This is a genomic window from Paenibacillus sp. BIC5C1 (genome assembly GCF_032399705.1).
GTDB classification, from domain to species: Bacteria; Bacillota; Bacilli; order Paenibacillales; family Paenibacillaceae; genus Paenibacillus; species Paenibacillus taichungensis_A.
In genome coordinates, this window is sequence record NZ_CP135922.1 from 1 (window position 1) to 461,373 (window position 461,373).

General features: G+C 47.2%; 386 protein-coding genes, 46 tRNA genes, 15 rRNA genes, 2 other RNA genes and 2 riboswitches (1 of these 451 only partly in view). Of the genes, 357 read left to right on the forward strand and 92 right to left on the reverse strand.

Annotated elements, in window-relative coordinates:
* From dnaA to gyrB, 6 genes are all read left to right on the forward strand, one after another.
* Positions 1–1,347, forward strand: coding sequence for a chromosomal replication initiator protein DnaA (gene dnaA, locus RS891_RS00005; RefSeq protein WP_024629513.1), 1,347 nt, complete (start codon positions 1–3; stop codon positions 1,345–1,347).
* 221 nt (positions 1,348–1,568) lie between these two features.
* Entirely contained in the window at positions 1,569–2,711 is a 1,143-nt protein-coding gene (dnaN, locus tag RS891_RS00010) for a DNA polymerase III subunit beta (protein WP_079696977.1), read from the forward strand.
* A 16-nt stretch (positions 2,712–2,727) separates the two neighbouring features.
* Positions 2,728–2,943, forward strand: coding sequence for a S4 domain-containing protein YaaA (gene yaaA, locus RS891_RS00015; protein ID WP_024629511.1), 216 nt, complete (start codon positions 2,728–2,730; stop codon positions 2,941–2,943).
* A gap of 57 nt (positions 2,944–3,000) precedes the next feature.
* On the forward strand, positions 3,001–4,113 hold the full coding sequence (gene recF, locus RS891_RS00020; RefSeq protein ID WP_063567394.1) for a DNA replication/repair protein RecF: 1,113 nt from the start codon (positions 3,001–3,003) through the stop codon (positions 4,111–4,113).
* A 13-nt stretch (positions 4,114–4,126) separates the two neighbouring features.
* Positions 4,127–4,375 carry an extracellular matrix regulator RemB gene (remB, locus tag RS891_RS00025; protein ID WP_017691405.1) on the forward strand — a complete coding sequence of 83 codons (249 nt, stop codon included), beginning with the start codon at positions 4,127–4,129 and terminating at the stop codon, positions 4,373–4,375.
* Positions 4,376–4,521: 146 nt separating this feature from the next.
* Positions 4,522–6,432, forward strand: coding sequence for a DNA topoisomerase (ATP-hydrolyzing) subunit B (gene gyrB, locus RS891_RS00030; RefSeq protein ID WP_076287169.1), 1,911 nt, complete (start codon positions 4,522–4,524; stop codon positions 6,430–6,432).
* A gap of 88 nt (positions 6,433–6,520) precedes the next feature.
* Here the strand turns inward: gyrB and RS891_RS00035 are convergent, their stop codons facing one another.
* A complete protein-coding gene (locus tag RS891_RS00035; RefSeq protein ID WP_315794128.1) occupies positions 6,521–7,447 on the reverse strand; it encodes a YheC/YheD family protein in 927 nt (308 codons plus the stop codon).
* A gap of 426 nt (positions 7,448–7,873) precedes the next feature.
* On the opposite strand from RS891_RS00035, the gene gyrA reads away from it, so the two are divergent.
* The 6 genes from gyrA to RS891_RS00065 all read left to right on the forward strand — a co-directional run bounded on the left by gyrA (position 7,874) and on the right by RS891_RS00065 (position 18,009).
* On the forward strand, positions 7,874–10,429 hold the full coding sequence (gene gyrA, locus RS891_RS00040; RefSeq protein ID WP_113053325.1) for a DNA gyrase subunit A: 2,556 nt from the start codon (positions 7,874–7,876) through the stop codon (positions 10,427–10,429).
* A gap of 216 nt (positions 10,430–10,645) precedes the next feature.
* On the forward strand, positions 10,646–11,764 hold the full coding sequence (locus RS891_RS00045) for an HD-GYP domain-containing protein (protein ID WP_315794129.1): 1,119 nt from the start codon (positions 10,646–10,648) through the stop codon (positions 11,762–11,764).
* 532 nt (positions 11,765–12,296) lie between these two features.
* Positions 12,297–13,848, forward strand: a 16S ribosomal RNA gene (locus tag RS891_RS00050).
* Positions 13,849–14,155: 307 nt separating this feature from the next.
* Positions 14,156–17,081: ribosomal RNA gene (locus RS891_RS00055) — 23S ribosomal RNA — on the forward strand.
* Between the two features lie 81 nt (positions 17,082–17,162).
* A 5S ribosomal RNA gene (gene rrf / locus RS891_RS00060) occupies positions 17,163–17,279 on the forward strand.
* Together the 16S, 23S and 5S rRNA genes form the textbook arrangement of a ribosomal RNA operon.
* Before the next feature lie 292 nt (positions 17,280–17,571).
* Positions 17,572–18,009 carry a hypothetical protein gene (locus RS891_RS00065; protein ID WP_113055700.1) on the forward strand — a complete coding sequence of 146 codons (438 nt, stop codon included), beginning with the start codon at positions 17,572–17,574 and terminating at the stop codon, positions 18,007–18,009.
* 642 nt (positions 18,010–18,651) lie between these two features.
* Here the strand turns inward: RS891_RS00065 and RS891_RS00070 are convergent.
* Positions 18,652–19,176 carry a hypothetical protein gene (locus RS891_RS00070; RefSeq protein WP_315794130.1) on the reverse strand — a complete coding sequence of 175 codons (525 nt, stop codon included), beginning with the start codon at positions 19,174–19,176 and terminating at the stop codon, positions 18,652–18,654.
* A gap of 595 nt (positions 19,177–19,771) precedes the next feature.
* Between RS891_RS00070 and RS891_RS00075 the strand changes: the two genes are divergently transcribed.
* From RS891_RS00075 to rsmI, 12 genes are all read left to right on the forward strand, one after another.
* Complete coding sequence (locus tag RS891_RS00075) at positions 19,772–19,957, forward strand: sigma factor G inhibitor Gin (RefSeq protein WP_024633689.1); 186 nt, start codon at positions 19,772–19,774, stop codon at positions 19,955–19,957.
* Positions 19,958–20,297: 340 nt separating this feature from the next.
* Positions 20,298–22,025 carry an aminotransferase class I/II-fold pyridoxal phosphate-dependent enzyme gene (locus RS891_RS00080; RefSeq protein WP_315794131.1) on the forward strand — a complete coding sequence of 576 codons (1,728 nt, stop codon included), beginning with the start codon at positions 20,298–20,300 and terminating at the stop codon, positions 22,023–22,025.
* A gap of 217 nt (positions 22,026–22,242) precedes the next feature.
* The gene (locus tag RS891_RS00085; protein ID WP_113055703.1) at positions 22,243–22,671 is read left to right on the forward strand and encodes a CidA/LrgA family protein; all 429 of its coding nucleotides are present in this window, start codon (positions 22,243–22,245) and stop codon (positions 22,669–22,671) included.
* A complete protein-coding gene (locus RS891_RS00090) occupies positions 22,641–23,333 on the forward strand; it encodes an LrgB family protein (RefSeq protein ID WP_113055704.1) in 693 nt (230 codons plus the stop codon). Before RS891_RS00085 ends, RS891_RS00090 begins: the two co-directional genes overlap by 31 nt.
* Before the next feature lie 231 nt (positions 23,334–23,564).
* The gene (gene tmk, locus RS891_RS00095) at positions 23,565–24,212 is read left to right on the forward strand and encodes a dTMP kinase (protein WP_113055706.1); all 648 of its coding nucleotides are present in this window, start codon (positions 23,565–23,567) and stop codon (positions 24,210–24,212) included.
* Between the two features lie 62 nt (positions 24,213–24,274).
* Entirely contained in the window at positions 24,275–24,604 is a 330-nt protein-coding gene (locus tag RS891_RS00100; protein ID WP_017691391.1) for a cyclic-di-AMP receptor, read from the forward strand.
* A 264-nt stretch (positions 24,605–24,868) separates the two neighbouring features.
* The gene (locus RS891_RS00105) at positions 24,869–25,312 is read left to right on the forward strand and encodes a YaaR family protein (RefSeq protein ID WP_113055707.1); all 444 of its coding nucleotides are present in this window, start codon (positions 24,869–24,871) and stop codon (positions 25,310–25,312) included.
* Between the two features lie 9 nt (positions 25,313–25,321).
* Positions 25,322–26,293 carry a DNA polymerase III subunit delta' gene (gene holB, locus RS891_RS00110; protein ID WP_113055708.1) on the forward strand — a complete coding sequence of 324 codons (972 nt, stop codon included), beginning with the start codon at positions 25,322–25,324 and terminating at the stop codon, positions 26,291–26,293.
* 118 nt (positions 26,294–26,411) lie between these two features.
* Complete coding sequence (locus tag RS891_RS00115) at positions 26,412–27,212, forward strand: PSP1 domain-containing protein (protein ID WP_024633696.1); 801 nt, start codon at positions 26,412–26,414, stop codon at positions 27,210–27,212.
* Positions 27,213–27,240: 28 nt separating this feature from the next.
* Positions 27,241–27,609: a DNA replication initiation control protein YabA gene (yabA, locus tag RS891_RS00120; RefSeq protein ID WP_024633697.1), complete on the forward strand. Its 369-nt coding sequence runs from the start codon at positions 27,241–27,243 to the stop codon at positions 27,607–27,609.
* A gap of 85 nt (positions 27,610–27,694) precedes the next feature.
* Positions 27,695–28,474 carry a tRNA1(Val) (adenine(37)-N6)-methyltransferase gene (locus tag RS891_RS00125; RefSeq protein ID WP_113055709.1) on the forward strand — a complete coding sequence of 260 codons (780 nt, stop codon included), beginning with the start codon at positions 27,695–27,697 and terminating at the stop codon, positions 28,472–28,474.
* Entirely contained in the window at positions 28,475–29,356 is an 882-nt protein-coding gene (gene rsmI / locus RS891_RS00130; RefSeq protein ID WP_315794132.1) for a 16S rRNA (cytidine(1402)-2'-O)-methyltransferase, read from the forward strand.
* 292 nt (positions 29,357–29,648) lie between these two features.
* On the opposite strand, the gene RS891_RS00135 is transcribed toward rsmI, so the two are convergent.
* The gene (locus RS891_RS00135; protein WP_024633700.1) at positions 29,649–29,903 is read right to left on the reverse strand and encodes an AbrB/MazE/SpoVT family DNA-binding domain-containing protein; all 255 of its coding nucleotides are present in this window, start codon (positions 29,901–29,903) and stop codon (positions 29,649–29,651) included.
* A 317-nt stretch (positions 29,904–30,220) separates the two neighbouring features.
* On the opposite strand from RS891_RS00135, the gene RS891_RS00140 reads away from it, so the two are divergent.
* From RS891_RS00140 to RS891_RS00200, 13 genes are all read left to right on the forward strand, one after another.
* Positions 30,221–31,501, forward strand: a complete 1,281-nt coding sequence (locus RS891_RS00140; protein WP_315794133.1) for an HD domain-containing protein — start codon at positions 30,221–30,223, stop codon at positions 31,499–31,501.
* A 329-nt stretch (positions 31,502–31,830) separates the two neighbouring features.
* Positions 31,831–32,601, forward strand: coding sequence for a TatD family hydrolase (locus tag RS891_RS00145; RefSeq protein ID WP_175382525.1), 771 nt, complete (start codon positions 31,831–31,833; stop codon positions 32,599–32,601).
* A 241-nt stretch (positions 32,602–32,842) separates the two neighbouring features.
* A riboswitch (cyclic di-AMP (ydaO/yuaA leader) is annotated at positions 32,843–33,096 on the forward strand.
* A gap of 273 nt (positions 33,097–33,369) precedes the next feature.
* Positions 33,370–34,554, forward strand: a complete 1,185-nt coding sequence (locus tag RS891_RS00150) for a resuscitation-promoting factor (RefSeq protein WP_113055712.1) — start codon at positions 33,370–33,372, stop codon at positions 34,552–34,554.
* Between the two features lie 155 nt (positions 34,555–34,709).
* Positions 34,710–35,255: a ribonuclease M5 gene (rnmV, locus tag RS891_RS00155; RefSeq protein WP_024633704.1), complete on the forward strand. Its 546-nt coding sequence runs from the start codon at positions 34,710–34,712 to the stop codon at positions 35,253–35,255.
* A gap of 4 nt (positions 35,256–35,259) precedes the next feature.
* Positions 35,260–36,162: a 16S rRNA (adenine(1518)-N(6)/adenine(1519)-N(6))-dimethyltransferase RsmA gene (rsmA, locus tag RS891_RS00160; RefSeq protein WP_113055713.1), complete on the forward strand. Its 903-nt coding sequence runs from the start codon at positions 35,260–35,262 to the stop codon at positions 36,160–36,162.
* Positions 36,163–36,221: 59 nt separating this feature from the next.
* Positions 36,222–37,118 (forward strand): sporulation peptidase YabG, encoded by an 897-nt coding sequence (gene yabG / locus RS891_RS00165; protein WP_113055714.1) that lies wholly within the window; start codon positions 36,222–36,224, stop codon positions 37,116–37,118.
* A gap of 153 nt (positions 37,119–37,271) precedes the next feature.
* Positions 37,272–37,547 (forward strand): biofilm formation stimulator Veg, encoded by a 276-nt coding sequence (gene veg / locus RS891_RS00170; protein WP_053778931.1) that lies wholly within the window; start codon positions 37,272–37,274, stop codon positions 37,545–37,547.
* A 217-nt stretch (positions 37,548–37,764) separates the two neighbouring features.
* Positions 37,765–37,941, forward strand: coding sequence for a small, acid-soluble spore protein, alpha/beta type (locus RS891_RS00175; protein ID WP_053778930.1), 177 nt, complete (start codon positions 37,765–37,767; stop codon positions 37,939–37,941).
* Positions 37,942–38,090: 149 nt separating this feature from the next.
* The gene (gene ispE / locus RS891_RS00180; RefSeq protein WP_315794134.1) at positions 38,091–38,945 is read left to right on the forward strand and encodes a 4-(cytidine 5'-diphospho)-2-C-methyl-D-erythritol kinase; all 855 of its coding nucleotides are present in this window, start codon (positions 38,091–38,093) and stop codon (positions 38,943–38,945) included.
* 98 nt (positions 38,946–39,043) lie between these two features.
* Complete coding sequence (gene purR, locus RS891_RS00185) at positions 39,044–39,871, forward strand: pur operon repressor (protein WP_053778929.1); 828 nt, start codon at positions 39,044–39,046, stop codon at positions 39,869–39,871.
* A gap of 188 nt (positions 39,872–40,059) precedes the next feature.
* Entirely contained in the window at positions 40,060–40,344 is a 285-nt protein-coding gene (spoVG, locus tag RS891_RS00190) for a septation regulator SpoVG (RefSeq protein WP_017691372.1), read from the forward strand.
* Positions 40,345–40,737: 393 nt separating this feature from the next.
* On the forward strand, positions 40,738–42,129 hold the full coding sequence (gene glmU, locus RS891_RS00195; protein ID WP_397386922.1) for a bifunctional UDP-N-acetylglucosamine diphosphorylase/glucosamine-1-phosphate N-acetyltransferase GlmU: 1,392 nt from the start codon (positions 40,738–40,740) through the stop codon (positions 42,127–42,129).
* Between the two features lie 101 nt (positions 42,130–42,230).
* Positions 42,231–43,184: a ribose-phosphate diphosphokinase gene (locus RS891_RS00200; protein WP_017691370.1), complete on the forward strand. Its 954-nt coding sequence runs from the start codon at positions 42,231–42,233 to the stop codon at positions 43,182–43,184.
* Between the two features lie 107 nt (positions 43,185–43,291).
* On the opposite strand, the gene RS891_RS00205 is transcribed toward RS891_RS00200, so the two are convergent.
* Positions 43,292–43,492 (reverse strand): hypothetical protein, encoded by a 201-nt coding sequence (locus tag RS891_RS00205; protein ID WP_024633712.1) that lies wholly within the window; start codon positions 43,490–43,492, stop codon positions 43,292–43,294.
* A 366-nt stretch (positions 43,493–43,858) separates the two neighbouring features.
* Between RS891_RS00205 and pth the strand changes: the two genes are divergently transcribed.
* The 37 genes from pth (at position 43,859) to RS891_RS00390 (ending at position 84,217) form a co-directional block, all read left to right on the forward strand.
* Positions 43,859–44,419, forward strand: a complete 561-nt coding sequence (gene pth / locus RS891_RS00210) for an aminoacyl-tRNA hydrolase (protein ID WP_315794136.1) — start codon at positions 43,859–43,861, stop codon at positions 44,417–44,419.
* Positions 44,420–44,517: 98 nt separating this feature from the next.
* On the forward strand, positions 44,518–44,748 hold the full coding sequence (locus RS891_RS00215; protein WP_024633714.1) for an anti-sigma-F factor Fin: 231 nt from the start codon (positions 44,518–44,520) through the stop codon (positions 44,746–44,748).
* Positions 44,749–45,026: 278 nt separating this feature from the next.
* Positions 45,027–48,554 (forward strand): transcription-repair coupling factor, encoded by a 3,528-nt coding sequence (gene mfd, locus RS891_RS00220; RefSeq protein ID WP_315794137.1) that lies wholly within the window; start codon positions 45,027–45,029, stop codon positions 48,552–48,554.
* Positions 48,538–49,680, forward strand: coding sequence for a peptidylprolyl isomerase (locus RS891_RS00225; RefSeq protein WP_315794138.1), 1,143 nt, complete (start codon positions 48,538–48,540; stop codon positions 49,678–49,680). The genes mfd and RS891_RS00225 overlap by 17 nt, the downstream gene beginning before the upstream one ends.
* A gap of 319 nt (positions 49,681–49,999) precedes the next feature.
* Positions 50,000–50,542: a stage V sporulation protein T gene (gene spoVT, locus RS891_RS00230; RefSeq protein ID WP_113055718.1), complete on the forward strand. Its 543-nt coding sequence runs from the start codon at positions 50,000–50,002 to the stop codon at positions 50,540–50,542.
* A gap of 190 nt (positions 50,543–50,732) precedes the next feature.
* On the forward strand, positions 50,733–52,433 hold the full coding sequence (locus tag RS891_RS00235; RefSeq protein ID WP_113055719.1) for a putative polysaccharide biosynthesis protein: 1,701 nt from the start codon (positions 50,733–50,735) through the stop codon (positions 52,431–52,433).
* A gap of 252 nt (positions 52,434–52,685) precedes the next feature.
* Entirely contained in the window at positions 52,686–54,179 is a 1,494-nt protein-coding gene (gene mazG / locus RS891_RS00240; RefSeq protein WP_315794139.1) for a bifunctional methyltransferase/pyrophosphohydrolase YabN, read from the forward strand.
* Between the two features lie 318 nt (positions 54,180–54,497).
* On the forward strand, positions 54,498–54,770 hold the full coding sequence (locus RS891_RS00245) for an HU family DNA-binding protein (protein WP_017691362.1): 273 nt from the start codon (positions 54,498–54,500) through the stop codon (positions 54,768–54,770).
* Positions 54,770–55,048 (forward strand): RNA-binding S4 domain-containing protein, encoded by a 279-nt coding sequence (locus RS891_RS00250; RefSeq protein WP_024633720.1) that lies wholly within the window; start codon positions 54,770–54,772, stop codon positions 55,046–55,048. The genes RS891_RS00245 and RS891_RS00250 overlap by 1 nt, the downstream gene beginning before the upstream one ends.
* Positions 55,049–55,226: 178 nt before the next feature.
* Positions 55,227–55,511 carry a sporulation protein YabP gene (gene yabP / locus RS891_RS00255; protein WP_113055721.1) on the forward strand — a complete coding sequence of 95 codons (285 nt, stop codon included), beginning with the start codon at positions 55,227–55,229 and terminating at the stop codon, positions 55,509–55,511.
* Positions 55,508–56,077 carry a spore cortex biosynthesis protein YabQ gene (gene yabQ, locus RS891_RS00260; RefSeq protein ID WP_113055722.1) on the forward strand — a complete coding sequence of 190 codons (570 nt, stop codon included), beginning with the start codon at positions 55,508–55,510 and terminating at the stop codon, positions 56,075–56,077. Before yabP ends, yabQ begins: the two co-directional genes overlap by 4 nt.
* Positions 56,078–56,089: 12 nt before the next feature.
* Positions 56,090–56,425 (forward strand): FtsB family cell division protein, encoded by a 336-nt coding sequence (locus tag RS891_RS00265; RefSeq protein WP_063567554.1) that lies wholly within the window; start codon positions 56,090–56,092, stop codon positions 56,423–56,425.
* A gap of 198 nt (positions 56,426–56,623) precedes the next feature.
* Positions 56,624–57,151 carry a S1 domain-containing RNA-binding protein gene (locus RS891_RS00270; protein WP_024633724.1) on the forward strand — a complete coding sequence of 176 codons (528 nt, stop codon included), beginning with the start codon at positions 56,624–56,626 and terminating at the stop codon, positions 57,149–57,151.
* A gap of 502 nt (positions 57,152–57,653) precedes the next feature.
* A complete protein-coding gene (gene spoIIE / locus RS891_RS00275) occupies positions 57,654–60,161 on the forward strand; it encodes a stage II sporulation protein E (protein ID WP_315794140.1) in 2,508 nt (835 codons plus the stop codon).
* 85 nt (positions 60,162–60,246) lie between these two features.
* Positions 60,247–60,999 (forward strand): vWA domain-containing protein, encoded by a 753-nt coding sequence (locus RS891_RS00280; protein ID WP_113055723.1) that lies wholly within the window; start codon positions 60,247–60,249, stop codon positions 60,997–60,999.
* A complete protein-coding gene (locus RS891_RS00285) occupies positions 60,983–61,930 on the forward strand; it encodes a serine/threonine protein kinase (protein ID WP_315794141.1) in 948 nt (315 codons plus the stop codon). Before RS891_RS00280 ends, RS891_RS00285 begins: the two co-directional genes overlap by 17 nt.
* Before the next feature lie 44 nt (positions 61,931–61,974).
* Positions 61,975–63,414, forward strand: a complete 1,440-nt coding sequence (gene tilS / locus RS891_RS00290) for a tRNA lysidine(34) synthetase TilS (protein WP_113055725.1) — start codon at positions 61,975–61,977, stop codon at positions 63,412–63,414.
* A gap of 53 nt (positions 63,415–63,467) precedes the next feature.
* Positions 63,468–64,007 carry a hypoxanthine phosphoribosyltransferase gene (gene hpt / locus RS891_RS00295; protein WP_024633729.1) on the forward strand — a complete coding sequence of 180 codons (540 nt, stop codon included), beginning with the start codon at positions 63,468–63,470 and terminating at the stop codon, positions 64,005–64,007.
* A 101-nt stretch (positions 64,008–64,108) separates the two neighbouring features.
* Positions 64,109–66,154: an ATP-dependent zinc metalloprotease FtsH gene (gene ftsH / locus RS891_RS00300; RefSeq protein WP_113055726.1), complete on the forward strand. Its 2,046-nt coding sequence runs from the start codon at positions 64,109–64,111 to the stop codon at positions 66,152–66,154.
* Between the two features lie 296 nt (positions 66,155–66,450).
* Positions 66,451–67,389, forward strand: a complete 939-nt coding sequence (gene nadA / locus RS891_RS00305) for a quinolinate synthase NadA (RefSeq protein ID WP_315794142.1) — start codon at positions 66,451–66,453, stop codon at positions 67,387–67,389.
* Between the two features lie 36 nt (positions 67,390–67,425).
* Positions 67,426–69,045 carry an L-aspartate oxidase gene (gene nadB, locus RS891_RS00310; RefSeq protein WP_113055728.1) on the forward strand — a complete coding sequence of 540 codons (1,620 nt, stop codon included), beginning with the start codon at positions 67,426–67,428 and terminating at the stop codon, positions 69,043–69,045.
* Complete coding sequence (gene nadC, locus RS891_RS00315; protein ID WP_315794143.1) at positions 69,042–69,908, forward strand: carboxylating nicotinate-nucleotide diphosphorylase; 867 nt, start codon at positions 69,042–69,044, stop codon at positions 69,906–69,908. Before nadB ends, nadC begins: the two co-directional genes overlap by 4 nt.
* Before the next feature lie 6 nt (positions 69,909–69,914).
* A complete protein-coding gene (locus tag RS891_RS00320) occupies positions 69,915–70,685 on the forward strand; it encodes a type III pantothenate kinase (RefSeq protein WP_024633734.1) in 771 nt (256 codons plus the stop codon).
* Positions 70,686–70,780: 95 nt separating this feature from the next.
* Positions 70,781–71,671 (forward strand): Hsp33 family molecular chaperone HslO, encoded by an 891-nt coding sequence (gene hslO, locus RS891_RS00325; RefSeq protein WP_397386877.1) that lies wholly within the window; start codon positions 70,781–70,783, stop codon positions 71,669–71,671.
* Positions 71,672–71,695: 24 nt separating this feature from the next.
* Entirely contained in the window at positions 71,696–72,646 is a 951-nt protein-coding gene (locus tag RS891_RS00330) for a peptidyl-prolyl cis-trans isomerase (protein ID WP_315794144.1), read from the forward strand.
* 341 nt (positions 72,647–72,987) lie between these two features.
* Positions 72,988–73,926, forward strand: a complete 939-nt coding sequence (gene cysK, locus RS891_RS00335; RefSeq protein WP_062329357.1) for a cysteine synthase A — start codon at positions 72,988–72,990, stop codon at positions 73,924–73,926.
* A 142-nt stretch (positions 73,927–74,068) separates the two neighbouring features.
* The gene (locus RS891_RS00340) at positions 74,069–75,640 is read left to right on the forward strand and encodes an anthranilate synthase component I family protein (RefSeq protein WP_315796107.1); all 1,572 of its coding nucleotides are present in this window, start codon (positions 74,069–74,071) and stop codon (positions 75,638–75,640) included.
* 47 nt (positions 75,641–75,687) lie between these two features.
* On the forward strand, positions 75,688–76,263 hold the full coding sequence (gene pabA / locus RS891_RS00345; RefSeq protein ID WP_315794145.1) for an aminodeoxychorismate/anthranilate synthase component II: 576 nt from the start codon (positions 75,688–75,690) through the stop codon (positions 76,261–76,263).
* Between the two features lie 2 nt (positions 76,264–76,265).
* Complete coding sequence (locus RS891_RS00350; protein ID WP_315794146.1) at positions 76,266–77,150, forward strand: aminotransferase class IV; 885 nt, start codon at positions 76,266–76,268, stop codon at positions 77,148–77,150.
* Positions 77,147–78,010: a dihydropteroate synthase gene (folP, locus tag RS891_RS00355; protein WP_315794147.1), complete on the forward strand. Its 864-nt coding sequence runs from the start codon at positions 77,147–77,149 to the stop codon at positions 78,008–78,010. Before RS891_RS00350 ends, folP begins: the two co-directional genes overlap by 4 nt.
* Positions 78,011–78,112: 102 nt before the next feature.
* Entirely contained in the window at positions 78,113–78,475 is a 363-nt protein-coding gene (gene folB, locus RS891_RS00360) for a dihydroneopterin aldolase (protein WP_053778905.1), read from the forward strand.
* 9 nt (positions 78,476–78,484) lie between these two features.
* Positions 78,485–79,033, forward strand: a complete 549-nt coding sequence (gene folK, locus RS891_RS00365; protein ID WP_113055737.1) for a 2-amino-4-hydroxy-6-hydroxymethyldihydropteridine diphosphokinase — start codon at positions 78,485–78,487, stop codon at positions 79,031–79,033.
* On the forward strand, positions 78,985–79,188 hold the full coding sequence (locus RS891_RS00370) for a helix-turn-helix domain-containing protein (RefSeq protein ID WP_113055738.1): 204 nt from the start codon (positions 78,985–78,987) through the stop codon (positions 79,186–79,188). Before folK ends, RS891_RS00370 begins: the two co-directional genes overlap by 49 nt.
* A gap of 130 nt (positions 79,189–79,318) precedes the next feature.
* On the forward strand, positions 79,319–80,338 hold the full coding sequence (gene dusB / locus RS891_RS00375; protein WP_076292136.1) for a tRNA dihydrouridine synthase DusB: 1,020 nt from the start codon (positions 79,319–79,321) through the stop codon (positions 80,336–80,338).
* Positions 80,339–80,582: 244 nt separating this feature from the next.
* Positions 80,583–81,059: a transcription elongation factor GreA gene (gene greA / locus RS891_RS00380; protein WP_076292137.1), complete on the forward strand. Its 477-nt coding sequence runs from the start codon at positions 80,583–80,585 to the stop codon at positions 81,057–81,059.
* A gap of 121 nt (positions 81,060–81,180) precedes the next feature.
* Positions 81,181–82,692, forward strand: a complete 1,512-nt coding sequence (gene lysS, locus RS891_RS00385) for a lysine--tRNA ligase (protein WP_315794148.1) — start codon at positions 81,181–81,183, stop codon at positions 82,690–82,692.
* A 187-nt stretch (positions 82,693–82,879) separates the two neighbouring features.
* Positions 82,880–84,217 (forward strand): TrkH family potassium uptake protein, encoded by a 1,338-nt coding sequence (locus tag RS891_RS00390; protein ID WP_113055740.1) that lies wholly within the window; start codon positions 82,880–82,882, stop codon positions 84,215–84,217.
* A gap of 150 nt (positions 84,218–84,367) precedes the next feature.
* Here RS891_RS00390 and RS891_RS00395 read toward each other — a convergent pair whose 3' ends face one another.
* Complete coding sequence (locus RS891_RS00395; protein WP_113055741.1) at positions 84,368–84,967, reverse strand: TetR/AcrR family transcriptional regulator; 600 nt, start codon at positions 84,965–84,967, stop codon at positions 84,368–84,370.
* Positions 84,968–85,054: 87 nt separating this feature from the next.
* On the opposite strand from RS891_RS00395, the gene RS891_RS00400 reads away from it, so the two are divergent.
* The 8 genes from RS891_RS00400 (at position 85,055) to serS (ending at position 97,228) form a co-directional block, all read left to right on the forward strand.
* On the forward strand, positions 85,055–85,603 hold the full coding sequence (locus RS891_RS00400; protein WP_315794149.1) for a hypothetical protein: 549 nt from the start codon (positions 85,055–85,057) through the stop codon (positions 85,601–85,603).
* Between the two features lie 505 nt (positions 85,604–86,108).
* Positions 86,109–87,660: ribosomal RNA gene (locus RS891_RS00405) — 16S ribosomal RNA — on the forward strand.
* Between the two features lie 243 nt (positions 87,661–87,903).
* Positions 87,904–90,829: ribosomal RNA gene (locus RS891_RS00410) — 23S ribosomal RNA — on the forward strand.
* 81 nt (positions 90,830–90,910) lie between these two features.
* A 5S ribosomal RNA gene (gene rrf / locus RS891_RS00415) occupies positions 90,911–91,027 on the forward strand.
* 354 nt (positions 91,028–91,381) lie between these two features.
* Entirely contained in the window at positions 91,382–92,839 is a 1,458-nt protein-coding gene (gene guaB / locus RS891_RS00420; protein ID WP_024628817.1) for an IMP dehydrogenase, read from the forward strand.
* Positions 92,840–93,272: 433 nt separating this feature from the next.
* On the forward strand, positions 93,273–94,661 hold the full coding sequence (locus tag RS891_RS00425; protein ID WP_397386878.1) for a D-alanyl-D-alanine carboxypeptidase family protein: 1,389 nt from the start codon (positions 93,273–93,275) through the stop codon (positions 94,659–94,661).
* Positions 94,662–95,090: 429 nt separating this feature from the next.
* A complete protein-coding gene (gene pdxT / locus RS891_RS00430; RefSeq protein ID WP_315794150.1) occupies positions 95,091–95,681 on the forward strand; it encodes a pyridoxal 5'-phosphate synthase glutaminase subunit PdxT in 591 nt (196 codons plus the stop codon).
* Positions 95,682–95,944: 263 nt separating this feature from the next.
* Positions 95,945–97,228, forward strand: coding sequence for a serine--tRNA ligase (serS, locus tag RS891_RS00435; RefSeq protein ID WP_163758820.1), 1,284 nt, complete (start codon positions 95,945–95,947; stop codon positions 97,226–97,228).
* Between the two features lie 151 nt (positions 97,229–97,379).
* On the opposite strand, the gene RS891_RS00440 is transcribed toward serS, so the two are convergent.
* Positions 97,380–99,068 carry an S-layer homology domain-containing protein gene (locus RS891_RS00440; RefSeq protein ID WP_315794151.1) on the reverse strand — a complete coding sequence of 563 codons (1,689 nt, stop codon included), beginning with the start codon at positions 99,066–99,068 and terminating at the stop codon, positions 97,380–97,382.
* Positions 99,069–99,094: 26 nt separating this feature from the next.
* Positions 99,095–101,125 carry a YheC/YheD family protein gene (locus RS891_RS00445; RefSeq protein ID WP_315794152.1) on the reverse strand — a complete coding sequence of 677 codons (2,031 nt, stop codon included), beginning with the start codon at positions 101,123–101,125 and terminating at the stop codon, positions 99,095–99,097.
* A 223-nt stretch (positions 101,126–101,348) separates the two neighbouring features.
* Between RS891_RS00445 and RS891_RS00450 the strand changes: the two genes are divergently transcribed.
* The 5 genes from RS891_RS00450 (at position 101,349) to RS891_RS00470 (ending at position 103,713) form a co-directional block, all read left to right on the forward strand.
* Positions 101,349–101,437, forward strand: a tRNA-Ser gene (locus RS891_RS00450).
* A 193-nt stretch (positions 101,438–101,630) separates the two neighbouring features.
* Positions 101,631–101,972, forward strand: coding sequence for a hypothetical protein (locus tag RS891_RS00455; RefSeq protein ID WP_064641367.1), 342 nt, complete (start codon positions 101,631–101,633; stop codon positions 101,970–101,972).
* 25 nt (positions 101,973–101,997) lie between these two features.
* Positions 101,998–102,174, forward strand: coding sequence for a hypothetical protein (locus RS891_RS00460; RefSeq protein ID WP_315794153.1), 177 nt, complete (start codon positions 101,998–102,000; stop codon positions 102,172–102,174).
* Between the two features lie 23 nt (positions 102,175–102,197).
* Positions 102,198–102,350, forward strand: a complete 153-nt coding sequence (locus RS891_RS00465; RefSeq protein WP_053779025.1) for a small acid-soluble spore protein P — start codon at positions 102,198–102,200, stop codon at positions 102,348–102,350.
* Positions 102,351–102,618: 268 nt separating this feature from the next.
* Entirely contained in the window at positions 102,619–103,713 is a 1,095-nt protein-coding gene (locus tag RS891_RS00470) for a hypothetical protein (protein ID WP_113055826.1), read from the forward strand.
* A gap of 84 nt (positions 103,714–103,797) precedes the next feature.
* Here RS891_RS00470 and RS891_RS00475 read toward each other — a convergent pair whose 3' ends face one another.
* Both RS891_RS00475 and tadA read right to left on the reverse strand, forming a co-directional pair.
* On the reverse strand, positions 103,798–104,367 hold the full coding sequence (locus RS891_RS00475) for a GNAT family N-acetyltransferase (RefSeq protein WP_113055825.1): 570 nt from the start codon (positions 104,365–104,367) through the stop codon (positions 103,798–103,800).
* 34 nt (positions 104,368–104,401) lie between these two features.
* On the reverse strand, positions 104,402–104,902 hold the full coding sequence (gene tadA / locus RS891_RS00480) for a tRNA adenosine(34) deaminase TadA (RefSeq protein WP_113055824.1): 501 nt from the start codon (positions 104,900–104,902) through the stop codon (positions 104,402–104,404).
* Between the two features lie 335 nt (positions 104,903–105,237).
* On the opposite strand from tadA, the gene RS891_RS00485 reads away from it, so the two are divergent.
* Positions 105,238–107,577: a PAS domain S-box protein gene (locus RS891_RS00485; RefSeq protein ID WP_113055823.1), complete on the forward strand. Its 2,340-nt coding sequence runs from the start codon at positions 105,238–105,240 to the stop codon at positions 107,575–107,577.
* Positions 107,578–107,595: 18 nt separating this feature from the next.
* Positions 107,596–108,297 carry a 23S rRNA pseudouridine(2604) synthase RluF gene (gene rluF, locus RS891_RS00490; RefSeq protein ID WP_113055822.1) on the forward strand — a complete coding sequence of 234 codons (702 nt, stop codon included), beginning with the start codon at positions 107,596–107,598 and terminating at the stop codon, positions 108,295–108,297.
* A gap of 132 nt (positions 108,298–108,429) precedes the next feature.
* On the opposite strand, the gene motB is transcribed toward rluF, so the two are convergent.
* Together motB and motA are read right to left on the reverse strand one after the other, a co-directional pair.
* A complete protein-coding gene (motB, locus tag RS891_RS00495) occupies positions 108,430–109,245 on the reverse strand; it encodes a flagellar motor protein MotB (RefSeq protein WP_113055821.1) in 816 nt (271 codons plus the stop codon).
* Positions 109,232–110,032, reverse strand: a complete 801-nt coding sequence (gene motA / locus RS891_RS00500; protein WP_090905357.1) for a flagellar motor stator protein MotA — start codon at positions 110,030–110,032, stop codon at positions 109,232–109,234. The genes motB and motA overlap by 14 nt, the downstream gene beginning before the upstream one ends.
* 234 nt (positions 110,033–110,266) lie before the next feature.
* On the opposite strand from motA, the gene RS891_RS00505 reads away from it, so the two are divergent.
* The 3 genes from RS891_RS00505 to rbsK all read left to right on the forward strand — a co-directional run bounded on the left by RS891_RS00505 (position 110,267) and on the right by rbsK (position 112,142).
* Positions 110,267–110,560, forward strand: coding sequence for a hypothetical protein (locus tag RS891_RS00505; RefSeq protein WP_063567630.1), 294 nt, complete (start codon positions 110,267–110,269; stop codon positions 110,558–110,560).
* 253 nt (positions 110,561–110,813) lie between these two features.
* Positions 110,814–111,110: a 4a-hydroxytetrahydrobiopterin dehydratase gene (locus RS891_RS00510; RefSeq protein WP_064641360.1), complete on the forward strand. Its 297-nt coding sequence runs from the start codon at positions 110,814–110,816 to the stop codon at positions 111,108–111,110.
* A 45-nt stretch (positions 111,111–111,155) separates the two neighbouring features.
* Positions 111,156–112,142 carry a ribokinase gene (gene rbsK / locus RS891_RS00515; RefSeq protein ID WP_113055820.1) on the forward strand — a complete coding sequence of 329 codons (987 nt, stop codon included), beginning with the start codon at positions 111,156–111,158 and terminating at the stop codon, positions 112,140–112,142.
* A 327-nt stretch (positions 112,143–112,469) separates the two neighbouring features.
* Here the strand turns inward: rbsK and RS891_RS00520 are convergent, their stop codons facing one another.
* The 5 genes from RS891_RS00520 to RS891_RS00540 all read right to left on the reverse strand — a co-directional run bounded on the left by RS891_RS00520 (position 112,470) and on the right by RS891_RS00540 (position 117,574).
* A complete protein-coding gene (locus tag RS891_RS00520) occupies positions 112,470–112,829 on the reverse strand; it encodes a c-type cytochrome (protein ID WP_063567633.1) in 360 nt (119 codons plus the stop codon).
* A gap of 150 nt (positions 112,830–112,979) precedes the next feature.
* Positions 112,980–113,474: a GNAT family N-acetyltransferase gene (locus RS891_RS00525; RefSeq protein WP_113055819.1), complete on the reverse strand. Its 495-nt coding sequence runs from the start codon at positions 113,472–113,474 to the stop codon at positions 112,980–112,982.
* Positions 113,475–113,867: 393 nt separating this feature from the next.
* Positions 113,868–114,338, reverse strand: coding sequence for a C40 family peptidase (locus RS891_RS00530; RefSeq protein ID WP_076292199.1), 471 nt, complete (start codon positions 114,336–114,338; stop codon positions 113,868–113,870).
* A 3-nt stretch (positions 114,339–114,341) separates the two neighbouring features.
* Positions 114,342–114,479, reverse strand: a riboswitch (cyclic di-AMP (ydaO/yuaA leader).
* Positions 114,480–114,729: 250 nt separating this feature from the next.
* Entirely contained in the window at positions 114,730–115,572 is an 843-nt protein-coding gene (locus RS891_RS00535) for a hypothetical protein (protein ID WP_315794154.1), read from the reverse strand.
* Between the two features lie 10 nt (positions 115,573–115,582).
* Positions 115,583–117,574: a M1 family metallopeptidase gene (locus RS891_RS00540; RefSeq protein WP_315794155.1), complete on the reverse strand. Its 1,992-nt coding sequence runs from the start codon at positions 117,572–117,574 to the stop codon at positions 115,583–115,585.
* A gap of 102 nt (positions 117,575–117,676) precedes the next feature.
* Here RS891_RS00540 and RS891_RS00545 point away from each other — a divergent pair, with 102 nt between their 5' ends.
* Positions 117,677–118,180, forward strand: coding sequence for a YwhD family protein (locus tag RS891_RS00545; RefSeq protein WP_315794156.1), 504 nt, complete (start codon positions 117,677–117,679; stop codon positions 118,178–118,180).
* 146 nt (positions 118,181–118,326) lie between these two features.
* On the opposite strand, the gene RS891_RS00550 is transcribed toward RS891_RS00545, so the two are convergent.
* The gene (locus RS891_RS00550) at positions 118,327–120,405 is read right to left on the reverse strand and encodes a transglycosylase domain-containing protein (protein WP_113055815.1); all 2,079 of its coding nucleotides are present in this window, start codon (positions 120,403–120,405) and stop codon (positions 118,327–118,329) included.
* Positions 120,406–120,824: 419 nt separating this feature from the next.
* Here RS891_RS00550 and speE point away from each other — a divergent pair, with 419 nt between their 5' ends.
* From speE to argS, 7 genes are all read left to right on the forward strand, one after another.
* On the forward strand, positions 120,825–121,652 hold the full coding sequence (speE, locus tag RS891_RS00555) for a polyamine aminopropyltransferase (protein ID WP_064641349.1): 828 nt from the start codon (positions 120,825–120,827) through the stop codon (positions 121,650–121,652).
* 14 nt (positions 121,653–121,666) lie between these two features.
* Positions 121,667–122,536: an agmatinase gene (gene speB / locus RS891_RS00560; protein ID WP_024628791.1), complete on the forward strand. Its 870-nt coding sequence runs from the start codon at positions 121,667–121,669 to the stop codon at positions 122,534–122,536.
* 828 nt (positions 122,537–123,364) lie between these two features.
* Positions 123,365–124,552, forward strand: a complete 1,188-nt coding sequence (locus RS891_RS00565) for a WD40/YVTN/BNR-like repeat-containing protein (protein ID WP_315794157.1) — start codon at positions 123,365–123,367, stop codon at positions 124,550–124,552.
* 216 nt (positions 124,553–124,768) lie between these two features.
* Positions 124,769–126,250 (forward strand): alpha-N-arabinofuranosidase, encoded by a 1,482-nt coding sequence (locus RS891_RS00570; protein WP_113055812.1) that lies wholly within the window; start codon positions 124,769–124,771, stop codon positions 126,248–126,250.
* Positions 126,251–126,254: 4 nt separating this feature from the next.
* Entirely contained in the window at positions 126,255–126,548 is a 294-nt protein-coding gene (locus tag RS891_RS00575; RefSeq protein WP_113055811.1) for a DUF6171 family protein, read from the forward strand.
* 266 nt (positions 126,549–126,814) lie between these two features.
* Positions 126,815–127,240: a YwiB family protein gene (locus RS891_RS00580; protein WP_063567645.1), complete on the forward strand. Its 426-nt coding sequence runs from the start codon at positions 126,815–126,817 to the stop codon at positions 127,238–127,240.
* The gene (argS, locus tag RS891_RS00585; protein ID WP_315794158.1) at positions 127,237–128,916 is read left to right on the forward strand and encodes an arginine--tRNA ligase; all 1,680 of its coding nucleotides are present in this window, start codon (positions 127,237–127,239) and stop codon (positions 128,914–128,916) included. The genes RS891_RS00580 and argS overlap by 4 nt, the downstream gene beginning before the upstream one ends.
* A gap of 245 nt (positions 128,917–129,161) precedes the next feature.
* Here the strand turns inward: argS and RS891_RS00590 are convergent, their stop codons facing one another.
* Positions 129,162–130,316: a S8 family peptidase gene (locus RS891_RS00590; protein WP_113055809.1), complete on the reverse strand. Its 1,155-nt coding sequence runs from the start codon at positions 130,314–130,316 to the stop codon at positions 129,162–129,164.
* Positions 130,317–130,780: 464 nt separating this feature from the next.
* Between RS891_RS00590 and rpoE the strand changes: the two genes are divergently transcribed.
* The 51 genes from rpoE (at position 130,781) to RS891_RS00845 (ending at position 178,713) form a co-directional block, all read left to right on the forward strand.
* Positions 130,781–131,356, forward strand: coding sequence for a DNA-directed RNA polymerase subunit delta (rpoE, locus tag RS891_RS00595; RefSeq protein WP_315794159.1), 576 nt, complete (start codon positions 130,781–130,783; stop codon positions 131,354–131,356).
* 492 nt (positions 131,357–131,848) lie between these two features.
* Complete coding sequence (locus RS891_RS00600) at positions 131,849–133,453, forward strand: CTP synthase (protein WP_076292186.1); 1,605 nt, start codon at positions 131,849–131,851, stop codon at positions 133,451–133,453.
* Positions 133,454–133,673: 220 nt separating this feature from the next.
* Positions 133,674–134,060 carry a response regulator gene (locus RS891_RS00605; protein ID WP_315794160.1) on the forward strand — a complete coding sequence of 129 codons (387 nt, stop codon included), beginning with the start codon at positions 133,674–133,676 and terminating at the stop codon, positions 134,058–134,060.
* Between the two features lie 260 nt (positions 134,061–134,320).
* Positions 134,321–135,175 (forward strand): class II fructose-1,6-bisphosphate aldolase, encoded by an 855-nt coding sequence (gene fba, locus RS891_RS00610; protein ID WP_024628780.1) that lies wholly within the window; start codon positions 134,321–134,323, stop codon positions 135,173–135,175.
* 149 nt (positions 135,176–135,324) lie between these two features.
* Positions 135,325–136,578, forward strand: a complete 1,254-nt coding sequence (locus RS891_RS00615; protein ID WP_063567653.1) for a UDP-N-acetylglucosamine 1-carboxyvinyltransferase — start codon at positions 135,325–135,327, stop codon at positions 136,576–136,578.
* Between the two features lie 469 nt (positions 136,579–137,047).
* Positions 137,048–138,373, forward strand: coding sequence for a transcription termination factor Rho (rho, locus tag RS891_RS00620; RefSeq protein ID WP_076292185.1), 1,326 nt, complete (start codon positions 137,048–137,050; stop codon positions 138,371–138,373).
* 101 nt (positions 138,374–138,474) lie between these two features.
* Positions 138,475–139,749, forward strand: a complete 1,275-nt coding sequence (locus RS891_RS00625; protein WP_113055806.1) for a radical SAM family protein — start codon at positions 138,475–138,477, stop codon at positions 139,747–139,749.
* A gap of 103 nt (positions 139,750–139,852) precedes the next feature.
* Positions 139,853–140,050: a 50S ribosomal protein L31 gene (rpmE, locus tag RS891_RS00630; protein ID WP_024628775.1), complete on the forward strand. Its 198-nt coding sequence runs from the start codon at positions 139,853–139,855 to the stop codon at positions 140,048–140,050.
* A 149-nt stretch (positions 140,051–140,199) separates the two neighbouring features.
* Positions 140,200–140,467, forward strand: an RNA gene (gene ffs, locus RS891_RS00635) — signal recognition particle sRNA large type.
* Between the two features lie 173 nt (positions 140,468–140,640).
* Positions 140,641–142,401 carry a DNA polymerase III subunit gamma/tau gene (gene dnaX / locus RS891_RS00640; RefSeq protein WP_315794161.1) on the forward strand — a complete coding sequence of 587 codons (1,761 nt, stop codon included), beginning with the start codon at positions 140,641–140,643 and terminating at the stop codon, positions 142,399–142,401.
* A gap of 48 nt (positions 142,402–142,449) precedes the next feature.
* On the forward strand, positions 142,450–142,761 hold the full coding sequence (locus RS891_RS00645) for a YbaB/EbfC family nucleoid-associated protein (RefSeq protein WP_024628773.1): 312 nt from the start codon (positions 142,450–142,452) through the stop codon (positions 142,759–142,761).
* Between the two features lie 34 nt (positions 142,762–142,795).
* A complete protein-coding gene (gene recR, locus RS891_RS00650) occupies positions 142,796–143,395 on the forward strand; it encodes a recombination mediator RecR (protein WP_062329683.1) in 600 nt (199 codons plus the stop codon).
* Positions 143,396–143,734: 339 nt separating this feature from the next.
* Complete coding sequence (locus RS891_RS00655; protein ID WP_397386923.1) at positions 143,735–143,962, forward strand: DUF2508 family protein; 228 nt, start codon at positions 143,735–143,737, stop codon at positions 143,960–143,962.
* A gap of 38 nt (positions 143,963–144,000) precedes the next feature.
* The gene (locus RS891_RS00660) at positions 144,001–144,270 is read left to right on the forward strand and encodes a pro-sigmaK processing inhibitor BofA family protein (protein ID WP_315794163.1); all 270 of its coding nucleotides are present in this window, start codon (positions 144,001–144,003) and stop codon (positions 144,268–144,270) included.
* 365 nt (positions 144,271–144,635) lie between these two features.
* A 16S ribosomal RNA gene (locus RS891_RS00665) occupies positions 144,636–146,187 on the forward strand.
* A 106-nt stretch (positions 146,188–146,293) separates the two neighbouring features.
* Positions 146,294–146,410: ribosomal RNA gene (gene rrf / locus RS891_RS00670) — 5S ribosomal RNA — on the forward strand.
* Between the two features lie 37 nt (positions 146,411–146,447).
* Positions 146,448–146,524 (forward strand) — tRNA-Ile (locus RS891_RS00675).
* Between the two features lie 22 nt (positions 146,525–146,546).
* Positions 146,547–146,622 (forward strand) — tRNA-Ala (locus RS891_RS00680).
* Positions 146,623–146,761: 139 nt separating this feature from the next.
* A 23S ribosomal RNA gene (locus RS891_RS00685) occupies positions 146,762–149,687 on the forward strand.
* 84 nt (positions 149,688–149,771) lie between these two features.
* Positions 149,772–149,863, forward strand: a tRNA-Ser gene (locus tag RS891_RS00690).
* A 45-nt stretch (positions 149,864–149,908) separates the two neighbouring features.
* A tRNA-Met gene (locus tag RS891_RS00695) sits at positions 149,909–149,985 on the forward strand.
* A 9-nt stretch (positions 149,986–149,994) separates the two neighbouring features.
* Positions 149,995–150,070 (forward strand) — tRNA-Val (locus RS891_RS00700).
* A gap of 5 nt (positions 150,071–150,075) precedes the next feature.
* Positions 150,076–150,151, forward strand: a tRNA-Thr gene (locus RS891_RS00705).
* 9 nt (positions 150,152–150,160) lie between these two features.
* Positions 150,161–150,238 (forward strand) — tRNA-Asp (locus RS891_RS00710).
* 20 nt (positions 150,239–150,258) lie between these two features.
* A tRNA-Phe gene (locus tag RS891_RS00715) sits at positions 150,259–150,334 on the forward strand.
* Positions 150,335–150,343: 9 nt separating this feature from the next.
* Positions 150,344–150,429 (forward strand) — tRNA-Tyr (locus RS891_RS00720).
* A gap of 7 nt (positions 150,430–150,436) precedes the next feature.
* A tRNA-Lys gene (locus RS891_RS00725) sits at positions 150,437–150,509 on the forward strand.
* A 163-nt stretch (positions 150,510–150,672) separates the two neighbouring features.
* Positions 150,673–151,869: a PucR family transcriptional regulator gene (locus RS891_RS00730; protein WP_315794165.1), complete on the forward strand. Its 1,197-nt coding sequence runs from the start codon at positions 150,673–150,675 to the stop codon at positions 151,867–151,869.
* A 103-nt stretch (positions 151,870–151,972) separates the two neighbouring features.
* Positions 151,973–153,097 (forward strand): ABC transporter ATP-binding protein, encoded by a 1,125-nt coding sequence (locus RS891_RS00735; protein WP_113054201.1) that lies wholly within the window; start codon positions 151,973–151,975, stop codon positions 153,095–153,097.
* Between the two features lie 288 nt (positions 153,098–153,385).
* Complete coding sequence (gene hprK, locus RS891_RS00740; protein ID WP_113054202.1) at positions 153,386–154,324, forward strand: HPr(Ser) kinase/phosphatase; 939 nt, start codon at positions 153,386–153,388, stop codon at positions 154,322–154,324.
* Positions 154,325–154,448: 124 nt separating this feature from the next.
* A complete protein-coding gene (gene lgt, locus RS891_RS00745; protein ID WP_113054203.1) occupies positions 154,449–155,486 on the forward strand; it encodes a prolipoprotein diacylglyceryl transferase in 1,038 nt (345 codons plus the stop codon).
* A 6-nt stretch (positions 155,487–155,492) separates the two neighbouring features.
* Positions 155,493–156,143 (forward strand): pyrophosphatase PpaX, encoded by a 651-nt coding sequence (ppaX, locus tag RS891_RS00750; RefSeq protein WP_315794166.1) that lies wholly within the window; start codon positions 155,493–155,495, stop codon positions 156,141–156,143.
* Positions 156,140–156,661, forward strand: a complete 522-nt coding sequence (locus tag RS891_RS00755; protein ID WP_113054204.1) for an acyltransferase — start codon at positions 156,140–156,142, stop codon at positions 156,659–156,661. The genes ppaX and RS891_RS00755 overlap by 4 nt, the downstream gene beginning before the upstream one ends.
* A gap of 473 nt (positions 156,662–157,134) precedes the next feature.
* Positions 157,135–158,328: an ATP phosphoribosyltransferase regulatory subunit gene (locus RS891_RS00760; protein WP_315794167.1), complete on the forward strand. Its 1,194-nt coding sequence runs from the start codon at positions 157,135–157,137 to the stop codon at positions 158,326–158,328.
* A 1-nt stretch (position 158,329) separates the two neighbouring features.
* Positions 158,330–158,989 (forward strand): ATP phosphoribosyltransferase, encoded by a 660-nt coding sequence (gene hisG / locus RS891_RS00765; RefSeq protein ID WP_315794168.1) that lies wholly within the window; start codon positions 158,330–158,332, stop codon positions 158,987–158,989.
* A gap of 107 nt (positions 158,990–159,096) precedes the next feature.
* Positions 159,097–160,401 carry a histidinol dehydrogenase gene (hisD, locus tag RS891_RS00770; RefSeq protein ID WP_113054207.1) on the forward strand — a complete coding sequence of 435 codons (1,305 nt, stop codon included), beginning with the start codon at positions 159,097–159,099 and terminating at the stop codon, positions 160,399–160,401.
* Positions 160,394–161,023, forward strand: a complete 630-nt coding sequence (gene hisB / locus RS891_RS00775) for an imidazoleglycerol-phosphate dehydratase HisB (RefSeq protein ID WP_091002072.1) — start codon at positions 160,394–160,396, stop codon at positions 161,021–161,023. Before hisD ends, hisB begins: the two co-directional genes overlap by 8 nt.
* Positions 161,024–161,025: 2 nt before the next feature.
* Positions 161,026–161,649 (forward strand): imidazole glycerol phosphate synthase subunit HisH, encoded by a 624-nt coding sequence (gene hisH / locus RS891_RS00780; RefSeq protein WP_315794169.1) that lies wholly within the window; start codon positions 161,026–161,028, stop codon positions 161,647–161,649.
* 97 nt (positions 161,650–161,746) lie between these two features.
* Complete coding sequence (gene hisA, locus RS891_RS00785) at positions 161,747–162,481, forward strand: 1-(5-phosphoribosyl)-5-[(5-phosphoribosylamino)methylideneamino]imidazole-4-carboxamide isomerase (RefSeq protein WP_315794170.1); 735 nt, start codon at positions 161,747–161,749, stop codon at positions 162,479–162,481.
* A 67-nt stretch (positions 162,482–162,548) separates the two neighbouring features.
* Positions 162,549–163,310, forward strand: a complete 762-nt coding sequence (gene hisF, locus RS891_RS00790) for an imidazole glycerol phosphate synthase subunit HisF (RefSeq protein ID WP_113054210.1) — start codon at positions 162,549–162,551, stop codon at positions 163,308–163,310.
* Positions 163,303–164,031, forward strand: coding sequence for a bifunctional phosphoribosyl-AMP cyclohydrolase/phosphoribosyl-ATP diphosphatase HisIE (gene hisIE, locus RS891_RS00795; RefSeq protein ID WP_113054211.1), 729 nt, complete (start codon positions 163,303–163,305; stop codon positions 164,029–164,031). Before hisF ends, hisIE begins: the two co-directional genes overlap by 8 nt.
* A gap of 11 nt (positions 164,032–164,042) precedes the next feature.
* Complete coding sequence (gene hisJ / locus RS891_RS00800) at positions 164,043–164,867, forward strand: histidinol-phosphatase HisJ (RefSeq protein ID WP_315794171.1); 825 nt, start codon at positions 164,043–164,045, stop codon at positions 164,865–164,867.
* Positions 164,868–165,137: 270 nt separating this feature from the next.
* A complete protein-coding gene (locus RS891_RS00805; RefSeq protein WP_076292000.1) occupies positions 165,138–166,085 on the forward strand; it encodes a ribose-phosphate diphosphokinase in 948 nt (315 codons plus the stop codon).
* A 293-nt stretch (positions 166,086–166,378) separates the two neighbouring features.
* Positions 166,379–168,631, forward strand: coding sequence for a helix-turn-helix domain-containing protein (locus RS891_RS00810; protein ID WP_315794172.1), 2,253 nt, complete (start codon positions 166,379–166,381; stop codon positions 168,629–168,631).
* 447 nt (positions 168,632–169,078) lie between these two features.
* On the forward strand, positions 169,079–170,668 hold the full coding sequence (locus RS891_RS00815) for an extracellular solute-binding protein (protein ID WP_315794173.1): 1,590 nt from the start codon (positions 169,079–169,081) through the stop codon (positions 170,666–170,668).
* A 133-nt stretch (positions 170,669–170,801) separates the two neighbouring features.
* Positions 170,802–171,701 carry an ABC transporter permease gene (locus RS891_RS00820; RefSeq protein ID WP_113054215.1) on the forward strand — a complete coding sequence of 300 codons (900 nt, stop codon included), beginning with the start codon at positions 170,802–170,804 and terminating at the stop codon, positions 171,699–171,701.
* Positions 171,702–171,770: 69 nt separating this feature from the next.
* Positions 171,771–172,643, forward strand: coding sequence for a carbohydrate ABC transporter permease (locus tag RS891_RS00825; RefSeq protein WP_113054216.1), 873 nt, complete (start codon positions 171,771–171,773; stop codon positions 172,641–172,643).
* Between the two features lie 69 nt (positions 172,644–172,712).
* On the forward strand, positions 172,713–174,464 hold the full coding sequence (locus RS891_RS00830) for a hypothetical protein (protein ID WP_315794174.1): 1,752 nt from the start codon (positions 172,713–172,715) through the stop codon (positions 174,462–174,464).
* Positions 174,465–174,656: 192 nt separating this feature from the next.
* Positions 174,657–176,390 (forward strand): tetratricopeptide repeat protein, encoded by a 1,734-nt coding sequence (locus RS891_RS00835; protein WP_113054218.1) that lies wholly within the window; start codon positions 174,657–174,659, stop codon positions 176,388–176,390.
* A gap of 171 nt (positions 176,391–176,561) precedes the next feature.
* The gene (trxB, locus tag RS891_RS00840; RefSeq protein ID WP_113054219.1) at positions 176,562–177,521 is read left to right on the forward strand and encodes a thioredoxin-disulfide reductase; all 960 of its coding nucleotides are present in this window, start codon (positions 176,562–176,564) and stop codon (positions 177,519–177,521) included.
* 160 nt (positions 177,522–177,681) lie between these two features.
* On the forward strand, positions 177,682–178,713 hold the full coding sequence (locus RS891_RS00845; protein ID WP_113054268.1) for an AI-2E family transporter: 1,032 nt from the start codon (positions 177,682–177,684) through the stop codon (positions 178,711–178,713).
* Positions 178,714–178,883: 170 nt separating this feature from the next.
* On the opposite strand, the gene RS891_RS00850 is transcribed toward RS891_RS00845, so the two are convergent.
* Genes RS891_RS00850 through RS891_RS00865 form a run of 4 tightly spaced genes read right to left on the reverse strand, consistent with a single transcriptional unit; the run spans position 178,884 to position 182,318 of the window.
* Complete coding sequence (locus tag RS891_RS00850; RefSeq protein WP_315794175.1) at positions 178,884–179,486, reverse strand: response regulator transcription factor; 603 nt, start codon at positions 179,484–179,486, stop codon at positions 178,884–178,886.
* Complete coding sequence (locus RS891_RS00855) at positions 179,483–180,616, reverse strand: sensor histidine kinase (protein WP_315794176.1); 1,134 nt, start codon at positions 180,614–180,616, stop codon at positions 179,483–179,485. The genes RS891_RS00850 and RS891_RS00855 overlap by 4 nt, the downstream gene beginning before the upstream one ends.
* Positions 180,617–180,625: 9 nt before the next feature.
* Complete coding sequence (locus RS891_RS00860; protein WP_113054222.1) at positions 180,626–181,363, reverse strand: ABC transporter permease; 738 nt, start codon at positions 181,361–181,363, stop codon at positions 180,626–180,628.
* Position 181,364: 1 nt separating this feature from the next.
* Positions 181,365–182,318, reverse strand: a complete 954-nt coding sequence (locus RS891_RS00865) for an ABC transporter ATP-binding protein (protein ID WP_113054223.1) — start codon at positions 182,316–182,318, stop codon at positions 181,365–181,367.
* Positions 182,319–182,679: 361 nt separating this feature from the next.
* Here RS891_RS00865 and RS891_RS00870 point away from each other — a divergent pair, with 361 nt between their 5' ends.
* From RS891_RS00870 to RS891_RS00900, 7 genes are all read left to right on the forward strand, one after another.
* Entirely contained in the window at positions 182,680–183,630 is a 951-nt protein-coding gene (locus RS891_RS00870; protein ID WP_063566497.1) for an ROK family glucokinase, read from the forward strand.
* Positions 183,631–183,681: 51 nt separating this feature from the next.
* Positions 183,682–184,581 (forward strand): RNase adapter RapZ, encoded by a 900-nt coding sequence (rapZ, locus tag RS891_RS00875; RefSeq protein WP_053782949.1) that lies wholly within the window; start codon positions 183,682–183,684, stop codon positions 184,579–184,581.
* A gap of 13 nt (positions 184,582–184,594) precedes the next feature.
* Entirely contained in the window at positions 184,595–185,581 is a 987-nt protein-coding gene (locus RS891_RS00880) for a gluconeogenesis factor YvcK family protein (protein WP_113054224.1), read from the forward strand.
* Between the two features lie 6 nt (positions 185,582–185,587).
* A complete protein-coding gene (whiA, locus tag RS891_RS00885) occupies positions 185,588–186,526 on the forward strand; it encodes a DNA-binding protein WhiA (RefSeq protein ID WP_076291990.1) in 939 nt (312 codons plus the stop codon).
* A 255-nt stretch (positions 186,527–186,781) separates the two neighbouring features.
* Positions 186,782–187,051 (forward strand): HPr family phosphocarrier protein, encoded by a 270-nt coding sequence (locus RS891_RS00890; RefSeq protein WP_017691248.1) that lies wholly within the window; start codon positions 186,782–186,784, stop codon positions 187,049–187,051.
* 147 nt (positions 187,052–187,198) lie between these two features.
* Complete coding sequence (locus tag RS891_RS00895; RefSeq protein ID WP_315794177.1) at positions 187,199–187,954, forward strand: SIMPL domain-containing protein; 756 nt, start codon at positions 187,199–187,201, stop codon at positions 187,952–187,954.
* 365 nt (positions 187,955–188,319) lie between these two features.
* Positions 188,320–189,417 (forward strand): stalk domain-containing protein, encoded by a 1,098-nt coding sequence (locus RS891_RS00900; protein WP_315794178.1) that lies wholly within the window; start codon positions 188,320–188,322, stop codon positions 189,415–189,417.
* 209 nt (positions 189,418–189,626) lie between these two features.
* Here RS891_RS00900 and clpP read toward each other — a convergent pair whose 3' ends face one another.
* Positions 189,627–190,223 (reverse strand): ATP-dependent Clp endopeptidase proteolytic subunit ClpP, encoded by a 597-nt coding sequence (clpP, locus tag RS891_RS00905; RefSeq protein WP_072735760.1) that lies wholly within the window; start codon positions 190,221–190,223, stop codon positions 189,627–189,629.
* Positions 190,224–190,402: 179 nt separating this feature from the next.
* Positions 190,403–190,477, reverse strand: a tRNA-Arg gene (locus tag RS891_RS00910).
* 483 nt (positions 190,478–190,960) lie between these two features.
* Here RS891_RS00910 and RS891_RS00915 point away from each other — a divergent pair.
* The 10 genes from RS891_RS00915 (at position 190,961) to ssrA (ending at position 203,665) form a co-directional block, all read left to right on the forward strand.
* A complete protein-coding gene (locus tag RS891_RS00915; protein ID WP_315794179.1) occupies positions 190,961–191,986 on the forward strand; it encodes a sugar-binding transcriptional regulator in 1,026 nt (341 codons plus the stop codon).
* Between the two features lie 107 nt (positions 191,987–192,093).
* On the forward strand, positions 192,094–193,101 hold the full coding sequence (gap, locus tag RS891_RS00920) for a type I glyceraldehyde-3-phosphate dehydrogenase (RefSeq protein ID WP_056695277.1): 1,008 nt from the start codon (positions 192,094–192,096) through the stop codon (positions 193,099–193,101).
* A 148-nt stretch (positions 193,102–193,249) separates the two neighbouring features.
* A complete protein-coding gene (locus RS891_RS00925; RefSeq protein ID WP_113054227.1) occupies positions 193,250–194,431 on the forward strand; it encodes a phosphoglycerate kinase in 1,182 nt (393 codons plus the stop codon).
* 33 nt (positions 194,432–194,464) lie between these two features.
* Positions 194,465–195,217: a triose-phosphate isomerase gene (gene tpiA, locus RS891_RS00930; protein WP_063566490.1), complete on the forward strand. Its 753-nt coding sequence runs from the start codon at positions 194,465–194,467 to the stop codon at positions 195,215–195,217.
* The gene (gpmI, locus tag RS891_RS00935; RefSeq protein ID WP_315794180.1) at positions 195,217–196,761 is read left to right on the forward strand and encodes a 2,3-bisphosphoglycerate-independent phosphoglycerate mutase; all 1,545 of its coding nucleotides are present in this window, start codon (positions 195,217–195,219) and stop codon (positions 196,759–196,761) included. Before tpiA ends, gpmI begins: the two co-directional genes overlap by 1 nt.
* Before the next feature lie 238 nt (positions 196,762–196,999).
* Entirely contained in the window at positions 197,000–198,286 is a 1,287-nt protein-coding gene (gene eno, locus RS891_RS00940) for a phosphopyruvate hydratase (RefSeq protein ID WP_076291983.1), read from the forward strand.
* 218 nt (positions 198,287–198,504) lie between these two features.
* Complete coding sequence (gene secG, locus RS891_RS00945) at positions 198,505–198,738, forward strand: preprotein translocase subunit SecG (protein WP_024629498.1); 234 nt, start codon at positions 198,505–198,507, stop codon at positions 198,736–198,738.
* 452 nt (positions 198,739–199,190) lie between these two features.
* Entirely contained in the window at positions 199,191–201,968 is a 2,778-nt protein-coding gene (gene rnr, locus RS891_RS00950; RefSeq protein ID WP_315794182.1) for a ribonuclease R, read from the forward strand.
* A 180-nt stretch (positions 201,969–202,148) separates the two neighbouring features.
* Positions 202,149–202,631, forward strand: a complete 483-nt coding sequence (gene smpB / locus RS891_RS00955; RefSeq protein ID WP_024629496.1) for an SsrA-binding protein SmpB — start codon at positions 202,149–202,151, stop codon at positions 202,629–202,631.
* A gap of 669 nt (positions 202,632–203,300) precedes the next feature.
* Positions 203,301–203,665, forward strand: a transfer-messenger RNA (tmRNA) gene (ssrA, locus tag RS891_RS00960).
* A gap of 137 nt (positions 203,666–203,802) precedes the next feature.
* On the opposite strand, the gene RS891_RS00965 is transcribed toward ssrA, so the two are convergent.
* Positions 203,803–204,888 carry a restriction endonuclease, SacI family gene (locus RS891_RS00965; protein ID WP_315794183.1) on the reverse strand — a complete coding sequence of 362 codons (1,086 nt, stop codon included), beginning with the start codon at positions 204,886–204,888 and terminating at the stop codon, positions 203,803–203,805.
* Positions 204,889–204,992: 104 nt separating this feature from the next.
* Between RS891_RS00965 and RS891_RS00970 the strand changes: the two genes are divergently transcribed.
* The 4 genes from RS891_RS00970 to RS891_RS00980 all read left to right on the forward strand — a co-directional run bounded on the left by RS891_RS00970 (position 204,993) and on the right by RS891_RS00980 (position 207,303).
* Positions 204,993–206,111, forward strand: a complete 1,119-nt coding sequence (locus RS891_RS00970) for a DNA cytosine methyltransferase (RefSeq protein ID WP_315794184.1) — start codon at positions 204,993–204,995, stop codon at positions 206,109–206,111.
* Between the two features lie 726 nt (positions 206,112–206,837).
* Positions 206,838–206,915, forward strand: a complete 78-nt coding sequence (locus RS891_RS31605) for a JAB domain-containing protein (protein WP_397386924.1) — start codon at positions 206,838–206,840, stop codon at positions 206,913–206,915.
* A gap of 37 nt (positions 206,916–206,952) precedes the next feature.
* Positions 206,953–207,132 carry a hypothetical protein gene (locus RS891_RS00975; protein WP_315794185.1) on the forward strand — a complete coding sequence of 60 codons (180 nt, stop codon included), beginning with the start codon at positions 206,953–206,955 and terminating at the stop codon, positions 207,130–207,132.
* A gap of 12 nt (positions 207,133–207,144) precedes the next feature.
* Positions 207,145–207,303, forward strand: coding sequence for a hypothetical protein (locus RS891_RS00980; protein ID WP_315794186.1), 159 nt, complete (start codon positions 207,145–207,147; stop codon positions 207,301–207,303).
* 241 nt (positions 207,304–207,544) lie between these two features.
* Here the strand turns inward: RS891_RS00980 and RS891_RS00985 are convergent, their stop codons facing one another.
* Positions 207,545–207,880, reverse strand: a complete 336-nt coding sequence (locus RS891_RS00985; protein ID WP_315794187.1) for a helix-turn-helix domain-containing protein — start codon at positions 207,878–207,880, stop codon at positions 207,545–207,547.
* Between the two features lie 334 nt (positions 207,881–208,214).
* Between RS891_RS00985 and RS891_RS00990 the strand changes: the two genes are divergently transcribed.
* The 8 genes from RS891_RS00990 to RS891_RS01020 all read left to right on the forward strand — a co-directional run bounded on the left by RS891_RS00990 (position 208,215) and on the right by RS891_RS01020 (position 216,874).
* Positions 208,215–209,708 (forward strand): hypothetical protein, encoded by a 1,494-nt coding sequence (locus RS891_RS00990; RefSeq protein ID WP_315794188.1) that lies wholly within the window; start codon positions 208,215–208,217, stop codon positions 209,706–209,708.
* A 46-nt stretch (positions 209,709–209,754) separates the two neighbouring features.
* Positions 209,755–210,819 (forward strand): copper amine oxidase N-terminal domain-containing protein, encoded by a 1,065-nt coding sequence (locus RS891_RS00995; protein WP_315794189.1) that lies wholly within the window; start codon positions 209,755–209,757, stop codon positions 210,817–210,819.
* Positions 210,820–211,017: 198 nt separating this feature from the next.
* Positions 211,018–212,226 (forward strand): hypothetical protein, encoded by a 1,209-nt coding sequence (locus RS891_RS01000; RefSeq protein WP_315794190.1) that lies wholly within the window; start codon positions 211,018–211,020, stop codon positions 212,224–212,226.
* A 162-nt stretch (positions 212,227–212,388) separates the two neighbouring features.
* Positions 212,389–212,922: a hypothetical protein gene (locus tag RS891_RS01005; protein WP_315794191.1), complete on the forward strand. Its 534-nt coding sequence runs from the start codon at positions 212,389–212,391 to the stop codon at positions 212,920–212,922.
* The gene (locus RS891_RS01010; protein ID WP_315794192.1) at positions 212,923–214,527 is read left to right on the forward strand and encodes a DNA primase family protein; all 1,605 of its coding nucleotides are present in this window, start codon (positions 212,923–212,925) and stop codon (positions 214,525–214,527) included.
* 219 nt (positions 214,528–214,746) lie between these two features.
* Complete coding sequence (locus RS891_RS31610; protein WP_397386879.1) at positions 214,747–214,929, forward strand: helix-turn-helix domain-containing protein; 183 nt, start codon at positions 214,747–214,749, stop codon at positions 214,927–214,929.
* Positions 214,930–214,957: 28 nt separating this feature from the next.
* Positions 214,958–216,076: a site-specific integrase gene (locus RS891_RS01015; RefSeq protein ID WP_315794193.1), complete on the forward strand. Its 1,119-nt coding sequence runs from the start codon at positions 214,958–214,960 to the stop codon at positions 216,074–216,076.
* A gap of 183 nt (positions 216,077–216,259) precedes the next feature.
* Positions 216,260–216,874 (forward strand): recombinase family protein, encoded by a 615-nt coding sequence (locus RS891_RS01020; RefSeq protein ID WP_397386925.1) that lies wholly within the window; start codon positions 216,260–216,262, stop codon positions 216,872–216,874.
* A 53-nt stretch (positions 216,875–216,927) separates the two neighbouring features.
* Here RS891_RS01020 and RS891_RS01025 read toward each other — a convergent pair whose 3' ends face one another.
* Positions 216,928–217,086: a hypothetical protein gene (locus RS891_RS01025; RefSeq protein WP_315794195.1), complete on the reverse strand. Its 159-nt coding sequence runs from the start codon at positions 217,084–217,086 to the stop codon at positions 216,928–216,930.
* Positions 217,087–217,234: 148 nt separating this feature from the next.
* On the opposite strand from RS891_RS01025, the gene RS891_RS01030 reads away from it, so the two are divergent.
* Entirely contained in the window at positions 217,235–217,906 is a 672-nt protein-coding gene (locus RS891_RS01030; protein ID WP_315794196.1) for a hypothetical protein, read from the forward strand.
* A gap of 410 nt (positions 217,907–218,316) precedes the next feature.
* Here RS891_RS01030 and RS891_RS01035 read toward each other — a convergent pair whose 3' ends face one another.
* Positions 218,317–219,246, reverse strand: a complete 930-nt coding sequence (locus RS891_RS01035; RefSeq protein WP_315794197.1) for a nucleoside hydrolase — start codon at positions 219,244–219,246, stop codon at positions 218,317–218,319.
* A gap of 22 nt (positions 219,247–219,268) precedes the next feature.
* Positions 219,269–220,450 carry a NupC/NupG family nucleoside CNT transporter gene (locus RS891_RS01040; protein WP_315794198.1) on the reverse strand — a complete coding sequence of 394 codons (1,182 nt, stop codon included), beginning with the start codon at positions 220,448–220,450 and terminating at the stop codon, positions 219,269–219,271.
* Positions 220,451–220,777: 327 nt separating this feature from the next.
* Here RS891_RS01040 and RS891_RS01045 point away from each other — a divergent pair, with 327 nt between their 5' ends.
* The gene (locus tag RS891_RS01045) at positions 220,778–221,872 is read left to right on the forward strand and encodes a carbohydrate kinase (RefSeq protein WP_315794199.1); all 1,095 of its coding nucleotides are present in this window, start codon (positions 220,778–220,780) and stop codon (positions 221,870–221,872) included.
* Between the two features lie 329 nt (positions 221,873–222,201).
* Here the strand turns inward: RS891_RS01045 and RS891_RS01050 are convergent, their stop codons facing one another.
* Positions 222,202–222,924 carry a hypothetical protein gene (locus RS891_RS01050; protein ID WP_315794200.1) on the reverse strand — a complete coding sequence of 241 codons (723 nt, stop codon included), beginning with the start codon at positions 222,922–222,924 and terminating at the stop codon, positions 222,202–222,204.
* A gap of 201 nt (positions 222,925–223,125) precedes the next feature.
* Between RS891_RS01050 and RS891_RS01055 the strand changes: the two genes are divergently transcribed.
* The 8 genes from RS891_RS01055 (at position 223,126) to RS891_RS01090 (ending at position 234,338) form a co-directional block, all read left to right on the forward strand.
* Positions 223,126–224,379, forward strand: a complete 1,254-nt coding sequence (locus RS891_RS01055; RefSeq protein WP_113056308.1) for a mechanosensitive ion channel family protein — start codon at positions 223,126–223,128, stop codon at positions 224,377–224,379.
* Positions 224,380–224,602: 223 nt separating this feature from the next.
* Complete coding sequence (locus RS891_RS01060) at positions 224,603–225,853, forward strand: macrolide family glycosyltransferase (protein ID WP_315794201.1); 1,251 nt, start codon at positions 224,603–224,605, stop codon at positions 225,851–225,853.
* A 168-nt stretch (positions 225,854–226,021) separates the two neighbouring features.
* Positions 226,022–226,876 carry an aldo/keto reductase gene (locus tag RS891_RS01065; RefSeq protein WP_315794202.1) on the forward strand — a complete coding sequence of 285 codons (855 nt, stop codon included), beginning with the start codon at positions 226,022–226,024 and terminating at the stop codon, positions 226,874–226,876.
* Between the two features lie 300 nt (positions 226,877–227,176).
* Positions 227,177–228,871 (forward strand): extracellular solute-binding protein, encoded by a 1,695-nt coding sequence (locus RS891_RS01070; RefSeq protein ID WP_315794203.1) that lies wholly within the window; start codon positions 227,177–227,179, stop codon positions 228,869–228,871.
* Positions 228,872–228,952: 81 nt separating this feature from the next.
* Positions 228,953–229,879, forward strand: a complete 927-nt coding sequence (locus RS891_RS01075; RefSeq protein ID WP_397386880.1) for an ABC transporter permease — start codon at positions 228,953–228,955, stop codon at positions 229,877–229,879.
* 30 nt (positions 229,880–229,909) lie between these two features.
* Entirely contained in the window at positions 229,910–230,794 is an 885-nt protein-coding gene (locus tag RS891_RS01080; RefSeq protein ID WP_113056313.1) for a carbohydrate ABC transporter permease, read from the forward strand.
* A 49-nt stretch (positions 230,795–230,843) separates the two neighbouring features.
* Complete coding sequence (locus tag RS891_RS01085; RefSeq protein WP_315794205.1) at positions 230,844–233,177, forward strand: helix-turn-helix domain-containing protein; 2,334 nt, start codon at positions 230,844–230,846, stop codon at positions 233,175–233,177.
* Positions 233,178–233,210: 33 nt separating this feature from the next.
* The gene (locus RS891_RS01090; protein ID WP_315794206.1) at positions 233,211–234,338 is read left to right on the forward strand and encodes a glycoside hydrolase family 88 protein; all 1,128 of its coding nucleotides are present in this window, start codon (positions 233,211–233,213) and stop codon (positions 234,336–234,338) included.
* Positions 234,339–234,540: 202 nt separating this feature from the next.
* Here the strand turns inward: RS891_RS01090 and RS891_RS01095 are convergent, their stop codons facing one another.
* The 5 genes from RS891_RS01095 to RS891_RS01115 form a co-directional block, all read right to left on the reverse strand.
* Positions 234,541–236,184: a sulfatase family protein gene (locus RS891_RS01095; protein WP_315796115.1), complete on the reverse strand. Its 1,644-nt coding sequence runs from the start codon at positions 236,182–236,184 to the stop codon at positions 234,541–234,543.
* Positions 236,185–236,369: 185 nt separating this feature from the next.
* Positions 236,370–237,371: a 4-hydroxythreonine-4-phosphate dehydrogenase PdxA gene (gene pdxA / locus RS891_RS01100; protein WP_315794208.1), complete on the reverse strand. Its 1,002-nt coding sequence runs from the start codon at positions 237,369–237,371 to the stop codon at positions 236,370–236,372.
* Complete coding sequence (locus tag RS891_RS01105; protein ID WP_315794209.1) at positions 237,368–238,663, reverse strand: four-carbon acid sugar kinase family protein; 1,296 nt, start codon at positions 238,661–238,663, stop codon at positions 237,368–237,370. Before RS891_RS01105 ends, pdxA begins: the two co-directional genes overlap by 4 nt.
* A 62-nt stretch (positions 238,664–238,725) precedes the next feature.
* Positions 238,726–239,712, reverse strand: coding sequence for a 2-keto-3-deoxygluconate permease (locus tag RS891_RS01110; protein ID WP_315794210.1), 987 nt, complete (start codon positions 239,710–239,712; stop codon positions 238,726–238,728).
* A gap of 168 nt (positions 239,713–239,880) precedes the next feature.
* Positions 239,881–241,563: a sigma-54-dependent transcriptional regulator gene (locus tag RS891_RS01115; protein ID WP_315794211.1), complete on the reverse strand. Its 1,683-nt coding sequence runs from the start codon at positions 241,561–241,563 to the stop codon at positions 239,881–239,883.
* On the opposite strand from RS891_RS01115, the gene RS891_RS01120 reads away from it, so the two are divergent.
* From RS891_RS01120 to RS891_RS01250, 27 genes are all read left to right on the forward strand, one after another.
* On the forward strand, positions 241,546–242,232 hold the full coding sequence (locus RS891_RS01120) for a MarR family winged helix-turn-helix transcriptional regulator (RefSeq protein WP_113056320.1): 687 nt from the start codon (positions 241,546–241,548) through the stop codon (positions 242,230–242,232). The two genes, RS891_RS01115 and RS891_RS01120, sit on opposite strands and share 18 nt — an antisense overlap.
* Complete coding sequence (locus tag RS891_RS01125; RefSeq protein ID WP_397386881.1) at positions 242,216–243,070, forward strand: class I SAM-dependent methyltransferase; 855 nt, start codon at positions 242,216–242,218, stop codon at positions 243,068–243,070. The genes RS891_RS01120 and RS891_RS01125 overlap by 17 nt, the downstream gene beginning before the upstream one ends.
* Before the next feature lie 198 nt (positions 243,071–243,268).
* A complete protein-coding gene (locus RS891_RS01130) occupies positions 243,269–244,222 on the forward strand; it encodes an alpha/beta fold hydrolase (protein WP_315794213.1) in 954 nt (317 codons plus the stop codon).
* A gap of 204 nt (positions 244,223–244,426) precedes the next feature.
* Positions 244,427–245,131, forward strand: a complete 705-nt coding sequence (locus tag RS891_RS01135) for a PspA/IM30 family protein (protein WP_315794214.1) — start codon at positions 244,427–244,429, stop codon at positions 245,129–245,131.
* 46 nt (positions 245,132–245,177) lie between these two features.
* Positions 245,178–246,209: a TFIIB-type zinc ribbon-containing protein gene (locus tag RS891_RS01140; RefSeq protein WP_113056323.1), complete on the forward strand. Its 1,032-nt coding sequence runs from the start codon at positions 245,178–245,180 to the stop codon at positions 246,207–246,209.
* A gap of 23 nt (positions 246,210–246,232) precedes the next feature.
* Positions 246,233–247,012, forward strand: coding sequence for a TPM domain-containing protein (locus tag RS891_RS01145; protein ID WP_181586793.1), 780 nt, complete (start codon positions 246,233–246,235; stop codon positions 247,010–247,012).
* Between the two features lie 39 nt (positions 247,013–247,051).
* The gene (locus RS891_RS01150) at positions 247,052–248,068 is read left to right on the forward strand and encodes an SPFH domain-containing protein (protein WP_315794215.1); all 1,017 of its coding nucleotides are present in this window, start codon (positions 247,052–247,054) and stop codon (positions 248,066–248,068) included.
* A gap of 199 nt (positions 248,069–248,267) precedes the next feature.
* The gene (locus tag RS891_RS01155) at positions 248,268–248,495 is read left to right on the forward strand and encodes a DUF896 domain-containing protein (protein ID WP_113056364.1); all 228 of its coding nucleotides are present in this window, start codon (positions 248,268–248,270) and stop codon (positions 248,493–248,495) included.
* Between the two features lie 129 nt (positions 248,496–248,624).
* Entirely contained in the window at positions 248,625–249,587 is a 963-nt protein-coding gene (locus RS891_RS01160; RefSeq protein WP_315796117.1) for a ring-cleaving dioxygenase, read from the forward strand.
* Between the two features lie 59 nt (positions 249,588–249,646).
* Positions 249,647–250,735, forward strand: a complete 1,089-nt coding sequence (locus RS891_RS01165) for a low temperature requirement protein A (RefSeq protein ID WP_315794216.1) — start codon at positions 249,647–249,649, stop codon at positions 250,733–250,735.
* A gap of 222 nt (positions 250,736–250,957) precedes the next feature.
* Complete coding sequence (locus RS891_RS01170; RefSeq protein WP_315794217.1) at positions 250,958–253,744, forward strand: glycoside hydrolase family 3 C-terminal domain-containing protein; 2,787 nt, start codon at positions 250,958–250,960, stop codon at positions 253,742–253,744.
* A 101-nt stretch (positions 253,745–253,845) separates the two neighbouring features.
* Positions 253,846–254,034 carry a hypothetical protein gene (locus tag RS891_RS01175; RefSeq protein ID WP_024629467.1) on the forward strand — a complete coding sequence of 63 codons (189 nt, stop codon included), beginning with the start codon at positions 253,846–253,848 and terminating at the stop codon, positions 254,032–254,034.
* A 186-nt stretch (positions 254,035–254,220) separates the two neighbouring features.
* Positions 254,221–254,391, forward strand: coding sequence for a hypothetical protein (locus tag RS891_RS01180; RefSeq protein ID WP_315794218.1), 171 nt, complete (start codon positions 254,221–254,223; stop codon positions 254,389–254,391).
* A 171-nt stretch (positions 254,392–254,562) separates the two neighbouring features.
* Positions 254,563–255,951, forward strand: a complete 1,389-nt coding sequence (locus RS891_RS01185) for an alpha-L-fucosidase (protein WP_397386926.1) — start codon at positions 254,563–254,565, stop codon at positions 255,949–255,951.
* Positions 255,952–256,093: 142 nt separating this feature from the next.
* The gene (locus RS891_RS01190; RefSeq protein ID WP_113056328.1) at positions 256,094–256,960 is read left to right on the forward strand and encodes a sugar phosphate isomerase/epimerase family protein; all 867 of its coding nucleotides are present in this window, start codon (positions 256,094–256,096) and stop codon (positions 256,958–256,960) included.
* A 295-nt stretch (positions 256,961–257,255) separates the two neighbouring features.
* Positions 257,256–258,314: a Gfo/Idh/MocA family protein gene (locus tag RS891_RS01195; RefSeq protein WP_113056330.1), complete on the forward strand. Its 1,059-nt coding sequence runs from the start codon at positions 257,256–257,258 to the stop codon at positions 258,312–258,314.
* Positions 258,315–258,495: 181 nt separating this feature from the next.
* The gene (locus RS891_RS01200; RefSeq protein ID WP_113056331.1) at positions 258,496–259,908 is read left to right on the forward strand and encodes an alpha-L-fucosidase; all 1,413 of its coding nucleotides are present in this window, start codon (positions 258,496–258,498) and stop codon (positions 259,906–259,908) included.
* 312 nt (positions 259,909–260,220) lie between these two features.
* Positions 260,221–261,201 (forward strand): ABC transporter permease, encoded by a 981-nt coding sequence (locus RS891_RS01205; protein WP_024629462.1) that lies wholly within the window; start codon positions 260,221–260,223, stop codon positions 261,199–261,201.
* 15 nt (positions 261,202–261,216) lie between these two features.
* Positions 261,217–262,125 (forward strand): carbohydrate ABC transporter permease, encoded by a 909-nt coding sequence (locus tag RS891_RS01210; RefSeq protein ID WP_231952803.1) that lies wholly within the window; start codon positions 261,217–261,219, stop codon positions 262,123–262,125.
* A gap of 128 nt (positions 262,126–262,253) precedes the next feature.
* Complete coding sequence (locus RS891_RS01215) at positions 262,254–263,891, forward strand: type 2 periplasmic-binding domain-containing protein (RefSeq protein WP_113056332.1); 1,638 nt, start codon at positions 262,254–262,256, stop codon at positions 263,889–263,891.
* Positions 263,892–264,086: 195 nt separating this feature from the next.
* Positions 264,087–266,309, forward strand: a complete 2,223-nt coding sequence (locus RS891_RS01220) for a helix-turn-helix domain-containing protein (protein ID WP_181586789.1) — start codon at positions 264,087–264,089, stop codon at positions 266,307–266,309.
* Positions 266,310–266,447: 138 nt separating this feature from the next.
* Positions 266,448–268,760: a glycoside hydrolase family 3 N-terminal domain-containing protein gene (locus tag RS891_RS01225; protein ID WP_315794220.1), complete on the forward strand. Its 2,313-nt coding sequence runs from the start codon at positions 266,448–266,450 to the stop codon at positions 268,758–268,760.
* On the forward strand, positions 268,757–271,858 hold the full coding sequence (locus tag RS891_RS01230; protein WP_315794221.1) for an alpha-mannosidase: 3,102 nt from the start codon (positions 268,757–268,759) through the stop codon (positions 271,856–271,858). Before RS891_RS01225 ends, RS891_RS01230 begins: the two co-directional genes overlap by 4 nt.
* A 139-nt stretch (positions 271,859–271,997) precedes the next feature.
* Complete coding sequence (locus RS891_RS01235; RefSeq protein ID WP_315794222.1) at positions 271,998–272,873, forward strand: sugar phosphate isomerase/epimerase family protein; 876 nt, start codon at positions 271,998–272,000, stop codon at positions 272,871–272,873.
* Between the two features lie 12 nt (positions 272,874–272,885).
* On the forward strand, positions 272,886–273,758 hold the full coding sequence (locus RS891_RS01240) for a sugar phosphate isomerase/epimerase family protein (protein ID WP_113056336.1): 873 nt from the start codon (positions 272,886–272,888) through the stop codon (positions 273,756–273,758).
* 291 nt (positions 273,759–274,049) lie between these two features.
* Positions 274,050–274,277, forward strand: a complete 228-nt coding sequence (locus tag RS891_RS01245; RefSeq protein WP_053782996.1) for a hypothetical protein — start codon at positions 274,050–274,052, stop codon at positions 274,275–274,277.
* Between the two features lie 297 nt (positions 274,278–274,574).
* Positions 274,575–275,006: a VOC family protein gene (locus RS891_RS01250; RefSeq protein WP_076291950.1), complete on the forward strand. Its 432-nt coding sequence runs from the start codon at positions 274,575–274,577 to the stop codon at positions 275,004–275,006.
* Between the two features lie 86 nt (positions 275,007–275,092).
* On the opposite strand, the gene RS891_RS01255 is transcribed toward RS891_RS01250, so the two are convergent.
* Positions 275,093–275,965 carry a hypothetical protein gene (locus RS891_RS01255; protein WP_113056337.1) on the reverse strand — a complete coding sequence of 291 codons (873 nt, stop codon included), beginning with the start codon at positions 275,963–275,965 and terminating at the stop codon, positions 275,093–275,095.
* A 369-nt stretch (positions 275,966–276,334) separates the two neighbouring features.
* Between RS891_RS01255 and ytxJ the strand changes: the two genes are divergently transcribed.
* From ytxJ to RS891_RS01290, 8 genes are all read left to right on the forward strand, one after another.
* Positions 276,335–276,874, forward strand: a complete 540-nt coding sequence (ytxJ, locus tag RS891_RS01260) for a bacillithiol system redox-active protein YtxJ (RefSeq protein ID WP_315794223.1) — start codon at positions 276,335–276,337, stop codon at positions 276,872–276,874.
* A gap of 308 nt (positions 276,875–277,182) precedes the next feature.
* Entirely contained in the window at positions 277,183–277,245 is a 63-nt protein-coding gene (locus tag RS891_RS31615; RefSeq protein ID WP_397386927.1) for a potassium-transporting ATPase subunit F, read from the forward strand.
* A 63-nt stretch (positions 277,246–277,308) separates the two neighbouring features.
* Complete coding sequence (gene kdpA, locus RS891_RS01265) at positions 277,309–278,988, forward strand: potassium-transporting ATPase subunit KdpA (RefSeq protein WP_113056339.1); 1,680 nt, start codon at positions 277,309–277,311, stop codon at positions 278,986–278,988.
* 67 nt (positions 278,989–279,055) lie between these two features.
* A complete protein-coding gene (gene kdpB, locus RS891_RS01270) occupies positions 279,056–281,194 on the forward strand; it encodes a potassium-transporting ATPase subunit KdpB (RefSeq protein WP_315794224.1) in 2,139 nt (712 codons plus the stop codon).
* A 112-nt stretch (positions 281,195–281,306) separates the two neighbouring features.
* Positions 281,307–281,867, forward strand: coding sequence for a potassium-transporting ATPase subunit KdpC (gene kdpC / locus RS891_RS01275; protein WP_113056340.1), 561 nt, complete (start codon positions 281,307–281,309; stop codon positions 281,865–281,867).
* A 129-nt stretch (positions 281,868–281,996) separates the two neighbouring features.
* On the forward strand, positions 281,997–284,336 hold the full coding sequence (locus RS891_RS01280) for a histidine kinase (protein ID WP_113056341.1): 2,340 nt from the start codon (positions 281,997–281,999) through the stop codon (positions 284,334–284,336).
* 8 nt (positions 284,337–284,344) lie between these two features.
* Positions 284,345–285,925: an ATP-binding protein gene (locus RS891_RS01285; protein ID WP_220095262.1), complete on the forward strand. Its 1,581-nt coding sequence runs from the start codon at positions 284,345–284,347 to the stop codon at positions 285,923–285,925.
* A 1-nt stretch (position 285,926) separates the two neighbouring features.
* A complete protein-coding gene (locus RS891_RS01290) occupies positions 285,927–286,625 on the forward strand; it encodes a response regulator (RefSeq protein ID WP_315794225.1) in 699 nt (232 codons plus the stop codon).
* Between the two features lie 90 nt (positions 286,626–286,715).
* On the opposite strand, the gene RS891_RS01295 is transcribed toward RS891_RS01290, so the two are convergent.
* Complete coding sequence (locus RS891_RS01295; RefSeq protein ID WP_315794226.1) at positions 286,716–288,017, reverse strand: alpha-glucosidase/alpha-galactosidase; 1,302 nt, start codon at positions 288,015–288,017, stop codon at positions 286,716–286,718.
* Positions 288,018–288,210: 193 nt separating this feature from the next.
* On the opposite strand from RS891_RS01295, the gene RS891_RS01300 reads away from it, so the two are divergent.
* Positions 288,211–289,050: an AraC family transcriptional regulator gene (locus tag RS891_RS01300; RefSeq protein WP_315794227.1), complete on the forward strand. Its 840-nt coding sequence runs from the start codon at positions 288,211–288,213 to the stop codon at positions 289,048–289,050.
* 138 nt (positions 289,051–289,188) lie between these two features.
* On the opposite strand, the gene csaA is transcribed toward RS891_RS01300, so the two are convergent.
* The 5 genes from csaA to RS891_RS01320 form a co-directional block, all read right to left on the reverse strand.
* Positions 289,189–289,518, reverse strand: coding sequence for a chaperone CsaA (gene csaA / locus RS891_RS01305; RefSeq protein WP_315794228.1), 330 nt, complete (start codon positions 289,516–289,518; stop codon positions 289,189–289,191).
* A 176-nt stretch (positions 289,519–289,694) separates the two neighbouring features.
* On the reverse strand, positions 289,695–290,327 hold the full coding sequence (udk, locus tag RS891_RS01310) for a uridine kinase (RefSeq protein ID WP_113056345.1): 633 nt from the start codon (positions 290,325–290,327) through the stop codon (positions 289,695–289,697).
* Between the two features lie 19 nt (positions 290,328–290,346).
* Positions 290,347–290,481, reverse strand: a complete 135-nt coding sequence (locus RS891_RS01315) for a hypothetical protein (RefSeq protein ID WP_315794229.1) — start codon at positions 290,479–290,481, stop codon at positions 290,347–290,349.
* Positions 290,482–290,528: 47 nt separating this feature from the next.
* Entirely contained in the window at positions 290,529–290,765 is a 237-nt protein-coding gene (locus RS891_RS31620; RefSeq protein WP_397386882.1) for a VanZ family protein, read from the reverse strand.
* A 59-nt stretch (positions 290,766–290,824) separates the two neighbouring features.
* Complete coding sequence (locus RS891_RS01320; RefSeq protein ID WP_315794230.1) at positions 290,825–291,748, reverse strand: helix-turn-helix transcriptional regulator; 924 nt, start codon at positions 291,746–291,748, stop codon at positions 290,825–290,827.
* Between the two features lie 98 nt (positions 291,749–291,846).
* On the opposite strand from RS891_RS01320, the gene RS891_RS01325 reads away from it, so the two are divergent.
* Both RS891_RS01325 and RS891_RS01330 read left to right on the forward strand, forming a co-directional pair.
* Positions 291,847–292,344, forward strand: coding sequence for an effector binding domain-containing protein (locus RS891_RS01325; RefSeq protein ID WP_315794231.1), 498 nt, complete (start codon positions 291,847–291,849; stop codon positions 292,342–292,344).
* Between the two features lie 169 nt (positions 292,345–292,513).
* Positions 292,514–292,972: a hypothetical protein gene (locus RS891_RS01330; RefSeq protein ID WP_113056349.1), complete on the forward strand. Its 459-nt coding sequence runs from the start codon at positions 292,514–292,516 to the stop codon at positions 292,970–292,972.
* Positions 292,973–293,070: 98 nt separating this feature from the next.
* Here the strand turns inward: RS891_RS01330 and RS891_RS01335 are convergent, their stop codons facing one another.
* Both RS891_RS01335 and RS891_RS01340 read right to left on the reverse strand, forming a co-directional pair.
* On the reverse strand, positions 293,071–296,085 hold the full coding sequence (locus tag RS891_RS01335) for a DEAD/DEAH box helicase (RefSeq protein WP_315796119.1): 3,015 nt from the start codon (positions 296,083–296,085) through the stop codon (positions 293,071–293,073).
* Positions 296,086–296,090: 5 nt separating this feature from the next.
* On the reverse strand, positions 296,091–297,863 hold the full coding sequence (locus RS891_RS01340) for an SWIM zinc finger family protein (protein ID WP_315794232.1): 1,773 nt from the start codon (positions 297,861–297,863) through the stop codon (positions 296,091–296,093).
* A gap of 279 nt (positions 297,864–298,142) precedes the next feature.
* Here RS891_RS01340 and RS891_RS01345 point away from each other — a divergent pair, with 279 nt between their 5' ends.
* On the forward strand, positions 298,143–298,961 hold the full coding sequence (locus RS891_RS01345; protein WP_113056351.1) for an endonuclease/exonuclease/phosphatase family protein: 819 nt from the start codon (positions 298,143–298,145) through the stop codon (positions 298,959–298,961).
* Between the two features lie 190 nt (positions 298,962–299,151).
* Here RS891_RS01345 and RS891_RS01350 read toward each other — a convergent pair whose 3' ends face one another.
* Complete coding sequence (locus tag RS891_RS01350) at positions 299,152–299,979, reverse strand: methyl-accepting chemotaxis protein (protein WP_315794233.1); 828 nt, start codon at positions 299,977–299,979, stop codon at positions 299,152–299,154.
* Between the two features lie 245 nt (positions 299,980–300,224).
* Between RS891_RS01350 and RS891_RS01355 the strand changes: the two genes are divergently transcribed.
* The 35 genes from RS891_RS01355 (at position 300,225) to RS891_RS01525 (ending at position 328,230) form a co-directional block, all read left to right on the forward strand.
* Positions 300,225–301,805, forward strand: coding sequence for an S-layer homology domain-containing protein (locus RS891_RS01355; protein WP_315794234.1), 1,581 nt, complete (start codon positions 300,225–300,227; stop codon positions 301,803–301,805).
* 256 nt (positions 301,806–302,061) lie between these two features.
* Entirely contained in the window at positions 302,062–304,359 is a 2,298-nt protein-coding gene (locus tag RS891_RS01360) for a glycoside hydrolase family 88/105 protein (RefSeq protein WP_315794235.1), read from the forward strand.
* A gap of 335 nt (positions 304,360–304,694) precedes the next feature.
* The gene (locus RS891_RS01365; protein WP_315794236.1) at positions 304,695–306,029 is read left to right on the forward strand and encodes an ABC transporter substrate-binding protein; all 1,335 of its coding nucleotides are present in this window, start codon (positions 304,695–304,697) and stop codon (positions 306,027–306,029) included.
* A 46-nt stretch (positions 306,030–306,075) separates the two neighbouring features.
* A complete protein-coding gene (locus RS891_RS01370) occupies positions 306,076–307,026 on the forward strand; it encodes a carbohydrate ABC transporter permease (protein WP_113056356.1) in 951 nt (316 codons plus the stop codon).
* Entirely contained in the window at positions 307,023–307,871 is an 849-nt protein-coding gene (locus RS891_RS01375) for a carbohydrate ABC transporter permease (protein ID WP_315794237.1), read from the forward strand. The genes RS891_RS01370 and RS891_RS01375 overlap by 4 nt, the downstream gene beginning before the upstream one ends.
* A 27-nt stretch (positions 307,872–307,898) precedes the next feature.
* A complete protein-coding gene (locus tag RS891_RS01380; RefSeq protein WP_315794238.1) occupies positions 307,899–309,809 on the forward strand; it encodes a histidine kinase in 1,911 nt (636 codons plus the stop codon).
* Positions 309,806–311,410 carry a response regulator gene (locus RS891_RS01385; RefSeq protein ID WP_315794239.1) on the forward strand — a complete coding sequence of 535 codons (1,605 nt, stop codon included), beginning with the start codon at positions 309,806–309,808 and terminating at the stop codon, positions 311,408–311,410. Before RS891_RS01380 ends, RS891_RS01385 begins: the two co-directional genes overlap by 4 nt.
* Before the next feature lie 51 nt (positions 311,411–311,461).
* A complete protein-coding gene (locus RS891_RS01390) occupies positions 311,462–312,007 on the forward strand; it encodes a GNAT family N-acetyltransferase (RefSeq protein ID WP_113056360.1) in 546 nt (181 codons plus the stop codon).
* Between the two features lie 546 nt (positions 312,008–312,553).
* Positions 312,554–314,105: ribosomal RNA gene (locus tag RS891_RS01395) — 16S ribosomal RNA — on the forward strand.
* Positions 314,106–314,349: 244 nt separating this feature from the next.
* Positions 314,350–317,275 (forward strand): 23S ribosomal RNA (locus RS891_RS01400).
* Between the two features lie 80 nt (positions 317,276–317,355).
* A 5S ribosomal RNA gene (gene rrf / locus RS891_RS01405) occupies positions 317,356–317,472 on the forward strand.
* Positions 317,473–317,510: 38 nt separating this feature from the next.
* Positions 317,511–317,587: transfer RNA gene (locus RS891_RS01410), tRNA-Ile, on the forward strand.
* 25 nt (positions 317,588–317,612) lie between these two features.
* A tRNA-Ala gene (locus RS891_RS01415) sits at positions 317,613–317,688 on the forward strand.
* A gap of 1 nt (position 317,689) precedes the next feature.
* Positions 317,690–317,765 (forward strand) — tRNA-Asn (locus RS891_RS01420).
* A gap of 4 nt (positions 317,766–317,769) precedes the next feature.
* A tRNA-Glu gene (locus RS891_RS01425) sits at positions 317,770–317,841 on the forward strand.
* A 124-nt stretch (positions 317,842–317,965) separates the two neighbouring features.
* Positions 317,966–318,041, forward strand: a tRNA-Val gene (locus RS891_RS01430).
* A gap of 20 nt (positions 318,042–318,061) precedes the next feature.
* Positions 318,062–318,135 (forward strand) — tRNA-Met (locus tag RS891_RS01435).
* 27 nt (positions 318,136–318,162) lie between these two features.
* Positions 318,163–318,240, forward strand: a tRNA-Asp gene (locus RS891_RS01440).
* A gap of 133 nt (positions 318,241–318,373) precedes the next feature.
* Positions 318,374–318,449 (forward strand) — tRNA-Phe (locus RS891_RS01445).
* Between the two features lie 18 nt (positions 318,450–318,467).
* A tRNA-Thr gene (locus RS891_RS01450) sits at positions 318,468–318,543 on the forward strand.
* Between the two features lie 9 nt (positions 318,544–318,552).
* Positions 318,553–318,638 (forward strand) — tRNA-Tyr (locus RS891_RS01455).
* A 7-nt stretch (positions 318,639–318,645) separates the two neighbouring features.
* Positions 318,646–318,721 (forward strand) — tRNA-Lys (locus tag RS891_RS01460).
* Between the two features lie 6 nt (positions 318,722–318,727).
* Positions 318,728–318,808: transfer RNA gene (locus RS891_RS01465), tRNA-Leu, on the forward strand.
* 10 nt (positions 318,809–318,818) lie between these two features.
* Positions 318,819–318,893 (forward strand) — tRNA-Gly (locus tag RS891_RS01470).
* A gap of 7 nt (positions 318,894–318,900) precedes the next feature.
* A tRNA-Arg gene (locus RS891_RS01475) sits at positions 318,901–318,977 on the forward strand.
* Between the two features lie 14 nt (positions 318,978–318,991).
* Positions 318,992–319,070, forward strand: a tRNA-Leu gene (locus RS891_RS01480).
* Positions 319,071–319,077: 7 nt separating this feature from the next.
* Positions 319,078–319,151: transfer RNA gene (locus RS891_RS01485), tRNA-Pro, on the forward strand.
* Between the two features lie 9 nt (positions 319,152–319,160).
* A tRNA-Gly gene (locus tag RS891_RS01490) sits at positions 319,161–319,231 on the forward strand.
* Positions 319,232–319,544: 313 nt separating this feature from the next.
* A complete protein-coding gene (gene iolD / locus RS891_RS01495) occupies positions 319,545–321,410 on the forward strand; it encodes a 3D-(3,5/4)-trihydroxycyclohexane-1,2-dione acylhydrolase (decyclizing) (RefSeq protein WP_315794241.1) in 1,866 nt (621 codons plus the stop codon).
* A gap of 114 nt (positions 321,411–321,524) precedes the next feature.
* Complete coding sequence (gene iolE / locus RS891_RS01500) at positions 321,525–322,427, forward strand: myo-inosose-2 dehydratase (protein ID WP_315794242.1); 903 nt, start codon at positions 321,525–321,527, stop codon at positions 322,425–322,427.
* A 111-nt stretch (positions 322,428–322,538) separates the two neighbouring features.
* Positions 322,539–323,549 carry a 5-dehydro-2-deoxygluconokinase gene (gene iolC / locus RS891_RS01505; protein WP_315794243.1) on the forward strand — a complete coding sequence of 337 codons (1,011 nt, stop codon included), beginning with the start codon at positions 322,539–322,541 and terminating at the stop codon, positions 323,547–323,549.
* 72 nt (positions 323,550–323,621) lie between these two features.
* On the forward strand, positions 323,622–325,097 hold the full coding sequence (locus tag RS891_RS01510) for a CoA-acylating methylmalonate-semialdehyde dehydrogenase (RefSeq protein WP_301250044.1): 1,476 nt from the start codon (positions 323,622–323,624) through the stop codon (positions 325,095–325,097).
* Positions 325,098–325,166: 69 nt separating this feature from the next.
* Positions 325,167–326,219, forward strand: a complete 1,053-nt coding sequence (gene iolG, locus RS891_RS01515; RefSeq protein WP_315794244.1) for an inositol 2-dehydrogenase — start codon at positions 325,167–325,169, stop codon at positions 326,217–326,219.
* Positions 326,220–326,302: 83 nt separating this feature from the next.
* On the forward strand, positions 326,303–327,112 hold the full coding sequence (gene iolB, locus RS891_RS01520) for a 5-deoxy-glucuronate isomerase (protein ID WP_315794245.1): 810 nt from the start codon (positions 326,303–326,305) through the stop codon (positions 327,110–327,112).
* A 104-nt stretch (positions 327,113–327,216) separates the two neighbouring features.
* Positions 327,217–328,230, forward strand: coding sequence for a LacI family DNA-binding transcriptional regulator (locus tag RS891_RS01525; RefSeq protein WP_113056254.1), 1,014 nt, complete (start codon positions 327,217–327,219; stop codon positions 328,228–328,230).
* Between the two features lie 83 nt (positions 328,231–328,313).
* On the opposite strand, the gene RS891_RS01530 is transcribed toward RS891_RS01525, so the two are convergent.
* Positions 328,314–330,293 (reverse strand): methyl-accepting chemotaxis protein, encoded by a 1,980-nt coding sequence (locus RS891_RS01530; RefSeq protein WP_315794246.1) that lies wholly within the window; start codon positions 330,291–330,293, stop codon positions 328,314–328,316.
* Between the two features lie 272 nt (positions 330,294–330,565).
* On the opposite strand from RS891_RS01530, the gene RS891_RS01535 reads away from it, so the two are divergent.
* Together RS891_RS01535 and RS891_RS01540 are read left to right on the forward strand one after the other, a co-directional pair.
* Entirely contained in the window at positions 330,566–331,075 is a 510-nt protein-coding gene (locus RS891_RS01535; RefSeq protein ID WP_315794247.1) for a hypothetical protein, read from the forward strand.
* Positions 331,072–331,566, forward strand: a complete 495-nt coding sequence (locus tag RS891_RS01540; protein WP_315794248.1) for a GNAT family N-acetyltransferase — start codon at positions 331,072–331,074, stop codon at positions 331,564–331,566. Before RS891_RS01535 ends, RS891_RS01540 begins: the two co-directional genes overlap by 4 nt.
* Before the next feature lie 138 nt (positions 331,567–331,704).
* Here RS891_RS01540 and RS891_RS01545 read toward each other — a convergent pair whose 3' ends face one another.
* The 5 genes from RS891_RS01545 to RS891_RS01565 form a co-directional block, all read right to left on the reverse strand.
* Positions 331,705–332,505, reverse strand: a complete 801-nt coding sequence (locus tag RS891_RS01545) for a DUF4261 domain-containing protein (protein WP_315794249.1) — start codon at positions 332,503–332,505, stop codon at positions 331,705–331,707.
* Between the two features lie 123 nt (positions 332,506–332,628).
* Complete coding sequence (locus RS891_RS01550) at positions 332,629–332,985, reverse strand: DUF1304 domain-containing protein (protein WP_397386883.1); 357 nt, start codon at positions 332,983–332,985, stop codon at positions 332,629–332,631.
* A gap of 196 nt (positions 332,986–333,181) precedes the next feature.
* Complete coding sequence (locus tag RS891_RS01555) at positions 333,182–333,991, reverse strand: DUF6597 domain-containing transcriptional factor (protein ID WP_315794250.1); 810 nt, start codon at positions 333,989–333,991, stop codon at positions 333,182–333,184.
* The gene (locus RS891_RS01560; protein WP_113056261.1) at positions 333,988–334,533 is read right to left on the reverse strand and encodes an AAA family ATPase; all 546 of its coding nucleotides are present in this window, start codon (positions 334,531–334,533) and stop codon (positions 333,988–333,990) included. Before RS891_RS01560 ends, RS891_RS01555 begins: the two co-directional genes overlap by 4 nt.
* Positions 334,534–334,556: 23 nt before the next feature.
* Positions 334,557–335,294 carry a WecB/TagA/CpsF family glycosyltransferase gene (locus RS891_RS01565; protein ID WP_113056262.1) on the reverse strand — a complete coding sequence of 246 codons (738 nt, stop codon included), beginning with the start codon at positions 335,292–335,294 and terminating at the stop codon, positions 334,557–334,559.
* 285 nt (positions 335,295–335,579) lie between these two features.
* Here RS891_RS01565 and RS891_RS01570 point away from each other — a divergent pair, with 285 nt between their 5' ends.
* Positions 335,580–336,029 (forward strand): SRPBCC family protein, encoded by a 450-nt coding sequence (locus RS891_RS01570; protein WP_113056263.1) that lies wholly within the window; start codon positions 335,580–335,582, stop codon positions 336,027–336,029.
* A 168-nt stretch (positions 336,030–336,197) separates the two neighbouring features.
* The gene (locus RS891_RS01575; RefSeq protein ID WP_113056264.1) at positions 336,198–337,727 is read left to right on the forward strand and encodes a methyl-accepting chemotaxis protein; all 1,530 of its coding nucleotides are present in this window, start codon (positions 336,198–336,200) and stop codon (positions 337,725–337,727) included.
* Positions 337,728–337,859: 132 nt separating this feature from the next.
* Here the strand turns inward: RS891_RS01575 and pyk are convergent, their stop codons facing one another.
* Entirely contained in the window at positions 337,860–339,275 is a 1,416-nt protein-coding gene (gene pyk / locus RS891_RS01580; protein WP_247900331.1) for a pyruvate kinase, read from the reverse strand.
* A gap of 112 nt (positions 339,276–339,387) precedes the next feature.
* Here pyk and RS891_RS01585 point away from each other — a divergent pair, with 112 nt between their 5' ends.
* Entirely contained in the window at positions 339,388–340,167 is a 780-nt protein-coding gene (locus RS891_RS01585; RefSeq protein WP_315794251.1) for a helix-turn-helix domain-containing protein, read from the forward strand.
* A 144-nt stretch (positions 340,168–340,311) separates the two neighbouring features.
* Here RS891_RS01585 and RS891_RS01590 read toward each other — a convergent pair whose 3' ends face one another.
* Positions 340,312–340,983 (reverse strand): phosphatase PAP2 family protein, encoded by a 672-nt coding sequence (locus tag RS891_RS01590; protein ID WP_315794252.1) that lies wholly within the window; start codon positions 340,981–340,983, stop codon positions 340,312–340,314.
* A 299-nt stretch (positions 340,984–341,282) separates the two neighbouring features.
* Here RS891_RS01590 and RS891_RS01595 point away from each other — a divergent pair, with 299 nt between their 5' ends.
* From RS891_RS01595 to RS891_RS01610, 4 genes are all read left to right on the forward strand, one after another.
* Positions 341,283–342,068, forward strand: a complete 786-nt coding sequence (locus RS891_RS01595) for a CPBP family intramembrane glutamic endopeptidase (protein WP_315794254.1) — start codon at positions 341,283–341,285, stop codon at positions 342,066–342,068.
* A 140-nt stretch (positions 342,069–342,208) separates the two neighbouring features.
* Positions 342,209–342,445, forward strand: a complete 237-nt coding sequence (locus tag RS891_RS01600) for a DUF6953 family protein (protein ID WP_113056269.1) — start codon at positions 342,209–342,211, stop codon at positions 342,443–342,445.
* Positions 342,446–342,833: 388 nt separating this feature from the next.
* Positions 342,834–343,034, forward strand: a complete 201-nt coding sequence (locus RS891_RS01605; RefSeq protein WP_024633772.1) for a cold-shock protein — start codon at positions 342,834–342,836, stop codon at positions 343,032–343,034.
* A gap of 189 nt (positions 343,035–343,223) precedes the next feature.
* Positions 343,224–343,451: a cold-shock protein gene (locus tag RS891_RS01610; protein WP_024633773.1), complete on the forward strand. Its 228-nt coding sequence runs from the start codon at positions 343,224–343,226 to the stop codon at positions 343,449–343,451.
* Between the two features lie 268 nt (positions 343,452–343,719).
* Here the strand turns inward: RS891_RS01610 and RS891_RS01615 are convergent, their stop codons facing one another.
* Complete coding sequence (locus tag RS891_RS01615; protein ID WP_090905386.1) at positions 343,720–344,076, reverse strand: hypothetical protein; 357 nt, start codon at positions 344,074–344,076, stop codon at positions 343,720–343,722.
* 163 nt (positions 344,077–344,239) lie between these two features.
* Between RS891_RS01615 and RS891_RS01620 the strand changes: the two genes are divergently transcribed.
* Positions 344,240–344,980, forward strand: coding sequence for a class I SAM-dependent methyltransferase (locus RS891_RS01620; RefSeq protein WP_063568135.1), 741 nt, complete (start codon positions 344,240–344,242; stop codon positions 344,978–344,980).
* A 178-nt stretch (positions 344,981–345,158) separates the two neighbouring features.
* Here RS891_RS01620 and RS891_RS01625 read toward each other — a convergent pair whose 3' ends face one another.
* Positions 345,159–345,803 (reverse strand): GntR family transcriptional regulator, encoded by a 645-nt coding sequence (locus RS891_RS01625; protein WP_113056270.1) that lies wholly within the window; start codon positions 345,801–345,803, stop codon positions 345,159–345,161.
* Positions 345,804–346,367: 564 nt separating this feature from the next.
* On the opposite strand from RS891_RS01625, the gene RS891_RS01630 reads away from it, so the two are divergent.
* The 24 genes from RS891_RS01630 to RS891_RS01745 all read left to right on the forward strand — a co-directional run bounded on the left by RS891_RS01630 (position 346,368) and on the right by RS891_RS01745 (position 357,398).
* Positions 346,368–347,561, forward strand: a complete 1,194-nt coding sequence (locus tag RS891_RS01630; RefSeq protein WP_113056272.1) for an ornithine--oxo-acid transaminase — start codon at positions 346,368–346,370, stop codon at positions 347,559–347,561.
* A gap of 54 nt (positions 347,562–347,615) precedes the next feature.
* Positions 347,616–348,584, forward strand: coding sequence for an arginase (rocF, locus tag RS891_RS01635; protein WP_315794255.1), 969 nt, complete (start codon positions 347,616–347,618; stop codon positions 348,582–348,584).
* Positions 348,585–349,274: 690 nt separating this feature from the next.
* A 16S ribosomal RNA gene (locus RS891_RS01640) occupies positions 349,275–350,826 on the forward strand.
* A 308-nt stretch (positions 350,827–351,134) separates the two neighbouring features.
* A 23S ribosomal RNA gene (locus RS891_RS01645) occupies positions 351,135–354,060 on the forward strand.
* A gap of 80 nt (positions 354,061–354,140) precedes the next feature.
* Positions 354,141–354,257 (forward strand): 5S ribosomal RNA (rrf, locus tag RS891_RS01650).
* Between the two features lie 57 nt (positions 354,258–354,314).
* Positions 354,315–354,391: transfer RNA gene (locus RS891_RS01655), tRNA-Ile, on the forward strand.
* 25 nt (positions 354,392–354,416) lie between these two features.
* Positions 354,417–354,492 (forward strand) — tRNA-Ala (locus RS891_RS01660).
* A gap of 1 nt (position 354,493) precedes the next feature.
* Positions 354,494–354,569 (forward strand) — tRNA-Asn (locus tag RS891_RS01665).
* Between the two features lie 4 nt (positions 354,570–354,573).
* Positions 354,574–354,665: transfer RNA gene (locus RS891_RS01670), tRNA-Ser, on the forward strand.
* 19 nt (positions 354,666–354,684) lie between these two features.
* A tRNA-Glu gene (locus RS891_RS01675) sits at positions 354,685–354,756 on the forward strand.
* Positions 354,757–354,763: 7 nt separating this feature from the next.
* Positions 354,764–354,839, forward strand: a tRNA-Val gene (locus tag RS891_RS01680).
* A 20-nt stretch (positions 354,840–354,859) separates the two neighbouring features.
* Positions 354,860–354,933 (forward strand) — tRNA-Met (locus RS891_RS01685).
* Between the two features lie 27 nt (positions 354,934–354,960).
* Positions 354,961–355,038: transfer RNA gene (locus tag RS891_RS01690), tRNA-Asp, on the forward strand.
* Positions 355,039–355,068: 30 nt separating this feature from the next.
* A tRNA-Thr gene (locus tag RS891_RS01695) sits at positions 355,069–355,144 on the forward strand.
* A gap of 97 nt (positions 355,145–355,241) precedes the next feature.
* Positions 355,242–355,317, forward strand: a tRNA-His gene (locus tag RS891_RS01700).
* A gap of 11 nt (positions 355,318–355,328) precedes the next feature.
* A tRNA-Gln gene (locus tag RS891_RS01705) sits at positions 355,329–355,403 on the forward strand.
* Positions 355,404–355,419: 16 nt separating this feature from the next.
* Positions 355,420–355,495, forward strand: a tRNA-Lys gene (locus tag RS891_RS01710).
* A gap of 9 nt (positions 355,496–355,504) precedes the next feature.
* Positions 355,505–355,591, forward strand: a tRNA-Leu gene (locus RS891_RS01715).
* Between the two features lie 8 nt (positions 355,592–355,599).
* Positions 355,600–355,674: transfer RNA gene (locus RS891_RS01720), tRNA-Gly, on the forward strand.
* Between the two features lie 6 nt (positions 355,675–355,680).
* Positions 355,681–355,757, forward strand: a tRNA-Arg gene (locus RS891_RS01725).
* Positions 355,758–355,773: 16 nt separating this feature from the next.
* A tRNA-Pro gene (locus RS891_RS01730) sits at positions 355,774–355,847 on the forward strand.
* Between the two features lie 9 nt (positions 355,848–355,856).
* Positions 355,857–355,927 (forward strand) — tRNA-Gly (locus tag RS891_RS01735).
* An 87-nt stretch (positions 355,928–356,014) separates the two neighbouring features.
* Positions 356,015–356,653 carry a pentapeptide repeat-containing protein gene (locus tag RS891_RS01740; protein WP_113055313.1) on the forward strand — a complete coding sequence of 213 codons (639 nt, stop codon included), beginning with the start codon at positions 356,015–356,017 and terminating at the stop codon, positions 356,651–356,653.
* 139 nt (positions 356,654–356,792) lie between these two features.
* The gene (locus RS891_RS01745) at positions 356,793–357,398 is read left to right on the forward strand and encodes a short chain dehydrogenase (RefSeq protein ID WP_315794256.1); all 606 of its coding nucleotides are present in this window, start codon (positions 356,793–356,795) and stop codon (positions 357,396–357,398) included.
* Between the two features lie 259 nt (positions 357,399–357,657).
* Here the strand turns inward: RS891_RS01745 and RS891_RS01750 are convergent, their stop codons facing one another.
* Both RS891_RS01750 and RS891_RS01755 read right to left on the reverse strand, forming a co-directional pair.
* The gene (locus RS891_RS01750; RefSeq protein ID WP_315794257.1) at positions 357,658–358,518 is read right to left on the reverse strand and encodes a CYTH domain-containing protein; all 861 of its coding nucleotides are present in this window, start codon (positions 358,516–358,518) and stop codon (positions 357,658–357,660) included.
* Between the two features lie 144 nt (positions 358,519–358,662).
* Positions 358,663–359,571: a LysR family transcriptional regulator gene (locus RS891_RS01755; protein WP_113055311.1), complete on the reverse strand. Its 909-nt coding sequence runs from the start codon at positions 359,569–359,571 to the stop codon at positions 358,663–358,665.
* Between the two features lie 170 nt (positions 359,572–359,741).
* On the opposite strand from RS891_RS01755, the gene RS891_RS01760 reads away from it, so the two are divergent.
* From RS891_RS01760 to RS891_RS01775, 4 genes are all read left to right on the forward strand, one after another.
* On the forward strand, positions 359,742–360,758 hold the full coding sequence (locus RS891_RS01760; protein ID WP_113055329.1) for an ABC transporter ATP-binding protein: 1,017 nt from the start codon (positions 359,742–359,744) through the stop codon (positions 360,756–360,758).
* A gap of 77 nt (positions 360,759–360,835) precedes the next feature.
* Positions 360,836–361,912, forward strand: a complete 1,077-nt coding sequence (locus RS891_RS01765) for an ABC transporter substrate-binding protein (protein ID WP_113055310.1) — start codon at positions 360,836–360,838, stop codon at positions 361,910–361,912.
* An 82-nt stretch (positions 361,913–361,994) separates the two neighbouring features.
* Positions 361,995–363,680 carry an ABC transporter permease gene (locus RS891_RS01770; protein WP_315794258.1) on the forward strand — a complete coding sequence of 562 codons (1,686 nt, stop codon included), beginning with the start codon at positions 361,995–361,997 and terminating at the stop codon, positions 363,678–363,680.
* A complete protein-coding gene (locus tag RS891_RS01775; RefSeq protein ID WP_315794259.1) occupies positions 363,677–365,239 on the forward strand; it encodes an MBL fold metallo-hydrolase in 1,563 nt (520 codons plus the stop codon). The genes RS891_RS01770 and RS891_RS01775 overlap by 4 nt, the downstream gene beginning before the upstream one ends.
* Positions 365,240–365,409: 170 nt before the next feature.
* On the opposite strand, the gene RS891_RS01780 is transcribed toward RS891_RS01775, so the two are convergent.
* Genes RS891_RS01780 through RS891_RS01790 form a run of 3 tightly spaced genes read right to left on the reverse strand, consistent with a single transcriptional unit; the run spans position 365,410 to position 368,276 of the window.
* Positions 365,410–365,964: a GerMN domain-containing protein gene (locus RS891_RS01780; RefSeq protein ID WP_113055307.1), complete on the reverse strand. Its 555-nt coding sequence runs from the start codon at positions 365,962–365,964 to the stop codon at positions 365,410–365,412.
* 41 nt (positions 365,965–366,005) lie between these two features.
* Entirely contained in the window at positions 366,006–367,427 is a 1,422-nt protein-coding gene (locus tag RS891_RS01785) for an N-acetylmuramoyl-L-alanine amidase family protein (protein ID WP_315794260.1), read from the reverse strand.
* Between the two features lie 24 nt (positions 367,428–367,451).
* Positions 367,452–368,276 carry a hypothetical protein gene (locus RS891_RS01790; RefSeq protein WP_315794261.1) on the reverse strand — a complete coding sequence of 275 codons (825 nt, stop codon included), beginning with the start codon at positions 368,274–368,276 and terminating at the stop codon, positions 367,452–367,454.
* 297 nt (positions 368,277–368,573) lie between these two features.
* Between RS891_RS01790 and RS891_RS01795 the strand changes: the two genes are divergently transcribed.
* A complete protein-coding gene (locus RS891_RS01795; protein ID WP_113055304.1) occupies positions 368,574–369,803 on the forward strand; it encodes an anhydro-N-acetylmuramic acid kinase in 1,230 nt (409 codons plus the stop codon).
* 123 nt (positions 369,804–369,926) lie between these two features.
* A complete protein-coding gene (locus RS891_RS01800) occupies positions 369,927–370,766 on the forward strand; it encodes a MurR/RpiR family transcriptional regulator (protein WP_064642976.1) in 840 nt (279 codons plus the stop codon).
* 148 nt (positions 370,767–370,914) lie between these two features.
* On the opposite strand, the gene murQ is transcribed toward RS891_RS01800, so the two are convergent.
* Positions 370,915–371,820 carry an N-acetylmuramic acid 6-phosphate etherase gene (gene murQ, locus RS891_RS01805; protein WP_315794263.1) on the reverse strand — a complete coding sequence of 302 codons (906 nt, stop codon included), beginning with the start codon at positions 371,818–371,820 and terminating at the stop codon, positions 370,915–370,917.
* Between the two features lie 22 nt (positions 371,821–371,842).
* Positions 371,843–372,805: an N-acetylglucosamine kinase gene (locus RS891_RS01810; protein WP_315794265.1), complete on the reverse strand. Its 963-nt coding sequence runs from the start codon at positions 372,803–372,805 to the stop codon at positions 371,843–371,845.
* Between the two features lie 361 nt (positions 372,806–373,166).
* Here RS891_RS01810 and RS891_RS01815 point away from each other — a divergent pair, with 361 nt between their 5' ends.
* The 7 genes from RS891_RS01815 (at position 373,167) to nagZ (ending at position 381,196) form a co-directional block, all read left to right on the forward strand.
* Positions 373,167–374,519, forward strand: coding sequence for an ABC transporter substrate-binding protein (locus tag RS891_RS01815; RefSeq protein WP_113055301.1), 1,353 nt, complete (start codon positions 373,167–373,169; stop codon positions 374,517–374,519).
* 55 nt (positions 374,520–374,574) lie between these two features.
* Complete coding sequence (locus RS891_RS01820; RefSeq protein WP_315794266.1) at positions 374,575–375,498, forward strand: carbohydrate ABC transporter permease; 924 nt, start codon at positions 374,575–374,577, stop codon at positions 375,496–375,498.
* A gap of 37 nt (positions 375,499–375,535) precedes the next feature.
* Positions 375,536–376,369 carry a carbohydrate ABC transporter permease gene (locus tag RS891_RS01825; RefSeq protein WP_113055300.1) on the forward strand — a complete coding sequence of 278 codons (834 nt, stop codon included), beginning with the start codon at positions 375,536–375,538 and terminating at the stop codon, positions 376,367–376,369.
* A gap of 43 nt (positions 376,370–376,412) precedes the next feature.
* Positions 376,413–377,522 (forward strand): ABC transporter ATP-binding protein, encoded by a 1,110-nt coding sequence (locus RS891_RS01830; RefSeq protein WP_113055299.1) that lies wholly within the window; start codon positions 376,413–376,415, stop codon positions 377,520–377,522.
* A 30-nt stretch (positions 377,523–377,552) separates the two neighbouring features.
* Positions 377,553–378,263, forward strand: coding sequence for a hypothetical protein (locus tag RS891_RS01835; protein WP_113055298.1), 711 nt, complete (start codon positions 377,553–377,555; stop codon positions 378,261–378,263).
* Positions 378,263–379,429 carry an exo-beta-N-acetylmuramidase NamZ family protein gene (locus tag RS891_RS01840; protein WP_315794268.1) on the forward strand — a complete coding sequence of 389 codons (1,167 nt, stop codon included), beginning with the start codon at positions 378,263–378,265 and terminating at the stop codon, positions 379,427–379,429. The genes RS891_RS01835 and RS891_RS01840 overlap by 1 nt, the downstream gene beginning before the upstream one ends.
* A gap of 69 nt (positions 379,430–379,498) precedes the next feature.
* Positions 379,499–381,196: a beta-N-acetylhexosaminidase gene (gene nagZ, locus RS891_RS01845; RefSeq protein WP_315794269.1), complete on the forward strand. Its 1,698-nt coding sequence runs from the start codon at positions 379,499–379,501 to the stop codon at positions 381,194–381,196.
* Positions 381,197–381,305: 109 nt separating this feature from the next.
* Here nagZ and RS891_RS01850 read toward each other — a convergent pair whose 3' ends face one another.
* Positions 381,306–382,661, reverse strand: a complete 1,356-nt coding sequence (locus tag RS891_RS01850; protein WP_181586710.1) for a serine hydrolase domain-containing protein — start codon at positions 382,659–382,661, stop codon at positions 381,306–381,308.
* 309 nt (positions 382,662–382,970) lie between these two features.
* Here RS891_RS01850 and RS891_RS01855 point away from each other — a divergent pair, with 309 nt between their 5' ends.
* From RS891_RS01855 to RS891_RS01890, 8 genes are all read left to right on the forward strand, one after another.
* The gene (locus tag RS891_RS01855; RefSeq protein ID WP_315794270.1) at positions 382,971–384,944 is read left to right on the forward strand and encodes a methyl-accepting chemotaxis protein; all 1,974 of its coding nucleotides are present in this window, start codon (positions 382,971–382,973) and stop codon (positions 384,942–384,944) included.
* A 280-nt stretch (positions 384,945–385,224) separates the two neighbouring features.
* The gene (locus RS891_RS01860; protein ID WP_063568035.1) at positions 385,225–385,899 is read left to right on the forward strand and encodes an AzlC family ABC transporter permease; all 675 of its coding nucleotides are present in this window, start codon (positions 385,225–385,227) and stop codon (positions 385,897–385,899) included.
* On the forward strand, positions 385,890–386,219 hold the full coding sequence (locus tag RS891_RS01865; protein ID WP_113055293.1) for an AzlD domain-containing protein: 330 nt from the start codon (positions 385,890–385,892) through the stop codon (positions 386,217–386,219). The genes RS891_RS01860 and RS891_RS01865 overlap by 10 nt, the downstream gene beginning before the upstream one ends.
* A 93-nt stretch (positions 386,220–386,312) precedes the next feature.
* On the forward strand, positions 386,313–387,116 hold the full coding sequence (locus RS891_RS01870; RefSeq protein ID WP_315794271.1) for an NAD-dependent epimerase/dehydratase family protein: 804 nt from the start codon (positions 386,313–386,315) through the stop codon (positions 387,114–387,116).
* 198 nt (positions 387,117–387,314) lie between these two features.
* Positions 387,315–387,971 carry an SGNH/GDSL hydrolase family protein gene (locus RS891_RS01875; RefSeq protein WP_315794272.1) on the forward strand — a complete coding sequence of 219 codons (657 nt, stop codon included), beginning with the start codon at positions 387,315–387,317 and terminating at the stop codon, positions 387,969–387,971.
* Positions 387,972–388,183: 212 nt separating this feature from the next.
* On the forward strand, positions 388,184–390,199 hold the full coding sequence (locus RS891_RS01880) for a heparinase II/III domain-containing protein (RefSeq protein WP_315794273.1): 2,016 nt from the start codon (positions 388,184–388,186) through the stop codon (positions 390,197–390,199).
* Positions 390,200–390,218: 19 nt separating this feature from the next.
* Positions 390,219–392,159: a glycosyl hydrolase gene (locus tag RS891_RS01885; protein WP_315794274.1), complete on the forward strand. Its 1,941-nt coding sequence runs from the start codon at positions 390,219–390,221 to the stop codon at positions 392,157–392,159.
* A gap of 15 nt (positions 392,160–392,174) precedes the next feature.
* Positions 392,175–393,311 carry a glycoside hydrolase family 88 protein gene (locus RS891_RS01890; protein ID WP_315794275.1) on the forward strand — a complete coding sequence of 379 codons (1,137 nt, stop codon included), beginning with the start codon at positions 392,175–392,177 and terminating at the stop codon, positions 393,309–393,311.
* A 156-nt stretch (positions 393,312–393,467) separates the two neighbouring features.
* Here RS891_RS01890 and RS891_RS01895 read toward each other — a convergent pair whose 3' ends face one another.
* Entirely contained in the window at positions 393,468–394,088 is a 621-nt protein-coding gene (locus RS891_RS01895; protein ID WP_113055288.1) for a class I SAM-dependent methyltransferase, read from the reverse strand.
* Positions 394,089–394,294: 206 nt separating this feature from the next.
* Here RS891_RS01895 and RS891_RS01900 point away from each other — a divergent pair, with 206 nt between their 5' ends.
* Entirely contained in the window at positions 394,295–396,670 is a 2,376-nt protein-coding gene (locus RS891_RS01900) for an Ig-like domain-containing protein (RefSeq protein WP_315794276.1), read from the forward strand.
* A 203-nt stretch (positions 396,671–396,873) separates the two neighbouring features.
* Here RS891_RS01900 and RS891_RS01905 read toward each other — a convergent pair whose 3' ends face one another.
* From RS891_RS01905 to RS891_RS01940, 8 genes are all read right to left on the reverse strand, one after another.
* The gene (locus RS891_RS01905; RefSeq protein ID WP_113055286.1) at positions 396,874–397,419 is read right to left on the reverse strand and encodes a chromate efflux transporter ChrA; all 546 of its coding nucleotides are present in this window, start codon (positions 397,417–397,419) and stop codon (positions 396,874–396,876) included.
* A gap of 3 nt (positions 397,420–397,422) precedes the next feature.
* The gene (locus RS891_RS01910; protein ID WP_064642790.1) at positions 397,423–398,010 is read right to left on the reverse strand and encodes a chromate efflux transporter ChrB; all 588 of its coding nucleotides are present in this window, start codon (positions 398,008–398,010) and stop codon (positions 397,423–397,425) included.
* 12 nt (positions 398,011–398,022) lie between these two features.
* Entirely contained in the window at positions 398,023–398,517 is a 495-nt protein-coding gene (locus tag RS891_RS01915; protein ID WP_063566298.1) for a chromate efflux transcriptional regulator ChrS, read from the reverse strand.
* A 276-nt stretch (positions 398,518–398,793) separates the two neighbouring features.
* On the reverse strand, positions 398,794–399,906 hold the full coding sequence (locus RS891_RS01920) for a PAS domain-containing sensor histidine kinase (RefSeq protein ID WP_315794277.1): 1,113 nt from the start codon (positions 399,904–399,906) through the stop codon (positions 398,794–398,796).
* Positions 399,899–400,549, reverse strand: a complete 651-nt coding sequence (locus RS891_RS01925; RefSeq protein WP_315794278.1) for a response regulator — start codon at positions 400,547–400,549, stop codon at positions 399,899–399,901. The genes RS891_RS01920 and RS891_RS01925 overlap by 8 nt, the downstream gene beginning before the upstream one ends.
* A gap of 121 nt (positions 400,550–400,670) precedes the next feature.
* On the reverse strand, positions 400,671–401,669 hold the full coding sequence (locus tag RS891_RS01930) for an ABC transporter substrate-binding protein (RefSeq protein ID WP_315794279.1): 999 nt from the start codon (positions 401,667–401,669) through the stop codon (positions 400,671–400,673).
* Positions 401,670–401,786: 117 nt separating this feature from the next.
* Positions 401,787–403,397, reverse strand: coding sequence for a helix-turn-helix domain-containing protein (locus tag RS891_RS01935; RefSeq protein ID WP_315794280.1), 1,611 nt, complete (start codon positions 403,395–403,397; stop codon positions 401,787–401,789).
* A gap of 216 nt (positions 403,398–403,613) precedes the next feature.
* Positions 403,614–404,045, reverse strand: coding sequence for a GAF domain-containing protein (locus RS891_RS01940; RefSeq protein ID WP_315794281.1), 432 nt, complete (start codon positions 404,043–404,045; stop codon positions 403,614–403,616).
* 378 nt (positions 404,046–404,423) lie between these two features.
* Between RS891_RS01940 and RS891_RS01945 the strand changes: the two genes are divergently transcribed.
* From RS891_RS01945 to RS891_RS01955, 3 genes are all read left to right on the forward strand, one after another.
* A complete protein-coding gene (locus RS891_RS01945; protein ID WP_246318069.1) occupies positions 404,424–405,200 on the forward strand; it encodes a Crp/Fnr family transcriptional regulator in 777 nt (258 codons plus the stop codon).
* A 160-nt stretch (positions 405,201–405,360) separates the two neighbouring features.
* Positions 405,361–405,681, forward strand: coding sequence for a transposase (locus RS891_RS01950; protein WP_315793342.1), 321 nt, complete (start codon positions 405,361–405,363; stop codon positions 405,679–405,681).
* Positions 405,682–405,704: 23 nt separating this feature from the next.
* On the forward strand, positions 405,705–406,541 hold the full coding sequence (locus tag RS891_RS01955; protein WP_315796124.1) for an IS3 family transposase: 837 nt from the start codon (positions 405,705–405,707) through the stop codon (positions 406,539–406,541).
* 168 nt (positions 406,542–406,709) lie between these two features.
* Here RS891_RS01955 and RS891_RS01960 read toward each other — a convergent pair whose 3' ends face one another.
* From RS891_RS01960 to RS891_RS01970, 3 genes are all read right to left on the reverse strand, one after another.
* A complete protein-coding gene (locus RS891_RS01960) occupies positions 406,710–407,240 on the reverse strand; it encodes a GNAT family N-acetyltransferase (protein WP_113055281.1) in 531 nt (176 codons plus the stop codon).
* Positions 407,241–407,558: 318 nt separating this feature from the next.
* Positions 407,559–407,714 carry a hypothetical protein gene (locus RS891_RS01965; RefSeq protein WP_162842450.1) on the reverse strand — a complete coding sequence of 52 codons (156 nt, stop codon included), beginning with the start codon at positions 407,712–407,714 and terminating at the stop codon, positions 407,559–407,561.
* A gap of 153 nt (positions 407,715–407,867) precedes the next feature.
* Positions 407,868–408,158: a hypothetical protein gene (locus tag RS891_RS01970; protein ID WP_315794282.1), complete on the reverse strand. Its 291-nt coding sequence runs from the start codon at positions 408,156–408,158 to the stop codon at positions 407,868–407,870.
* A 223-nt stretch (positions 408,159–408,381) separates the two neighbouring features.
* On the opposite strand from RS891_RS01970, the gene RS891_RS01975 reads away from it, so the two are divergent.
* The 3 genes from RS891_RS01975 to RS891_RS01985 all read left to right on the forward strand — a co-directional run bounded on the left by RS891_RS01975 (position 408,382) and on the right by RS891_RS01985 (position 411,969).
* Positions 408,382–409,890 (forward strand): DUF6359 domain-containing protein, encoded by a 1,509-nt coding sequence (locus RS891_RS01975; RefSeq protein ID WP_397386928.1) that lies wholly within the window; start codon positions 408,382–408,384, stop codon positions 409,888–409,890.
* Between the two features lie 145 nt (positions 409,891–410,035).
* Positions 410,036–410,665, forward strand: coding sequence for a sporulation-specific diadenylate cyclase CdaS (cdaS, locus tag RS891_RS01980; RefSeq protein WP_113055278.1), 630 nt, complete (start codon positions 410,036–410,038; stop codon positions 410,663–410,665).
* A 197-nt stretch (positions 410,666–410,862) separates the two neighbouring features.
* Positions 410,863–411,969 (forward strand): Glu/Leu/Phe/Val family dehydrogenase, encoded by a 1,107-nt coding sequence (locus RS891_RS01985; protein ID WP_315794283.1) that lies wholly within the window; start codon positions 410,863–410,865, stop codon positions 411,967–411,969.
* Positions 411,970–412,178: 209 nt separating this feature from the next.
* Here RS891_RS01985 and RS891_RS01990 read toward each other — a convergent pair whose 3' ends face one another.
* Positions 412,179–413,042, reverse strand: coding sequence for a LysR family transcriptional regulator (locus RS891_RS01990; protein ID WP_315794284.1), 864 nt, complete (start codon positions 413,040–413,042; stop codon positions 412,179–412,181).
* Between the two features lie 182 nt (positions 413,043–413,224).
* Here RS891_RS01990 and RS891_RS01995 point away from each other — a divergent pair, with 182 nt between their 5' ends.
* Positions 413,225–414,268 carry an alkene reductase gene (locus tag RS891_RS01995; RefSeq protein WP_113055275.1) on the forward strand — a complete coding sequence of 348 codons (1,044 nt, stop codon included), beginning with the start codon at positions 413,225–413,227 and terminating at the stop codon, positions 414,266–414,268.
* Between the two features lie 70 nt (positions 414,269–414,338).
* Here the strand turns inward: RS891_RS01995 and RS891_RS02000 are convergent, their stop codons facing one another.
* Entirely contained in the window at positions 414,339–415,538 is a 1,200-nt protein-coding gene (locus tag RS891_RS02000; protein WP_397386929.1) for an MFS transporter, read from the reverse strand.
* Positions 415,539–415,801: 263 nt separating this feature from the next.
* On the opposite strand from RS891_RS02000, the gene RS891_RS02005 reads away from it, so the two are divergent.
* Positions 415,802–416,383, forward strand: coding sequence for a TetR/AcrR family transcriptional regulator (locus RS891_RS02005; RefSeq protein ID WP_113055273.1), 582 nt, complete (start codon positions 415,802–415,804; stop codon positions 416,381–416,383).
* A 97-nt stretch (positions 416,384–416,480) separates the two neighbouring features.
* Here RS891_RS02005 and RS891_RS02010 read toward each other — a convergent pair whose 3' ends face one another.
* The gene (locus tag RS891_RS02010; protein ID WP_113055272.1) at positions 416,481–417,605 is read right to left on the reverse strand and encodes an LLM class flavin-dependent oxidoreductase; all 1,125 of its coding nucleotides are present in this window, start codon (positions 417,603–417,605) and stop codon (positions 416,481–416,483) included.
* 410 nt (positions 417,606–418,015) lie between these two features.
* On the opposite strand from RS891_RS02010, the gene RS891_RS02015 reads away from it, so the two are divergent.
* The 12 genes from RS891_RS02015 (at position 418,016) to RS891_RS02070 (ending at position 430,628) form a co-directional block, all read left to right on the forward strand.
* Entirely contained in the window at positions 418,016–419,260 is a 1,245-nt protein-coding gene (locus RS891_RS02015; RefSeq protein ID WP_315794286.1) for a transcriptional regulator, read from the forward strand.
* A gap of 260 nt (positions 419,261–419,520) precedes the next feature.
* Positions 419,521–420,906, forward strand: coding sequence for an XRE family transcriptional regulator (locus tag RS891_RS02020; protein WP_315794287.1), 1,386 nt, complete (start codon positions 419,521–419,523; stop codon positions 420,904–420,906).
* Between the two features lie 120 nt (positions 420,907–421,026).
* Entirely contained in the window at positions 421,027–421,185 is a 159-nt protein-coding gene (locus RS891_RS02025; RefSeq protein ID WP_315794288.1) for an aspartyl-phosphate phosphatase Spo0E family protein, read from the forward strand.
* A gap of 140 nt (positions 421,186–421,325) precedes the next feature.
* Positions 421,326–421,835 (forward strand): DUF1453 family protein, encoded by a 510-nt coding sequence (locus RS891_RS02030; RefSeq protein WP_113055262.1) that lies wholly within the window; start codon positions 421,326–421,328, stop codon positions 421,833–421,835.
* Between the two features lie 247 nt (positions 421,836–422,082).
* On the forward strand, positions 422,083–422,271 hold the full coding sequence (locus RS891_RS02035) for an aspartyl-phosphate phosphatase Spo0E family protein (RefSeq protein ID WP_064642743.1): 189 nt from the start codon (positions 422,083–422,085) through the stop codon (positions 422,269–422,271).
* Between the two features lie 221 nt (positions 422,272–422,492).
* On the forward strand, positions 422,493–424,325 hold the full coding sequence (locus tag RS891_RS02040; RefSeq protein WP_315794289.1) for a cache domain-containing sensor histidine kinase: 1,833 nt from the start codon (positions 422,493–422,495) through the stop codon (positions 424,323–424,325).
* A gap of 5 nt (positions 424,326–424,330) precedes the next feature.
* Entirely contained in the window at positions 424,331–425,098 is a 768-nt protein-coding gene (locus RS891_RS02045; protein WP_113055259.1) for a response regulator transcription factor, read from the forward strand.
* 103 nt (positions 425,099–425,201) lie between these two features.
* Positions 425,202–426,497, forward strand: a complete 1,296-nt coding sequence (locus RS891_RS02050; protein ID WP_315794290.1) for an ABC transporter substrate-binding protein — start codon at positions 425,202–425,204, stop codon at positions 426,495–426,497.
* Between the two features lie 30 nt (positions 426,498–426,527).
* The gene (locus tag RS891_RS02055) at positions 426,528–427,241 is read left to right on the forward strand and encodes a hypothetical protein (RefSeq protein ID WP_315794291.1); all 714 of its coding nucleotides are present in this window, start codon (positions 426,528–426,530) and stop codon (positions 427,239–427,241) included.
* Between the two features lie 242 nt (positions 427,242–427,483).
* Entirely contained in the window at positions 427,484–428,398 is a 915-nt protein-coding gene (locus RS891_RS02060; RefSeq protein ID WP_079695868.1) for a carbohydrate ABC transporter permease, read from the forward strand.
* Complete coding sequence (locus RS891_RS02065; RefSeq protein WP_113055256.1) at positions 428,382–429,236, forward strand: carbohydrate ABC transporter permease; 855 nt, start codon at positions 428,382–428,384, stop codon at positions 429,234–429,236. Before RS891_RS02060 ends, RS891_RS02065 begins: the two co-directional genes overlap by 17 nt.
* Positions 429,237–429,290: 54 nt before the next feature.
* Entirely contained in the window at positions 429,291–430,628 is a 1,338-nt protein-coding gene (locus RS891_RS02070; RefSeq protein WP_315796129.1) for an FAD-dependent oxidoreductase, read from the forward strand.
* Positions 430,629–430,756: 128 nt separating this feature from the next.
* Here the strand turns inward: RS891_RS02070 and RS891_RS02075 are convergent, their stop codons facing one another.
* The 4 genes from RS891_RS02075 to RS891_RS02090 all read right to left on the reverse strand — a co-directional run bounded on the left by RS891_RS02075 (position 430,757) and on the right by RS891_RS02090 (position 433,905).
* Positions 430,757–431,407 carry an amino acid ABC transporter permease gene (locus RS891_RS02075; protein WP_063566273.1) on the reverse strand — a complete coding sequence of 217 codons (651 nt, stop codon included), beginning with the start codon at positions 431,405–431,407 and terminating at the stop codon, positions 430,757–430,759.
* Between the two features lie 53 nt (positions 431,408–431,460).
* A complete protein-coding gene (locus RS891_RS02080) occupies positions 431,461–432,183 on the reverse strand; it encodes an amino acid ABC transporter permease (RefSeq protein ID WP_113055254.1) in 723 nt (240 codons plus the stop codon).
* Between the two features lie 103 nt (positions 432,184–432,286).
* Positions 432,287–433,120 carry an ABC transporter substrate-binding protein gene (locus tag RS891_RS02085; protein WP_113055252.1) on the reverse strand — a complete coding sequence of 278 codons (834 nt, stop codon included), beginning with the start codon at positions 433,118–433,120 and terminating at the stop codon, positions 432,287–432,289.
* A 32-nt stretch (positions 433,121–433,152) separates the two neighbouring features.
* Positions 433,153–433,905, reverse strand: a complete 753-nt coding sequence (locus tag RS891_RS02090; protein ID WP_079695864.1) for an amino acid ABC transporter ATP-binding protein — start codon at positions 433,903–433,905, stop codon at positions 433,153–433,155.
* A 437-nt stretch (positions 433,906–434,342) separates the two neighbouring features.
* Here RS891_RS02090 and RS891_RS02095 point away from each other — a divergent pair, with 437 nt between their 5' ends.
* Positions 434,343–435,956: a glycoside hydrolase family 28 protein gene (locus tag RS891_RS02095; protein WP_315794292.1), complete on the forward strand. Its 1,614-nt coding sequence runs from the start codon at positions 434,343–434,345 to the stop codon at positions 435,954–435,956.
* A 114-nt stretch (positions 435,957–436,070) separates the two neighbouring features.
* Here RS891_RS02095 and RS891_RS02100 read toward each other — a convergent pair whose 3' ends face one another.
* On the reverse strand, positions 436,071–436,922 hold the full coding sequence (locus RS891_RS02100; protein WP_315794293.1) for a helix-turn-helix transcriptional regulator: 852 nt from the start codon (positions 436,920–436,922) through the stop codon (positions 436,071–436,073).
* Positions 436,923–437,180: 258 nt separating this feature from the next.
* On the opposite strand from RS891_RS02100, the gene RS891_RS02105 reads away from it, so the two are divergent.
* Positions 437,181–437,639 (forward strand): cupin domain-containing protein, encoded by a 459-nt coding sequence (locus RS891_RS02105; RefSeq protein ID WP_109999303.1) that lies wholly within the window; start codon positions 437,181–437,183, stop codon positions 437,637–437,639.
* A 326-nt stretch (positions 437,640–437,965) separates the two neighbouring features.
* On the opposite strand, the gene RS891_RS02110 is transcribed toward RS891_RS02105, so the two are convergent.
* A complete protein-coding gene (locus RS891_RS02110; protein ID WP_315794294.1) occupies positions 437,966–438,793 on the reverse strand; it encodes an aldo/keto reductase in 828 nt (275 codons plus the stop codon).
* 336 nt (positions 438,794–439,129) lie between these two features.
* Between RS891_RS02110 and RS891_RS02115 the strand changes: the two genes are divergently transcribed.
* The 5 genes from RS891_RS02115 (at position 439,130) to RS891_RS02135 (ending at position 442,677) form a co-directional block, all read left to right on the forward strand.
* Entirely contained in the window at positions 439,130–440,386 is a 1,257-nt protein-coding gene (locus tag RS891_RS02115; protein ID WP_315794295.1) for a DUF445 domain-containing protein, read from the forward strand.
* Between the two features lie 241 nt (positions 440,387–440,627).
* The gene (locus tag RS891_RS02120) at positions 440,628–440,750 is read left to right on the forward strand and encodes a hypothetical protein (protein ID WP_315794296.1); all 123 of its coding nucleotides are present in this window, start codon (positions 440,628–440,630) and stop codon (positions 440,748–440,750) included.
* A complete protein-coding gene (locus RS891_RS02125) occupies positions 440,737–441,018 on the forward strand; it encodes a hypothetical protein (protein ID WP_113055242.1) in 282 nt (93 codons plus the stop codon). Before RS891_RS02120 ends, RS891_RS02125 begins: the two co-directional genes overlap by 14 nt.
* A gap of 81 nt (positions 441,019–441,099) precedes the next feature.
* Positions 441,100–442,350 (forward strand): Tle-like phospholipase domain-containing protein, encoded by a 1,251-nt coding sequence (locus RS891_RS02130; RefSeq protein WP_397386930.1) that lies wholly within the window; start codon positions 441,100–441,102, stop codon positions 442,348–442,350.
* Positions 442,351–442,404: 54 nt separating this feature from the next.
* Positions 442,405–442,677, forward strand: coding sequence for a hypothetical protein (locus tag RS891_RS02135; protein WP_076290677.1), 273 nt, complete (start codon positions 442,405–442,407; stop codon positions 442,675–442,677).
* A gap of 172 nt (positions 442,678–442,849) precedes the next feature.
* Here the strand turns inward: RS891_RS02135 and RS891_RS02140 are convergent, their stop codons facing one another.
* From RS891_RS02140 to RS891_RS02155, 4 genes are all read right to left on the reverse strand, one after another.
* Positions 442,850–443,617 carry a YcnI family copper-binding membrane protein gene (locus RS891_RS02140; protein ID WP_240343292.1) on the reverse strand — a complete coding sequence of 256 codons (768 nt, stop codon included), beginning with the start codon at positions 443,615–443,617 and terminating at the stop codon, positions 442,850–442,852.
* A gap of 243 nt (positions 443,618–443,860) precedes the next feature.
* The gene (locus tag RS891_RS02145) at positions 443,861–445,576 is read right to left on the reverse strand and encodes a copper resistance CopC/CopD family protein (protein WP_315794298.1); all 1,716 of its coding nucleotides are present in this window, start codon (positions 445,574–445,576) and stop codon (positions 443,861–443,863) included.
* Positions 445,577–445,735: 159 nt separating this feature from the next.
* Positions 445,736–446,392 carry a response regulator gene (locus RS891_RS02150; protein ID WP_090904095.1) on the reverse strand — a complete coding sequence of 219 codons (657 nt, stop codon included), beginning with the start codon at positions 446,390–446,392 and terminating at the stop codon, positions 445,736–445,738.
* 1 nt (position 446,393) lies between these two features.
* On the reverse strand, positions 446,394–447,224 hold the full coding sequence (locus RS891_RS02155) for a sensor histidine kinase (protein WP_315794299.1): 831 nt from the start codon (positions 447,222–447,224) through the stop codon (positions 446,394–446,396).
* Between the two features lie 302 nt (positions 447,225–447,526).
* Between RS891_RS02155 and RS891_RS02160 the strand changes: the two genes are divergently transcribed.
* The gene (locus RS891_RS02160; RefSeq protein WP_162842449.1) at positions 447,527–447,694 is read left to right on the forward strand and encodes a hypothetical protein; all 168 of its coding nucleotides are present in this window, start codon (positions 447,527–447,529) and stop codon (positions 447,692–447,694) included.
* Between the two features lie 128 nt (positions 447,695–447,822).
* Here the strand turns inward: RS891_RS02160 and RS891_RS02165 are convergent, their stop codons facing one another.
* The 3 genes from RS891_RS02165 to RS891_RS02175 form a co-directional block, all read right to left on the reverse strand.
* Complete coding sequence (locus RS891_RS02165; RefSeq protein WP_315794300.1) at positions 447,823–449,655, reverse strand: bifunctional diguanylate cyclase/phosphohydrolase; 1,833 nt, start codon at positions 449,653–449,655, stop codon at positions 447,823–447,825.
* Between the two features lie 252 nt (positions 449,656–449,907).
* Positions 449,908–450,540, reverse strand: coding sequence for a DUF5317 domain-containing protein (locus RS891_RS02170; protein WP_315794301.1), 633 nt, complete (start codon positions 450,538–450,540; stop codon positions 449,908–449,910).
* A 239-nt stretch (positions 450,541–450,779) separates the two neighbouring features.
* Positions 450,780–452,222, reverse strand: coding sequence for a hypothetical protein (locus RS891_RS02175; protein ID WP_315794302.1), 1,443 nt, complete (start codon positions 452,220–452,222; stop codon positions 450,780–450,782).
* 276 nt (positions 452,223–452,498) lie between these two features.
* Here RS891_RS02175 and RS891_RS02180 point away from each other — a divergent pair, with 276 nt between their 5' ends.
* The 6 genes from RS891_RS02180 (at position 452,499) to RS891_RS02205 (ending at position 458,583) form a co-directional block, all read left to right on the forward strand.
* Complete coding sequence (locus RS891_RS02180) at positions 452,499–453,530, forward strand: BMP family lipoprotein (protein ID WP_113055230.1); 1,032 nt, start codon at positions 452,499–452,501, stop codon at positions 453,528–453,530.
* Between the two features lie 104 nt (positions 453,531–453,634).
* Positions 453,635–455,134 (forward strand): ABC transporter ATP-binding protein, encoded by a 1,500-nt coding sequence (locus tag RS891_RS02185; protein ID WP_113055228.1) that lies wholly within the window; start codon positions 453,635–453,637, stop codon positions 455,132–455,134.
* A complete protein-coding gene (locus RS891_RS02190) occupies positions 455,131–456,198 on the forward strand; it encodes an ABC transporter permease (protein WP_113055226.1) in 1,068 nt (355 codons plus the stop codon). Before RS891_RS02185 ends, RS891_RS02190 begins: the two co-directional genes overlap by 4 nt.
* Positions 456,182–457,105: an ABC transporter permease gene (locus tag RS891_RS02195; protein ID WP_076290669.1), complete on the forward strand. Its 924-nt coding sequence runs from the start codon at positions 456,182–456,184 to the stop codon at positions 457,103–457,105. The genes RS891_RS02190 and RS891_RS02195 overlap by 17 nt, the downstream gene beginning before the upstream one ends.
* Before the next feature lie 46 nt (positions 457,106–457,151).
* Positions 457,152–457,823 (forward strand): sulfite oxidase-like oxidoreductase, encoded by a 672-nt coding sequence (locus RS891_RS02200; protein WP_315794303.1) that lies wholly within the window; start codon positions 457,152–457,154, stop codon positions 457,821–457,823.
* A 1-nt stretch (position 457,824) separates the two neighbouring features.
* Positions 457,825–458,583, forward strand: coding sequence for a nucleoside phosphorylase (locus RS891_RS02205; protein WP_113055223.1), 759 nt, complete (start codon positions 457,825–457,827; stop codon positions 458,581–458,583).
* Positions 458,584–458,769: 186 nt separating this feature from the next.
* On the opposite strand, the gene RS891_RS02210 is transcribed toward RS891_RS02205, so the two are convergent.
* Entirely contained in the window at positions 458,770–459,657 is an 888-nt protein-coding gene (locus tag RS891_RS02210) for a LysR family transcriptional regulator (protein ID WP_113055221.1), read from the reverse strand.
* A 212-nt stretch (positions 459,658–459,869) separates the two neighbouring features.
* Here RS891_RS02210 and RS891_RS02215 point away from each other — a divergent pair, with 212 nt between their 5' ends.
* The 3 genes from RS891_RS02215 to RS891_RS02225 all read left to right on the forward strand — a co-directional run.
* A complete protein-coding gene (locus RS891_RS02215; RefSeq protein WP_315794304.1) occupies positions 459,870–460,760 on the forward strand; it encodes a DMT family transporter in 891 nt (296 codons plus the stop codon).
* A 124-nt stretch (positions 460,761–460,884) separates the two neighbouring features.
* A complete protein-coding gene (locus tag RS891_RS02220; protein WP_063566250.1) occupies positions 460,885–461,067 on the forward strand; it encodes a hypothetical protein in 183 nt (60 codons plus the stop codon).
* Between the two features lie 208 nt (positions 461,068–461,275).
* Positions 461,276–461,373, forward strand: the 5' portion of a protein-coding gene (locus RS891_RS02225; protein ID WP_315794305.1) for a GNAT family N-acetyltransferase. The gene runs 385 nt beyond the window's last position; the window shows 98 of its 483 coding nt (coding positions 1–98); it begins with the start codon at positions 461,276–461,278; the stop codon falls past the right edge of the window.

The following is a 461,373-nucleotide window of genomic DNA, read 5'->3' on the forward strand; positions in this document are numbered from 1 at the left end:
GTGGACAGCCATACTTCTGATTTATGGCAGCAAATTTTATCAATCATACAAAACAAGCTCAGCAAACCCAGCTTTGACACTTGGTTCAAAGCAACCAAAGCTACCAAGCTGAACGATCGTTCGATCGTCATATCCGCACCAACCACGTTTGCTGTCGAATGGCTGGAGAGCCGTTACACCAAGCTGGTCGGATCGACGGTATATGAGCTGCTTGGCAAACAGGTCGATGTTAAATTTGTCATCGAGGAGAACAAGCCTGCTGAACCGGACCCTCAACTGCCAGCGCCAACGCCTACAGTTGTTCAGGAAGAAGCGGTACTCAGCATGCTGAATCCAAAATATACATTCGATACATTTGTCATTGGGCCGGGCAACCGTTTTGCCCACGCCGCATCGCTGGCGGTCGCTGAAGCGCCCGCCAAAGCATACAATCCTCTGTTTCTCTATGGAGGAGTAGGTCTCGGCAAAACTCACTTGATGCATGCGATCGGACATTACGTCCTGGAGCATGATCCGGGCAGCAAAGTTGTTTATTTGTCATCTGAGAAATTCACGAATGAATTCATTAACTCCATCCGTGATAACCGCGGGGAGAGCTTCCGTAACAAGTACCGTAGTGTCGATATTCTGCTCATTGATGATATTCAGTTCTTGGCTGGAAAAGAATCGACGCAAGAGGAATTTTTCCATACGTTTAATGCGCTGCATGAGGAACGGAAACAGATCATCATCTCCAGCGACAGACCGCCGAAGGAAATTCCAACCCTAGAAGAACGGCTTCGTTCCCGTTTTGAATGGGGGTTAATTACGGACATCCAGCCTCCAGATCTGGAGACACGGATTGCGATTTTACGTAAAAAAGCTCGTGCGGAAAACCTGGATATTCCGAATGAGGCGATGATGTACATCGCCAACCAGATTGATACCAATATTCGTGAACTGGAAGGCGCCCTGATTCGGGTTGTTGCCTACTCTTCGCTGACTAATCAAGATGTAACCACTCATCTAGCAGCTGAAGCACTGAAGGATATTATTCCTTCCAGTCGTCCAAAAATGATCACTATTCACGACATCCAACAAAAGGTCGGCGAGTATTACAGCCTTAAGCTTGAAGATTTCAAAGCACGGAAACGAACCAAAGCCGTTGCGTTCCCAAGACAGATTGCCATGTATCTCTCTCGTGAACTTACAGACTTTTCTCTGCCCAAAATCGGTGAAGCATTCGGAGGGCGAGATCATACCACCGTCATCCATGCGCACGAAAAGATCTCCCAGGCGATTAAAGTCGATCAGGATCTCTATAAAGTTATCAACAACTTAACCGAAAAAATCAAGAATCCAACCTGAATAAGTCCCAAGCCTGTGCACAACGTATACACATGTGGATAGGCTTGGGCTTATGGGTTTATACCCACTTATCCACATATTCAGTGCCCCTATTACTATTATTACTATAAAGATCTAAAAGATATCATCTCCAAATAAGCGATTTTGAAGCTTGGCCTCCGGCCTTTTGAAAAACCGATTTCAACACCTCAACACCCAAAAAACCCGCTAGGAGTGAAACCATGAAAATCAGCATAATGAAAAGCTACTTGAACGAATCCATCCAGCAAGTATCCAAAGCCATCTCAAGCCGTACGACGATCCCAATTCTGAGCGGTATCAAATTCGACGTTAATCATCAAGGTGTGACGTTGACAGCAAGTGACACCGATATCTCAATTCAATCCTTTATCCCGCTTGAAGATGGAGATAAAAGTGTTGTTCAGGTGGAGCAACCAGGCAGTGTTGTACTGCCAGCCAAGTTTTTTGTCGAGATCATCAAAAAGCTGCCTTCACAAGAAGTGCACATGGAGGTAAAAGAAAACTTCAACACCTTTATCTCCGCAGGAGCTACCGAAATTCAACTGGTTGGTCTTGATCCGGAAGAATTCCCAGTATTGCCAAGCATCGAAGAGAACCAAACCGTCTCCATTCCAGGAGATTTGCTCAAAAACATGATCAAACAAACCGTATTCTCCATTTCCACACATGAAACTACACCAATTCTGACAGGTGTACTCTGGAGTTTGGGCGACAATGAACTGAAATTTGTGGCAACTGACCGTCACCGTCTTGCTACTCGTTCAGCAATGCTGGATAATGCAGAAGGTGTGCGATTCAACAATGTGGTGATCTCGGGCAAAACGCTGAACGAACTCAGCAAAATCGTGCCCGATCAAAATACACTTGTGGATATCGTTGTCGCTGACAACCAGGTTTTGTTCAAAATCGACCGTGTTCTGTTCTATTCGCGCATTTTGGACGGAACTTATCCGGATACTTCTAGAATTATTCCGACTTCGTACAAAACAGAACTTGTTTTGGATACAAAAAAATTAAGCGAATCGATCGACCGGGCTTATTTGCTGTCGCGTGAAGAAAAAACAAATATTGTGCGGATGCAGACGATGGATTCTGGATCAATCGAAATTTCATCAAGCTCTTCCGAGCTGGGGAAAGTAAGAGAAGAAATCGAACCTGCAGACTTTAACGGCGAACCGCTGAAAATCTCGTTCAACTCCAAATATATGCTGGATGTACTGAAAGTGGTGGAGAGTGAGCAGCTGATGATTGCTTTTACTGGTGTCATGAGCCCGATCATCCTGAAACCGCTGGACGACAGTCACAGCTTGTACGTCATATTGCCTTACCGGACGACCAACTAACGAGAGGAAGATCATAGTGAACCAAGTAGCGATTCGTACGGAATATATTAAGCTCGACCAATTTTTGAAACTGGCCGATTGCATCCCAACCGGAGGCATGGCCAAAGCACTGCTTCAGGACGGACTTGTACGTGTGAATAAAGAGCCTGAGGAACGCCGGGGACGCAAGTTATACCCTGGGGATATCGTTGAGGTGGACGGAGAAGGTTCGTTCGAAGTTGTCGCACAATAAGAAGACCAGTTAGATCCTGCTGCCTCCTGACGGACGGGATAAAAGGGAGGTTACCGCGTGTTTGTAAACAGCATAGATCTGCAGCAATTCCGCAATTATGAACATCTGAGACTGGATTCTTTTGGTCCTGTGAATCTTTTGATCGGGCAAAATGCCCAAGGCAAGACCAACCTTGCAGAAGCCATTTTTGTGCTTGCACTCACCAAGAGCCACCGTACATCCCGCGACAAGGAACTGATTCGTTTCGGTGAAGAACGTGCGAGGCTTGCAGCAGAGGTCGACAAAAAGTACGGATCAGTCAAGCTCGAGCTATCTTTGTCGCAACAAGGCAAAAAAGCAAAGATCAACGGACTGGAACAGCGCAAGCTGAGTGATTTTGTCGGAGCACTTAATGTGGTGATGTTTGCACCGGAAGATCTTGAGATTGTCAAAGGCACACCTGGGGTCCGCCGCCGGTTTCTTGACATGGAGATTGGCCAGGTGGCTCCAGGCTACCTGTATCATCTGCAGCAATATCAAAAAGTGCTCGTTCAGCGTAACAATCTGCTCAAGCAATTATGGGGGCAGAGCGCTTCAGCCCAGACTATGCTTGAGGTGTGGAATGAACAACTGGTGGAGCATGGTGTTAAAATCGTCAAAAAAAGGAAACAATTCATAAAGAAACTTCAAAAGTGGGCTGAAACGATTCATCAGGGCATCACCGGAGGCGGAGAAGTCCTGCGTCTGGCCTACCTTCCTTCCTTCAGCGAAGCCGCTGAGGAAGATGAAGCTGTCTTAATGGACCAATTTATGATAAAATTATCACAAATGAAAGAGCAGGAGATTCGCCGAGGCACAACGCTTAGTGGGCCGCATCGGGATGACCTGTCCTTTTTCATTAACGATCGGGAAGTACAAACGTATGGCTCGCAGGGGCAGCAGCGCACAACGGCGTTGTCCCTTAAACTTGCGGAAATTGAACTGATTCATGAAGAAATCGGAGAATATCCGGTCCTGCTGCTAGACGATGTACTGTCTGAACTGGATCCTTTCCGTCAAACGCAGCTGATCGAGACGTTCCAGAGCAAGGTGCAAACCTTTATTACGGCTACCGGCATCGAGAGTCTGAACGTTGACAAACTTAAAGATGCCAGTATTTATCACGTTCATGCCGGACAGGTTGAACGCTAAGGAGTGAGGGCTTATGTACATTCATCTGGGCGGTGAGAAGATTATCCGATCTTCCGAATTGGTCGCTATTTTTGATATATCGATTGAAAAATCCTCAAAAATTTCCAAGCAGTATGTCACGCATGCCGAGCAGGAAAAAACAGTGGAGCATATTGGTGAAGAGGAAGCCAAGTCCATTGTCGTGACCAAAAACATTGTGTACTACTCGCCTATTTCCTCAGCTACGCTCAAGAAGCGAGCTCACATTTTTCCTGATCTCTAGCCTATCGGCGGTACGAGTTATTGTACCTTTTGCTGCTTGTCTTTATTTAGATTGCTTACTGGAATTAAGGGAATATGTTCACTTCAGCATGCATTCTTAGTTAACGCATATTTACGATATTGAATCTATAGAAGTAGGTGAAAGGCATGTCTATGAATCAACCGTCATATGGTGCAGATGAAATTCAGGTACTTGAAGGGCTGGAAGCCGTACGTAAACGACCGGGGATGTATATTGGTTCCACCAGTGCCAAAGGTCTGCATCATCTCGTTTGGGAAGTAGTGGACAACAGTATTGACGAAGCGCTCGCAGGTTATTGTGATCATATCGAAGTTACTATTCATGAAGATAACAGCGTCACTGTAGTCGATAACGGGCGAGGGATTCCTGTCGGCGAACATGCCAAAATGAAACGCCCTGCGCTTGAGGTTGTAATGACTGTTCTGCATGCGGGCGGTAAATTTGGCGGTGGCGGGTACAAAGTATCCGGTGGTCTTCATGGTGTAGGTGTATCTGTCGTCAATGCTCTATCAGCTAAAGTTGTTGTTACAGTTAAGGTTGACGGCCATGTGTATCAACAGGAATATCGTCGCGGTGCTCCGCAGTATGATCTGAAAACGATCGGTACAACGGAGGAAACGGGAACAACGGTTACGTTCCATCCGGATCCGGAGATTTTCACGGAAACAAGAGTTTATGACTATGAAACTTTGCTGACTCGTATTCGTGAGCTCGCATTTCTGAACAAGGGAATTGGTATGACTTTAACCGATGAACGTACAGGTGTAACTAACTCTTTCCTGTATGAGGGCGGTATTATCGAGTATGTCTCCTTCCTGAACCAGAAGCGTGAAGTGCTGCACGAAAACCCGATTTATGTAGAAGGATCAAGAGACAACATTCAGGTTGAAGTTGCATTGCAATACAATGACAGCTACACCGAGAATATTTACTCTTTTGCGAACAACATCAACACACATGAGGGTGGAACGCACGAATCCGGATTCAAAAGTGCCCTTACCCGGATTATCAATGATTATGCGCGCAAAGCGGGCGTAATTAAAGACAGCACAGGTAACCTGTCCGGGGATGATGTACGTGAAGGTCTAACAGCGATTATCTCGGTCAAGATCCCTGAACCGCAATTTGAGGGACAGACGAAGACCAAACTGGGTAACAGTGAAGTGCGAGGAATTGTCGAATCTCTGTTTGCTGAGAAGCTGCAGGAATTCCTGGAAGAAAATCCTTCCGTATCCCGTCGCATTTTGGAAAAAGGACTGCAAGCTGCCCGTGCACGTGAAGCAGCTCGTAAAGCACGTGAACTTACGCGTCGTAAAGGTGCACTCGAAGTCAGCTCTTTGCCAGGTAAATTGGCCGACTGTTCATCCAAGGATGCTTCAATCAGCGAATTGTATATCGTCGAAGGTGACTCCGCCGGTGGATCAGCGAAGCAAGGACGAGATCGTCATTTCCAAGCGATTTTGCCACTGCGTGGTAAGATTCTGAACGTGGAAAAAGCACGTCTTGACCGGATCTTGGGCAATGCGGAGATCAGAGCAATTATTACCGCAATGGGTACTGGAATTGGTGATGACTTCGATATTGCCAAAGCACGTTATCACAAAATCATTTTGATGACCGATGCCGACGTCGATGGTGCTCACATTCGGACATTGCTTCTGACATTCCTCTATCGCTATATGCGCAAAATCATCGAGGCTGGTTATGTATACATTGCCCAACCGCCATTGTTTAAGATTGAGCGCAATAAAGTGATTCGTTATGCTGGTTCCGAGAAGGAACGCGATGAAATTATCGCAACTCTCGGTGAGAATGCCAAATTCAATATTCAGCGTTATAAAGGTCTTGGCGAGATGAATGCCGGACAATTGTGGGAAACGACGATGGATCCTGAAAGCCGGACCATGCTTCAAGTATCGATCAGCGATGCGATGCTGGCCGATGCGATGTTCGACACCCTGATGGGAGATAATGTTGAACCTCGTCGTGACTTTATTCAGGAAAATGCAAAATACGTGAAAAACCTCGACATCTAACGATATTCGAAGAGGCGCCTGCGAGGGCGCCTCTTTTACATTATGGGGTTATAGCATAGAGATTTTAGGTTGGACTCTGGAGTGCCTGTTATCGGTGTGTGCGGCTCTTGGCAGAGGAGGCCTGAACTTTGGGGGAAGTACGAGATGTTTTCCCTTTTTTGGAGGGTGACCTGCCGTACGCTCTCGCATAACGCTTGATCTTTCGGTACGTTTCCTTATCAGGCAGTAGGCCAAAAGCATAGATACCTGGCAATGTATTGACTTCAATAATCCATGGCCGTCCATCTTCATCCAGTGCGATGTCGATACCAATCTCTTTGAGTCTTGGAAATGACCTCTGCAACTGTACCGCGGTATGAATGCCTAAACGATATAGCTCACTGCGTAGTTGCTGGAACCGATCCTGATCAAAATGAGGGCGTACCAACTCATTAAAGGTGGCCAGTCGTCCGCCGCCATGAATGTTGGTAATGATCTTGCCCGGTGCAGCAACTCTTCCCAGGATACCTGTCGTTTCCCAGTTGCGATGTAGATTTTTCTGGGTCAGTACCCGCAGGTCGAAAGGTAATCCCTCATGTTTCATCAACGGAATACCTTGCTGAATGATGTAGTCGCGATTCTGGATACGTTCAGTGAGTGCCAGATCCAGCTCATCGAGGGAATGGAAGTGTTTTTCCTCCGTCCCATATCGAAGTTCATACGTTGTCAGGGGGACTTCAGCAGAGATCTCTGCACCGACTTCAGCTTCGGATGGGGAGAGTGGATCAACCGCGATTGCCGATGTGTTATCATCGGCAATCGAGTGAGGGTTTATACGGATGGTTTTTACCCGCATGACGCCATTGCCGTAAGTCCCCCGATCCGGTTTGATATAGTTTGTCTCGAATAATTCAGTCATCCGTTCCAGGGTCTGGCGATTATATTGTCGTGTTACTGGTATATATCCATTCACATTACGGCTGCGTTGTAACACAGCTGTCTTGGTCCATTTGCTAGAGACACGCTGGATGCTCAAGAGCCATCAGTCCTTTCGTGTTTTAATGGGGTTTATAAGAGTGGCAGACGCGGAGAAATCAAAGGACAAGAGATGATTTCAGTGGTATAATAGAGAAATATGGCGTTTTGTGCGGTTTTGTTGCACAGATGTAGTTTGATCGTAGAACGGGAACGGTCTAAGCCTGAATATACACAGTACAATTGCCGCTTTTTCTAGCATTGTATGTGCAAATGGGGAGGAAGGCAGGGCGAACCCCCAGACTCTCTAAAGTTCCCGGAAGAAAGGCTATTGCCCAGCGGACGTTTAATTGTTTACCTTTTGTGAAAGTAATATAATAAAGAGTAGCGTCCTTGTGCGGTTTTAGCCTTGTTAGGCTCTTCACATATAATTAATTTTTGAATGATTGAATGGAATGTTTGTTGAAGGACAAGAAGGAGGTCCAGCATGGCGGAAGAAATGAACTCGCAGATTAAAGATCGGGATATTGGCGTCGAGATGCGTGAATCGTTTATGGATTATGCGATGAGCATTATTGTGAGCCGTGCCTTACCTGACGTGCGTGACGGATTGAAGCCGGTTCACCGGCGTATTCTGTACGCAATGTCCGAGCTAGGCATGACACCCGATAAACCACATAAAAAATCAGCCAGAATCGTCGGCGAAGTTATCGGTAAGTATCACCCACACGGTGACTCTGCCGTATACGAAACGATGGTACGGATGGCACAGGACTTCTCCCTGCGCTACATGCACGTAGATGGACATGGTAACTTTGGATCGGTGGATGGCGATATGGCAGCAGCCATGCGTTATACGGAAGCCCGGTTGTCCAAGATTGCGATGGAAATGCTCAGAGACATCAACAAGGATACGATTGACTTCCAGCCGAACTATGACGGTGAAGAAAGTGAACCTATCGTTCTGCCAGCTCGTTTCCCTAACTTGCTTGTCAATGGTGTCGGCGGGATTGCCGTAGGTATGGCGACCAACATTCCTCCTCATAACTTGGGAGAGGTCATTGACGGCGTACAGGCTATGATCAAAAATCCAGACATCACTTCCATGGAATTGATGGATTATATTCACGGGCCAGACTTCCCAACTTCCGGTTATATTTTGGGACGCTCTGGAATTCGCCAGGCGTATCAAACCGGACGTGGTTCAGTAACGATGCGGGCCAAAACCAACATCGAAGAAAACAACAACAAAGCACGGATTATCGTTACGGAACTTCCTTATCAGGTGAACAAGGCAAGACTCGTTGAGAAAATTGCTGAGTTGGTACGTGATAAAAAGATTGATGGTATTACGGATCTCCGTGATGAGTCTGACCGTAACGGTATGCGGATCGTAATTGAACTTCGCAGAGACGTGAACCCAGGTGTGGTGCTGAACAACTTGTACAAGCATACTGCGATGCAGTCTACCTTTGGGATTAACATGCTGGCGATTGTAAATAAAGAGCCTAAGATTTTGAATCTGCGTGAAGTGTTGTATCACTACTTGCAGCATCAGATTGAGGTTATACGTAGACGTACACAGTTCGAACTGAAAAAAGCAGAAGCACGCGCGCACATTCTGGAAGGCTTGCGTATCGCGCTGGATCATATCGACGAAATTATTGCGTTGATTCGTTCATCCAGCAATACAGATGCAGCCAGAGAAGGTCTGATCGAGCGATTCTCACTCAGTCATGATCAGGCTCAAGCTATCCTCGATATGCGTCTGCAACGCCTGACAGGTCTGGAACGCGAGCGGATCGAAAATGAGTATAACGAACTGATGGTCAAAATTAAGGAATATCGTGAAATTTTGGCCAACGAGCACCTGGTACTCGAAATTATCAGCACGGAGCTGCAAGAAATCCGTGATCGCTTCAGCGATGATCGTCGTACCGAAATCACGGTAGGTGAAGAGAGCATTCTGGACGAGGATCTGATTCCGCGTGAAGAGGTTATCATCACCATTACCCATACAGGCTATGTGAAACGTCTGCCGGTATCGACATACCGCAGTCAGAAGCGTGGCGGACGTGGGGTTGTGGGAATGGACACCAAAGATACCGACTTTGTTGAGCATCTGTTTGTGACCAACTCTCACAATTACCTCATGTTCTTTACCGACAAAGGTAAAGTGTACCGTCTCAAAGCTTATGAGATTCCAGAGCTTGGACGTACAGCACGGGGAACGCCGATTATTAACCTGATTCAGATCGAACAGGGTGAATCGGTCAATGCCGTGATTCCAGTTCAGGAATTCGAGAGTGACAAGTATCTGTTCTTTGCTACCCGCCAAGGGGTTGTGAAGAAGACACCACTTGAGGATTATACGAATATTCGCAAAGGCGGTCTGATCGGGATCTCCCTGCGTGATGATGATGCCCTAATTGATGTTAAGCTGACAGACGGACAGCAAGAAATCATTATGGGTACAGCTCACGGGATGTCCATCCGATTCTCGGAAGGAAATGTTCGTTCCATGGGACGGAGTGCAACCGGGGTTAAAGGGATTACATTGGATGAGCAGGATGTTGTAATCGGTATGGACGTTGTAGATCAGGAACTGGATGTTCTGATTGTTACAGCCAAAGGTTACGGTAAACGTACGCCTGTCAGCGATTATCGGATGCAGACTCGTGGCGGTAAAGGGATTAAAACCATTAACGTCACAGATAAGAACGGTGCGGTAGTCAGTCTGAAAATGGTTAAGACGGAAGAGGATCTGATGATCATCACTTCCAGCGGTACGTTAATCCGGATGAGTATGGAAGGCATATCCACGATGGGTCGATACACTCAAGGCGTGAAGCTGATTCATATTCGTGATGAAGATGCTGTAGCTACCGTCAGCCGAATTGACAAGAATGAAGAAGAACCAGAAGACGAAGAATTGCTTGAAGGTGCAGAAGCCGCTGATTCTGAAGGTCCAGAGTCCACTCTGGATGAGGGATCGGTATCCGATGCTGATGTTGAGGGCGATGATTCAGGTTCGGAAGCATAGAATCATTTTTCTATAACGAAAATCATTTCATGATTGCAATGAAATTGGAGGGCTCCCATATGGGGGCCCTTTGTTATTTTCATAGCCCATGACCTTTCTCCTCGAAATCTGGGATGTACAGCCTGATTTTTGAGTAATATAATGGGAATTAACGTGAAAAACCGGGACTATGGTCTTGATATCATTATAGAAGAACGATGAGTGAGGGGAATAAACATGGGATTAATCACCCTGTCTGAAGTCAAACCAGGACTTAAACTGGGAAATGACGTACAAACACTTCGTGGCAATGTTCTGTTTCAAAAGGGCAAAGTCATTCTGCCCAAAGATGTGGAAGTACTCAGAGCCTTTATGATTCATCAAGTGGACATCGAGCAAGAAAGAACAGGGACAAGCAGCTCAGGTTCTAAGGCTTCATCCGCCTCTTCGGTCCATGCAGCTAATGAGAAGAACGGAGAACGCTCAGGGAGAGGCAGCAGCGCAGTCTCAGCACCCGCTGTACCGTCTCTGCATGAAGAGTATGAAAAGATGGTGGGACTCACCAAAAATGCTTTCCTATCCTCCTTGGCGGCTGAATTACCTGTATATGAGTTGCGTACACAGTTGGAAGCATTGTTTGTTCATCTTAAACAGTATAATGTGCTTACCTTCAGTCCACGAGTTATGCAGGAACATGATTATGTGTATCATCATGCCGTATTAAGTGCGATTACGTCCTATCAATTGGCCCAGTGGATGGATCTGCCGTCCAAAGACTGGATGCAGGTAGCTTTTGCGGGATTGTTCCATGATATTGGTAATAACAAAGTAGACCCACAGATCCTCCATAAACCCTCAACGTTAACTGCTTCAGAGCAGGAGGAGATCCGACAGCATACGAAATATGGTTATCAGGTACTGAAGCAGGCGAAGGCCATCAATGAGGGGGCTAGACTCGCAGCATTGCAGCATCATGAAAAAGTGGATGGTTCGGGTTACCCGCTTCAGCTCAGCGGTACGCAGATTCATATCTACGCCAAGATTGTAGCTATCGCTGATATCTTCCACGCCATGACTCTGGAGAAGATCTATCGCAAGGCGCAGTCACCGTACTTGGTACTTGAACAAATACAGAGTGAGGCTTTTGGCAAATTGGATCCTACCATCGTGAATGTATTCGTCCAGCGCTCCACACAGATCCATAACGGTATCCGAGTGAAGCTCAGCAATAATCAAATGGGTGAGATTATATTTTCAGATAGGGACCATCCTACACGGCCGATGGTATCTGTAGAGGGAACAATCATCAATCTAATGCAGCAAAGGCAGCTATATATCCAGGAAGTCATTGGCTAGTTCAATCTTCACTTCATAATATAAGAACAGGGCCTTTCCGAATGGAGAGGCTTTTTTATATTTAACTTAGTGTAGAGTATGAGAATAGCTGTATAGGTGAATAGATATTCTTATGAATTAAACAATGTAACGTATAGATGCTCAGTATATTAGAGAGTGTGTAGAAAGAAATAACTTTATTTAAAATAAAGCTTGCATTCCAAAACTGTACATGGTATATTCTAATTCCGGCCAAGAAAACACGAGAAACACGGTGCGGCAAGCGAATGAAATAAGCTTCGAAAGAAACTTAAAAAAAGAGCTTGCAAAGTTGGTTCGGATGTGATAAGATATAAAAGTTGCTGAGGTGAACAACACACAGCAATGAAACAAGTTTGATCTTTGAAAACTGAACAACGAGTGAGTAACGATCTTGCTTGCAAGATCGACGCTGAGAAATCGGTACAAGTCTTCGGACTGTATGATTTCGAAGCATAAATGAGATTTTTAATCTCGTCAGTTTCAAAATGAGCTTATCGCTCTTTTCAATACTTTATTGGAGAGTTTGATCCTGGCTCAGGACGAACGCTGGCGGCATGCCTAATACATGCAAGTCGAGCGGACTTGAAGAGAAGCTTGCTTCTCTGATGGTTAGCGGCGGACGGGTGAGTAACACGTAGGCAACCTGCCCTCAAGCTTGGGACAACTACCGGAAACGGTAGCTAATACCGAATAGTTGTTTTCTTCTCCTGAAGAGAACTGGAAAGACGGAGCAATCTGTCACTTGGGGATGGGCCTGCGGCGCATTAGCTAGTTGGTGGGGTAACGGCTCACCAAGGCGACGATGCGTAGCCGACCTGAGAGGGTGATCGGCCACACTGGGACTGAGACACGGCCCAGACTCCTACGGGAGGCAGCAGTAGGGAATCTTCCGCAATGGGCGAAAGCCTGACGGAGCAATGCCGCGTGAGTGATGAAGGTTTTCGGATCGTAAAGCTCTGTTGCCAGGGAAGAACGCTTGGGAGAGTAACTGCTCTCAAGGTGACGGTACCTGAGAAGAAAGCCCCGGCTAACTACGTGCCAGCAGCCGCGGTAATACGTAGGGGGCAAGCGTTGTCCGGAATTATTGGGCGTAAAGCGCGCGCAGGCGGTCATTTAAGTCTGGTGTTTAATCCCGGGGCTCAACCCCGGATCGCACTGGAAACTGGGTGACTTGAGTGCAGAAGAGGAGAGTGGAATTCCACGTGTAGCGGTGAAATGCGTAGATATGTGGAGGAACACCAGTGGCGAAGGCGACTCTCTGGGCTGTAACTGACGCTGAGGCGCGAAAGCGTGGGGAGCAAACAGGATTAGATACCCTGGTAGTCCACGCCGTAAACGATGAGTGCTAGGTGTTAGGGGTTTCGATACCCTTGGTGCCGAAGTTAACACATTAAGCACTCCGCCTGGGGAGTACGGTCGCAAGACTGAAACTCAAAGGAATTGACGGGGACCCGCACAAGCAGTGGAGTATGTGGTTTAATTCGAAGCAACGCGAAGAACCTTACCAGGTCTTGACATCCCTCTGATCGGTACAGAGATGTATCTTTCCTTCGGGACAGAGGAGACAGGTGGTGCATGGTTGTCGTCAGCTCGTGTCGTGAGATGTTGGGTTAAGTCCCGCAACGAGCGCAACCCTTGATCTTAGTTGCCAGCACTTCGGGTGGGCACTCTAAGGTGACTGCCGGTGACAAACCGGAGGAAGGTGGGGATGACGTCAAATCATCATGCCCCTTATGACCTGGGCTACACACGTACTACAATGGCCGGTACAACGGGCTGTGAAGCCGCGAGGTGGAACGAATCCTAAAAAGCCGGTCTCAGTTCGGATTGCAGGCTGCAACTCGCCTGCATGAAGTCGGAATTGCTAGTAATCGCGGATCAGCATGCCGCGGTGAATACGTTCCCGGGTCTTGTACACACCGCCCGTCACACCACGAGAGTTTATAACACCCGAAGTCGGTGGGGTAACCGCAAGGAGCCAGCCGCCGAAGGTGGGATAGATGATTGGGGTGAAGTCGTAACAAGGTAGCCGTATCGGAAGGTGCGGCTGGATCACCTCCTTTCTATGGAGAATCGTTTCCCGCGTGGAAACATTCAAATACGCAGCTTAGCTGCAAAACTTACTCACTCGTTGCTCAGTTTTGAGAGCTCAAACTCTCAAACAGCTTGCTTTTGCATGGAGCTTGTTCTTTGAAAACTAGATATCGAAACGAAATTTTGCGATTTAGAACATTCCTTTTTAAGCTGAACTTGTGTAAACAAGTTTCAATAAATAGTGAAAACTGCATTGCGATGGTATCGAATGGGAGCGACTTTTGGCTTTGCGTAAGCAAAACAAGGGAAGTGAGCAGTCGAAACCGGAGCAATTATGGTTAAGCTACTAAGAGCACACGGAGGATGCCTAGGCGCTAGGAGCCGATGAAGGACGTGGCGAACAACGAAACTGCCTCGGGGAGCTGTAAGCAAGCTTTGATCCGGGGGTGTCCGAATGGGGAAACCCAGCTGGGGTAATTTCCAGTTACTCATAACTGAATACATAGGTTATGTAGAGGCATACCAGGGGAACTGAAACATCTAAGTACCCTGAGGAAGAGAAAACAATAGTGATTCCGTCAGTAGCGGCGAGCGAACGCGGAGAAGCCCAAACCAGAGAGCTTGCTCTTTGGGGTTGTGGGACATCTCACATGGAGTTACAAAGGAACCGGTTAAACGAAGAGGTCTGGAAAGGCCCGCCAAAGAAGGTAAAAGCCCTGTAGTTGAAAGTCTGTTCTCTCCGAGATGTATCCCGAGTAGTGCGGGGCACGTGAAACCCCGTATGAATCCGGCAGGACCATCTGCCAAGGCTAAATACTTCCTAGCGACCGATAGTGAAGCAGTACCGTGAGGGAAAGGTGAAAAGCACCCCGGAAGGGGAGTGAAATAGAACCTGAAACCGTGTGCTTACAAAAAGTCAGAGCCCGTTTTAGGGGTGATGGCGTGCCTTTTGTAGAATGAACCGGCGAGTTACGTTCCCGTGCAAGGTTAAGGTGAAGAGCCGGAGCCGCAGCGAAAGCGAGTCTGAATAGGGCGACATAGTACGTGGACGTAGACCCGAAACCGGGTGATCTACCCCTGTCCAGGGTGAAGGTGCGGTAACACGCACTGGAGGCCCGAACCCACGCACGTTGAAAAGTGCGGGGATGAGGTGGGGGTAGCGGAGAAATTCCAATCGAACTCGGAGATAGCTGGTTCTCCCCGAAATAGCTTTAGGGCTAGCCTCGGAAAACAGAGTCGTGGAGGTAGAGCACTGATTGGGTGCGGGGCCCGCAAGGGTTACCAAGCTCAGTCAAACTCCGAATGCCATAGACTTACTTCCGGGAGTCAGACAGTGAGTGCTAAGATCCATTGTCAAAAGGGAAACAGCCCAGACCATCAGCTAAGGTCCCCAAGTGTGTGTTAAGTGGGAAAGGATGTGGAGTTGCACAGACAACCAGGATGTTGGCTTAGAAGCAGCCACCATTGAAAGAGTGCGTAATAGCTCACTGGTCGAGTGACTCTGCGCCGAAAATGTAACGGGGCTAAACACACCACCGAAGCTATGGCTTGATGCTTTGCATCAGGGGTAGGGGAGCGTTGTATAAGGGTTGAAGGTGTACCGTAAGGAGCGCTGGACATTATACAAGTGAGAATGCCGGTATGAGTAACGAAAAGATCAGTGAGAATCTGATCCGCCGAAAGCCTAAGGGTTCCTGAGGAAGGCTCGTCCGCTCAGGGTAAGTCGGGACCTAAGGCGAGGCCGAAAGGCGTAGTCGAAGGACAACAGGTCGAAATTCCTGTACCACCGTAAGCCGTTATGAGCAATGGGGGGACGCAGCAGGGTAGTGACGCGGACTGATGGATGTCCGTCTAAGCAGTGAGGCTGATGTGTAGGCAAATCCGCACATCGTAAGGCTGGGCTGTAATGGGGAGCGAAAATTATAGTAGCGAAGGTCATGATCTCACACTGCCAAGAAAAGCCTCTAGCCAGGTGATGGTGCCCGTACCGCAAACCGACACAGGTAGGCGAGAAGAGAATTCTAAGGCGCGCGGAAGAACTCTCGTTAAGGAACTCGGCAAAATGACCCCGTAACTTCGGGAGAAGGGGTGCCCCGGTAGTGTGAATAGCACGAGGGGGCCGCAGTGAAAAGGCCCAAGCGACTGTTTAGCAAAAACACAGGTCTGTGCGAAGCCGTAAGGCGAAGTATACGGGCTGACGCCTGCCCGGTGCTGGAAGGTTAAGGGGAGCGGTTAGGAGCAATCCGAAGCTGTGAACCGAAGCCCCAGTAAACGGCGGCCGTAACTATAACGGTCCTAAGGTAGCGAAATTCCTTGTCAGGTAAATTCTGACCCGCACGAATGGCGTAACGACTTGGGCGCTGTCTCAACGAGAGATCCGGTGAAATTTTAATACCTGTGAAGATGCAGGTTACCCGCGACAAGACGGAAAGACCCCATGGAGCTTTACTGCAGCTTGATATTGAATTTGGGTACGATCTGTACAGGATAGGTGGGAGCCTTTGAAACGTGAGCGCCAGCTTGCGTGGAGGCACCGTTGGGATACCACCCTGATCGTATCTAGGTTCTAACCTGGTACCGTAATCCGGTGCGGGGACAGTGTCAGGTGGGCAGTTTGACTGGGGCGGTCGCCTCCTAAAGAGTAACGGAGGCGCCCAAAGGTTCCCTCAGAATGGTTGGAAATCATTCGAAGAGTGCAAAGGCATAAGGGAGCTTGACTGCGAGACCTACAAGTCGAGCAGGGACGAAAGTCGGGCTTAGTGATCCGGTGGTACCGCATGGAAGGGCCATCGCTCAACGGATAAAAGCTACCCTGGGGATAACAGGCTTATCTCCCCCAAGAGTCCACATCGACGGGGAGGTTTGGCACCTCGATGTCGGCTCATCGCATCCTGGGGCTGAAGTAGGTCCCAAGGGTTGGGCTGTTCGCCCATTAAAGCGGTACGCGAGCTGGGTTCAGAACGTCGTGAGACAGTTCGGTCCCTATCTGTCGTGGGCGTAGGAAATTTGAGAGGAGCTGTCCTTAGTACGAGAGGACCGGGATGGACGTACCGCTGGTGTACCAGTTGTTCCGCCAGGAGCACCGCTGGGTAGCTATGTACGGACGGGATAAGCGCTGAAAGCATCTAAGCGTGAAGCCCCCCTCAAGATGAGATTTCCCAGTATGTAAGACCCCTTGAAGACGACGAGGTAGATAGGCTGGGGGTGGAAGTGCAGTAATGCATGGAGCTGACCAGTACTAATCGGTCGAGGGCTTATCCAAATATGCAGGTTATGAATCGCAAATTTCGTTTCGGATCTAGTTTTCAGAGAATAATCTCTGAAATGTAAGCTAAGCTATGCGTTTGGTGGCGATGGCGGAGGGGTTCCACACGTACCCATCCCGAACACGACCGTTAAGCCCTCTAGCGCCGATGGTACTTGGACCGCAGGGTCCTGGGAGAGTAGGACGCCGCCAAGCAAAGAACCACTGCCGATGTTATTCGGTGGTGGTTTTTATTTGTTTATAAGCAAAAATTAAAAACAACTGTTATTTGAAGATGGTTTGAATTTGGCGTTAGAAGCTGATATAAATAGAGGTTGGATTGACTTTCAAAAGAGGGGAAATGAATGCTCTAAAAAAGTCTTGAAATGAAGGTAACATTTTTGTTACGGAAAACGCATTCGAAACCAGTATAATAGGACTATGTTAAATATGCTAAAAGTACCTGACCACAGAGCTGGAATGTGCAGCTGTGAAAAGGAGGGTGTGTGTGACAAGTTGGCGAAGACTAGTTCTTCATTCGTTTCTCTTGCTCAGCCTTATAGGCGTGCTTGTAGGATGCGGTGAAGCAGGATCTGCATGGACTTCTTATGAAGGAGCGGTAAACGAGAAGGGTTTCCCGGTTCCTAAAGTGGCGAATAAATCTGACCAGTCTGAAAACAATTCGGATATGGATTATGTTCGATATACGCTATCTGGTATTAGTGAGAGCACTAGTATTCCTGAGGTGTATCTAGACGAGATTAAGAGCTGGGGCTGGACAGAAAAGCAAGCCAAGAGTACATCCAATGACTCAAGTTCCCTACGTGTATTTGCTAAAGAAGGGCATACTGTACATCTAGCTGTACATGATGGGTTCTTCACGGTAATGGTTCCGAAAAGTGAAGCTGCTCAGACGACAGTAAAATCACTGGATGATGATGATTGAATGAGTTGTGCTTTGATGTAATGGTTCGAAAATTAACGGTGTAATGGTCCGTATCATATTAAAGCTCCCGACAGTGATGGGGGCTTTTTTGTATTTATTGTTGTATATCATGAACCATTATTAGATGAGCAATAGAAGGTGGGCGGTTCTTATGGCAGTGACTTATTAGGAGCTGTTGAGAGGCTGGCTTATCACCCACACAAGGAGACATGAAGAACCGATAGTATGTGCCCGTAGAGTCTCTCTCAGTCGTTTATACAGCAACTAATCATAGAAGAAGAGAGAAGACAGCGAAAAGAGGTCGATTATGAGCCTAATACATACTTAATATCAGAAACGGTATTCAACAAGCTGGGACGTGGCTGAACGGAAACGGATGAACTGTGTTGGGGATAACCGTTTTAACTATACCCATGCTGTGGATAAGGGAGAAAGGGAGGTGAAACACTTAAAGGTTATCCACTGTGGATAACCTTTAAGGTTTGAAAGCATGACGCAGTAAATAAGGAAGAGCGTCATAGAAGTGTTTGTGTCAGTTTGAATAGAAAGAAGGTATGGATGAGCTTTTAGCGATTTATGTATTACTGGGCTCTACTATACATTGCGTGTAGGCAAGGTTATAGATAAAGGATAGAAGAACAATTATTGCAGGTAGTAGGAGACATCTTGTTCATTTAGTTTGATAAGTCCGTCCTTACGTTCGCGTGAAAGAACAAGTACAACATATAGACGTGGTACAAGAAGCCACAGATGCCAGAAAATCAACGATAGGCTGAAGGACAAGGGTGACCATATTAAACAGACGGTAATGATACATAATCCAATCCAACTCATATTGAGGTGGACCCGAACGAACATACGGTAGCTGAAATGTTGGTCTGGAATATAGCCGAACCAAGGCATTTTGAGATTCCATCGCCAACGACGTGCATAGGAGGTACGGACCAGCAGTAATATGGTTCTGGCGATGACATATTGAATCCATAGTGTGATCGGTCCTGCCAGGATAAAGTAGAAGAGGCCGGTCCAGGAGAAAGCTAACAGATTAAACAAAAGCATAATGACAGGCAAAGACAGATAGCTGAAGATTACGCTGCGGGCAATGGCCTTTTTTTTCAGAAGCCGGTACTGATAAAAGGTTGCTTTATTCTCCGGTTCGGCAATCATACGGTTACAAATCCTCCTTCTGGGATCACGTTCATTTGTGAAAGGTATTCGTTTTCATAAATAAGGAAATGGATGAGGCAAAATTGTATATATGAACCTTGAATGGACTCCAGATTGATGTACAAGATATGGAAGTAGATTAATTCTATACAAGTATACCGTTGAACGACCTGGCTGTCAGGTTCTGAATGGTGATGTAATATATATCGGCTGAAAATCCAAGTTTTTTTAAGATTATAGAATATAAGTTTTTAGAGCAGTTGGAGGAGGAGAAAATCACCTGAGAAATACAATGAAGTAGGGTGATGTTTCTTGTAATGACTGTCCATGCATGGTTTTTCATATAATAGAACAAATTATAGGTCTGTGAGGTTTTAGATACGTTATAAGGTAAGGAGAATGACTAACCAATGCAGGCTGTCTCGCTGAAGTATTGAACGAATGGCATTTTTCTTCTGTTTGTTTTCGGTACAGACACCCATGGAGGGGGAGGCGAATATATATATTTTATAGAAAGAAAGCACTATGAAAAGGTTTAAAATAATAGAAACTGTGCAATACTGATAGTAATACGTAAAACAAGGTGGGATGGTTGATGGAAGGACACGCCGAACACACATGCATTATCTGCGAACAGACCAAAAGAGAAGGCATTTTTATTGTATCTGAATTTATATGTGACGCTTGCGAAGCAGAAATGGTTCATACGGATGCACAGGATGCCAAGTACAATTATTTTATTCATCAGATGAAGCAGATTTGGGTGCAAAAGAACGCATAAAGAGCGTTAAAACATATTAGTGAAACATCACATTGACTTGTATCGATGTGCATAGAGGCCCTAGGGGCCTTTTTCTGTTTCTATCAGGTAAATAGGAAGGGGAAAATGGACATGATAAGCACCCATGGGGTGACAGAATATGTTGCTACTGCATCGTTGGAAACGGCGGTTTGCACGGGGACTGGACAATTCCTGATATAATGAAAGGAGGAGTGCTTTACCCACACGTTTTGAATACAGCAGATCTTAGAAGAGAAACAAGCGTGGAGAGGTCTCGGTAGTTAGAGAGAGCATTGGTACGATCGTATCAAAATTTATGAATGTACAGGATGATTATTCAATGGAACATAAATCAAATACCGCACCTTTATATGAGGCGTTGCTTGCTTATCGTGATTCAGGGCAGCGTTCTTTTCATGTACCTGGGCACAAGAATGGACAAGTCTATCGAGGGTTACTGGAGCAAACGGACCAGCAGCAGTTAGATTGGGGAGCCGATGAAATTCACGGGCTGACGAATCATGTTGGCGATGGAACTGACGAATCTGCAGCAGATGTAGATGTAGTACCGGTGAGTGCGTTTCTGGAGATGATGCGGCTGGATGTAACGGAAATCTCGGGGACGGACGACTTGCATCATCCAGAAGGGGTTATATTGGAGGCGCAGCAGCTGGCAGCTGATTGTTTTGGAGCAGAGGAGAGCTTCTTCCTTGTCGGAGGCAGTACGGCAGGTAATTTGTCTTTGCTGCTTACCGTATGTAATGAACCTAATAGTCTTGTACTGGTACAACGTAATGTGCACAAGTCTGTCATTCACGGATTGATGCTGGCAGGCGCAAGGGCTGTATTCCTGGAGCCGTGGGTTGACCCTGCTAGTGGACTTGCGGTGATGCCGTCGCTTGAGACGGTGCAGGCCGCTGTCCAGGCCTATCCTGAGGCAAAGGCAGTACTTGTGACTTTGCCCAATTATTACGGTATGGGTGCTGATTTGAGGCCCATAGCGGAGATGTGCCATGATGCAGGCATGCCGCTGCTCGTGGATGAAGCGCATGGCGCGCATTATGGGCAGCATCCGGAGATGCCAGCCTCAGCACTGTCCTGCGGAGCAGACGGTGTGGTGCAGTCGACCCACAAGATGCTGTCTGCTTTCACCATGGGAGCCATGCTGCACGTTCAGGGACCAAGGTTAAACCGGTCCCTGCTGCGTCAGCGTTTGGCCATGGTGCAGAGCTCAAGCCCATCATACCCGGTGATGGCTTCGCTTGATCTGGCGCGCCGCCTGCTGCATACGCAGGGCGCGAATGCCTTCACGGCGGGGCTTGCCGCCGTGGACGCCTTTAAGCGCGGCCTTGCGGAGCTGCCGCGCTTTCGGTTGCTGCAGCCCGCGCAGCTGCTGCAGCAAGAACCGCCAGCCGGAGCGAAGCCGGCAGCTGGCGGTAAGTCGGAGGCCGCCGGTGCACCGGGGCGGCCTGAAGCTGTACCCGCGGCGGCGTTGCCTTCAGCCGCGGGGTACACCGCTCAGGACCCGTTTAAGGCCGTCATTTATGACGGCACAGGGGTGCTGAGCGGTTATGGGCTGCAGCAGCAGCTGGAAGCACGCGGCTGCGTGCCCGAAATGAGCGACGAACGATACGTCGTCCTGCTCTTTACTTTGGGCTCGACGCTGCGCGATGCCGAGCACCTGTTGCAGGCTTTACGACAAATCAGCCTAGAACAGGAGCAGAGCCAATCTCGTGGTGAGCAACCACAGCGTTTTACAAAAGAGGCTGCAAATTATATTTCCACGTGGAACAATTTTCAAGAAGGAACTCCTTTTTCGGAGCCCATCCCGTTTACATTGCAGCCTATTATGGAGGAGGATACGACAGAGGTATCGATTGATAAATGTGTAGGTCTTCGCTCTGCGGAGATGGTCATTCCGTATCCTCCCGGCATACCTCTTGTGTACGCTGGTGAGCGAATAAGCGCGTCAATGGCTTCACGTATTAAGCTGCTGAGAGATGAAGGAGCAAGGTTCCATGGCGTATCGGATACTTCGCTACAATCGTTGAAAATCATTAGGGAATAATTGAATCTAGTATAGCAAGGGGCTTGAGGAGTCAACCGTTATTAAAACCAGCGTTTTGCTTCCTTTGATTCGATTCAACCACGGGTACAATCTATAGACGAATAAGCATTTCGGATATATAACTTGTTGATTGAAGACACGTTTTGAATTTATGCAAAATGCCCAAACAAGTTAGGACATCATTGTTGTCTGGACATAAGAAAGAAGGGAACAAACCTTGGATATTCCGCTAAAAAAATATACAGGAATAGTCCTGCAAGTTATACTGATGTACGGTTTTTATTGGATAGGAAACCTGATTCAGGCTGTACTGCATCTGCCGTTAACAGGAAGTATTGTCGGGATGCTGCTTTTATTCATCGTCATTCAACTGGGATGGATCAGACTAAGCTGGGGCGAAGAAGGATCATCCTGGCTTCAATCGAATTTGCAATTATTATTTATCCCTCCCACAGTGGGCATTATCAATCATTTTGATTTTTTTAGAGCCAATACGGTGTTGCTTGTTCTGGGGTTGATCGTTAGTACGTTGATTACCTGTCTGTTGTCCGCGAAAATAAGTGAATGGCTCATGGTGTGGAGATCGACGCATCAAGGCAAGAAGGAGGCGATCTCATGCTCGCATTCATCCTCGGATTTGGAATGATTGCCTTGACCGTGGCTATATATATACCGGCGACTCATTTATATAGAAGGTTGAAGTGGCCGATCCTTATGCCTGTCTTGACAGCAACGACTGTAATCGTTCTGATTTTGGTCCTTTCAGGTATTAAGCTCGATACGTATATGCTTGGTGGCAAATGGATACAGGAGTTATTGGGGCCGGCTGTAGTTTCCCTGGCATTTCCTTTGGCGAAACACCTTGATGTACTGAAACGGAATATTATCCCGATATTAGGGGGTACCTTGAGTGGAAGTATCGTTGGTATGTCCACAGGGGCCGCCATATCCCTGCTACTCGGTTATCCGCAAGATATCGTTATCGCTTTATTGCCCAAATCCATCACGACACCCGTTGCCATTCAACTGGCTGATCAGGTGGGAGGAAATTCATCCTTTACTTCATTATTTGTGATGATAGCCGGATTTTCGGGGATATTATTGGGACCCATGATATTGAAATGGGCCAGAGTAAGCAGCAAAAATGCGTATGGGATCGGACTCGGCTCGGCTTCCCATGCACTGGGTATGGCAAGATCCTTTGAGTATGGAGAAAATGCGGTAGCGCTGAGTTCCGTATCCATGATTGTCAGTGCTATTGCCGGCTCTGTCATGCTCCCTTTATGGGTATGGTTGATTTATGGCTGAACAGGTTATGTGCATTATCGGAAATATTGGAGAATAGCTGACCGTTAACGCGGGATCATGTATAGTAGTTATAATAAGAAAGCTTGTACCAAACTCGAACCAATCTATGGAATAGTCATGAACATACACCTCTGGGCGGGTTCATTCATAGTCTGGAGTATGAGAGGATCGAGATTGTAGTTATCGCAGCACAATTAGGAGCAATTATCGATATAGAAAGCAGGGAAGCATATGCAGGGCAGAGGTAAATTCATTACGTTGGAAGGGGGAGAAGGGTCCGGCAAAACAACAATGATCAGTAAGCTAGGTTCTTACTTTGAAGAACAGGGTATACCATATGTAGTTACTCGGGAACCTGGCGGGATTGAAATTGCGGAGAAAATACGTGCTATCATTCTCAATCCTCTTCATACGGCAATGGATGCAAGAACCGAAGCGCTGCTCTATGCAGCTGCACGAAGCCAGCATCTGGCAGAGAAGGTGGAGCCTGCATTGAAGGCAGGGAAGACCGTGATCTGTGACCGGTTTGTCGACAGCAGTCTGGCCTATCAAGGATACGCTCGTGGCCTTGGCATAGAAAATGTTTGGGCCATCAATCGGTTTGCAATAGGTGAACTGATGCCAGATGTCACACTCTATCTGGATATCGAGCCGGAAGCAGGGCTCGCCCGTATTGATGCCCACGATGGACGTGAAGTTAACCGTCTGGATCTCGAAAGTCTGGAGTTCCACCGCAAAGTGCGTGAAGGCTATTTTCTGCTGAAGGAACAGTTTCCTGACAGAATCAAGGTCATCGATGCTTCTCAAAAGCAAGAAGAGGTCTTGGCAGCAATGATTTTGTCGCTTGAGACAGGGTTTTTGAAGGATTTTGACGAGTAATTGTCTAATATATAGACATGGCATTTCATAAGGTGCTTATTATCTGAAGGAGGTTATGCAGGATGAAACTGATTGTTGCGATTATACAGGATAAAGACAGCAACCGATTATCCAGCGCATTGGTCAAAGCAAATTTTCGGGCTACGAAATTGGCCAGTACCGGTGGATTTTTGAAGGCAGGCAACACGACGTTTATGATCGGTGTCGATGATGGTCAGGTCGAGTCCGTAATGAACGTCATTCGCAGCAGCTGTAAGGTTCGTGAACAGCTCGTGACTCCAGTCACTCCGATGAGCGGAACAACCGACTCTTACCTGCCGCTACCTGTCGAAGTTCAAGTAGGTGGAGCTACCGTGTTTGTTCTTCCGGTAGATCGATTCGAACACTTTTAATGATGCATTTCGCATAAATCCTATTGAGCGTCCTTCTTGTTATCAAGAATCGCGTTCTCTGTCCGGAAAAAACTTTTCGATCAGGGAAGATTTTATTTCGGACAGAGGTTGACTAACCAACGAATAGATCCATGTGGTGATATTTAACTACTATTATATATAGAGCATAATGAAGCACATATATAAGGTCTCCTCCACGCACAGGCGCAGCGCGCACTGTGCTGATGGGCGATTGGCCTACTAAGGTAGAAAGCAGGCGTTTCCATGAAAATCAATCCTGGATTCCGACCGATGCAGAGTGGACTCAGTTCTTCCGATTCCGGCTCCAAACCGGTTCAATCCAAAAATTTCTCTGATATGATGAATCACCAGGGCGAACGAGCATCACAGGCTGAACTTACCCGCCGATTAAGTGAGATCCAGATGCAGGGTGACCGTTTGTCTCGTTCCATGACCATTCGAGAATTAAAAGCATACAAGCAGCTTGTAAAAAGATTTCTGGAGGAAACGGTCCGTCGTGGTGTCTCTATGAAAGAGACTCGAGGATGGGATCGTCGGGGAAGAGGGAAACGTTACAAGTTAATTGATGAGATTGACTCTGCCTTATTAACTATGGCTGATGAGCTTTTGGAAACAGAGGAAGGCAAGATTACGTTATTACAGCAAGTAGGAGAAATTCGGGGAATGCTTATTAATTTAAGCTTCTGAGGAGGAAGTATGTCCTTTCAACAAATTATGGGTCAGCAGGCAGCCAAGCAGATGTTACAGAGCAGTTTGAGACGTCATGCCATAAGTCATGCCTATTTGTTTAGCGGACCATCCGGCAGTGGACAATTGCAGACGGCGATTACATTTGCCAAAGCAATATTCTGTACAGAGCTTGAAGATGATGCCTGCGGACAGTGTCTTGAATGTCGTAAGGTGGAGCATGGAAACCATCCTGATTTAACCATGCTTGCACCGGATGGGAATAACATTAAAATTGATCAAATTCGGGATCTGCAGCGTATCTTTTCGTACCGTTCAGAGGCGGGGCATCCCAAAGTATATATTATCGAACAGGCCGAGAAAATGACTGTCCAAGCAGCCAACAGCTTGCTGAAGTTTCTGGAAGAACCACAGGTGCCCGCGGTAGGCATTTTAATTACGGATAATGGACAGGCGATGCTGCCCACTATTCGTTCACGCTCTCAATTGGTTCCTTTCAGTGCACTGAATCCGGAAGAGATGCTGCAATCGCTGATTACGGAAGGACACCCTGCCAATCTGGCTCGCTCTGCCGTCCATTTAGCGTCAGGATTGGAAGCATGTAGAGAAATTCTCCAGCAGAATTGGTTTGCAGAAATTAGAAACGTAATGTTACAATTAGGGAAGGAGTCCCTGGGTAGAGGAAGTACATCATTGATCTCTGCACAGCAGAAGCTTTTTAAAACCGGACTCTCAGAACACCTGGATACGATGCTTAGCCTGTTCCATTTATGGTTCAGGGATATGCTGTATGTCCAGTATGGTAGGCATGAACATATCGTTTTTATAGATCAGTTGGACATGCTGTCTCAGTTGGCCCATACCCGCAGCACCGAGCAGTGGGTTTCCTACATGGATATGGCCGCAGCATGCAGAAAAAAATTGCGTTTCAATGTCAATGGCCAGCTTTGTCTGGAGCAATTTTTGATCGGTTTGGCATAAGACTGGGAGAGGACAGATTTTGTTCCAATCATATGCAAACGGTTATAAACTTCGGCGGGTTCCCTAAGAAGACAGGGCTTCAGACGAAGTGGGATTGGCTTACGAGGGGGTTAATTTTTTGTACAGTGTAGTGGGTGTCCGTTTCAAAAAAGCGGGCAAAATTTATTACTTCGATCCCCTGGACCTTCCCATTGAAAAAGAAAACTGCGTTATCGTGGAAACAGCGCGGGGGGTAGAGTACGGTAAGGTTGTCGTTGGCAAGAAAGAAGTAGGCGAGTCTGATGTGGTGTTGCCGCTCAAAAAGGTCATCCGGGTGGCGGGCGAGACAGATGCCCGTGTCGTAGATGAAAACAAACGCGCAGCAAAAGAAGCATTCGGTACTTGTTTAAATAAAATCAAAGACCACGGCCTCAAAATGAAGCTGGTCGATGTGGAATTTACGTTTGATCGCAATAAAATTATTTTTTATTTTACAGCTGAAGGAAGAGTGGATTTCCGGGAGTTGGTCAAGGATCTGGCAAGCATTTTCCGGACACGGATCGAACTGAGACAGATCGGTGTACGTGATGAAGCAAAGATGCTTGGAGGAATTGGACCTTGCGGCCGAGTATTATGTTGTTCTTCCTGGCTGGGAGACTTTGAGCCGGTATCAATCAAGATGGCTAAAGATCAGAGCCTGTCACTGAATCCGACGAAAATTTCCGGGTTGTGCGGAAGACTCATGTGTTGTCTGAAATTTGAGCATGATAACTATGAAAGTGTGAGAGAAGAATTGCCGGCTGTAGGCAAGTTGGTCGTCACCTCTTTGGGTGAAGGAAAAGTTGTCGGCATCAATGCCGGTAATCGCACAGTCCATGTTCAACTGTTCGACATCAGTAAAGTCAAAGAACTTCCGCTGGATGACGTCGTTATCAAGTAAACCATAAAGGTTGCTTCGGGGTGGAAACTTGGAAAAGAAAAATCTGTTTACGCACATTCATGAAATGGAAACCCAATTGGGTCAGTTGCACAGTGATTTAGGAGAGTTAAAAATGATTGTTAAAGAGCTGCTTGAAGATAATCAGCGGCTTACCATCGAGAATGAGCAGTTACGCAAACTGCTGAAGCGTGAGGCCCCGGCAGATCTGCCTATCGCATCGGCGCTCGCTCCGGTAGCAAGACCTGCGGGTCCGGCTACTGGTGAAGATGTTGTAGGTGAAGGGTATGATAATCTTGCTCGGTTGTATCACGAAGGATTCCATATCTGCAATGTCTACTATGGACATTTGCGGACGGAAGGCGATTGTCTGTTCTGCCTGTCTTTTTTGAATAAATGAAGTGGCCGTAGGGATCCCCTACGGTTTTTTTTCAAGGTTAAGAACCTTGTCTGAGATATAGAGTACCGGAGGATGAGTGCATCATATGACAGAAATATCAGTAAAATTGCAAGATTCGGAGCGAATCGACGATTTGCTCTCTCATGATTTGAAGATTATTCAAAGTGATGAAGTGTTTAGTTTTTCGATGGATGCTGTATTGTTGGCCCGATTTGCTTCAGTACCGAAACGTGGTCGTGTGCTTGATTTGTGTACAGGCAATGGGGTTGTTCCCATTCTGTTGACCACACGAACGCAGGCGAGTCTGGAAGGCATTGAAATTCAGCCGCGATTGGCAGATATGGCACGTCGCAGCGTTCAACTGAATGCATTGGATGAATCCATTACGATCCATGAAGGTGATTTGCGTGAACTCGTGAAAGAAACGGGTCATGCTGTATACGATGCTATAACGGTTAACCCTCCGTATATGCCCTTAAATGGGAGTGATCTCAAGATGAATACTCATCAGGCCATGGCACGCCATGAAATCGGGTGTACGCTGGAGGAAGTCATTCAGGCATGCAATCGACTGGTGCGTAATGGCGGTAAAGTATCCATGGTTCATCGCCCACAGCGTCTAGGAGAGATCATCTCTCTGATGCGTGAGTATAAACTTGAACCGAAACGGATTCGGATGGTACATCCCCGTGCTCATTTGGAAGCCAATATGGTTTTGATTGAAGCACTCAAGGATGGGAAACCGGAGGTACGCATGCTTCCACCACTGATTGTCTACAATGAAGAGGGGAAATACTGCGAAGAAATCATGGACATATATTACGGTGCACAGTATGCACACCGTACAACGGAAGGAGGGTTATAGATGACATTGCAAATTCAGAAGAGCTATGCAGAGCAGGCAGGTGATGCCGGTAAACTATATTTGGTAGGAACACCAATCGGTAATCTGGACGATATGACATTTCGAGCAATTAAAACATTGCAGAGCTGTGACATCATTGCAGCGGAAGACACACGTCAGACCCGAAAGCTGCTTACCCATTTTGAGATTACACCAGCGATGTTGTTCAGTTATCATGAGCATAATAAGGCAGCCAGTGGGCCTGAACTCATACGCTATATAATAGAAGGAAAAAATTTGGCACTCGTCAGTGATGCCGGTCTGCCGGCCATTTCGGACCCTGGTTCCGATCTGGTAAAACTTGCGCTTGAAGCTGGAATTACGGTCATTCCCATCCCTGGAGCCAATGCAGCGTTATCAGCTCTGATCGTATCCGGTTTACCGACGGAGCGTTTCACATTCGGCGGTTTTTTGCCGCGGGAGAAAAAAGACATGCGAAAAGTGATGGAAGCTTTTAATGAGTCCAATGGTACGTTGCTATTTTATGAGTCCCCTCACCGTATTCGTAGAACTTTGGCCTATCTCGAAGAGATTCTGGGTGATCGGTCGATCGTACTGGCACGTGAGCTGACGAAACGTCATGAGGAGTTCGCAAGAGGCACTATCCAAGAATGCATAGAATGGCTTGAGGAACATCCACCCCTTGGGGAATATTGTTTGCTTGTAGAAGGTATCAGGGAAGAGGAGCGTAAGGCGGAGCGGGAAGCCTGGTGGCAGTTGCTGTCCTTGGAGGATCATGTGAGCCATTATGAGAATGAAGGACTTAGTCGGAAAGATGCGATGAAGAAAACGGCAACAGATCGGGGTTTGACGAAACGAGATGTATATAACGCGTTAATCTAATAACGAATCAACAAATAAATGCTGGAATAGGGAACATACACTTAAAGGAACCTTAGATCCAACCTTAATGGAATATGAAAACGAGTAGAGCGGAGAAAAAAATAATACGAACGTCACCGCTCTTCTTTTTTTTGGAGTTGTATAGACTCATAGATCTATTTTTAGGGTAATGAGAAACCATAATAAAGCAAAAAAATACCTTCCAGCGGTGGGGTTCACACCGGGAAGGCGATCAAGGAATATAAAAAGGTTAGAAATAACAATTTAATAAGACTATTATACCGGATATTTCTTATTTTGTCACAGGTGCAGGGATTTCGGAAATACATTCGTTACAAACAATTTTACCTTTGAAATAAGTAACGTTCTCTGCATTACCACAGAAGATACAAGCAGGTTCGTATTTTTTCAACATGATGCGCTCGCCGTCAACATAGATCTCAAGAGCATCTTTTTCACCAATACCGAGCGTACGGCGCAATTCGATTGGAATAACTACCCGTCCCAGTTCATCCACTTTTCTTACAATACCTGTTGATTTCATCATTATAATCAGTGCTCCTCTCAGCTAACGATCATTGTCATTATTCGACATTATTTTATGTTTTATGATACTCATCATACCAACGATTCCCAAAACAGTCAACCTTAAAATTAGCTTAAAATAAAGGCTATTTTTGATAAGATTACGAGTGGTAAGGGATTGGAAGCTATTTTTCGTATTTAAACATCAATGTCAGCTTTGTCGATTTGGAAAACGACAAAACTACCTTATTCGACAAGATTCGTCATACAATGTCGAATCCTTGGTGCTATTATACTAAAAGCGACAAATACAAACGATATTTAAAGGAGTGAATAGACATGGAACAGCGTTTAACGGAAGAAAAGGTGTTTAAAGATCCGGTACATAATTATATCCATGTGCAAGATCCGATTATATGGCAGTTGATCAACACGCCCGAGTTTCAACGTTTACGCCGAATCCGTCAGTTGGGAACATCATTTCTTACTTTCCATGGTGCAGAGCACAGTCGCTTCTCACATTCCTTGGGCGTCTACGAAATTACACGTAAAATTATTTCCCAATTTGAAAGAAGTCACTATTCAGATTGGCCAAAGGAGGAAAAGACGGTAGCTCTTTGCGCAGCATTGCTCCATGATCTTGGACATGGGCCATTCTCTCACTCTATAGAAGAAGCTTTCGATATGAATCATGAGGATTGGACTTGTCGGATCATTACAGGTGATACCGAAGTAGGGGCGATCTTAAGATGGTATGCTCCTGATTTTCCCGAGAAAGTGGCTTCTGTAATTCAAAAAACGTATGAGCAACCTATTGTCGTTAATTTGGTCACCAGTCCGCTCGATGCGGACCGCATGGATTACTTGCTCCGGGATGCCTACTTTACAGGTGTGAATTATGGGACGATTGACCTTGATCGTATCCTGCGTATGCTGCGTCCATATCACGGACGAATCGTGGTCAAGGAGTCGGGCATGCACGCCGTGGAGGATTACTTGATGTCCAGGTACCAGATGTACTGGCAAATTTACTTTCATCCGGTTACCCGAAGTTCGGAAATTATATTGCGGCAAATATTTAAGCGGGCAAAAAGTCTCATACAGCAAGGTTTCCAATTCCGCTTCATGATTGATCCACTGCCCCAGTTATTCAATGGAGATTTATCAGTGGATGATTATTTGCAACTGGACGAAGCTTTGATTCAGACGGCATTTATGCAGTGGCGCAAAGAGGACGATGCTGTTCTAAGTGAGTTATGCGAACGATTTATAGATCGCAAATTATATAAGTATGTAGAGATTGAACAGATCGACGTAAACATGATTGAAGAGATTCGGGAAGCCTTCACTGTAGCCGGTCTCAATCCCGAGTATGATCTAGAAATTGATTTTCCAACGGATAATCCGTATGATGTGTTTCGTCCGGATGAATCCACGGACAAGCAGATTTTGCTGCTTGATCGGCAAGACAATTTACATGAGTTGTCAGAGGTGTCCGACATCGTCCGTTCAATTAGTGGTCTTCATCGCGGAAAGCATCATTTGTATTATCCGCAAAATAAGGTGGATGCGATTGTTCATGAATTACCGTCCCATATACGCCCCTATTTCTCACATTAAATGATGCGCATTGCTGTTCAAGAATCATGATGCAAAAAGCTTTCGAAAAGAGCTATTTTTCATGATACAGTAATCTGCTTTAATGGAGAGTACATGTAGATCGACATAATTTTGTAATCAGAGCAATTAGAATACAACCCGAGCTGCTAATAATAAGCACATATAGATATGAAGTAACTTGTTCGTTCTACATGTTGTGCTCAATAAACTAGTGGAATCAAATATAAAAAAACATGATCTAATTTAGTAAGACTTATGTTCTGGTTAAGATGTGCAGGATGGAATAAAAAGAGACAGTCGTTTATTCGACATGAAGGGAGAAATAAAGCATGATGTTGTTCGACACACATACACACTTGGATGCACCACAATTCGACGAGGACCGCGAGGAAATGATTCAGCGTGCTGTGGATGCAGGCGTTGGTCGCATGATTAACGTGGGCTTTAACCGGGAGACCATTCCATCCACGATGAAGCTGGCTGAAACCTATGATTTTATATATGCTGCGGTAGGATGGCACCCAGTGGATGCAATCACGATGCAGGAGGGTGATCTGGAATGGATTGCATCTTTATGCAAGCATGAAAAAGTGGTAGCCATTGGTGAAATTGGTCTAGACTATTACTGGGACACTTCACCGAAAGAGGTTCAGCATCGCGTATTACGACAACAAATTGGTCTGGCCCGCGAGTTGAATATGCCGATTGTCATTCACAACCGGGATGCGCATGAGGATATTGTAAAGATTCTGCGTGAAGAGAAAGCAGGAGAAGTAGGCGGTGTCATGCATTCCTTCTCTGGCAGTTGGGAAACGGCGAAAATGTGTCTGGATTTGGGCTTTCATCTTTCTTTCGGGGGACCAATCACGTTCAAAAATGCGAAGCAGCCCAAAGAGGTACTTGAGAAGGTTCCTATGGACCGATTTTTCATCGAAACGGATGCTCCTTATTTGACACCGCACCCTTATCGTGGAAAACGAAATGAGACAGCGCATGTACGTCTGGTTGCAGAAGCAGCTGCGGAAATTAAAGGCATTTCGGTAGAGGAAATTGCAGCAATAACGACCAAAAATGCCATGGAACGATTTGGGATTCGTTAAAAGATCGAGCAAAACGGGTGAAAAAGTGAGTTAGGCGGAGTTAATTTGCTTTTTGATTCAAATAAATCAAGAATATTACAATATTTTAACCAAATATTTAGAAAAACGTACTTGAACAACGCTTTACAACATGCATCGAAACAGGATATCATCTTTTCAGTGAATTGTTGTGCGGAAAATTGGACAGATGTTCGGGGGATGAACAAAGGGACACTTTCCGATGAAACAACATTACTTTCATGAATCAGTCTCGCTGAGTCTCCGTTAACGGAGAGCGGGGGAACCAATAGGGCTTAAACATCGGTGATTGCAGCCGATGCGCAACATGCGCTGACCCAAAAGCAGCGTATGAATCTGCGAAGCCGTATTTGATTTCTTCTTTGGGTCTCGGGGTGAATTCAAGGGCGTCCGCCATGAGCGGATGACCGGAGATAGGGCGGCTCTCTTTCGCCCGAACCCGACAGCTAACCTCGCAAGCGGAAAAAGAGAGGCAACCTCGTGCATGAATTTCCGATATTCAGAATCATTCGGAAGCCACGAAAGAGTTCCTCTTAAACTCTTTCTTTGGCTTTTTTGTTTTTGAATAAAAGAAATACTGTCATCATACGGTAAGTATTCAGGAGGATGACATCATGTTGCGAAGATTGATTCATGGTGCAGAACCGGATTATGTTGGTCCGATCTGTGTTCTGTAGAAAATTTGGTATAGTCGCGTCAAAGACATCATGCATTACTTTAGACGGCGAGGCTATGAAGGAGGACGGAGAAGTGGGCACATTCCAACCAGAAGAGACCCATGAGTCACGATCATCCAGTAAGTCTTTCGCGTTGCGGTGGAAGCATGAGAACATGCGTCAAATGGCATTGATCGCGATTTTCTCAATTGCGCTTACAATCATGATCTTGTTAGTCGTTTACGGTCAGGCCGGGAAACAAATTTCACTGGTTATTGATGGCAAAGCTCAAGTGGTAGAGACTCGTACAGGAATGCTTCAGGAAATGCTGGAGGAGCAGTCAATCACAGTCAGCCCTCACGATCAGGTATCCATGCCTTTGAATGGGGCGATCACAGATGGAGACCGCATCGTTATTGAGCGGGCCGTTCCAGTTAATATTACGGCAGACGGAGACACCAAGACTCTGTATACAACCGATTCATCGGTAAAAGATGCGATTAAAAAATCAGGTATTCAGATTGCAAGTGAAGACAAAGTTTATCCGGCGCTTGGAACCACTATTGAAGCGGATATGAAAATTCGTGTTGTGCGGGTAACAAAGCGTACGGTGGAAGTGGAACAGCCGATTGCTTATAAAGTGATCAAGACGGCTGACCCTAGCCTGTACAAAGGTGACAATCGTGTCATTGTGAGCGGTAAAGAAGGCACGCTTGTACAACATATTGAAAAGGTGTTCCAGGATGGAGAATTGGTCTCCAAAAAAATGGTGGGTAAATCGGTCGCAACGAATCGCGTTGATAAAGTGATTGCCGTTGGTACCAAAGCCAAACCTGTTGTGAAAGAGCCAGTGATTCAGACGGTATCGGCGCAGACTTCCACGACAAAAACAGCAACAACTACGAACTCGAAGAAAACCGCTGCCTCGGGCAGTAAAGTAATTACCGTTTCAGGCAGTTCTTTTAAATATTCTAAAGTATTAAAAAATGTATCCATGACGGCATACTCTTCTGAAGAGCCCGGTATCGGCACAAAAACGGCATCAGGTACTCGGGTAACCGAGGGACGTACCATTGCAGTGGATCCCAAAGTCATTCCAATTGGCTGGTGGGTGTATATCGAGGGCCTTGGCTTCCGTCGTGCGGAAGACACAGGTGGTGCCATTAAAGGCAACAAAATTGATGTGTATTATGATAGTGTGAAGCATGCCCTGAACTTCGGACGGAAGAAAGGCAAGACGGTATATGTGATTGGTCCGGTGAAGCCGGAAGCGAACTAAAATCGTTTTACTTTGAAATGGGAATGCTATAAAATATAAGCATGAATGAATCATGCGGAATATGCGGCGGGGGGGTCTGAATTCAGTCTCCCCCGCCGTTTGGCAGAGAAGAGGATATTCCTCTTCTTTTTGCGTTAGAAAGGAAGAAATGGAACATGATAAAAGAAGTGATCGTGGTTGAAGGTCGTGACGATACCGTAGCCATTCGGCGTGCGGTTCAGGCAGATACGATCGAGACTGGTGGGTCTGCTATCAACCAGCGCATTCTAAAGCGGATTGCACTTGCTCAAGAGAGACGTGGTGTGATCGTACTGACAGATCCGGATCATGCTGGAGAACGTATTCGTAAAATCATCGCCAATAAAGTACCTGGCTGCAAACATGCTTTCATTCCAGAGGCAGATGCTACGCGCAAAGGCGACATCGGAGTGGAGAACGCCTCACCGGAGGCGATTCGTCATGCACTGGCACGTGTACACACGTCATATGAAGGCGCACCAAGTCTGATCGATTGGGAGGATCTGATTGCGGCGGGACTGATTGTGCATCCACAGGCTGCTGCACGTCGTATGGAGATGGGCAATCTGCTGGGTATAGGTTACTGCAACGGCAAACAGTTCCACAAACGGTTGAGTGTATTCCAGATTACCCGGGAAGAATTCTCCGAAGCATTATCGCAAATTGAACGTGAAGGATTGTGAGCGTATGAAAGGCATGGAAGAAACCGTAGAGATTGCAACACCCAAACGAACCAAAGAAATTATTCAAAGACACGGATTTTCATTCAAGAAGAGCCTGGGTCAGAACTTTCTGATCGATCAAAATATATTAAACAAAATTGTAAATGCAGCTGATCTGGACGAGTCCAAGGGGGCACTTGAGATCGGACCAGGTATTGGCGCACTCACAGAACGTCTGGCTCGTGTAGCTGGTCCTGTAACGGCTGTAGAGATTGATCAGAGATTGATCCCGATTCTGGGTGAAGTGATGCAGCCTTATCCGAACGTACGTGTGCATCACGGGGATGTGCTGAAGCTGGATCTAGCCGAGTTGTTCCGCAACGATTTTGGAACGGTGGATAAAGTGAGTGTTGTGGCCAATCTGCCTTACTATGTAACGACACCAATCATGATGAAGCTGCTCGAAGAGAAGCTGCCAGTAGACAGCATTGTAGTCATGATCCAGAAGGAAGTGGCCGAACGCATGGCTGCTGCACCGGGATCAAAGGACTATGGAAGTCTGAGCATTGCGGTTCAGTACTACAGTATGCCGGAATTGGTCTGTATTGTTCCGCCCACGGTCTTTATTCCGCAGCCTAATGTGGAATCGGCAGTAATCAAGTTAAAGGTGCGTGAGCAGCCACCGGTTGAAGTTCCCGACGAGGCACATTTCTTCGAAGTGGTACAGGCTTCCTTCGCGCAGCGTAGAAAAACAATCTCCAATAATTTGAAAGCTCGTTTCTTCACAAAGGAGAACAGAGAACAGGCTGATCAGCTGTTGGAGCAGGCCGGTATTCAACCTTCAAGACGGGGAGAAACATTGAGCCTGCAGGAGTATGCAACACTCTGTACCGTAATGTGGGAAGCCGGGGTACGCGCAGCTCTGTAAAATTCGGATGAACCAATCCGGGTTTCTGCCCATACGATGGGGTAGAGGTGATTATGTTGATGAATATCGGAGACTTGGTCGTTCGAAAGTCATACGGTGGAGATGTGACTTTTCGGGTGGAAGGCCTCCAGTCGGACGGTGCCATCATTAAAGGGACCGAGTTCCGGCTGTTAGCCGATTCCCCTGTGGACGATTTGATACAGGTTCCTTATGAACCGCAGAGTGCGAAGACGAGGCAGGCTCACGTGAAGGCACATCAGACGCTCTCACGCCTGCAGCAGAATCGAATGGAACAGGCCGAGCGCAATCGCGAAGGAATAGTTCAGGAATGGTCTGTGCAACAAGAACCGGCTTATTTCGAGATGCCTGGCAAAGTGCTGCACTTGGATGGTGACCCCAATTATCTAAAAAAAAGCATGAACCTTTATGAGCAGCTTCGTGTTCCCGCAGAGGGCCAATATGTACATGAGTCGGCCATGGCTGACACGTTATATCGTCTGCTGCCGAAAGTGCGTCCGGATATCGTTGTCATTACTGGCCATGACGGAGTACTCAAGACTCGTCAGCCCTACGACTTATATAGTCTGGGCAGCTACAAGAATTCGCAGAACTTCGTATCCGCTATTCAGGTGGCTAGGCAGTATGAACGTCATCTCGATGCGCTCACGATTGTAGCTGGTGCGTGTCAGTCCCACTTTGAGGCTTTGCTGCGGGCTGGAGCTAACTTTGCTAGCTCACCGGGCCGAATTCTCATTCATGCTCTGGACCCGGTCTATGTGGCAGCCAAGGCAGCCTTCACGTCGGTACGGGAAACCGTGAACATGAATGACATTTTGCATAACACGATTAGTGGCAGTCAGGGTGTGGGCGGCGTAGAGACACGGGGGAGTTATCGCGTAGGTCTGCCCGGGTTGAATGATTTATCCACGTTAAAAGTGAATCCATCAGCCGTCTGAAGATGGCAGAAGAAAGTCCCATTTAGGGGCTTTTTTTGTTTGCAAAAAAATTCATTGACAACAACTTTTTGATACTGATATAATAATTAGTTTTGATTTGACAATGACTGTAAAATCCGGTATAATGGACAAGAAAAGAGGTGGTCGTCGACAATGGCTAAAAATACGCTATTGGATATCAAACGCAATCTCGATGCACATATCGGTCAGAAAATTATGCTGCGGGCTAATGGTGGCCGCCGTAAGACCATTGAGCGTACGGGTGTATTGGAAGAAACGTACCCTTCTGTTTTTATTGTCAAGCTTGATGAGGAGCAAGAAACTTTCAAGCGAGTATCCTACAGTTATGCTGATATACTTACGGAATCGGTGGAAGTCATGGTATTTGATCCAGGCAGCCAGACGCATAGCTCCTACATGGAGACGTAAGTATCGATTTACGGCGATTCTGCCCCCTTGGGCAGGTCGCTTTTTTTATTTTAAAAATCTGCTCATCCTCGGAGAGCCATAGTTGATCAGGAATGAGTCTGGGGAAGAAGCGGCATACTATTTGGACAGGTTCAAGGCATTTTTCTTGGCCTGGGGGCAAATAGTCCCGGATACGAATGGACTTATCATGAATGAACTATTTCGAGGAGGATGACCCATGAGCCGGAGAAGAAGAAGTGTAATGTCGGATGAACTCAAGAATGAACTGGCAAAAGACCTAGGTTTCTATGATACCGTCCAGCAGGAAGGTTGGGGCGGAATCAAAGCGAAGGATGCGGGCAATATGGTGAAACGGGCCATTCAACTTGCGGAAGAAGCGGCACGCAAATCGTAATCCGGTTCAAACGGTTTGGAGAGCGGGGCAATCCGGCAGGAATGACCTCGCTTTTTCCCCATGGATGCGGAATAGAAATGACTTGACAGCCCCATTTTGATATAATATGTTAAGTTGTCTTAGGGAAAAGGTGAGGACGGGTGAACGCCTTGAAAATTTACGAAAAAGCGCCTGCTAAAATCAATTTGATGCTAGACGTTTTACATAAAAGAAGAGATGGATTTCACGAAGTTGAGATGATCATGACGATGGTGGATCTTGCCGATCGACTGGAAATGTCTGAGCTTCCTCGTGACACGATCTTTATCTCCAGTCAGGCGGGATATATCCCCCTGGATGAGAAGAACCTGGCTTTTCAGGCAGCCAGGCTCATCAAAGAGCGTTATGATGTGAAAACTGGAGTCCATATTCATCTGGACAAAAAAATACCGGTGGCCGCCGGACTTGCTGGCGGCAGCAGTGATGCAGCAGCAACGCTGCGTGGATTGAATCGCCTATGGCGTCTCAACATCCCGGATCAAGAGCTTCAGGAGCTCGGAGCTGAACTGGGGTCTGATGTGCCTTTCTGCATTACAGGTGGAACAGCACTTGCTACAGGCCGTGGGGAGAAGCTGACACCGATGCCGAATCCCCCACAATGTTGGGTGATCTTGGCCAAGCCGCCGATTAATGTGTCCACAGCCGACGTCTACGGGCGTTTCCGCAGCGACAAGATTGTTCGTCATCTGAGTGCTGCCAAAATGGAGCAGGCCATCCGTAACCAATCCTTTGCCGAAGTGTGCGGGCAGATGGGGAATGTGCTTGAGGACGTAACGTTGAAGCTGTATCCGGAAGTTCAGCATCTGAAAGATGCCATGATTCGGCTTGGAGCAGACGGAGTATTAATGTCAGGCAGTGGTCCAACCGTGTTTGGATTAGTTTCCAAAGAGTCCAAGGTTGCCCGAGTCTACAATGGACTGCGAGGCTTCTGTAAAGAAGTTTATGCTGTACGTATGCTAACCTAATATTCGCTTTTATAATGTACAAACACGTATAAAGGTGGTATATTTTTAAATAATTATTCGGATTTGGATGTTTTCCGTGATCGTGAGGATGGATCTCTGTGAAGAAATTAAAACGAAGCGCAAGGCTGGTTGAAATGACGCAGTACTTATTGTCTAGACCGCATACGGTTATTCCGTTGACCACATTTGCCGAACGCTATGGAGCTGCGAAGTCGTCGATCAGTGAAGATTTGGCGATTATCAAGGAAGTGTTCGAAGAAGGTGGTTCGGGAGAACTGCATACACTGGCTGGAGCAGCCGGGGGAGTAAAGTGGATTCCGAAGGTGTCCAGAGAACTGGCACTGGCTTTTGCAGAACGACTTTCTACCCAGCTTGCGCAGCCGGATCGGATACTCCCTGGTGAATATCTGTACATGTCCGACCTGCTTGGACAGCCCGCATTGATGAATGAAGCTGGCAAGATTTTTGCAACGGCCTTTGGCAATATGGATATTGATGTGGTGATGACGGTCGAGACTAAAGGGATTCCGCTTGCTTATGCTACCGGAGCCCAACTCAATCTGCCTGTAGTGCTCGTGCGCAGGGACCATCAGGCTACGGAAGGATCGGCCGTAAGTATCAATTATGTATCCGGGTCCCATAAAAGCCTACATACCATGTCCCTATCTCGCAGGGCCATGCGTGAGCACTCCAGAGTGCTCATTGTAGATGATTTTATGAAGGCTGGGGGAACCGTCCAAGGGATGATCGACCTATTGGCCGAGTTTAATGCCACGGTAGCCGGAGTAGGCGTATTAGTAGAATCTGGATCGGTTGATTCAGAAGAACGACTGCTGACGGACTACATATCTCTGGCGAAGCTGACGGCAGTTGATGCGAAGAGCAGACACATTTCCGTTAAGCCTGGCAACTATTTTGACCTGTAGAATCATGACGAATTGCATGTCGGGAAAAGTTCTTTTCCATCGAGCTGGCACTAACAATGTCGAATTGTGTATTAAATAAAAAAATTCCTGAAATTAGGACATTTTTGTGGTTATAAAAAGAAGGAGTTCGTATAGGCTGTGTGGAATTATACACCAAGTTCTGATGGAAAAAGGTGGTGAACACACACATGCAAATTACGGATGTCAGACTCCGCCGTGTTAACTCTGAGGGGAGAATGAAGGCTATCGCATCCATTACCATCGATAACGAATTCGTCGTTCATGACATTCGCGTCATCGATGGCAATAACGGAATGTTTGTTGCTATGCCGAGCAAGCGGACTCCTGACGGAGAATTCCGTGATATCGCCCACCCGATCTCTTCCGGTACTCGCGAGAAGATTCAAGCAGCTGTTTTGACTGAGTATGATCGCGCAGCAACTGAGGAAGAAGTCATTGAAGAAGGTGCCTGAGAACATTATTGGGGTTCGAAGGAAAAGAGAGCCATGTCTTATGGCTCTCTTTTCTTTTTGACCGGAATAAGATATATTCAGTATTGAGTTTATTCACAGAAGAGCATTTTCGCAGCTTGAATGTTGCAAAATGTTGAAAGAACAAAAAGCGCAGCGTGCGCTTGGTAACAGGGCGGCATCTTAGGAATCATGGGAATCGGTTAAGCTCACAGGTACACGGCGTATACATATAGGTCACGATTTGTTGGTGTCCGCGTTGTTACGCGTGATTACAGAGACAGCAGGCGATGAACAAGACCGGCGCAGGGCCGGCTGAACGTTACTCATCGGATATATACAGGTAAGGTCAAACGATGGGTTTTTCAGAACAGGAGGTCGTAAATTTTGAAAAGAATGGCAATCGTTCTTGCGGCAGGGCAAGGCAAACGTATGAAATCGAAATTGTACAAGGTACTGCATCCCGTATGCGGTAAACCGATGGTGGGTCACGTGCTGGATGCAGCTCTTCGCGCAGGCGTTGAACGTAGCGTCGTTGTGGTCGGTCATGGTGCCGAAGCGGTGCAGTCATTTTTGGGTTCCAGAGCAGAGTACGTGCTTCAGGCTGAACAGTTGGGAACAGGACATGCGGTGAAGCAGGTTAAATCTCTGCTCGGCAGTGAAGCAGGATCAACCATTGTTGTCTGTGGAGATACACCACTTGTGACCAGCGAGACGCTGGAAGGACTGATGAAGCTCCATGAGAGCCGCGGAGCAGCAGCAACGGTTCTCACAGCTAAACTGGACAATCCCAAAGGGTACGGCCGCGTTATTCGCGGAGAAGATGGTTCTGTACAGCGCATTGTTGAACAGAAGGATTGCACGGAGCAGGAAGATGCTGTGAACGAAATCAACACAGGTACGTACTGCTTCGATAATGCCAAATTATTCGCTGCGTTGGAGAAAGTGACGAACCAGAATGCTCAGGGAGAGTATTATCTCACTGATGTGGTTGGCATTTTCCGTAATGATGGAGAAGTGGTGGAAGCTTACATGTCAGATGACATCGCGGAATCCATCGGAGTTAATGATCGACTTGCCCTTTCACAAGCAGAAGCGTTCATGCGTGAACGTTTGGCGGTGAAACATATGTTGAACGGTGTTACGATCATCGATCCGGCATCGACATATATCGGGGCGGATGTTACCATTGGATCAGATACAGTATTGTATCCGGGTACCATACTCAAAGGTACAACTACCATCGGCGAAGCATGCCATATTGGTCCTCAGGCAGATGTGGAAGATAGCATCATTCAGGATGGAGTTACAATCAAGCATTCTGTACTGTCACAAACCGAGGTTGGATCAGAAGCAACTGTAGGTCCATTTGCTTATTTGCGTCCAGGCACCAAACTGGGCCGCAACGTAAAAATTGGTGACTTTGTTGAAGTGAAAAATGCTACAATTGATGAAGGCTCCAAAGTATCTCATCTCAGTTATATTGGGGATGCTAAAGTAGGGAAAAACGTAAATGTTGGATGCGGGGCAATAACAGTGAATTATGATGGATATAATAAAGCTGTAACGACGATTGAAGATGATGCGTTCGTAGGCAGTAATGTCAATCTGATTGCACCTGTCACGGTAGGAAAAGGCGCATATGTTGTTGCAGGCTCTACCGTTACCCATTCTGTTCCCGAAAACGATCTTGCGATTGCCCGCCCACGCCAGGAGAACAAACCTGGATATGCGGAGAAAATTCGTGGTCGTGCCAAAGCCAAGAAACAAAATGCCAAACCCGAATAAGGGGTATTGATATTAAGAATTGCCTCCTGAACATCGGGGGGTGCCGACATGTCGCAGACGCTTATAGATTCCAATGAACCAGCACGGAGGGTTTTTATTTTATGACTTATTTTGATTCGAAATTAAAAATATTTACTTGCAATTCTAACCCCAAGCTTGCCCATCAAATTGCTGATTATATCGGAATTCCTATGGGTGAATCTCACACAACCAGCTTCAGTGATGGTGAGATCCAAGTGAAACTCTCTGAGAGTGTTCGGGGCTGTCACGTTTATATCGTGCAGTCTACTTGCTTGCCGGTTAATGACAACCTGATGGAAATGCTCGTTATGATTGATGCACTTAAACGGGCATCTGCCAAGACGATTAACGTCGTTATTCCGTACTATGGCTATGCTAGACAGGACCGTAAGGCCCGTTCGCGTGACCCGATTACAGCCAAACTGGTTGCCAATCTGATCGAAAAGGCGGGTGCAACCCGTGTAATCGCGATGGACTTGCATGCCATGCAGATTCAGGGATTCTTCGATATTCCGGTCGATCATTTGCTCGGCGTGCCGATTTTGGCTCAATATTTCCGCTCGAAACAGATCGAAAATCCGGTTGTTGTATCGCCTGACCACGGCGGCGTAGTACGCGCTCGGAAACTGGCTGACTTCCTGAATGCACCTCTCGCAATTATCGACAAACGTCGTCCAGAGCCGAACGTCAGCGAAGTGATGAACATTATCGGTAACATCGAAGGTAAAACAGCAATTCTGATCGATGACATCATTGATACAGCAGGAACGATTGTATTGGGAGCGAATGCTCTAATGGAAGGCGGCGTGAAGGAAGTATACGCTTGCTGTACTCACCCAGTATTGTCCGGACCTGCGATGGAACGCTTGGAGAATGCACCGCTGAAGGAAGTTATCGTAACGGATACCATTCCGATTACGCATGCTAACCCGACAAGCAAACTTAAAGTGTTGTCTGTAGCACCTTTGCTCGGAGAAGCCATTATCCGGGTTCATGAGGAATTGTCAATCAGCAAGCTGTTTGAAATTGAATAAGGATGTCTGCATAAAGTAGTAGAGGGGTTACGTTTTCCGGATCAATGGAAAATGTAACCCCTGTCGGCGTGCCGTTATATTGGAAGTGAAAAGTGCCTGCCGAATTTCTAGTATCCGGGGCGGGAGATAAAACGGAACCGGCGCCGATGAAAAAGAGTGTCGGCAATTTCGACAAATTGATTATCGAAACGAGTGATTAGTCCGATCTCAATATGGGTGTCGCGGTCATATACCTGTACAGGTACGTGATATTCCAGATGATAGATAAAATCGCTATGTTGAGTCAGTTGTCCGTTGTCTTCGCGCAAAACCCGCTCACCTTCCTGGGTTGATGAAATAATAAATGTAAACACTATATAAGATCAACTAAACATTTACACGATAACGGAGAGGACAGAAATAACTTGAAGAAGCGAAGCGTTCGCCTGAAAGCTTTCTGCAAGAAAGCTACATCGAAAGCATAAGCTATCCCCGGATTTTCACCTTTTCATAAAGAAATCAAAAAAATCCGGGGATAACAGCGATCGGAAAGTTGTTCTGTCATCGGAGTGCCAGTGTAAATACTCTTTAGTTCAAATTATATAACAATTCGAATCTCACTTTGTTGATATTATATGAAATATAACATTCGAAGTCTATGCTTCACCTTAGGCTGATCCGAAGGAGGGAACAAGATGAAGTGGATTGTCGGCCTCGGAAATCCAGGCACGAACTATGCCAAAACTCGTCATAACATCGGCTTTATGGCACTTGATCGACTCGCAGAGCGCCATAATATCTCCATAACGCAGAGCAAATGCAAGGCGCTCATTGGAGAAGGCGTAATTGGTGGCGTCAAAACGGTGCTGATTAAACCAATGACGTTTATGAACCTGTCCGGTGAGTCGGTAAGGGCTTATATGGACTTTTATAAAGTTAGTCTGGAAGACCTGATTGTTGTCTATGACGACATGGACACGGAAACAGGCAAAGTCAGATTGCGTTACCAGGGCAGTGCAGGTGGTCACAATGGAATCAAATCCATTATCCAGCACACCGGTACTCAGCAGTTTAACCGGGTGCGGATGGGAATATCCCGACCAGAACCGGGACATGCCATTGTAGATTACGTACTGTCCAAGTTTATGAAGAACGAAAAGGAAGCGCTCGATCAAACGATCGAACAGACCTGTGATGCATTGGAGTATAGTCTGGATCATACGTTTGAGCAGACGATGGCCAAGTTCAACGGGTGAACCGCTGCAGTTGACACTGGAAAAATGATCAAGATCCGGGTTCGATTCCGTCTTAATGGGCATACTGGACGTATAAACCATGTTCAGGAGGCATAAACATGTCAGTGAATTATGTGTGCAGGCATTGCCGTACTTTTATTGGACGAATCGATTCTGCCCGGATAACGGAAGCGCAATTGGGCTTTCATTTCTTGACCCCCGACGAGCGGAGGGATATAATAGCGTATAATTCCGGTGGCGATATAACCGTTCGGATTACATGTGATTATTGCAAAGAAGCTCTGGAATTCAATCCTGAGCTGAGTCTGCTTGCGAGTCCGCTTCAATAATTAACTCGCCCGCAGCAAGAACTTGTGACAGATGATGGTGGCTGCGGAATACCGCTTCACCTTTATAGCCTTGGCAGCCTGCTGAGGCTTCTTTTCAGTTGGGATGAAACCAGACTATATCCAAATTACCTTTCAGCTACATCAAACGGATGTGGCAAAGAAGCGATTAATCCTTTATGATGAAACAGGACAAAAAGGAATTTGTATCCAATTTCTAATGTGGTGAACCTACGCGCAGGCGTGAGATACTCAAGTAAGTTATAAGAGAGGTGCCCCTTTTGTTACAAGCACTTATACAGGCTTTTTCCAAAGATCCGGACTTCGGATCCATTACGGCCGGGATTACATCCGGTATGAAGGAGCAGTTGGTTTCGGGCTTATCCGGTTCGGCGCGTCAGATTATGCTGGCTGCCTTACATCAGGAAATGAACCGCCCCTTGCTCGTTGTGACACACAATATGTTTTCCGCTCAAAAAATCGCAGAAGATTTACAGGAAGCGCTTTCACCAGATCAGGTGCTGCTCTATCCTGCCAACGAGCTTGTTGCCGCTGAAGCTGCTGTTTCCAGTCCGGAAACATTGGGTCAGCGTATTGACGTGTTGGTCCGTTGCGCCCAGGGATTCAGGGGCGTTGTTGTTATCCCATTTTCCGGGGTACGGCGTTATGTTCCACTTCCAGAAGTGATGGCTAATGCTCAGATTACAATTAAACAAGGCAATACGCTGGAGCTCGATTCATTCCTGCTGGAGATGGTGAAGCTCGGATATGAACGCGTGGAACGTGTGGAATCGCGCGGCGAGATGAGCGTCCGTGGAGGAATTATTGATTTCTATCCGGTCACATCGTCCATTGCGTATCGTGTGGAATTATTTGACGATGAGATCGATTCCATTCGTACTTTTGATCCTGCAGATCAGCGCTCCATTGAACGAATTGACGAAGTAACGGTACTGCCGTGCAAAGAGTTAATTGCAGATCGCGAACGTATGGAGAAGGCTGCGGATGCAGCCGTTATTTTGCTTGACCAACAGTTGGAGAAAATGACAGACCGGCAGGCGAAGCTGCGTCTGCGAGAAGAAATTCATCGCGAGATCGAACTTCTGCGGGAGCATGTGTATTTCTCCGAAATGTATAAATATATTTCACCGCTCTATCCAGAAAACAAGACGATCTACGACTACATGCCAGAAGATACGCTGCTTGTACTCGATGAGCCGGCAAGGCTCGCAGAGACGTCAAAACAGCTTGACCGGGATGAGTCGGAGTGGAATCTGCATCTGATGCAAAACGGAAAGACCCTTCCGGACCTGCATCTGTCGGCCGATGGGGATGATCTGATCTATGAACGTCCATTCCAGACGTTGTTTATGTCCATCTTTTTGCGTCAGGTTCCTCATACCCAGCCGCAGAATATTCTTAACTTTATCAGTCGTGGAATGCAGGACTTCCATGGTCAGATGAACGTGCTCAAAGCAGAGATGGAGCGCTGGCAGAAAGCCGGAGTTCAGGTGCTCATGCTGGCTAACGGTGAGGAAAGACTTGATCGCATGCGCCGGGTACTCATGGACTATGATATTCCTGAGCCGGAGATGCTTATTGGCAACCTGCAAACCGGATTTGAAATGCCTTCTATTCATCTGGCTGTCGTTACCGAAGGTGAGATGTTCTCACAGAAGCAGCGCAAAGTGCGCAAACCGATTCGCAATGTGGATAATGCTGAACGTATTAAATCCTATAGTGAGCTGAAAGTTGGCGATTATGTCGTTCACCAGAATCACGGGATTGGTAAGTATCTCGGGATTGGCACACTTGAGGTTGGCGGGATTCACAAAGACTACATGCATATTCTCTATGCAGGTGGAGACAAACTGTCTGTACCGATTGAGCAGATTGATCTGATTCAGAAATATGTCGGTTCGGAAGAGAAAGAGCCGAAAATATATAAGCTGGGCGGTAATGAGTGGACACGAGTTAAAAATAAAGTCCGCACATCCGTACAGGATATTGCTGATGATCTAATCAAGCTTTATGCGGAACGCCAGACGTCAAAAGGTTTTGGCTTCGACAAAGACTCTGCGGAACAGCAGGAGTTTGAGGACATGTTCCCTTATGATGAGACACGTGATCAGGTGCGTGCCATCGAAGAAATCAAGAAGGATATGGAACAAAATCGTCCGATGGACCGTTTATTGTGTGGGGATGTCGGTTACGGCAAAACCGAGGTTGCGATCCGTGCTGCATTTAAGGCTGCCATTGAGGGTAAACAGGTTGCTGTATTGGTTCCTACAACCATTTTGGCTCAGCAGCATTATGAAACGTTCCGTGAGCGTTTCTCGGGATATCCGTTCAACATTCATGTACTTAGTCGATTCCGTTCACGTAAAGAACAGAATGAGACGGCCAAAGGCATCAAGGCAGGCACCGTCGATATTGTCATTGGTACTCATCGGTTATTGTCACAGGATCTAGTCTTCAAGGATCTTGGCCTGTTAATTGTAGATGAAGAGCAGCGCTTTGGTGTAACCCACAAGGAAAAACTGAAAAAGCTGAAAACAAACGTGGACGTGCTGACACTGACAGCGACGCCGATTCCGCGTACCCTTCACATGTCCATGCTGGGCGTTCGGGATCTGTCGGTTATCGAGACACCGCCGGAAAACCGTTTTCCGGTACAGACGTATGTCGTTGAACACAGTCAGGCACTTGTTCGTGAAGCGATTGAACGTGAATTGGCTCGTGGCGGTCAAGTCTACTACTTGTATAACCGTGTGCAGGGAATTCAGGAGATGGCTGCCGAAATTTCCGAATTGGTCCCTGAAGCCAAGGTTGGTGTGGGTCATGGCCAGATGTCGGAAACGGAGCTGGAGAAAACTATTCTGGACTTCCTGGATGGTGAATATGACGTACTCGTCAGCACAAGCATCATTGAGACCGGGGTGGATATTCCTAACGTAAATACGCTGATCGTGCATGACGCGGACAAAATGGGTCTCTCGCAGCTGTACCAGCTGCGTGGACGGGTGGGACGTTCCAACCGGATTGCGTATGCGTATTTCACGTACCAACGGGACAAAGTGCTGACCGAAGTTGCTGAGAAACGTCTGCAATCGATCAAGGAATTCACTGAACTGGGTTCGGGATTTAAGATCGCGATGCGTGATTTGTCGATCCGCGGCGCGGGTAATCTGCTCGGAGCTGAACAGCACGGCTTTATTGCGTCTGTCGGATTCGATCTGTATTCTCAGATGCTGGCAGAGGAAATCAACAAACGGAAAGTTACGATGCTCGGCGAAGAGCCGGTTTCATCCGATCAGTGGAACACAACGCTGGATCTCAGTATCGATGCGTACTTGCCGTCTGATTATATTTATGACAGTATTCAGAAGATTGAAATTTACAAAAAAGTGGCGGTTATTGCCTCCTTCGACGATGCAATGGAACTGGAAGACGAATTGGTTGACCGATTCGGAGATCTGCCGGAAGCCGTGATCAACCTGCTGGCGGTGGCCAGAATGAAAGTCTATGGCAAGATTTACGGTATTGAATCCATCTCCCAACGCGGAGATGATCTTACAGTGAAGTTCTATGAAGGCCGAGAACATGCATTTGAGCTCTCAAAAATCGCACACATTGGAAATCAGTTCGAAAGACGTGTACAATTTGAACAAGGACCCCATATGCTTATTCATGTCAAGGGCAAAGGGCTTGGGGACAAGCAACTGATGGAGCTGGTAGAGAAATTTCTGGAGTCCATGAAAAGTGCTTTTAAATCAAAGGGGGAACTAAAGGATGTTAGCAAAGTATAAAAAAGTAGGGAAAGTACTGTCTGTGAGTATGGTAGCAGTACTGTCCCTATCACTGCTTGCTGCTTGTGGCAAGAAGGAAGAAGCAACAACGGAAACAAAGGATACAAGTGCTGTAGTCGCTACGTATGAAGGCGGTACAATTACAGCCAATGAATTCGACATGGAGCAACGGGTCATGAAATTCCTCTATCCGGAATATGCACAAATGATGGATATGGATGATTTCAAGGAATACCTGGTAAAACAGGAAGTTGCATATGAATATTTGAGTGGAAAAGCAAGTGATGCAGCGAAAACCGAAGGTGCCAAAACAGCGACAGAGCAATTCGACAAAATGAAGGCTTCTGTTCAAGCTGATCAATGGACTGAGATGCTGAAAGCTCAGAACCTGACAGACCAGAACATTAAAGATTACATGACTCGCATTATGACAGTAATTAAGGACAAAGAAACTGGCGTTACTGAAGATGCGATTAAAGCTGAATTTGAGAAAAATAAAGATCAGTTCACAACGGCGTCTGTTCGTCACGTACTGATTAACTTTACGGATCCAAAAACGCAAAAAGAGCGTAAAAAGGAAGATGCTCTGAAACTTGCGAAAGAAGTGAAAGCCAAATTGGACGGCGGAGCAGACTTTGCTGAAATTGCAAAGAAATACTCTGAAGACACAGGTTCTGCAGAAAAAGGCGGATTGTATGAAGATACACCTGTAGCTAGCTGGGTAGATGCGTTCAAAGAAGCGGCCAAAACGCTGCCATTGAACAAAATCAGTGATCCTGTAGAGACTGAATATGGTTATCACATCATGAAAGTAGAAAAACGTACAGAAGCGGACTACGCGAAATTGACTGCTGAGCAAAAAGAAACACTCAAAAGCCAATTGGCCGCTGCTGAGATCGACACATTCATGACCAGCGAACTGGACAAAATCGTAAAAGAAGTAAAACTGCCGAAAACAGACAAGGCTGAAGAAGGCACGACTGAAGGCACAACCGGTACAGGAACTGATACAGGTACTGAGGGTGAGAAAACCGATGCGGGTACGGATACCAAAACGGATCAAGGAACAACTGGAACCGACAAGGATACAAAAACAGATGAAAGTACAGATACAAGCGGTAAGTAAGATAGCGAATGCGTACTTCCAGCCAATACATTTGTCTGGGTGATACACTGAACGCTTCAAATATGGACAACCATACAGAAAAGCAAGAGGGGGTCTTAAGGCCTCCCTCTTGCTTTTCCTTGTATCTATGGAGCAAAGTGGGTAAATGGTCGCCTTCTGTGGAAGTTTACACAACTATATTCTCCAAAGTATGTATAAGGAAATGGGAACAGATGAATACTATGGTCAAGATATCACACTAAACGTTCTGGGACTTTCCTCTACCCATTAAGGAACAGTAGTTGAAAAATCTTCTCGAGAAAGTGGGGCAACATGTGAAATGAAAGCTACTGGTATTGTCCGCCGTATAGATGACCTCGGTCGAGTGGTCATTCCGAAAGAAATCCGCCGTACGTTACGTATCCGTGAAGGCGATCCACTTGAGATTTTTGTGGACCGCGATGGAGAGGTTATTCTTAAAAAATACTCGCCGATTGGCGAACTTGGTGATTTTGCCAAAGAATATGCAGAATCGCTGTATGAAAGTACAGGCCATGTAACGATGATCTCTGACCGTGATACGATTATTACGGTCGCAGGCGGTTCCAAGAAAGAGTATCTGGACAAGCAGGTAGGTCAACTGGTGGAGAGCTGTATGGAAAACCGGAAGACGATTATGGAGACCAACAATGGTTCGTATGAGCTTAGCAAAGATCATGACGAGACGTTATCGTCTTTTGTTATCGCTCCAATCATTTCGGGTGGTGACCCCATCGGAACGGTTATCCTTTTCAACAAGGATGAATCGGTGAAGATGTCTCAGATGGAAATCAAAATGTCTGAGACGGCTGCCGGATTCCTTGGCAAACAGATGGAGCAATAAAAAAGCAGATCAACTCCTGGTGCCCTGAGGGCATACAGGAGTTTTTGCATTTTACGGAAGCTCTAGACCGTGTGGATGATGTCCTGAAGAACAGGATACCTCGAAGGGTTAGTCTGTGTGCCTTTGGACAGGTATAATAACTAGGTATACCTTGAAAGAATGAATGCACGGACATACGCAGGAGGGACATATGAAACAGTCGTCTACAGGCTCAAGATTGCTTCAGGGTGCATTTGTGCTTGGGCTTGCCGCCATAATATCCAAAATCATTGGTGCTTTTCAGAAGATTCCGCTGCAGAATCTGGGGGGAGACGGTGTTTTTGGCATCTACAATACGGTGTACCCGTTCTACATGCTCATTATTACCATTGCCGCTGCCGGGCTGCCTGTCGCTGTATCCAAATTCGTAGCCGAGCAGAATGCTCTTGGTCAACCGGAGGAGGGTAGACGGGTTGTACGCTTGTCCTCGTTGCTGCTCGGTGGAATTGGGCTGGCACTGGCCCTGTTGATGTATTTAGGTGCACCGCTTGTTGGAAGTCTGATTGGTAATGGAAGTGTCGTACCGTCCATTCGGGCAGCTTCAATGGCATTGCTGTTTGTACCGGTGATGACAGGACTGCGCGGATATTTTCAGGGGTTGCAGCAAATGGTGCCAACAGCCGTATCCCAAGTGGTAGAGCAGACTGTTCGGGTCACGGTGATGATTGTTCTTTTGTTGTGGCTCATGGGGAGGGACGCTTCATTGGAGACCATTGCAGCTGGAGCAATGATTGGTTCAGTGGCAGGTGGGTTTGCCGGGTTAGTTACAATGCTTGGGTATGTGTACCATCATCGACGCAAAAATGGGGAAAAGCTCGCTGTTATGAAAAGTGCTGAGACAGGTGGGCAAATGGAGAAAACCAAAGAGCACCCCAGCGGGGGGAGCACGCTTCTGTCTGAGGAGCGGAGGTCCAACGGTGAATGGATTCGCACACTACTGATCTATGCCATTCCGGTCTGTCTCGGATCACTGGCCGTGCCATTGATGAATCTGGTAGATACCTTTACAGTACCCCGGTTGTTAAGACGAGAAGGGCTGGATGAGCTTCAATCCATGGTGTCCTTCGGGATTTACAACCGAGGCTTGCCGCTGGTTCAATTGGTGACAATGCTTGCCACGTCGCTGTCTGTGCTCTTTATACCGGCGATGGCCGAAGCCCGGCTGAAAGGCGGGCCGGGAGCCGTGAGGCAGCAAGCAGGCCTTGCGCTGCGTTGGTTCTGGTTAATCGGCCTGGCCGCATCCGCAGGTTTGGCGGTGCTGGCAGAGCCGATTAACCGCATGCTGTACGGGGATGCCGCAGGCACCGAAGCTCTGCGGTACATGGCGCTGACGGCTGCGGGCAGCACCGTCAGCATTATCGCGGCGGCGCTGCTGCAAGGCCTAGGCGCCGTGCGCGCACCCGCGTTCAGCATGCTGGCCGCCGCAGGCGTCAAGGCGCTGCTGAACGTCATGCTTGTGCCGGCGCTGGGCATCAGCGGCGCGGCCCTTGCAGGCGCAGTCGCCTACATGCTGGCGGCTGGCCTGAATGTGGCGCTGCTGGCGCGGCTTGTCGCCCTGCGCCCGGCCCCGGGCGCCGTCCTGGCGAAGCCGGCGCTGGTGATCGCCGCCCTGAGCCTGGCGGCGGCAGGCACGGCCTGGGCCGCCGAAGCAGTGCTCGGCGGCATCGGTATCGCGGCCGACCGCAGGCTGGCCGCTATGGGCGTGAGCCTGCTTGGCATAGCAGCAGGCTCAGCCGTGTTCTTGCTGGCCGCGGCCCGAACGGGGCTGCTGACCGCCGCAGAGCTGGCGGCCGTGCCCAAGCTGGGGCCACTGCTGGCCAAGCTGCTGCGCAGACTGCGTGTGCTGCGATAACCCTCGCGTTGCGCTGCTACACTTAGCGCTACGCCGTCCATTCACCCCGGCTCTCACATTCTAAAGCAGAGCAACAGCGATTGAATGGGTCACACCGTGTCACATGCAAATGCAATTATAGGATAACGTCTAATTCTGGTATAATACGTGTAATTATAGAGCCCTGTTCAGTACTATGTATGACTCATCCGTGATTGGTTTTGATCAAGGATGGAAGTATGGACAGGATAGTTCGGATGGAGGCTTATAAACATGAGTGCAGCTTTAACAGTAGTCGGTCTTGGATCTGGAGATGCAGATCAGCTGACGGTAGGGATCATCAAAAAAATGAAACATGCAGCGACGCTGTATGTACGCACACTGGATCATCCCGTATTGAATGATCTCAAGCAGGAAGGGTTGGAGATGACATCCTTTGATGCCATCTATGAAGCGAAGGATTCTTTTCCGGAAGTGTATGACGAAATTGCAGACCGGTTGATTGAGGCCGCACGCAAGGGCGAGCCGGGTACCGAGATCGTATATGCCGTGCCAGGGCATCCCATGGTCGCTGAAGCGAGCGTACGTCTGTTGAAAGAGCGCTGCCCACAAATGGGTATTTCGCTGCGTGTCATGGGCGGGGAAAGCTTTCTGGATGAAGCGTTTATTCGTCTTGGATTCGATCCTATTGAAGGGTTTCAGCTTCTCGATGCCAGCAGTCTGAATACGGAACTGGTGCAGCCCCAGCTTCATACCTTGATTGGACAAGTATATGATGTGTTTACCGCTTCTGACGTAAAACTGTGCCTGATGGACGTTTACCCTGACGATTATCCGGTATTTGTCGGACATGCCTTGGGTGTGCAGGGACAGGAGATCATTCACAAGGTGCCGCTGCATGATCTGGACCGGATTGAAGGATACGGTAATCTCTCATTGATATATGTGCCCAAAAATACGGATGACGCGCTTCGTCGGCGCTCCTTTGCACGGCTGCATGAAATCGTGAATATCCTTCGCAGTCCAGGCGGCTGTCCATGGGATCAGGAGCAGACTCACCAGTCTATTCGCAAAAACCTGATTGAGGAAACCTATGAAGTCATTGAAACGATTGATGAAGATGATCCCGATCACATGAAGGAAGAGCTAGGTGATCTCCTGTTGCAGATTTTGCTGCACTCCCAGATGGAAGAAGAGGTTGGCACATTTAACGTGTACGATGTTATTGAAGGATTGAACGACAAGCTAATTTTCCGCCATCCGCACGTATTCGGTGAACAACAGGCAGAGAATGCGAATGAAGCGTTGCAAAACTGGGAACAGATGAAGGCAGAGGAGAAAAAGCGCAAGGGACAGGATCTACAGCAGACTTCTGTGCTGGACGGTATTCCCCGTGACTTGCCTGCCTTGATGAAAGGGTACAAATTACAGAAAAAAGCGGCCAAAGTTGGCTTCGATTGGGATGACGTGGAAGGTGTCTTTGCCAAGATCGAGGAAGAATTGACAGAGCTAAAAGAAGCGGTACAGCATAACCAGTCTGCGGAAGAGCGGAAGCTGGAACTGGGTGATTTATTATTTGCAGCTGCCAATGTTGCGAGATTTATTGATACCGATCCGGAGGAGGCGCTTGCCGCCACCAATCGGAAATTCATTCAACGTTTCCAGTATATCGAGGAGCGTCTACGTGAACAGGGAAGAACTCCGTCAGACAGCAATGTTGATGAAATGGAGCAATACTGGCAGGCTGCGAAGAAGGCTGGATTGTAAAGGGTTCTGGCATTTTGGGCGCTGATCCGATATCATTCACATAGGCGAGCATTTTGCATCATGCGTATCGTGTTGTCGAAACATATCGGGCGAGTTGCACGAGAAAGCGTGTGATTAACAGAGAGGTGTTTCGGGTACTGGACTTAGACTGTTCTTGGGCAGGACCGACAAAAAGTGAAAAAAAGTCGAAGACCGATGCAGGATTTCAGATGCCAAGCCAGAATACATGTGTAGTAAACCTTGCGCGGAGCCAGCAGCAGCAGATCTGTTGTCACGGATTCGCAGATACTTTTTTTTCAATTTGGGAGGCTTTTAAAAATGAACAAAACAGATCTGATTAACAACATTTCCACCAAAAGCGGTTTGACTAAAAAAGACGTTGAGTCCGTATTGAACGGCTTTTTGGGAGAAATTACAGATGCACTTGCCAGCGGAGACAAAGTACAACTGATCGGCTTTGGCACTTTTGAGACCCGCAAACGTTCCGGTCGTACCGGACGTAACCCACAAACAGGGAATGAAATCGTGATTCCTGAGTCCACCGTTCCTGCGTTCAAAGCAGGCAACAAACTTAAAGAAGCCGTAAAATAATGCGTCTTGATAAATTCCTGAAGGTCTCTCGGTTGATCAAACGCCGCACCGTAGCCAAGGACGTTTCCGAACAGGGACGTGTGCTGGTGAACGGACGTGAAGCGAAGCCAAGCGCCGCTGTCAAAGTGGGCGATGAACTTACGGTTCAGTTCGGTCAAAAGCTGGTCACCGTGAAGGTGGAGCGTCTAGCCGAGAGTACCAAGAAGGATGAGGCGAGCAGCCTCTACACCTTGGTTAAGGAAGAGCCGATTGCCAAGGACAACGGTCTGAACTGGTAACAGGGATGCCTGATATACTTTTGTACACATTCATTGTGCAATGAAGAGAAACGCCTTTCCCGTATAGGGAAGGGCGTTTTTGTGTTTCTCAATATTCGCATATTTGCTTTCATCGCACCTTGGTTCTATTCTTTACTTCTGATCCATAAGCTAGGGTTAAGAAGGAGGGGTACATGCCATGGTTGAGCAAAGTAAGACGAAACAGCATCATCTGAGCATGCAGAATCGGAAACTGCTGGATCTGACGGGTGTCTCCAATGTGGAGAGCTTCGACAGTGAGGAATTTTTGCTGCAAACTGAACTTGGGCATCTGACCATCCGGGGGCACAATTTACATATCAAAAACCTGAGCCTGGAGGACGGTTTGTTATCCATCGAGGGCACTATCAGTTCTCTTGAATATCTGGACCCCGGTTCCCAGTCCAAAAACGGTAAAGGCCTGTTCGGCAAGATGTTCCGATGAGTCCGGATACTCAATGGATCACATTAATGTGGATGCTGATGTCGGGAGCCGTAATGGGGATGGCCTACGACAGTTACCGGGTACTGTCCGGTCAGCTGCGGTTCCCGAGATGGAGCGTCCACACGCTAGATCTGTTGTATTGGGTCGCTTCCGCGCTGTTCGTCTTCCGGATGTTGTATGCCGGGAATCACGGACAGCTGCGGTTTTATGTCTTTTTGGGGCTGATTATAGGGGTTTGCTTCTATTTTTGGCTTTTAAGTGTTACAACCCAGCGTTTTGTGGTAATGTTAATTAAACTCGCAAGAACGCTGATTCATTGGTGTGGACATATCCTTAACATCCTGATCGTTATGCCCGCTAAAGGAATATACAAGCTAGTGCGTGTATTAATTGGTTTCGTACTCGCCATACTGTTATTCCTGGGTAAGCTGGTGCTGCAATGTTTGGTACCTTTCGGCAAGCTGTTCCGCTGGATGTTTAGGCCAATCTTGAAACATTGGGTTACGCCACGCTTCCTGATCCGTGCGGGTTCAAGTATCGCAGCGATGTGGAAACGCTGGTTTTAAGGAGGTCCGATAATGGGTAAAACACCTATGAACAAATCAAAAGCTCCAGCAGGCCAAGGAAAATCTGCAGGTGCCAAAAGGCGTCTCATGCTATGGATGACCTTTATGGTTGTGTTTATCATTTGGGCAGGATATACGTTCCTTGTGCAGACTGCGCAAATTTCGGACAAGAGTTCTCATCTGGCTGCCCAGCAATCTTCAAAGGAAGAGACGTTGAAGAAGCTGGATCAATTGAAGTACGAAGTCAGTCGGTTGAAGGATCCCGAATACATAGGACAGCTGGCTCGAAAAAAAGGATACTATCTGCCTGAGGAAACACCAATTCAGGTTGAAGAGTCAGGGAACTGATGTAATTTGGCTCATTATTGAGCAAGGATTGTTATCTACATGTCTGAAGCCGTTATACCGGAAAAAATAGGCTGCCTTAAGGGGTAGTGCTCAGTTGACCTTGGTTTGCGGCATAAGGTATAATTAAATTAGCACAGCATTGATTTTGGCATTCAAAAAATCGGGTTGTATATTTTTAAGGGAGGATCATTTTATTCTATGGCAATTGAAGTGGGCACCAAGTTAGAGGGCAAGGTGACAGGCATCACGCATTTTGGAGCATTTGTGGATCTGTCAGGAGGTGTCACGGGTCTCGTTCACATCTCGGAAATCGCCGACAATTATGTCAAAGATGTCAACGACCACCTGAAGCTTAATGACCTCGTTACCGTTAAGGTCATCAACGTTGACAAGGATGGCAAGATTGGGCTTTCCATTAAGCAAGCTGTTGACAAACCGGTTGAGCAACAAACACAGTCCAGACCCCCAAGAGCTCCTAGACCGGAACGCAGTGGAGGAGATCGCGAACGATTCAGCGGTGGAGGCCCAAGTGGTGGCCAAGGCCGTGGCGGCGGTGGTGGTGGTTTTAACCGTGACCGCGGTGGCCGTTCTTTCAAGCCCGCAGCAGGCAAACCTTCATTTGAGGATAAAATGTCACGCTTCCTGAAAGATAGCGAAGAACGGATCTCTTCGCTGAAGAAGAACACAGAAGGCAAACGTGGTGGCCGTGGAGCCAAACGCGTGTAATCTGGTTCAACCTGATTTAAAATATAAGAAAAACCGTTAGCCTTGGGGCTGGCGGTTTTTTTGCGTTAGTTTTTAATTTTGGAATTTAACCGTTCAGATATAGACATTTAACCGGATTCATAGCCGTTTTTGTAAAGTGAATCTCCATATCCCCAGTTTTTCTGCGCAGGAAAAAAAGTACATAAGAACATTTGTCGTCTACCATTTTTTACCGACAGGTTTCCGTGGCATTCCACAGGTATCCTGCTCAAATCGTGGCGATGACGAAGCGCGTCCGGTTCAAAATAAGACAAGTGTCTTGTCGGCAAGGATCGTGGCAAATGGATGAAACCACAATAAGGCCGGGGGTTTCGCACCACCGCGCCGCATCTGTTTCTTTTGTCGTAAAGTTTTTGGACACTACCCACCAATTGTGACAAACTACGTCTTCTATTCTATCTATAATCATAACCATCGAGAACGAAACACGAAAATTAAATTAATCGAATGGGGTGCCTTGAGGATGATGGAAAAGTGGAATGTCATTCAATTTCCGGGAATGAAAGCTGGTAAAGGAGGTACAGAAGCTCGGGAGGAGCTGTCAGTACGTCTCAAACAGTGGATTAGCTCCCGCAAGGCCGTCCAGATCGTTGCTGCACGGAAATGGGTGCTGCTTCTTACCTTTATGGGATTTTTGCTGGGCAAGGCCATGATTCTGAATGAATTATCGCCCTTTGCGATTGCTTATTTTGCGGTTATCGCCTTCATGCGCAGGGATTACATTATTCCGGTAGGGGCTGCGTTGCTGGCAGGAAGTCTCTTCACTCCGTTTCCGGTACCTCTGATTGTTGCTTCGGAGCTAGCCATCTTCTATCTGTTGTTCAGAGGCCTGGAGTCTTATGACCGCGCTGAATTATCTTATGCGCCAACGATGGTGTTTACGACTACTTTTATGGTCAAGTTATTCGCCGTCGTCATTGGGCCGTCTTTCAGCTGGTACGCCATGCTCATGCTCACGATGGATTCCGTACTCAGCTTTGTGCTTACCCTGGTTTTCATACAGGCTATACCGATCTTCACGTATCGCAAAAAAAAATTCAACCTAAAGAACGAGGAGATCCTCTGTCTGATCATTTTGCTGGCTTCCGTGATGACCGGGGCGGTGGGCTGGACAATTCAATCCCTGTCTGTGGAGCATATGCTCTCCCGATATCTCATTCTGATCTTCGCGCTGGTGGGCGGAGCCCCCCTTGGAGCCTCGGTTGGGGTCATTACTGGTCTCATTCTGAGTCTGGCCGATATGTCTGCGGTATATCAGATGAGTCTGCTTGCTTTTGCTGGCATGCTGGCGGGTATGCTCAGGGAAGGAAAACGTGCGGCGGTTGCTCTGGGCATGCTGCTCGGTTCCTCCATTCTATCCATATATCTGGGTGGTCCCGGAGATGTCATGAATTCTTTATGGGAGACATGTGCAGCCATTGTTCTGTTTATGTTAACGCCAAAAAGTATGCTCACGGCAATATCCAAATATGTTCCTGGCACGCAGGATCATACGAAGTCGCAGCATGAATATGCGAAGAGAATACGGGATGTCACCGCAGAACGGGTTACCCGCTTCTCGCAAGTATTCCGTCAATTGTCACGCAGCTTCGATCAGATGTCCGGCGCGGGGGAGCCGGTACAGAACGAAGGCGGGATGGAGCATTTCATGAATGCTGTAGCCGAAGGCACATGCTCAGGATGCTTTAAGAAGGCGCAATGCTGGGAGTCGAAGTTTATTCAAACCTATAAATATATGACCGATGTGATGAGTTCCATTGAAGCCAACCCGGAGATGTCAGGCAAGCAGATTCCGGTGGAATGGAACAGGGTATGTGCGAAACCGGAGGAGGTACTTGAAGTGATGCGCGCCCAGTACGGTCTGCATCAACATAACATGCAATGGAAACGTCAGATTATAGATAGTCGACAGCTGGTTGCAGAGCAATTATCAGGGGTATCCCAGGTAATGGAGGACCTGGCGAAAGAAATTCAACGGGAAAGTGAGGAAATGGTACAACAGGAGGAGCAAATTCGAGATGCGCTTGAATCGTTAGGTCTGTCCATACATTCTATTGAAATCATTAATCTGGAAGCGGGGAATGTGGAAATTGAGATTGTTCATGCCTATACACGCGGATTTGACGAGTGCCGGAAAATGATCGCTCCGCTAATCTCGGATGTACTGGATGAGCATATCGCCGTCTTGAACGAGACGATGCTCGACCCTCGCCAAGGACTGGCGACAGTTACCTTTGGCTCTGCCAAAACGTTTGAGATAACAACGGGTGTTGCTGCTGCCGCCAAAGGGGGAGATGTGATGTCCGGGGACAGTTTCAGTACGGTTGAACTGGGCAATGGTACATTTGCAGTTGCGCTTAGTGATGGCATGGGTAATGGGGAACGGGCACGCATGGAGAGCAGTGCTGCGCTAAATATACTAGAGCAGTTGTTACAGTCGGGCATGGATGAAAAGCTGGCGATCAAATCGGTGAATTCCGTTCTGATGTTGCGTTCTCCTGAAGAAATGTATGCAACGGTGGATATGGCTCTGATCGATGAATATACGGCAGAGACCACATTTATGAAAATCGGATCGACTCCAAGTTTCATTAAGCGAGGGCAGGAGGTTATTCAGGTTTCGGCAAGCAATCTGCCGATTGGAATTATCAAAGATATTGAGGTGGATCTGGTAACCGTACAGCTTCAGCCAGGGGATGTTTTAATTATGATGACTGATGGCATCTATGATGCGCCAGGGTATGCCGTCAATAAAGAACTTTGGATGAAGCGGCTCATACAGGAAATTGATAGTGATGATCCTCAGGAAGTAGCAGATTGTCTGCTTGAAAGTGTTATTCGTTACCAGCAAAATGAGATCTATGATGACATGACTGTAATTGTAGGCAAAATAGAACATTATCGCCCGGAGTGGGCGACATTGAGAGTCCCCGGAATAAGCCGGATGGAGCGTCCGCGCACCGTTAGTTAATTGCATATTCCTCTGTTTGAAGTCTCTTCATTCTGGCAATGCTAGTCATAGAGTTGGAGAGTAACCCAAAACGGAGGGATATCGGATGAAACAAATCTTATTGATCACCGACGGTTGTTCCAATGTAGGTGCCAGCCCGGTGCTGGCTGCGGCGGAAGCGCGAGAAGAGGGAATTACGGTCAACGTGGTCGGTGTTATTGATTATGGAACCATTGGTGAGTTGGGCAGTCGGGAAATCGAGGATATTGCCAAAGCCGGAGGTGGAATCAGTCAGATCGTAGGCACCAGACAGCTTGCCCACACGATGCAGATGATGACCAGAAAAACAGTGGTTCAGACCATTCAACAGGCGGTTAATAGAGAGTTAACACAAATTCTGGGTGAGCAAGAGCCGAAAACGGTAACAGACCTTGAACCGGCTAAACGTGCACAGGTGGTTGAAGTGATGGAGGATATGGCGGAGACAACACCGCTTCAAGTCGTTCTTCTCATTGATGTAAGTGCCAGTATGAAGCCGAAACTCGCAGCTGTGGAGGAAGGGATTCGGGATTTAATGCTTAGCTTGCAGGCTCGTATGGGTCAGAGCCATCTTTCCGTCTTTCATTTTCCTGGACGACATAGCGGAGAAGAAGCTGTCATGGACATCGACTGGACAGTTGACCCGAGCCGTGTTCGTTCGCTATTTGGACGTTTGCAAATGAAGGGAGCGACGCCGACAGGTCCTGCGATTCAAAGGGTGATTGATTTTTACCGTTATGGTACACTGGAGGGACAGCAGGAAATAGAAGGGAACTATCGCATTGAAAGAGAAGGGATGCTCGGTGACAACGTTGTCTGACGCCTCTTTCCCGCCAGGAACAGTCATCACAGGGAAATGGAATCGCAGCCGTTATACGATTCGGAAGCTGCTGGGCAAAGGAGCCAATGGCATCGTTTTTCTTGTCCAGCGGGGTGAGAATGGCAAACATTATGCGCTTAAAATGGGATTTGACCCTGTAGATCTGCAATCGGAAATTAATGTGCTCAAATCTTTTCAATTACAGCGTAATCATGAGGCCCTTCGGCAGAGTGGCATTCCTTCTTATTTGAAAGATGTGGATGACTACGCCATTCGTGGTCGTGATATTCCCTTTTATGTGATGCGTTACGTTCGGGGGGAGTCTCTGCACCACTTCATTAGGCGCCAGGGAACGGACTGGACACTCCTGGTTGGACTCAGACTATTGCAGAAGCTGGCTCAATTGCATCAGGCTGGATGGGTGTTTGGTGACCTCAAACCTCAAAATGTACTGGTTTCGGATTATGGGCAGGTAGAACTTATCGACTATGGCGGAGTGACTTCTATCGGCCGGAGTGTCAAGCAGTTCACTGAATGGTATGATCGCGGATTCTGGAATGCGGGCAGCCGAACAGCAGATGGAACATATGATGTGTTTGCTTTTGCCCTATTATTGATTCATGTAATTGAAGCTGATGCACTCAAAGCGCTGGCTGCAGAGGGATTACCTCAACTGCGGAGTGTAAACCAGCTCACAGCTCTCGTGGAGCGTAGCGAACGTCTCCGTCCTTTTCGAAACTGGACTATTCAGGCATTACGAGGTCAATTTCAGGATGCCGGACACGCAGCTAAGGTTTGGAAAGAGATGATGGCGCGCCCTTCTCCTCTTCGTCGCCGTTCCAAAAGTACAACACCGCGATGGCTCAAAAATGCATTTGCCGTATCCGTTATATTACTTATTGGGGTACTCATCTATGCACTGCGATTCTGACCTGTGAGAGTGCATATACATAACGTAAGGAATGAGGAACAGGTATGGAGGCTTTACGCTGGAACAAGCTGGTGAATAACGTGCTGGATGCAGCGGAAGAGCATCAGTTATGGGTTCCCGGGGATCGGATTGTCGTCGCAGTATCGGGCGGACCGGACTCGGTGGCTTTTTTGCATATCATGCATGAGATCAGTACTAGGCATGTTCCGCTGGAATTGATTTGCGCCCATGTACATCATGGCTTTCGGATTGAATCTGATCATGAAGCCGAGATGATGAGGGCACTTGCTCATCAACTGGGCATTGCATTCGAATGGGTGAAGGCCGATGTACCTTCTTATATGAAGCTTACCGGTCAAGGCTCTCAGGAAGCTGCACGCAACAAACGATATGAGTTTTTGCATGAAGTGGCTGCCAAACACAATGCGGCGAGCATTGCACTGGCCCATCATGCCGACGATCAAGCAGAGACGGTTATGCTCCATTTGCTGCGTGGGAGTGGTCTTTCCGGACTCGCAGGAATGAAGTTTAAAAGGCGAGAAAAAAATGTGGAACTTATTCGTCCATGCCTTCGTATAAACAAGACAGACCTTGTAGAAGCTTGTAATACCCAGGGTTTTCTGTATTTTAATGATGAAAGCAATTCCCTGCGTAAATATCGGCGTAATGCCATTCGCTTGGATGTGCTTCCTTTTTTGGGGCAATATAATGGACAGTTAACGCCGTCTTTGAATCGACTTGCCGAAATTGTAGGTGATGAAGACGATTTCATGGAACAAGGTGCATATGACGCATACAGGTGTCTAGTGCAGGCGAACGGCGGAAGGCAAACCTTTGAGGTGCCTTCCTTTTTGAAGTTACATGTCGCTTTACAACGAAGGTTGATTAAACTAATATTGAATTATCTGCCTTTGGACAGTGATTTTGTCGACTTTACCCGTATTGAGACCATTCGCCGCAAGGTTATTCAACCTGACGCGACGACCTGGAGCCTGGATATAGGACAGACACTCGCCTGCACCCGGGAGTATGATCTGATCTCTTTCGGCATACGGACTGACGTACAGGATCAATCTTACGAATATCGTCTTGCTCAATGGAGCGGAACTTATGAGCTTTCTCTCGCGGAAATCGACCGGAATGTTCGGATCGTTCCGATGAGTCCCGAGGATTATCATGTACCGGAATCGGCGGACCATGCCGCATTTGATGCGGATCAACTGCTTATGCCGCTGGTTGTGCGTTCACGGTTACCTGGAGATACCATGAAAGTGATGGGATTAAACGGAAGCAAAAAGGTGAAAAATATTTTCATCGATGAGAAAATTCCCCCTTCTGTCCGTTCACGGGTTCCCGTGGTATGTGATGGAGCAGGCAATATCATCTGGTTACCGGGTGTTCGCCGGTCTAGTGTAGCTCCTGTCAGGGAGGATACTTCCGCAATCCTGTACATGACTGTAGGCGATTCAGCGATTCAGGGGTAGTGGTTATGGTTCAGGTAAGGCTTTCATATGTATAACTTAGGAGGTTCGCACAGTTGCAGAACGACATTCAGGAAGTATTGATCAGTGAAGAAGAGATTCAGAGTAAAATCAAGGAATTAGGCGCAACAATAAGTGCCGAATATGCAAATCGCAATCCTTTGGTCATTTGTGTGCTCAAGGGTGCGTTTATATTTATGGCTGATTTGGTTAAGAACATTACGGTACCTGTTGAGATGGATTTCATGGCAGTATCGAGTTATGGTGCTTCCACCAAATCATCTGGCGTTGTCAAAATCATTAAGGATCTGGATGAATCCGTTGAGGGACGCGAGGTTCTGATTGTAGAGGACATTATTGATAGTGGACTCACGCTCAGTTATCTGATCGAACTCTTGCAGAACCGCGGTGCTGAATCGGTCCGCGTAGTTACGCTATTTGACAAGCCTTCAGGTCGCAAAGTCGAACTTGAAGCTCATTACACCGGATTTGACATTCCAGACGCATTCATCGTTGGCTATGGCCTGGATTATGCCGAGAAGTACCGGAACCTCCCTTACATCGGGATTCTGAAACCGGAAGTTTACAGCAACTAATGCTTAAGCTAGTTCCAAGCCCATATCTGTTGGTGGCTTCTGTTGAGAAGCTACGTTGGGCTATGTTAAAATAATTACAGTGTCTCGAGAGGAGGTAGGGGATGAATCGGTTCATCCGGAATTCTGCTTTTTATTTGATTCTTTTTTTAGTTGTGGTGGGGATAGTCCAGTTCGTCAGCAATGGCGGCGAAGCCACCGATAATCCTAGATATGATCAGTTGCGCGCTGCGATCAAGGCCAACAACGTCTCTGAATTGACGGTTCAATTCAACGGTCAGACGTACCTCGTGACCGGTCAATACAGGGAGACGCCTGACGGAGCCAAATCAGAAAATTTCTCAACGTATATTCCTCCTACGGATGAGGCAATTAGTGAGCTTGTAACTGCAAGCGAAACGAACAAATTCCAATATCATCAGGAACCTATGAAAGGTGACAGCATCTGGTTGACGTTGCTGACTTCCTTCATTCCTTTGATCATTATGTTCCTGCTGTTCTTCTTCCTGTTTAATCAGGCACAAGGCGGCGGCGGTAAAGTAATGAACTTTGGTAAAAGCCGTGCTCGTCTCTATAACGAAGAGAAAAAACGGGTTACATTTGAAGATGTTGCGGGTGCTGACGAAGAGAAGCAGGAGCTTGTTGAAGTCGTGGACTTCCTCAAGGACCCTCGTAAATTCGCAGCAGTAGGTGCACGAATTCCGAAAGGCGTATTGCTTGTAGGTCCTCCGGGTACAGGTAAAACCTTGCTCGCTCGTGCTGTTGCTGGTGAAGCGGGTGTACCATTCTTCAGTATTTCCGGTTCTGACTTCGTTGAAATGTTTGTCGGTGTCGGTGCATCTCGTGTACGTGACTTGTTTGAAAATGCGAAGAAAAACGCCCCATGTATCATCTTTATCGATGAGATCGATGCTGTAGGACGTCAGCGTGGTGCTGGCCTTGGTGGTGGTCACGATGAACGTGAACAAACACTCAACCAGTTGCTCGTTGAAATGGACGGATTCGGAGCCAATGAAGGTATTATCATTGTTGCTGCAACGAACCGTGCTGATATTTTGGACCCTGCCTTGCTGCGTCCAGGACGTTTTGACCGTCAAATTACGGTTGACCGCCCTGACGTGAGAGGTCGTGAAGCAGTTCTGAAAGTACACTCACGCAACAAACCACTCACCAAAGATGTGAAGCTGGACATTATTGCGAAGCGTACTACCGGATTCTCCGGTGCAGATTTGGAAAATCTCTTGAATGAAGCGGCATTGCTTGCGGCACGTCGTAATCGCAGAGATATTTCTATGAAAGAAGTTGACGAGGCGATTGACCGTGTCATCGTTGGTACGGAGAAGAAAAGCCGTGTTATCAGTGACCGTGAAAAACGTATTGTCGCTTATCACGAAGCAGGTCATACCATTGTAGGTTACTTCCTGGAACATGCCGATATGGTACATAAAGTTACCATTATTCCGCGCGGACGTGCGGGTGGATATGTAATCATGTTACCAAAAGAAGATCGTATGCTTGTTACCAAGCAAGAATTGCTGGACAAAATTACAGGACTCCTTGGAGGCCGTGTATCCGAAGAACTGTTTATCGGTGAAATCGGTACGGGCGCATATAGTGACTTCCAACAAGCAACGGGTATCGTCCGTAGCATGGTTATGGAGTACGGTATGAGTGAGAAGCTGGGACCTATGCAGTTTGGTAGTTCACAGGGACAGGTATTCCTGGGTCGTGATATCGGTCACGAACAGAATTACTCGGATTCCATTGCATACGAGATTGATCAGGAAATGCAACGCTTTATTAACGAATGCTATGAGAAGTGTAAAGACTTGCTCGTTAAGCATTCCAAAGAAGTGCATCTGATCGCTCAAACGTTGTTGGAAGTGGAGACTTTGGAAATGGATCAGATCAAGCAATTGATCGAGACCGGTTCTCTGACTCCAAAAGATGAAAACAGCAACGATGGCGAAGGTACGCCTAGCGAAGGCGGAGAGGCAATCATCGACAACATCGGTGATGTACGCGTCCGTATCCAAGGCAAAGATGAAACGCCTGAGCCACCAGCCGGAGATATTCCTAACGAAGCTCCGAACCTGGACAAAGGAAACAGCAATGACCCAGATGATGGTGGAACGAAGCCAACGTCTTAATTTATAACACAATCTGTCTATAGTGGCAGATGACAAGGAGAGCCCTCGGGCTCTCTTTTTTTATGTATTCCTTCAAATTGTATAGATAATGATAACCGGGAGCTTTAGGGCGAACTACGTAGGAAATGGGCGGTTATGCCCTTGTTCTGGGGCGTTTTCATTTATTGACAGAGTCGTGAACGTTGTGTACATTAGGTGTTAAACCGCTTGTGATTCGTTTCTCAAGCGAAAATAACGACTTGGATTTGCCATATAAAACAGCGTATAAGGCTGTCCCGATAAGGAGAGGATCACAGGTGGAAGCTCTGGCTTTAGAGCGCAAGGCTGAGATGAACCGGGAGCTGCGCGAGCGGCTGATGGAGTTGAAGAAGGAACGTAATGCTATTATTCTTGCCCATTATTATCAACGTGACGAGGTACAAGAGGTCGCTGATTTCCGGGGAGATTCGTTTTTGCTGGCTCAGAAGGCGGCACAAACCGATGCGGATGTTATCGTTTTCTGCGGGGTTCATTTTATGGGTGAAAGCGCTAAAATTCTTGCCCCTAACAAAACGGTTATCATCCCTGACGAACGTGCAGGCTGCCCAATGGCAGACATGGTGAACGTTGAAGGCTTACGTAAGTTGAAAGCACAGCACCCGAATGCCAAAGTTGTAACGTACATCAATTCCTCAGCTGAGATCAAGGCAGAGACCGACATCTGTTGTACATCGGCCAATGCTGTCAGAGTCATTCAATCTGTTGATTCCGATGAAATCATCTGGGTACCGGATAAAAATCTGGGACATTATGTGCAACAACATACAGACAAGAAAATGATTATCTGGGAAGGTTACTGCAATACCCATGATATGCTGACGGTCAAAGACGTGGTTGAGATGAGAGCGAAGCATCCAAATGCAGAGTTTGTTGTTCACCCGGAATGTCGTCCTGAGGTCGTAGAGATGGGTGATTTCGTAGGTAGCACAACCGCCATTCTGGAATATTGTAAAAATTCATCCGCTAAGGAATTTATCGTAGGCACTGAGGATGGTACAGGATACCAACTGCGTCTCGATAGCCCGGACAAACAATTCCACTTTGCTACGAAGTTCCTTGTATGTCCGAATATGAAGGTCAACAACTTGAAAAAGCTGGTTAAATGTCTGGAAACGATGAAGCCGCAGATTTACGTGCCATCGGCTGTTGCTGACAAAGCCAGAGAATCACTAGAGCGCATGTTACTGGTGAAGTAGCATGCGCTACTCTTGCTCCAAGACAGGTGAAATAACATGATACCGCAATATTTAGTGGATTTTGATCTGTCCGCGCTGCCGATGGTGGAGACGGATGTGCTGGTTATTGGTTCAGGCATTGCTGGTTTGTTTACTGCGATCAAGGCGAGTGAACAACGCAGTGTGTTGATGATCACGAAGAAGTCGTTACTGGAAAGTAACACCCGGTATGCGCAGGGGGGAATCGCTGCGGTTATTGCTGAAGATGATTCACCTGCCTACCATTTGCAGGATACACTTGTTGCAGGAGCGGGATTATGCCGCTCCGAAGCAGTCGAAGCATTGGTGAACGAGGGCCCTGACGGAGTGAAAGAACTGATTCGCTTGGGTACTTTGTTTGATCTGGAGAACGGCGAGTTGGCGTTGACGCAGGAAGGTGCGCACAGCCACCGCCGTATTTTGCATGCCAATGGGGATGCAACGGGATATGAGATTGTGCGTGCACTGGCTGCACAGGCGAATGAACATCCGGGGATTGAAGTGTGGGATGAGCATTTTGTCATTGATCTAATTACAGAGCAGGGAGAATGTGTAGGTGCGCTGGTTCAGAAGGCTGATGGTTCGCAAGTATTTGTGAAAGCAGAGGCAACCGTACTATGCTCTGGCGGGGCTGGACAGTTGTATCGATATACGACTAATCCGGAAGTGGCTACAGCAGACGGCGTGGCGATGGCCTATCGTGCCGGAGCAGTTGTCCGGGACATGGAGTTTATTCAATTCCACCCGACCTCACTTTGTTATCCAGGAGCACCACGTTTCCTGGTGTCCGAGGCTGTACGTGGCGAAGGAGCTTATTTGCGCAATGTGAAAGGCGAGCGCTTCATGGAACGGTATCATGCACAGCTTGAACTGGCACCACGTGATATCGTTGCGCGGGCCATTGTCAGTGAGATGGAATCGACAAACAGTACCTTTGTATATTTGGATATCACTCATGAACCGTCGGAGATGATTAAACATCGGTTTCCTACCATCTATGAGACCTGTATGCGATACGGACTGGATATGACTACAGACTGGATTCCGGTCGCTCCTGCTGCACATTACATGATGGGCGGAGTGAAGACGGATCTTAGCGGGGAGAGCAGCATTGGCAGATTATTTGCCTGCGGTGAGGTATCTTCTACCGGAGTGCATGGTGCCAATCGTCTGGCAAGCAACTCTCTCTCTGAAGCAATCGTATTTGGCCGGAGAATCGTGGATCGTATTCAAGCCCTTCCTCCACTAGCTCCGCTACAGACAAGAATTCCCACATCAACAAGCATTCGCAGGAGCATAAAAGAAGAGCAGAAGCCGGTGTCCGAAAGACGCTTGCGTCTGCAAAAAATGATGGTACGTCAAGTGGGGCTGCGCCGGAATGGGGCTAACCTGCAAGGAGCAATAGAGAAGCTGCAACAAGAACTGCAATTTTTTGATCAGAAGTTTACTCACAAAGAAGAGATGGAATATGCCAACCTTTTGACCTGTGCCTGGTTGGTTACCACTGGAGCATTACACCGCGAGGAAAGTCGGGGAGCCCACTACCGTGAGGATTTCCCGCAGCGTGACGATGCCGTATGGCAGAAGCATAGCCTGCAGCAGCGAGAACAAGCGATTGTGGAGGAATTGATGTCATGATACTGAACGGATATAATGAAGGACTCATCGAATCAATCAAAAACTGGCTTCGTGAGGATGTTGGCGCAGGCGATGTCACAACAAGTGTGACAATTCCTGCTGGCAGTCAGTCCAAGGCCGTTATACATGCCAAAGACAATGGAATCATTGCAGGGATTACGGTCGCAGAACTCGTGTTTCAGGTAGTGGATCCTGGCCTTGTGTTCACACCGATGGTAAAAGACGGTGATGCAGTTACGCACGGTACGATTCTGGCTGAGGTAGAAGGGAGCACACATAGCTTGCTGACAGGAGAGCGTCTGGCTCTTAACCTGCTTCAGCGTATGTCTGGTATCGCTACCCGCACACGTACCTATGTTGATGCGTTGGAAGGCCTCCCTACACGACTGGTCGATACTCGTAAAACGACACCGGGACACCGCTTGCTTGAAAAATATGCAGTGCGGGTTGGTGGCGGAGCAAATCACCGGTTTGGCCTCTATGATGCCGTTATGATTAAGGATAACCACATCAAGGGCGCAGGGGGGATCACTGAAGCGGTACAGCGTGCGCGGGCCGTCATTCCGCATACCATGACCATTGAAGTTGAGACCGAAAACCTAGAACAGGTCAGAGAAGCCTTGCAGGCTGGGGCAGATATCATTATGCTGGATAACATGCAACCAGATCTTATGCGTGAGGCCGTCGTTCTTATTCGTGAGCAGGCTCCGCATGTGAAGGTTGAGGCATCGGGCAACGTCTCGCTAAATACTATTCGTGGTATTGCAGAGAGCGGAGTGGATGTAATTTCAGTTGGAAGGTTAACCTATTCTTTTGAGAGCCTGGATATCAGCCTAGATTTAAACGAAAAGAAAGAGGGGTGAACCTCTTTGATTCTTGTGGTAGACGTGGGCAACAGTAATATCGTACTCGGCGTGTATCAAGGCCGGGAGTTGCTCCACCATTTTCGCCTGAGTACATCCCGGCAGTCGACAGTGGATGAATACGGCGTATTGATTTATAATTTATTTCATATGTCGGGTATTTCAACACGCGACATTGAAGGTGTGATCATCTCATCCGTGGTTCCACCGCTGGTAAATGTGATTGAAGCCATGTGTGAGAAATACGTAGGCAAAAAACCTTTACTCGTTGGGCCTGGTATCCGAACCGGCCTGAACCTGCGGTATGAGAATCCTCGTGAAGTTGGCGCGGATCGCATTGTTAATGCAGTAGCAGCCGTTGAGAAGTATGGCGGCCCTCTCGTTGTGGTCGATTTCGGTACAGCGACCACATTTGACTGTATTGACGAGAAAGGAAATTATCTGGGCGGGGCTATCGTACCCGGCATCCATATTGCAACCGAAGCACTCTATGAACGAGCGTCCAAGCTACCTCGTATTGAATTGGAGAAGCCCAAGAAAGTCATTGGTCGCAACACCATTCATGCGATGCAGGCCGGCATTATTTATGGTTATGCAGGACAGGTGGACGGTATTGTGGAGCGTATTCGTGAGGAAATGGGAGCCAAGCCTAGAGTTATTGCAACCGGAGGCCTTGCCAAGCTGATTGCAGAAGAAACACGCAGCATCGATGAAGTGGATCCGCTGCTTACGCTTGAAGGGCTGCGTATCGTTTATGAGCGGAACCGGGAAAGGTAAGAACAGAGACGGCAAACAGCGGGCTGAGATTACAGTCTTATATGTTATGCCGTTTTTTCTATAACTGGCGATTACGCCAAAGGAGGCTGAATGACTTGGAAAACAACAACAAACAAGACCGGTTAATTCGCGGTACAGCAATGAACGGACGGGTTAGGGCCTTTGCTGTTCAAACGACGGAACTGGTTGAGGAACTGCGCAGAAGACATGATACGTTTCCCACGGCTACAGCAGCTATGGGGCGTACGGTTACAGCAGCATCCATTATGGGTGCTATGCTTAAGGGAGAAGAGAAGCTGACTATTCAAGTCAAAGGCGATGGTCCCATTGGACAGATTGTTGCCGATGCTAATGCGAAGGGTGAAGTTCGTGGTTATGTAAGCAATCCGCATGTACATCTGCCGAGCAATAGTATGGGCAAACTGGACGTTGCTGGCGCAGTCGGAACAGAGGGATTCGTGAACGTAACCAAGGATCTGGGGCTGAAAGAGCCTTATCGCGGCAGTGTGCCGATTATTTCGGGAGAACTTGGCGAAGACTTTACGTACTATTTTGCCAAATCGGAGCAGACACCTTCTGCTGTAGGCGTTGGTGTACTCGTGGACACCGACAATTCGGTTATTGTAGCCGGTGGATTCATTGTACAGTTGCTTCCGGGTTTGACGGATGATGAAATTACTGTGATTGAAAATGCCATTGGCACAATGCCGCCAGTGACGTCACTGCTGGCAGAGGGGCTTGAACTGGAAGCACTGCTTCGTCGCGTACTGCCTGATGTACAGGTCATGGACGAAATGGATATCCATTTCCACTGTGAGTGTTCACGTGAGCGGGTAGAGAAAACATTGATCAGTCTGGGTCAATCCGAATTGGAACAATTGATTGAGGAAGAAGGCCAGGCTGAAGTGGTTTGCCAATTTTGCAATGAGGCTTACGATTTTAACAAGGGACAACTTGAGACCATCCTAGAGCAAGCCAAGAACTGATTTTATGCGGGGACGGGACGCGGAATGACAAGACAGGAAAAAGGGTTATGGACGGCTGTAATTGTCTTGACGCTTGGAATGCTGGTGATGGGTTCGGTTTTGGTTGTGCAAGGCTTAAGAAATGGACGAGAAGGAGCAGATCCACCTCAGGATACCAATCAGGAAGAGGGAAGTGCGGTAGCAACGATCAATGGGGAGGTCATAACCAACAAGGAATGGACCGAAGCATTGAAACGGCGCTATGGCAGTGAATTGCTGCTCCAGATGCTCAATCGCAAAGCCGTATATGCGGAAGCGCTCGATCGTAATCTGACGGTGACTCCCAAAGAAATTGCGAAGGAACTTGCCGCAGCCATGGATGGATATGATTCGGAGAAGGCTTATTTTGACGAAATGCAGTCTCAACTGGGTTTATCCAGGCAGGACCTTGAGTTGGAGGCGGGATACCGACTTCTGCTTGAGAAAATCGCGACGGGCGGTATTCAGATTAAGGATGCAGATATTGAGCATTACTGGAACGAACACCGTGAAGACTATGTTTCCCCAGAGAAATATGATCTGTCTATCATTGTATTGAAGGAAGAGGAACAGGCTGAATCAGTCCTGGATGCGCTCGACAAGGGAGCAGACTTTGAAGAAACCGCACGGAATGAATCGACAGACAGTTACTCCCGTGATGCGGGTGGTCGTCTGGGATGGATCGAGCAGAACGATCCGTTTCAGTCCGAAGCAATTCTCAAACTTGCAGCTCAACTGGACGTTGGCGATATTGCAGGGCCGGTAAAAGTCGAAGAAGGTTACGCCATCGTTAAAATGAATGACAAACAAGAGCGTCAGGTACAACCAGCAGAAGAGGTTCGCGAAGAAATTCGGATGCAGCTTGCTCTAAGCCTGGCTGATCCCTTGCCTCAGGTGGAGGAGAGGTTACGCAACAAGTATGAAGCTGTCATCATCGCTGAAATTCCGGCATCCTGATTATCCTGCAAACGAATGTTCTGCTGCATCTTGATAAAAATACTCTGTCTACGGCCTTAGGGCCCAGGGCGGAGTATTTTTTTGAGTCCTCATATTGACAATAGGGTGTAACGTTGATAAGATAAAAATAATCAAAAACCTACTCATTTACTCGGAATAAAACCATTTATATGAACAAAGAAATCTTCGGAAAACCCAGGTTCTGTCCGGTTTATTGCAGATGGAATAGACTCAGAAGGATTTCCGTGGTTCTCTTTTATAACATCTAGAGGCTGCTCGGCCACACATGTATATGGCAACAGGACTTAAGTAGTATTCAACCCACTAAGGAGGGCATTCATATGGCTAAAGTAGTTAATAACGTAACAGAACTCATCGGAGGTACTCCGCTTGTTCGTCTGAACCGTATTGTACCTGAAGGCAGTGCTGAAGTGTTCGTGAAACTGGAATACCAGAATCCAGGTTCAAGCGTCAAAGACCGTATCGCGATTAGCATCGTGGAAGAAGCGGAAAAAGAAGGCAAGCTGAAACCGGGTGATACCATCATCGAAGCAACAAGTGGTAACACAGGAATTGGACTGGCTATGGTGGCTGCAGCCAAAGGCTACAAGTCTGTTATTGTTATGCCGGAAACGATGAGCATGGAACGTCGTAACCTGCTTCGCGCCTACGGAGCTGAGCTTGTGCTTACACCGGGAGCCGAAGGTATGAATGGTGCAGTTAAAAAAGCTGAGGAATTGCTTAAGGAAAATCCATCTTATTTCATGGCTGAGCAATTTAAAAATAAAGCCAACGTGAAGATCCACCGTGAAACGACTGGTCCTGAGATTGTTGAAGCTATTCAATCTGTAGGCGGTACGTTGGATGCTTTCGTTGCAGGAATCGGTACAGGCGGAACGATTACAGGTACAGGTGAAGTGTTGAAGGAATCCTTCCCTGGGATTAAAATTGTTGCCGTTGAACCAGCAGCTTCCCCAATCTTGGCAGGTGGCAAACCGGGCCCTCACAAAATTCAGGGGATCGGTGCTAACTTTATTCCTGAGATTCTGGATCAGGAAATCTATGACGAGATCATTCACATCGAAAATGACGATGCGTTTGAGACGGCTCGTCAAGTAGCGAAGGAAGAAGGTATTCTGTCCGGTATTTCTTCCGGTGCAGCTATCCGCGCAGGTCTGCAAGTGGCCAAACAGTTGGGTGCAGGCAAACGTGTTGTCGTTATCGTGCCAAGTAACGGCGAACGTTACCTCAGTACGCCACTTTACAACTTCGAAGCTTAAGTTTTAACAAGTGATGAAACAAATCCTCCTTGCCCGCATGCCGGGTGTGGAGGATTTTTTGCTGAATGCTTTTAAAAGCAGCGGCGCTTTAGTATACTATCAGACAATAGAACAAGCGACAGATGGAGGGCGGCAAACCGCAATGACACACCTGATGACAACATACGCCGACTGGACAGAGTGGGCCGGAAAAGGTTGGACCATGATGCCGTATATGATCAAGTCGGATAAAGGACCGTATCATGGCGGTTTACCGTTAACGTGGGAGGCAGCCTGGCAGCAGGCGTCACCCTATGCAATAGTATTGGAGAATGGTAAAGGCGGAAGATATACCTTTCTGGGATTAAATCCGGTATCCGTTATTTCCGGCAAGGGCAATGAAGCTGTTATTCAAGATCTCATTCAAGGCGGTACCCGGACAGACTGTGGTAAACCGCTGGAAGTATTAAAAAGATGGGCTGCGCCGTACAGCGCACCAAAGGTGAGCGGGGCTCCAGACTTTGGCGGTGGATGTGCAGGTTATCTAAGCTATGACGTAGCGAGATCTTTGGAAAAGCTGCCAACCTTGGCTGAAGACAACCCGGCTCTCCCGGATTATTGGTGGATGCGGTTTGAAGAAATATGGGCGTATGACCATGACCAGCAGGCGCTGTTCTGTATGGTTCATCTGGCTGTACAGCCAGATCAGGATGAAGCTCAGCTCCGTAGGCTGTATGCAGAAGCAGAAGAGCGAGCAGCAGCCATGCAGCAACGATGGCTGCATATTCTAGGGTTTGCCCAGGCGGAGGAGCAGCAACAGGCATTGGAGCATCGTCATAGCCACATTCATCTCACTGCGCAATCAACCGATTCGGATCAGGAAACGGAAGGATGGCACACCTCCTTTCCTCAAGAGGACTTTGAGCAGGCAGTACGCACAGTGCAAGAATATATCCGTCAAGGGGATGTGTTTCAAGTGAACCTGTCCCTGCGGCAGGAAAAACGTCTGAAGTCCAGTGCAGAACATATCTATGAATGGCTTCGTCTCGTGAATCCCTCTCCTTACATGGGGATGCTGCGTAGTCCTGATTTCCAATTGGTGAGCGGATCACCTGAGTTGCTCGTCAAAGTGGATCATGGCAAGGTTAACGCTCGTCCGATCGCAGGAACACGGAGAAGAGGACGAGATGAAGCCGAAGATGAGATGATGGCTGCTGAGCTGATGAACAGTGAGAAGGAACGGGCAGAGCATATTATGCTGGTCGATCTGGAACGGAATGATATCGGGCGGATTGCAGCTTATGGATCAGTGCATGTGCCTGAACTGATGACGATCGAGAAGTATTCGCATGTCATGCATCTGGTGTCTCAAGTCGAGGGAACGCTGGCAGACGGACTATCGGCATTTGATGTGATTGCAGCGACGTTTCCAGGTGGAACGATTACAGGTGCACCCAAAGTTCGTACCATGGAAATCATTGAAGAACTGGAGCCTGTGCGTCGTGGACCGTATACAGGTTCGATTGGGTGGATGGACTACAGTGGCAATATGGAATTGAACATCGTCATCCGTACACTTTCCATTAAAGATGGAGTGGGGTATGTACAGGCAGGAGCAGGCATCGTTATCGACTCCGACCCATATCGGGAATACAAGGAGTGCCGTAACAAGGCAAGAGCCATGATGAGAGCTGTGAATTACAGCGAGGAAGCTGAAGCCGTTAAACTAAACTAATTAAGCAGCCGTCCTTGTGTGGACGGAAGAACAGGAGGAACAAAAACATGATACTGGTTATCGACAATTATGATTCCTTCACATACAACCTGGTTCAATATCTGGGTGAACTGGGGGAGACGGTGGAAGTTCGCCGTAACGATGAAATTGATTTGGTAGGCATCGAGGCATTGGCACCTGATCATATTTTGATCTCACCGGGGCCTTGTACTCCAAATGAGGCCGGTGTTAGTCTGGCGGTCATTGATCACTTCAAGGGCAATATTCCGATCTTCGGCGTATGTCTGGGACATCAGGCGATCGGACAGGCTTTCGGAGGGAACGTTATTCGCGCGGACCGGATGATGCATGGCAAAACATCGGAGATGCATCATAATGGAACGTCCGTATTTACCGGATTGCCATCTCCCTTTACGGCAACGCGGTATCACTCTTTGATCGTGGAGCGCAGCAGTCTGCCAGATTGTCTGGAGATTACGGCCGAGACAGCAGAAGGCGAAATTATGGGCTTGCGTCACAAGGAATATGCGATTGAAGGTGTTCAGTTCCATCCCGAATCCATCATTACGGATCACGGTCATCAAATGCTGCGTAACTTCCTGTCTCAGCAGGTAAAGGTATAGAGATGAAATATGCCGCGATAAACGGAGAATTGGTCAATATGGCGGCAGCCGTGGTTCCGGTGACGGATCACGGCTTTTTGTACGGACTCGGATTGTTCGAGACGTTTCGGACCTATCAGGGAGTTCCTTTTCTGCTGGAACGTCATTTGCAGCGGATGGCTTCAGGGTGTCGTGAACTGGGCATTCCTTTCACAGCAACAGCAGCGGAGGTAACGGACTGGCTCAAAAACCTGCTGCTCGCTAATGAACTTCAGGATGCCTATGTACGCTATACGGTATCTGCGGGCGAGGCTCCCCTCGGTCTACCTTCAGGAGATTATGTGAAACCCAATCATATCGTATTGGCAAAAGCACTACCTGAACCCTCTCCATCGCTATACGAAAATGGAAAAATGCTTCAACGTCTGTTGACGCCCCGTAACACGCCTGAAGGAGAAGTGCGGTTCAAATCGCTGCATTACATGAACAGCATCCTGGCGAAACGGGAACTGAACGGATATGGGCAATATGTGCAAGGTGCGGAAGGGTTGCAATTAACCCGAGATGGGCATGTAGCTGAGGGGATTGTCAGCAATGTGTTCTGGGTGAGAAAGGGCGTACTCTACACGCCAGCACTTGAGACTGGCATTTTGCCGGGAATCACCAGGGCTGTTGTATTGGAGCTTGCAGCTCAGCAAGGACTGCCTTGCCAGGAAGGTTTATTTCCTTGGGAGGGACTGCTGCAGGCAGATGAAATCTTTTTGACAGGCTCTGTTGCTGAACTCGTCCCGGTTACCACATTGCGAGATCAGGTTGGAACGGAAACAGTAATCAACAGCGGACATATAGGCCCGGTTACAGATGCGCTTCTGGGTATGTACCGGCAGAAAGCGGGGTATACTTCATGACACTTACGCCAGTCATTTATGAACGGAATTATGCGTGGGGACCAGCAGAGCTAAAATTGGGCACACGTACACTTATTATGGGCATTCTGAATGTCACACCGGACTCCTTCTCGGATGGGGGACGTTATACCAGTGTGGAGCGAGCGGTGGCTCACGCCATTCAGATGATGCAAGACGGCGCAGATCTCATTGATATTGGCGGGGAATCTACACGTCCCGGTTCAGATATCGTTGGCGCTGATGAAGAGCTCAGCCGGATCATTCCGGTCATTGAAGCACTACGGCAGCAGGCTCCACATATTCCGATATCGGTGGACACTTATAAAGCGGATGTCGCTCGCCAGGCCATTGAGGCTGGAGCGCACATCATCAATGATGTGTGGGGTGCGAAGGCTGATCCGGAGATGGCACGTACTGCGGCAGAACTGGGATGTCCCCTGATCCTGATGCATAATCGGCAAGAACGAGACTATACCAACTATTTGGTTGATGTAGTCAGTGATCTTCAGGAGAGTATACAGATTGCGCTTGAGGCCGGAGTTCATCCCGATCAGATTATTCTGGACCCGGGTATTGGCTTTGTGAAGAATCTGAACGAAAACCTTGTGCTCATGTCATCGCTCGGGTTGCTCAATGAGATGGGGTATCCCGTTCTGCTTGCCACCTCGCGTAAAAGGTTTATTCAGAACACCTTACAGGTGCGGGCGGATGATGCGCTGGAGGGTACAGCCGCTACGGTTGCTTTTGGCATAGCCCAAGGATGCCAGATGGTCCGGGTTCATGATGTGAAGCCGATTCGGCGCACGGTGGACATGTGTGATGCCATGCTGTATGTATCTCCAGGCTTGCGGAGGAAATGATCCTGACGGGGCCTGTGACCCGTACAGTAGAAGCGTAGCGTTTTGTAATAGGTACAAACATCGAACCATGAATTCATTATATATAGAGGGCAGGCGGATCTTATGGATAGAATGGTAATGCATCGAATGGAGTATTACGGATATCACGGCGTATTTGCCGAGGAACGGAAGCTGGGGGCGCGTTATTATATTGATCTGGAGATCGATATGGATCTGGGCGAGGCTGGGCGTAACGATGATTTGACCAAAACCATCAATTATGCGGAAATCCATGAGTTGGTCAAACAGATCGTTGAAAATAAATCATTCCAGTTAATTGAAGCTTTGGGCGAACATATTGCATCTTCTTTACTGGACACTTATACTATTATCAATGCATTGACAGTCAAAGTGACGAAGCCGCATCCGCCTTTTGATATTCATTTTGGGGGCGTAACTGTAGAGCTTCGCCGCACAAGAAAGTGAGAACCGATCATGATTGCACATTCGACCTCTGAATCTTCAGAGGCTTATATTGCTTTAGGGGCTAATTTGGGTGACCGGGAACAGACGCTGCTAGAGGCGTTAACGTTGCTGGATGCACATCCTCATATATCCGTCCTGCGCTGTTCTGCGCTGTATGAGACGGAGCCGGTTGGTTATGTGGACCAGCCAGCGTTTCTGAATATGGCAACTGCAGTACAGACTACACTTCTGCCGGAGCAGCTGCTCACGGAACTGCTGGATATTGAAACACGGCTTGGACGGGTTCGTGATATCCGTTGGGGTCCTCGTACAGTCGATTTGGATCTGCTTTGGATGGATGGAGAGACAAGTGATACCGAACGGCTGCAACTGCCGCATCCACGGATGGGTGAACGGGCGTTTGTATTGGTGCCACTGACTGACATCGTAACCGAAGATGAGCATTCAGGTTTGTATGCCTTTGTACAATCATCGTTGTCTGTACTGGATGGAAAGGATGGAATACAGCTTTGGAAAACGTGCAATTGGCCAATCGAATCCGGGCTTTCCGGAAGCTGAAAGGTTTAACACAACAGGAACTCGCTGCTGAGACGGGCATATCGCTGGCCGTTCTGGGTATGATTGAACGAGGCAATCGTAAAGTAGCTGAACGGGAGCTGAATCTAATCGCCGGGGTACTGTCGATCAGCATTGAAGAGTTACAGGGGAACTAAGACCGCCTGATACTAACAAAAAAAAATCGTCATTATTCGTTAATTTTATAAAGAAAGAAATATTAAAGAATTAAACACAACCAGGATTCATACAAGAGTCTCGGAGTTAAAAAGGAGTGGGCCGACTACCATGCTTAAAATTGGTGACATCGAAATGAAAAACCAGGTCGTACTTGCGCCGATGGCTGGCGTATGTAATCCGGCTTTTCGTCTGATTGCAAAAGAATTTGGAACAGGCCTCGTATGTGCGGAGATGGTGAGTGGCAAAGCCATCGTGCATGGCAACAAGCGTACACGTGAGATGTTGTTTGTAGATGAACGTGAGAAACCGCTGAGCCTGCAAATATGGGGGGGAGATCGTCAAGCCCTCGTAGAAGCAGCCAAAATTGTGGACAAAGAAACCAATGCTGACATCATCGACATCAACATGGGATGCCCTGTGCCCAAAGTGACAAGCTGTGATGCAGGTGCACGCTGGCTGCTTGATCCGAACAAAATTTATGAGATGGTATCCGCTGTAGTAGACGCGGTCGATAAGCCCGTGACAGTCAAGATGCGGATCGGCTGGGATAACGAGCATATCTATGTGGTTGAGAATGCACTTGCGGTTGAACGCGCTGGTGGACAAGCGGTAAGTGTGCACGGCCGTACACGTGAGCAGCTCTACACAGGTACTGCGGACTGGTCACACATCAAAAATGTAAAAGAGGCTGTCTCCATCCCGGTGATCGGGAACGGAGATGTATCTTCACCGGAAGATGCCCGTCGCATGTTGGATGAAACGGGATGTGACGGAGTGATGATCGGTCGTGCCGCCCTGGGTAACCCATGGATGTTGTATCGTACCATTCAGTACTTGAGTTCCGGCGAACTGCTTCCTGACCCGAATGGGGAAGAGAAGATTCGGGTTGCCATTTTGCATATGGACCGTCTGATTGCACTGAAGGGTGAGGCTGTTGCTGTTCGTGAGATGCGTAAACACCTGGCTTGGTATCTGAAAGGTCTCAAAGGATCTGCCCGCATCAAGGACGTTATTATGGAAGAAACCAAACGTGATGAGATGGTGCACATTCTGGAGAACTTTGTAGGTCAGCTGCATATCGAAGGCAATCTGGAGTCAGAACCGGCAGTAGCCGAAAATGCATCCTGATCTGCTGCTGTAAAACGTTTACAGCTATAGGGGGCGTAACATTGACTTTTCGAGACCGTTACCCTATAATTTCACAGTATAAATTCGCCATGTGCGTCATAAGGCTAGTGCATCAGGAGGAATGTTCTGTTTCTCCGGAGAACTTCATATAGTTTTGAAGATGTATGCGGGCGGAGCTCTGTAAACAGCACTGGTTCCGTTGCCGTGCAATCAAATTATTCCCATGACAGGAGAATCGGTTGAGATGAGCGATAAGGAAGTTATCCTTACACCAGAGGGACTTAAGAAGCTTGAAGAAGAACTGGAAATGCTGAAATCGGTGAAGCGCCGCGAAGTGGCTGAGCGGATTAAGGTAGCCATCGGGTATGGAGATATTAGTGAAAACTCCGAATACGAAGACGCGAAGAACGAACAGGCTTTCATTGAAGGCCGCGTGATTACGTTGGAGAAATTGCTCCGGAACGCTCGGATTATTAACAGCGACGAGATTGATACCGAAGCTGTAAGCGTGGGTGCAACAGTTACTGTAGAAGATCTGGAATTCGGTGATATCACGGAATATACAATTGTAGGTACTGCGGAGTCCAATCCGCTGCAAAACAAAATATCGAATGAAAGCCCTGTTGGCAAAGCCATTCTGGGCAAGAAAAAAGGTACGGTTGTTGATGTAAGTGTGCCTGCTGGCGTAATTCAATATAAAATTGTAGACATCAAAAAGTAATATAAGCAATGAAGCAGTCGGGTACGGAGACAAAAGCTTCCTTAGGGAAGCTTTTTTCAACATTTGAGGCAGAATACCTCTGAAGATGCCTGCAATGTAAATAAGGAGATGAATATAGATCATGACGGATGAAGTCTTGAATCAGGAAACCGAACTAAGTGAGCTTTTACAAATTCGCCGCGACAAATTGGACGAGCTCCGCAAATTGGGGATCGACCCTTTTGGCCAAAAATACGTACGCACGGAAGAAGCCGGCTCCATTCTGAAGAAGTATGAAGGACTGACGAAGGAAGAGCTGGAAGAGAAGCACATCGAAGTCAGTATTGCCGGACGGATTATGGCGAAGCGGGGAATGGGTAAAGCGAGCTTTGCACATATTCAGGACCTGAGCGGCAGAATCCAGATCTATGTTCGTCAGGATACTGTGCCGGAAGACAAATACGCCGCGTTCAGCCTGCTCGATCTGGGGGATATTGTAGGTGTCTCTGGCGTAATCTTCAAGACGAAGACCGGTGAAACTTCGGTTAAGGTTCAAAATCTTGAAGTATTGTCCAAGTCCCTTTACCCACTTCCGGATAAATATCATGGACTCGCGGATGTCGAGCTCCGTTACCGTCAGCGCTATGTTGATCTGATCATGAATCGCGAAGTGCAACAGACATTCATTACTCGTTCCAAAATCATTCAATCGATGCGCCGTTACCTGGATTCTCTGGGCTATCTGGAAGTCGAAACGCCTACGCTACACACCATCGCTGGTGGTGCCGCTGCGCGTCCATTCATCACGCATCATAATGCGCTTGATATGGAATTGTATATGCGGATTGCGATCGAGCTTCACCTGAAACGTCTGATTGTAGGCGGTCTGGAGAAGGTATATGAGATCGGCCGTGTATACCGTAACGAAGGCATGTCGACACGTCATAACCCTGAATTCACGATGATTGAACTCTATGAGGCATATGCCGATTATCAGGATATCATGCGTTTGACTGAGAATCTGGTTGCTCACATCGCACAGGAAGTGCTTGGTACACAAGTTATCCAATATGCAGACTATCAAGTGGATCTTACACCACAATGGCGCCGTATAACGATGGTAGACGCGGTTAAGGAAGTCGTGGGTGTGGACTTCTCCGTGCATATGACGGACGAGGAAGCTCATCGTTTGGCGAAAGAACATAAGGTTCCGGTTGAAAAGCATATGACATTTGGTCATATTCTGAATGCATTCTTCGAACAATTCGTAGAAGAGACGTTGATTCAACCAACCTTTATCATGGGACATCCAGTAGAGATTTCTCCGCTGGCGAAAAAGAGCGATATAGATCCACGTTTCACGGACCGCTTCGAGCTGTTTATCGTTGGACGTGAGCATGCCAATGCATTTACGGAGCTGAATGATCCAATTGACCAACGTCAGCGCTTTGAGGCACAATTGCTGGAGAAAGAACACGGGAACGATGAAGCACACGAAATGGATGATGATTTCATCCGTGCGCTCGAGTATGGTATGCCACCAACAGGTGGACTGGGGATCGGTATTGACCGTCTGATCATGTTGTTGACCAACTCGCCGTCCATTCGTGACGTACTGCTCTTCCCACACATGCGTCCTCGTACACAGGATTAAATAAGGAACGTTTAACTCGTTCATAATAGAAGAGGAACCTGCCGTTCAGTATGATGCTGGTGGCAAGTTCCTCTTTAGGTTTACATAGGCATCGAAGTGACAGATTCGTCGAAACAACGTGGTTGCCATGAATATGACAGATCTTCTTCGCCTACCTGTATGTATTATGTTAAAAGAGGTGCCCTTCATGAAGTTTAGGCTTCACATTGCTAAATTCCTATCACCCCCACTGATTCTGGTTGGTGGTTTTATGCTTATTATCACGATCGGGACGATTCTGCTCATGCTACCTATCTCGAATCAAAGCGGTGAGCATTTGGCGTTCATTGACGCGCTGTTTACGTCTACCTCTGCTGCATGTGTGACCGGGCTGGTTGTTGTAGATGTAGGGACGACCTTCAACCTGTTTGGTCAAATCGTGATTATGGTGCTTATGCAGCTAGGTGGACTTGGCTTCATGACCATCGCAACGTTGTTTGCACTAGTATTGGGTAAGAGAATCTCGCTTAAGGACAGGCTGCTGCTGAAAGAGGCTATCAACGCTGACAGTATGGAAGGCATTGTACGCATTATTCGCAAGGTGCTAATTTTTTCGTTTACCATTGAAGGGGTGGCTGCTGTTATATTGGCACTACGGTGGGCAACGGAAATGCCTTTTTGGCAGGCGGTATACTATGGTGCGTTTCACTCGGTTTCATTATTTAATAATGGTGGTTTCGATCTGTTCGGCAACAGTTTTCAGTATTATACAGGGGACTGGTTGTTTAACCTGACAGCTTCGGTGCTGGTTGTATCGGGTGGACTCGGCTTTGTGGTGCTGAATGATTTGTTTGAGTTCCGCAAGCGTCGTCGCTTATCGTTGCAATCCAAACTGGTGTTGTCCGTATCAGGTGCACTGATTGGTATCGGTGCAATTGTACTGTTTGTATTTGAGTTCACCAATGGGCACACACTGGCGTCTCTCAGTTGGAGCGAAAAGATTTACGCTTCGTTCTTCCAATCGGTCTCTACACGTTCGTCGGGTACGAGCACCATTGATATCACCCAGATGAGGCAGGCTACCCAGTTCTTCTTCATACTGTTGATGTTTATTGGGGCATCTCCGGGGTCAACCGGGGGTGGGATCAAGACGACAACGTTCCTGATCATGATTGGAGCGGTATATGCCATGATTCGTGGCAATAAAGATATTGTATTTTTCCGTCAGCGTGTTCCGAAAGAGTTGCTGATGAGAGCATTGACGATTATTATGGTTTCCTTGATCATATTCATGGTTGTAGTAATGCTGCTACTTACGACAGAGGATGCACCGTTCCTTTCACTGATGTTTGAAGCGGCCTCGGCGATTGGGACCGTGGGTCTGTCGGTGGGAGTAACGCATGAATTAACGGTATGGGGAAAAGTGATTATCGCCTTCACGATGTTTATCGGACGTATTGGACCACTCACCATTGCATATGCGCTTCGTCCGCGCAAAGAGAAGAAGTTGTATCGCCATCCGGAGGGCCGGATTATTATTGGATAAAATGAAAAACCGTCACGCATCTAGGACTAACCCTGTTATGGAATAGGTTAGTCACAACTAATGCCTGACGGTTTTTTTGTTTCATAGAAGCACTCACTTGTTTCCTCTGGTACGAAGGATAGGGTTGTCTTTTAATTTTGTGACCGAATGTTATTCTGCATCCCGGCATAACGTTGCAAGATGCATGGTAAGGATATCCTCCATAATCTTGGTGTTCATCTGGTCAGGACGAAGAATCGCATGAATTCCCAAACCGTCGACCAGTGCGTATAGCCGTTCAATTTCCATCTCCTTATCGAGGTCTGTTCGGGAGAGATTGAGCTCCATGAGGTAGGTGATAACCGTAGCCATTGCATGTCTGAGCTCATCATAGACTTTGTCTGCATGCTCTTTGAGAACAGGATCAGTCTTGGACTTGGCTGTAAAAGCGTACCACACCTCCATTTCGGCCATTTTTTCATCCGTGCTTGGCAAAAGTTCTAACAACAGAAGTTTCATATTCTCCAAAGGGGAAGCATCAAAGGACATCTGTCTGATTCGATTCGATACCCGTTCGGATACCAGATTCATTGCATATAGGAGTAGTTCCGATTGGGTTGAAAAATAATGGCGCATAGACCCGGCAGATATTCCAGCTTCTACCGCGATATTTCGAACGGAAGCCTGTTCCATGCCATCTCTTCGGATGACACGCCAAGCCGCTTCGGCTACGAGCAGACGTTGTTTCTCGTGATCAACTATTTTAGGCATAAAAGGATTATATCATTGTTGATTATTATAATACAAACGTGTTAAATTGTATTTAATACGTTTGTATTATAATAAGGAGTGGATTAATTGATTGCCTATTTTATTATTGGATGTGAGATTGCCTTCTGGGTATTTGTCGCTGCAGGTCTGAGTGTGCGTTATCTGTTGGGGATGAAACGGATAGGGATCGCGCTGTTAATGGCAACACCCATTGTGGATGTTCTTCTTATGGTAGCGACGGTGATGGATCTTCAAAGGGGTGCTACAGCAAGTATGGTTCATGGCATAGCAGCTATATATATAGGTGTGAGTATTGCCTACGGTCATCAGATGATCGCTTGGGCTGATCGCTACTTCCTGTATTGGTTCAAGGGTGGAGATAATCCTCGGAGCAGAAAGGTGTACGGTAGTGAGCATGCTAGTCGTGAGAGAGTGGGATGGCTTAGACATCTATTGGCTTGGGGCATAGGTAGTCTGTTCTTGCTCGCGATGATCTGGTGGATTGGGGATTCGGAGCGTACTGCGGCATTTTCTAATCTAATAAGAGTATGGGGAATCATACTGGGGATCGATTTTATAATCAGCTTTAGTTATAGCTTATGGCCGCGGAAGATGCCTGTGGAGAAAATGAAGTAACATATCACTGGATAGGGGAAGGAACATGTGGATTGTCGTGGGGAAAAGGTGATCTGCATGTTCTGGAAAGAGAGTGTTTAATGACGATTGATGGGACCATAAATAAGCCTGGCTTTAGGTGAATAGCTAAGCAAACGACAAAATATAATTTATTGAAAATAAAGCTTGCATTCCAAAACTGTACATGGTATATTCTAATTCCGGCCAAGAAAACACGAGAAACACGGTGCGGCAAGCGAACGAAATAAGCTTCGAAAGAAACTTAAAAAAAGAGCTTGCAAAGTTGGTTCGGATGTGATAAGATATAAAAGTTGCTGAGGTGAACAACACACGGCAATGGAACAAGTTTGATCTTTGAAAACTGAACAACGAGTGAGTAACGATCTTGCTTGCAAGATCGACGCTGAGAAATCGGTACAAGTCTTCGGGCTGTATGATTTGGAAGCATAAATGAGATTTTTAATCTCGTCAGTTTCAAAATGAGCTTATCGCTCTTTTCAATACTTTATTGGAGAGTTTGATCCTGGCTCAGGACGAACGCTGGCGGCATGCCTAATACATGCAAGTCGAGCGGACTTGAAGAGAAGCTTGCTTCTCTGATGGTTAGCGGCGGACGGGTGAGTAACACGTAGGCAACCTGCCCTCAAGCTTGGGACAACTACCGGAAACGGTAGCTAATACCGAATAGTTGTTTTCTTCTCCTGAAGAGAACTGGAAAGACGGAGCAATCTGTCACTTGGGGATGGGCCTGCGGCGCATTAGCTAGTTGGTGGGGTAACGGCTCACCAAGGCGACGATGCGTAGCCGACCTGAGAGGGTGATCGGCCACACTGGGACTGAGACACGGCCCAGACTCCTACGGGAGGCAGCAGTAGGGAATCTTCCGCAATGGGCGAAAGCCTGACGGAGCAATGCCGCGTGAGTGATGAAGGTTTTCGGATCGTAAAGCTCTGTTGCCAGGGAAGAACGCTTGGGAGAGTAACTGCTCTCAAGGTGACGGTACCTGAGAAGAAAGCCCCGGCTAACTACGTGCCAGCAGCCGCGGTAATACGTAGGGGGCAAGCGTTGTCCGGAATTATTGGGCGTAAAGCGCGCGCAGGCGGTCATTTAAGTCTGGTGTTTAATCCCGGGGCTCAACCCCGGATCGCACTGGAAACTGGGTGACTTGAGTGCAGAAGAGGAGAGTGGAATTCCACGTGTAGCGGTGAAATGCGTAGATATGTGGAGGAACACCAGTGGCGAAGGCGACTCTCTGGGCTGTAACTGACGCTGAGGCGCGAAAGCGTGGGGAGCAAACAGGATTAGATACCCTGGTAGTCCACGCCGTAAACGATGAGTGCTAGGTGTTAGGGGTTTCGATACCCTTGGTGCCGAAGTTAACACATTAAGCACTCCGCCTGGGGAGTACGGTCGCAAGACTGAAACTCAAAGGAATTGACGGGGACCCGCACAAGCAGTGGAGTATGTGGTTTAATTCGAAGCAACGCGAAGAACCTTACCAGGTCTTGACATCCCTCTGATCGGTACAGAGATGTATCTTTCCTTCGGGACAGAGGAGACAGGTGGTGCATGGTTGTCGTCAGCTCGTGTCGTGAGATGTTGGGTTAAGTCCCGCAACGAGCGCAACCCTTGATCTTAGTTGCCAGCACTTCGGGTGGGCACTCTAAGGTGACTGCCGGTGACAAACCGGAGGAAGGTGGGGATGACGTCAAATCATCATGCCCCTTATGACCTGGGCTACACACGTACTACAATGGCCGGTACAACGGGCTGTGAAGCCGCGAGGTGGAACGAATCCTAAAAAGCCGGTCTCAGTTCGGATTGCAGGCTGCAACTCGCCTGCATGAAGTCGGAATTGCTAGTAATCGCGGATCAGCATGCCGCGGTGAATACGTTCCCGGGTCTTGTACACACCGCCCGTCACACCACGAGAGTTTATAACACCCGAAGTCGGTGGGGTAACCGCAAGGAGCCAGCCGCCGAAGGTGGGATAGATGATTGGGGTGAAGTCGTAACAAGGTAGCCGTATCGGAAGGTGCGGCTGGATCACCTCCTTTCTATGGAGAATCGTTTCCCGTAGCGGAAACATTCAAATACGCAGCTTAGCTGCAAAACTTACTCACTCGTTGCTCAGTTTTGAGAGCTCAAACTCTCAAACAGCTTGCTTTTGCATGGAGCTTGTTCTTTGAAAACTAGATATCGAAACGAAAATTGCGATTTAGAACATTCCTTTTTAAGCTGAACTTGTGTAAACAAGTTTCAATAAAAACGGTAGATTGCATTTGCTCATGAGAGCAATTGGTTAAGCTACTAAGAGCACACGGAGGATGCCTAGGCGCTAGGAGCCGATGAAGGACGTGGCGAACAACGAAACTGCCTCGGGGAGCTGTAAGCAAGCTTTGATCCGGGGGTGTCCGAATGGGGAAACCCAGCTGGGGTAATTTCCAGTTACTCATAACTGAATACATAGGTTATGTAGAGGCATACCAGGGGAACTGAAACATCTAAGTACCCTGAGGAAGAGAAAACAATAGTGATTCCGTCAGTAGCGGCGAGCGAACGCGGAGAAGCCCAAACCAGAGAGCTTGCTCTTTGGGGTTGTGGGACATCTCACATGGAGTTACAAAGGAACCGGTTAAACGAAGAGGTCTGGAAAGGCCCGCCAAAGAAGGTAAAAGCCCTGTAGTTGAAAGTTGGTTCTCTCCGAGATGTATCCCGAGTAGTGCGGGGCACGTGAAACCCCGTATGAATCCGGCAGGACCATCTGCCAAGGCTAAATACTTCCTAGCGACCGATAGTGAAGCAGTACCGTGAGGGAAAGGTGAAAAGCACCCCGGAAGGGGAGTGAAATAGAACCTGAAACCGTGTGCTTACAAAAAGTCAGAGCCCGTTTTAGGGGTGATGGCGTGCCTTTTGTAGAATGAACCGGCGAGTTACGTTCCCGTGCAAGGTTAAGGTGAAGAGCCGGAGCCGCAGCGAAAGCGAGTCTGAATAGGGCGACATAGTACGTGGACGTAGACCCGAAACCGGGTGATCTACCCCTGTCCAGGGTGAAGGTGCGGTAACACGCACTGGAGGCCCGAACCCACGCACGTTGAAAAGTGCGGGGATGAGGTGGGGGTAGCGGAGAAATTCCAATCGAACTCGGAGATAGCTGGTTCTCCCCGAAATAGCTTTAGGGCTAGCCTCGGAAAACAGAGTCGTGGAGGTAGAGCACTGATTGGGTGCGGGGCCCGCAAGGGTTACCAAGCTCAGTCAAACTCCGAATGCCATAGACTTACTTCCGGGAGTCAGACAGTGAGTGCTAAGATCCATTGTCAAAAGGGAAACAGCCCAGACCATCAGCTAAGGTCCCCAAGTGTGTGTTAAGTGGGAAAGGATGTGGAGTTGCACAGACAACCAGGATGTTGGCTTAGAAGCAGCCACCATTGAAAGAGTGCGTAATAGCTCACTGGTCGAGTGACTCTGCGCCGAAAATGTAACGGGGCTAAACACACCACCGAAGCTATGGCTTGATGCTTTGCATCAGGGGTAGGGGAGCGTTGTATAAGGGTTGAAGGTGTACCGTAAGGAGCGCTGGACATTATACAAGTGAGAATGCCGGTATGAGTAACGAAAAGATCAGTGAGAATCTGATCCGCCGAAAGCCTAAGGGTTCCTGAGGAAGGCTCGTCCGCTCAGGGTAAGTCGGGACCTAAGGCGAGGCCGAAAGGCGTAGTCGAAGGACAACAGGTCGAAATTCCTGTACCACCGTAAGCCGTTATGAGCAATGGGGGGACGCAGCAGGGTAGTGACGCGGACTGATGGATGTCCGTCTAAGCAGTGAGGCTGATGTGTAGGCAAATCCGCACATCGTAAGGCTGGGCTGTAATGGGGAGCGAAAATTATAGTAGCGAAGGTCATGATCTCACACTGCCAAGAAAAGCCTCTAGCCAGGTGATGGTGCCCGTACCGCAAACCGACACAGGTAGGCGAGAAGAGAATTCTAAGGCGCGCGGAAGAACTCTCGTTAAGGAACTCGGCAAAATGACCCCGTAACTTCGGGAGAAGGGGTGCCCCGGTAGTGTGAATAGCACGAGGGGGCCGCAGTGAAAAGGCCCAAGCGACTGTTTAGCAAAAACACAGGTCTGTGCGAAGCCGTAAGGCGAAGTATACGGGCTGACGCCTGCCCGGTGCTGGAAGGTTAAGGGGAGCGGTTAGGAGCAATCCGAAGCTGTGAACCGAAGCCCCAGTAAACGGCGGCCGTAACTATAACGGTCCTAAGGTAGCGAAATTCCTTGTCAGGTAAATTCTGACCCGCACGAATGGCGTAACGACTTGGGCGCTGTCTCAACGAGAGATCCGGTGAAATTTTAATACCTGTGAAGATGCAGGTTACCCGCGACAAGACGGAAAGACCCCATGGAGCTTTACTGCAGCTTGATATTGAATTTGGGTACGATCTGTACAGGATAGGTGGGAGCCTTTGAAACGTGAGCGCCAGCTTGCGTGGAGGCACCGTTGGGATACCACCCTGATCGTATCTAGGTTCTAACCTGGTACCGTAATCCGGTGCGGGGACAGTGTCAGGTGGGCAGTTTGACTGGGGCGGTCGCCTCCTAAAGAGTAACGGAGGCGCCCAAAGGTTCCCTCAGAATGGTTGGAAATCATTCGAAGAGTGCAAAGGCATAAGGGAGCTTGACTGCGAGACCTACAAGTCGAGCAGGGACGAAAGTCGGGCTTAGTGATCCGGTGGTACCGCATGGAAGGGCCATCGCTCAACGGATAAAAGCTACCCTGGGGATAACAGGCTTATCTCCCCCAAGAGTCCACATCGACGGGGAGGTTTGGCACCTCGATGTCGGCTCATCGCATCCTGGGGCTGAAGTAGGTCCCAAGGGTTGGGCTGTTCGCCCATTAAAGCGGTACGCGAGCTGGGTTCAGAACGTCGTGAGACAGTTCGGTCCCTATCTGTCGTGGGCGTAGGAAATTTGAGAGGAGCTGTCCTTAGTACGAGAGGACCGGGATGGACGTACCGCTGGTGTACCAGTTGTTCCGCCAGGAGCACCGCTGGGTAGCTATGTACGGACGGGATAAGCGCTGAAAGCATCTAAGCGTGAAGCCCCCCTCAAGATGAGATTTCCCAGTATGTAAGACCCCTTGAAGACGACGAGGTAGATAGGCTGGGGGTGGAAGTGCAGCAATGCATGGAGCTGACCAGTACTAATCGGTCGAGGGCTTATCCAAATATGCAGGTTATGAATCGCAAATTTCGTTTCGGATCTAGTTTTCAGAGAATAATCTCTGAAATGTAAGCTAAGCTATGCGTTTGGTGGCGATGGCGGAGGGGTTCCACACGTACCCATCCCGAACACGACCGTTAAGCCCTCTAGCGCCGATGGTACTTGGACCGCAGGGTCCTGGGAGAGTAGGACGCCGCCAAGCAAAGAACCACTGCCGATGTTATTCGGTGGTGGTTTTTATTTGTTTATAAGCAAAAATTAGAAACAACTGTTAGTTGAGAGACAGTGAACTAAATTACTTAACATAGAGTAACGCCACTCATATCGAGTGGTATTTTTTATATATAGAATGAACCTGTCCGTATGACAAATACAGTTGTATGCATCAGGCAATACACCTAATATAACCAGGGAGTTTCCCTTGACAGTCTAAATAACGCTTTGCTAAGATGGCAATAATAAATTTTTCAGAAAACGTATTTTCGGCATAAAATACAGCCTGAGATCTTCGGGTTTTGGACCGTAAAGCTGAGCAAACATAAGGAGGAACGCCCGCGTGTGGGAAGATAAATTTGGTAAGGAAGGTTTCACCTTCGACGATGTACTGCTGGTGCCACGGAAATCCGAGACACTGCCTAAAGAAGTGGACGTATCTGTTCGTTTGAGTGACAGCGTAAAACTGAATATTCCTTTGATTAGTGCTGGCATGGATACTGTTACTGAAGCGACATTGGCTATTGCCATTGCCCGTGAAGGCGGTATTGGTATCATCCATAAAAATATGTCTGTTGAGCAGCAAGCAGAGGAAGTGGATCGGGTTAAGCGCTCGGAGAGTGGTGTTATTACCAACCCGTTCTCATTGACAGCCGAACATTTGGTTTCTGATGCAGAGTCGGTTATGGCAAAATATCGCATTTCCGGTGTGCCAATTGTTGAAGGAGATCAAAAACTTGTTGGTATCCTGACAAACCGTGACTTGCGTTTCATCCACGACTTCTCCATTAAAATTAGCGAAGTCATGACTCGTGAGAATCTGGTTACTGCGCCTGTAGGTACTACACTGCAAGAAGCAGAAGGCATTCTCCAGAAGCATAAAATTGAGAAACTTCCATTAGTAGATGAGTCCAACACACTGAAAGGTCTCATTACTATTAAAGATATCGAAAAAGCAATTCAATTCCCTAACGCAGCTAAAGATGCACAAGGACGTTTGCTGGTTGGAGCAGCGATCGGGATTTCCAAAGACACCTTTGAACGTGCAGATGCATTGGTTCAAGCCGGTGTGGACCTGATTACGGTAGACTCGGCACATGGACATCACATTAACATCATTGATGCAGTTCGTCAGCTGCGCGAACGTTTCCCGAACCTGACAATTGTTGCGGGTAACGTTGCTACAGGCGATGCAACACGTGAGTTGATTGAAGCTGGGGCGTCGGTTGTCAAAGTGGGAATTGGTCCAGGATCCATTTGTACAACTCGCGTAATTGCAGGTATTGGTGTTCCTCAAGTTACAGCAGTATACGATTGTGCAAATGTAGCGCGTGAATATGGCGTACCAATCATTGCTGACGGCGGTATCAAGTACTCTGGTGAAATTACCAAGGCTCTTGCTGCAGGTGCTCATGCAGTTATGCTGGGAAGCTTGTTTGCAGGTACGGCAGAAAGCCCGGGAGAAACGGAAATCTTCCAAGGACGTAGCTACAAAGTTTACCGCGGTATGGGTTCAATGGCTGCAATGAAACAAGGAAGTAAAGATCGTTACTTCCAGGATGATGACAAGAAACTGGTTCCGGAAGGAATTGAGGGACGTGTTGCTTACAAAGGTCCATTGTCTGATACGATTCATCAGTTGATTGGTGGTCTACGCTCAGGTATGGGATACTGTGGTACAAGCAGTTTGGAACAGCTTCGTAACAACACTCAGTTTATTCGTATTACAGGCGCGGGGCTTCGTGAAAGCCATCCGCATGATGTACAGATTACGAAAGAAGCTCCTAACTACTCGTTGTAATCTGAATTGTGTTAATCATTTCCAGGACAGGCTTGGCGATTTTCGCCGGGCCTGTCTTTTTTTGCGGATACCCCTGTGATAGAATAGAACAAGCGGTGATGATCCTTTAATGGATTAGGGCGTTGCGGCGGTTTTTTGACGTGAGTCTATGAAACTGCTTCTGACAATGATTTTTGAGTGGTAGAAAAAGGTTGAAGGTTGCCCAGCGAAAAAAGAAGCGCGGACGTCCTTTTACATAAGCATTTCATTTAATGCTAACTAAGTGACAATCGATTCGAACTTTAGGAGCAATGACATTGCTCTTTCGATACAGCGCATATACAACACACATCTCACACATCATCTTCACCTGTTAGGGACTAAGAAAATATTGCAGCTCAAGCTGTACTGAAGCACACAATAGAAAGCTTCGGACCGAAGGGAGTATTCATCATTGAAAGCCAAACAAATGAATAAGAAAAAACGTCAAATGCTCAAAAAAAGCGTAGCCTCGGTTATGCTGATTAATATGCTCTGCATGTCTGCGGTAATGCCTGTTATGGCTGCTGCAAACGATTCAGGGCAGATCTTGACCGCGGCGGCAACAACAACGAAGACTGAAAAAGCCGTGGACATTCCTTCGGCAGACTCCCTGGGACTCGATGTTAAATCAGCCGTACTGATGGAGGCTTCAACGGGTCAAATTCTACTCAATGTTAATGCGGATAAAGCTATGCCGCCTGCTAGTATGACTAAAATGATGACAGAGTACATTGTGGCTGAACAGGTTAAGCAAGGAAAGTTTAGTTGGGATGATATTGTAACTGTAGGTGAAAATGCAGCCAAGAGTACAGGTTCCCGCATTTTCCTTGCAAAAGGTGACCAACATACAGTTAAGGAGCTGTACATTGCTATGGCTGTAGGTTCAGCCAACGATGCTACGGTTGCTCTGGCTGAATATGTTGCAGGCTCCGAGCAAGCTTTTGTGAAAATGATGAATGATGAAGCGAAGCGTATGGGAATGAAAGATAGCTACTTCATCAACTCCACAGGACTGGATCGTGCAGATATGCCTGCGGATTTCCGCCCTACCGAGGATAAGGAAATCGTCATGTCGGCACGGGATGCAGCCATTTTGTGCAGATATATCATCATGGATCACCCGGACTACAAAGATTTCACGACAATTCAATCCTATAAATTCCGCCCCAATGACAAAGATCCAATTATTAACTATAACTGGATGCTGGAAGCGAATAAAAATATAACCAACTTCAAAAGCTATGCCTATGAGGGTCTGGACGGGATGAAAACGGGCCATACCACGAACGCAGGGAATAACTTTACCGGTACGGCTGAGCGTAATGGCATGCGTCTGATCAGTGTGGTTATGGGTACCGATTCGGAGCCAGCGCGTTTCAGAGAAACGAAGAAAGTATTGGACTTCGGATTCAACAATTTTGAAGTGAAACAGGCGGTTGCTGCCAAAACTAAAGTCACAGGCTGGGAAGCTGTACCTTTGAAAAAAGGGAAGGAAACAACAGTACCTGTTGTGACAGATAATGCAGTAAGTTTCGTTGTACCTAAAGGTACTCAAAACCTGGACGTGACATTTAAGGCGAATGTTACTGAAGCTGATAAGCTGGTTGCTCCAATTAAGGCCGGAACCAAGGTTGGTACGGTTACTTATACGTACAAAGCAGAGGGAATTGAGCCACAAGAGAAGACAGTGAATCTCATCACCGCAGAAGAAGCGGAAAAAGGTGGTTGGTTCCGTCTCTTCTTCCGTGCAGTGAAAGATTTCTTCGTTGATCTGTTTGATGGCATCAAAAACCTGTTCTAATAGATAAGGTGAAAGAAGACGGGTTAATATGACATTTTCAATATAATGTCGTCAGACTATTGACAAAATACAAGTATTTCCGACCGGATGGATTGTATATTTACAATTTTTCCGGTAAAATATCAAGTTAGAATTCTACGTATAAATCAGTTAAAAAGTCTATTGTTCTTCTAACTGACACTGCATATTCCACATCCTGTTTATGGACAAGAACGATACATCCATTACGGTATATTGGGGTATGGAAACGGGAATAGCACGCGTTAAAAGAGGTGCCAAAGCGCGGATCGGACATGATGTGGCGCCAAGGACTTGGGTGAATCGTTGCGCCTGATTGGCGAAGGTGCTTCCATGATCGGTACCAATTCCAAACTTGCACCTTCCGAGCCCATGCAGGATCGCGGCTGGTAAGAGAAAGGTGGATTTTAAATGAAGATCGGCGTTTTAGCACTTCAAGGGGCAGTCACCGAGCATATTCGTAGTATTGAACGGGCTGGCGCAGAAGGATTGGCGATTAAACAGGTTCAGCAACTTGAGGAGCTGGATGGGTTGATTCTTCCTGGTGGTGAGAGTACCACAATTGGCAAACTGATGCGCAAATATGGTTTCATGGAAGCCATTCGGGCATTCGCTGCAGAGGGGAAACCGGTATTCGGCACCTGTGCTGGTTTGATTGTTATGGCCAAACATATTGCAGGACAAGAGGAAGCTCATCTGGAGCTAATGGATATGACCGTCTCTAGAAATGCATTTGGACGGCAGAGGGAAAGCTTTGAAACGGATCTCCCAGTAAAAGGCATTGAGGAGACGGTAAGGGCTGTGTTCATCCGGGCACCTCTAATTGAGCGTGTAGGGGAAGAGGTAGAAGTTCTCTCCACATACAAGGATGAGATTGTTACTGCCCGCCAGGGACATCTGCTGGCTTGCTCCTACCACCCTGAGCTGACAGATGATTATCGACTGCATACTTACTTTGTGGACATGGCTAGGTCGTATAAACAGCCTGTACAGAACCAATAGTGATTGATATACAACCTATGACTGCCGGTGAACCGGATCAGTCCTCCAGAGGCTCACAAGGCTTGCTGGCAAGGTGCTGTCTGGTTAGATGCCTGATGTTGCCCGTATCTGCTTTCAAAGCGGGAATCGCAGCATAGGGCAGCACCGGAGGCCATAGGTTATTTTTTACCATTAAGAAATGATGAAGTTATAAGGCTGCAAAGTTTTGGCAGGAGTTAAGAGGAAGATTTCTACTTTGTGGTGTTATTTAGGAGGGGTATTTAGTGCTTGATGTGAAAATATTGCGGAATGAGTATGCACGTGTTGAAGAAGCATTGACGAAACGTGGCAAGTCGCTGGATCTAATCGCCGGGTTCACGGATATGGATGCCAAGCGTCGCGAGTTGCTGCAAGAGAGTGAAAACCTGAAAAGTCGCCGGAATACGGTATCTGGAGAAGTGGCCAAGCTTAAAAAGAGTGGTGAAAATGCCGACGAGTTGATCCTTGAGATGCGTGAAGTCTCCGATCGAATCAAAGCAATGGATGAAGAAGTGCGTGAGTTGGAAGTGAAGATCAACGATCTGACTATGGCGATTCCGAACATCCCTAACGAGAGTGTACCTGTTGGTGCGTCCGAAGATGATAATGTGGAGATTCGTCGTTGGGAAGAGCCGAAGTCCTTTTCATTTACACCAAAAGCACACTGGGAAATCGCACAGGATCTCGACATTCTTGATTTTGAAGCGGCTGCCAAAGTAACAGGCTCCCGTTTTACCTTTTATAAAGGATTGGGTGCACGTTTGGAACGTGCTTTGATCAACTTTATGATGGATCTACACAGCGATCAGCATGGGTATGAAGAGATTCTGCCTCCATACATCGTTAACCGTGACAGCTTGTTTGGAACTGGCCAACTGCCGAAATTCGAGGAAGACCTGTTTAAGCTGAAAGATACCGAGTATTATTTGATCCCTACCGCTGAAGTTCCGGTAACGAACTATCATCGCGAAGAGATTTTGAATGCAGACCAACTGCCTAAACACTTTGTGGCGTACAGCTCATGTTTCCGATCTGAAGCAGGTTCTGCTGGACGGGATACACGCGGCTTGATTCGTCAGCATCAGTTCAATAAAGTTGAGTTGTTGAAACTGTCTTCTCCTGAGACCTCTTATGAGGAATTGGAGAACATGACACTAAATGCGGAACGTGTGCTTCAATTATTGGGGCTGCCTTACCGTGTTCTGACGTTGTGTACAGCAGATATGGGCTTCACATCTGCCAAAACATATGACATTGAGGTTTGGTTGCCGGAAAGCAATACGTATCGCGAAATCTCGTCTTGCTCCAACTGTGAAGACTTCCAAGCACGTCGAGCTAATATCCGTTTCCGTAGAGAGCCAAAAGCGAAACCGGAATTTGTCCATACATTAAATGGTTCAGGACTGGCAGTGGGGCGTACAGTAGCTGCTATTCTGGAGAACTATCAACAAGAAGATGGAACAGTGGTTATTCCTGAAGCACTTCGTCCTTACATGGGTGGAGTCAGCGTGATTGCCCGTCGATCCTAAGATTTTCAACTAAATGATTGAAATAAAAAACCGTCTCCTGACAAATGGGAATTTAGAACGTTCCATTTTCACAGGGCGACGGTTTTTTGTAGTTTATTTTTTATGAAGACGATACGTTAGCCATGATTTCCCCTAAGCGAAAGCGTAAATATTAGTTCATATATTCAATGGAGCGAAGCGTACGCACCAAGATCATAAGTGCTTCGTCTGTGGATGCTGCTTTTTTCGGCTCGAAGGAAGTCCCGAATGTATCTTGAAGCAAATCGAGCGATGTCAAAGCCTGGACTTGGGCTGTGGCCCAAGGAGAGATAGAATCTTGGTCCAGATAGGATATCACAGCTGAGCTATTAGCGACAGAATCTCCTCCTGCATACTGAATTGCCCGATAGACCATGCTTGCGAGCTCTTCCCGGGTGACCTGACGATCGGCACGGAATGTTCCATCCGCATAGCCTTTGACAATTCCAAGGTGTGCAGCGGTTGCCGCATACGATTGTTCCTCAGTCACATCCCGGAAAGAGGTATTCTTAGATACGATTCCGTTTGCTCCTAAGGCGGAAACTAATAATTGGGCGACCTGTCCGCGTGTGATCGGTTCACCCGTCTTCAATTGATTCAAAGCAAGTAGTTGTTTGTTCTGCATGTATTGGATGCTGTTTATCGACGAATCATCGTCTGAAGTATCTATCTGTTCGTCTGAAGCAATAACATAAGTGCTGTATTGCATGTCCCGTATTCTTACCTCCCATTGTCCTTTATCTTGGACGAAATAGGCTGGCACGTAGGAATATGTCCGCGTTTCTTCATTGAACCCGAGAACGGTTGCTGTCTGTGGGTCAAGATCTGTAGTACCAAGGTGGATGACCCGAGTCACATGTTTTAATTCTTCTTGATCCAGCTTGAGCGTTTGGTCACCAGCCACCCATTGTACATTGAAACGTAAAGGCTGTACCAACAATTTTAGGCCGGCTGGTAATGATTGTTTTAGGTTAGACAATTCATCGTTGGACAGGATATCAATGTTAATCTGGAGATCAAGCTTTTCGGTTGGCACATGCAGTAGAGATGATGCACGTTGAATATTTAATTTATTCAAAGCTAACGCCATTTTGGACTGATTGCTGTACAGAGTGAATGAAGAAACTTTTTCCTGTGAGCGCAGAAAAGAAAGAACTTCCTTCGGTAGTGTCAATTGAATGTGCGGAACACTTGGCAATATAGTTACAGACAAATCATTCAGATGATCAAGAGTAGATAACTTACGTACGACACTCGAATCTACGGATACGGAAACAGTGCCATTATCCAATTTCCCATGTATCCATTGGTTTAGGCTATTGGCTGCAGAACCCATAGATGCGGAAGAATCAATAATTGAGTTGCCAACTGTGGCTGAGTTGGAGGTTTGTGATGACGAGCTGCTGCTCTCAGGCCTGTTTCCTCCAGACTCAGGCTCACCGCCACCAGACTCAGGCTCACCGCCACCAGACTCGGGCTCACCACCGCCAGATTCAGGCTCACCGCCGCCAGACTCAGGCTCACCGCCACCAGACTCAGGCTCACCGCCACCAGACTCAGGCTCACCGCCACCAGATTCAGGCTCGCTGCTCCCCTCATCATCTCCATCAGGATCGGCTGATGCTTTTTCCATTCCGAAGAAATGCTGAAAATAGCTAATCGAATCTCCCTTGTATATGTCGTCAGCTTTGTAATCAATGGCGTTACCCGCCAATACATGTGTCATTAGCCCGGCAGCCAATACGGTCGTCTTAACGGCACGTTTTCTAGCGTTTCCGGCTTTAAGCATTTGCTGATGAACATTCTTTCTTTTCTTTTTCATCTCTTCACTCCTTATTAAAAGTAGAACTAACGCAAAGAAAGAGCAAAAGGAATCATATGTTGCGCGACTTCAAACTCCCTGTGCGTAGAACCGATTTTGTTCATATTGACTTCGAAAATCCAAATCTCACCCGACGAATCAATGCCTACATCAATGCCCAACTCGCAGATTCGCTCCTTCACATGGTCAGCAATATGATTAGCCGTCATTGTCGCCATCTGTTCTAGTCTCGTCAGCATGACTTCTTCCTTTTGAGGAAACTCATGCCGAGACAGCCAGTCCCATGTCGTAAATGCACGGAGTGAACCAGCGTGGTTAACTACCTTATGCTCGCTTTGGGTAGAGAGAAAAGGAAATGCGGAAATGAAAGACCATTTCCCGCTTCCGTTCCGGACCAGATGCAGTCTTATATGAAAGGGGAGTCCGTTCCGGGTTTCGCTTCGAATAAATTTTTGAATAATAAAGCCCCTTTTGGTCGCAAGCATGGAGATCAGTTGCCCGAACTCCTCATCGTTCATCATGTGAACATGCTCGTGAGCCTTTACGGCGAAGCCTTCCTGTTCACGCTGAACAACGATGATTCCGTTGCCGAACGAGCCTATAGAGGGCTTGATGATGGAAGTCCCGTAAGTATCGATGAAGGCCAAAATCTCTTGAACGCTCTCTACTGCAGCATACGGGATTATATGGGAGACAAGCTTTGCATTGTCTTCAAGCATTTCATAACTTTTTTTCTTGCTAAAGGAACCTCCGTTTCGTTCATCGGTGAAGGGCACATGTCTTAAAGCCTCATAAACGTAACTGTAATTCGCATTACCACGTGCTTTCAATCGGTCATAGACCACATCAGGGAATGGACAATACCGTGCCTCCCACTCTCCGTCCTCCAGGACATATCCTTTGATATAGCGCAATTCTGCATGAACATCGTGTGGAGCAAAATAATAAAACACTGCATCACTCCATTTTGCTGAATATGCGCAGGCGGTAGCGAGTTGCTTATCACAGGGGTCGTTGGTCAGCATGGCAATAACGGGATGGGGCGCTATTTGCCCGGCTTTGGCTACATATTGTGCGTATTCAATCGCTCGTGCTGCCCGTGCCTGCTCATGAAACCGCGTTTGGGGGCTTATATTGGCCTCCAGGAACAGGATTTGGCCTGTGGGAGTCACAATAAAATCCATACCAAGCTCATCAATAAGAAAGGAATATGAACGGTTAATTGTCTCTGCCATACGAATAGCCAGCCGCTCCAGTTCAATCCTGAGCTGGTCGGCCTGAACTGGGAATAAACGATAGAGCATATCAGCCGCGTCCTCCATGCCACCACCTTTACTTATATTGCTGATGATGGAATCGGTAATACCAGTGCGGGCATACATTTTGGTCAGAGCCCATCGTCCCGTTCCATCGCGCTGAATATGTATTCGAAAATCAACAACTTCTCCCATCTCGGTAAGGCATGGAAGGTAGGGCTGAATAATAGAGGAGTTTTGAGCGAGCCCTTCCTGCAAAAGTTCCTGTAATCCAGAATAATCAAGCCAGATCGCTTCATTTTGCTGACGCCATACATAGCGATCATCTATCTTTTTGACTGTGAAAATGGAATTTCCTCGGCGCCCTTGATCAGGTTTAACTAAAACTTCATCGTGAACATCCAAAAAAGCAAGAAATTGATTGAGATCCTGCAAGCGCTCCGTCGGAATAAGGTGATCTTTGAAGAGGGGGTCCAGCTTCTTCTGAATGTCGTATTTTCCGTGAATTAGATATGTTGTAAAGGGAACCCTGCGACGCAGCCAATTCTCACATTCCGGCCTGTTATTAACAGGCTCAGGTGCTTCATTAAGTACCACGTCAGGGAGAGGCACCTTCCTCTGTACCCATGCGTTTCCCTCAGGGAAGGTACCGTGGAGTAATTCCTGTTCCATATCGATGCTGCCGGCATCAAAGAAGAAAACATTTGCGCCTTGTTTCATTCCCTCTGAGATCAATTCACTGATTCGCTCCTCAGGCAATGTGTTCAAAGGGTCATTTTTACGATACACACCTATAAACAAGCAACCACCTCGTAATGAAAAGTCTAAAATTCAATTATACAGAGCAGGGCTGAACGGATTCTGAACAACCATTCAATCGTTAGGTAGCGCTGGTTATCTTTACTTAGTAGGTGAAAATCCCCTTTTTGATGTATCAAATAATAAATCATATAAAAAGGTTGCTTTCTGCCATACAATTATGGTATGATCTATTTCGTGGCAAGTTTATAAAAGTTAATGTCCTGGAGAGGTACCGAAGCGGTCATAACGGGGCGGTCTTGAAAACCGTTAGGGGGCAACTCCACGTGGGTTCGAATCCCACCCTCTCCGCCATACTACAATTATGATAAGGGTCCGAGCGATAAGCTCGGGTCCTTTTTTGCATTTATTTATCATTTAGTGCAGCCGCATACACGCTGTATCTTCCAGAGCATTTTTGCGCTAGAAAATCAGTTGGTTTCAATATCTGTGTGATGAATAAAAACATCCGAATCGCCGCACTTTATATAAGAGTGGAGGTGGTAAGATGAACCGCGAATTAAACATAGATCAGACGGAGCTTGTAGGTGCTTGGCAGGAAAGATTGCCTGAGGTCCTAAATGTCGGAGATCGGGCTCAGGTTATGGCTGACGAGGCTGATCAACAGGCTATTCGAATTCACATCGCAACAGCGGGACACCAGATGTACTCGTTTGATTTCAAGTGTGCCTATGTGGATTCTCGTGAAGTCAGTGTACAGCTAATTGATGTGGAGCGCGATGGAAGAACGACGGATGAGCGTACAGAGCCCATTCAGGAATTGGCTCAGGATTACACGCGTCATATTCATGAGTGTGCCCAGTCGTTGCAACCCAAAACTAGACATTAGGCAGACGTCAAAGGAGTGGTAATACGTGAGTAAAGCGAAAGCTGGAACAGATAAAAACCTGCAAAATGTAGTCGCAGATCTGGATCAGACACCTGTAAATAGTCACCATGCCCAGCAAATTCAACAGGACTCAAATGACCGTCGGAATCAGGATTCCATGAATCATGATAAAACGGAAGATATGGACCCGTCCCATTCCTAATCCAAAGAAGAGGAGGGAACTACATGAGTAAACCCAAAACAACACCTGTACCTGAAGCTCAGGCTGCTGAGCAGCACCGAAAACCGGAAAAGCATTCTTCCATGCAGGAACCGTTGTCCGGCTCCAAAAAAGTGAAAAACCAGAACCATGTGGATCATCATAATCCTCAAGGCTAAGATTAAAGGAACAATCATTCCTCTTCTTTAGCACATATTAATGAATAACGATAACCTATAACTCCGGTTAACAAACCGGGGTTTTTGCGCGTTCATACATGATTTAGAGAAGCACACCATTGATATCTAAAGCTTACATAGGTCTTTGTAGCCAATTTACAGAGTAAAGATCACAAATTTCCCAAATCGTGTTTCCGTTTCAGAATAAATGGTATATCATTGATATTGAATTATTTTTTTTGGGGTTATCACGAGAGGAGAGAAACAAATGACTAAACGTATGGGGGCGCTTCTTCTTACGTTGCTGTTAACCGTATCCATGGCACTGACAGCATGTAGCAGCAAGCAAGAGCCAAAAGAGGCATTGAAGACGGCGGCAGCCAATGCTTCCAAATTGACTTCGTATGAGATGAGTTCTAACTTCACTATTAATGAATTGAGCTATAAAGCTGCAGACGAGTCACAACAGGATCCAACGATGTCTCAGTTTATGAGCATGCTGAAGGATGCTCAGTTGAATGTAACTGGCGTATACCAAAGTGAGCCGATGCAGACCGAAATGACGGTAGGGATTGAGCTTAAAGGCGATATGGGGATGACTTTTACCATTCCAATGGTTATGACCGCTGAGAAGTTATATGTTAAGGTACCAAGTATTCCGTTCTTCCCGATTCCGGAAACGGTTGTTGGTAAATTCCTGGAGCTGGATCTGAAAGAACTGGCTGAGCAAGAAGGAACGGAATGGAATCCAAATGCTATGGATGCAGCCAAAACACAAAAGCTGAGCAATGAAGTTATGGATGCGGTCCTGAGCGAGTACGATCAGGATAAATTCTTTAAAAACCTGGATGTGAAGGATGCACAGCTTCCAGAAGGTTTGGATGCCAAACAAGTTGTCCAATTTTCTGTCAACAATGACAATGTGAAGGAAGCCGTTACTGTCCTGGTAACCAAAGCATTGCCTAAAGTTTTGGATATTATCTCTAAAGAAGAGTATCGTGACATGTTGCAAATGAGTCAGGAAGATATCAACAAAGCTAAAGAGGATCTAAAAATTACTGAAGCAGATCAAGCTGAAATGGCTAAAGATCTGGACCAGTTGAAAGACACACTGACTATTAACCAGTTCCACATTGATTTTGCTTTGGACAAAAAAGATTTCCCGGTATATCAAAAATTGGTTGCTGATCTGTTGATTAAACAACCTGATACCAAGGATGAAGTTAAACTTGCTTTCACTGGTTCGAACACATACACCAAAATTAACGAGAAGCCAGCATTTAAAATTAATATTCCTACTGGCGAAGACGTCATTACAATGGAACAGTTTGAAGAACTAATGAACGCATCTTACGGATACTAAGTTCTCAGATTATGATTTAAAGCAAAGAGCCGCTCGACCTTAGGGTCGAGCGGCTCTTTGTATGTTGTTCCAAGTTCTGTTCAATTACTGTAAAGATTCACCCATGTCCTCGGCGAGCACAGCGTAGATCTGATGGTCCTGATACTCTCCGTTAATCTTGAGATATTTACGAGCAATGCCTTCAGCCTGGAAGCCATTTTTCTCCAGAACACGTTTTGAACCCGTATTGGATAATAGAATAGCTGCTTGAACACGATTTAACTTCAGAGCACGGAAGGCGTAGGATACAGCGAGTTTCACGGCCGCGGTCATTCGTCCTCCGCCTTGGTAATCTGGATGGATGAAGTATCCCATGTCTGCATAATTGGCAACGCCCTGAACGACATTGTTCAAGCTAACCTGACCGATCAGAATACCATCGTCGATTGTAAAAATTCCGAATTGATACCCCGTTCCTTCCTCAGCCGCCTGCATTCTATCCTGAATGCGTCTGGTTTGCGCATGCAGCGTATAGAACTCATCATCCCGGATAGGCTCTACGGCTTGGTAGGGAAGACGTGTGATTTGAATAAGAGCAAGATATGCCTCCGTATCTTGTGGAGTAAGTAGACGGAGACTTATCCCTTTTGGTGTGTCGTATAGTGTAAGCGGCATGGAATGCACTTCCTTTCTAGATAGATATAAAATTCTATTTTTTGCGTAAACGCCGGAAAAATTGAGTCAGCATGGTGGAGCAATCTGGTTGCAGAATGTCAGCAACCACTTCGGTTCGATGATTAAAACGAGGTTCCTGCAGCAGATTCATCAGCGTTCCTGCACATCCGGCTTTGGGATCAGCGGTACCATATATAACTCGAGGCACTCTGGACTGCACAATGGCACCTGCACACATCGGGCAGGGCTCCAGTGTAACGTACAGACTACAATCCAGCAGTCGCCATGCGCCGATGGCTTCACTAGCCTGCCGGATGGCTACCATCTCCGCATGTGCTGTAGAATCGAGTGTCGTCTCACGCAGGTTATATCCACGACCAATAATACGGTTATGTTGAACAATTACAGCCCCGATGGGTACTTCCCCGAGTGCTTCTGCCTTGTACGCTTCAGCAATGGCTTCACGCATCCAGTGCTCGTGCTGAGCCTCCTCCGAGAGATGCGAAAGATCGGGTTGGAGAACGTCATCCTTCATTAAAATGTAAAACTCCTTCCAAAGAGTAATTTGTGCGGCGAACAAACATTCGTTTGTTAACATGTTGTGTATAAGTCTGTGGATAACTGACGAGTTGCTCACATAGTTATGAACATACTATCCACATGCCTGTGGATTTGTGTATAATTTTTAGTGGTTATTCCCATTGTAGGCATGGAATAGACAAAATACAATTGATTTCGCCATTTTCAGCCAAGCGGTAACTTTTGGACAAGGGTCAATTATCCTTTTCAAATAGACATACAACAGTTATGATGGATATAGGTTTTGCCATATATCGCCAGAGGGTACAAGCCGAGAGGTGAACGAAAAAGTTGTCTATTAAAACGAAATTATCCATGATTATGTCGTGCTCAGTGCTCGTCATTTTGATTTTAAATATAGCACTGAGTTATTATACTACAGAAGAGAATCTAAGGCAGGACAGCGAAACCAAGATGGTGCTTACGGCCAAACAGATTGCAATCGCTGTCGAACAGAGTCAGTCCAGTTCGGAATATGTAAAACGACAAATTGGGAACAATTTATGGCTGGCCTCAGTAATGGCAGCAGAAGAACTGGACCCGAATATTAATAATATCACAAATGAAGACCTGGTTCGCATGAGCGAAAAAGTCGGTGTCTCCCACATTTCATTGATGGAGCAAACGGCTGATGATATTGTGGTTACCCGGTCTTCCGATCCAAAGGAGATTGGATTATCTACCAAATCCATGACTTACTGGTATCAGGCATTTAAACAGCTGTTCGAAAACCATCAGGTTACGATTTCACAGGGACAGAAATTAGACCATTTTTGGTCGGATGGATTCGAATACTCTACATCCAATCCGTCGGATGTTGATATCTGGGGTTACTATCATGATGGGAAAAGGAATTACATAATCAATCCCTTCTATAATAATGCCGCTGTTGACGACTATGTGAAGATCTCTGGTCCAGACGAGATTTTGAATAAGATTCGTGAAGTGAATCCTTCTATTCTGGAGATTACAGGCATCAATCCATTGACCTTCGGTAGCTCGAGCATGAGCAATGACGGAAGGGATACAAACCACAATAAGTTGAATAACAGGCCAATTCGTTTCGGTACCTATCAATATGGTGCGGCAGAAGAGGATCACAAGGCGGTAGTACGGGCAATTCGTACTGGGCAGAATGTATCCTTTGTTAGTGAAACTCATGAACAGAAGGTGCTCAAAAGTTTTATTCCGATATTCACCCCCAATGAATCATCTTATGTGATTAGTATTGTTATGGACTATAAGCAAATATCCTCCATGGTATCGGAACAATTGGTTAGCCATGCCTCGATTTCACTTGTGTTACTGGAGATTGTGATCTTTGGCAGCTATTTGCTCGCAGGATACATTACGCGTCCTATTCAATCTATTCTGGGCAAAGTGAATGATGTAGCTGACGGTCACTTTGATTTCCGTTTGAAAGTGAGAAGGAAAGACGAATTGGGCCAATTAGCGAATCGCATTAATGCCATGATTCGTAATTTGGGCCATTATACGAATCGTCTGAAACAGATGTATGAAGAAAATCGTGCGGTAAAAGAACATTTGGAATCGATCATTAACCAAACGGCAGATGCGATTCATATTACGGATCTGGATGGAAATGTTTTGCGGGTAAACCGTGCCTTTGAGCAGTTGTACGGCTGGCGCAGTCGTGAGGTAGAAGGCCGTAAGTTAAAAATTATCCCTCCTGGCACTGAAGAGGAGATGGAAGAGCAGCATGCCCAGTTGATTGAGGGTATGTCAATTACGTCCAATGAAACGACATGGATGAAGAAGGATGGTAGCCGTGTCGAAGTCAGCGTGAGTACAGCACCAGTCCGCGATGAAGCAGGCGAGATCACAGCACTGATCAGCGTTTCAAGAGATATTACCAGCCGTAACCGTATGGAGGAACTGCTTAGACGTTCCGAGAAACTGACGACCGTTGGTCAGCTGGCAGCGGGGGTTGCGCACGAGATACGTAATCCGCTTACGACCCTACGTGGGTTTCTCCAGCTCCAACAAGAGACGAACAAGCTTAATCATCGTCACTTGGACTTGATGCTGTCCGAGTTGGATCGAATCAATCTTATTGTGGGTGAGTTTCTGATCCTGGCCAAACCACAGGCAGTTCATTTTCAGGAACGGGATATTCGCTTCATTCTGGGAGATGTTATATCATTACTGGATAGCCAGGCGCATCTGCATGGTGTGGAGTTTGTATTAAATGCTTCATCCGATTCAGTTATGGTACATTGTGAAGAGAACCAGTTGAAGCAGGTCTTCATTAACTTGCTGAAGAACGGCATGGAGGCCATGCCAGACGGAGGTAATATTCGAATTAAACTTAATCAGGACATAGAGAATAGTCGGGTTCGGATTGAAATTAAGGATGAAGGCACTGGAATTCCAGAAGAACTGATGCCTAAGCTGGGGGAACCATTCTTTACAAGCAAGGAATCGGGAACAGGGCTTGGCCTGATGGTCAGCCAGCGCATTATTCAATCACATAAGGGCATGATGGATATCAAAAGCGTCATGAACAAGGGAACGACCGTCATTATCGAGCTGCCTGCTTCCCAACAGCAACCGGAGAGTATAGAGGAAGAGCATGAGACGGACAATGAACCTACAGACGAAGAGAAATAGACGAGGTGAGATTACCTTTTGCGTATTAATAAATTTATCAGTGAAACAGGTTTTTGTTCCCGTCGGGAAGCCGACAGATTGGTGGAAAGTGGGAAAGTAACAATTAATGGAGTCAAGGCAGAGCTGGGCAGTCAAGCTGAAGATGGCGATGATGTAAGAATTAATGGTCAACCTATTAAGGAAAAACGGAAACACGTATATATTGCGCTTAATAAACCTGTCGGAATAACCAGTACAACCGAACAGCATATTCAAGGGAATATCGTTGATTTTGTAGGGCACACAGAGCGAATTTTCCCAATTGGTCGCTTGGATAAGGATTCGGAAGGTTTGATTTTGATGACCAATGACGGTGATATCGTCAATCGAATTCTAAGGGCAGAAGGACGTCATGAGAAAGAATATATTGTCACCGTGGATCGTGCGGTAACGCCGAGTTTCTTAAGAGGCATGAGCACAGGAGTCAAGATCCTTGGCGAAATGACGCTGCCTTGTACGGTAACTCGTATATCAGAGCGGGTGTTCCGCATTATTCTGACGGAGGGGAAAAACCGTCAAATTCGCCGGATGTGCAGCGCATTTGGCTATGAGGTTCGGAAGTTGAAGCGAATTCGTATTATGAACATTCATCTCGGTGAGCAGGCCACAGGGACCTGGAGAGAGCTGACACTGGCAGAAAAGTCTGAATTGAGCAGTTTGCTGGATTATAATATGGAATAAATGATAATATCCAAGGCGCTGTTTTCCCTCAGGGGAAGCAGCGCTTTTTCATATCAGTGGATAGAAAAAAGCCACTCTCCTGTAATGAAGGAGAGTGACTTAAGCATTAGTTTGATACAACGGAACAACTCTTTAGTTATCTTTTCCGACTGCTTTCACGGCTGTGTTGTTACTCTGATATTTCCGGATAATTGAAACTTCTACCCGACGGTTTTGAGCTCGTCCAGCATCTGTTTGGTTGCTAGCGACTGGGTGATACTCTCCATAACCGCTAGGTGTGAACTTCGAAGGGTCCAGCGCCTCATTCAATAACAGAATTTTGAGGAAATTCAGTGCTCGATCGGCACTCAAATCCCAGTTATCCTTATATTGGCTGTTCGAAATGGGAACATTATCAGTATGGCCAGACACAACGACTTCATATTCCGGGAACTCCTGCAGCATGCTCGAGATGGCTTTGGCCAGCGAGCGTGACTCTGGTTTAACATCAGCCCGGCCTGAGGAGAACAGGGCGTTATCACTAATCGTGATTTTGAGCTCCGACTGATTCAGTTTCGTATTCAGCTGATCGGAAAGCCCGTTTTTCTGAATATATTGATCAAGCCGTTTCTTGAGTTTCTCCAGATCTTCCTGTTCTTTCTGAGCCATCTGCGCATCTGTAATCTGAGCCGGTGTCTTCTTGATATCTTCGGGCTGCTGTTTGCTCTTACCCAAATCTATAGTAGATTCTGTAGGGTTCATGGAGGTATGATCCAGTACACCCGAACCACCATTTAATGCGCTGCTCAGTGCGGAAGCCATCTGTTCAAACTTCGTTGCATCTATAGAGCTCATAGAGAATAATGTGATAAACAGAGCGAGCAGCAACGTCATCAAGTCGGAGTAGGGAAGCAACCAGCTCTCGTCTATGTGCTCTTCATGCGGTTCGTGTTTTTTAGCCTTTTTCACCTGATGAGCCCTCCTTCTCTTCCAACTGTCTACGTTCGGAAGGTGTCAGGAATACAGATAATTTTTGGTTAATGGCAATGGTGGATACACCGGATTGTATGGATAACAAGCCTTCAACCATCATCAGCTTGATTTCCATCTCTTTTTTGGACATCCGCTTCAGTTTATTGGACATTGGATGCCACAACACGTAACCACTAAAGATACCGAGAAGTGTTGCGATAAACGCCGCTGCAATCGCATGCGAGAGCTTTTCCATATCACTGAGATCGGCAAGCGCTGCGATGAGACCTACAACGGCCCCGAGTACCCCGAGCGTTGGTGCATACATCCCCGCTTGGGCGAAGATCAATGCACCTCCACGATGGCGCTCTTCTGTAGCATGAATATCTTCCATGAGTACATCACTTACAAATTCCTGATCATTGCCGTCAATAATCATACGCATACCGCCGCGCAGGAACTGATCATCAATATCTTCGACTTTCGATTCAAGTGCGAGCAAACCTTCACGACGGGTAGTGGAAGCCCAGTCCATAAATGTGCCGATTAGAGAAACACGGTCAATCAGTTGTTGCTTTTTGAACAGTACCCCGAAAAGCTTGGGGATTTTTTTAACTTCAGACATGGGAAACGCCATGAAAATAGTTGCTGCCGTACCAACAAAAATAATAACGTAGGCTGCCGGGTTGTTAACCAGGTTGATTAGGGGCGCACCCTTCAGGAACATACCCAATACAAGTGAAACCAGCCCTAAAACTAGTCCGATAATCGTTGAAATTTCCATCATACACCTCATCCATGAGATAAAATTGAATCCTTTCAAGCGGCTTTATTCGGGCTTCCGGACGAACGTTACACCGCAATCCGTTTAATGTTAGGCATCCTTTAGGGTTGCAGAAACAGTTAAAACGGTCATGTATAGTATTTATCGACCAGATGGCCTTTTTTTTTAAGGGTTATTTTCAGGTATAATAAGAACAAATCTGCTCCTTAGGGGCTAAATAGGAGTGAAAAGCCAATGGGCGTAAAGCATGGACGGGATTATGAAGGAATATTGACAGATTTGACAGAGGCTATAGGACGAATACCGGACCGCTATGTTTTCTTTGAGATGGATGAGGAAGAATGGTCACGCCTTGGTGTAACAGAGCAACTCGAAGTGGATGAGGCGCTCGCGGAAGATCTGTTCTACGCGCTAGGTGAGGAGTCGGTCATTCCGGTAGGAAGTGGAGTGGTCATTCATGACAAGGATCAGCACCGAATTCATATCTTAATTGGGGAAGAAGAGCTGACTTTTGTACCTCTCATTTAGTATGCTCCCATAAGATATTTGGTACGGAAACCTGAGTTGGAGAATCTCCCTAAAGCCTTATGGTTAGTGGATCTAGCGCCATTTGTACTATTGGAATTTGAGGCTTGTCCGTGGTAAGATGATAGTCATGAAACGGGCGAACCGCAGGGCGGTGGACCTATGCGTTTGGATTGCTATGGGTAGCACCAAAGGTTTCGGTGGCAGCATGGACAGTTGTCTGTGATGAGCCATCATATGGGGAGGAAGATAACGTATGGTTTTTACGCAAGAGGAAGTCGAAGCTCATCTGGGAAGGCTGGAAGGCTGGGAACTGGAAGAGGGACGATGGATTGTCCGCAAGTTCGTATTTTCCAACTACATGAAAGGGATTGCATTTGTGGATGAGGTCGCAGCGATTTCGGAAGCATTCAATCATCATCCTTTCATTACGATTGACTATACAACGGTCACACTGCGTCTCACGTCGTGGGATGAAGGTGGCATCACATCTGTAGATATTAAAGAAGCACAACAATATAATGAGGCTTTTGAAAAAATGAGGTCGGAATAACCTGGATCGGTTATTATCGCACTACCGGAAATGAGTGAAACATACATGTCAGACGATAATCAGAACAAACCTCTTATTGCTGTCGTAGGCAGCCTTAATATGGATCTGGTGGTGAAGACGGACATCATTCCTGAGGAAGGCGAGACGGTGAGCGGGGAGGAACTGCATTATTTGGCCGGGGGCAAAGGCGCTAATCAGGCGGTTGCTGCTGCACGACTGGGCGGACAGACAACGATGGTTGGTGCGGTAGGTTCGGATGGTTTTGGTGAACGCCTACTGCACAGTCTAACGGAAAGCGGGGCGGATGCCTCGCAAGTTCGCATTCTCGATGATACTGTTACTGGTACGGCCTCCATCTGGCTCTCCAAAGGAGATAACCGGATTATTGTTATTCCTGGAGCGAATGGGCAGGTTGTGCCTGCGATGCTGGAAGAGGCGGATACGGTAAAAAGCCTGACTGCAGCCGCAGCGGTGCTGCTGCAGCTGGAGATCCCGCTGCCTGCGGTCACCCGCGCCGCCCAACTGGCGGCTGAAGGCAGCGCATTGGTGGTGCTCAACCCGGCACCTGCTGTGCCGGGTCTGCCCCAGGAGCTGCTGCGGTGCGTCGACGTCATTACGCCGAACCGCAGCGAGCTCGCCGTGCTCACCGGCCGGGATGATCTCCGGCCGGAAGACGTGGATGCGGCGGTCGCAGAGCTCGCCGCATCCCTCGGGGCCGCTGTCGTCACGACGCTCGGCCCCGAGGGGGCTGTGTACGCGGCAGCGCCTAACGGCCGCGTACAGGCAGGGCGAGCCGGCGCGTGCCGTGCGCCCGGCTACGCCGTAAGCGCCGTCGACACGACCGGCGCTGGCGATTGCTTCAACGGCGCGCTGGCAGTAGCCCTCGCGCGCGGAGAGACGCTGGACGCGGCGGTAAGCTTCGCCATGGGCGCAGCCGCGTTGTCCGTGACGAAGCTCGGCGCCCAGTCCGGGATGCCGTCCGCACGTGAAGTGCAGGCTTTTCTTGCCGAGCAGAAGGCAAAGGCCCAGTAGTCTATGCATGCTTTAGCTGAATCAGAGGCGGTAGGTGGGATGAGCCACTGCAACAGAGGAGCATTAGCGTGGTATACGTTTTCATCCAAGCATCCCATCCCTGAAATGAGCAAGAGGCTCTTACTTCCCAGTACGGGAGAGTAAGAGCCTCTTCTCTGTATGACCATTGATAAATCCAGCAACCCTGAAAGACGAATAAGGGTTGCCTACGTGTGCGTCAAGCGTCAGCGTGGTTTATAGCATGCTTAAAGAGCAGGAGGTGACTAAAGCCACCACACTCTCTATACCTGCAACTCTCCACAATCTGAACGCCTGGGGCGTCTTGGATTACTTCTTCTCCGCCAGCCACATCGCAATATTCGCGATTTCTTCATCCTTCAGCTTGTCTTTGAACGAAGGCATGCCGCCGCTTTTACCTTTGACGATGGTCGTATAAATCTTCTCCACATCGTCCTGGCTGCCAATCTTCTGCAGACTAGGGCCCATGCCCCCTTGAAGCTGATCACCGTGGCAGGTAATACAGTTTGCTTTGACCAGTGCCTCGGCCTGTCCTGCATCCATTGTAACTTGCGGCATCGTCGGTTTCGCTTCTTCAGCAACTTCCTCTTTCCCTGGAAGCGTAAACATTAGTACAATAGCTAAAGCGCACGCTGCAAAAAATACCCCGCTCATGATCCATTTGTGCATCCCTTATGTCCCCTCCAGAATGAAAGATCATCTAACTTGAAACTATCCATATCATTATAACGGAACCTGTAGTGACATCATAGCATTTTGTGGTAATTTTTTGAACTAATCACATAACAGGGGACTTTTTAGGGTGATTTTAAGCCTTATTTACCCGCGAGGACCCTCATAGACCATGCAGTAAAAAGGTTGCAAACCACTCGGCGTCTGTCGTTCATATGTATCCTGCGTAACAAATCCGGCTTTAAGATAGACGCGAATGGCCCGGTCATTCCAGGTCAGAACTTCCAGATCAATTTCGTTTGCAGGGTTCCGGCGAATGGCTTCCTGCACAATGGCCGATACAAAAGCCTTCCCTTGTCCATGACCACAGCGTTCAGGGTGCATACCCAGACCAATGCGGGTGACACCTTCAAGCGGGAAATATTGAGCGAAACCGCAAATCTGCTGATCCTCTCCCAGCACTACCGCATATTGTTCCTTCCGCAGCTGGGGATCGCCGAATTCTACTTCAAGTGCTTTCATCTGCTCCCAGGGCAGCCAGCTATAAATATTATAAGGGGGGTCATACTGCCAATCGCAGATGAGCTCCGCATGTTCTTCTTGCATGGGCACAACGTGAAACGTCACAGGGGCTTCATCCATACAACTGTACGCTCCTCTCATTGTGAACAAGCTATAATGATTCTGATTTGTCCATATACATATGTCATTCCGTATCTAAGCTTGTTTCCACTCTACAAAAGAGGTGTTCATTTGGCAAGCCCCCGTTTTAGAAAAAAAAGTGAAACAAAAGTTCCGGTAATTTCGTTTATATTATAGTGGGATGGGTAAAAACATTATAAGAGCACGGACGAAGCAACAAAAAATAGCTCAAAAAAAGTTAAAGTTAGATTTGATAGCTGTCTCGAATACGTTAAAGGAAACGAAGCACAAAAAAACCGCCGGACACATTCCTGCGGAGAATGTACCAGACGGTTCTATTATGCTTCGTTACAGTAGTGTTATTGTTACAGCATGACGTTGCTCAGCTTGTCCCTAGTCGATGGCCAATGTCTCATATGCGTCCGTGCTCATAATGCGTTTAGCGCCAACATAGCGGTTAGCCCAGTAGCTTTCGCTTAATGCGCTAATTGTAACTCCTTTGGAAGAAGAAGAGTGTGCAAACTTTCCATCCCCTACAAAGATACCAACGTGTGAAACCCCTTTGCCCGTTGTATTGAAGAATACCAGATCACCTGGTCTCATTTCCATACGGGATACTGAATCACCCATGTCGAATTGCGAACTCGATTGGCGAGCCAAATCAATACCCAGCTTGTCGAATACATAACTTGTAAACCCAGAGCAGTCAAAGCCGTTAAGCGTTGTTCCTCCGCTTTTGTATGTAGTTCCCATTGCCGAATCAATGACTTGGTCCATTTTTGAATCTGCGAATGCGCTGCCTGCTCCAAGCGATAATGCGAATGTGATGCTGAGTACAGCTGCGGTTAATTTCTTTTTAAACAAGAGATATACCCCTTCCAATGCCTGCGAGGTTAGCTTAAGGATTCGGTTGAAGGTCCCCTATGATCCCTCTGTTGCAAGATCAATTCACCCATAACTGGTTCCCCCGCTTCCCAGGTGCTAGGAATTTGGCTGCTAGTTATGCACCTGCGAAATCAAGAAATGACGATTAAATTTTAAGTAGTTACAAATATGAAGGTAAAGATTACAAAGTTGTTACTAAAAACTCACTGCGATTATTGTAACAGAGGTATACCACTTTGGCAACGTTTAACAGCAAAATTAGCAAAAAAAACCTCGACCTTTGACGGGGAAAGGTCGAGGTTTGCTTTTTTAAAGGCGTTTAATGAAAACAACTTTACATAGAGATGGTAACAATTTTTAACTATGCACGTTAATCTTTGACCGAGTTGGACTGCCATAACCGGAAATGTGCGCATATTTTCCATAGGCTCAGCAAGCACCGGGCAAGTGGATACGTCTGTTGTAGTATAAGACCGGTTAAGCCCGTTAGTAACCATGAAGCTGAAGTAAAGGCACCAAAGACCAGGAGATGAAGGCCACCCAGCAGGACAGCAATGCCGATTAGAGTGATGACCTGGCGTAGTGCAATCCATAGAGCTTGAAACGTACCACGTGCTCCGCCTTCCCCATCAGGTGCTGAGATACCAAACTGCATGTAGAGCAGGATATGATGGATAACCCACCCGTATACAATCCAACCAGCAACATAGGGAATACCAGGCAGGAGCAGATGGAGGGAATGAAAACCTTCCATAAGGATGGAATAAAGTTTTGGTGCGAGCCAATAAGCCGGTAGCAGCAGCAATAGGGTGCGAATGGTGTGGAGCAACAGCATTGGTTTCCACAAATTTTTGATGCCGCGAATGAATGGAATGCGCTCTTCCGAATGATTATAATGCTGGAGCGAATAGAGCAGCCCTGCCTGAATGAGAGGGCTAATTAGCATCCGTAGCAGCAGCATAGCCCCTAAAATCCATAAATAGCGATGGACCTCTGGATTCATAGTCAGGCCGAGTTGGCTCTCCATTTTGAATAAAATCGTACTGAGTTCCCCTGTATCAGGGTCGGGATAACGCAGGAGCAGCGGGACCACAGCTGACTGAACCATTCGATAAAGAAAGTATCCCCATACTAATTGATAGAGAAATAAGAGTGCTGCAATAAACATATGTTGACGGACGAGAAACCAGCCTTCACGTATTTTCGCTTTCACTGTATCCACCTCACCATGACAGACTTCCGAATATGGCTTCTATAAGTTTGGTTGCGCTCATGCTCCAGCGGGATTTGGTTGGCTCATCCAGTCCGGCTCTCAGGAAATTGTTTATATGATGGTTCTCCAGCACAATTGTGTATAGCGGGTCAGTCATAGCCCAGGAAACAGGGGAAGTGTAGGTCAGTTTGTAGGTAATGCGCTCCTCGCTGCCATCCCATTCTTTCGTCATGGTTTTCCCGTCTTCGAACATAATTCGAACAGGCACCTTTTTATATTCACTGCCTTTTTTCTGGACTGTAATGGACGACTCGTACAACGTTTGACCGTCTTTTAGGATAGGATTGATTGCGATCTTCTCCACTGCAAAGTCAGCCATTCCGTCTCCGTATACATACTGATTAAAATAATCAGTCCAGGATGTACGGGTTACTTGCTCCACGACCTTTTGAAAATCAGACGAAGTAGGGTGCTTGAAGCGGTATTTCTTTACATAGGTCGAGAGGATACGCTCCATCGTTTTGGCACCAACCTGTTGTTCTATCCCGAGTAATACAAGCTTGCCTCGTGTGTATACGTTCGCTGCATATTGATTCTGGGAATCAAACTTCCAGGAGTCCTGTGTCAGTGAAGCTGGAGAAGTAATGAGACCTGATTGTACAGGCAGATTCGGGATAAGTCCGTATTCCTGTTCCATCACTTTGTCTTCTGCATAGGAGGTGAATCCTTCATCCAGCCAAGCCTCTTCAAATTCATTACTCGCGACCATGCCGTAAAAATACTGATGCCCGATCTCGTGCACAACCGTACGTTCCAGATCGTAACCAGGTGCAGAATCATCCGCACCGAAGGCAGTGACCAAAGTAGGGTATTCCATTCCTCCTGCGCCATTCCCCGATTTGGGCGGGACAACGATGGACAGTGTGGAATACGGATAGGGGCCAAACCACTTGCTATAATTAGATAGCGCTGCTTTGGCGGCGTAGAAATAACGTTCCTTCAGATCCTGATGAGCAGGGTCGAGATACAGCTTGATTCGAACGCCTGGCACATTGGGAGCGGAGAAGGGCTCTTCCGCATAAACAAAATCAGGAGAGGCTGACCAGGCAAAGTCATGCACATCATCGGCATAGAACTGATATATTTTTTCTCCGTTCTTCACAACAGCTTGCTGGGTCGGGAAACCAGTAGCAGCTACTTTGTATGTTTCCGGTACCCGAATACGCACACTATAGATACCGAAATCAGCATAAAACTCTGAATTTCCATGATACTGATGCAGATTCCAGCCTTCGGTCGTCTGACCTCGTGTGCCTACTGGCTCATATACACTAAGTTTAGGGAACCATTGGCCTGCCATTACAAAATTATCTGCCGTTCCCATGCGGGCAAAAATTTTCGGTAGCTTGACCTCAAATCGGGTGTGAAGCGTTATGCTTTCACCGCCTTTAACGGGTTTGGGCAGCCGTACCTTAATGAGGGTAGTATCTTTCATGTTTCCGTCATCCGGTTGCACATATTGCATCCGATGCAAGAGAGAAAGCCCGTCCTCTGTTTTCATTTCTGTAATATGCATGGAACCATAACCGTTCGTGGGCATGACATCACCACGAAGTTTCCCCCCGGATTCTTTCATAAAAGTGGTGTCAGCAGAAGAGAAGGCATTGGGATACATGTGAAAATAAAGCTCGCTGACAGTTTTCTTACCTGGATGTGTCCAGGTTATCGTCTGAGTCCCCTGAAGTACATTTCCGTCTACCAGCTTCACATCCATGTGATATTCCACTACGCGGTTGCTGAACACTTCAGCGGTAGGTGTTTGTATACTTTCCGGAGATGTTTGGGTTTTGACGGGTGCCGTAGGCTTGCCCGATTCTGGGGCGAGCGCAGGCAAGTCAGAATGAATGGAGCGTGTGGAACCCAGACCAAGCCATATCCCCCCGGCAACTACACACAGGGTTATAATTGCGGTGAGCCAGCTCTTGGCGCGTCGTGGAATCATCGTTAAATACCTCCCGTTGACAAGCATCTACAGCATGTATATGTTTGCATTGGGGCGATTATTAGTTAAAATATTTGTATCAACCCTTGGAGGCTATAAAACATGGACCAAAACGAGCAAAACGGCAAAAAACAGATTGCCTTGAATATCGTTAGTGCAAAGAGCAAACACAAAGGCTTCGGTGCAGGTTCCATAGATCTGAACAACCTGTCTCCAGTTATTATTGATAACGGAGAAGCTAAGATCGATATTGGTGCGATGCATGCAAAGAGTAAAGTGGAGCGCAACATCAAGTTCTCAACCAACCGTGAGGACGTACCCAATGGACGCCAGGTATGGCTGGTATGGGTAGCTGTGGACCGTAACGAACAGGGGCAGTTCTATGGTGGTGCAACTGCGTGTGAGATGTGGATTGATACAGAGGCGCGTCGTGGATGGAAACTGCTGGCCGATCATGTGAACCGCATGGATTATGCTATGAAGCGGCGGTTCATGCTGGATGATCTTGGACCTGAGGATCGCGCAGCACTCAAGACGCTGTTGATTACGCACAACGAAGAATGGTGGAACGCTTCTCCGGATGAGTTGAAAGAGGCGCTCGCTTAATTAATGAATGTTCTAAGCTGTTCAAAAAAAGAAGAAGCAAAAGCCCCGTGACCGAGATAATCGGTTCGGGGCTTTTGCTTGTATGCTAAAATTGAATTTTGCGGATGCTGACGCAATTACGTCATTACGTATTTACGTCACTTTGGTTATTCAACCCACCAGCGTTTGAAATCCTTCCACCATGAATGTTTCTCTTCCTGTATGCCCTGCTGGTTTTGCACTTCGCGACTGTCTTTATCATTCTCTGAACCCGGATCGTCCGAAGCGCTGCGACAGACCTCGGTCGGTTCCGTGCCATCAATAAAAACTTCCAGCCGTTTCTCGGCACAGCCATTGCCAGCCAGTTTGCCGGATTCGGGATCGATATATACGCTGACAACGTTATCCGGTACGGTGAAAATCTTCGGCGGAACACTGGCGAGTGCCTGTTCCGTGAATTGGGCAAACATGGGTGCCGCACGACGCCCGTCGGATGTGGAAATAGCTTTGCCTTGATCGTAACCGACCCAGACAGCTGTTGAGAGCTCTGGAGTGAAGCCGACTAGCCAAGCATCCGTATTGGTTGTACCCGTTTTGCCGGCGACAGGTCGCTTAATGGTTGCAGATACTCGATTGCCCGTTCCACCATTTTCGAACACACTTTCCATCAGCCGTGTTAATACATAAGCGGCAGCGGGTTCAACGACCCTCTCGGCCTTGGTCTGAGGTGATTCATAGAGTACTCGTCCTGCGGCATCCGTCACTTGCAGAATGGCTACAGGAGGAGTTCTTTGGCCACCTGCGGCGATAGCGGAGAATGCTGAAGCCATCTCCAGTGGACTAACCGGTGAGGTGCCGAGTGCAAGGGAAGGTACCGGGCTCATATTGCTCGTAATCCCTAGGTTTTTGGCCATTTTCACCACTTGTTCAGGTCCAATCTGCATAATCGTATTTACCGCGTAGATGTTGTCCGAAGCGGCGATAGCCTGTCTCAGATCAATCTCACCTAAATACTTATCCCCGAAGTTGCCGGGTTTATAGGTCTTGCGATCATTGTCATAATGAAACAGGGTCGGCTCGCTTTTAAACATGGAAGCACTGGTGAGCTGTTTCGATTCCAGGGCAGCCAGATACATAATTGGTTTAAAAGCCGATCCCGGCTGGCGTGTAGTCGCCAGTACATGGTTAATCTGATTGGTGCGGTAGTTTTTGCCGCCAACCATCGCTTTGATGTATCCGGTACGCGGATCGATCGATACCAGAGCGGTTTCGAGCTCGCTTTTGGCGTCCATACCTTTGGCTACGGCGTCTTCCGCCGCTTTTTGCACACGCAAATCCAGCGTGGTGTAGATATTCAATCCTCCATGATCCAGCATCGCTTCGCTGATCCCCAGCTCTTTGATGGCCAAATTACGGATATAATCGCGGAAATAAGGTGCACTTTCCACGGTTTTGCGTTCACTTTCGGGTTTAAACGAGAGCATTTCCTCATAAGCCTTGTCTGCTTCCGCTTGCGTGATTTTGCCGATGTCAGCCATGGCATTCAATACAACCTTCTGCCGGTCCTTGGCGTTCTTCATATGATTATATGGAGAATAGTAGGTCGGCCCCTTTGGAATCCCTGCAAGCATGGCACTTTCGGCGAGCGTCAGCTGTTTGGCCGATTTGCCAAAATACATCCGTGAGGCTGCTTCGATCCCGTAGGCGCCGTGACCGTAATAAATTTCGTTCAGGTACATCTGCAGAATTTCATCCTTGCTGTATTTCATCTCCAATTGTGCCGTGTACATGGCTTCCTTGGCTTTGCGGGTCCATGTCTTTTCATGGGATAAATACAAGTTGCGCGCGAGTTGTTGCGTCAGTGTACTTGCGCCCTGGGACATCTGCATATGTTCCAGGTTGACGAGTACGGCCCGTCCCATCCCTCGGATGTCGAAGCCGACATGATCATAGAACTTGCGGTCCTCTACAGCAAGTGTAGCGTTAACCAAATCAGGTGAGATATCTCCCAACTGTACCGGTACCGAGTCTTTGCCGCCTGCCGAGAAAGTGGCAATGACTTCGCCCTGGCTGTCCAGCAGCCTGGAATTGCGATCGGAGTCGGCCAGTGGCAGGCTGGTGGCGTATAGATAGACCAATGCTGCTGCCATGGCGATTAGGCCTAGAATAGCGAGCAGAGAAAGGCTTTTGATGACTTTCCATATGCGGAACCCGCGTTTGCGGGTCTTTTGGTTTGATTGGGTCATGGAACGGGCTCCTTTCTTTTCTTTCCAGTATGGGAATTCAGTGACATGGATATTCAATCCGCCCGTTCAACGGGTTAAAATATAGCTTTTTTGCAGGAAAAAACCGTTTTGCAGTATAAACGTCAATCGCGTATAATGCAAAAGGGTAATGAAAAGTAACAGTTCGGCACAACATACAATAGGTAAGGAAGGTCGAACAGTACCCATTGTCAGTGATTGGATTCTTTGATTAGTCAGACGCTATGTACGCTCTGGTCAATTTAATCTATATAATGAAGTGAACCGCGGACCTTTCCCGCAGCCAGCAACCATAACGCTGTATGGCGCCGAACGCTGGACGTGCTTGAGCGAACCGGCAGCGCACCCGCGCGTTGTCAGGTATGGCTGATCATTAACTTTACGGAAAGAAGGTAGAGATCATGGAATTGTGGTTTACGGAGAAACAGACCCCCGCATTCGGAATCACCGCGAAGATTAAACAGACCTATGTAAGCGAAAAGACGGATTTTCAAGATCTGGCTATGGTAGAGACCGAAGAATTCGGAAATATGTTGCTGCTTGACGGCATGGTGATGACGACGGTGAAAGACGAGTTCGTTTATCACGAAATGGCGGCTCACCCTGCGCTGAATACACATCCGAACCCGAAAAAGGTGCTGGTTGTCGGTGGCGGTGACGGCGGAGTTATCCGTGAAGTCATTAAGCATGCTGCTGTAGAAAAAGCGGTTCTCGTCGAAATCGATGGGAAAGTGATTGAATATTCCAAAAAGTATCTGCCTGAAATCGCCGGTAAGTTGGACGAGCCTAACGTTGAAGTGCTGGTGAACGATGGCTACATGCATATTATAGAGCATAAAAATGAATACGATGTAATCATCGTTGACTCCACAGAGCCTGTAGGTCCGGCTGCTCCACTGTTTGAACGCGGTTTCTACCAAGGTATCTATGAAGCGCTGAGAGAAGACGGGATCTTCGTTGCTCAAACGGACAACCCGTGGTTCAAAGCGGATCTGATTCAAAAGGTAAATAAAGACGTTAAAGAAATCTTCCCGATCGTACATGTGTACGGTTGTAATATCCCTACGTACCCAAGCGGTCTGTGGACTTTTACAATGGGTAGCAAAAAACATAATCCGCTTGAGGTGGATGAGACGCAGATTCCAGAGATGGATACGAAATATTACTCTCCACGTCTGCACAAAGCGGCGTTTGTTCTTCCTAAATTCGTGGAAGACCTTACGAAATAAGGAGGAATTATTAGATGAAATTGGATCAAGCTTATTCAGGTAACGTGTTTATTTGCAGTTCGGAGGACTATGAGAACTCAAAAGCGGTCATTTATGGTATGCCGATGGATTACACCGTCAGCTTTCGTCCAGGGTCCCGTTTTGGTCCTTCCCATATTCGTCAGGCTTCGGTTGGACTTGAAGAGTACAGCCCTTACCTGGATAAAAGCATTGTGGATATGACTTACTTTGACGCTGGGGATCTGCTTTTGCCTTTCGGTAACGCAGGGCGCAGTCTCGAAGTCATTGGAGAATACATCGGTGGCCTGCTGGCTGACGACAAATTCCCAATTGGTCTCGGCGGGGAACACCTCGTCACTTGGCCTGTCATTCAGCAAATGTACAAAAAATATCCGGACCTTATCCTGATTCATATTGATGCACATGCGGACCTTCGTGAAAACTATGAAGGCGAGCCATTGTCTCACTCCACGCCAGTGCGTAAAGCAGCTGAACTGATGGGTGGCAAAAATATTTATCAGTTCGGAATTCGTTCCGGTTCCCGTGAAGAGTTCCAATTCGGACGGGAGAACATCAACTTCTATCCGTTTGAAGTGGCAGCTCCGATGAAGGAAGCTCTTCCGAAAATGGGTAACCGTCCAGTGTACGTTACAATCGATATCGATGTGCTTGATCCGTCTGCGGCTCCGGGTACAGGAACAGCAGAAGCGGGCGGTATTACGTCCAAGGAACTGCTTGAAGCCATTCACATGATCGCAGGATCAGATGTAAATGTGGTCGGTTGTGACCTGGTGGAAGTGGCACCGATTTACGATCCAACGGAACAGACACAGATTGTGGCTGCCAAGATGATCCGTGAAATGCTGCTTGGATTTGTGAAGTAATCGCAAAACAACAGCGTCCTCTGTCTGCGTCAGGTTGGAGCCTGCGTAGGAGAGGGCGTTTTTTTTTGTGATTGCCTCCTGATCTCATTCGTGAAGTATAGGGTGATTGGGTTCGAACGTATACTAAAAAAGAGCCTTCACCGCGCCAACGGTAAAGACTCTTGGGACCGCGAAAGACTGTGGATTGCCACGGCGTGCAAGAATTAAATATTGCTATTCAAGCGAAACCCACCGTCAGGCTTCCGACCTTATGAGGTGGGTTTTGGCTTACAATTCAAGCCCATAACATTGATTATAGCACGTACGTTCCCGTGCCTCTACCATTTGATTCCGCCCCCGCGTTAAGCGAAAACACGTATTTGGGATGAATCTATTTTAATATTTATGTATAATATGGAAATAGAGGAAGGGGTTTTTGTTATGCATGCAATCCGGGCTCAATTGAGTATGTATCCCAAATGGTTCATAGCGGTACTTATGATATTTACCATCAATCTTATATTAACAATGACTTTGTTCATCAATTTAACGTTAATACTCGCTAATCTCTCCATGTTATATGCTGCTTTTAGCATCAAGACCCTTAAATACAATAAAATTCATTTTGTCCTGTGTCTTATTTTAAGTATCACTTTTGTGATTATTGCATTTAAGACATATCCCATTTAATTCAGCTCTTAGCAGAGATTAATGATGAATCACTCATGCCCATGAGATAAAAAATGTGGGCATGAGTGGTTTTTTAATTGCAATAATGTCACGCGAATTAAACAAATTGTTACGTTAAATCCTGCGTAATGGGGTAAAAACATAGAAGGAGGTGTCACAATGACAACAAAGAGCAGAATGACATGGAAACGGATTGGCGCACTCGCACTATCGGTAACATTGGCTTGGGGACTGGGACCGGTACATACTCTACCCGGCGCTAACGCTACATCCTCCCCAACGTGTGGAAGTGGAGATCACGGATTAACAGCTACGTTGAAAAAAGGCAGTGGTGTGGAAGACCAACGACTGCAATTTACGGATATCGATTTTCTAAACAATACAACCGGACGGGCTGGTGGTGAAGGCTTCCTCATTGGCACATCGAATTCAGGCTGCACCTGGCAGTCCATCTATACGGGGCAATGGCAGTTCACACAACTTGATTTCCCGAATAATGTGAATGGATTTGCTTTGGCACAGGTAAAGGATTCTCCAACGACATATCTCATCCGCTCAACGGATGGTGGCGCACACTGGACACGGATGGATACTAAAGGGGTACAATTTAAACGTATTGATTTTCGCAATAAAAACGAAGGCTTTGGATACACCTATAATGGAGCTTATTTGACGAAGGATGGCGGTGAAACATGGAACCGAATCTCCACACCAGTCAATACACGCGGAGCTGTGTTCACGACAGAGAAGCAAGGTTATGCCATTGTGGTGGCTCCTGGTGCGGGTTACCGTATTATGCAGACAAGTAACGGCGGTAAGAACTGGACGCAATCGCTGAAGGTGGCCTCAACAACTTGGAGTGGTGGAGATTTATACGCAAGTGGTAACCAGTTATGGGCTCTTCTGTATGGCGACGCAGGGATGTCGCAGCAGTCGTATTCCCTCTACGCTAGCGGGAATGAAGGCAAGACTTGGAGACAGGTCTTTGCTCAATCGACAGCAGGTGGTGGCCCGGCTCCAGGTGCAAGCAGCACAGGGAATGGAAAAGGCCCCGCAGACCCAGGGGGTCACCCAGGGAACATGGCGTTGATCGGTAATCAGACGGCCTATCTCTCTGCAGGGTCACCTGCAGCAGGCAAAGTGGGGATTGGGCGTTCTTATGATACAGGTTCCACGTGGAAAAATATCGACCTGAAAGATTCAGGTTATAGCTCTCGCATTTCGTTTCCTTCTGCAAAAATAGGTTGGCTCGTCGTAACAAGCGACAATTCACCTGCGATTTATGAGACAACAGATGGTGGAACAACATGGAAGCAAAAAATGTTATTGCCCGCTGAAAACGAGTAAATGGCGTCATGCCATGGAATAATTTTAAGGCGATTTCAATCTAAAATGGTATAAATCTTAACTTGTTTGGCCTGATGAGGCCAGCGAAAAAAAACAAGCCTTTTCCGGACAAATGAAGCCGGAAGGGGCTTGTTTTGGCTTAAATAAAAACGGTTGAATCCTGTTCAGAAACAAGTTATTGTAAGCGATAACAATATTATTTGGGAGGTTGAAATTATGGTTGATGTTATTTTAAAGGCTGATTCGGAACAAGGATTAATAAATCGCAATATATATGGTCATTTCTCAGAGCATCTGGGACGCTGTATCTATGAAGGCATATGGGTGGGGGAGGACTCCCCTATTCCCAATACGGAAGGTATCCGAAATGATGTGCTTAATGCACTGCAAAAACTCCATATTCCCGTACTTCGCTGGCCTGGTGGTTGTTTTGCCGACGAATATCACTGGAAAGATGGCGTAGGTCCAAAAAGTGAGCGCGCCCGGATGATCAATACTCACTGGGGCGGGGTAGAAGAGAATAATCATTTTGGTACGCATGAATTCCTGAGACTATGTGAGCTACTTGATACGCAGCCATATATCAGTGGCAATCTGGGGAGCGGTACAGTGCAGGAGATGCAGGAATGGGTGGAGTACATCACGTTTGATGGAGAATCACCGATGGCGAACTGGCGAAAGAGCAACGGTCGTGAAGAGCCGTGGAAGCTGAAATACTTTGGTGTGGGGAACGAGAACTGGGGATGCGGCGGTAATATGCGTCCGGAATATTACGCAGATGAATACCGTCGTTATGCTACATATGTACGCAATTATTCTGGAAATGAAATTTATAAAATTGCATGTGGCCCCAATGACAACAACTATCACTGGATGGAGGTGTTAATGCGGGAGGCTGGTCGTTTTATGGATGGAATCAGCCTGCATTATTACACCATTCCAACTGGTGAGTGGGCAGATAAAGGTCAGGCTACAGGTTTTGGAGAAGCTGAATGGTTCACCACATTGAAAAAGACGCTATATATGGAAGAGTTACTTGTGAAGCACTCCGAGATTATGGACAAATACGATCCTGAGGGCAAAGTTGGTATTATCGTGGATGAGTGGGGAACGTGGTATAACGTTGAGCCAGGTACTAATCCAGGGTTCCTGTATCAGCAAAATACGATGCGTGATGCTGTACTTGCAGGGATCAATCTGAATATTTTTAACCAACATAATAAAAGAGTGCATATGGCCAATCTGGCTCAGATCGTGAATGTGCTCCAGGCGTTGGTTTTGACAGAAGGAGAGAAGATGCTGCTTACCCCTACATATCATGTGTTCGATATGTATCAGGTGCACATGGACGCGCAGCGGTTGGAACTGAATTACGAGAGCCCTGGATACACTTTCGGAGAAGAGACCATTCCTCAACTGAGTTTGTCGGCTTCTCGCAGCAATGATGGCGTTATTCATGTGACGGCGTGTAACCTTAGTCATACGGATGAGCTTGAAGTGGTTTGTCAGATTGATTCAACGGACGCTTCTGCTGTATCGGGACGAATTCTGTATCACGCAGATTATAGTGCATTTAATACATTTGAACAGCCCGATCAGGTTAAACCTGAGGACTGGAAGGGGATTACACTCGAAAATAACAAACTGCGTTTTGTACTGCCTCCGGCCTCGGTTGGTGTGGTCGCTATAAAGGGATGAACAAATGGATTCATCTGTGCATAGTAGAAGTGCTGGGAATCGGGAACCATGCAAGGGATGTAACGATCAATATGATGTGAAGATTAGTGAATCCAAGATGGCCCGGCTCGTGGAGCTGGCCTCACGCTCACGTCCAGCCGTCGAGGATGCTGAATATGAGCGTCGGTTGTCCACTTGCTCTGATTGTCCAGGGTTACAATACGGTACAACCTGTCGTTATTGTGGTTGTCTCGTACAGGTGCGCGCCAAGCTGGTAGAGTCGACCTGTCCGTTTCCATATGAGCCGCGATGGACCTGATCCAGAAACGTATTTCTTTATTAATGAAGCAAGGCAGAGCTGCACTTTACAGGTGTGGCTCTGCTTTTTTTGGTGCTGATGGGCAAAAACTCTGAATTTGGATTTGAATTGAGCGGGTGAACTGGATATAGTTATACAGTAGAGTGTAGGATAGCGAGCTATCCGGGAATATGAGCGCGTATAGCGGCACAACAATACAGGAAGGGCTGTTCTCACCGGCCGTGCCTGATTTTGCGTCGCCTCGAATATAATGGAGGTTAACATTCATGTCGAACATGCGACCGGTTCAGATCCGGCTGCACAGCCGTTATGAAGGTGAAGATGTACTGCAGGAAATGCAGGGTGAAGCCGTATTGAAGGGATCTGTGCTCTATGTACGTTATGAAGAGCCACAGGCTGGCCCCGAGGGCGGTATTACCCGAACAACATTGAAGCTGGGCGGACAATCCATCAAGATTATACGTCACGGCGAGGTGGAATCGGAGCAAACATTTGAGTTAAACCGGAAGCTCCCTGGTTTTTACCGCTCGCCGTATATGTCGTTTGCCTTGTCCACGCATACACAGGAGCTGGAACTTTCCATTCAGGGATTGAGCGCACGCGCAGCGTGGAGCTATGACTTTTACCGCTTTGACGAAGAATCCGGACATTTCGCGATTAGTTTGCATATACAGGAGGAACCAATTTCATGACACGTAATCCATTAGATACGATTAACGAACGGGTAAGTACAGCCATCGGCAATGCCATTGTGACTGCTGGCATTGTTTCGCAGGAAGATCTGCCGACCATCACCCTTGAAGTACCACGCGAGAAAACACACGGCGATTTGGCGACCAATGCCGCTATGCAACTGACCAAGATTGCTAAGCGTAATCCACGCCAGATCGCAGAAGAGATTATTGCCAATCTCAACCTGACTGAAGCTGGAATCGAGAAAGCGGAAATTGCCGGACCGGGATTCATTAACTTTAAGTTGGACAAGAGTTATCTCTACCCTGTGCTGGGCCTTGTACATGAGCAGGGTGAGAATTATGGAAGAATCAATGTTGGTGAAGGGCGCAAGGTCGAGATGGAGTTTGTCAGTGCCAACCCGACAGGCAGTCTGCATCTGGGCCATGCGCGTGGAGCGGCTGTGGGTGATGCGCTTTGCAACATCCTCGACTATGCCGGATATGATGTAACACGTGAATATTACATTAATGACGCGGGTAATCAGGTATTTAATCTGTCTCGTTCCATTGAAGCTCGCTATTTGCAGGAACTGGGCCAAGACGCAGAGATGCCGGAAGACGGTTATCATGGTGAGGATATCAAAGGGTTTGCCAAGGAGCTAGTGGCTGAGAAAGGCGATTCTTTACTGTCCATGCATCCAGGTGACCGTGCAGCTTATTTCCGCGACTTCGGTTTGGAAAAAGAATTGGACAAGATCAAACGTGATTTGAATCGCTTCCGCGTCAATTTTGACATCTGGTTCAGCGAAACATCACTGTACGATAACGGAGAAGTATTGCGTGTACTTGACGAATTGCGTGATCGTAATGAAATCTATGAGCAAGACGGAGCAACTTGGTTGAAAACAATGCAGTATGGTGACGATAAAGAGCGTGTTTTGATCAAAAATGACGGTACGTACACGTACCTTACACCAGACATTGCTTATCACCGTGATAAATATGCGCGTGGATACGACACGATGATTAACATCTGGGGAGCAGACCACCACGGTTATATTCCGCGGATGAAAGCGGCCATGCAAGCACTGGGCAACGATCCTGAGAAATTGGTCGTGCTGATTGCACAGATGGTGAGCTTGTTCCAAAACGGCGAGAAAGTGAAGATGTCCAAACGTACAGGCAAGGCAGTAACGATGGAAGATCTGATGGACGAAGTAGGCATTGATGCCATTCGTTACTTCTTTACCATGCGCAGCATGGACTCTCATCTGGACTTTGACATGGACCTCGCAATTTCGACGTCTAATGAGAACCCAGTATTCTATGTACAATACGCTCACGCTCGGGTATGCAGCGTATATCGTCAGGCAGAAGAACAAGGCATTGAGCTGTTGCCTTTGGCACAGATCGACCTCTCGAAGCTGACAACGGAACATGAATATGACCTTCTTCGCAAAATGGGTGAACTGCCTGAAGAAATCGCGACTGCTGCTACGGGATATGCGCCGCATCGTATTGTTCGTTATGTATATGAACTGGCATCCCTGTTCCACAGTTACTATCGTGCAGAGCGCGTCATTACTGAAGACGCAGGACAAACCCAGGCGCGTCTGGCGCTGATCGGTGCTGTTCGCACCGTCATCGCAACAGCGCTTCGTCTGGTGGGCGTATCCGCACCGGACAAAATGTAATTCGAGCCCTGGCGGTGTGCAACCGCCCTATGGCTTTGACAAAAAGTCTCCATGCACCACGCTTGCAATGCAGCGTGGACATGGAGACTTTTTGCTGTGCCCGCGGCCGAGTTCATACGGCCCCGAGGCACCCAGATCGAGCGCTGCCTGCCGCCAGGGGCAACCACCGTGAATCATCACAACGCGCAGCAGTGCTGCGCTTAGCGATGATTCACGGCACGGCTCCCTGCGGCAGGCGGCGCTGTTTACCCTCCGCCCTCCTGCATCAGCTTGAGGGCGTCAATCTCCCCACCGCGTATTTTGCTCTTCGCGGTGGTGGTCTTGCGTGCGCGCAGCGGAACGGTTGCGCGCTTCACGAGCGTTTTGATCTCGGCTGGCGACAGGCCGGGATGCTTCGCAAGTAAGAGCGCTATGGCGCCACTGACATGCGACGTCGCCATGGAGGTGCCGCTCATTTCATGGTGCTTGCCTTGCACCCAGGAGGAAACAATTTTGTCCCCTGGCGCATATACATCGACGTATGCACCCCGGTTACTGAACGAGGCAATCCGCCGGTTTTTGTCGGTTGCCCCAACCGATATCGTTTGAGGATAACGTGCCGGATAATCAATGCTGCGGCGTTTGCCGTCATTTCCTGACGAAGCAACAATGACAATCCCGGCTTGATAGGCACGGTTCACAACATCAAGCAATGCTTTGCTACGCGTTTTCATGCCAAAGCTCATATTGATAATATCGACCCGATTGCGAACACACCAATCGATGCCAAGCACAATGTCTGACACGAAGGCCGAACCATTATGGTCGAATGCCTTCACCGGGTAGATCAGCGAGCGAGGAGCTACGCCAATCATACCTGCCGTACTATTGGCTGCGGCAATGGTTCCGGCAATATGAGTGCCATGACCGTTATCATCATGAGGGAGCAGACTGCGGTTTAACAGATTGATTCCGCGTGCCAGCGAATAGCGAAGATCAGGGTGTTGATAATCGGCACCTGTGTCGATCACGCCGATTTTGATCCGATGTCCTGTGGATACGGACCATACTTTGGGAGCGTGAATCTGTTTGACGCCCCAAGGTATGCCCTGAGCACTGCTCGGTTTACTGTGAAGCGCGGTGGCATGCAGGGAAATGGATACATCTTCTTCTACCGTAATCTCATCACTGTAGCGAGCTAATTCTTCTGGGTCATGCACCGGGGCGATAATAGAGCGGGCCAGCCGGGAGGAGCGTACCATACCAAGATCCGTAAATTCATTCCTCATCCGCGACAGTTCCACGAGGCAGGCTTCGTATTGCTTCGGTTTGGCGAACCGGATCAGGTACCGCCGCCCCTGTTCTGGTTCGGGACGTTGCATTCCTTCAACCAATTGATGTAGAAAACCAGTATAGTCCATAATGGGCAGCCCCCTTCGGGAAGAACATGCTGAGGTATTCTATGAATGCATTGATCCCGCCGCATGGGGAACCTGCCCTTTTTTTACAAAAACACATTCTCTTCGTGTCAAAACGGGCGCAGGGACATATGATGGATGGAGGGCTAGAGGGCTCTTGCGGGGACCTTGGTGAGGAGCGATCCTTTCAAGGGTATACAGTCAGAAGGCGGAGGGGACTCCGTCTTTTTTATATGATGACGCTTTTTTTGCACAAAGGACGTTAAGTCCACGAGTTAGATGTCTCTTACGGGTGTGTACATTGCTCGTTTGAGGTTGCTTCTTGGAATTATGAGACATCCATACATAAAAACTTGCTTTTTGAGGCTAAATAGGTTTTACTTAGGTTTGTTAATGGATATGTTATACGTAACGTTCCTGTTCGTAGGGATATAAAGTGAATTTTGTGTGAGAGGAAGTGTCTGTCAGTGAGTACCTCGCTCAATTTGAAAATTGATAAAGAAAAGGTCAGAGAGATTCCTTTGGTGGACCTCGCCTTTATGGTGCTGAAAGCGGCCAATACGCCGTATTACTACCGTGATTTGATGAATGAGGTAGCTAAACAGCGCGGAATGACTGATGAAGAAATCAACGAGTTTATCGCCCAGCTATATACCGAGATTAATATCGATGGCCGTTTTGCTTGCGTCGGTACAAGTCTGTGGGGCTTGAAGCGCTGGTATCCGGTAGCTGGATCGGAAGATACCATGACGGGTGCGAAGCGTCCGCGCATCATCAACGATGAAGACGATGATCTGGAAGATGAGGACTTCGGGGAAGAGGAAGACAGCTATAACAGCGACGAAGACTTCGATAATTCTGACGATGATCAGGACGAAGATGATGATGACGAAGATGATGACGAAGACGACATCTTTGACGAAGAAGATGGCGATGAAGAAGTTCTAGTTGAAGATGACGATTTGGAAGAGGAAGACCTCGATGAAGACGATGAAGAAGAGTCCGAAGACGAGGGTGAATTTGACGACGATTCCGATAAGTAGCAGTCATTTTTGATGTCGATAGTTTACCCGTTTTCCCCGCATAGTCAGCCTTGACAGCAGACGGGGTAACGGGTAAACTATTGCATGGGCTTATGAATGAGCGACAAAATATTTATGTTTTTTATAAAAAGTGCCCCGTCCTGCGGGAGTACTTTTTTTGTATTTTTAGAGGCAGAATTTTGCAAAATGATTTGAATTCCGCATGCTCCCGGCCAACAATCCGTGGTCTATTTTTGTATATCCAAAACACCGAATGGATCGATGAAATGATATCTGTTTAGGGACAGGCCCGGTAGTTGGCTCCCGGAAGGTTTGCACCATTCTACGCTGTAGAACAACGTTGTTTACACACGGTCTTCGCATGAAAGAGCAGTTCGCAGATGCAGGGAATTTCTGCCATTGCTCTTTTTAACGATGATTACCTGGGAAACGGGTTACGATAATACCATATATCGCCTGAATTTCTGTACTTATATTAGGAGGGTAATAATAGTGACAAAGTATATTTTCGTGACGGGCGGAGTTGTGTCCTCCCTGGGCAAAGGGATAACGGCTGCCTCGCTGGGCAGATTGCTGAAAAACAGAGGGTTGAAGGTAACCATTCAAAAATTTGATCCATACATCAATATCGACCCGGGAACAATGAGTCCTTATCAGCATGGTGAGGTTTTTGTAACGGATGATGGCGCGGAAACGGATCTTGACCTTGGCCACTACGAACGTTTTATTGACATCAACCTCTCCAAAAACAGCAACGTCACGACTGGTAAAGTATACTCCTCCGTCATCAGCAAAGAGCGACGCGGGGAATATCTGGGCGGAACGGTACAAGTCATTCCACACATTACGAACGAGATCAAAGAGCGCGTATTCCGCGCAGGACGTGAAGCGGGTTCGGATGTTGTTATAACGGAGATCGGCGGTACGGTAGGTGACATCGAGAGCTTGCCGTTCCTGGAAGCTATTCGTCAAATCAAGAGTGATGTAGGTCGTGACAACGTCATGTACATCCATGTAACACTTATTCCTTACATCAAGGCTGCCGGCGAAGTGAAAACCAAACCAACGCAGCACAGTGTGAAGGAATTGCGCAGCATCGGAATTCAGCCGAACGTCATTGTATGCCGTACAGAGTATGAGCTGTCCAAAGACATGAAAGCTAAAATCGCTCTCTTCTGTGATATTGATGAAAATGCCGTGGTGGAATGCCGTGATGCAGACACATTGTACCAAGTGCCTTTGAACCTGCGTGAAGAAGGTTTGGATGAGATCGTGGTGAATCACCTGAAGCTGACTACTCCTGCACCGGATATGAGCGAGTGGGAAGGGCTGGTTGACCGTATCAACAAGCTGAAGCATACAGTGGAGATTGCCATTGTAGGTAAATATGTAGCTTTGCATGATGCTTATTTGAGTGTTGTTGAATCCTTGTCTCATGCAGGATTTGCATCCAATGCTGATGTGAAGATCCGCTGGATTCATTCCGAAGATATCACGGATGAAAATGTGGGCGATCTGCTGAACGGCGTAGGCGGGATCCTCGTACCAGGCGGATTTGGTGATCGGGGTATTGAAGGTAAAGTATCGGCGATTCGTTATGCCCGTGAGAAACAAATTCCGTTCTTCGGTATTTGCCTGGGTATGCAGGTTTCCGTTATTGAATATGCACGTTCCATCGTTGGTTTGACTGGAGCGAACAGCTCCGAGATTAATCCAGCTACAGAGTTCCCGGTAATCGACCTGTTGCCTGAACAAAAAGATATCGAAAACCTGGGTGGTACAATGCGTCTGGGTCTGTATCCTTGTAAGCTTCAGGAAGGTTCCTTGGCAATGTCTTGTTATGATGACGAACTGGTTTATGAGAGACACCGTCACCGGTACGAGTTCAACAATGAATACCGTGAAGCGATTGAAAAAGCCGGCTTGGTTATCTCGGGTACATCCCCGGATGGACGTCTGGTTGAGATCGTGGAGCTTCCGGGACACCCATGGTTCTTGGCAGTACAATTCCACCCGGAATTCACTTCACGTCCGAACCGCCCACAGCCGTTGTTCCGTGAGTTTGTAAAAGCTTCCCTGGAGAGCGCTGGAAAATAAGTTTTGATCATTAAGTTATAAATAAATGGATGTTCTTGGCAGCCGATAAGGGTGCTGGGGGCATCCTTTTTTAGTGCGTAAAGTTAACCGAAAATGGTTTTTGGCATTTTGGGATGTAAGCAGGATTTCAATGGGCAAGGTAGAATACTTATCATGACGACTATGGGATTGTTATCCAGATTCAGACGTACATGCTTTCCTAATTCTAGGAGGTTACTCAGTGGAAAATAAAAAAGTTTTGATTGTTGATGACCAAAATGGTATTCGAATCCTGTTAATGGAAGTGTTCAGCAGCGAAGGATATAATACATTCCAAGCGCCTAATGGGAAGGTCGCCCTGGAGATAGTAAATAATGACAAACCTGATCTTGTGCTGCTTGATATGAAGATTCCTGGCATGGATGGCCTGGAAATTCTGAAACATATTAAGGAAATTGATCCGGATATCAAAGTCATCATGATGACGGCCTACGGTGAACTGGACATGATCAAAGAAGCGACGGATCTTGGAGCGCTCATGCACTTTACGAAACCGTTTGATATCGATGAAATGCGTGTGGCAGTCAATATGCAGCTTCGAAATGATACTGCGAATAAGTGCAGCTGAATCCTGTAGATACAGGATTTTTTTGCGTGTGAAGCTGTGAGAGTTTACGGGTGGGTATGCAGGGTATTTCGGTCAAGCATCCGGGGAATATTGGAAATAGGGACGTCGTCATGCTGTGTCTATGAAAACTGTGCTGCAAAGCACAGCATTTTTGCAAATGCTTGTTTAGTATTTGACATGGGATGTGGTATAATAAGCCCGTATGTGATTTCGGCTAAAAACCATAGACACAACCCAACACCCCTAGGAGGATTGAAACCATGCCATTAGTATCTATGACAGACATGTTGAACAAAGCACTCGAAGGAAAATATGCAGTTGGTCAATACAACATCAATAACCTTGAGTGGACTCAAGCGATTCTTGCTGCTGCTGAAGAAGAGAAATCCCCAGTAATTTTGGGCGTATCCGAAGGCGCAGCGCGTCACATGAGCGGTTTCTACACAGTAGTTAAAATGGTAGAAGGACTCATTCACGACATGAAAATCACTGTTCCAGTTGCTATTCACCTGGATCACGGTTCCAGCTTTGATAAGTGTAAAGAAGCGATCGATGCTGGATTTACATCCGTAATGATCGACGGTTCCCACCACTCCATCGATGAAAACATCGAAATGACTAAAAAAGTAGTTGAATATGCACACGCTAAAGGCGTTTCTGTAGAAGCTGAAGTAGGTACTGTTGGTGGACAAGAAGACGATGTTATCGGTGGTATCATGTACGCTGACCTGAACGAGTGTGTACGTATCGTTAAAGAAACAGGTATCGACACATTGGCTCCAGCTCTTGGTTCCGTACACGGTCCTTACCATGGCGAGCCTAACTTGGGCTTCAAAGAAATGGAAGAAGTTCGCGATGCAGTTAACGTACCACTGGTACTGCATGGTGGTACAGGTATCCCTAAACATGATATCGACAAAGCGATTTCCTTGGGAACTTCCAAAATCAACGTGAACACTGAGAACCAAATTTCGTTCTCCAAAGTGGTTCGCGAAGTGCTTGCAGCTAAACCAGATGCTTACGATCCACGTACATTCATCGTACCAGGCCGTGATGCAATCAAAGAAACCGTTAAAGGTAAAATTCGCGAGTTTGGTTCCAACAACAAAGCGTAATTTTTCTTTACCAGTTCCATACTGTGAAAGTGGAAAGAACACCGCCTAGCCGGTGTCTTTCCATTTTCACGCCTTATTTCTACATCGAAAGCCAACAGCACGTATTGCCGTTAACCGGCTGCAAAACACGTAGGGGGACATTAAGCTTTATGGAAAAATTGATGATTAGTGGCGGACGTCCGTTACAGGGAACTGTAACTATAAGCGGCGCCAAGAACAGCGCCATCGCGCTTATTCCTGCAGCATTGCTTGCCGAGTCAGAAGTCGTGCTGGACAACCTGCCGCTTTTGAGTGACGTGGCGGTTTATGCAGAAATTTTGGAGGAACTCGGAGCTCGTGTACATTGGGAAGGCAGTCAGATGAAAATCGATCCTTCCGATATTAAATCCATTCCCATGCCGAATGGTCCCGTGAAGAAGCTGCGTGCTTCGTATTATATGATGGGGGCATTGCTTGGGCGTTTTAAAGAAGCAACCATTGGTTTACCTGGGGGCTGTAACTTTGAGCCTCGTCCGATTGATCAACATATCAAAGGGTTTGAAGCGCTTGGCGCAACCGTAACGAACGAACATGGCTCCATTCATTTGCATGCCAAAGAGCTGCGCGGAGCAAAGATTTATCTTGATGTAAGCAGTGTAGGTGCAACCATTAACATCATGCTGGCGGCTACTCGTGCCAAAGGCTCTACAATTATCGAAAACGCGGCTAAAGAGCCTGAGATTATAGATGTAGCAACACTTCTGAATTCAATGGGTGCCAGCATTAAGGGTGCCGGTACCGAAACGATCCGTATCGAAGGTGTGTCGGAGCTTAAGGGTTGCCGTCATTCCATCATTCCGGACCGTATACAAGCAGGTACGTATATGATCGCTGCTGCTGCGACGCGTGGCGATGTTCTGATTGACAATGTCATTCCCAAACACCTGGAGGCTTTGACGGCAAAGTTACTGGAGATGGGCGTTGGCATTGAAGAGCTGGATGAAAGTATTCGCGTCATTGGCAAACCAAGCTACAATCATGTGGACGTTAAAGCACTCGTATATCCCGGCTTCCCGACGGATTTGCAGTCCCCGATGACCAGTGTGTTAACACAGGCAACGGGTGTGAGTGTCCTGAGCGACTTTGTATATAGCAATCGATTCAAGCACGTTCCTGAGTTGGTACGCATGGGCGCAAAAATCCGTGTGGAAGGGCGTTCAGCTATTATTGAAGGCAGTGCATTGAATGCGGCCAAGGTAAAAGCATCCGATCTTCGCGCTGGTGCAGCGCTAGTGATCGCAGGTCTCACCGTCAGTGAAGGTGTGACTGAAGTGACAGGCGTTGAGTTTATTGATCGTGGGTACGATCATCTAGTAACCAATCTGCGTCTGCTAGGTGCAGATGTGTGGCGAGAAACCGATTAATTATGTACTGCATGACGATTTTTACGGCATTAAAGTGATTATTTTGACAGAACTGCATATCCTTTCAGTAATTGGGTAAACCTGTTTTAATAGAGTTCTCAGTCTCTCCGGGATAAGACGAAATGTTCCTGTTTCCTTTACCGGAGGGTCTTTTTTTGAGTCAGTCTTCATATGGCTTTAAGAACATCATTTCCTTTTCCCCAAACCCCGGTTTTGTTTGAACTGCGCTCCATAGCCGGTCTGCCCGGATCGAACGCCTCATGTATTCGTGTTCACTCACTAGCGGATCTTGCCGAAAGATGGCTATCCCGCCCGGAAACTTACACTCAAAGACAAGTATTTGCATTATAACGGTTACATTCCGTACAATGGACAGAAGAGAAATGCAGAACGATGCTGCTCTTATAGCCGGAACATCAAGCGAAACTATCCATTTCACGGACTTATTAATTGAATAGGTGGTTATTATATGGATCTACAAATTTCCGATTTGGAAGAAATGAAACTAACGGACCTCTACAAACTGGCCAAAAAATATCAAATTCCCTACTACGGCACTTTAAAAAAGAAAGAATTGATCTTCGCCATATTACGTGCACAAGCCGAACAGAGTGGGTTGATGTTCATGCAGGGTGTGCTCGAAATTCTACCAGAAGGCTACGGATTCCTTCGTCCGATCAATTACCTGCCAAGTACGGAAGATATCTACATCTCAGCCTCACAGATTCGCAAGTTTGACCTAAGAACAGGTGACCTCGTATCGGGTAAGTGTAGAACACCTAAAGAAAACGAGCGATACTTCGGTTTGCTGCAAGTCAACGCTGTAAATGGTGAGAATCCATCGGCAGCTGCGGAAAGACTTCACTTCCCGGCATTAACCCCATTGTACCCGCAGAAGAAACTGGTTCTCGAAACATCCCCCAACCATTTGTCCACACGCATTATGGATGTGCTCGCCCCGGTAGGACTGGGACAGCGCGGATTGATCGTAGCACCTCCCAAAGCGGGTAAAACACTTCTCCTCAAAGAAATCGCCAACAGCATCTCGACCAACAACCCAGAAATTGAACTATTTGTCCTGTTGATTGATGAACGTCCGGAAGAAGTTACGGATATGTCGCGTTCGGTAAAAGGGGAAGTTGTGGCTTCTACGTTCGATGAGCTGCCAGAAAACCATATCAAAGTTGCGGAGTTGGTGCTGGAACGTGCGCTCCGTCTGGTTGAAGCGAAAAAAGATGTTGTTATTTTGCTGGATAGCATTACGCGTCTTGCTCGTGCATATAACCTGGTCATCCCACCGTCCGGACGGACACTTAGTGGCGGTATTGACCCGGCAGCGTTCCATCGTCCGAAACGTTTCTTCGGTTCTGCACGGAATGTAGAAGAGGGTGGAAGTCTGACGATCCTGGCTACAGCTTTGATTGATACGGGATCACGTATGGATGATATCATTTATGAAGAGTTTAAAGGTACGGGCAATATGGAGCTTCACCTGGATCGTAAGCTGGCCGAGCGTCGTATTTTCCCGGCTATCGACATTCGTCGTTCCGGTACACGTCGCGAAGAAGTGTTGCTGAGCAAGGAAGAACTTGATACAATCTGGGCGATTCGTAAAAACATGAACGATTCCCACGACTTTGTCGAAGGTTTCTTGAAGAAACTGCGTAATAGCAAAACGAATGCTGAGTTCCTAGCGGCGTTTGATACAGCGGGCAGCAGTCCGACCAGCAACTCCGGATCGACTACGACTCGGCGCTCGCCAAGACAGACTGCGGCGTCCGGTACAACTACCTAGTATTACGTCATTGATTTAACTCGAATTTTGCAGCGTTGCTGCTGGAAATTAACAATATACTCGTCGTTTGGCTTTAACCCATTAGATGTGAGGAGAACATCATGTATTTAGTATACGCAGATGAAAAAGGTAATGTATTTGATCACCCATCCCTGTACGGGCTTGCCCGCAGTGGAGATATGATCGTCGAAATTATGGAGGATGAGCTGATTCCTTTACCGGAAGGTGCAACGCTGGTTGGACTGCCGAGTACACGTCCAATTGGTATGGACCCGGAAACTGGCGAAATGCTGCCAATGCCTAGTGATACACAGGCGGTTGGGGCTTTGCTTCCGCAAGGATTCACTCGGTTGTGTCTGCCCGGGTATGTAAAAACCGATAAGGAGTACAAACTGCCCTTGTTCGGTTACTCGGCTGTTGTGTGGAAAGATGGTCAGTTTTACGTCACTGCCCGGATGTCGGATCATCCAGATCAATGGAATCCGCTGAACTGTGATCGGGATGACGTACGTGCGGGTGTTAAACGTTTAACGAAGCAGTATCCCGAAAATCGTCTCTATACCCATTTGTCCAATTGTGCGCTCGGATATGAATGTCTGACTTCATCCAACACCTTCCTGAATCGTTGGGAAGGCGGAGTTCCCGTATCTTATTCCTGCAATGCAGGTTGTTTCGGATGTATTTCAGAGCAACCGGATGATAGTGGCTTCGTTTCCCCACAGACCCGGATGAATTTCCGTCCGCGTGTGGACGAAATCGTTGAAGTCATGCTGGAGCACTTGAAAACGCCGGAATCGATTATCAGCTTTGGCCAAGGTTGTGAAGGAGAGCCTTCCACACAGGCCAAGTTGATTATTGAAGCCATCCGCGAAGTGCGTTCCATTACAGACATGGGATATATCAACATTAACACCAATGCTGGTTTGAATGATCACATGAGAGGTATTGTTGATGCAGGGCTTGATCTAATGCGTGTAAGTACAATCAGCGCTCTGGATGACCACTATAATGCATACTATAAACCTCGCGGATATACACTGGCCAATGTAGAAAAATCGATGAAATACGCTGCTTCTCAGGGTGTATATACGTCGATTAACTATTTGATCTTCCCGGGAGTAACGGATCGTGAGGAAGAGATTGAAGCGATGATTGAGTTTGCTCGCAGAACCGATTTGCGTCTTATTCAAATGCGTAACCTTAATATAGACCCGGAGAGCTATCTGGAATTGATTCCTCCAGCACAAGGTGATATTTTGGGCATGAAGCAAATGATTGAGATCTTTGAGGAAGAGCTGCCCGATGTCGTTATAGGCTCCTATACGCACGTTCCGCCAGCTGGAATGGCACGTCCCAAACGTCTGATCACCTCATGACAATAATGGATTGCAACCGGCATTAGGCCGTGTTATAATCTTCGATGTTGTGCCATTTACTCTGGGTCCGCTTGAGGCTCAGGGCGGAAAGAGGTGAAAGGTAATGAAAGCAGCAATTCATCCTAAATACACGATTGGTCAAGTATCTTGCGCTTGCGGGAATACTTTTGAGACTGGTTCGGTTAAAGACGGACTTCGTGTAGAGATTTGCTCCGCGTGCCACCCGTTCTTCACCGGTAAACAGAAGTTTATCGATGCTGGCGGCCGTGTTGATCGTTTCAAGAAAAAATACGGAATCTAATTCAGCAATTCCCTGGGGATTGTCTGACTATTACATCCAAATCACCTCTGCCGTTCCGGCAGGGGTTTTTATATATTTTCGCGTGATTATATCACTGCCCTTTTTACTCTGGTTGCAATTTAGACAACCTTAAGTTATACTATTTCTTACCGTGCTAGATGGGGAGGTAGCGGTGCCCTGTAACTCGCAATCCGCTACAGCGAGGTTGAATTCCTGCTAGAGGTTTTGTCGATGTGAGGTTTGGTCCCTTAACGTGGTGTTGACGGTTGGGTCCTCCGCAATGAGTACTCATGAACCTGGTCAGGTCCGGAAGGAAGCAGCCATAAGTGAGATCACTCTTGTGCCGGAGGGTCGCCTAGCCCGAGCTGTTGTTAAGGGGTGCCGCTTGGATCGCAAATATCGATAGCAGGTGCACGGCTTACCATTTAAATGTAGAGACCTTTGCAGTTGTATGTATGCAGAGGTCTTTTTGATATGTCTAAAAAAACCACGTATGATGAGTCAGATAAAGTTTGGATTCACCCCGGAATATAGTATAATGGGGGAACGACAAAGGACTCGAATGCGAAGTGGAAGGAAGGTAACGCATCATGGAGCATATCGCGTTATACCGGGCTTGGCGTCCCCAGTCGTTTCAAGATATGGTGGGACAACAGCATATTATTCAGACCTTGCAGAACGCGATACGTGAACAGCGGACTTCCCATGCCTACTTGTTTAGCGGGCCCAGAGGAACAGGGAAGACGAGTGCCGCCAAGATTTTGGCCAAAGCTGTAAACTGCGAACGCGGGCCTGCGCCTGAGCCTTGTAACGAATGTGAAGCTTGCCGCAGGATTACGACTGGCGCTGTGATGGATGTGCAGGAAATTGATGCTGCATCCAACCGTGGCGTTGAAGAAATCCGCGATCTTCGGGAAAAGGTGAAATACGCCCCGACTGAAGTCCGGCAGAAAGTCTATATTATTGACGAAGTGCACATGCTGACGACAGAGGCATTCAATGCGCTGCTCAAAACATTGGAAGAGCCTCCGCCACATGTGATGTTTATTTTGGCAACAACAGAACCCCATCGTCTTCCGGCAACGATTATTTCTCGCTGTCAGCGATTTGATTTCCGCCGGGTGTCCCTGGAAGAACAGACAGCACGACTTACGCTGATTTGTGAACAGGAAGGCATGGAAGCCGATCAGGATGCGCTCCAGTATATCGCCCGCTTGTCTGACGGAGGAATGAGGGACGCGCTTAGTGTCCTGGATCAGATCTCTTCCTTTACAGATGGAAAGGTAACCTATCAGCAGGTTATGGATATGACCGGAGGCATTCCTTCCGAGCAGTTTGCAAAGTTGGCTGCTTCTCTGCTCAAAGGCGATGTAGGTCATATCTTGCAAATGATCGAAGGGTTCATGCATGAAGGTAAGAGTGCGGACAAGTGCATGGAAAATTTGCTTTATTATTTCCGTGATTTGCTTATGATTAAGATGGTGCCGGATGCAGATAAACTGACGGATCGGGTGCTTAATCCCGAGTCGTTCCGTGATATGGCGGAATCATTCACCAAGGAACAGCTGTTCCAGATGATTGATACCCTTAATCGGTACCAGAGTGAAATGAAATATGCAGTACAGCCGCAGACGCTGTTTGAAGTAGCTCTTCTTAAACTGTGCAGTATTCCTGCTCAAGGGGCGTCATCGGGTCAGATGGCAGGTTCGGTCGGTGCGGCTCCTGCTGTAACCACACCAGCGGATGGTGGGGAGATCAACCGACTGAAGCAACAGCTTGCTGAACTGGAGAAAAAGCTGGATCGCGCGCTTAAGGGTGGTTTGTCTGGTGGGGAGGCTGCATCAAGTACTCCTTCACGCCCGGCAACACGAACTCCAGTGTCGAGAGGCAATTCGCCAGCGAAGCTGCCTGCACAGCTTGATCAGTACGTTGCGCGTAAGGGATCGCCTGAGTTTGCGGAGGTCAGCAAGAAGTGGGGGCAGATCCTGCAGCGCGTCAAAGAAGAGAAAGTAACTGTTCACGCCTGGTTTATGGATGGTGAACCGGTATCGTTGCTGGAAGACAATGTTCTGGTGGCGTTTAAGAACAACATCCACCGTGAAACTACGGAGAAGCAGGCTAATCGCGAAGTGATTGAACGGGTGCTGTCTGAACAGCTTGGACGTTCAGCTCGTCTTGTGACGATGATGCTCAAAGATTGGACTGGAGCGATGGAAGGAGCTACTGAAACGCCAAAGGAGGACTTTAAGCTTGAACCTGAGCATGAAGACGGCGGTTCAGGCAACAAGCAGCCTTGGATTGATGAAGCCATCCAGCTCTTTGGTGAGGATCTTGTAGTGATCAAAGAATAGATATACATGCGCCTGGCGCGATAACTATACCAAAGGAGATGAATAATCATGAACAACATGAACCAAATGATGAAACAAGTGAAGAAAATGCAGGAGCAAATGCTGAAGGCACAGGAGGAGCTGGCGGACAAAACAGTCCAAGGTACTTCTGGTGGCGGTGTTGTAACTGCTGAAGTTAATGGACATAAGAAATTGCTGGCTATCACTATCAAGCCAGAAGCGGTTGATCCAGAAGATGTAGAAATGCTGCAGGATCTGGTTATGACAGCAGTCAATGATGCAATGACCAAAGCTGATGAAATTGCGAACCAGGATATGGGTAAATTCACAGGCGGCATGAAAATTCCGGGATTATTTTAATTTAAATTGATCCTATCAAAGGAGACGCAATCGATTGTATTATCCCGAACCGATAGCGAAGCTGATTGACGCCTTCACTCGTTTGCCGGGTGTTGGCCCCAAGACTGCAGCGCGACTAGCTTTTCATGTGCTTAACATGAAGGAAGATGACGTTATTGATTTTGCCAAAGCACTCGTCAGTGTGAAGCGGAATCTTCATTACTGTTCGGTGTGTTGTAATATTACGGATACTGACCCGTGTCGAATCTGTCAGGATAAATCCAGGGATGTCTCCGTAATCTGTGTAGTTCAGGACTCCAAAGATTTGGTGGCTATGGAGCGTACCAAGGAATTTGACGGATACTATCATGTGCTGCAGGGTGCAATCTCTCCTATGGAGGGAATAGGTCCGGATGATATCCGTCTGAAGGAACTTTTGACCCGTTTGAGCGATGAGCGAGTTAAAGAACTGATTCTGGCTACAAATCCGAATATCGAAGGTGAGGCCACGGCGATGTATATTTCCCGTCTGGTCCGTCCGTTCGAGATCTCGGTGACTCGGATTGCTCATGGATTGCCTGTTGGGGGCGACCTGGAGTATGCGGATGAAGTGACTCTTTCGAAGGCGCTGGAAGGGCGCAGAGAGATGAGATAGCAATGCGTGTTTCTGAATAAGAGCATGTGTCTATAATGATTTTTTTCCTAAAAGAAAAGAATAGATGAGTTTGGATTACTTAGAGGGCCTATCAGGCTCTCTTTTTTTGTTTTATCCCCTTTCTAACGTTGCTTAAATGTGAAGTCTTTCGTTTTTACTGAAGTCTGGTTATAAATTCATAGAATTCTTTGAGATTAGAATAACGATTCAATAAATTATATAGCTCAGTTCTAAGTTTGTCCTTTCCCCGATATGTATGAGAATATGCTGTGCTGATCAGGAAGGGGATGGCTTATGTTTACATGGCGAAATGGAAGATCGGTGGAGAAACGTGAAAGAATGTTAAAGGAGATGGAAGAGGACCAGATTTATTCAGATATACAGAAAGCCAAGGCGGAGTGGGAACGGGCTGTTAGACAGTTTGAAGAGGCGCAGGGGCAGGATGAGATCGATTATGCAATCTATGTGCTGGAGGCGGCGGAGCGTAAATATCAGATTCACTTGAAGCGAGCTAAACGTGTAGGGATTAATAAGGCAGTTATAGCTGATCGGGGAGTGAGCATGTAGGTGGAGGTGTGACAATCAATTATGGAGGTGTTGAAAGTATGAAGAGTCTTATTTTAGGCAGTGTGCTTGTTGTGTCGTTACTAGGACTGATAATCATCTTATTTAGAAAAAGAATTGGGCTATCCTTTTTTACATCATTGGGGATTCATCTCGTACTGGCTGCGGTGGGAATATATGTTGTTAATTATTCAGGTTGGATCACCGGAACTTACATTCCACTGAACCCTGCCACAATAGGTACTGTAAGCATTCTGGGATTGCCGGGTGTTGGTTTATTATTGGGTTTGAAAATTTCTTTGTTTGGGTAGTTGACTCTTTCTATATTTATATGGTACATTATATCTCGTTGCTTTGCTTGCTTGGTTAAATGCTTTTGAAGAAATGATTGAGTTCGATACGAACTTGAAAAAAGAATTTCAAAAAAAGCTTGACTGAAACAAACGAAGTATGGTATATTATAAAAGTCGCCGCTGAGAGAAAAAGGTGACGAAAAAGCAAGAAAATTATCAAGTTTGATCTTTGAAAACTGAACAACGAGTGAGTAACGATCTTGCTTGCAAGATCGACGCTGAGAAATTGGTACAAGTCTTCGGACTGTATGATTTGGAAGCAAAATAAATGAGATTTTTAATCTCGTCAGTTTCAAAATGAGCTTATCGCTCTTTTCAATACTTTATTGGAGAGTTTGATCCTGGCTCAGGACGAACGCTGGCGGCATGCCTAATACATGCAAGTCGAGCGGACTTGATGAGAAGCTTGCTTCTCTGATGGTTAGCGGCGGACGGGTGAGTAACACGTAGGCAACCTGCCCTCAAGCTTGGGACAACTACCGGAAACGGTAGCTAATACCGAATAGTTGTTTTCTTCTCCTGAAGAGAACTGGAAAGACGGAGCAATCTGTCACTTGGGGATGGGCCTGCGGCGCATTAGCTAGTTGGTGGGGTAACGGCTCACCAAGGCGACGATGCGTAGCCGACCTGAGAGGGTGATCGGCCACACTGGGACTGAGACACGGCCCAGACTCCTACGGGAGGCAGCAGTAGGGAATCTTCCGCAATGGGCGAAAGCCTGACGGAGCAATGCCGCGTGAGTGATGAAGGTTTTCGGATCGTAAAGCTCTGTTGCCAGGGAAGAACGCTTGGGAGAGTAACTGCTCTCAAGGTGACGGTACCTGAGAAGAAAGCCCCGGCTAACTACGTGCCAGCAGCCGCGGTAATACGTAGGGGGCAAGCGTTGTCCGGAATTATTGGGCGTAAAGCGCGCGCAGGCGGTCATTTAAGTCTGGTGTTTAATCCCGGGGCTCAACCCCGGATCGCACTGGAAACTGGGTGACTTGAGTGCAGAAGAGGAGAGTGGAATTCCACGTGTAGCGGTGAAATGCGTAGATATGTGGAGGAACACCAGTGGCGAAGGCGACTCTCTGGGCTGTAACTGACGCTGAGGCGCGAAAGCGTGGGGAGCAAACAGGATTAGATACCCTGGTAGTCCACGCCGTAAACGATGAGTGCTAGGTGTTAGGGGTTTCGATACCCTTGGTGCCGAAGTTAACACATTAAGCACTCCGCCTGGGGAGTACGGTCGCAAGACTGAAACTCAAAGGAATTGACGGGGACCCGCACAAGCAGTGGAGTATGTGGTTTAATTCGAAGCAACGCGAAGAACCTTACCAGGTCTTGACATCCCTCTGACCGGTACAGAGATGTACCTTTCCTTCGGGACAGAGGAGACAGGTGGTGCATGGTTGTCGTCAGCTCGTGTCGTGAGATGTTGGGTTAAGTCCCGCAACGAGCGCAACCCTTGATCTTAGTTGCCAGCACTTCGGGTGGGCACTCTAAGGTGACTGCCGGTGACAAACCGGAGGAAGGTGGGGATGACGTCAAATCATCATGCCCCTTATGACCTGGGCTACACACGTACTACAATGGCCGGTACAACGGGCTGTGAAGCCGCGAGGTGGAACGAATCCTAAAAAGCCGGTCTCAGTTCGGATTGCAGGCTGCAACTCGCCTGCATGAAGTCGGAATTGCTAGTAATCGCGGATCAGCATGCCGCGGTGAATACGTTCCCGGGTCTTGTACACACCGCCCGTCACACCACGAGAGTTTATAACACCCGAAGTCGGTGGGGTAACCGCAAGGAGCCAGCCGCCGAAGGTGGGATAGATGATTGGGGTGAAGTCGTAACAAGGTAGCCGTATCGGAAGGTGCGGCTGGATCACCTCCTTTCTATGGAGAATCGTTTCCTGTAACGGAAACATTCAAATACAAAATCTAGCCAGGTCGGCTAGTTACTCACTCGTTGCTCAGTTTTGAGAGCTCAAACTCTCAAACGTTTGGTGGCGATAGCGAAGGGGTTCCACACGTTCCCATCCCGAACACGACCGTTAAGCCCTTCAGCGTCGATGGTACTTGGACCGCAGGGTCCTGGGAGAGTAGAACGCCGCCAAGCGTAAACCCATTACGGGTTTCGATATGATATATAATGTGGGCCCTTAGCTCAGTTGGTTAGAGCGCACCTCTGATAAGGGTGAGGCCGGTGGTTCGAGTCCACCAGGGCCCACCATGTATACCTTAAAATCTAATATGGGGCCATAGCTCAGCTGGGAGAGCGCCTGCCTTGCAAGCAGGAGGTCAGCGGTTCGATCCCGCTTGGCTCCACCAACAAGATTTTACAAGCTTGTTCTTTGAAAACTAGATATCGAAACGAAATTTTGCGATTTAGAACATTCCTTTTTAAGCTGAACTTGTGTAAACAAGTTTCAATAAAAACGGTAGATTGCATTTGCTCATGAGAGCAATTGGTTAAGCTACTAAGAGCACACGGAGGATGCCTAGGCGCTAGGAGCCGATGAAGGACGTGGCGAACAACGAAACTGCCTCGGGGAGCTGTAAGCAAGCTTTGATCCGGGGGTGTCCGAATGGGGAAACCCAGCTGGGGTAATTTCCAGTTACTCATAACTGAATACATAGGTTATGTAGAGGCATACCAGGGGAACTGAAACATCTAAGTACCCTGAGGAAGAGAAAACAATAGTGATTCCGTCAGTAGCGGCGAGCGAACGCGGAGAAGTCCAAACCAGAGAGCTTGCTCTTTGGGGTTGTGGGACATCTCACATGGAGTTACAAAGGAGCCGGTTAAACGAAGAGGTCTGGAAAGGCCCGCCAAAGAAGGTAAAAGCCCTGTAGTTGAAAGTCTGTTCTCTCCGAGATGTATCCCGAGTAGTGCGGGGCACGTGAAACCCCGTATGAATCCGGCAGGACCATCTGCCAAGGCTAAATACTTCCTAGCGACCGATAGTGAAGCAGTACCGTGAGGGAAAGGTGAAAAGCACCCCGGAAGGGGAGTGAAATAGAACCTGAAACCGTGTGCTTACAAAAAGTCAGAGCCCGTTTTAGGGGTGATGGCGTGCCTTTTGTAGAATGAACCGGCGAGTTACGTTCCCGTGCAAGGTTAAGGTGAAGAGCCGGAGCCGCAGCGAAAGCGAGTCTGAATAGGGCGACATAGTACGTGGACGTAGACCCGAAACCGGGTGATCTACCCCTGTCCAGGGTGAAGGTGCGGTAACACGCACTGGAGGCCCGAACCCACGCACGTTGAAAAGTGCGGGGATGAGGTGGGGGTAGCGGAGAAATTCCAATCGAACTCGGAGATAGCTGGTTCTCCCCGAAATAGCTTTAGGGCTAGCCTCGGAAAACAGAGTCGTGGAGGTAGAGCACTGATTGGGTGCGGGGCCCGCAAGGGTTACCAAGCTCAGTCAAACTCCGAATGCCATAGACTTACTTCCGGGAGTCAGACAGTGAGTGCTAAGATCCATTGTCAAAAGGGAAACAGCCCAGACCATCAGCTAAGGTCCCCAAGTGTGTGTTAAGTGGGAAAGGATGTGGAGTTGCACAGACAACCAGGATGTTGGCTTAGAAGCAGCCACCATTGAAAGAGTGCGTAATAGCTCACTGGTCGAGTGACTCTGCGCCGAAAATGTAACGGGGCTAAACACACCACCGAAGCTATGGCTTGATGCTTTGCATCAGGGGTAGGGGAGCGTTGTATAAGGGTTGAAGGTGTACCGTAAGGAGCGCTGGACATTATACAAGTGAGAATGCCGGTATGAGTAACGAAAAGATCAGTGAGAATCTGATCCGCCGAAAGCCTAAGGGTTCCTGAGGAAGGCTCGTCCGCTCAGGGTAAGTCGGGACCTAAGGCGAGGCCGAAAGGCGTAGTCGAAGGACAACAGGTCGAAATTCCTGTACCACCGTAAGCCGTTATGAGCAATGGGGGGACGCAGCAGGGTAGTGACGCGGACTGATGGATGTCCGTCTAAGCAGTGAGGCTGATGTGTAGGCAAATCCGCACATCGTAAGGCTGGGCTGTAATGGGGAGCGAAAATTATAGTAGCGAAGGTCATGATCTCACACTGCCAAGAAAAGCCTCTAGCCAGGTGATGGTGCCCGTACCGCAAACCGACACAGGTAGGCGAGAAGAGAATTCTAAGGCGCGCGGAAGAACTCTCGTTAAGGAACTCGGCAAAATGACCCCGTAACTTCGGGAGAAGGGGTGCCCCGGTAGTGTGAATAGCACGAGGGGGCCGCAGTGAAAAGGCCCAAGCGACTGTTTAGCAAAAACACAGGTCTGTGCGAAGCCGTAAGGCGAAGTATACGGGCTGACGCCTGCCCGGTGCTGGAAGGTTAAGGGGAGCGGTTAGGAGCAATCCGAAGCTGTGAACCGAAGCCCCAGTAAACGGCGGCCGTAACTATAACGGTCCTAAGGTAGCGAAATTCCTTGTCAGGTAAATTCTGACCCGCACGAATGGCGTAACGACTTGGGCGCTGTCTCAACGAGAGATCCGGTGAAATTTTAATACCTGTGAAGATGCAGGTTACCCGCGACAAGACGGAAAGACCCCATGGAGCTTTACTGCAGCTTGATATTGAATTTGGGTACGATCTGTACAGGATAGGTGGGAGCCTTTGAAGCAGGAGCGCAAGCTTCTGTGGAGGCACCGTTGGGATACCACCCTGATCGTATCTAGGTTCTAACCTGGTACCGTAATCCGGTGCGGGGACAGTGTCAGGTGGGCAGTTTGACTGGGGCGGTCGCCTCCTAAAGAGTAACGGAGGCGCCCAAAGGTTCCCTCAGAATGGTTGGAAATCATTCGAAGAGTGCAAAGGCATAAGGGAGCTTGACTGCGAGACCTACAAGTCGAGCAGGGACGAAAGTCGGGCTTAGTGATCCGGTGGTACCGCATGGAAGGGCCATCGCTCAACGGATAAAAGCTACCCTGGGGATAACAGGCTTATCTCCCCCAAGAGTCCACATCGACGGGGAGGTTTGGCACCTCGATGTCGGCTCATCGCATCCTGGGGCTGAAGTAGGTCCCAAGGGTTGGGCTGTTCGCCCATTAAAGCGGTACGCGAGCTGGGTTCAGAACGTCGTGAGACAGTTCGGTCCCTATCTGTCGTGGGCGTAGGAAATTTGAGAGGAGCTGTCCTTAGTACGAGAGGACCGGGATGGACGTACCGCTGGTGTACCAGTTGTTCCGCCAGGAGCACCGCTGGGTAGCTATGTACGGACGGGATAAGCGCTGAAAGCATCTAAGCGTGAAGCCCCCCTCAAGATGAGATTTCCCAGTATGTAAGACCCCTTGAAGACGACGAGGTAGATAGGCTGGGGGTGGAAGTGCAGCAATGCATGGAGCTGACCAGTACTAATCGGTCGAGGGCTTATCCAATATGCAGGTTATGAATCGCAAATTCGTTTCGGATCTAGTTTTCAGGGAGCAATCCTTGTAAGCATTGTTCATGATTGTCTATTTGGAGAGATACCCAAGTGGCTATAAGGGGACCCTCTGCTAAGGGGTTAGACTGCGTAAGCGGTGCGAGGGTTCGAATCCCTCTCTCTCCGCCATCTTTACCTTAAGATGGACAAGCAATCAAGTTCAATTATTAATATGGCGGTGTAGCTCAGCTGGCTAGAGCGTACGGTTCATACCCGTGAGGTCGGGGGTTCGATCCCCTCCGCCGCTACCATATTACCCAGGAGGCTTAGCTCAGCTGGGAGAGCATCTGCCTTACAAGCAGAGGGTCGGGGGTTCGATCCCCTCAGCCTCCACCATATACGCCGGTGTAGCTCAACTGGTAGAGCAACTGACTTGTAATCAGTAGGTTGGGGGTTCAAGTCCTCTCGCCGGCACCATTAATGCCTGGAACCGTGGTGTAGTTGGCCTAACATGCCTGCCTGTCACGCAGGAGATCGCGGGTTCGAATCCCGTCGGTTCCGCCATTAATCTAAAAATTAAATAAGGCTCGGTAGCTCAGTCGGTAGAGCAGAGGACTGAAAATCCTCGTGTCGGCGGTTCGATTCCGTCCCGAGCCACCATGTAATCCTGGAGGATTAGCGAAGTGGCCAAACGCATCAGACTGTAAATCTGCTCCCGTACGGGTTCGGTGGTTCGAATCCATCATCCTCCACCAGTTTTTCGAGTCATTAGCTCAGTTGGTAGAGCACCTGACTTTTAATCAGGGTGTCGAAGGTTCGAGCCCTTCATGACTCATCTTTTTAAAAAGAGTAATTGATCATTAATTTGATCAATTACTCTTTTTTTGTTACAAATAAATAAATTAATATTGTGGGAATTCTAATAAAGACTGAAAAAAGCGATGCTGCGCAAGATATGATAAAATAATAGAAAAAAGCAGAGTGGTGGCGTTCATTATATGAAGCTCATACCTGATCTAAAACAACAAATCGAAGCAATTATAGGTACTACATTGGACGAATCCGTGATAACTATAGAAGAATGGAATCAATATGGATTTAGCTCAGCTTATCCTAAAACTCTTCCAGTGGCTCATAATACTCTTACAAAAGAGGCCGAAGGTTTCATACGTGATGACAAGATGATGGTTGGTTTGGCAAAGGATGTAAGCAGTTGGCGTACACAAGAACTTATATATTTTAAAGTCGGGATGAACGAGGAAGAAGGTACTGTTTTATATTGGGCATGTTCTGTTGATGCCGTTACGCTGGAAGTTCAGCGTTTAATTGAACTTCTCATTAGCAATCATAGGGAAGCATTAGATGAAGAAAAGCCTGTGATATATGAAAACGATAGAGAACAACAGCTTGCTGAATTGGGACAGTGGCTTCGGAAGCAGGTTGAGCAAACAGTCCAGCAGGAACCTATTCCAGATCATTTTTCGTTGGATGGAGAATTGAACACAGAGAAAATCCCATTTCTACTGCAATGTGAGACACCTGATGCTCATCGCATACGTTCGAAGGAATTGAACAAGTTGCTTGAAAGTTACTTCGGAGAAGAAATTATACTAATTCCTGTGGGAGCACAGGAGTGGGTGTTTCTAGGTGATGAACAGATTGTCACGGGTGAAGCGGAAGAGGATACTATTGAAGCCAGAAAGGATCTACTGAATGCCTTTTGTTTGGGGCTCTATGAGTTGGTAGCCAGTGAATGGGCAGGTGTCTTTCATTTGTCTGCATCCTTACCGTGTATCCCTGCAAAGCAGCTATCTCCTGTCACGGCACTTCTTCAAGAGAGTGTACACTTGGGCAGAGCTTTCCATGTCGCACAACACATCCATCTCCCTTGGAATCTGCAACTCGAACGTTTGGTAGATAGCATTCCTGTGCAACAACGGCTTCGTTTTATACAGGAAACAGGCAAAGGTACTGTGTTATTTAGTGATAGTGAGACATTGGCTACGCTGGAGACCTTCTTCAATCTCGATTGTAATGTGAGTGAGACGGCCAAGCGACTTTTCATTCATCGAAATACTTTGGTATATCGTTTGGATAAGATCAAACAGGAAATCGGATATGATGTTAGGAACTTCGAAAGTGCTGTTCTGGTACGGCTTTTATTGCTTATGTACAAAGTGACGAAAAAGCTTTGATATTTTTGTGCAGTTTGCGAATAGTCAAACATCATGCAAATGGGTTAATATAAAACTACAAAATGTATTCGATTACAAAATGATCTCTGAGGAGGCAACAATCATGGCTGGTGTACGTTTAGAGCATATTTTCAAAAAATACCCGGGTTCTGATAAAGCAACAGTAGTTGATATTAACCTGGACATTAAAGATAAAGAGTTTCTGGTACTGGTAGGTCCGTCCGGTTGTGGTAAATCAACAACACTGCGTATGATCGCAGGCCTTGAGGAAATTTCTGAAGGTAAACTCTATATCGGTGACCGTGTCGTTAATGATGTTGCTCCTAAAGACCGCGATATCGCGATGGTGTTCCAATCCTATGCCTTGTATCCGCATATGAGCGTATACCAAAACATGGCGTTTGGTCTGAAATTGCGTAAAGTGAAAAAAGATGAGATCGACAAACGTGTACGTGAAGCAGCTAAAATCCTGGATATCGAGCATTTGCTTGAGCGTAAACCTAAGGCACTGTCCGGTGGTCAACGTCAGCGTGTCGCTCTGGGACGTGCGATCGTCCGTGATCCACAAGTCTTCTTGATGGATGAGCCTCTCTCCAACTTGGATGCCAAACTGCGTGGTCAAATGCGTGCTGAGATCACTAAACTTGCGAAACGTTTGGAAACAACTGTTATCTACGTAACGCATGACCAAATCGAAGCAATGACAATGGGTGATCGAATCGTTGTTATGAAGGATGGTATCATCCAACAAGCAGCTTCTCCGGAAGAGCTTTACAACCACCCTGCTAACCTGTTCGTAGCTGGTTTCATCGGATCCCCGACAATGAACTTTATCTCGGGTAAATTGGCTGAGCAAGGTGCTAGCCTGCATTTCGTAGCTCCTGGTGTGGACGTTGAAATCCCACAAGGTAAAGCACAAGTGCTGAAATCAAGAGGATACATTGGTAAAGAAGTGATTCTGGGTGTTCGTCCAGAAGACATTCACGAAGAGCCAGTATTCCTGGAAGCATCCCCGAACTCTGTATTCTCTACACACGTAGATGTAACAGAGAATCTGGGTCACGAAATGCTCCTCTACTTGAGCGGTGTAGGTAACGACACTACAATCGCACGTGTAGACGGACGTTCCAACACTCGTGATGGTTCCACAGTTAAAATGGCAATTGACATGAACAAAGTTCATATCTTTGACAAAGAGACTGAAGTAAACGTTCTTCTTCAAGACTAATAGTACTGAGATTCATCGGTAACGATGGAATCTATCAGTTAACGCAATTATACATTGTAATCTGAGCCCCTTCCGTTATTGCTGGAAGGGGCTTTTTTGATTAATGGGCGGTCATGGTTCACGATTGCATTCAACACTGAATTCATTTAAGATTATTTGAAGGCTGGTTTTGTTTTGTAAAATCTGTAACCTGAAACAAACAAAATGAATGCGCTAATAATGGAATGGAATTGACGCAAAAATGCTGATGTACATAGAGAGGCAGCGAATGCTGAAAGGAAGAGACAAATGGCGAAAAAAGTGAAAGTATCTGAATTGGTACAGCAGTTCCAGCTTGAGGTCGTTTCCGGATCTCAAGGTTTGAAGAGAGTCATTACTGTAGACGACTTAAACCGTCCTGGCCTCGAAATGGCCGGTTATTTTGAATACCATCCACAAGAACGGGTACAGCTGCTTGGGAGAACAGAGCTGGCCTTTTTTTCCATGTTGCCTGAGGCCGAGCGTCGTGATCGGATGCAGCGCCTATGCACGGAAGAAACACCTTGTATCTTGGTGACTCGTGGACTGGAAGTACCACAGGAACTAATCGAAATCAGTGAGGAGCAGAATCTGGCCGTGCTTCGCAGCAACATGGCTACAACCATTTTATCGAGCCGTATTACCGGATTCCTAGAGCGTAAGCTTGCGCCAACGGCAACGATTCATGGCGTACTGTGTGATGTGAATGGAGTCGGTATGCTAATCACGGGCAGTAGTGGTATTGGTAAGAGTGAAACGGCACTTGAATTGGTGAAGCGTGGACACCGTTTGATTGCGGATGATGCAGTTGAAATCCGGCAAACATCAGACTTCCAGCTGCACGGAACAGCACCAGAGCTCATCCGTCACCTACTTGAGATTCGGGGAGTTGGGATTATCAATGTGATGACATTATTTGGTGCAGGGGCTGTGCGTAATAATAAACGGATCACCCTGGTAGTGCGTCTAGAGGCTTGGCAGCAGGATAAGCAGTATGATCGCCTCGGTCTGGATGAGGAGACAACACGTATCATCGATACAGATGTACCTCTGGTAACCATTCCTGTTCGTCCGGGACGGAACTTGGCTGTAATTATTGAAGTTGCGGCGATGAACTATCGTCTTAAGCAAATGGGACTTAACGCTGCGCTGCAATTTACGAACAAACTGACAGCAACGATCTCTGAAGATATGGAAGACATGGACTAAGAAGAGAAGGCTCTATTATATAATTAAAGGCCAATTGTTGATGTGTTCTACTTCTGTATAGAGTGTTGGACATGCAGCAATTGGTCATGCTTGTGAATGAGTCAATTTATAGGAGTGTGAATGAATGGATACATTATTACTGTTGAACCCGATAGCGTTCTCCATCGGAGCGTTAAAGGTTCACTGGTACGGGCTTATTCTCGGTACAGCGGCACTTGTAGGTTTGCTGCTCGTCATCCGGGAAGGCAAACGGTATAACATTCCGCAGGAAGTGTTTATGGACATGGTTCTGCTTGGTGTACCTTCTGCCATTATCGGTGCCCGCATATACTACGTGGCATTTCGATGGGACGATTATAAGGATAATTTCTGGGATGTCTTTAAAATATGGAATGGTGGTATCGCCATATATGGCGCACTGATTGGTGCAATCATATGTGCAGTCATTTTCTTCCGTCGTAAAGGGTATAATTTCTGGCGTATGGCCGACATCTGTGCACCTGGATTGATTGTTGGACAAATGATCGGACGCTGGGGTAACTTTGTAAACCAAGAGGCTTATGGCGGTCCCGTAGAAGAATCATTTTTGAGAGACAAGCTTCATTTGCCAGACTTTATCGTTAATCAGATGAACGTGGAAGGTGTATTCCATCATCCTGCATTTTTGTATGAATCGATGTGGAGTCTTGTTGGTTTGGTCATCTTGCTGGTGCTTCGTCGTCAGAAGTTTCTGCGTGCTGGTGAACTGTTTATGTCCTATTTTATCTGGTACTCGATCGGTCGATTCTTTATCGAAGCGCTGCGTACTGACAGTCTGGGATTCCAGGCTCCTCAATGGGTTGCCTCCATGGTTAATGGGTTATGGTCACCGATGACAGCTATGGGATTTGAGCAAGGATATCTTGATCCAGCCTATGGTAACGTAAGAATTTCGCAGCTGCTGGCTATTGGAATCATTATTGTTGCGATAGTCTTCATCGTTGTGAGAAGAATGACAGGCAAGGCAGATGTACGGTATAGCGATCCAATTGTATCTTCCAAAGTCCCTTCAGAATCATCGGATGATATGGTGCACACAGGCCCGGTTGCAGGCAAAGAGGACAATGTAACTCCAGTCTCGACCAAAGAGGATCTGAAGCAAGCTGAAGAGAAAAAGGAGTAATGCAACATGATTGACACGGTTTTGTTTGATCTGGATGGAACGATTATTGATACGAATGAACTAATTATCAACTCTTTCCTTCATGTGATGGAGGATTTGCAGTTATCTCCCCCTTGGACACGCGAACAGATCATTCCTCATATGGGGGGAACACTGGAGAATCAGATGCGTACGTTCTCTGGCAAAGAGGATGTTGCGGAGTATGTCAAAGGATATCGGGCTTACAACGACGTTCATCATGAGGCGATGGTTCAGCCGTTTCCTCACGTGATTGAGGTTGTTGAAGCTCTTCATGAGGCGGGAATCGTGATGGGTGTTGTCACGACGAAGATTCGCCCATCTACGCTTAAGGTGCTGGAGCGTTTCGACCTGTTGAAGTATATGAAATCAATTGTGACGGTTACCGATGTAACCCATCCCAAACCGCATGCTGAACCGGTCCTGAAGGCGATCGAAGAGTTGGGTGCAGATCCTTCCAAAACATTAATGGTGGGTGACAGCCCAGTCGATATTCAATCGGCACAGAACGCGGGTGCGCTTGCGGCAGGCGTAGCCTGGTCCCTTAAGGGAGAGGCCGTATTGAGCGGCTATAACCCGGATTACATTTTGCACGACATGAAGGACTTGCTCAAGCTGATTGAAACGGAACGTTCATGAGAAAAGTAACCCGCTATCCCGTAGAAGGCCATAACGCACTTTGGCATATCTATAAGACAGTGAGTCCGTGGAAAGGCGTGCGTAACTTTATCTGGATTCAGTTGTCACGGTACTGCCCGATTCTATCGGTCAAGAACTGGATCTATCGTCGCATGCTTGGCATGAAGGTGGGTAAACATACGGCATTTGGGTTGATGGTGATGGTGGATGTGTTCTTTCCGGAGAAAATTACGGTAGGTGAAAATTCCGTGATTGGTTACAACACTACGATCCTGGCTCATGAGTATCTTATTAAAGAGTACAGACTCGGTGAGGTGATTATCGGGGAAAATGTACTGATCGGTGCTAATTCAACCATCCTGCCGGGTGTAACCATCGGAGATGGTGCGGTTGTAGCCGCAGGCGCAGTTGTCCATAAGGATGTAGCTCCAGGGGCTTTTGTTGGAGGGAATCCACTTCGTGATCTGTCTCGCTCGAGTGCTTCAACGGAGGAGATTGTCATAAAGACCGATGAGTAATGATTTTGGGAGACGGCTTACGGATCCATCTGCAAAAGATCATTACAAAGAATACAAGGACGAAAATTAACCTGAATTGATTCAGTCACGGGAAGAGCATTAAGACGAACGGACTGAAATAAGGAAGCTGCTGATGGCAGCTTTTTTCGTATACACATAATTAGATTAAAGATCTAAATAGAGGATGTAGTACAAGCACCCAAAAGGGGTTGTATTGTTGACGATGGATGGTCATTCATGTTATCATATCCCATATCCTTTAGTTTGTTAGCACTTTACCATGTTAAAGAAAATGATGAAAGTTGAATATAATTAAGCATAAATGAACACGTACTAAACGTTTTCTGAAGGCTGCCTGGCAGCAACAATAAGAATTCAGGTTACAAGATAGAATGGGGATTTACACTACATAAATCCTGTTGAAATAGAACGTCTACCAATCTTAAATTACTGACTCGGGGTGAATAATACCAATGTCCAAACCAAAAGGCTTTGAAAAACCGACAGGTTTTCGTGACTATACACCACATGTGGTGACCAAGCTGCGAACCATTGAGCGGAATGTACTGGAATGCATGGAACGCTGGGGTTACCGTCAAATCATTACGCCAACGATTGAATACTACGATACCGTTGGGGTAGCGAGTTCCACTTCGGATCGCAAGCTGTTTAAATTATTAAACAGTCGCGGGACTACGCTCGTACTAAGATCAGATCTGACAGCTCCGATAGCACGGGTGGTCTCTTCTCTATTAAAGGATGAGGAGCTTCCTCTGCGTCTGTCCTATCATGCAAATGTGTTTCGTTCCATTGAAGAGGAAGCAGGACGTGAGGCAGAATTTTTCCAAACAGGTGTAGAGCTTGTCGGTGATGATTCGCCAGAGGCGGATGCAGAAGTTGTAGCCCTTGCGATCGCTTCTTTGCAGGCAGCCGGTGTATCTTCCTTTAAAATTGCGATGGGTCATATGGGATTTCTGAACGGGTTACTGGAAGAAGTCATTCCGGGTCAAACGGTACAACAGGAGCAGTTGAAAGAAGGATTGCTGGGCCGTGATTATGTCGGCTATCGCCAATCCATTGAAGCATTGAATCTGGAGCCGAAACTGAAGGAGCAGCTTGAAGCCATTTTGCGTCTGCGTGGCGGTAAAGAAGTATGTACACACGCAGCAGAGCTGAGTTCAAGCACTGAAGCAGCACAGTCCATTGCGCATCTGTGTGCTGTATTCGAAGTGTTGGAAGCGTACGGTGTGTCTGAGCATGTGTTGATTGATCTGACGATGATTGGTGATTTCTCCTATTATACAGGCATGACGTTTGAAGGGTATGCGGCAGAGCTCGGATCCCCGGTATGCAGTGGCGGACGATATGATAATCTGTTACAGCAGTTTGGCCGTTCATTACCAGCTACAGGGTTTGCACTCAAAACAAATCGGATTATCGATGGTGTTCATGGAATTACGATGGAAGAGAAGAAGCCTGTACTTATTCAATATACATCTGAATGTCGGGCTGAGGCTCTAACGGAGGCGGCGAGACTACGCAGCATCGGTCAAAATGTAGTAACATACCTCCTTCCTAAAGATGGGGCAGAGGCGCTAACTGGCAACAAGCCAATCCAGGCTGAGCAGATTATCACGTACGGACATGAAAATGGAGGAGGACGCTGAGATGTCGGATATTTTGAAGGTAGCCATGCCAAAGGGCCGAATCTATAAGAAAGCCTCCAAACTGTTCCGTGAAGCAGGGCTTGATATTCCGGTAGACGTGGACGATACGCGTAAGCTGGTCATCGAAGTACCGGAAGCTGGGATGGAATTCATCATGGCGAAGCCCGTAGACGTGCCAACGTATGTGGAGTATGGAGTAGCGGATATTGGCATAGTGGGTAAAGACGTTCTGCTTGAGGAAAATCGGGACGTTTACGAATTGTTGAACTTGGGAATCGCACAGTGCCGCATGTCTGTTATTGGACTACCGGACTGGACGCCTGGCATTCAGCAGCGGGTGGCAACAAAGTACCCGAGGATTGCGTCCCAGTATTTCCGCGAGCAAGGACAGCAGGTGGAAGTTATCAAACTGAATGGCTCCATCGAACTGGCGCCGTTGATCGGGCTGGCTGATCGAATCGTCGATCTGGTGGAGACTGGTCAGACGTTACGTGAGAATGGACTCGTTGAGATGACGGGCATTCTGGATATCACAAGTCGCCTTATTGCCAATCGGGTAAGCTATCGGATGAAGAACGCACGGATTCAAGCATTATGTGATGCACTCCAGCAGGTCATTCCAGCCTCGAATGAGGTATTCGCAGGAATTTTTCGAGGATAAATGAAGTATGTAAGATGGAACGTAAATCACTAATCGATGATTGATCATATAGCATGAACGGATATTAGTCGCATCACAGGCACTACAGGGATAGGGAGGATGTACGCATGAAAATTGTACCTGCACGGGAATTTGATCTGAAGCGCGAAGTGGAATACGGTACACCGGAGCAAAATGAAACGGTACGGCGCATTGTCAGTGACATTCGCCGGGAAGGAGACTCGGCACTGCTGCGTTACACAGAGCAGCTGGATCGCACGAAGCTGACGGCTGCGGAGCTTCGCGTGCCACAGGAAGAACTGCAGGCAGCATATGCAGCTGTGGAGCCTTCCTTCGTGACGGCGATCCGTCAGGCCGCCGCTAACATTCGTGCGTTTCATGAGAAGCAGAAACGCAACTCATGGATGGATTGGCAGCCGGACGGCAGTCTGCTGGGCCAGGTAATCCGGCCGCTGAAGCGGGTCGGCGTTTATGTACCTGGCGGCAAAGCAGCGTACCCTTCGTCTGTGCTGATGAACGTGATTCCGGCACAGGTGGCTGGCGTGCCGGAGATTGTTTTGGTGACGCCGCCGTCAACGAACGGCGGCGAAGGCATTAACCCGTACATTCTCGTGGCTGCTGCGGAAGCAGGCGTGAGCGAGATGTACCGGGTTGGCGGCGCTCAAGCGATCGCCGCCCTTGCTTACGGCACGGAGAGCATTGCCCCGGTCGACAAGATCTGTGGACCGGGCAATATTTACGTGGCGCTCGCGAAGCGCGAGGTGTACGGCGCAGTCGATATCGATAGTATCGCCGGGCCGAGTGAGATTGTGGTGCTCGCCGATGATACGGCGAATCCGGTGTATGTCGCCGCCGACCTGTTGTCGCAGGCGGAGCATGACGAGATGGCATCGGCCATTCTCGTCACAACCTCGGCCGTGCTGGCGGAAGCCGTGCAGGCCGAAGTGCGGCAGCAGCTAGAAGCGCTGCCGCGGCGTGATATCGCTGCTGCTTCCGTGGAGCAGTATGGCGCGATTATTGTGGTCGATTCCATCGATGAGGGAATCGATGTAGTGAACCGGCTCGCACCGGAGCATCTGGAGATCATGGTGCAGGAGCCCATGGCATACGCTGGCCGGATCGAGAATGCCGGAGCGATCTTCCTCGGCCCGTATAGTTCGGAGCCGGTAGGCGATTATTTTGCGGGACCGAATCACATTATTCCGACAAATGGAACGGCCCGCTTCAGTTCACCTGTGGACGTGGATGATTTTATCAAAAAATCGAGTTTGATCTATTACAGCAAGGAAGCATTGCTCCAAAATGGAGCGGCTATTATAGAGCTGGCCCGGCATGAAGGGCTTGAAGGACACGCCCGTGCGATCGCTGTACGGTTAGAACAGGAAGGAAAGGCGGAATCGGATAATGGATAAGCAGGATAATGGTTTGGACCTTCAGAACAAGGGTGCTGTACGTCAGGCAGAGGTAGACCGCAAAACAAATGAAACGAACATTCAGCTTTCTTTTGCCGTAGATGGCACTGGGCAATCCGAGATTGAAACGGACGTACCTTTCCTGAATCATATGCTCGATCTGTTCACAAAGCATGGACAATTCGATCTGAACGTACAGGCGCGTGGTGATGTTGATATTGATGACCACCACACGGTGGAGGATATCGGGATCTGTCTGGGACAGACTCTTCGCGAAGCATTGGGTGACAAGAGGGGCATCAAACGTTATGCGAGTGTATTTGTGCCGATGGATGAGGCTCTCGCTCAGGTAGTCATCGATGTCAGCAACCGTCCTCATTTTGAGTACCGTGCACAATACCCGTCTCAGCAAGTGGGCAGCTTCTCAACCGAGCTGGTACATGAGTTTCTGTGGAAACTGGCGCTGGAAGCACGCATTACATTGCACGTTATCGTGCACTACGGACAAAATACGCATCACATGATCGAGGCAATCTTCAAAGCACTGGGGCGTGCATTGGATGAGGCAACAACGATTGATCCGCGTGTAACGGGTGTGCCTTCCACGAAGGGAGTGCTGTAGACATGGCGATTGCAATTGTCGATTACGGTATGGGGAACCTGCACAGCGTCGGCAAAGCGGTCGAACGTCTTGGCTACGAAGCGCTGGTCACAGGTGACCGGGATGCGATTCTTGGTGCAGATGGTGTGATTCTGCCAGGTGTAGGTGCATTTGGCGATGCCATGGTGCACTTGCGAGAGAGTGGATTGGACGCTGTGGTGAAGGAAGCAGCAGCTGGATCAACGCCGCTGCTCGGCATCTGTCTGGGCATGCAGCTGTTGTTCAGCTCAAGCGAGGAGCATGGCGAGCATGAAGGATTGAATATTTTGCCGGGTAAAGTCGTGCGATTCGCACCGGGAGATTTAAAGGTTCCGCATATGGGCTGGAATCGATTGCAGTTCCTGCACCCGGAAAATCCACTATTCGCGGGGCTTGAGGCAAGTCATGTCTATTTTGTCCATTCATATCATGCACGTATGGACGTAGAGAGCGATCTATTGGCAGTGACCGATTACGGACATCCGGTTACAGCGATTGTTGGCAGAGGCTCCAATTTCGGTATGCAGTTCCACCCGGAGAAGAGCGGAGAACTGGGTATCAAGCTGCTTGGAAACTTCCTGGCATTGACTGGACGACCTAAGGCGTAACCATAATTCGGGATCCTATATTTTTTTAATTTCATCCTTATAAAATAATACGTAGCTAAACTAGAGCACAAATATGAATATATTCAGGAGGCCTTGTATGTCATCTTTTATCATATATCCGGCAATTGATATCCGGGACGGCAAATGTGTAAGACTGGTGCAGGGAGATTACAATCAGGAGACGGTATATAACGATGACCCGGTTCAAGTTGCTCTTTCCTGGGAGAAGCAAGGTGGTACATACGTTCATCTGGTGGATCTGGACGGTGCAAAAGCAGGTCATCCGGTGAATGATGAGCTGATTGGGCGTATTGCTTCGGCCGTGAACGTGCCTGTTCAGGTCGGTGGGGGTCTTCGTACAGTGGCTGATGTAGAACGTTTGCTGGGTCTCGGTGTGAGTCGCCTTATTATCGGGACAGCTGCGATTGAGGATCGTGCTTTTACAGAAGAAGTACTGGGACGGTATGGAGATAAAGTAGCTATTGGTATCGATGCACGCAACGGCTATGTGGCGACACGAGGTTGGCTTGAGACATCGGAAGTTCAGGCTGAGGTACTCGCGAAAGAGCTGGCGGCATTCGGTGCCGAAACCTTCATCTTCACAGATATCTCCCGAGATGGCATGATGCAGGGCCCTAACGTAGAAGCGATCGTGTCTCTTGCGAAGGCGAGTGGCCGTACGGTGATTGCTTCCGGTGGAGTTAGTGTTATGGACGATTTGCTTCGCTTAAGCAAGCATGCGGAAGATGGTATCGGAGGAGCAATCGTGGGCAAAGCGCTGTATACTGGCAGTATTGATCTGTCCGAAGCGGTGGGAGCGGTTAATAAATAATAGCGGTACTATATAAGCTTAAATAAACATTTGCAGATAACGATCATCAGGAGAGAGGAAGAGGAGCATGCTGGCAAAAAGAATCATTCCTTGTCTGGACGTGAAAGACGGCCGGGTTGTCAAAGGCGTTAACTTCGTCAATCTCCGCGATGCGGGTGATCCGGTGGAGCTGGCGGCGCTGTATGACCGCGAGGGTGCGGACGAACTAGTGTTTCTCGATATCTCCGCTTCGGTGGAAGGCCGCGAAACGATGGAAGAAGTGGTGCGGCAAACCGCAGGCGAGATCGCCATTCCTTTTACCGTAGGTGGAGGGATCTCCAAGGTGGAAGACATGAAGCGTATTCTGCGTGCAGGAGCGGACAAGATTGCGGTAAATACGGCAGCTGTGCTTAATCCACAGCTGATTGCAGATGGAGCACGCCGCTTTGGCTCCCAGTGTATCGTGGTTGCAATAGACGCCAAGTATAATGAGGCTTGGGGCGAATGGGAAGTGTATACGCATGGTGGACGTAAACCTTCAGGAATTAAGGCGCTGGACTGGGTTAAACAGGCGGAGATCTTAGGCGCTGGCGAAATTCTGCTGACAAGCATGGACGCGGACGGAACGAAGGATGGGTTCGATCTGAAACTGACAGCAGCGGTATCCGAATCGGTACGTATTCCGGTTATCGCCTCGGGTGGTGCGGGGAAGGAATCCCATTTCTATGATGTGTTCACGACAGGCAAAGCGGATGCAGGACTAGCGGCAACGATATTCCATTACAAAGAAATCGCCGTTCCGGCGTTAAAACAACATTTGAGAGAGCAAGGGGTGGAGATCCGTGACTAAAGGAAGCAATGAAATCAAGGAGCAGCTGTCCTTGGAAGAGGTTGTGGAACACATTCGTTGGAGCGACGGATTGGTGCCTGCCATCGTGCAGGATGCAGAAACTCGTCAAGTTCTGATGATGGCTTATATGAATCGGGAATCGCTGAAGTTGTCGCTGGAATCCGGTGAAACGTGGTTTTGGTCACGCTCGCGTCAAGAGCTGTGGCACAAGGGCGCAACTTCAGGCAACGTACAGACGATTACTTCATTGAAATACGATTGTGATGGTGACACCTTGCTGGTTGAAGTGAAGCCGAACGGGCCTGCTTGCCACACCGGAGCGGTGACTTGTTTCCATAATGAAATCGTGGGTTTGCCAGAGAAATCCGCAGACCAGACTTCAGGCGATTCTAGTGCAACTACTGCAAGTGCTAGCTCCGAAAGTCGTTTTGAAGTACTAGCTGAACTGGAATCGGTCATTGCAGAGCGCGAACGTGAGCGTCCGGAAGGTGCATATACGACGTACCTGTTCGATAAAGGAGTTGACAAAATTTTGAAAAAAATCGGTGAAGAAGCGTCCGAGACGATTATTGCCGCCAAAAATAAAGACAATGACGAGCTTCGCCTTGAGGTCAGTGACCTAATGTACCACTTGCTCGTTCTGTTGCAAGAGCGCAAGCTGCCGCTGGATGACATCATGTCAGAGCTGAGCCGTCGCCACGAGCGGCCTCGCCGCGATTAGGAGGCGAGCCCGTGCTTATAGACTATCATACTCACCATGAGCGGTGTGGTCATGCAGTTGGCAAGCTGGAAGCGTATGTACAGCGTGGGGTGGAGATTGGCCTGTCGCAGATTGGGTTGTCGGATCACATGCCTCTGCTGCATGTAGACCCTGCTCACTATTATCCTGAGATGGCAATGCCCATGGACGAGCTACCGCGTTATGTGGAAGAGTGTTTTTCTCTGAAGGAGCGGTACCGTGGTCAGATCGATGTACGTGTCGGCCTCGAAGGCGACTATATTGAAGGCTGGGAGACCGAAATTCGGGCCATTATTGAACGCTACCCATGGGACTATGTGATAGGATCGGTTCATTTTCTCGGGGAATGGGACATTACGGATTTTCGCCAGACCCATCATTGGGAAGGCAAAGACGTACTGGAAGTCTATCGTCAGTACTATGATGCTGTGAGCAAAGCAGCAGCGACGGGATTGTACGATATTATGGGTCATACGGATGTGATCAAACGCTTCGGCTTCACTCCGGCACCAGAGCAGACTGAAGAGCGTATAGTCCTTGAAAACGCAGCACTGCAAGCTATCGCGAAAAGTGGCTGTGCCATGGAGCTCAATGCATCGGGATTATCGAAGCCATGTGCTGAGATGTTCCCTGGTCGCCGGATGTTAACAGAGGCCATTCAATTGGCGATTCCGCTGACCCTTGGCTCCGATGCACACGATCCGCTGAAGCTGGGGGATTATCTGCCTGAGGCCGAGGCGCTCCTCCGTGAGCTAGGCTGTACGGAGGTAGCCGTTTTTGAAGGTCGACAGCGCTCGTTCCTTTCTTTAAATGTATAAGGTAGTGGAGTATAATGAGGGTAGGAAATAACCTTTTTAGAGGTAGTTCAAAAAAGTCCGCTTTTGATTACGAAGGATGCCTAATGGCATCATCAGCATCGAAGCTGGAATTCAGCCGAAATGTTCGTTGCTCACGTAGTTTTGCCTACGTTCCGCTACTCCATTTCTAGCTTTATCCCATCTTCTCGGTACTGAAAACCGGCCTTTTTGAACATTCACTTTTAGACTGATAAAGGATTATATTGGGACTTCAACCCTCGGGAGGGCATTATGCAGCATTCGTTACGTATTTTTTCCGGTTCATCGAACCCTAAGCTGGCAGAACAGGTATGCGACAAGCTGGGTGTACAACTAGGCAAGATCAAACTGTCCCGGTTCAAGAGCGGAGAAATATACGTTCACTACGAAGAGACGATCCGCAACTGTGATGTGTTTCTGGTTCAATCATTATCTCATCCGATTAATGAGTTGTTCGTAGAACTGCTCGTCATGATTGATGCAGCCAAAAGGGCTTCTGCCCGTACGGTAAATATTATTGTTCCTTATTACGGATATGCCCGTCAGGAACGCAAGTCTGCTCCGCGTGAGCCGATCTCGGCCAAAATGGTTGCGGATGTGTTAACTACTGCCGGGGCAAACCGGGTAGTTACCATTGATCTGCATGCAGCGGCAATTCAAGGATTTTTCAATATTCCTGTGGATCACATGACATCATTGGATCTCATCAGTGATTATTTACTGAGTAAAGGGATTGAAAATCCGGTGGTTGTTTCCCCTGATGCGGGACGAGCTTCAATGGCGGAGAAACTGGCGAATCGTCTGGATTCCCCTTTTGCCATTATGATCAAGAAGCGGCCTAGCCACAATGAATCGATCATTACGCACGTTATTGGTGATGTGGAGGGTCGAACTCCAATTATTATTGAAGATTTGATCGATACCGGAACGACAATTCTTAATGTTGTTGAAGGGTTGAAGGAGCGTGGCTCCAAAAATGTATATGTATGCGCAACACATGGTCTGTTCTCGGACGGGGCACTGAGTAAGCTCAATCACCCGTCTATAGCCGAGGTGGTAGTCACAGACTCCATCGCACTGCCAGATGATCATCCCGAATGCTTCAAAGTGTTGCCCGTAGCTCCAATGCTTGCGCGTGCTGTTCGCATTATTGTGGATGGTGGCTCCATGGCGACGTTGTTTAAAGATTCAGGGATTTAATTATGCTGCACAGATTGTGTGAATCCAGGTTTACTATACCGTGTTTGAGTAGTTTGCTGCTCAGCACGGTTTTATTTTTTTATGATGGATTAGGATAGAGATGCGGATGAATTAAGGAGAAAGAGGGAATCGATTACTGATTTGCTGCCTGGGGGCTTGTGCTATAATAACTTAAAATTGATTTTTATGGCTGCGTGTATAGGGGAATTCAATCTCAGAGATGTAAATGATGTGATGAACAGTAGAACCACGGCTATTATATAACGATGTCGTGGAGTGAGGAGTGGGGTCTATTGTCCCGGACTTGGTATTATCGTTTACTGTTTTCTTATTTTCCTATTTTCTTTCTTACCATGACCGTACTCATTTTTATCGCTTTTGTTTTTATTAATGACATCTCCAGGGAAGAAACAAGGAAAGCAGACCGTATCTCTTCCAGCTATTTGGTGGACAGTCTGGACCGGACGATCCGGGATATTGAGTTGTCGGTTACGGAAGCGGTGCAGAGTGAGCAGTCCTATAAGTATTATTTTAATAGCCAGAACCAGGTGGGCAAGGAGACCGTGTACAGCATTGCACAGAGCTTGCGTGAGCTGACGAATTCCAACCCGTGGATCCAATCGATTTATTTGTATGACAAGAAAAATGAAAGCGTTTTAACATCGAGCGGCTCCAAGGATGTAGACAGCTTTTCAGACAAGGCGTGGATCGACCGGATCGAGTCTGGTTCTCTTAATTCAGGCTGGCAGCCTGTCAGGGAATACGATGCAGGAGTTAATCAGCGTACGCCTATTCGGGTATTGACGGTGGATAAGGATATGCCCTTGCCATTCGGCTCCGATGGGGCGCTTGTCATTAATATCAAGATGAGCAGCATCGAGCAGAGCATTGATAGCATGGTTAATGGACAGCTTTCTTTCATGAGCATTCTTGACCGTGACGGTCAGGTTGTTTACGATGCGCATTCAGATCGTGAAGGTGCTGTAGAAGGGCAAGAGCTGAACACCCTTTCGCTGGAAAGATTGGGTTGGACGATCTCGAGTGGGATCAAGGAGGGGAACTTATACAGTTGGGTCTCAGTAGTTTCCTATGTATGGGTGATTATTGCGGTAGTTACCGTCATTTGTGCGATCGTCTATATTATCTATATTACTCGTCGCAACTATAAACCCATCCAGATTATTATGAATCGGATTGAGGCTCATCAGATTCGGGTGCTTGAGCAATCGGGCTCACGGACCGATGAGATGAAATTGATTGATGGCGTGTTGGAAAACCTGATTAACCATATGATGGATTCGGACAAAAAGAGCAGGGAAAACGTGCTGCTGCAGCGCAGCAAACTTTTTAACGATCTGCTGAATGGGGAGAATCTCGATCATGCGGTAGAGCGATTAAAGGATCTTTCCCCGTTAACTGGCGTGGATCATTCGTCATGCTTCGCTGTTGTGGTTGGTGAAATCAACCGATATGAGAAGGGATTTCAGGAACGGTTTACGAGAGGTGAGCAGAATACACTCAAATTTGCGTTAATGAATGTTCTGCAAGAGCTCTCACGCAATGCGGGCATGCAATGCTGGACGGAATGGGTCAGCTCGGATCAGATTGCGATCCTTTTCCTGTCCACAGACGGTAACCCGGATATGACTGAGCAAATTCGCTTAGTTGCAGAGGAATGCCGATCCTGGGTTGAGCAGAATCTGCGTATATCATTAAGTTTCGGTATCGGACCGATCGCGGAAGGCATGAAGGCTATTCGTGAATCATACGTAGCGGCTGAGAATGTGATGCACCGCAGATTGCTGAGAGACGGTGATGTTGCTCTGGCCGGGTATGGAGAAACCCAGCAGCAGCTGCTTGATACCTATACCTATTTGCAGATGATTGCTGATTTTGTTAAACGGTTTCGGATGTCGAGCAGTCAGTGGCGTGATCAACTGGAGGAGATCTTCGCGGCTTTTGAGCGTGATAAGCTGCCAGATGATGAGATTCACTCCTTGATTCAAGCGATGCTACAGATGCTCAGCCGGGAAGTAGCGGTCATGTCCGAACAGCTGCAGGAGAAATTATCGGAGGAAAACATAAACAAGTGGTTGATGCTGATGAAAGAAGCGGAGACACTTGAAGGCATCAAAGACATTCTGTTTGATGATCTGACGGACTTGTTCAGAACTTATGTGTCGGTAACTGAAACCAAGAGCTACAAAGCGATGGTCAATGAAATGAAAAACTATATCGAAGAACAGTTTGCGAATCCTGATCTTTCGCTAAAACATCTGAGCGATCGATTCCAGATTACCGGCAAACATGCGAGTTATTTGTTCAAGACAGAGTTCAATATGAAGTTTGTCGACTTCCTTACAGAATTGCGGATGAAGGAAACGGAGCGGCTTCTGCGGAGTACGGATCTTTCCTTGCAGGACATAGCCTTAAAGGTGGGGTATGCCAATGGAATTACCTTGGGACGTGTATTCAAACGGGTTGAGGGTATTACACCAGGAGACTATCGCCGTATGAAACGTGAACCTCACGATCCCGAGTCGTAAACACAGACTTAATATGCGAGTACATTATGACAAACAATGGGGTGGAATTCATGCGGACTTCTCTCAGGAGAAGACGTGTAGAAGTTCACCTTTTTGCTGTGAGTATGACCTCTAAATTGGGCTTGAGGCCTGTGTTTATGCAAGAACCCCATAGTTTTATGCCTGTTTTAGGCCCTTTTACGAATATAGGCAGTATATGAAAATGGTTTATTGTATCTGATTACAGTTGAACCGGAGAGGGGAAAGCTTGAGTGAAGACGACTGCAGGCACCGCGGGCATTAACAGAGCATCGAAGAATATAGTCAGTCTGCGAAAATCATCACAGGAGATAAACTATTATCCTTATGTAAGCGTTTGCGAAACGAGTTTATTGCAAGAGTGAGCAAAGATGTGGAATACTCTGGGCAAGCTTTAAACATTCACGCATAGCCAAAGGGGATGACAAAATGACAAGAAAATCAACCAAAGGGAGTCTCAAGAAATGGATGGGTCTGGCGCTTACGATGGTAATGGGCGTTTCACTACTTGCGGGGTGCTCGTCTGCATCAGATCAAGAATCAGCAGAAGGTGGCACATCAGGCAGTAGTGAGCGCGTTACCTTAAAGGTGGAGATTTTCGATCGTGGGAACAGTCCTTCGCCTTACACCATTACGAACAACTATCTATCTAAAATGATTCAGGAGAAGTTCGGCGACCCCAACAACATTGATGTGCAGTTTGTACCCGTTCAGCGTTCAGAGGAAGTCACCAAGCTGAATGTCCTGATGGCTAGCAATACAGATGTCCCCGATATTGTCTTTGTCTATGACTCCAGCGTGTTTTACCGCTATGCCCAGCAGGGCGGACTAACGGATGTCGGTGAACTGATTAATCAGTATGGACCAAACCTGAAGAAATTCCTGGGTGAAGATACATTGAAATTTGGGCAAGTGGAAGGGCAACAGTTCGCCGTACCGGGTAAACGTGCGATCACAGGCAGATATAGCTCTTATATTCGTCAGGATTGGCTCGATAAACTGGGATTACCGGTGCCGAAAACCACGGATGAACTTTATAGCACTTTGAAAGCGTTTAAAGAGAAGGATCCTGGCGGGCTTGGCAGCAAAAACATCCCAATGGGTATGGCACTTGCACCGGCTCAGTTCGAGACACTAATCTATTCGTTTATCAAACCGGTAAGTGGAGATCTGACTTATGGTCAACGTTATGAATTGCCTTTGCATGAAGGATTCAAAGATTCGATGAAATTCCTGAACAAGCTCTACAATGAAGGACTGATCAGTAAAGATTTCAGTTTGGATGAAGATAAAACACAGTTAGGTAAGGACATACAGAATGGCAACGTAGGTTACTGGTCTGAAGATGTCGATGCCATGTTCTACGGAGATGGTACACTGGATAATTTGCGCAAAAATGTGGACGGTAGCGAAGTACTGCCGGTTGATGTATACACGAATCCGAATGCAGATAACAAACACATCAAGTCCCGCTACGGAACAAACGGGATGTATATTATGATTCCGAAGAGCAGCAAACGTTCTGTGGAAGCAATTAAATATTTGGACTGGATGGCCTCCGACAACAACCTGATCGATATCTACAGCGGTGTGGAAGGGGAGAATTATGATCTGGTAGATGGCATTCCAGTTGTGAAGGACGATGCATCCCAGGAAGCGAAGGATCGTTTGTTTAACGCAGGGGATACAGCGATTATCTCGAACGGTAAAAATATTGGCGATCAGGCAACGAATGAAAAAGCATGGATTCTGGGCTTTCCGAAAAACAACCAGGATTTATTAAAACAGTCGATTGATATCGCCAACACGGACACGGTAGGACCGATCATCTTTGACAAACCGATTGAGGCGGAGATGAAGTACAGTACAGCGCTCAAAGACAAGCTGAACGTCATCATTGTTAAAACAGCGATGGCGAAGCCTGAAGAATTCGACGCAGTATATGAACGGGAAATGAATGATTTCATGTCCCTGGGCGGCACAGAGCTGAAGAAAGAGCTTGAAGAAGCCTTACAGTAGCTCATTGCAAAATACACCATCTTATTCTTTCATGATTTGAGACAGATAACCATACGAATGCTTAACTTTGAAAGGGACCTGTGCCGCCGGCTTGGCGGCACTGCCGTTTCTTTGTTGATAGGAGGAAACCGACATGACCCTCACATATTTGAAAAGGTACTGGCAATTGTACGCACTGATTTCTTTGCCCCTCATTTACTTTGTAATTTTCCGTTATGGACCGATGTACGGTGTGCAGATCGCCTTTAAAGACTTCAACCTGTTTCAGGGTATCAGCGGCAGTGAGTGGATCGGTTTTGATGCGTTTCGTGAGGTGTTTGGGATGCGAGACTTCTACACCACATTACGCAATACCTTTATGCTGAATTTTCTTGATCTGATCGTTTCGTTCCCTGCTCCAATCATACTTGCCATTATGCTCTATGAAGTTCGATTTAAATGGTTCAAAAAAATATCGCAGACGATTCTGTACATTCCTCACTTTATCTCATGGGTCATCATCGGGGGGATTGTATACCAATTGTTCGGCAATCAATCCGGTATGGTTAACGGAGTACTGGAGAGCATGGGCTTAAATCCGATACCATTTTTGACAGAGAAAAATCCTTGGCTTGTTACGTATCTGTTCACAGGTGTCTGGCAAAGTGCAGGATGGGGAACCATTTTATATCTGGCCGCATTAACCGGCGTGAACAGGGAGTTGTTTGAAGCGGCTGAGATTGATGGCGCAACGCGGCTGAAGAGAATCTGGCATATCACGTTGCCAAGTATCAAACCAACCATTGTCACCTTGCTTATTCTTAATCTTGGACATATGGTCAGCATCGGTTTTGATCGCCCTTATATCATCGGTAACACGGCCGTTCGTGAATATTCGGATGTACTTAGTACTTTTGTATACAGGGTCGGTCTTGAATCAGGACAGTATACGCTCGCAACCGTTGTTGGATTGTTCCAGGCCGTTGTGGGACTGATCTTCGTACTCGGCTCCAACTATATTTCGAAAAAGGCAACCGGTGAAGGTATTTTATAGATGCTCAAAAATGAAAGATACGCCAATCGGCTAATTTGTATAGACCATTAGTAAAGGAGTTGTGCGCAGATGAGTGAACGCACCTCAAACCGGATTTTTGATATCGTTAATATCTCCTTTATCACCCTGTTTGTTATATTCTGTCTGGCTCCATTTCTGCACACGATTGCGATATCGTTCAGTTCGAACCGGGCAATTACATCGGGTGAAGTGACCATATTCCCCAAAGAATTCAATTGGGATGCGTATATTCAGGTGTTTTCTGATCAATCAATGATCTATTCACTCGGTTATACGACTGTTCTTACGATCGCCACTACAGTGCTGTGCATGATGTTCACGCTCGCTGCGGCTTATCCGCTGACCAAGAAAAAATTGAAAGGTCGCAAGCTCTTCATGTATGTGATCATCATTACGATGTTCTTCAGTGGCGGGATCATTCCCGAGTACTTGCTCATTCGTGACCTGCACTTGCTCAATTCGGTTTGGGCACTGATTCTGCCGGGTCTCGTGAGTCCGTTTAACCTGATTATCCTGATTTCGTTCTTCAGGGGCATACCGGAAAGTCTGGAGGAATCGGCAGAAATTGATGGTAGCTCACATATACACACGCTCTTTAAAATCATCTTGCCCTTATCCATGCCTGTGCTGGCTACTCTGGCCCTTTTCTATGCGGTTGGACGCTGGAATGGCTTCCAGGATTCCCTGATGTATATCAATGATCCAAAGCTGTACCCACTACAGCTGAAGCTCTTCCAAATGGTACAGAATAACATGGTCAGCGAGCTTACACAGATGGAGGGGGCAAACCGTACACCTTTAACTCCGGAAAGTCTCAAGGCTGCCACTGTTATCTTCGCAACCGTACCGATTCTTCTTGTCTATCCATGGCTGCAAAAATATTTTGTTAGCGGTGCCATGCTTGGGGCGGTCAAGGGTTGATGTAAGGGGCATAGCGCAAACGCAGGTCGTTGGCACATCGTTAAATGCATTCGTTTGGAGGGAATAGATATGTACAGACAACTGGTGGAAAGCAATGACAGAGCAGTTCAAAAAGGGATATTACGGCAAGTGCTTGATTCGGAAAGCCGTTATTTTGGAGGGACGATTGATCCCTCTACAGGTATTGCCTGGGTCAACCATACGACCGGAACACCTACGGACATGTGTTACTGGGGTGCAGCACTCGTCAATCCGGATTCGATCTATTATCGGGATGAGGATCTGTTAAATCGTCTGCGGCTTGCATCGGAGTACGTACTACGTAATCAGCATGGAGACGGCTCTATCTCCCCCGGTTGGACCAATTCCCATTCTCCACCGGATACTGCATTTCTCGTCGTGGGATATGCCCAGTTATACCAACTTCTTCAGCAACAGGACTGGGAGCTATTGCAACCTGTGTTGGACAATATGCGCCTGTTTCTGGAACGAACTGCTCCAGTCTTGCTGACTGGAGGCTGTCATACGCCGAATCATCGCTGGGTGCTATGCGCGGCGCTCGGTTTCCTGCATCAATTGTTTGACATGGAGGAAGCTGTGCAGCGTGTAGAGCAGTGGCTGACTGAAGGTATAGACATTACGCCTGATGGGGAGTGGACTGAACGAAGCAACGGAATCTACAACGCGGTTAGCGACATCATGTTGATTCATGCGGCACGCCTGTTAGACCGTCCCGAATTGCTGGAATCGGTGAGACTCAATCTTCGCATGATGGTGTATCTTGTACATCCAACAGGTGAGGTTGTTACGGATTACTCAGGTCGCCAGGATCTGGGGAGCGTGCATGATTTATCACCGTATTACTTGCCATATGCCATTTTGGCCCGGTTGGATGGTGATCCGATCTTTGCCGGCATGGCAGATTGGGCGGGGGAAATGTTAACAGATCCCGGCGTCTGCTCGGTCAACGCACTCGTCCGGCTGCTGCTGGAGCCGGAGCTTCAGCAGGCACGTAAGGCACGCGATCAGCTGCCTGAGCGGTACGAGATCATACTGAATGAACGATTTGTGCGGGAGGACTATTTACAGCGAATGGATTCGGCAGGTCATCATGGACGCATCTCGCACAGCCGGTTGCATACGGAATTCGGCGCACCTGTAGCACGTATTCGGTCCGGTAATACAAGTGCCACTGTCATGACGGAGGTGCCTTCATTCTTTGCCCTTCGTCATGGTGCGGTACGTCTGCTGGCCGTTCAGTTGGCCTCCTATTTTAATCCAGGGTATGTGCCGATGCAGCACATGTCTCGATTGCCAGCAGGTTACCGCCTGACGGGCGAACAGAAGAAAGGTTACTACGGTCCGATCCCGATTAGCCAACTGCCTGAGACGGCGGGAACAGCTATCAGTCCGTGGTATTTATTGCCCCATCAGAGTCGAGCGCTCACCCATGAGCAGACGTTTCTTGTACAGACTGAAGTAGTAAGAACCGAAAATGGCTGGACACTAAAACTGGCAGGAGAGCAGCCAGAGCAGATTATGGTGCAGCTGTCTTTCGTGTTCGGAAGCGAGGGCGAGCTTTCCCGTGGGGAATTGCTTAAGACGGATGAGGGCCATTATCTATGGAAGAGCGGCACGTTGCGTTATTCCTGCGGAGATGATTGGATTGAGCTGACCGGAGGCGAAGTGGGGCATTTGGCGGCAACTGTACGTGAGGCGAAGCTGCCTGATAAGTGTAAAGTTGTGCTGGTTAACTTTATGACCCCTTTCCACAAAACGGTTGATATCTCTCTTTCGCCATCCTTGGCGTTGAAGCTGTAATTCAGATGAATCTCTTTATGAGGAAGAGTACATGATGCAAAAAGATGACATTTCATTCGAAAGGGATGAGGGGTGTCATCTTTTTTGCGCATTTTTGGCATAAACGACATGAAACTACATATTGAGAAGTGGGCCTTAAGATGTGGTATACTGGAGAGTATGAATGAAAGCAAAGAGGAGGTGCCTTGGAAGATGAAGGGCAAGCTACTGCGGGCTGAGGGACACCTTGCCAATGTAATACCGATTCACTTGGATGCTTCTTTCTTTTTTGAGAGAGCTGTCCGCTCGCTGGACCGTAATCACGTCGACAAGGCATTAAAATATTTTCGTAAAGCTGTTGAATATGAACCGGAAAATCCGGTGAATCATTGTAATATGGCGGGTATATTATCAGAGAAGGGGGATTACGAGGCTTCCAATGCCGTTCTTGCGCATGTGCTCGACGTGGTAGATCCGTCCATGACGGAATGTTATTTCTACATGGCGAACAATTATGCGAATATGGATCGGTTTGAAGAAGCTGAGCAAGCGCTTGTTACGTATTTGGAGGAGGATACCCAGGGTCAGTTTATGACGGAAGCCGAAGAGATGATGGAGCTTCTGTACTACGAGCTGGATCGACCAGCCAAACTGAACCGGATCAAATCACGTAAAGGTGTCGTTGAGCACGATCAGGCGCGAGAATTGTTGGAGCAAGGAAAGTTTGCACAGGCGGCTGAGCTGCTGGAAGGCATGTCACCGGATTATCCTGATTATTTGGCTGCTCGCAACAACTTGGCGCTTGCCTATTATTATATGGGGCTGTTTCCCAAAGCCAAAGATACGATTGCCGAGGTCCTGGAGCAGGAGCCAGGTAATTTGCATGCACTGTGTAATCTGGCGATCTTCCACCAGAACGAGAATAGAGCCGACCAAGTGCTGCTTCTGATCAAAAAATTGCGTGTCATCGTGCCTTTTCAGCACGAACAGGTATACAAGCTGGCTACCACCATGGGTATCCTGGGTCAACATGATACGGCTTATGTACATTTCCGTCGTCTGTTGAAGGATGAAGATACCGCTGCAGATCCGGCCCTCGCACATTATGCAGCAGTTGCAGCTTATAATACCGAACGTTACGATTCAGCTGAACGTCTGTGGCGTCATGTGGGCAAGTTGGATCCGGGTTCGGAAGTATCCCGGTATTATCTGTCGGGTCTTGAGGCTGTGAGACAGGGAGAAAAAGATCCTGAGAAATTAAGTTATCACTATCATCTGCCATTTGACGAGCAATTCAGACAGTGGGAGAACTATGGCAACGGCATACCTGAAGAGATGAAAAATGATCCCTTGATCCGTTCCTCTTTCTTCTGGGCGTTGCGACATGGAGATCGGGCTACCAAGCTTCAGGTCATTCATGCGCTTGGCATGATCGGTGATTATGAGGTGCAACAAGCACTGCAATCCTTTATCCAGGAACCTGGTGAAGATCAGGAATTGGTGGAAGCTGCTCGTTCCGTATTAAACGGTCTTGGTTCAGAAGGAGCTGAGCAGGATGAATCTCCTGTTCTGCGACCGCTAACTGCATTGAGTAAGCGCACGATTCCAAAGATGGAATCGATGACGGAACAAACGGAGGCTAAACCTTCTTCGCATTGGCAGGCGGTCGTGGACCGTGCGTTACAGATGTCTGAGGCCAAAGCGGAATTACAGCAAGAAATGGAGCGGCTGTGGACCGATTATGTATCTCGCGTACACCCGGAGGTACCTGGCACGAAGCAAATTGAAGGCTTGGCTGCGGGATTGGAATATTTGGCTGCTAAAATTCATAGTCGTCCAGTGACCTACCAAAGCATAGCCGATCGGTATGGCATATCAGCTGCCACAGTCAGCAAATATGCACGGCAAATTAATAAAGTGTGCAATTCCAACCCACCGGTCCAATAAATGTTCCTTAAAAATTCTCGCTTTGGAATAGACTTCATTGCGTGAAGGATACATAGGCCTGGAAAACGGGTAAACTTAACGAATAGGTCCCGACATGCCTGTAGGATTTCATCATAGCAAGTTAATCGCCACTCAACACACTCTCAACCTTATTAAGGAGGCTGTATCTATATGTCTAAATACAGAACGATTGTGATCGGAACCGGACCTGCGGGTCTGACAGCAGCGATATATCTGGCTCGTGCTAATCTAAACCCACTGGTTATCGAAGGTCTTCAGCCGGGTGGTCAATTGACGACGACAACGGAAGTTGAGAATTTCCCTGGTTTTCCGCAAGGCATTATGGGTCCGGAACTGATGGATAATATGCGTAAGCAAGCGGAACGTTTTGGAGCTGAGTTCAAAAATGGTTGGGTGGAAGAAGTGGATTTCAGTAAACCGCCCTTCAAGGTTAAAGTTGGAGGCATCGGTGATCTGGAAGCCGATTCGATCATTATCTCTACCGGCGCTTCGGCCCGTTATCTCGGCATTCCCGGAGAGCAGGAGAATGTGGGACGTGGGGTAAGTACATGTGCCACTTGTGACGGATTCTTTTTCCGTGGTAAAAAGATCGTCGTTGTTGGCGGTGGAGACTCCGCGATGGAGGAAGCCAGCTTCCTGACCCGTTTTGCAACAGATGTTACCTTGGTTCACCGCCGGGACGAATTACGTGCATCGAAAATTATGCAGGATCGGGCTCGCAGCAACGAGAAGGTGAAATGGGCTTTGAATCGTACACCGCTCGAAGTTGTGCCTGAGGCTCTTGGTGTCAAAGGGCTTAAGGTCCGCAATAACGAAACCGGACAGGAAGAATTACTTGAAGCGGATGGCGTATTCATAGCCATTGGACATACACCGAATACGGGGTTCCTGAGCAACCAGATTACTTTGGATGAACACGGCTATGTTGTCGTTAAACCGGGTACAACCGAGACCAACATTCCGGGTGTGTTCGCCTGCGGTGATGTTCAGGATACGAAGTATCGTCAAGCCATTACAGCAGCAGGTTCAGGGTGTATGGCTGCAATGGACTGCGAGAAATACCTTGAAGGCAGCATTGTACACGACTGGAGCGAAACACTGGATAAGTAAGCATGAAAAGGGTATGGTTTGGCATAAATTAAGTAGAAGAGACAACGGGAAGTCTCATGATGTGAGAAGCCGGAAGGCTTCTCTTTTTTTGAAACCAAAGTGGGCATGAGATCGTATACATAATGGGCATATTAGCTGTGAGGTGAAGACTTTGGGGGAAATGATAAAAGATTGGTTACAGAATGCAACAGTGCGGCGTTTTCTGATTCTGCTGTTGTTTTGTTTGGTTCTATTCAGCATGGGGAGTATGCTGCACATGATTTTGCTGTTATTCCTGGTGACGTATGTCATGAACAGGTTGCAGCATTTTATCACAGAGAAGTTGAATCGTTTATTTCCGGTTAATTATAAAGTCGTGGTCATACTGCTCTATCTTATCGTTATTGCAGCCATTGTACTGGGCATCTCCAGGTATTCACCACGGATCGTGGATCAGGTCGTTCAGTTAACAAATGAGATCATGAAGTTTCTTGATACTGCTGACGGGGATAATTTTGCTTCCAAAATTGCAGGTTATCTTCAATCGTTCGATATCAAAAACTATACCAACGATGCATTGAAATACATCTTTGCGTTAAGCAAATGGTTGGAGTTCATTCTGCTGGTCATCATCCTGAGTCTGTTTTTCTTGTTGCAGAAGCGGGAGATTTCCAAGTTTACCTCCAAATTCAAAACAAGCAAGATCGGCTGGTTCTATAATGAAGTGGCTTATCTCGGAGACAAGTTTGTATCTTCTTTTGGTAAAGTAATCGAGGCCCAATTGTTGATTGCAGTGTTTAATACAGCTTTGACGATTCTTGGATTATGGATACTCGGTTTCCCGTATTTGTTCGCTTTGACTATTCTGGTATTCATGCTGAGTCTGGTACCCGTTGCGGGGGTTATCATCTCACTGATTCCGCTGTGTCTAATCGGTTATCAGCTGGGTGGGTTACAGCTTAGCGTGATTGTGGTCATTATGATCATCATTATTCATGCGCTGGAGACGTACTTCCTGAATCCGAAGCTGATGGCACACAAAACCAAGTTACCGATGTTCTACACGTTTATCGTACTGATTCTATCTCAACATTTCCTGGGGATCTGGGGGCTTATCATCGGTATTCCGATCTTTGTCTTCCTGCTCGATATTCTGGACGTCAACAAGATGGAAAAAACGGAAGAGCCCGTACGTGTGGAAACGAAGTTGTGACCAGTAGCTGAATAGCTGCTGAAGGATAGGTTAATGTATTATTCTTAAAAGTAGAGAAACGCCTCCCGTTCCGGGAAGGCGTTTTTCTCTGTCCATATTCACTTGAAGATGTATGTAAGGGGATGTATTTAGTACAATTGTTGGTGCTTATGAACCGAGCGCGCTAGTTTCTACAACCATCCTTTCTGCTCTGCAATGCTGACGGCCTCCATACGGTTCTTGGCATCAAGCTTATTAAAAGCTTCAGACAGGTAGTTGCGCACAGTACCATAGGAAAGATGAAGCGAGGCAGCGATATGATTCGCATTCATACCAGTGGCTGCGAGCTTAAGCACTTCTTTCTCACGTTCAGTTAACGGATTCGTTTCTTTGGCGGCACCGAAAACGAGCTCTGGGGAAACCTCTCGTCCACCATTCATGACCCGACGAATAGCTCCTGCCAAACGATCGCTCGGCTCGTCCTTTAGCAAATATCCTTGTACTCCGGCCTGGATGGCACGCTCCAGGAATCCCGGACGGGCAAAGGTAGTGAGGATAATAATACGACAGGGCAGTCCGAGTTGTTGTATGAATTCCGCTACGTCCAGGCCGCTCATCACAGGCATCTCAATATCCATAAGACATATATCCGGCTGGAGGGAAACAATCTGCTTCAGAGCTTCGTCTCCATTACCTGCTTCACCGATGACCTCAAAATCATCTTCAAGGTCTAAAAGTGAGGCAAGTGCACCTCTCAGCATTCGTTGATCTTCAGCAATCATAATACGAATCATGCTCGAATTCCTCCTTGGTGTTCAGTGGCGATCAGGGGAAAAGACAAAACAAGATCGGTTCCTCCAGAGTCTGAGGATATCTGGAGGGAGCCGTCGATAAGGTTCAGTCGTTCAGACATGCCTTTTAGGCCATTGCCTTGATGATCATCTGGACTAATACCATTACCGTTATCTTTAACCCTTATGCTTATGCCTTCATGAGTTCGTTCCAGCTTAATTACACAGCAGGTGGCTTTGCTGTGTTTTACAATATTCGTTACGGCTTCAAGCAGGCAGAGGCTCGCCATGTTCTGGGTTAGATCGGGAACATCATGAAATGGGCGCTGTTCTCCTATTAATTGAAGCTCGATATCAGCACTCTTCAACATTTCTTTGGCATCGGCAAGTGCATCAACCATGCTGATTGCCCGCATGTCAGAGACGAGCTGGCGTACTTCCCGCAAAGCTGCGCGGGAGGTACGCTCAATCTCACGTGCTTCCTGTAGGGCCCGTTCTGGATTTTTGACAATGAGTTTGGTAACCAGCTCACTCTTCAGTGTGATCAGAGAGAGCGTATGTCCCATGGTATCATGCAGATCCCTGGCAATTCGCATTCGCTCTTCACGTTTGATTAATTCCTTGATATGCTGCTGGGCTTCATCCAGCTGGGCCTCCAGTTTTTGTCGATCCAGCATGGAACGGATCCCGAAGGGTGAAGCAAGCATAATGAGATAAAATGGTGCAAAAAACATGAGTTGATAAGCGCTAAGGTATTGAATTTTTAAAGCAATTGGGATGGTCTGGACAATGGCGAATATGACCAAAAACATTCTGAACTGACGTTTCTCCGTGTACCATCCGATAAAATTGGCTGTGAAAAATCCGAGGAAAAACATATTAGGATCGATCACCAGGCTTAGTACCAGAACGCAAAGCATCTGTAGGCTTAGCCAGTAGGAAAAGAGTGAGGTACCTGATGTCATGTAGAGCTGCCGATAAGTCAGGATAAATACGATGAAGGAGGTTACGCCGATGTACCACTCATGTCCCTGTGCGTTCCACAAATAATAGATTGGCATAGCCAGGTAGATCATCCATATATACGGGTAAAAGCCATATCGCTTAGGGAAAAGCTCGAAATGCTGAAGCATATTTGAAGATTACGCCTCCCTTTGTTTGTTACGGATATATGTGGATAGTAACATAAATCCAACCAGATATGCTGCCAAAAGTAGGATATCTCGCAGGGCAGGCACGCCTCCGGCTATAATAACCCACGCTCCATTTCCAAAGCTATGGGAGGGCAGCCAGTTGCCGATCTGTCGTAGCCAGCTCGGCATAATGTCAAGAGGCATCCACATCCCGCCCAGCAAGGCCAGAGACAGATAGAGAGCGTTGCTCAATCCACTGGCGGTGTCCACCCGTCGGAATGTTCCTATACAGGTACCAAGTGCAAGAAAGGGGAGAGAACCAGCCAGAATCCAAAGGGCGGAGCCGATCCATTGAGCAGGAGGAAGTGATACACCATTAATCAGGAATCCGGCTGTAAAGATGACGATGATGGAAAACAGGTGCATTATCGTTTGTCCTACCATTTTGCCTCCAAAATAAATCGAGTAGGGTAACGGAGTCACTTGCAGGTAAGCGACCCAGCCCTGTGCCCTTTCTTGGACAAGTCGGATACCGAGTGTCATGATCGAGGATCCCATGATGCTGAAGCAGGTCATAGACATCAAGTAGTGGGCATTCCATTGTTCAGAATCTGTTGTTCCTGTAGTGAATATGCGTGTATAAAGAAAATAGAAGGCGACGGGCATCATCAAGGACCAGAAAATAAAGTAGACATTGCGGGACATGCGGAGCATTTCAACACGGGATTGGGCGAGAAGCATCAACATATTAATTTTCCTCCTTCACGGTGTCCATCAGGTTTGCATAGGCGTCGTCCAGTTGTCCGGTTTCAATTCGAATGTCGCTAACGGGAATCCGGCGTTCAATGAGGTGACGGAGCAGCACATCCGTATTTTTGGTGTGCAGAATGCAACGATCTTTGTGATACTCGATCCCATCGACATCAGGCAAATCTTCAATTTGTGCACTGACATCGGCTTCGGCTGCCATCTCCGTGTTGGATACGTCATCATTGGCAAACATGCTATGCGTAATTAAAAAGGAAATCGTTCGTATGGTGATCCCGGCCTTGATATTCCCAGGTGTTCCGTCTGCAACAATGGTACCTCGGTTAAAGAGAATGATTCGATCCGCTGCTTCATCTGCTTCATGGAGGTAGTGCGTTGTGAAGATTACGGTTTTGCCCTCCTGTGCCAGTTGGCGGACTCGTTCCCAGAAATGTCTTCTTGTTTCGGCATCCAGTCCGACTGTAGGCTCATCAAAAAATAAAATGTCGGGATTACCTGCCATGGCTAGGGCAAAATTCAGGCTGCGCTTTTGTCCGCCAGAAAGTTTCTCTGCTCTTTTGTTCAAGTCGGCTGGAGGGAGTCCCGTCAGTTCTTCGATATGATCTGCATGAAGCGGTGCGGGATAATAGCTGCGTACCATGCGTATAATCTCTCGAACGGTAAGCCCATCCATTACGCTCACATCCTGCAGCATGACACCAGTCTTCTGTCGAACCTGTTTGTGATTCGGTTTCTGGCCCAGCACAGTCACAAGTCCTGATGTAGCTGTGGACAGGCCGAGCATCATTTTCATGGTTGTTGTTTTGCCGGCGCCATTCGGGCCAAGGATCGCAACAACCGAACCACGGTTGATCTCTAAGGAGATATTGTTGACAACTTCTTTGTTGCCGTACCTTTTGCATACCTGTTCAAGCTTTATAACGGGTGAGCTCATATTGAATCACGTCCTTGTACTGTTCTATAAGATATTTCCATCTTACCGAACTGCCGTAGACGTGATTAGTAAGGATTGTCATTAGATTCAGATGACAATTGTCATCTTTTACGCATGGAACGAGTGGATATGAAATATCATGAGTTGAGGCTTCCTCCTCTATGGAGGAAGAATGAAGCCTGCGTTTTTGATAGAGACAAATGAGGTTGTATACGTATTCAAATCTAGCCTGTGATGTTGTTCACAATAGCGAGGAAGCTAATCACAGCAAAGGTCTTATCGTCTTGACCCAGGCGTATCCTTCAATTATAGTTGGTACGTAGGATTAAACTATTATAGATAGATAAAGGTGGCTTGTAGCATGTCTGAGAAAATCTACGTTGGGGTCGATCTCGGCGGAACAGCAATCAAGGTCGGTATATGTGATGAACACGGTCAGCTTATGCATACGTATGAAGGACCGACTGAAGTGGATAAGGGCGTTGACACGGTCATTGCCAACATCGAAAAGTATGTCCGTCATATCGTTGCCGAATCGCCTTACAGCTGGGAACAGCTTGAAGGTGTGGGAGCAGGAGTGGCTGGGTTCACCAATGTACGCGAGGGAATTATCGTTCTTGCCCCTAACATTGGATTTCGGAATGTAGCCATTCGTTCGATTTTGGAAGAACGTCTGGGCAAGCCAGTCAAAATAGATAACGATGCAAACGTGGCTGCACTGGGCGAAGCTTGGGCAGGTGCTGGCAAGGGCGTGGACAACTGTGTATGCTATACGCTTGGTACAGGCGTTGGTGGCGGACTGATCTTGAACGGCAAGATCTATCAAGGTTTCTCCGGTATGGCTGGTGAGCTTGGTCATGTCAGTGTTGTTCCTGATCTGGAGGCCATTCAGTGCGGATGTGGCAAAATGGGATGCGTGGAAACCGTATCTTCAGCTACCGGAATTATTCGTATGGCCAAAGACGCTGTAGAGCGTGGAGACCATACATCACTGGCACTCGTCGACAAGATTGCAGCTAAAGAAGTATTTGATGCAGCTAAAGCGGGCGATGAAGTTGCTCTGCGTATCGTCAATCGTGCAGCGTTCTATCTGGGCAAATCGATGGCGGCTGTAGCGGCTGTGATTAACCCGGAGATGTTCATTATCGGTGGCGGTGTATCCAAAGCGGGTAATATTTTGTTTGATGAAGTACGGACTGTATTTGCGAAACTGACACCTGAACCGCTGCAAGAAGGGGTTAAAATTCTTGAAGCAACGCTTGGCAACAATGCAGGTATTGTTGGCGCGGCTGGTCTTCTCTTGCGTTCCTAGTAACCTCGTAACAGTATAATCCGACAGCAATATGATAAGGAGGGGACATTTATGCTTGAAGGTGAAGTTTCACCGGGCACAGGCGCCACGCTCATTATCATTACGGGCATGTCCGGAGCAGGCAAGACGATTGCAGTACAAAGCCTGGAGGATCTTGGTTTCTTCTGTGTGGATAATCTGCCACCGGTATTGATTCCAAAATTTGCGGAGTTGATTGAGCAATCGAACGGCAAAATTGGCAAGGTTGCACTGGTTATCGACCTTCGCGGTCGTGAGTTCTTTACGGCTTTGTCCGAGTCACTGAACTATATTAAAGATCATTTTACCATTCATTGTGAAATTCTATTCCTGGACGCGACAGACTCTGTATTAGTCCAGCGCTATAAGGAGAGCAGGCGCAGACATCCACTGGCTCCTGAGGGCATGCCGCTTGATGGTATCCGGCTGGAACGTAAGATGCTGGAGGAACTCAAAAATTCCGCCACTCAGGTACTGAATACCAGTACGATGAAGCCTGCTCAACTGAAAGAGCGTATTATATCCCGCTTTTCTCATCTGGAAAGCCATATGCTGTCGGTAAATATTACGTCGTTTGGGTTCAAATACGGTATTCCGATTGATGCGGATCTGGTGTTTGACGTTCGTTTCTTGCCAAATCCGCATTATATTGAACATTTACGTCCGAATACGGGACAGAATAGTGATGTATACGAATATGTTATGAAATGGCCGGAGACGCAGGCGTTTCTGACCAAGCTGCTGGATATGCTGCATTTTCTGATTCCGCAATACCGGAAGGAAGGCAAAAGCCAGGTTATTATTGGAATCGGCTGTACCGGAGGCAAGCATCGTTCGGTAGCAATATCGGAATATTTGGGCAAAATGTTGGGAAGCAGCGAAACTGAGGCTGTCACCGTGAGCCATCGCGACGCCGACCGGGACCGTCATTGAAGAGGGTGAAGGGATGAAAGAAGCCGGACCACGAAGAGAACGTCCGAGAATAGTAGTCATGGGCGGCGGAACCGGATTATCCGTGATGCTGCGCGGTTTGAAGGAGAAGCCGCTGGACATCACGGCCATCGTGACGGTGGCGGATGACGGAGGAAGTTCGGGCATCCTGCGTAATGAGTTGCAAATGCCGCCTCCGGGCGACATTCGTAACGTACTCACAGCGCTGGCAGATGTAGAACCGTTGTTGTCGGATATGCTGAATTATCGCTTCAATACAGGCGCGGGGCTTGCAGGCCACAGCCTGGGTAACTTGATTTTGGCTGCAATGACGGATATATCGGGCGACTTCGTGACCGCTGTGCGGGAACTTAGCCGCGTGTTTGCCGTTCGGGGTGAGGTATTGCCCGCAGCCGGGCAGGCCGTTATACTGCATGCAGAGATGGAGGATGGCTCAATTGTTACGGGCGAGTCCAAAATCCCTGAAGCTGGCTTACGGATCAAACGCGTTTTCCTTGAACCGGATCACGTGGAGCCGTTGCCAGAGGCTGTTGAGGCTATTCGTCAGGCAGACGCCATTCTAATTGGGCCTGGTAGTCTCTACACGAGCATTCTGCCCAATCTGCTTGTGCCTAAGCTGGCTGAAGCTGTCGTTGAGGCGGACGCAATGAAGATGTTTATTTGTAATGTGATGACACAGCCGGGAGAGACGGATAATTACACGGTGAGTGACCACCTCAAGGCGGTACATGAACATGTAGGACACCAAATTTTCGACTATGTCATTGTAAATAATGGTGATATTCCGCTGCAGGTGCAGAATAAGTATGCGGAAAAAGGAGCTAAACCGGTTGTGTTGGATATGGATGTGCTGAAGAGTGCCGGCTATCAAGTCGTTGCGGATACACTAGTCCTATTCCGGACTTATCTGCGTCATGATGCCGACAAGCTGAGCCATCACATCTATCAACTTGTACAAAATTGGATGTTACGGAAGAGGTGAAGTCCCATGTCGTTTGCAGCACAGACCAAAAAAGAACTAACGATGATCGAAAGCGAACCGTGCTGCGAAAAGGCGGAACTTTCAGCCCTCATCCGTATGCTTGGTGCGGTGCAGTTATCGAATAAAAAAGTGATCTTGGATATTTCGACGGAGAATGCCGCCATTGCAAGACGGGCATACTCTCTGCTTAAAAAGCATTTTCAAGTGCATACGGAATTGCTTGTCCGCAAAAAAATGCGGCTGAAAAAGAACAATGTATATATTGTTCGGATTCCAACCATGGTACAGGAGATTTTAAAAGATCTGTACATTGTTTCGGAAGGGTTTTTGTTTACTCCCGGAATCAGTGGGGAGCTGTTCAATAATAACTGCTGTAAACGTGCTTATCTTCGAGGGGCGTTTATGGCGGGAGGATCAGTCAACAATCCCGAGGGTTCATCCTACCATCTGGAGATTGCATCCATGTATGAGGAGCATTGTCAGGCCCTGGTGGATCTGGCGAATGAATTTCATCTCAATGCCCGGTGTATAGAACGTAAAAAAGGATTCATCCTATACATTAAGGAAGGCGAGAAAATCATTGAGCTGCTCAGTATCATTGGTGCACATCAGGCCCTTTTCAAGTTCGAGGATGTGCGTATCATGCGAGATATGCGTAATTCCGTCAACCGAATCGTCAATTGTGAGACGGCGAACCTGAACAAAACGATTGGAGCAGCCGTCAGACAGATCGATAACATCAGACTGCTGCAAAAGGAAGTTGGTTTAGAATCGTTGCCCGAAAAGCTTCGTGAAGTAGCCGAAGTCAGACTCGCCCATCCGGATATTAACTTGAAGGAAGTAGGCGAACTGCTTAAGGGTACAGTCAGCAAGTCCGGAGTGAATCACCGGCTTCGCAAGATTGATGAACTGGCAGAGAAGGTTCGTACCGAGCGTTACGGTTAAATTAAGGGTAGGGCTGCTGGCAAAACTGATTGCTTTATTTTTCACCAAAAGGCCAGCTTAAAGTCAGCCTGTAAGGATCTTGGAGAACTGCTCAGGTGTAATGAGGTGATGTAAAAAGGCTAAAATGGGTCATAATAATGACATCCAATCACCCTGAGTTTTTTCTTCTAGTGTCCTGCTCTGGTTATATGGTATAATGTTATAAATATAATTGTGTATTTAATGTCCAGATTTCATAATAGGGGGTAAGTTTCCATGACAAAGCACCCGGTAGTTGTCCGTTTGAAAACGGGTCTCCATGCCAGACCTGCGGCACTGTTCGTTCAAGAAGCGAATAAGTACTCATCTGAAGTGTTCGTCGAGAAGGACGACAAAAAAGTAAATGCAAAAAGTATCATGGGGATCATGAGCCTTGCAATCAGTACTGGTACGGAAATCCAGATTAGTGCAGAAGGCGCGGACGCCGAACAGGCTGTAAACGCTTTAGTTAGTCTGGTAAGCAAGGAAGAGCTTGAGAACCAATAAGATATGATTTGAACCCAATGAAGAAGTCCCGAAAGGGGCTTTTTTGCGTTTTTAGACTGTCAAGTGCAACATTCTGGAATTAAGCCCGTCTGTTAGGTATCAAATCGATTTGAGTTTGAGATGTTAAAACTTAAGGAGGCTAACGTAATGGGTAAACTATGGATGAAACCGCTGGGCGCGGTGATGGTTGCAGGGACATTGCTTGTTGGAGGTACTGCGTGGGTGGCACCTAGTAATTATGCGTATGCTGCTGAGGTACAGGGGGTACAGCAAAACGTGATTAACGTTGTGGGTACAGGTGAGATTCAGGTGATGCCTGACATCGCTTATCTTTCCATTGGAGTGAACAGTACGGCAGATACGGCAGCTTCTGCTCAAAAAGCGAATGCAGCTAAAATTCAAAAGGTTAGCAATCTGCTGAAAAATACGTGGAAAATCAGTGCAGATGATATTCAAACCAGCCAGTTCTACGTACAGCCTAACTACACGTATAGTGAAAAAGACGGACAGAAGATCAAAGGGTACACAGCTCATCACACATTGACTGTAACGTACCGGGAGATGGATAAGATTGGTGAACTCCTGGATGCTGCATCCCAAGCTGGTGCCAACAATATTGAAAATGTTCGTTTTACGGTAGAAAAACCGGAGAGCTTTGAAGCTCAAGTAATTGAGAAAGCTGTTGCCAATGCGGATGTAAAAGCTGGAGCTATTGCAAAAGCGGTTAAACGTCAATTGGGTGCTGTTCTATCCGTAAGCCAAGGTGATGCCAATGTACCTGTGTTCTATGCAAGTGAGGCTCTGATGTCCAAAGCGTCAGCTGATTCTGCTGGTAGCACAGAAATTGAAACAGGACAGGTTAAAGTAAGCACAACGCTGAATATTACTTATGAAATGAAATAAGCGAAGTAAATAAAGGCTAGATGTCCGTTAAAGATATGCTTGAGCGGGCGAAAGGCAATAATGACAAAGACGTTGTCCGATGGACAGCGTCTTTTTTGTTATAAAGGCGGACTTTGATGAAGTTTGAAAAGAAGAGATGAAATATGACGAATTAAATTGCTGTTTTTTGGTATCTTTTTTGTCCATTTGTTCGTAACAAAACCTTCATTATAGGCATCTGGATCGAACAACATTGTAACTGGGGCTGTAAACCTTTCCGGAATTGGGTTAATTATAATAAAGAGGTGAGCGTATGAGGCATACGATCAAATCAGGATACATACGCAATGACACTCAAATTTGAATTCAAGAGAGGAGTTTTATATATGACATCATGGAAAAAATGGACAAGTGCACTACTGGCGGCTGGAATTATTGTGGGGAGCGGGGCTGTATGGCAGGATAGTTCCGTACAGGCAGCTTCGGTATCGACAAAAGTGACAACACCTACAGAGGTAACTCTGAAATCAGGAGGTAAAACACTTACTCAAAAAGGACTCCTTCAAGGTGGATCTACTTGGGTATCACTTACCGCAGTGAAAGATGTTGCAGGTGGAAGCTTGAAATATGATGCGAAAGCTAAGGAGTACTCCTTAACGGCAGCTAATAATACAATGACCATCAGCATGATCGATGGGGCACCGAGTGTTAGAGTTAATAACTACTATCCGCAAGTGGAAGCAAAACTGATCAATGGCCGTTTGTACATTCCGTTTTCTGCAATGAGAGATTATTTGGGAGTTCAGGGCAACTGGGATGGAAAAGCCAAGACACTAACGCTGAGCAAAGTGAAGCAAAATAGCGTGACAGTCAAAGCGGCAACAGTAAAAGTCAGCATCAAGAACGCTGAAGTGGATATTCAATATCCTCAGGTGAGCGGACTGGCAAACGATAAGGCAGAAGCAGCTATCAACAAGGTGCTGAAAGATGAAGTTGATGTTTTTGTAGCAGATTTCAAAAAAAAAACCAAGGAATTTGGCGACGCGGCAGCGAACCGTCCATATGCATTTGAGAGCACTTATGTGGTGACGTACAACGAAAATGGTGTGTTGGGTCTGGTTACTCAACGTTATGAGGACTATGCTGGTGCACATGGTATGACGACTCGTTCAGGACACACCTTTGCCCTGGATTCCGGTAAGGAACTGAGTCTGGATGATGTGATTCAAAATAACAAAACCGTGCGTGAGACAGTAAGCAAAAAAGTGGGAGATCAGCTTAAAGCTCGTGGTGGCTACCTTGAAGGCTATAAAGGGCTGAATAAAGATCAGGACTTCTATGTAACACCAACAGGTGCAGTTGTATTCTTCCAGTTGTATGAGTACACAGCTTATGCGGAAGGCTTCCCGGAATTCCCGTTCACGTACAAAGAGTTGCTGCCTAAAGGCACAGCGCCATTTAGTGGCTTAACAGCCAACAAGTAAAGTATGTGTTGGGCTTATTGCTAGCGTAATGATATGAAAGTTAAGTGAATCGATTGAATTTGTATCATGCAATCTTAAATTATCCTCAAAAAAAGGACGCCCACGTCATATTGACGAGAGCGTCCTTTTTTCATATGGCCAACTCAACTGGGCGTTGCCGTTTGAGTTGGCTATATGGTATATCCGTTTAATTGGTGATTCGCCTCGGCTTAGATGCCTTGGGAACCTACGTTTTCGATGACTTTATCGATGATACCGTAATCAGCAGCTTCAGCAGCACTCATAAAGTAGTCACGATCTGTGTCTTTCTCGATACGCTCCAGCGGTTGGCCTGAGCGCTCAGCGATGATACGGTTCAAGGTATCACGCATTTTCAGGATGCGGCGGGCACGAATTTCGATGTCCGAAGCCTGACCTTGCGCACCACCAAGTGGTTGGTGAATCATAATTTCGCTGTTAGGCAATGCAAAACGTTTACCTTTGGCACCTGCGTTCAACAGGAATGCACCCATGGAAGCTGCCATACCGACACAGATGGTAGATACATCCGGTTTGATGAATTGCATTGTATCGTAAATTGCCATACCGGCTGTAATGGATCCGCCTGGGCTATTGATGTATAAGTGAATGTCTTTCTCCGGATCTTCCGCAGCTAGGAACAACATCTGTGCCATGATGGCATTCGCCACAACGTCATTTACATCACTGCCAAGGAAGATGATGCGATCCTTCAGCAATCTGGAATAGATGTCATAGGCGCGCTCACCGCGGTTGCTCTGTTCAACGACCATTGGAATATAACTCACGTGAAAAACCTCCTCGGAAATGTAAATGTTAAATTGGTGTTTATATATAAACTGTTACCGTATTACCCACATCATAAACAATTTCAAACAAAAAGTCAAAGAAAGTCAAACTAAGTTTGAAAAAAAAGAAACCTATTCGGTTTCATTGGTTAAAAGGGTTATGAGCTGCTAATTAAGAATGGCGCGCCCGCCAAGAATCGAACTTGGATCTCAGGCTTCGGAGGCCTACGTCATATCCATTGGACCACGGGCGCACATTGATTATTGCTGTAAACATAGTTGCATAAAAGCAGTTTTGAAATAGAAGTTTCAAATATGTGACAGCAATAATGATTATAGCTCATGAATAATTGAATTGCAAGCAGATGTTCGCCGTGTTGGTTTGGAATACGCTGAAGATGATCATGATGAAGATAAGTGGATAAAGAACGCAAATAAGTAAATGCTAAAAGAGGTTTTGGACTTGCCATATGAAAAACGACAGTAAGCAATATATAGATGCGATTTTCACTTTGCTTCTATATATGGTATGGAACAGATTGTTCTCGATCATGGGAGATTGACATTGTGAAAATAGGCGCGTACAAACGCCTGAAATGTGTCGAAATAACGCTTCGAAACACTTGCATGTCGCGTCAGTTTTAGGTAGAATAGACGTGGGACTTAAAAAGTTAACCCGGGACGTTTTAGGGCCATGAAAGAAAGCTTGGAACGAGAAGCTTGCGGGAGTGGAAAGCATGCGAACGATTTTAGAAGTGCAAAAGCAGCTTCTGCCTGATCTCATGGATGTCTTGAAGAAGAGGTATACGATTCTGCGCCAGATCATGTTATCGGATGTGATCGGACGAAGAACGTTAGCTAATTCCATGCAGATGACCGAGCGGGTTCTGAGGGCTGAGACCGATTTGTTAAAGGCTCAGGGACTTATTGAAATTGACAGTGCAGGCATGAAGATCAGTGAGGCAGGGCATGAATTGCTGCAGCAGTTGGAACCCGTCGCCAAAGAGCTGTTTGGATTATCCGAACTGGAAGAGCGCATCAAGCAAGCCTACGGTCTGCAAAAGGTAGTAGTGGTTCCCGGCGATTCGGACATTTCTCCATTTGCCAAACGGGAACTGGGCAGAGCCGGAGCGAAGGCTCTGGGTAATATTATGAGTGATAACGATGTTGTCGCCGTAACGGGCGGTTCAACAACGGCTGGAGTCGCTGAGCAACTGACTCCGCCAACATCGCTGAAAGGCGTCTGGTTCGTACCGGCACGCGGTGGGCTGGGAGAAAGTCTCGAAATTCAGGCCAATACGATTGCATCCACGATGGCAAAACGGGTAGGGGCTCAATACAAACTCCTGCATGTACCGGATTTGCTTAGTGATCATGCCTATGAATCATTAATCCAGGACCCGAGTGTTCAGGAGATTCTGCAGCTGATCCGAAAATCGCGAATCGTCATTCATGGAATCGGTGATGCCGTAGAGATGGCACGGCGCCGCAAACTTGCGACAGAGATCATAGATGAACTTCAGGAGCAAGGGGCCGTATCGGAATCCTTCGGTTATTACTTTAATGATCAGGGTGAGGTGGTACATACCATGCTTACGCTGGGCATGCGACTCCAGGATATTGAACGAACCGATGTCGTGATTGGGATTGCAGGTGGCAAGAGCAAGGCTGCTGCCATACACTCTGTTCTGCGATTTGGTCAGGAAGATATTCTGATTATTGATGAGGCTGCTGCTGAAGTCATCGTCGCCGAAATGGAATAAGGTTTTATTTTGCACCACAACCATTGTTGTCTTGACGGACTTCACCGTCTGTCTTGAATATATAAGCTTCATAAAAAAATCAATCAAAACTTGGGAGGAACTTACTCATGATTAAAGTAGGTATTAACGGTTTTGGACGTATTGGTCGTTTGGCATTCCGCCGTATTCAAAATGTAGAGGGCATTGAAGTTGTAGCAATCAACGACTTGACTGATGCTAAAATGCTGGCTCATTTGCTCAAATATGATACAACTCAAGGTCGCTTCGATGGCGATGTTGAAGTACACGATGGCTTCTTCAAAGTGAACGGCAAAGAAGTTAAAGTATTGGCTAACCGTAACCCAGAAGAACTTCCTTGGGGCGACCTGGGCGTAGATATCGTTCTGGAATGTACTGGTTTCTTCACAACTAAAGAAGCAGCTGAGAAACACTTGAAAGGTGGAGCTAAGAAAGTTGTTATCTCCGCACCTGCTACTGGCGACATGAAAACCATCGTTTACAACGTAAACCATGAAATCCTCGACGGTACTGAAACTGTAATTTCCGGCGCATCTTGCACAACAAACTGCCTGGCACCTATGGCAAAAACACTGCAAGACAAATTCGGAATCGTTCAAGGTTTGATGACTACAATTCACGCTTACACTGGCGACCAAAACACATTGGATGCTCCACACCCTAAAGGTGACTTCCGTCGTGCTCGCGCAGCAGCTGAAAACATCATCCCTAACACAACTGGTGCTGCTAAAGCAATCGGTTTGGTTATTCCAGAACTGCAAGGTAAACTCGACGGTGCAGCTCAACGTGTACCAGTAGCTACTGGTTCCCTGACTGAGCTCGTAACTGTATTGGGTAAAAAAGTTACTGCTGAAGAAGTTAACGCAGTAATGAAAGAAGCTTCCGATCCACAAACTTTCGGATACACAGAAGACGAAATCGTATCTTCCGATATCCAAGGAATCACTTTCGGTTCCCTGTTTGATGCAACTCAAACTAAAGTTCTGACTGTTGGCGACCAACAATTGGTTAAAACTGTAGCTTGGTATGACAATGAAATGTCCTACACTGCTCAACTGGTTCGCACTTTGGAGCACTTTGCAAAAATGATCAAGTAATATCTGCAATAACATAGAGCGGAAACAGATGCTATTGTTTCCGCTCTTTATATATCAACATTTTGCAAATTTCTCAAAAACACCAGGATTGCAAGGGATTTGGGCCCTTGATTGGTCCACCAAATACATGGGTGCGGAGGAAATACAGATGAACAAAAAAAGTGTACGTGATATCGAATTGACAGGAAAACGGGCATTTGTGCGTGTAGATTTTAATGTGCCGCTCGAAGATGGTAAAATTACAGATGACAAACGTATTCGTGCCACGCTTCCTACGATCAATTACTTGATCGAAAAAGGCGCTAAAGTTATTTTGGCAAGCCACATGGGTCGTCCAAAAGGCGAAGTGGTTGAATCCATGCGTTTGACTCCAGCTGCTGAGCGTTTGTCCGAATTGCTCGGTAAAAAAGTCGTTAAAGCGGATGATTGCGTTGGCGAAACAGTAAAAGCTCAAATCGCTGAACTGAACAATGGCGACGTATTGTTGCTTGAGAACGTTCGTTTCCACGCAGGCGAAGAGAAAAACGATCCAGAACTCGCAAAACAATTTGCTGAACTGGCTGACGTATTCGTTAACGATGCATTCGGAGCAGCTCACAGAGCACACGCTTCAACAGAAGGTATCGCTCACTTGTTGCCAGCAGTATCCGGTCTGTTGATGGAGAAAGAACTTGAAGTGTTGGGCAAAGCAATCTCCAACCCTGAGCGTCCTTTCACAGCAATCATCGGTGGTTCCAAAGTTAAAGACAAAATCGATGTGATCGACAACCTGTTGAACATTGCAGACAACGTAATCATCGGTGGCGGTCTTTCCTACACATTCATGAAGGCTCAAGGTTATGAAGTAGGTCAATCCCTGCTGGATGAGTCCAAACTGGATGTAGCTCTGGGCTTCATTGAAAAAGCGAAAAAACTGGGTAAAAACTTCTATCTGCCAGTTGATATCGTTATCTCCGACGACTTCAGTGCGAACGCAAACACGAAGATTGTTGAAGTTGGCGACATTCCTGCAGATTGGGAAGGCATCGACATCGGTCCTAAAACACGTGAGATCTATGCTGACGTTGTTAAAAACTCCAAACTCGTTGTATGGAACGGACCAATGGGCGTATTCGAAATCGAGCCTTTCTCCCACGGTACTCGTGCAGTAGCGGAAGCTTGCGCTGAGACATCTGCATACACCATCATTGGTGGCGGTGACTCCGCAGCAGCAGCTGAGAAGTTCAAATTGGCTGACAAAATGGACCACATCTCTACAGGTGGCGGTGCATCGCTCGAGTTCATGGAAGGCAAAGTGCTTCCTGGCGTAGTTGCATTGAACGACAAGTAAGCTTTAAGCTATAGCATGAAGGAGTTGAAAACCATGAGAACACCGATTATCGCAGGTAACTGGAAAATGTTCAAAACGGTTTCCGAATCCAATGACTTCATTCAGGAAGTTAAAGGAAAAGCGGAAGTTGAAGGCGTAGAGACTGTTATTTGCGCACCGTTTACGAATCTGCCATCTCTGGTAGAAGCCGTTAAAGGCACAAACATCAAAATTGGTGCACAAAATCTTCATTTTGAAGACAACGGTGCATTCACAGGTGAAATCAGCGGCGTGATGCTGAAAGACCTGGGTGTGGATTACGTCATTATTGGTCACTCGGAGCGCCGTCAATATTTTGCGGAAACCGATGAGACTGTCAATAAAAAGTTGCACGCAGCATTCCGTCACGGATTGACTCCAATCTTCTGCCTTGGTGAGACGCTTGAAGAGCGCGAAGCTGATCAAACGAAAGACGTGTGCAAAGTGCAAACGGAAGCTGCTTTTGCAGGCCTGTCCGCAGATCAGGCAGCACAAGTAGTTATCGCTTATGAGCCAATCTGGGCGATTGGTACAGGCAAATCCTCCACTTCCCAAGATGCGAATGAAGTTATTGCTTACATTCGTACGCTGGTGAAGGATCTGTACGACCAAAAGGTAGCAGATGCAGTTCGTATTCAATACGGCGGCAGTGTTAAACCTGAGAACGTAACAGAATACCTCGGACAAAGCGACATCGACGGCGCGCTTGTTGGCGGTGCCAGCTTGCAGCCGGCTTCGTTCATCGCGCTTGTTGAGGGGGCGAAGTAATGACAGCTCCAAAACCTGTAGCGCTGATCATTATGGACGGCTTTGGTCTTCGTAACACGGAGGAAGGCAACGCGGTAGCGCAAGCCAAAAAACCGAACTATGACCGTTTTATGAGCCAATTCCCACACACAACTCTCACTGCTTGCGGTGAAGCTGTAGGTTTGCCTGAAGGGCAAATGGGGAACTCCGAGGTAGGTCACCTGAACATTGGTGCCGGCCGGATCGTATACCAGGATTTGACTCGTATCTCCAAATCGATTCGTGACGGTGAGTTTTTCGATAACGAAACACTCGTTAAAGCTGTTCGCGAAGCGAAACAAAGCGGTAAAAAGCTCCATTTGTATGGTTTGTTGTCCGATGGCGGCGTACATAGTCACATCGACCACTTGTTCGCTATGCTGGATCTCGCCAAAAAAGAAGAAATGAATGACGTATACATTCATGCCTTCATGGATGGCCGTGATGTTATGCCAGACAGCGGTAAAGAGTTCATGCAGAAGCTGATTGCCAAAATCGAGGAAGTCGGTGTAGGACAAATCGCAACGGTTCAAGGTCGCTACTATGCGATGGACCGTGACAAACGTTGGGAACGTGTTGAGAAATCATATCGTGCCATCGTTTATGGTGATGGACCAAAATACACTGATCCACTCAAAGCGGTTGAAGAATCGTATGAAAAATCCGTATTTGACGAATTCGTTGAACCAACGGTTATTGTTAAAGCGGATGGCCAGCCGGTAGGTTTGGTGGAGAGCGGCGATTCCGTCATTTTCCTCAACTTCCGTCCTGACCGTGCGATCCAACTGTCGCAAGTATTCACGAACCAGGATTTCCGTGGTTTCGACCGTGGTCCGAAGTTCCCTGTGGGCTTGCACTTTGTGTGTCTGACCTTGTTCAGCGAGACCGTTGAAGGTTATGTGGCGTACTCGCCTAAAAACCTCGACAACACGCTGGGTGAAGTCCTGGTACAAAACAACAAGAAACAATTGCGTATTGCAGAAACCGAGAAATACCCGCACGTAACCTTCTTCTTCAGCGGCGGCCGTGATGTTGAGCTTCCAGGCGAAACACGTGTGCTGATCAACTCACCAAAAGTTGCAACGTACGACTTGCAACCAGAGATGAGCGCGTATGAAGTAGCTGACGCATGTGTTCGCGAGATTGAAGCTGACAAACATGATGCCATCATTCTGAACTTTGCTAACCCTGATATGGTTGGACACTCCGGCATGCTGGAGCCGACGATTAAGGCAGTAGAAGTAACAGACGAATGCATGGGCCGTGTTGTGGATGCAGTTCTTGCTAAAGGCGGCGTTGTGCTGATTACTGCGGATCATGGTAACGCGGATATGGTGTTCGATGAGCAAGGACGTCCGTTCACGGCTCACACAACGAACCCGGTTCCATTCATCGTTACAGATGCGAACGTTACCCTGCGTGAAGGCGGAATCCTCGCGGATATCGCTCCAACGATTCTTGACTTGATGCAATTGCCTAAACCGGCTGAAATGACAGGTACATCTGTCATCGCTACCCGTAAATAATTTAATCTTAATAGGTTTTTGAATAAGACTGGAGTTACACTTTAACGGAGCGGGCAGAACCAATCTGCAGAAGCGAAGCGTTCGCCTTTATCACATGATTTCAACTTATGACGATAAGTTCGAAGAAATCAGGGGATAACAGCGATCGAAAGATGGTACTGCACGCGGAGTGTTTTAGTGAAACCAATTGTTCTGAACGTATTAAATAAAATTCCAAATTTAAAGGAGATTATCACTCATGACTATTATTTCTGACGTGTACGCTCGCGAAGTCCTCGACTCCCGCGGTAACCCTACAGTTGAAGTTGAAGTATACCTGGAGTCCGGCGCAATCGGACGCGCTATCGTTCCATCCGGTGCATCCACTGGTGCCCACGAAGCTGTTGAGCTTCGCGATGGCGACAAATCCCGTTACCTGGGTAAAGGTGTTCTGCAAGCTGTTAAAAACGTAAACGAAACAATCGCTCCAGAAGTAATCGGTATGGATGCATTGGATCAACTGGGTATCGACAAATTGATGATTACTTTGGATGGTACGCCAAACAAAGGTAAACTGGGTGCTAACGCAATCCTGGCTGTATCCATGGCTGTAGCTCGCGCAGCTGCTGACGCTCTGGACCTGCCATTGTATGTTTACCTGGGCGGATTCAACGCTAAAGCACTGCCAGTACCAATGATGAACATCATCAACGGTGGTGAGCACGCTGACAACAACATCGATGTTCAAGAGTTCATGGTTCTTCCAGTTGGAGCACCAAGCTTCAAAGAAGCTCTTCGTGTAGGTGCGGAAATCTTCCACAACCTGAAATCCGTACTGAGCTCCAAAGGTCTGAACACAGCTGTAGGTGACGAAGGTGGTTTCGCACCGAACCTTGGTTCTAACGAAGAAGCAATCACTACAATCATCGAAGCAATTGAAAAAGCAGGTTACAAACCAGGCGTTGACGTATTCCTGGGTATGGACGTTGCTTCCACTGAGTTCTACAAAGATGGTAAGTACACACTTGCTGGCGAAGGTAAATCTTACACTTCCGCTGAGTATGTTGACCTTCTGGCTTCATGGGTTGAGAAATACCCAATCATCACAATCGAAGACGGTATGTCCGAAGATGACTGGGATGGTTGGAAATTGCTCACAGAAAAATTGGGAGACAAAGTACAACTCGTTGGTGATGACCTGTTCGTAACGAACACAGAGCGTCTGGGTAGAGGTATCGAAGAAGGTATCGGTAACTCCATCCTGATCAAAGTTAACCAAATCGGTACATTGACTGAAACATTCGATGCAATCGAAATGGCTAAACGTGCAGGATACACTGCTGTAATCTCCCACCGTTCCGGTGAGTCCGAAGACAGCACAATCGCTGATATCGCTGTTGCAACAAACGCGGGTCAAATTAAAACGGGTGCTCCTTCCCGTACAGACCGTATCGCGAAGTACAACCAATTGCTCCGCATCGAGGATCAACTGGGTGAACTGGCTCAATACAATGGTCTTAAAGGCTTCTACAACCTCAAAAAATAAGTTGTCTTACGACAACTCACGGGCAAGTCGGGTAACCGGCTTGTCTTTTTTATTAAGTTGATTTTTAATTGCTCGAGATTAAAAAGGTTGAAAATGTTGGCGGTATCTCAGTAAATGAGGAAATGCCACTACTTGTATCACGTTAATAGCTGTGTTACAATTAAAGTAACTGTTTTTATGGTGAGATGTTATGCCCACATGGGTAGGAGGTGGAAAGAATGGATATTGCTTTGAAATTGCTGCTCGTGGTGTTTTCGATCGGTCTAATCACTGTAGTATTGCTGCAGCACGGGAAAAGCGCTGGTTTGGCGGGTGCCATCTCCGGTGGTGCGGAACATCTTTTCGGTAAAACGAAAGCGCGCGGACTGGATCTTTTCTTGCAACGTGCAACAGTTGTACTGGGTGCAGGATTCTTCATTTTGTCTATCATCGTTACGGTTGTCTCCAAGTAAGAGCTGGAGTTTCTTATGTAACGCGATAGTTTCGAGCAATGAACGCTTGAATGATTAACCTTCGTTTCGAGAAGAAACGGAGGTTTTTTAATAAATTCATCCATGACCAGTCTTTCCCAATGAACCACATGATTCCGATCTTCGATTTCTTCTCACTTCCGTTCGGTTACCTTCCTACATATTCGCCCTGTTCTGGGCCGTTTCTTTTCTGTCTATTCGAGAGCAAAACACATGTAGCATAAATGCTGTTATGATGCATGAAAGCGCGGTTATGCAATGGGCCATGCATGCTTGGTTTATTTTGCAGGGTACGGATGCGCCGGATTGAATTCGTGTATACTAGGGTATGAGATAGTGAGGCCTGTGTTAAACGGCTTTTCTACTTGTAAGGTTTCCGATACATAGAGAGATGAGACAAGATTACACTTTTATGTTTCCCGAGGTGATTATTAATGATAACAGAACAACAATTGCTCGACTTCATGCGGGAAACCGCTTATAAACCGATGACTTATCAGGAACTGGAACAGCACTTCGAGATTGAGGATGCGGCTGATTTCAAAGCCTTTTTGATTATGCTTAATACGCTGGAGGAGTCCGGCAAAATTCTACTGACCCGCAACAACCGTTATGGCATGCCGGAACGCATGGATTTGGTACGCGGACGTTTGCAGGCTCATGCGAAGGGGTTTGCTTTCCTCATCCCTGAGGATCGGGAGCACCCGGATGTGTACATCCACGCTAATGACATGAAAAGCGCGATGAATGGCGATACAGTATTTGTTAAAGTGACCTCTCAAGGTCCTTCCGGTGGGCGTTTGGAGGGTGAGATTGTCCGTATTGTTACCCGTGCGGTCACGCAAGTGGTCGGTGTATTCCAAAGCCACGAGGTTTATGGTTTCGTCATTCCGGACGATAAGCGGATTAACCGAGATATCTTCATCCCACGTACGAACTTTAATGGAGCTGTAGATGGGCAAAAAGTTGTTGCAAAAATTATCAGCTATCCAGAGGGCCGGGCAGCAGCAGAAGGTGAAGTGATCGAGATTCTTGGTCATAAGGATGAACCGGGTATCGATATCCTGTCTGTAATCCGTAAACATCAGCTGCCTGAAGCCTTCCCGGATGAAGTGGTGGAAGAGGCCGAAAAAGCACCGGATGCCATTACGGAAGAAGAGATTATTCAGCAGGGGCGTCGCGATCTGCGTGGACTGAATATCGTTACGATTGATGGTGAAGACGCCAAGGATTTGGATGACGCTGTCAACGTGGAGAAGCTGCCAAACGGTAATTATCGTCTGGGCGTTCATATTGCCGATGTAGGCTATTATGTGAAGGAAAACTCCAAGTTGGACCAGGAAGCGTACAACCGCGGATGCAGCGTGTATCTAGTGGACCGTGTTATTCCGATGCTTCCGCAACGCCTGTCCAATGGGATTTGTAGTTTGAATCCACAGGTAGATCGCTTGACGTTATCTTGTGAGATGGAGTTCAACGACCAGATGAAGGTTGTGAAACACGACATTTTCACAAGTGTGATCAAGACCAAAGAGCGGATGACGTATTCCAACGTTCGTAAAATTCTTGAAGGTGAAGAGCCTGAATTGTTGGAGCGTTACAAGGATCTGGTGGACGATTTCCATCTGATGAAAGAGATTGCTTTGAAGCTTCGTGCGATGCGTATGCGCCGCGGTGCGGTTGACTTTGATTTTGAAGAATCCAAAATCATCGTGGATGCAGAATGCAAACCAGTGGATATCGTGAAACGGGAGCGTTCCATTGCGGAACAAATCATTGAGGAATTCATGCTGGCAGCCAATGAAACGGTAGCAGAGCATTTCCACTGGTTGAAGGTTCCGTTCATCTATCGTGTGCATGAAGATCCAGATCAGGAAAAACTGCAAAATTTTCTCGCCTTTGCGGCGAATTTCGGACACCATGTCAAAGGACGTGGCAACGCGGTTCATCCACGGGCGCTTCAATCCCTGCTTGAGGATATAAACGGAACGAAGGAACAGACGGTTATCAGTACAATGATGCTGCGTTCCATGAAACAGGCGAAGTATGATTCCGAGATGTCCGGTCACTTTGGTCTGGCGGCAGAGTTCTACAGTCACTTTACATCACCGATCCGTCGTTATCCCGACCTCGTCATTCACCGTGTCATTCGGGAAGTGATTGAGAACAATGGGGCTTTGCCTGAGAACCGTCAGGAGTATTTGGCTGGTCGTATGGCCGATATTGCGCAGCAGTCTTCGGAGCGCGAGCGTGTGGCGGTTGAAGCTGAGCGGGATACAGAGAAAATGAAGAAAGCTGAGTACATGCTTGATAAAGTCGGGGAAGAGTTCGAAGGCATGATCAGCAGTGTAACCAGCTTCGGTATGTTCATTGAACTGGAGAATACGGTAGAAGGTTTGATTCGCCTGAGTGCACTCACAGACGACTATTACCATTTTGACGATCAACATATGGCTCTGATTGGCGAACGTACCTCTAAAGTCTTCCGCATCGGTGATGAAGTGAAGATTCGCGTGGCGCGTGTAAGCATGGAAGAGTACACAATTGACTTTGAAATGGTCGACATGAAACCTCGCGGCGAACGTCCAGGTGGCTTCAGTGGCGGACGTGGCGGTAAAGGTGGCCGTCCTGCTGGTGGCGGCGGACGCGGCGGCGCGAAGAGTGGTTCTGGTGGATTCAGTGGCTCGCGTGGTGGTAAAGGCGCCCCTACTGGTGCTGGAGGCAGCCGTGGTGGCAGATCTGCAGATGAGAGCAGCAAAGGCGGACGTGGCGGTCGTAGCGGAGCTTCGAACACAGCGGGAAGCGCGGGTGGCAAAGGTGGCGGCAAACCGAGAGGTGAGCGTCGTGCTGGAGATGCCAGCGGAGCAACTGGCCGTAGCAAGGGAGCGGTAAGCTTTGGTTTCGGCTCGGGCAAAGGTGGTTATAGCTCTACAGCGGGTGGCCAGGAAGGCACTTCAACTGGTGGACAAGGGAATGGTCTGAACAGTGGCAGCAGTCGCGGTGAAGGTAGCTTCAAATCCGGTAAAGGCGGAGGTAAAGGTGGCAAAGGCGGTAGTGGACGCAAAAACACCTCACCTAGCGGTGTGTTTATCGGAGAAGGAGCTACACCGGGCGGTGTCCAGGAAGGCGGAGCACCACGCCGTAAGCGCAAAAAGAATAAAGGTGCATCTGCCAACGGAACGGCGGCTTTTGTACGGAAGAAGAAAAAGTAATCGCGTTTCGCTGAGCATGAAATGAGTGTAATGAGAAGAGGCGGCGCAGACCGCCTCTTTCTTGATTTTAACAGCGGTCCTTGCTACAATTAAGGTCTGGCATGTGGTACCTGAGGAAATGTGTGGTGCGCTGCTGTAGAGCATAGGTACCGGCTTATTTTACGGAGAAGGAGTGAGGACATGGGCAAGAATGATGGACAGAGTAAAGTGCTTGCACAGAATAAAAAGGCTTCCCATGACTACTTCATTGAAGATACGTATGAAGCGGGCATGGTGCTTACCGGAACGGAGATTAAATCTCTTCGTAACGGCCGTGCGAATATTGGCGATGCATTTGCCACAATTCGGAACGGTGAGATTCATATTCACAATATGCATATTAGTCCTTTTGAACAAGGGAACCGTCATAATCCAATTGATCCAACACGTACACGCAAGCTGTTGATGCATAAAGTGCAGATTCACAAGTTGCTAGGGTTGTCGAAGCAGGACGGATACAGTATTGTACCGCTAAAGATCTATATTCGTAACGGGTATGCCAAGCTATTGCTCGGTCTGGGTAAAGGTAAGAAGCAGTACGATAAACGGGAGTCTGCTGCAAAACGCGATGCACAACGCGATATTCAACGGGTACTGCGCGAGAAGCAAAAAGTTGCTCGTTGATTGGGTTGCTATGTGTTGAATTGCGCATGGTAGTTGGTGTGAGGCGCGAGTGATGTTAGAAATTTGGATCTCAAGTTTTGCCCGTAATGGGGTGGAGCTTGGGTTTTTTAATTTGATTAGAGATTCATTGTTAGGGGGCGCGGTGTAATGAGTTTAACGCATCACGCAGACCTGCGTGCGGGTAAATCTTTCAGATTATTGTGCCAGTTATGGTGTGAGATACACCCGTTGTTGCCGTACCATGTAAAAATTGATTGTGAGTAGTACCGTTAAACTTTTTTTGATGATTGCTGGAAAGAATCGTTGCAGTATGTTTGCTGATGGCTGTGTAGTTTGTTCGGATCGTGGGTAAGATAGTTAAGAAAAGTTGTTCATGCTCATGAATTGTCTGCACCTCGGTACTCAACTTTACTTCCCTTGAGGGACGCGGTATAATATGTAGACGCTTGAGCATCATATGTGTGTTGGTTAAACTTGCACAGTTGCTCAGCATGTTGGATCGTCTTCCAGCAATCTATACTATATCGGTGATTGGTCCTGTGTTATGATGTTCTTGTAGCAGACAGGAATGCCGAGTTTGAAAGAAACATCTTTTTACCTTGGAGGAAAAAGATGTGTAGCACCTTTGCTCCGTATTCACGGATTAATCCTGGAGCCCTTCTTATATGAGGGGGCGTTTATGGATTCGACGGGGATAGTTCGAGCATGGGTAGCGGGTAGTGGGGACGCGTCCACTTCATCAACGCTAAAGCCTATTAAACGGCAAACAACAAACAAACTACGCTTTCGCAGCCTAAGAAACTGTGTGCGTGCTTCTAACCTGCATCGCCCATGTGACAGGATTAGGGGCTAACAAGTAGTGGGATACGCTGTCACATCTCCGCCTGGGGTGTGCTGAAGAAGACAATCAGGCTGACCCAACGTATAGCCGGTTACGGGGCGATACTCGGGTGACATCAAAACTGTGACTACACCCGTAGAAGCTTATGTGTCGTTATCTTCGGACAGGGGTTCGACTCCCCTCGCCTCCATTAAAAAAACCCGCTCACTGAGCGGGTTTTTGCTTTATACGTTAGAGTTATGTAGACATGTAATAGACTACTTATGGAAAAAATGATTTTTGGATATCAATTAGAGACATTTCGTCTATAATGATTTTCGAAGGGTTCTTTTATTGTGACAATAAGTGGTGATTTTCTAAAATCCTTAATAGATGATTTACAGTTTTTTCGCTCATTCTGGCTTCACTTAGTACTTCTTTTGCACAAGTGAAGAAAGAATCTTTTGATGTTGGTAAAATTTGGGATATTAACATTGACTTGAATTCATTTATATGAATTATGTTCAGCAAAACTCCCTTACTGCGTGCTTCCAGAATAATTATTTCTTTTGTACTATCGACTAGTTCAGCTCTAGGACCCATAATAAAAGTGAACCGTGGGCAATTATTTTCAGCAGCTTTATTTACTGCATGCTGGACATCTATTCTACTGAATAACTTGTCTTTTGCTTCGATTGCATATATCAAAGATCCGTTATGATATACATCGACATCACCAATCTCTTTGGAGGATGAACCAGATTGATTTACAATATGTGTTTCGACAATGTTTTCCCCTATAAGTGATTGAGAATGTAATTTCAATAAAGAACCTATTACTAATACTAAATTTTCTCCACCAAACGATTCAGAAATTATAGCTTCTAGGACTTGGTCTAATTCTATATAAGTCAGCTCTCGTGTAGTTTGTAATGAGATTAATTCCTCTTTCTCATTTCCGATTTGAATTAAAATGTATAGGGAGTGTGCTAGAGCTATAAGGGCTTTGTCACTTGTGTCTATAAGGGGAAGTAACTTGCATAATAACTCTAGAGTCTCCCTATCTTTACCTCCCCTAACTGCATTATGTATACTTAGTTCTTCAAAACGAGCTGGATTATTCAAAAAAGGTTCGTTAGAAAGTCCTAAAGCACCTTTTAGGTGATCCCGTTCAAACTTGACTAAAACTTTATGGCATAATGTTCGTGCGTCGTATGCACCCTGCAATTTGGATTTCTTTTGAAGACATAATGGGTTAATGGTAGGATCAGTGGCTTTCGCTAAGAAGGCATTAACCATGATATACTTATATGTTTTATTGCTTCCTTTCAAAACCATACTGATAATATTACTATCTTGTTGATTGGGGGTAACTTTTAATTGTTTGACATGATCCAAAGTCGTGAGCAAAATTTTATTAGCTAAATCATAATTCATAATTTGAAACACCTCTCTTGGATTTGGATTGATTTACTTATAAATTTAAGTATTATGTCTAGTATAATTTAATTATAACATTAATAAGATAAGAGGTATTAAATATGGTACAAAAACATAGATGCATATCATTATTTTCTGGTGCAGGTGGCATGGATGTGGGTTTTAAAAGTGCTGGAGTAGATGTTATCTGGGCAAACGAAATGGACAAGGATGCATGCGCTACATTTAGAGAAAATCATAAAGAGACATTGCTTAGGGAGGGGGATATCCTTCAGTACATGGATGAACTTACTTCTCTGAAAGATATAGATATTATATTTGGGGGTCCACCATGTCAAGGGTTTTCTGTGGCAGGTAAAATGGATCCTACTGATGAACGGAGTAAGTTGATTTGGACTTTTATGGATGCTGTAAGAATAGTTAGACCAAAAGCATTCATTCTTGAGAATGTCAAAGCTCTCGCTGCTTTGGAAAAGTGGAGACCAGTAAGAGAAAAAATTATAAGTTATGCCTCTGATTTAGGATATGTTTGTTATCCAGTGTTATTAAATGCATCTCATTACGGTGTTCCTCAAAAGAGAGAAAGAGTATTCTTTATTGGATTTCTCAATAATGAACCTGGATTAGAAAATTTAATATCTAGAATAATTACGCACCAAAAAAAACCAAAATCAATTCGTGAAACACTCATATCTTTAGGGCCGGCTGGTAGTGAAACTAACCCTTTAACTTGTACCGCTAAAATAACACTAGCTACAAAGCCTATAATGCGAAAATCACCATATGCGGGAATGATTTTTAATGGTATGGGGAGACCTTTAGATATTGATAATTTTGCAAATACTCTTCCTGCTTCAATGGGAGGGAACAAAACGCCAATAATTGATGAAGTATTACTTCATAACAGTAGGGATAATAATTGGATCGAAGATTATCATAAATCTCTTATTAATAACCAAGTTGCTCCCCAGTTTGAAGAAGCACCATCTAGATTGCGAAGAATAACTATAAATGAAGCGGCTTTAATACAGACTTTCCCTAAAGATTATATTTTTAGAGGAAGTAAAACCTCTATATATAAGCAAATTGGGAATGCCGTTCCATGTTTGTTGGCAGAGGCTGTAGCAAGAGCTGTAGTGGAGGAATTGAATAGTAGACAAACAGTTTCGAGTAATGATGAACCTAGGCAATTATGTTTAGAAGAATATATAAATGTTTAAAACTTGGACAAAGAGGATCACAAAAAAACTATTTTGTAAATGAAGTAGCCTAGACGGAAGAACTTATAGCTTACGTAAGAGAGCATTCTTCGCCAAAGAGAATATATATTATAATAAGGATACCTATTAGATTAGGTCTCTCTGTTAATATAAATTAAGAACGCCTAACCTTTGTGAGTAGGCGTTCTTTGATATAAATAAATTTTTAAGTTGACAAAGAAAGTCTACATAATGGAGTTCCCCTAATCAATTTACAACGAGTTTTTGAAATAAAATCACTTTAACTCAGTCTTTATTTGAATGGTAGGATTGTTATTTGATTTATGAGTTAATGAGTCGCCTTCCTTCCATACTCTGAGCTTATAGATGTTACAGAGCAGGAATTAATATTCGTGAGGCACTGCAAATTGCTGTTATATTCTTATACCTAATATTAATTATCTAGCTACTAATAATATGAATAAAAATTCCGTATATTGGGAAAAGAGTATCGTTACAGCGTAAAAGAACATATTATATGCTTGTATCATAATACAAAAATCATATAGATCAAAAGAAGACGATCTCTATAGATTCTTTACAATGCTATTGTTCATCCAAGGGAAGTTGTTTAAAGGTGCGATAAAATGATGATCTTGAATCTCTATTATATGTTCTCATTCCTATCCTAGCGCTAATCCTACACCTCCTAATATTACTGATCGTTAAATAGTTGCCGGAAACATCATAGCAATAGATTTATTGGATCACTTAATTATTGCTGGTAATCGATACTATAGCTTGAAGGAACACGGACATATGTGACGTGTTCTTTTATTTTATGTAAAGGAGGTGAGGAAACTTGATTAAAAGGCCTGTATCAGTAATCGTAGAGACATTAAATGTGGCATCAGGGACAATAGTTGGTGGGGCTACAGGTGCAGCTGTTGGGACACTGGTTTTACCGGGAACTGGGACAGCGCTAGGTTACATCTTGGGGGCTAGTGTGGGTATTTCAGTTGCGACCAAGTCTAAAAAGTAGGAGAGTGATAAATTGATTAATCGTTGGAAACAGGCACAAAATGCGGCATCTGATGCCATTATTAAGACGTTGGAAAATGGTTTCGACATATTCAAAACAGCAAAAGATTTGCACGAGAAGTACGCAGATGAAAATAGTCGAAGTGAAATTTCCAAATTAAAAGAGAAATAATAGAATAGCCATAAGAGAGTGTTTATATGGAATAGACAACTCTCTATTTTTTAGATATTGTTATCAAACAATAGGGGATAGCTATCTATAAGCAGAATGTAGTTCGATAATACCGCATAAAAGAGTTGATGTAGTGGTTCATATTACCTATAATTGTATGATGCTGTAGTATTATTACATATTATTCTGAAAGAAATTACAGATAACTTTATTTAGAAATATATGCTTCTGAAATTACTTGTTACTCTTGTAACTCATCGACATGTGCCAGCATTACTCTAAGGACATCTAATATCATTTTTTTCTCTTTAATTGAACGATCTATCATAATTTTCTTAAGCTGATTCAAAAATTGGTCATCGTTCAAATCTAATGAATTATTTATTAGGTAATCAACTGTTACTCCAAATTGATCCGTGATTTTTAACAGCGTGTCCAGGGACAAAATTCGTTCCCCTCTTTCAATTTGCCCAATATACGCTTCGGATAAATCTATTCTTTCTGCCAGCTTTTCTTGTGTAAGATTAAGTCTTTTTCTTTCTTCACGAATTCTCTTTCCCAAAAGCTCGTAATCCATTTTTGTTTCAGCCCCTCTCAATACAACAGTAGATAAAATGAGGAGGAATCATAACAAACTATAGGCTTTTTTAATGTTTACTATAAGCTTTTAATTTCGTATAATTAGTGCATCTATTGGACTAGATCTTTTAATATTTGTAAGTCTAGTACGTACTGAAACACTATTAATTTATATATTATAGTTTTGACATCTTGCTAGAAGATGATCAGGCATTTGTATGCTGGTTTCTAGCTTTATTCCTTTATGGTTAGGAAGGAGGACAATCTCATACATAGCAGTGACAGGATTGAGAAATCCAAATTATTAAAGAGGATTCTATGGAGGTATTCATGTGATTAAGAAAATAGTTTCTCAACTACCAGGATTCAGATCCAACAAAAGATGGAAGAAGATTGTATCTATAGTTCTATATGTTTGCATAGTTCTTTTAGCTATTGTGCTCATAGGAAGTGGAGATTCGACAGTATCGGCTTTGGATAATACCGTTTCAAGGTGGCAGGGAGTTGTCATATTTGTATTCCTTGTTCTTATTCCGTTTATACTTATATCAGATTTAGGAGATATAAGAACCAAATTACCTCTATTTAGTAACGGCAGTGTTCTAAAAAAAATAATCGCATGGATGTTTTCATTAGTAATAGTACTAACAGGATTGTTTTTTAGCTGGGCTGCTTTAGATGGTATGCACTCAACTGAATTCATTGCTAAACAAGAGGAACAACGCAAAGATAAGGCTATCCAAATACAAAAAGATAAGGAAAAAAGAGAAGCTGAAAAGCAAGTTGCTCTAGCAAAAGAAGAAAAGATCCAACGAGAATTAGAAGATAAGGCTACTAAAGAAAAAGCCATAAGTACATTGAACAAACAATTAGAGCAACAGACAGAGGATGAAAAAACTGTAAGTACAGTGGGAAATCAAACAGAGCAAGAAAAAGTATTATCAGAGCAACAGCCTGTTGAGATAAAGAATACTACTGAAAATGAAGATAACACAGAAAAGGAATCGTCCTTTTCTAATTGGTTCAGCAATTTATTTAATTCAGAACCAGAAGATAGTTTTCAGAAAACTATAAAGGAAATCGACAAGAGTCTAAAAAAGGAGAAAACTGAGAAACTTCTGGAGATATATAACTCATCAGAAAACTTAGAAATAAAAAAATACATTGAAGAACGCACGAAAGAAAAATACATTCAGATTATAAAAGAAAACAAAGATTTATATACTAATCTAAAAATTGATAAGCTGGAGAAGTTATACGGTAAGATAAGTTTTATAAATGGTATTACAGGACTCAAAAACAGCAATGTTGGTGTTGTGGTGGATGAGACAAAAAAAATAATCAAAGCAAAAAGTGATCTCGAAAAATTCCAAAAGGAACATCCACGGCTGTTTTACGGTGCTATAAAGGATGAATCTGAAATACAGACAATAAAAGGATATATAGGTTACAGAATTAAGGATGCGGATACCAAGATTGGGGATCTCACAATCTCCACTGGAAATTATTTAGACAGTTATTATATATCTAGCTATTCTTACTCTGAACTATTTGGTTACTCTGCTTCCGAGGAGTGGGCAGCTGTTCTGCAATTGAGCGAAGGATCTAATTTATCTGGAGAAGGAATCTATGAAACAAGCGTAGTGCCTAATGGAGTAACTAAACTTGTAGATAATAGAGGATTTGAGAAGGAGTACCCTCGATATCGCGAAGTATCTCAAGCCGATTTTGATAAATACTATCAGATAAAAGATTTGATGGAGGAGCAAGAGAGACTTACTAGATTGATAAGCCAAAGTACCAGTCGTATTTTTAAACATCTGTAATTTAATAGATGATGTTTAGACCATCATATATACTCAGGAGGTTAAAATGAAACTTACCTTTAGGAAAGTTATAATATCCATAATGATACTAATTTTTATGATGCTTAATTTATCAGCAAATACAAACATGGCTCGGGCAGAAAGTGCCGATAGTATTCCAGTCCATGTTCTTCTTCATGTCGGCTCTAATAATGTTATCGTTAATGGTCAAAATCAAAAGCTTGATGAGCGTGGCAGTACTCCTATCATTAAAAATGGTTCAACTTACTTACCAGTAGCTAGTGTGATGAAGCTTTTTGGTGGGAAAAGTGGATGGAACAGCGTAAGTAAGGAAATTACATTGCAGTACAAGGATAGTACTGCGGTGCTCAAACCCGATAATTTAAAGGCAAAAGTAAACGGGAAATCAGTTTCGCTTTCTGTAGCACCTACCGTTATTAACGGAACCACTGTTGTTCCTCTGAGATTCTTAGAACAGTTTAAAATTGCTATTACTTGGCATGGAGCCAGCTCATTCATTAGTTTGACGGAGAAAACGGAAGGCTATACTCCTTGGTATGCAGGCCAGCATACTGGAAAGCAGAATATTAAGGAGGGCATTTACTATGATGGAGGGAAGCAATATTACTCCTACAAAACAACATTCCTTAATTCATGGGGGACTCCTGTAGTAATACCTTTCGGGAGAGAAGTTATTTCAGGAGCAAATGAAATTGAAGGTAAGGTCGATGTGGATTATTATACGATATTCTACTATACCGATAATGCTTCAATTATAGGAACCGTATGGGAAAATTATGATGGAATCAAAGGGGAGGACTTCTTAGAGATTTTAGGAATGACATACAGTGGGACTCTATCAAGTATAAAAAAAGTGTCTGTAAAAGGTGCTGAGAGTGCATATGTTGTTGAGGAACGTTTTTATGACTCAGGAGTGAGTAGTGATTCTACAACACTTATGGCCTTTGTTGGAAATAAGGTGTATTCTATCAACTTTACTCAAGATATATATGATGCATACCAAAAATTAGATGATGAAGCGTATTATTATTTTCTTGAGAAAATGATTCCTAATATGAGTTTAGGACAAAACGCTGGAGCTGCTGGATAGAAAACATAGCTACAACACTGTGAAGGGTTTATATTCTAAAGAGGTGTTCTTTCTGAACACCTCTTTTTTTCATAATTTAACAAACCTTTATCCAAATTATGTCTAGATGGACTTATGAGGTAATGATATATTTTTGTAAAAAAAGAGAACGGATGAATCAAATTGCTTCAATATGATGCAACTTCTAGGAATCTTTTGATGTCAATTTTGGGATTTAAGTTAAACTTAGGAAATGATGAAAAGTTAGAAGATCTAAATACCTTGATACATTCTATTCGTTTTGGATCTGAAGTGAATCGTATACTGGGTGTTTTGGATCTTGATAATCAGAAGTTTCAACTATTATTAATTGAAAGTGCTGTTTTCATGCTGAAAAAAAACACGGAATCAGAACTGTTAGCACACGAAAACATATATAATATTGGCGAGTTTGATGAAGCAGAAGTATATGATGATCTCCTAATTTCATCTGCAGATGTTTACAATGAAATATATGGGGAGATTATTCAGGAATATTTAACTGAAATATGGGGGAGTGATGTAAACCTACACAAAGACATTATGAAACTGCTTCAAAAAAATAAAATAGTCAAATATGGATCTGTATTTAACGTTTATGCAAAGGCATGTATACGACACAAAAAACCTCTGAGAAAAATCATGAATCCCACAAGGCTTATCAAAAATGATTTGGAACTAATCAAAGAAAATACAGAGACTTTCTTAAGAATGTTATGTAGGTTAGAAGATGTATCAGTTTTAGATGAAATTTATGCATTTGAAATAGATACAGACGTATTCTTGGGTCTTGATCTACTTTCGATATTCAATTTAATTGACGAAAGTGCTCCAGACAAAAAAGTGATAATGAAAGCCTTAGCTTCTGTAACTATAATCGAATCACCATATGTTAGGAGAGAAATTCTAAGTTCAATAATAGATAATGGTTTAGGTCAAGTGGAATTTTTCATTCCAGTTTTAATGAAAATCAGATATTTTATATTGCCACTCTTGATAGATTTTATAAAAGAACAAATTCTAGAAAAATTCTTTGTGAAGCAGGCAGGAAAAGAATACATAGACATAAGTTCTTCTACGTTTCTTTACAATTTTATAAAACAAAGTGATGTTTTTGGAGATGACTTACAAATAATTTTGAAACATACAAAGCATATTCGAAGTATCAAAACTGTTTCTATAAATAATGAATTGCTCTCTAAGGTTCCCTATAATATAAATGTGATTAGAAATAATTTAGAATGTATGGATAATATTGCAACGAGGGATATTGCCAAATATATTAAGCCTATAATTGAATCGGGTACGGAACAAGAAAAAATTTTAGATCTCTTAACTATGACTGCCTATGATTTTTTTATTACCACGGCAATAGGTATAAAAGATTAAATTATTTTTTTCAAAACACTAATTCACAAGAGTTAGTGTTTTTCTTTTGTATCAAGGGTTTTAGTGTATAAAAAATGATTTTCACGTTTCTTACAGTTGAAAATGATAAGGTATACTCCAATTTGTAAGTTGCTAAAACAAATTGAGAGGGGTTTGCAAAAGATGAAAATACCAAATGTACATGAGAACGAAATTAAACTATTCGACAATAAAAGAATTGATCGAGATGATATTCAGTGTCACATGATTGAAAAGGAGAAATCAATGATGTATATCAATGATTGTGTCTTAGCCAAAGGACATTTATTCATTGGATTGGTAGAGGGGGACAATAAAGTTATAATGACACATCAATCTAATTCCTATTGGTCTCAGGGCGTTGACGAAAATGACTTTTTAAGGGTTACTTTCGATTGCAGAAAAAAAGATATAAAATTCCATGTTGTTCAAAACGATAGGTATCTAAAGCTGAAGAACGATGATGAATGTAACAGTATATTCATGGTCGTAATGGTTGAATGTGCTGAGTTTCTACAACTAACAATTTATGATGGAAGCCTTGAACAAAAGATTAGTCAAATGTTCGTAACAGCAGCAAATTTAAGAGATAAGTTAAGAGTAATTGCTTTTAGTATGATGAATAATCATTACCCTTCTTTTTACGAAAATTTAAAAAATCAAATGGAGGTCAATTAAATGAGTCAAAAGAAAAATCATTGGAGTCTCGATATCTCTAACACCATGAGCACTGTTAGCCCAGAGTATTTAGAAAGAAATGAAACATTGGATAATGATTATGTGACAGTAGTTAGACGGGAAAGTGTACCATCAGATGTTTTCATACAGAAATTTAGTGATGAAGAAGAATTCAACCTAGACAATACCAAGAGTTTAGGGAAGGGGCAGTCTATATCGCATCTCGTAAAAGATAATGATGGTCATGTCAGTAACGCTGAGATCAGTGACATACCAAACCATCGTTTACATCTGAATAGAGGTGATGATGTTACTTATAAGGTAGCGACTGAAATTGTAAAAAAACTTATCATAAAGTGTAGTGATAAAAAAATATACGTATATAACGATCTGTACGGATATTTTCAAGAGGTGACAGAATTGCAGTTGGCAATTCATATTCGGAGCAACATTCCTACTGACGTTGATAAGAAGATGAATAAAAACAGAATGATTGAAGTGATACATCGGATAGAAAGCAACCCCGATTTACAAATAGAAGGTAAAGAATTCAACAGGTACAGTCATCTGATCAATTTTAGAAATGGTGTTTATAACTTGGAGGATAAAATTTTCCAAGAACATCATTCGGATTATCTATTTACTACTTTCATTGATGGATATTATGAGGAAAGACTAGCAAATAATTATTCCGGGTATGCTAACTATTTTGATGAGTTTCTTAATGAATGTACTGAAGGCAATATTGATAAGCAAAGGACTCTTCAAGAGATTACTGGATATATTCTTAGCAATTACTGTAATGCAAAGAAGTTTTTCATTTTGTTAGGAAAAGCCCATTCAGGCAAATCTTTATGGTTAGGAATTTGGAGAAGTTTAATCGGTGAAAGTTTCACTACAGCGGTTACTCTCAAACAACTTGGGGCTAATCGATTTATGGCAGCTGAGTTATTCAAATCCAAATTAAATATTTCTCCTGAGATGAACGAGGAGGGAAGTTTTAAAGGCGTCGATGTTATTAAAGCGGTAACTGGTGGAGACTTAATTGCAGCAGAAAAAAAGGGTAAAGATCCCTTTTACTTTTATAGTAAAACAAAGATTGTAGCGGCAGGAAACCACATGCCTAGTTTAAGCAAGGTGGATACAACAGGGGCGTTAACAGACAGAATGTTGTTTGTAATGTTTAACCATTCAATACCAGAAGAGAGACGAGATAAAGACCTGCTAGGAAAAATTTTAGAAGAAAAGTCTTATATTATACTCTGGGCTCTTGATGGGCTAAAAAGGTTAAAGCAGCGAAACTTTATCTTTACAGAGAGTAGTGATGCTATAGATTATAAAAAACAATTCATATTTGAGTCTGGAATTACAGGATTCGTAGAAGATTGTTGTTTGATTGATGTAGGCGATAGAGAAATTAAAACTCATAGAAAAGTACTGTACGACGCTTACATTAGTTACTGCAAAAATAACCAGTCGAAGGCTATGAGTTCAAGAGAGTTCTTTAACGAGATTGTTAAAACTGGAGTTGAACCAGGGAAGTTCCGCATAGACGGAACCACACCATTAGCGGGATTTCGAGGTATTATGCTAAAGCATTCATAAAAATACAGGCTACAGTGGCTACGACCTTCAGAAAAGCCTTACACAGCATAGTTCTAGGGAGTTTTTCACGTAGAACTTGCAGTCTACAATGTGTCTCATAGTGTAGCTACGACCTTGAAAACTTTAGGATTATGAAGCGATTTAATACTTTGATATGGATTAAAAGACATGGTATTTCCCACTTTTTTATTAATATATTATTCAATGGAGATGGTGAGAATGGTCAACTTTGAAAAATTGTTTTACACAATTGATGAGCTTTATGAAATATTACCACTTGGAAAAAATTCTCTATACAGTTTGGTTAAAAGGGAGGGGTTTCCCAAGGTCATAGTGGGTAGGAAAATTCTCATACCTGTAAAGGGGTTTAATCTTTGGATTGAGCAAAATTCAGTATTTTAATTGTGTTTAACGACAGGAGGAGTCTAGAGTGGCTGGTAGTATCTCAAAGATAGGCAACAAATATAGAGTTACATTTGAGTTAGGTAAAGATTTAAACGGTAAGAGATTAAGAGAATACGTTACAGTTCAATCAAAAAAGGAAGCTGAAAAGCTTCTTAACGAGTTTGAGTATAATCAAAACCGTAATCTTATGGTGCTAAGTAGTGGAATGACATTTGTAGAGACGATCCATCATTGGATGGATAACTATGTGAGGTACAATTGTGAGGAGACTACGATTTATGGGTATCAGAATATTCTGAATAAGCACATAGCTCCTTTTTTCAAAATTCTTGAACTGCAAAAGCTCCAGCCTGGACATATTCAACAATATTATAAAGCTCTTATGGAGGAGAAAGATTTATCCCCAAATACAGTGCATAAACATCACGCACTCATTCGTAAGACTTTGGATTATGCTTTGAAACAGCAGTTAATCCATAGGAATGTGGCTGATGCTGTATCTTTACCAAAAAAGAGAAGATTCGAAGGCAAAGCTTATACTAAAGAACAACTTTTTGTACTGCTGGAAAAGGTAAAGAATACAAGATTGGAGGTTCCAGTTAACCTAGCTATACATTTGGGGCTTAGAAGAGAAGAAATTGTTGGCCTTAGATGGGATTACGTTGACCTGGATCAAAGGAAAATTCATATTGAAGAGGTTCGTACAAGTGCAGGTAACAAGGTCATAACAAAACTTCCGAAGACCGATAAAAGTAGGCGATCACTTCATATGAGTGATGACCTTCACTGTTTACTATCAAATTTAAAAGCTAAACATGAGGGAATGAAGATATTGTTTGGAACTGAGTATGATAAATCTGGTTACCTCTACTGTCATGATAATGGAAAGCCTTATCGAGTGAACTCAGTCACAGAGCAGTTCAAGAAATTTCTTGAAAAAAATGATTTTCCTAAAATTCGTCTTCATGATCTTAGACATTCGTTCGCGAGTGTGCTACACAATGAGGGAGTGGACTTGAAATCAATTTCTGAGGCATTAGGCCACTCAGACATAGGCACTACTAATAAAATATATACTCATGTATTTGATAAAACTCACAAGGATACATTAAACCTAATGAGTGATGCATTAAGGGGTCGATGATATGAAAATAGACACACAAAAGGAAGCAGTACTGCTTCCTTTTGTGTGTCTTAAAGCATGCTTTTAGGCACGCCTTTAAAGCGCATCACTTAACGTGCCAAAATGTCAATAATTTATTATTGGCATGTGCCATAGATAACACATACTTTTTGGCAGGAATTTTAGGAGGGGTAAATTGTGATAATGGGATATGGCAGAGTATCGGCTAAAGATCAGAATCCGGAAAGGCAACTTTTGAAATTTCGAGAGATAGGAATTGATGGAAGATATATATTTGTTGATAAGCTAAGTGGAAAGGACTTTAATAGGCCACAATATCAAGCTATGCGTTTAATGATTCGCGAAGGCGACTTAATTTATATTGATGCCTTGGATCGATTAGGGCGTGATTATGAGGGAATTATAAATGAGTGGAAGTATGTTACTCGTGAAGTGAAGGCAGATATTGTTTGCCTGGACAACGAGACTCTATTTGATTCAAGAAAATTTAAAACTATGGGTGATTTTGGAAAAGTAATGGAGGATCAATTTTTGAGTTTACTGGCATATGTATCTGAACAGGAAAGGAAGAAAAATAAGCAACGTCAGGCAGAGGGAATTCAAGTAGCTAAGAGTGATGGAGTCAAGTTTGGTCGCCCGAAGATTGAAATAAACGAAGCATTCATTGAAGTTTATCAGGAGTGGAAGACTGGTATGATAACGGCTACGTTTGCTATGAAGCAATTGGGAATGAAACATCGAACGTTTTATAGGAGGCTTAGAGAGTATGAGCGGCTATTGGAACATAGTAATCAATAAAAATAGAAACCTACCCTAAGCATCTATGGAAAGGTTTCTATTTTTTATAGAATTTAAAAACTCATACTGCCAATAAATTGCTTGGCCAAAATTTCGGCGAAACCAACCAGAACAACAGAGAGAAATTTGCCCATTTGCTCAGGATACTTTACTAAAAGAAATATTAAAATAACTAGAATTGCTATCTTCATAATATCGTTGCGAAGTGCCATCTGAGTTTTCCTCCTCACATTATGTAGTTATATTGAAACAACGTTGTTTTTATATAACAAAATTATCACAAGAATAGTATGTTGTCAACTAAAAACACCAGTTGACTTGTTATGACAACGAAACTATCATTATTATGAGGTGTTTATAATGCTTTCTTATGGTGAATTGCTAAGACAATATATAGATAATTCGGAGTTATCACTAAGCCAGATTGAGTCTAAGTTAAGAGAAAAAGGGCTAGCTACTAATAAAGCATATATAAGTAAGCTACAAAACGGTAAGTTACCTCCTGCTGGAGACGAAATTAATAAAGCGTTGGCAGAAGTGTTGAATGGGGATGAAGAAGAACTGATTCTATCTTCATATGCAGAAAGAGCCCCGTTTCTTAAATCAATAATAGACAAGCTGTTCGAATCCTTTACAACTATGCTTCTTAGCAATAAGGAATTGATTGTTGCTATGATGCAGCCAATTCATAATAATGAAAACGAGCTGCTTGAGAATTATGAGGATATAATTGTACAAGTGATGTCAAACATGAGCCTGAAGGAAAAGACTGAAATGATAAGTTCGCTTTCTGAATATATGGCTAGAGGCGGTTTGGCGGAATATACAAAGTTTCAGGATGGGATATTGGAGATTAATCCAATTAGCTTTCTCAGTGATGAAAAAGATCAAGCCAAATATCGCGAGGTGTATGATCTTGGTAAGAGAGAGTCTATTGCTAACTTAACAAAGGATGAACTATTTTTTCTAACTAAGCAACTTGAGTTGTATCGAAGTTTGAATCTGAGCGATTTACAGAAATCAGATGGCTAAGTCATGATGTTAGAAAGAGTATTTATGCAAGTTTCCTGTCCGATTCCTGTAGTCAACGGTAGACAAATGAATTAAATGAATATAATTCTCTATAATTTTAAACGATAATAGATAACAAATTTATCGTCGCAATGCCTCGCCAGTTAAGCATTTTGGATACTTATTAAATCATTTAAGGACAACTTAACGAGAGCAAGACAGGGGTTCGACTCCCCTCGCCTCCATTAGAGTAAGTAAAAGCCACCACCCAGTGATCTGGATGGTGGCTTTTCAGTTTTAATATAATAACTTTAACGATAATAAAAATGGAGGTGATCAAGACGTTTGAAGATCGAAAAACACCTCCAGGAAATTTTGAAAAAAGCCAATCAAAATTCAACGAAGCAAACCAAAGGAGCTATCACTAGCTTCTAGTATTTTTTAAGTGCGTCAATCATTAGTTTCCAAAAACCGTCTACATCAAGTTCTAAGCCAAACTTGGCATTAACTTTTCTGCCAGTGACCCCGTGCAGATCAACTAGGGTTGTTCCTGCGGTATACTCACCTTTCGTTTCCACGACAATATTTACATCTTTAGTCTTGAACAATTCGGGTGCCACACAATAGGCCACAGTTAAGACATCGTGTACAGGTGCCCCATCAAAATCGAACATTTCTTTATAGGTCGATGCAAAAAATACGAGTAGTTCGCCCACTATTTTAGCGACATGATTATCGATTTTATTTACTTCGTCGATGACTTCTTTGGTCGCCAAGGCTTGATGTGTAATATCCAGTCCCATTACTACGGTTGGAATACCGCTATCAAAAACTTTTTTTGCGGCTTCTGGATCAGCCCAAATGTTAAACTCAGCAGTTGGTGTCCAGTTGCCAATAGTTCCGCCGCCCATGAGTACAATCTCATAAATATTGCTTTTAATTTCCGGTGCTTTGGTTAAAGCTAATGCAATATTGGTTAACGGTCCTGTCGGAAGAAGGGTAACCGGCTCTGTCGACTCTTTTATAAGTCTAATGATGGTATCAACACCATGTTCATCGCTCCAGCTGCGGGAAGGTTCGGGAAACTTGGGACCATCCAGGCCTGACTCCCCATGAATACCAGGAGCATTTTCACGTAATCGGACCAAAGGCTCACTGGCTCCTTTTGAAACCACAACATCATTTAACGATATCAAATCACAAATTTGTAAAGCGTTTTGAGTCGTTTTTTCAATTTCTGCATTTCCGGAAACGGTTGTAATCGCTAGAATCTCCAATTCCGGTTGCGCAGCAGCTAAAATAATTGCAATGGCGTCATCATGTCCTGGATCACAATCCATAATCACTTTTCTTGTTGTCATATATTTCACCTCTACGTTTTATTTACATAACAAGTCCCATCATAGTGCCTGAAATAACAGATGCTAATGTTGAACCTAACAGCAATTTAAGAGCAAACTTCGCAACATGGTCTCCTTGCTTGTCGCTAATCGATTTGATGGATCCGGAGATGATGCCCAGCGTTCCGAAATTTGCGAAACTAACTAAATAAACAGATACAATAGCGACCGTTTTCGAAGAGAATTGGTTCGATATATCCCCAAAGCTTAACATAGCTACAAATTCATTCGTAATCAGTTTGGTAGCCATAATTCCACCTGCTTGTACAGCTTCTGCCCATGGAACTCCCATTAAGAAGGCGATTGGCGCAAAAATATAACCAATTACCGTAACGAATGAAACGTGTAATGCGCTTTGGAAAATCACATTGATCAATTCCATTAAGGAAATAAAGCCCAGCAGCATGGCGCCAACAATAATGGCGATTTTAAAACCATCCATTACGCTTTCCCCAACCATTCGGAAGAATGGAAGCCGTTCTTTTTCCTCGATTTCAACTAAGTCCTCATTCTCATTCAGATCGTATGGATTAATAATATTGGCAACGATAAGAGCGCTGAAAATATTCAATACAACTGCTGTTACAACAAACTTGGGCTCCAGCATCTTGGCGTATGCTCCAACCATCGCCATGCTTATTGCACTCATCGCAGATGTACAAATCGTATATAGTCTTTCTTTGGACAGAAGAGGGATTTGTTTAAGAATGGTTAAAAATACTTCCGGTTGTCCAAGTGCAGATGTAGATATGGCAAAATAACTTTCAAGTCTGCCCATACCCGTGATTTTACTTAGAAATAAACCCAAATATTTAATGATGAAAGGTAATACTTTGATATAATTCAGAATTCCAATTAATACAGACATGAACACAAGAGGCATTAACACGCCAAGGAAAAACGGGACTTGACCTTCATTCGCCAAGCCACCAAATACAAATTGTATTCCCGCATTGGCAATCCCCATCAACTTTTCAAACAACAAGCCTACTTTTGTAATCGCAATAATCCCTATACTTGTGTTCATCATGGAGTATACCAAAAGGATCTGTATGACCAACATGATCAGAACACGGTTGTATTTTATTTTTTTGCGGTTGTTGCTTACTGCTAAACCAATAATAAATACAAGAAGAAGGCCGGTTAGTAAGAAAACAAAATTCATGTATATCTCCTCCATGTTAATGCCAATGTCTCATGCAAGATTGACTTGTCCGTCCACAAAATGATTAACAGCCAACGTACACCTCCTAATATCAACAAACAAATGTTTATCTGAAAAACATAAGTTTAGTATACGCTTACATTTTGATATGTCAATACGTAAACTCAAATCATAATGTTGGATATATATAACAACTTATGAGGATTGCAACAACTTGCATGGCACAACAACACGAATTTATTCTGGAGGCAGTTTTAGTTGTATAATGAATATGGAGGACAAACACGAGGTCGTATTGAGGAATATAAGAAGAAATGAGGTTGCTTCGTGGATAAAGAAAAACAAATTTTAGACTATATAAAAATGAATCCTTTCATATCACAACAAGAGTTATCCGCTAAAGTGGGCCTGTCCCGTCCGACGGTTGCCAATTATATTGCCAGCTTAACCAGGCGCGGTGAAATCAAGGGACGGGCTTATATTTTACGGGAGGAATCGTCGGTTGTTTGTATTGGAGGGGCCAACATAGACAAGAAAGCGCGATCGAATCAGATGATCAGTTATTCTTCATCCAATCCGGTGAAAATCAATGAATCCTGCGGCGGCGCAGCACGCAACGTTGCTGAAAATTTAAGCCGGCTCAATTGTAATACTTCCATTATGACTTGTGTCGGAGATGATAAAGAAGGCGACTGGATCCTGAATGAAATAAAGAGCCAAGGTGTTGATGTTAGTCAAGTTTGGGTGCTGCCAACTGAGCGGACGGGGATTTTTATCACTCTACTGGATCCAACCGGTCAGAGCGTGGTCTCGATGGATGATATGCATATATACGAAAAAATGACAACATCCATGTTTGAGGAAAAATGGTCCTACATCGTTTCCTCGCAAGCCGTTTTTTTGGATACGAATATTCCTGAGGAATGTATCAGCTATATCATTAAACGTTGTGCTGATGAACATATTCCTTTGTACATAGATCCTACATCCGCTGCCAAGACGCACAAACTTCCATTTCGTCTTGACGGAGTAGAACTGTTGCTCCCCAACCGGGTTGAAGCAGAGGTGCTTGCCGACATGAGAATTGACTCAATTGAGGATTGCCAGATCGCGTGTGAAAAAATTAGAGAACGTGGCGTTAAACAAGTTATGATTACGCTTGGCGATCAGGGGGTGTATTATTCTTCCTCGGAGGAATCTGGACATCTGCCTTCTTTCCTGACGGATATTGTGGATACCACTGGGGTTGGTGACGCGTTTTCTTCTTGTGCCATATATGGAATCATGAACAATGAATCGCTTCACAGCGCGTGCCAGCTGGGACTTGCCGGTGCTGTTCTTACCCTTCAAACGGAAGAATCGATTTGCACATCTTTAAAACCCGAAAAAATACATGAAGTTGTACAGGTGTATTCACGATAACATACACTTCTTGACTACATTAAATGGGCGATGTCTATGGCAAGTCATATAGGATCATGTTTTTAACAATAACTACGAAGGCGCTTCTTATGCCTCCACCAAAAATTGAAAAAAGCGACCGTATCAGTCGCTTTTTTTCTTTTTCGTAAAATTTGTCGGGGATGGTAAAATCGTATGGTTGAGGTCACATCAAATAAACTGGCATCTATAAGTACAAAGAAGGGCGAAACGAAAGTCAGCCCGCGCACAGGAAGTGAAGCGGACGAGCACACGCAGTGCAATCTACGCAACAATCTCATCTAAAATATCAGTAAATCTCTTGACTCATATTAATTATTGAACAGAGGTTCCGTGCGAAGCAAATAGTTACCCCGTACCTCCGCCGCCCAATAGGCAAAGACTTCTCTCCATTGAACACTGTTAAAGAAATCGTCTACGGACTGGTTTTCGGAATCCCAGTCAATAAAGATGTTGAGCGGTGTGATTCCTCCAGCCCAAATCCCATTACTGATGTCCGTTCCCTTCTCTCTCACCAATAAGATTGGAATGCCGAATTGAAAGGCCATGGCAGGCTCGATTTGGGAAAAGGTCGAACCTTCCCAGAACGGAGTGGTCGTTGGAGAAGCGCCCACATTGGAATCCAGAATTTGAACATAAAATCTGCGGAAGTTGATTGCGAGCAACCCATAGCTTGAAAAAACCAGACGCCGTATATTCGTTAGAATGTTTTCCGGGTATTGTTCACTAACGGGCAAAGTGCGGGGAAAGAGCAATGCATCTTCAATTTCCCTAACCAAACGGTTCAAAAATTGCTCTTGCAGATCATTTACCGTGTTGGTTGTACTCAAAAATATAGGAATACGAAAAGCACGGTCCACGCATGCATCAATAGCCGATGATATACCCTTTTCATTATGGATAGGCTTATTCGGATTTGAGGCAGAGGTTCTTACATGCCCGCGGACAGGTGGAAGCTCCGTTACCATGCTTACGGGAGAAAGCTTTTTCATGGGGAATTGCTGAGTCTTAGCCTTATTTTTTGGATTACTCAATGTTCACATCTCCAATGCAAGGATCTGGTTTATATTTAGCCCAGTCTATGCACATTAGCCCATTTATGTGACGTGATACTCATGAGGGAGGCAAGTATCCTGTACCCCATCAAACGATCACTGTAATTTTTTGAAATTTTACTTCGTACTAGAATGTAATTTATAATAATAAGTTAATATAAACCGCGTCAGGAGGATACAATGGACTTTATCAAAAATCAACTAGACGGAACTGGCATGAGTGAACAAACCATTGGATATCTTTCAAATTTGATCATGGTGGTATTTATAGCTGTGGTCTCCATACTGGCCAATTTTATAGCCAAAAAAATCGTACTGAAGATTATTATCCAAATCATCAACAACAATCGGTACACGTGGGATAAAATCATTGTGGAGAAAAAAGTGTTCCACAACCTCTCGCATCTGGTACCGGCGATTATCATTTATTATTCTGCGTATGTCTTCCCGTCCTATCAAGCTTTGATTGAAAAGGCAGCTTTAACTTATATGATCGTCATAACCATCACGGTATTAAATGCACTGCTTAATGCCTTTGATACCATCTATCGTTCCTATGAAGTCTCCAAGATCAGACCGATTAAGGGATACATTCAGGTGGCCAAGATCGTTCTTTTCATCATTGGGGGCATTATCGTCATCTCGAGCCTCATTGGTCAGAATCCGTTAATTATTCTGAGCGGACTTGGCGCGTTATCAGCCGTTCTGATGCTCGTCTTCAAGGATTCCATACTGGGACTGGTGGCAGGTGTGCAATTATCATCGAATGACATGGTGCGTGTGGGTGACTGGATAGAAATGCCCAAATATAATGCCGACGGTGACGTCATCGATATTACTTTAAATACGGTAAAGGTTATGAATTTCGATAAAACGATCACCATGATTCCGAGCTATGCTCTCATCTCGGACTCATTCAAAAACTGGAGAGGTATGCAGGTATCCGGTGGCAGAAGAATTAAGCGAAGTGTCTATATCGATACAAGCAGCATCAGCTTCTGTACCAAGGAAATGATTGGGGAATTTCAGAAGATCCACTATCTTACCGATTATCTCGAGACCAAATTAAATGAAATTAACGAATACAATATAGAACATCATATTAATACGGAAAGCATTGTGAATGGTAGACAGCTTACGAATGTCGGTGTATTCCGAGAATATATCCATCAATATCTGAGGAATCATCCGAAAATTCATAAGGATATGACGTTGATCGTGAGACAGTTGGCGCCGGGAGATAACGGACTACCCCTTGAAATCTATGCATTCAGCAATGATATCACCTGGGGTGTATATGAATCGGTTCAAGCCGATATCTTTGACCATATCTTCGCTGTTGCGCCGACATTTGGCCTTCGTGCCTTCCAAAACCCAACAGGTCATGATATCGTGCAACTAAAAGAAAGCCCCCAATATTCGAGAGGATATTGAGATAGGTTATGTAGCCGATCCAATATAAATATGAACAGAGGAAGCACCGTAATGGTGCTTTTTTTGTTTAAAAAGTGACATATATACTATTTACAAAAATGGAAATAATTAATAGTATATTCATATGGGCACAATTTCCAGTTTTTATTTTGCACCTATTATCTTGAAGCTAGAAATAAAATGTCCGCTTTGAAGATTGGAAAATTTAATGGAGGTGAATTTCGTGGCACGTGTATTAGTTGTAATGATGCCTGCAGAAGGGCATATCAATCCGACGCTCGGAATAATCAAGGAACTGGTAGAGAACGGCGATGAGGTCGTTTACTGTTGTACGGAAAAATACCGGACGAAGATAGAAGCGTTAGGCGCACAATTTAAAGCATACTCCTTCAACGAGGCAACCCTGCTCAACAACCCGGATATGAAGCCTTTTGAAATCAAGCACCCTTACCAATTTTTATATATGGTTTTGAAAAAAGTTATTCAACGATTTATTCCGGATGTTCTGAATCTGATCGAAAATGAAACCTATGATTATTTAATTTTTGACTCCTTAATAGGCTGGGGAGGACAAATTTTAGGCGAAAAGCTGGGTATCCCAGCAGTGTGCTCAACCACCACTTTTGTTTTTGTGGAGCCTCTCGGATCAGGTAATCAAAATCAACTGAAGGATGACGATGAGGAGGTCAAGGAGCTATATAACGGCATCATCGAGATGTCCCAGCAATTAGCTTCCCAGTTCAATGTAGCTGTGCCTTCTCTGGCGGATCTTTCAGGGCATCCAGGACAACTAAAGCTGGTCTATACAAGCCGTTATTTTCAACCCATGGGGGACAAGCTGGATGACAGCTATGTCTTCACCGGCCCATCAATTACCCCCCGCAAGGATGCACCATCCTTTGCCAAGGAATCTCTGCATGTCGTTTATAAACAGGCGGTTTATATTTCAATGGGAACCATTTTAAACAAGGATCTTGATTTTTATAAGCTGTGCTTTACGGCTTTCGGTGATTTGCCTGTGCAGTTTATACTGTCTTCAGGGAAGGATACTGATTTGGAGCCGATTGCGGATCTCATTCCTGACAATTTCATCATCAGACCCTATCTCCCACAATTGGAAGTGCTACAGGGTGTAGATGCTTTTCTGACACATGCGGGCATGAACAGTACAAGCGAAGCTTTGTATTATAATGTACCCTTGGTCATGCTCCCGTTAACCTCGGATCAGCCGCGTGTAGCAGGCCGGGTGCAGGAGCTCGGAGCAGGGGTCATCGTGGATAAAAATAACCTTACACCTGACGTGCTGAGAACCGCGGTACTAGAGGTGCTCGGCAATGTCTCCTATAAGGAACATGCTGAGGTTATTGGGAAAACGCTACGCGATGCTGGCGGGTACAAGCAGGCTGCTATGGCCATTCAGGACTTTATGGGCAATCGGTCGTTATCGGCCACGCCGATCTCATCGCTTGAATAAAGAGGCGACTTGCCTCTATTAATATTAGACGAGAAAGCCATCATCCCATATAACGGGGTGGTGGCTTATATTTGATTCATCCGTATATGGAGGGGTAGAATAAACGGAGAGGGCATATCACCTTTTCCATATCGTTTTAGTATATCTTTCGCAAAGGAGAGTTTACAGATGAATCATACAATTCCGGAATATACGTTGAATGATGGCTTAAAAGTACCTGCCATTGGCTTTGGTACCTATAGCTTAAAAGGAGAAAAAGGCGTTAAATCCATTGCGTCCGCGATGGATGCAGGTTACCGACTGATTGACACCGCGTATAACTATGAGAACGAGGCGACTGTCGGGAAGGCCATTAAGCAGAGCTCCGTTTCCAGAGAAGAACTACTCATTTCATCTAAACTGCCAGGGCGTTACCATGCCTTCGATAAGGCGATCGTAGCCATCCAGGAATCTCTATACAGGGCAGATCTGGATTATTATGATCTGTATCTGATTCACTGGCCGAATCCGAAGCAGGATATGTATGTGGAAGCGTGGCAAGCACTCATTGAGGCCAAAAAACGCGGATACATCCGTTCCATTGGAGTTAGCAATTTCCTTCCGGAACACAATGAACGCCTGATTAAGGAGACGGGAGTAGCGCCAAGTCTGAATCAGATTGAGCTGCATCCATTCTTCGATCAAGCCGATCAGCGGGAGAAGGATTCACAGCATGGCATTGTTAACGAATCGTGGAGTCCCATTGGACGTGGCAATGATGCAGTACAGGATATCGTAAAAGATGAGCAGATCCTACGTATTGCCGAGGCTCATGGCAAAACGGGTACGCAGGTTATTTTGCGCTGGCATACCCAGCTTGGTTCCATTCCGATCCCTAAAGCAGGCTCGCTTCAACACCAACAGGAGAATATCAATATTTTCGATTTCGAGCTGAGCGAGAAGGAAATGGAAGTCATTTCTTCTTATCATCGTAAAGATGGACGGTTGTGGAATCAGGACCCGAGTGAATACGAAGAATTTTAAAAGGCTTATCATAAAGAATTCGATCCAACACCTTACGGTGAGTTGAATGGGTATAAAATAAATATGGCCTTCTAACCTGCAGGGATGTAGATTAGGAGGCTTTTTGTTGTATGTTTTTACAAAACGTAAGGTTTACTAAACCGATGTGGCTGGTTCAATATTTTTCTAGACGATTTGACCAAACGGGTTATTTGGGGAAGGCCTCCTTCACCTTTTTTGTTAACCAATCAATCTGGAAATATGATCTTGATCTCTTGAATTTATGTGCAAATCCTGCGCTGCATAAGGAAATATCAAATTTTGGATATATCTGCAAGAATGGAGGATAGCCATTATATCGGGCAAGCGGTACCTTTATGGGGAGCGATGACAGGGTTGCTTATCCACGATACACATTCAATGGGGGGACGTGAAGTGATGAAAAGGTCATGGAGAAAACGACTGACAATTGGAATCTGCCTAATGATGAGTATTGCTGCTCTTGGGGGCTGTTCAGGAGACAATGGAAGTTCAGGTGAAGCAGGAGGAGATGGACCTACCCCCATTTCAATCTGGATGTCGATGAATACCAATGCTTCCATCACACTCAAGAGCATGAATGAAATCACGGCGATTAAGGAATGGGAGAAGAAGACCAATACCAAAATTGAATTCCAGCATCCTGCGGTGGGTGCCGAAACCGAACAGTTCAATGTCATGATTAACTCGAATCAGCTGCCTGATGCCATGTTTGTCAATGGAGATTATGCCAAGCTGTTCAATGATGGTATCATCATTCGACTGAACGAACTCATTGATGAATACGCTCCCAATTTGAAAAAGATCCTGGAGGAGAATCCCGAGGTTGCCAAACAGTTAAAAGCCGACAACGGAGATATCTATGCGATACCGCATCTGCGTCTGGGGGAATACAAAACCTTCGGCGGTACGTTCATTCGCCAGGATTGGCTGGATGAGCTGAAGCTGGAGAAACCGGAAACGATTGAAGAATGGGAGACGGTACTCAAGGCCTTCAAGGAGAAAAAAGGCGTAGCAGCGCCCCTGTTGTTTGGTGCACCACCCAAAATGACCACGATGGGACCAGCGGCACCGACATATCTGGAGGCTTACGGCATCACGAATAATACGTTTATGAAAGATGGCAAGGTGGTCTATGGGCCCATTGAGCCGGAATATAAGGAATTTCTGACGATGTTCCATCGCTGGTATCAGGAGGGATTGATTGATCCCGATTTTGCTACCAATGATCAGAAAACATACGACGCCAAAATTTTGAGCAGTCAAGCGGGTGCGTTTTTCACCTTCATCGGTGGAGGTGTAGGCCGCTACCTGCCCGCTCTGCAGGAAACGGATCCGAACGCCAACCTAACCGCTACCCAATATCCAGTACTGAATAAGGGTGATGAGCCGATGTTTACCGGACGTTCCTGGGAATGGAGCAGTAGCGGCGTTGTGCTCACCAATAGCAACAAGCATCCCGAAGAAACGGTCAAAGCACTCGATTATTTCTTCAGTGAAGAAGGACATATGCTCAAAAATTTCGGTGTGGAGGGCCTCACCTATACGATGAAGGACGGTTACCCGACCTATACGGATGAGATTTTGAAAAATCCGGACGGCCTGTCGGTTGCTCAAGCCATGGCCAAACATTTTATTGCCAACTACCCCTTTGTGGGGGAGGATGATGACCGGTACAACGAGCAATATTATCAGCTCCAACAGCAGAAGGATGCAGCGGTTCTGTTCTCCAAATACAGCGAGAATACGCTGAAGGTAGGCCTTCCTCCGACCAGCCTGACAACAGAAGAATCCACGGAGGACAGCAAGATCATGAGTGATATTGGGACCTACCGGGACGAGATGTTCGTCAAATTTGTCATTGGGGTTGAGCCGATTGAGAACTTTGACAAGTTTGTGGATCAGATCAACAAATTTAACGTGAAACGGGCTATTGAAATTCAGCAAGCTGCCCTGGATCGTTATAACGCCAGATAAGGATGAGATGTTCACGGGTGGTGAAGCCTTTTTACGGCTTTACCGCCGTGGATGCCCTCTTTGGAGTGAAAAAGGAAGGGGATGAAGGAGTTGTCGCACAAGCTTTCCTTATTATGGCTCAATTACAAAAAGAATAAATCCATCTATTGGATGGCTCTTCCCGTCGTTTTATATTTTCTCGTCTTCAAATACCTCCCGATGTACGGAGCCATCATTGCATTCAAAGACTACTCGGTGGGCAAAGGTATCTGGGGCAGTGATTGGGTCGGATTGCAGCATTTTCGGGATTTCTTTCAGAGCTATTATTTCTGGCGGATTCTGAAGAATACGCTTTTGTTAAGCTTTTATCAGCTGTTGTTTGGTTTCCCGGCTCCCATTCTTCTTGCTCTTCTGCTGAATGAGCTCAGGCATGAAATCTTCAAACGTACGGTGCAGACGATCTCGTACATTCCTCACTTTATTTCCATTGTCGTCATCTGCGGCATGATTGTTGATTTCTCGTCCCGGGATGGACTGTTTAACACCATCATTGGTTATTTTGGCGGTCAGAGCAGTGCGCTTCTCAGCGATCCGGCCAATTTCCGTACCATTTATACTGCCTCATCGATCTGGCAGGAGCTTGGCTTCTCCAGCATTATTTATTTGGCTGCACTTAGCGGCATTAACCCCGAGCTCTACGATGCTGCCAACGTGGACGGAGCGAGTCGTCTTCGCCAGGTATGGCATATCACGCTTCCTGGCATCATCCCGATGATTATGATTCTTCTCATACTCCGCATTGGCGGACTGATGGAGATTGGGTTCGAGAAAATTATTCTGCTCTATAATCCGAATGTGTATGATACGGCAGATGTGATCTCGACGTTTGTCTACCGCAAAGGGATAAGTGAAAGTGCCGAGTTCAGCTATACAACCGCAGTGGGTCTGTTCCAGTCGGTCATTAACTTTGCGCTGTTAATCGGTGCCAACCGCCTGTCCAAGGTGATATCCAATACGAAGCTGTTCTAGCCAAGAACGAGGTGAAGGGAGGGATTTCTTTTGCGAATGAAAAGGTCCATTGGTGAGCGGCTGTTTGGCGGTGCCAACGCGATTCTGATGACAGGGTTGATTATCGTAACCTTGTATCCGCTGCTGCATGTGCTGAATGCATCGCTTAGCGACTCAGGTCAACTCATGGCCCATAGAGGTCTGCTGCTTTTCCCCAAAGGAATTACAATGGATAGCTACAAGCTGGTGCTAAGCAACCCCAACATTCTGTCCGGATACCGGAATACGATATTCATTGTGGTGGTGGGCACAGCGCTGAATCTGCTGTTCACCATTCTGGGAGCGTACACGTTGTCCCGCAAAAGCTTTATGCTCCGCAATCCGATTATGCTGGCGATTGTATTCACGATGTTCTTTAACGGCGGAATCATACCGTCTTATCTGTTGATCAATAACACACTTCATATGGGCAACAGCCTCTGGGCTTTGATTGTACCCGGTCTGATCAGCAGCTATAATCTGATTATTATGCGAACTTCCTTTGCTGAAATCTCGGAAAGTCTTCTAGAGTCGGCCCGTATAGACGGGGCGGGAGAGATGCTCATTCTGTGGCGGATCGTCGTACCATTGTCCATGCCCGTTATTGCGGTGATGATTCTCTTTTACGGCGTTGGTCACTGGAATTCATGGTTCAGTGCGATCCTGTATATTCGGGACCGGAACCTGTTTCCGCTTCAACTGGTGCTGCGTGAAATTCTGATTCAGAATAGTACAGATTCGATGACCACAGGAGCGACCGCGATGGACAAAGAGGCTATCGGGGAAAGTGTAAAATACGCAACCGTCATGGTAGCTACCCTGCCTATATTGTTCATCTATCCGTTTCTGCAGAAATACTTTGTTAAAGGTGTTATGATCGGAGCAATCAAAGAATAGAGTTGCCTTATCAAGTCATACCAAATAACACAGTGTGAGGAGGAGACGCATGAAGAGAAAAAGCATCCTGTTATCCTGGGGCATTTCTTACATGGTCATTCTGCTCATACCGATTGTGATCGGTGCTGCTGTATTTGCCGAGTCTCGCATGTTGCTTGAGGAAGAAGTGAATCGTTCCAACATGGTGCTGTTATCTCAGGTACAGGAAACTATTGATAACCAGATTAGTGATATTGGCAGCATTAGCAATCAATTAATGGCTGACTCCCAACTCATGAGCTTCATCAATCATGCGTCTGAACAGGATGCCCGCTGGAGGTTCATGGGGATTGATCTGATCAAAAACCTGAAATCCACACGCGTCGGAAATGGCCTGATTAGTGAACTGTATATTTATATCAAACAACCGGATATTGCACTGTCCTCGTCTTCACTTATTCAAAAAAATTATCTATATGACATGTTCTATCAGGGCACCAATGTAACCGAGGAAGCATGGACCCGGCTTATGCATGATTCCGGCAAGAGCATGTACCGAAAGATGGAGGTTCGGAGTGAAGATAGACGGATTGAAGACACGCTGGTCTATATTCAGCCGTTTCCTATTCAGAATGGCGCTGACAGCCCTGCGACCTTTGTCGTTAACCTGGACCCCAACCGATTCCAGCAAGCCATTGATAATGTGCGTTTGGAAAAAGAGAGCACCGTTTTCATTCTGGATCACGACGGTCAAACGTTATTTTCTACCGGATCTCTTGAAACCCCTTACATGAATGGGGAAGACCTTAACCTTTTCGATGATGCTGGGAAAAGAACGGAAACGATCGATTGGAACGGAGAATCCGTGACCATATCGCAGATTTCTTCCAAGATCCAGGACTGGAAGTATGTATCCATCATACCTACCCGAATCTACGCCAAGAAGCTGACGGTTATCCGCGATATTACGCTTGGAGGCGTTGCCGCAGGGCTTATCCTTGGCGGGGTGGCAGCCTGGTGGTTCACCAGACGGAATTACCGTCCGCTGGGACGGATCATGAACATTATCTCGGATAAGGTCAAATGGAAACTGGAGCAGCCGGACGATGAATATGGCATTTTGCAATCTGTTCTGATTCAAGCCTGGGAAGAGCAGGATCAATTTGCGAATAGGCTTAAGGATCAGCAAAGCGTTATACGGAGCAGTCTGCTCTCCAAGCTGATGAAGGGAAGGGTACAGGTTGGTGAGGAATTTGCATCGACTCTGGAACGTTCAGGTATTCGATTCGAGACGGAGTCGTTTGCCGTATTGCTCCTGCACATTGAGGATGTTGAAGGGCTGTTCCGTTCCAGAGTACGTGAGCAGGACCAGGAGGAGAAGCATCAATTTGTGCACCTAATTCTGACCAATGTGCTGGAGGAGATGATCGGCTCAATCGGTCATGTATACTCTGCCGACATTGATGGAAGAATTGCGTTCCTGATCAATATTCGGGAGCGTGAGGAGGATACCAGTCATCGGTTAATTCGTGCAGTCGAAGAAGCCCAACGTTTCATCGGCTCCCGATTCTGCGTGTACTTCTCTGTTGGCGTTAGCCATGTTCATCACCGTATTTCGGAAATCGCGGATTGTTTCCGGGAATCGGAAGAAGCGCTGGAATACAGGCTGATTCTGGGGATCGGCCAAATTATTGACCCGAATCGAATTCGTCGGCCCAAGGAGGAGCTGTATTACCCTCTTGATCTGGAGAGACAGCTCATCAATTATATCGCTACAGGCAATTATGCCCGTTCCACGGAAGTGATGAACGAAATTCTCATGACTAATTTTGCGGGAGAGCCCTTGTCTGTTGAACTGGCTCGCTGTCTGATGTTTGAGTTGATTGGTACCTTTCTGAAGGCTACAGAACAGATCAAGACGGACGATCAGAAAGAGATGACGCAGCGCAACGATCTGATTCGGCAATTGTTTGCATGTGAGACCTTTGAGGAGATCGAGTCCGAATTGCTTCAGATACTGGAGACGGTATGCCAGACGGTGCATGAGCGCAAGCGTTCCCGCAGTGAGGAATTGAAGGAGCAACTGGTGGAATTCATTCATGAGAGTTATGCAGATGTCAATCTGGGCTTGACCCATTTATCCGAGCGGTTTCGGTTTCATCCAACCTATGTCTCCAAGTACTTTAAGGAACAGACCGGAGTCAACGTGATCGATTACATTAACCAATATCGAATTGAGCAATCCAAGAAAATTTTACAGGCAGAGGAATTGACGATCCAGGACGTATCCGAGCGGGTGGGTTTCCTGAACAGCAATTCGTTCATTCGTGTCTTTAAGAAATATGAGGGAATTACACCCGGCCAATATAAGCAAAACAGCAGACTTGTCCAGCAAGAGGGTTGAAGAATATGACTTGCCTAGAGGAGGAACTGTTCCATGTGGAAAAAAGCTATTGAAGACGCACTCAATGTCACCCGGCGTAATATAGGTCGGTTTGAAGGACGCTTCCCTCATGTTAGTAATGGGGATGAGCACTATGTGCTTAACGATAATACGGAGTGGACGGCAGGGTTCTGGTCAGGCATCTTGTGGTTATGCACGGAGTATACTCAGGACCCGAGGTTTCGTGAGGCAGCGGTAAATAGCGTCGATAACTTCCGTCGGCGAATGGAACAGAAAAGCATTTTCGATCATCATGATATTGGCTTCCTTTATTCGTTGTCTTCCAAGGCACAATGGATTGTGGAGCATGACGCTGCCGCAAGGAAGCTCACGCTGGAAGCTGCTGATATGCTGATGAAACGCTGGCGGGAGGATGCTGGACTGATTCAGGCTTGGGGGCGGAAAGGTGACGTGAACAACGGAGGGCGAATTATTATCGATTGCTTGCTCAATCTTCCGCTGCTGTTCTGGGCGTATGAGCAGACCAATAACGACGAGTATCGCCGCGTTGCCGAGCTGCATGCGCTGAAAAGCCGCCGTTTCCTCGTTCGTGGAGACGACTCAAGTTATCATACTTTTTATTTTGATCAGACTACCGGAGAGGCCATTCGAGGTGGTACGCATCAAGGCTACAATGATGGTTCTACCTGGACTCGTGGACAGGCTTGGGGGATATATGGTTTTGCATTGTGCAGCCGCTATTTGCAAAATGCAGAGATGCTGGAGACAGCCAAACGTCTTGCCCGTTATTTCATCGCCCATCTTCCGGAGGATGAAGTAGCGTATTGGGATTTCGATGCCCCGCAGACACCTGAAACGAAACGGGACAGTTCTGCATCGGCTATTGTTGCCTGCGGTTTGCTGGAAATTGCGGGAAGGCTTGATGAAGCTGATCCTGAGCGGGAGACTTTTCGGAAAGCAGCGGAATCGTCCATGAAATCCTTAATTAATTATTATTCCACGCAGGGCTCCGATACAGCGGAGGGTCTGCTGAAGCATGGTTCTTACTCTGTAAGAGGTGGGGATTCACCTGACGATTACACGATCTGGGGCGATTATTTTTATCTTGAAGCGTTAATGCGTTTGGAACGAGGTATACCTGGCTATTGGTACGATCGTTAAGGTGAAGACTGTTGCGGGATTTATTGAATAATTAAAGTCGATGATACGCAAAAAGGGGATGTCCCATAAGTCATGAACATGACGAGGACATCCTTTTTAGCGTTAACAGTGTTTAATGAACCGAGCACATATTATTAGGTGCAATTTCTATAAGTCTGCCGTTTGGTTTAACGAATCATGGAGATGTTACTTCCCCAATCCTCTATATCGTGGGTTGATGAGGATACAAACGTTTTTGTTTCCGTTGTTCCTTCAGAAGCTGCATCATCCACTGCTGAATGTTCATCGTCTGCGGAGTGGCATAGGCGGAATGGGCCAGATTGCAGGTTTCCAGCGGATCGTCCGTCAAGTTGTACAATTCATATTCATCATGTTCCGGCTGAGTCCAAAATTGAGTATTGTCAAAGTACCGGGAAAACTTCCAGATTTCCGGTTTGTTGTTTTTATAAAGGGTGGTAATTACGGTCTCGATGTGGTTGGGCTGTACAACAGACGAATAGGGTATGCCCAATGGATTGGTTTGGTGCTGACCACGTGTGACATCATCGTCCGTCATAAAATAGACCGGTTGCTGGGTCAGCGCGGGATTAGGGTCTCCATAAACAAGAGGGGTGAGATCCCGTCCTACCAAATGGCGGGCTTCACTGAATTCCTTTTGCAATCGTCCATGGATTTCGGAAAAGTTAATATTGGCCAGACCCAGCATGGTTGGTAGCAGATCGACATGACTTGTCAGGCTATGCACATGTTGTTGCTCGGGAAACAGATGTTTATTGTGGATCAGAAAAGGAACATGAAGGTATTCCTCATAGGCACAGTACCATTTTTGATGAAGATTACCGTGAGCGCCGAGCAGATCGCCATGATCCGATGTGAAAATAACAATGGTATTGTCATAGAAGGAGGAGCGCGTAAGAGCCTCATATACTTTGAACATTTGACGATCCGCATTTTTTTGCAATTGGTAATATAGCTGGCGATAGAAGCTCTGATTGGTGATAGGCTGTAAAGCTTTTGGATACAAGTCTCGGTAACTTGCCTGACAACGCGGTTTGGTGCCCAGCCACTCGTGTATGGTCGGCGGAGCGTCGACTGCGGGCATTGGATCTACCTCGAATTTGAAATCGGGTAGGCGCGCCGCTAAATCACCATATAGCGTAATATCATGCGGGTTCACAAAGGAAGAGACAATGAGCCAGGGCTCAACTTGTTGATTTTCGTTCTTCCTGCGATCAAGGGACTCAATGAGATGAACCGTTTCGGCGGCGTATACCTCGTCCCGTCCACTTAAGCCAAAGGCGGCGGAGGAAGCGGAGTTGCGAGGGTTTCTGCCTATGGGATCAGGGCCGATCCAATCGGAGAATCCGAATTCCTCCAAACGGCTCGCGTGAAGGTAAAGACTTTCCAATTGGGGCTCAGGAACCCCAGTCAAGGGGTGATAACTGGGAACACTTTGGTGGGTGCCGGGAGAGATGATATCCGCATTGGATATATGCCATTTTCCTTTATAGTACGTCTGGTATCCTGCTGCTCGAAAGTAATTGCCCATCGTAGGCACCGTATTGGGATTCAGCCAGAACATGTCGGAGTCATACGATTCCTTGGCAATGCCGACAGTCTGACTGACTCCGTGCAGTGATGGATACTGACCTGTGAACATGGTAGCGCGACTGGGACAGCAGGCGGTTGTTCCGATATAATGCCGATGGAATTCCATACTGTGGGACTTTAAACGTTCCTGGGTAATCAGATTTTCTCTGCGCCATGCCTGTATTTCTGTGCTCTCATATACAGGAGGATAACGCTCTTCATCCACAAGAATGACGAGAAAGTTGGGTTTCTCCATAGTAGAAGATGGCAGGGAAGTATTGTTCACGGAGTTCACACACCCTCAATTGTTTTTTACTTTAAGGTATGTGATGAAGATTACGAAAAGTCCATCCCCACTGACAACAACTTATACGCAAAACGACCGCTTCCCAGGAGAAGAATGGGAAGCGGTCGTTACTATAACATATCTCATTTATTGCTTTAAATTTGCGTTTTTGGCGCAAGTTCAATGGCGGAACGGATGGCGGCCAGCATGCTTTTGTCATCGGCGATGTTTTTGCCTGCGATGTCAAAGGCTGTTCCATGGTCTACAGATGTACGGATAATGCCGCCTTTGAGACCCACCGTAATGTTCACACCTTCTTCAATGCCCATGACTTTGATTGGGGCATGTCCCTGGTCGTGATAACAAGCCACAACGATATCGAAATCGCCACGGCCAGCACGGAAGAATAAGGTGTCCGCCGGAAGTGGACCAACGACATTAATGCCTTCCTTTTGCGCACGTTCGATGCCAGGCTGCAGTTTTTCTTCCTCTTCACCATTACCGAAAAGTCCGTTCTCACCTGCATGCGGGTTGATACCGCAAACAGCTACACGTGGATTTTCGAAGCCGGCTTTTTTCAACGTATCATGAGCCAGTTTAACCACAGTGTATGTTCTTTCCGGGTTGATGCTTGCAATGGCATCAATCAGGCCCATATGTGTCGTAAGGTGAATTACTCGCAGATTGGGTGTAGTCAGCATCATGGAGAAATCCTCTGTATCAGTCAGATCAGCCAAAATCTCGGTGTGTCCTGGATACAAGTGTCCACCCAGGTGTAGGGCTTCTTTGTTCAGAGGTGCCGTACAGATGGAGTGGATTTGCTGTTTTTTGGCTAGATCAATGGCCTTGGCCAGAAACTGAAATGCTGCATCTCCCGCAACGGCAGATACTTTTCCATATTCCAGATCTGCAGGAATGAGATCCAGATCAATAACGTCCACCGTACCGAATTCATACTTGGCTTCGGATGGCTCATGAACAGCATTTACCTTCAGGCTCGATCCGATGACAGGCAGGACACGCTCCAATATTTTTGCATCGCCAATGACAAGTGGATTGCAATGGTTGTAGACCTCCTGATGGCCCAATGCTTTCATAATGATCTCGGGTCCGATGCCTGCTGCATCGCCCATTGTAATTCCTACGGTTGGTTTCATACGGTAACTCCTCCTTTTAATTTTTCAATGGCATGGATGAAGACGTCGGGCTTGCCGAACCCGCCCGCTTTGGTAATCACGTGCAGATCCTCAATTCCAATAAATTTCGATATCGGTACACCAATTTCAAGCTCATCAAGCAGCTCAAAACCACTGATATTCCACTTCATACAGATTTGCTTAGCTGTATCTCCGCCCGTCATGGACACACCTTTGAAGTACCCGTTCTCCAGCAGCTTGGCGCAGATTTCACCTATGGCCCGTACAATTTCATTGCTGACCTCGGTGTGATTAAGTCCTCGGACTTCACCCGTAGCACGTGCCAGTTCAATATCTACCTGTTCGGCCGTTGAATAGAGAACAACGTCATTGCCTTCCACGGCTTTGGCCATCACTTCCTCATACACACGCTCGATTTCTTGCTCACGATCTGCCGATCCCGATACGGCTTTGAAGGAGTGGAACGGGATGGATGATACGTTAGTTTTCTGTAGCAACAGCTTGAGCTGCTCACGAGAGTTTTTGTTCACACTCCCTACCACGGTGAGGATCGGACCTGAATTCGCCGGAATGTTCAATTCCGCAGACGTGGCTCCCAAGCCGTAATGAGTGGGAAGGTAGTTCGCGATCCCTGCAGAGCCTGCCCAGGCAAATGAGTAATCCAGCTTGCTGGTGATGCTTAGAATCTGCTCCAAATGCTGCTCATCCGTCGAGTCGACGAGGATATAGGGAATGCCGTTTGCCTTAAAGGTTTCCAGCTTCGTCTTCATATGATCTATACCTAATTCAAGATCACTCACCGTAACCTCGCCCACCTCATACTTGGTCTGAAGCTTGAGCAAATCCGGAAGATATGAAAGGGTCACAGGTGTCTTCGGATCATTCGCAATCTCGGTATCGGCCAGTGGAACCCCGTTCAGATAATGTGTGCCATTAAGAATGGTGCGATTGTTCTTGGGATAGCCCGGGGCAATCATCATGAAGTCCGGTTTGACCACATCATACAAAGCGTCGATCTCGATCCCGATGTTTCCGCGCATGGTCGAATCCATTTTTTTGAAAATGGTACTAAATCCGTTCCTTAACAGCAGTTCGGCTGCTCGGCTAACCCGCTGATACGCATCCTCCGGTGTGATGGAACGGCTATCGGTATCAAACACGACCGCATCGTAATGACGAATGTTATCTTCGTCCATGTTGAAAAGCACGCTTGTCTTTAATCCATGACGGGCAAGCTGCACCCCGCTGTCATTGGCACCGGTCAAATCATCTGCAATAATGGCTAATTTCATGCAGTCATCCCTCCTTGAAAATCAAAATTAAATATAAGTCCGGTCAGCTAAATTCATTGCATTTATGTGGACGGTCTTTGATTGTATTTCTCGACACCGCCTGATTTATCCAGCCTTTTGGAAAGGAATCCGATGAAGATCGGCAGCAGAATGGCGGTTGTCACAACACTCGCCGCAATCTGCACGGTAGCGATTTCAGCAATTGGAGCAAATGAAGCATTGGCAGCTACGATGGCAGCAGGTGTACCTACAGCGTTACCGGCTGTGGAACCTTCCGAAGCTCCGACAATGGGATTCCAGCCAATGGCTTTGAAGAGCAGATAGCCGACGCCGCCAGTAATCAATACAGTAATTACACCCAGCATAATGCCGCTAAGTCCGCCTTGAATGATGGACGAGAAGTTGATTCCCATACCAAGTGAGAAGGCGAAGAATGGAACGAGCTTGTCGCTGCCTTTGTGCAGCCATTCAGCAAGGTTGCGATCCAGGTTACCGATAACAACACCGACGATCAGTGGAAGCAGTACGGCTACAAAAGCCATCGGGGAGAACATGCCGTTGGCGAAGCCCATCGCACCGAAAATAGAGAGTGCAACCATGGTAAGAAAAGGTCCATCGCTAAGTGCGAGGAACGGGTAAGCAGCCTTGTCATCTTCTTTGCCGTATTGTCCGGCCAATGCGATGTACAGTCCACCATTGGAATTCGTCATTGCAGCGATAATAGCAAGCGGTGCCAAACCAAGGAATAAACCATTGGAATCCGCAAAATAGATGGCGATCAAACCTAATATTGCACCAACTGCCCACTTGAACACAAGCAGTGTAACACCCTTTCCAACCGAAGAACCGGCCGTCTTGAACGTGATTTGTGTACCAGCAATCAACAGGAACAGGGCAATCAATGTGCTTGAGCTATTTACGAACAGGGCTTCCGTGAAACCCCCGATTCGCAAAGCATTCGGAAAGAATGTGTTAATGGTTGCACCGAGCAACAGGGGAACAACCATCATACCGCCAGGAATACGATCTAATGTTGCTTTAATGTTCATAGTAGTGGCTCCTTATGAAGTAATCGTTTTTATAAAGCGTTTGCATGGATTATGTTATCCCATATTGTTTATTTTAGCAACACTTAATTATTGTAAATTTTAAGTAATAGTTATTAGTGTTTAATTATGCAACACATATAATCATAAAAAAAGCGTAAACCTAAAGAGTTACTCTTTAAGTTTACGCCATAACGTGGCACGGTTAATCCCCAAGCGATCGGCCGCCTTGGATTGATTATTGTTTTCCTCATGTAGAACGAATTGAATAATCTCTTTTTCGATTTCTTTCAGCGTACCATTAAACATCATCGTATTGGGTGAGGGTTGTTCACCGAGCAGATGTGATAAGGTCTCGGCTGAGATCACGTAGTCCTGTTCATTCAGTGCAGCCTGTTTGATTAGATGCCTCAGCTGGTTCACTGTCATATGCGGAACTTGTTCCCTAATTAGCTGCAACGCGTCCTCTTTCATCTTCACAGCAACCGTCCCATACTTCTGGTAGTAATCGCTGAGGAAATGCTGGATCAGTGGCGCAAGGTCCTCCTGCCTGTCCACAAGGCTCGGCATAATGATCGTATTCAGCTCGATATCCAGTGTTCTGTTTGGACTCAATCCCTTTTCCCCCAGGATGAATACTCCGATCTGCCTCTGTAGACAAGTCTGAATGAATGAGATTAATTCCTCATCCTTCGAGCCATCTTCCAAATGATTAATTTCTACGTTGCGCACTTTGGAGAGTGGAATTTTGTGCAAATGGCCTGGAGGAACCTGGGCAAGATCGATTTGGAGCATCATCCCACCGCTGGAGTACATCTGATGTATATGTTTGACGAGAAAAGATTTGCCCGAATCCGCTTCGCCAAGCAGATAAATAGGTTCATGGTTCTCGTAAACGGCCCGGATATTTTTCAATACGGTCTGCATGGCAGGTGATTCGGCAACGATCGGTTCCATGGATATATCGGTATATGCCGTTATGCCGAATTGTGCAAAAGCATAGGGCTGTCCTTTTTCAAGGGAGTATACTTTATAGGTTTTGTTATTTAACGTCGTCTCATAGGCCGTTACCGTAAGTTGGTAATCATCCACGATGAACACATTTTGAACTTGGGATTGATGGAAATCCAGGTTGGTATTGGTGAGATAAATGTGATTATCGGTGAGTGGATTCTGCTCAAAATCGGTCAAATTCTCAAAAACAACCTCGCTCTGCTCGTTTAAAACAAGAAGATTAGGATGCTCTTGGGTGACCAGATTTTTGAGTATGACGGATATCGCGTGATTTTTGCTCAAGTACCGATATACCAACTGGGCATCTTCAAGCGCTCTGAGGATGGATTCCTTGCCAGACTGGATCAGCAATCCTTCCATTCCATATGTTTTGGCTGTATTCACGGTGATAACATCGCCAACAATCTGACGATACCCTGACGCTTTCAGCTCCAGCAGCAGCCTTGCTACATCCTCGGAGCTGCGTATAGTATACACCTTTAATGGCAGTTCCATTAGATCGATAATCGACTGTGCGCCTGAAGTAATGTTGGCAAAGCCAACGATAGCGGTTTGGCCGTTGAACTGGCTTGCGAGCGTTAGCGAACGAATCATGTCATATCCGGATAACTGCACATCAATGACGGGAATGGTTACGGCTTCCTTAATTAGCTGGGCAGTACCGCCGCGACTAATCATAATCTCCGCCCCGTTTCGTTCAGCCCGGGCCGCCAATTCGGCGCCTTTCATCAGGTCGCCCACCTCATATTGAATGGCTAACTGGGGAAATAGCGGAATACATTCTTCTATAATAGTAGTCATGGATTCGTAAGGAGCGATAATATGAACTCGTGTACGCATAATTTTCCTGCCTTTTATAAAAATCATTCATGGTTCCTGCTGGTCATCAGACCAGAGGGCTTTCCTTATTATAGCCAACTTGCAGAGGAATGGCATCCCTGGGCCAGCGGAGTTATTATAGCAACCAACCAAAGTGCGAGAAAATATTTATTTGCTTTGCGCAAACAAATAAATTATGATCAGATTGGAGGTGATCATTTTTTGGCAAGTAATCGAGATGAGCTGGAGAAGTTGGCTTACGGTACGTTAAGAATAGTTAAAGAATTTACGCATGCACAAAATCTTCGGTCAGATCTGGATCGTCTAACGTTTGAAATTCTGCTGTTTGTCAAGGAACAGGGAGCTGTGAGGATCACGGATATTGCCAGCAAACTAGATTTGAATCCCTCATCAATCACCCGGAGAATTCAGGGGTTGAAACTGTCAGGTCATATCGTTGCGGTCTCAGATCCGAATGATTTACGGTCCAGTTTGGTTACCTTGTCTCCATTGGGAGAAGAGGAATTGTCTGATTTCCTGAAAGTGAGTATTGATGGTTTGGCACATATCTTGCGCGATTGGAACGACAGTGAGGTCCAGATGTTTGCCGAACAGTTATTAAACTATGCGGATTCCATGCGTACGTGGCGTCTGGCTAAAGGAGCGGACTCAAATGTCGGCCAAAAATGAAAACCCTAACCAAAGTAAGCAATATGCTAATTCGGGTAAGTTCAACGCGAGAATTCATTTGCATAAAACATATAGCACGAATCCATATCCCTGGCCTCTTTGGGTCTTTGATCAATTTCCAAAGAAGGATCATCTCAGGGTTTTAGAATTGGGCGGTGGAAACGGATTATTGTGGATGGCCAATGCCGAGCGCATTCCTGATCATTGGGATATAACCATTACAGACAAATCGTCAGGGATGCTTCAGGATGCCGAGCGCAATCTTGCTCATTTTGGGGAACATATCCAATGGAGTGTCATGGATGCAGAGGATATTCATTATCCAGATGAAAGCTTTGATATCGTAATCGCGAATCATATGTTATATCATCTCGGGAATCTGGAGAGGGCATTGTCCGAGATCGGGAGAGTGCTTAAGAAGAACGGGACCTTTTATGCAAGTACCATCGGTTCACGAAATATGGCTGAGATGAAAGAGTTGGTAAAAGAATTTAATCCTGATAGCCAATATGACAGTGTTCTTGGCATGATTGAGTCGAAATTTTCCATGGAGAACGGAAAGCAACAACTTGAAAACGCCTTTACTGATGTGCAATTACATGTGTATGAAGATTCGCTTTCCATAACAGACTCAAACGCAATCGTCGAATATGTATTATCCATGAATGGGTTGGAAGGAAATGAACAAGTCATGAGTCTTCAGGAAGCCAAAGCGTTTAAAATCTTTTTAGATGAGAAAATGAAAGAATCGGATGGGAAGATACACATTAGCAAGGCTTCCGGAATGTTCTCTTGTACAAATGCCAGAATTGTTCATTCTTCAAGGAATCCATCCTAGATGGACTCCTTGCCAGATTGGATCACCAATCAATCCAAACCGTAGTTTTGCCATGATAATTTTGATGACATCACCAACATTCTGGCGGTACCCGATGCTTTCAGCTCCAATAGCCTTCCTGTCGAATCCTAGTAAAGTATACGTCTATGAACACATGCTATAATAATTGGAAATCGGATAGAATGTTGGTGGAATATAATGAAAATTGTACTCAGACGAATGGGTTATGGTTCATTGGCTTTATTGGGTATCCTGCTTTTGTTCATAGCAATTAGTTTCGCGAATCATACAATTAAATTAAAGATAGAATCGGCCATATTATCACCCCCAGGTGTAATGGTTGATGTTAATAATCACCCAATGCATGTCTATATAGAAGGTTCCGGAGAACATACACTGGTCTTTATGTCAGGTGGGGGCACATCTTCTCCTGTATTGGATTTCAAGGCGCTTTATTCCAGATTGTCGGATCAATACAAGGTTGCTGTTGTTGAGAAGGCAGGCTACGGTTTCAGTGCAACGGCAAAGGTCCCACGTGATATCGATACAATGTTGGAAGAAACCAGAACAGCTCTGACGTTAGCGGGAGAAACACCGCCCTATGTGCTATTTCCGCATTCTATGTCGGGCATAGAAGCACTATATTGGGCACAAATGTATCCAAATGAAATTGAGGCTATCATTGGTCTTGATCCTGCTATTCCACAAGTTTATGAAGAGTATCCTCTACCTTCATTTGGAATGAGGAGTCTTACAGGCCTAGGAGCTCGTGTCGGAATAACCCGTTTTTTCCCCGATATTGTTAATTCGTCTGCTGCAATTGAAGAGAAGAGGCTATCCTCCCAAGAGGAGGAGATCTATAGGGCATTATTTTATAAGAAAACGCAGACACTGAACATGAATGAAGAAGTTAAAATGATTAGGAATAATGCAGCACAAGTTTTAGAACGAGGTATTCCCGATGTGCCCATGTATTTTTTTATATCTAATGGAGAGGAATTACCTGTCGAGGACTGGAAAAATTACTTAGTAAACTACATTGAGTCTGTGAAAATTGGGCGCTATCATTTATTACATAATGGTCATTACGTTCATGATGCTGATCCCGATCTAATTGCAGAGGAAAGTATCAAATTCATAGAAGAACTGTAAATGACGAAAAGGGACACAATGATTTCGAAGAGTTTTAGTTAATGAGGCGACGCCATAGGCGATCGTCTTTTCTTTTATAACGTAAGGGGATTATGTCACGCTTGGATTACTTCAAATTTATTGTTGCAGTGGCGGTAAATGAAACCTTCAACCTCATATTCATGTATTATAGTACATATGAACTGATCGAAGGAGGAACGAAAGATGGGAATCTTATCGAGGTTTAGGGACGTGATGAAAGCGAATGTGAACCATGTGCTGGCTCGGGCGCAAGATCCGGAGAAGACGGTGAATGAATATATGCGGAGCTTGAGCAGTGATCTGGGTCAGGTGAAGGCAGAGACGGCTGCGGTTCTCTCGGATGAGAGCCGGGCGAAGAGGGCTTTGGACGAATGCAATGCAGAGATTAAGAAATTACAGCGGTATGCAGAGAAATCTGCGGAGTCCGGTGATGAAGACAAGGCACGTGGATTTCTGGAAAAGAAGGCAGCGCAGACTGTGAAACTGAACGAATTACAAGCTGCCTATGATCGGGCTTCAGCCAAAGCCAAAATGATGAAGCATATGCACGAGAAGCTGGTTGCGGATATGGGGCAATTGGAAGCTCGGCATGCGGAGCTGAAGGGCAGGATGGCGGCTGCCAATGCGCAACAACAGGCCAATGAACGGAACGCTTCGGCTGCCAATGCGAATGCTGCTTTGAAGGCGATGGAAGACAAGGCGAATCAGGCACTTAACGAAGCTGAGGCTTTGGCTGAACTTCGTGCTGGGGCACAGGAAGATGATTTGGATGTACTCATTGCGCAGTTGGAGCAGCAAATGAATGCCGAAGCGGGTAATAATGCACAGGTGACGCCGACCCCAGAGGAAGAGCTTACAGCAATTCAGAAGAAATTGGAAGATAAATAACGATATATATCATGTAATACATTTCGTTAAACATTGAGGTGAGCAAATGCCGGTAATCGAGTACAAGTGTCCCAACTGCGGCAGTGGAATGCTTTTTAATAGTGCAACTGGAGCGTTATCCTGCCCCAGCTGCGGACGACAGGATAATATCGAACAGATCCCCGATCCGCTGAAGAAACAGGTGTTCACGGAGAATGAGGTCAAGGAGTATCACTGTAACAGCTGCGGCGCGGATATTGTAACTGAGCCGGAGACAAGTGCAACGACATGCAGCTTCTGTGGAGCTGCCGTTGTTCTGAGTGATCGACTGACGGGAGATCTGGCACCGGCCATGGTCTTACCCTTTTCGATCAGTAAGGATGAGGCCAAGCAGGCGTTCAAAAAATGGTGCAGAAACGGCTTGCTGACACCTAGCGGATTCATGACAGCTGACCGGGTTAAGAGCATTACCGGGATATACGTGCCCTTCTGGTTATATGAGTTACATAACAAAATCGAAGTACATGGCCGTGGCACAAAAATCAGAACTTACACGCAGGGTGATTATCATTACACGGAAACGCAGCATTTTGATATTTACCGGAGAATCCGGCTGAATTATGTGAATCTGCCCATTGATGCTTCGGAAAAAATGAAAGATGAACTGATGGATAAGCTGGAGCCATTTCCGTATAACCAGTTAAAGCTTTTCAAAACCCCGTATCTCGCCGGGTACATTGCGGAAAAATATAGTTATACCGATGAGGAACTATACCCGCGCGCCAAGGAAAAAACGAGCTCTTATATCGATTCTTATATTGCATCAACGGTTTCAGGCTATAACAGTGTCAGTTACACAGACAAACAGATTGATACTACATTGAAAAATGCAGACTATGTGCTGCTCCCGGTATGGATGGTTTACTATGACTACAATCGTTCGCAGTATACCTTTGCCATGAATGGTCAGACAGGTAAAGTGGTGGGGAAACCGCCTATCAGCAAAGCTAAAGTTGCCGGATGGTTCGCAGGAATTTCAGCCGTTTCCTTATTGTCATTGAAACTGGTCTCCTGGATGATGGGAGGTGGATTCCTGTGAGAAAAAGAAAACATTTGGCATGGATGGCAGCACTCATTTTATTAGTGATTACCCTCGTGTCTCCATTGATTACAATGTCAGTAGCATCGGCAGCAGATAGCAAGAACCTGATTTACGATGAAGCTAATCTGCTGAACGAGCAGGAGAAAAGTGAACTGAACGCAATGGCGAATGAATATGGGGCGGAGAGGCAGACGGATTTCGTTATTTACACCTCAAATAATGAGGAGCAGAAGAGTGAAATACTGCTCACTGAGGATTTCTACGATGATCAGGGGTTTGGTTACGATAAGGCTCATGGTAATGCAGTTATTTTGACAATTGATATGTATAACCGGAAGATGTATCTGGCTGGTTTCTATAAAGGGAAAGAGTATATCGACAATGGCAGAGCCGATAAAATCACAGCCAAGATTGCACCAGATGTAACGGACGGTAATTATAAACTGGCTTTTGAAAAGTATATCAAGCTGTCCTACGAATATATGGGAATTAGACCGGGAGTAAATCCTGATAATATCCTCTTTAATATCTGGTTCCAACTTATTGCGTCCATAGCAATTGGAGGAGTTGTTGTTGGGGTAATGGCCTATCGTTCCGGTGGGCGAGTTACAGTCAATCGTGCTACTTATGAGGATTCAAGTACTTCCAGTGTGGTCGATCGTCAGGATCGGTATATCCGTACTACCGTAACCAAACGGAAAATTGAGAAGAACAACAATAATGGTGGCGGAGGCGGTGGAGGTGGGGGAGGTACCACCCGAGGTGGCCATTCGCATAGTGGTAGCAGCAGATCTTTCTAAGATAAGAAGTAAGACCAAATAGAAGGGATGGGAACGAGTATGGGATTTTTCAAAAATCAATTTTCAAATGTAGTGGAATGGGAAGAGTTTAGAGATGACATGATTTTCTGGAAGTGGAGTAACCGTGAGATTAAGAAGGGAAGTAAATTGATTATCCGTTCGGGGCAAGATGCGATCTTCCTGAATAACGGCAAGGTGGAAGGGATTTTCGAAGACGAAGGATCGTTTAATATCGATTCCGAGATCATTCCTTTTCTGTCTACCTTAAAAGGATTCAAGTTCGGATTCAACAGTGGCATGCGGGTCGAAGTGCTGTTTGTGAATACGAAGGAGTTTACGGTTCGGTGGGGCACGCAAAGCCCGGTATTGATTCCAACTCCTCAACTTCCAGGCGGGATGCCGATTCGTGCAAATGGTACGTTTAATTTTAAAGTGAGTGACTATGTTACATTGATCGATAAAATCGCGGGTATCAAGCAGAGCTATCTGGTCGAGGATGTTAAGATTCGGATTACATCTGTGCTGGATCAGTTGCTAATGAAATGGATTAGCCGTGAGGGTAAGGACATGTTCAACCTGCAGGCGAATGCTTCGGATATTGCCAAAGGAATTCAGGAAGATCTGGATATGCAAATGATGGACATTGGGATCGGAATTACAGGCTTCCAGGTGATGAGCTTCAATTATCCGCAGGAGATTCAGGATATGATTACGAAGACCGCTTCACATGAAATGATCGGCAATTTGCAAAAATATCAGCAGGTCAGCATGACTGATGGCATCTCCTCCGGTAAAGTGAAGGGTGGCGGCGCTGCTTCGGATATGGCGGGCATGATGATGGGCATGAACATGGCGAATGAAATGATGAAGAACATGAATCAGAACCAGAACAACCAGAATCAGAATTCGGATCAAAAGCCTGCGGCTAATCAAAACAGCGATGCAAGTGCATCTTCTTCGTCTGTGGACAATAAAAAGCCGAACTTCTGTCCGAACTGTGGCGCCAAGAATGAAGGAGCAAATTTCTGTCCAAACTGTGGTCAGAAGTTGGGTTAACCTATATCTAAACATAAGAAGGGCTTACTCTAAGGTCAAACTTTGGAGTAAGCTCTTTTTTTATTCTATTTTAAATGGGAGAAAACGGTTGACAACGGATCATAAATCATTTATCTTTAAATTAAGATATTTAATTTGAATATAAATTACACCAAAAAACAAATATCTTAATTCCGATTTACGAGGAGAGATCAAGATGATGATTCCAACATTGACCAGAATAAATGAACTTTCAAGAAAAGCCAATGCGGCAGGGTTGACGGAGATGGAGAAAGCGGAGCAAATTCGTCTGCGTCAGGAATATCTGCAAACCTTTCGTGGTTCGATCAATGATATTCTGCTGAATGTAACCATCTATGATCCGAACGGCGATGACGTCACTCCGGATAAACTGAAACAGGAACAGGCCGAACAAAATAATAACTGAATCAGCTTGGATAAATATCTTAATATTAAGATAATATATGACTATAAATATAAATAAAGCACCTATAAGACGATCTACAATTAACTCTTCCCATACAAAAATGATCTATAAACCTAGGAGGAAATGATGATGACTATTCAAACTGCAGGTATTCACCATATTACAGCTTTTGCGGGAGATCCGCAGGCCAATGTCGACTTTTATGCTGGTGTCTTGGGACTTCGGCTTGTGAAAAAAACAATCAACTTCGATGCGCCGGATGTGTACCATCTGTACTTTGGGGATGAGAACGGAAATCCAGGTACCATTATCACATTCTTCCCATCAGCCGGATCGTCGCGAGGCAAAATTGGTGGCGGTCAGGTTGGCATCACCTCATATGTGATTCCACCTGGGACTATTGGCTTCTGGCAGGATCGGTTGGAGCAGTATAACATTGAGGTAACCAAAACAAGTCGTTTTAATGAAGAGCTGCTGCAATTTGAGGACAGCGAGGGCTTGCGTCTGGAACTGGTTGAACGTGAAGAGGGTCCAGCCAGCACCTGGGTGCATGAAGGCATTCCTGCTGACAAAGCCATCAAAGGATTTGGAGGTGCTGTGCTGTTCAGCGTCAATCCACAGAGAACGATGGATGCGTTGGCCAAAATACTCGGATTCACCAAAGTAGACGAAGATGAGGAGTATGTACGATTCCGGTCCGTCGGAGATATCGGTAATGTCGTGGATGTTCCTGTCACCCGGATGGCTTTGGGGACAGGCGGAGCAGGGACGGTTCACCATATTGCGTGGCGTGCCAAAGACTTTGCAGAGCACGAGCAGTGGAGAGAAGCTGTACAACAGTACGGCTATCAGCCAACCCCAGTTCGGGACCGTCAATATTTTAACGCAATCTATTTCAGAGAAGCCGGCGGAATCCTGTTCGAAATTGCTACCGATCCTCCTGGATTCGCGAAAGATGAGCCAGCGGAGTCGCTTGGACAGAAACTCATGCTGCCTGAATGGTTTGAGCCATATCGTGCCCAAATTGAAGGCAATTTGCAGCCGATCCAGGTAAGAACGTTAGAGCCTTCGCATTCTATGCGGACACGTTAAAGAAGAGGCAAGAATAAGCAATCTTTTTGTAAGAGTCTAACCAAAAGGAGCATTGAAGGATGATGGAGAAAAAGGTTACTTGGCTGGAGCTGTTCTATGATTTGCTTTTTGTAGCAGCGGTCTCCAAAGCGGGTCATGTCCTGCTGCATGCCGAACATGGCGTGATTTCGTTTGAATATTTGATGAAATTTGTTTTGATTTTTATTCCTGTCTGGTGGGCATGGGTCGGTCAGACCCTATTTATAAACCGTTATGGTCAGGATATCTTCATCCATCGAGTATTCCTTATCCTTCAACTCCTGTCTGTTCTGGTGATGACGGCGAGCCTCTCGGTTGATTTTGATCAATACTATCTTCCCTTCTTTGCGGGTTATATCGGTTCGAGGGTATTGACAGCCGTTCAATATTTTATGATTCATAATTCCAAAAGTGAACATCAACAAAAAGCCGCCCGTTATCTGGGCGTATGCTTCATCATCGGCATATTGATCTCAACAGGTTCCTTGTTCTTTGATTCGTGGCTGAGATATGCGATTTTGTACGTGGGCATTGCCGTGGATATCATTCTCCCGCTCATCGGACGCCGAAATCTGGTGAAGGTGCCGATACATACCCATCATTTATTGGAACGTTTCGCTCTGTTTACACTTATCCTGCTCGGTGAGTCAGTCGTCAGTATCATTGCCGTGCTGCAAATGGATCACTGGGATGTAAAATCTGTTCTGTTCGCGGCGTTTACATCCATATTCGTGATTGCGATGTGGTGGCAGTATTTTGATAATGTTGAGAAAAAGGTCAGTAAAGAGATCCAGACCGCCGGGCAAGCCATCATATACGGCCATCTGTTCATCTATATATCCATGAGCATGATTGCCGCTTCCATTCAACTGTTATACCTGAATGAACTCCATTATGGTTTCATGTTGGCCTTTGTATTTGGCTCAGTTCTGTTGTATTTTCTGTCCACTTCGCTGGTGTTCCACCGATACAGGCATGCTCATCTGCGGCTCCGTCCGCATCACTTGATATTTATGCTGGGGATAATGGCTGCGTTTATCGTTGTGGACCTGATCTATCGGGTGCCTAATTATGCAATCGTGGGAGAGAACATGGTGTTCTTCCTTGTCTACGCCAAATTAACGACCTAATGCACAGGTCACACAAGATTAAAAGTCACGGACGAATAACGTTCGTGGCTTTTAAAGTTGGATAATTACAAAATCATGTCTACTGTGAGAAAAAACGTTTAACCTGATTTATTTTCTACTATAGAATCTGTTAATATGAGACTAGATACAAGTGAATCTACCAGATTAACGAATATACATAGTGATTCGTGGAGATGGAGATGACAAACAGGAGGGAAATCATTGAGCACACATCAAATCGGAGTTCCATTGGAAGGGTTTGCAGAGTTTAGCCGCACGGTTGCCGCTGAAGGCGCAGTGCTTTTGAAGAACGAAGGACAGGCGCTTCCGATTCAAAAAGACGAAAACGTTTCAGTGTTTGGACGGATTCAAGTCAACTATTATCGCAGTGGTACGGGCTCAGGCGGCAGCGTTCATGTAGCGTATACAACCAATTTGCTGGATGGTTTGCGTAGCAAAAAAGGACTTACAGTTAATGAAGAATTGGCAGCTGTCTATGAAAAATGGATTGAAGAAAACCCGTTTGATGACGGTGGAAAAGTATGGGCAGCAGAGCCTTGGAATCAGAAAGAAATGCCTTTAACGGACGAAGTGGTATCCCAAGCCAGAAGTAAATCCAGCAAAGCAATCGTGGTGATTGGACGAACAGCAGGCGAAGATCAGGATAACGTGGATGCACCAGGCAGCTACCGGTTGACGGAAGATGAGAAAGCGATGCTGAAGCAGGTCACAAATCATTTTGAACAAACGATCGTGGTGTTGAATGTATCGAACATCATGGACATGAGCTGGTTGAATGATGAAAGTTACGTTCATCCGATCCAAAGTGTCATTTACTCGTGGCATGGCGGTATGGAGGGTGGTAATGCGATCGCCGATGTACTGGCCGGAGATGTTACCCCAAGTGGTAAATTGACCGATACGATTGCGTATTCCATTGAAGATTATCCTTCCACAAGCAATTACGGAAATGAGTTTAAGAACCTTTATCAAGAAGATATCTACGTAGGCTATCGTTATTTCGAAACGTTTCGACCTGAAAAAGTACAATTTGAATTCGGATACGGCTTGTCCTATACCACATTCACAACCAAGGCTGAAGACGCAAAATTGATCTCTCAAAACGGAGAAAACAGCATTAAGGTGAATGTAACCGTAACCAATACAGGCACAACCTATGCCGGTAAAGAAGTAGTGCAGATCTATTATGAAGCCCCACAAGGTCAATTAGGGAAACCTGCAAAAGCTCTGGTGGCATTCGGCAAAACGAATCTGCTTCAGCCAGGTGAATCTCAGCGCCTGACTGTGAGCTTCCCTGTCGATTCCATGGCTTCCTATGATGATGCTGGCGTAACAGGACATGCATCGGCGTATGTACTTGAGGCAGGAACATATCGTTTGTACGTAGGAACCAGTGTCAAAAATGTGGAGCATGTTAGCATTGATGGCCAAGATGGCTACGTCGTAGAAACGATTCAACTCGTGGAACAGCTCCAAGAGGCAATGGCACCGACTGAAAGCTTTACGAGAATGAAGCCGGGAGCGCGCAAAGATGATGGATCTTACGAGCTGATCTTTGCAGATGTACCAACACGCCAAGTATCCATGGCTGAACGAATTGAACAAAGCTTGCCACAAACGCTGGAGCAAACCGGCAATCAGGGCTACAAGCTGAGAGATGTCAAGGATGGCAAGGTCAGTCTAGAAACATTTATCGCCCAATTGAGTGATCAGGATCTGGCAGCCATCGTAAGAGGCGAAGGTATGAGCAGCCCACTCGTTACATCGGGTACAGCTTCCGCATTTGGCGGCGTGAGTGACAGTCTGTTCAATTATGGAATCCCTGTTGCATGTACTGCTGATGGCCCATCCGGTATTCGTATGGATAGCGGGGAGAAGGCTACACAGGTTTCCATTGGAACTTTGCTGGCAGCAACATGGAATGCAGAACTCGTCGAAGAGCTGTATGTGATGGAAGGCCAGGAATTGCTGAGAAATCAGGTGGATGCACTGCTCGGGCCTGGATTGAACATTCGCCGGAGTCCGATGAACGGACGTAACTTTGAGTATTTCTCAGAAGATCCGCTGATTTCCGGTGTATTTGCTGCTGCTTGCACGAAAGGAATCATGAAGGGTGGCTCTAATGCTACGCTGAAACATTTCGCCTGCAACAATCAGGAGAAACATCGCAGTAAAGTGGATGCTGTTGTATCCGAACGTGCGTTGCGTGAGATCTATCTGAAAGGGTTCGAAATTGCCGTGAAAGAAGGCGGTGCGAACTCGATCATGACCTCCTACAATCCGATTAATGGACATTGGGCGGCTTCGAACTACGATCTGAACACGACCATTCTTCGTGGAGAGTGGGGCTTCCAAGGTATCGTGATGACCGACTGGTGGGCTATTATGAACGATGGCGTTGAAGGTGGACCGGCAGATCGGAAAAACACGAATTGGATGGTTCGCGCTCAAAATGATCTGTACATGGTTGTACCTAACTATGGTGCAGAAATCAACGGCTGGGATGATAATACGATCGAATCTCTGGAAAATGGGACGTTGACACGCGGAGAGCTTCAGCGCTCAGCCATGAATATTTGTGAGTTCATTATGAATGCACCTGTCTTCTCGAGAAAACATGAAATTGTAGAGAATGTCGCTACATTCCAAGCGAATGCTTCACTTTCCTCAGAGCAGGCACAAGTGCTGGCTGATAATGCACAGGTCAAACCTGTTGTGGGCGAACCTGTCTACATGAAAGTGGATGAAGCAGGTCAATACCGGATTATTGTACAGATCATGTCTCCTGAGCCGGAACTGGCTCAAAGTGCATGTAATGTCATTCTCAATGATCAATTGATGACGACCATTCAAACCAATGGTACTGAAGGTAAATGGATAAGACAGAAACTTGTTAAAGTGGATTTGGAAGCAGGTTTGTACGAATTGAAGCTAGACTTCACCAAACCGGGTCTTCAGATCGACTGGATCGAATTCAAACAAGTGTAACGCAGGATCGTCTGATCTGTTGTAACTGAACATGACGACTGTTATGATTGTGTTATGAGATCCGGAATTTCTGAACAATCTGGTCAGGAGTGTTGCGAAGGATGAGAAGGTATAATTTTTGGAGCCCCATTCTGCTGATTGCGGTTGCGCTGATTGTCAGAGGCCTAGTTACCAATCTGGGCGTTCTGTTCGGCATGTCGCACGATGCAGCAAGTAATATCGCAATTGTTGCCATGTTGATTGCTGCACTGATTATGTTTAACCGAATGACAAAGGCAAAGCGAAAATGAACTTATAATATTCGATATGGATCAAGAGAGAGGCACCCTTAGGGGTGTCTTTTTTGTGTATTGACGTTTCATTCATAACGTCTTAGACTGTTTATGAATAAAACAATAACATTTTTATAATAACGAAAATAACGATTGTGCTTACTCCAATGGCTAACCCATCATTATCCGAAAGGAGACCTATTCATGAAGATTATGGCGGCATGGTTTGCAGATAAGCATGAAAAGAGAATTGATGTGGTGAGCGGGATGTGGGGGCGGCAGGAGGAGTCGTGGACTGTTCCGATGAGATTGGCAGAGTCTCCGTTGCATAGGGAACGAGCCGCGTTCAGGAAGCTGACTTTCAACGACAGATGAACATAAATTAAGGACCGCTGGAGATGCTGTGCTCTGTCGGTCCTTTATGGCATTTGACGGAAAGCGGACAGAGAACCGGCATGAGAGGAGAGGAACCCAGTAAATACAACCGATTGGGTGAAGGCAGCAGCACAGGTCGTACCATCAGAACGTCAGCTGAAATGGCAGGAGATGGAGTTCTATGCATTTATTCATTTTACCATGAATACGTTTACAGACCAGGAGTGGGGAACGGGGAATGAAGATCCCGATATCTTTAACCCTTCTCATCTGAATGCCCGGCAATGGGTTCAGGCGTGCAAATCTGCCGGTATGACCGGATTAATCCTCACTTGCAAGCATCATGACGGGTTTTGTTTATGGCCAAGCCAGTACACGAATCATACGGTAGCCGCCAGCCCTTGGCGAAATGGTGCGGGTGATCTGGTGAAAGAGGTTGCCGATGCCTGCCGTGAAGGTGGGTTGAAGTTTGGTATCTATTTGTCCCCTTGGGACCGTCACGAAGCATCCTACGGAGATTCAGAGCGATACAACGAATTTTTCAAAAATCAGCTGCGTGAGCTGTTAACCCAATATGGTGAACTTTTCTGCGTGTGGTTCGACGGAGCATGTGGAGAGGGGCCGAATGGGAAAAGGCAGGTCTACGATTGGGATTCCTACTATGCGCTGATTCGGGAGTTGCAGCCTGAGGCTGTAATCTCGGTATGTGGACCGGATGTTCGCTGGTGCGGTAATGAGGCGGGTCATACCCGGATTTCGGAATGGAGCGTCGTACCTGCCTACTTGCAGGATAATGAGAAGATCCAGGAGCAATCGCAGCAGGTGGATGATGACGAGTTTGCCAGCAGAATTAATACACAGGATGCCGATTTGGGGAGTCGGGAGGTGATCCGGCAGCATGAGGACAAGCTCATCTGGTATCCTGCTGAAGTGAATACATCCATCCGTCCGGGCTGGTTCTATCATGCAAGCGAGGACGATCGAGTCAAGTCGCTGGAGGAACTGCTTGGCATCTATGATGGAGCGGTTGGCGGCAACGCCAATTTTCTATTAAACCTTCCACCAGATCGACGCGGGCTTATTCACGAACATGATGTTGAGCGGCTGCAGCAGCTCGGAGACTTTTTGCGCAGTACTTATCGGCAAAGTCTGGCTGTTGGTGCGAGCATTCAGGCATCGGACACTTTGGATGAAGAACATGCGGCTATCCAGGTGTTTCGTGAGGAACCGGATATGTTCTGGTGCCCATCTGAAGGAAGTGAACTGGCTTGGCTGGAGGTGGAGCTGCCCGAGGAAAAACTGTTCGACCGAGTCGTTCTCATGGAGCATATCGGTTCAGGTCAACGGATTGAACGCTTTACGCTGGAGGCTAAGAGGGAGCACGGTGATTGGCAGGAGCTATATTACGGCACGGTTGTTGGACACAAACGAATCTGTAGATTTGATCCCATGGCCGCCAAAACCATTCGTCTGACCATTCAAGAATCCAGATGGTATCCAACGTTGTCCTGGATGGGTGTATATCTGAGCAAACAAGAGATGCATGAAGCCGGCGATTGAGCCGTAACATTTGTAGATAAGCCGATTTTGATTTTATCCGATGGAAAATAGAGTAGCAAACGATTATTGGCAATTGTATGATCTTATGGAAAAAGGTATACGTAAGGTAGAGCCATACACCAGCAGGAGAGGATGAGAGGATATGAAAGTAGGACTCAGCACATACAGTCTGCAACAAGCACTGGATTCCAAAGAATTGACTGTACCCGACGCCATCCGTTACATCGCCGAGCAGGGCGGAGAACATGTGGAGATTGTTCCGATCGGGTACAGCCTGATTGACCAGCCGGAATTAATTGACCAGATTCGAGAGGCTGCACAAGACGTGGGAATTGATATTTCTAATTACGCAATAGGTGCCAATTTCGTTACAGGAGACGGCCCGGATGCATTTGAAAATGAGATCGCTGCTGTCATGAAGCATGTGGATGTCGCTGCCGCACTTGGCGTTACGAGAATGCGCCATGATGTTGCATTTCGTCCTGCACAGGAAGGCACTGTCGCCCAGTTTGAGGCGGACCTGCCTGTTCTGGTGAAGGCCTGTCAGCGAATTGCCGATTACGCAGCGGGTCACGGCATTACGACAAGTGTGGAGAATCACGGTTACTATGTGCAGTCCAGTGAACGAGTGCGGCGGCTGGTTCATGAGACGGCACGAGAAAACTTCAGGACAACGCTGGATATCGGCAATTTCCTGTGTGTGGATGAAGACCCGGTTAGCGCTGTGAAAAACAACATTCCTTATGCGTCCATGGTGCACGCCAAAGATTTCTATCGAAGACCTTCTTATCGTAATCCCGGAGAGGGCTGGTTCCAGACCGCACACGGCAATTATCTGCGTGGAGCGATTGTGGGCCACGGGGATATCGACATGCCGGAAGTATTCCGTGTGTTGAAGCAATCTGGTTATGACGGATATATCTCTGTGGAATTCGAAGGTATGGAAAATTGCAAAACAGCATCCCGAATCGCGATGGATAACGTCCGCCGTTTCTGGGAGGAAGCATAAGCAGCGACTGCACTACTATATAAGTGGAATAAGAATATAAGCTTTGCTGAATCTTGAAATTAGTTTTTATTAAGATCGAAAAGTAGTGGAGGGGACGAAATTGATTCTGAAGAAGCGAAGCGTGCGCCTAAAAGCTTTCGTCAGAAAGCTACATCGGAAGCATAAGCTTATCACCGAATTTCCTCCTTTTAAAAGAGTTGATAAGAAATTTGGGGATAAGAGCGATCGAAAGAACGATTCGTACCCGGAACGGCTGATATGACCATCATTCAACTTATTATGGAGGGGAAAATCCATGTCCAAACTTAAAATTGCCGTTATCGGTGCAGGATCAATTTCCGATTTTCATTTACAAGCGTATGACAGCAATCCCGAAGTTGAAATATACGCCATATGCGACCTGAATGAGGCACGTGCCAAGGAAGCGGCAAAAAAATATAACGCTACTCATGTATTTACGGATTATAAAGAGCTCCTGGCACTGCCTGAAATTCATTCGGTCAGCATCTGTACCTGGAATGATACACATGCCGAGATCAGCATTGCCGCTTTGGATGCGGGAAAAAACGTGCTTTGCGAGAAGCCGCTCTGTCAGACGGTTGAAGATGCGTTAGAAGTGGAGAAAGCTGTTCACCGCAGTGGAAAGCTGCTTCAAGTTGGCTTTGTACGCCGTTATAGCGATAATGCGCAGATCCTAAAGAAGTTCATTGATGAAGGCGAGCTGGGAGAGATCTATTATGCCAAGGCATCCTGTCTGCGGCGTTTGGGCAATCCGGGCGGATGGTTTGCAGATGTGGAACGTTCTGGCGGTGGCCCGTTGATTGATATTGGTGTACACATTATTGATATCTCCTGGTACCTGATGGGCAAACCGAAAGTGAAAACCGTCTCCGCGAATGTCTCCAATCGATTGGGTAACCGTGCGAATATCCGCAATCTGTCATTCTACCAGGCTGCGGATTATGATGCGAACAAAAACACCGTGGAGGATATGGCTAATGCGTTGATTCGTTTCGAGAACGGGGCAAGCCTGCTGGTGGATGTAAGCTTCACGCTGCACGCGAAGCAGGATGAAACTTCGGTCAGACTCTATGGCGATAAAGGTGGGGCTGAACTGGAACCAGAAATTTCACTGATTGGTGAGAAATTCGATACCATTTTGAACATGACGCCACAGGTGGATTTCAAATCCCTTGATTTCGCAGGTTCTTTCCGTAATGAAGTCAATCATTTTATCGACAGTACCCAAGGACGCAAAGAGACACTTAGTCCCGTTGAGGATGGCGTTGAAATCATGAAAATTCTCTGTGCCATCTACGAGTCGGCACGTGAAGGACGCGAGATTTCATTTTAAAAAGGTGTATTGCAATCTGAAGAAGCGAAGCGCTCGCCTTTATCCCCGGATTTCGACCAATTATAAAGTGAAATCAAAGAAATCCTGGGATAACAGCGATCGGAAGATGGTACTGCAATTGGAGTGACAGAGCTTAACTTGTGTAGTTTATCTTATATCCAATCCAAAGGAGATGAACGGGATGAGCGAAACCAAAGATACGGTGCTGGAACAGGAAGAACAGGTCGTCGAAGCCGGGGTGCACAACTTTAGCAAAGAAGAGGAATGGGTAAAGCCTGAAGATCCGTTGCTGAATGAACGTCTGGAGTGGTTCAAGGATCAGAAGCTGGGGTTGATGATGCATTGGGGTCCCTATTCCCAGCTCGGTCTTGTAGAATCCTGGGCGCTAAGTGACGAGGATGGCGATTGGTCACGCAATGATATCGACTGGACTGACGATATGGAGCATTTCAAGCAGGAATACTTTGATCTCAACAAAACCTTCAATCCGATTCGCTTTCAGCCTGAAGAGTGGGCACAGATGGCCGCGGATAACGGGTTCAAATATTTCCTTTTCACCACCAAACATCATGATGGTTTCTGCATGTGGGATACACATACCACCGATTATCGCATCACGGGCAAAGATACTCCTTTTCACACCCATAAGTATGCGGACATTTGCCGGGCGCTTTTTGACGCGTTTCGTGCCAAGGGGCTCGGCATCTCGGCTTACTTCTCCAAAGCGGACTGGCATACGCCATATTACTGGACACCTGGCATGGAGCGTGGAAGCCATATGTGGCGTGGACCATCCTATGATCCGAAAGCGTATCCATGGCTGTGGGAGAAATTCGTGGAGTTTACGCATGAGCAAATTATGGAGCTACTGACCAACTATGGACGAATCGAATGTCTGTGGCTGGATGCAGGCTGGGTACGGGAAGGCCGTCACGGTCAGGATATCCGATTGGGCGAAGTGGTGGAGCGGGCGCGTCAGACAACTCAGCCGTGGCTCCTCGCAGCAGATCGCACGGTAGGTGGACCGTATGAGAATATCGTAACTCCAGAACAGACCATCCCGGAGCACCCAATGAATATTCCTTGGGAGAGCTGTATCACGGTGGGCAATTCCTTTGCGTTTGGATATGACGATCAGTACAAGTCAGCAAGACAGTTGGCGCATATTCTGCTTGAGGTCGTATCCAAGGGTGGTAATTTGGCGCTGAATGTGGGACCACAACCAGACGGGCGTCTTCCAAAAGGGGCAGTCCGAAGTATTAAAGCCCTGGGAGAATGGATCGGTACTCACGGGGAGGGCATCTATGGCACGCGAATTTGCGGACCATACTTCACAGGAGAGTGGGCCTTTACACGTAAGGAAGATCTCAACGTATCGTATGCTTTCCGTTTGTACAGAAGCGAGAACGAGGCGGTACAATCACAGGTGGTCATTCCATATGTGGAAAAGGTGGAGCGAATTGAACTCGTCGGCACAGACGATGTGTTGTCATTCCAACGGACGGAAGATGGACTTGTTGTAGAGTTACCGCAAGCAGCAGTTACGGAAACAGCACCTATCACGCTAACGTTCAGATTGTTCACAAACCAATAAATCTACACTTCAAATCCCGGGGGACTTTACAGTCCTTCGGGATTTTTTGGGTTGGTGATTTTTGCGATATACCTGTGCTAAAGGACGATTTTTCCTTGTTCGGCAAGGGTTTTGGGAATAAGGAGAGGTGGGAGAAAATTGCAAATTGATAAAAGAACACGGCTCAAGGTACTATCGATTTAAGAAAGCGTTACCTGACATTATTCTTCACACGGATGACGCTAATGCAGAAAAATGAGTCAAAGAAAAGGATGTTTAAGGGATGTAAATGTAATGTATTATTACACTTAAGGTGTAGAAGGAGTGACGCGAATGAGTCGAGCTACGGAAAGCATACCTGCACCGGTGGAGCTCCAGCAAGGAAGGAACTACGCAGAACCCAAGCGACAGCATCCATTTATCAGAAGCCTCAAGAAGCATTGGGAGCTCTATCTACTGGTGCTGCCTCCCGTATTGTATCTGTTGATCTTCAAGTACATTCCGATGGTTGGTGTACAGATTGCCTTCAAAGACTTTAGTGTCGTCAAAGGAATCTGGGGAAGCCCATGGGTTGGACTGAAACACTTTGAAGCCTTTTTTGAATCCCCGAACTTCTGGCTGCTGATCAAAAATACGATTGGTATCAGTTTCTACTCGTTACTCGCCGGATTTCCCATACCGATCCTGCTGGCGCTCGCGCTAAATGAGATCCGAACAGGTTACTTTAAAAAGACCGTCCAGATGGTCACCTATGCTCCGCATTTTATCTCTACAGTCGTCATGGTATCCATTATTATTCTGATGCTGTCACCGCATGTGGGTGTTGTAGACAAGCTATTTACCTTCCTGGGTTTCCCGATGACCAACTTTATGGGCATTCCCGAATACTTCAAATCCATCTATGTGTGGTCGGGTGTATGGCAGGGCATGGGTTATTCATCGATCATTTATATCGCGGCTCTCGCTGGCGTTGATCCATCTCTCTATGAGGCAGCGAAGATGGACGGCGCTTCAAGGCTTCGGAAAATTTGGCATATCGACCTGCCAACGCTCGTGCCTGTTACCGTCATCATGCTGATTCTGAGTTTGGGCAGCATTATGGGCGTGGGCTTTGAAAAAATATATCTAATGCAGAATCCGCTCAACACGAGTGCATCGGAGGTCATCTCCACGTATGTGTACAAGGTCGGTCTGATCGGGGCCAACTTCAGCTTCTCCTCGGCAGTAGGATTGTTCAACTCCGTTATCAACCTGATCCTGTTGGTTATCGTCAACGGCATTTCCCGCAAAGTATCCCAGAACAGCTTGTGGTAAAGGAGGAGCTCATCCATGTTCAACCTGATGAATCGTAACCGGATCAAGGACCCCCTCGGTGACCGAATCTTCATGACATTCAACTATATCTTTCTGTTCGCCATACTTCTAACGGTGTTTTACCCGCTCTTGTATATCATCAGTTCTTCGTTCAGCTCCTCGCGTGCCGTTACATCCGGTCAGGTGTGGCTGTTCCCGGTAGACTTTAACATCAAGGCCTACATCTCCATTTTCAAAAGCCAGCAGCTTATGCTCGGTTTCTACAACACGATCATCTATACCGTTGTAGGCACGTTTATCAATGTGGCGCTTACGGTCATGCTGGCGTATCCGCTGTCGCGCAAGTCGTTTTACGGAAGAGGAGCCATCATTATTTTCATGATGATCACGATGTTCTTTGATGGCGGTCTGATTCCAACCTATCTCTTGATGAAAGACCTTCATTTATTGGATACACGCTGGGCGATGTGGCTGCCAGGGGCGCTCGCAGTGTTTCAGGTTATCGTAGCGAGAACCTTCTTCCAGTCTTCCATCCCGGAAGAGCTGGGGGAGGCGGCGGAAATGGACGGATGTCGAGACATTCGGTATTTGATCAGCGTGGTTCTTCCGTTATCGAAGCCGATTCTGGCGGTCATGACCCTGATGTATGCGGTGGGGCACTGGAATGCGTACTTTGATGCCCTAATCTATCTTCGTTCCGAGAAGCTGTTCCCACTCCAATATGTGCTGCGCAATCTGCTAATTCTAAACGCCGCAGACCCGGCAATGTTAGCCAATACAAGCCAGCAGCTAAGAGATCAGGGATTCGAGCAGGTGCTGAAATACGCACTGATCGTAGTCGCCAGCATTCCCATTCTCATCATGTACCCGTTTGTGCAGAAGCATTTTGTTAAAGGGGTTATGGTTGGCTCGCTCAAAGGATGATCTTTGTCATCTGCGTCCGTTACGCCACTTGAAAGGAGGTGGGGGAACACTCCGGCTTCCGGAATCGGGTTTAACACGAATACGTAATCAGATGGTTATGCCGTTTTCAACAAAAAGGAGGAGTCAGATTGAAAAAATCTTGGATTTCGATGTTGTTTCTGGTCTTTGCTTCGATGGCTTTGTTGTCCGCATGTGGTTCATCCGAGGATGCGGGTACAGGGAGCGACGGTAGCGGGGAGAGCGGTGGCCCGGTAACGATGACCTTCTTTGCCCCACAAGGTAAAGCGTCCATGGAAGAAAATGAGTTCACCAAATTTATCGAAGACAAGTTCGATGTTACCCTGAAATGGGATCTGGCCCCGACGGACGCTCTGCAAGACCGCAGACAGTTGCTGCTGGCGAGTGGGGACTATCCCGAAGTGTTCCTCCATGGCAAGTTCACGACCTCAGACCTTCAAACGTACGGAAAACAGGGCGTGTTCCTCCCGCTGCAGGATCTGATTAAGCAGTACGGTCCAAATCTCACCAAGATTATGGAGGAGAAACCGTACTTCAAAGAAGCGGTAACTGCGCCGGATGGCAACATCTACGCACTGCCGATCTTCAATGAATGTTACCACTGTACGTACGCTCAGAAATACTGGATTAATACTGAGTGGCTGGACAATCTGGGACTCAAAATGCCTACCACGACCGATGAACTCTACACGGTTCTGAAGGCGTTCAAGGAACAAGACCCGAATGGCAACGGCAAAGCCGATGAGATTCCACTCACGGGTGCACCCAACAAGTACGTGTGGAATGGCAACATCGATGCCTATTTGATGAACAGCTTTATCTATAATGACAATGATAAATATCTGATTGTGAATGATGGCAAGGTTGATTTTGCAGCGAATAAGGAAGAGTGGAAAAAAGGGCTGGAGTACATGCACAAGCTGTATGCAGAAGGTTTGATTGATCCGGCTTCCTTCACGCAGAACGATCAGGCAATCGGGCAGTTGGGTAACAAGGAAGGGGATGAGGTGGTCGGATCTATAACGACAGCGCTCGTCAGCTACCTAGTGAACACGTATGACAAAGATATCACCCGCCACCAGCACTGGGACATCGTGCCTCCACTGAAAGGGCCGGATGGCGTGCAGACGACAGGTGCTACGCAAAGCGTAGGTGAGTTCGAGTTCGCTATCACCAATAAAGCGACCGAAGCACAACAGATCGCCGCGATCAAAATTGTAGATTACATGTTCAGTGAAGAAGGTGCTCTGTATGCAGAGTACGGTCCAACAGAAGGAAAGGGCTGGAAGAAGGCGGATGCCGATGAGAAAAACATCAATGGTGAGCCTGCCAAATACAGCTACTATAACCTGCCTGAGCGTGACCCAAATGTTGTAGTCAACGAAAGTTGGTCACAGATCGGAGCACATGACTTGTCCAATACGTTCCGCAATCTGTTTGCAGAAGGTCAGAACCCACTGGAAGCAGAGGGTTACGGTACACGTCTGGCGCAAGCAACTAATGTATATGAACCTTATGCACCAAAAGAAGTCTATCCTGCCAACGTATTTATCCGTCCTGAAGATACAGAAACCGCTGCGCAGCTCACGACGGCCGTCAAGGATTACGTGATGACCAATATGGCTCAATTCATTATTGGCAGCAAGAGCATCGATAAGGAATGGGACGCTTACGTAAAAGGTTTTGATGGTCTGGGACTCAGCAATTACCTTGAGATTTACCAGCGTGCAATTGAGAAGAATCAATAAGGCTAATGGATTCATGAATGAGGCTGTCCCGATGCCAACACAGGAATCGGGACGGTCTTCTCCTTTTGACAACCCCACTTCATCCGATATAATTTACTGAATATTTATGGAAAATTAGCGACCAGATTGGCGCGGTTGTCATTCCAGCTTATGCAAAATACTCATGCGTATAAACAGTGGTGGGGGGCCTCGGAGATGAACAACAGTTGGTTTAGACGTTTGCTGCTATCGTATTTGCCTGTTTTTTTTATCGTGACCACAATCCTGTTTATCATTTTCTTTCAGGTATTCAATGAACAGAACCGGAGAGAAGCACTCAAGGCCAATGAATTCCTGGCGTCACAGGTAACGCAATATCTGGACAATTCACTGCGCTCCATCGACTTCAAGGTGCTGCGTGATATTTTGACCAATCCCAATCTGAAAAATTATTATTCGGTAACCGGAAGCGAGGATGTGTATGCCGGAATTCAGGCAGTCCAGGTTATTGATGAATTGAAAATAGAGTATCCGCTGATTAATTCCATATATCTGGTGAGATACAACGACGATACGGTATTCAGTAACGGCAAGGCGGTGCCGATTGAGGAATTCCCGGATGCAGCGTTTATTAATGATAGCCGTGCTGCAGCAACGCAAAAGTGGGTGGGAGCGAGATCCTTTAAGGCGTTCCCCACCGAGGAAGGAAAACAGGTCATTACGCTCATTCGCGGTGTCGGAAATGGCACGGGCCTTGTGGTTGTCAACGTCGATCTGCCAACCTTGCAGAAGTCCATCATGCAGATGTACGACCCTGAGTTCACCTTCGTGAATATCTTCAATCGCTCAGGAGGAAATCTGTGGGACGGAGGAATGCAGGGTGGAATTACAGCAGTTTCTTCCAAAACAGACTCAGGGGAAGTGTTCTCCGAATTCACATCCAGCTACAGTGGCTGGAAGGTACAGACGGGACTGAACAATGGCAAGATCGTCAAATTCGCCCTGAAATTTTATAATATCTGGTTTGTTTTTGCCGTTGCCGTTGTCCTGATTGGTGTGGTGTGGGTGATCTATGTGACACGGAGAAATTACAAGCCCATCCAGCAGATTGTCACGTTGATTGAGACGGTAGCTTCGCAGAAACAGCCAGGGGTAGGTTATACGAAAGATAACGAGTTCCGTTTTATCCAGACTACGCTTGAGCGAATGATTGATCAAACCAAGCAATATCAGGAGGAGCATGAAGAGAACCTGATTTTGCAGAAGAAATATTTCTTTCAGGAGCTGCTGGAGGGTACACGGGACTTTACTGGAAATGAACTTACAGCGGAGATGAGCAGGTTCAAGCTCCCGCAATTAGAGGATCGATGGGCTGTAATTGTGGTGGAGATTGATCAGTACTCCCAGTTCATGGAGGAGTACCACAATCAGGATCAATCTCTCCTGAAATTTGTGTTATCCAGCATTCTGCAGGAGAGTGCAAGGCACGAGGGCACCGAAGTGTGGGCTGAGTGGATATCGGATCAGCGTCTGTATGCAATACTCTGGATTCCCGAAATGGAGAAAGGTGAGGAGACCGAGCAGAGACTGCTCTCCGGTTATCTTGACAGGGTTGGGCAGTATTTGAACTTCACCGTAACTATCGGTATTGGGAGAGTGGCAGTGGATGTCCGTGGTCTGAGAGCTTCGCTGAAGGAGGCCGTACATGCCTTGGAGTACAAGGCCGTGCTCGGCATGAACCGGATTATTTCTTGCGGGGAGGTACCGAACTCAACGAATGATGTGTATGAATTCCTGAAGACGATCTCTTTGTTGGTGCAGGCGATGCGACTTTCCGACGATGTCTGGGAGAAGCATTTTGACCGCTTGTTTGAGCAGATCCGTGAATCCGTGCTTTCCCGCCAGGAGATTATGAATACGATCCAGTTGCTGTTCCAGCATTATAACCGGGAGTTCGCAGAACTTCCACGAGAATATCAGGAGCGATGGGCTTCTATATTTACACCACTTCTTCCCAGGTTGGAGGGATGGGAGACGTTGGATGATTTGCGCGCGTTATGCTGGGAAGGCTTCCGTGATTTGGCGGAGCAGATCCAGACGCTGCAATGTTCCAGAAAACACAGATCTCATATTCTTGAAATTCGCAAGTATATTGAACAGAACTACAACAACCCCGAGCTGTCACTGAATTATCTAAGTGATCTATTCGATATCAATCCGAAATATCTAAGCAAGCTGTTCAAGGACGAAATTGGTGAGAAGTTCGTGGATCTTCTGATTAGTCACCGCATTGAGAAGGCGAAGCAGCTCATGCTGGAAACTGATAAGGCCATTCAGGAGATCAGTGAGGAAGTTGGGTATACGAATTACAATTCCTTCAATCGGGCGTTCAAAAATGTGGTGGGTGTAGCGCCTAGCGACTACCGCAAAGCCATGTGAGGGTGTTTGAAGGACGCCATATCGACAGGGAAATAGTCGCTCTATTCTAGGGGAGTCACCGGAGTTATCGTATTCACCATATTCACCGTATTTACCGCAGTTGCCAAACCAAGCCTAACTCATAAGGAGAATGTGCATATGGACTATAAAGATGCTTCGCTTCCCATTCAGGAGCGGACCCGAGACCTGCTCGGACGCATGACAACGGAGGAAAAGATAGGACAGCTGATTCAGCCCATGGGGTGGAAGACTTATGTGAAGGGAGCAGATGGTGCTGTTCAGGTTACGGATGAGTTTAAAAAGGACATCGCAGAGGGCGGGATCGGGTCGTTGTATGGAGCACTACGGGCTGATCCCTGGACGGAAGTGACGCTTGAGACTGGCCTGACGCCTAGACAGGGAGCTGTTGCCACGAATGAAATTCAGCGGTATGCCATGGAGAACTCCCGGCTGGGAATCCCGATTTTATTCGGGGAAGAGTGTTCTCACGGGCATATGGCCATTGGGGCAACCGTATTCCCAGTACCGTTAGCGGTAGGAAGTGCTTGGAACACGGAGTTGTACCGCAAGATGTGTGAAGCGATTGCTGTGGAGACTCGGAGCCAGGGAGGAGCGGCAACATATTCGCCTGTGCTTGATATAGTGCGGGACCCGAGATGGGGACGGACGGAGGAATGTTTTGCGGAAGATCCGTACCTGATTGGTGAATTGGCGATTGAAGCGATAAAAGGATTGCAGGGCGACCGGCTCGATTCCAACCGGACAATTGTGGCGACACTCAAACATTTCGCGGCCTATGGCAGCTCCGAGGGGGGGCGCAATGCGGCCCCTGTGCATATGGGACTGCGCGAGCTGCACGAGGTGGATCTGCTGCCGTTCAAGAAAGCGGTGGAAGCCGGAGCGTGTTCTGTCATGACAGCGTATAACGAGATTGATGGTGTGCCTTGTACGTCGAGTTCGTATCTGCTGAATGATCTCCTGCGCGAGCAATGGGGCTTTGACGGATTTGTCATTACCGATTTTGGTGCGATTCAGATGCTGGTTAGTGGGCATAACACTGCGGAGAACGGGGAGCAGGCCGTTGCTCAGTCACTTAAAGCAGGTGTGGACATGGAAATGTCCGGGTACATGTACCGGAAGCATCTCGGGCGAGCCCTGTCGCAAGGATTAATTGAAGAGAAGGATCTGGATACGGCGGTAAGGCGGGTGCTGGAGATGAAGTTCAGACTGGGCTTATTCGAACAACCCTTCATTGATCCTGACTTTGCAGAGCAGGTCATCGGATGTGAAGATCATATTCGTTTGGCGAGGCAAGTGGCGCAAGAGGGAATCATTTTACTCAAAAATGAAGCAAACACCCTTCCGCTTAGCAAAACTGGTACAAAACTGGCGGTCATAGGCCCGAATGCGAATCATGTCTATAACCAGCTTGGTGACTACACCTCGCCGCAGCCGAGAGGACAGATCGTTACGGTGCTGGATGGGATTAGGCGCAAGCTTGGTGCTGACACCGGAAAAGTGTTGTACGCACCGGGCTGCCGGATCAAAGGGGATTCCAGAGAAGGCTTTGCGCAAGCGCTAGCCTGTGCTGAAGAAGCAGACACCATCATTATGGTGATGGGAGGGTCAAGTAGCCGTGATTTTGGCGAAGGGACCATTGATTTGCGAACGGGGGCATCCGTTGTTACGGATGATCCATGGAACGATATGGAATGCGGCGAGGGCATTGACCGGTCTTCCCTGAATCTGATGGGTGTTCAATTGGATCTGGTGCAGGAAGTACATAAGCTGGGGAAACCGGTTATTGTCGTATATATTAACGGACGACCGATTGCCGAACCCTGGATTGATGAGCATGCCGATGCCATTGTGGAAGCGTGGTACCCGGGGCAGGAGGGAGGCAACGCTATCGCAGATATTCTGTTCGGTGATGTGAATCCATCTGGTCGCCTTACCATCTCCATTCCCAAGCATGTAGGCCAGCTTCCGGTCAACTACAATGCCAAACGCACCCGGGGCAAGCGATATCTGGAGACTGATTTGTTACCACAATATCCATTCGGCTTTGGGCTGAGTTACACGGAATTCAAGTACGAGAATGTAAGAGTTGTGCCGGAAGTGATCGGACCAGACGATGAAGCGGAGGTACAGGTAGAGGTCACGAATACGGGAGCGGTTGCGGGAAATGAGGTTGTACAGCTGTATATTACGGATGTATCGGCATCGGTTACCCGGGCGGAAATTTCACTAAAGGGATTCCGTAAAATTCATCTGGAGCCGGGACAGACCCGGACGGTGACCTTCCCTGTGCAAAAAGAACATCTGGAGCTGATCGACTCCCGTCTTCAGCCTGTTGTGGAACCGGGTGAATTCAGACTGATGGTGGGCAGCAGCTCCAGAGACTGGACTGCTTGCAGTTTACACATCCAGAAGGTGGGGGTGGAGGTATGATTCGAATTCAGAGATTTATTCAGGATCTGGCTCAGCAGCAATGGATGGATACCATTGAACTTCCAGAGTGGCAGATACAGAAAGCCAAGTATATCCGGCCAGGGGAATATGAATATGAACAGGAGAATGAGGCTGTCGAAAGCTTGAATCCGCTCGATAGCAACCATGGAACGACTTATTTTCTGAGCAAAACCGTAGAGATTCCGGCCAATTGGGAGGAAGACCTGGTCGGATTGGTCTTCCAGGCCGGGGGTGAAGGTCTGCTGAAGGTAAATGGCATGCCTTATCACGGACTGGACCGAAATCATTGGTATGTACCGTTACCGAAGAGCCGTGTGGGAGTTACGCCTTTGCTGGAGATTGAGCTGTATGATCCCATACCGGAACCACATGACCCCCTGAATCGACAGGCGGTCATTCAGCCGCCAATTCAGGGCATCCGAGCCGCTTTGGTTCGTGTTAATTCGTCTCTACAGAGTCTAATGTACAGCATTACGGTACTTACGGAATCACTCAGAGCATTGCCGGAGAAAGACTTAAAGCGCACCCGTCTTGTCCGGGAAATACATCAGGTGATGGATAAGATGTACAACGAGCCGGAGCGCTGGAGTGAAGCGGCGTGGGTGCAGCATTGGGAAGAATGGCTCGCACAGTCGGTGCAGGAGGAAGACCCGGAAGAGTACCGGGACGGATTCATGCATCTGGTTGGGCAGTCCCATATCGATATTGCCTGGCTGTGGCCTGTGCGTGAAACTGTGCGCAAGTCCAGCCGCACCTTCTCCACGATGTGTACTTTGATGGATGAGTATCCGGAGTTCGTGTATTCGCAGAGTCAACCACAGCTGTATGCATTCGTGAAAGAGCACTATCCTGAGCTGTACGAACGAATCAAAGCCCGAATTGCCGAAGGTCGTTGGGAGCTGGTGGGTGGCATGTGGGTAGAGCCGGATCTGAACATTCCAAGTGGAGAATCGCTTGTACGGCAGATCTTGTACGGGCAGAACTTTTATCTTAAGGAGTTCGGTAAACGTTCAAACATCGAGTGGCTTCCGGATACTTTTGGCTACTGTGCTTCGCTGCCACAACTGCTCAAGCTGGCTGACATTCCTTATTTTATGACCACTAAGCTCAATTGGAATGATACCAACGTTTTCCCGTATGATCTGTTCCATTGGGTTGGTATTGACGGCACCTCGGTGCTTGCGTATCTCAATCATGGAGTGAATGAACATACGAGGCCCAAAGATGTCGATGAGCACTGGCAATCCTACAAGCAGAAGGATGTACATCCCGAGCAAATGCTGCTTTATGGGCATGGCGATGGTGGAGGCGGGGTAACAAACGAAATGGTTGCGTTCGCAGAGCGATCCCATTTCATGGTTGGGCAGCCCATTAGCAATTTCAGTACAGCAGGCGCGTTTTTCGAAGAAATTTCTAACAACAACCCTAAGCTGCCCAAATGGCATGGCGACTTATATCTGGAACTGCATCGTGGAACCTATACAACCCATGCGCGCAACAAACGGAGCAATCGCAAAGCGGAAGTGTTGTATCGGGAAGCGGAGATCTGGGGGCAATTTGCCGGAGTTGAAGCAGCACAGGCGAAAAGTGATCTGGATGAAGGCTGGAAGCTGATCATGTTGAATCAATTCCATGACATTATCCCAGGGACGTCCATTCCCGAAGTATACGTGACATCTACGGAGGAGTATACGAAAGTATTTGCTCTGGGGACATCGGCAGTGGAAGGCACCCTTAAAAGAATTGAGGAACGCATTGCGACAGATGGCTTCGACGGTCAGCCCTATATTGTATTTAATAGTCTGGGTTGGGAGCGGGGAGAAGTCGCCAAGATTACAGGCGACGAGAAACTGAGCGGTTTAGCAGCGTTCGACCATCAAGGTAATCGTCTGGCGAGTGACCTTGAGGCAAATGGAGACGTGCTGAACTTGTCAGTCTATGTCCCATCCATTCCGGCCTTTGGGTATGCCACGATATGGCTGCGCCAGACACCGGATGCCAATCTTCCTGCATTGAAGCAGGATGAATCCTTTCCTTTTGTCTGGGAAACGGACTTTTACACGCTTGAATTTAACGATATAGGAGAGATCACCAGTTGGTATGACAAATCCATGCAACGGGAGTGGCTGAAGCCGGGCGATAAAGCGAATGAACTGCAGTTTTTCCATGACAGGCCAACGTATTGGGATGCTTGGGATATCGATTCGCGGTTTGAATCGCAACGTGCAGGAGCGGCAGAGTTGATTTCCAGAGAGGTAGTTCAGCGTGGTGTAACGCAGGATGTTCTTCGGTTTCATTGGAAGTTAAACGACTCGGAGATTCACCAGGACATCATCCTGTATCGTCATCAACAACGTGTTGATTTCATGACAAAGGTAAACTGGGCAGAAAGACATAAGCTGCTCAAAGTGGCTTTTCCTGTTGATCTGGTATCAGCGAAAGCAGCCTACGAAATTCCGTTTGGTGCGCTGGAGCGGCCAACCCATAACAACACCAGCTGGGAGCAGGCCCAGTTTGAAGTATGTGGTCACCGCTGGGCGGATATCTCTGAGGGCAACAGTGGTGTAAGCCTGCTGAACGATTGTAAATATGGATATGACATCAAGGATCAGACGATCCGTCTTTCCCTGCTCCGTGCTCCCAAATGGCCGGATGAACATGCTGACCAGGGTGAGCATGAATTTACTTATTCCCTGCTGCCGCATCAGGGGGATTGGCGTGAAGCGGGTGTGGTACGACGTGCGATGGAGTTAAATCATCCGGTCAAGGTTGTTGCGAGTGAACGACACTCTGGCACATTGCCAGCAGAACATAGCTGGGTCCATTTCCATAGTGAACATGTCATTCTGGATACAATTAAGGCTTCCGAAGACGGCACGGGAACGGTACTTCGTTTCTATGAGTCATCTGGTGGAAGAGAAACGGTTCAGATTCAATGGGCTGACGCGCGTGTTCAGACGTCTGTGGTCAATCTGTTGGAAGATGAAATCATGCCATTGGCTTGTCATGAAGGGAAGTTTGAGCTGACGTTCAAGCCATATGAAATTCAAACCGTGAAGCTGGTTTCAGCAGATTAGTCTCAGGAAATCGGATAAGAAATGATCGGAGAAAAAGGAGTGACCGGGTAGGGGTCGAAAATTTAATAGAGCATTCCGTCCATCATGAAGGCTCACCAGGAATGAAAAAACAAATACTGATTTAACGGGAGGGTATGGCATGAAATTAACAAACAAGATTGGCGTTATCGTGGATAGCTTCGGTGTAGGTGTACGTGAAGGGTTAAGCAAAGCGAAGGATGTAGGTGCAGAAGGCGTACAGATCTATGCAGTCCATGGAGAGATGGACCCCGAAAATCTCTCTCCCGCAGCCCGTAAGGAGTTAAGAAGTTATATCGATTCTCTTGGTCTTGAAATTTCTGCCCTGGTTGGCGATTTGGGCGGTCACGGGTTTCAGGTCAAGGAAGATAATCCGTGGAAAGTAGAGAAGTCCAAGCGCATCGTGGATCTTGCTCTGGATCTAGGTACGAATATCGTCACAACACATATCGGTATTGTTCCGCACGAGCCTTCCTCCGAAGTGTATGCTACACTGCATGCTGCATGTGAGGAACTGGGCCAATACGCCAAAAGCGCAGGAGCCTACTTCGCGATTGAGACGGGACCGGAAACGGCAGCAGACCTGAAAGGATTTCTGGATACCCTATCGACTAACGGGGTTTCGGTGAATTTTGACCCGGCGAACATGGTGATGGTTACCGGAGATGACCCTGCACGAGGCGTTCATCTGCTCAAGGATTATATTGTGCATACCCATGTGAAAGATGGTGTGCGCTTGAAGGAAGTAGACCCGAGAGACGTATACGGAGCAGTGGGATATGCACCTATGGATCATGAGAAAATTGCCGAAATGGTCTCTTCCGGGACGTTCTTCCGTGAGGTACCGCTGGGCGAGGGCAGTGTGGATTTTGACGCCTACTTTGCAGCCCTTCGGGATATTGGCTACAAAGGTTATCTGACGATTGAACGCGAGGTAGGCGATCAGCCGGAGCAGGACATTCGCAAAGCGGTTAAGTTTATCCAACAATACCGATAGGGAGCTGAGCAGATGAAAGTGGGCCTGAGTACGTATAGCTTGTTGAACGATCTGAATTCGGGTGAAATGACGGTTCTGGATATCATCGACTGGATTGCTGCAAATGGTGGCGAACATATGGAGATGGTTCCGTATGGTTACACCGTGGAGGACAATCCTGATCTCGCCGACGCCATTCGGGAGCGGGCTGCTTCTGTGGGTATTGAGCTGTCCAACTATTCGATGCCTGCGAATTTCGTGCAGGAGACGGAAGAAGCTTTTGAAGAAGAGATAGCTCGGGTCAAAAGACATGTCGATGTTGTACACCGCATGGGTGTAAAGCATATGCGTCATGACGTAACGGCGTTTACTTTGCCCAAGGAGAAAATGACCATTGCCTGGTTTGAGGAAAATTTGCCGCTGATGGTGAAGGGAAGCCAGATCATTGCTGATTATGCTGCACAGTTTGGCATTACAACAACCATTGAGAATCACGGCTTCAGTGTGCAGGCCAGTGACCGTGTGCAGCGTGTGCTTCATGCCGTAGATCGTCCCAACTTCAAAACGACACTCGATATCGGCAACTTCATGTGCGTGGATGAGAATCCGATTATCGGGGTCATGAAAAATCTGCCGTACGCTTCTCTGGTTCACTTCAAGGACTTTTATTTCCGCCCTTATGATGAGCATCCGGGTGAAGGGGAATGGTTTACAACCGCTTACGGCAACTTCCTGCGTGGTGCCATTGTGGGGCAAGGGGATATTCCAATCCGCAAAATTGTGAGGCTCATTAAAGACTCCGGTTATGATGGTAACATTACGATTGAGTTTGAGGGCATGGAGGAATGCAAATCTGCTTCCAAAATTGCCATGAGCAACCTGCGTCGCTTCTGGGAAGAGGCTTAAGGCAATCATTTAGTTTTACATCGTGGGGCCACTTTAAGGAAGTGGCTCTTTTTGCACTTCTTATGTTGGTAGTATACATGTGGAATGGGTAACGTTAAGCAACTGATCAAGTCGTCAGATCCCTCTCCATTTCCGGCATTAAGTCAGTTCGAGGTGTTTGGCTGCGAAGCCTAAAACATTAACATTAATTGGTTCACGATAAGGATTAAGTTACGATCATCACAAGTATGGTATAATGGATCTATTCAGCCTGGAAAATGACTGGCTATGGATAGGGGAGATCACTGATCTATGCAGGTATTCGAGGACTGGAACCAGAAAGTGAAAAAAACGTTTAATGCTACGAATCCCGAGGTTGTATTGACGGTATCTGAAGCAGGGAGTTTGCTCGGTCTGACCAAAGATCAGATGAAACTTTATGTAGACAAGAATAAACTAACTAAGGTCCCGATCATGAGAAGTGTTCACCGATACCTCTTGTTGAAAAGTGAAATAGATAGCATCGTAAAAACGCGCTAACCTCATAGGATCGACCACAGCCATTTTACCGACAGGATTCGGGAGAGTGGTTTTTTTTTCGAAAACACCGAGGATAAAATAAGGATTACAGGACAATCATACCAATGAATAAACTTTGGGACCCAGTACCACTGGGAGTTAAATGAAGAGTGGTCAGAGCCTGTTTGCAGAGGGGAACTTGTTCTTAGAGTAGCTTGTGGAAATACCTTCTTGTCAATGGACAACCTATTCGTATATACTCTTGTCGCAAGTGGCAGGAATGGTTCAATTACATGATATCAAGGAGATGAAGCACGAATGGCGATTAGCTTGAATGTGTATCTTGTAACGGATGGTAACGGACGTGAAGCAGTGGAATTTTATAAAAAGGCATTTGGAGCGGAAGTGTTGGCTCTCCAGACATTTGGTGATGGTCCTTCCAACCCAGACCACCCCGTTCCTCCCGAAGCGAAAGACCGCATTATGCATGCTTCTTTGCAGATTGGCAGTTCTGTATTGATGTTATCCGATACATTCCCTGGTATGCCTTATATTGTGGGTAATCATGTAAACGTTACGGTGAACACAGATACTGCCGATGAAGCCAAAGCAATTTTCAACCAGTTGCAAGACGGTGGCGAAGTGAAGATGCCAATACAAGAGACATTCTGGAGTCCAGCCTACGGTATGGTTATCGATAAATTTGGCGTTCAGTTCCAGATCAGCTGTGTTGCAGCCAACCATCAGTAAATTGTAAGTTAGTGTCCCTGATATATATGATTGAACTACAAAACCTCCAGAACATGAGTAACATGTCTGGAGGTTTTTTTTGACTTTTATTCTTTCTGAATCTTGGAAGGATTGTTGATTTTGTAGGGAACAGGGTTCTTGGCCAGCTTTTTCTTGATAATCTTTGCTTCAAAAGTAAGCACATCGCCAACCTCAAGCTCCTGCTTCTTGATCGTGGCACTGTGACTGGACCAGGCTTCGCCAACGTCAACAACTTCGGGCTCCGTAATTGTAACAGCTTCATAGATAATGACTTCATCATCATTGTCGGAGAAGTGGTTCGGCACGGTCGTAAATTCCTTCACAACAGCAGACATTTTCACTTTACCCTCCGGCAATTCAATCTTAAGCGATTTAGCTTTACCTGCGGTTTTGGCCTTTGGTTTAGCAGCACTGCTTGTTGCATTAGCAGGTCCAACATATTCTTCCACAAGACCGTCAGGGTCGCCTTTTAGAGCAGAGGTATCATCGTCATCCGTTTCCACATCCAGTTCGGAATCAAAGTCACTTATACCGGATGGAATCTTATCCGAATAGGAATCAGTAACAGAGTCTTGTGCAGTATCGGAGCTAGGAAGCTCTTCTAAGTTGGTTGTAGCGACTGGTTCATTAGATTTGTCCTTTGCCGTGCCTGCTCCGACCGGATTTTTTACATTATAGCCAGAAGCCTGCATTTCTTTCAGATAAGACGGATGAATGCAGTGTTTCTGATCATTGTCCAATTGAATGACTGCTGCCATATGATCGACAAAGCCAACGATGGTGCAAGGCATGTTCAGCCCATTCCCTTTATAATAGAACGTTTTAACCTTCGTTGCTTTTTCCGAAAGCAAGCCCCATTCCTGGCACTTCTCAATCAGCTCGTCTTCGTTCTCCAAAGCGGTATAATACTGCGGTTCGATCATAAAAGCATATGCCATAACGAATTTCCGCCTTTCCAATCAGTTCTTCATGTTCATCGTTGCCAAATTACACTCAGTGTATCACAAAACTGGACCCTTCGATGAGGAATATAAAAGCGCCTGGGTAGGCGCCTATGGTATAATTTTGGTAGACAACGGGTGGGAATTACCGTAAAGAATTCATAAATAAAAACCCACCGTTAAACAGGTTGACTGCCTGTGGTGGGATTTGCTCTGCATCTGAATAGACGCGCGCCGTAAGAGGGTTTTACCTCTCCATGTTGTCTATTCTTATGTTACCATAGCCATTTTATACAGGCAAATGAACGACTGTACCTACATTAAAGTAATAGTATCTTATAAATAACTTCAAGGAGGATGATCTCCATGGATAAAAAAGCGAATCCTCAAACTCTTTGGCTTGGGGGCGGTATTGTCATAGGAACGAGTATTGGTGCAGCAACGAACCAGATCGCTCTCGGGATTGCCTTCGGTGTGGCACTGGGCGTCGTGGTTGGAGCTGTCGCTAGCAAACGTGCAGGCCTGAGGCTGGATGATATGCTGAGTGAACATGTCCAGGAATTGCATAAGCAGGAGGAATGGGAAGAGGTGCTTGAGCGGTCACAGGATCATCCGGTGCTGCTGCTGAAACACAGTACAACTTGTCCAATCAGTGCGAGAGCATACAGGGAGTTTATGGCCTTTGTGGGCTCGAATGCATCAGATCCCGCACAGAAGATGGAGTACCGGATCGTCAAAGTCATCGAAAGCCGCTCGCTGTCCCGACGTATTGCGGAAGATACCGAGATTCACCATGAATCGCCTCAAGTCCTGCTGCTGGACGGCGGCCAAGTTATTCAACATACGTCACACGGGAAAATTACCCGGAAGAGACTGCTGCAATGGGCCCAGAATCCGTTTGGATGAAGGGCACTCAATATATATAGACCCGTTTCCTTCAGCTGATGGCTGGAGGAAACGGGTCTTTTTTACGCTTTTTTTACACCCTGGCTGGTATTTCTTTACCCCCTTTTTACAGTGTTTCGTATTACGATTTCATATGTAGAAGGTTGCAAGAACGGTAGAGAGAGGGAGGAGAGCACATGGTGAATGATGCCATGATCATTGGGCTGGTTGTGCTGTTGTTTGTGGTGTTCTGGGGATTTGTGAAGTTTTGTGAGAAAGCATGAATGCATAGGGCATGAAAGGGGAGGAGCCGTATGATCGTCATCGGCATGATTGTGCTCGTACTGGTAGTCTATCTTGGTTATGTGCTAGTGAGGCCAGAGAAATTCTGATGGCCGCTTGGGGCACGAAACCAGAAGCACTCGGATCGTCGATTTTAGGGAGGAAATGCGGATATGAGTAGCGGTTTATTACAAGTGGCGGTGACGCTGCTGATCATCATACTGCTGGTGAAACCAGTGGGAAGTTATCTGGTGAAGGTGTTTGACGGCAAACGAACTGGACTGGATCGAATATTTGGCGGGCCCGAGCGATTGCTGTATCGATTGATGGGGGTGAAGGAGAACGAGTCGATGGGTTGGAAAAAGTACCTGTCAGCCGTGCTCATTTCGAACTTCGTCATGCTGTTATTGATGTTTCTGGTGCTGCGGCTGCAAAAGTATTTGCCACTCAACCCGGATGGCATCGGCAATATGCCTGCCGCACAGGCCTTTAATACAGCTGCATCGTTCATGACTAACACGAACTGGCAGTCTTACACGGGCGAGAACGCTCTGTCATATCTATCACAGATGCTGGCCGTGACGTTTCCGATGTTCACCTCAGCCGCGACCGGATTCGCAGTCGCTATTGCCTTCATTCGCGGCCTGGTGGGCCGACGGGATGAACTGGGGAACTTTTACGTCGACGTGGTACGGTCGATTACGAGAATCTTTTTGCCGCTGAGCTTCATTGTGGCGTTGTTCCTCGTATTCCAGGGTGTGCCGCAGACACTGGCGGGAGCGGTGAACGCGACCACGCTGGATGGGGCACAGCAGACGATTAGCCGCGGGCTGGTCGCTTCGCTGGAGTCGATCAAGCACTTGGGTACCAATGGTGGAGGCTGGTTCGGAACCAATGCCGCGCATCCGTTTGAGAACCCTACGGCGTTGTCGAACCTGGTGCATATCGTCTGCATGATGCTGCTTCCTACTGCGCTGGTTTACGCCTTCGGCATCATGGTGAACAACCGGAAGCAGGGCTGGACGCTGTTTGCGGCGATGAGTTTACTTTTCCTCGTGATGCTGACCACGGTCTTTGTGTCGGAATATCGCGGTGTGCCAGCGCTGGATGCGGTGGGAATCCAAAGTAATATGGAAGGAAAGGAAGTCAGGTTCGGAGTATCCGAATCGGCACTCTTCACAGCAGTGACTACAGCAGCCACAACCGGGTCGGTGAACAATATGCATGAGTCGCTCACCCCGCTTGGCGGCATGGTTGCACTAGCTGAGATGATGCTAAACAACGTATTCGGTGGTAAAGGAGTAGGTTTGCTCAACGGACTGCTCTATGTGATTCTGGCCGTATTTATCTGTGGGCTGATGGTTGGGCGGACCCCTGAATTTCTGGGCAAAAAAATTGAGGGCAAGGAAGTGAAGCTCGCGTCCATCGCGTTGCTTGTTCATCCTTTGATTATTCTGGCCCCGACCGCGCTGGCGCTTATGCGTCCTGAATCTGTTGCTTCTATTTCGAATTCAGGCATGCATGGTCTGACCGAGGTGTTATATGCTTTTGCATCCGGAGCTGCCAATAATGGATCGGCGTTTGCCGGGTTGAATGCCAACACGGACTTTTACAACATCGCCATTGGTGTGGTGATGCTGCTTGGAAGATACATTTCCATGATCGCGATGCTCGCCATTGCCGGATCACTGGCCACCAAACGAATTGTTCCCGTAACAACGGGTACACTGCGTACGCACACGCCTCTTTTTGCAGGTATTCTGGTGATGATGATTGTGGTAGTTGGAGCGTTGACGTTCTTCCCATCACTGGCACTTGGACCGATTGCAGAGCATTTGGCGATGATTCGATGATGAACGGTACGGTGGTCGGTTATGGGAAAAGGAGCAAGGATGTAAAGTGCGGAGGTGGATTATCACAATGAATGTTGTAGAACGAAAGAAGGAGCAGACGGTGGAAGGATTAGGCAGAGGCACGATCAGAACCCAGGGTAAAGGAACGAGAGGTACGGGTACGGATCCCGGTACGCCCAAAAGAAGCAAAACATTAAGTCGGGACATTCTGCTCCAGGCATCTCTGGATGCCTTCAAGAAGCTGAACCCGGTCGTCATGATCAAAAATCCAGTGATGTTTATTGTTGAAGTTGGCACACTCATCACATTGCTGTTATGTATTAATCCGGATCTATTTGTTGCATCTGAGGCAGGGCGAGGGTACAACATCGCGGTGTTTCTCATCCTGTTGTTCACGCTGCTGTTTGCCAACTTTGCTGAAGCACTGGCAGAGGGACGGGGCAAAGCTCAGGCAGATACGCTGCGCAAGACGAAATCGGACACCACTGCGAAGCTGGTACAGAAAGACGGAACTATCAAACAAGTGTCTTCGACCCAGTTGAAAAAAGGAGATATCGTCCGTGTAGAAGCAGGCGAACTGATTCCCACGGACGGTGAGATTATTGAAGGGCTGGCCTCTATCGACGAGTCCGCCATTACCGGGGAATCGGCCCCTGTAATCAAGGAGGCGGGCGGTGATTTTTCCTCCGTTACGGGAGGCACGCGGGTTACTTCCGACTATATTGTGATGCGTGTGCAGACGGATCCAGGGGAGTCGTTCCTCGACCGGATGATCTCACTCGTTGAAGGCGCACAGCGCCAGAAAACGCCGAATGAAATTGCGCTGACAACACTGCTCGCCGTGTTGACCCTGATATTCCTGATTGTCATCATGACCATGGTGCCAATGGCGAATTATCTAGGCATCCGGCTTGATCTGGCTACCCTTATCGCATTGCTTGTCTGTCTGATTCCGACTACGATTGGCGGGCTGTTATCCGCGATCGGTATTGCGGGCATGGACCGTGTCACGCAGTTCAATGTACTCGCCATGTCGGGTAAAGCGGTGGAAGCGGCAGGCGATATTGATACGCTGATCCTGGACAAAACCGGAACAATTACGTACGGAAACCGCATGGCCTCGGAGTTTATTCCCGTTCAGGGCGTATCTGCACAGGAGATGACCAGGGCCGCTCTGCAAGCTTCCGTAGTGGATGAGACACCAGAGGGACGCTCGGTTGTTGAATTGGCTGGCAAGCAGGGCGAGAACTGGGCGGAGACGGAATATGCAGATGCAGAACATGTGAACTTCACGGCAGAGACCCGCATGTCGGGTCTGAATCTAAGCGGTGGGAAGCAGATCCGCAAAGGTGCGGTGGATGCGATCAAACGCCATATTTCCTCCCGTGGGGGACGGATCCCCGGCGATTTGGACGATATAGCTAACCGAATTGCAAAAGCTGGGGGAACACCGCTTGCGGTTGCGATTGATGATCAGATTTATGGTGTGATCTATTTGAAAGACACGGTGAAGCCGGGGCTGAAAGAGAAGTTTGCGGAGATGCGCTCCATGGGCATCAAGACGATCATGTGTACAGGGGATAACCCCCTGACAGCGGCGACCATTGCGCTGGAAGCGGGCGTGGATGATTTTATTGCCGAAGCCAAGCCGGAAGACAAGATTACCGCGATCAAAAAGGAGCAGCAGGAGGGCAAGCTCGTCGCCATGACCGGCGACGGTACCAACGATGCTCCTGCACTGGCGCAGGCCGATGTGGGCCTGGCGATGAATTCGGGCACCATGGCGGCCAAGGAAGCGGCCAACATGATCGATCTTGATTCCGACCCAACCAAACTGTTGTCGGTGGTCTCCATTGGCAAGCAGCTGCTCATTACTCGCGGCGCACTGACGACCTTTTCGATATCCAATGATATTGCCAAGTATTTTGCTATCATCCCGGCGATGTTTATTTTAGCGATGCCGCAGCTTCAGGCACTCAATATTATGAATCTCGCTTCGCCGCAGTCCGCAATTCTGTCAGCGCTGATTTTCAACGCCATCATTATTCCACTGCTAATCCCAATTGCCATGCGGGGTGTGAAGTATCGGGCCATGTCGGCGGAGCGGCTGCTTGGACGGAATGTGTTCATCTATGGTGTGGGCGGTGTAATCGTACCGTTTATCGGAATTAAGCTGATTGATCTGTTGCTGTCGGGGCTTATGTAACTAAACATTTAAAAAGAAGCCTTGATTTACACGAAGGTGCTGCAATCGGAGTGAACCAGTGTAACACGTATAGGTTGAGTTTTTACAATAATAAATTCAGGATGTGATTCATATGAAACAGGTACTGCCCGCCATTCGGTTGTCTGTCGTGCTTATGCTGATTTGCGGTATGATCTACCCGCTGGTTACAACCGGAGTGGCGCAGCTGCTCTTCTCGAATCAGGCCAACGGCAGTCTAATCACAACTGACGGGAAAACCATCGGTTCGTCGCTGCTATCGCAGGAAGTGAAATCGCCGGGGCTGTTCCAGCCCCGGGCATCGAACGCCAATTATGATGGAACTGCATCAGCTGGTTCCAATCGTGCCGTGGCTTCGGAGGCGTATATTGTTGAAATGAAGGAAAAGGTGGCTCAGCTCAAGCAAGAGAATCCGGGCTTGCAGTACATTCCTGCAGATCTCGTGACAGGTTCCGGTTCCGGTCTTGACCCGGATCTGTCACCGGAAGCAGCAAAAGCACAGATTCCGCGGATTAGTCAGGCAACGGGCCTTGGTGAGCAAGAGCTTGCCAAGATCGTGGAAGAACATACACAAGGGCGACAGCTGGGCATATTCGGTGAGCCGCGTGTGAATGTGACTGCTTTGAATCTGGCGTTAACAGCTGAGCTGAAATAACGTCATTGTATTGGGTAGATCCACAGGGAATACAACAATTTCCCTTGGTTGCTCGTAACATGCCTTCTTCCGAGCTTCGGAAGGGGCTTTCTCCATTTTAATTAAAGGTTATGTTGGGGGAGTGAACGGATGGAAAACAGCTTCAAGCGGAAATCTCCGGAAGACATCTTGAAAATGATCACGAAGCTGCAGCAGGGTACCTTGAAGATATATATCGGTCCGGTCAGCGGTTCGGGCAAAACGTATCATATGCTCAGGGAAGGAAACACATTGCGCCACCAGGGGATTGATGTGGTTATCTGCGCTGTGTCGACCATGCAAAGACCGGAGACTGTGGAGCAGCTCGGCGAGTTGGAGCGGATTCCGAGCATTCACTGGTCTCGCTGGAAGGATGGCATGGAGATGAAGGACTTGAATCTGGATGCCCTGCTGGCACGTAATCCGGAGGTCGTGCTCGTTGACGGGCTTGCTCATAGAAACCGAAAAGAGGCACGTCATGCAACCCGACTGGAAGACATTCAGTATTTGCTGCGACACAATATCAGTGTCATTACAACGGTGAATGTATATGAGCTGGAGGGGTATACGGAGCTTGCACGCCAGCTCACGGGAATTGCTGCAGAGCATACCGTGCCAGCAGATACCCTTGAACTGGCTGATGAAGTGAAGCTGATCGATGTAACTCCTGAAACCGTATTAAGCCGTCTTGCCGAGGGACATCTTCGGGGACATGAGGGCGAAGCGGTGTTCCGGCATGGCAATTTGGGTATTTTGCGTGAACTGGCTCTCCGACTTGTCGCAGAAGGGGTTAACGAATCACTGCGTGAGCACCGGGAAGAGATGGGCATTACGGTTACGACAGGCATTATGGAACGCATTTTGGTATCCACCCAATATCACTGGAACGGGTCCATCTATATTCGGAGAGGACAGCAGATTGCGAAGAGATTAAACGGAGATCTGCATGCTGTGACCTTTCGCAATATGAAGCAGCCGCTGACCAAGGAAGCTACCGTTTTTCGTCGCAACATGATCAAAATGGTGGAGAAATTCGGAGGGCAGTTTGAGGAATTGCCTGTGTTACACCGCCGTAACATTCCACCTACACTTGCACGCTACGCAGTCCAGCATCAGATTACCCGTATTGTTATGGGGCATTCACGGCACAGTCGCTGGCAGGAGCTGTGGCGGGGATCATTTGTTAATTCCTTGCTGCGCAGGGTGCGGGGTGTAGATCTGTTTCTACTCGCGGATCGGGCACAACATGAGGGTGAGCGGGTGCTTCCGACCCGACTGCCGGATACAGAGACGCCAACTTATCGCAGGTTAAGCGAGCAGGAGATGAAGGCACAGATTGGTCAGATTCGGCGGGGCAAGTTCAAGGTATACATCGGTGCTGCGCCAGGTGTGGGTAAAACCTATATGATGCTCCGGGAGGGCAATGATCTGCTCCGCAAAGGCATCGACGTACGGATTGGTCTGCTGGAGACGCATAATCGGGCGGAAACGATGGAACAGATTGGCCAATTATCCATCATTCCGCGGGAGCAGCGGACATACCAAGGAGTGCAGCTCGAAGAAATGGATACCGAAGCGATTCTTCGTCTATGTCCTGAAGTGGTATTGGTGGATGAGCTTGCGCATACGAATGTTCCGGGAAGCATGCGCCAAAAGCGTTACGAAGATGTTCAGATCCTGTTGGATGCGGGCATCTCTGTCATCACTACCGTGAATGTGCAGCACCTGGAAAGTTTGAACGATGCGGTGGAACATATAACGGGAATCAGGGTCAGGGAGACTGTGCCGGATCATATGTTGCAAACGGCAGACGAGGTTCAGCTTATCGATGTGGCCCCCCAAGCCTTGCGGCAACGCATGCGGGAGGGTAAAATCTATGCAGCAGCCAAGGTAGAACAAGCGCTTGGTCATTTTTTTCGCATTGGTAATCTGATTGCCTTACGGGAACTTGCCTTGAGGGAATTGGCCGATGATGTGGATGAACGCCTTGAATCACAGGAGCGCAAAAGTGCACTTCGCGGTCCCTGGCGCAGACAGGAGGTGGTCTTTGTCTGCGTAAGCAGTGATGAGCATGCAGAGCGGTTGATTCGTCGCGGATTCCGCACAGCCTACCGGTTAAAAGCGGTCTGGCATGTGCACCATGTTCATGTAGGTGAAGTCATGAGTGATGAAGTGAAATGCCAGTTGGAGGAGCTGGAACAGCTGACCGTTCGACTGGGCGGCAAATTCCATATTCATCATAGCCAGAGGCTGAGAGATGTACCTGGTATTTTGGCGGGTAAAGCTTCTGAGGAAAGAGCAACGCAGTTGGTGGTTGGTCAAGCGAGACGGGTTTGGTGGCTGAACGGCTATCGTGGAAAGGGAACGGTGGTCAGCAGGCTGGTACGGTTATCCAGACATATGGACGTATTAATTGTTGCGGACTACGATTATGAACTGAGCGGGATGTGAGATGTGCTGTGTCTGAACGAAATAAAGGGGAAGACGTCTGGCTGAAGCTAAACCGTGTTCCCAAATATATATGGGTAACCCTTGGAATTACATTGCTCACCATTCTGCTTCATGCGATAGGGATTAGCGATGACCTGGTTAACGTGGGGTTAATTTATCTTTTTCCGGTATTGGTCAGTGCTGTGTACTGGGGAATGGGTCCGGCCATATATGCAGCAAGTCTTAGCGTTGTTGCCTTTGACTTCTTTTTTGTTCCTCCGTATCTCAGTTTTACGGTTGAGGATTTGCGATATTTGTTTTCCTTTGTTGTGTATTTGGCAGTGGCTGTATTAACAGCGAGTCTGGCGGGGCGCCTGCGGCAGCAGCTGGAAGTGGTAAAACAACGCGAGATTACGACGAATTCGCTATATGCCTTAAGTCGCCAGATGACGGCTGTTACAGATTTGCATACTCTACTCGGCAACATTGTGAGACAGGTGTCACTGACACTTGGGGCTCCGGCAGCAATATATCTCCTGAATGCTCAAGGCGAACTTCAGGTTACCTCCTCTTCGGAGGATTCGGATGTAATTGCCTGGGGTAAAGGAGAAGCTGAAATTGCTATTGCCAAATGGGTGTATAAACATGGTGAAATCGCTGGACGCGGGTCCTCCAGCCTGCGGGAATCAACTGGTTTGTATGTGCCGCTGCGTACAGAAGACCAGATCCATGGGGTGCTCGCTGTGAATCTGGAATCCAGCGAGCTTCAGGATCAGCGAGAAAAGCTGCGTTTGCTGGAAGCGTGTGGCGGGCTGGCAGCAAGCGCCATTGCCCGTGTCAAGCTGGCCGAAGAAGCGAGACTCGCGCAGGTGACGGCTGAATCGGAACGAATTCGCACCGCTTTGCTGGACTCGGTGTCCCATGAGCTGCGCACACCCCTTACGGCCATCATTGGTTCAGCAACGGGTTTGCTGGAAAATGATTCTCTTTTTACCCCGGAGGATCGAAAAGAACTGACAGGCAATATCCGGGATGGAGCTCTGCGTATGAACAGGCTGGTAACCAATTTGCTGGGCATGGTGAAGCTGGAGAGTGGCATGTTGCAGCTGCGCAGGAAATGGTGTGATGTGGGCGACATGATCGGGATTGTTCTAAATCAGGTTCAGCAATTCATCCAGCAACGTCGCATTCGGGTGGAATTGCCGGATCAGCCGCCGTTTGTATCCGGGGATGAGGTTTTGCTGGAGCAGGTTCTGGTCAACGTCATCAGCAATGCCATCAAATATTCACCAGAGGATAGTGAGATCGTCATTACGGTTAAGATGGATGAGCCGCATGGACGAATGACCATGGTGGTGGCTGATTCGGGTGTCGGGATTCCGGAAGCAGAGCGCGAGCGGGTGTTTGAGAAATTTTATCGATCCGAATCGTCACGGCATGTGACAGGTACGGGACTCGGGCTTGCCATCTGTAGAGGAATCGTCGAAGTTCATGGAGGTACGATCACCGCAGAGCCGAATCCGGGAGGCGGGACACGTGTATGCATCTGTTTGCCTACAGAGGAACCCGAAGCATCATTCCCGTATATGGGACAAAGAGAGGAAGAATGACATGACGGCACCACAAGGCGCGCGCATATTAATTGTGGATGATGAACCACAGATCCGTAAACTGCTGAAGGTTACGCTGCAGGCGCATCAATTTGAGATTCACGAATGCGCCGACGGCGAAGAAGCGGTCATACAGGCAAGCATAGTGCATCCTGATCTGGTTGTGCTTGATCTGGGCTTGCCCGGTATGTCCGGAATGGATGTACTTCAGCGGATTCGGGAATGGTCGCAGGTACCAGTCATCGTGCTGACTGCAAAGGAACGCGAAGAGGATAAAATTGCTGCACTTGATGGCGGGGCGGATGATTATGTCACCAAACCGTTTGGCATGGGAGAGCTCGTTGCCCGTATTCGGGTTGCCCTTCGCCATGTGGCTAAAACTACGGATGAGCCGGTATTGCGTTTTGGTCCGCTTACGATTGATCTGGCCCAGAGACAGGTCGATTTGGACGGATCACCCGTAAAGTTAACACCAACTGAGTATGAAATGCTGAAAGTACTCGCAACCCATGCAGGCAAAATTATTACCCAACGCCAGTTGCTGCAACAAGTGTGGGGAGGACATCATCATGAGTCGGACAGCCATTACTTGCGGGTATATGTCGGCCATCTGCGCAAAAAATTGCAGGAAGATCCCACGCGTCCCCGTTTTATTCAGACCGAGCCGGGAATCGGCTATCGTTTTCTGCTTCAGGATTAGGCTGGGAAACAGGATGAAAGCTCAAAAAAGCACCAGCCTCTCCCTGTTAAGAGGGGACTAGTGCTTTTAGAATTGCATACAATGAACTTCTTATGACGTGTACTTCGGCAACCAGTCGCCATGAGCTTCGATCAGCTCATCACACATTGAGACGATATCATCAATGGAAAGCTCGGCAGCTGTATGCGGGTCAAGCATCGCGGCATGATAGATGTGCTCTTTTTTGCCCGTAATCGCCGCTTCAATGGTCAACAGTTGAGTGTTAATATTCGTACGGTTCAATGCCGCAAGTTGCGGAGGCAGGTCCCCGATATACGTCGGGCTGATGCCTGATCCATCCACAAGACAAGGCACCTCAACACAGGCTTCACGAGGCAGGTTGGTAATCAGTCCGTTATTCATGACATTACCGCCGATTTTGTAAGGGCGATCCGTCTCCATGGCCTCCATAATATGCGAAGCGTATTCCCGGCTGCGCGTATGTTCGATATTTTCGCTGGATAACAGCTTCTCACGCATTTCTTTCCAGCCTTCAATCTGGTTCACGCAGCGGCGCGGATACTCGTCCAGCGGAATGTTGAAGCGTTCAATCAGCTCCGGGTAGTTTCGTTTAATAAAATAAGGATGGTACTCGGCATTATGCTCGGAGGACTCGGTTACATAGTATCCAAAGCGCTGCATCAGTTCATAACGTACCATGTCATCATGCTGCTCTTTCTGTTTTTCCTTCGCCAGACGTTTAATCTCCGGATACAGATCCTGACCATCCCGTGTGACTTCCAGCAGCCAGGCCATATGATTGATACCCGCAACTTTCGCGACCACACCCGTCTGATCAATCCCCAGTGCATCAAACAGATGCGGCACACACACCTGTACACTATGACACAGACCTACAGTTTTAATTCCGCCATGCACGTTCATGACATTGGTCAGTACTGCCATCGGGTTGGTGTAGTTCAGGAACCACGCATCCGGGCACACTTCCTGCATATCCCGTGCAAAATCGAGCATCACCGGAATCGTCCGCAAATTACGGAAAATCCCGCCAATCCCGAGCGTATCGGCGATCGTCTGACGTAATCCATATTTCTTCGGAATTTCAAAATCTGTAATGGTACACGGATCATATCCGCCTACCTGAATGGCATTAATCACATATTTGGCCCCGCGCAGTGCTTCCTTGCGGTCGGTATAGGCTTTGATGGAACAACCACTTCCGATCGAACGTGCCATACTGGTGAGCAAGCGCTCCGAGTCGCTTAGGCGTTCCGCATCAATATCGAACAACGCCAGCTCAAAATCCTGAAGCGCTTCAGTCATCATGACATCACCCAATACATTTTTGACAAAAACGGTGCTTCCCGCACCGAGGAACGTAATTTTGTTCATCTCAAGTTCAGCCTCCCTGAATAAATGGTGTACCTCCAATATAGGTGGATTGGGCCGAGATAACTATGGCTCAACCTCTTATAAATATGGCATAATCCCATTTGTGGATTCGCTTACAGCTAATATTTCATCTATTTACCTGTTATAATTTTAGTGTGAGATTGCCTATAGTGGTGAACAGAGGGAGTGTGGAATGTTGAAACTGATCGAAACGAACGTGGTTCCTATGGATTTGACGCAGATGGAATTGGTACTGTTATTTTTCGGTTGGCAGGCATGTGATCCGTCGCATTATTGGGGGCCGGGTGTTCGGGATGCTTATATTGTTCATTACATTCATGAAGGACGGGGCACTGTATTTATGGCGGATCAGCAATATGAGCTTACACAGGGCCAGGGATTTGTGATTCTTCCGGATACGCTTATTCATTATGAAGCGGATGCGAAGCAGCCATGGACTTATTCCTGGTTCGGGTTTAAGGGTGTTCATGCCAAGGCATTCATGCAGCGAGCTCATATTAGTCCGGAACATCCTGTATTTGATGCCAGAGATAAGGATACATTCGACTGCCTGTATACCGAGATGGTTCAAGCATCCACGCGTACCGGGGGAGATGTGTTCAACCAGAGCCTGCTGTACCGGCTAATCGCTGAACTGATCGCATCTTCTCCCGCTGGAGAGCAGCTGCAAAGACCTCTGTCGACCAAAGAGGAATATATCAGGCAGGCCGTTCAGTTTATGGAGAACAGGTATAGTCAGAGAACCTCGATTCTGGATATTGCCCGTGCCGTGGGTTTGGATCGCACGTATCTATCAGGGCTTTTTAAGGAGAGGTATGGCAAGTCATTACAGGCTTTCTTTCTCGAATACCGGATGAATCGTGCAGCTGAACTGCTGCAGCATTCGGCTCTATCGGTTAGCGAAGTGGCCCACTCTGTGGGGTATACAGATCCATTACTGTTTTCCAAGATGTTCAAGCGAGTGACGGGTGTGTCTCCAAAAGGGTCGAGGAGCATAGAAAAGGGAGATTAGCTGGCACTGCTTCACATTACTAAATACTAAATATGTCCATCATCATTCATACTCTACGATGCAAAAAAAGGCCACGAATCCGAAGATTCATAACCTTATGCTTTAGGTGCAAAGACAGGAATAGCGATATGATGAAAATCAGGCAATCGTTGTTCCGTTCGGTAATGTCTGGTCCGGGGTTAACAATACAACGTCACCTTCATCAGGCACACCGCCAAGCACCAGTACTTCCGATACAAAACCCGCAATTCGGCGCGGCGGGAAATTGACTACAGCAATAACCTGCTTGCCGACCATCATGTCGGGGGTGTAACGTTTCGTAATTTGGGCGCTCGAACGTTTAAGGCCAAGTGGGCCGAAATCAATGGTCATTTTAATCGCAGTGATGCGCGCCTTTGGAAAAGGTTCGGCTTCCACCACTGTACCAACGCGGATGTCATGCTGTATAAACTCTTCAAAAGTAGCCATGTTGTGCTGTCTCCTTTCAGCTATGGAGTCCATTATAAAATAGAAATACCCAAAAAATCCAGATTGCGCTAATTGCAACCTGGATTTTAGTGGTGATATGGTATGAGCGATGCTTGTTTTTGTCCCACTCGGATGTGAGCGGGGCAGAGCGCTTAATGCAGCAACATTATATTAAATTATGCGCCATTCCACTTTTCACCGGTCAGATATTTCTCAGTCAGGATGGATAACATCTGAATCCCGACTTCATTATGTCCACCTTCGGGAATGATGATGTCTGCATACTTTTTGGAAGGCTCGATAAAAGCATCATGCATCGGTTTTACGGTTTCGAGATATTGTTTGTACACGGATTGAATCGTACGGCCGCGTTCTTCCATATCCCGCAGTACTCTGCGCAGAATACGCACATCGGAATCCGTATCAACAAATACCTTAATATCCAGAAGGGCACGCAGATGTTCATCAATCAGGACATGCAGTCCTTCCACAATAACGATATGGTTCGGTGCCAGTTCAACCGTTTCATTGGCGGCACGGTTATCTATGGTGAAGTCATATACGGGAGCATACGCAGCTTGGCCTTTTTTCAACAAGGTGAGATGCTCAATCAACAGATCATTATCGAATGCAAACGGGTGATCGTAATTGGTGAGTCGGCGTTGCTCAGGGGTGAGCTGCGACTGGTCTTTGTAATAATTGTCTTGGGATATAAACGTGACTTTACCTGATCCCAGACGGTCTATGACGGAGCGAGCTACCGTCGTTTTACCGGAGCCGGTTCCTCCGGCGATACCAATAATGAGCATGGTTGTTCCATAAGCCTCCCTAGAATGGCAGCATGATGAATGGATAAAAGCGCACCAGAGATCCTTCTTTCATGGCCTTTATCCACATGTCTGTCTCTGAATACACAATTCCTTCATTGTACCATAGCAGACTGCTTTTTTCATCTTGGGACATGGACCATGTTTTGCCTCCAGGGGTACTTTATGTTTGCTAATCATCGTTTACTGCATAGCTTTGAATGATACTTCGCGTGCTAACTCCCATATGGCCATTAGGTGCTGCCTGATGGAGCTTTTTGAGAACATGTTTAGCATGACAAAGCCTAATATACTTCCTGCTGTATTGACTGTTAGATCGTTCAGATCGATGCTGTGAGTTGCCGAGGTTACTCGGAGCAGGAGCTGTGTTATTTCAATTAGAAGGCTGAACGTGGTGGATGTTGTCTGTTGATTTGGCAAAAGGAACCGCCATTCTGAATGGACAGCGTGCTGGCTTTATTGTGTGTATTTTATTCTTCTTAATGTTCATATTGTCCCAGAATGCGACGAACGTAATCTTGAAATTCCTTACGCACTTCAACGGGTTCAATCACTTCACATTTATCTCCAAATGCAAGTAACTTGTCGTATCCGAATGTGTTTTGAATAATGGGATAAGTCGCCAGACAGGTTTCTTCTCCCATATGAAGGATATGCGCTTCCCCGAAACGCTCAATTACTTTATCAATGACTGAACGATGAACACGAATCGTTACCTCCACCCAGTCCTGACTCATCCATCCGGCTCCATCCATGGGTAATGGGGTGAAGTCTCTTGGTACATATCCGTTCTTTGATACCAGAAGGTTGCTCATACGCGCCAATTTAAATATGCGGAAATCTTCCCGGTCGACACAGTAGCTTTGCAAATACCAACTGCTCCCCTTGAAGACAATCTGATACGGTTCAACCGTCCGGGTGCTGATTTTCCCGCCCCGATCCCCATAATCAAAGACCAGGTATCGCTGTTCATTCATCGCAGTCTCAATGCAGCTAAGCAAATTGCGGAGTGATTCATTCCCTTGATTTAACGATAAATCCACTGCGAACCGTCCTGCCTTAATGCCAGTGTCACTCCCGTGATGGATTGCATTCAATTTCTCCAAGATGAAAACAATTTCATTATTTTCAAACAACTGTTTATAGCTTTTCAAACTGGTCAACAAGGTCTGTATATCCTGTGGTGTGAATAACAGCTTGTCCATTTTATAGGCTTTCATCAGACCCACGCCGCCCATCGCTCCCTGATGCGTAAAAATGGGCAATCCGGCAAAGGTTAACGTATCAATATCTCGATAGATGGTTCGTCTGCTCACTTCAAGACGTTCGGCCAATTCCCGCGCACTAACCACCTCTCGCTCCAATAAAATCATAATCAAAGCAAGTAAGCGATCAATTTTCATACTCCACCTCCGCTTTAAGTATGCCATACAGATGTCACAGTTGATAGATTATGCTTGGTTCGTAAACCAAATTCATGTACAACCAGGAGGCAATAAATATGAACAATTACAGGATTGAGAAGAAGCAGGCCTTTCGTATCATCAGTTTTAAAACCCTTTTAGACGAGGGAACCAGTATCCACACTCCTCAGTATTCAAGCAAGAAGACAACTTTCTTCAAAAGTGTATTGGATAATGGACAAATGGCCAGTCTTCGTCCTTATTCGGAAAGTCCATATGGTTTCGCCGCAGTAGCCATAGAAAATGGCAATGTCCATTATTATGCGGGTGTTCAATCCTCGAAGCCTCTGCCTGAACATACAGACGAAGTCCTTTTTCCTGCAGGCGAGTATTTAATCTTGTCAGGAAGCGGTGGTTTATCCCGTTTGGCATTTGATAAGCTGGAAAACCAAGCATTTGGTTCTCTGTTAACCGATGAGTATGACTATGAGTTTGAATATTCCGGGGGACCGATCGCAGAAGTGTTGCTAAATGGAAAGCCAATGGACGCCGACGTGGAAGTTTGGGTGCCTGTTCAGAAACGGAAAGACTCTTAAACCAGCACACAGACTATTCGTTTGTATGGGAAATGTTGGAGACTCAATCAGTATCAATTTAGTCTCAACTTCGGGAATTTGGGTTGAAGGATCTAGGACCTTCGATATATGATGTCGAAAGATGCCAGTTACTGGGGGTATCTACTATATAAAAAAGGAGGTGTAGGTTATGAAAAAATCAAGCAAAGTCATTTCTTCCACAGTTATTGCTGCCATTGCAGCTGTATCCGTTGTAACTTCTGCTTCTGCAGCAAGTGTATCAACGGTACCTTCTGTCTCAAGCATTAATTTGAGTGGCATGGACATCGAAACAGCTTTGATGATGGTTCAGCAGGAACGCACGAAATTGCTGGATAGCCAATTGCAGGCACAAATTCAACAAGTTCAAAATCGCAATCAAGCGATTGCAGAGCTGAACGAACAATTGCAGGCGGCCATTCAGAGCGGGGATGCTTCCCAAGTCCAAGTTCTGAAGGGTAAAATTGATGCGATGAGCAACTCACAACAAATGGATATGCTGCGTTTGCAGTCTATGACTAACAAACGCAATGAAGCCTTTGATGTGATGACGAATTTCGTCAAGAAAATGCAGGATTCAAGATCGTCCATCATCGGAAACATGCGCTAGGATTGTAAAAAAAGAGCGAGGCCGGAATGCATTTCCGACACTTCGCTCTTCTTTTTGTATTCTACTATTTACAAGGTTAACATCAATCCAGTCTGGAATTAACCCGACCAGTCGCGGCGCCGGGTGAACAGATCCTTCAGCTCATCCGTGGACAGCTCGGTGATCCAGTTTTCAGAGCTGGTGATAATATTGTCGCTGAGCTGCTGCTTGCTCTCCAGCATCTCGTCAATGCGTTCTTCGAGTGTGCCCAGCGAGATGAACTTGTGTACCTGAACATCCTTCGTCTGTCCCATCCGATAGGCACGGTCTGTAGCCTGATTTTCCACGGCAGGGTTCCACCAGCGGTCAAAGTGGAATACATGATTCGCTGCGGTCAGGTTCAAGCCCACACCACCTGCCTTGATGGACAGAATAAAGACCGACGGCTGCTCTGCCGCAGGTAACGTCCGGGATTGGAACTCGTCAATCATGCGATCCCTGGCTGTCTTGGACGTACCCCCATGCAGATACAATACAGGTTCCTGCAACTCCTGTCTTAATACTTGTTGCAGCATCTGTCCCATGCCGATGTATTGTGTGAAAATGAGGCACCGTTCGCCCTCATCCCGTAGTTCGCGAACCAGTTCCATCAGTCGTTCCAGCTTCGCGGAGCGGCTGATCAGCATGGCCATGTCCTGCGGACTGTACAGGTCATACTCTGTTATAGAGCCTTCCGAGGAGAGCGTTTCCGGCAAGGCTTCTTTGGTCAGCAGCAGGGGGTGATCACACAACTGCTTGAGCTGGGTTAAGGCAGAGAGAATTGCACCTTTACGCTTGATGCCTTCCAGCTCTTTCATTTTGTCCATCAGTTCCTGAACGGACTGATCATATAGTGCACTTTGTTCACCCGTAAGGTGAATGTAGGTTTTCATCTCATTTTTGTCCGGTAGATCGAGTTGAATATTCGGATCTTTTTTCTTGCGGCGCAGCATGAATGGCTTCACCAGTTGCTGCAGATCCTGCATGCGCTGCTCATCCTTATCCTTCTCAATTGCACTGATAAACCGAGTCTGGAATGCCCGTGCGCTGCCCAGATAGCCGGGATTAATAAAATCATAGATCGACCATAACTCCGATAACCGATTTTCAATTGGCGTACCAGTCAGAGCAATACGATGTTTTGCCGGGAAACTGCGTACCGCCATGGACTGCTTCGTTTGGGCATTTTTAATATTTTGCGCCTCATCCAGACAGATGGATGCCCACGTATAGGACTGCAACATCTCTTGATCCAGAGTCGCTGTTGCATAGGAGGTAATGATGATATCCACCTGTTCCGTCTGTTCCCGGAACTCTTCTCCGCTCAGTCTTCGTGCTCCGTAGTGCAAACTGACATTAATTGAAGGCGCGAAGCGGCTGATCTCCTTCTGCCAGTTCCCCAATACGGAAGTGGGGCAGACCAGAAGGGCTGGTGCCTGCCCAGGCAAGCGCTGTTCATGCTCTTTGAGATGTAGCAGATATGTGATGAACTGAATCGTTTTGCCGAGTCCCATGTCATCCGCAAGACAAGCACCGAGACCGAATCTCCGCAGGAATCCAAGCCATGCGAAACCTTCCTTTTGATATGAACGCAGCTCAGCATGCAACCCTTCCGGAATAGGCAGGGAAGGAGCGCCGCCTTGCCCACCGCCAAGCTGTGCAATGACCCGGTTCAGGTGTTCGTTCAGTTCCACCTCAAGTCGAATGTTCTCGTTGGATTGTGGCTGTTCTTCTTCCTCTTCCTGTCCTTCCTTGCGTTTCTGGTTGCGATACTCTCGCTGCTCATTATGCAGCAGATGCAGATGCAGAATATCCTGAAACGATAGCCCCTGTTCCTGATCCACACCGCCCATGGCCCGGCGAATCTGCTCAAGCAAGGCCGGATCAAGGGGAACCCATTCTCCACGGAAGCGGACCAGCCGTTCATTACGGGCCACGAGATCAGCGAACTCTTCCTCGCTGAGATCCGTATCCCCAATCGCAATACGCCAGTCAAAATGAATGATCGAATCCAGTCCAAAGAAAGACTGTCCCCGCTCACTGCCTTCCTCCGGTTTCACCTTGGCACGCAGCTTGGGTTTCTTCTTGCGCGCAGCTTCCCACCAACCCGGAAGCAGCACTTGCCAGCCAGCTTCAAGCAGTCGTCCGCTGTCTTGTGTCAGGAACAGCCAAGCATCCTGATCTCCCAATGGATCACTGAGCACATCCCGACTGCCGCTAATAGCGCGGCGAATCCGAGGCAGATGTGCACGCAGCTGCTCCAGCCATCCTGCCGAACGATCAAGGATGAACGGTGTCCACACGTCCGGCCATTCACCTTCCAACCGGCCACGTGAATCTAACCGCACAGGAACCAGCACGGCTGCATCAAGTTTGTTCTGCAACACCAGCCGCAGCCGCCATGCCGGTTCATCCTCCTCCGGCTCCAGCAATTGCAGGAGCGGACGGAATGGGGCTGCGTCTGCTTTCCAGCCGATGGACACGAGCCAGGATTGGGCATCCATGCCAGCCGTTTGCGGAGCCGTTCCGCTTTGTGGAAACAATTGCGGGAACTCGCGCCGCAGATCGGTGGCCGCTTCTTCCGTGCTATACCATTGTTGGAATACCGAAGCGGAATAGGCAGCACTCAGTCCTTCGGCGTAGCTCTCATCCGTTTGTTCCAGGGCTTTGCCAAGAGCGGTTCGATCCTGTTTTTTCAAACTGTCCGGGTCCCAGGTCCATTGCAGTTGTCCCGAGCGAAATGCGGTGAAGCTGGGGATGTATTTACGATTGTCAATCGATGCTGCAAGTACCGGGGCCAGCCGGATCAAATGCTCTGCCTGCTCGTCCCACTTCCATTCAATGTGCAGAAGGGTGTTCATTTCGCTGAAGAAAGGAATCACTTCTTCCGCAGGCAGTACGACCAGTTCAATCTCTTCAATCTGTCTTGTTTCCAGTTCTGTTCCGTAGAAGGAAGGGGCATGCCAAGCAAATAATCGCTGCTTAAGTGATTGTCCCGATACAAAGTGATGGGTGTTCAGCGCTCCATAGAACAAGGCATCCCCGTATCCGGTCAATACAACATGGACCTCAATTGTTTCGGTGTAAGGGTGCATTAGACTCATGAGATCAACTTACCTTTCCGAAGCTCTTCCTGCAGGGCGCGCAGTCGGCTGTTGCGAACAGCCAATGTGGTGATAAACTGCTCCCAGTGCTCTTCCTGCTTCAATTTTTTATATATTTTGGACAGACGCTTCAACAGTTTCACTGCTGCTTTGTATCCGTCCCTGTTTTTGTGTCCTATATAACGATCTACTGCTTGATGGTAGAAAGGCAGAAGCAGTTCGGGAGCATCCTTTTCAATCGGTTGTAGCACAGCTACCCGGAATTCAAGCGGCTCCGTCTCTGTGCTCAGCTGAAAATCAATCCACCGCCGCCACTGTCCCCGCGAATGCATCGCTTCTTCATAAGCCGGACGAGAATGAGGCAACATGCTGACCAGTGTATCCCACATGCGATGCTCTACATCAGGCAGATGATGAATGGCTGTGTCCCACAACTGCATGTAATCATTCAGGAGGGAGTTCCGTCGATTCGCCAGCAGAGGTCCGAGCTGCACCAACCACTCTCCTAGTCTTTTCCAGTCCGAAGAATCTGCAAGTACGTGAAGAAAATGAAGCAGATGCTCCGGCGGGATACCGTATGCCGAGCTTCCGCTGATTAATCGCTGCCAAGCCTGGTCATCTTGTTTCAAATGGAAATACATCCAGCTCTGCGCCAATACCAGCGGCAAGGGCAACGTGACAGATTTAATCGGCGCACCGCTCCCGTTTTCCGTCAGATTCGCTACGCTCAGTACGCTCTCACCAGGTTTGGCGGGTTTGGAAGCAGCAGCAGACAGGCCATTTTCCATTTCCTGTAGAAACGCCAGCTCTGACTCCAGCGTTTTCCGGTTTCCCTGAAGATGAGGTACGATCCAGTTTAACCAAAACTGTCGATAAAGCGGGGTGAAGAACATCATGCTGGATGTCTCGGATATCATTTGCATACGCAGGTAAGCCGAGGTTTCCTCAAGTCTGTTCCATTGTTGTTCAAGCTTCGTGCCCTTTAGACCGGAGAGATCCAACGGACGACTAAAGATCTGTTCCAACCCCTTTTGGAGCGCATCCACGGCAAGTTGAGCAGGATAACTCAGATACACCGGTGTATGTGTGATTGAATTGCGGCCAGGCACACAGAAGCGAATCAGGTATAGCTGAACATGCAGCTCAAATAATTGGTCCATACCAGCGGACAGCTTAGGTTTGATGGCATAGAGCTCGTCCGCTGCGGCCTGCACATACGATGTACTTGGTGTACCTATCCCCAGTCGTTTCAGGCATGCCTGAAACAGCTCATGCCATTCCGTGATCTCAAGTTCTGCAAGTTCCGTTGCACGTTCCTTGATCTGGCTATACTGGTTATCAGGGATGGTGAGATCCTCTTCGTGCGTTGCGTAATCCGAACGTCCGGAAGTCGCTATAGCAGCAGGTTTTGGAGCCTGTTTCAGTGCCGTGCTGGAGTGGGCGTTCACAATGCCGTGTACGGGTCGGCCCAGTTGCTCCGCATAACTCATTAGAACGGCTATCATATGTTTGCAATGAGAACCAACCGGACAGGTACAGTGACTGGTATTCAATGATTGCAAGCTCAGGGTTACCTCATAATCATCGGAGCCCTGTACTTCAGCCAAAATTCCGTTTTGTTCGGTGTAGGTTAATGGTCCGACGCGTTTCTGTTTATAATATTGGAATCCACGCATAATCGTCAGGTTGTTAAAATGTTCAGCGACCTGCCTGATCAGCAGTTGCCACTGCGCATCATCCATGTTCATGTCATTAGGTATGTTCATCATTCCATCTCCTGGGGAAATCATAGGTTCAGTCATCACCACGTTTTGACGTAATGGTGTACATTTCATATATCCATCATATCAGTTATCGTGTACTCCGTGCATCGGTTCTGAGAACTTGGATGTGACTTTTTGATAGGTGAAACTCAAGAGTATCGATCTCTATTTTTTTACCATAAACCATGCATAATAGGCTCGTCTTGTGTATGCTTAGCGTATGTATTCCTTACAGGAACGATGCAGGCCGGGATTCGGCTTAATTTCAAACAACAGGAGAGACATATGAAAATACTTACGTTAAATACGCACGCTTGGGCAGAAGAAGACCAACTGAACAAGATCAGTCAGCTGGCTGATTTTATCAATACACACCAATTTGATGTGATCTCCATGCAGGAGGTCAACCAATCCATACAAGAAGCAGCGCTGTCCGCGGAGGAACTGAAACATTACTTTGCCACGGAATCGGATGCTGTGATCAAAAAAGACAACTACGCTTACGTTTTGCTTACGCAACTGACCGAGACCTATTACTGGACATGGATTCCGGCCCATGTTGGTTTCAGCAAATACGATGAAGGGCTCGCCATCCTGAGCCGGACGCCGATCACACAGGCTTTTGGTGAGTATGTATCCCACATGCGAGATTACGACAACTACCGGACACGCAAAATTGTAGGTGTTCAGACTGAATTGCAAGGCGAAGCAACCTGGTTTGTGAATGGACACTATAACTGGTGGGATGATGAACAAGAGCCTTTCAAGGGGCAGTGGGAACTGACCGAGAGCAAGCTTGCTCCATATATGGACCAACCGCTCTATTTAATGGGCGATTTCAATAATGTCGCGGAAGTACGAGGGGAAGGCTACGATTATATGATGAGCAAGGGCTGGAATGACCTGTACACGACGGCTGTGCAAAAGGATGACGGTGCAACCGTGGTCAAAGCCATTGCCGGCTGGGCAGATAACAAACGTGATCTCCGTATAGATTATATTTTCTCGAATCGTCCGGTACAGGCGAAGTCTTCGACGGTAGTTCTCAACGGAAAAAATGGCCCTGTGGTCTCTGACCATTACGGCGTAGCTGTCGAAATTTAACAGTAAGTCAGTCTAGTACACGATTCTTTATCAAAATAAAACGAAAGCCTCCGCTTACTTCCTTATAAGGAAAGTACAGTCGGAGGCTTTTTATTTTCAGCCTTTGGCATATTGATGTTAGAAAAGCCCATTTTTTAAATTATGTACATGTCATTCCTGTTTAATCTATTCCTTAGACCACAAGCTAGCTTTATTCCAGTGCCAGCATCTTTTGCACAAATGCTTTCAGATTCGAACTAGTTTCACTAAGCTGTTCAATACTTTCCATAAACTCGTTTACCAGCCCAGCCTGATCCACCGTTGCTGTAGTAATCTGACCGATCTCCTGTTCCATATGTTTAATGGAAACTTGAACGCTGCCAAGGGAAGACTCGATATCGGCTGCTGCTTGTTTGGTGTGATCGGACAGCTTGCGAACCTCGCTGGCAACGACACCGAAGCCGCTTCCTAGATCCCCGACACGAGCCGCTTCAATCATGGCATTTAAGCCAAGCAGGTTGGTTTGTTCGGATACTTCACGGATGACGTTTGTCACTTTGGTCACATTGATGGAGTTCTCCGAGGCTTTTTTGGAATTGCGCAAGATCTCTTCTGAAGTCGCGGATAGTTCTTCCGAATGTGCCGCAATCTGCTGAATCCCACCAACTAGTGCATGAATGGTCGCTTCATTTTCCCTAATCAGCGTTTCCAGCGTGAGGTGGTTATCCAGTGCGTAGTTCACACCGAGTATGCCCACAACCTGATCGTTTTCCTTAATTGGAATCAGGATGGCATCGAAGGGTCTGCCTTGCAGATCACCGGGCATGCGGGCCACGGTACGTGTGTCCTTGTTAATCAGCATTTTAAAATCCTTATAATCCTCATGCAGCTCGTCCCCGACCTTTACACCGATCTCCAGACTTTTGGCTTCGGCAAAATACAGAACTTTCTCATGATCATTAATGGATATGGATACATCATCACGAAACATCTGTCTTACAAAAGGCATAGCGTTAACCAGAGATTCAAGAATACTCAAGGTACATCGTTCCTTTCTCATACAAAAAGTGGAATTAATAGCCTACTACCTATATCGGTAACGCTTTTCAATTTTTTAAACCAATGCGCAACACGTTGTCGAAATAAGGCGACTTGTTCAGAATCGGTTCAGAGCCTCTCTATATAATGGGAATATCGTACATGTCCATATTATTTAAGGAAGATCCTCCATTGGATTTTGCGTTGGAAGGGCATGAATATACTTCATATGGGAGGAGCATTATTTTGAGAAAAAATCATTTCATCAGCTCGCTTCTCGCGGCATCCTTGTTGACAACACCTTTGTGGGCGACACAGGCTAACGCTGCAGTATCATTTACCGATATCGATAAATCCTATGCCAAGGATGCCATAGTAGAGTTGCAAAACGAAGGGATTATCACTGGATTCAGTAATGGGCAATTTAATCCGTCCGGCATGATTACGAGACAGGATTTTGCCATCCTGATTGCCAAGACGTTAAAGCTGGATGTAACCAATAACGTCCCACCCAATCCGAAATTTACAGATATTCCTGTGACCAGCTATGCCTATGCTTCTGTCGAAGCGGTATATCAAGCAGGTATATTTAAAGGCATGGGAAGCGGGGAATTCGGGAGCGGTAAGGCATTATCCAGACAGGATATGGTCGTAACTCTAATGAGAGCGATGGGAACAGACGTAACAGGCAAAGCTGATTCATTAACGTTCAAGGACAGCGCAAGCATCTCGGAGTATGCGAAAGATGCAGTTGGAGCGGCACTCGAGGCGGGATTCATTATCGGCGATCAAAATAACATGTTTAAACCGGTGTTGCAAGCGGATCGTCAAGCTGCGGCACTGACGGCTTCTCGATTGCTGCAAACGATAAAAGAAACTACAGGTCCACAACCTGAACCAGTGCCGACACCAACTCCAACACCAACACCAGAGGTAATACCAACGCCCGTGCCTACGCCGGCTCCATCTACCAGTTCGAATAATGGCGGGACCTCATCAGGTGGAAGTAGCGACAGCGGGAACATGAATCCATCTGTACCTGCGGATACAACAGCACCGACGGTGGATGTAAGCAAATTTAGAATTATCGACAATTACAACGGAACCTGGGATCAAGTTCAGGGAGATCCCGGAGCAGTCAGTGAAGAAGGAGCGGTTGTAACTTTCTATAGATGGACTGATGCGAATATGAATGGAGTCGTGGATGAAGGAGAGCTGAATGAAGGAATTTCCCTTGCCAAAAGCAAATCCGATGGCTCACTTGCGCTTACCAAGTTGGATAATTTGAGTCCAGGAGACTACAAATATGTGATTACCGCCAAGGATTCAGCAGGTAACGAGTCGACTAAGGACGCATCACATGTGCTGGCATTTACGCTGGTGAACGGAGAGATGCCAGCAGATGTGCCGACTATAGGGTCTAGTAATTTTGGCTTCGACTCAAGCAACGCTAAAACCAAGTATCTTCAAATTCAATATGGAAATAATCCATTTTCTCTAAACTACGATGTAGGAGAAGAATTTGTGGATGGCACCATCGAGTATTGGACTGATGCGTTCCAGTTTAGCATAGATGATTTTTACCAAATTGATGGTGAGAATTATATAATAGATAGCAGTCAGATCAGTGATGATGGCCATACGCTTAAACTTAAAGTAAATGTAGAACCCGGCACACCTATTATTTTGCAATTGGGAAATAAGATGAATGAGACAAGAGGTCAATATGATTTGATCATTCGTGTAGATGCTGACGGCGATGGGTTAGCCAAATCTGTATATGAAGAAACCGGGAAGCTATTCGTTAAATTTGATATTTTTGGATAAGTGTAATCTACATGAGACGGACTACAACGATGTAGTCCGTCGTTTTGTCTTATCGTCAGACTGACAATACAATTATTTATTTGTAAGCGTAATCAAAAATCTGTAGCCACCGTAAAGCAGGTCAGGTATACTTGGTTTATTATTTGGCTATTCCAAAGATAAACGAGGATCATCACCGTTCTGTAAAAAGGGATTTTCTCACAAAGGTTAAGCGCTATACCTATGTATTCCATCTGGAGAGGAATGTGGGCATTCAATGACAACGTATTTCAGTGAACCGCAGAGCATGTATTATCGATTCGGAGAAGATCAGGATCAGGTGCTGAAGGTGCTGGCAGAGAGATATATAGGTGCCAACGCGCAGGCCAATTTTGTATATCGCGTATTTCAGAAGTCTGGTATTTTGCAAAATGAGAAGGGTCTGTATGATCTGAATTTGAGTAAACGTTTCCCTGATGCACAGAAAGGTCAGATTTCCTATGCCGCAGCGCTGGTCTGGGGGGATGAAGATCGAAATCTGGATGTGCTGATCCGCTGTTATGGACCAGTTCGCTTCTATTTTAATGAGAAATTGGTGTATCGCTCCACGGTCATGGATGAGATCAACCTGGATGCAACCGTTAAACTGGGAATCGACATTAAGCCGGGATGGAATACGTTGCTGCTGGAGATGAAGTATACACCTGCGGGTTTTGGATGCCAATTTGGCTCGGACGAGGGGAAAGTGCGTATTCTGAATGTGCTCTCTCCTTTCCAGGAGAGAGAGGGGCAGGCCGGATGGGTGTATTCCAAACCTGTAAGCTCGGAGGACAGTCATCCGGAATGGAATTTGCTCGAGTCAGAAGAAGATCACAGATTGGAGTGGCTCCCTGATACGCAATGGTCAGAGGAAAAGCAGACGCAACCGACACTTAAACGAATGTACGGACATCTTCCTGGTCAGCAAGCCTATGCGTGGACAAAGTTGATTAACAGAGATTCAAGCGAATGCCCGATCTGTTTGTCTGGTCAATCTTTCGGGCCACTGAATATATGGCTGAACGGCGTATCGGCGGTGCAATTAAAGGACGCGAGTCCGTTCGAGGTGAACATACCCGCATCTTATGGACGGAATGACCTGTTGATTCGCAGTGAATGTAGCGATACGGCTGAGCCATGGAATTTCGTAATAAATGCAACGGTGAATGGAGAGCAGCTGGAACTGGAGCTTCCCCAACGTGTGCACGGAGCTTCTGGGGAGTCGTGGCTATATCTAGGCCCTTTTGAATCGGAGGACGTCGAACCTGATTTGCAGGATCTAATGCGCACTGATCGTGTGTTTAAAGGAAAGGTATTAAACGATAATCCAGAAGAAACGGGAAGCAAACAAGCACGGGAGGAACGCATATATTGGAGATTGGACAGACCGGAAGCGTGGATACGCCCCTATTATGAAAATGCAATGCTCAGTAACAAATGGACAGTAGGCAATGTGACCAACTATGGTCGATGGGATTATCCATTAGGTGTCACCGTATATGGTCTGTTACAGACTGGACGTTATTTGCAGCGGCCAGATATTAACCGTTATGCGTCCGAACACGTGCGGTTGTGTACCCGCATGGATGAGTACTCATTATGGGATCGGGAGCAGTATGGTTTCCCGGCGGTTAACCAGCAGCTGGTTATGATGAAAATGCTGGATAACTGTGGTTCTTTTGGCTCCGCGATGTTGGAAGCCTATTCCGAATGTCAGGAGCCGACGTTCTTGCCTATTGCCGAACGGATTGCAGATTTTATGCTGACCCGCTTGGAGCGACAGGAGGATGGTGCATTTTACCGTGAGTGTATCGGTGAATTTGCCGAGAATACGATGTGGGCAGACGACCTTTATATGAGCACACCGTTTCTTGTGCGTTATGCCCGACTGACGGGGAACAATTCAGCACTGGACGAAGCCGCTAGACAATTTTTATTGTATCGGAAGTATCTGTACATGCCTGAATTCAAGATCATGTCCCACGTATATGATTTCAAATATGGACAAGCGACACAGATTCCGTGGGGACGGGGAAATGGCTGGACGCTCTTTTCGTTGTCTGAGGTATTGGAAGCTTTGCCAGCAGAGCATCCAGATCGTCCTGCTTTAATTTCCTTTTTCAATGAATTATGTGAAGGATATCAAGCTCTGCAAGGAGAGGGCGGATTGTGGCATCAGGTATTAAATGATTCGGAAACATACCAGGAAGCCTCCTGCACAGCAATGTTTGCTTATGGTTTTGCACGGGGAGTACGTTTTGGTTGGTTATATCAACCTGCACGTTACATTGAAGCGGCTGAGCGGGCATGGAACGGATTAACTCGTAAAGCAATTGACCGTCAGGGTAATGTACATGGTGTATGCAGTGGCTCAAGATATGCCTTTACCGCAGAATATTACAATAAGGACCTGCTCACGGTAACGAATGACAATCACGGTATTGGCATTATGATGCTGGCAGGAACAGAAGTGGCGAAGATGAAGAAACATCTGGTCCAGCCTAAGGTGCCATCAACTGCTGTGACGCAATCCTGAAAGTGTCAGTAAAACTACAGGATACCTTGATCGAGAACCTACATGATATCTACTATAACGTTTTATTGAAAGTCATCCGGATGACCACCGTTAAGATGTAGCGAGGTACAGTACGCTGCACGAAGAATGCTGCATATATGAATAACCACCGGGAGCATCATTCCTGGTGGTTATTTAATCACTACGAATATCGATCTCAATTGAATGGACATTTGTCCAACCCCTTACTTTTTTGACAGGAAAGCTTACTTTTGTTTATGTCATGAGCAGCCATAGGCCGTTACAATAGTTTTTGTAAGCGATTCCATAAAAGCAAAAGGGGAGGAAATTCATTCATGCTGAATACCAAAAAGTGGGTAACCCTGTTCTGCCTATCCCTGTTAATGTTCGCTACAGCCTGTTCCGGAGGATCATCAGTACCGTCTGCCTCATCCAATGAAGGTGAAGATGGGGGTACTTCCGGCAAAATTGAACTTCGTATGACCTGGTGGGGATCACAGACTCGCCACGATCTTACGACCAAAGTGATTAAGCTATTTGAAGAGAAACACCCTGGCATTACCATCAAGCCGGAATATTCCGGTTGGGACGGATACTTTGACAAGCTGACCACACAGGTAGCCGGTTCAAATGCACCGGATATCATACAGATGGATTACGCTTTTCTAACCGACTTTGCCCGGCGTGGTGCATTGCTTGATCTGACCCCATACTCAGAGAGCAAAGAGCTGCGCACAGAGGATCATGACAAGAGTATGCTCAAAGCCGGATCGATTGACGATAAATTATACGCGATTACATTGGGTGTAAATGCGCCAGGTGTAATCTATGATGCGACCGTGTTCCAGGAGCTTGGGATCGAGGAGCCGCAGGAAAGCTGGACTTGGAAGGATTTTAGCGATGTCGCGGCCAAGATTGCAGCAGAGAAGGGAGACGGTTTCTACGGTTCGGCGGATGTATCTGGAACCACGAACATGTTTGAGGTATTTATCCGACAAACAGGCAAGGGATTATTTGATGGTGGGACGTTGACAGCAACCAGTGAGGAGCTTCAGCAATGGTTTGACATGTGGGGGGCGCTTCGTGAGAACGGAGGTGCTACCTCTGCAGAAGTGACAGCTTCGACTACGAATGCACTGGAGACACGCCCGATCTCGCTTGGTACAGCCGCTATGGATTTTGCCTGGTCTAATCAATTGCTGACATTCCAGCAGGTGAACAAAAACCAGGATCATAAGCTTGGCATACAAGTACTTCCGCACGGTGTGAATGAAAAGCAAATCGGTGAATACCTGAAAGCAGGTCAGTTCCTATCCGGTTATGCCAAAACAAAACATCCGAAGGAAGTGGCGATGTTTATCGACTTCATGGTCAATGATCCCGAAGCAACCGCTATTCTCGGCTCGGAGCGCGGAGTACCGGTCAATGCCAGCATCCGTGAGAAGATGCAGCCTACGCTGCCGGAAGCGGAGCAAGCCATCTTCCAATTTATCGATGTGGTATCGAAAAACTCCAGTGAAATTGATCCGCCATACCCGCAGGGATTTTCCGAAGTGGATACCAGCTTCAAGAGTGCAAGCGAGCAGATTGCCTTTGGCCAAGGCAACACACCGGATGTAATTGCCCAGTTCATTGAAGGTGCCAAGGCGACACTTGCATCAAGTCAATAACACTTGAATGGTTCCAGACTTCATATTCTGCGGGGAGGTTGCGAAGATGAGTACAACACAGGTCAGTCAAGCACAACCCGAGCGTGTAACTGCCCGGCGGGTGAAACGGAGATATGCTCATAATGGAGCAGCGCTTCTGTTTCTGGCACCATGGCTGGTTGGTTTATTGTTTCTGACACTTGGGCCCATGCTCGTTTCCTTATACATTTCGTTCACCGACTACAGTATCCTGGCCGCCCCTTCCTGGGTCGGTCTGGATAACTACACCACGATGTTTACATCGGATAAACTGTTTATTCAATCGCTCAAAGTCACATTTACGTATGTTGCCGTATCCGTACCGATCAAGCTAATTTTCGCCCTGCTGGTGGCGATGCTGTTGAACAAAGGCATTCGTGGGCTTGGCATTTACCGTACAGTGTATTACATCCCAACCCTTCTTGGGGGCAGTGTGGCGATTGCGATGCTGTGGCGCAAAATGCTGGGCGGTGACGGTCTGCTCAATGGGGTACTTGCCATGGTCGGCATTAAGGCACCCGATTGGGTCGCCAACCCGAAATATGCCCTGTATTCAATAGTACTGTTGTCGGTATGGCAGTTCGGATCCTCGATGATTATTTTCCTGGCAGGCTTGAAGCAGATTCCACCTGAGTATGACGAAGCTTCCGCCGTAGATGGAGCAGGCCCACTTCGGAGATTCTTTTATATCACACTACCGATTCTGTCGCCGGTTATCTTTTTCAATCTCGTGATGCAGCTGATTACCTCCTTCCAGTCATTTACTCAGGCTTTTGTCATCAGTAACGGCAGCGGGGGACCTGTCAATTCAACATTAATGTACTCTCTATACCTGTACAAAAAAGGGTTCTCGTTCTTCCAGATGGGTTATGCATCCGCAATGGCCTGGGTGTTGGTGATCCTGATCGGTGTCTTTACATTGCTGGTATTCCGCAGCAGCAAGCTGTGGGTTCATTATGAGGATGGTGGAAAATCATGATTGGACAACGAAATTCTACTGCGTGGGTAGTCGCCAAACATGTACTGATCTCGGTCATTGCCTTTGTCATGCTGTACCCGGTGCTCTGGATGCTGGGCAGTTCATTCAAACCGGGACATATGATTTTCACCGAAACCTGGTTCTGGCCGCGAGAATGGAACTGGCAAAATTACATCAATGGCTGGACGGGGATTCAGGGAAATCCCTTCTCACGCTTTCTGACCAACTCGGTCGTCCTGTCGCTGGGCGCTGTGCTTGGCAATGTTATCTCTTGCTCGATGGCGGCATATGCCTTTGCCAGATTGAATTTTCGGTTCAAAGCGATTTGCTTTGGCTTAATGCTGATGACGATCATGCTGCCACACCATGTGACGCTGATCCCTCAATATATTCTGTTTAACCATCTGGAATGGGTAAATACGTATCTGCCGCTGGTAGTGCCGAAATGGCTTGCGACTGATGCCTTCTTCATTTTCCTGATGGTCCAGTTCTTCCGGGGACTGCCTAAAGAGTTGGATGAAGCGGCGACGATTGATGGATGTGGTCCAGTACGAATTTACACCAAAATTATCATTCCGCTGGCCTTTCCGGCGCTGGTGACGACGATGATCTTTACCTTTTTGTGGACATGGGATGACTTCTTCAGCCAGTTGATCTATCTGAGTGATGTCAGCAAATATACAGTGCCGCTGGGCTTGCGCCTGTTCCTTGATTCCAGTTCCCAATCCGATTGGGGACCGATGTTTGCGATGTCAGTGCTGTCACTGGTGCCTTGTTTTATCGTATTTATCGTGTGTCAAAAGTATTTCGTGGAAGGAATCGCGACCTCTGGGCTCAAAGGGTAATTCCAAGACGAAACGAGTTGATTCCCTATGCGGAAAAGAAGATTATCTGTATTCCTAAATCATAAGCTGCAACAAAGCAAGCTCTCCACGTTGATGGTGACTTGCTTTATTGCGTTTAACCTGCTGCTCGTCTCGGTTATTGTCTGGCTGGCATACCAGTCGTTCTCTGCCGTCACGTTTACCGAGATCAGCAAAGCACGACTTGCTCTTCTGAATGAGAGTACACGCCGAGGGTTTGATTTTATTACAGGAGTGACAGGCACGGCTTATTCTTTGGCGAGCAACCGTGAGCTGTCGAATCTGCTGGAAACGAAGGGGACGGGAAGGCTGACGCAGATCCACCAGCGGCGTGAGGTGTCCAAAATACTGGATCATACAGTGGTAGTCAGTGAAGGTATTACCTCAGTGGAGCTGTATACGGATGCCTTCAACGGTGTCACGGTCACGCTGGCCGACCGCATCTATTCAGTGGATACGATTGCAGGTGATTCATGGTTTGCTGCATTGGAGCAGGCGGATGCGGCCTGGGTACCTCTGCGGGAAAACGAATCAGGCCAATCGCTAATCGGATACGCCCAGCGAATCTTTGACAGCCGGGGTGGGACGGTAGCCTACGTGCTTATTCGCCTGAGTCGCGCCGATATTGTACGAAGATTTGCGGATATGCCGATGGTGCTGGATGGACAGGTGCTGTTGGTGGATACCGCAGGCAACGTCGTTATGCAGATGGGCGATGGCGATGCGAGGGTAACATCCGGTGAAGAATCAAGCTTTATTAATGGAGCTTCAAAACGTGTTTCTTCTATTAATGCTTCTATTAAAGCATCTTCCGAAGCATTTGCTGCAGACGAAAGCAAACCTGTAGTAGACAGTGCATGGATTCAGGAGCATGTTGAACACGGGGAAGATGGATTTGAAGTGGTTTCCGGCAAGTCGGGTGGAGCCCAACTTGTTCTGTACTCAAGACCTGCTATGCTTCAATGGCGTCTGGTACAGACCATCCCTGTTCACACACTATTATCTCCTGTGAGGCAGGCCGGATGGCAGGTCCTTGGAATAGCTGTGCTGGGGTTACTATTTTCAGTGGTACTTGCGTATCTGTTCGTCAGGCGGATTGTTCGTCCTTTACGTCAGCTGATCAAGCGGATGAGGCAACTGGAGAAGGGGGATTTCAATACCCGGGTTCAGCTTTCGTTTACCGAGGAATATGCCCATTTGGCGTATGGGTTTAACCACATGGCTTCAAAACTGACGGAGTTGATGGATCAGGTGAAGGAAGAGAGCCGTGCGAAGCGTGAAGCCCAGACTGGTTTATTGGAGGCGCAAATCAAACCTCATTTTTTGTACAACACACTCGACATGATCCACTGGCGTGCTCTCGATTATGAGGCCAAGGACATCAGCCGCATGATTGTGCAACTCAGCAAACTGCTGCGTATCGGATTGAGCGGTGGCCGACTATTCATCCGGGTACGGGATGAGTTGGAGCATGCTCGTTGTTACGTCAGCATTCAGTCGGAGCGGCTGCCGTTCTCTATTGATTATCATGAACAGATTGATCCGAGAGTGCGAGGCTGTTACATTCCCAAAATCATTTTGCAGCCCTTTATCGAAAATGCGGTCATGCATGGGCATCCGAGAGAAGGAAAACTCAGCATACAGGTGGATATGCGAGAAATGGATGGCATCGATCCACCATCCAAAATCATCATTTGCATAAAGGATAACGGAAAGGGCTTGCCTGAGGGTTGGAAGCTGGAGGGAACGACTGGCATTGGGATACGAAACGTACATCAACGCATTCAACTATATTGTGGCGCAGGGTACGGCGTTGATCTATGCGCAGGTGATTTAGGCGGAGTAGAAGTGACCATTACGCTGCCGCGTATTGAGACGGAAGAACAATTAAACTTATGGCTGGGCGGTGAAAATGAATGAAAACCATTATGCTCGTAGACGATGACCCGCATATTGTAAAAGCATTGACCGACCATATTGATTGGCCATCTATTGGCCTCCGTATTGCAGGAACAGCTTCCAATGGCGTGGACGCACTGGAGCTGTTCCAACAGCTGCGCCCCGATCTTGTGATGACGGACGTCTACTTGCCAGGAATGACAGGACTTGAGGTCACGCAGGCGTTGCGGCGGGATCATCCCCATCTGCCGATCATCATTCTTAGCGGATATGACGAATTCGAGAATGCCCGGGCGGCCATGCGCTGGGGCGTGAATCATTTTTTGCTAAAGCCTGCGGAAGTGGAGGAGATTGAGTCTGTTCTGCGTGAGGTGTTACTGGAAGAGGATGTGCGTGAGCGGCGTGAGCAACTGGAGCGGACTTACAAACAGGAGATTGGGCGGGTGGTTCCCTATCTTCGCAAATTGTTTCTCCACGAGCTGTTAACCACACGCTATCGGGAAGAGGAATTGCCTGCGGAGCGTATGGATTATGTGGGTATTCGCATACCCTCTCAAGTGCGTGCCATCAGTCTGCAGTTGTATCGGCCTGCATTTCTGACAAGGATGAAAGAACGGGACTGGCAGTTATTAAGGTATGGGGCAGCAGATATTATTCAGGAGACCGTCAAAGAGCAGGCTACGCAAATAAACGACTGCCAGGTGGAGATCGTGGATTACTCGGATCAGGTGTTTGTGCTGCTTCTATTGGATGAGAAGGGCCCGCTAGAACAATTTGAGTCGATAGTTGAAAGGATGATTGATCAGATTTTTACGTATCTCAAGATCGAAATGAGCGCAGGTATTGGAACGTCCAAAGGGCACTTGTGCGAAGTGATGGACTCCTATCTGGAGAGCAGGGAGGCGCTGGAGAAAGCAGAGTTTCAGGGCGGGAGTCACGTATATCGATTTGATTCATCAGATGCGTTAACGCCGAGCAGCACGGATTACTCGCTATTGCTGCGACAATGGAGTGAGTCATGGACAGATATGAGGACTGATCTGGCAGAGGAGACATGGGTTCAGCTTCGCAATCTGCTGGACGAAGGGAGTGGTAGCAATATTCAGGATGTGCAAGTTGTGGCCGTGAGCCTATTCGACACGTTAATTCATAGTTGGAACCGGCATTATCCCATGCTAGCACCACCAGTGGCAATGAGTCATTTTTTGCGGGAAATTCAATCGAAATATGGGTTGCAGGATCTGATATGCTGGATGGATGGTATTATTCGAAACTGGATGGAACAGATACGAAAAGAAATGGGCGAGAAAAAAAGCAATAAATTAGTGGAGCAGGTGAAACAGTACGTTGAAATGCATTATGCTGAAGAGATCAGTTTTGAAGCGATTGCCAAGGGACTATTTGTACACCCCAAATATTTGAGTCAGCTGTTCAAGAGGGTAACCGGAGAGAACTTTGTGGGTTATGTAAACGGGTATCGGATCCAACGTGCGCTGGAATTGTTACAGTCAGGACATTACATGGTCTACGAGGTTAGTGAGATGACCGGGTTCCGCAACGCGACGTATTTCAGTCAGGTGTTTAAGATGCTTACGGGCAAGAGTCCGTCTGAGGTGGGGTAGAGCCATGAATAGGATAAGGGAAAATAAATTAGATTGGACGGATTATAGCGTATGATCATCGATCAACAGGATTTTAACGTAAAAGGATTGATCTATTCGATTAGGTCTGCAATGGAAAAGGATGCTGAGGCATTGTCTTCACTTCGTGTACAGTTGGATGGAGAAACCGAGTATATGGATCGCGAAAAAGGTGAAGGTTTTATTGATCCAGCGAGGTTTGAACAAATAATCCGGTTGGACTCGGAGAAAGAGAGAAATCTGTTTCTCGTTACTATTGTAAAGGAACAAATCGTCGGCTATTCCAGATGTGAGGGAGTCGATCTAAAGCGATTTTCTCATAAGGTTGAATTTGGTGTTTGCGTAGCGAAAGAGTTCTGGGGTTACGGGATCGGCAAGAAACTACTCGAACTATCGATAGACTGGGCAGATACGAATGGAATTGAGAAGATGACCTTGAACGTGGTGGGGACGAACGATAAAGCGATGGAGCTATACCAAAGAATGGGCTTCGAGATAGAGGGAACTTTGAAAAAGGATCGACGGCATGCGGATGGTCGGTATTTCGATACAGTTATGATGGGAAGGTTCAGGGTATGAGGGGGAGAAGCGTGTGGTGGTTGGTTGGCTATATACGCTACTTCCTTTTATACTAGAGCAACTACTATCTCTTATGGAGAGAGTTAATATTTAATAGATGTAGGCTCTTAACATCTGATTACAAGACAATGATTGATTATGATAAAAAGGGAATATAACGGTTCTACTGTTCTCATCAAACGATAATAGAAAATATTAATTAAGGGTTGCAATTTATTTTTGTACATGGTATATTCTAATTCCGGCCAAGAAAACACGAGAAACACGGTGCGGCAAGCGAACGAAATAATCTTCGAAAGAAACTTAAAAAAAGAGCTTGCAAAGTTGGTTCGGATGTGATAAGATATAAAAGTTGCTGAGGTGAACAACACACGGCAATGAAACAAGTTTGATCTTTGAAAACTGAACAACGAGTGAGTAACGATCTTGCTTGCAAGATCGACGCTGAGAAATCGGTACAAGTCTTCGGGCTGTATGATTTCGAAGCATAAATGAGATTTTTAATCTCGTCAGTTTCAAAATGAGCTTATCGCTCTTTTCAATACTTTATTGGAGAGTTTGATCCTGGCTCAGGACGAACGCTGGCGGCATGCCTAATACATGCAAGTCGAGCGGACTTGATGAGAAGCTTGCTTCTCTGATGGTTAGCGGCGGACGGGTGAGTAACACGTAGGCAACCTGCCCTCAAGCTTGGGACAACTACCGGAAACGGTAGCTAATACCGAATAGTTGTTTTCTTCTCCTGAAGAGAACTGGAAAGACGGAGCGATCTGTCACTTGGGGATGGGCCTGCGGCGCATTAGCTAGTTGGTGGGGTAACGGCTCACCAAGGCGACGATGCGTAGCCGACCTGAGAGGGTGATCGGCCACACTGGGACTGAGACACGGCCCAGACTCCTACGGGAGGCAGCAGTAGGGAATCTTCCGCAATGGGCGAAAGCCTGACGGAGCAATGCCGCGTGAGTGATGAAGGTTTTCGGATCGTAAAGCTCTGTTGCCAGGGAAGAACGCTTGGGAGAGTAACTGCTCTCAAGGTGACGGTACCTGAGAAGAAAGCCCCGGCTAACTACGTGCCAGCAGCCGCGGTAATACGTAGGGGGCAAGCGTTGTCCGGAATTATTGGGCGTAAAGCGCGCGCAGGCGGTCATTTAAGTCTGGTGTTTAATCCCGGGGCTCAACCCCGGATCGCACTGGAAACTGGGTGACTTGAGTGCAGAAGAGGAGAGTGGAATTCCACGTGTAGCGGTGAAATGCGTAGATATGTGGAGGAACACCAGTGGCGAAGGCGACTCTCTGGGCTGTAACTGACGCTGAGGCGCGAAAGCGTGGGGAGCAAACAGGATTAGATACCCTGGTAGTCCACGCCGTAAACGATGAGTGCTAGGTGTTAGGGGTTTCGATACCCTTGGTGCCGAAGTTAACACATTAAGCACTCCGCCTGGGGAGTACGGTCGCAAGACTGAAACTCAAAGGAATTGACGGGGACCCGCACAAGCAGTGGAGTATGTGGTTTAATTCGAAGCAACGCGAAGAACCTTACCAGGTCTTGACATCCCTCTGACCGGTACAGAGATGTACCTTTCCTTCGGGACAGAGGAGACAGGTGGTGCATGGTTGTCGTCAGCTCGTGTCGTGAGATGTTGGGTTAAGTCCCGCAACGAGCGCAACCCTTGATCTTAGTTGCCAGCATTTCGGATGGGCACTCTAAGGTGACTGCCGGTGACAAACCGGAGGAAGGTGGGGATGACGTCAAATCATCATGCCCCTTATGACCTGGGCTACACACGTACTACAATGGCCGGTACAACGGGCTGTGAAGCCGCGAGGTGGAACGAATCCTAAAAAGCCGGTCTCAGTTCGGATTGCAGGCTGCAACTCGCCTGCATGAAGTCGGAATTGCTAGTAATCGCGGATCAGCATGCCGCGGTGAATACGTTCCCGGGTCTTGTACACACCGCCCGTCACACCACGAGAGTTTATAACACCCGAAGTCGGTGGGGTAACCGCAAGGAGCCAGCCGCCGAAGGTGGGATAGATGATTGGGGTGAAGTCGTAACAAGGTAGCCGTATCGGAAGGTGCGGCTGGATCACCTCCTTTCTATGGAGAATCGTTTCCCGTAGCGGAAACATTCAAATACGCAGCTTAGCTGCAAAACTTACTCACTCGTTGCTCAGTTTTGAGAGCTCAAACTCTCAAACAGCTTGCTTTTGCATGGAGCTTGTTCTTTGAAAACTAGATATCGAAACGAAATTTTGCGATTTAGAACATTCCTTTTTAAGCTGAACTTGTGTAAACAAGTTTCAATAAAAACGGTAGATTGCATTTGCTCATGAGAGCAATTGGTTAAGCTACTAAGAGCACACGGAGGATGCCTAGGCGCTAGGAGCCGATGAAGGACGTGGCGAACAACGAAACTGCCTCGGGGAGCTGTAAGCAAGCTTTGATCCGGGGGTGTCCGAATGGGGAAACCCAGCTGGGGTAATTTCCAGTTACTCATAACTGAATACATAGGTTATGTAGAGGCATACCAGGGGAACTGAAACATCTAAGTACCCTGAGGAAGAGAAAACAATAGTGATTCCGTCAGTAGCGGCGAGCGAACGCGGAGAAGCCCAAACCAGAGAGCTTGCTCTTTGGGGTTGTGGGACATCTCACATGGAGTTACAAAGGAGCCGGTTAAACGAAGAGGTCTGGAAAGGCCCGCCAAAGAAGGTAAAAGCCCTGTAGTTGAAAGTCTGTTCTCTCCGAGATGTATCCCGAGTAGTGCGGGGCACGTGAAACCCCGTATGAATCCGGCAGGACCATCTGCCAAGGCTAAATACTTCCTAGCGACCGATAGTGAAGCAGTACCGTGAGGGAAAGGTGAAAAGCACCCCGGAAGGGGAGTGAAATAGAACCTGAAACCGTGTGCTTACAAAAAGTCAGAGCCCGTTTTAGGGGTGATGGCGTGCCTTTTGTAGAATGAACCGGCGAGTTACGTTCCCGTGCAAGGTTAAGGTGAAGAGCCGGAGCCGCAGCGAAAGCGAGTCTGAATAGGGCGACATAGTACGTGGACGTAGACCCGAAACCGGGTGATCTACCCCTGTCCAGGGTGAAGGTGCGGTAACACGCACTGGAGGCCCGAACCCACGCACGTTGAAAAGTGCGGGGATGAGGTGGGGGTAGCGGAGAAATTCCAATCGAACTCGGAGATAGCTGGTTCTCCCCGAAATAGCTTTAGGGCTAGCCTCGGAAAACAGAGTCGTGGAGGTAGAGCACTGATTGGGTGCGGGGCCCGCAAGGGTTACCAAGCTCAGTCAAACTCCGAATGCCATAGACTTACTTCCGGGAGTCAGACAGTGAGTGCTAAGATCCATTGTCAAAAGGGAAACAGCCCAGACCATCAGCTAAGGTCCCCAAGTGTGTGTTAAGTGGGAAAGGATGTGGAGTTGCACAGACAACCAGGATGTTGGCTTAGAAGCAGCCACCATTGAAAGAGTGCGTAATAGCTCACTGGTCGAGTGACTCTGCGCCGAAAATGTAACGGGGCTAAACACACCACCGAAGCTATGGCTTGATGCTTTGCATCAGGGGTAGGGGAGCGTTGTATAAGGGTTGAAGGTGTACCGTAAGGAGCGCTGGACATTATACAAGTGAGAATGCCGGTATGAGTAACGAAAAGATCAGTGAGAATCTGATCCGCCGAAAGCCTAAGGGTTCCTGAGGAAGGCTCGTCCGCTCAGGGTAAGTCGGGACCTAAGGCGAGGCCGAAAGGCGTAGTCGAAGGACAACAGGTCGAAATTCCTGTACCACCGTAAGCCGTTATGAGCAATGGGGGGACGCAGCAGGGTAGTGACGCGGACTGATGGATGTCCGTCTAAGCAGTGAGGCTGATGTGTAGGCAAATCCGCACATCGTAAGGCTGGGCTGTAATGGGGAGCGAAAATTATAGTAGCGAAGGTCATGATCTCACACTGCCAAGAAAAGCCTCTAGCCAGGTGATGGTGCCCGTACCGCAAACCGACACAGGTAGGCGAGAAGAGAATTCTAAGGCGCGCGGAAGAACTCTCGTTAAGGAACTCGGCAAAATGACCCCGTAACTTCGGGAGAAGGGGTGCCCCGGTAGTGTGAATAGCACGAGGGGGCCGCAGTGAAAAGGCCCAAGCGACTGTTTAGCAAAAACACAGGTCTGTGCGAAGCCGTAAGGCGAAGTATACGGGCTGACGCCTGCCCGGTGCTGGAAGGTTAAGGGGAGCGGTTAGGAGCAATCCGAAGCTGTGAACCGAAGCCCCAGTAAACGGCGGCCGTAACTATAACGGTCCTAAGGTAGCGAAATTCCTTGTCAGGTAAATTCTGACCCGCACGAATGGCGTAACGACTTGGGCGCTGTCTCAACGAGAGATCCGGTGAAATTTTAATACCTGTGAAGATGCAGGTTACCCGCGACAAGACGGAAAGACCCCATGGAGCTTTACTGCAGCTTGATATTGAATTTGGGTACGATCTGTACAGGATAGGTGGGAGCCTTTGAAGCAGGAGCGCAAGCTTCTGTGGAGGCACCGTTGGGATACCACCCTGATCGTATCTAGGTTCTAACCTGGTACCGTAATCCGGTGCGGGGACAGTGTCAGGTGGGCAGTTTGACTGGGGCGGTCGCCTCCTAAAGAGTAACGGAGGCGCCCAAAGGTTCCCTCAGAATGGTTGGAAATCATTCGAAGAGTGCAAAGGCATAAGGGAGCTTGACTGCGAGACCTACAAGTCGAGCAGGGACGAAAGTCGGGCTTAGTGATCCGGTGGTACCGCATGGAAGGGCCATCGCTCAACGGATAAAAGCTACCCTGGGGATAACAGGCTTATCTCCCCCAAGAGTCCACATCGACGGGGAGGTTTGGCACCTCGATGTCGGCTCATCGCATCCTGGGGCTGAAGTAGGTCCCAAGGGTTGGGCTGTTCGCCCATTAAAGCGGTACGCGAGCTGGGTTCAGAACGTCGTGAGACAGTTCGGTCCCTATCTGTCGTGGGCGTAGGAAATTTGAGAGGAGCTGTCCTTAGTACGAGAGGACCGGGATGGACGTACCGCTGGTGTACCAGTTGTTCCGCCAGGAGCACCGCTGGGTAGCTATGTACGGAAGGGATAAGCGCTGAAAGCATCTAAGCGTGAAGCCCCCCTCAAGATGAGATTTCCCAGTATGTAAGACCCCTTGAAGACGACGAGGTAGATAGGCTGGGGGTGGAAGTGCAGCAATGCATGGAGCTGACCAGTACTAATCGGTCGAGGGCTTATCCAATATGCAAGTTGTAAATCGCAAATCTCGTTTCGGATCTAGTTTTCAGAGAATGATCTCTGAAATGTAAGCTAAGCTATGCGTTTGGTGGCGATGGCGGAGGGGTTCCACACGTACCCATCCCGAACACGACCGTTAAGCCCTCTAGCGCCGATGGTACTTGGACCGCAGGGTCCTGGGAGAGTAGGATGCCGCCAAGCGAAACCCCATTGGGGTATTTTTTTTCGATTTTTCATACGGGCCCTTAGCTCAGTTGGTTAGAGCGCACCTCTGATAAGGGTGAGGCCGGTGGTTCGAGTCCACCAGGGCCCACCATATAATTTTTAAAAACACAGTGTATGGGGCCATAGCTCAGCTGGGAGAGCGCCTGCCTTGCAAGCAGGAGGTCAGCGGTTCGATCCCGCTTGGCTCCACCATTCCCTGATAGCTCAGTTGGTAGAGCACTCGACTGTTAATCGAGTTGTCACAGGTTCGAGTCCTGTTCGGGGAGCCATTAAGGCCCGTTGGTCAAGGGGTTAAGACACCTCCCTTTCACGGAGGTAACAGGGGTTCGAATCCCCTACGGGTCATAGCTATATTTATTAGCTTAAAAAAGGGATGAGAATCCCAAAGGTTCGTCGGAGGATAAACTTCGTTAGCAAAGGCTTCGCAGTCTCGAATGAAGTGAGAGTATCCCCTACGGGTCATATATATGGAGGCTTAGCTCAGCTGGGAGAGCATCTGCCTTACAAGCAGAGGGTCGGGGGTTCGATCCCCTCAGCCTCCACCATATAGTATTCTAAATAACGACGCGGGGTGGAGCAGCCCGGTAGCTCGTCGGGCTCATAACCCGAAGGCCGCAGGTTCAAATCCTGCCCCCGCAATTATACTTTCTTTCAAGAAAGTGATCTGGAACCGTGGTGTAGTTGGCCTAACATGCCTGCCTGTCACGCAGGAGATCGCGGGTTCGAATCCCGTCGGTTCCGCCATCTTGATTATGCTTCAGGGATGAGAATCCGTTTTTGGGTTCGTCGGAGCATTCACTTCGAGAGCATTAGCTTCGCAGTCTCGAACGAAGTGAGAGTATCCCGTCGGTTCCGCCATTAATTCAAACTTCATTGTGGCTCGGTAGCTCAGTCGGTAGAGCAGAGGACTGAAAATCCTCGTGTCGGCGGTTCGATTCCGTCCCGAGCCACCATTTATCACAACATAATATGCCGGTGTAGCTCAACTGGTAGAGCAACTGACTTGTAATCAGTAGGTTGGGGGTTCAAGTCCTCTCGCCGGCACCATGTAATCCTGGAGGATTAGCGAAGCGGCCAAACGCATCAGACTGTAAATCTGCTCCCGTACGGGTTCGGTGGTTCGAATCCATCATCCTCCACCAGTTTTTTGAGTCATTAGCTCAGTTGGTAGAGCACCTGACTTTTAATCAGGGTGTCGAAGGTTCGAGCCCTTCATGACTCACCATCATATGCGCGTGTGGCGGAATTGGCAGACGCACTAGACTTAGGATCTAGCGTCTTTGACGTGGGGGTTCAAGTCCCTCCACGCGCATCCTTTATATGCGGAAGTGGCTCAGCGGTAGAGCATCGCCTTGCCAAGGCGAGGGTCGCGGGTTCGATTCCCGTCTTCCGCTCCAATATTTTGCGCCCTTAGCTCAGCTGGATAGAGCGTTTGACTACGAATCAAAAGGCCGGGAGTTCGAATCTCTCAGGGCGCGCCATTATAACCTCATATGCCGGCGTGGCGGAATGGCAGACGCGCTCGACTCAAAATCGAGTGGGAAACCGTGGAGGTTCGAGTCCTCTCGCCGGTATAGATAACGGGATGTAGCTCAGCTTGGTAGAGCACCTGGTTTGGGACCAGGGGGTCGCATGTTCAAATCGTGTCATCCCGATTTTTACATGCGGGTGTAGTTCAATGGTAGAACTTTAGCCTTCCAAGCTAATAGCGTGGGTTCGATTCCCATCACCCGCTTTATAGAAATGCAAAAAAAAGAGATGGTTTCTGCCATCTCTTTTTTTTTGCATTTTTTTAGTCTCCTTTGGACATATACTTCAATGTTAGTAACTTATCGGGTCATAGCTTTATTAACAGTGGGATAACACACAATACTGCAGTGATAAAGCTATGTTTATTTGAATTTTTAAAAACGCTTACAAAAATATCTTGCCTAATCCCTCAGCCTGTAATACTATATCAATTAAGCGCTTAACCTTCAGGGGTAAGGCGCTTAAACTTAACTTAGATTAAGCGCTTAACCCGTGAAGGGAAGGGAGATGATTTTTCCATGACAACCATTAGACTGACGATGGCTCAGGCACTGCTCCGATATCTGGACCAGCAATATATTTCCGTTGATGGGGTGGAAACCAAGTTTGTGAAAGGTGTTATCGGCATTTTCGGTCACGGCAACGTAACTGGTATTGGAGAGGCGCTGGAGCGTAGTTCTGGAAGTCTGACGTATATGCAGGGTAAAAATGAACAAGGCATGGTACATACGGCAGCGGCCTATGCCAAGCAGAAGAACCGTAGACAGATTTATGCCTGCACAACATCCATCGGACCAGGAGCGCTGAACATGATTACCGCAGCGGCAACGGCAACGGTCAATCGTATTCCCGTTTTACTGCTTCCAGGTGATAACTTTGCTACGCGTGAACCAGATCCCGTGCTGCAACAACTGGAGGTAAGCGGCGATTATACTATTTCAGCCACTGATTCGTTCAAAGCGGTCAGCAAATACTGGGATCGCATCGTGCGTCCTGAACAGCTGATGATTGCTGCCACACAGGCGATGCGCGTGCTGATGGACCCGGCGGAGACGGGGGCGGTAACGTTGGCACTGCCACAGGATGTGCAGGCAGAGGCGTACGATTACCCTGAATCGTTCTTCGCCCGCAAGGTGCATTACCTGGACCGTCGTCCTCCGGTCCAGGCGGCAATTGAACGGGCAGCGCAGCAGATTGCCCGTGGCAGGAAGCCGCTGATCGTAGCAGGCGGCGGCGTGTTGTATGCCGAGGCATCCACACAGCTGGCTGAATTCGCCGAGGCATTCGGCATTCCGGTTGCCGAGACGCAGGCTGGCAAGAGTGCCTTGGCGTGGGACCACCCACTTAATGTGGGGGCCATCGGCGTGACCGGCTCGCTGGCTGCCAACAGGCTTGCCAGAGAAGCGGATGTGGTAATCGGCGTCGGCACCCGGTTCTCGGATTTTACGACGGCGTCTCGGTCTGCTTTTCAGCATCCCGAAGCGGCTTTCATCAATATTAACCTGAACGGTATGGATGCCGCCAAATTGGGTGGGGAAGCGATTTTAGCGGATGCACGGGAGGGTTTGCAAGCTTTGCAAACGGCTTTACAGGGACGGCAGTACCACAGTGGATACGAAGCATCGAAGATCGCCGACCTGCGGGATGGGTGGAACACCGAGGTGGATCGACTCTATGGACTGAAACATGAGGCAGGACTGGCACAAACGACAGCGGTTGGTGTTATTAATCGGACCATTGACCCTTCTTCAGTCATTGTGTGTGCGGCGGGAAGTTTGCCTGGAGACTTGCACCGTCTATGGCGCGCGTCTGCACCGAAAACATACCACATGGAATATGGCTTCTCCTGTATGGGCTATGAGGTGAGCGGAGCATTCGGGGCAGCACTTGCCGAGCCGGATCGTGAAGTGTATGCCATGGTGGGTGACGGTAGTTACCTAATGCTGCATTCTGAACTGGTGACGAGTTTGCAGGAACAGAAGAAGATGACCATTTTACTATTCAACAACAACGGATTTCAGTGTATTCATAATTTGCAACGGGAGCACGGAAGTGACGGTTTCGGCAACGAGTTCCGCTATCGGGAATCGGAGAGCGGGCGACTGACCGGGGATTATATGCCTATGGATTTTGCAGCCCATGCCCGCAGCCTTGGAGCCAAAGCCTATAAGGCAGAGACGACGGAACAATTGGAGCAGGCGATCAGAGATGCACGGAATGAGACCGTGACTACACTGATCGAAATTCCAGTCGTGCCCGGAACCAATGCAGGTGGATATGAGTCATGGTGGAATGTGGGCGTTCCAGAAGTATCCAACGAGGAAAAGGTAGTAACAGCTCATAACGCGATGCAGGCAAACCGTGCCAAAGCTAGACTCATATAGTTGAGCATATCATCAATCCAAAGAGTAACTTTCAATCAGCATAATATAGATGGGAATGCACGCGTTAAATCGAATGATGCGAAAATGTTGAAACACAAAAGGAGACGTGGAGCCATGAACAAGCTGCCATTTCAGCTCGGGATTCATCCGATCAACTGGGTTGGAGAGGATGTAAAGGAGCATGGTGATGCAACAACGTGTGAACAGATTCTGGATGACATTCAACGACTTGGCCTGACGGGTACGGAGATGGGACGCAAATATCCCACGGATCCAGACACATTGCGGGAGGAGCTGGGCAGGCGCAAAATACGCCTCGTTTCCCAGTGGAAATCGGTATTGTTCTCTGACCTGACGTATCGCCAGTCTGAGCTGGACAGCTATCGCAGACACGCGGAGTTTCTGCAATCTATGGGCAGCAAGGTGATTAGCACGGCGGAAGTAGGTGGCTCCCTGCATTTTGATCCAAGGCGGACACCGCATGAAAAAGAAGTGCTGAGACTCAGTGAATCGGAATGGCACATCCTTGCTGAGGGGCTGAACGAAGCAGGTGCCATCGCCCGTGAGCACGGGTTGAAGCTGACATACCATCATCACGGCGGTACCGTTGTTGAGCAGCCGGATGAGATCGATAAATTGATGGAACTGACTGACCCATCTCTTGTTTATTTGCTCTATGATACAGGTCATGCTTACTACGGCGGCGCCGACCCGTTAGCGCTCCTGCGTAAGCATTATGACAGGATTGCCTATATTCATCTGAAAGATATCCGTCCTCAAGTGCTGGACGAAGCACGGGCGGAACAGTCTGATTTTGTGGGCTGTATTCGTAAAGGAGTATTTACGGTTCCCGGAGATGGATGTATTGATTTTGCACCGATTCTGCAGGAGTTGGTTACACGGGGGTATGATGGCTGGGCGATGCTTGAAGGGGAACAGGACCCTGCAATTCATAATCCGTATGAGTATGCGCGGCGATCGTTGCAATATATGGAGTCCTTATACCAGCACAGCTGATAAAGTCATGGCCATCGGGAGAGAGCCGTACCATGAGGTAAACCCGATGATGAGTGTGAGTTTGATGAATGTAACATTTCAAATCCCATCATAGAAAGGGGTTCAAATAAAATGACTTACGTATCCTTTCCTGATTCCAGGAAGATGGATTTCACCGCGATTGGCCGTCTGTGCATCGACTTGAATGCCAATGAGATCAATCGCCCGATGGAAGAGACGATGACCTTTACGAAATATGTGGGCGGATCTCCGGCTAATATCACGATTGGCATGTCCAGGCTCGGTATGGAAACGGCATTTATCGGCAAAATCGCGAATGACCAGATGGGCAGGTTCATCAACAGTTATCTGGAGCGGAACGGAATCGATACGTCAAATGTGGTAACGGACGATACCGGAGCGGTGACAGGACTTGCTTTTACCGAGATCAAAAGTCCAACCGATTGCAACATTCTAATGTATCGTGACCATGTGGCTGATCTGCTATTGCAGTCGAGAGAGGTCCAGGAAGAGCTGATTGCCGACTCCAAAGTGCTGCTGATCTCAGGCACAGCCCTCGCTCAAAGCCCATCACGTGAAGCGGTATTCCAGGCGCTGGCATATGCGAAAAAGCATGGCACAATCATTGTGTTTGATCTGGACTATCGTCCTTACACATGGACATCAGCCGAGGAGACGGCGGTCTATTATAACCTCGCGGCCGAGAAATGCGATATCATCCTGGGCACCCGTGAAGAGTTCGACATGATGGAGACGTTTGACCATAATCCAGACCATAGCGATCAGGTGACCGCGCAAAAATGGTTCGACTTTTCCGCTAAAATTGTCGTCATCAAACATGGCAAGGAAGGCTCCATTGCTTATACAGGTGAAGGGCTATCTCATCAAGCCGACAGCTACCCAGCGCGTGTGGTGAAGACGTTTGGAGCAGGCGATTCCTACGCGGCGGGATTCCTGTATGGGTTGATGCAGGGCTGGACGATTGAACGCAGCATGGCGTTTGGCAGTGCGGCAGCATGTATCGTTATCTCCAGCCACAGCTGCTCGGATGCGATGCCAACAGTGGAACAAGTGAATGACTATATCGAACGCTGCAATCGGGGCGAAATTACGGTGTCTTGAAGCGTGTTGAAGTACTTGGAGTGGATGGAGTTAATTGACGGAGCGCACATATAAGCGAAGGGAGACAGGGCTATGGGAAAAGGGATTTCGGAAGCGTCAGCAACAGCGACAATGGTTCAAAACTGGATCGGGGGTGCCTGGGTGACCCCGGCGGCAACCCGTACGGAGCCGGTCGTGAATCCGGCTACGGAAGAGGTCATTGCACACGTACCGTTGTCTGAACAGGCGGATGTGGATTTGGCCGTCCAGACGGCAAGGGAGGCGTTCCCGTCCTGGAGCGGCACACCAGTTCCCCGCCGTGCACGGATTCTGTTCCGCTACCAGCAGCTGCTGGTGGAGCACTGGGAAGAACTCGCCCGGCTGGTTACGCTGGAGAACGGTAAAAGCTACGCGGAAGCTTACGGCGAAGTACAGCGTGGCATTGAATGCGTCGAATTCGCGGCAGGCGCCCCGAACCTGATGATGGGCAAACAGCTGCCTGACATCGCCACTGGGCTGGAGTCAGGCATGTACCGGTACCCAATCGGTGTTATTGGGGGAATAACCCCCTTCAACTTCCCGATGATGGTACCGTGCTGGATGTTCCCGCTGGCGATTGCGTGCGGTAACACCTTTGTCCTGAAGCCGTCCGAGCGCACACCGCTGCTGGCAGGTCGTCTGGCTGAGCTGTTCAAGGAAGCAGGGCTTCCGGACGGTGTGCTCAATATCGTTCACGGTGCGCATGACGTTGTGAATGGACTGCTTGAACACAAGGATGTTCAAGCGATCTCTTTTGTCGGATCACAGCCTGTGGCTGAATATGTTTACACTACCGCATCCGCACATGGCAAACGGGTACAGGCGCTTGCTGGTGCCAAAAATCACTCGATCGTTATGCCTGATGCCGATCTTGATCTGACAGTGAAAGAAATCACCAGTGCGGCCTTCGGCTCAGCCGGAGAACGCTGTATGGCCTGCTCGGTTGTTGTCGCCGTGGGCGATGTTGCTGATACGCTGGTGCAAAAGCTGGTGGAAGCGGCAGACCGCATCACCATTGGTAACGGCATGGATGAAGGGGTGTTCCTGGGTCCTGTCATTCGTGGTCCACATAAGGAACGTACACTTAGTTACATTGAATCCGGAGAACAGGAAGGCGCTGCTCTGATCCGGGATGGTCGCAAAGATGAAGCGACAGGCAAGTCTGGTTATTTCGTTGGTCCGACGGTATTTGATGAGGTGCAGAGCACTATGAAAATCTGGAAGGACGAGATTTTTGCACCGGTACTCTCGGTAGCGAGGGTTGCTACGCTGGAGGAAGCAGTGGAACTGGCCAACCGTTCCGACTTTGCCAATGGAGCTTGCCTGTTCACCCGCAGTGGAGCAAGCATGCGCCAATTCCGTGAAACGATTGATGCAGGCATGCTGGGCATTAACTTGGGCGTACCTGCGCCAATGGCATTTTTCCCTTTTTCCGGCTGGAAGAAATCGTTCTACGGTGATTTGCATGCCAACGGTACAGACGGCGTTGAATTTTATACTCGCAAAAAGATGGTTACTGCCCGCTGGTAATCACTCAGGGAATACCAGCCAATGGAAGAACGTTGAGTCCACATGGACACATACAGGGAGGATAACGGAATGGGCAAGGATAAAGTGAGAATTGGCATCATCGGTGCTGGTCGTATTGGTAAAATTCATGCGGACAATCTCCTGCGCAACACGCATGCCGAGATTGTTGGCATCAGTGATTTGTTTGCAGGACCCGAGCTGGAGGAGTGGGCCTCCAGCCGGGGTATTCCGGTGGTAACGACAGATAGCAGCCAGCTGATCGCCATGCCAAATGTGGATGCCGTGTTGATCTGTTCCTCAACAGATACACATGTACCCCTGATTGAACAGGCAGCCCAGGCGGGCAAACACATTTTTTGTGAGAAGCCGGTCAGTATGGATCTTCATCAGACTCAGGCAGCTGTTGCAGCCGTGCAGAAGGCTGGGGTAAAGCTACAAATCGGATTCAATCGTCGCTTCGATCATAACTTCAAGCGGGTACGTGCACATGTGCAGGAAGGAACGATTGGTGATCCGCATATTATCAAAATCACTTCTCGTGACCCGAGTCCGCCGCCAGCAGAGTACATCCGGGTGTCTGGCGGAATTTTCATGGATATGATGATCCATGATTTCGACATGGCCAGGTATCTATCCGGAAGTGAGGTGGATGAAGTCTATGCCCAGGGCAATGTGCTGATTCATCCTGTTTTTGCGGAACACGGCGATGTGGATACGGCCATTGTGACGATGAGTTTTGAAAATGGAGCTATTGGTGTCATTGATAACAGCCGCCAGGCGGTATATGGATACGATCAGCGCGTTGAAGTGTTTGGCTCATTAGGCAGCGCCGCAGCTGCGAACGATCATCCGAATACGGCAGAGATTAGTACAGCAAACGGATTGATGCGTGACAAGCCGCTGCACTTTTTCCTGGAGCGATACAACGAAGCGTACGTGCAGGAGACAGCTCTTTTCATCGACGCGATTCTGAACGATATACCTGTCATCGTGAACGGGAATGATGCCGTTCAGGCAGAACGCATTGCACTGGCAGCGCGCATGTCCATGGAACAAGGCAGACCTGTGAAGCTCCGGGAAGTGCCGGGCATGTCGGTGGAATCACAGACGGTTACCCCGTAGTGCCATTTTCATAACAAGTTCATTTCATCCTAATAGACAGCCATCAGGAGTAAGGATGAATACCGGAAGGAGTGGAAGAAAGCATGTCAGAACGCATAGTAAAACCTGTGTTGAATCCGAAAGCAGACGGCACGTTGTTGACGGTCACACCAGAGTCTGCGGGATGGGAATATGTTGGGTTCCAGGTGGTACAGCTTGCGGAGGGACAGACTCTAACTCGTGAGAGCGGGGATCAGGAACTCTGTCTTGTGCTTCTCAGCGGCTTCGCGAATGTAAGTACTCGTGAATATACGTGGGAGAATATCGGGAAAAGAATGAGTGTTTTTGAGAAGATTCCTCCGTATTCGGTTTATGTACCCAGTTCAGATCGAGTGGAGGTAACAGCTCTTACCGCATTGGAAATTGCTATATGTGCGGCACCAGGTAAAGGCACCTATCCAGCTCGACTGATTGCCCCGGAAGATGTAGGTGTTGAGACGCGTGGTTATGGCAACCTGGAACGACAGATTCACAACATTTTACCGGAACAAAAGGAAGCAGACAGTCTGCTCGTCGTTGAGGTGTTCACACCAGATGGACATTGGTCTAGTTATCCGCCGCATAAACATGACAGGGACGCTCTGCCTGACGAATCATTGCTAGAGGAGACGTACTATTTCCGAGTGCAGCCTGAGCAGGGGTTTGCCATCCAGCGGATATACACAGATGATCGAGCTGTAGATGAGACGCTGGCAGTGAACAACGGCGAAGTTGTGCTTGTTCCGTGTGGATACCATCCGGTAGGTGCTCCTCCAGGATACGAGGTCTACTATCTGAATGTGATGGCAGGACCAACCCGGACCTGGAAGTTCCATAACGACCCGGACCATGCTTGGCTGATGAATAAAAAGTAGTATCAGCTTCAAGTTGCGTATGCGGACTTCCCCCTGCATAATGAGAAGATAACGATTACCTATATATAAGGGGATTTATATATAGCACAAATGGGGAAATAACAATGAAAGCAACCATATATGATATAGCACGCGAGGCGGGGGTATCCATTGCAACCGTCTCGCAGGTCATTAACGGCAAAGGTAAAATTAGTGAGAAGCGGCGTGCCGAGATTATGGAGATCATGGAGCGTCTTCACTATCAACCGAGCGCAATTGCTGCTGCACTTACGGGTAAGCAGACATACACGCTTGGGTTGCTCGTACCCGATATCTCAAATCCGTATTTTGCCGAGCTGGCCAGAGCGGTAGAGGATCGCAGTCGGCAATTGGGTTATAGCGTCGTGATTTGCAGTACAGACAATAAGGACGAACGGGTAGAGCGGTATTTGAATCTGCTTCAGCAAAAAAGGGTCGACGGCATGATGATCGGAACAGGTATCGATAATGCCGAGATTCTGTCTCCACTCCTGCAGCAGTCGATACCTGTTGCTTTGATTGCCCGTCATATGCCGTCGTTGTCGGTACATACCGTTGCGATCGATGACAGGCTTGGCGGCGGGTTGGCAGCACAGCATCTGCTTGAATTGGGTCATATTCACGTAGCAGTGCTGTCCGAATCGTTCAAAGTCAGCAGCAGTCAGGAACGTGTACGCGGATTTCGTGAAGTATTGGAGAAGGCGGGTCTTTCTCTTGAAGCTGATCAGGTTAGAGAGTCATCTGCCGATCTGGGTTCAGCCAAAAAAGAGGCGCTCGTGCTGCTCACAGAAAAGAATCGAGCCACAGGCATCTTCTGTTGTAACGACATGCAGGCAATTGGAGCGCTTCAAGCTGCCAAAGAACTAGGCCTGCGTGTGCCTGAAGATGTATCAATCATCGGATTCGATAATACGATTCTGGCTTCGGTAACCAGTCCGCCTCTGACGACGATTGCCCAACCTATTGAGGATCTGGGGCGTCGTGCTGTTGATTTATTAATTGATGACCTAAAAAATGAAGAAAATTCACCTCAGAAAATTGTCCTGAAGCCTGAATTGGTCATTAGAGACTCAACAGGAAAGTTATCAAATCAATCTTGAGAACACAGCTCTGTCCAGAAACATATACGTCGTCCACACAAAACAAGCCGCGTGCACCTAAGGGTGAACGCGGCTTGTTTGAGTTAAATCTTGAACTTCTTCACTTCTTCGTACAGTGTGTTGGCATGCTGCGCCAGCTCATTGGAACGTTCCGAGATGCTTGTAATGTAATTGAACTGTTCCTGCGTGGAAGAAGCAACCTCTTCCGTGGAAGCCGCGCTCTGTTCCGACATGGCTGCAACACTGGAGATTACCTCGGCAATCTTACCAGAGCTGTCATCCAACTCAGTCGTAGCAGCGGATACCAACTGAAGCTGGCTGTCGATGCCGTCAATGGATTGTTTGATTCGGGTAAACGACTCGCGCATCTCATGCACAGCAGCTACCTGCTGCTCAATACCTTGTTCAGCCGAAGTTACTTCACTCACGCTTTGACGACTTGCCGCTTGAATCTCATCCAGCAGAACAATGATATCCTGTGCCGAGTCCGAAGACTGTTCGGCCAGTTTTCGCACTTCTTCGGCAACGACAGCGAAGCCGCGTCCGTGTTCACCCGCTCTGGCTGCTTCAATGGAAGCATTCAGGGCGAGCAGATTAGTCTGGGAGGCGATGCCCCGAATCATGCCGACAATATCCTCGATTTTCTGCGACTTGTCCGCCAAAAGCGTGATCGACTCACCCACACGATCAATGGAACTCCGATTGCCGTCTGCAAGTTCCACCTGATGATCCACGGCTTGCAATCCGGCAAGCATGGCTTCCCCTGCTTCTCGCATCATGGTTACAGATTGTTCAACACTGCGGTTAATGCCGCCAACACTATTGCTCATCTCTGACAGTCGACTTGAACCGTCATAGACCGATTCTGCCTGTTTGCTGGACCCTTGGGCGAGCTCATCTGTGGCGATGGAGATCTGTTCGGCAATACGTTTGGTATTGTCCGTATGTTCTTCCATTTCACCCGAGATGCTTTGCACCCGGTTAGCGGAGGAGGCGACCTGTTTCAGCAGCAGACTGAGTTGAGCGGACATCTGATTGAATGCCGCGCCTAACTCTGCGAACTCATCTTTACCTCTGATCTGCACCCGACCGGTAAAGTCACCGTTCGACATCAGTCTGGAGGTCGCGCCCAAGCTTTTCAGTGGTCTGATGAATAGTGTTGCAATCCAGTATGCTGCTGCCATCACAACGATTAGCGTAACTGCGATAATCAGAATGTAGTTATTTCGTAGTTCATAGTATTCTGAATAGGCTAATTTCTCGGAAATAATTGAACTAACCACCCAGCCCGTGCTGGGGATTTGATTGTAGAACAGCAGATAATTCTCGCCACTGTAGTTAAAATTTTTCTTCCCTGACGGGTTCGCCTGCATATCGGCCAGCAGTGGTTTTAATTCCTCATTTTCAGAGGCCGAGGTATTCACCTGTTTCTCGTCCGGGTGAGCAAGAAGCAATCCTTTTTTATCGATTAGAAATGTATATCCCAGCCCGTCCAGATTGATTTTCCCCACCGTATCCGTAAGGGTAGAGAGCAGCAAATCCCCTGCCACTACGCCTTGCATCTGTCCCTCTTTATTTAGGACCGGCATCGCCATGGAGACCGCGTATTGCTTCGACATCATATCCAGATAGGGATCAGAGAATACCAGTTGGTCTGCCTGCTTCGCTTCCTGGTACCAAGGACGCTGACGTGGATCATACCCGGCATCAGGTGTCCAGTCTGAACCATTCATGAAACGACCGTCTTGTTCTGAACCATAGTAAAGATCCGAGAGACTCTCTTTGTTACTGCCCAGCTTCATAATGTCAAAATAATCTTCGTTCAGTTGTCCAGCCGGAATTCCTTCCTGAATCACAAACCCCAGTGTTTCCACAACTTTGGCATTGCTGCTGATCCAGCCATCCAGTTGATTGGCCGCCGAGGACATTAATCCAGTTAATTTGGAATCAACATTACGAGTGGCTTGTTTCTCTGTTTGGTACAAGCCAAGTGTCGCCAGTGGAATCGCTGTAATCAGAACAGCAGCCAGAAACATCATCATTAATTTCGGTTTAAGTTTCATCCAATTCTCCCCCTTTGATGTCCTGCTAGTATAGGCAAAGCCGAAAGCTTATGTAGTATATCGACATTTTTTTCAAAAAGATAATATAGATATTTATCAAGTTAGTTAGCATTTTATAAAATTTAAAATGAAGGGTTTTGCAGAGGCTTTTATTTATAGATTAGATGTATTTAATGGATGATTTTAATGATCTAGATCAATATTTGGATGAGGTGGTATACTTAAAATGAACCTTTAATTTCCTTATTTACCCAACAATGAAAGGAGACTCAATGAAAAAAAGAACCAAAACCATTCTTGGTGTGGTTGTTGTAGTCGTGATTGCAGCTATTGCGATACCCATGTACATTTCGAGACAACATACCACCTTTCGAGCTGAAGTCACGGATCATATGAGTATGCTGGATAAGCTGGAGATTCTGGTTATCAAAAAAATACCGACCACCGATCCATACGATGAAGAAGAAGTGATTATTAAAGATCCCCAAGAGATTAGAAAGATGTTGAAGCTAACGAAGGATATCGAATTAAGAAGAGTAAAGCAAATAGATATCTCCAAGCGATCCGAGGGAACCCCATATTACTATGACTGGCAGCTTTTAACTAAGAAAGAAGATCGATTTACAGAAGGCTTTGGAATTACGTTTTATAATGAACATGCCGTCTCTATCTATAGCGGATACAAAACGAGAGATCAACATGAAAATTATGAAATAACCAATGATTTTAGTCTAAATGAAATGGAACGACTCTTTAACAATTTGAAGGAGGGGAAGGAATGACGGAGTATCAATTGCGTCCGATTGAGGAGCAGGATATCCCTTTTCTGTGGGAGATGTTGTATGCATCCATATTCAAGCGGGAGGGCGAAGAGCCTTTTGAACCAGAGATCATTCATAGCCCCGGGATGTCCAAGTACGTTGAAGGCTGGGGCAGAGAGGGAGATTTCGGATTTATCGCCGTGGATTCTCGGGGAAGGCGTATGGGCTCGGTGACGTTGCGGTTTTTTAATGATCAGAATGCGGGATATGGTTATGTGAATGCGGCTACACCCGAGATGGGAATGGCTGTGATTGATACAGCGCGTGGCAAAGGAATAGGTACCCGTCTCATTCAGACGGCATTGGAAGAGGCTCGAAAACGAGACATTGATGCTGTTTCGCTCAGTGTTGATCCAGATAATGAAGCAATTCGGCTTTATCGGCGTTTTGGATTCGTCGAACATGGCATGTGTGGCACATCTGTAACGATGGTGTGTGCGATGAACCCATGACCGTACTGCAAGCATGGTAAACGCGTTCATATGAAGATTTGAAAAAACAAAAAGGCGTTCCCCTCATATGCTGAGAAGCGCCTTAAGATATGACTGTATGTTTGTCGCACCGTATTTCCCTTGTGCTGTTAACGATACCTAAAAACCAATCTTCAAACTGCTACCTTCTGTAGCTATTCCTTCCGAACGTTTGATGGGAAGCTTTTGTTCTGCTGAAAAGCCTAGTGTCTCGCCGTCATGCAGAGTTACGTCGTTTTCTACAACATAATTCGCCGTCATAAACATCATTTCAAATACTTCACTTAACGGTTGTGTAGACTGAGTGATCTCCATCTCCTCTTTCCCGAAGTTGCGTAACCCATAAGTATAGGCTGATGCGCCTTCAGGGCTTTGGAATAGCCCGATGAAAATCCAGAGGGAGACGGGCAGTTCATGATCCTTAATTCCACGACTGATGTCCACGTACTGGCCTGCTTCCACAACAAGTGGCGCCATATAAATGGCCAACGCATGGTCAAGCTGGAGCAAAGCACTCGCTGTTTGGGTGAACAGAATATGTGCCTGAATGGCGTCTGTTGCATTCAGTACAGAGACAATAATCTGAGATTGATGTCGGGAAGTGACTTGTACCGCGTCCCGCCACAGCACATTTAATTTGGCATTTTCCTCTACTTCGCGATCAGGGACAGGAGCATTAATATGTGCACACACTACTTGCATTCCATCCACTTCGAAAAAAAGATTACCTTCCTCCGGACGTTCCTCAATCTCAATATTCCACTCGTTTTTCATCGTGCTAATGAAGTGATCAAAATTACAATCTTCGTGCTCCAGCAAAACAAATCCAACGATGGTTTCACTATATGGAGCAGTATGTACGGCTCCACCTGCAGTCGCGTTTTCCTTTTTGCGGCGTCGAAGCTTGTCAAACAGTCCCATGAAACGTTCTCCTTTCCAGACCAATCCCAGTGATGATCAGGCAGAATCCAGATGCCTTTATAACCTTACCTTACCACATTGGAGCTTTTAATGAATCCAGGCCTGGTAATGGTCAACAGGTGATCAGAGGAAAAGAACCAGAAGCAATGCAATGATCGCAGGCAATCCTTGTTTGACAATGATGGATCGAGTAGCGGTTACGCCTCCGTAGAGGGCGGCGATAATGACACATGCCAGGAAGAAGATTTGAATGTGCTGTCCGACGGATGCATCCGGATAAACGAGTCCCCAGATCAAACCTGCGGCCAGAAAACCATTGTAAAGGCCTTGATTGGCAGCCAGTGACTTGGTGGATTTCGCTAGTTCAGGGGTAAGACCGAACGTTTTCATCGTGCGTGGACGGGTCCACAGGAACATCTCCATCACCATGATGTAGAAGTGCTCAATGGCTACAATAGCCACGAAAATGATACTAATCAAAAGAAACACCTTGCTTTCGTATCTGTCATTTATTTTCTTGTCCTACTCAGTATATATGTTTGCCATAAGAACCGAAAGTATAAATTTAATTTTACACAAATTAATTGTGTCAATTATAAAAAGATCAATGATTCCGTTTATAATCACGCCGCGTATTAAGCCGGAATTGTCTGCTCAGCTTTTAGTTAATCTCAGTTTATCCTCTGGAATGGATATAATCTTCAGGTGTGCTGCCGATAATGGACTTGAAGTCTTTGATAAAATGGGACTGATCGTGATATCCAAGGTCCTGGGAAAGCTTAACCAGATCGCAATTTACACCCCGCTCCATCATCTCAGCAGCATTTTGCAGACGGTAGAGCTTGATCACCATTTTGGGGCTGATGCCTACATACTGATTGAACAGGCGCTGGAGCTTTCTTGTATGCATATTCCAGGAAGCAGATAAGTCATCGACTCTCAGCATATCCCGATGCTGCTCAATATACAGCACAATTCGGCTGACCAGAATGGCTTGATCATCAGGAGGAGGGAGGTGTTTACATAGAAGCTGATCCATATAACTGACTTTATCCTCATCACTTCCGTCCCCAAGCAGACGTTCTTCAAGCTGTGAGGCATCAATATCAAGCACAGCGGAGACATCCAATGGGTTCCCATACAATGTGGAGACGGAATTACGAATGAATGGATAGAAGCCGCCAGGCTTAAACTTCACCCCAAACACGCTCCCTTTTCCACGGACGAGATAGGAGAATTTCTGTCCGGATGGACCGAAGAAAAAGGTGTTCCCCCGTTCTACCACCAAATTGACACATGGGTTGGGGACCACATGCTGAGGATAAGGATCATGCCCTGTAAGATCCCAGGAGACGATCCAGAAATGCTTGACCAATGAACCCAATGCTTCGGAAGGGGCATACCGTGTCAGGCAATATCTTTTGTCGCCCTCATCCAGATTCAGAAGACCCATACTGGGTCTGGCAGCATGATCGGCATATTTCATCTTGTCGATTCCTCCAGATATCTCGTCAATTCTGCTTCGTTACGAACCATGCACAATTTATGTTGGTGAGACTGCAAAAACGTCATGATTAGTGCTTTTTCCTTATGGTCATGTTGATAGCTCCATTTATACATCTTCCAGAGCATGGTGAAAGTCTGACGGTAATTTCCCTGTTCCAGCCCGAGTTTCTGTACTGTGAAACGTTTGAGAATGCGTACATTCCTTTTCCACACGGGGGTATTTAAGTAGACGATAAGATCAGCCTGCTCGAAACTGCTTGCGACCCATTCATAGTGTACTCCTTCAATAATCCACTGATTGGAATACACAGCTTTTTGCAGAAGTGTGTCCCGCGTCTCTGGACTATTGCGAATATCCTCTCCTCGAGGTACACGGTGCCACACAATGTTGTCTAGCTCATAATAAGGAAGGTTTAATCTCGCGGATAAATGGCGAGCTAGTGTAGATTTGCCGCTGCCGACTGAGCCGATAATATGTATTTTGTTTGGCCTGAATTTGATCTTGGATTCTTCAACGACCATTTTGTAACCAGTCCCCCTTGATATTACCTTTGTTCTCTGAACAACAACGCCCGAACAGCGAAACGTGGCAAAATGAGTTGTCTGCGCCATCTGGAAGGCTGGCTGAGCAGTCGATAAAGCCATTCCAAGTTAAGCTTCTGCCATATTGCAGGTGCTCGTTTGGTTTTGCCGGCCAGAATATCCAGGCTTCCCCCGACTCCGATGGCTACACGAGCATTGAGTTGATGGCGATATTTGTTGATCCAGTGTTCAGCATTGGGTGCTCCTAGGGCCACAATAAGAAAATCTGGCTGTGCCTCGTGAATCTCTTTTACAATGCTTTGCTCCTCATCCGTTGTGAAAAATCCATGATGTCTGCCACGAACAACGACTCCCGGATAGTTTTGCGCAATAATCTCTACAGCCCGCTTACTGACACTTTCTTCTGCCCCGAGCATATAAAAGGACCAATTCTTCCGGCTTCCTTCCTCCAACAAACGAAAAAGCAGGTCACAACCTGTTACCCGTTCGGTCAATTGTCCACCCCGAAAGCGGGATACCATAACAATGCCCGCGCCGTCAGCGGTCACCATGCCTGCCTGATCCACGACCGAACGAAGCGCCTGATCCTTCTGACAGGACATGACGATTTCCGGATTGCCTGTGATGACATGGAACAGCTCGGATTGTCTCTGCTCGACTATATTACTAAGAATTGTAACCGTCTGATTCATAGTTATATTGGGAAAAGGGATTCCCATAATATTTGTTGTTTGGTTCATAATTTAGTTCCTTTCTGGAATGCTAACTACCCGTCCCCAACTTGTATACATTTACTGTTATTTCATTCCATTTTAGTATATCTGATCTCCTGGCAAAGCACTATATTTGTTGAAGTGTAGCACCGGACGAAAAGTTCGATATATTCATGCTTCATGACATCTAACATCATTTATTTTCGTTGTTGTCGCGTTTTTACAATACGCCGTTTGGGGTATAACGATAGGATAGTGTTGCAAGCAAGTTTCAGTAGTACCTTTCATACAACACATAAGGGGAGTGAGTTCATGGAATTGAAATATGAGTTCTATATTAATGCCGGACAGGAAGATGTGTGGAATGCCCTCATCTCGCCGGACGGTACACGGAGCAGTTTTTTTGGCAGCGAACTTCGTTCCAATTTCCAACCGGGTCAGCCGTTTGCCTATGTAGGGCCTGGGAATGACGGTGCAGAGACGGTTCATGTATATGGCGATATTCTGGAATTCGAACCTTTATCCCTGTTAAGCTACCTTGAGCATCCCGGACCTTCCTACCACGCCAATCACGCTGAGCTTCAATCCAGAGTAGTGTTTCAGTTGGAGATGGTAGGGGAATGTACGAAGTTAACATTGATCAATGACCAATTTACGGACAACCATCCATCCTTTGCGAACGCAAAGAGTAGTTGGTGGATGATATTGAGCAGTATCAAGACATGGGTAGAGACGGGCAAAACGCTGGATTTCGGTTGGTAAAGATTCGGATAATGAGAGAGTATATGAATATAACATCATAGCATTATGAAAAAAGCGCTGATAAAGCGTTTTTTTTATTTCATTTTCGCTCAAATGCACGAGAACTCTCTACATTTCATGTCTAATTATGTCGAAATATATAGAAATGACATTAGAGGAGAAGTTGAGATGTTCCGTAAACGTGCCCAAACGATCAAGCAAGCCCCTGCGGGCTCGCTTCAACCATTATTGGAATACAGCCGTAAACTGGTTAAAGACGCAGAGCAAGGAATATATACTAGTGAGCTAGAATCGACTGATGATTTGCAGGAAGCTGGTGAAATTGCACAAAACATTAATAAAGCCTTACATATTTTGAAGAAGCAAAATGAAGCAGCGGAAATGCGCCTCAAAATGTTAAATCAAGCGTTACATTTTGGACTATGGGAATCTGAGATTGTAGCAGGAGATCCTCTAGATAGCAATAATATCATTGCCTTTTCCGATGAATTCCGTCAAATGTTAGGCTTCAGCAATACGAAGGATTATCCTGATGCTTTCGCAAGCTGGGCCAAATCCATCCATCCCGACGACAGACCCCAGTTGGTTCAGGAAATTACGAAAAGTGTTAATACATCTTCTGAGAAGGCCGCATACAACGTAACGAGCCGAATGGTTACAAAGAGTGGAGAAGTACGCTGGTTCCGGTGTCTTGGACAAGTTGTCAGAAATGATGAAGGCGTTCCGGTTAAACTTCTGGGAATCATGTTTGATATTCATGATGAGAAGAGCAAATCCGACGAGTTGGAAGCACTCGTTACCCGTTATGACCTAGTAAATCGCGCATTGGTGGAAGCACCGTGGGATATGACCGTTGTGGCCGGAGATGTGGTTAACCCAAGTAATGAATTTTGGTGGTCACCACAGTTTCGCCGAGAGCTTGGATTTACCGATGAGCAGGATTTCCCGAATGTTTTCAGCAGTTGGAGCAGCCGGCTTCACCCGGACGATCACGACCGGACGATCAATGAATTTGCCAAGCACATGAATGATTACAGTGGACGGACACCTTACGATCTTGATTACCGTCTGCAACGTAAGAATGGGGAATATCGCTGGTATCATGCAGGTGGCGAGACGGTTCGGGACGGTAACGGTGTACCACTCCGTGTAGCGGGAACCATTCGTGATGTGACACATGAGAAAAATAAGGAACAGATCGTTGAAGCGATGAATCAGAAAACGAAACTTTTATCTGAATCCATCGGTGAGATGGTACGTGGAATCAACTCGATTACCGATCAGGCTCAGGAACTGGTTACTGCGCAAGAGTTATCTGCGGATGCGGCCATTCAGGTGAAGAGCAGTGCAGATGATACCAAAAACATTACAGCGTTTATTCGGGAAATTGCCAGCCAAACCAATTTACTGGGTCTGAATGCAGCAATCGAAGCAGCCAGAGCGGGAGAACTTGGCCTTGGTTTTGGAGTTGTGGCCGGAGAAGTTCGGAAGTTAGCTGACCATAGCTCGCAGGCGACCGTCAATATTGAAGATGGCATGCAGGCAATGAAGACATTCATTGACCAGATTCTGGAGCACATTGGCAACATGTCCACACTGACGCAGAATCAGGCTGCCCTGACACAGCAGGTTAATGCCTCAATGGATGAGATCAATATGATGTCGCAGGATTTGGTGAACTATTCACGGAATTTGTAAGCTTGTAAACTGTGTAACCCTGTCAATTGTTGAATGATAAAATAATTGCGTAAGAAAAAACCACCGAGATGCATTTCTGCTCTCGGTGGTTTTTTGTATTTTCAGCGATGTAATCAAATTCAATGTGTTGAATTATACTTGTTGAACTTTGATCAAGTTGGTGTTACCGGATTGACCAATCGGTACGCCAGCGGACAATACGATGATGTCCCCTTTTTCGATATAACCGGTTTTAATTGCATTGCGTGTAGCGGACTCGAACATTTCATCGGTTGTTGTTACTTTGTCGCCCATAACCGGAATGACACCGGAGAGCAAGCAGATTTTTGCGAGTACTTCTTCATGCTGTGTAACCGCGATGATTGGTGCTTTTGGACGATATTTGGAGATCATACGCGCCGTAAATCCACTCTCGGTAGAAGTGATGATCGCTTTGGCATTCAGGACGAGGGAAGAGCTAACTGCTCCCTGACTGATAACTTCGGTAATATCAGCTACTTGTTGAGCAGATTTTTGCCCGAATTGTTCTTTGTAATCAATCATCGTTTCAGCACGGCGAGCAACAGCAGCCATCGTGCGCACGGATTGTACCGGATATTTACCTGCTGCCGATTCACCAGACAACATCACAACGTCTGCGCCTTGAAGAACAGCATTGGCTACGTCACTAACTTCGGAACGAGTTGGACGCGGATTCACTTGCATGGATTCCAGCATGTGTGTTGCTACGATAACCGGTTTACCTGCGCGGTTACATTTATCGATCATTTCTTTTTGCATCATAGGCACGTCTTCGATTGGTACTTCAACACCGAGATCTCCACGCGCTACCATGATACCGTCAGATGCTTCAATGATATCGTCCAGGTTAGTCATACCTTCCTGGTTTTCAATTTTGGAGATAATTTGTACATGATCTACACCGCGTTCTTTCAGGATACTGCGAATTTCACGAATGTCGTCGCCTTTACGAACAAAGGAAGCAGCGATGATTTCGATACCGTTTTCGATCCCGAATCCGATGTGCATAACGTCACGTTCCGTTACACCTGGCAAAGTCGTTTTGATTCCTGGCAAGTTAACCCCTTTACGTGGTTTCAAAATGCCGCCGCTGATGATTTTACAGTGAATATCTGAACCTTCCACGGACAGTACAGTCAGATCTACCAAGCCATCATCAATGAGGATGCGATCTCCAGGTTTTACAACGAGGTTCAATTCCGGGTAGTTTACCGAAATACGCTCAGCATCACCAAGAATTTCTTCGGTAGTCAGGATCAGCTCTTTACCTGCTTGCAGATGGCAGGATGCTTCTTTCAGTTTGCCAATACGAACTTCCGGTCCCTTGATATCCATCATAATCGGTACATACGTATTCAATTCAGAAGCTGCTTTGCGGATATTGTTAATCCGTGCCACATGATCTTCCAACTCACCGTGAGCCATATTCAGACGGGCAACAGTCATACCTTCCTGAATCATTACTTTTAACAATTCGATTGAGTCACAAGCAGGTCCCATAGTACAAATAATTTTTGTTTTCAACATGCTATTTTCCTCCTCATATGTTTGCTTATATGTGTATTGTAGCGTTTTCTGTCGAATCAGGGTATGAACTATAGTACAATGATTAGAATATAGTCCAATAATGAGGTGTGTTATGGTCACTCCATTAGAAGTACGACACATCAATGGTGTCGGTTGGTACGAAGAAGCGGTGCAGTCACAGGCCACTTGGCGGTTAAGCTTGGTTACTTATGGAAAATGTGTATATTGGGTGAACGGAGAGAAGCAGATCATGGAGAAAGGAGAGCTGCTGCTGATTCCCGCTGGTACTCCGTACTACGGCAAAAGTATTCCTACCGTAACTCACACGCAAATTGTTGTTCAATTACAGGGGGATCATGCACAAGGTTTGCCCGCGCTGGAACGGAGTGAGGCCTTGCGACATAAGCCCGGATGTTATGAACTGATTCATGAACGCATGAAAGCCATCCAACAACAATGGCAGGAACGTCCGTCTTATTATGTCATGATGAGCCAAGCCTTATTGATGGAAGTGCTTATTTATATAAACAGGGAATTGGATCGAGGAGTTATTCCACCGGAGAGACATGTCCATGCGGAGCGGATGAAGCGATACATTGAGCGGCATTACCGGGAGAAAGTTACAAAAGAAGAGCTCGGGGACGAGATTGGTAAAACCCCGAATTACGCTGCCGCGTTATTTAAAAGCATGACGAATCAGACGATCAGCCAATATGTGCATGATCAGCGGATGAAAAGGGCGGTGTATTTGCTTACCGAGTCACAGCTCTCCATTCAGGAAATTGCAGAATTCCTCGGTTACCGTGATCTGTCATATTTCTACCGGATATTCAAGCGTTTAATGGGGAGCCCTCCATCTGATTTGCTCCATGAACGTCCACCTATTGTATGAAGGATAAGGTCCTCATGGTTGCGTTTTGAAAAGTTCTTACATTTAAACATCAATATAAATTGCGCAAAAAAAAGAGGGCCTCGGCCCTCTTTTTTGGTCTCATGACAGTCGAATTACTCCTGCCTTTGCAATATAAATCATATACTAAGCGTTGCTGCTTGTATTTGTAGCCGTGATTGGCTGTTTTGTTTTTTTGCTTGCCAGACCAACTCGAACCGCAACTACATGCACAGCCCAATATGCTGCTTCCGCGAACAGAATGCCGCCAGCTACATCGAGAAGCGAATGCTGCTTCACGAACACCGTCGAAGCAATAATCAGCCACAGCCATATGGACAATGAGATTCGCGCCAGTGGTTTGAAGTTAAGGTGGCGATTGATGATGATGAAGAGCAGATAACTTGTGAGACAATGGATACTTGGAAAACAGTTGAATGGAGCATCATTGGTATAGATAAATTGTACGAGCGCACTGCTTAGGCCTGTTCCGATAGCTTCCGGCCGCGGCACGTAAGTAGGAAAGACCGCAAATACGATATTGGCAGCGATTACTCCTACATTATAGGTAATTATCATGCGCCAGAATAGCGATTTGTTCGTTAGACCCAGATAGAGAAATCCAAAATACAGAATCGGCATCCAACTGACATAAGGATATATAAATTCTTTGATAAAAGGAATCTGTGTATCAATCCAGGCATAATTGTAGAAGACATCACTTCCGGTGTTGCTGCCTAACAAAACATAAATGGAACCTTGAAGCGGTATACATAAGATTGCCAGCAAATGTCCCCAGCGCAGAAATAATGCTTTCATAGTATCCCCCTGATTTCGTTCTTCATTTCACAGCTTTCATCTAAACTCTCCATATATAAGACGTTGCAGAAGTGTCGTATCCCTGCACCAATTCGTTCTTTTACTAATATAATAGACATTTTAGCACTTGAGCCATACCTGATTGTAAGGTAAAAGCTGTAAGAGGAATTCTCTTTTTTGTTACTTTTATAGTTTTATCCAGAAAAGGGTACCCGAATATTCATAAGATATGATACAACTAAATTGTCATAAAAGTTCATATGACAACCATTAAAAACGAAATGAGGCTGGTATAATCTATGAAAACCGTGCAATCCAAGCAAAACCAATCCTTTTCCGCGCGCAGGCCCGTGCTGACGGTAGTCATTATTGAACTGCTCCTTTTGCTGGCAGTTTTCGCGGCAGGTGCGGTTGCGACCGTGAAGCAACTGGACTACACATCACCAGTATTGATGTCATTTATTCCAATTGCCCTCGTGCTCATTATTTATCTAACCTTGCGACGCAAATGGAGAGAGACCGGATTTCGCTCCTTAAAAACCATCCCGGCAAGTCATGCAAAGTATTATATTCCGCTACTCCTTGTACTGGGTACTCTTGCACTGAAAGGATTTACAGAGCTAACCTTGTCCAAGGTCGCCTTTTTTATCTTTTTCACCTTGCTTGTCGCCTTTGTGGAGGAAACCATTTATCGTGGACTGATCTTCAGAACTTTGCTTCGTAAGAGTGCGGTTGCGGCAGTTGTCACTTCCAGTGTTTTATTTTCTATTACTCATATCATGAATGCATTATCCGGTCAGAGTATGGCAGATACCATTCTGCAACTGATCTATGCATTGCTGCTTGGAGCGGCACTTGCGCTGTTAATGTTGAAAAACGGAAATATCGTGCCGCTGATCCTGTTTCATTTCATACATAATTTGATTCAATTTCTTGGGAACGACCGGCAAGATACCGGGACATTTTCATACGATATCTTTATATTGGTTGTGTTGGTTGCTTATTGCGTATGGCTGACGTTTAGCGCTCGAACAAAATCATCTTCTTTAGAGAGTAGTACACCGGGGAGTTCAGTGATTCATTAAACCGTCTTGATCGGACGCTACATAACTCTGTTTACCGCCAGCCTTGGGATCGTGGTATACTTCAGTCTGGCGGTATGACAGGCTTGTTACATAAGTGGGGCCGTTCATCCGTACAATGGATATATAAAATAGGTGATATTGTGGAAAAAACAGCACAGGCAGTGGCAGAATGGATGGTACAGGAGATTAAATTCACCGGTACGCTTCATCAGGAAGCTGCAATTGAATATGTAAAGGCCAATTTTGGAGAAGAATTTGTATTCGTGAATGAGAATGGAAATACTTCGTTATCAAAAGATGTGAAGAAAGCCTTCCGCAAGCTACACCGTGGGCAGATAGCATGGGATCGTGATGCTTTTATGTGGGCATGGACGTAGGGTTTTATTATGTGATTGATGGAGCTTTTATGGGTGTATTGGATATGCATGTCAAAATATTTTATAGAAAATGTATAAGTTGGTTCGGATCTGCATATCCTTTCATAAGACCGCAATGAGCGGTAGGAAAGCGACAAACCCTGTTCCAGTGCGTGTGAATAACATGTATTTCCAAAGCTGTTTGAAAAGAAAATACAAAGATTTGCTTTTTGGTGGAAACGGAGTTATAATAAAAACAAGTTGTAGAGAGTGGAAAACCTAATTCACATATTGTAAAGGGCGATCACTTATAGGTTATGACTGGTACCTTTTTCAATGTGTGAATTTTTATTTGCTTGCTGCAAAGAACAAAGGAACATGTTAATCTTTATTTGGAGGTGTAATTCACATGCAAAACGGAACAGTAAAATGGTTCAACGCTGATAAAGGCTTCGGTTTCATCGAAGTTGAAGGCGGAGAAGATGTATTCGTACACTTCAGCGCTATTACAGGCGAAGGCTTCAAAACGCTGGACGAAGGTCAACGCGTGCAATTTAAAATTGTACAAGGAAACCGCGGTCCTCAAGCAGAAGAAGTTGTAAAACTGTAATTAAAGCATAGCTGCCTTTAACATGTTATAATGGTAAAGGCAGCTTCTTTTTTTTGAGCAGTTATAATGAAAGTTGGCCCAATAGTTGTCGAGACAGAAGTCCGGACGGGACAAAACTTCCGCTAAGTAGTGGCTTCTGTGAAATAACGTCGGATTAGATGTTTTTCCATAACAAAGGGGGTAGAAGTCATGTATAATCGCAAAAAACCGTTGGAAGAGATTCCACAAGCTGATGCGGCAATCTGGGAATGTACGAGTGATACGTGCAAAGGATGGATGCGGGACAATTTTGCGTTTGATAGCGTGCCTACTTGTCCGATATGTGCTTCTGAGATGGTTAGCACGACCAGGATGCTGCCATTGCTTGAAAATTCGAATAGTAATCTTAAAACGATGCCTAAAGGAAATCGGATTTAACATAGCTTACCCGCCTCTAACGAGGTGTTTTTTTTTAAGTTGAACCTGACATCTTGTATAAAGGTAAGGGTATTAAATATGAAGTTCCCGGCATTCGTTTTGGCGAATGCCTTTTCTTATAACTTTTTCCCAATTATGTTGAATATTTAAGTGGAAATATATTTAATTTATAGCAATTTGTTTGCTTGAATCTTGGGTTTGAAGTAACGATAAATGAAAAAAACCTTCTCGCATGAAGCGAGAAGGTTTTTTTGATTGTTTAGAAATTTTAGATGAACAGGAACGGAAGCAGAAACAGGGTTGCTACCAGAGCCAGTTCTATCCCTGCTCCAGCTCCATAGCCGTAACGCCCGTAACCCCCGCCGTATCCTCCATATGGACCGTAGGCCGAAGATTTAACTTTCTTTGTTGCAACAGTATTCTTCTTGCTGCTTTTTACAAGTTGCTGTTTGGATTTGACTGAACACAGCCGTGGTCCTTCGAAACATCCGTTCAAATAAATTTTACCATCACGACATTGGCCAAGCGTACCATACATATGCTTACCGTCGTTCATAACGAGACAAACGGAACGTCCAACGTGCGGAGAAACCGTTTCTTCACATACCGGATTAATTCTGTACATGCAAATCCTCCTCAATAGGTGCGGTTGCCGCTTGAATTCAACGGTTTGTATATCATAGTAAAAAGAAGACTGATTGGTATGGACGAGTACCCGGAAATTAGATGGGGAGGAGCCGTTTTTATATTTACTCCATACACTGAAGGGAGTAAAAGGGAGGGATCTCATGGATTATCATGATTTACTGGCCCGGCTTGGAGAAGGGAGTGCCCATCCGGGAGGGTTTACAGCAACGATGCAACTGTTGGATACGCTGTCTCTGCCTGCGCATAGTAAGGTGCTTGAGGTTGGATGCGGTACAGGAAGGACGGCTTGTTATCTGGCTCGAAACGGTTATCGGGTAACTGCGGTTGATCTTAATCGACAGATGTTGGAGAAAGCGGTGCGACGCGCAAGACGGGAGCGCCTGGATATTCGTTTTATTCAGGCAGATGTGAAATCATTGCCTTTTCCGGATCATTATTTTGATGTGGTGTTTGTAGAGTCTGTCACTATCTTCACCCAGTGGCGAAGTACCCTTACGGAATATAAGAGAGTATTGAAGCCGGGTGGTCTCTTCATAGATCGGGAGATGGTGTTATCCGGAAGGAAAACAGAGGTGATGAGCCGAAGGCTGAAACAATTTTATGGAATAAGGACACTGGCAACCATGACTACATGGAAAAAACGTCTCAGACAATGTGGATTTACTGAAGTTCTAGTCAAGGAACAATCTCGTTCCATGGGCAAATGGGGTGTGGATCATGATCCCCATCGGGAGATGGATATGAGCTTGTTTGAGGATGAGCAGGTGCAGCGCATGGGTCGCACCAATGACCGTTTGCTTGCGAGATACGGGAAAAGACTGGGTTATGCTGTTTTTGAAGCAAAGTCATCAATGGATAGCGATAATAAACAGAAAGAGTAGGATCGCTTGATGGCGAGAGGGTGGTCCAATAACGATGTGAAAAAACTAGGCTGATGCCAAATCTGGCATCTAAAAAAGCAACCCACTTTAAAGTGGATTGCTTCTTCTTTGTTCTTGGACTCTATATCCAAGCCGGTGAGTGATGAAAATAGTTCACACCTGAGTTTGGCTGAAAACATTACAACATATCGTTGTCGATAATGCGCCAGTGATGCTTCAGCAGAGCTTCCAGTTGCGGTTTATCTTTGGCTCGAAAAGCGCTTACGATTTGGCGATGTTCCTCATTTACTTCATTAAGAACACTAGATAGCTTGGGTTTGTTGTCACTGACATACGACTGACGAATAAAGCTGTTTTTTAACGTGTTTAACATCTCGATGACAGTGGCGTTGCCGCAGCGCTGGATGTACAGGTTATGAAATTGATATTGATTCTTGCTGTAAGCGGCCAGATCGAGCTGGGTGATATCTTCATCCATTCGTGCAACAATGGCCTCCATCTCCAAAAGTTCAGACGGTTTGAGTTGGTCCGCTGCGAGTGTAGCGGCGAGTGCCTCAAGCGCACCAATGGCCTGCGAGAACTCGAGTTTTTTGCCAGCGTCAAAAGGAGCGACGATAAATCCCCTCCGTGGGATATATTGCAGGAGATTGTCGGAAGTGAGTTGAAATAAGGCTTCCCGAGTAGGTGTGCGGCTGATGTCCAGCTTTTTGCAAATCTCCGCTTCATTAATCTTCTGATTGGGGAGCAATGTCCCGTCCTGGATTTTCTGCGCGATATAATCGTAAACGTGATCTTTCAAGGACCGGTATTTGGGTGCCTCCATACCGAATCCCCCCTTCTGTATATAGTGATGATTGAATGTGTGAGGGTGTAAGCCCTGTAGTGGTGCGCCGTTCGGGAGTTTCAAGTTTTTATCATCTTAACACCGAGGGGGGAGTTGGGCAAGCAATCTTAATGATCTAAAGATATGTTGGTTTAGGGTTGAATAAATTACGTTTTAGGGGACTTTAGCGCATAAATGTGTTGGATTTATTGCTATGCAAATAATTTTTGTTAGCGTTACTTACATTAAAGTCCATATATTGTCCGGTGTATATTGTATACCAATATATTATAGCGCTGTAGGAATATCGTTACATGCTTCCAGCTATCGGCAATGAAATGAATTCATTATTATCATTAAAGGTTTCTCGTTTGTTTCCATGATTGGGATTGCTGAGATTATCTATACGGCTAGAACCGTTCAAGGAGGGAACACGGACTCTACGAATAAATGGAATTAGGTGATAGCGGAAAAAGTGAGCAGGAGTCGTAAATGGTCGTGGCGAAGCATACATTGATATTGTATTTTGTATACAATATAATCAAAGAGGGGTGCTGGGAGTATATGTCAGATTCGAAATTGTTAATGGATTGGTCGGAACGTTATGCTGCACCTAATTATCATCCGCTCCCGATCGTTATTGAGCAGGCGGATGGAGTATGGGTCGAAGATCCGGAAGGTCGCCGTTATATGGATATGTTAAGTGCATATTCGGCACTAAATCATGGGCACAGACATCCAGTAATCATTCAGGCGCTAAAAGATCAGGCAGATCGGGTAACATTAACATCACGGGCATTTCACAGCAGTGCGGCATCACTTTTCTATCAGAAACTCTCGCAATTTACAGGAAAATCCAAAATACTGGCTATGAACACAGGGGCTGAAGCGGTTGAAACGGCCGTGAAAGCAGTACGGAGATGGGCATATCGCTGCAAGGGTGTACCGGAAAATCAAGCTGAAATCATCGTATGCTCCGGAAATTTTCATGGAAGAACACTGACGGTCACCTCTTTCTCATCTTCAGAAGAGTACAAAAAAGATTTCGGACCTTTTACACCTGGATTCAAAATCATTCCTTATGGTGACATAGAAGCGCTTAAGCTTGCGATTACACCGAACACGGCTGCTTTTCTTGTAGAACCCATTCAAGGGGAGGCTGGTATTGTCATCCCACCTAAGGGATATCTTGCTGAAGCTTTTGCGCTGTGCAAACAGCACCGGGTGTTGACTGTGGCAGATGAGATTCAAACTGGATTCGGACGAACGGGACGTCGTTTTGCCTCTGACTGGGAGGGGGCTGAGCCTGATATCTGGATTATGGGTAAAGCGCTGGGTGGGGGAGTGATGCCCATATCAGCTATTGCTGCAAATGCAGAAATACTGGATCTGTTTGAGCCAGGTTCTCATGGCTCTACTTTCGGGGGGAACCCACTCGCTTGTGCTGTGGCTGTTGCGGCACTGGAAGTTCTGGAAGATGAGAAGCTTGCAGAGCGCTCGGAGCGTCTGGGGAATTATTTTATGAAACAGCTTCAGGGAATTCGCAGTTCCGCTGTGCGTGAGATTCGAGGTAGAGGATTGTTCATCGGTGTTGATCTGCATGTACTTGCACGTCCATATTGTGAGAAATTAATGTCTGTTGGACTGCTCTGTAAAGAAACCCATGATACAACGATCCGTTTTGCGCCGCCACTGACCATTACGGAGGCTGAGATCGACTGGGCGCTGGAACGAATTGCTCAGGTGCTGGGTGACTGAATAAACCTTTCATTCTTTAATTACTTCATATAAACAGCGAAGGGGCTGAACTACATGGGAAACAATGATATGGAATCTGCAGGGACGCTGAGTGCTTCTAATGAAACGAGCCAATTGCAATTGCGCCATCATGACGTTGCCATTATTAAGGTTCCTTTTGGATTAGGCGGTGCCCGAGGTGGCGCTGAGCTAGGTCCGGATGAACTCATTACAGCAGGATTGAAACGTGAAATTGCAAGCCTTGGATTGATTGTATCAAAAGAGATCCGTATAGATTGTCCCTCAGAGTCTGTTGCTCCAATTGAACGCAACCGTGTGAAATATTTATCCGAGGTTACACAGGTGAGTGAGCGAGTGTGCAGTGATGTGTCTGGCGCGATAGCGGGAGGTGCTTTTCCACTTGTTCTAGGTGGGGATCACAGTGTAGCCATAGGTTCTCTTGCTGGGTTGTCTGCGCATTATTCCAATCTGGGTGTGATCTGGTTTGATGCTCATGCGGATTTGAACACGGAAGAGCGTAGTCTGTCTGGAAATATGCATGGGATGAGTGTTGCTGCCGCTTTGGGGCATTCTGAATTTAACTTATCTCATATTCCAGGCGCGGGGCCGTTCGTTAAACCCTCCAATCTGGTCTACATTGGCTTACGTGATTTGGATGTATACGAGAAGGAACAGATCCGAGCACTTGGTATCAAAAGCTTTACAATGCATGATATTGACCGGATGGGTATACAACGGGTTGTTGAGGAGGCGTTGGCTGTAGTCGGAGAAGGAACAGATGGTATTCATGTTAGTTTTGATATGGATTGTCTTGATCCACGTGAGGCTCCGGGTGTGGGTACGCCGGTACCAGGGGGATTGAATTATCGTGAAGCTCATTTCGCACTGGAGCTGCTCGCTTCCACCAACCGAGTCACATCCATGGATTTGGTGGAGGTTAACCCGCTGTTTGATCAGAACAGGCATACGGCCCGCCTTGGAGTGGAGCTGATTGCTTCATTGCTGGGTAAACGGATCTTATAACGATTGTATAACTATTTCTTGGGTGGATGAATTTAAGCTTATATAGAAGGTAAGGTTAAATCATATAATGTGAGGTTATATAAGAGCCGGGGTCAGACTCACCAATACGATCTTCGACTGAGTGAAGATAGGTATGTGTGGCTTCCCTGGCTATAGTTGTTGGATGCACCTCTTGCTCTTGAATGGATGGGGTGTGAAGTGGGTCTTATAGAGTAAGAATGTTTGGTTATGTGTTGCCTCTTGGTTCCTTTAGAAGTGATGGGTATAATTACGAGGGCTCTACTATAGAAGAAAGAGATTGAGATTATCTGATGGAGAATGTGGTTCTAAAGTTTTTTTGAAAATAAAGCTTGCATTCCAAAACTGTACATGGTATATTCTAATTCCGGCCAAGAAAACACGAGAAACACGGTGCGGCAAGCGAACGAAATAAGCTTCGAAAGAAACTTAAAAAAAGAGCTTGCAAAGTTGGTTCGGATGTGATAAGATATAAAAGTTGCTGAGGTGAACAACACACGGCAATGGAACAAGTTTGATCTTTGAAAACTGAACAACGAGTGAGTAACGATCTTGCTTGCAAGATCGACGCTGAGAAATCGGTACAAGTCTTCGGGCTGTATGATTTCGAAGCATAAATGAGATTTTTAATCTCGTCAGTTTCAAAATGAGCTTATCGCTCTTTTCAATACTTTATTGGAGAGTTTGATCCTGGCTCAGGACGAACGCTGGCGGCATGCCTAATACATGCAAGTCGAGCGGACTTGAAGAGAAGCTTGCTTCTCTGATGGTTAGCGGCGGACGGGTGAGTAACACGTAGGCAACCTGCCCTCAAGCTTGGGACAACTACCGGAAACGGTAGCTAATACCGAATAGTTGTTTTCTTCTCCTGAAGAGAACTGGAAAGACGGAGCAATCTGTCACTTGGGGATGGGCCTGCGGCGCATTAGCTAGTTGGTGGGGTAACGGCTCACCAAGGCGACGATGCGTAGCCGACCTGAGAGGGTGATCGGCCACACTGGGACTGAGACACGGCCCAGACTCCTACGGGAGGCAGCAGTAGGGAATCTTCCGCAATGGGCGAAAGCCTGACGGAGCAATGCCGCGTGAGTGATGAAGGTTTTCGGATCGTAAAGCTCTGTTGCCAGGGAAGAACGCTTGGGAGAGTAACTGCTCTCAAGGTGACGGTACCTGAGAAGAAAGCCCCGGCTAACTACGTGCCAGCAGCCGCGGTAATACGTAGGGGGCAAGCGTTGTCCGGAATTATTGGGCGTAAAGCGCGCGCAGGCGGTCATTTAAGTCTGGTGTTTAATCCCGGGGCTCAACCCCGGATCGCACTGGAAACTGGGTGACTTGAGTGCAGAAGAGGAGAGTGGAATTCCACGTGTAGCGGTGAAATGCGTAGATATGTGGAGGAACACCAGTGGCGAAGGCGACTCTCTGGGCTGTAACTGACGCTGAGGCGCGAAAGCGTGGGGAGCAAACAGGATTAGATACCCTGGTAGTCCACGCCGTAAACGATGAGTGCTAGGTGTTAGGGGTTTCGATACCCTTGGTGCCGAAGTTAACACATTAAGCACTCCGCCTGGGGAGTACGGTCGCAAGACTGAAACTCAAAGGAATTGACGGGGACCCGCACAAGCAGTGGAGTATGTGGTTTAATTCGAAGCAACGCGAAGAACCTTACCAGGTCTTGACATCCCTCTGACCGATACAGAGATGTATCTTTCCTTCGGGACAGAGGAGACAGGTGGTGCATGGTTGTCGTCAGCTCGTGTCGTGAGATGTTGGGTTAAGTCCCGCAACGAGCGCAACCCTTGATCTTAGTTGCCAGCACTTCGGGTGGGCACTCTAAGGTGACTGCCGGTGACAAACCGGAGGAAGGTGGGGATGACGTCAAATCATCATGCCCCTTATGACCTGGGCTACACACGTACTACAATGGCCGGTACAACGGGCTGTGAAGCCGCGAGGTGGAACGAATCCTAAAAAGCCGGTCTCAGTTCGGATTGCAGGCTGCAACTCGCCTGCATGAAGTCGGAATTGCTAGTAATCGCGGATCAGCATGCCGCGGTGAATACGTTCCCGGGTCTTGTACACACCGCCCGTCACACCACGAGAGTTTATAACACCCGAAGTCGGTGGGGTAACCGCAAGGAGCCAGCCGCCGAAGGTGGGATAGATGATTGGGGTGAAGTCGTAACAAGGTAGCCGTATCGGAAGGTGCGGCTGGATCACCTCCTTTCTATGGAGAATCGTTTCCCGCGTGGAAACATTCAAATACGCAGCTAAGCTGCAAAACTTACTCACTCGTTGCTCAGTTTTGAGAGCTCAAACTCTCAAACAGCTTGCTTTTGCATGGAGCTTGTTCTTTGAAAACTAGATATCGAAACGAAATTTTGCGATTTAGAACATTCCTTTTTAAGCTGAACTTGTGTTTAACAAGTTTCAATAAATAGTGAAAACTGCATTGCGATGGGTTCGAATGGGAGCGACTTTTGGCTTTGCGTAAGCAAAACAAGGGAAGTGAGCCGTCGAAACCGGAGCAATTATGGTTAAGCTACTAAGAGCACACGGAGGATGCCTAGGCGCTAGGAGCCGATGAAGGACGTGGCGAACAACGAAACTGCCTCGGGGAGCTGTAAGCAAGCTTTGATCCGGGGGTGTCCGAATGGGGAAACCCAGCTGGGGTAATTTCCAGTTACTCATAACTGAATACATAGGTTATGTAGAGGCATACCAGGGGAACTGAAACATCTAAGTACCCTGAGGAAGAGAAAACAATAGTGATTCCGTCAGTAGCGGCGAGCGAACGCGGAGAAGCCCAAACCAGAGAGCTTGCTCTTTGGGGTTGTGGGACATCTCACATGGAGTTACAAAGGAACCGGTTAAACGAAGAGGTCTGGAAAGGCCCGCCAAAGAAGGTAAAAGCCCTGTAGTTGAAAGTTGGTTCTCTCCGAGATGTATCCCGAGTAGTGCGGGGCACGTGAAACCCCGTATGAATCCGGCAGGACCATCTGCCAAGGCTAAATACTTCCTAGCGACCGATAGTGAAGCAGTACCGTGAGGGAAAGGTGAAAAGCACCCCGGAAGGGGAGTGAAATAGAACCTGAAACCGTGTGCTTACAAAAAGTCAGAGCCCGTTTTAGGGGTGATGGCGTGCCTTTTGTAGAATGAACCGGCGAGTTACGTTCCCGTGCAAGGTTAAGGTGAAGAGCCGGAGCCGCAGCGAAAGCGAGTCTGAATAGGGCGACATAGTACGTGGACGTAGACCCGAAACCGGGTGATCTACCCCTGTCCAGGGTGAAGGTGCGGTAACACGCACTGGAGGCCCGAACCCACGCACGTTGAAAAGTGCGGGGATGAGGTGGGGGTAGCGGAGAAATTCCAATCGAACTCGGAGATAGCTGGTTCTCCCCGAAATAGCTTTAGGGCTAGCCTCGGAAAACAGAGTCGTGGAGGTAGAGCACTGATTGGGTGCGGGGCCCGCAAGGGTTACCAAGCTCAGTCAAACTCCGAATGCCATAGACTTACTTCCGGGAGTCAGACAGTGAGTGCTAAGATCCATTGTCAAAAGGGAAACAGCCCAGACCATCAGCTAAGGTCCCCAAGTGTGTGTTAAGTGGGAAAGGATGTGGAGTTGCACAGACAACCAGGATGTTGGCTTAGAAGCAGCCACCATTGAAAGAGTGCGTAATAGCTCACTGGTCGAGTGACTCTGCGCCGAAAATGTAACGGGGCTAAACACACCACCGAAGCTATGGCTTGATGCTTTGCATCAGGGGTAGGGGAGCGTTGTATAAGGGTTGAAGGTGTACCGTAAGGAGCGCTGGACATTATACAAGTGAGAATGCCGGTATGAGTAACGAAAAGATCAGTGAGAATCTGATCCGCCGAAAGCCTAAGGGTTCCTGAGGAAGGCTCGTCCGCTCAGGGTAAGTCGGGACCTAAGGCGAGGCCGAAAGGCGTAGTCGAAGGACAACAGGTCGAAATTCCTGTACCACCGTAAGCCGTTATGAGCAATGGGGGGACGCAGCAGGGTAGTGACGCGGACTGATGGATGTCCGTCTAAGCAGTGAGGCTGATGTGTAGGCAAATCCGCACATCGTAAGGCTGGGCTGTAATGGGGAGCGAAAATTATAGTAGCGAAGGTCATGATCTCACACTGCCAAGAAAAGCCTCTAGCCAGGTGATGGTGCCCGTACCGCAAACCGACACAGGTAGGCGAGAAGAGAATTCTAAGGCGCGCGGAAGAACTCTCGTTAAGGAACTCGGCAAAATGACCCCGTAACTTCGGGAGAAGGGGTGCCCCGGTAGTGTGAATAGCACGAGGGGGCCGCAGTGAAAAGGCCCAAGCGACTGTTTAGCAAAAACACAGGTCTGTGCGAAGCCGTAAGGCGAAGTATACGGGCTGACGCCTGCCCGGTGCTGGAAGGTTAAGGGGAGCGGTTAGGAGCAATCCGAAGCTGTGAACCGAAGCCCCAGTAAACGGCGGCCGTAACTATAACGGTCCTAAGGTAGCGAAATTCCTTGTCAGGTAAATTCTGACCCGCACGAATGGCGTAACGACTTGGGCGCTGTCTCAACGAGAGATCCGGTGAAATTTTAATACCTGTGAAGATGCAGGTTACCCGCGACAAGACGGAAAGACCCCATGGAGCTTTACTGCAGCTTGATATTGAATTTGGGTACGATCTGTACAGGATAGGTGGGAGCCTTTGAAGCGTGAGCGCCAGCTTGCGTGGAGGCACCGTTGGGATACCACCCTGATCGTATCTAGGTTCTAACCTGGTACCGTAATCCGGTGCGGGGACAGTGTCAGGTGGGCAGTTTGACTGGGGCGGTCGCCTCCTAAAGAGTAACGGAGGCGCCCAAAGGTTCCCTCAGAATGGTTGGAAATCATTCGAAGAGTGCAAAGGCATAAGGGAGCTTGACTGCGAGACCTACAAGTCGAGCAGGGACGAAAGTCGGGCTTAGTGATCCGGTGGTACCGCATGGAAGGGCCATCGCTCAACGGATAAAAGCTACCCTGGGGATAACAGGCTTATCTCCCCCAAGAGTCCACATCGACGGGGAGGTTTGGCACCTCGATGTCGGCTCATCGCATCCTGGGGCTGAAGTAGGTCCCAAGGGTTGGGCTGTTCGCCCATTAAAGCGGTACGCGAGCTGGGTTCAGAACGTCGTGAGACAGTTCGGTCCCTATCTGTCGTGGGCGTAGGAAATTTGAGAGGAGCTGTCCTTAGTACGAGAGGACCGGGATGGACGTACCGCTGGTGTACCAGTTGTTCCGCCAGGAGCACCGCTGGGTAGCTATGTACGGAAGGGATAAGCGCTGAAAGCATCTAAGCGTGAAGCCCCCCTCAAGATGAGATTTCCCAGTATGTAAGACCCCTTGAAGACGACGAGGTAGATAGGCTGGGGGTGGAAGTGCAGCAATGCATGGAGCTGACCAGTACTAATCGGTCGAGGGCTTATCCAAATATGCAAGTTGTAAATCGCAAATTTCGTTTCGGATCTAGTTTTCAGAGAATGATCTCTGAATGTAAGCTAAGCTATGCGTTTGGTGGCGATGGCGGAGGGGTTCCACACGTACCCATCCCGAACACGACCGTTAAGCCCTCTAGCGCCGATGGTACTTGGACCGCAGGGTCCTGGGAGAGTAGGACGCCGCCAAGCGAATTCCCTTTGGGGTATTTTTTTTGCCCCCCTCGTAAGGAAAAGGGAAATATATTGGGGCCCTTAGCTCAGTTGGTTAGAGCGCACCTCTGATAAGGGTGAGGCCGGTGGTTCGAGTCCACCAGGGCCCACCATATAATTTTTAAAAACACAGTGTATGGGGCCATAGCTCAGCTGGGAGAGCGCCTGCCTTGCAAGCAGGAGGTCAGCGGTTCGATCCCGCTTGGCTCCACCATTCCCTGATAGCTCAGTTGGTAGAGCACTCGACTGTTAATCGAGTTGTCACAGGTTCGAGCCCTGTTCGGGGAGCCATTCAGGAGAGGTGTCCGAGTTGGTCGAAGGAGCACGATTGGAAATCGTGTAGGCGCCAAAAGCGTCTCGAGGGTTCGAATCCCTCTCTCTCCGCCAGATAGAATTTTGTTACTGTGGCCCGTTGGTCAAGGGGTTAAGACACCTCCCTTTCACGGAGGTAACAGGGGTTCGAATCCCCTACGGGTCATATATATGGAGGCTTAGCTCAGCTGGGAGAGCATCTGCCTTACAAGCAGAGGGTCGGGGGTTCGATCCCCTCAGCCTCCACCATATAGTATTTTAAATAACGACGCGGGGTGGAGCAGCCCGGTAGCTCGTCGGGCTCATAACCCGAAGGCCGCAGGTTCAAATCCTGCCCCCGCAATTATACTTTCTAACAAGAAAGTGATCTGGAACCGTGGTGTAGTTGGCCTAACATGCCTGCCTGTCACGCAGGAGATCGCGGGTTCGAATCCCGTCGGTTCCGCCATTTTTACTCAAGTACCACATTTTACACCGTGCCGGTGTAGCTCAACTGGTAGAGCAACTGACTTGTAATCAGTAGGTTGGGGGTTCAAGTCCTCTCGCCGGCACCATTTATTGCATTTACCTCTGAATTTATAATAGAAAGTATATTATAGTTTCAGATGGGAATACTGAGATACTCTCAGCGAATGTAAGGGATAGCTTATGGCGATCGTGGCGAAGTGGTTAACGCACCGGTTTGTGGATCCGGCATTCGGGGGTTCAATTCCCCTCGATCGCCCCATGTTTTCTTAATGGGGATTAGCCAAGCGGTAAGGCAACGGACTTTGACTCCGTCATGCATAGGTTCAAATCCTATATCCCCAGCCATTTTAGTTTTTTGTTTGAGTCATTAGCTCAGTTGGTAGAGCACCTGACTTTTAATCAGGGTGTCGAAGGTTCGAGCCCTTCATGACTCACCATTATATTTTGCGGTCGTGGCGGAATTGGCAGACGCGCACGGTTCAGGTCCGTGTGGGCTAACCCCCGTGGAGGTTCGAGTCCTCTCGACCGCACCATATATTTTGCGGAAGTGGCTCAGCGGTAGAGCATCGCCTTGCCAAGGCGAGGGTCGCGGGTTCGATTCCCGTCTTCCGCTCCAATATTTGCGCCCTTAGCTCAGCTGGATAGAGCGTTTGACTACGAATCAAAAGGCCGGGAGTTCGAATCTCTCAGGGCGCGCCATTATTTTCATAAGTATCGGGATGTAGCTCAGCTTGGTAGAGCACCTGGTTTGGGACCAGGGGGTCGCATGTTCAAATCGTGTCATCCCGATTTTTGTATGCGGGTGTAGTTCAATGGTAGAACTTTAGCCTTCCAAGCTAATAGCGTGGGTTCGATTCCCATCACCCGCTTCATGGTAACAACAAAGAGAGCTCTTGCTTATTGCAAGGGCTCTTTTTGTTATAGTAAGCTGAAATAAGAATAGTGTGGGAGGACTTATGAAAAATAAAATAGAAGCGCCAAAGATTCCACTGGAACTCGAAGACTTATCGTTAACTTTAGAAGCATGGGAGAGTAAAGAAGAAATCAAGCATGGGCGATTCACCAATATCTCTATTGAGAATCAGAGTGCCAGCAGGGTTTCCTTCGATAAAGTGGTCTTTGAGAACGTGATCTTTAGCCAGTCCTCTCTCCCCGAGGTCGAGCTTACTGATGTGATTTTTGATAAATGCGATTTGTCTAATATGGATTTTAACGGTTCTTTCCTCCACCGGACAGAATTTAGAAATTGTAAATTGCTTGGTACCAATTTTGCAAACAGCAGGCTCCAAAATGTAAGTTTTCAGGGCTGTGTAGCTGACCTATCTTTATTTCGATTCTCCAAGTTTAAACAGGTGAAGTACACGGAATGTTCTCTGGTGAGCGGCGATTTCTTCGAAGCTACTCCCCAAAAATTGGAGTTTTCTGAATGCAATATAGATCAAGCTCTTTTGTCTGGTGTTAAGCTTAAGGGAATGGACCTTAGTGACTGTAGCTTTGAAAGATTACACGTGGATATTGAGGATCTGAACGGATGCATCATCTCAGATGCTCAAGCAGCCTCTTTTGTTGGTCTATTAGGTTTAATTGTGAAGTAGCGCTGCTGGGACTTGTAATGAGAGTTGGGGCTAATTATTTCTTTTGCCGCATGTTTGATTATGCGAGTGATCTTTGTTTAAATGAAGAGATCAATGAATGTACAATTTCATGCTTTCACTGATAAAAAGGAGGCGCATTATGAAAAGGGCTCTGGTTATTGGAGGAAATGGAACATTAGGCAAGGCTGTTGTTGCGAAGCTTCAAGAATATTCCGTTGAGGTCATTACAGCCGGCAGGCAATCCGGTGATTACCAGGTGGATATGACATCCACAGAGAGTATTACATCCCTTTTTGAAACGGTGACTAATATAGATTATGTCATTGTTGCAGCAGGCCAGACCCATTATGCGAAGTTGGAGGAGCTGACCCCTGAGAACAACATGATTAGTGTGCAGGGGAAATTACTCGGTCAAGTGAACATCGTCTTGATTGGGCAGCACTACATCAACGATAAGGGAAGCTTTACGCTGGTCAGTGGCATTATACAGGACCATCCCATTCTGAAAGGCGCATCCAGTGCTATGGTTAACGGTGCAATTGATTCGTTTGCCAAAGCAGCAGCGTATGAGTTACCCCGAGAGATACGTCTGAATTCGGTTAGTCCTAACCTGTTTGTTGAATCCGCAGAGAAATATAAGGGTGTGTTTATCGGATTTAATCCGGTGCCTGTGGAGCGGGTCGCCAATACGTTTATCCAGAGTGCACTTGGCATCGAAACAGCCCAGACCTTTAAAATATACTAACTGTATGGAATATTAAATAAAGGAGATCAACAGAATGTTCCTGTTGATCTCCTTTTGTTTTGGATGAAAAGGAATTTAGGCTTGAATGTGCAGATAAACCAAACATATCATTGTATGTTTAAACGATATTGTACGGGTAACGGCTATGATCCATTTCGTTTCATTAAGAACACAGACATGCTTACGTTTCAAGCTGTGCTGATTCTTACCCCATTAGGAACAATATATGGGCTCATACAGTATAGACTGCAACAACTAGTTAATATCTTTCCAAGATGAGCTGAGTTTTCAGACCATCTGCTGGAATGAGCCAGTTTTTGTTTTCCAGCACTTGCATCAGTTGGGTACGCAGTCCGGAAACAGCTGTAGAATCTGTTGTTTTGAACGAAATCTCTACGATATTCTCTACACCTGTGCCTGCTGCGTTACGAATCGGCCATACTTCAAGGGTGAGTTCCTGTCCATTCCATGTGCCTTCATAACGTTGGAATGTTACCGGGCCGTATGCACGGGATGCCGTGAGTTGTTGTTTACCCCAGTTGGAGGAGGACCAATTTTTTAATTTGCCAGGCAGCTTGTCCAATAACATGCTCAAGGCTTCCTGCTGTGATGGAAGTTGTACGCCGGTAGCTTTGGTATCCACCTTTTTAGTGTTGGAGAAGCTCAAGGTTTGTTTGCCATATCCCCAGTCAATTTCAGCCTCGTAGTTATCATCTGAAGCATCAAATCCTTCTTGGTTAGCCAGAGTCAACGCTGCATTAACATCACCATTAATAACAGGATAGCGCTTTTTATAAGTCAGTTCATAATTGTTCTTGTCATCCTTTTTCCGAAAACGGACATTCCATCCCTGTTGATCCAGGTTGAGCGTGTTGGTGTCGAAATACTCTGCACTAATGTTTCTTGCTGTGGAGCTCAAACCAAGTGTCTGAATGACTTCACTGCGTGGTGTCCCATCTGTGTTTAATACCAGCTCCGGCTTAGCCAGGAACTTCACTTCATAAGCGGGAACGGCGTTAGCTGCTGCTGAGGCCTGTGGTGCTTCCAGAAACGTCAGTCCACTTCCCAATGTCACGATGCTCAGCATGAATGAGGCGGTTACCTTTTTCCATTTTTTCAAAACCAATCACTCCCTAGGCTGGATTAACGTACAGACCCACTTTATCGTCCGAGTATATGAAAGCGATTAAATGGAAGGGCTCGTTGCGTTAACCCTGCATAGATTTGATGAATGCCAATCGATAGTTTATATGGGATAGCAGAATCATGAATTAAAAAGAGAGAGGCTGTGACTCATGTCCCGCAGTACTTCCTTGAAGCGGTTTACCTGGACTGAAGGATGACGATCCTTGTTGTGGACGGTGTAAATATGCCGCGGAGCCTGCTCACCTGGAATGGGGAGGACCTTGATCAGTCCATGCTGCTCTTCCCACTGTACGGCCATTCGTGACATGAACGAGATATGACCGCCGAGTAGAACCAATTGTTTGATTGCTTCCAGAGAGTCCATCTCAACGGTGCTCCGCAGACGAATATCATGTTGCTCCAGCCATTGGTTGGTTAAACGTCGAGTGCTGGATTCATTGCCATGCAGTGCAAAGGGAACTTGTGCCATATGCTCAGGTTTTAGCACATCTCTCTGAGCCAAGGCATGCTGTGGAGAGCAGATTAATACGAGATCATCCTCACATAGTGTTTCTGCTTGCAGTACCGGACCTACGAACGGCTCGGAAGAGATCACACCCAGATCAATCTGGTGACGGATCAACATTTCACGGATCACGGGTGAAGGTTTGACCGATAACATAATTCGAATACCGGGGAATTCCTGAGAAAATGTATTCAAAATAGGCGGTAGCAGATATGTTGCAGGTACATAACTCGCTCCAATGTGCAGGGTGCCCCGATAGAGGCTGTCATATTCCTGTACTACCCGGCGTGCTTCCTGGGTCAGGGCATTGATTTTGACGGAATAATGTAAAAGGGCTTGTCCAGCCTCGGTGAGAAACGTCTTTCCACTACGCGATTCGAATAATCGCACCCCCATCTCTTCCTCCAAAGACTTCATATGAAAGGTAACAGTAGGCTGCTTGATACCGAGAAGCTCGGCCACGCTGGTCATATGATGATGTTTATCAATAAGTTCAACAATTTGCAGTTTAATCAGGTTCAACGAACTCAACACTCCTCTCCGGTAACTTTGAATCACCTTATATAGATTTAATCTATGAAGATCAACAGAATTCATCTAAAAAGTTAATTCCCATTTTACATTTCTAACATACAACTCGCGAAGGCGGACGTTAGACTGAGAACAGTACAAGAAGACAGGCAGGGATGCTTATGGAAATGGAAATTAGGGGAATTCAAAAATCATTCAATCGCACTCCCGCGCTGCTGCCCACAGATTTAACACTTCAGCATGGACAGTTCACGACGCTACTCGGCCCATCCGGCTGTGGCAAAACGACGTTGCTGCGCATGCTGGCGGGGCTGGAGCAACCGGATGCGGGAGAAATCGTTGCGGATGGCAAGAGTTTCTACTCTGCGACGAAGCGAATAGATGTACCGACACATAAGCGTAATCTGGGCATGGTGTTTCAGGATTTTGCATTATGGCCGCATATGACAGTATACGAAAATGTGGCGTTCGGTCTGAAGGCTGGAAAGCAGAAGTCTGATCTACGCCAGAAGGTAACCGAAGCACTTGGCATGGTTCGCCTGCAAGGCATGGAGGATCGTTATCCTCATCAGCTGTCGGGAGGACAGCAGCAACGGGTTGCTTTTGCCAGAGCGGTAGCAGTAAGACCGGGGATTATCCTGTTCGATGAGCCACTAAGTGCACTGGATGCCGTGCTGCGGGAAGAGATGCGAATTGAGATGATGTCATTGGTACGAGACATGGGACTGACAGCGCTGTACGTCACCCATGATCAGGTTGAGGCGATGTCGATGTCGGATGAGATTGTGGTGATGGAGAAGGGGCGCATATTGCAAAAGGGAACCCCGGAAACGATCTACGCATCACCAAGCGATCCTTTTGTTGCTTCGTTTATCGGAAAGTCCAACTGGCTTACGCCTAATCAGTCCATGGTGAGACCGGAACATGTCTCCTGGAGCAAAACAGGTCATGATGATCTGTGTTATCAGGCAGTAGTGCTCAGCGTCAGTTATGTAGGTGAACGTTATGAAATTCGGGTGCAGATGGAGGGACTGGGTGTATGGACAGCCTATCTGGATCGAAGAGTACGCGTAGGGGAGAAGGTTCAGCTCTATGTAGCCCCGGAGCGGATCTGCCGAATGAACGGAGAAGATACTCCGATTGTAAAGCCTAGAGAGTTCATCGCAGCAGCCAACTGATCATGATGAGCATACAGCGTGAATTTGCAGAAACGTGAATACAAATATAATCAGAAACCAAGGGAGATGGAATGAAAATGTTGGGTATGAAAACACGGAAAAGAAGCGCGATGCTGTTATTATCAGCGGTAATGAGTATCAGTTTGTTCGGATGCAGTACAGGTAATTCAACTACCGGGAATGCGGGTCAAGCTGCTGGGGAAGGCAGTACGGCTACTGCATCGGCGGAAACAACAAAACCAGCCGGCGGTAAGCTGGTATTGTACAGTGCAGGACCTCAGAAGCTGGCGGATAACATCATCAGCGGATTTACTGCCAAGACGGGCATTGAAGTGGAGATGTTCCAGGGCACGACAGGCAAAATTCTGGCTCGCATGGAAGCTGAAAAATCCAATCCGGTAGCGGACGTGGTTATCCTGGCCTCCCTGCCTTCGGCACAAGCACTGAAAGCGGACGGTCTAACACTTCCATATCCTGATGCAGAAAATTCAGACAAGCTGAACAAGGATTGGTCGGATGCCGACGGCAACTATTTTAGCTCCAGTGCTTCGGCACTCGGAATCGTCTACAATACGAAGCTGGTGTCCACGCCACCAACCAGTTGGGCTGAGCTGGCAACACCTGCCTGGAAGGACGCAGTCAATATCCCTGATCCTACACTGTCCGGTTCAGCGCTGGACTTCATTACGGGTTACCTGAGTGTGAATGGAGATAAGGGATGGGACTTGCTGGATAGCTACAAGGCAAATGGTGTAGCAATGGCAGGAGCGAATCAGGAAGCGCTTGACCCGGTCATTACGGGAGCGAAAAGCATCGTAGCAGCTGGTGTGGACTACATGGCGTATTCCTCCAAGTCCAAAGGTGAACCGCTGGACATCGTATATCCAGAGGAAGGGACTGTAATCAGTCCAAGACCGGCAGCAATTCTGAAATCGAGTCAGAATGTGGAGAATGCCAAGGCATTTATCGATTACCTGTTGTCTGATGAGGCACAAAAGCTTGTTGCAGATGCTTACCTGATTCCTGGACGTGAAGACATCGAGGCGGCTAATCGGGCAAATCTGAAAGATATTCCGCAGCTTAAAGTGGATTGGAACTGGATGAGTGAACACGGAGATGAGACAGCGGCACGTTTCTCCGAGACTTTTAAATAAGAATAGTGTTATGACGAGCAACTAGAGCGACTTAGAGTGAAGAGACGATTGTCTTGTGGAAGTCATGTGAGGTGAAATCGTAGTGAAACCTGTTGTAGTAGACAACAACCGTATTTTTCGGAGAGTGGGCGTGATTCTGGCCCTTTTTCTGCTAACGATAAGCATTGGTGTACCGCTCTTGCTGATTTTCTGGCAAAGTGTGTATCCGGATGGGAAATGGGATTGGATGGCTCCGATTCGGACCATTACCGGACAGCATTTATCTGGGGTTCTGCTGAATTCCGTCTGGCTGGGGATCTGCGTGGTAGCTGTAACAACGCTGCTGGCATTGCCACTGGCCTGGATGATGGCGAAGACCCGCATGGGTCAGCATCGCTGGGTGGACGTGATCCTGATGATTCCGTTCATGACCCCGCCGTATATCGGCTCCATGGGATGGATTCTGTTTATGCAAAAAGGAGCATATCTGCAGCAATGGGTGCCCTCCGCTGCGAGCTGGAGTGAGTTGTTCTTCAGCTTCTGGGGCATGGTGCTCATTATGAGCCTACATCTGTTCCCTTTCCTGTATCTATTGCTTCGGGATGCCATCATTCGCATTGGAGGCAACTTGGAAGAAGCGGGAGCGGTGCACGGGGGACGTGCGGGATACCGATTCAGACGCATTATTTTGCCACTGCTGTTGTCTTCCTATGGCATGGGGATCATGCTTGTCTTTGTCAAAACGATTGCGGAATTTGGAACACCGGCCACCTTCGGGCGCCGTATTGGTTATTATGTCATGACCTCTGAAATCCACAAGTATATCTCCAGTTGGCCGATTGATTTTGGCAAGGCAACCTCGCTTGCATCGGTTCTGCTGTCGGTATGTCTGGTGATGTGGTACATGCAGTCTGCCATGAGTCGAAAGTTCACCTACCGTCTGGTAGGAGGCAAAGGGCAGCGTTCCAAACGGTACTCTCTGCGAGGTGGAACCGGTTGGTTGTGCGGGGTGTATCTCGCAGTGCTACTGATTCTGTCGGTGGGCATTCCGTATTTCTCCATTATTGCTGCATCGACCATGAAGCTGCGCGGTGCGGGATTGTCCTTGGACAATCTGACGCTGGATCACTACCGGGAATTGCTGTCCTGGGGATCAGTCAGTATGAAAGCCATCGGGAACAGCCTAGGGCTTTCACTGGCAGCTTCAACGGTTGCGGTTATTATCGGTACAGGTTTTGCACTGGCGATTGGTAAATCGTCTTCCTTTATGCAGCGTGTCATTGACCTGTTCAGTCTGCTGCCGAATACGGTACCTGGCATTGTCATGGTGGTGGGTCTCATCCTGTTCTGGAATTCACCATGGATGCCGTTCACTCTGTACAACTCGTACGGAATGGTTGTTCTGACGTATGTGGTACTCTTCTTGCCGTACACGGTGCAGTATGTCAAATCAAGCTTCACTCAGATCGACGGAGCGTTGTTCCAGGCGGGTCAGGTCTTTGGCGGAAGACCGTTATATATTCTGCGGCGCATTCTTCTGCCTCTGATTATCCCCGGTATGTTGGCCGGGTGGATGATGACATTCACTATTGCCACCCGGGAGCTGGTGGGATCACTCTTGATTTTGCCTCCATCGATGCAGACATCAGCAACGTATATTTTTGCACAGTTTGAACAAGGCCAGGTGTCGCTTGGAATGGCCATGGCTGTTGTAACAGTCGGCATGACGGTACTGATGCTGCTCGGCATTGAACTATTGAATTCGAAGAGAAAGTGGAATGCATCATGATTAAACTGAAGGTATGGGGCGGCGCCGGGGAACACGGGCGCTCTGCCTATCTCCTGAGCGGGAGCCGGGTTCAACTTTTGCTGGATTGTGGCGTAAAAAAAGAAGGAGCCGGGGAGTATCCGTTGATTGAACCGGAAATCGTTAAAGAGCTGGATGTGGTCTTGTTGTCTCACGCCCATGAGGATCATTCTGTTGCTATTCCGTTGCTCTATAGAATGGGATATCAGGGTGAAGTATGGACGACGCGGGAAACCAGGGAGCAATTGGACACCTACTTCAGAGCTTGGCGAAGAAATATGGAGAGAGCAGGACACACCCTCCCATACGAAGAAGGCGATGAAAAACGGATTCGCTACCGATTTTTGGAGGACGAAGCCGAGGGTGGTACCTGGTTTGAAATGGTCCCTGGCGTCTCGGTGGTGTGGGGGCGCAGTGGACACCTTGCAGGATCGGTATGGTTCGGGCTGGAAATGGAAGATAAGCACATATTCTATTCCGGTGATTACACTTCCGAATCCATGCTTTTGCAGGCGGATTGTCCAACAGATGTACTCTGGCAGGCAAGGGTACCACGTAACAGGCGTGGATACGATGCCCCAGTTAGTCAACGTTGGAAATCAGATATACGAACCGTTGTGAATGGTGGGCATGTTGTTGCAGGAGAGCCCTCCGCATCGCAGACTCTTCCCTTTGCTGCATCCGAAGGGATGTTACGATCTCACGTATCATCAGGTAGAACTGTGGAGCAAGGGGATGCCTATGCCATATCTAAGAGAGTAGAAGTGAACAAAGCGCCTTCAATTGGTCTGCTGGATTTGGCGATTATGGATGCCGCCTATGGAACAGATCGCGATACGCAAGACAACAAGCTGGAGCAGCTGGAACAGGCCATTCATGAGACGATTGCCCGGGGTGGAAAGGTGCTAATGCCTATGCCCTCGGTGGGTCGTGGTCAGGAAATCATGCTGTGGGCACAGCAGCAGTTCCCGGACGTTCCGATTGTAGTGGAACAAGGGCTGGTAGACGGACTGAAGCAGCTTTTGCGTGCTCCATATTGGCTAAAGGAAGAGGGAGGACACATACCGGGTTCTGTGAAGGAAGCGATTGGGGGTTTTCTAAGGGATCATGGATGGGAAATGCCTGTGACAAAGGAAGAGCGAGAGCGGCTGCTGCATCAACATGCTGCCTCTTTGTGGTTCATTCCGGACGGGATGATGCAGTCCTCTCTTGCTCGCTGGTACTATAGCCAGTTTGCGGACGATGAACATAATCTGGTACTGCTCACTGGGCATGTCTCTGCCGGCACCTATGCTTACAAGCTGTTGCAGAATCCTGAAAAACACGGAGCGTGCGAGGTACAGAAGATTCGTTATAAGGTGCATCAGGGTTGGAAGGATGTCGAGAGAATGCTGCATCAGGTTCCTGCGAGGCATACGGTACTTGTACATGCGGATCGGGCAGAGACGGATAAACTGAGAGAAGGCTTGCTCAGCGAAAAATCGGTCTCGGGCAAAGGGATTTTGCATTCGCTATCTCCTGGAGATGAGCTGTATCTGTAAGTTGAATTTGATAAAGATTGTATCGATGTAGGACGTCCCTGTGGACGTCTTTTTGAATGTGGATTTTTAATAAAAAATAGCATGATGAGAAGTTATGCTTCTCATCATGCAAAGGAGACGATTCAAGGAGAGAATCATTCGGATATCATCTGGTATCTTGTAAAATTAGATTAGGGCTCGCGCTGAATAGGATGCTCCAGCTCTGAATGGCCCATCAAGCTATCCAGGGCTTCACCGTCCACCAGTATGTCGATACTTTCTACTTCATCGTATTGAAACATCGTCTGGGTCAATGCATCCAATGCAAGCAGCTCGCCACTAGTTCCTAATTTGGCCTCATCCGGGATATGAACATCCAAAGTGACTTTGCCGTCGCCATACTGTAGGGAGAGCAATTCGACTTTTTCCCAGAGGGATACAAGCTCCGAATCGGTATTGCTTTGTAAAGCTTCAAATGTTTTTTTGTATTTCTCGGAATCGTCCTTGTATTCAATTTCCTGCTCTTTTTTCTCAAGTTCCAGTACCTGGGCGTCTGCGAAATACACATCAACCGCTTGTGTGTTCATTGTGCCCAGATCCACCTTTGTTTCGGATGGGTTTGGTGACTGTCCCCCCTGAACAGCAGGTTCGGCCGATCCGGATTCACTGACTGGTTTCTGAGCACAACCAATGCCAACCATCATTAAGAAGGATAAGACGAGTGCACATCCCAATTTCGTTTTCAATGGATCACATCCTCCAGCATATTTACATTATGTTTTATCATTTAATTTATACCCAGATATTCCTTAATTCCATCTGCTATCGCCTGAGCGGCTTTCATCTGAACAACATCGGACGACATCAGCTCTTCATCCATAACGTTACTCAGGAATCCTACTTCCAAAAGTACTGCAGCCATGGTTGTATCTCTAATCACTTCCAAGTTGCCATTTTTCACACTACGGTCTTTGAGCCCCATGGCTTTAACCAAACGTTGATGAATGATGTTAGCTAATTCCTTGCTGCTGCTGCGTTGATAGTAGAACGTCTCTGTACCTGTCGCCTGGGGTGAGGACTCCACATTATTGCCATGGATAGATACAAATACATCCGCGTTTAATTGATTCGCGAGCTGAACACGCTCCGGGCGAGTGGGATAAGTATCACCGTCACGAGTCATCACCAATTCGATATCCGGCTCATTGAGAAGCAGTGCTTGTACTTTGAGAGCCAATGCCAGATTGTATTCTTTCTCGGGTTTATTGGTGATGCTGGTTGAACCTGGATCTTTACCCCCATGGCCTGGGTCGATGACAACGACCTTGCGTCCTGAATCACCTGCAGGAGTTACAGGAACGGTGGCGGCATTATCTCCAGCAACATTCAGATCGATAATTAGTTTATCGGCAATGATGTTCTGGCTGTACTGTACATCCTTCACCTGATTCAATTCAACGACAATTCGAACTTGACCAGGGTCTTGTTTAAAAAGAGAATACCTAACTTCCGTTACATTGGGGTATGCGTCTACATTCAATTTGCCATTCATGTTTTGATTCAAAGGTTGCGGCAGATCACCAAATACTGCTCCGGGCAAATCCACAACCAATCGATCGGGGTTCTTCAACGTCGTCATCACGGGTTTGGATTCGCCATCCATAGACACGACGAGCTGATTGTTGGCAAATTGGATATCGGTAACATGTGTTAATGATGTTGAGTTACCGTTTCCTGAACCGTTGCCCGGCTCAACATTGGGTACTTTACTGGTGTCTGTGTTGATTAAGTATACAATCTTCTCCTTGTTGTTCCATTTCACGTTGAGTCCCATTTGTTCGCTGACAAATCGAATGGGTACCACCGTGGTGTTATTTAAAATGAGTGGGGCTGTGTTCAGGGTAACTTGCTTGTCAGCGACCATGGCTTGCTTTTGATCAACGGTTAAAGAAATCGTTTTGTCATTTTGCTGAATCTTTACATTACGTGTATCTTGATTCCAATCCACTTTGAATTTCAAATTCTCGGCAACAACACGGATCGGAATCATCACATTTTTATTCACGATGGTCACCTGAACGTCACTTGGGAGGATTAATTCCTCGCCGTCCAAGAAGATTTTCGATGTGTTTGCAGCGGCATTTCCCTGATGAGGGAGTACAACCAGCAAAAACAGACTCAAAAACAGGAGTAAAATCGTTTTCTTCATTATGTGCACCTCTACTATTTATCGTTACGGTGTGGGATACTTATCCAACTTGAACCATTCGGCAAACTCATTACGGCTAATTTTCTTAACAGGCTTCACCTTGTTACTCTCTATGCTATACCTATAAAGTATCATTTGATCAGATGGGTACTCACTAATGTAATCCAGTATTTTTCCGTTTTTTTGCCACAGAATCAGATTGGTACTAATATAATTGGTTGCCCTTGGCAGGTATATAAAGCTCTCTTTCTTTACATTGTAGATGGCTAGTGAGCTCTTGGAGGGATCTCCGTAAGAGAAGGCTATCTGATCTTCGTTGGGTGCCCAGTTATAGGCTGCAATGGTTTCTATGTTTTTCTTTCCTGCTTTTTTCAAGCGTTCATTTAATTCCGTCTTGTCACCTGTTTGAAGGTTAAGCAGCATCAGAGTGTTTCCTGAGCTGCGTTTTGCGTTTACAGCAAGCCATGTCTTGGAGTTGGAGGCAACAACACTTGTGATATCGAGCCAACTGTCCTCCAAATCACTCGTTTCAATCGTATGTTTCTGGTTCCCCTTGGTGACGACAATGGATTGAATTACGTTTTGTTCAAATGTGGGCTTACCTTCCAACTTCACTGTAGTAGCGGTTAAAGTAATATTTCCTCCTTTCCAGATGATTTTGTTGGTACTGTTGCTCTTTTTAAACGGTTTGACGCTTGAATAGATGGAAGGAGTTACAGAAGGCGCATTAACGGAACGTTGTGAAATTTGTTCTGGTGTGGCTAGTTTGGCACCAACAATAGATGACGATGTAGTCGTCAATCCCCCCAGTAATAACACAGTTGAAAACCAAATAGCAGCGTTGTTCATCTTGGTATCTCCTTCCGCTGATGACAGTTTATAACCCTCAACATATCGATTCCAAAATATACCTTCGTTATATAAACGGTAAAATTGTAAAAATGTTTCTTTTTTGATCGTTATTTATCTATTTTGATACAGAGAAAACATCTTGTGAGCATTCCGGTTTGGACAAAGATTAGCCATGATTGAAAAAGTGTAATTAAATTTCATAAAATATTTGACTTGTGAAATTTTATATCATATACTGGGTGAAATTATGGCAGGATGACGTGTTCATCGGGGCTGGCGGGAGGTTGTGAATGGATGGATAAAGGCAGCTATCCGATGTGGGAGCAATATCGCTTGAAACGGGAGCATTACATCATTGGACTGATGTCAGGCACGTCCCTCGACGGGACGGATGCGGCATTGGTGCGTATTCTGACAGATGACAGCGGGGCATTGCAAAAGATCGATCTGGTTGACTTCGTCTGCGTACCGTACTCCAATGAATTGAGAGAAGTGCTGATTCGACTATGTTCACCAGAGACGGCACGCGTGGATGAGCTGACGGCTGCACATTTTGGCGTATCGGAGTGGTATGCTCACAGTGTCAGAGAGCTTATTCGATCCTCAGGAATCTCATCCGGTCAGGTGGATGCGATCAGCATGCACGGACAGACTGTATGGCACGCACCAGTAGCCTCGGCTTTTCCAGGCCCAGCAGGCGAGAGTCTTCCAGTAGTATCCACGTTACAGATTGGCGAAAGCGCCGTTGTACGTGAACGAACGGGCCTGCCAGTGATCGGCAATTTGCGGGCACGGGATATGGCGGCTGGCGGGGAGGGAGCGCCACTTACCCCTTATGCCGATGCGTTGATGTTCCGCAGTCCGGAGGAAGGACGTCTGGTGCAAAATATCGGCGGTATTGGCAACGTTACGGTGCTGCCATCAGCGTCTTCTAATGAAGGCATTTCGGCTTTTGATACGGGACCTGGCAATATGGTGATGGACGCGATCGTACGCCAGGCGACAGGTGGGCGGCAGCACTATGATCCGAATGGAAGCATCGCCGCACAGGGAAAGTTCGATCAGGATCTGATAGATCTCTGTTTGGACGATACCTATTTCAAAAGGCTGCCTCCCAAGAGTACCGGACGTGAAGTGTACGGTGTGGCATACGCATCACGCTTGATGGAGATGGCCGCTGCGCGTTCCTTATCCCTGGAAGATACGCTGGCTACCGCCACTTGTCTGACCGCGGAGACGATCGTGAGAGCAGTGAAGGATTTTATCCTGCCTAAGGTGCACATATCGGCTATGCTCGCCTGCGGTGGCGGCACTTCCAATGCCACGTTAATGGAGATGATCCGTCAGAGACTCCCGGAAGGCATCCGTTTGGAGCGAACAGCGGACTATGGTATACCAGATGATGCCCGCGAAGCCATTGGATTTGCCCTCCTTGGCCATGAGGCACTTATGGGTAGAACGAACACGCTCCCGGCAGTAACCGGCGCAAAACACGCCGTAATATCGGGCCACCTGACACTGTAGTGCAGCAAGGCTTTTGAATGAGTTGGTGATGCAAGGGCGTTTAATCAATTAGACTCTATTGGAATTATAGGATAAAATGCTTGTACATGAAGGCAGTACGGAAAGGAGGAGCGGATGGAAGGCATGAAAGGTGGACTTGTACGTTTACGCGCATTAATGGATGACTTGACTCCGTCGGAACGGAAGATCGGAGCTTACATTCTCGATCATCCCCAAGAGACGGTTCAGTCCTCGGTGGCACAGCTGTCTGAACGGAGCGGGGGCAGCCCGGCTGCCATTATCCGTCTCTGCAAATCACTGGGTGTAACGGGTTTTCAGGAGCTGAAGCTGAAGATTGCCGGAGATTTGCAGACAGGTGAGCAATATCAATATACGGAGATTCGTCCCCAGGACTCCATGGAGAGCATTATTCAGCATGTGTCCGCAAACAATATTCAATCGGTGAAGGATACCGTTCATATTTTGGACCCGCGTCTGGTGGAACAGGCAGTGGATGTGCTTCATCGGGCAAACCGGATCTTTTTCTACGGGGTGGGGGCCTCCAACCTGATTGCGCTGGATGCACACTACAAGTTCATGCGAATCAATCGCACAAGCTTTTCGTTCGCCGATCCGCATATGCAGATTTCGTCCGCAACGACGCTTCGCGAAGATGATGCGGTGGTATGTATCTCGTATTCAGGGGAGACTTCGAACGTAATCTCCTGTCTGAAGCATGCTCGTGAAGGCGGCGCTGCAACGATTAGCATTACCAAGTGGGGGAGTAATACGCTCAGCAGTCTGGCGGATGTACCCCTGATGATTACTTCCACCGAAAGCGATATCCGGAGCGGAGCAACTTCGTCACGCATCGCACAGCTGAACGTGATCGACATTTTGTATCTGGCGATTGCCAGCCGCGACTACAACCAGTCGGTAGAATATTTGGAGAAGAGCCGGCAGGCTATTCTGGAGCATAAGTGAAGTAGAATCATATGAATCCCTTTCTGTTTATACAGGAGGGGATTTTTTTGAAGGATTATAGCGGCTTTTATAATAAAAAAAGTCAAAAAAGAGCCCAGACTAATTTTGGGCTCTTCTCTTTCAACCTCTAGTCATACCCCTTTACGGCTCAGGAAGGCCCCACAATGGCGGCGCGGACAAATCCGTCAGCCAGATCCAGTCTTCGCTGAGCTTCCACGGCGTCCACGCCTGCCATTAACATGACGATTGCCGTTTTTACATGACCGTCTGCTCCGGCAAAGGCCTGTTCAATGTCCGCTTCGTTCGCTCCGGTCGCCAGATGGATCATGCGTTTGGCCCGATGGACAAGCTTTTCATTCGAAGGGTTCAGGTCGACCATGAAATTACGATAAACCTTTCCCAGACGAATCATGGCGGTAGTCGTAAGCATGTTCAGAATCATTTTCTGGGCGCTACCGGCTTTCATACGTGTTGAACCCATGACAACCTCTGGGCCGACAACAGCCTCGATGCTCACATCAGCCAAAAGGGTCATCGGCGTACCTGCGTTGTTACTCAGGCTGATCACCGTAGCTCCGATCTTCTTGGCGTGTCTCATCGCACCCAGCACATACGGCGTCCGTCCACTGGCTGCAATGCCAACCACGACATCGTTTTCGTCTAATCCATGTTCATCAAGGTCCGTGGCTCCCAATTCCTCGCTATCTTCAGCACCTTCCACCGGGTCCTTCACTGCCCGGAATCCCCCTGCGATAATACCCTGTACCATGGAGGGCGGGGTTCCGTAGGTAGGTGGGCATTCCGAAGCGTCAAGTATCCCCAATCGTCCACTGGTTCCTGCACCTACATAGAACAGCCTGCCGCCAGACTGAAAGGCCTCCAAGATTCGGTCCGCCGCTTGGGCAATGACCGGAATCAGGGGTTGAATGAGCTCCGCAATCCGTTGATCTTCCTTATTAATTAACTCCATAATTTCTGTCGAAGGCAATTCATCTATATGATCCGTTAGTGGATTGGGTTGTTCCGTTAGTAGTGAGTTCAGCATGTGATTCATCCGTATGGCCTCCTTCTCTCTTTTAAAATGATTCATTCAGGGAACATCGTCTTCTTGCCAGTTGTGCTGCACCAATCACTGGAGCAGGGGCATCTTCACGATATACAAAGTCCAACTCTCCATAATATCCCGATAACTTCTGGATAAATGTATTTCGGAAAAGTTCAGCATATCGAAACAATGATCCGGACAGGACAACCTGAGTAGATGCAAATTCGGGATGACGGGCAATCAGCGCCTTGGCGGTATCCGCCAGTTGTGCAGCTTCATCGATGATCAGTGCCCGGGCAGCCTCATCCCCGGATTCAGCTGCTTCTATAGCCAGACGGGCGATGGATGCGGTCTCGGTTTTGCCCCAATTCGACTGATACACCAGCGACTTTAGCTCCGATATATCCCGAAGTTTAAGTTTCTTTAGAAGAAGCGGGGTTAAACGGGTGGGAGGAAGAACACCGTCATAGCTCTGCATAGCCGCTTGAAGTGCACGCTGTCCAATACGATAGCCGCTCCCCTCATCTCCGAGCAGATGACCCCACCCTCCTGAACGGTACCGCTCTCCTTCCTGCGTAAATCCGTACACGATGGACCCTGTTCCAGAGATGCACAATACACCGTGAGTATGTCCAAGAGTGGCCATCAGGGCAATCTCTCCTTCGGATACAACCCAGACTGGACAGCCTTCTGGTCCCTGTCGATTGCGGCTCTTCATATAGTTATTTACTGCGTCGGCTATAAGTTGCCGCTCTTGAACTGTATCTACACCTGACATTCCGAGGCATATACCTTCACAATTTGTCGATAAATCACTTTTTAGATTAAACAGCTGTTCCAGCACTCGTTGCAGTTCGGAAAGGGCCTGTTCCAGTGGTACGCTGTGAGGATTCGTGGGACCACCGCTGAGCCGGGCGAGAATTTCGCCAGATTCAGAAATGATTGCTGCATCAGTATTGGTACCGCCTCCATCTACGCCAACATATACTCGCAAAGTGGCTCACCTCGATTGCTTGAGTTTTCTTTTTACATAGTATAGAGGCATAAAATGAAAAAGTAAAATTAAATTTTATAATAAAAAATAATGTTGAATTTTTATTTCATAGCTCATATAATGAACTCAATCTACAATTTTGGAAGGAATTAATACTGTTAATGTCAACTAAGTTGACGTTAATATTGCATTTAAGAGATTAATCCTGCGTACGTTCAGGTCTAATCCATAAGGGAGGTGCATTTTCCTTACTGTCACGCTCAATAGTCTGTTAAGCCGTTTAAGGATGGATGATTTCAAAAGGGGTAGCATGGTTAGGCAATGCAATTATCGGGAGACGACACGCGAAGGAGATGAAGGGATGAAAAAGAAGGGTCTGGTATGGGCAATGTTGTTGATGATGGTCTGGGTTACTGCCTGCGGGAATGGCGGGGGCGCTGCTTCAGATGATCCCAATGCGGAAGATACGGTGACCGTATGGACTTATCCAGTACATGGGACATATGAAGATGAACTGAAGGATCTGATCGTTGATTTCAATAAAGAACACCCGAACATTACCGTGAAGACGGAAATGCTCTCCTGGGCGGAAGGGCCCAAAAAATTCGATGTCGCTCTGAACGCGGGCAATCCGCCGGATCTTTACTTTCATAGTGTAGACGGCACGTATGTGAATACAGGATTGGCACTTGAGCTGGACAGCTACCTGACACCTGAGATCAAGGGTGACTATTTGCCAGGTACGCTTGAATTAGGTCAGATCCAAGGGAAACAGTACGGACTACCGTTGTATCAATTCCAATGGGCATGGGGTGGCAACAAACGCATTCTGGAGGAAGCGGGTATTGACTGGAAATCCATTCAGCAAAATGGCTGGACTTGGTCCGAATTCAACGCTGCCGCAGCAAAGCTGACCAAAACGCTGGATGGCGGGGGGAAACAATATGCACTGGTTACCGACGGAACCTCGCTTGATTTCATTGAAATGCTGTCCCGAAACAACGGCATGATTGACGTTCTCGACAAAGCTGGCACGTTCCAATGGAATGATGGACGCATTCTGGATACGCTCTCTTTTATCAAAAATCTGATGGATCAAGGGTATATGCCGAAGGAAACAGCAGCTCTTGCTCCGGCCAAACGGACGGATATGTTCTATGCGGGTGAAACGGCAATCATCTCCAAAGCGATTCCTTATTATGATGTGATGATTCAGAACCGCAACAAGGACATCGATGATGGCAAAGTACAGGGTGAGAAAATTGATTTTGTTCTGCTGCCTGTACCGCATAATGACGATCAACCTGCGGCAACAACGATGGGCGGCGAAGGGTACGTGGCCTTCAAACAGAAGAAGGATAAAGGCGAACAGCATGCCAAAAATACGTTCCTGGTTATGGAGGCACTCAGTGGTGCCAAAGCAGGTAACTCGGCCAACGAACTGGCGCTCCCATTCGTAAGACAATCCCAGGTGGATCTGTTTAAAGGAAAAGAACTTGGTCAACCGGATAATCTGGCTGCTGCAAAAGTAATGGCAGAGAATATCGCTATGCCGGTCGTACTGGAACTGGATATCGACAAAGCATCACAGCAAAAACAATTCAAGGAACAAGTTGTGAAGCCTAACATTCAGGCGCTGTTCTCGGGTGAGAAGACACCGGAGCAGATCGCAGAAGACTTCAAGAACAAAGGCCAGCAGATGTTTGGACAATAACTCGGACCATACAACATAACGCAAAACCACACTGATTAGGAGAGGAGGATTCGCCATGCAGACCGCCCTTGCGCCAAAACCGTCTGTGCCCCGGACTTCCCGGGTTGCCCGGTTTTGGCGAGACTACGGGTGGGCGTATTTGTTTATTTTGGCGCCTGTCCTGCTGTTTCTCATTTTCACACTGTATCCCGTTCTGACGGCTCTCGTGATGAGCTTCCAGAAATACAACATTATGAATTCGACGTGGGTTGGATTGGATAACTACGAGCGTTTGGTGAAGGATGAGACGTTCTGGAAGTCGATTAAAAATACACTCATCTTTACTGTGGGTACGGTACCGGTCAATATTCTCATTACATTTGTACTGTCCTACTTCATCTTCCAGATGAAAAGAAAGTGGCAGACGTTCTTCAAAGCAACATTGTACCTGCCTGCGGTAGCATCCGGGGTAACCATCTCCATCGTATGGCTGGCGATCTTTGACCCGACGGATTCGGGACTGCTGAACCGCTTTCTCGGCCTGTTCGGCCTTGATCCGGTGATCTGGTTGGGCCAGTCGGGAACGGCACTCTTTTCACTTATTCTGATGAACTGGCTTGGATCGCACGGAGCGGGCATTATTCTGTATCTGGCAGCCATGGGTGGTATTCCGAAATCGCTGTATGAAGCGGCGGATATTGATCATGCCAGCGGCTGGACCCAGTTCAGCAAGATTACATGGCCGCTCCTCAAACCAACGACGCTATATCTGCTCGTGACAGGTGTGATCACGTCTTTCCAGGTGTTTATCTCGGTATATCTGATGACACAGGGTGGACCGAACTTTGCGACAACAACGATCGCTTATCTGATCTACGAAACGGCATTCAAGTTCTATGAGTTCGGCTTGGCTTCTGCACAGTCATTCGTATTGGCGATTATCATCATTGTCATCTCCGTCATTCAGTTCAAATACTTCTCCAGCGATATTGAGTATTAAGCATGTTGCATTAAGCATCCGGGGGTGAATGAAATCTATGAAATCAACTCAGAAAAAGACACTGCTTGTCGTTGCATCCATTCTGCTGGTGGCCTGGGCACTGGTGACGGTCATTCCGATGTACTGGATGTTGGTCGGTTCGGTGCAGGATAGTGCGATGTCAGCGTCCTTCAAACCGCAGATGATCCCGGAGCAGCTGTCGTTGTCACCATATGAGCGCTTTTTTGCCAAAACTGATGCCTGGCGCTGGCTGTACAACTCGCTGCTCATCTCGGTCATTCTCACCGTGACAAATGTGTTCTTCGCCTCCCTGGCGGGTTACGCGTTCGCCAAACTGAAATTTCCGGGAAGTCAGGCGGTATTCTGGACCTTGCTGGGCACGATGATGATTCCGGCACAGGTGACGCTGATTCCTTTGTACATTCTGATGGTCAACGTGTTTGACCTGGGAGATACGTATACGGCCATTATTTTGCCTGCTGCCGTCAGTGTGGGCAACATTTTCTTGATGAAACAGTTCATGTCAACACTTCCGACATCGCTGATCCATGCGGCACGTATTGATGCATGCAGCGAGTTCGGCATCTTCTGGAAAGTGATTCTGCCGATGGCGAAGCCAGGGATCGCGGTGCTGGCGATTTTCACGTTTGTAGCTTCGTGGAATGAATTTTTCTGGCCGTTCCTGATCACTAATTCCAACGAGATGCGCACCGTTCAGGTGGGGCTGGCTTCGTTCGTATTTGCTGAATCAACGGACTTCGGTGCAATGATGGCAGGGGCAACAATTGGTGCACTGCCGATGATCATTCTGTTTTTCTCACTGCAACGTTATTTCCTACAGGGTATTACGATCGGTGCAGTTAAAGGTTAACTGCTAGTTCAGGACAAGCGACAACGTAAAGGGGGATCTACCTATGGCACGCGTGGAGTTTCGCCAAGTGCGCAAAGAATTCAAAGACGATCATAAAGGAACGTTCACGGCTGTGGCCGGCTCGGACTTTGTTATAGAAGATAAGGAATTCGTGGTTTTTGTGGGTCCTTCGGGCTGTGGCAAGACGACGTCTCTGCGGATGATTGCGGGATTGGAAAAACAGACGAGCGGCGACATTGTCATCGGGGAACGGGTCGTGAACGATCTGCATCCGAAGGATCGCGATATCGCGATGGTATTTCAGGATTATGCACTTTATCCGCACATGACCATCCGTGAAAATCTATCCTTTGGCCTGAAAAATCTTAAGAAGCCAAAGTCCTATATTGATGAACAGGTGCAGAATGCTGCTTCCATTCTGGGACTGGAGGCGATGCTGGAGCGCAAACCGCGCGAGCTGTCCGGTGGTCAGCGCCAACGTGTGGCGGTAGGGCGTGCGATTGTCCGTGATCCACAGGTGTTTCTGTTCGATGAGCCGCTTTCCAATCTGGATGCGAAGCTGCGGGTACAGATGCGGGTGGAATTGGGCGAGCTGCATAAGCGGCTCGGTGCCACAATTGTATATGTCACGCATGATCAGGTAGAGGCCATGACACTTGGGGAGCGAATCGTGGTCATGAATCATGGAGATATACAGCAGGTGGCTTCACCGAAAGAATTATATGCGAGTCCGCGTAATATGTTTGTTGCCGGTTTTATCGGTTCCCCGGCGATGAACTTCATTGATGCCCGGATTGAAGGCACGCAGGTTGTCGTGGAAGGTGCATCATTTACCTTGCCAGAGGATGTACTCGCTCGTCTTCAGAGCCATCAGGGCAAGCCGGTGATTATGGGGCTGCGTCCAGAGCATATTTTTGGTGACGACGTCGCTCCGAATATTCCGACAGACCATATGCTGAAGGCGCGGGTCCAGGTAGTGGAGCACCTGGGTTCCGAGAATCTGGTGTATTTCCATTCGGGTGCCCGTACCGTCACTGCCAAGGTTCACCCGGAAACACATGCTTATGTAGGCATGGACAAAAATTTTGTATTGGACCTGCGTAAGGCGCACTTTTTTGACCCGGAGACGGAACTGGCGATTGGACGGGAATAAGAAACGAGCTGCAAGAAAGGGAGTGTGGGGATGCGTAAGCTGAGTGAAGTATTGGTCAAGTCGGGGGCGGAAATCTATCGGGATATTATTCCGGTGGCCCTGTACAGTATTGTCAGCTCCATCGTGCTGGTACCCATTCTGATGTTTGCTCCGCTGCCGATTGCGGTGCTGCTTTTGGCCGTGATTTATATGCCAATCCTGTTCGGTGTCAGTTATGCCGTACATCACAGGCTGGAACGCAAGGAGCGCCGCAATGGGTTTAAGGATATCTGGAACGGAACGATGAAGGGATTTACCCCGGGAGGGGCAGTAGGTGTGCTTTTCGCCGTGCTTGGCTTCATTCTGTGGTCAACCTGGTGGTATTACGGCGGACAGGGCGGGATTACAGGTACAGCAGTGAGCATGTTCCAAACGTTCTTCGTCCTCATGGCACTGATGTCACAGTTCTATACGTGGCAGCTTGTTCTGCAAAAGAACATGGGTATCATTCAGGCGATGGGGGAAAGTGTGAAGCTATTCTTCCGTCATCCGGGGTACACGATGGGAGCCTGTTTTCAGGCGCTGTGTCTGACGGCTCTGCTAATGCTGACGGTTGTTGGCTTCGGAGCGTTGTTCGCGGGCATGTTTGCCATCTATCAGCATAAGGTCGCCCTTAATGTGCTTGAACCTGAAGAGGAACCAGTCACATCTGGCGGCAATGACCATCAACATACGGGGTGGATCAGCCAGGGGAATGTGTGATGGGTGTAAAAACTGGAGTGGATCTTCTGTCGGGAGGATTTTCCCACCCATGGTTAACGGATACGCGTATTGGGCTGATGACAAACCCTACGGGTATTACGGCCGATTTTGTCTCTACGGTGGATATTTGTGCCGGGTTGGCAAATGCCAAACTTACAGCGCTATATGCGTGTGAGCACGGATTGGATGGTGAACTTCAAGCAGGTGTTCGATTCGGGCATACGGTGCACCCACGTCTGGGCATACCTGTGCTCAGCCTTTATGGGGAACACAAGAAGCCTACTCCTGCGATGCTGGCTGAGGTGGATACGGTGCTGTTTGACATCCAGGATGTGGGCGTCCGTTATTACACGTATGCATCAACCTTGTTCCATATGATGGAGGCCTGTGCCGAAGCAGGCAAACGCCTGCTGGTGCTGGACCGTCCCAATCCGCTCGGTGGGGATGCGGTAGAGGGAGGCCTGCTGAGCGCAGGGTATGAATCACTCGTTGGCGCTTGGCGTATTCCTGTCCGCACCGGACTGACGGTGGGTGAACTGGCTATGTTGGTGAACAGTGAGATGGACGTACCCTGTGAGTTGGATGTAATTACAATGGAAGGATGGCAGCGCTCCATGGAGTTTACGAATTGTGAGCTTCCCTGGATGCTGCCCTCTCCCAATATGCCCACGCTGGACAGTGTACGGGTGTATGCGGGTACTTGCCTGTTCGAAGGCACCAATGTATCGGAGGGCAGGGGCACCACCCGCCCATTTGAGTGGATTGGGGCACCCTGGATTGAGGGTGAACGACTGGCGGAACGCTTTCGGGAACACAAACTGGAGGGTGTACATGTGCATCCGGTGTACATGTCGCCAACCTTCTCCAAACATGCAGGTGAGCTGTGCGGAGGTGTGAGGATTTTCGTGACGGACAGCAGGGCATTCCGGGCGGTAGATACAGGTCTGGTGCTTTTGCATGAACTGGCGTCGCTCTATCCGGAGCAATTTCGCTGGTTGGAGCCGCCACAGTCGGGTTCCCGTTATTTCATTGATCTGTTGACCGGGGGCAGGAAAGTCAGGGATGTCATTCATGACCGTGAAGAATTAGTACGCTTGATGGAAGATTGGAATGCAGAGGCAGAGGAGTGGAAGGAACGGCGGAAGCCGTTTTTGCTATACCCATAAAGAGTGAAATTCATCAATAGAATGCCGCGTAATGTACGGATGATGTTTGTCATGGGGAGGAGGCATGGAATGAGTAAGCCAAAAGAGATATACGCGTTGAAGCTGACACAGATGACCCTGCGTGAGAAAATTGGACAAATGCTGCTTTGCGGCTTTCATGGCACCGAGGCTGCCGGGGAAGTGGACGCTTTTCTGCGAAAGTATCCCATTGGCGGCGTAATCTATTTTGCGCGCAACGTCGAGTCGCCGGAGCAGGTGGAGCGGCTATCATCAGGGCTGCAACGGATTGCTGTCGATAGCGGAAATGTGCCGCTTTGGATATCCATTGATCAGGAGGGTGGCATGGTGGCCCGGATTACCGAAGGGATCGCCCTGATGCCGGGACAGATGGCAATTGCGGCAGCAGGTTCCATCGAGGATGCATACCAGGCAGCCTATATCAGTGGGGTGGAGCTGAGATCCATGGGAATTAACATGAACTTTGCTCCGGTCCTGGATGTAAACAACAACGCTGCCAACCCGGTAATCGGTGTGCGTTCATTTGGGGAATCACCGCAGTCCGTGGCAGCGTATGGGGTCAGGAGCATTGCGGGAGTCCAAGATGCTGACATTTCAGCGACAGCCAAACATTTCCCGGGACACGGGGATACGGATACCGATTCACATCTGGATCTTCCGGTTATCCCCCATGATCGGGAACGGGTAGAGCGTGTGGAGCTGATTCCGTTCCGTGCTGCCATAGCGGCAGGTGTCGATGCAATGATGTCGGCACATATTTATTTTCCGGCTCTGGAACCGGAGCGTCTGCCTGTGACACTATCGCGAGCCGTGTTAAGTGGATTGCTTCGTCAGGAGCTAGGGTATGATGGCATGATTGTAACGGATTGTATGGAGATGGACGCAATTGCTGCCAACTATGGCACTGTCGATGCAGCTGTGATGGCGGTAGAGGCCGGCGCAGATCTGGTGTTGATCAGCCACACAGCTCATCTTCAGGCAGGGGCGTTTGAAGCGCTGCTGGCAGCCGTACAGAGCGGGCGAATCAGCGAGGCCCGCATTGACGAATCTGTAACTCGGTTGCTGAAGTACAAGGCCAAACGAGGCCTACTCGAGAATGGAATGGACACTGGTGATGATGAAGTAAACGGTGCTGTGTCGACTTCACTCTCCGCTGAGGTAACCGATTCAGCTTCATCAAAGCGCCAAGAGCGTAATCAACTGTTACACCAAGAGGTGGCCCGCCGAATCAGTGAGAACAGCATCACGCTGGTGCGTGATCAACTCAACATGCTGCCTTTGAAGCCAGAACGTACATTGGTCATAACCGTTGCTACATCTGTGACAACAATTGCCGACGAACAGCTGACTCAGGCGGCTACTCTAGGTTCGGCTTTGTCGCACTGCGGTCTGGATGTGGTCGAGGTAACAGTCACGCCAGAGGAGGTTGCCATTCGTTCTGCCCGTCTGCTTCAAGCTGCCGAAGAGGATGACGTTCGCCAGATTGTGGTGGGGACTTATAATGCAGGCAGTGCCTCTGGTGATCCACAGTGCAGGTTGATCGGCTGGCTGCAGCAATTGGGCAAGCCGCTCGCTGTTGTGGCGCTCCGCAGTCCCTATGATCTGCTTGCGATCCCGGAGGTACAGGTGTATGTGGCTGCGTATGAGAGCAGGTCGCTTGCCATGGATAGCGCCGCTCGGGCGCTAATGGGGCATATTCCTTTTGCCGGGAAACTTCCTGTATCCCTTAAGGGGACAGGCGTTAAATGACGAACGAAGCGAAAATATATTAATCCGGATTATGAAGACCGATATAGCAGAAGGGACGATCCAGTTAATGGACCGTCCCTTCTGTTATTTCTGATAGATTAATGCATAATTATTGCAAATTCAGTGCCTGAGCTGTCTTAGCCTCGACTTCATCCATAAGCGAAGTCATATCCATACCCGCATGATTACCGAGCAGAATAATGGTAACATCATCTGATAAATTGCGTGAAAAGGCTGTGGAGAAACCACCGCCGCTACCGTTATGGAAGACGATACGATTCTGATCGTTTTCCTTGAGAATCCAGGCGTAGCCATAATTTTTATCCGAATATGGCTCATACATCTGTTCAATCGTATCCTGGCTCAGAATTTTGTCCGTGTACAATGCCCGATCCCACTTTAGCAGATCGTCCAGGGTAGAGTAGATCGTCCCTGAACCTGATTGTGAAACATAATAAGGGGCAGTCACCCACTGTTTACTCTCCGCAACGAATCCGCTATTTGTATGGACCTTGCGGGAAGCTTCTCCGGAGTTCTTCATGCCGAGCGGCTTCAGGATGGTCTGTTGCACATAATCGGCATAACTCATGCCAGAAACCTGTTCAATAACATAGGCCAGCAGAACATAACCGCTATTACTGTACAAATAGGCACTACCCGGTTCAAATTTCAATGTTTTGTGCCGGATTTCCTCGACTGTTTCTTCCAATGAAGTGCCCTCACCCCGGCCAAAGGCGGATGGAAGACCTGAAGTCTGGGATAACAGCATATGAAGCGTGATCTGATCTCCCTTTGGTATACCGGAGATGTACTTGGATATTGGATCTTGCACATCGAGCTTTCCTTTTTCCACCAAGCTGAGAATGGAGGCTGCGGTGAAGGATTTGCTCAGAGAAGCAATTCTGGTCTTCTGATCCGGACGATTCAGCGTCTGTTCATCCGCAAGTCCGTAGCCTTGGCGAAGCAGGACCTTTCCATTGCGGGCAATCAGAGCCATACCGGGAAAATTAATTTCGCGCAAATAGCTGTCTACACTGGTGACTTGACTATTTAATAGGCTTACTTTGTCCGTCTCGATATTAACACTCATCTGCCCTGAGGCTGTACGTTGTACTTTGATATCCGCCTTGAGTGCATTGGCAAGCGCACGCACAGGTAACATCAGGGTGCCATTGATGGTGCGGGATTGCACACCGGAGGACAGGCGAACCTGATTAACCTGGATGAAGTCACTGCCAGCCTGATGAACCAGCTTGTCTCGACCAACGGTAATTGTAGCTGTTTTGGTACGAGCTTCCCACTTCAAGGTGCCATTTACAGAGGTAACAACATCTCGCAATGGAACATACGTTGTACCTTTGTATACAAGGGGAGCATTTTTCCACGATTGCTCTTGACCATTTACTTCAATGTGAACTGTTTGCGCCTCTTGTGCTGCAGATGCCGTGAAACTGGCTTGTCCCATAATGGGGCCTGCACAAAGAATGAGGGCTAACAGAATACGGAACATAGATGAATATAATCTGGTAACAGGTTGTTGCACATTTGACTTGCGTAAGATTCGAATCCTCTCCTTCCAGTCGTTTCATGGATAACCAGCTTATGAGATATTGTAAACGATCTCGAAGAGGGGGTCAAAACGGGGAATGAGCAACATTTTCTATTATCCTAACAAAAATAATGTAATTTCGATTCATTTTAGTATCCATACATAATATTTTTACTACGTTTGTCCGATAAAAGAGGGGTGAAGATGATGATGGGGGATATTTAAATGAAGAAAAGGATTCGTAATTGGCTTACATTAACGGTTAAGAAACGTCTGATCGCTTCGTTGCTCTTGTTCCTGATTGTACCGAGCATTAGCGTGGGATGGTTGTCTTATTTAAAAGCAGCAGACCAGGTCAGGGAAGAAATCATTCATTCTGCACAGGCCAAAACGGAAATGCTCAGTTTGCAGATTACTCAAATGCTGGATATGGAGAAGGATAACGCAGCACAGTTTGCAGCGGGTATTACTTCAACAGATATTATCAATAAATCACCAGCTGTTCAGAGACAAATGGATCGTATGTCCAAGGCTCACAAAGAATTGGGTGTAATAACAGTAGGTGCTGAAGATGGCAGCTGGATGAAATCACCTGATCCCGGACAGCAGATCTATGATCCACGGGAACGCAGCTGGTATACGATGGGCATGTCACAGAATGAACCAATTATCTCGGATACGTTCCAGTCGGTAACCACGGGTGAATGGGTTGTCACCGCCGCTGCCAAGCTGGCAGATGGTAAAGGGGTAATTGGAGCCAATGTAAGCCTCAATCATTTGAAAGAATCCGTCGATAAGATACATATTGGTGAAAAGGGAAAACTGTATATGCTGGATAACGGCGGGAAGTTCCTGTTCCATTACAATATCGAATCCGGTGTGCAGTCCAATGAGAGCTACATTAATGAGATGTATACAAAAGAACAAGGAACTGTAAAGTACACGTATGATGGACAAGAATTGGAAGCCGTATTCTATACGAATCCCGAAACAGGCTGGAAAATTGTCGGTGAGATGGTTCCTTCTGAAGCAGCAGATGCGGTAAGACCGATCTTGATTCGTGCCTATACTCTGGTAGGGACCTCGTTGATCATTGGTATTATTCTGCTTGTGTTCATTATTCGCAGTATTCATCGTCCATTGTTGCAACTAACGCAAGCAGCATCCAAAGTAAGCGCGGGTGATCTGACAGTTCGTGTAGGTTTACAGCGCCGTGACGAGTTTGGACAACTCGGGGCAAGTTTCGATACCATGACCTCATCGCTACGTAACGTTCTGGGCGAAGTACATGATACATCGAGCCAACTGGCAGCATCCTCTGAGGAGCTGATGGCGAGTTCTGAACAGACATCCAGAGCGACGGAACAGGTTGCCGAATTGATGCAGGATGCAGCGTCAGGAACGAACAAACAAAACGCCAGTCTTGCTGCAACGGGTCAACTCGTCGGTGAAATGTCCATAGGTGTCAAAGAAATCTCATCGAGTGCCGAAGACACGGCTCGGATTGCTGTAGAGGCATCTTCCAAGTCCGAAGCGGGTATGATTACGGTGGAAGAGGCGGTTGCTCATATTCAGAAGGTGAATAATGAGAGTGAGGCCATGGCTGTGGTCATTCAGGATCTTCGAGCGAAAAATGAAGAGATTGTTGAGATTGTGGCTGAGATCACCAACATCGCTAAACAGACCAATATCCTTGCCTTGAACGCATCCATTGAAGCTTCAAGAGCAGGTGAACAAGGTCGAGGCTTTGCTGTCGTGGCCAATGAAGTAAAATCGCTAGCCAACAATTCGGGCAGTGCTGCCGAACGTATTAATGAACTTATGCGTGAGATGCAAGAGAAAACAAATGCGGTACAGTCTACCTTTGCCCTTACAGGAGAAGGCATGATTAAAGGTACGCAAATGATTACGGAGGCGGGAGAGGCCTTCAAAAATATCCGTAGTGCTGTACAGTTGGTTGCTGCACAAGCTGGAGAAGTGTCGGCAGCTTCCCGTCAGATTGATGGAGGCATGAGTCATGTGTCCAAGGAAGTGAACGCCACCATTGAATTATCCAATCAGATTGCTTCAGGAACCGAGGATGGTTCAGCTGCTGCTCAGGAGCAGCTCGCTACAATGGAAGAGGTTGCAGCTTCTTCTGCGGCATTGTCCCGAATGGCTGAAGATCTGCAAAGCATGATTGAGAAATTCAAGTTATAGTTCAATAGTATTTCTTGAAGGAGACTGTGGGGGGGACCCTACAGTCTTTTTTTGTGGGTGTCTTCCTTAATCAACGGCTTATAAAGACTAAAAACAGTTCTGTTCTATAAAAATGAATCTGTCTCTCCCTGAATATCTTATCCTGTGGTATATTTCTAAATTAAAAGTAATCTGCAAGATGCGGATGACATGGAGAGGGGATGAACCGGATTTGGATAAATCCATACCACTGACATCCGGGCCCGCAAATACCGAAGAGGTGCTGGATGATGCTTCATTTATGCAAGGGGTTAAAGACTGTATCCCAACACTGCTTGGATATTTGAGTATTGGGTTTGCAGCGGGTGTCATTGAAATGACGGCAGGCTTAAGTTTGGCGGAAACGGCTCTGCTCAGTCTGATTGTATACGCTGGATCTGCCCAGTTTATTGCCGCAGGCATGCTTGCCTCGAGTGGTTCAGCGACAGCTATCATTTTCACCATATTTTTCGTGAATCTTCGCCATCTGCTGCTGAGTGCAGCCGTATCACCGTACTTTCGTCATCTGACGCCGCTTAAAAATATGTGGATCGGCTCGCTGCTTACCGACGAGTCCTTTGGCGTGGCGATGACGCGAGCGATTGGCCGGAAAACGTTGAGTGAGCGCTGGATGCACGGTCTGAACATTACAGCATACCTGAACTGGTTTGTGGCGAACATGGCGGGAGCGTACTTTGGACGCTGGATAACCAATCCCGAGCGGCTTGGACTTGATTTTGCCCTGCCTGCAATGTTTATTGGTCTGGTTGTGCTTCAGTTGATGCAGCGCAAAAATAAAAAATTACACATCAATGTGGCGATCATCGCCGTTGTCTGTGTAATCTTCGCCAGCATGGCTTCACTTGGCAGCATGAGTGTCATTGTGGCTGCGGTCATTGCGGCAACGATGGGAGTAGTGATGGAACGATGGAAGTAAGATGGGATGTATTCTGGATTATTATGGGTTCGGCTTTGTTAACGTTCATCCCGCGCGTATTGCCGCTCATGCTGTTCAGTAAAATACAGATTCCGATGTGGCTGTTACGCTGGCTTGAATATGTACCCGTGGCGGTTATGGCGGCACTGATCGGTCAGGAACTGTTTATGGAGGACAACCAGTTAGTGCCGGTTACACATAATCCGGCCCTGTGGGCAGCACTGCCTACGATTGCAGTAGCAATCTGGACACGAAGCCTGCTCGGAACTGTACTTGTCGGTATTGTGGCAATGATGATCTTGCGGTACTTGATGGGTTAATATGCGGGAGCCTTTATTGGATCAGGTAAATCCTTCGCTCTAACGGTTAATAATGTGCTATAGGATCGTAATAGAGCGAAGGGAGCTAAATCCATGAGTAACTCGAAGCACAGAATATTGATTACGGGGGCAGCGGGAGTCATTGGTCGCAGTCTGCTGGAGGGACTGAGGGAAAAGGGCAAGTATGACATCGTGGCTGCCGATCTTCATGATGATCCTCAAGCAGGCATTGTAGCGATGAATGTGACCGATGGAGAACGACTGAAAGAGCTAATGCAGGGTGTTCATACGGTGCTGCATATTGCATGGGCCAAGGATGAAGAAGATTTTCTGGGCAAAGTCCTTCCGATCAACGTAACAGGGGCCTACCATGTGTATGAAGCTGCACGGTTGAACGGTGTACAGCGGGTTATTTTTGCGAGTTCAAATCATGCGACAGGATTCTATCCAACAGGAGAAGATATCGAAGTGGATGATCCATATCGGCCAGACAGTTTCTATGGGCTCAGCAAATGTTATATAGAGCTGCTTGGGCGATATTACGTGGATAAGTATGACTTGTCGTCATTCAATATTCGAATAGGCAACTTCTCGGGCGATGCACATCCACACTCTGAGCGTTCCGCACACATCTGGATCTCTCCCAGAGATATGGTGCAGCTTGCCGAGTGCTGCATAGAGGCGGATTCAAGCATGAAATATGTTAATTTATATGGGACTTCAGCAAATACGGACAATTATTATGATATTGGATATCTGGAACAGAAGATTGGGTACCGCCCGATGGACGATGCGGCAGAGTTATGGGACGAAGCGAAACGTAAGGGAGCGCCGGATAAGCAGAATGAGACGGAATATCAGGGCGGAGGATATGTCGCGAAGGACCCGAAATCCTGAAATCCTGGAAACTTAAAGACCTGAAACGTCTCATAGACGTAGAGAACTGCGGGTGATCTTGTCAGAAGTACAACGAGGAGAGTTAACTTAGAGAGTTTCGTCCTGAAAACGCTATTTTCTAATGCGCCCGAAAGGGATAAAATGGAGATTGAAGAGTTGAGGTTTTCATTTTACATACAGGAAGGAACGGTTTTGATTATGAGTACACATTCATCCGTTATACTTTTTCAGGGAGACTCCATTACAGACGGGGGAAGGTCGCGCAATGATGATCCGAATCATTTCCTCGGGCATGGCTATGCGTATCTGATCTCAAGCAAACTGGGTGTGGAACTGGCAGCCAAACAGCCGACGTTCTACAACAGAGGCATCAGCGGGGACCGTGCTTCCGATCTGTATGCACGCTGGAACGAGGACACCTTTAGTCTGAAGCCGAATCTGATCAGCATTCTAATCGGGGTTAATGATGCATGGCGTACCGTGAATGACGAACCCAGTGGAGTGACGGATCGTCTTGGACGTGCATATCGTCATTTGCTGGAGGAGACACGTGAGGTGATGCCGAATTCCGGGCTGGTTTTAATGGAGCCGTTTATTCTTAAAACCGGAGCCACAGTGGAGCGTTGGGACACTTGGCAGGAGCGTATCGGGCAGTATCAACATCTGGTCCGTGAGCTCGCCAGTGAGTTCGGCGCGGTCTGGGTACCTTTGCAGCAAACGTTCAACGATGCACTCGAACAAGCTGACGCAGCCTACTGGTTATGGGATGGTGTGCATCCAACCGCAGCGGGTCATGAGCTGATCGCACGTCAGTGGCTCTCTGTTGTACAAAATTCTCCACTGGCGATTGATTAATTGAATTAGAAGTATCCAGCTTGCTCTAAAAAGCTGAATGAAACGAGGAACCCAGGTGGGTTCTTCGTTTTTTTATATTTGGGGCAGGAATTCTGTGGTTAATTTGGATGGATATGATGGATAACTCTTCAAATGTACAGCATTATCCGGTAAAATGAAATCGGTTACATATAATGAAGGTTTCGTATTCCATATAGATTAGGGTGAATTCAATGGAAAACACCAATCAAAGTAAAGTCGATTCCATATCCATGCCGGATTCTATGGCCATTCAACAGGCAGTACATCGGATGGTACAAAACAGAAAGAGAAGTCAGCAGGCTCTGCTTGCTTCAACACCCTCAATCTGCTCTATCGATGCCATTGGAAAGGCATTATTGCAACCAGAGCTAACTTCTTTTTACACAGATCTGAGCAGCTATGGGGAACGTGCCCTGAACGAAAGCTTGCCTTCGCTGTCATTTGGTCTTTATCGGAGGTTTGGGGATACAGGGGAACGAAAGTTGTATGAGGATGCGTACTTTGAACGCAGGGGACGTCTGGCGGCAATAGCGCTGCTCGCTGTGGATTTGAATGCGCCGAGATGGATAGAGACATTGGAGGCTATGTTGTGGGATGTATGTGGTGAGTATACATGGTGTTTGCCTGCACATTTGGGTTCGGGGGGAGTGGAACAGGTCACCGGTAATATTGATCTGTTTGCCGCGGAGACGGTGCATATGCTGGCCGAAATCGTGACGATTCACGCGGATCGACTGGATCCACGTATCATCCAGCGGATTAGGGCTGAGGCCGAGCGACGTATCTTCACACCGCTCTATCGGGAACAACGTACCTATCACTGGCAAGATGCAAATCATAACTGGTCTGCTGTGTGCAGCGGATGCTGTGGCATGGCTGGATTATTACTGTTGGAGGAAGAAGTGATTCTCACAGAATCGGTTGGTCAGACGATTCGTTCCATGCAGGTATTTCTGAGTGGCTATGGTATGGATGGCGGCTGTGCAGAAGGCATTGGTTACTGGGTATATGGGTTCGGTTATTTCGTCTATTATGCCGACATGCTGCGTGAATACAGTGAAGGTAAGTTGGATCTGCTGAATGGTTCGAAAATAGCGGCGATTGCAGCCTTCCCACTGCGGGTTCATCTGTCGGGAGGAACCTTCGTGAATTATTCGGATAGTGCGGAGCAGCAAGAGATTCCTTCGGGTTTGCTCTCACTTCTAACATCTCGTTTTGGTATACAAGTCGATCTGCCGTTTCATATTCCTTTGTTTACCGATGATCCCTGTCGCCGCTGGGCTCACCTGCTGCGCAACGTGATGTGGAGCAGTCCGGCAATGTACCTTCAAGAAGCTGGGACTGTTCTGGCGGAACGAGTGATCATTTTGGAAGATTTGGGCTGGATGATTGCGAAGGGAGCGCTTGGTTCTCCAAGCGCAGATCTTACCAAAGATGAACCTCTCGCTATTGCTTTTTCCGTCAAGGCAGGGCATAACGATGAACCCCATAACCATAATGATCTTGGGCAATTTATGATCCATTGTGGTGGCGAAAACATTCTTTGTGATCCGGGAGCAGGGCTGTATACACAAGCCTATTTTGCTCCGGGCAGAGAGCAGTTGTTTCACATCAGTTCGTCCGGGCATAGCGTGCCCCGGATTGAGGGGAAGGAGCAGAGCTCAGGGCGCGAGGCGCAAGCACAGATTCTTGAGACGAAGATTTCGGACGATGACCGTAGACTGGATGCCTGTTTGGAACTGACAGCAGCTTATCCTGAAGCAACTTCGCTCGCTCGTTATACACGCCAGTTGCATTGGAGCGGTTCTGCTAATGATGTCGGGAGCGTGGCAGAACTGCGTCTGAAGGATCGGTTTCAATGGAAAAACAGAGCGGCGTCTTCATCAGGCACATTACATTCGGTGGGTGAATTGAAACGGCCGAGTGTGACGGAGCGGTTTATGAGTAGAAGGATACCTGAGAAGGCACACGAGGGGCAGATTCAATGGCATGGCGAACAAGCAACGGTAAGTATGACGTATGATGCAAGCCAATTGCAGGCGGATATAGAGATCATTAATACGGTTGATCATGACCATGTGCCAGTTACATTTTATCGGACATCCCTTGAATGGCGAGAGCAGTCGGATAACTCCGGTGAGGGAAGTGATGAAACCGATCTGCTGGAGACGGTGTGTGAGCTGAAGTTCACGATTGAACCAAAGTGAAAGATGGAGGTGAGCATACGTGAGTAAGTATACAGCCGCATCAACGTATTCATGGAGAGATGCACTCGAGAATTACCGTAAACTGGCTGAAGAGGCGGGGCCTGCCCCGTCAGATGGTTGGAATCAGGCTCGCAAATTGGCCCTTGTGGAGAGTGTTGTTCGGGCTTATACACCATACCAGGACAGTAGTGGCGCCATTATTGATCCGTTCTCGGAGGCGGAGCGATACTATTCCACACCAGCATATGCAATGGCTGCATCGGTTCTTGTTCAGGCGGGACATATGGACCTGCTTGCTTCGGCCGCATCGGCCCTGTCACACAGCATTGATGTTGTCGTGAAGGGGCGTGCACCGGATCATCATCCTGACTTTTTCCCTGTGTTGATGATGAGAGCTTACATACTGTTGAAGCCGCATATGCCTGAGCAAGCAAAGATATGGGCAGAGGCTCTTAAGAAGATACAGCCTGAACAAGATTATGTTTTTACAATGAGCAAAATGAACAATCCCAATCGTATGATCAACTGGAACGCCATCATGATCTCTGGAGAATATCTGCGCTTGAGGGAACAGCTTGCCAGTGAGGGTACGGATTGGATGGACCGTTATCTGAATCGGTATCATCTGCCACGCTTCACACCGCTTGGACTATATCAGGACGGTCCGCTGGATCATCCAAATTGTCCATTTTCCTATGATATTGCGACCCGCTATCATCTGGATGTCATGCTAGAAGCGGGATATGACGGGGCCTGCGCTGGTGAGTTGAAGAAACATTTACGTCATGGTGCATTCAGTACGCTGCTTACACTGTCACCGCTGGGGGAGATTCCTCCGCGTGGACGCAGCTCCCAACATCAATGGAATGAAGCGGCTGCAGCCTACGTATGTTCTGTCCATGCAGCACAGGCCTTACAGGCTGGAGATCGGGTGATGGCTGGCGCGTTCGCTCGTGCGGCCAATCGGTGTTTCGAAGCGGTGGAGCGCTGGAAGATGGAAGATGGGCGTCTGAAAATAGTTCGCAACGAATATGCACCTGAGGCACGTCATGGCTACGAAATCTATACGAATCATACGGGTTATAATCTGTGGACGGCAGCAGCGCTGGCCCATGCCTGCCTTAGCGCTCCTGCTGAAGATGTAACGGAAATATACCTTCCTTCCGAGATAGGCAACCGGGTGTTGCAGGCCGACGGATGGTTTGAAACGATCATTGCCTCGGTACCAGGTCAACAAATGATTCTGCATACGGCCATGAATGATCCATACACGGTTCCCGGTCTTGTGCGGATACAACAGGCGGGATTGCCAGGGCTGATCGGTCCTTCCGCTGCTGGACATGTGCAATCCGGATTCACGGAGTTTGCGGAAGGGGAAGTGGGTCCGCTGAGCTATTGTCCTGCCTGGAAGACGGCAGACGGGAACTGGCACAGTCTTGCCGGGGGCATTCCGTCAGGTGCTGAATATGACCGGGATGCCGGGATTAATCCTGGCGATGGCGGAGGTTCGATTTTGCTTGAGACGGTAGATCGAGAGGTCCGGAATGATTCAGCTTCTCTGGGGGGAGACGACGGGAAGCATCAGGATCAGGGCAATGCATTTACAGTGACATGGCTTGGCCCACTAACCGGGCTCGATTCATTGCAAACCCATTATGTACAGCAGGCGGATTTACTTACTGTAACATATGAATTCGACGGTGAGCTCGAGGCTGTCGGGGCACTCATTCCATTGATGTTCAGTGACGGCCGCGAGCAGGCTGACATCACGCATTCCAAGCAGGCTGTGCGCAGCGAGTACCGGGAAGCTTATGTAGAATCCAATGTGTTGGATGAAGGAGCCACTATTCATCTCAAGGAACAGCCTGTGGCATCCCGCAACGGATTGCTGAAGGAAGCGCGGATGGAAGTGAGCGAGGGGCGAAGTATCACGTTTACGATCAGATTGGGTATGAATTAGAGGAGGGATAGGTTTATGAATACATCAACATCAGTGAAATGGCTGGAGGAAGCATGGCGGCAAGGAGCAGCCAAAACGATTCGCAACGCGCAGCGCATCAAGGATACATTTCCGCACACTGCGCCGCAGGGCATATATGACCGAAATGATCCCGAATGGTGGACCGCCGGCTTCTGGCCGGGGCTGTTATGGCTTGTCTATGGCGAGTCGCCGGAAAACGAAGCTGTCGCTCCGTTATCCCGCATTGCCGAAAGTTGTGAACGGCAATTGGAAGGTTGTCTGAGTGATCCCGAATCGGTGGATCACGATCTCGGGTTCATCTGGCTGCTTAGTGGCGTAGCCAACTACCGCCAGACCGGCAGCGCAGATGGTCGGCGGCGGGGAATACTCGCCGCCAATCTGCTCGCTGCCCGTTTTAACGTGCGCGGTGAATTCATCCGCGCCTGGAACTTCAGCTCGTCAACCATGGATACGCGCGGCGTAGCCATCATTGACAGCATGATGAACCTGCCGCTGCTCTACTGGGCATCCGAGCAGAGCGGCGACCCGCGCTTCCGCTGCCTGGCGGAAGCGCATGCGGACACCGTGGCGCGCGAATTCATCCGCGCTGACGGGTCCATCTGCCACGTGGTGGAGTTCGATCCACTCACGGGGCAGAAGCTGCAGGAGCATGGCGGGCAGGGCCATGCGCCAGGTTCAGCCTGGGCGCGGGGTACCGCCTGGGCGTTGCACGGGTTTGCGCTGTCTTTCCGGTATACGGGCGAAGCCCGCTATCTGGAGACAGCGGAGCGGGCGGCTGATTTCTTCCTCGCCATGCTTGGCGAAGAAATCGTGCCGGTGTGGGATTTCCGCGCACCTGCCGAGCATCAGGTGGCGTGGGACTCGTCCGCTTCGGCGATTGCCGCAAGCGGACTGTTGGAGCTGGCGAAGCTGTCGCCGCGCGGCGAAGAATATGCAGCCGCGGCAGAACGTATCCTTCGCGGGCTGCATGAGAACTACAGCTCTGGTGAGACGGCCGCGGAAGAAGGTCTAATCATGCAGGGCACGGTGCATTATCCAGAGGGTCGCGGCTTGAATGTGCCGATTATATACGGCGATTATTTCTATATGGAGGCGCTGGCGAAGCTGAGTGGCCGCCCGGGTTTATTTTAGAGAAACAAGAATCAGGGAATCAGGAATGTTACACTTCAAGCGGCGAGTATGCGTGAGGGGGCATAAGTATACGACCTACCATACAGCCGTTCGAGTGTGCCTGCCTCCTAATGGGAAAGGGTATTCCTGTTTTGGAGGCGGAGCACACCCTCGGTATTAATCTGTTTTATTTTCGATGACGGGTGTTCGTCTTAAGATGACAAAGTCGGCCGAGGACTGGGCGGGATATCGCTGAGGAATAATTTCATGTACTTTGAATTCGGGATAGTTGAACAGATAATCAAAAATATTTCGGTCCTGAATGGTGCTAACGCCTGGATTACCGTTTTCTTTCAAACGAGTATACAACACAACCCACCCTGACGAAGCGTGCAGAATGTCGTAGAGTGTATTGCGAAAATCCGTTTCGTCCGTAATATGATAGAGCACATCCAGACAGACGGTGAGATCAGCTTGCAGGAAACCGCGATTAATCCACAGGCCAGGTGTATATAACATGAAACTCTTTGAGGTATCGTTAGCAAACTTGGAAACGCATAAACGCACCGACGAGCCGGCTACATCGAGACCTAGATACGTATTATAATTCATATATTGCAGTTGATTGCCATCTCCGCATCCAAATTCAATGACGCTGGAAATACCCTCACGCTGAATCAGCCCATTTACCACCTCTGCCTTGAATTCAGCGAGTACCCCGTATGAACCCCTTCCGGATGTCTCGCCTGAGCTATACGTTTGTTCCCAATATCCTTTGTAGTCAAAAGGCTGACTCATGTGTCTCCCCCGATCGATAAATGACTTCAAAATAGTGACTATACATAGGATATGCGTAATATTTGCAGGTATGAATCATTTGGAAATCGATAGATCGGAAGAATGAATCCCCACAAATTCCCCTGAAAATTCCCTGAAAGTCTAAACATCTGGAAAGAACTTACCGACATTAAACTAAGGAACAAAATGATAAGAATCGGGGGGAAATGATGTTAAAGCCAAGATTGACCAAGTACATGGTGATGATGCTGGTATTGGTGCTGAGTATTTCCAACGTAGGCTTGGCCGCTGCGGCAGATAAAGAACTGTCCAAAATTGTAGTTTCCAAAAATGAGCTGTCGCTCGAAGTGGGTGATTCCAGTTCGGTTACGGTGACAGGAGTATATACCGATAATACATCGGCTAACGTAACCATCAGTTCTTCCTGGAGTAGCAGTGATACTTCGATAGCGACTGTATATAATGGTGCCATTACTGCCAAAAAGGAAGGTACGGCAACCATTACAACTTCGTATCTGTCTCAGAGTCAAACGGTTCAGGTGAATGTGACCAAAAAGGTCAAAGCCCTTTCCAAAAACGTGCAGTCGCTGGACTTGCGCACAGGGGATAGCAAAGACATTATTTTGACAGCAACTTACAGTGATAATACGACGAATGCAGATGCATCCAAAGTAGCTGAGTGGTCATCCGATGACGAGAAAGTGGCAACGGTTGTGAATGGTAAAGTTACTGGACAAAGCGCCGGTACAGCTGTCATCACAGGTAAAGTCGGCAGTCAAAGTGTGACTGTGGATGTTAACGTTGAGGTTGTTAAACGTGTGGATGTGGACAAGAAGCAGGTCAATCTGCTCTTGAACAAAAGCGAAACTGTAAAATTGACAGCCACCTATCCAGATGGCACAACCAAAGATGTAACGGATCTGGCAGAGTGGACGTCAAGTAATGAAAAAGTAGCAGATGCATTAAAAGGTGAAATTACAGGATACTCCGCAGGTTCTGCTAAGATCACTGCCAAATACGGAACGAAGTCCGTATCGGTAGATGTGGATGTTGATCTGACAAGCAAACTGAGTGTGGAGAAACAGAGCATTTTCTTCCGTTTGAGTGAATCCAATAAAACAGCAAATGTAGTATTGACTGCTTCTTACCCGAACAGTGCTGATGTAAATGTAACGGATCAAGCAACATGGACATCCAGCAACGAGAAGGTAGCGACGGTATTCAAGGGACAAGTCACAGCGATTGGCGCGGGTTCTACGACAATCAAAGCAACGTATAGCGGCAAAACAGTGGAAATCACGGTTGACGTTGATACGGCAAGATATCTGGATATTGCGGGTGTCGAAGATAAACTGGCTATGAGTGTTACAGGTGATAACAAAACCAAGAAATTGGTAGCCAATGCGGAATATATTGATGCAAGTACAGAAGACGTAACATCCAAAGCAACTTGGACATCCAGCAATGCGGATGTTGTATATGTATCTGGCGGCGAGCTGATCGCCTATAAATCGGGAACAGCAACCATCACTGCGGCATACGGCGGCAAAACCGTTAAATTCACAGTGAATGTAGATGTTCCGGACAAGTATGAAATGGACAAGAAAAAAGGTTCTGTAGCCGTTGGTGGTACATTATCTGTGAAAGTATTGGCCGTATACGGTGATACATCCAAAGATGTGTCCGAAGATGCGGATTGGAGCAGCAGCAGTGAGAAACTCGCTGAAGTGGACAGCAAAGGTGTCGTGACGGGTATTGCAACAGGTAAAGTGACCATCACAGCCAAAATTGAAGGTAAAACGTTAACTCTGCCTGTTGAAGTAGGCATGGCTAGTGGGCTGGAGGCAGATGTGAACTTTGTGGTGTTGTCCTCCAAGGAAACACAACAAATCGTACTCACAGCTACGGATGAAGATGGCTTGACCAAGGATGTTTCATCCGATGCAACATGGAAATCAAGCAACTCCCGCGTAGCCGATGTGAAAAAAGGGGTTATCACTGCCAACAGCAGCGGTAAAGCCAATATCACGGCTGAATATGGTTCCAACAAAGTGACCATTCAGGTTGAAGTGGACGTTATTTCACGCATTGAAGCATCCGAACCGGCTCTTTCCCTGAAAACTGGTGATTCCGCTGATCTTACGGTTACTGCATATCTGAGCGATGGCAGTGAGCGTGATGTCACGGACAAAGCAGAATGGAAAACCAACAGCTACAAAGTAGCTCAGGTAACCAAAGGTAAAGTAAAAGCGACAGGTTCAGGTAAAGCAAAAATTACAGCGAAGTACGGCAGCAAGACGGTAACCATTGCAGTCGATGTAGATACACTGAAATATTTGCAAACCGATAAAGTAACCCTGACCATGAAGCCTGGTGACAAAGCAACCCTGGTTGCTACAGCAACGTATGCCGATGGCAGCGAAGCGAACGTATCCAAGCCGGCACTGTGGAAATCTTCCCGTATTGCGACAGCATCGGTGAAAGATGGCATCATTCAGGCCAATGGTAAGGGTAAAGCAACCATTACCGTGACTTATGCAGGTGTGAAAACCAAAGTGACTATAGTCGTTGAAGCGAAATAATATCTTCAAGTATGAAGGTAAAACAAGCAATTCTATGTGCGGTGATGACAGCTTAAATGCTGACATCACCGTTTTTTTAATGGGAAAATACATAGAAACTAACAATACAAAAAAAGAAACGCCCTGAAACATGTGCATATATCCGCTTTGGATATAAAAACACGTTGTTCCAAGACGTTCCCTGAACCTAAATAATCAATGAATTACATCGTATGAGACAAAACCAGCGCTCCGTATGCAAAAGCAATGACGATGAGGATGGCTGGATGCAGTTTGGTCTTGGTCATGACCCAAAGCGAGATCCCTGCAATGATCAGTGTCTGCCAAATGCCGATGGAATTGGTGGATACCTGACCGAATTCCCATGTAAGCAAGATCATAAGTACAGCAATAACCGGTTGTACGAGCAAGGTCATCCCTTTCACCTTTGGAGAATTACGATGCTTGTTCAGTAAACGAAGCAGCAGAATTAACGCAACAGCGGAAGGTACAACGGTGGCAAAACTGGCGATGAAAGCGCCAAACCAGCCAGCTACCTGATAACCGACAAATGCGGCAATTTTGGTCGCGATTGGACCGGGAAGTGCATTGCCGATGGCGAGTACATCACCGAATTGCTCGGTGGTCATCCACTTGTAGTGGTTGACGACTTCCTCCTGCATTAATGGAATGGAGGCAGGGCCGCCTCCGTATCCCAAGATATTGGCTACAAAAAATCCCCAAAACAATTCCCACCATGTCTGAAGCATCGCTTAGGACACCCCCTTGTCGGAATTGCGTTTGGATTTGAAACGTTGAACCACATCCAGATGGAAGACGCCATATCCGAGGAAGACGGCAATCACAATACCGGGGTGAATATCCAACAGCTGCAGCAGTACAAATGCAAGGACACCGAACAGGGCGGCAAAGGTTGTACCGAGTCCCTTCCACGCTTTCTTGGCGAATTCGTATGCCATCATGCCGAGCATAACAAAAATGACCGGGCGAACAGCTGCCACCATGCCTGCTACGATTTTCGATTCGCGGAGTGCGTACATGGAACCAAGCAGCGCAATGATAGCGATGCTCGTCGGCAAAATATGGGCCAGGACAGACACAATAGCGCCCAGCACGCCCTTCGTTTTATACCCGAGATACGCGGCCATCTTGGTTGCAATGGGACCAGGAAGGGCGTTGGCAATGGCCAAAATCTCGCCAAACTCATCATCGCTCACCCACTTATAGCGGGTAACGGCTTCATAACGGATCAGCGGAATAACCGAGGGGCCACCGCCATATCCCAAAATTCCGGTTCGTACCATCCCAATGACGAGACCGTTGTAATCTTTCCAACTCATGCTGATTTCCTCCTAGAGTCTCATGCCCATTCGGCTTTTATATCGTTTTAACAACAGCTGTGATTCTACCTTGACGATGCCTGGCATCTTGTAGAGCTTCTCCAGCAGGAACTGCTCCATCTCTTCCATATCTGCAAAAATACCATGCATGTGCAGGGTACTCGGGCCTGTCATATGATAGAGGCTTGTTACTGCGGGTTCTTCGTCCAGTTTCGCGGCCACTTCATCCAGGAATAGCGGTTCTACATCCACATTGAAAAAGGCAGAGACCTGTAGTCCAACTTTGCCCGGATTGATGACCACGGTGAATCGTTCAATGATTCCCTTTTCGGATAAAGCATTGATGCGGGCCTGAACGGCCACACGGGACAAACCGATCTGTGCACCCAGATCGGTGTAGGATATCCGGCTATTTTGGTGAAGGGCGGCAATGATTTTACGATCGATTGCATCCAGATTGTGCATTTGCGGGATTTCTCCCCCTTTGGAGGAGCGTTTTTCTGACATGATTGACCATCCTTTTTTTTAACTATATAGAATAAAAAATATGATAGGATCTACGTACAATTTGTATGCAGCATTCATATTTTAATGACGAATCGTAATTGGAGTCAATATATTTATTGTAAATATTGAATTTATCCGATTCAGAGCTTTCATTTTGTTATTTTTACTAATCAGAGATGATAAATGGGAGCAGGATGCAGGCATGGATCGAAAAAGAGACTGTTCACGGAACACATCCGTAAACAGTCTTCTATATAAAGTACAGGTTAAACCGACTTAATGAACAGTTTTGGGTAGACAAAAGGTAACTACAGTTCCTTTGCCAGGCTCCGAAGATACTACAAGTGTACCTCCGGCTCCGCGGGCTCGCTCCTCCATGCTAAATAGACCAACGCCGTTACCGGCCGTCGTACTGTTGAACCCTGCGCCTCGGTCCTCGATTTTCACAACGGTTGCCTCTTCCGAATCTTCCACCGTCACATGCGCCTCTGACACATCGGCGTACTTGGCCACATTGGTTAACGCCTCCTGGATAATGCGGTACATGGCGATCTCCCGGTTCATCTCAAGCCGTTTTCGCAGATTACATTCCAGATCCACTTCAATTCCGTAGTGCCGGGTATAGTTCTCGATATACGTACGAATGGCTGGAACGACACCAAGGTCATCCAGTACGGAGGGTCTCAGCTCCCATGCCATGCCGCGTACATCCTCCATAATACCCGTAACTTGTTTTCGGAGTGCTTCCACACCAGATTGAGGTTGGTCCGCCAGCAGACGATCCATCTGAATGACGAGGGAGAAGAGACTCTGTCCAATGCCGTCATGCAGCTCACGGGAGATACGCCGCCGCTCCTCTTCCTGAATGTTCATAACCTGGGTCATCATCGTCTGTAACTCGGCTTCGACCCGCTTCAACTTGGTTACCTCACTACGAACAGCCAAATACTGATAGGGCTCACCATCGTTATCGAGAAAAGGCACAATCGTTGTATTCACCCAATAATGGCTGCCATCTCTGGCACGGTTGCGAATCTCTCCGTTCCACACTCTTCCGGAAGAGATAGTTTCCCACAGGTTTTTCATAAAGTTCTTGCCGTGATAACCCGAATTAATGATCCGATGATCCTGACCGATCAATTCTTCCCGATTATATTGTGAAATTTCGCAGAATTTATCATTTACATACTGTATCTTTCCTTTGCGGTCCGTGAGGGCTACAATGGACGACTCATCCAGGGCAAACTTCAGATCACTGAGCTGGTGCAGAGAACCTTTCAGTCTACTGCGGAATTCAGTATCTGTAATGTGACTGTCGATCTCCTCTAATAACTGACGCACAGGTTGATCGGCAAATCCGCTAAGTCTGTTTTCACGTGCGCTACTCAAAGTTAAGCAACCCCTTTTTCATCGCAAACTTTACCAGTTCCGGTCTGGTTCGAAGGCCGAGCTTCTCCATCAGATTGCTTTTGTGGGATTCGACCGTTTTGACACTGATCACCAGATGTTCAGCGATTTCCTTGTTGGCGTAACCCTTGGCAATCCAGGACAAGATCTCTTTCTCCCGCTCGGATAACGTGTCATACGGTCCGGCGTTCTCGTGTTTCGCTTTGTCCAGGTATTCACTCATCAGCCGCTTGGTCGCACTTGGGTACAGATAGGCGCTACCCTCTGCTACGGAACGAATAGCGGCAAGTAATTCTTCATGCGGCGCGCTCTTGAGAATATATCCGGACGCTCCCGCGTGGATGGCGCGGAACAGATATTCTTCATCGTCATGCATGGTCAGGATCAAAATGGAGACATCCGGCATCAATTTCTTCAGTTCAGCAGTAGCGGTCAGACCATCTTTGCCTGGCGGCATGCTGAAATCCATTAAGACCACATCCGGCTTCAGTTCTTGTGCCTTGGCAATAGCTTCATCCCCATCGGCCGCGTCTCCAACAATATGTATATCATTCTTTCCGTCGAGCAGGGCAATCAGCCCAGAGCGTACAACTACATGATCATCGACAACCAATAATTGAATCACATCATTTTCCTCCTGTCCGGTTCCACAGTTCTGTCTTTATCATACCAAAAAAGAAAGCCATTCAGATGGGAATCTCTGAATAGCTTCTTTTCTCTGTATATCGGACAAGAGGAATTAAACTTTAGTTCTCTGTTTTACCGAAACGCTCCTTAATCATGTCTGCAATTTCCTGAACCTGTGCTTCCACGGCAAGTGGATCATAGGGCCAGAAGCGTTCTCCGTCAAGCTTGAACACGCGATTGTTCTTCACGGCATCCAGGGATGACCAGACCGCTGAACCCTCATCCAGTGAACCTCCGTTGGACAAATCCAGGAAGATATAATCACCTGCGTAATCTGCCAGCTTTTCCTCGGATATCGCTACGGTATCTTTATCCTGATCAATGAGCTCTTTCTGTACAATGTCTGGTGCTTTCAGTCCGAGCTGTTGATAGATGGCCTGTCCACCGCGATTGACACCATCCCCATTGATGTACCATTCTTTGCCGAACAGACTGAAGTTGGAGAAGGTTGTGCCTTCTTTGACCAGTCCTTGAATGGACTCTTTGGCGGCCTTCACTTTTACTTCGAATTGGGATAACCAATCTTTGGCTTCCTTCTGTTTGTTAATGATTTCACCAAAAGCGGTGATCTCCTCATGGACATTGTCGTATGTTCCGTAAGGGATGATGAGTGTGGGTGCGATTTTACGATATTGCTCATTCAGTTTCTCATCTCCACCTACAGTAACGATCAGGTCAGGTTGAAGTGCCAAAATTTTCTCCACCGATCCGCCGTCAATCCGGCCAATGTCTGCCACGCCCTCAACGAGATCAAGCACATAAGGGCTTTCCAGCTCATAATCTGGCGCACCTACAGGCTTGATGCCAAGTGCCAGAAAATCAGCAAGGTAACCTTGCGTAACGATACGCTGAGGATTCACGGGGATTTCAACGTCTCCGTGAACCGTCGATATGACCTGTGTTTCTGCCTCGCTGGTCGCTGGTTGTTCTTCTGTTACGGCAGGTGCGGAAGCATTATTTTCTGTCGTTTCTTCCGCTTGGCCTGAGCAGCCAATAATTCCTATCACGAGTATAAGGATTATGAGCCCTGCCCACCATTTTGATTTAACCCCTGTCATTCTGCTTCTCCCCAATCAATAATGATTATCTTTCTCAATAAAACCTCCTATGTATCGTAGCTTTTGTGCACAAGTATCGTCTATCTCAAAATGTGACCCATTGAGTATGGACAAATGTTACCTGTCCTTAACGCTATTCTCCCGAATCAGAATGTCTACCATAATTTCAAGTTGCTTCTCCAGAGACAAGGCATCATTACACCAGAATTGTTCCAGTTGCAGAGGGTATATGCGACGATTTCCGTTATTCATAAACTTGCGCCAGCCCGGGCGCTCGCTAAGTTTATCTGGTGAATCGTGATACAAGCCACCTTCGTGTGCCGGAAGAACAAGAAACATATGATCTGCTGCATATTCTGCCAATTGGTCTTCTTTAATGTATTGATGATTGTCAGGTTCCAGAACATCACGGAGGATATTGGGGTGAGGAGTAAGATGAAGTCCATAATACACGTTATAAGCTGCTCTGGCAGTTGCATTCCAGATACAAATGGTCCCGTCTTCCCACAGTTCATACAGACCAACGGTTTCTCCAGGTTTTATAAAATCTTTTAATCGATCAGATTCGGTTCTGGCCCGTATTGTGTAATGTTCAATCCAATCCTCGGCTGCCTGTTCTCGTCCTACAATTCGGCCAATCAGACGAACCGTTTCCAGTCGATCCAGTTGGTTCCAAGGGAGAACAATAACCTGGGATATACGTTCAAGTTGTTCAAGCTTGTGCGGCAAGTAGTACAGATAATCCGGTGCGATGATCAAATCAATCGGTTCAACGCTCAATAATTGTTCCACGCCATGTTCATCCAGATCAATTACGTCATGCAGCTCATCCTGAATTAATGGAGACAGGGCCCAGGGGAGAAAGGAGGCCGCAACGGGTTGAACGCCGAGGGCAAGTAGATCCCCTGTATATTGAACAGTGGCAATCCGTCTCGCACGTGGCTGCAATCGATACTCACTTGGGCTGATCCCGGTGAACTGCTTAAACTTGCGGCTTAAATATAAACCGTCAGCATAGCCTACGAGCAGGGCGATTTCATTCAATGTGGCCTGTGTCGATAGGAGGTATTGCTTAGCCTTATCCATCCGAACTCGGGTCAGATGAGCCTGGAAGCTGCGCCCCACCTGTTTTTGAAAAAATCTAGAGAAATAGCTTGCGTTAAATCCAGTCATGCGGGCAATGTCTTCCCGGGTGAGATGATCGCCATAGTGGTGATTGATATAGTAAAGGGCATCCCGAATTACACTGTCCACCATTTCTGTGGCGGGCTTAACCGCCAGATTGAACAACTCAAGCAGCTCACTCAGCAGAAAATGGGATCGGGCTTCTTCAGTCATGCTGCTGCCTGAACGTTTGTCGGTAAGTTCCTGGATAATGGCAAGAATCCGTAACCCTTGTGAACTGGCTCCAGTCTTTGACCCATGTGCAGGCAGGTTCTCTGATGTAAGTTCATAGACACGCTTCTCATGGGACTCTTTCGTTAATCCGTATTCCAGAAAGCCGATATGATATACCGTGAAGGCAGAAGCCGGAGTATGTATAAGCTCCAGGGAACATGGGGGATACAGGAAAAGGGTTTGGCCTTTATGTAAAACGCCATGTACCTGCCCAAATTGAAAGCTCACCGTGGCTGTACAAGTCACCAGGGAAGGAGATGCTATGGAAATAGATCCAGTTTGCTGTGCAGCTTCCCAAGGAATCACACTGGCATTTGTCAGTACAAGCATATCTGTAGCCTCCTAGCCGTATGTTCTATCTTGAACATATCGATGTATGGACTCGATTATATCAATCTGTGAGACAGACGTCGACGTTCACAGAGGAGTGATGGCAATGTGACTAATTACGCTTGTCCAACTAAGAAATAAACCATAATCCAAAAAAGTCTTGTTACTCCCATAAGGAAATAACAAGACTTCTTGGCGTATTCCAGACAGCTGTCTTTATCCGTACACTTTTGGTTGCAGCTGTATAGCGACCTGTTCGGTCTGACGGACCATCTCGGGTGAGAACGTGCAGGGTAATCTGTTGCCAAGGAGCAACACGGCGCCAGGAACACTTCCTTGCTGGAAGACAGGCACTGCTATGGCACATACCAACCGCTCCGCAAGCATTAACGGGCAACGGGCGGGTGTATGCTCCCCGGTGGATTGTGCATCAGATAGAGCGGTGCGTCCAGTTCGAAGCGCTGTGCCAACCAGATCTTGTCCGGGACGCATCTCCATGCGTTTCACCCGTTCGTTGCTGGCGCCGGATGTATAACTCCAGCGCAGCATCGTGCCGGACAGACAGGCCAGTCCGCAAAAATCGCTGGAGGTACTCAGGCGCAGGCCGTCGATCATCTCCTGAATGCCAGATGGCAGTTCATCATGCATGAGAGGACACTTCCTTTTTTGGAATCATACTGTATGTTACGGTGTATTCAATATCGTTAACCTGTGGTCAGGGAACATCTTAAAATAAGGGTATTTCGCCACTGCTTCTATTGTAGCCCCTTTCTTCCGTGTTGTAATTCAGGGAAAACCCCTATTTCCGTTCTACAATTTGCTGATCCTATGTATGGACAGGCATTCAGGCCAGGAACAGCAAGGCTTTTTTTAATTGCGGAGCCTTAAAGGTACCTCTTAAGTGTGATTTATCTCACAGCAAATTCAGGGAGTTTCCCGGTGAGGTTCAGGTGATCCCCCGATAACCTCCACGCTAAATTCGCGATATGATGGATACATAAGGAAACACCGAGGGGGACGATGGTAATGGGTACGGTATTCACAGAAAGAACAACCCAGGCGACACAACAAGAACAGACGGAGGCGAGCAAGATGACACGGGAGACAGGTGGAATCCTTTCGTTCGTGACAGCTGAACAATGGGGCTTGATCGAGGCAAAGATGCAGCCTAAACGGGTAAAGTCGGGGTACAGTCTCTTTCTGGAAGGCGATGAAGCCGGATACTTGTACTACATTCGCTCGGGAAGAGTGAAGCTGACCAAGTCGACTGAGGATGGGAAAGAAATCATTTTATCGATTCAGCAAACCGGGGATCTGATTGGAGAGTTTGGCGGCATCGGCGGATTATCCCATAGCTACAGTGCTGAGATGGCAGAAAAAGGGGAGCTCGGGATCATCTCGCTCAGCGACTTGGAAAGTGTGCTCAGCAAACACGGTGACCTTGCCTTGAAATTCCTGCAATGGATGGCGCTCGCCCAACGTATCACCCAGTCGCGTTTCCGTGATCTCTTGCTCTATGGCAAGGCAGGTGCACTCGCATCGACGCTCATTCGTGCCAGCAACTCGTATGGCAGAATTACGCCGGATGGCATCGTGCTCGACATGAAGCTGAATCATACCGAGTTGTCGGAAATGATTGGTGCCACGCGGGAGAGTGTAACGCGCATGTTGGGAGCCTGGAAAGAACAGGGGACGCTGGACACCGTGGATGGAAAGCTGATGATTCGTGACCTGGCAGCCTTGCGCTGCATGTGCGGTTGTCCTACATTTCCAAGCTGCCCGGTAGAGTTGTGCCGATTGTAATGAAAGCAAGTTGAATAGGGTGGTACCTTCGATGGGCGATTGGGGTCGTTACGGAGAATTCAAAAAAGCTGAAGTCTGGTATTATCCCCTTTAAGTAGACACTTAAAAAAACCTTCATGTTATCATGAGGGTTCAAGTGACACTTGGAGGGGATATTTTTATGGCCAAAAAAGGACAAACATTTCAGACGTATACCGAAGAGTTTAAATTGAATGCAGTTAGATCCTATGTCGAAGGTTCTTCAAGTTACAAAGTGGTCGCTGATCGCGAAGGAATTCGAAACTGTTCACAACTGAAGGTGTGGGTAAAAAAATGGAAAAACGGGGAAGTGTTTGATGAGCGAAAAAACAATGTTCCGAATCCAATGAAAGGACGTCCTCGTACTGCCTTTAGCAGTGTAGAAGAAGAACGGGATTACCTTCAAGCACAGGTGGATTATTTAAAAAAGCGGTATCCAAATCTAGTAAAGGAGAAGCGCTGAGCCAACGGGAGAACTACGATATCATAGACGAATTGCGCTGCTCGCATGGCATTACACGCCTATTATCGATTACAGGAATACCCCGTTCCAGTTACTACAAATGGCGAGCAACACAGCCGCAGCGAGACGCAAGACAAGACCGTGAGCGTGAGATCAAAGAACACATGATGGCTATTCATTTTGCAAACCGAGAGTTTGGTTATCCTCGCATGACAACGGCGTTGTGGGAGGCTGGTCTGAACGTTAATCACAAGAAAGTATGGCGAATCATGCGGGAACTATCGATCCAATCGGTAATTCGTAAGAAGCGGAAGAAGTCCAGCTATACGCCATCTGTGATTTATCCGAATCGCCTGAAGCGCCAGTTTCATGCGACAGCACCCCAGCAAAAAATGGTGACGGATATTACCTATATTCCGAATGGAAGTACATTTGTTTACCTGTCCGTGATTCAAGACCTGTTCAACAATGAGATTGTAGCTTGGCAGTTGTCTAAACGGAACGATGTTCAGCTCGTATTGGATACGGTGGAACAATGGACACAAAAAAGAGACGTTTCAGAAGCCGTGCTCCATTCGGATCAGGGCTTCCAATACACGTCTCAGGCGTACAACACACGATTAGAAGCATTCGGCGTGAAGGGCAGCCACTCTCGCAAAGCAACCTGCCTAGATAACGCATGCATCGAATCCTTCTTTTCGCATCTCAAGACAGAGAAGCTGTACCTTAACCAGTGTAATTCAGAAGTAGAGATTCGACAAGCCGTGGAAGATTATATGTACAATTACAACTACCGACGCTTTCAAGCCAAACTCAAACAGCGCGCACCGATTGAATATCGATGCGCACTGGCAGCATAGCTTTTTTTATCTGTCTACTTGACAGGGGTAAGACCAAGTCCGATTTACTCGGGATCAGCTTTTTTGGCGTGATGGAGGGCTTGCGGTTAGCGGTTCTCATCCAAGATAGCTAGTATAGGATGTAAAGGAGGGCCCGTTAACGCCCTCCTGCATCATATCAGGAATTCATCACTCACCTATATATTCCTTTGCTAGAATCGAATATAGACACGAATCATGATATTCCCCTTTATAAAACCAATGCTCTCGCATCAAACCTTCACGCTGCATACCTATCTTTTGCATAACGTTCTCTGAAGCCTTGTTGTTCGGGCGACATTTCGCGTAAATGCGGTGTACGCCAAGTGTATTGAAGCCAAAGCCAAGCATGGCTCGGGCTGCTTCGGCAGCATACCCTTTTCCCTGATAAACGGGATTGAGCACATAACCGATTTCTGCGTTTGTCTTTTCGATGTGAAGGCCAACACCACCGATCAGGATGCCCTCCTTTTTCAAGCATATCGCCAGTTCGAAGCCCTCTCGTGGTTGTGTTTGCTGTGAATTTAGCACAAATTCCACATAATCTCGCGTATCTTCTTCTGTATTCGGTCCCCATGCCGTATGCTGAGTAACTTCTGTCATGGATGTGTAGTTATGTATGCTCTCCCAGTCTGTCTCCAGAATATCCCGGATAATGAGTCGTTCGGTCTCCAATTGCATCGCTATTCCCTCCCAATATAAATTGAACTAAAGAATATTTACACTTGCCACTCCGATGACAGAACAACCTTCCGATCGCTGTTATCCCCAGATTTTTTTTGAATCCCTTATTTAAAGGGGGAAATCCGGGGATAAAGGCGAAGTGTATGCTTTCGATGCAGCTTTCTTTTAGAAAGCTTTTAGCTCCGCTTCTTCAGGTTATTTCTGTCCTCTCCGTTTCTCGTGTAAATGTTAAGTTCAATTATATAGTAAAACAAAAATAGCCCAATAACCGATTCATGTAAAGAATGGGTTACGAGCTATGTAAGTATAAGCATGCTATTGTGGTTGTTTACATTCAACTGCGGGATAAGTATAAGCCAGCTTGCGGATAATTTCCTTTTGCCATTTGGTGTCACCCAGGTTGGTTGCCAGGTTCAGAAGATCCAAATAATCGTCAAGCTGCAGATCAGCCTTTTGCAGAGTTGTATTCATTCGATGTTCGTTCCCCTTTATCTATAAAATCGTTAAGTCATGTACAGTAGACAGAAGACTTGAGACAGGCTCAAGAATGATAATCATTATCACAGTTATATTATCATTATGCAATGAACGATGGCAAAATGCAATGCCAAGGCTCGAATGTACTCAACTTTTTTTCGAAAAAAGGCTCATCCACAGCAGATAGGGAACGTACACACCCAGGTATGCAGACGGATAAAGGAACCATCCATTTAACAGGAAATGGTGAATTTCTGTGGTGAATGTTGTCATATGGGCATTCGTTGCGTACACATCACCGGCAATGACAGTGGCAGCACTATAGAAACATAACAGGGCAAGTACATGGAAAATGCGGGTCACCATCCGGGAGCGAATCGCAACAAAAACCATAATGAGTGGAACAATCAGTAGGAGTAGAAGAAATAGAAACTTCATGATACAGGTCTCCTTTGGGATACTTTTGTTAACCAGTATGGGCAATTGGTGGAATTTCCAAAAGTTTTTGCAAACATTTTACAAAAAGAAAGAGGAATTCATCATATGAACGATTAAATTAAAGGTGGATAACCCATTATCAGGTAATTATGAGGAGGAGAAGGCAAGTATGAAGAAAGCGATATGGCAGCATTGGATCGGGGGATTCCTGATCTTCATCATGATGGCGACGGCATTGCTTCAACCTGATTCACAAGGTCCGGTACAGGCCGCTGCAGCACCTATTACGGTATCGCAGGCCATCGCTGCCCAGAGTGGCGGAGCAACGGCAACGGTGGAAGGATATATTGTTGGACATGCCACCGGCTCGCTTACAGCCAAATTTACATCTCCTTACGCCAATGATTTCAACTTCCTGATTGCAGATTCAGCGACAGAGAAGACGAACGCGAAACTGCTTGACGTGCAGATTCCAGCGTCGTACCGTTCGCAATATGGACTGGCTTCCAACCCGAATCTTGTGGGGCAGAAGGTTATCGTAACCGGAACGCTTGGCGCATATAACAGTTATGCCGGAGTTAAGAATCCTACCTCAATCACACTCTCCTCTGGAACAACCAATCCTGATCCTGATCCAGGCACAACGCTGCCAGATGGTACAGGGAAGAAAGTATTGTTCGACAACACGCATGCTCAGACAGCCGGGGCTGCGGACTGGGTTATTGATGGGGCATTTTCGGACTTTGCGAATGGTTTGCGAAACGCAGGCTTTACCGTGGATCAGCTGAATCGTAGCATCCCGTATACCTTCGGTGAGCAAGCCTTCACCTTTAATAAATTGAAAGATTATGATGTCTTCGTTATCGGCGAAGCGAACGTGCCTTTCAAAGCGACAGAGCAGGCTGCGCTGCTGCAATATGTACAGAATGGTGGCAGTGTCTTCTTCATTGCCGACCACTATAACGCAGACCGGAACAAAAACCGCTGGGATTCCTCTGAAGTATTCAATGGCTATCGCCGGGGTGCATTCTTGAATCCAGCCAAAGGCATGTCGTCAGCAGAAGCCGAATCTCCAGCCATGCAAGGCGTGACCAGTTCAGACTGGTTGGCATCCAACTTCGGTATTCGTTTCCGCTACAATGCACTGGGAGATGTTAATGCCACGGATATCGTTGCACCTTCGCAGTCGTTCGGCATTACAACTGGAGTGAGCGCAGTGGCCATGCATGCTGGTTCCACACTCGCTATTATTGACCCGAACAAAGCCAAAGGTCTGGTGTATGTGCCTAGTGGTGTATCCAAATGGGGCAACGCGGTAGATCAGGGCGTATACAATGGCGGCGGACGAGCGGAAGGAGCCTATGCAGCGATCGCTAAGGTCGGGGCAGGTAAAGCAGCATTTATCGGTGACTCCTCACCTGTTGAGGATGCCACGCCAAAATATCTACGTGAAGAAACAGGCGCTGCCAAAACAACGTATGATGGCTTCAAAGAAGTGAATGACGGTGTATTCCTTGTGAATACCGTGAAATGGCTTGCAGTAAAAGAAAGCTACACAAGTCTGTCTCAGGTGTCTGGACTGACATTGGATGCGCCGACAAGTCTGCTCGCGATTGAAGCGCCGGCTTCTTCCACCGAGCCGCAAACCGAGCCATGGGCTACACCTGCTGCAGGCTACAAATGGTATGATCCTACAACGTTTAAGACAGGTTCGTACGGCAAAGCGCAGTAAGATAAGCAGTAAGAGAAATATACGGAAAATCGGCCTGTCCGCAATCGTTGCGGATAGGCTTTATTTTGTATAAATGCCCGGAGCAGAGGGAAACGTATGGGTAATTATGAATGTTGAGTGAGATGCCAAGGTGAGGAGGAAGACCATGATGAATCGGCAAGCAGACTGCGACAGCTCGACCATGAGACAGAAACTCAAAGGAGATCTTCATCGTGTGGCAGATCGAATGAACCAGACGTTGTCTACCTTTGATCATGACAGTGTGTGTCTGCTGGGTCAATTTGCGGAGATTCGGGCCGAGATCAAGCAGATCGAGGTACTGGCGTCTTCCTTTTATCTGGATTGTTATCTGTCTCCCTTCACGGAGAAATTTGCCGAGCTGACTGCCAGTGTACAGCATTTGTCGGATCGCAGATATGGTGCGCTCATTGTAATTGAACGGGAAATACCGCTTGAACCGATTATCCACTCAGGGGTTGCAGTGGATGCCAGAGTCACTCATGCATTGCTGGAATCGCTGTTTATACCGGGTGCACCTCTGCATGATGGGGCAGTGCTGATTCGGGGCAATCAGATAGTATCCGCGGGCAATGTATTGCCTTTGTCACAGGCCATTGCACATGAACGGAAGATTGGCACAAGGCATAGGGCTGCTCTTGGATTGAGTGAGCTGACGGATGCGGTTGTGCTGGTTGTCTCGGAAGAGACTGGTCAAGCTTCGTTCGCCGTGGGTGGGGATCTGCATCCCATCAACGTGGTTGAAACTTTGCCATGATCACTCGTTGCTAGATTTTTTTACCGATTCCATGCTGGAGTAAATGAACCTTTTTCCCTGTGAAGAGAGAAAGGTCTTTTTGTTATATCGTGATGTGGTTTTGCACAAACTTGATAATCATGGGTACAATAGAGGATGGAAGACGAACTGAAGAAGGCGATTTGATCGCAAAAATGGTTGGAGGAGACGGTTAACACATGAGCTGGTTTGAAGCAATGGAACATCACGATTATGAGGAACTGGTACTGTGCCAGGATAGAGCCTCTGGTTTAAAAGCAATTATTGCTATTCACGATACAACACTCGGTCCTGCGCTGGGAGGCACACGGATGTGGACCTATGCTTCGGAGGAAGCTGCCATTGAAGATGCCTTGCGCCTTGCGCGGGGAATGACATATAAACATGCTGTATCCGGACTGAATCTGGGCGGAGGCAAAGCCGTCATTATCGGGGATCCGCGCCGTGACAAAAATGAAGCGATGTTCCGGGCCTTTGGCCGATACATTCAGGGACTGAACGGACGTTATGTCACCGCGGAGGATGTGGGAACGACAGAAGAGGATATGAATCTGATCTATCAGGAAACAGACTATGTTACAGGCATATCGCCAAGCTACGGCTCCTCCGGCAATCCTTCCCCGGCAACAGCCTATGGCGTATATCAGGGCATGAAGGCCGCGGCGAAGGAAGCATTCGGCACAGATCTGCTGGAAGGCAAAACTGTAGCTGTACAGGGTGTAGGCAACGTGGCGATGCGTCTGTGCAAATATTTGTACGAAGAAGGTGCGCATCTGATCGTTACCGATATCCATAAGGATTCCGTGAAACAGGCTGTGGATCAATTCGGTGCAAAAGCGGTAGACCCTGCCGACATTACTGGAGTGGATTGTGATATTTATGCTCCATGTGCATTGGGAGGTACAATTAATGACGATACGTTGAAACAGCTCAAGGCTAAGGTTGTGGCAGGCTGTGCCAACAACCAGCTGCTTGAGCCGCGTCATGGTGACAAGCTGCATGAGATGGGAATCGTATACGCACCCGACTATGTGATCAATGCAGGTGGCGTAATTAATATTGCGGATGAGCTGAACGGCTATAACGCAGATCGTGCGTGGAGCAAGGTTGGGGAGATCTACAATAATCTGGAGAAAATCTTCGACACATCGCGTACCGAAGGCATCGCAACGTATATTGCTGCGGATCGTCTGGCTGAACGCCGCATTGAACTGATGAAGAATACACGTAGCACGTTCCTGCAAAATGGTCATCACGCGCTGAGCTCCCGCAGACTGCGCGGGTAAATTTAAAGGATTCACATTACAATAAAATGTAAAACAGCTAAAGGCAGGCATCCCCATGGTGAACTGCACCCCATTTGTTAGAGAGGAGGTGCAGTGCAATGGATGCCTGCCTTCTCTTTGAGTTTAAAGAGTTTTTTTGTAAGGAGATCATCATATGGTTCGGCTAATATTAGAATAATCCTATAACCCGAGAGGAACGAAATGATATTTCAAAATGTAATACACTTCTGATTCAGCAGCTTCACAAATCGATCCAGCGCGCTGCTGACGTATCGATCTTCACCCCGGACAAAGGTTGTTGTGGTATGTGTGAATCGTTCGGCCAGATCATGTACCGAGAACTCATCCGGTTTCTTGTGAATAACGCTGCAAGGCATAATGGTAAAAGCAATCCCCGACTCCACACAGCTGAGCAAGTTATCCATCGTGCTGACTTCAATCATATTGCGAGCAGACAAACCTTCTTCCTGCAAATATTCCTCCGTAATTTCACGGTATGGGCAGCCCTTTGGGAAAACGACCCACGAAACCTGACACAGGCTTTCAGGTGGAACGTCCATCCGTTTGGAGATGATATGCACCGTGTCTTGCATTTCATATTCCACCTTCAGGCCCTCTTTCACACACGCACCACTAATAAAAGCACCGTCGATCTCATACTCCTGTATTTTCTTGCGAAGGACTTTGGGTGAAGTGGCATTAACAAGTGAGATGGAGACCTCGGGATAGGTCACCTGGTATTCATTGAGAATTTCCATGAATCGGCTGGATGCTGCCGTCTCCACAATCCCGATTTTTAACGTACCTGAAGGCTCACCGGGATCAGTCATATCCTGCTCCAGATCGTTTAACAGGTCACGGATGCGTGTTGCATACTGGACAAACTGTTCTCCTTTGGAAGTCAGCACCACCCCTTTGGGAAAGCGGTTGAACAACTGCACCTGATATTCCTGCTCCAGTTTTTTGATACGTGTAGTGACGTTGGATTGAGCGTAATTCAGTTCTTTGGCGGCCTGTGAGATTTTGCCGGACCGTGCCACCGCGAGAATAATATCGATATCCGAGAGTTCCATGGTTCTGGCCTCCTGAGTTGTAATGAAATGAGGTGTTAGGTATCTCTATGAGAGATATATCTATATATTTCAATCATTTTACGATATATACATGCCAGCTTACAATATCATTATCAAAAGCTTCTACAGCGCATGGAATTATGCAAAACGCTGAAAATGGAGAAGGAGTTGTGGTGAAAAATATGTCTACATTACTGAGCCCGGTGACGATCAACGAGTGGCATTTGAGAAACAGATTGGTGATGGCACCTCTTACCCGAGGATTTGCCAGTGATCAGGATGGGACCGCGACGGAAGAGATGGTGGCGTATTATGAGCGACGTGCCCAGGATGGAGTGGGACTGATCATTACAGAGGGGATCAACCCCTCGCTGGCAGGTAAAGGAACCTATGGCATCCCCGGATTATATACGGCTGAACAGACCGACTCATGGAAGAAAGTAACGAATGCCGTCCATAAACACGGAGGGACCATCATCGCTCAGCTGTGGCATGTGGGCAGACTGTCTCACTCCGATCTGATCGGTACCCAGCCACTGGCACCTTCAAGCATTCCTGCTCAAGGAAGAGTCCATAAATTGCATAAGCCATATCAGATACCACAAGCCATGAGTACGCAAGATATCCGGGAAAGCATTCAACAATTTCAAACGGCTGCCCGCAATGCGGTACTGGCTGGATTCGACGGAATTGAGCTGCATGCAGCACATGGTTATCTGATCGACCAGTTTATCAATGAGAAGACGAACCACAGAACAGACGAATACGGAGGCGATATCCAGGGACGATTGCGTTTTCTGAAGGAGATCATTATTGCAGTTCAAAAAGAAATCAGCGTGGATCGCATATCGGTACGATTTTCCGAGAAAAAAGATGATGACCCTTCCTATGTCTGGTCAGACAAGGCTGGAGTGCTGAACGCCTATCTGAGTCTGTTCCGCGAGACAGGCATTACAATCCTACATCCTTCAACAGATCTGTACACCACAGTCTGGGATGGGGAACAAAATTTCCATGAGGCGATTCGCGAGCAGTGGGATGGAATCATCATTGGCGTAGGCGATCTTGAGGTAAACACAGCAGAACAGGCTGTGCAAGATCGGAGCATTGATTTGGCAGCGTTCGGCAGACCGTTTATCGCCAATCCTGATCTGGTGCAAAAATTGCGTACGGGGCAGCAGTTGATCGAGTATGATGCCAATGCACATCTGACTGTGTTGGTGTGAATGTAGCAAGAAAAGGGCAGAAGCTGATCCTAAAGATCATTCTGCCCTTTGTTTACGTATGGAAGGATGGTTACGGGTTACTGACGACGGTGACTTTCTTTTCCGTTAAGTAGTATACGAGTGCCAGCAGAGGCATTAACAGACCAATCAATGTAGTGAGACTCCAACCTCCATGCGCGTAGGACCAACTGCCAAGAGATGATCCAATTGCGCCCCCTACAAAAAAGATCGACATAAATATCCCGTTTACGCGTCCTCTTGCTTCGCTCAACGAATAGATAATGCGCTGTCCCAGTACCAGATTACCCGAAACCGCCATATCCAGTGTGATGGCAACAACCACAAGCAGAATAAGGGTAGCGGTAGAATGACCCTGGAACAGATAGGCAAGCCCAAAAGATGCAGCCGCGATGACCATGGCGAGTCCGGTTAATATACGGGTTAAACCTTTATCTGCCCATCTTCCGGCAATAGGTGCTGCGATGGCACCCCCAACACCAGCCAGTGCAAACCAGGCAATTCCCTGTTGGGACATGCCATACTCATTGGCGAGCTGCAAGGGAACTGTAGTCCAGAACAAGCTGAAGGCGCCAAACAGACTGGCCTGATAGAGGGCTCGGCGGCGAAGCAAAGGAAATGTTTTGAGCAGGGAACCCAATGACAGAATTAATTGTCCGTACTTCATCGCAGGTTGTGGCTGACGTGCAGGAAGTGCGCGTGACAGGAGCAGTGTAAGCAATAAGATAATGATTGCAGAGAAGACAAAAACTGCTTGCCAGCCGAGCAGGCTCGTAATAAAACTTGCGACTGGCCGAGCCAGCATGATGCCCAGCAGCAGACCACTCATCACGTTGCCGACAACCCGACCGCGTTGCTCCTCAGAAGTGAGGTAGGTGGCATAAGGAACCAGAATTTGCGCAACGACGGAACTGATACCGATGACAAGGGAAGCCGTCAGAAATAATACGGCATGGGAAGAGAAGGCGGCTCCAATCAATGCAACGACTAGAATGATGAGGAAAAAAGTTACCAGTCGCTTATTCTCCAAAATGTCACTGAGCGGAACGATAAACAGCAGGCCAATAACATACCCGATCTGTGTTAACGTCACAATCAGTCCAGCAGCAGCGGAGGAAAGCCCTGTTGTAACGCTGATAGGCCCTATAACGGTCTGAGCATAATACAGGTTTGCAACAATCAGCCCGCACGCCGCAGCCAAAAGTAAAATCAACCAGCTTGGAACTGAATTTGCCTTCACATCAGGTTGCATATCCATAAGTTTAACCCTCCACTTGTTCTCAAATTATTTTTTATTAAAGTACACTTGTATTGAATTTATTAATTCCTAAACGGTGCGTTTACTAATTACAAGTATATAATAAACTAAACGTTTAGTATTGTAAATGGACGTGGGGATTTTTGTTGTCAAAGTAAGGTAAGCACAAAATTGTTTAATGGATTGGTGTTTTAGTATAATGAACGTATAGTTTTTATGAATTACAGATGCATTTGTTACACCAAGGAGGGTTTATGATGACAGCCAAAAGAGGGCGTCCCCGCAATGTGGAAACCCAGAATGCGATTCTTGCAGCTTCCTATGAATTATTACTGGAACATGGCTTCGGAGTGGTTACGATCGAAAAAATTGCTGAACGTGCTAAGGTGAGCAAAGCAACGATATATAAATGGTGGCCCAATAAAGGTGCTGTCATTATGGATGGGTACATGTCTGCGGCAAAGGCAAGATTGCCTGTACCGGATACAGGATCGGTATTTGAGGATGTGCGCATTCATGCGAGCAATCTGGTTGATTTTTTGAGCAGCCGGGAAGGAAAAGTGATCACACAGATTGTCGGAGAGGGACAGTCTGATCCAGGACTTGCAGAAGAATACCGAACTAGATACATTCAGCCTCGTCGGCGCGAAGCGTGGGGGATTTTTGAAAAAGGTATAGAACGGGGACAGTTGAAAAAAGATTGTGACATCGGACTGTGCATAGACCTCGTCTATGGAGCGATGTTCTATCGCATGTTGGTGACTGGCGAACCGTTAGATACTGAATTTGTACAGCGTTCGTTGGTTTCCTTGTTTGAAGGTATTAAATCTGGATCATAGAAAAAGACATCTTGGGGGAGGGATAGGGCGATTCGCAAGAATCACCCTTGTTGCAAAAGGCTTGTTGATGAATGGGGAACGTGTGGAGAATTGCGAACTACACCTGGAAGATCGGTGAGATGGCAGGGGGCCATGAATCGGGAGAAGGCGAAGTGGAAGAGGGAAGAGACTCGTTCAAGAGTGGGGGCTCGTTCCATATGAAACTAGGTATCTCGCGTCGTAACACTGGCGCTACATCCTGGGCAAAGCGTTCTACCTGCTCCAACTGCTCCGCATGGCTGAGTCCATCGACGCTGATACTCAGTACCTGATGTCCATATGCGGCATGGTAGTTCAGGATCTTCTCAATGACCTGCTCTGGACTACCAATCAGTACAGGGCCATGCGCAATGTTATCCTCCAGGTCCTTAAAAGGCGACTGGTTGTGCTGCGCAGCGGCCGTAGCATGAAAGGCCTCATAATAAGGCGTATAACGCCGGATCGCTTCTTCGCGTGTATTCGCGAGGTATAGGCTTCCTGCTCCGGAGCCAACCACCGCTCGGTTCGCATCATGACCATAATAGTCGAGACGCTCCCGGTAATGGTCAATTAACGCTTTGTATTTGGCCTGCGGGTGGAAGGAATTCGAGCTAAATATCGGTTCGCCATACTTGGCTGCAAGCTCGGTAGAGCGGGTGCTCGATGCGCTGCCATGCCAGATCGGAATGGATTGCTGGAGTGGTCTCGGCTGAGTGGTAACCTCTTGAAGGGGAGGGCGATACTTTCCCTGCCAGGTTACATTCTCTTCAGTCCACAGTCGTTTCAGCAGTTCGTAGCGCTCACCGAGCGAATCCCATTGTTCCTCTTCGCTAATGCCAAATAGGGGATAGTGCCGAGGATCATTGCCTTTCCCGATGATCATCTCCAGCCGCCCGCCCGATAATTGATCCAGCGTGGCATAATCCTCGGCAACTCGTACCGGATCAAGTATACTGAGAACAGTGACCGTTGTTAGCAACCGGATACGTGAAGTCGCAGCAGCGACGGCGGTTAGCACAACGGGAGGCGAGGAAGACAGAAAAGGTGCACCATGCCGCTCGCCGATCCCGTATGCATCGAATCCCAGCCGTTCGGCCAGTTTGGCTTGTTCCAAAATATTGTGGAACTTCTGTTGTGTTGTTAGTGATTCACCAGTTACGGCATTTGGAAGATTCATCATGAGACTAAATAGGGCAAATTTCATCTAACCATCCCCTTGGATTGGATTGGAAAAGCACCTGGGTTGTCTATTCCCATGGAAATAGTAGGATATTCAAGCTGAAGCTAACTTTACCATGTTGCCAGGCATTCTTCTAATGGATTTTTTCTATAAGGCGGATTAAAGCTGCTTAAACCTAAACATATAGGCAGGAAATTGCCACGATTTTTATTGACCGCTGTAAAATTTAGGATTAAAATTGTACATATCATATAAATTCAAATTTATGGATTTTCATTGTGGAGGTGGGAGACATGGAACCTACAACTACGATACGCTCCTTTATTGAGGACTACATCAGGAAACAGGGCTATACCCTGCAATACTTTGCCGATATATCGGGTGTGAACGCTGGAACGTTAAGTGCGATCATCAAAGGGACGCGGCCAATCGCCATGGCTCAACTGGATCTGATTACCCAAGGCATGAAGCTGGAAGAGGGGCATTTCTACGAAATTTACGGCGCTGAGTGTTTTGTGGAGTCTGCACCGCATTGGAGGAGACTGGAACCTTTTCTGCAACGTTGCGCCGAGCTGGACAAGCTCGAATGTATTCAGAGGGTAATCCAGCAAGTGACGGATGATCGATCCTATATTTCCGAATTGTTCGAGATGGCAGAAGGCATGCTTGAGCGAGGACAAAAGAAAGCGGCCCGCATGTTATATGAATGCGTTGCAGAGTGTGAGAAGTACCAACACTCGGAACGTCTCGCGTTGTGCCAGTATCGTATTTTCACATTATCTCTGGGTCAGGATCAGCATGAAAATCTCAGGGCGGCCGTGCACTTCGAGCCATATATTAATCGGCTGGATGAAGAGCGGCAACTGGATGCGATCAAGGATCTGGCGAATACATATTTGGCTTTGAGATATTGGGACAAGTTATTTTCCCTTTCTGATGAGTTGGATCAGAAAACGAAAATTTTACAATCGTATACAAAGAAAATAACGGATAAAAGTAATCGATTAACCGCTTATCCCTTATTTGTATATAGAGCATATTCAAATTTACTTAAATCCTCCGCATGTGAGAGGCAAGGAAAATATGCAGAGGCACTACATTATACAGAGATCTATGGAGATCTCATGAAAATTTCTGAACCTGATGAGGAAGATCAGATCTATATTGATAAATTTGCAGGATGGACAGAAGCAAATACCTATCTGTACAGGCTGATGATGGGTGACTTAAATATCTTGCCAGCTTATATTAATTTCATTGAAAATAACGAAACTGAACTTTTGCCAGCAATGATTAATATTTTAGAAGCTGCTAATAAATTCGATAATAATATCGATGACATCCTTTACATGTATAACGCCCGAATTAATTCAGAAATCACTCAATTAAAGGGTTACACTGAACAGGTCAATTCGGATATGTATATCACATTTTTACTTGAACGGACAATTTATCACCTCAATCGTAAACAATATACTGAGGGATTCAAGCAACTGGTCTATTGTCTGAAAGAATCTGTAAAGCTAAACAATCAAACTGATATTATTCGCTGTGTGGCGTTATATGAAAAATATAGGAATATAGCTACTGCGGATATTGAATATCAGTATAAATTAATAATAATGGAGGTACAGAATTATTATGATAAAAAAGAGAATCCTATATTTAATCTTGCTTAGTTTTATTCTTATAAATGTTGGTCAATTAGGTTCATATAATAATTGGTTTCCTATTGAAACACTTCTTACTGTACATGGTGGTGGAGGATTGTAGTAACCAAGCAATGAGGTTGATATATTTTAAAAGGTTTATTTCCGTAATCGGAAGTAAACCTTTTGTAATTTTGCGCACATTGACCATTGTAAAATTCAGGATTAAAAATACATTTATTAAGAACTGATGAATCCTTAAGTTAGTTTGGTTGATGGGGGTGGGAGAATTGAAACTTGCACCTACGATACGCACATATATAGAGAATCACATAAGAGAAAGAGGATATAAACTACAGCAATTCTCAGATGTCACGGGTGTCAACGGTGGTACATTAAGTGCCATCCTCAAGGGCAGCAGATCTCTAGCTATGAATCAGTTGGATCAAATTACATCTGGTATGGGGTTGGAGAAGGGATACTTCTACGAAATGTACGGTGTGGAATGTTTTGTTGAGGCCGCACCTCATTGGAGGCGTTTGGAACCGTTCCTGTATCGCTGCGCTGAACTTAACAAGCTAGGCTGTATTAAAAAGGTAGTCTATCAGGTAACAGATGATCGATCCTATATTTCAGAACTGTTTGAAATGGCAGAAAATCTGTATTCCAAAGAAATGAAGGAAGCGGCGCTTATTTTATATGAATGCGTAGCCGCAGGTGAGAAATATCAGCACTCGGAACGGTTGGCGTTATGCCAGTACCGTATTTTTTTGCTTCATAAAACAATGAGCAAATTCGATAATCTGGCAGCAGCGGTCCAATTGGAACCCTATATTGAGAAATTGGATGAAGAAATACAACTGGATGCTGTTAAAGATTTGGCGAATGTTTATAATACAATACATCATTGGGATAAGGTCTATGAATTGGCCGAAGAACTGGAACGAAAAGTTGATTTTCAACTTGAACTTCAATCTCGAAGACGTAAAAATAGAAAAAGAACCGCCTTTTACCCCATATTTACATATAAGGCATATGCGAATTTATTGAAGGCAAGTGTCTGTGAAGCGTGTAAGCAATATGAAAAAGCTCTGGAATATACAGATGTTTACGTGACTGTTATTGAAATCTCTAATCCAACAGAAGAAGAGCAAGAATTAATAGAACGTTTCAAAGGATGGGCGGAGGGAAATCGGTATTTATACCATTTGATGAATGGGAACCATGAGGTTATTGAACCTTATCTGAATTACCTGGAGGCTAATCCACATGAGATTTTAATAGCATTCGTAAATATTGTGCAAGCAGCTAACCAGCACTCACTGGATATTGATTATGCCTTGGATAGATTCGATCCTTATATTAAACAATTCAACACGGATATGCATTTAAAAGGGACGTACAATATGCAAATGTTGAATCATAGATATATACGTTTTTATTATGAATTAGCGAAGTACAGACTCAACCAACAAAGATACGCAACGGGGATTGACAAGTTACTCAAGAGCCTGGAGCTATCATCATCAAGTAACGATGACCTAATGTCTATTAAATCTATTGATTTGTACGGGAAATTCAGAATGCATGTAACGAACCAGCAGGACGAGCAGTACACTGGGTTAATAGAGGGCCTGAGCTCACAACATTTTGGAATTAGAACTAAAAGTGTATAATTACTGGGAGCTAATCTTGCTTGGCCACCTTTTCAAAAAGACCTAAAATTTTGCAAAGCATTACATTATGAATTTTTAGATAAATGCACCCTAAAATAGGTTGAAAAAGGGGTGCATGCTGTGAGAGAAATCAAGCAGATCAAAGATCAAATCGAGCAGAATCGGCAACATTTGCGTCGGTTGGTGGAGAAACATGGCATGCATGATGATAAGGTCCTCAAGCAGTCTATGGTGCTGGATGAACTAATTAATAAATATATTCGACTAAGAGAGAAATAACTAATTATTAATGCTGGTACCCTCTTCTAAAATCCACCTATAGGTGGACCTCTTTATCCACCCGGTTGTGGACGCTAGAGCGACGTTCTCCCTGCTATGCTTAAAGCATCAAATCAAGCAAATTACAGGGGGAACAACGTATGACGACGAGCATGTGGGTTCAGATGATCATCATGTTTGCAGTTTTAGTAATCACTTCAATTGGGCGAAAGCCAGTACGTTATTATCGTTTATTGCTGCCTTTCGTTATTATGGGTTATTATGCATTCAAATTCCTTAAAGATATGACTTTTACAGGCAATAATGTACTGTTTTTGTTGGTGGCCGTGATTGTAGGGGCGTTATTTGGAATGATTGTGCTGGGAATAACACGTATGGAATTCGATGCAACGGCAGGTAAGTGGTATACCCGAGTGGGGATAGGTAGTGTGGTCGTTTGGGCGGCGGCATTCCTGCTACGCATTCTGCCGGTGGAATGGATTACGCATCATCCGCAGCAAGCATATCAGTATGCAACTGAGCATCAACTGGATCTTCAGAATATCGGTCCTGCATTTATATTAATGACTGCTGCTATGGTGTTGGTGCGTGTAGCAGGGATTCTATTCCGCTCCAGAGTGAGTAAAGTTCAGCATACGATTGGAACATAATTTATAACGTGTTTCTGTCTTTTGCTTCTGGGTTAAGATTCTCTATTTTTTCGAGAGTTCGATATGTAGCTGAATGTGAGGAATACACATCTATATATTGTAGTTGTGACAATTTTCACGGATTAATGCAAAATGTTGTGTTATGAAAGTATTCCTCTGTAAATAAACATTTTATTTTGCAAAGGAATAAAATATGAATTTTTTGGCAATGTATCCTAAAATGTTTTAAAAAGAGGGGGTGCATGCTGTGAGAGAACCGAAGCAGATTAGAGACCAAATCGAACAGAACAGGCATGAGTTAAGTCGTTTGGCGGAATATCATGGCATGCAAGACTACAAAGTCCTTCAACAATCGATGGTATTAGACGAGTTAATTAATGAATATAATCGCTTCAAATATAAAAAACACTTTATGAAAAGACAGCCGATTGCATAATGCAGTCGGTTTTTTTGTGCAATAGAAGAGAAGTCGACTGTAGCGATACAGTCGGCTTTTTTGTGTTTCCCGGAAGACCAGCACTTCAATCTTGAAATTCCGTACCAATCCCATGATTGGCAGGATAGCCAATGATCAATAAAACTGGATATGATGACCCCAGTTATATCCAGCTTGATCTGTGAAGGGGGATCATACAATGATCGGAGGGGGAGGGATGAATGGAAATGATGGACAAGGTACAGGATTATTTTGGAAGAAACATGAACCTGCGCACCAAGCTGCTCCTATTGTTCCTGGGGATGACCTTGCTGCCGCTAAGCTTGCAGGGCGTGGTGAATTACCTGCATTTCTCGCAAACGATTGATCGCAAGACAGAGCAGTTCACCATTGATATGGTTCGCCAGATTAATACCAATCTGAATCGGCTGCTCAAGGACTTCGAGCGGTTGTCGCTCTTGCCGCTCTACGATCAGATGGTGCTCGGCATTCTGGGCAAATACAATGCTCCGATGGGATCGGGTACATGGGCGAGGTCCGATGACTATCTGAAAATGAAGCTCTACACGTCCGGTCAAGCGTATGACCGACCGGAAATTCGTGGCATCCATCTGATCAGCAACAGCGGTATTTTGTTCTCCAATCTGGATTCGCTGGCAGTAAATCCGGTATGGGACAGCAGGCAGGATGACTGGTTTGCAGAGCTTAACGGCTCGGATGGGGAATGGCGTCTGCTTCCTCCGCACGATCCAAGCTATTACACGGGCAGTCATGAAGAGCCGTATATATCAGTTGCCCGTGAGATACGTGATCCGGGTACTCTCCAGCGACTGGGTTATATTCTGATCGACATCCGGCTGGAAGCCTTCGGCCAACTCTTGTCCAATCTGAATTTTGAGCAAAATGCGAGCCTGATGATTGTCGACGGCAAGCAGCGTCTCCTGTTCGAACGCACCTCAGCAGGGGGTCTGTCTGCATACGACCAACTGTTAACGCATGGCCAGCTTCAAGGCTACGCAGGCAACCAAAAGGTTGTCCTTGATGGGAAGTCCTATCTGTACGTACAGCACCATTCCAGTTATTCAGGACTTTCGGTGATCAGCCTTACACCTATTGCCGTTATTCAGAAGGAGTCGGGCGAGATGCTCACGTTTACGTTTGGGTTCGCTGTGTTATGTATGGCGGCCGTAGCAGTTCTCGCTGTTCTCTTACCCTATCGTATAACGAGACCATTAATTCGACTGAAACACAATATGATTCGAGTAGAGCAGGGAGATTTTAGCCAGCGCGTAGCGCACTTCAGCAATGATGAGTTCGGGCAGATTAGCCGGGGTTTTAACCGAATGATGGAAGAGATTAACCGACTGTTTAACGAAGTATTTCTGCTGGGCATTCAAGAGCGAGAAGCGGAGTTGTCAGCATTGCAGAGCCAGATTAATCCCCATTTTATATACAACACATTGGAGTCCATCAACATGATGGCGGTGCGCCAGAAGCACGCTGAAGTGTCTGATATGGTGACGGCACTTGGCAAGCTGCTGCGTTATACGATTGATAAGGTGGACCGGAGGGTTCCGCTTCAGGAAGAACTGGCTTTTGTACAATCCTATGTACGCATTCAACAGGTACGTTATGATGGCAAGCTGGAAGTAATCTATGACATCGATGAAGCCATTACAGAGTGTCTGATTCCCAAGCTGATATTGCAACCGCTGGTGGAGAACGCTGTCTACCATGGCATTGAAGGGCAGGCCGGTGGCGGAGTGATCTGGGTGTCTGCATTGAAATTTGATGATGAGCTGCTGCTGATTATTGTGCGTGATAATGGCAAAGGCATGGCTCAGGTAGAGATTGATGAATTAAATGAATCCATTGCTCGGCAGCCTTCCAATGAGGCATTGCGCTGTCATGCGGGGGACAGGCTGGGACTTAACAATATCGCCCAAAGGCTCCGCCTCATGTATGGGGAAGGTGGCAGCCTGAGCGTGGATGGCAGTCCTGGGCAGGGCCTGGCGGTCACGATATCCATTCAATTTCAACCGAAAGGGGAATGAAGCGCATGTATAAAGTATTGCTTGTGGAGGATGAGACGGTCATCCGTCAGGGGCTGAGAGAGCTGATTGTACAGGCAGCTCCTCAGTTCGAGGTAACAGGTGAAGCTTCGAGCGGAATCGAGGCACTGGATTTTCTGAGATGTGAAGTACCGGATGTGTTGATCACGGATATTCGCATGCGTGAAATGGACGGGCTGACACTGGTATCCAAAGCAAGAGATATGTACCCTGAATTGCTGATGATCATCATTAGCGGCTACGGCGAGTTTGAATATGCACGCAAGGCAATGGAATACGGGGTGTTGAACTATCTGCTGAAGCCGATTGAACGTCATGAACTGGCATTATGCATCCAAAAAATTCAATTGCTGCTGGACCGCAGGTACGGCATTTCAACCCTTCCAGTCACGGAGTTATCTGGGAAAGCAGAGCACTCTGCAGGAGATACGCGGAAGATTATCCGCGATGTGAAGGAGCACATCAAGCAGCATCCCGATGGGGATCTGCGACTTCAGACCATAGCAGCTCTGGTTAATCTGAACCCAACCTATCTGAGCCAGCTGTTCAAGAGCGAAACAGGAACCAATTACTCCGAATACATCGCTGAGTCTCGTATGGAACGGGCCAAGTGGCTGCTGGTTAACACAGGGCTCAAAATCTATGATGTTGCAAGGTTATCCGGGCATCAGAGTCCCAAGCACTTCATGCTGGTGTTCAAGCAGCAGGTGGGATGGACAGCAGGAGAATATCGTGACCGATTCAGTATTTCTTGAAAAACCATACCATTTCTATAATTGACGTGATTTATGAGAGGCCGATGCCTTCGTTATACTTTGGTTGCACATGTATACCACTAAGTCCATAAGGGGGATTTTCATGAAAAAAGCAGGACTGATATTGATACTCTTACTCATGATGATTGCTTCAATCGGGTGCACAAGCTCCAAATCCGGAAGTGATCCTGGGCAAGCAGCCGGGGAGAATGGAGAGGTTGAGCTGAAATTCATGATGTGGGGCAATCAGGCACATATGGATGTATACAACAAGCTGATCGATGGCTTCACGCAGGAAAATCCAGGCATCAAGGTGACGATGGAATCCGTCCCTTTCGCGGAATACCAGCAAAAAATTTCGGTGCTTGCCGCTGGCGGCTCTCTCCCGGATATCGCCTGGGTATCGGAGCGGATGGTGCCCCAGTTCAAATCCAATCACATTCTGGCTGATGTATCCGAGTTCAAGGATGATGCACAGTTCAAGCTGGATGATTATATACCAAGTACATTGGATTTGTTCCGTGATGGAGATCAACTGCTAGGGCTGCCTTTCTCCACACCTCCAGTGGTCATGTTCTACAATAAAACGCTGTTCGACAAAGCAGGCCTGACCGACCCCAATACACTTGCCAGCCAAGGACAATGGACATGGGAACAGTTCGAGAATTCTGCCAAGGCGATTACCAGCAAGGAGGCGACCAACCGGATCTATGGCGCCAACTTCTTTCGCGATTGGAAGACCTGGGCTGTGCTCTCCTCGTATTCCTGGTCCAATGGCAGCGGCCCGTTCGACGAAGGCATGACGAAGTTCACCTGGAACGATGCCTATGGCGTACAGACCTTTGAACTGCTGGAGCGCATGATGTTCACCGATGAATCGCATCCAAAAGCAGGTGAGCAGGTCAGCTTCGATGCTGGCAATGTAGGCATGTTCTTTGATAACTACAGCTATGTCTCCAAAGCAAGAGAGATTACCGATTTTGAGTGGAGTATCGCTCCCATGCCTTCCGGCTCACAGGGCAGCGTACCGATGCTGGGGCAGGCTGGATATGCCATGTTCAACGACAGCAAACATCCGGAGGAAACCAAGAAGCTGTTGAAGTATTTTGCCAGCGAGCAGGGCATTCAGGCGACGGCCACCTATTTTGTGCCTCCGCGTACCTCTGTGCTGAACTCCGATGCGTTCATTAATCAGCCGAATAATCCGAGCAAGGAGCATATTGTGCAGGCGGTGATTAATGAAATGCCAAAAGCGCGCTTGATTCCCGGTCATATCCGTTGGCAGGATATCGATAATGCGGTGTTGCAGGGATTTGACCGACTGTTCGCCCGTTCAGCGACACCTGAGGATAATCTGAAGCAAATGCAGGAAGAGATCCAAAGCGTACTGCAGCAATAAATCATTTTATTGAAACAGGAGGTGGTGAACATGATGGGCAAATTCAAGGAATTGCTTGATCGGAAATCTCTATCACTTGTGGTCAGCTTACCCGAGAACGATCTATCTTTGGCCCGGGCAGCAATGGAAGAGGGCGCTGATGCACTGAAGGTGCATTATAATGTCGGCCATCGTGCCAGTGGGAATCATTTTGGTCCACTGGATAACTATGCCGAAGTTTTTCAGGTGATCCGTAGCGAGTTTGGCGGCCCGCTTGGGGTCGTGCCGTCCGGCAGTATTGATGGAGCAAGGCGGGAGGATGTGGAGCGCCTTTCGGGGATGGGCTTTGACTTCTATTCCATCTATGCACATCACTTGCCGTCCTTCATGCTGAATGACCTGGGGTTGGACCCCACGTTTGCAATTAATGACGAATATGAACCTTCCCTCGTAACGTCAGCGGCTCATTACGGCTTCGCAGCCCTGGAGGCATCCATTGTGCCTGGGAATGAATATGGTACACCGCTAAGCTTTGCGGATGTGCTCAAATATCGCCGCCTGGTCTTGCAGGGACAGATTCCGGTATTGGTTCCTTCCCAGCGTAAGCTGGTGCCAGAGGATGTTCGGGTGCTGCACGATACTGGGGTCAAGGCGATCATGCTTGGAGCGGTCGTAACAGGCAAAACGGAGGATCAGCTTCGAAGGGCTGTTCACGGGTTCCGCAATGCGGTGGACAGTCTGAACCGTCCGGACCATATAAGTTGAACTAAACATGTACAAGAGAACGTAGAGGACAGAAATAACCTGAAGAAACGGAGCTACAAGCTTTCTGAAGGAAAGCTGCATCGGAAGCATACACTTCGCCTTTATCCCCGGATTTCCCCCTTTGTAAAATTGAATCAAAAAAATCTGGGGATAACAGCGATCGGAAGGTTGTTCTGTCATCGGAGTGGCAAGTGTAAATATTCGTTTCAGGGAAGAAATTTGATAAAGGGGAGGGCCTAACTGTGACCCATTCACGCAAGCGTACAGGAAGAGGTCCGCTCGCCAGAGAGGCCCAGATCGCGGGATGGCTGTTTGTATCACCTATGGTGCTCGGGTTTACCCTGCTGCTGCTGTTTCCCATGGGTTTGGCGCTATACATGAGCCTGACCGACTGGCCGCTGCTGGGGGATCATCATTTTATTGGACTGGAGAATTACCGGAATGTGATGACAGACGCCATGTTCTGGAAGGTGCTTGCCAATACGGTCTATTTCACTGCGGGGCTTGTGCCGCTTAATATTGTGCTCGCGCTGCTGCTTGCGTTGCTGCTATCCAGAAGTTTGCGCGGCATCGGGATTTTTCGAACAGCTATCTTCGTTCCGGTCATGACCTCGCTGATTGTATGGTCCATCGTGTGGAAGCTGATGTATGCCACAGAGTCGGGACTGATCAATCAGCTTCTGTTGATGATCGGTATCAAGGGTCCGGCATGGCTCTACAACCAGGATCTGGCGATGCCTGCAGTTATTGTGACGAGTGTACTGAAAAATGTGGGCCTCAATATGGTGCTGTTCATTGCAGCCATTCAGCAAGTACCGCGTTCACTTTACGAAGCGGCAACACTGGACGGCGCGGGCAGAAGGGGAACCTTCTTTCATGTCACGCTGCCCATGATTACGCCAACGGTGTTTTTAACCATGGTCATGACTGTGATTGGCTCGCTTAAGGTGTTTGGACAGATCTACGTCATGACACAGGGAGGGCCGAGCAACAGCACGAAGGTATTGGTCTATTATATCTGGGAAAAAGCATTCAAATTATTTCAGTTCGGCTACGCCTCTTCGCTTGCCTATGTGCTTTTCTTTATCGTGCTAATTCTGACGCTGCTGCAATGGCAGCTTCGAAAGAGGTGGGTATTCAATGAAGGCGATGCCTAATCCTTCGATTCGCAAGACTGGCAGTGCCCTGGGGACGTACTTGCTGCTGACACTGATCTCGCTGATCATGATTGTTCCATTTATCTGGATGATATCGACGTCATTCAAGGAGCCTCAGAGCATATTTACCTATCCACCCCAATGGATACCGGATACCTTCCGATTTCAGAACTACATCGATGTCTTTCGATTGATTCCGTTTCATCGTTTTTATTTTAACAGTGTATATATTGCTGCTGTGGTTGTGCTGGGTACGGTGTTCTTTGCATCTCTCGCCGGGTACGCATTTGCCAAAATTCCGTTCAAGGGACGTAATGTGGTATTTCTCATCCTGCTGAGTGCGATGATGATTCCCCATGAGGTGACGGCAATCCCGATGTTTCTGTTCATGCGGCAGCTGGGGTGGATTGATACACATCTTCCGCTGATTTTACTGCCGATATTTGGGGCGGGCGGTGTGTTTGGCATCTTTGTGATGCGGCAGTTCTTCATTACGGTACCCACCGAGCTGGAAGAAGCGGCGATGATTGACGGTTGCAACCGATTCCGGATCTATGCTCGTATTATGCTCCCCATTGCCAAGCCCGGCATGGCAACGCTGACGATCTTTACTTTTGTGACGATCTGGAATGAGTTTTTCGATCCGTTGATTTTCATTAACTCGCGAGAATTAATGACGCTGCCGCTTGGGTTATCCTTGTTCACGGATGAAGTGGGTACGGCCTGGCAATATCTGATGAGCGCCACCGTCATGGCGACTTTGCCGCTGCTGATTGTCTTTTTCCTGGCACAACGGCGCTTCATTGAGGGGGTTGCCATGACAGGACTGAAAGAGTAGTCCATGCAATAGAACGGAAGGAGTGATAACTTGAGTGAACGGATAAGGATGAGTATGAAAAAGGAAGAAGCGGATGTGGTTGTTGTGGGAGGGGGTCCGGCGGGTATAGCGGCAGCCATCGCTGCTGGACGACAAGGTGTTCGAGTAGTACTTGTGGAGCGGTACGGGTTCGTTGGAGGAATGTCGACTGCCGCCATGGTCTATCCTTGGATGACTTTCCATACGGAGAGTGGTGAACAGGTGATTCGGGGTATCGCCCAGGAAATCGTTGACCGACTTCAGGCGCGCGGCGGCTCTCCGGGGCATCTTCGTGATACGGTTGGATTTGTGCACACCGTTACGCCTTATCATCCGGCGATCTATCAAGTGGTTGCGGCGGAGATGCTGCAGGAGGCAGGTGTGCGGCTGTTATTGCACAGCTTCGTAGATGAAGTGGTTATGTTGGATGATCGGATAGAGGCGGTACGTCTGACGAACAAGTCTGGCCGAATGGAGCTCAGAGCGAACGTATTCGTGGATGCCAGCGGTGATGCGGATGCGGCTTATCTTGCGGGCGCTTCTATTGCAAAGGGGCGAGATGGCGATAACCAATCACAGCCGATGACCATGAAATTTCGAATGCGTGGTGTGGACCTTGGACGAGTAAAACAATATATGCAGGAGCACCCTGAGGATTTCTATGCCAAAACCCCCTTCTCCGAACTGGACAGTATTCCGTTAACCGGGGTGAGTGGCTTCTATTCCCAATGGAAAAAAGCAGGTGTGCCGATTAATCGTGATCAGGTATTGTTTTTTACCGGTCCTGCTGAAGATGAAGTATTGATTAACTGCACCCGGGTACAGGGGTTGGATGCTACAGATGCAGAAGATCTGACCTCTGCTGAACAGGAAGGCAGGAAGCAGGTGCTGATGATCGCTGAGTTTTTGCAGCGTGACGTGCCTGGATTCGAGCGGGCTTCGATCTCAGCAGTAGCACCTCAGATCGGTATCCGTGAATCCAGGCGAATCATGGGACACTATGCATTGACCAAGGACGATGTGGTTGCAGGGCGAAAATTTGACGATGTAATCGCCAGAAGTGGCTATCCGATTGATATTCATGATCCCTCCGGTCAAGGCGTCGTAGCGGCCTTTATAGAAGGAGACGGAGCATACGATATTCCGTACCGCTCTCTGATCTCCCGTAATATTCGTAATCTGCTGGCGGCAGGTCGATGTATCTCTACCACACATGAGGCTCACGCAACGACAAGGCTGACTCCAAGCTGCATGGCTACGGGGCAGGCGGCGGGAACAGCATCTGCTTTAGCTGTTCAGATGAAGCTAGATCCGTTGGAACTGCCGGTAGCGGTGCTGCAAAAGGAACTACGTTGTAACGGAGCAGCGATTTGAGGGATGATTCCTGTGCGAGCAGACTATGATGAAATCCAAATAAGACTCCAAAACCACTATTGAAGTGGAGCTGGAGTCTTATTTGGGTTGTAATGGGGGTTGCAATGGAAGCGTCAATCATCTGATCATCAAGTCATTCGTGCTTCAAGCCGCCGCGCCACAATGGACAACGTGTAGTTGATGACGAAGTACAATACGGCTGCGAGCAGCAGGGCAGGGATGACGTAATCGAAGCTCTGACCACCGAGGATCTGCACATTGTGCATCAGTTCCGGCAAGGAGATGATGATCGCCAGTGAAGTATCCTTCAACAAAGAGATGAACTGGCTCACCATCGGTGGCGACATACGTCGCAAAGCCTGGGGCATGATGATGCCGCCAAGTGTCTGCATATAGCTCAGGCCGGAGGAGCGGGCGGCTTCCACCTGTCCGCGCTCGATCGATTTGAGTCCGCTGCGGACGATCTCTGCGATCATGGCGCCTTCGAACAGACTTAGTCCAACAACCGTGGACCAGAAGACGGACATTTTGATCCCGAGCTGGGGAAGTACGATATGAATGAAGAAAATGATCAGCAGCAGCGGCAGATTCCGGATCGTATCCACGATGACGGCCACAATCTGTGACAGGACCGGAATTCGGGTGTATCGAACGGTACCGAGCACGGTACCGAGAACAAAGCTGAATACAATCGACAACCCTGCCACTTGCAGGGTAATCAGGAATCCGTGCAGCAGGAAACGAAGGTTGGGCCAGGCGTAGGCCCCGCTAAAGTCCATGGATCATCGGCCTCCTTCTGTGAGTTGGACAAGGGTTAGAATGACTGTCTGTTTTACATGGTGACCTGACCCGTTGGTTTGTTCTTTTTTGGTTTGCCTTTGGCGCGGCTGGCATCCGCATCACTTTGTCCTAAACGGCGCTCCATATAGTGAACCAGGAAGCTGAGCGGCAAAGTCAGCACCAGGTAGAACAGTGCAACAATGGTGTAGACGCTCAGCGGCAGGAACGTATCCGAGTTGATCAGATCGGCAAAATACATCAGATCCATGCCTGCTACAACCGCTAGGATGGATGAGTTTTTGACCAGATTGATAAACTGGTTGCCAATGGACGGCAATACAATCTTGATCGCTTGTGGCAAAATGATCAGGTTCATGGCCTGTACGTAGGACAGACCGGAAGATCTCGCAGCCTCTAACTGCCCGCGAGGGACTGTCTGAATGCCCGCCCGGATCGCTTCGGCAATGAAAGCGGCCGTATAGATGGTAAGACCGAGTGTACCCGAGATGAAGCCATCCAATGAAATGCCGAGTGCCGGCAATCCTAGATAGAAGAAAAACACGACAAGCAGCAGCGGGATGTTACGGATAAACTCCACAAAAGCCGTGCCGATCCAGTTGAGTGGTTTGATGGGGGATATCCGAAAGATAGCCATGATTGCACCCAGAATAAAGCTGCCAATCAAGGCCATGATGCTCACCTGGATGGTATTGAGGAACCCTTCCAGGAATCGATCCGAATGTTTAATCAGTACGCTGAAGTCCAATTTGCCCATGTAGGCAAAGCCTCCGTTCTCCAGATGTAGAAGCGACGATTGCATCCTGCTCATGCATTGCATATTACAGGCGAGGTCGCCGCTTAACCATCATTAATCGGGGTTACTCTGGCTTGCTGCCCAGCCATTTTTCATGCAACGTATCATATTCACCGCTGTCTTTCATGCTTTTGAGCAGGCTGTTTACTTCTTCGACGAAGGCTGTGTCGCCTTTGCGAATCGCTATGCCGTAAGGTTCGCTCGTGAAATTGCCACCAACCAGCTTGTAGTTGTTATCTGTCTGCTGCATGCCGATCAGGATGATGTTATCGGTCGTCAGAGCTTCGCCTTTGCCCGCTTTGAGGGCTGTGAAGGCATCCTGATAGTTATCGAATTCCAGCACCTCGGCATTTGGGGCTTTTTCGCGAATGTTTTGCGCAGAGGTCGAGCCTTTGACGGCAAGAACCTTCACACCGTCGAGACTTTCCAGACCGGTAATCGCGCTATCATTTTTCACAAGTAGGGACTGCCCGGCTTCAAAATAGACATCACTGAAATCGACTTGTTCCTTGCGTTCATCTGTAATCGTCATCGTAGCGATGATGAGATCAATATCGCCGTTTTGTAGCATCGGAATGCGAGTTTTGGACGTTACTTCCTTCAGTTCTACCTTTGTTTCGTCTCCAAGAATTTGTTTGGCGAGTGCTTTGGCGATATCAATATCGAATCCTTCGACTTCGCCACTTGCAGGGTCCTTCAAACCGAACAATTTGGTGTCATATTTCACGCCGGCAATGAGCTTGCCGCGCTCTTTAATCTGTTCAATCGTGCCTTTGGCTTCTGCATTCCCACCAGAACCACCGCTGCTGCTACTTTCCTCTCCCGTGCTACAACCGGACAAGACAAGGGATAGAATCAGAACAAGCATAAACGACGGCCACTTTAATACATTTTTCATTTGGTAAAGACCCCTTTCAAAATGGATTATTCTCAGTGGTGAATCAGACGACTCAGAAATTGCTTGGCCCGTTCTTCTCTCGGGTTGTCGAAAAATTCAGCGGCGGAGGCTTCTTCCACAATTCGGCCTTCATCCATAAAGATGACTCGGTCTGCGACCTCGCGGGCAAAGCCCATCTCATGTGTAACGACGACCATTGTCATCCCGTTATGGGCAAGAGACCGCATGACATCCAGAACTTCCCCGATCATTTCGGGATCCAGTGCAGAGGTGGGTTCATCAAAAAGCATGATTTTGGGCTCCATGGCAAGACCTCTTGCAATGGCTACACGCTGCTGTTGTCCACCGGACAATTGGGAAGGATAACTGTCTGCCTTGTCGGCAATGCCTACACGGGTCAGATACTTCATTGCCGTAGAGGCTGCCTGTGCTTTGGGCTGTTTACGCACCTTCATGGGTGCAAGGGTAATGTTATCGATGACTTTTTTGTGAGGGTAGAGATTGAAGTGTTGAAATACCATGCCGATGTCACGGCGGAAGAGGTTGATGTCCACCTTTTTCTGATGTAAAGGGACACCACTGACGACAAGTTCACCTTCAGTAATCGTCTCCAGACGATTGATGCAGCGGAGCAATGTACTTTTGCCTGAGCCGGAAGGGCCGATAATGACAACGACTTCTCCTTCTTCGATGTGAAGATGAATATCTTTGAGGACATGAAAATGGCCAAAATGTTTCTGGACACCCCTAAATTCAATCAAGAGACCCCATCCTTTCTGCAACATCTGTTTGTAAAAGGAATAATAAGGAATAAATTGAAACTAGTTATTTAATCATACATACTCATCCTGCTAAAGGCAATTGGTTTGTGATAAAACATGACATAAGTAATGGGTTTTATAGGGCTATAGCCAGTAATTATGTTATATGTTTGTTATATTGGTAGCCTCTTTGTGACGAATCCTGACTGAAAAATGAATCCATTCTCCTAGTTGTTTTACAACCATTGGAATAGATGTATAGAGTATACTGGAAGGGATGTTTACTTTATGACTCTGATCATGAAAACAAATAACATCAAATTCTGAATCGTACATGGCAAAAAAGCTCAACCTTATGCCCTATGGCATTGATATGATGGAGCGAGAATGCGCTTTCCAATAAGCGATGCAATACTAAAAATAGTCCGATCCAATTATAGGTAGAGAGGATGTTCTGAACGATGAATACATATTACTCCCCACTTGATACAGGAGAAGGTGTTAAATCCGATACGAAAGCTTATGAAGTGAGTTTACCTGTCATCCCTGCACAGGATTTTCAGATTACGGATTATGGTGCGGTAGGGGATGGATTGACGGATAATACCGAGATGTTTCGACTGGCTATAGCAGCTTGTGCAGAAGCGGGAGGTGGCCGACTTGTCATTCCAGCGGGTGTTTGGTTAACGGGTCCGATTGTTCTCCGCAGTCGAATTGAGCTTCATGCTCAGGCGGGTGCTCTGGTAACGTTCATCCGTAATTTCGATCAATATCCCCTGATTGCGTCCAGCTTCGAGGGTTGGAAGGCAGTGCGGTGTCAGTCCCCTATTGATGGTGAGCAGTTGGAGGATATTGCGATCACGGGTGAGGGGGTTTGGGATGGCGGTGGAGAGGCATGGCGTCCGGTGAAACGATCGAAGATGACTGCCTCGCAGTGGAATCGACTGGTCTCTTCGGGTGGTGTAGTGGAGCATGCTGGCGGAGACGAAGCCATTTGGTGGCCGTCGACTTCTGCTCTTGAAGGTGGTGCGGTTGCGAATCGTCTGCATCTGGAGCAAGTGTATGATGTGGCTGCTTATGAGGAAGTCAGAGACTTTTTGCGTCCTAACATGGTCAGCTTGCGTCAATGTAAACGAGTGCTTTTGGACGGTCCGACGTTCCAGAACTCGCCTGCATGGAATCTGCATCCGTGGGCATCCGAGCATGTCACAATTCGTAACGTAAGTGTACGGAATCCATGGTTTTCCCAGAATGGTGATGGGCTTGATATCGAATCCTGCCGTCATGTCCTTGTGGAGCAAAGTGTATTCGATGTTGGTGATGATGCGATCTGTCTGAAATCCGGCAAGGATGCAGAAGGTCGTGAACTTGGTCTGCCTTCGGAATATATTACAATCCGCGATTGCACCGTGTATCACGGTCATGGCGGTTTTGTCATTGGCAGTGAAATGTCCGGTGGCGTGCGGCATGTCCGGGTCTCGGATTGTACGTTTATTGGAACGGATATTGGGCTTCGCTTCAAAAGCGCGCGTGGGCGCGGCGGGGTCGTTGAGGATATTCAGGTGGAGCGCATTTATATGAAGGATATCATAATGGAGGCTATCTCGTTTTCCTTTTTCTATGCCAATCAGGAGGGTTCCGCTCGTGGTAGCGACTTGGCTCAGGAGGTCAGTGAGGAGACACCGGTGTTCCGGGATATTCGAATATCGCAGGTGGTCTGCGCAGGGGCAGAAACCGCGTTATTGGTGAGTGCTCTGCCGGAAATGCCATTGGATGGTCTGGTCATTCAGGGATATACGGTGACGGCTCGTAACGGGGTGCAATGCGCTCATGCGAAGCACCTGCGAATCGCCGATATGAACGCATATATTACCGAAGGATCGTTAATTCATTTGCACCAGTGTAAGGGGGCGGAGCTGGAAGCGATTGAGGGCATGGGCGCAGACGGTCGGCTTCTAATGGTGACAGGACATGAATCGGCAGGGATCGTATGCCGGGAAAGTGATGCAGATACGGAGGGACGCCAAATCTCGGTTGGTCCTGAAGTAAGAAGTGGTGTAATTATCCGCAGGTAAAAAGGGGCCAAACTAGTATACGTTTAGCATATCACCGCGGGCATCTCCTGGCGCGCGGTGTCATGATAGGTTGTCTTATGACAGACGTCCTGCCTCGCTAGTCGCTTTGAAGATCTATCGATGTTCTTTGCGATAGCGAAGCGGCGTCGTCCCGGTCACCTGTTTAAACGTTTTATTAAAATGGGCTGTATGCTCAAATCCTACCTTCTCCGCAATCATTTGCACCCGTTCCTGAGTGGACAGTAAACGTCTCTGTGCCTCCCGGACCCGGGTAACACGCAAATATTCGCTGAAGCGAAACCCGGTAAAACGGCTGAACATCCGGCTCAAATAAGATGGACTGATATAAAATCGTGTTGCGGCCTCTTCTAATGTGAGGGGCTCGGTATAATGATTGTTCACGTAAGTGACGATCTCACTGATCTTATCCTGCATGGGATGATGGGGGACCGGAGAAGATTGCCGAGTATCTTCTTCAACCCGGTGGATCTGAATCAGAATCTGGGCAAGCAGGCTTCTCACCACGATGTCATAATGAGGGCGCCGCTCCCGGCATTCTTGCAGCATCTGCCACAGCATTCGTTCGATCTCGGGCTGTTCCGCATCAGGGAAGTGCAGCAGCCTTGAATGATCGAAGGGGAGCAGACCACATATTCCAAGCTCCATCCCGGTTGCAAAAGAAGGTGAGAATCCGATCAGGATTCGTTCAAAGCCGGGAAGGCTTCCTTTGGATGTAGTATGTACATCATGGGGATTGATCAGGATCAAATCACCTTTGCGGGCGGTAAGAAGCTGACCATTCATGGAATAGACACGTTCTCCTTCAAGCAGATAATACAGTTCGTAAAAAGGGTGGGCATGAGGCTGTGGCATGGCGTTCCCGTCGTGTCTGCTCATATGTTCAATGGTGAATGAACTCTCGCCAATTCGATATTTGGGTCCAATGCGATCCTCTATAACACTCATAACACGTCTCCCCTCTGCGCCAGCTGATTTACGGTTAATATCCATATCATAACGGAAAATCCAGTTTGTTGTAAACGCTATCATTCGAATGAGGGCCCGAATAGACGAAATGAATGGAATGCGGGTGGAATGATTTTCGGCAAGCTTAGATATGCTGTAAAGGTGACAAAAGTCTATTCATGTTTTACAGTAGGGGGAGTGAGGCTAACCTCTGGATAGGGGTGTCTCCAATTCGATTTGGAAGGAAGGAAATAGAATATGACGACACATGAATTATCGCCACTCGTTGCTGCACTGAATATGCAGCCACACGTTGAAGGCGGTTGGTATAAGGAAGAATGGAAGGCATCGTATCAAATTCCCCAATCCGTACTGCCGGATACATACTCAGGTCCTCGATTCTCGGCAAGTTCGACATACTTCCTGCTGCACGCGCATGAAGTCTCGGAATGGCATACCGTTTTGTCAGACGAGCTCTGGTTGTGGCATAGCGGCAGTCCGATTGAATTGAAATTGGGCGGCAACGGAGAAAATCCGGAAAATGAAGAAGTACTCGTGTTGGGTATGGATATTGCTGCGGGTCAATCGCCGCAGGTACTTGTTCCAGCCGGAGTATGGCAAACCGCACGTCCGCTGGGTGATGAACCTGTACTGGTCACGTGTGTAGTAGCTCCAGGTTTCCATTTTGATGATTTCAAACTGGTATCCAAAGGCTAATATAACCATAAATGAACAAGCAAAATCCCGATCCAGGTGCGTGTGCATCTGGATCGGGATTTTTTGATATTCTCTATATAAGCTGAACTAAAGATTATTTACACCTGCACTCCGATGACAGAATAACCTTCCAATCGCTGTTATCCCCAGATTTTTTTGATTCCCTTTTCTTAAGGGGGAAATCCGGTGATAAGCCTATGCTTACGACGTAGCTTTCTTGCAGAAAGCTTTCAGGCGAACGCTTCGCTTTTTCAGGTTTTTTCTGTCCTCTCCGTTTCTGTGTAAATGATTAGTTCAACTTATATAACTTTGATTATATATTGAGGTTAGAAGTTAAAGTTGTCCGGATCGGAACCAAAACGTTTATTCTCGTTCAATTGATTAATGCGTTCGATTTCTTCCGTGGTTAACTCAAAATCAAACAGGTCTGCGTTATCGCGAATGCGCTGTGGTGTAACGGATTTAGGTATGGTTACAATACCATTTTGCAGATCCCAACGCAGTATGACCTGTGCCGGTGATTTGCTGTACTTGGCAGCGATCTCCAGAAGAAGCGGATGCTCCAGCAAATGTCCTTGACCCAGTGGAGACCAGGCTTCAATCTGGATCTGATGTTTGCTGCAATACTCCCTTAGCTCCGTTTGGATCAACAGCGGATGCAGTTCCACCTGATTCACAGCAGGTTTAATGGTGGCATCGGTCATGAGGTCCTCCAGATGGTGGATCTGGAAGTTGCTCACTCCAATGGCGCGGATGCGTCCTTCCTTATGCAGCTTCTCCAGCGCTCTCCAGGTATCCTTGTACTTGCCTTTGACAGGCCAGTGGATTAGATAGAGATCGAAATATTCCAGTTCGAGTCGTTCCATGCTTGCTTCAAAAGCCGCCAGTGTGGATTCGTAACCTTGGTCTCCGTTCCACACTTTGGTGGTAATGAACAGATCCTCGCGGGCGATTCCGGATTCACGAATACCCTGAGCTACACCGGTTTCGTTGTTATACGCTTTTGCAGTATCGATACTGCGATAACCTGCCTGAATGGCCGTTTTGACGGCATCAACCACTTCTTCTCCATCTTTAACTTTGAATACGCCAAAACCCAGCCAAGGCATTTTGACTCCGTTATAAAGTGTCGTTGTGTCCTGCACGTGTTTCATGGTCCGAAATTCCTCCTCTGATTCATTCATTATTCCATTATGTAATTACCCTGTTGACCGCCAGCCAATCCTAAATGAAGGGCCGTCTGTATTGATTATACTAAAACCTTTTTGGTAATGGAAAAGAATACGACCATTTCGATAGGGAAAACCCCTCTTTTATCCTTTTTCGCCAGCCAGAGGTTTGGTTTTGACGCTTACGGGTGATAAGATGAAGTATACGAAATATGGAAACAGAATCTTTCCTATGGAAGGGATCACATGAAGAACAGAGGAGCACGGGAAAGTTGAAGGTCATTGAACCCGTGTGATTAACGATAAAGGAGTAAGAATAAAATGGCTAAACCTAAACAAACCAAAAAAGCAGCAGCCTGGTCTCTCGTTGTTATGGGAGCAGGGTTTGCTGCATCATTGCCGTTTCAGGGTGGTGTTGTAGGCAAACTGCTGGTAGGGTCATTTGAAGCGGGGTTGGTAGGTGGACTTGCGGACTGGTTCGCCGTAACAGCGTTGTTCCGTCATCCACTGGGTATTCCGATTCCCCACACGGCATTGCTGCCCAAAAATCGGGATAAATTGACCGAAGGCCTTGTCTCCGCAGTGGAAAATAACTTGCTGAACAAGGATAGCATCACCGAGAAAATTGCGGGTTTCAAGGCGGCAGAAATCGTGCTGGATACGATGACGCGGGAACTTCACAACGATGGAGTCAAGACCATGATCGATACGCTCTGCAAACGAATCCTTTCAGGTCTGCCGTTGGAGCAGATTGCTCCACTGGTTGCGGGCGAGATCAAATCACAGGCAGGAGCCTTCGACCTGGGGCCTATTCTGGAACGGGCTTCGATCCAGATGAGTGAGCGTGGATATGATGCCAAAGCACTGGACTACGGTCTGAAGCAGGCAGAGGAATGGCTGGTGAAGCCAGAAACGATTATGTTTTTGGGTGAAAGTGGCTTAAAGGCGATCAGTGGCATCCAGATGAACGGATTAATGCAATTTGCGATGAATGCGTTCATGGGCTATCTGAATGAGGAGCGTATGGGCAGCATTTTGCAAGGGTATCTGTTTGACCGGGTGGAGGATATGAAGCGAGAGGGCAGTGCTCTTCGTTACAAAGTGCTAGATCTGTTGCGAACCCAGGCTATCCGGCTGGCAATGAGTGAAAGTGTGCAGGATGGAGTCAACGGCTGGAAAAACAACATGCTGGATGGATGGAACGCAGAGGAAACCGTGCTGAACAAACTCATTGAATTGAGGGATAAGGCGCTCGCTGCGATGGAAGATGGTCAATATGTGGAGACGTTTGCTTTACCTGCGATTGAGCGGGTATTGTCTGATTTGCGGTCAGACGATGCTTTATTGGCAGGATTGAATGCCAAGATTGTGGAAGGTGTAACGACGCTGCTGGAGAAAAACCATTCCAAAATCGGCAACCTCGTGCGCGAAAACGTGGACAAAATGGACAATGCCTCATTGATCTCCTTGATTGAGGATAAAGTAGGACAGGATCTGCAGTGGATTCGGATTAACGGGGCTGTTACCGGATTTATAATCGGGATTGCATTGACCGCCCTGCGGATGGTATTGGAGTAAATCATTGAAATGGCAAGATTAGGGCCGCTCTCTGGAGCAGGCTCTTTTTCGTCTGGGAAATTTATGAATAGACAACTGGTGCAAAAACAGTTGAATTGGGTAATGTACACCCGAATGCTCTAATGGAATCATTTAGGAACAAAGTTACATAAAAACGATGCCAACAGCCGATGTGATCATGTTGATTTTGTACTATGATGCAGTTAACAGGAGAATAGAGTGGATACAGGAATATATTTTAATGATTAATGAAAAAGAAAAGGTGATTGATAATGAGATTGAAGCGGCGATTCGCATGTATGTTTTTTTTGATCATACTATCCACTTTTATTTTGGGAGGGTGTCAGAACATGAAGGAAAGTGAAAAACAGGCCTATTTTAAAGAAGCGGAAGCGGAAGCCGTAAAATATCTGAAAAATAAATATGAACTGGATGTCGTCATCACGAATAAAGAGTTGTTACCTGAGATGGCGCTTGATTCTATAGCTATGGAAGGACATGTGGTTGAACATGAGGACCAAGAATTTACGATCTCGTACGACTATGAGGATAAAAAAATCAAAAACTTTGGCATGAGTCCGGCAATTAAGGAAGCAATTATAGCTAAGGGATATGATCCGTTTAACAAATAAATCATAATTCAGGATTGATTTTTTTGGAGGTGCACGGTTGTGAGTAAATCACCAAAAATTGATGATGAGACATACAACAAGATGTCTGAATTAGCATATGAGAATCTGAAATCAGGTGTTGAGTTTGAGGATCTTCCTGGATGGCAAGTTCTTGAGGACACGCATGGAAACAAAAAATCCGGTTTTGATGCGGTGACCTTCTACAATCCGGAGACCAAGCAGGCGGTTATTGCTTATCGTGGCACGGAGGGAAGTGCATCGTTGGATCGCAGCGTTCCTGATTATTATGCGGACGCTCAAATCGGTTTGCCCGAGCTTGGCAGAAAGATTGAACAAAGTACTGATCTTACGCCAGATTGGTTAGCTAATGGAATTCAGAAGGTAAGAGATGTGACCGGGGTCACTAAAGTCGAGAATGCTGTGGGAGAACTGGATAAAAAGCTGGATAAGACATTTGGCCTCGGCCCCAATCAGATGTATGAAGCGGAAGATTACGCCAAAGATATGCAGAAAAAATACAAGGATTTGGATTTTTCGCTGACAGGGCATTCGCTTGGAGGGGGGAATGCCCAGTATGCGGCTGCATACACGGGACTTTCCGCGGTGACGTTTAGCGCGCCATCCGTAATCTCCAGTCTCACGCCAGAGGCGAAACGAAAGGCCGAAGAGGGTGGGTTTGATAGCCAAATCATTAACTACGGACATCCCGGAGATTTTGTAACCAGCGGATTTTTTGGTGGATACGATCGTCACGTAGGTTCCATGTATTACATCAATTCCAACTATGAGGATATGAATGATGATATGGGCATGTGGGATAAAATCAGTAACACCTTTGGTGGTGAGGAGTACCACAGTCTGAAACAGTACAAGTTCGATAACGGCTATATTTCCAATGACTTATACGATCCGATTACAGGCGAGCAAATCAGTTACTCACCACGTCAGCCGTCCAATGTCCTGTCTGATCTCGCAGCATTCATGCGGAACCTGGGTGGACAAGCAGGAAGCCTTGCAAGAGGTATGACCGCAGCAGCAGGAGTGTCTGGCCTGATTCAGGTGACGCCCGAGGAACTCAAAAGCGTCGCTGCCCGGTGGAAGCAAAATGCACAACAGTGTAATGCAGAGTTGAATACGGTACGGAGCCGGATGGCTCAATACCTGCATTCCAGCCGCAGTCGCAGACTTGAACCTATAGTCACTCATCTGGATGCATCTATTAACGAATTGAGCACATGGCATATGAAGCATACGAGTCAGTTTTTGAACTTTATCGAAGAGAAGGCGGAAGCATTCCGTCAGGCAGATGAGAGTCAAGTCAGTTTTAAATAGAATTTTGCAAGAAGGGCCTGGCGGTTGGAACTTACATAAAGGGAGGGAACACGAGTGAGCGGACAATTGCTGGTAGAGTTGAATGATCTTCGGATTGCTGAAAAGGAATTGACCCAGCTGCTTGCCCGTCTCCAGGCAGATGAGCAGGAGGCGAGAAGCCTATACAACCGTCTCGACGACTGGAAGGGACAATCGGCTGATTATACAAGGCAGCAGATCGAAGCGTTCTTCGCGGGTCTATCTGGACGGATACAGTCGATTGAACAACAGAAGAAAAGCTTGCTGCAATATATTGAAATTATGATCCAAACGGATCAGGAACGGTAGAGCAAAGAGCGGTAGGTGACACTGTTCATCATCAGCGGGCGTAAGCATGAGTTTGAAATCGAAGTCAGCTTATGCATAGAGATAACAAAAAGGAGCCTCGGTACATCGGGATAGATCCCGTATGCCAAAGGCTCCTTTCTTTTTTGTCTACATACAAGATTGCATGTTAGTCTTAACGTTTTTTGCGGCGTGTTGCCAGAGCGATACCCAGGAAGGACAGGATCAACGCCAGAATGGATACAATCAGTGTTGCCTGCTGCAGCTTCAATGTGCCTGGATCTGAATCCGTGTTGTTTGGCTCACCAGTAACGGTGTCATTCAACGCGTCACCCAGTGTGGTATCGTCGTTTGCCTTTGTATCATCACCCGTTGCTTCATCATCATGACCCGCATTGCCGGCTGTACCTGCGCTATCATGACCCCCGCCTGCAGCAGCATTACCTGCAGCAGCAGGATCTTGGCTGATTGCCGTAATACTGTGCGGGTTGCTGTCGCTTGGTCCGCCTGTCCATTCCACGATGCTGCCATCGCTATAATACTGGAACGCATCCCAGGCTACTTCTGTTTCGGCATCCGGATTCTGTGCTACGAAGTTGAACTGCTGGAATTGACCAGCCAGAATTCCTTCGTTATCTCCGTCCACTTCCCAAGTGATTGACGTCACTTCATTGGAATCATTTTTTTCGGTAGTGATTTTCCAGCCTGCCAGTGGTTGGTATTGCTTGAATGCAACGCCTTGCGGTACTTTTAGCGTGACTTTGGTGGTAGGCAGCTCTTTTTCGGATGGAATCTTGATGCTATACGTCTGCCATGCACCTGTCTGTGCCACGGTTGGGTTAACGGTAACGTGCGCACTGGCGAATCCGGCGAACAGCATCAGCGCAGCAGCTCCAGCAGTGAGGCTGGATGTCAGTTTGGAAGTCCATGATGTTTTCTTCAAAATAATTTACCCCTCTCAATTCTTCTAATATATAAGCTCAACTAAAGAGTATTTACACTAGCCAATACAATGACAGAACAACCTTCTGATCGCTGTTATCCCCAGATTTTTTGATCCTCTTCTTCAAAGGGGAAAATCCGGGGATAAAGGCGAACGCTTCGCTTCTCCAGGTTTTTTCTGTCCTCTCCGTTATTGTGTAAATGTTTAGTTGAACATATAAGGCCAATCATGAATCGGTTATACCTACGGATTAGCGGTGTCAATCTCAAATTCGGTATCCAGCGAATCCAGGGAACGGGTTAACAGATGAACCTTGATGTTCCAACGTCCTGGCATGGAGATATATTCTTCTGCCTCGTATACGCCAGTATCATTTTTCGGAATCGTAATCTCGTAAATGCCCATATCCATATCCAGGTGGGTCAGTGACAGTGTGATCTGTTCCAGATCGTTAACTGTAGTGCCGTCCGGTTTCTTCACGTCGATCTTGAACTGATTCTCTCCGGTACGATTGGGACTTACCTGAAGCGTAATTGTGGTCCCGTCGTCCATGGTCTGCACTTCTTGATAAGGTCCTGCAGCAGCCGGCTGTCCGGGAGACAGGTGTGTCAGCACGGCGGCCAATGCAAGCACGACGGCCCCAGCAATCAGTTCGGCCTTGAGGCTGCCAGCAAGTCGGTTGCCACTGCTTGCACGTGCCATTCTGGCATGACGCCAGGCCAGCACAAGCATCACAACAAGCAAGACAACTTTAGCGATAAGCACGAGACCATACGCCGTTGTGAATAGGGACGTAAGTATAGGTGCGGGCAAAATGATCAGGCTGCTGTAAATCCCCGTAGCGACGAGAGCAGCAACAGCACCAATCCCCCAAGCTGTAAATCGTCGGATTGCCGTCCAGTAGACCTCTCCTCGCACCGTGGAAGGCAGTTTATCAGCGAGCGGAGGCAGACACACAGCCATGGCGGTTAGAGCGCCAATCCAGAAAGCCGCTCCGATCAGATGAACGAAGTCCATTGCGATGGCGAGTGCGCGTTGTTCCGCCGCAGCCGGATGTCCTGTCATCGCATGGGTGAACAACCAGCCAAGAACGAGGACCAGTGATCCGTATGATGACCAGATCCGGATACGCAGCGAGCGATCCCGGTCATATCCGGAGAGGATGGTAACCGCCAGCAACATCACAATGAGTATCTGTACCATCCAGATCTGGCCAAATGACGTCAATTTAAGTGCACTGCCCATCAGTGCCCAGCTGAACTCCCCGATGGAAACGCCTGATTCATACAATGTGTTCAGAGGCAGGCTGATCAGAGCGGCAACAGAAGCGGCGCCATAACTGATCCATAACAACCTATAGCTTCTTGGCACTTCCAGTGGTTCTCTCGCCATGGAAGCAGGCGCAATTCGAAACAGCAGGAAAGCAAGTGTGCCCAGAATCACAGACAACCCCAGATATTGAATCCAGTCGGTCAGCGACAAAATCCATTTTAACGGTCCGCCAACCTGGCCTGAACCTGAGGTTAAATCCGCGAGACCGGCAGGAGCGCCAGATGGTTCCCCAATATGAAACACATAGGCTCCCTGAATGGGGTGACCATCCGCAGATACAGCCTTCCAATTCACGGCGTAGGTTCCGTTTCCAAGTCCGGTCCGCAGTCCGGTCTCCAGGATATGAGGACGATCCTCATCGACATGCACATTGCCGTCATCTGCCTGTGTTCCGTCAGGTCCGGTGATTTTAATATCAAAAAAGGCCGTCTGCAAAGACTCGTTGAACTCGAGAGTCAGGCGTTCAGGTGCAGTCGCAACCAGTTCATTTTCACCTGGTGAGGCCTGCACGATATAAGCATGGGCCGATGCCCATTGTGGCATAACAAGGCAAAATAATAACATCAGGGCGCCCATCAATGCCCAGTGCCGTTTGCCCAATTTCGTGGTGAACCTACTCAAAATCAAAAAATCATCACCCTTAGGTCTAGAATTGTAAGTCATTCTTTGTTATCCGAGCACAATCTATACCATTATAACTTTGTCCAAAATAACACCGTATGACTACATTGGGCTATAAAAAAACGAAATGATCCATAGAATTGTGACAAAAACATGAATGCATCGCTATTTGCGCAGCTTACGGCCTGCCAGTCCGCTTTCCAATGCATAGCGGGTTAATTGCACACGATTTTCGAGATGCAGTTTCTGTAAAATATTCTTCAGATGATTTTTCACCGTTTGATCCGAAATGCCAAGTTGGTCGGCAATCTCACGATTGGTATAACCCGCAGATACCCATTGCAGGATCTCTAGCTCCCGCGTAGTCAGGGGATTATCGGGTACATCTTCCGTGCGAGGTGCAGGGAACTCCTGAAGGATTCGATAGGCAAGTTCCTTGCTCAGGGGTGCATCATCACTGACGATGGCGCGAAGGTATTCAAGCCAGGTAGAAGGAGCCAGATTTTTGAGTAAATATCCTTGAGCCCCTTGCTTCAGCGCTTCGAACAGGTACGTGACATCATCAGACACAGTGACCATGACGATAATGACATACGGAAAGCGCAGTTTGATCTGACGGGTGGCTTCCAGCCCATCCATATCCGGCATCTGCACGTCCATCAGAATCAGATCGGGCATCCATTGCCCGGTAAGCTCCAGTGCTTCCAGTCCAGTCGAAGCGGTACCAATAACTTCAAACAAGCTGTCCTCGGATAAAATACTGCAAATCGCCTCACGTGCATGCGCGTGATCATCGACGACTAATACCCGTACAAGTTCCATATTAAGCATGCCCCTTCCCAATGGTTATTCGTGTGTAACCTGGCCTTGAATCAAGGGCGAAAGACCAGCCCATCTGAGCTGCGCGTTCCTTCGTAATTCGCAAGCCGTACCGGTCCTTCAGGTGCAGTGGATCTCCGCTCACACCAACGCCGTTATCCTGAATGAAGATCGACCAGACAAAAGGAGTACCTTCTGCAATGACTCGAATATCTGTGGCCCGGGCGTGTTTGTGTACGTTAAGCAGTGCTTCCCGAATGCAGGCGAGCAGTTCTACCTGCTCCTTTGGAGAGAAGAAGGCGCTGTCCAGATTCCATTCCAGCCGCGCCGAAGGGACCGTCTCCACTATAATTAATTCCACCTGTGATAGCAGGGAAGTTCCCTCCGGTACTGCCGCTTGTCCAGGGACGTAGCGGAGCTGGGCGATGGCCTGCCGTACGTAAGCGTTGACCTCATGTACGGTTTTGCGTATTTCCTGAATTTCATTTTCGTGGCCACTTCCAGCCAAACTGCGCTCGGCCTTGTCTGTTTTTACCGACAGGAGAAAAAGAGACTGCGAGATGCCATCGTGAAGCTCACGGGCCAGTTGATCCCGAGCTTCGAGTGCCATTTTGGAAGCGCGCTCCTGCTCCAGAGCGGCCCTGGCACTTTCCAGCATATTAAATAAGCGACTTAACAAGGTGACACTTATGAGGTAAAGGATAAGCGGGGTAAGCCAGTTGCCCGCATCCATGGAAAGGTAGGGCATCAGGAATTGGTGACGGATGTATTCCCAGATACCAACTGTGAATGTAGGGACCAGCAGAATCATCCATTTAATCTGTTTGTATGACATGAATACAGAACTCCTTTAAGATAAGGTTCATTTATATGTATCCGTTTCAAGGGTTGGCACCATTATAACGTATGCTTGCTTCAGACCCTAGTCTGTCTTTCTTCGGAGGAAATTCGGGTGGATAAGGGAGCATTTAGAAGGATATCTAAGAACAACATGGGGTGAAATTATGTCATGCAGGGTGAGCCTTGATGAGTACAGATGAGCGGGGCTGTATCCATTTTCCCTATTGAAGAAGGTCCTCTATACTTATATAGAACACAAATTCATTACAAAAGATGTTAAGGAGTGAACGCAACAACATGAATCAAGAGGTATTGGAACGTCGCAGCGAGTTGCTTAAGAAGAACATTCATCAAATGCTTCTTCAAGACAATCAGCACGGAATCAGTCGTCAGGATAACATGTTTTTGCAGCAGATGATTAAAGAGCTGCATCAGACTTCACACGAAATGAACACCACTCGATAACGCAGAATCTGCACAAGAATGAAGTGGTCTAGTGCACGATTAATTCTATGATGAACATGAAAATGGCGCTATCCCCGATTAGGCCGGGGGTAGCGCTTTTGGCTTGGTAAGGGGGGATTCTGCGGGTGTTACACAAGTTGTTGCTGCACCGTTCGTTTCTGAATATATCGGATGAACAGCTCGGCCAGCTCGGGATCAAACTGGGAACCGGAGCACATCTGTAGTTCCTTGATTGCTTCATCCACATTTTTCGTTTCCTGATACGGTCGCTCTGTCGTCATGGCATCAAAGGAATCAATCACCGTGAGCATCCGGCACAACCTTGGAATCTCACAGCCTTTCAGACCATAAGGGTAGCCTGCCCCGTCATATCGTTCATGATGCAATTCAATATAGGGAATGAGATCGGCAAAACGCTCGTTCGTCATGGCCATTTTTTTGCCCCAAATGACATGTCCCTTGATCGTTTCCCACTCTTCAGCGGTGAGTTTCTCTTTCTTATTCAGAATGGACCACGGAATCTCCAGCTTCCCGATATCATGAATCAGAGCACCCAGCACGAAATTACGCTTTTCCACATTATCAAGTTCCAGCAACTCACTTAAATCGAGAGCATATTTATATACGCGTTTGGAATGTTTGAACGTATCCATGTCCTTGTATCTGAACAAGTTGAGCTGTTGCTCAATGTCGCGCACATCCTGCACCAGATCAATCTCTTGCTCCATGCCATCATTGCTACCGTGGCGATGCACATTGTTTTTGCCTTGCTTTTTGGCATAATAGAGCGCTTTATCCGCCTGATCCACAAGTTGTGACTTGTTGTACATATCAACCTCATAACGCGCAACACCTGCGGAGAAGGAGAGACAACCGTGCGGAAAAACTTCAACTCCTTCAAAAGGAGTGTCGTTCAGCTGCTTGCGCAGCTTGTTCATGAACACATAAGCTTCGTCCAGATCCATGCCTGGCATGAGTAAGGTGAATTCTTCTCCCCCGTAACGAAAAGCGGTAACGGGAGTGCCTTCCGTCTTCCGACTGAGGAAATCTCCGAGAAGAGCCAGCAGGCTGTCACCCTGGAGATGACCGAAGCGGTCGTTATACTTTTTGAAATCATCAATATCGATGAGTCCCAGCGAAAGCGGCGTGCCCTGTGAACGGGCGTTCCCGAGCTCGGTCTCCAACATACTTTCAAAATGACTGTGGTTAAACAAACCAGTACGTTGATCCGTGTTGGCCTTTTCCTCAATACTTTGATACATCACAAACAGCTGTTTGAACGCATGCGATAGCAAAATGCTAAGACTGAGGTAAAGCAGCAGGCCGAGAACGCCGTTATGTACAACGAGAATGGTCAACACGAGCGCCAAAATCAATGTACATAAATAGACGAGCAGCGATTCGGTAACGAACACACGCTTCATCTGCTGTAATGCATCTTTTGTTGAGAAATGAAAAAACAGGCCAAGCGTGATTGTATTGATGATGAAGTAGGCTGCAAGTGCCGCGAAATAGGGCAGCAGGTTATATCCATCCAGTGCTCCCGGAATTCCTCCAGTCCAAGTGAATACATAAGCCGCTCCTGCAATCATTAGGCTGTAAATGCTGAAATTGACAATATGTTTCCACCAAGTGAGTTTGCGATCCTTGATTAACAGGATGAGGGAAACGGGCAGCAGTACAGACAGACTGAATGCACCACCAAACATGAAGATACAGGCGAGGTACACGGAAGAGTCCATGGATTGCTGATTGCCTTTGGGCGGAATTTGAAACGTGAAGTAATCCAAAATCAGCGCCGCACCGAGCATCGTGTATACCATTACCCATTCATCAGAGGATAGATGGAGATAAGACCACTTGTTCATATACAAAAAAATACCGATGCCGGTGCAGCTAAGCAACACGACATACATGCTGCTCCGATCTGCTCTATGGATAAGGTTACGAATAAAGTTCATAAAAATTCTCCTGCTTGGTTTAGTCTGCTCTTGATGTGAATATATCGGCTTGTACTATATTGATGTATAACATAACAAGTTACCTCCCAAAAATCCAGAAAGAAAAAACAGGCCGCTGGCAGCCTGTTTGTCTTGGTTGGCGAGTTATGTACTAGCCGCCCAGCTTGTATCCCGAAGTCAATGCAACAACGACAGAAGCTACGATGATTGCGTTGATGACAAGACGGGAATATTTAATGCCTTCGAATTTTTTCATGGAAAAGACCTCCCTTCCTTGGAGTCTGTCCGAATCTCTTCTGACCTGATGGAATTCAATGGCTGCAAAGCTTCTCCGGTTCGATTCACCATCATGTACTGGATAAACAGGAATATGCCAATGTTCATGACTACATCGCCGATGCTGATCACCTGAGTCCGAGGATAAGGACTGGACAGCGGGATGATATCGCCTAGGAATGAAAGATGTGTGGAAGCATCCATCATATAGTGCTTCGACACCGCTCCGCCTTCACGCAGCATGTCCACATAATAGGGACCAAGGACAGCAGAGGCTTCCACGGAAACCGGCATACGCCCACCGTTCACCACCATGACGATGAAGTTGAGAAAGACACCAATCCAGATCAGCGTAAAACCCTTATGATGTCGATTAAGCCACAAAAATGCCAAACCTGTGACATAAACGGCAGCAAACAGGTATCCGTTGATGGATGCAACCCATTCAAGCCTTTCCTGCAAGAAAAAGATGAGGAACTGGGCCAGAAGCAACAGCGGGAAAATCCATCCGCCTCGCAGCTTGAGTGCTGCAAATTGGTGCAGACTATACCGAAATCCTCCACGGAACAGTCCAATGATCAAACCGAGCAGAATGCCGTCGTATACCATGATTAACTCCTGTCTTACAGATATGTGTAAATGTGATTGCGTGTTTGTGTACCTATGTTATTCGACCTTTTACTGGTAAATCCTGCAATGAAATATATTATTTCGAGAAAAAATTTGCAAAAAAATATACAAAAAACCGCCTTCACGAACCAATGGGTCGAATCCATTGTAAAATTCGGTAAAGACGGCTTTATATTGTGCCAAAATGCGAGGTTTAATGCACTTGAAGAATGTTCAGTTTATTCCGATTCCCCGTTCAGATAGTTGAAGAATGGATGGTCAACCCAGAAGGTGTAACTTGAAATGTCCGCATCAGGGGCCAACTTACGGAAACCTTCCTGAATCGCCTTGGAATTCTCCTTAAGGGAGAAGGATTGTGCGTAATAGTTGCCAAGTGAAATTTTATTGTTGGCAATGATCGGATATTCCGCCAGAGCAGTCGGCGAATAATAGAGCGGCTGCCACCAGGAAGCATGGATCAAGGCAGAGGTGTCATCGCTATTCTTTTTGGCGTACTTCAAAATAATGTCGTTGAAGCGGGCTTTGTCCGCTGTGTTATTGAACTCGAACTGAATGTCATACTCTTTAGCGTAAGCGATGTAGTTGCCATTCTCGATCTGGGTTACTTTGTAATCCGGTGTTTCTTTGGGCTCTCCCCATTCCTTCAAATAGATGAAGGCAGATGTCTTCGGCTGGAACTGTACGTCGGCATCAATGCCTTCACTGCGCAACAGTCCAATTAACTGCACCGCGTGTTTAATATCATCATGACCGTAAGTTAAAGTCAGTTCATCGATGAAGTTGGAATCAAAGCGACTGTCCTTAAGATTGTAACCAGTGACGAGATCATTTCTCAGAGCTTGATCCACAATGGTCCGAAGTTCCGGTGCTTCTATTAAATCAGCCGTGCGATAGGCAGCGTACAATTTGGAGTAAATGTCAGCGTCGCCGGAACGGCCAATTTCATTTTTATATTTACCCTGACTGTTCAATACCCGTCCAAGCAAAATGTTGGCAAAATCGGAAGTTGCTTCGCCACCTTTACGGAGAGCGGGGTACAGACTTTCCGGAATCAGACCAGTATCAACGGCAGCGGCAAGTTCTTGTGCGGCTTGTCCCTGAACGCGGCTTGAGCTAATGCCCAGTTTCGCAAGTGCCTTCGCTGTTTTGTCTTCAGGATATGTATAGGCCAGCTCTTTGAATCCAGCTGCTTTGACTGCAATGAAGACAGCGGCATAAGTACTCAGTTTGTCGTTGGCACGCACTTCTGTACCGGATAGGATGCCGTTGTTATATAAGGAAGCGGCAGCTTTATAAGCAGAATCATTCGAGTTCAGATCAGTAAAGGCTGGGGCCTTAACTTCACTGTTACTAGCGTCATCTGTAGCAGGAGCAGCTTGATCAGCTTCAAGGATGGCAGCAATCGCCTTAATGAAGTCACCCTTCGTTAGCTGCTTTGGCAATTGGATATTGTATTTGGCTTGTAAGAATTGGGCGTAATCGGCTGCACTCTCGGTATAGACTGAAAGAGCTTGTGCTACCGGCCCTTTAACAGCCTGTGAGGTCGTTTGTCCGTCAGGAGTTGTCGATGCTGCAGATACCGAAGCGGGCAAGCTGAGGCTGCCGAGTGTAACCGGAGCGGCGAGCAGAGCGGCCAGTGTGATCTGGGTGATTTTTTTCAAATGAATAGCCTCCTCAAAATATGATTGGAAAATAAAGAAGATTGGGTTATAATTCTGACAAATCCTATCTGAATATAATAATTGGATTGACTTTAGCATGGAGCAGCTCTGGATGTCAACGGAAAAAACCTAGGTATAGAGAGGCTTGGGAGGCTTTGTGGAAGGTAAATCAACTATTATATTCCATTTAGTGTATACGCTCAAAGATTTATTGACAAGGATCGACAGTATCCGCTAGGATTATAAAAAAGAATTGTGAAAAGGGGAATTTTCAAAATGAAAAGAGGTTTATCGTTCGTCTTATCGATCATCATGTTGGCTATTTTACTGGCGGCTTGTGGAAATTCTGCTTCCAAAGACGAACAATCGGCCCAAGGTGGGGACAGTGAGAAATCACTGCGCATGGCGCTTGTACTTCCTGAAAAAATCGGGGTAAACCCGTTCTTCGTACAGATGGATGAAGGTTTCAAAAAAGCAGGCGAGGAATTCAAGGTGGATACCAAAACCATTGAATCGACTGATCCGGCTGCATTTGAGCAAAATCTGCGTGCTGCCGTTGCTGAGAACTATGATCTAATCATTACAGCAACCTTCCAGGCAGAAGATGCATTGAAAAAGGTTGCTGCCGAGAATCCGGACAAGTCCTTTGCCGTTGTAGACACAACGGTTGATCTGCCTAACGTTCGTAGCGTTGGTTTCCATGAATATGAAGGAGCATACCTGCTCGGTGCAGCTGCCGGACTATCTACAAAAACAGACAAAGTCGGCATGATCGCTGCGATGGACGTTCCGTTGATTAAGAAATATACAGAAGGTTTCAGAGCCGGTCTGGAATCAGTTAACCCGAATGCGGAATTCCTCGTAAACTACGTTGGTGGATTTAACGACCCGGCCAAAGCAAAAGAGCTGGCATTGGTACAATTCGGCAAGGGTGCTGACTTCATCGCTGGAGCATCTGCTGTAGGTGATCTGGGCGTATTCGAAGCCGCGAAGGAAAAAGGCTTCTATACTTCAGGTCAGGATACGGACCGTACCGTTGAAGATCCGGAACATATTGTATTGTCTCAATTGAAGTCGACCGACACGGTTGCTTATCAGACAGTGAAGGATTTTGTAGAAGGTAACTTCAAAGCAGGCGCTGTGAACTATGGCTTGAAAGAAGATGGTGTAGGCCTGACTTATGTAACTCGTGATAGCGAATCTCCATTGAATGCTTTTGTTGGACAAGAGGTTATCGACAAGGTTAAAGCGATCAAGGATGATATCGTATCCGGCAAAATCGTTGTGAAAGATCCTTTGCAACAATAGTATTCTTTGTCCTATAGGACTGAGTGATTGAGTTGATCAGCCGGCTGCCCGATCAGGCAGCCGGTTTTGCTGCTATTTAAGACCGAGAGGAGAGAACGCGAGATATGCTGTTGGAGATGGAGCAGATAACGAAGAAATACGGCGGCTTCACCGCTAACCGGGACATCCGTTTTAATTTGCGAGAAGGAGAAATTCATGCCCTCGTGGGTGAGAACGGCGCTGGTAAGACAACCCTGATGCGTATGTTGTATGGAATGGAGCAGCCGACATCAGGCACAATCAAAGTTCGTGGACGCGAGGTCAGCTTCGCAACTCCGTCTCAGGCCATGGCAAGTGGTATCGGCATGGTGCATCAGCATTTCATGCTGTTTCCTTCCTTTACGGTTGCCGAGAACATCGTGATTGGCCGTGAACCGTCTGCGGCAGGGGTATTTGACCGCAAACAGGCAGCTGCCCAGGTGAATGAATTGGGCAGAACGTATGGCATGCCAGTTGATCCGTGGAAAAAAGTATTTGAATGTCCTCTGGGCATGCAGCAGCGTGTTGAAATTCTCAAGGTGCTGCATCAGGGCGCAGATATCATTATATTGGATGAACCATCAGCAGTACTGACACCGCTGGAAGTGAAAGAACTGCTCGCGAATATGAAGTCTCTTGCCAAGCTGGGCAAAACCTTCGTATTGATCACGCACAAGCTGCAGGAAGTCATGGATGTAGCAGACCGAATCACTGTTCTTCGTGATGGTCAGGTGACAGGTACATTGGAAGCAAAAGACACGAATGTGGAGGAACTGTCCCGCCTGATGGTAGGTCGTGAGCTGGTTCGCATGGACAAGCAGCCATCCGTTCCGGGAGAAGATGTGCTTCAGGTCGAAGCGGTAAATTTGTCAGGGGCAGAGGATCGTTCTGCACTCAAGGATATTCATTTGCAAGTTCGGAAAGGCGAGGTCGTTGGAATTGCGGGTATTTCCGGAAATGGTCAATCTGAACTGATCCAGATCATTGCCGGACTGCGGAAGGCAGATAGCGGGCGCGTCCTGCTGTCAGGGCAGGATACAACGAACTGGCCGGTACGGCGCATTCGGGAGCATGGACTTGCCCATATCCCGGAAGACCGTTATATGTGGGGAGCGGCAAAAGATGCGAGCGTTCGAGAAAATGGACTGATGGGCCATCATCACCGGCTTCAATCAAAAGGTATCATTAAAGCGAAGGCAGCACGGACCATGGTGGAGAATTGGATCAAGCAGTTCAGCATCAAAACGGGTTCAGCGGAAACAAAGGCACAGTTCCTTTCCGGCGGTAACTTGCAAAAGCTGATTGCCGCGCGTGAATTTGCCCAGGATACGCCGTTTCTGATTGCGGCTGAACCTACACGGGGTGTAGACATCGGAGCGATGGAGACCATCCACGCCGAATTGCTGCGTAAACGGAATGAGGGTGCGGGGATTCTACTCGTTTCCTCGGAATTGTCCGAGATTTTGCAATTATCGGATCGGATCATTGTCATGTATGAAGGCGCAATTGCCGGGGAATTGAAGGCAGATGAAGCAACAGAAGAACAGATCAGCTTGTTGATGGCAGGAGGGAAAGAGCGGATATGAATCGGGTAAAAGAAACACTTCGCGGACTCGTACAGCCGCTGCTTGCCGTATTCATCGGTTTGCTGGCAGGTGCTGTAGCCATTCTGGTCGTTGGCGGGTCTGTGGTGGATACGTATGCGGAGATGTGGAAAGGGGCCTTCGGCAACTTTTACTTCTTCACTAACACACTGGCACGTTCGACGCCCATAATTCTTGCGGGGCTGGGCGTAGCCCTGGCGTTCCGCGCCGGATTTTTCAACATGGGTGCAGAGGGACAGATGGTTCTTGGTGGACTTAGTGCAGCACTGACGGCGCTCTACTTGCCGGGTCCAGGCTGGTTTGTCTGTATTGCAGCCATTGTGGCGGGGATCATCGCTGGTGGAATCTGGTCGCTGTTTGCAGGTTGGCTGGATGCTCGCTTTGGCATGAATCTGTTGATCACAACGCTGCTGCTCAACTATATTGCGATTTATTTTGGAGGATACATGGTATCCTATCCGTTTAAAGACCGCACGGGATCGGCGGCAATGGCTCAGACGCCCATGATTGATCAGAGTGTCTGGCTGCCGAAGCTGTTCCAGGGTATGGGACTGCATGCCGGCTTCATTATTGCCATCGTGGCTGCAATTCTCATCTATTGGTTCACACACAAGACGGTAACTGGTTATGAGATTCGCATGTTGGGAAGCAATCCTTCGTTTGCAACGTATGGCGGTGTGCGCCGTATCCGCATGATGATGCTGTCCATGATCATCAGTGGTGGACTTGCAGGTCTTGCGGGTGCAGGGGAAGTGCTGGGTACACAATACCGTTTTCTTGATGGGTCGTTGTCATCAGCAAGTTATGCTTGGAGCGGTATTATGGCGACATTGCTTGCCCGCTCGCATCCGCTAGGAACAGCTGTAGCGGCAATCCTGCTTGCAGCATTGCAGACAGGTGCCATGGGGATGGAGCGGAATACGGATGTTCCGCTGGAAGTTGGCAGTGTCATCCAAGCGGTTTTGACGTTATTTGTATCAGCTCAGATCGGATATTCATTCCTGAAGCGGAGAAAGGAGAAAAAGTCCAATGCAACAACTGTTTGATGCAGCCATGTTTGGCTCTACCTTGCGGATTATGACGCCGATTCTGCTTGCAGCGCTCGGTGGGGCTTTATGCTCTCGTGTCGGTCTGTTCAACGTGGGTCTGGAAGGACTTGTACTGATCGGTGCTTTCTCCGCTATTGTCGGTAATTATCTGTTCGGCAATGTATTATTGGCCGTACTATTCTCAATTGTGATCGTCATGTTGTTCTCTGCGCTATTTGCCTTTATCAGTATTAATCTGAAGGCAAACGCCATTGTGGTCGGGATCTCGCTTAATTTTCTGGCGACAGGACTGACGACTTTTGCGCTTCGGGCGATTTTCGATGTAAAAGGTGCTTACTATGACAAGGATATGGTAGGGCTCCCCAAATGGGACATTCCTCTTATTAAGGACATTCCGTGGGTAGGCGATGTCATCTCAGGGCATAGCCCGCTCGTATATCTCGGGATTATTATCGTAATTGCCTTGCAGTTTTATCTGTTCAAAAGTGTCTCCGGTTTCCGTCTTCGTTCGGTTGGAGAGAATCCGGTAGCGGCACAAAGTATCGGTATCAAGGTGCGTGGCATTCAATATGGTGCAGTTCTGATGTGCGGTGTATTGTGTGCCCTGGCGGGTGCACAGTTATCGCTCGGTCAGGTTACGATGTTTACTGAAGGCATGACCGCAGGTCGCGGCTTCATCGCATTGGTAGCAACAATGCTGGGTCAAGCGAATCCGCTTGGTGTTATGGGGTCCAGTGTGCTGTTCGGCTTCATGGAAGCTCTTAGTATCCGCTTGCAGGGCTTTGCGCTGCCAACTCACTTTACCATGATGCTGCCGTATATTGTGACATTGGTGGCGATGTTCTTCTTCAAGGACCGTACGTATGCACAAGACGCACTGAAAGCGGGCGGAAGCTCGCGTTAAATCCTGAATGTTATGCTGGAAGCATATAAAGAAGGAGGAATCACGCTTGCATAATAAGGCTGAACGTCTGAAAAAAACGAAAAGCCCGGCACCCAAAGCGGGTGCTGAGCACGGAGACCGGCTGCCGCCGGGGCAGGTACTGACCGAGAAATTCCCGATTCTGCATGAAGGTGAAGTGCCGGAATACGACCTATCCACCTGGGATTTGAAGGTATTTGGTGAAGTTGAAGAGGAAAAGATATTCTCCTTTGCGGAACTTCAGGCGATGCCTCAAGTGAACACGGTGAGCGACATTCATTGCGTTACCCGCTGGTCGAAGTTCGACACGCCGTGGGAAGGTATCCGGTTCTGGGATTTTATCAAGCTTCTTGGTGTCAAACCAGAAGCGAAATACGTCATGATCCACGCAGATCATGATTACGAGACAAATGTTCCGCTCGAAGAATTGATGTATGACGACGTATTGCTTGCTTTTAAATTTAACGGTGAACCGCTCACACCGAAGCACGGTTATCCACTGCGCTTGGTTGTTCCACAACTCTACTTCTGGAAGAGTGCGAAGTGGATACGCGGTCTGGAATTCATGAAAGAAGATCGCAATGGCTTCTGGGAAGTCAATGGTTTCCATCATTTTGCCGATCCGTTCAAGGAGCAGCGCTTCTCTGGTGAAGATATTCCGATTCCGGAAGACGAATGGACGAAGAAGGAGTTTGATTAAGATGTTGATGCCTATTTTGCAAATTCATTCCGAAGATATGCCTGCATACGCCATTGTCTGTGGTGATCCGGCACGTGCGGAGAAGATTTCCCGCAAGCTGGAGCAGGCGAGAGAACTGGCATTTAGCCGGGAGTATCGCACATTTGTAGGATTGTACGAAGGTGTACAAATGGCCGTGGTCAGCCATGGCGTAGGTTCACCTGGAGCAGCCGTCTGCTTCGAAGAGCTGATTCGGGCAGGGGTAACGACCCTGATTCGTGTAGGTACAGCGGGCTCGTATACCGCAGATTATCCAGCCGGCAGCGTAATCGTCAGCACGGCCGCTGTACGTACGGACGGGCTGACACGTCAGCTGGTACCAGATGGTTTCCCTGCGGTAGCGAATCTTGGCGTTACGCAAGCGTTAATCGAGGCGACTCGTGAGCATGCAAGTGGAGCGAAAGCTTCAAGTGCGGGTAAAGTTGGCGTAGGTATTACCGTTACACTGGATGCTTTCTTCACAGGGGTCGAAGAGATTCCTCACCGCAAGTACAAGCAGGCGGGTGCTCTTGCCGCTGAGATGGAAATTGCCGCACTCTACATCGTCAGCACACTGCGCGGTGCTCGTGCCGGAGCTATTGTCGCTATCGATGGTTTCGCAGACAGCGACCTGGCGGCTGAGTATGACCCGCACACAAATGCGGTAGCTGATGCAGTTGAGCGTGAGATCGAAGCTGCACTGCGTGCACTGGCTGCACTGGCTCGTCAGGATCAAGCGTAAAGCTGAGCTTATCAGGTTATTTTGTAGTACTACTTCTGGTAAAATTGCAAAATACGCAAATGAGTCCACCAGTGGTGGACTATATAAAGGGCGTCCCATAAGGTCATGAACATGACCTCGGGGACGCCCTTTTTGCGTTTTGGAATAAGAGCGACTGGCACTAGATTGGAAGGTGTAATCGATTCGTTAGCTTTGTCCGAACAACTGCTGTGCCGTTTCAATAAATAACCGGGATGCGGGAGAAGCATCAACAAATGAAGGAACGGCAATCTCAATATTACGGTAAGCTTTTGGCTCTGTGGGGAGCGCTTTGACACCCGGAGGCAGCCAGGATAGTGAGATTGCAGGCAGCATGGCGGTTCCGAGTCCCTGCTCAATCATGCTAAGGCAAGTGTTTACGTTATAAACGACAAATCCGAAGTGTAATTCTGCATCTGCTCGATGGAACAGATCAACAATCGGTACCTCGTAGCCACCTTTGCAGATAATCATGGGGTGCTTGTCCAGCATTTGTACGGGCAGAATTTCCTGATTCGCAAAAGGTTCGTCGTCCCTGAATACGGCCAGCATCTCCTCGCTATAGAGCGGAAGCGTCTCATAAGCCACATCTACTGGCTCTTTGTCAGTGGCAATAATTAGAGCTACATCAATGGCGCGTGAACTTAACCACTCCTGAATTTCAATGATGTTCCCCTCATGTAGTTCAAACTGAATCTGAGGGTAGCGGTCCCGAATGGAGCGGATAATTTTCGGCAGCAGATGGGCGGATGACATAGGGAATGAGCCAATCCGAATCGTACCAATCTCCAACCCTTTTTCGGCGGCAACGACCTGCTGAACCTTATCAAATTGCTGTAAAATGCGGCGGAAAATGACCAGGATTCGCTGTCCAACATCCGTAAGCACAATGCCGTTCCTGCGATCCCGTATGATTAGAGTGACATCCAGTTCATTCTCCAGCGAAGAAATGGCCCGACTGACTGCGGGCTGTGTCATATTCAGTTCCTGGCCTGCACGGGTGAAACTTCCCGTCTCTGCAATTTTCACAAATAACTGCAACTGTGAGTTGTTCATAACAAATATGGTATGCTCCTTATGATTAACATGCATTTCAATTATTTTGATCATTATTGTATCATGAATACACGGAAACGATCAAAGACGCATATAAAAAGGGTCTGGATCCGATTCCAAATGGTTTGCAGGCACAAAAGAGAGCGCAGGATAATGTGTACGATTGATTAAACTGCGCATGTAGATGTGTGCCGGATAGGAGAATAAAACATATGGCTTTATCACGTGCAAAAGCAGGCTGGGTCCTGGCTTTTCTGGTACTCATGTGGGGTGTAAACTGGCCCCTGACCAAATACGCATTAAATTTTACACCGCCGCTTATATTCGCAGGCATGCGCCTGTTAATTGGGGGCTTGGTGCTGGGGTTGTATGCTTTTCCCCGCTACAAAACGCTGCGCCTGAAGCACACCTGGCATATCTATGCCATATCTGCGGTGCTTAATATCATCTTCTTCTACGGCTTTCAGACCGTAGGGCTGACGGAGGTGCCGGCAGGATTATTTTCATCCATCGTGTTCTTGCAGCCTGTGCTGCTCGGAATTGGGGCATGGCTATGGCTGGGAGAGTCCATGTATGGACTGAAAATTGCCGGATTGGTGCTCGGTTTTGCAGGAGTGGCTACGATCAGTATTGGTGGCATGACAGGAAAAGTATCCCCTGAAGGGGTAATGCTTGGGCTGTTCAGCGCAATTAGCTGGGCGATCGGGACCGTATATATGAAGCGAACTTCAATGAAGGTTGATGGAATCTGGATGACAGCCATTCCGATTCTGATCGGCGGAGTTGTTCTGACGTTGACGGGTACGGTAACAGAGAGCTGGGCTGATGTGCAGTGGGTGCTTCCTTTTATACTGGATACGCTGTTTATTTCGGTGTTTGTCATTGCGATGGGATGGCTCGCGTTCTTCAAACTGGTCAGCTCCGGCGAAGCCAGCAAAGTAGGATCGTTCACGTTCCTGATTCCGCTGATCGCTTTGCTATGCAGTGTGCTGTTCCTCGGAGAGTCGGTGACGGTCAATCTGATCGCAGGTCTAATCATGATTATTGCCAGCATTCTGCTTGTGAATGTTAAAGTGAAGGGCAGTAAGGTGGCGAAAATTTAAGGTTATGCGGAGAACTTTCTTCAAGTGGTTGTTGAACCTTGTATACATTCCGAATGACAATGCAAAAAATGGGTATGTTATATATAGGAACATCACCAATGATTACGAAGAGGAGGACTCCAACATGACACAGAATAATCAACCTCAGGATGAGGCGGCAATTCGCAACAAACTGGATGAAGACGGGGATTCCTTGATGGAGAAAAAGAAAATTTTGAGCGGTGTGGATATTGAGCCGCAAGCAGACGAGTGGTCTGCCAAACCGTCACCTGTAGCATTTGATGAAGGTAAATCATCCAAAGAATAAGAGGAACCAGATATAGCTTGAAAAGAAGCGGGTACCGTTAAGGTATCTGCTTTTTTTATAAAATAAGAAAAGGATAAGATCAGGAGGATCATCGTTCTGATATTAAGGGAATTGTCCGCAACGCGCAGTTGGGGTTCGTGAATCACTTCGACAGATGTTTTTTTATTGTATAATCATGGAAACGGTTTGTGAAATGGAGAGTGTAAAGATGATTGGAATCAACATCAGACGAGCTGTCATCGGAGATTACACGGGAGTTTCCGCATTAATGGATGAACTGCATCGCTTGCATGTGGAGGCTAGGCC

Coding starts and splice junctions, on each gene's coding strand:
- RS891_RS00395 (WP_113055741.1), bottom strand. CDS start 84,967: ATGCCTAAAATAGTTGATCACGAGAAACAACGTCTGCTCGTAGCCGAA.
- RS891_RS01830 (WP_113055299.1), top strand. CDS start 376,413: ATGGCACGCGTGGAGTTTCGCCAAGTGCGCAAAGAATTCAAAGACGAT.
- RS891_RS01840 (WP_315794268.1), top strand. CDS start 378,263: ATGGGTGTAAAAACTGGAGTGGATCTTCTGTCGGGAGGATTTTCCCAC.
- RS891_RS00045 (WP_315794129.1), top strand. CDS start 10,646: ATGGGATTAATCACCCTGTCTGAAGTCAAACCAGGACTTAAACTGGGA.
- RS891_RS00865 (WP_113054223.1), bottom strand. CDS start 182,318: ATGAGCTCACCCGTTATAAAGCTTGAACAGGTATGCAAAAGGTACGGC.
- rpmE (WP_024628775.1), top strand. CDS start 139,853: ATGAAAGCAGCAATTCATCCTAAATACACGATTGGTCAAGTATCTTGC.
- RS891_RS00850 (WP_315794175.1), bottom strand. CDS start 179,486: ATGATTCGTATTATGATTGCTGAAGATCAACGAATGCTGAGAGGTGCA.
- RS891_RS01915 (WP_063566298.1), bottom strand. CDS start 398,517: ATGTCAGAAAAACGCTCCTCCAAAGGGGGAGAAATCCCGCAAATGCAC.
- RS891_RS01930 (WP_315794279.1), bottom strand. CDS start 401,669: ATGACAGGGGTTAAATCAAAATGGTGGGCAGGGCTCATAATCCTTATA.
- RS891_RS01540 (WP_315794248.1), top strand. CDS start 331,072: ATGACGGAGTATCAATTGCGTCCGATTGAGGAGCAGGATATCCCTTTT.
- RS891_RS01610 (WP_024633773.1), top strand. CDS start 343,224: ATGTATAATCGCAAAAAACCGTTGGAAGAGATTCCACAAGCTGATGCG.
- ytxJ (WP_315794223.1), top strand. CDS start 276,335: ATGGATAAAAAAGCGAATCCTCAAACTCTTTGGCTTGGGGGCGGTATT.
- RS891_RS00895 (WP_315794177.1), top strand. CDS start 187,199: ATGGGTAAACTATGGATGAAACCGCTGGGCGCGGTGATGGTTGCAGGG.
- RS891_RS00820 (WP_113054215.1), top strand. CDS start 170,802: ATGACCCTCACATATTTGAAAAGGTACTGGCAATTGTACGCACTGATT.
- fba (WP_024628780.1), top strand. CDS start 134,321: ATGCCATTAGTATCTATGACAGACATGTTGAACAAAGCACTCGAAGGA.
- lgt (WP_113054203.1), top strand. CDS start 154,449: ATGGATACATTATTACTGTTGAACCCGATAGCGTTCTCCATCGGAGCG.
- tilS (WP_113055725.1), top strand. CDS start 61,975: ATGGAGGCTTTACGCTGGAACAAGCTGGTGAATAACGTGCTGGATGCA.
- RS891_RS02190 (WP_113055226.1), top strand. CDS start 455,131: ATGAATCGGGTAAAAGAAACACTTCGCGGACTCGTACAGCCGCTGCTT.
- RS891_RS01855 (WP_315794270.1), top strand. CDS start 382,971: ATGAAGAAAAGGATTCGTAATTGGCTTACATTAACGGTTAAGAAACGT.
- RS891_RS00520 (WP_063567633.1), bottom strand. CDS start 112,829: ATGCACAAATGGATCATGAGCGGGGTATTTTTTGCAGCGTGCGCTTTA.
- RS891_RS01590 (WP_315794252.1), bottom strand. CDS start 340,983: ATGAAAGCATTATTTCTGCGCTGGGGACATTTGCTGGCAATCTTATGT.
- RS891_RS00985 (WP_315794187.1), bottom strand. CDS start 207,880: ATGGATTACGAGCTTTTGGGAAAGAGAATTCGTGAAGAAAGAAAAAGA.
- RS891_RS01535 (WP_315794247.1), top strand. CDS start 330,566: ATGAAAAAAAGAACCAAAACCATTCTTGGTGTGGTTGTTGTAGTCGTG.
- RS891_RS01345 (WP_113056351.1), top strand. CDS start 298,143: ATGAAAATACTTACGTTAAATACGCACGCTTGGGCAGAAGAAGACCAA.
- RS891_RS01555 (WP_315794250.1), bottom strand. CDS start 333,991: ATGAAATATGCCGATCATGCTGCCAGACCCAGTATGGGTCTTCTGAAT.
- RS891_RS01385 (WP_315794239.1), top strand. CDS start 309,806: ATGAAAACCATTATGCTCGTAGACGATGACCCGCATATTGTAAAAGCA.
- RS891_RS01140 (WP_113056323.1), top strand. CDS start 245,178: ATGCCGGTAATCGAGTACAAGTGTCCCAACTGCGGCAGTGGAATGCTT.
- RS891_RS02050 (WP_315794290.1), top strand. CDS start 425,202: ATGAAAAAAGCAGGACTGATATTGATACTCTTACTCATGATGATTGCT.
- gyrB (WP_076287169.1), top strand. CDS start 4,522: ATGTCTATGAATCAACCGTCATATGGTGCAGATGAAATTCAGGTACTT.
- RS891_RS01250 (WP_076291950.1), top strand. CDS start 274,575: ATGGCGATTAGCTTGAATGTGTATCTTGTAACGGATGGTAACGGACGT.
- RS891_RS01090 (WP_315794206.1), top strand. CDS start 233,211: ATGTGGAAAAAAGCTATTGAAGACGCACTCAATGTCACCCGGCGTAAT.
- spoIIE (WP_315794140.1), top strand. CDS start 57,654: ATGATGGAAAAGTGGAATGTCATTCAATTTCCGGGAATGAAAGCTGGT.
- rbsK (WP_113055820.1), top strand. CDS start 111,156: ATGTCAGACGATAATCAGAACAAACCTCTTATTGCTGTCGTAGGCAGC.
- kdpC (WP_113056340.1), top strand. CDS start 281,307: ATGAAACAGGTACTGCCCGCCATTCGGTTGTCTGTCGTGCTTATGCTG.
- RS891_RS00200 (WP_017691370.1), top strand. CDS start 42,231: ATGACTTATTTTGATTCGAAATTAAAAATATTTACTTGCAATTCTAAC.
- RS891_RS01605 (WP_024633772.1), top strand. CDS start 342,834: ATGCAAAACGGAACAGTAAAATGGTTCAACGCTGATAAAGGCTTCGGT.
- eno (WP_076291983.1), top strand. CDS start 197,000: ATGACTATTATTTCTGACGTGTACGCTCGCGAAGTCCTCGACTCCCGC.
- RS891_RS01615 (WP_090905386.1), bottom strand. CDS start 344,076: ATGTACAGAATTAATCCGGTATGTGAAGAAACGGTTTCTCCGCACGTT.
- RS891_RS01815 (WP_113055301.1), top strand. CDS start 373,167: ATGAAAAAGAAGGGTCTGGTATGGGCAATGTTGTTGATGATGGTCTGG.
- RS891_RS01240 (WP_113056336.1), top strand. CDS start 272,886: ATGAAAGTGGGCCTGAGTACGTATAGCTTGTTGAACGATCTGAATTCG.
- RS891_RS00545 (WP_315794156.1), top strand. CDS start 117,677: ATGGACCAAAACGAGCAAAACGGCAAAAAACAGATTGCCTTGAATATC.
- pth (WP_315794136.1), top strand. CDS start 43,859: ATGAAGTGGATTGTCGGCCTCGGAAATCCAGGCACGAACTATGCCAAA.
- RS891_RS00510 (WP_064641360.1), top strand. CDS start 110,814: ATGGTTTTTACGCAAGAGGAAGTCGAAGCTCATCTGGGAAGGCTGGAA.
- RS891_RS01910 (WP_064642790.1), bottom strand. CDS start 398,010: ATGAGTTGGAAAGATTACAACGGTCTCGTCATTGGGATGGTACGAACC.
- dnaN (WP_079696977.1), top strand. CDS start 1,569: ATGAAAATCAGCATAATGAAAAGCTACTTGAACGAATCCATCCAGCAA.
- RS891_RS01020 (WP_397386925.1), top strand. CDS start 216,260: ATGGGATATGGCAGAGTATCGGCTAAAGATCAGAATCCGGAAAGGCAA.
- RS891_RS00105 (WP_113055707.1), top strand. CDS start 24,869: ATGAAAATCAATCCTGGATTCCGACCGATGCAGAGTGGACTCAGTTCT.
- secG (WP_024629498.1), top strand. CDS start 198,505: ATGGATATTGCTTTGAAATTGCTGCTCGTGGTGTTTTCGATCGGTCTA.
- gpmI (WP_315794180.1), top strand. CDS start 195,217: ATGACAGCTCCAAAACCTGTAGCGCTGATCATTATGGACGGCTTTGGT.
- iolB (WP_315794245.1), top strand. CDS start 326,303: ATGTCAGAACGCATAGTAAAACCTGTGTTGAATCCGAAAGCAGACGGC.
- folK (WP_113055737.1), top strand. CDS start 78,485: ATGATTGCACATTCGACCTCTGAATCTTCAGAGGCTTATATTGCTTTA.
- RS891_RS00340 (WP_315796107.1), top strand. CDS start 74,069: ATGACACACCTGATGACAACATACGCCGACTGGACAGAGTGGGCCGGA.
- mazG (WP_315794139.1), top strand. CDS start 52,686: ATGAGTGCAGCTTTAACAGTAGTCGGTCTTGGATCTGGAGATGCAGAT.
- RS891_RS02100 (WP_315794293.1), bottom strand. CDS start 436,922: ATGAGTGTTATAGAGGATCGCATTGGACCCAAATATCGAATTGGCGAG.
- hisG (WP_315794168.1), top strand. CDS start 158,330: ATGTCGGATATTTTGAAGGTAGCCATGCCAAAGGGCCGAATCTATAAG.
- RS891_RS01205 (WP_024629462.1), top strand. CDS start 260,221: ATGAGTCGAGCTACGGAAAGCATACCTGCACCGGTGGAGCTCCAGCAA.
- RS891_RS01105 (WP_315794209.1), bottom strand. CDS start 238,663: ATGAAATTAGCCATTATTGCAGATGATTTGACCGGTGCCAATGACAGC.
- RS891_RS00465 (WP_053779025.1), top strand. CDS start 102,198: ATGAGTAAACCCAAAACAACACCTGTACCTGAAGCTCAGGCTGCTGAG.
- RS891_RS00615 (WP_063567653.1), top strand. CDS start 135,325: ATGGAAAAATTGATGATTAGTGGCGGACGTCCGTTACAGGGAACTGTA.
- cdaS (WP_113055278.1), top strand. CDS start 410,036: ATGATGAATCGGCAAGCAGACTGCGACAGCTCGACCATGAGACAGAAA.
- RS891_RS01125 (WP_397386881.1), top strand. CDS start 242,216: ATGTCGGCCAAAAATGAAAACCCTAACCAAAGTAAGCAATATGCTAAT.
- RS891_RS01230 (WP_315794221.1), top strand. CDS start 268,757: ATGATTCGAATTCAGAGATTTATTCAGGATCTGGCTCAGCAGCAATGG.
- rnmV (WP_024633704.1), top strand. CDS start 34,710: ATGATAAAAGAAGTGATCGTGGTTGAAGGTCGTGACGATACCGTAGCC.
- RS891_RS00470 (WP_113055826.1), top strand. CDS start 102,619: ATGACTAAACGTATGGGGGCGCTTCTTCTTACGTTGCTGTTAACCGTA.
- pdxA (WP_315794208.1), bottom strand. CDS start 237,371: ATGAAACCAACCGTAGGAATTACAATGGGCGATGCAGCAGGCATCGGA.
- pyk (WP_247900331.1), bottom strand. CDS start 339,275: ATGTTGAAAACAAAAATTATTTGTACTATGGGACCTGCTTGTGACTCA.
- iolE (WP_315794242.1), top strand. CDS start 321,525: ATGAACAAGCTGCCATTTCAGCTCGGGATTCATCCGATCAACTGGGTT.
- RS891_RS01150 (WP_315794215.1), top strand. CDS start 247,052: ATGGGATTTTTCAAAAATCAATTTTCAAATGTAGTGGAATGGGAAGAG.
- RS891_RS01145 (WP_181586793.1), top strand. CDS start 246,233: ATGGCAGCACTCATTTTATTAGTGATTACCCTCGTGTCTCCATTGATT.
- trxB (WP_113054219.1), top strand. CDS start 176,562: ATGTCTAAATACAGAACGATTGTGATCGGAACCGGACCTGCGGGTCTG.
- hisB (WP_091002072.1), top strand. CDS start 160,394: ATGGATAAGCAGGATAATGGTTTGGACCTTCAGAACAAGGGTGCTGTA.
- RS891_RS02080 (WP_113055254.1), bottom strand. CDS start 432,183: ATGGGCAAATTGGACTTCAGCGTACTGATTAAACATTCGGATCGATTC.
- RS891_RS00995 (WP_315794189.1), top strand. CDS start 209,755: ATGAAACTTACCTTTAGGAAAGTTATAATATCCATAATGATACTAATT.
- smpB (WP_024629496.1), top strand. CDS start 202,149: ATGGGCAAGAATGATGGACAGAGTAAAGTGCTTGCACAGAATAAAAAG.
- RS891_RS01905 (WP_113055286.1), bottom strand. CDS start 397,419: ATGCTTCAGACATGGTGGGAATTGTTTTGGGGATTTTTTGTAGCCAAT.
- rnr (WP_315794182.1), top strand. CDS start 199,191: ATGATAACAGAACAACAATTGCTCGACTTCATGCGGGAAACCGCTTAT.
- RS891_RS00225 (WP_315794138.1), top strand. CDS start 48,538: ATGTTAGCAAAGTATAAAAAAGTAGGGAAAGTACTGTCTGTGAGTATG.
- RS891_RS01025 (WP_315794195.1), bottom strand. CDS start 217,086: ATGGCACTTCGCAACGATATTATGAAGATAGCAATTCTAGTTATTTTA.
- RS891_RS00100 (WP_017691391.1), top strand. CDS start 24,275: ATGAAACTGATTGTTGCGATTATACAGGATAAAGACAGCAACCGATTA.
- pabA (WP_315794145.1), top strand. CDS start 75,688: ATGATACTGGTTATCGACAATTATGATTCCTTCACATACAACCTGGTT.
- RS891_RS01340 (WP_315794232.1), bottom strand. CDS start 297,863: ATGATGAACATACCTAATGACATGAACATGGATGATGCGCAGTGGCAA.
- RS891_RS02120 (WP_315794296.1), top strand. CDS start 440,628: ATGATTAATGAAAAAGAAAAGGTGATTGATAATGAGATTGAAGCGGCG.
- tmk (WP_113055706.1), top strand. CDS start 23,565: ATGCAGGGCAGAGGTAAATTCATTACGTTGGAAGGGGGAGAAGGGTCC.
- RS891_RS01975 (WP_397386928.1), top strand. CDS start 408,382: ATGGCGACGGCATTGCTTCAACCTGATTCACAAGGTCCGGTACAGGCC.
- RS891_RS00830 (WP_315794174.1), top strand. CDS start 172,713: ATGTACAGACAACTGGTGGAAAGCAATGACAGAGCAGTTCAAAAAGGG.
- RS891_RS01005 (WP_315794191.1), top strand. CDS start 212,389: ATGAAAATACCAAATGTACATGAGAACGAAATTAAACTATTCGACAAT.
- RS891_RS00090 (WP_113055704.1), top strand. CDS start 22,641: ATGCTCGCATTCATCCTCGGATTTGGAATGATTGCCTTGACCGTGGCT.
- RS891_RS02195 (WP_076290669.1), top strand. CDS start 456,182: ATGCAACAACTGTTTGATGCAGCCATGTTTGGCTCTACCTTGCGGATT.
- RS891_RS01360 (WP_315794235.1), top strand. CDS start 302,062: ATGACAACGTATTTCAGTGAACCGCAGAGCATGTATTATCGATTCGGA.
- RS891_RS01825 (WP_113055300.1), top strand. CDS start 375,536: ATGAAATCAACTCAGAAAAAGACACTGCTTGTCGTTGCATCCATTCTG.
- rsmI (WP_315794132.1), top strand. CDS start 28,475: ATGACATTGCAAATTCAGAAGAGCTATGCAGAGCAGGCAGGTGATGCC.
- RS891_RS01315 (WP_315794229.1), bottom strand. CDS start 290,481: ATGTCCCAAGATGAAAAAAGCAGTCTGCTATGGTACAATGAAGGAATT.
- RS891_RS01585 (WP_315794251.1), top strand. CDS start 339,388: ATGGTCACTCCATTAGAAGTACGACACATCAATGGTGTCGGTTGGTAC.
- RS891_RS01760 (WP_113055329.1), top strand. CDS start 359,742: ATGGAAATGGAAATTAGGGGAATTCAAAAATCATTCAATCGCACTCCC.
- RS891_RS01220 (WP_181586789.1), top strand. CDS start 264,087: ATGAACAACAGTTGGTTTAGACGTTTGCTGCTATCGTATTTGCCTGTT.
- RS891_RS01895 (WP_113055288.1), bottom strand. CDS start 394,088: ATGAGTCAGCCTTTTGACTACAAAGGATATTGGGAACAAACGTATAGC.
- RS891_RS02040 (WP_315794289.1), top strand. CDS start 422,493: ATGGAAATGATGGACAAGGTACAGGATTATTTTGGAAGAAACATGAAC.
- RS891_RS01180 (WP_315794218.1), top strand. CDS start 254,221: ATGAAGATTATGGCGGCATGGTTTGCAGATAAGCATGAAAAGAGAATT.
- RS891_RS01225 (WP_315794220.1), top strand. CDS start 266,448: ATGGACTATAAAGATGCTTCGCTTCCCATTCAGGAGCGGACCCGAGAC.
- hisH (WP_315794169.1), top strand. CDS start 161,026: ATGGCGATTGCAATTGTCGATTACGGTATGGGGAACCTGCACAGCGTC.
- RS891_RS02210 (WP_113055221.1), bottom strand. CDS start 459,657: ATGAACAACTCACAGTTGCAGTTATTTGTGAAAATTGCAGAGACGGGA.
- RS891_RS00245 (WP_017691362.1), top strand. CDS start 54,498: ATGAACAAAACAGATCTGATTAACAACATTTCCACCAAAAGCGGTTTG.
- RS891_RS00350 (WP_315794146.1), top strand. CDS start 76,266: ATGAAATATGCCGCGATAAACGGAGAATTGGTCAATATGGCGGCAGCC.
- RS891_RS01330 (WP_113056349.1), top strand. CDS start 292,514: ATGAAAAAATCAAGCAAAGTCATTTCTTCCACAGTTATTGCTGCCATT.
- RS891_RS00070 (WP_315794130.1), bottom strand. CDS start 19,176: ATGATTGCCGAACCGGAGAATAAAGCAACCTTTTATCAGTACCGGCTT.
- RS891_RS00735 (WP_113054201.1), top strand. CDS start 151,973: ATGGCTGGTGTACGTTTAGAGCATATTTTCAAAAAATACCCGGGTTCT.
- RS891_RS01290 (WP_315794225.1), top strand. CDS start 285,927: ATGACGGCACCACAAGGCGCGCGCATATTAATTGTGGATGATGAACCA.
- rapZ (WP_053782949.1), top strand. CDS start 183,682: ATGCTTGAAGGTGAAGTTTCACCGGGCACAGGCGCCACGCTCATTATC.
- RS891_RS01990 (WP_315794284.1), bottom strand. CDS start 413,042: ATGGAACTCTCGGATATCGATATTATTCTCGCGGTGGCACGGTCCGGC.
- RS891_RS01135 (WP_315794214.1), top strand. CDS start 244,427: ATGGGAATCTTATCGAGGTTTAGGGACGTGATGAAAGCGAATGTGAAC.
- yabQ (WP_113055722.1), top strand. CDS start 55,508: ATGAGTCCGGATACTCAATGGATCACATTAATGTGGATGCTGATGTCG.
- glmU (WP_397386922.1), top strand. CDS start 40,738: ATGGCAATCGTTCTTGCGGCAGGGCAAGGCAAACGTATGAAATCGAAA.
- RS891_RS01995 (WP_113055275.1), top strand. CDS start 413,225: ATGTCTACATTACTGAGCCCGGTGACGATCAACGAGTGGCATTTGAGA.
- spoVG (WP_017691372.1), top strand. CDS start 40,060: ATGCAAATTACGGATGTCAGACTCCGCCGTGTTAACTCTGAGGGGAGA.
- RS891_RS02085 (WP_113055252.1), bottom strand. CDS start 433,120: ATGAAAAATGTATTAAAGTGGCCGTCGTTTATGCTTGTTCTGATTCTA.
- speE (WP_064641349.1), top strand. CDS start 120,825: ATGGAATTGTGGTTTACGGAGAAACAGACCCCCGCATTCGGAATCACC.
- RS891_RS00075 (WP_024633689.1), top strand. CDS start 19,772: ATGGAAGGACACGCCGAACACACATGCATTATCTGCGAACAGACCAAA.
- RS891_RS02165 (WP_315794300.1), bottom strand. CDS start 449,655: ATGAACTTTATTCGTAACCTTATCCATAGAGCAGATCGGAGCAGCATG.
- RS891_RS01120 (WP_113056320.1), top strand. CDS start 241,546: ATGAACTCGTGTACGCATAATTTTCCTGCCTTTTATAAAAATCATTCA.
- RS891_RS01075 (WP_397386880.1), top strand. CDS start 228,953: ATGAAGGAGTTGTCGCACAAGCTTTCCTTATTATGGCTCAATTACAAA.
- remB (WP_017691405.1), top strand. CDS start 4,127: ATGTACATTCATCTGGGCGGTGAGAAGATTATCCGATCTTCCGAATTG.
- RS891_RS01795 (WP_113055304.1), top strand. CDS start 368,574: ATGGATAAAGGCAGCTATCCGATGTGGGAGCAATATCGCTTGAAACGG.
- RS891_RS01890 (WP_315794275.1), top strand. CDS start 392,175: ATGAATACATCAACATCAGTGAAATGGCTGGAGGAAGCATGGCGGCAA.
- RS891_RS01375 (WP_315794237.1), top strand. CDS start 307,023: ATGATTGGACAACGAAATTCTACTGCGTGGGTAGTCGCCAAACATGTA.
- RS891_RS02015 (WP_315794286.1), top strand. CDS start 418,016: ATGGCTCAACTGGATCTGATTACCCAAGGCATGAAGCTGGAAGAGGGG.
- RS891_RS01155 (WP_113056364.1), top strand. CDS start 248,268: ATGATTCCAACATTGACCAGAATAAATGAACTTTCAAGAAAAGCCAAT.
- RS891_RS01380 (WP_315794238.1), top strand. CDS start 307,899: ATGCGGAAAAGAAGATTATCTGTATTCCTAAATCATAAGCTGCAACAA.
- RS891_RS01785 (WP_315794260.1), bottom strand. CDS start 367,427: ATGAAGAAAACGATTTTACTCCTGTTTTTGAGTCTGTTTTTGCTGGTT.
- whiA (WP_076291990.1), top strand. CDS start 185,588: ATGTCGTTTGCAGCACAGACCAAAAAAGAACTAACGATGATCGAAAGC.
- RS891_RS01965 (WP_162842450.1), bottom strand. CDS start 407,714: ATGAATACAACTCTGCAAAAGGCTGATCTGCAGCTTGACGATTATTTG.
- RS891_RS00590 (WP_113055809.1), bottom strand. CDS start 130,316: ATGGACTATACTGGTTTTCTACATCAATTGGTTGAAGGAATGCAACGT.
- RS891_RS01530 (WP_315794246.1), bottom strand. CDS start 330,293: ATGAAACTTAAACCGAAATTAATGATGATGTTTCTGGCTGCTGTTCTG.
- RS891_RS01040 (WP_315794198.1), bottom strand. CDS start 220,450: ATGAATTTTGTTTTCTTACTAACCGGCCTTCTTCTTGTATTTATTATT.
- RS891_RS02055 (WP_315794291.1), top strand. CDS start 426,528: ATGATGGGCAAATTCAAGGAATTGCTTGATCGGAAATCTCTATCACTT.
- RS891_RS00235 (WP_113055719.1), top strand. CDS start 50,733: ATGAAACAGTCGTCTACAGGCTCAAGATTGCTTCAGGGTGCATTTGTG.
- RS891_RS01525 (WP_113056254.1), top strand. CDS start 327,217: ATGAAAGCAACCATATATGATATAGCACGCGAGGCGGGGGTATCCATT.
- yabG (WP_113055714.1), top strand. CDS start 36,222: ATGAATATCGGAGACTTGGTCGTTCGAAAGTCATACGGTGGAGATGTG.
- RS891_RS00815 (WP_315794173.1), top strand. CDS start 169,079: ATGACAAGAAAATCAACCAAAGGGAGTCTCAAGAAATGGATGGGTCTG.
- RS891_RS00915 (WP_315794179.1), top strand. CDS start 190,961: ATGCGAACGATTTTAGAAGTGCAAAAGCAGCTTCTGCCTGATCTCATG.
- yabP (WP_113055721.1), top strand. CDS start 55,227: ATGGTTGAGCAAAGTAAGACGAAACAGCATCATCTGAGCATGCAGAAT.
- nagZ (WP_315794269.1), top strand. CDS start 379,499: ATGAGTAAGCCAAAAGAGATATACGCGTTGAAGCTGACACAGATGACC.
- spoVT (WP_113055718.1), top strand. CDS start 50,000: ATGAAAGCTACTGGTATTGTCCGCCGTATAGATGACCTCGGTCGAGTG.
- RS891_RS01960 (WP_113055281.1), bottom strand. CDS start 407,240: ATGCAATTGGAGACCGAACGACTCATTATCCGGGATATTCTGGAGACA.
- RS891_RS00580 (WP_063567645.1), top strand. CDS start 126,815: ATGTCGAACATGCGACCGGTTCAGATCCGGCTGCACAGCCGTTATGAA.
- RS891_RS02150 (WP_090904095.1), bottom strand. CDS start 446,392: ATGGAACTTGTACGGGTATTAGTCGTCGATGATCACGCGCATGCACGT.
- pdxT (WP_315794150.1), top strand. CDS start 95,091: ATGAAGATCGGCGTTTTAGCACTTCAAGGGGCAGTCACCGAGCATATT.
- RS891_RS01185 (WP_397386926.1), top strand. CDS start 254,563: ATGGAGTTCTATGCATTTATTCATTTTACCATGAATACGTTTACAGAC.
- RS891_RS01510 (WP_301250044.1), top strand. CDS start 323,622: ATGGGAAAAGGGATTTCGGAAGCGTCAGCAACAGCGACAATGGTTCAA.
- dusB (WP_076292136.1), top strand. CDS start 79,319: ATGCTTAAAATTGGTGACATCGAAATGAAAAACCAGGTCGTACTTGCG.
- RS891_RS02215 (WP_315794304.1), top strand. CDS start 459,870: ATGGCTTTATCACGTGCAAAAGCAGGCTGGGTCCTGGCTTTTCTGGTA.
- kdpA (WP_113056339.1), top strand. CDS start 277,309: ATGAGTAGCGGTTTATTACAAGTGGCGGTGACGCTGCTGATCATCATA.
- hprK (WP_113054202.1), top strand. CDS start 153,386: ATGGCGAAAAAAGTGAAAGTATCTGAATTGGTACAGCAGTTCCAGCTT.
- RS891_RS01115 (WP_315794211.1), bottom strand. CDS start 241,563: ATGCGTACACGAGTTCATATTATCGCTCCTTACGAATCCATGACTACT.
- cysK (WP_062329357.1), top strand. CDS start 72,988: ATGGCTAAAGTAGTTAATAACGTAACAGAACTCATCGGAGGTACTCCG.
- RS891_RS01055 (WP_113056308.1), top strand. CDS start 223,126: ATGGACTTTATCAAAAATCAACTAGACGGAACTGGCATGAGTGAACAA.
- RS891_RS02220 (WP_063566250.1), top strand. CDS start 460,885: ATGACACAGAATAATCAACCTCAGGATGAGGCGGCAATTCGCAACAAA.
- RS891_RS00575 (WP_113055811.1), top strand. CDS start 126,255: ATGGATTCATCTGTGCATAGTAGAAGTGCTGGGAATCGGGAACCATGC.
- RS891_RS01775 (WP_315794259.1), top strand. CDS start 363,677: ATGATTAAACTGAAGGTATGGGGCGGCGCCGGGGAACACGGGCGCTCT.
- RS891_RS00175 (WP_053778930.1), top strand. CDS start 37,765: ATGAGCCGGAGAAGAAGAAGTGTAATGTCGGATGAACTCAAGAATGAA.
- RS891_RS02115 (WP_315794295.1), top strand. CDS start 439,130: ATGGCTAAACCTAAACAAACCAAAAAAGCAGCAGCCTGGTCTCTCGTT.
- RS891_RS00455 (WP_064641367.1), top strand. CDS start 101,631: ATGAACCGCGAATTAAACATAGATCAGACGGAGCTTGTAGGTGCTTGG.
- RS891_RS01300 (WP_315794227.1), top strand. CDS start 288,211: ATGTTGAAACTGATCGAAACGAACGTGGTTCCTATGGATTTGACGCAG.
- RS891_RS01255 (WP_113056337.1), bottom strand. CDS start 275,965: ATGGCATATGCTTTTATGATCGAACCGCAGTATTATACCGCTTTGGAG.
- rsmA (WP_113055713.1), top strand. CDS start 35,260: ATGAAAGGCATGGAAGAAACCGTAGAGATTGCAACACCCAAACGAACC.
- RS891_RS01620 (WP_063568135.1), top strand. CDS start 344,240: ATGGATTATCATGATTTACTGGCCCGGCTTGGAGAAGGGAGTGCCCAT.
- RS891_RS01950 (WP_315793342.1), top strand. CDS start 405,361: ATGGCCAAAAAAGGACAAACATTTCAGACGTATACCGAAGAGTTTAAA.
- nadC (WP_315794143.1), top strand. CDS start 69,042: ATGATACTGAACGGATATAATGAAGGACTCATCGAATCAATCAAAAAC.
- RS891_RS00855 (WP_315794176.1), bottom strand. CDS start 180,616: ATGCTTCAGCATTTCGAGCTTTTCCCTAAGCGATATGGCTTTTACCCG.
- RS891_RS01865 (WP_113055293.1), top strand. CDS start 385,890: ATGGAAGTAAGATGGGATGTATTCTGGATTATTATGGGTTCGGCTTTG.
- RS891_RS01790 (WP_315794261.1), bottom strand. CDS start 368,276: ATGAACAACGCTGCTATTTGGTTTTCAACTGTGTTATTACTGGGGGGA.
- RS891_RS02160 (WP_162842449.1), top strand. CDS start 447,527: ATGAATCAAGAGGTATTGGAACGTCGCAGCGAGTTGCTTAAGAAGAAC.
- RS891_RS00970 (WP_315794184.1), top strand. CDS start 204,993: ATGGTACAAAAACATAGATGCATATCATTATTTTCTGGTGCAGGTGGC.
- RS891_RS00845 (WP_113054268.1), top strand. CDS start 177,682: ATGATAAAAGATTGGTTACAGAATGCAACAGTGCGGCGTTTTCTGATT.
- RS891_RS01875 (WP_315794272.1), top strand. CDS start 387,315: ATGAGTACACATTCATCCGTTATACTTTTTCAGGGAGACTCCATTACA.
- RS891_RS01365 (WP_315794236.1), top strand. CDS start 304,695: ATGCTGAATACCAAAAAGTGGGTAACCCTGTTCTGCCTATCCCTGTTA.
- RS891_RS00805 (WP_076292000.1), top strand. CDS start 165,138: ATGCAGCATTCGTTACGTATTTTTTCCGGTTCATCGAACCCTAAGCTG.
- gyrA (WP_113053325.1), top strand. CDS start 7,874: ATGGCGGAAGAAATGAACTCGCAGATTAAAGATCGGGATATTGGCGTC.
- RS891_RS00900 (WP_315794178.1), top strand. CDS start 188,320: ATGACATCATGGAAAAAATGGACAAGTGCACTACTGGCGGCTGGAATT.
- RS891_RS01195 (WP_113056330.1), top strand. CDS start 257,256: ATGTCCAAACTTAAAATTGCCGTTATCGGTGCAGGATCAATTTCCGAT.
- RS891_RS01630 (WP_113056272.1), top strand. CDS start 346,368: ATGTCAGATTCGAAATTGTTAATGGATTGGTCGGAACGTTATGCTGCA.
- RS891_RS00890 (WP_017691248.1), top strand. CDS start 186,782: ATGACAAAGCACCCGGTAGTTGTCCGTTTGAAAACGGGTCTCCATGCC.
- dnaX (WP_315794161.1), top strand. CDS start 140,641: ATGGAGCATATCGCGTTATACCGGGCTTGGCGTCCCCAGTCGTTTCAA.
- RS891_RS01945 (WP_246318069.1), top strand. CDS start 404,424: ATGGGTACGGTATTCACAGAAAGAACAACCCAGGCGACACAACAAGAA.
- lysS (WP_315794148.1), top strand. CDS start 81,181: ATGACGGATGAAGTCTTGAATCAGGAAACCGAACTAAGTGAGCTTTTA.
- RS891_RS00080 (WP_315794131.1), top strand. CDS start 20,298: ATGGAACATAAATCAAATACCGCACCTTTATATGAGGCGTTGCTTGCT.
- RS891_RS01900 (WP_315794276.1), top strand. CDS start 394,295: ATGATGTTAAAGCCAAGATTGACCAAGTACATGGTGATGATGCTGGTA.
- RS891_RS01745 (WP_315794256.1), top strand. CDS start 356,793: ATGAAAAGGGCTCTGGTTATTGGAGGAAATGGAACATTAGGCAAGGCT.
- RS891_RS01595 (WP_315794254.1), top strand. CDS start 341,283: ATGAAAACCGTGCAATCCAAGCAAAACCAATCCTTTTCCGCGCGCAGG.
- iolG (WP_315794244.1), top strand. CDS start 325,167: ATGGGCAAGGATAAAGTGAGAATTGGCATCATCGGTGCTGGTCGTATT.
- RS891_RS00925 (WP_113054227.1), top strand. CDS start 193,250: ATGAACAAAAAAAGTGTACGTGATATCGAATTGACAGGAAAACGGGCA.
- RS891_RS01575 (WP_113056264.1), top strand. CDS start 336,198: ATGTTCCGTAAACGTGCCCAAACGATCAAGCAAGCCCCTGCGGGCTCG.
- veg (WP_053778931.1), top strand. CDS start 37,272: ATGGCTAAAAATACGCTATTGGATATCAAACGCAATCTCGATGCACAT.
- RS891_RS00140 (WP_315794133.1), top strand. CDS start 30,221: ATGGAACAGCGTTTAACGGAAGAAAAGGTGTTTAAAGATCCGGTACAT.
- RS891_RS00550 (WP_113055815.1), bottom strand. CDS start 120,405: ATGACCCAATCAAACCAAAAGACCCGCAAACGCGGGTTCCGCATATGG.
- RS891_RS02070 (WP_315796129.1), top strand. CDS start 429,291: ATGAAAAAGGAAGAAGCGGATGTGGTTGTTGTGGGAGGGGGTCCGGCG.
- RS891_RS02130 (WP_397386930.1), top strand. CDS start 441,100: ATGTCTGAATTAGCATATGAGAATCTGAAATCAGGTGTTGAGTTTGAG.
- RS891_RS01245 (WP_053782996.1), top strand. CDS start 274,050: ATGCAGGTATTCGAGGACTGGAACCAGAAAGTGAAAAAAACGTTTAAT.
- RS891_RS01110 (WP_315794210.1), bottom strand. CDS start 239,712: ATGAACATTAAAGCAACATTAGATCGTATTCCTGGCGGTATGATGGTT.
- tpiA (WP_063566490.1), top strand. CDS start 194,465: ATGAGAACACCGATTATCGCAGGTAACTGGAAAATGTTCAAAACGGTT.
- gap (WP_056695277.1), top strand. CDS start 192,094: ATGATTAAAGTAGGTATTAACGGTTTTGGACGTATTGGTCGTTTGGCA.
- RS891_RS02125 (WP_113055242.1), top strand. CDS start 440,737: ATGAAGGAAAGTGAAAAACAGGCCTATTTTAAAGAAGCGGAAGCGGAA.
- RS891_RS02170 (WP_315794301.1), bottom strand. CDS start 450,540: ATGGTATACGACGGCATTCTGCTCGGTTTGATCATTGGACTGTTCCGT.
- RS891_RS00965 (WP_315794183.1), bottom strand. CDS start 204,888: ATGAATTATGATTTAGCTAATAAAATTTTGCTCACGACTTTGGATCAT.
- RS891_RS01175 (WP_024629467.1), top strand. CDS start 253,846: ATGAGAAGGTATAATTTTTGGAGCCCCATTCTGCTGATTGCGGTTGCG.
- RS891_RS01870 (WP_315794271.1), top strand. CDS start 386,313: ATGAGTAACTCGAAGCACAGAATATTGATTACGGGGGCAGCGGGAGTC.
- RS891_RS02105 (WP_109999303.1), top strand. CDS start 437,181: ATGACGACACATGAATTATCGCCACTCGTTGCTGCACTGAATATGCAG.
- RS891_RS01295 (WP_315794226.1), bottom strand. CDS start 288,017: ATGAACAAAATTACGTTCCTCGGTGCGGGAAGCACCGTTTTTGTCAAA.
- RS891_RS01280 (WP_113056341.1), top strand. CDS start 281,997: ATGGAAAACAGCTTCAAGCGGAAATCTCCGGAAGACATCTTGAAAATG.
- RS891_RS01035 (WP_315794197.1), bottom strand. CDS start 219,246: ATGACAACAAGAAAAGTGATTATGGATTGTGATCCAGGACATGATGAC.
- RS891_RS00505 (WP_063567630.1), top strand. CDS start 110,267: ATGGGCGTAAAGCATGGACGGGATTATGAAGGAATATTGACAGATTTG.
- RS891_RS01130 (WP_315794213.1), top strand. CDS start 243,269: ATGAAAATTGTACTCAGACGAATGGGTTATGGTTCATTGGCTTTATTG.
- RS891_RS00440 (WP_315794151.1), bottom strand. CDS start 99,068: ATGAAAAAGAAAAGAAAGAATGTTCATCAGCAAATGCTTAAAGCCGGA.
- argS (WP_315794158.1), top strand. CDS start 127,237: ATGACACGTAATCCATTAGATACGATTAACGAACGGGTAAGTACAGCC.
- RS891_RS00250 (WP_024633720.1), top strand. CDS start 54,770: ATGCGTCTTGATAAATTCCTGAAGGTCTCTCGGTTGATCAAACGCCGC.
- RS891_RS00330 (WP_315794144.1), top strand. CDS start 71,696: ATGACAAGACAGGAAAAAGGGTTATGGACGGCTGTAATTGTCTTGACG.
- RS891_RS01850 (WP_181586710.1), bottom strand. CDS start 382,661: ATGGGACAAGCCAGTTTCACGGCATCTGCAGCACAAGAGGCGCAAACA.
- RS891_RS00825 (WP_113054216.1), top strand. CDS start 171,771: ATGAGTGAACGCACCTCAAACCGGATTTTTGATATCGTTAATATCTCC.
- RS891_RS01935 (WP_315794280.1), bottom strand. CDS start 403,397: ATGCTTGTACTGACAAATGCCAGTGTGATTCCTTGGGAAGCTGCACAG.
- RS891_RS00645 (WP_024628773.1), top strand. CDS start 142,450: ATGAACAACATGAACCAAATGATGAAACAAGTGAAGAAAATGCAGGAG.
- RS891_RS00625 (WP_113055806.1), top strand. CDS start 138,475: ATGTATTTAGTATACGCAGATGAAAAAGGTAATGTATTTGATCACCCA.
- RS891_RS00565 (WP_315794157.1), top strand. CDS start 123,365: ATGACAACAAAGAGCAGAATGACATGGAAACGGATTGGCGCACTCGCA.
- RS891_RS01335 (WP_315796119.1), bottom strand. CDS start 296,085: ATGCACCCTTACACCGAAACAATTGAGGTCCATGTTGTATTGACCGGA.
- RS891_RS02205 (WP_113055223.1), top strand. CDS start 457,825: ATGTTGATGCCTATTTTGCAAATTCATTCCGAAGATATGCCTGCATAC.
- RS891_RS01095 (WP_315796115.1), bottom strand. CDS start 236,184: ATGGAGAAACCCAACTTTCTCGTCATTCTTGTGGATGAAGAGCGTTAT.
- RS891_RS01235 (WP_315794222.1), top strand. CDS start 271,998: ATGAAATTAACAAACAAGATTGGCGTTATCGTGGATAGCTTCGGTGTA.
- RS891_RS01765 (WP_113055310.1), top strand. CDS start 360,836: ATGTTGGGTATGAAAACACGGAAAAGAAGCGCGATGCTGTTATTATCA.
- RS891_RS01940 (WP_315794281.1), bottom strand. CDS start 404,045: ATGCATGATGAACTGCCATCTGGCATTCAGGAGATGATCGACGGCCTG.
- hisF (WP_113054210.1), top strand. CDS start 162,549: ATGCTGGCAAAAAGAATCATTCCTTGTCTGGACGTGAAAGACGGCCGG.
- RS891_RS02010 (WP_113055272.1), bottom strand. CDS start 417,605: ATGAAATTTGCCCTATTTAGTCTCATGATGAATCTTCCAAATGCCGTA.
- rho (WP_076292185.1), top strand. CDS start 137,048: ATGGATCTACAAATTTCCGATTTGGAAGAAATGAAACTAACGGACCTC.
- RS891_RS02005 (WP_113055273.1), top strand. CDS start 415,802: ATGACAGCCAAAAGAGGGCGTCCCCGCAATGTGGAAACCCAGAATGCG.
- ftsH (WP_113055726.1), top strand. CDS start 64,109: ATGAATCGGTTCATCCGGAATTCTGCTTTTTATTTGATTCTTTTTTTA.
- RS891_RS01625 (WP_113056270.1), bottom strand. CDS start 345,803: ATGGAGGCACCCAAATACCGGTCCTTGAAAGATCACGTTTACGATTAT.
- speB (WP_024628791.1), top strand. CDS start 121,667: ATGAAATTGGATCAAGCTTATTCAGGTAACGTGTTTATTTGCAGTTCG.
- RS891_RS01740 (WP_113055313.1), top strand. CDS start 356,015: ATGAAAAATAAAATAGAAGCGCCAAAGATTCCACTGGAACTCGAAGAC.
- RS891_RS00760 (WP_315794167.1), top strand. CDS start 157,135: ATGTCCAAACCAAAAGGCTTTGAAAAACCGACAGGTTTTCGTGACTAT.
- RS891_RS00145 (WP_175382525.1), top strand. CDS start 31,831: ATGATGTTGTTCGACACACATACACACTTGGATGCACCACAATTCGAC.
- RS891_RS01010 (WP_315794192.1), top strand. CDS start 212,923: ATGAGTCAAAAGAAAAATCATTGGAGTCTCGATATCTCTAACACCATG.
- RS891_RS01565 (WP_113056262.1), bottom strand. CDS start 335,294: ATGAACCAAACAACAAATATTATGGGAATCCCTTTTCCCAATATAACT.
- folB (WP_053778905.1), top strand. CDS start 78,113: ATGGATAGAATGGTAATGCATCGAATGGAGTATTACGGATATCACGGC.
- RS891_RS00280 (WP_113055723.1), top strand. CDS start 60,247: ATGAAACAAATCTTATTGATCACCGACGGTTGTTCCAATGTAGGTGCC.
- motA (WP_090905357.1), bottom strand. CDS start 110,032: ATGGAAATTTCAACGATTATCGGACTAGTTTTAGGGCTGGTTTCACTT.
- iolD (WP_315794241.1), top strand. CDS start 319,545: ATGACAACCATTAGACTGACGATGGCTCAGGCACTGCTCCGATATCTG.
- RS891_RS00135 (WP_024633700.1), bottom strand. CDS start 29,903: ATGATGAAATCAACAGGTATTGTAAGAAAAGTGGATGAACTGGGACGG.
- RS891_RS02075 (WP_063566273.1), bottom strand. CDS start 431,407: ATGGACTTTAGCGGGGCCTACGCCTGGCCCAACCTTCGTTTCCTGCTG.
- RS891_RS00870 (WP_063566497.1), top strand. CDS start 182,680: ATGTCTGAGAAAATCTACGTTGGGGTCGATCTCGGCGGAACAGCAATC.
- tadA (WP_113055824.1), bottom strand. CDS start 104,902: ATGAAGGATGACGTTCTCCAACCCGATCTTTCGCATCTCTCGGAGGAG.
- greA (WP_076292137.1), top strand. CDS start 80,583: ATGAGCGATAAGGAAGTTATCCTTACACCAGAGGGACTTAAGAAGCTT.
- RS891_RS01390 (WP_113056360.1), top strand. CDS start 311,462: ATGATCATCGATCAACAGGATTTTAACGTAAAAGGATTGATCTATTCG.
- RS891_RS00215 (WP_024633714.1), top strand. CDS start 44,518: ATGTCAGTGAATTATGTGTGCAGGCATTGCCGTACTTTTATTGGACGA.
- RS891_RS01820 (WP_315794266.1), top strand. CDS start 374,575: ATGCAGACCGCCCTTGCGCCAAAACCGTCTGTGCCCCGGACTTCCCGG.
- RS891_RS01560 (WP_113056261.1), bottom strand. CDS start 334,533: ATGGTCGTTGAAGAATCCAAGATCAAATTCAGGCCAAACAAAATACAT.
- RS891_RS02155 (WP_315794299.1), bottom strand. CDS start 447,224: ATGTCATACAAACAGATTAAATGGATGATTCTGCTGGTCCCTACATTC.
- RS891_RS00125 (WP_113055709.1), top strand. CDS start 27,695: ATGACAGAAATATCAGTAAAATTGCAAGATTCGGAGCGAATCGACGAT.
- ppaX (WP_315794166.1), top strand. CDS start 155,493: ATGATTGACACGGTTTTGTTTGATCTGGATGGAACGATTATTGATACG.
- RS891_RS00835 (WP_113054218.1), top strand. CDS start 174,657: ATGAAGGGCAAGCTACTGCGGGCTGAGGGACACCTTGCCAATGTAATA.
- RS891_RS02180 (WP_113055230.1), top strand. CDS start 452,499: ATGAAAAGAGGTTTATCGTTCGTCTTATCGATCATCATGTTGGCTATT.
- RS891_RS01065 (WP_315794202.1), top strand. CDS start 226,022: ATGAATCATACAATTCCGGAATATACGTTGAATGATGGCTTAAAAGTA.
- murQ (WP_315794263.1), bottom strand. CDS start 371,820: ATGAATCACATGCTGAACTCACTACTAACGGAACAACCCAATCCACTA.
- RS891_RS01160 (WP_315796117.1), top strand. CDS start 248,625: ATGACTATTCAAACTGCAGGTATTCACCATATTACAGCTTTTGCGGGA.
- RS891_RS01200 (WP_113056331.1), top strand. CDS start 258,496: ATGAGCGAAACCAAAGATACGGTGCTGGAACAGGAAGAACAGGTCGTC.
- hisD (WP_113054207.1), top strand. CDS start 159,097: ATGAAAATTGTACCTGCACGGGAATTTGATCTGAAGCGCGAAGTGGAA.
- rocF (WP_315794255.1), top strand. CDS start 347,616: ATGGGAAACAATGATATGGAATCTGCAGGGACGCTGAGTGCTTCTAAT.
- RS891_RS02090 (WP_079695864.1), bottom strand. CDS start 433,905: ATGTTGCAGAAAGGATGGGGTCTCTTGATTGAATTTAGGGGTGTCCAG.
- nadB (WP_113055728.1), top strand. CDS start 67,426: ATGATACCGCAATATTTAGTGGATTTTGATCTGTCCGCGCTGCCGATG.
- RS891_RS01860 (WP_063568035.1), top strand. CDS start 385,225: ATGCAAGGGGTTAAAGACTGTATCCCAACACTGCTTGGATATTTGAGT.
- RS891_RS00270 (WP_024633724.1), top strand. CDS start 56,624: ATGGCAATTGAAGTGGGCACCAAGTTAGAGGGCAAGGTGACAGGCATC.
- RS891_RS00570 (WP_113055812.1), top strand. CDS start 124,769: ATGGTTGATGTTATTTTAAAGGCTGATTCGGAACAAGGATTAATAAAT.
- RS891_RS01000 (WP_315794190.1), top strand. CDS start 211,018: ATGTCAATTTTGGGATTTAAGTTAAACTTAGGAAATGATGAAAAGTTA.
- RS891_RS02065 (WP_113055256.1), top strand. CDS start 428,382: ATGAAGGCGATGCCTAATCCTTCGATTCGCAAGACTGGCAGTGCCCTG.
- RS891_RS01970 (WP_315794282.1), bottom strand. CDS start 408,158: ATGAAGTTTCTATTTCTTCTACTCCTACTGATTGTTCCACTCATTATG.
- RS891_RS01880 (WP_315794273.1), top strand. CDS start 388,184: ATGGAAAACACCAATCAAAGTAAAGTCGATTCCATATCCATGCCGGAT.
- RS891_RS00475 (WP_113055825.1), bottom strand. CDS start 104,367: ATGCCGCTTACACTATACGACACACCAAAAGGGATAAGTCTCCGTCTA.
- RS891_RS02030 (WP_113055262.1), top strand. CDS start 421,326: ATGACGACGAGCATGTGGGTTCAGATGATCATCATGTTTGCAGTTTTA.
- RS891_RS02185 (WP_113055228.1), top strand. CDS start 453,635: ATGCTGTTGGAGATGGAGCAGATAACGAAGAAATACGGCGGCTTCACC.
- RS891_RS00390 (WP_113055740.1), top strand. CDS start 82,880: ATGAAGTTTAGGCTTCACATTGCTAAATTCCTATCACCCCCACTGATT.
- RS891_RS01370 (WP_113056356.1), top strand. CDS start 306,076: ATGAGTACAACACAGGTCAGTCAAGCACAACCCGAGCGTGTAACTGCC.
- RS891_RS02110 (WP_315794294.1), bottom strand. CDS start 438,793: ATGAAACACGTGCAGGACACAACGACACTTTATAACGGAGTCAAAATG.
- RS891_RS00880 (WP_113054224.1), top strand. CDS start 184,595: ATGAAAGAAGCCGGACCACGAAGAGAACGTCCGAGAATAGTAGTCATG.
- RS891_RS02000 (WP_397386929.1), bottom strand. CDS start 415,538: ATGCAACCTGATGTGAAGGCAAATTCAGTTCCAAGCTGGTTGATTTTA.
- RS891_RS00730 (WP_315794165.1), top strand. CDS start 150,673: ATGAAGCTCATACCTGATCTAAAACAACAAATCGAAGCAATTATAGGT.
- RS891_RS01325 (WP_315794231.1), top strand. CDS start 291,847: ATGAACAATTACAGGATTGAGAAGAAGCAGGCCTTTCGTATCATCAGT.
- RS891_RS02045 (WP_113055259.1), top strand. CDS start 424,331: ATGTATAAAGTATTGCTTGTGGAGGATGAGACGGTCATCCGTCAGGGG.
- RS891_RS00860 (WP_113054222.1), bottom strand. CDS start 181,363: ATGTTGATGCTTCTCGCCCAATCCCGTGTTGAAATGCTCCGCATGTCC.
- RS891_RS00755 (WP_113054204.1), top strand. CDS start 156,140: ATGAGAAAAGTAACCCGCTATCCCGTAGAAGGCCATAACGCACTTTGG.
- RS891_RS01800 (WP_064642976.1), top strand. CDS start 369,927: ATGAAAGGTGGACTTGTACGTTTACGCGCATTAATGGATGACTTGACT.
- RS891_RS01835 (WP_113055298.1), top strand. CDS start 377,553: ATGCGTAAGCTGAGTGAAGTATTGGTCAAGTCGGGGGCGGAAATCTAT.
- RS891_RS01085 (WP_315794205.1), top strand. CDS start 230,844: ATGAAGAGAAAAAGCATCCTGTTATCCTGGGGCATTTCTTACATGGTC.
- hisA (WP_315794170.1), top strand. CDS start 161,747: ATGTCATCTTTTATCATATATCCGGCAATTGATATCCGGGACGGCAAA.
- csaA (WP_315794228.1), bottom strand. CDS start 289,518: ATGGCTACTTTTGAAGAGTTTATACAGCATGACATCCGCGTTGGTACA.
- RS891_RS00540 (WP_315794155.1), bottom strand. CDS start 117,574: ATGATTCCACGACGCGCCAAGAGCTGGCTCACCGCAATTATAACCCTG.
- RS891_RS01210 (WP_231952803.1), top strand. CDS start 261,217: ATGTTCAACCTGATGAATCGTAACCGGATCAAGGACCCCCTCGGTGAC.
- RS891_RS00525 (WP_113055819.1), bottom strand. CDS start 113,474: ATGGATGAAGCCCCTGTGACGTTTCACGTTGTGCCCATGCAAGAAGAA.
- RS891_RS01545 (WP_315794249.1), bottom strand. CDS start 332,505: ATGGGACTGTTTGACAAGCTTCGACGCCGCAAAAAGGAAAACGCGACT.
- holB (WP_113055708.1), top strand. CDS start 25,322: ATGTCCTTTCAACAAATTATGGGTCAGCAGGCAGCCAAGCAGATGTTA.
- RS891_RS02095 (WP_315794292.1), top strand. CDS start 434,343: ATGAATACATATTACTCCCCACTTGATACAGGAGAAGGTGTTAAATCC.
- RS891_RS01570 (WP_113056263.1), top strand. CDS start 335,580: ATGGAATTGAAATATGAGTTCTATATTAATGCCGGACAGGAAGATGTG.
- RS891_RS01030 (WP_315794196.1), top strand. CDS start 217,235: ATGCTTTCTTATGGTGAATTGCTAAGACAATATATAGATAATTCGGAG.
- RS891_RS00265 (WP_063567554.1), top strand. CDS start 56,090: ATGGGTAAAACACCTATGAACAAATCAAAAGCTCCAGCAGGCCAAGGA.
- RS891_RS31610 (WP_397386879.1), top strand. CDS start 214,747: ATGGTCAACTTTGAAAAATTGTTTTACACAATTGATGAGCTTTATGAA.
- RS891_RS01985 (WP_315794283.1), top strand. CDS start 410,863: ATGAGCTGGTTTGAAGCAATGGAACATCACGATTATGAGGAACTGGTA.
- iolC (WP_315794243.1), top strand. CDS start 322,539: ATGACTTACGTATCCTTTCCTGATTCCAGGAAGATGGATTTCACCGCG.
- udk (WP_113056345.1), bottom strand. CDS start 290,327: ATGCTCATTATTGGTATCGCCGGAGGAACCGGCTCCGGTAAAACGACG.
- RS891_RS00655 (WP_397386923.1), top strand. CDS start 143,735: ATGTTAAAGGAGATGGAAGAGGACCAGATTTATTCAGATATACAGAAA.
- folP (WP_315794147.1), top strand. CDS start 77,147: ATGACACTTACGCCAGTCATTTATGAACGGAATTATGCGTGGGGACCA.
- RS891_RS00660 (WP_315794163.1), top strand. CDS start 144,001: ATGAAGAGTCTTATTTTAGGCAGTGTGCTTGTTGTGTCGTTACTAGGA.
- kdpB (WP_315794224.1), top strand. CDS start 279,056: ATGAATGTTGTAGAACGAAAGAAGGAGCAGACGGTGGAAGGATTAGGC.
- RS891_RS01320 (WP_315794230.1), bottom strand. CDS start 291,748: ATGAAAATTGATCGCTTACTTGCTTTGATTATGATTTTATTGGAGCGA.
- RS891_RS01165 (WP_315794216.1), top strand. CDS start 249,647: ATGATGGAGAAAAAGGTTACTTGGCTGGAGCTGTTCTATGATTTGCTT.
- RS891_RS01190 (WP_113056328.1), top strand. CDS start 256,094: ATGAAAGTAGGACTCAGCACATACAGTCTGCAACAAGCACTGGATTCC.